This is a genomic window from Ruegeria sp. B1, assembly GCF_056535885.1.
In genome coordinates, this window is the sequence record NZ_JBQFJA010000002.1 from 1 (window position 1) to 443,342 (window position 443,342).

Here is a 443,342-nt window from a genome sequence, read left to right on the forward strand (position 1 = left end):
GGCCATCCGAAGCTGCGAAACGACCTTCGCCGCCCAACGATGGAAGAGATCGGGCATCGCACTGATATCCTGCCCTTCGAAGGATTGGGGAAGAGTCCCGAACCTATCTCGACTGGCTTTTGGACCAGTGTACCGAGGACGACGCTCCACTTGACGAGATTATCGAACCGGCGGCGCTGGACCTACTGGCAGAGCGCCTGACCACACCCTTACAGTTTGCCGAATATTTAAACCGGGCATTGGAGGCCGGGTTCCGCATCGGCCAGAAACCAATCACGCCGGATATTGTGTCGGCCACCCTGGCCCCCGACTTTGATGACTTGGAGCCACGTCTCACCCGGCAGGGCTATTCTGTGAAGGTATTGGCGGATCAGTTCCAGTCCAAACCTGCCGAGATCAAACGCTTCCTGAGCGGGCAGCTTGAACCCGCGCGGACCCGCGAATTGGCAGAGCGAATGCGGATGGCGGGGTTGTCGCTATGAGGTCATGTGGATGGTCTCACCCCACCGATCCCAGTCTCAGAAATGTGAGCCCGTCTCAATTATTCTGAGCCCGTTCTCAAATAAAGTGGTCCCAAATCGAATTATAGTCTCAAATAATCTGAGCCAGAAACAGCGATGATCTCGCGCCCAACGGATTATGATCTCAAGCCGCTACAAGTAGCCATCCAAGGCAGTATGGGCACTTGTTGCTTCTTGTGATGTCGCTTCCGGTGTGTTCATGGAATGGGCTTACTCAGTGCAATAGTTTTTCAAGCTGGTCAGTCTGCTGTTTGTGCTTTTCTGGGTCATTTTCGATCAGGCGATTCAGGTTGAGCAATTTCCAACGCACCGCTGGAAGTTCAGACGCTGCTGAGAGCCCTAATAATTCAAAGTCCGGTTTTCCTTCCTGAAGACCGACCAGAAATTCTGCGATCGGCCCACCTAACTTTTTTTGAATGTCATTGATCAGATGACTTCGCGCAGCAAGCAACTCGTCAAGCTCAACAGATCGCCTTGTCATGCCCACAAACTCATCTTTGTAAGCTTCTGTCAGATCAATGTTGTTTGGATCAAGAAGTTCGTGCGGGGGGCGAGGAGAACTCGCAAGGTAGACCATGAATGTGCGAAGAAGCGCGTCTGTCAGCCCCTCGTTTTCATAAAGTTCGGTTATGTCAAACAAATCACGCGGGTGTTGCCGGTCCAAAGCCGCATGGATCTTGCCGCCATAGAGGTCTTCGAACGACACAACTTCCGTTTCTGCAAAACCAAACTCCTCGGCAACGCGGTCACACACGGGCATGGTCTGAGTGTTACCCACGATACCGCGGGTGACCGGCGAGGTTTCAATTTTCACACGAGCGTTGCCGTCATCGGCAGAAATGCGGGTCGCGCCTCCACCACCTCCTGCAATTCGCTTGGCGGTCAAGCCGGGCACTTTGTTTATGTCTTCCATGATGGAAGTTAGTGTTTCATCGATTTGTACTAGTGATGCTTGGCGCTCTTGGACCGGCAAATAGGTCAGATCAATGTCCACCGAGAGACGTGGCAGATCACGATAAAATAGGTTGATAGCCGTCCCGCCTTTCAAGGCAAACACGTCTTTTTTTTCGGAGATGATGGGCAAAAGACGCACAAGCAGAGCGACCTGTGCCGCATAAGGTTCACGGTCCATCGGTGTCCATTTCACTATCTGTGAGAACAAATTCTTTTGGGACGTAGATGCGATATTGCGGGTGCAATTTACCCCCCTCTACAAGCGCTCTCGGACCAGCACCGAGATCGAAATCATCTGTGTGGATGTGTTTGCGCCAAGCATGACTGTGCCTGTCTGCGAAGACAAAAAAGAGGCGCTTAACCTTCACACTTCGACAGTCTTTCAGGAGCTGAGTAAGTAATTTGGGCCGGAGTGTCGCCAATCCCTCAAAGACCATGTCTACTGAATGAAATGTTGTTCTACGAGGTAGCTCGTTGAGCCACTCCAATATTGCCCGCTCAGGTTTTGACTGGATCAGGGTACGTGGTCGTGGTTCCTCTGTAGTGCCAGGTTTATCGTAGTCACTGAGACCGGATAGCCCGAGCTCCTCACTTTGAAAGAGAGAATTTGTGTGCAGCTGATAGAGATCAGATGTCGGTAAGCGCTTCAGCCATTTTGGTGTCGATCCATAGAGATGCACGGAGCGGACACCTTCAAAACTGACGTAGTGTTCAAAACCGGCCAAATCTAAAGCGGTTTTTCCCCCCACGTGGCAGGACCAGCCCATTAGGTGCTGGATCGACAGCACCGTTCGTATCCAGTCCTCGGCACCATACGCGCTGAAGACGTCGTTGCTAGGGCGGCGGTAAACCCCGCGTATGACCTTCTCCAGCCAGCCCTGACGTTCGTAGTTGAAGATAGATTTGCGATCGATTTTGCGCGCGACCAACCATGCAGCGTCGACAAGATATCCCGCAGGCAGATCTTGCAGCAGGGGTTTTAGTTTTTTCTCATTTTGTTGGCTTTTTGCCATTTTTTTGAGCGTTCCTTGAAATCTAGTCAATCCAGATTTTCAGACAATGGCCCAAACCATGGCTAATTGCCAATATATTTTACTTTATTCGAAATATTTCCTATGAGAATGCAACCAAGCGTCTTAGTCTCGTAAAAGTGCATGGATGGAAGTAAATGTGACCTCGAACCCCAACCTCCAAGTGCCATGGATGGCACCGCGGCATAGGACGGTCCGCTCACAGAGCACGACTTTTGAAAACAGCTTTCCACAAACTAATAAGACGAAAAAGAAATCTAAGGTAAATGAGCGGAAACAACTTAAGACTCAACTTTGCGCCGGTGAAAATCACCGGAGAAACGATAATCCAAGTCGGCTATCGCTCCTTTGAAAAGGATATACTTAGTGATCTCCGTAGGGAGTTCGCGAAAACACATGTTTTCCGAACAGACAGGCAAGACGACACCATTATCGATATTCCTGTCGTGCCGGGTGCTGAACCGCTGAGCGACAAAGTGATAGAGCTCGATCTCAGAGAAACACATTGGCATTGGCCCTCTCTGATGAATGCCGCCATAGTGAGGGCCTTTTCAGGAAAGCGCGAAATTGCGCGCGACTATGTCCAGCCCCAATTCTATGGGCCAGTTTTGAGCAAGGTTTCTGGAACGGGCGGTCGCATGTTTAGAGCCTGATGGGGTCTGACACGATTGTACTGTCTAAGCCAGGTATTGATGACGATCTGAGCCTGTTTGGTGGTGTGGAACCATTCTGCGTTGAGGACTTCCCGGCGCAGAGTGCCATTGAAGCGCTCGTTGTATCCATTCTCCCAAGGTGATCCCGGGTAGATTTGGATCGGCTTAATGCCCACCTTTCTTAACCAGGTCTGCAGGGCCGTTGCGATGAACTCCGCGCCGTTGTCGGAACGGATGTGTTCGGGCTTCCCGTGCCGCAATAAGAGTGGGTAGAGCGCATCCAGCACGTCTGCGCTGTTCATCTTCGGCTGTCTTGGCCCCCTAAAACTGTGCCACAGTTGGCTTAGTTTTGGAGACGGGATTGATGGCGCGGAAACGGTATTCGGACGAAGATATTCTGCGGCTTTTGCGCGAGATTGAGCTGGGCCTGGCATCTGGTTCGGATGTCGCGACGGCGTGCAGAACGGCTGGTGTCAGTGATGCGACCTATTACACATGGCGCAAGCGGTTTGGTGGGATGGGACGATCTGAGATGGCCAATCTGAAGGCACTGCAGAAAGAGAATGATCGGCTCAAGAAGATCGTGGCCGAGCTTGAACTGGACAAGCTCATTCTCAAGGAGAGCCTTGATTATCTAAAGCCGAAGGCCTGACGGCAGACCAGCTTCGTCAGGCCGTGATGCATACCCGACAAAAGCTGGCAACCTCTGAACGGCGCACCTGTCGCGTGATTGGATTGGCGCGGAGCACGCTGCAATACCGCGCAGCGCCAAAGGATGATGAGGCGTTACGTCTGGCGATGATCCGATTGGCCAAACGGTATGGGCGCTACGGCTACCGCAAGGTCGCCGAGCTGCTGCGTGTCGAAGGCTGGGCAGTCAATCATAAAAAGATCGAACGACTATGGCGCGAAGAAGGCTTGCAGCTCCCACAACGGCACAAGAAACGCAAACGGCTGTACCACAAGGACAGCTCGATCATCCGGCTCCGACCGCAACATCCCAATCACATCTGGAGCATTGACTTTGTCCACGACAAGCTGAGCAACGGACAGAGCTACAAGATGCTGACGGTGCTGGATGAGTATACCCGTGAGGCGCTCTGCGTAGCGGTCAAGCCGAAGATGAACAGCGCAGACGTGCTGGATGCGCTCTACCCACTCTTATTGCGGCACGGGAAGCCCGAACACATCCGTTCCGACAACGGCGCGGAGTTCATCGCAACGGCCCTGCAGACCTGGTTAAGAAAGGTGGGCATTAAGCCGATCCAAATCTACCCGGGATCACCTTGGGAGAATGGATACAACGAGCGCTTCAATGGCACTCTGCGCCGGGAAGTCCTCAACGCAGAATGGTTCCACACCACCAAACAGGCTCAGATCGTCATCAATACCTGGCTTAGACAGTACAATCGTGTCAGACCCCATCAGGCTCTAAACATGCGACCGCCCGTTCCAGAAACCTTGCTCAAAACTGGCCCATAGAATTGGGGCTGGACAGGCGCACCTGTCGCGTGATTGGATTGGCGCGGAGCACGCTGCAATACCGCGCAGCGCCAAAGGATGATGAGGCGTTACGTCTGGCGATGATCCGATTGGCCAAACGGTATGGGCGCTACGGCTACCGCAAGGTCGCCGAGCTGCTGCGTGTCGAAGGCTGGGCAGTCAATCATAAAAAGATCGAACGACTATGGCGCGAAGAAGGCTTGCAGCTCCCACAACGGCACAAGAAACGCAAACGGCTGTACCACAAGGACAGCTCGATCATCCGGCTCCGACCGCAACATCCCAATCACATCTGGAGCATTGACTTTGTCCACGACAAGCTGAGCAACGGACAGAGCTACAAGATGCTGACGGTGCTGGATGAGTATACCCGTGAGGCGCTCTGCGTAGCGGTCAAGCCGAAGATGAACAGCGCAGACGTGCTGGATGCGCTCTACCCACTCTTATTGCGGCACGGGAAGCCCGAACACATCCGTTCCGACAACGGCGCGGAGTTCATCGCAACGGCCCTGCAGACCTGGTTAAGAAAGGTGGGCATTAAGCCGATCCAAATCTACCCGGGATCACCTTGGGAGAATGGATACAACGAGCGCTTCAATGGCACTCTGCGCCGGGAAGTCCTCAACGCAGAATGGTTCCACACCACCAAACAGGCTCAGATCGTCATCAATACCTGGCTTAGACAGTACAATCGTGTCAGACCCCATCAGGCTCTAAACATGCGACCGCCCGTTCCAGAAACCTTGCTCAAAACTGGCCCATAGAATTGGGGCTGGACATACTCATCCAGCACCGTCAGCATCTTGTAGCTCTGTCCGTTGCTCAGCTTGTCGTGGACAAAGTCAATGCTCCAGATGTGATTGGGATGTTGCGGTCGGAGCCGGATGATCGAGCTGTCCTTGTGGTACAGCCGTTTGCGTTTCTTGTGCCGTTGTGGGAGCTGCAAGCCTTCTTCGCGCCATAGTCGTTCGATCTTTTATGATTGACTGCCCAGCCTTCGACACGCAGCAGCTCGGCGACCTTGCGGTAGCCGTAGCGCCCATACCGTTTGGCCAATCGGATCATCGCCAGACGTAACGCCTCATCATCCTTTGGCGCTGCGCGGTATTGCAGCGTGCTCCGCGCCAATCCAATCACGCGACAGGTGCGCCGTTCAGAGGTTGCCAGCTTTTGTCGGGTGTGGACCACGGCCTGACGAAGCTGGTCTGCCGTCAGGCCTTTGGCTTTAGATAATCAAGGCTCTCCTTGAGAATGAGTTTGTCCAGTTCAAGCTCAGCCACGATTTTCTTGAGCCGATCATTCTCTTTCTGCAGCGCCTTCAGATTGGCCATCTCAGATCGTCCCATCCCACCAAACCGCTTGCGCCATGTGTAATAGGTCGCATCACTGACACCAGCCGTTCTGCACGCCGTCGCGACATCCGAACCAGATGCCAGGCCCAGCTCAATCTCGCGCAAAAGCCGCAGAATATCTTCGTCCGAATACCGTTTCCGCGCCATCAATCCCGTCTCCAAAACTAAGCCAACTGTGGCACAGTTTTAGGGGGCCAAGACAGATCATCCACCTAATGATCCACGGTTGACATTGCGTCCCCAAATTGTCGGTCGCGTTGCCTCGATTTCAGATGGGCAGTTGGTGCTAGAAGATCACCGCGAAGGCTATGAAACAGTCGAGGCCAATAAAGCCCGCCTGTCCGGGAGCAAAGCTGACTTTGACTGGTGTGTACGCGTTCTTCTTGGCAACGATGCAGAACGGGTTCTGAAGGAGGCAAACCTCGGAGCAAGCCAACTTCATGCAGGCCCGGGGCGGCTCAAGACGATCGAGGAGACATTGGGTTTTTTGCGGGACGACTCTTTAGAAGCCGTTCCCGGAGTGCAATTCGAGATTGCTCAGTTACTTGACTCAAGGTCTCCTTCATTCCCCACCCGCGAAATGATCAAGAAGCCTTCGCTTGTGTTTGATCCGTCAGGAACGCGCACGGACGATTGGAATGAGCGTGGAATCAAGGCTAATGGCCCTTACGATCAAAGGACCTTCACGCCAAAGGGGCTCAACATCGCCGTCATTTGCCAAGACCGGTATGAGGGACAGGTTGAGACTTTCGTTGCCAAATTCCTCGAAGGCATGCCTGACGTCAAAACCGGGAGGCGTGGGCGAGAGCAAGCGCGCTATGGGGATGGATTTCTACGTCGTTTCCAACTCGAAAAAGCAAACGTTCAGACTTTTACGTCCTTGTCGCCGACGCTGGAGAGTTACGAAAAGGCGTGTACCAATGCACTTGAGCATGCCGCTGACACCGGAATCCAGTGGGATCTGGCACTGGTTCAGGTCGAGGAAGAATTCAAAACCCTCCCCGGCAACCAAAACCCATATTTTGGGACAAAAGCTGCGTTACTGAAGAACCATGTTGCTGTTCAGAGCTTCCGATTAGAGACAATGCAACAGCCGGCTTCGGGACTGGTCTTTACAATGAACCAGATGAGCCTTGCATCCTATGCAAAGCTCGGGGGCCGTCTGTGGCTCTTGGGGGCCGAACAAACCGTCGGCCATGAACTGGTGATCGGTGTGGGGTCACATGTCGCAACGAACAGCAGAATAGGGGGTGGGACGCGCCAGGTCGGTATCACAACGGTCTTTTCAAGTGATGGCGGTTATCACTTGAGTGAACGCACAAACGTTGTTCCGTTTGAGGAATATGCGGACGCTCTCACGGATACGCTGAAACGGACAGTTGTGCGGGTTCGAGACCAAGACAACTGGAAGAACACGGATCGGGTTCGTCTCATCTTTCACATGTTCAAACCAGCTAAGGATGTCGAAGCAGAGGCAATCAAAGCTGCGGTTGAAGGTCTCGATCTGGACAATGTGACATATGCTTTTGTCCACGTCGCTCCGACCAATCCCTTCGTGATTTTTGATTTGAACCAACAAGGTCAGCCTTCTTGGGCGCAACAAAAGAAAGGCATCTTAGGTCCCTCAAGGGGGATGCATCTCAAACTCGGGAACTACGAGTCGCTCGTTGTGTTTGCGGGTGCATCGGAACTTAAACAAGTCACCGACGGGATGCCCCGGGCTTGCCTTCTTAAGCTCCATCGCAACTCCACATTTCGAGACATGACCTATTTGGCAAGGCAAGCTTTTGATTTTACCGCGCACTCTTGGCGGATCATGTCTCCTGAACCGTTCCCGATTACGATCAAGTATTCAGACTTGATTGCAGAGCGGCTGACTGGGTTAAAGCAGGTTGAAAGTTGGGACGATGATGCCGTGAAGTTCCGCGACATTGGCAGAACCCCTTGGTTTCTGTGATGCAGTTATCCGAACTCAAATCCGAACTTGTTGTCTCTGAGGATGAATACGCCCGCTTGCCTAACCATGTCGCAGGATTTTGTGCCTTCATGATAACGCAAGATCGCAACAGGTTACCCTCTTTGGTATGTGTTGATGGTGATCAAACTGATGATGTTGCCGCTTATCCGGTGGTGGCAAGTCTAGGCTATGCAATCGCAGCAGACATGGCGACAGAAGCCGATCTTGCCCGCTTCAGGCAGGGATTTCTGCATTTGTCTGGTCGAACCTTCTTTGCTGAGGGACGGGTTCCAAGATTTGAGATCGATGGTTTCGCATTATTCGGTGTGTCGTTGGGCATCGAGCGGGCCAATGTCCCAGTGCATGAGCGCGACTGGATTGTCGATCTACTGGAAAAATCAGCAACGGTTGTGCCACGCACGGACTGGGAGTACGGGCTTGTCAAAGCCGCCCAGGCTGTCTTGGGCATTGTCGATTGGGATACCATTCCAGATGCGCTGTGCAGAGTTGCGGTGCAAACGGCACTGAATGCTGAAGCTGGTCCCAAGGAAATGCAGCTTGCCTGGGCGAGTGCCGTGACACTGCTCGGGGAAAGAATGCAACAAAAGCGCGCTGCCGGTCGAGCCATTTTTGACTCTTGCATGGGCGCGCTTTCAAGACTGCCAATCCATGGTGTTGGCTTGCCGGAGTTGATCGCTCTGCTCGACGAAGTTCGGGATGCCATGTCGCATTGGACCTATGAAACAAAACCGCGCGTAAAAAGTGTCACACCGCAACAATGGGAGGTTGATCACGAGTATCACGTCCAGAATCTCCTCTGGACGTTGCTCCGGCCTGTCTTCAAGGATTTAGTGGATGAGCAATCACTTCCTAAGTTGGGGCACACCACCCTCGCTATGATCTTGGCGTTCCCTCGCTTCGAACGATCGTCGAGGTCAAGTTTATGCGCCGCGCCGGAACTGCAGAGTGCCGCAAGATTACACAAGAGATAGCCGCAGATCGCTCACTCTATCTCGGCAATCGGACCGGCTATGAGAAGCTCATCGCGTTCATTTGGGATGACTGCAGGCAGACAGAAGAGTATGCAACTCTCACACAAGGCCTGGAAAGCCTCGAAGGGATTGAGAAGGTGATTATCCTTCCGCGGCCGTCGAGAATGGATCGGTCAAAGATATCCTAGTGGTTCAATGTACGAAGAATGTCACAGACATCCGCACCTCAGTTGCGTGAAGGAAACGGCAGGAACCAGACCCATTGGCATCATGTTTCTATTAGACGAAGGCGCTTGAACGCGCCTTCCGGGAATAGAACGTCAAATACGCGACCGGCGAACATCTCCTTACTGGAATGACTTTGCTCGACACCAATATTGCGCTCGAGCTTCTTTGCGATTGACGGCGTGTCCAGAAGATCTGGCTTTTTCAAAGCCGCGAGAGTCACGAACGCATGGGACCAGGATCGACGCCCTTTCGGTTCCAGCAAGAGCGAATTAACGAGATGGTGCAGGTTGGAAATGTCTATTTTGGTTTGGACTGTGACGATGCCACGTCGGACAGTGGCGAGAACGCCAAGTGCCCGCACTGTGTCATATGGGTCGCCGAGGGTGCTCCAGAGGGCACCGCCGACGATCGCTGCGATCTTATCCCAAATAAGGCCCGCCTGGTCATGATCGCACTCGGCGAGTGCCGCATAAAGTTGTTCACGAAAGTGTGCGATTTCATCGTCTCTTTCAATCAGTCGATCAAGATAGCTGCCTTCGGCTGACTTCGGTCTATCCCCGGGTTGCCCCCAGTCGATCTCATCGGGCGCAACGACGCGTTCTCGCCAGACTGCAGTAAGTCCCTTACGGACGGCACCGGGCAATAACCGCATCATTCTGAATCGTGGTGCGTCGGCAGTTCTGGCAGCGGAAAGCACATCTCCATCGACAGCAAAGATCTGACCATCATTGCGCAGATAGATGTCCTTGAAGGCGCGCCACTCCAGCTGCGCAACATCGCCGGACACGATCCAGCACAAGCGAATTCCGTTTTCCGCGTAGAAGTCCTCGCGACGCGTGATGGTTGGCAGTTGTGTCGTTGCCAGCTGGATTTCGAAGGCTGCAGGCCCTCTCTGCCATGATGGGGGTCGAGTCCGGCTCAGTGCAGAATAGGGCGGTAAGGAGTTTACTGCGACAGTGCATCGTCAAGCGTCTCAATATCTCTAAAATAATGCAAGAAACGCCCAATGAGACATTGAAAGAGATCCGACAGGCGAACTGTCTCAGTTTCTACACTCATTGAGACACGATCACCAAAGCGGGGTCGTTTGCATACCGAGGCGAAAGAGGAAAAAGAGCCCTTAGCCGCTACTTGGCAGCCTATCCTATTGAGACGCGATCATGTCTATTGATGGTTTCCACGATTGAGATAGGGTCAGCCCAGCGGGGGGGCTAGATGACATTCACGACGCTCGAGCAGGAGGCCATAGTTCTAAATGCCACAATGGGCATGGTGGACGATATGGTGAACCACGCCATATTTTGTTCGCCGGGTGAGGTGAGAGAAAACACAAACCTCCTGCCCCAGACGTCGGACACCCTACGACAGTTCGCAATCCTACTGCGCGATTTCCTTTCGCCAGTCACTGGGAAAGGTCAGCGGCCGATGCCTTTCGGACTGCCAAAACCGCCCCAAGGCGGCAAGGCTACCGATCATACTACACTCTTTTATCTTGCTCGGGTTTGCGAGAACCCGTTGATAGGGAATGATATAAAATTCCTCACTATGGAGGTTCATGATTTCACTGAATGGCTTGAGTGCTCCGCCTTTGTTCCGGGAGTATGGTTGTCGAGCATCGAGGTGGAGGTCGATTTGACTGTTAAGCGCATCGACTTCATTCGCATGGGTGGAGACATCGGGAAGCACAATTTCCTGCGCCTCGGCGGACAAGCTGCTAAACTGATAAGAATCCTCGGGGAGAACGGCGTTTCGATTGACGAGAGCCGAGCCTACGCAGCGTTACCGGATTGCTGGGATTGGTTTCACACGCACTTGTTCGCCTACCATGCCAGCACGATAGCGGAATTCCTGAACAACATACGTTATGCCATTCGGCTCTACGTCGAGCCCGCCGCAAAATCTCGCTATCGGGTCACAGGAAAGATCGACGACTACCGCGAAACCTACACCTATGACCGGCCAGCCGAGATCAAGAGCGAGTTTGCATGGGGGCAGTATTGTGACTTGCTGAACAGCACGCGGCGCAGACCTAACTTTCCGCCGTTCAGCGTGACCGAATCGCTGAAAAACCAGCTCTGAAAGTGAGCGTCCGTTGAACCCGACCTAACGCCTTCCGGTGGAGGCGGCTAAGCGAATAGGTGTTCTTTTCAGTCAGCGAAAGGTAGCGTCGTCCGCGTCTTTCCAGCTCGGGTTTGGTGCGATTAAAGGTCGGCTTCAAACCAACCTATTAGGAAAACTCCTTACCGCCCTATTCTGCACTGAGCCGGACTCGACCCCTGATGAGGCATAAACATCCGGAAAGGCGTAAAGCCCATCATGACCCTTTGTGTAGCGCTCAGAAGTAATGCCAGCCTCGGCTGTATAGGTGTCCAGGGCCAGGATTTCGCAGATCATCGCCTTCAGGTTTTTGTGACACTCGCCCTCTTGAGCTCCTTTGAACTTCGAGGCGTCAATCGAGCGAAAATTTGAGGCGTTGGCGGTCGCCCACCGGCAATCCTTGATGTCCGAACAAAGTGATAGCAGTGACGTCGACCTGCTGTTGACTCGCGCCCATAGACCGGTGCGCGGCAATCACCGCACAAGAGAACTGGGTCACCGCGTCGTCTTGATCGAGTCGCCTCTGCCCGCAATTCGACCCATTGTGTATCAGACAGCGCTTGCAAGAACGTTTCGGCGTGAACGGGGTTTTGAAAGCCAGGAACATGGATGGCTTCGATGCTGAGACTCGCTTTCTTCATCATGTAGCTTCACTCAGTTCCAACTCTGGCAAATCCCTCAACGATTGAAGATCGAACGTCGCCAAAAACTCAGGCGTCGTTACAAAGGTATGCGGTGCCCCGGGCCGCGGTGCTTTGGGTCCGTTCGCAATCATGTCTGTGTAACGAAGTCGTGCAAGAAGATCGCGGCTAATCTCCTTACCGAATATCTCTTTCAATCCATCCCGGGTGATCGGCTGATGATAAGCAACAGCGCAGAGAACGGCCATTTCAGTCTCGTTGAACGCTAAGGACCGCTCACCGAGATCAGCCGCCGCCTTGATCGCTTCGGCAAACTGCGCCTTTGTACGGAACATCCAACCGGTTGCTACTTGCACCAGTTCATAGGGACGCCCCACCAGCTCGGCCTGGATGTCCTCGATCAATATATCGATTGAGGCCCCCTGCCCTATCACACGGACCAAGTCCTCGTGCCCGACTGGCGAGGCACTGGCGAAGAGCACCGCCTCGATCCGCCCCATCCACTCGCGCCATCGCAACTCTTGCGGCAGGTCCTCAAGCTCCCGATCAAACACACTGTGGTGTGATCGGCCGTCGCCTGCAGTATCAGGCAAGTCCGAGCTTGAAAAATTCTGTGTCACTGCACTCATGACGCGATCCCGTAGAGGCGGAATGTCGACCGACCGGTCAGTTCTCGCGCCACGTCTAATTCGACCAGCCGATAGCAGAAGCGTCGGGCGGCCCGCGCCGTCATAGGGGTCGACGTGCCACGTATCATCGGCGACAGCATGCCGGAGGGAGCAACCGCATCTTCGCTCAGAAACAGGGCGACCGCATCGGCCGACCCCTTGGTCCGTAATTTCGGGGCAACGGCGCGCAGGGCCTTCGCCCGTGCAGCAAGCATCGTCGCAAGTCGAATGGTGGTTTCAGCCCCCTGGGTGATGGTATGTTGGACAGCGGATATGCTTGTCCCCTCTTTCAGGTCGCGCAAGGTGCTCTTGGTCAGATGGAGGGCCGTCAATGGTAACGGCCGTTCCCAACCGAAGAACCGTGCCAGCACCACATCGGACAACAAGCAGCCGATCCGCTCCGCTCGATGATCGGCCTTAAGCACCTCGCGAAGGATGCCGGTTGCCGCTGAAAGTGGCCCGTCAGACTGGCTTTTATCGACCGCAGTTGCCAGACTGATGCCCGCCTCTTCGCCAAAGCGTTCATTGATGTGAACGGCAGTAGCGCACAGCCAGTCAGTATTCTGCAAACGAAGCCGCACGGCGTTTCGCCAGAAATCCAGCACATCCCCATCCGGTCCCCAATGGCGCACGCCGAGCATATCCGGCGGGGTCAATTGATAGGCGTCTCGGATATCGGCCTCTGTCGCCATGCGTCCTTCGAGTTTGGAGGTCACCACGGCGGCTTTGAGCGCCAGCGCGTTGGCCAGCAAAGACTTGGGCACCGCATCGCCTGACTGCCGTAATACGCCGTCGAGCATAGCGAAGGTAGCACCCGACAAAAATGCCATGGTTTCCGGGGTTTCTGTACGCGCCGAGGTGACCCAGGCGGGGAGCTTGGGTAGAGTGATCCGGTCGTCGGCGATGGTCGTAGGTTGGTAGGTCATGCTACACAGTGTAGATAACTAGGGCGCTTTTGCCTACTATATAGTGTACAAACCGCCCCACTCTGCGGCTCTCAGCTATGTCCAATAAGTTTGCATTATCGGACAGTTTTCGAACCTTCACGCATCGCCGATTTTCGACGGATCTACCGCCGTTTCCCGGAGCGTTGGAAACTATAAATTGAACGTCCGCTATTCCGGGTTGCAAATGGAAATGCTGCACTTGCGGCGAATTTCTGCTTTCCGCCGATTCTGTGGAAAAACAACGTGTTGCGGACGCAGAAAGTGGTGTGCTGAACCGAGCGCGAGTGCCTTTCTGATCAGGCTTTACGTGTTTGCTGCGGTGCGGGAAAGATCTTGGCCAGTTTGCGGAGGTTCTGGGCGGTGGCGGCGAGGAGGAATTCGTCGTTTGCGCCGCATGGGCCACGTAATCGGAGCCGACCCAGGCCGAGAATGCGTTTGAGGTGGGCGAAGAGCATTTCCACCTTCTTTCTGAGCTTCATTGAGATGTCGTACTGGCGGGTCTTGGCAATGTCTCGAGCCACCTGGCGGGCGTCTTCTGTTTCTTCGCGGCTGATCTTGCGGGCATCCGCGTTGGGGCAGCACTTGGTTTTCGATGGGCAGACCTGACAGACCTCTTTCAGAGCGCGATAGCGAGCGGTGCCCTTGCCCGTCGGACCGCGGTTGGGGTCTGAGTAGTTGCGGCGGAACTGCTTGAGGGCGTGACCTTCGGGACAGATGTATTGGTCATTCTCAGCATCCCATTCGAAGTCGGCGCGGGTCCAGGTGCCGTCATTGCGACCGGACTTGTCGAACACCGGGATATGCGGCGCAATCTTGCGATCAACCAGCCAGCCCAGAAGTGGGCCGGTGCCATAGGCGGTGTCCGCGATTAGTCTCTCCGGATGCAGATCGAACCGTTCCTTTACTCGGTTCAACATGGTCTTGGTCGATCCGACCTCAGCCTGACGGATTGATCTGGTGGCTTCGACGTCGATGATAACTCCGTGATCTGTATCGATCAGGTAGTTGTCGGAATAGCTAAAGAATGCAGGGCCTTTGCGGGCTGCGGTCCATTGGCTCGCCGGATCGGAATGCGATGTGAACTTGGGCTGAACCTCGCTGGCAGCGCCGAACGCAGCCTCGTCCAGCGTGTCGAGATACTCGCGGACGGCGCGGGGCGCGTCGGTCGGATCAACGGTTGAGGCGTCCCACTCTTCCTTCGGCGTTGAGTTCTGCTTGTTGGCATCGGCTTCGATCAAGCTTGCATCGATGGCCATACGCTGACCGCTGACGAGGCCTTCCTCAATGCTGTGTGCCACGGTCATCTCGAACAGGTAGCGCAGCAGTTCGCTTTCGCGGAACCGCCCATGCCGGTTCTTCGAGAATGTGGAATGATCCGGCACACGGTCGTTCAGATCGAGCCGACAGAACCACCGATAGGCTAGGTTCAGATGAACCTCTTCACAAAGCCGCCGCTCGGACCGGATCCCGAAGCAGTAGCCCACGAGTAGCATTCGGATAAGCAACTCGGGGTCAACCGAGGGGCGTCCAGTATGGCTGTAGAACTCCGCCAGATGCGACCGGATGCTGCCAAGATCGACGAACCGATCAATCGAGCGCAGCAGGTGATCTTGCGGGACATGATCTTCCAGCGAGAACTCGTAGAACAACGCCGCCTGCGCTTCCTGCCTCGGTCCCATCATCGCCAATTCCTCCCTACAGGACGAATTGAATCAGCGACTTACCACTCAATCAACCAAGAGTTTTTCAACGAAATACGCCGATTCTGTGGAAAAACAACGTGTTGCGGACGCAGAAAGTGGTGTGCTGAACCGAGCGCGAGTGCCTTTCTGATCAGGCTTTACGTGTTTGCTGCGGTGCGGGAAAGATCTTGGCCAGTTTGCGGAGGTTCTGGGCGGTGGCGGCGAGGAGGAATTCGTCATTTGCGCCGCACGGTCCACGTAATCGGAGCCGTCCAAGGCCTAGGATGCGCTTGAGGTGGGCGAAGAGCATCTCAACTTTCTTTCTGAGCTTCATCGCAATCTGGTACTCTTCAGTTTTGGCCAGATCTCTGGCGACCTGGCGCGCATCTTCGTGCTCTTCGCGGGTGATTTTGCGTGCATCAGCGTTGGGGCAGCATCTTTGTTTGGACGGACATACCTGGCAGACTTCTTTCAAGGCGCGATAGCGGGCTGTGCCCTTGCCCGACGGCCCCCGGTTTGGATCAGAGTAATTCCGGCGGAACTGTTTAAGCGCGTGACCCTCTGGGCAGATATATTGATCATGCTCAGCGTCCCATTCGAAGTCTGTGCGTGTCCAGGTGCCGTCGGGGCGTCCGGCCTTGTCGATGACCGGGATGTAAGGATCGATCTTGCGATCCACGAGCCAGCCGAGCATCGGGCCTGAGCCGTAGGCGGTATCGGCGATCATCCAGTCGGGGACGAGGTCGAACTTGTCCTTCACCCGGTCCAGCATCGTCTTTGTCGACCCCACTTCGGCTTGCCGGATGGATCTGGTCGCTTCCACATCCACAATCACGCTGTGATCTGTATCAACGAGGTAGTTATCAGAGTAAGCAAAGAAGGCTGGTGCCTTGTGCGCCGCTGTCCATTGGCTGGCAGGGTCCGAATATGAAATGAACTTAGGCTTGACTGGCGAGGCAGCACCAAACGCGGCCTCATCCAGGGTTTCCAGATATTCCCGAACAGCGCGCGGTGCGGTCTTGGCATCGATCTGTGCAGCATCCCATTCTTCTTGTGACGCTGAATACTGCTTGGTCGCTTCTGCCTCAATCAAGCTGGCATCAATCGCCATACGCTGGCCGCTGACCAAACCTTCTGCGATGCACCGCGCCACTGTCGTTTCGAACACGTGCCGCAAGAGTTCACTCTCGCGGAACCGACCATGGCGGTTCTTGGAAAAGGTAGAGTGATCCGGCACTCGATCAGTCAGATCGAGGCGACAGAACCAGCGATACGCAAGGTTCAGGTGCACTTCTTCGCACAACCGCCGTTCCGACCGGATGCCAAAGCAATAGCCCACCAGCAGCATGCGGATCAGCAACTCGGGATCGACGGAAGGGCGACCAGTATGACTGTAAAAATCCGCCAAATGATTGCGGATACTACTCAGGTCAACAAATCGATCAATCGACCGCAGCAGATGATTGTCCGGGACATGTTCCTCCAGGGAGAACTCATAGAACAGCTCAGCCTGAGTTTCCTGTTTTGGTCCCATCATCATCCAAACTCCCATTCAATAAGAGAATTGAATCAGCCAGATGGCCTTCGATCAAGACAGAGTTTTTCAACAGAATACGCCGTTCGTGTCGTATTTCATCTCCCTACCTTTCCAGGTCCAACTTTAGCCAATAGCGTGTGTACCGGAGTTCACCCGTTCGGGTCAGAGCGCCCTTATCTACTAGATCCTGGAGATCCCGCGTCGCCGTGGCGCGGGATGTTCCCGTGATCGAGATATAGTTCTCGGCGCTCAGTCCGCCTGTGAAACCATCCGGCCCAGCCTTGAACAAACGGGCGATGACCTTACTTTGGCGAGCGTTGAATTGATCTCGATGCCGGTCATAGAAATGCGTCTTGGATATGAAGAACCGAACCCGCTCAAGAGTCACCTGCTGTGCTGTGAGGACTGTCTCAGCAAACCAGTTAAGCCAAGGTGTAACGTCTAGCGTCTTTTGGTGACGTTCGAGCTGGTCATAGTAAACCTTCCGCTCTCGCTCGATCGTGAAAGCAAGTGCAATCAGGCTTGGCTGACCAATGTTTTGCGCCAGGGACTTTTCAGCCAACGCCCTTCCCAACCGGCCATTGCCGTCTTCAAAGGGATGAATGCTCTCGAAATACAAATGGCTCAAACCGGCCCGCGTCAGCGCACGTAATGGTTCCAGACCATCCGGTGCGGTCCGGTTGAACCATGTCACGAACTGGTCCATTTCAGCAGGAACCTGACGCGAAGGTGGCGCTTCGAAATGCACCGTTGGACGGTCGAGCCTGCCTGAGACTATTTGCATCGCATCCTCATGGCTCCGGTATGATCCAATCGTTTCCAGATGCCTGTCATGGGAAAGAAGCATGTCATGCCACCGAAACAGGGTGTCGTGTGACAGTGGTTCCGAATAGTTGGAATAAACATCTACCATCATTTCAGAAACGCCCTGCTCGCGCGGTTTAGATGGATAGCTGTCGGGAGCCAGCCCAAGATGCCGACGCAAGGAGGATTGCACGCTGAGACGATCCAGCATCTCGCCTTCGATCGCGCTGGTTTTCATCGCTTCTTCGCTTAGCAGGTCGATACGCAATTGATCTCGATCCGATGTGTTCACATGATGAACCGCTCCAAGAACTTCCCCTGAGGACAACAGGAATTGTTGTTCGTATGGTCCGAGTCTTGCGGCATCGTAACGAAAATTCGGCCAATCAGGGTTCTGCCAGTTCCACATCGTGAGGTATAAGCTTCCTTTCTATAGCTCACCATTTATGCAATTGTGATTTATAGAGGTCAATCCTATTACTCACCTTTTCAAACTCTTCAACCCGGTCATCGATTGGATGTGTAATCTGAAGACGGTAAATCTCATCCTGTTTCCCAAATTTACGTAGCATTGGAGGTCCGCGAGAGCATTGCCTTTGGAGACAACTCTCCCATTTCGATCTTAGCCAGCAACGAAATCAGGTAAGCCGCTGGAGACTGTATATTCTCTGCACGTTGAAGGATGTATCCGAGAACAATGAAGCGAATAGCTGGGCCAAACGTCGATTTCATTGCATACCAGGTTTGGCCAAGCCGTAGATACTCGGCGATATCATTCATAAGCCGATCACAGTGGTGCTGATCTTTTGCAAAGCGTAGTTCTGAGCATAGCCGTGGAAAACTGCGCTCCATTTGGTCTGGAGAAACTTGAATCTGAGAAAGTTTTTCTTTCTTAACTTCCGGATTCAAAGAGTCCTCTTTGTGCCCCTCGATTTCACTGTCACTGGCCCTCAAATTTTCGGAATCTGTCTGTGTTATCTCGGAGATTTCCACAGAGATTTCTGCCAGCAGCTTGTTGAGTACATTCGCATCTGGTTTGCGACGCAGAGCATTGCGTACGGTGGTCATCAAATCAGAGATCGCGGTGTCATTTGCTACGAGCTCCCTAAGGCGCGCCAGAGCGGCGGAAACCTTGTCACGGAGTACAGTGAACTCCAGAACTCGATCAGCATGCCTCTGGGCTTCCTGGATGAACTCAGGGTGTCGTTCATACAAGGGCATCAAGGAGAGCCCAGTCGCGGTGACCACCCTGCCCTGTCTATCCCGGCGCGCCCATCGCTTGCCGTTTGCGCTCATGACGCGGCGGATAAGTCCAAGCTCAACCAGCGTTGAGATATGACGCTCAACTGTCTGCACGCTGACATGAGTTCGTTGGGCGATCGCCGCGTTGGAAGCGAAGCAGATGTGATGATCATCTTGGTCCGCAGTAATCTGATCACCGCCCACAAAGGAAATCATCGCTCTCAGGACATTGAGAGTTGTGGATTTTAACCCAAGAGGTTCCCTGGCCTCTTCAACGGCGCGAAGAAGTGTCCATTTTTGGGCGTACTACTCCTCTGCCCTGCCGTTCCCGACAAGGTTGCTCCATTTGGAGCCAATGCTGTTAGTGTTTTCATGATTATCTATCGGCAGACAAAAATTTCCCGTACGCTCAGGAGCGTTTTTTCTTGTGTGGCGATTCGGGTGCTGCTAGATTCTAGGTGTCTAATCTAAGAATTGCGCTCTGCGCAGCAGCCCTCGAAGCTCCGGCTTCGGGGTTTTGTTTGTTTGCCTTCCTCCTTTCTGCTCGTCCTCAGTTCTTTTTCTCGGTCTTTACAGCTGTAAACTCAGCGTGTGAGCGCTTGATGATTTCAGCCATGTTATTGTCCAACCAGCTGGCGAAGCTAGCGTTAGCTCCGGTCCTTTTGACCGAAACAGTTAGTGATCCGTTGGTGGATTTGATTGTAACGCCTTCAATTGGGCTTACTTCGGCTGCACCTTCTCTTTGTCGTGCACCACGTTTGGTAGCTGCTTTTAGGAGCATTTCCAGCCGATCATCTGACGACATCGATGGCTCAATGGTTGCAAGCAGGTTGGCCGCTTCATCTTCCGCCAGCTTGCCTGCACCGAAGTGTTCTGCAAGCACGGTCCATTTTGGGCGGCCAGATTTTGGGGCTGCACCGATCATGTCACCAATCTTTGCAGGAACATGTTGCGTAACTTTTGTCAGGTGAGACAGCCCTGATTTCGAAACGTTCAATACTTGCCGCACCGTTGCAGTGTCATGCCCGGAAGTCAGGATAGCCTCGGCGAAACGTGCTTTCTCGTAGAAGGAAAGATTGCGCCTCGCAGCATTTTCAAGCCCTTTGGCGAGAAGCGCTGAAGCATCGTCGATATCCTGAACATTAGCGCGGACTTTAATACCGAGTTCACGACAGGCTTTGAGCCTCCTCCGCCCATAAATTGCCTCGTATCGACCGTCGGATTTCGATTTTCTGACAAGAATGGGAACCTGTTGGCCACCGTCTTGTATACTCGACATCAAGCTTTCAAAACTATCGTCTTCCTCGTCAGTGTTTACAGCTGTAAACTCACCAAGCCTATCGGCTGGGCCCCAATCGTCGATCAGAGCAGGGTCAATTTCCCTGATTGCGGCCAGAGAGCCCTGAAGCGCACCAAGTGCAGGGGCGTTGGGTTTTGGGGCTTTGTCGATGGCCTTGGGGCTGGAGCGCGCGATGGTGCTTGCGATCCCCGACATCTCCTGAAGCGATTTTCTAGCCATTAGCTGCGTCCCCACGCTTGATGGATCATTTGCTCTACCTCAGAGCCGATCGCATCCATTGAGTTCTTTGCCCGATCATAAGTTGCGCGTGTCATTTCCGACCGCACGACCTCGTAAATTGATTGTTTGAGCATTGTGGCGTCACTGATTGCAGTGCTTTTGAGGGCCGTAGCTGACATAACGCGATCCTGAAACAGTGCTCGCATGAACGATGCCAGTTGTTGAGACGGTACGTCTGTCGGCTCGTCACGCGTTATCAGGAACTTGAAGTTATCGTATTCGAGCGTAGCACCAGCATCTTCAATGACTGCCATGTAAGCACCAGCGAGTTCGAGAAATTGAGCAGTCGAAGACACGTCCAGCATCGAAGGTGTCAGTGGCACAAGCAATGAACTGGCGGCGGCCATCCCGGCTATTGTCAAGAATCCGAGTTGAGGTGGGCTATCAATCAGAACAAGGTCAAATTCGCCTTCTACCTGGGCCAAGGCATTCCGTATTCTCGTAAAGAACGGATGGTCCGGGTTGGAGTGAACGGCAGATTCTGTCTCAAACTCGGAAAGAACAAGCCGTGACGGCGCCACAGACAGACCGGGGAAGTATGTCGGAAGCACAACGTCCGCCATATCTACCGGTTCTTCATACCGAATAGCATCGTAGATCGTCAGCCCGTCAAACTCTATTTCCGGGCTGATGCCGCACATGGATGTAAGCGAGCCTTGTGGATCCAGGTCAACGGCCAATACACGGTAACCGCGAAGCGCAAAATAGTGAGCCAAGTGAATTGTTGTGGTGCTCTTGCTGCTGCCGCCTTTGAAGTTCATCAACTGCCAGACTTGGAGCTTTTCTCCTTCAGTCCGGCGAGGGACATAGCGCCCTTTTTTGCGTGAGGTTTTCTCAAGCGTCTCGCGAGCCTCCCAAAGTTCTTGGGCAGTATAGTAACGCCTGCCGCTGCGTACGTCATTCGGTTCAGGAATCGTTCCCTCTGCGTGGACTTTGCGCATGAACTGACCTGAGACACCTAAGAGTTCGGCAGCTTCTGGCGCTGCAAAATTTCGCAGTGATTTGGTGTTGTCGGGGGCAAATGCAGCAAGTAGATGTTCCCGGATAGCCGAGTTTAATCTCTCGGATATTTCCGTTGCGAGTGCCGATGGTCTTTCTGCCGCAAGTGGTGTCACGGGAATCATGTAGTTGCCTCAAATTAAAGAATGTGGTCATTTTTGCGCCACTTGAGACAAACAGCCGTGATTCATTGCACTAAGTCAAGGGTTTTCGCCTATATTGTAGGTTTTCCAACGCGGAGGACTACATAAGCTTTGCGTCAGAGGAAGGTGGTTTACAGTTGTAAACTCGGTTGAGCGGGATCATGGGTTCTTTCAGTCGATGACGTTCTAACGTAGGCATGCGAAGGCATTCCTATAAAAATCCTCCAAAAGCTCCGCTTTGAGTAGAGCACATAAAGCTTGTAATTGGAGTGAAGACCGAACGGCTTGTGACGCAAATCGCGCAATTGGGAAGGGCAGGGGATTAGTTAAGCTGTCTGGTCAAATTCTCTCGCCAACAAATTTGTAATCGAGTTTTCTGCGATAGATACGTCGCATTAGTACTTCTGCGCCAGAACGGGAGGACGATGCAGTGAGAAGGGCGCGGCGGCCCGGGTTAGATACTCCGAGCGCAGCCCGTTGAGGAGAGGCAAACCCGCGGACTCTCCGGCTAGAGTCAGCTGCTGGCCGAGGGCACATGAACTGGCGTGCAGGGAGACGCTGGGTTTAGAGTACTGTGTCCCATCAAGTTTCGGCGGAACAAGGAACGGTCCTCGATCCAATGCAGCTGTGTTTGCGCGGCGCGGCTTTTGGCGCAAGTCTCTACTGTCGTTGGAATCATATGGGATCACAGACACGATCCGTGTGTACACATCCCTTGGGCGTCCCTAAAACCAGCTCGCCCCAATTAGCGACTATGGGCTCCCCAAGCGTTGTACTGACAGTCTCATTGGCATATATTGCCAAAGAGGAGGCTTAAGCCATGGTAACCCGCAATGTCGTACTCACAGAATCTCAGGATCAACTGGTGGAGAATCTGGTTGCTTCCGGTCGCTATCAAAACGCCAGTGAAGCATTGCGCGCCGGCCTTCGGCTTCTGGAGCGGGAAGAAGCGGGCCTAGTGTCTCTCAAACAAGGCCTGCAGGAGGGTGTGGCGCAGGCTCAGGCTGGAGATCTGGCAGAAGGCAGCGGTCCGGATGCGATCCGTCGTGCCTTTGCAAAGGCACGAACCGAAGCGTGACCAGACCCTTTCGACTGACATGCCGCGCTGAAGCCAGCCTGGTGGAAATTGCGCGATGGACCATCGACAAGTTTGGACAGCATCAAGCCGATCTTTATGAACAAGAACTGATAGCGCGCTGTCAGGCCATCACGGAGGGCAGGGCGGCCAGCCGCAGTTGTTCTCTATTGGTCGAAGAAGCGGTTGATCTCAGGTATGTGCGAGCAGGAGAGCATTTCCTTGTCTACTTGGATCAGCCGGATAGCGTGATCATAATCGATATCCTGCATTCCCGTTGCGATCTGCCGCGACATGTTTCTGCGCTGGCTGCGTTGACTGATGCGACGGGGAACAGGACATAGGCGGTGCAGCCAGAGTATCCTTCAGGTTGGGATTTCTTTAAACGATCAGTAAATGCTTACCCCAGCAGGTCGGCTGCCGGGTTTTCCGCGATATCGACGTCATCGTAATACTTCTGCGCCTGTGCGAGCGAGCGATGCAGCGACAGGCGCATGGCGGCCTGGATTGGAGCGCCGTCCAGCGCCGCTTGCGTCAGGAAGCCTGAGCGCAGCCCGTGGGGGGAGGCAAAATCTTCGGGCAGCCTGGCCAGTTTCAGGCGGTGCCGGACAATCTGCGCAATGGCATCCGGGCTGAGGCGGCGTTTCAGCACCCGGTCGGCCTTGGAGATCGGGCGGAAGAGGGGGCCGTCACTGATCCCGCCAACTTCGATCCAATGCACCAGCGCCTGCGTGGCGCGGCCCTTCAGCACCAGACGTGGGGTCTCGCCCTTTGGGTGGTCTTGGTTTCCAGCAATGAGAGCCAGACGACTCCGGTCTTTTCGAATTCCTTCAGCGAAACGTCTTCAAACATCAACCCAGTGATCTCCGACCGGCGACGTCCACCGCTGGCCCAACCCAGCATCAGCAGCGCCCGGTCGCGACAATCGCGACGCGACCCCCGGCAAGTGGCCAGTAGCTGCTCGAGCACCTCACGCGTGATCGGATGGGCGGATTTCGGGGCAGGGGCCGGGCGGCGGCGCGGCACGCCTTGGCGCGGGCCTGCTTCACCTGCGGGGCGGCAAACGGGCTGGACAGGTTCTTCATCCGATGAAAGGCCAGCCAGGACGCGATGCGCCGGTCCAGCGTCGACGGGGCCGGGCAGGTGAGGGACTTGCGCAACCCCTGCGCGATCAGCGCCTCTGCCACTTGCCGGGCCATGTCCTCAGGCGGGGCATCACCAAGATCGCGCGAATGATCCAAAATGAAACGAAGGGCGACATCCTCAGTTTCTGGCCAAACCGCACCAGTGCCGACCCTCAGGGTCTTCCAGGCGGTGATGTAGAGCAGGTCGCGCTCATAAGCCCTGAGCGTGTTGGCGGGCGTGCCACGGACATAGAGATCGGTCAGCGCGTCCTGGTCCGCTTGCGAGAGGGCGGGAAAGGCGGCGGGAAGGTATTGGGCAGGGGGCTTCATGGCCGCCATTCTGCGCGCAAATTCACGGGAAATCAATTAAATATGATAAGGGCTACTTATCGAGTATAATAGAAGGCTTGCAAGTTGTGCTTGGTAAAGCACAAAAAACCCGTATTCTGATCACCAATGAGTATAAGGTCAGAAAATAAAGGCGAGCTAAACGACCCCACGCGCTCGATCTACGACGTCGATCCGGTGCCTGACGAGGATTTGTGGTTTCTCCCACAGGCTCCCGAACCGGGTGAGGCGCTGGCCGATCTGCCCTGGCCGGTGGCGGCACGGGAGGGGTCGCTGCACCCCGAGATCTGGCTGAGGGCGGAACAGGCCTGCTATCGCGAACTGGTGGCGGCGGTGGCGGCGGTGACCCGGTTCGGGGAGCGGCTGCGGCAGATGCCCGCCGGGGTGGCGGAGCGGATTGCCTTACTGTCGGTTTCGGCGACGCTGCGGGCAGAAGGGGTCTGGCTGGCGCCCGAGAAGATCGCGCTCTACCGGGCTCTGCGTCTGGCCGGTGGGGACGAAGCACAGGCCCTGGCGCGGGCCGGCTGGGCGATACGGCGACTGGTGGGGCAGGGTCCCTTGGCACCCGAAGGACTGCGCGTCTTTCTGGGCCGGGCGGAGGTGGCCGGGGCGCAAAACCCAGACCCCGAGGCAGGCCAGCCGGTGGGAGAGGAACTGAATGCGCTCGACGTAGAGTTTCGCGCGCATCACGACCAGCTGGATGCATGCCACGAGATGACGCGTGCGGCCTGCGATCTGGCGTTCTGGCGCCGCGAAGGTCTGACCCCCTGGGACGAACTTTTGGAACCGGTGGTTGCGGCGATGCGGACCGGGGCAGGGGGGCTAGCCCCTTTTTTGCCTGTTTCCGGCGGCCACCGCTTTGACCGCTATGCGCTGAAGGATGGAGAGGCCTCTGCCGAGGCGCGGCTGCGGGCCTTCTACGCGGCGGCCGAGGCTGGAGCGCTGGCCGCGCTGATGGAGTTGGACCGGTTGACCGCCTGGCTGGTCCGCGCGCGGGCGCAGATCCGGGACCTGTCCGGGCGCACACCCCCGATGCTGATCGATATCCTGACCCGGTATCCGGTTGTGTCCGCCGAACTCGTGGCCCGCGAGACGCGCTGCTCGGCAATGTCCGCCCGGCGCAATCTCAACCTGTTCACAGAACGGGGCCTTGCCCGCGAAGTCACCGGGCAGGGCAGATACAGGTTCTGGACAAACACAACTTGAAACGGTTCTGTTTAGGCTCTGAAGGTGTAGACGCCCCCGCTGACCTCGATGTGTCATTGTGGGTTTGCAAACAACCTGAATGGAGGCGTCTATGGAAGAGATTAGCATGATTGGCCTGGATTTGGCGAAGAACATTTTCCAAGTGCACGGAGCAGATCACACTGGTCACCCTATACTGCGGAAGAAACTGCGAAGGGGTCAGGTCCTTGAGTATTTTGCCACTCTGCCGAGATGCGTGGTGGCGATGGAAGCCTGTGCCAGTGCGCATTACTGGGGCCGAGAGATTGGCCGATTGGGTCACGAAGTCAGGCTTATTCCTCCAGCGTATGTGAAGCCTTTTGTTAAGCGGCAGAAGAACGATGTCGCTGATGCAGAGGCTATCTGTGAGGCTGCGAGCCGTCCAACGATGCGCTTTGTTTCTGTGAAGAGCGAAACGGCGCAAGCGGCAGCTATGGTGTTTCGGGCTCGTGAGCTTCTGGTTAGGCAACGCACGCAACTGATTAATGCCTTACGCGGCCACCTTGGAGAGCTGGGTCACGTGGTTCCGCAGGGGACCAGCAACATTCATAAGCTGGTCAAAATAGTGGAAGACCGGGATACCGGAAGCCGCGCGAGCTTGCTTGAATGGGTTGATCGAAATGTTGAACCAGTTGGAGGGTCAGATCAAAGAGTTGGATGCTGAGATATCCCGTCGCGCACGGGCTAGTGAAATGGCGCGCCGTCTAATGACGGTGCCAGGTATTGGCCCGCTCATTGCCACTGCGCTGATTGCCCTTGCGCCACCGCCTGAAACGTTCCGTCGTGGTCGGGATTTCGCCGCCTGGCTCGGCCTTGTCCCCCGGCAACATTCAACAGGAGGCAAGCAGCGTCTCGGGGCGACAACAAAGATGGGAGAACGTTCGCTCAGGCGGTTGCTGATCATCGGCGCCAACAGCGTGGTACTATGGCAAGCACGTAATAGAACTGGAAAGGATCCTTGGCTTGCCCGCATGATCGAACGCAAACCACCGTTGCTGGTTCGGGTCGCTCTGGCAAACAAGATGGCGCGAATTGTTTGGGCCTTGATGAGCACGGGAGATGTCTACCGGGCTCCGGGGCTGCCAACGCATAAAGCGTATGCAGCTGTGAGGCGGCGGAAACGGAAGAGGACAATGGACGGTATGGCATAGGGATCGTGAGACCGGATCGGGAAAACCAGATCGCAACAGAGTGCTTTAAGCACGTGGTTTTGAATTGGACCGGATCCGCTAACACCATACGGGCCAGCGGCATGTTCAAAGGTCGCGCAACAGGCCGAACACATGTCAGTACCCGAACCGATGCAATTACCGGCCAAATTACCTCTTGCGTTTTAGGCGTCTACACATGTTGCAAAGTTTTGACCATTGACCTTTGTGGCGTCAGCGCCTGTGTGGCGAACTGCATTATCCAGTTGGAGGTTGGTCCATGATTTCTTTTAGAGGCGCACAGTATCCGAAAGACGTGTCTTGTTCGCAGTCTTCTGTTACATTCGCTACGGCGTCTCGTACCGCGACCTGGAAGAGATCATGTCAGAACGTGGGGTATCGGTTGACCATGCGACGCTGAACCGCTGGGTCGTGAAGTACTCGCCTTTGGCCGCTCGCGTAGCTCAGAAACGAAAGGCCAACACCGCTGAATCCTGGCGTATGGATGAGGGCTTTGTCGCAAACTTACGGCTTCGTCGCCTCCGTGTTAATGGCGTCTCGGATTTCGAACGAGGCGGGCAGTGACAATCTCATTCAAAGGCGCTCATTTCCCAAGGGACGTGATTTTGCACGCGGTGTTCTTCTATCTGCGCTACTCGGTGTCGTACCGTGATCTGGAAGAAATCCTGGCCGAGCGTGGCGTTAACGTAGATCACGCCACGCTAAACCGATGGATCGTCAAATACGCACCTCTGGTCGCCGATCGGGCACGTCGTCAGAAGCGTTGCTGCGGTCGATCCTGGCGAATGGACGAAACCTATGTGCGCGTTAAAGGAGTATGGGTCTACCTATATCGGGCGGTAGATAAACACGGTAAGACCCTTGATTTTTTGCTGTCCGAACGGCGAAACAAAGCTGCGGCGACAAAATTCTTTGCTCGTGCGCTCGAGGTAAACGGGCTCCCAAGAAAGATAGTGATCTACAAAAGCGGCGCCAACACTGCCGGTATCAAGGCCATCAACAAGATGTTGAAAGGCTTTGGTTGCCCGGTCCCAATCGAGATGGTGAGGCGGAAATTCCTAAACAACATCATTGAACAAGACCATCGATTTATCAAACGACGGATCCGCCCAATGCTCGGTTTCAAGTCATTCGCCTCCGCTTCTGCAACGCTTGAAGGGATTGAAGTTGCGTAGATGATCCGAAAGGGTCAGTGCGGACTCGAGATCTGTCCGTTCAAACAGTTTACGGAACTAGCCGTCTAAACACAGCAACTTCTAACAAACATTCATACTTCAGAAAAGAATGCGACAAAGCCCTTGTTACTTCCCCTCGGCTTCGACAGTTATCGGGTCGATTCCGGCGAGCCAATCTTAGCTTCGATGCTCACCTGAATCGCGCCGCGTCGGCCAACTTTTCCAATGCCTCGTCTTTCTTGACAAAACCGCGTCGTGTTTTCCGACTCATATTGCACCTATTTGGTTGAACAAGATACAGTATGTTCTCTTATTGTTCTCACTGCAAGTGGGCAAATACTGCGAATGGGGCGCAAAGGACTCCTTAATGTCCTATTCAATTGAAGCGCCTACCCGGGTAGCCTGCTCGGCTATTTCGTCGAATTGTAGTTGCCAACGATATACCAACGACGCGCCGCCCCCGGTTTTGATGCGGCGCAGCGCATCGGCAATGCCTGTTACTGATACAGGTCCGGCCGGTTCTTTCCGGGTTTTGCCCCAGGCAGACAAAATGCCTAAGAGAACTTCTGCACGCGCGGTATCTCCGCGGCTGGCCGCAGATACTAGCAACATCCAGGCGTGGTGAGACTGGTGGTTTTCTGTGAACCGAAGCCAGGCGGCTTGCGGGATGGTCAATTCTGCCATTTGTTCTCCATCATCTGAGTATCTGGGCAGCGCGTTCACCCGCACGGAACAATCGGATTTACACGAATTCTGCCCAACATTCTCCCATCAGATTGCCAATCGCTTGCGCCTTTTGGATTTCGGCCGATCCTTAGTCCGAACCATGACACACCGTCGCTTCGTTGCAAGGGGCAGGTCATTCTTCACTGACGTTGTGACCCCATCTGGCGCGGACGACATCTAAAATCCTTGGCAGTATCACGCACACACACAAAGTTTAGCTGCCCCACACTTTGCGGTGTTCTCCTGATGCCAGGGATACATACCTAGTACACACTGGTCCTAGTACACACTGGTCGTTTTTGGTGTATTATCACACCAGATCGATAGGAGGCGAGATATGCCACGACAGACCATCACTTTGACTGACCCAAATCATCAATGGCTGCAAGCCCGCGTTGACAGCGGTGAGTTTAAAACGCAAACCGATGCTGTTAATGATGCGGTGCGTCGCGCCCGTGAGATCGAGAACGGCATGGAAGAAATCAGGGCAAAGCTGATCCGCGCTGAGCAACTCGGATTCACCGATATGACCCCAGATGAAATACTAGAACAGTCAAAGAAAGAACTGCGCAAAAAGGGGGACTTATAGGCTTTCGGAAGAAGCAAAAGACGATCTAATATGTATTCACCAGTTTGGTGTCAGAGAGTTTGGTGCCGCGAAGTCAGATGAGTATTTCTGGCAGCTCATTCAACGATTTGAAGTGCTAGCCGAGACACCCCTGCTTTATCAAGAGGTTGCAGATATTCGCGAGGGGTATAGGCGAAGTGTCTGCGGTGTCCATTCGATCTATTATCGCATCACGGGCGAAGACGTGGAGGTCATGGCTATTCTGCGGTCGCAGGATGCAACGCAGCGCTTGTGACAGAACCCTTGACTATGCGCATTACCGGGCGATCCATCATCACCTCTTCCAAGATGTCTACGCATGGGCAGGACAACCAAGACAAATTCGAACCGCCAAAGGTGGGAACGGGTTTTGCTATCCAGGGGCCGTTACGCCTTAAGTATGAGTTATGCAACAACGCCCGCCACACGGCCAAATCATAGTAAGAGCCTATTAAAATATAGCCTCTCAGTATTTCTTAATGCAGCAACCTGGTCGTACGATTTGGTCGTCGGAATCGTTGCTTGCTGACCGCAATTGGATTGATGTCATAGGTAAGGAAAGATGAGATTAGACAGGCTACGATTATGAAGCCGATGTGGCGTAAGAAACGATTTAATTCTCGCCTCCACCATTTAAGACCTCCGCAAGCTGGCCAAGATCTTTCCTGCACCGCAGCAAACGCGAAAAGCATGACTAAAGAGACGCACCCAGAAAACTCTGAACATCGATTTCTGCACCAGGGACACGTTATTGCCGAACACCATGGGCGGGATGCTGGCATTCCCAGATTTTTCAACATTGCGCATAGTTGGTTCAGGTCTCGCACGAAAATTAGTCATAAATTGCAGGAGGTTCGAGTTGCTGGCGGTCGGAATTGATCTTGGAACAACCCATTCACTGGTATCGATTATACGCGAAAACGGTGAGGTTGAACTGATCAAAAGTAGTAATGGAGAAGTTCTGACGCCTTCGGTGGTTGGGTTATCGGACGATTTTACGTTGTTGGTGGGATCACCTGCACAGGCGCGGTTGGTTAGTTGCCCTGGAATGACAACCGCCAGCTTTAAACGGACAATGGGCACTTCCAAGACTTACGAGATTGGACGGCAGTCCTACAATTCCAGCGAATTGTCAGCGATTGTTCTTCGTAAACTCAAGGCTGATTTGACGGCCAACGAAGGCACGGTGGACATTGGTGCCTTGGTGATCTCAGTTCCCGCATACTTCAATTCAACACAACGCGAAGCAACAATCCTCGCCGCCGAGCTAGCGGGTTTGCCACGTCCGAATTTGATCAATGAGCCTACAGCCGCCGCCATGGCTTATGGGCTTCATGCAAAGGATACCGAACAGACAATCATGGTCTTGGACCTTGGAGGGGGTACGTTTGACGTTTCGATTGTTGAGATGTTCGAAGGGGTCATGGAAGTTCGCTCCAGTTCCGGGGATACGCAATTGGGGGGCGAAGATTTCACTCAAGCAGTTCTGGCAGACATTCTGAACCTGAATGATCTTGATGCCAGAAAGATCAATGCCAACGAACGTGCCCAACTGAATATGGCAGCTGAAGCGATAAAGCATCGTTTGTCTTCTGCGGATCAGGCGGAGGTCACGATCAACCTATCAAAACGCTCTATCGAGTATTTGTTGACGCGCGACCGGTTCGAAGAGATCTGCGGAGGCCTATTACTTAGGATGCGGCGACCAATTGAACAGGCACTATATGATGCTCGACTGAGTGCAGATCAGATTGATCGGGTGGTCCTTGTCGGCGGTGCGACACGTATGTCGATGGTGCGAGGTCTAGCTGCACGTTTGCTGCGCAAACTACCCGAGGCTGGGCTCGACCCGGATCAGGTTGTTGCCTATGGCGCTGCGGTTCAAGCCGGATTGCTACGCAATGATGAAGCGCTGTCGGAGATGGTTATGACTGATGTCGCTCCGTTTTCGCTGGGTATCCGTTCAAATATCGAGACCCAGACTGGCAGTATTCCCAATGGTTTTGCTCCTATAATCGAGCGAAACACGATCTTGCCTGCATCGCGAATGAACCACTTTTGGACTTTGGAAGACAAGCAAACCCAGATCAATGTGGATGTTTATCAGGGTGAATCCCCGATCGCCGATGAGAACATCAAAATCGGACATATGTCAGTGCAGGTACCCCCAAATCAAAAAGGTAAGGAAACAATCGCGGTCCGATTTTCCTATGATACGAGCGGATTGTTGCAGGTTGACGTGACGGTTACATCCACGGGTTTGTCGCGCCAAATGGTGATTGAAGGTAATGCAGCTTCGCTTTCGAGCGCGGAAAAACTGGCGCGTTTGCGAGCGTTGGACGCCTTCAAAGTACATCCGCGGGAAGATGAAGAAAACGTAGCTCTGTTAGAAAAGCTCAAGAGCCTATACGCGATTCTGCTTGGTGTAGATCGCGCGGAGGTCACAAACCTTATTTCCGAGTTTGAGCAAGTATTGGACCTGTCACGGTTTGATGCCGCTCCTTTGATAGCATCTACTGCAGCAAAGGAGACTGACTATGGGACTGAAACGGACGGCCGAATTCCGGCAAGATGCGGTGCGTATCGCATTGACCAGTGGGCTAACACGCAAGCAGGTGGCTGATGATCTAGGTGTCGGGATGTCCACGCTGAACAAATGGATCACAGCGCACCGAGATACAGACGTGGTTTCCAAAGAGGATTTGAGCCTCGCTCAAGAGAATGAGCGACTTCGACGGGAGATCCGGCTCCTCAAGGAGGAGAGGGAAATCCTAAAAAAGGCCACCCAGTTCTTCGCGGGCCTAAAGCAATGAGATTTAGGTTTATCGAAGAACACAGAGCCAGCTTTCCAGCCAACCGGTTATGCGATGTCGTCGGTGTCAGCGCACGCGGTCTGCGTGCCTTCCGCAGCCGCCCTGCCAGTCGCAGACAGCGGTCTGATCTGGTCACGCTGGCGCATATCAAAGAACAGTCACGCCTCAGTTTGGGCAGCTATGGCAGGCCGCGCATGACTGAAGAGTTGAAGGAAATTGGTTTGGCTGTGGGGCATCGTCGCGTTGGTCGCCTGATGCGCCAGAACGGCATATCCGTGTTGAGAACACGCAAGCACAAGGTCACGACAGACAGCGATCACAAGTTCAATATCGCGCCCAACCTACTGGATCGGGACTTCACAGCGGATCAGCCGAACAAGACATGGGCTGGTGACATCAGCTATGTCTGGACCCGTGAAGGCTGGCTTTATCTCGCCGTCATTCTGGACTTGCATTCCCGCCGTGTGATTGGCTGGGCTGTTAGCAATCGGATGAAGCGAGACCTGGCCATCAGGGCGCTGAGAATGGCTATCGCCTTCAGATCACCACCGAAGGACTGCATCCACCACACGGATCGTGGCAGCCAATACTGTTCCCACGATTATCAGAAGATCCTGCGCCAACATGACTTCAAAGTGTCGATGAGCGGCAAAGGCAATTGCTATGATAACGCCGCCGTCGAGACCTTCTTCAAAACGATCAAAGCTGAGCTGATCTGGCGGCGGTCATGGCAAACCCGACGGCAGGCTGAAGCGGCCATCTTCGAATACATCAACGGCTTCTACAATCCGCGCCGCCGACACTCAGCACTGGGCTGGAAAAGTCCCGTCGCCTTCGAACGGAAAGTGGTTTAAACGAGCACTTGGAGCGGCACAAAAACGCGACAGGTCCATATTGAGCAAACAAGATCCGCGTGAAATCGCGAGATATCGGGACCAGTTGCTTCAAAACATCGAGATCATTGAGCGCAACTATGTCCGGTAAGTCCGGTGTTTTTCCGTGGAACACTCTGGGTTTAGACGGGCCTGCGTCTGACAAACAAATTCGCAAGGCCTATGCGAGCGAATTGAAAGCTCTGGACCGTCAGGCGGATCCCGAAGCGTTTCAGGCTTTGCGTCACGCGTATGAGTTTGCACGGCAGATGGCAGCCGACAATGAGTCGGATCAGGTGCAAAGCCATCGAGACGCAATCAGACCGGAACCTCCTGAGGTTGAAGAAGGCAAAGCAACCGCAGAGGACGATACACCAAAGCGTCAAGAACCAGTAAGTTCGACCGATCACAACGATACAGAATCCATTGAGTTGCCCGGACCGGTTGCCTCTGCCGCAGCTTATCAAGATCTTTTGGCCAGGATGCGTTATCTGATTGAAAGCCGGGATTACGACGTCACTACCTGGACCAGCTTGCTGAACGACAGGTTGCTAGACGATCTTTCGAGTGGTCATGATTTTGAGCGCGCTCTGGTAATATGCTTGTCTGAAAACGAGTTTTCCGGGCGCGATGAGATCAAAAAATTCATCTCAGCAGGCAAAGAATGGGTCGAACTGATCGAGCGGAGATATGGCTGGATCGAGGATGGATTGAAATTCGAGCGACAGTTTCCTGCTCATATGAAATTGCGCCGCGCGATGGTGGCAAAACGCGAAATTCTAAATGGGGACGGGCAAAAGGCCACGGTTCTGGTTCAAACGCCTAGCGTACCATTTGACGAGCGGGTCGTTAATCTTGTTCTGCAACCCAAAATCGTCTGGTCTGCATTCGCTGCTGCTTGTTTTGCTTGGATCCGCGTGTTCCAGCCGAGTGAATCCATGTTCATTGTTGGTCCGGTGCTTCTTGCCATTGGATCGTTGTTCGCTTTTGGTTGGGTGTTCAAACGCTTCGAACAACCTGTTGTTACTCTGTCAAGCCTTGGGAACTGGAAACTGGCGTTTCTTGGCAAATACCTAGTAGGCAGAGGGCTGGCGCATTTGGTGGTAGGTGTATTCGCTTGGGCGTGCTTTCTGACAATGTGTGTGTTTCTGTTTGCACCCACCGAAGCACCAAGGAATGCTCCGCGCATTCATTTCCACGATACCGACCGGTTTGCTCGTGTTCTGCGCCAACTGGATACAGAGGGCGAAAATGGCCGACTAACCAGACATGCCAAACAGCTGATTTCCGAGTATGATCCAAAATCCCAGTCTGTGGACGAGTTCTTGACTAAGCTTGGGACGCCATATCCGCTGATTGCGTTTGATCAATTTCGTGACCGGTATGACATTGAAAATAAAGAAACTTGGGAGCTAGATATCAGCGCACAAGGTGACCCAAGCCCAGTGCGGGCAAAGATGATGGTAAGCTGTCGCCGGACGGGCAGATGTTCTGCCTTGATTGAAACTGGGGCGTTGATCCAGGTTGAGGCTTTGGCGCCGCATGTGAACATAATATCGCGTAGACTAGCGGACACCCCTATTGTGCAATTGCGCGCTGATGAAGGTGATCAGAAACACCTGGAACCATCTGTTCTATTCGACACGAAAATGGATTTCATCGTAAACGCCGACACTGGGAAACTGAAAAATTGGTTTAACCGAAACGTGAATCGGTTCAGTTTTGAGACGCTTGAAGCCACAGCAAAGGTCACTGCACCTACAGGTGAGAGCATACTCACATTAACTGTTGGTCTCGCAAAACCCGGTGAAATCGGCTGGCGCGTAAAAGGATGCGTGGCATCGGTTCTCAGTCACTTCGAATACAAGCCTGTATTCGAGATCAACCAGAACAAAGATGCCCTTGTCGAAGACTTGTGTTCTGTTCGAGAAGAACAACTGATCCTATTAATGCGAGCATGCCCTCAGCCGCCCGGAGCAGAACGAACCCTGTGCCCAAGGCGAACACTGCCCGTAGAGTACGAACGTGCGGAGAACAGTTCCAGCCATGCGTTGAGGACAGAGTACTTTATCGATCCAAGTGTTCCGGCAGTCCATGATGGCGTTTTCCAAGAGGTGTTGGATACAGATGGGGATCGATTTGTTTTGGCTTTTTTGGACCGCTGGTCCGGGCGCACCCCGCGAATGGACGCGAGTACCCGCCGCAAGCGTTCTGAAGAGATATCTGATCAGATCATTCGCGATTATCTGACTGTTTTTTGGAATACTACGCTACCGGATTCTCTAGCGTCTTACCTGGTTGAATATCCGGAAATTCACGATACACGTACTGCTCCGACCGAGCACACGCTAAAAGAGGCGGTTAGGCGCCAACCCCAACTAACACGCTATTATCGGGTTGACGAAAAGGCTGCGCACGCAATTCTTGTCGATATGTTCGCTTTCCTGAGCCGAATGAAAATGCTGAGACATGAGACAATACCAATGCGTGTGAACTAGTTACATTGCACACTTGTCATTCTCATCGGCCTTTACAGTGTTATTGATTTTGGCGGATAAGGCGCATCACTTGCGAAGACACCATTCATCAGCCTTGGAAGGCTTCGGCGTTAACTCCAATGCAATGAAAGACCCAACCTATGGAAAAGCATAGATCGCGAAAGACGACTCGGAAGCTTCATAGGCGTTGTTGCGTAACTCACACTTGAGGCGCGACTGCCCCTTTCCCCGCTGATGTCATGCCACACGAGTGATTTCGGCGGTGCCGAGAGCATTGAAACGGTTCATGAGAGCGATGCGGATGTGGATTTCTGCGGTTTGTCGGTCGGGGTCTCTCGCTGAGATGCGCTCACCGAATGCCTTGAGGCAGCGCATCTTCGCCTCGATCCGGCTCTGAGCGTAGTAGCCTGTCCAGCGCTTCCAGAACGCCCGACCGTAGTGGAGGGTGGATCGCAGTGTTTCGTTCCTGACCCGGGCTGCCGAGCAGTCTTCCTTCCACGGTCGAGCGTTCGTGCGGATCGGAATGATCGGGGCGGCGGCACGCTCAATGATGGCGGTGTATGTAGTAGCGGCGCGTGTCGTAAGCGCCGTCCGCGGTCACTGTGCCGATCTGCTCGTCCTTTGGGATCTGGTCGAGCAACTATGGCAGGACCGGACTTTCGCCGTCGCGGCTTGGGGTGAATTCTACGGCGCGGATGGGGTGGATTCCGGCTGGGGGCAGGATTGTATCATAAGCGGTGACGGCTCGGATTCTTCCACCTGTATTCGCCCGTGAGAAGAATATGAGCCCATCCCAGCGGCGAGATATGCGAGAGAAGGTCATCAGGGCAATCCAGACCAGCGCGTTTTCGCGCGGTGACCGCCTCGCCCAGATGCTTGGTATTCCAGTAGATGATGACGGCAGCAAGGAGGTTCAACCCAGCCATTCGATAGTGCTGTCCCTTGGCAGTACGGTCGCGGATTTCACCTTGGCGGCCAATTCTCAATGCGTTCTTCAGGGCATGATGCGCCTCGCCCTTGTTCAGCCCAATCTGTGCTCGGCGCTGCATGTCGGCATCGAGCAACCAGTCGATGATGAACAGTGTCCGCTCTATCCGACCGATTTCACGAAGAGCGAGGGCAAGTTCATGCTGGCGGGGATAGGCCGCGAATTTCTTCAAGAGCTGGCTTGGCGGCATTGTGCCAGCCGCCATAGTTGCCACTGCCCGCAAAACGTCAGGCCAGTTTTCTGTGATGAGACGTTCCCGGACTTTACCACCGATCAAACCGCGAAGCTCTTTTGGCGCGGAAGCGGGATCGAACAGGTAAAGCCGCTTGGATGGCAGATCGCGAATGCGGGGTATGAAGCGATATGACAAAAGTGCGGTGACGGCAAAGACGTGATCTGTAAAACCACCGGTGTCAGCATATTGCTCCTCGATTTTCCTGCCCGTTTCATTCATGAGCAACCCGTCCAAAATGTATGGTGCTTCGTTCACCGTGGCTGGGATGTTCTGGGTCGCAAACGGGCCAAACTGGTCAGACACATGGGTGTAGGCTTTCAAACCGGGCTCAGAGCCATATTTTGCGTTTATCAGGTTCATCGCTTCGCCCTGTCGAGCGGCAGGAAAGAACTGACCGTCACTGGACGCTGTGACTCCGCCACCCCAGAATCTGGCCATGGGCAATTGAGATTGGGCTTCAATGACTGTTGCCAACGCCCGATTGATGGCATCGCTTTCAATGTGCCAACGTGACAGGCGCGAGAGTTGGAGATAGTCGTGCGTGTTGGTTGCTTCGGCCATCTTGCTCAGGCCAAGATTCAGCCCTTCGGCCAACAGTACGTTCAGCAGCCCGACACGATCTTTGCAGGGTGATCCGGTGCGCAAATGCGTAAAGGCTTCGGTGAAGCCTGTTTCGTCATCGACTTCCAGCAGCAGATCAGTGATGCGGACGGAAGGTAGGCGATCATAAAGGTCGAGCACCAGCGCGTCAGCTTCTTCGGGCACGGCTGAACTCAGCCGGTCAACCTTCAGGATTCCGTTTTCAATAGAACCTCCTGGTACTGCTCCGGTCCTGGCAGCCTTGGCGAGGCGTTCAAGCCCCTGCGCCAATCGGGCTTTGCGATCTGCGATCCATATTTCCGGCTCGAATGGCACCGTCAATTTCGGTGTCGCTCTGGCGTCCTCAATCGGCACAAGAGCTTGCTTCAGATCGGCATAACGACGGGAATGGGCGAGCCAGATATCACCAGACCGGAATGCATCGCGCATGTGGAACAGCACTGACACTTCCCAGAGCCGATGGTCATCGGGGCTTGCGTATTCAGGTGCCGATGCCATTTTGAACTGCGCCGCAGAAAGCCAGTTGGTCGAGACCTGCGCCGTTGTTCATTCCCAATGAGTGCCATCGCTGCCATCAACGGACTGGCCACGGCGGAAGCCTGGATATCAAGAACACGCAGCATGCGAGGCGCATAGCGCCTAAACCGGTGGAAGCCTTGCGTGACATGGGCTAAGGGATCGGCAGTCATCGTGTCTGTCAGTTCGGCGGCCGTCGCGACGAGGCTTTCGAGTTGTGGCCAACCGCAGGAGATTTCGGTTGCGGCATCGAGCGAAGCGCCATCTCCCTTGCTTCCAGCAGGGCAGCCCCAAATTCTTGAAAGATTTCAGTGTGTCGTGAAGGGCTGATTTTGCGTTTGTCACCCGCAGGTCGCAGATTTTCTTGGCGTCTCTCCATGTCTTGCCGACAATCCGGTCATGGGTTTCGACCACGGCATCAGCAATGGCAGCCTGCCATTCGACCGCACAGACAGCAAGAATAGCAAGACGGCGGTCACTCGTGATATCGCGCAGGCCATCTGCAAAATATCTTTCGCCCTGTCGGCGCAGCCGTGTAACACGGTGAGGAGGAACGTCCCCCAAGACATCTGCTGGCAGACAGAGTTCCTGCAAGAATTCCAGCCGATCCAGAAGGCGGCTGGCATCAGCCGAGTTTTTGCCAACCTCGAATTGTCGAAGCCATACAAAACGGCTGACAGTACCATCCACCAACTCGGACAATAAGCCATCCAGACGTTCTCTCATATCGCAGCTAAGTCGATCTGCGATCCGCGTTTCTATCCGGCGCTCAGCGGCGACAAGAGCGTCCGCACAAAGCCGTTCGATGACCGATATACCCGGCAAAACTGTCCGGGTGCGCCGACATTCTTCGACAAATCTCCGGGCAAGGTCTTCATTCGAACGGGCGGTCTCTGCCTCACCTTCTAGCCACGCTTTCAGATCGCGCGCACCTTGTCCGGAGAACATCCGATAGCCATAGATGCTCCGCAGGTCGACCAGATGCCTGCGGCGGGTCGTATCTGTTTCGGCATAGCAGGACAGGTCGTTCGGGTTTTCACCAAGTTGTGCGGCAATGAATTGACCAACCTCCAATGGGATGACCTCACCCGCCACCAGCAGTCGCCCTGGATATCGAAAGGCGCATAGCTGAAGGGCAAAGCCCAAACGATTGTGGGAATGTCGCCGCGTGCGGATGTGCTCAATGTCATCGTCAGCCAATGTGTAGTGATGCAGGATCGTAGCCTGATCGGTCGGCAGATCGAAAAGGGCTGACCGCTGGCGTTCGGTCAGAATGGATCGTCTTGGCATACCCGCTTGTCCTTGTTATTCATAGTCTGATTGAGACACATTCCGCACCAGCAAAATCAAAGAGTTGCAAGCCACAAATCCGAGAGGGTTCAATTGGGACAGCGCGCTGCCATCTATGCTCGGGTTTCTACCTCGGACCAATCCTGTGAACGGCAGGTTTCGGAGCTGACCGCATTTGCCGAACGGGGCGAATACGAGGTGGTGAACATCTTCAAGGAAACCGCATCGGGCACCAAAGCCAATCGGGCAGCGCGCAATAAGATCATGAAGCTTGCTCAGGCCCGCCAGATAGACGCCATCCTCGTCACGGAACTGTCTCGATGGGGTCGTTCAACGAAGGACTTACTGGAAACGCTGGATCAACTCTCCGGGTGGAAAGTCTCGGTGGTTGCCATGAGCGGCATGACATTCGAGTTGGATACACCACATGGCCGGATGATGGCGACAATGCTGGCGGGGATCGCACAGTTTGAACGAGACTTGCTTAGTGAACGAGTAAAGTCCGGCCTTGCAGCCGCCCGTGCACGTGGCAAAAAGCTCGGACGACAGCCTGGCCAGCGACCAAAATCCGACAAGCTCACGCCGCAAGTCATACAGGCCGTTGCCGATGGGCGATCCTACCGCTGGATCGCCCGCGATCTAGGCATTTCAAAGAACACTGTACTCGACATTATGAAACGACATCGCCAAGCACGATGATCCGACGCGCTTATTTGAGTGTCACGTGCCCGCACTGGCTTTGTCGCGATTCCACCAACGATTGGGGTTCGAGTTGAGCGGGTCATAACTGGCGCGACTGGCCCAACAATCTTTGATGAAGATCAGCGGCTCTTCGTAATGGTGAACATCGCGTATCGCATCCAGAACACGTTCTAAGGTTTCAGAGTTTTGCTCTATCGAAATGATGATCAGAACACTTGGAAACGTTTGAACTTTGTTTGCAGCTCCCAGGTGCACGGCGCTGGTTGAGTTTTCTTCCGGCAGGTAGGTTTCGCTGCCTGTGGCACTCACAAAGGCATTACGCTTGTATCGGCCGTAGATCAGCGGATCGACCTTCATCACATTGTCAATAATCTTGTCTACGTCTTCAGGTGTCGCCTGAATTTCAATCTGCCAGACACGTTCGACCGTACCTGTCCGTGTTTTGAGGTTGCTGATGTCGATGCTTTGCATGTTGTGGTTCCACTCTCTTTTCTGTTTTGGTCTCCCCTTGGGCCTGGTGATGAATGCCAATCGAACCCTGTGGCTGCGTTGGTCCACGGTTCGACACGTGTGGCTACGAACATTGATTGAGCAAACAAACCGAGCATTGCATGGGCCTCCCATGATGACCGTAGCTTCAGATCGTTGATCATAGAAACGAATAATATTGTTTGTCATGATGAGATATGTAAATCTTGAGCTATGAAACGCGACCTCGAAATCGACCTGCTGCGATCCTTCGTCGCTGTCGCAGCCCATCGCAATTTTACCCAAGCTGCGCACGCAATTGGGCGTACACAGTCGGCGGTCAGCCTTCAGATCAAACGTCTCGAAGAGATTGTGGAAAAGCGCCTTTTTGAACGCAGCCGTCAGTCCGTGACCATCACGCAAACCGGCGAGGCGTTACTGGTTTATGCAAACCGTATTCTGACCACAAATGACGAGGCATTATCGCATCTCCAGCGCCCCGAAGCAGAAGGGCTGATCAGGATCGGAGCACCTGATGATTACGCAACTTACCTGCTGCCGCCTCTATTGTCGGCGTTAAGAAAAGAACACCCTCGGTTGCAGTTTGAAGTCACATGTGACAATGCCAGCGACCTGCTGCCATTGATGAGACAGGGACAGCTTGATGTGGTCGTCGCCACGCACCGTCCCGAGGCCGTCGGGGGGCGGATCGCACGACATGAACCGCTTCATTGGGTCGCCGCCCCTGATTTCATTGATGATCCTGATGCGCCACTCTCCCTTGTTCTCTTCCCGGCAGGCTGTGTGTGCAGAGAAATTGCCTTGGACGCATTGAAATGCATCGACCGCCCGTGGCGCGTCGCCTATTCAACTCGCAGCATAGGATTGATGGAAAAGGCCCTTCTGGACGGCTCGTCAGTATCTGTGATGGAAGCTTCTGTCATACCTGGCGGTCTCAGGATTATTGACGGGCAAGCGGGCTTTCCGAGACTGTCTGAAGTCGTGATATCTGTTCATAATTCAGGAGCATGCGAGGCACATGTTTCTCTCGCAGCGGATTTCCTTGCTGGCAAATTGGGAAGGGCCGCCTTGCGAGCCGTCTCATAAGAAATACTTGGCGACCGTGCTGTAGATTGAGCAGACAACGACTGCTCTGCCTTTTGCACCTGTCTCATTTCGTATCTTACCAACCCACGTAGTAGGGAGCGAAAGCGGGGAATACCTTATGATACGATTCTGCCCCGAGCCGGAATCGACCCCCGGATGTCCGAGGTAGCCGTGTCCATGGCCAGATGTACCTTGCGCCATTGTCGACGCCCCCGAACACCATGCTTGCGGGCTTGTCTACTCGCCATCGCCGAGAAACTTGATCCCGGTGCTATCGACAAGAAGGTTGAGCGGACCGTCGGCACGGCGATACGGGATCTGAACGGCTAAGTTCTTCTGACGACGACTTAGTGTGGAAAAGTCTGGCACAGGCCAGTCTAGCCCGGCCAATCGCAAGAGGCTGGCGACCATCCCCACTGTCTGTCTCAGCGGCAGCTTGAACAGCACCTTGATCGACAGGCAGAATTGGATCGCAGCATTCGAAAAGACTGGCGGACGCCCAGGCTTACTCTCATGCGCCGCGAGCCAGGTCATATCTTTGTCCAACCAGACAAGAAGTGAACCGCGTTTCTTGAGCGCAGCGTTGTAGTCAGACCAGTTCGTGACGCGGTAACGGGCGGATGATGGATTGCTCATTCGACCCGATTAACCATGTGGTTTCTCGTTGTGAATCCCTCGTAGAAAGAGTTCTGCAACAACGCCCCCTTGATGCCAGCCGTATTAGCTCCGCTTTTGTCGATGACAATCTTTCTTGGAAGGCCGTTGACCTCCAGCGTCCGAGCAAAGAATTTGGTAGCGGCGGGTTTGTTTCGACGCTGCGAAAACATGAAATCAAGCGTCATACCGTGCTTGTCGGCAGCTCGATAGAGATATACTCACGCCCCTTTCACCTTGATGTAGGTCTCGTCCATTCTCCAAGAACGATCGCAAGATTTTTTGCGGCGACGCGCGGCCTCGGCAATCGCGCTAGAGTATCTCTTCACCCAGCAGTTCAGTGTAGTGTGGTCCACCGAAACACCGCGCTCACCCATGATTTCCTCCAGGTCATGGTATGAAACACCGTATCGAACGTAGAAGAAGGCCGCGAATAGGATCACACCCTTCGGATATTGCGCTCCCTTGAAAGAAATCATGAACTGACTTTCGGCTGAATTACACCGGCCGCTATTCACTCTCTGCGTTCTCGAGCGTCAGTGGCAAAAAGTTTGCAACAGATCCTTGTTGATTATCGGTGCCAACAGTGTCGTCATGTGGCGCGCTCGAAATAGAACGCGAACAAATCCCTGGCTTGATCGCCTGATCGAGCGTTCCCCCATCTTTGTCGTTGCACCGAGGCGTTGCTTGCCCCCTGTTGAATGCTGTCTTGGAACCAGTCCGAGCCAGGCGGCGAAATCCCGACCACGGCGGAACGTTTCCGGCGGCGGGGCAAGGGCCACCAGCGCAGTTGCGATGAGCGGGCCAATTCCAGGCACCGTCATCAGGCGGCGTGCCATTTCGTTTGACCGCGCGCGGCGGGCAATCTCGGCATCCAGCTCTTTTATCTGACCATCCAGCTGGTTCAACATGCTGCTCAGCCTTTCAAGGCACTCCCGGGCCACGCCCGGGATCGACTTATCGTGAGAGCCCACTAAAGCGATCAGTTTGCGAATATTGGCCGCGCCTTGCGGGGCCACCTGTCCGAGCTCTCCAAGGTGACCTCGAAGAGCTTTGATCAATTGAGTGCGCTACCGAACCAACAATTCCCGCGCTCGAAGAACCATCGTGGACGCCTGGATCTCTTCGCTTTTCACGGCAACAAAGCGCATCGTGGGTCGACTTGCAGCTTCACAAATCGCTTCCGCATCCGCCATGTCGTTCTTCTGACGTTTAACGAAGGGTTTCACATACGCTGGCGGAATAAGTCTGACATCGTGACCAAGGCGACCAATCTCCTGGCCCCAGTCGTGCGCACTGGAGCAGGATTCCATGGCAACCACACAGTGCGGTAACTTGGCAAAGAACTCCAGAACCTGACCTCTGCGAAGTTTCTTCCGCAAAACTGCGTGACCCGTGTGATCCGCTCCATGCACCTGGAACACATTCTTCGCCAAATCCAGGCCAATCATGCTAATCTCTTCCATAGACGCCTCCATTCAGGTTGTTTGCAAACCCACAATGACACATCGAGGTCAGCGGGGGCGTCTACACCTTCAGAGCCGAGATAATTGTCTCTCGAGATTGCAGATAGATCGCACCATTGTACTGCCAGGCGCGGACGGCCGGATTGTCGATCCGAAGCCGTTTTGCATCGCCAGGAATGTCGGCGCCTGTCGCAAAGGCCATCATGACATTGTCAGAAGCTCGAGATCGCTGATCACGGTTCGATGTATCGAGCGGCGTCGTGTTCGCATTCGGCCCAAGACCTTCAACGATAAAGTCCCGCCGATAATGCGTGTTGAGCGAGTTAGTGCGTACGTCGAAGACAAGCGGCCTGCTCTCGCCAACAAGGGACACGGCAATGTTGGAAAACCCGTGTGGGACGAGAGGGGTCACCGCAAGCTGGTTTGAGCCTTCCTGCATGGCATAGACCTGGAAGCTGCCGGATCGACCGATCACATAGGACGCAATCGGCCATGGCTGTCCGGTCCGGTCGTAAAACGCCATGACGCTGACTGTATCTGGGCCAGTAAGAAAAACTCCTGGCGATTGCGCAGCTCGGAGAGAGATTTTCACGGTGTCGGTAATGGCATTTGGAAACCGACCGGAGGGCGGTGTCGCAGCTGCCTTCTGGCTTTCGTCAAGACGGCGGCGATAGTCGAGGATCATTTCCGGCGTCATCGGAATTTGGGCCTGTAGCGCTGCGCCATAGGCGGTGATCTCTTCTGGTGTGAGGGGTCTGTCGAGATCATCAAGGCTCTTGAGAAGTTAGGTTGCGCCAATGATAGGAAAGTCACCGACCGCTGTCGGCTGAGTGCTCTCTGAAGGCTGCAAGCGCTGGTTCAGCTCATTCTGGCTGAGCGGTTCTTGACCTGTGGGCAGTGCAGGGGGCTCAGTCCCTCCTCCGCTATCAATCGTGACCACGGTGCGGTCGCTGGCTTGAAGGTCGGGATCTTCCAGATGCATGCTGTCGCGTTCAGAAAAGAGGTCCTCGATGACCGTACCGCCGGCGTCCTTGTAGGCCTCAATGCCGACAAAGCGCGCCAGTTTGGACGCGCCCGAATAGGCCTTCTGCGTGAGATGGTTTCGGATGGCGTGCGGCGATGGGTTGTAATGACTCTTGACCGTTTCCCAGGTCTCGATCTGGCGGACATGGTCATCGGTCAAGGTAAAGGCCATGACACAATCGAGCGACATGTCACCTTCCCGGAAGATGTCCATCAGCTCGGGCGCAACAGTGGCAAGCTTCAGCCGGCGTCGCACAAGATCGGTCGTGATCCCAAACTGTGCGGCGATCTGATCCTTGGTGCGGCCCTTGGCGCGCAGCGTGGCAAAAGCCTCAAATTGGTCTGCGGCATGTATAGCGGCCCGGACTATGTTTTCGGCTGCGGAGGTATCTTCTGCGCGGTCGGGATCCTCGACCTGGCAGTCGACCAGGTGGCCGGCCTTCAGATGCCCATCTGCCTTGAGCTTTTGCAAAGCGGCCAAACGCCGGCCACCGGCATGGACGTGAAACTTGGCGCCGACTTTGTGAACGAGGAGGTTCTGTTTGAGACCGGTCTCCAGGATGCTGGCATAAAGCTCTGCATCGGCCGCCTCGCTTGCCGGTGTCTTGCGCACATTCTTGGAGCTGAGAATGAGCTTTGAGAGGGGGATTATCTCAAGCTCCACCACCGCTGCAACGTTGGCCGGGGCGGGTGTATTTACCTTGGTCTTGACTTTTGTTTTGGTCATGTCAGAGGTTCTTTCTAGGACCCCGGGCCCCGGGAGAGCCTCTCTCCCTATCAAGCCCGGCACCCCGGGCTTTCCCGCCTTTCCCTCTCTGAGGCCTCGCCGCTTCTCCTTTTTGGCCGAAAATCTAATTGCGTTGCCAAAAACAGAGGATACCGGGTCCAAAAAATATGATTTGACCGCGATAACAGGCATTTACTCTCTATTGACCGCTTCAACGGTCATTTCTTTACAACTCGATTCATGTGCTGTATGACCGTCCCAACGGTCAATAGAGGCGATATGACCGCGCTGGCGGTCATGAAAGGAAGAGCGAGCAAATGACAAAGAGGACATATTCCCGGCTCACGAAGCAGGCGTTGAAGCTTCTGGGAACACAGATCAAACTGGCCCGAAAGGAACGCCGCATGGCGGAGCAGGACCTGGCCGACCGCATCGGCATTGCCCGCAGCACGCTCCAGAAGATCGAAAAGGGAGATCCCCAGGTCGATATCGGTTTCGTGTTCGAGGCCGCCGTGCTGGTTGGCCAGTCGCTCTTTGTTCCCGATGCCACATCACTCGCATCGGAGCTTGAACGGATAGAGGACAAGCTTACGCTGATGCCGGGAAAGATCAGAAAGCCAAAGAGCGAGGTGCAGGATGACTTCTGAGATCGCTGCACCCGAAGGTGCCTTTGTTTGGGTCTGGCTTCCAGACGCGACCGAGCCGGTTGTGGCCGGCCGGATCGAAAGGGACGGCGAGATATATGTTTTCAACTATGGCCGGTCCTACCTGAGCTCAGACAGGGCAATTCCTCTTTATCTGCCTGAGCTGCCGATAAGGGCAGGGCGGATCGATCCGATCCCGCCGCTCAAGATGGCAAGTTCATTGCGCGATGCGGCGCCTGATGCCTGGGGTCGTCGGGTGATCATCAACCGACTGACGGGCGCTGTCGGTGCAGAAGCAGATGTTGTCGACTTTGACGAACTGACGTTTATGCTCGAGTCGGGATCGGACCGTATCGGTGCGCTCGATTTCCAGCGCTCAGCGAGTGAATATACCCCAAGAGAAACCAGTGCTGCCACACTCGACGAACTCCAGGAGGCGGCCGATATCGTCAATGAGGGTGTCCCGCTGACACCGGCGTTGGCCGAAGTGCTTCAGCACGGAACGGCCATAGGCGGGGCACGTCCGAAGGCGCTGATCGATGATGGCGACAAAAAATACATCGCGAAATTTTCGTCTTCGAATGACACTTACAGCGTGGTGAAGGGTGAGTTCATCGCCATGCGCATGGCTGCACTTGCAGGTCTGGACGTCGCGCCAGTGAAACTCACAAAGTCACTCGGCAAGGATGTATTGCTGATCGAGCGCTTCGACCGGACACTCACAGAGAAAGGCTGGTCAAAACGTATGCTTGTATCGGCTCTCACTATGCTGGAGCTTCATGAGATCATGGCCGCCCATGCGAGCTATCCAGAACTTGCGGAGTTGATCCGCGCGCGCTTCACGCAGCCTAAGAAGACGCTGCATGAACTCTTCGCGCGTATGACCTTTAACATTCTGGTCGGCAACACCGATGACCACGCTCGCAACCATGCAGCTTTTTGGAATGGCGATCAGCTGAGCCTGAGCCCGGCCTATGATATCTGCCCGCAGGGACGCGCGGGTCGGGAAGCCTCTCAGGCCATGTGTATTGTCGGGACGGAACGCCGAAGCCAACTGTCACTTTGTCTGGCCGCGTCGCCGGAGTTTCATCTTTCGAATGAAGCTGCACTCGGCATCATGACGCAACAAATCGCGTTGATCCGCGGAAGTTGGAATGACCTCTGCGAAGAGGCTGAATTAAGTGAGGTAGACAGAGGCTTGTTCTGGCGGCGCCAGTTTCTGAATGATCTGGCGTTCGAAGGTCTGGAAGGCCCTCTTGAAGACGCAGTAACGGGGCTTGACTGACGGTGCATCAGTCTTGATCGATTGAAGATACTCACACCCATCTGATCGGTGTGAGCCCAATATTATCGAAGGTTGTCTCAAGCCGGGTCCTGATGGCTTGATCGAGTGGGGCAGGGAGGTCGCGCGCCGCGGGTGCTGCGAGAAGGCCTCTGAGATGTGCGGCTTCTCGGAAGATCATCTCGTGCGTCGCCCTGTCATGGCCATCGAGCAAAGAGATAAGTGGCGCGAGACGGTTGTGTATTGCCTGGGCCAATGGAAAGTCGCCGGCGCGTGTTGCTTGATAAAGCGCGGAGACCTCATGGGGTGCGATGTAAGCCAGGCAGGAAAGCACCCCGTCACCACCGGTGTTGAGATTGTGAAACAACGCACCCTTTGATGAGGTCAGACATGCCAGTGGTCGGCCGATCGATTTGAGCGCATAATAATCCTGATCGTAGGCGAGCACATTGTCATGCACGCCCATATCAAATCCGAGAATTCGGCGGCTTCTAAGGGCCAGGGTGGCTTTGTTGCACAAAGCTGGGAGTGAGCGGACTGCCCCTTTCCCCGGACGGACTTATCCTACGGGCTCTGTGACGGGTATGCCAAGAGCGGTGTAGCGGTTGAGCACCGCAACACGGACCTGGATTTCTGCGACCTGCCGGTCGAAGTCTCTGGCCATCAGGGATTGGCCAAGCAGCTTGATGCAATGCATCTTGGCCTCGACGCGGCTCCGGCGGTGATATCCGCTCCATTGTCTTGGCCCCCTAAAACTGTGCCACAGTTGGCTTAGTTTTGGAGACGGGATTGATGGCGCGGAAACGGTATTCGGACGAAGATATTCTGCGGCTTTTGCGCGAGATTGAGCTGGGCCTGGCATCTGGTTCGGATGTCGCGACGGCGTGCAGAACGGCTGGTGTCAGTGATGCGACCTATTACACATGGCGCAAGCGGTTTGGTGGGATGGGACGATCTGAGATGGCCAATCTGAAGGCGCTGCAGAAAGAGAATGATCGGCTCAAGAAAATCGTGGCTGAGCTTGAACTGGACAAACTCATTCTCAAGGAGAGCCTTGATTATCTAAAGCCAAAGGCCTGACGGCAGACCAGCTTCGTCAGGCCGTGGTCCACACCCGACAAAAGCTGGCAACCTCTGAACGGCGCACCTGTCGCGTGATTGGATTGGCGCGGAGCACGCTGCAATACCGCGCAGCGCCAAAGGATGATGAGGCGTTACGTCTGGCGATGATCCGATTGGCCAAACGGTATGGGCGCTACGGCTACCGCAAGGTCGCCGAGCTGCTGCGTGTCGAAGGCTGGGCAGTCAATCATAAAAAGATCGAACGACTATGGCGCGAAGAAGGCTTGCAGCTCCCACAACGGCACAAGAAACGCAAACGGCTGTACCACAAGGACAGCTCGATCATCCGGCTCCGACCGCAACATCCCAATCACATCTGGAGCATTGACTTTGTCCACGACAAGCTGAGCAACGGACAGAGCTACAAGATGCTGACGGTGCTGGATGAGTATACCCGTGAGGCGCTCTGCGTAGCGGTCAAGCCGAAGATGAACAGCGCAGACGTGCTGGATGCGCTCTACCCACTCTTATTGCGGCACGGGAAGCCCGAACACATCCGTTCCGACAACGGCGCGGAGTTCATCGCAACGGCCCTGCAGACCTGGTTAAGAAAGGTGGGCATTAAGCCGATCCAAATCTACCCGGGATCACCTTGGGAGAATGGATACAACGAGCGCTTCAATGGCACTCTGCGCCGGGAAGTCCTCAACGCAGAATGGTTCCACACCACCAAACAGGCTCAGATCGTCATCAATACCTGGCTTAGACAGTACAATCGTGTCAGACCCCATCAGGCTCTAAACATGCGACCGCCCGTTCCAGAAACCTTGCTCAAAACTGGCCCATAGAATTGGGGCTGGACAAAAGTCGATATAGCGTCGCCCGAGACATGCCAGTCGCCGTAGCGAGACTCTCAGGTGTCAGGCTTTGTTCACTGTAGTGTTTTTCAATGTAGCTAAGCACTACATTTAGCCTGGATTGAACTGGTATTTCCGTGCTGTCCAAATCTTGAATCATGTGAAATCGGAGTGTGTCGATGGTAAGTTGGCGTAGGTGACTGAACATGTGAACAGCTTCAGTATCTGGGGCTGATTTAAGTTCCTTGTCCAGCCCCAATTCTATGGGCCAGTTTTGAGCAAGGTTTCTGGAACGGGCGGTCGCATGTTTAGAGCCTGATTGGACCTGTCACGGTTTGATGCCGCTCCTTTGATAGCATCTACTGCAGCAAAGGAGACTGACTATGGGACTGAAACGGACGGCCGAATTCCGGCAAGATGCGGTGCGTATCGCATTGACCAGTGGGCTAACACGCAAGCAGGTGGCTGATGATCTAGGTGTCGGGATGTCCACGCTGAACAAATGGATCACAGCGCACCGAGATACAGACGTGGTTTCCAAAGAGGATTTGAGCCTCGCTCAAGAGAATGAGCGACTTCGACGGGAGATCCGGCTCCTCAAGGAGGAGAGGGAAATCCTAAAAAAGGCCACCCAGTTCTTCGCGGGCCTAAAGCAATGAGATTTAGGTTTATCGAAGAACACAGAGCCAGCTTTCCAGCCAACCGGTTATGCGATGTCGTCGGTGTCAGCGCACGCGGTCTGCGTGCCTTCCGCAGCCGCCCTGCCAGTCGCAGACAGCGGTCTGATCTGGTCACGCTGGCGCATATCAAAGAACAGTCACGCCTCAGTTTGGGCAGCTATGGCAGGCCGCGCATGACTGAAGAGTTGAAGGAAATTGGTTTGGCTGTGGGGCATCGTCGCGTTGGTCGCCTGATGCGCCAGAACGGCATATCCGTGTTGAGAACACGCAAGCACAAGGTCACGACAGACAGCGATCACAAGTTCAATATCGCGCCCAACCTACTGGATCGGGACTTCACAGCGGATCAGCCGAACAAGACATGGGCTGGTGACATCAGCTATGTCTGGACCCGTGAAGGCTGGCTTTATCTCGCCGTCATTCTGGACTTGCATTCCCGCCGTGTGATTGGCTGGGCTGTTAGCAATCGGATGAAGCGAGACCTGGCCATCAGGGCGCTGAGAATGGCTATCGCCTTCAGATCACCACCGAAGGACTGCATCCACCACACGGATCGTGGCAGCCAATACTGTTCCCACGATTATCAGAAGATCCTGCGCCAACATGACTTCAAAGTGTCGATGAGCGGCAAAGGCAATTGCTATGATAACGCCGCCGTCGAGACCTTCTTCAAAACGATCAAAGCTGAGCTGATCTGGCGGCGGTCATGGCAAACCCGACGGCAGGCTGAAGCGGCCATCTTCGAATACATCAACGGCTTCTACAATCCGCGCCGCCGACACTCAGCACTGGGCTGGAAAAGTCCCGTCGCCTTCGAACGGAAAGTGGTTTAAACGAGCACTTGGAGCGGCACAAAAACGCGACAGGTCCAGATGGGGTCTGACACGATTGTACTGTCTAAGCCAGGTATTGATGACGATCTGAGCCTGTTTGGTGGTGTGGAACCATTCTGCGTTGAGGACTTCCCGGCGCAGAGTGCCATTGAAGCGCTCGTTGTATCCATTCTCCCAAGGTGATCCCGGGTAGATTTGGATCGGCTTAATGCCCACCTTTCTTAACCAGGTCTGCAGGGCCGTTGCGATGAACTCCGCGCCGTTGTCGGAACGGATGTGTTCGGGCTTCCCGTGCCGCAATAAGAGTGGGTAGAGCGCATCCAGCACGTCTGCGCTGTTCATCTTCGGCTTGACCGCTACGCAGAGCGCCTCACGGGTATACTCATCCAGCACCGTCAGCATCTTGTAGCTCTGTCCGTTGCTCAGCTTGTCGTGGACAAAGTCAATGCTCCAGATGTGATTGGGATGTTGCGGTCGGAGCCGGATGATCGAGCTGTCCTTGTGGTACAGCCGTTTGCGTTTCTTGTGCCGTTGTGGGAGCTGCAAGCCTTCTTCGCGCCATTGTCCAGCCCCAATTCTATGGGCCAGTTTTGAGCAAGGTTTCTGGAACGGGCGGTCGCATGTTTAGAGCCTGATGGGGTCTGACACGATTGTACTGTCTAAGCCAGGTATTGATGACGATCTGAGCCTGTTTGGTGGTGTGGAACCATTCTGCGTTGAGGACTTCCCGGCGCAGAGTGCCATTGAAGCGCTCGTTGTATCCATTCTCCCAAGGTGATCCCGGGTAGATTTGGATCGGCTTAATGCCCACCTTTCTTAACCAGGTCTGCAGGGCCGTTGCGATGAACTCCGCGCCGTTGTCGGAACGGATGTGTTCGGGCTTCCCGTGCCGCAATAAGAGTGGGTAGAGCGCATCCAGCACGTCTGCGCTGTGGACCTGTCGCGTTTTTGTGCCGCTCCAAGTGCTCGTTTAAACCACTTTCCGTTCGAAGGCGACGGGACTTTTCCAGCCCAGTGCTGAGTGTCGGCGGCGCGGATTGTAGAAGCCGTTGATGTATTCGAAGATGGCCGCTTCAGCCTGCCGTCGGGTTTGCCATGACCGCCGCCAGATCAGCTCAGCTTTGATCGTTTTGAAGAAGGTCTCGACGGCGGCGTTATCATAGCAATTGCCTTTGCCGCTCATCGACACTTTGAAGTCATGTTGGCGCAGGATCTTCTGATAATCGTGGGAACAGTATTGGCTGCCACGATCCGTGTGGTGGATGCAGTCCTTCGGTGGTGATCTGAAGGCGATAGCCATTCTCAGCGCCCTGATGGCCAGGTCTCGCTTCATCCGATTGCTAACAGCCCAGCCAATCACACGGCGGGAATGCAAGTCCAGAATGACGGCGAGATAAAGCCAGCCTTCACGGGTCCAGACATAGCTGATGTCACCAGCCCATGTCTTGTTCGGCTGATCCGCTGTGAAGTCCCGATCCAGTAGGTTGGGCGCGATATTGAACTTGTGATCGCTGTCTGTCGTGACCTTGTGCTTGCGTGTTCTCAACACGGATATGCCGTTCTGGCGCATCAGGCGACCAACGCGACGATGCCCCACAGCCAAACCAATTTCCTTCAACTCTTCAGTCATGCGCGGCCTGCCATAGCTGCCCAAACTGAGGCGTGACTGTTCTTTGATATGCGCCAGCGTGACCAGATCAGACCGCTGTCTGCGACTGGCAGGGCGGCTGCGGAAGGCACGCAGACCGCGTGCGCTGACACCGACGACATCGCATAACCGGTTGGCTGGAAAGCTGGCTCTGTGTTCTTCGATAAACCTAAATCTCATTGCTTTAGGCCCTCGAAGAACTGGGTGGCCTTTTTAGGATTTCCTCTCCTCCTTGAGGAGCCGGATCTCCCGTCGAAGTCGCTCATTCTCTTGAGCGAGGCTCAAATCCTCTTTGGAAACCACGTCTGTATCTCGGTGCGCTGTGATCCATTTGTTCAGCGTGGACATCCCGACACCTAGATCATCAGCCACCTGCTTGCGTGTTAGCCCACTGGTCAATGCGATACGCACCGCATCTTGCCGGAATTCGGCCGTCCGTTTCAGTCCCATAGTCAGTCTCCTTTGCTGCAGTAGATGCTATCAAAGGAGCGGCATCAAACCGTGACAGGTCCACTGTTCATCTTCGGCTTGACCGCTACGCAGAGCGCCTCACGGGTATACTCATCCAGCACCGTCAGCATCTTGTAGCTCTGTCCGTTGCTCAGCTTGTCGTGGACAAAGTCAATGCTCCAGATGTGATTGGGATGTTGCGGTCGGAGCCGGATGATCGAGCTGTCCTTGTGGTACAGCCGTTTGCGTTTCTTGTGCCGTTGTGGGAGCTGCAAGCCTTCTTCGCGCCATAGTCGTTCGATCTTTTTATGATTGACTGCCCAGCCTTCGACACGCAGCAGCTCGGCGACCTTGCGGTAGCCGTAGCGCCCATACCGTTTGGCCAATCGGATCATCGCCAGACGTAACGCCTCATCATCCTTTGGCGCTGCGCGGTATTGCAGCGTGCTCCGCGCCAATCCAATCACGCGACAGGTGCGCCGTTCAGAGGTTGCCAGCTTTTGTCGGGTGTGGACCACGGCCTGACGAAGCTGGTCTGCCGTCAGGCCTTTGGCTTTAGATAATCAAGGCTCTCCTTGAGAATGAGTTTGTCCAGTTCAAGCTCAGCCACGATTTTCTTGAGCCGATCATTCTCTTTCTGCAGCGCCTTCAGATTGGCCATCTCAGATCGTCCCATCCCACCAAACCGCTTGCGCCATGTGTAATAGGTCGCATCACTGACACCAGCCGTTCTGCACGCCGTCGCGACATCCGAACCAGATGCCAGGCCCAGCTCAATCTCGCGCAAAAGCCGCAGAATATCTTCGTCCGAATACCGTTTCCGCGCCATCAATCCCGTCTCCAAAACTAAGCCAACTGTGGCACAGTTTTAGGGGGCCAAGACACGATGCGATCGACTTTTCGATAGTGTCCATGCGACAACTCAGCAGTATATCGTTTGTCCAGAGTTTTCAGTTCAGCAGCAACAAGCACATCTGACCGACTTGTAATGACAAATCTTCGGTCAGGATTCGCGGAGTTCAAAATCGCGTTAATTTCATCGTTCCACGGTAGCGCCGTTGGTTCTGCTCGGTATTTCCCCCAAGGGTCCTCAATCTCGTAGATGACGGATCCTGGTGTTGTGTCTGCACGAATGGATTCTGGGCCTCCGCTGATCTTGGCGTGCCTCATATGCGGGTTGGCGTCTCGAAGCTTTGCAATAAGCGCCTTTGCCGTCGTTGTTTTCCCGGTGCCAGAGGGACCTGTTAGGACAAGCGCGCTCATATCATTCAACTGGTGCTGAATCTCATCCCAATTTGTTGGGGGAACGAATGTCAAGAGGTCTTTGGATACACCGTCATAGCCATCATGATCCATGATTATTCGGATGACATCATCCCGCGTCCAAACGCCGGCACCGGCACCTCTCATACGCGCCAGCGCTCCCGCCTCCAGTTTGGCCACGCAATCAGCGATCTTACTGGCAGGAACCCTGAAGCGATCAGTGAGAATACCCTTGATCCGATATGCTACTGTCTCTGTGTCTAACCTGCTCCAAACAGCCACGCGGCCATCAGCCTTTTCTGGAAGACTTTTCGATATTGTTGCGGGCATCTTCTTTAAGCGCTGCCATTGCCCTGCTCCGCTGACTGCCAAGTTTCGCGCATCTCCAAAGAGGTCAGCCGAGGTCACAAGAAGGTAGCTTACATTGGGGTCCTCTAACCGCTCTTTGGCAGATTTTCGCCTTGTTCCATGTGCCAGAAGAGTTGCAATGTCCTTGATTTTCAATGGCCCAGTGCTGCGCAACTTGCATTGCACAACCAGCCGTCTCTTCTTGAGTGGCATAGTCTGAGCCAACGCACCTGGTTCATCTTTGATGTCAGCTTCGAGGTCTTCCTCGCTGATAGGCTCCAAAATAATTTGGTCGGTCAATTGCTTTTGTGCCAGCAAGTCTAGAGCAAACAGAATTGAGACTTTGAGCTGGTACCAGTAGCTGTAGTGGCTTGAGATCATAATCCGTTGGGCGCGAGATTATCGGCATTTCTGGCTCAGATTATTTGAGACTGTAAATCGATTTGGGATCACATTATTTGCGACTGGACTCAGAATAATTGAGACGGGCTCACATTGCTGAGACTGGGATCGGTGGGGTGAGACCATCCGACGCCGTCACAGCGACAACGCTCACCCCGTCGGCTCGTATTACTCTGCAAGAAATTTTTTCACTTCTTGATTATCAATAAACCAGTTGGAAATTCCTAGAATATTGGTGTCTAGATATCCAAAAAATCTTTCTGGGCGGCTTAAATCTAGGAAGTAGAAGGCCAGTTCCTCGCCCTTAGTTCCGTCATCAAATTCGACGAACTTCCGGGTGAGAAAATTCTCTGGTTTTGTGCACACTGGCATAAATCGTTGAGTTAGAAAAATTCCGGTATCAGAGTGCCTTTCTTCCTCAACTTCTTCAGAAGGAATCATCGTATAAAGCCAAAGCCAACCAGTGCCGTCAGCTTCCAGTTGTACATCGGTAAAGAGAGCAGTAACTTTGTCCAGCCCCAATTCTATGGGCCAGTTTTGAGCAAGGTTTCTGGAACGGGCGGTCGCATGTTTAGAGCCTGATGGGGTCTGACACGATTGTACTGTCTAAGCCAGGTATTGATGACGATCTGAGCCTGTTTGGTGGTGTGGAACCATTCTGCGTTGAGGACTTCCCGGCGCAGAGTGCCATTGAAGCGCTCGTTGTATCCATTCTCCCAAGGTGATCCCGGGTAGATTTGGATCGGCTTAATGCCCACCTTTCTTAACCAGGTCTGCAGGTGTTTGATCACGAGCTGTTCGTTGAGTGGAACGACAAGCGCTTTGGCCCCTACCGCCCGACAGGTGGGCCTATCCCGCTGCATCGCTATCGCAAGCCCAAGAAAACACAAACACAGGCACGGGCCGACAGGATCGGAGATCTTGCGCAGAAGATCTCGGTGCCCAGATCGGCGCTTGCCGGGTTGGATTCAAGCCTGGCCAAAGCCGCAGACGTACTGCCGTTCGCCAGCCAGGCCTTTGTCGATCCGGATCCCTATGGAGAGTTCACCTATAGCAGCCGATTGGATGCGCTGCGCGGGGTCTCGGATTTGCTGCACAAGCCGCTGGCCCGCCTGACAGACGAGGATCTGTCGTTCGTGAATGATCTTGTCGACCGCACGCTCGACAAGACGGAAATCAAACAAGGAATAACTGCCCGGTTCTCGCCTAAGCGACCGGCCGCTGAAGAGGAGAGCGAGTAATGCTGAATGCCGAGATCATGGCGCGATATGGGCTGATCAAGGACTGGCGAGCTGCCGGATTCTATGAGACCGAGAACCATCGTCAGATCACCCACACCGTCCGGGCGGGCATTGGAACCGGACGCCTGATCGCTGTGACAGGCCCAGTTGGCATCGGCAAGACTGTGTTCCTGCACCGGTTGCAAGATGAAATTGCGCGCGAAAAGAAGGTCACTGTCGCCGAAAGCCTGTCGGTGGACAAAGCCCGCACGACCGTTCCGACGCTAATCTCAGCCCTGTTCTACGATCTCTCACGAGAGAAAGAACCAAAGATTCCAACCCAAGGTGAAAAGAGGGAACGAGAACTTCAGAAGCTGGTAGCCCGCTCCGGAAAGCCCGTGGCGCTGTTTGTCGATGAGGCCCATGATCTGTATGGAAAGACATTGATCGGGCTGAAACGCCTGATGGAAGTGATCGCGCGCGGCGGAGGCAATCTGTCCGTTATTCTGGTCGGCCATCCGAAGCTGCGAAACGACCTTCGCCGCCCAACGATGGAAGAGATCGGGCATCGCACTGATATCCTGCCCTTCGAAGGATTGGGGGAAGAGTCCCGAACCTATCTCGACTGGCTTTTGGACCAGTGTACCGAGGACGACGCTCCACTTGACGAGATTATCGAACCGGCGGCGCTGGACCTACTGGCAGAGCGCCTGACCACACCCTTACAGTTTGCCGAATATTTAAACCGGGCATTGGAGGCCGGGTTCCGCATCGGCCAGAAACCAATCACGCCGGATATTGTGTCGGCCACCCTGGCCCCCGACTTTGATGACTTGGAGCCACGTCTCACCCGGCAGGGCTATTCTGTGAAGGTATTGGCGGATCAGTTCCAGTCCAAACCTGCCGAGATCAAACGCTTCCTGAGCGGGCAGCTTGAACCCGCGCGGACCCGCGAATTGGCAGAGCGAATGCGGATGGCGGGGTTGTCGCTATGAGGTCATGTGGATGGTCTCACCCCACCGATCCCAGTCTCAGAAATGTGAGCCCGTCTCAATTATTCTGAGCCCGTTCTCAAATAAAGTGGTCCCAAATCGAATTATAGTCTCAAATAATCTGAGCCAGAAACAGCGATGATCTCGCGCCCAACGGATTATGATCTCAAGCCGCTACACCTATGTGGCGGTTACCGGTGCGAGATCAGCTGCAACTCCCTTACACTTTTTACCGCGATCAGAACGGACGGCGCGAAAGCAGCGCGGCCGACCGTCAACTGTGGTTCGCTTCCGGTTGAGGCTCAAACAACGCCTCCGGCCGATGCCCATACCTTTGCCCGCATTTCTACCAACCCACTGACTGCCTGACGGGCAGGGCGGTGCCTTGCCTCGATTGTGCTCAAGTCCCTCACAGGAGAGTTTCAGAATGACAAACCAGTCCTCAGATACCCAGCCCGCCCTTCGCCCGCTTAATGTCTCGGTTCGGGCTGGTCGTTTGACCAAGTTCAAGGGGCGTGTGGCGAGCATTGCGCCGGGTTTGTCCGTCGTGGCAACCGCGGCGGTGCTGTTCAGCGGCAGCGCAGCACAGGCCGCGTGTACGGCAGCAGATGGCGTGGCCACATGTACCGCTGACAACCACCCTGGCAGCATTACCTTCGACCCCTACGATTTTGGCATTGTCTATACTCATGCAGATGCGGTTCACACTCTGACACTGCCAGACCATCCTGATTTCACTGTGCACGGCAATGGGGTGACTGTGGACTATGGGGGTGACCAGGATGTTTTTGTGCAAATGGGACGGGGGACCGTCGAGACCACGGGTTTTCAAAATCACGGGGTTTCTGCGAACACCACAGGAACTGGAAATGTGGAGGCCCGACTGAGTGGTGACGGGGACATCACTGTAAATGGTGATAGTTCTTCTGGGCTTCGGGCACGGATTGGAAACGGCGACAGCACAGCCGAGGCGACAGCGGTCATGACCGCCGGGGAGATTGCTATTGAGTCCGGTACATATGCCGAGGGGGTTTCGGCGGCCACCATGTCTAGGCAGGGTGGTGATGTGACTGCGAGGATGGAGGGCGGAGAAATCACCACGAGCGGAGATCAGGTGGGGGCTGCGGTTCATGCCTATGCCCACGAAGCCACGTATGTGGGCACGCTGAGGGCGGTAATGACCGGTGGTGTCATCAGTACGGAAAACACTAATGCTGACGAACAGAGTGGCGGTGTAGGCGTGAGGGCGTCGACCCGTTCTAGCAGCGAACACACCTCTGTAATTGCGCAGATGGAGGGCGGAACAATCACCACGAATCGGTCGCGCTCTCACGCGGTTACGGCGGAGGCCGAGCAGAGCGCCCGGGATAGTCAGGCTAACATGACGGCGAGAATGACCGGAGGGACGATCACGACGATGCGTCACAATTCAGCCGGGGTTCGGGCGCATACCCATGGCTATGGCGATGCGACGGCAGAAATGATCGATGGCACGATCACCACACATGCAAACCAATCTCACGGGCTTCAGGCGTTCTCTACCTTCGTAGCCGATCAGAACACCGCGGACAGTGCGACGGTTGCGGGGATGGCTGAGGCTAAAATGAGTGCCGGGACGATCACCATTAACGGTAACAATGCCCATGGGATGTATGCGCAGGCCAATGGCGTCCTTGGCACAGCGCTGGTGCAAATGGACGGCGGCAGGATTACCACGACTGACGAGAATGCTTCCGCGATTTATGCGCGGATTGACAACGTGAACCACACCAACAACTCCGACAAGACAAACGGGGTAAAGGTGATAATGACTGCAGGGGAGATTGTGACGGAGAACCGCCCCGGCAGCTCTTTCGGCTCCCATGGGATTTTGGCGGACACCAATGGCTCTGCGGACGTGGTCGTGGACGTGAGTGTTGGTGAGGACGCAGTCACCACGGAAGTCACCACGATTGGGCGAAACTCTCACGGCATTTGGGCGGTAGCGGAGGGCGTTGGCGCTGTGCAGAGTGACGCGCAGGCGCGGGCAAAGACAACCGTCAACTTAGGTCAGAATGCCACTGTCACGGCTTCAGGACATGGGTCAGACGGGATCCGCGTTTCAGGTCTTTGGGTGGATCCCGGAGACCTCGCCAATCGGGTTTTATTGGGTGTCGAAAAGTTTGACATAGACGTGGCCGGGGAGGTGACAGGCGGCGCTGACCAACTTAACCCGGGGATTGCGGGTCAGAGCGACGGCGCCGCGATCCGAGTGGTCTCCGATGCCGACGGCGACGGGACGATTGATATCGCCAGCACTGGCCGGGTGGTGGCGGGGGCATCTGGCCTTGCGATATTGGAGGGGACTGGCGATGCGGATGTCACCGTGAAAGGGCATATCGATGGGGAAGTTTTTCTTGGAGCGGGGGACGATAGCTTCACGCTTGAGGCCACAGCCAGTTTTGACTTTTCCCACGCTCTGAACGGCGGTGCGGGCGATAACGATCAGCTGATCTTGCAGGGCCAGCAGGGCGAGAAGGGCATCACAACCACGGCGGATAGGCTCCTTAATTGGGAGCATCTCACGCTGAATGACACGGAGCTGAGCCTGGATGGGGTTGCCAGACTGGATATGGCTCTGGAGATCGACGCCGGGTCCGCGTTCCGCGCGACTGGCGGGAATGGAGGCATGACCATTGCAGGTGATAAAGTGACCAATGCGGGGGACATGACCTTGAGCGTTCAGGACGGGACGACGGGGGATGTGATCACGATTCAGGGGGATTACACCGGATCGGGCTCCAGTATCTTTGCCCTGGATGCGCGTATGGATGGCACGGACACCGACAGGCTTCACTTCAGGGACGATGTGACAGGCGATATGGAGCTGTCGATTGCCCGCGTGGCAGGCGTTGAGAGCGCCGCCCCGCTTGTAATCGACGTGGTTACGGTTGACGGTGCCTCTGATGGCGCGACCTTCACCCTGATGGAGGGCAACCATGTGATGTCGGACGGGGAGCATGCGTTTATCGAGGGGGCCTACCTCTACAGGCTGGCCGAGACGGGCAGCGGTTGGGCGTTGAGTGCGCAGTCAGAGGACGGTGCTCCGATCTGGCAGCCCGCTACGCCGATCTATGACAGCTATGGTGCGTCGCTGCTGGCCTTCACTGCGCCCTCTGGGCTGCGCAACCGGGGCAGCTCGCAGGACTTCCGCAGCCTGGCCTGGGACGGCGGAGCCGGCGCTGACACGGCGGGGCAAGGCATTGGCTCCCCGCTGTGGATCCAGATGGGCACGGACCAGATCACATCGTCGGAAGAGAACAGCACCACAGGGTCCGCACTCGAGAGCGGTCTCTGGGAGATGGAGATCGGCGCGGATATCGTCCTGAACGACAGCGCGGCGGGCCTTCTTGTGGGCGGGCTGGTGTTCTCATACGGTACGGGCAGTACAGACGTCAGCTCTGACTTCGGGGGTGGTTCGATTGACACCAGTGGCCTGAGCCTTGGGGTGACGGCCACGTGGTATGACGCGCGCCGGTTTTATGTCGACGGGCTGTTCACGTTTGCCTCCTACTCGAGCGATCTGAGCTCTGACGGGCGTGGCAGCTTGATCGAGGGCAACGGCGGCACGGGCTATGCGCTGTCGATCGAGGCGGGACAGCGCCTTGATCTGGGCTCCCGGCTGACGGTGATCCCGCAGGCACAGCTGAGCCTCTCCTCTGTCGCGTTCAGTGACTTCACGAGTGAGCCTCGCGAGGGCCCCCAAGGGGAGCAGCAGGAGCGGGTGGCGCTCAGCGAGGCGACCAGCCAGCGGCTGCGGCTTGGGCTTGAGTTCGGGGAGCAGGATCCAGGGGCGAGTGGCCTTTATGGCATTGTGAACCTGTTCCATGAGTTTGGCGCGGGCAGCGAGGTGGAGGTCGACGGGGCCTCCCTGACGACCGAGCATGAGCCCTGGGCGGTCGGGTTTGGCCTTGGCGGCACCTATGCGTGGAATGACCGGGTGGATCTCTTCGGCGAAGCCTCCTATGCCACAGGGCTCAGCAACGCTGGCGAGACCAGCGCCCTCAGCGCAAGCGCAGGACTCAAAGTCACGTTCTAGGAAGGTAGTGGCTGGTCAGATGCTTTAGCCTCACCGCTCGGATGAGCTCATGTTCTGCTCACCAGAGAGTAGAGAGTAAGCGGCGCTTTGGCCCCTTCCAAACCGAAGTCCCGCGGTAGCGCGAGCGGTTACATTTCAATGAGTAAAGCAGAGGAGTTGTCATGCGCCCTTTTAAGAAGATAGCCCTGACCACGACGGCCATTGTCACCTTGGCCACCGCCGTCTCCGCAAATATCTACGAAGGTCAACTCACCTCTTACACCGAACCCCGGAATTTAACTACACCTATGGCCTGGGTCTAATTGGAGCCGAAGAGCGATACGCAAAAGGCGCACGAGGACAAGGCATAAAGATTGCAATCCTGGATACTGGAATCCATATCAATCATCCAGACTTCGCGGGTAAAATCGACACTGAATACAGCTACTCTTTTTCCAGAAGCTCCACAGATATTTCGGACAGCGGCACTCATGGCACCCACGTTGCCGGTATCGCTGCCGGCAGGAAAGACGGTCGAGGCACGTATGGCGTTGCCTTTGAATCTGAGCTTCTCATACTCCAAGGAATTGGTCATTTGTCTGCTTCCATACACCGCTCAATCGAGGCTAAAGCGGACGTCATAAACCACAGCTGGGCTACTGTCTATATTGATCATAATGATGATATCGTAGGTACCAAACTAATCACTGAGTTTACAGATCCAAATCTGTCTTCGGAGCAAAATATCACCCGGCTCAAAACTGAGCTCGGATCCGCAACCATCCAAGCCTTAAAAGATGCCAAATCCGCTGACTTGGTGAGCGTTTTTGCCGCAGGAAACACCAGCGAGGCCCAAGTCTCACACTTTGCAGGCATTCCGGTTGTCCTGCCCGAGTATAAGGACCACATCATCGCCGTCGTCGCTGTCGATAGATTCGGAGAAATTGTCCGTCGTCAGGAGTTTTGGGCCAGTTGGCAATCTGACCTAAGAGAGGATCTGGCTCATCCGGTTCGCGTAATTATGCGGCGGATTTGCGGTGAAGCAAGCGCCGCGTTTTGATTGTCTTTCGTTTGATCCTTTCTCGTTGTCTCAGAATGGTTTGGCCTCGTCCGAAGTAGACGTCAGCGGGCGTGAGGTTTTGCAGGCTCTCGTGGTAGCGACGGTGATTGTAATGCTCGACGAAAGCGTCAATCTGCTGCGTGAGATCGCCAGGTAGATAGTAGTTTTCTAATAAGATGCGGTTCTTGAGGGTCTGATGCCAGCGCTCAATCTTGCCTTGGGTTTGCGGATGATATGGCGCACCACGCACGTGATCCATTTGCTGATCTTCCAGCCAATCGGCCAACTCTCCGGAAATGTAGCTGGACCCGTTGTCGCTGAGCGGACGCGGTTTGTGCAGCACAGTTGCCTGATCACAGCCCGACGCCTGTAGCGCCTGGTCCAGCGTGGCTGTCACATCCTCAGTCTTCATCGTCGTACAAAGCTTCCAGGCGATGATGTATCGGCTGTAATCGTCCAGGATCGTGCTGAGATAGAACCATCCCCAGCCGATCACCTTCAGATAGGTAAAGTCCGTCTGCCAGAGCTGGTTCGGCCGTGTCGTCTTGTCGTGGAACTCATCTTCTGCTGACAAAACCACATAGGCCGGGCTGGTGATCAGATCGTAAGACTTGAGGATGCGGTAGACCGAAGCCTCTGACACAAAGTACTTTTCTGTGTCGGTGAAGCGAACAGCCAACTCACGCGGGGAAAGCTCACTTTCCTTCAGAGCCAGATCTTTGATCTTCTCGCGCACTGGCGTGGGAATGCGGTTCCAGACCCGTGACGGCGTGGGTCTACGATCTTCAAGCGCCTCGGGGCCGCCGACGAGATATCGGTCGTACCAGCGATAGAAGGTGGTCTTCGGAATGCCCAGCTTCTCCAAAGTGCGCTTGGTCGGGAGATGCGAACCTTCGACGAGGCGGATGACTTCCAGTTTTTCGGATGCGGGATAACTCATTCGTCGTCGTCCCCATCCGCGACCATGCTTTTTTTGAGCAACCGCAGTTCAAGAGCCTGTTCGGCAACCACTTCCTTCAGATCACGGGCTTCCCATCTCAGATCCTTCACTTCGGTGGAAGTTGCCGCGCGGGCCGTGTCGCCTGCCAGACGTTTCTTGCCGGCTTCCAGGAATTCCTTGGACCAGCTGTAGTAGAGGCTCTGCGCGATGCCTTCACGGCGGCAGAGCTCTGCAATGCTGTCCTCGCCTTTTAGGCCGTCCAGCACGATCCTGATCTTCTCTTCTGCGGAGTACTGTTTGCGGGTCGCACGGCGAATGTCCTTTACGACCTTCTCACCGTGGCTCTGCTTGGTTCCGGGTTTCTTTCTCATCTTATGGAATGGACGCCCTTGCACCGATGCCGATAGTTTTCGGCAGACGTATCAAGCAGAAGGAGTTCACAGAATGCAGTTACTTGCGATTGATTTAGGCAAACAGTCGTTTCACATCCACGGAATCACCAATGAGGGCGAGGTAATCTCGAAGAAGGTGACCAGATCAAAACTCGCCGCTGCCGTTCAGGAGTATTCCCGGAAACAGTCGCCATGGAGGCTTGTGCCAGCGCTCATCACTGGGGCAGACAGTTTGAGGCGCAAGGCTATGCCGTGCGCCTCGTTCATCCGCGGTTCGTAATGCCGTTTGTCAAAGGCTCCAAGAACGACGCTGTTGATGCCGAGGCGATCTATGAGGCCGCACTGCGCCCGACTATGCGATTTGTCCCAGTGAAGACGACGGAGCAACAGGATTTGCAGATGCTGCATCGAACACGTGATCGTCTCATCACACAACGGACCGGATTGATTAATCACATTCGGGGCCTTCTGGGGGAGTATGGCGTTGTCATTCCAGTCGGTGCCTTTCGGTTCCGAAAGGATATCAGAAACGCCGTCGCTGAGGCCAAGTTGTCAGCGCTGGCAACGGAAAACTTCAACGCACTTATCGCCGAATTCGAAGCGTTGGACAAACACGTCGCTGAGCTCGACCGTAAGCTAATCGCGATCTGCCGGACCGATGAGCGGTGCAAACGTCTTGCAACCCTCCCCGGCGTCGGGCCTGTGATCGCCACCGCCTTGATCGCTGCCGTTGATGACGGTCGACACTTTTCGTCTGGCCGGGCACTCGCGGCATGGATAGGCTTGGTTCCCAGACAATATACGACGGGCGGCAAGCCCCGGCTTGGTGGCATAGGCAAACGAGGCAACCAATACCTGCGGCGCCAGCTCATCCACGGCGCCCGGTCCGTCCTGATCAGGATCGCCAATCGTGATGATCAACGCGCGAGATGGGCGCAGGGCTTGCTGGCACGCGCAGGTCACAACAAAACGCTCGTGGCTATCGCCAACAAGACAGCACGCATTGCCTGGGCGATTTTGCGGAGCGGAGAAGGCTACAAAGCGGCGTAGCGGGCAGCCCGGAAAGTACTGGCGCTCTAAGAATGCGAGGTGACGAGACGATGGTGTAACGGCAGGGGCCGCAATTCACAGCCTGTAAGGAGTGGTGGCCAGGAAAGGCCGGTCATCTTGGAAGGCACTGAAACCAGCGGATCCCATCGAGGCCAGGAGCAAAGATGCTTCAATCAAAGGCCGGATAGATTCACGCATCCAATGCCGTCAACATCATCACAAAAAACACCTTGCGCAGGGGGCGTCCATAGATCCACTCCTTGGCGGTTACGATGAGCCAGAAACCCTCTCTTATCAAATCAACCTAAACTGTCCCATTGGCGCTGACGTCAGACAGTAGGGGGCGAAATCCCCCTCTCATGAGCGATTTTAGTTTTCTCGGCACGATGAGACTACCCCACTGGTGCAGGATGGTTAAAGTTTGTAGCCTGTGCAGGCGCTGAAGATGGTAGGCCGAACCGATGGTTGTCATTCTCTCATCCGCGGGTTTGATACCGCCTGACCAAATTCGATGCGGGGTGACCTCTCTCTAAGACCGGATGTTTGTCCCAAAGGGGGACCGAGGATTTCCCTATCCATGGCTTCCATCTCCAGCGCACTGCGCAGGCAGCTTGGACAACCGGTCAGGTGGCCAGGGGCGTCTTTTTGGCGCAATATCCCAGATAAACCCAGCCAGTTCTCGGGCGACTGCTGCCAATACGCAGGGCCGCGGTTTACCTGTCTGGCTCAAAGTACGATACCGTTTGCAAAGCCGGGTCTGGGCTTTCCAACCGATATCCTTGATGTGCTGTGGCAGATGCGCGGAACGTTTAAGATACGGATACCCTTCCTTGGTTGGATGACGGTATGACTACCCGGCTTCGACTAACATGGTGCGCGCCAGTGCATTGCCCGCCTTGGTCAATCGTCCCCTCCTGACCGTACTACCGCTGGAATGCTCGCTTGGAACGAGGCCTAGCCAGGACATGAGCTGACGGGGATTTTCGAACCGCGTGATATCGCCAATCTCGGCGACAACGGTCGCAGCGATGGTTGTGTTTACACCGCGCAAGGCGCGCAGGGCGTCTACCACTGGTGTAAAGTGCCGACCCGGGATTGCTGTTTCAATCGCTTGGTCCAACGTCGCAACCCGTTCCTCAGCTTGGTCAACGGCGCGTTTCATTTCCTCGAAGACCAACTGCTGATGGGGGAAGGGGAACCGCCGCAGCTCTGCTAGCCAACGACGGTGACGCTGCGTCCAGTATTTCCCACTTTCATATTGCAGGCCATGGCGCAGAAGAAAGCTGAGCAACTGCTGTTTGGCGATCTTTACCGCATCCATGGCCTGTTTGCGTGTGCGGATGAGATCCCGCATGGCTTCCTCTTCCTCATCGGGTGTCCAGATCGGGGTCAGCTCTCCGGCACGCCAAAGTCGTGCCAGCATCTCGGCATCCCGTCGATCAGCCTTCACCCGATCCCCGACCTTGCGCGGGATCATTGCAGGCGAGACTACCGCGCATTCGAAGCCTAGCTTCACCAAGTGCCGATGCAGACCATAGCCGCATGGGCCAGCTTCATAGCAAAACGATGGCATGTGCCCGTTCTTCACTAACGCCTTAGTCAATCGCAAAACAGCATTAGCCGAGTTGGCAATGATCCCGTGGAATCTGATCTCACCTTTTGCGCCCATCCTCAGCAACGGCCACTGCAATAGTATCCATGTGGACATCCAGCCCCACAAAAAGCGTTTTGTTCATTCGCGTGTTTCCTCCGCCGAACAAATCACGGGCACTGCGCTCGCCGCAAACGCTCATCTGGTCTAGGGATCTCGACTTCTAAACACCGCCGTTCGCTGCGCAGGCAATGAACACGAAAGATGCGGGAGAACCTGCCGTTCGCAACGATCATCGGGGTGTTGTCACGTCAACCCGTGATCCACATAGAGATTCTGGTTTTCGGATTTCAAGCGGCCTGTGTGGCAGCATTCCAAGCGTCAAATGCCTCGAGGCGGTGATTTCGGATTGTTAAGGCGGAGCGGCAGCGAGCTGGGACGCTGAAACAATTGCGGATTGCTGAATGAGTCGCCACGAACCTCTGGAACCCTCTAGAAGAGCGATGGCCCTGCATCGTCCGTTCGCGCTTTCGGAAAGGGAGCTGGCTGTTCTCGGCGCAATTTTTCAAGCCCTTGTGCGACCAATGATCCAACCCCGGCGCCACCTCACGCTTGGCGGCACCATATGAACGAAGTTTGTCCGTGATGATCCGCTTGGGAATGAAACCAAGACGCTTTATCAGGCGGCGCAATAGCCGTTTTGCCGCCCGTTTGTCCCGTTTCGATTGGAGGATTTCGTCCAATACCACGCCATGCTGATCGACTGCGCGCCAAAACCAATACTTACGACCTGAGATTCTCACGACAACTTCATCCAGATGCCAGATAACACCTGGGCGGTCCTGCCTCTGCCGCAGGTTTCGAGCTATCGCCGGCCCGAATTTGATCACCCAACGCCGGACAGTTTCGTAAGACACATCGATCCCGCGCTGTAAAAGCATCTCTTCAACTTCCCGCAGGCTCAGATTAAAGCGAAGGTACAGCCACACCACGTGCGCGATGATCTGAGGTGGAAACCGGTGGCGCTTGTAAATGATCGACGTTGAATTCATCGCAGTCACCTACGTCCAACTGTCAGCATGAGCAACCAAACGACAGTTAACGTGACAACACCCCAAAAAGGGGTAGGTCGCACGATATCATATGTCTATTCAAATATAGGGTAAAGGTATTTCCCAGGACAGCAAGCTAGCTCTACTATTCGGTGTGGAACGAATTGATTGGTCCTCGAGTGCTCGATCAAAAATTGTCAATTTTCGAAATAAATTCAGCCTGTTGCTTGCAGGGTGATCTTTTCGGACAATACAGGTCATCGGCGCCTTGTTTCTAGTTGAGGCTTTAACAACGCATATGGGTGATGCCAATGTCAATGCCCGCATTTATACCAACCAATTGAGTGCCTTAAAGCTATGAGTGTGATGCGCATTGAAGAGGCCTTTTTTGAAATCACATTCACTGCGGACCGTGCAGGTAAAGTAAAGCATATTGTCAAACGACCCTGCGAAGAGACCGCATTGGACCGCATCAGGGCGGCTTATCCTGGCCAAACCCTGGCGATCCATAACATCCGGAAACACGTTTGGGTGCGCGACACCAATTCCGTACGTCCTGATCGGCTGAAGGCCACTCCCCAAAACACGAGAAAGTAAGAGAAGACTTCTTCTGTAATGGGGCGGCCTCGTGCCAATGGGTTTCAGGCAAGCTTCAGGTTATGGCCGGGCACTTCTCTTTCCGCCAAGTCCAAGTTTCAGAGTCAAAGGGCTTTCTTTGGCTTTTTCAGTTGCGACGTTCACTTACAGTTCACAGGGTATTTCCGTTGCCAGACTTCTTTCTTCTGTCCGTAGTCAGTGCGTAACTGCCACTCTATGCCTGGTTCAAATTTGGTCCCGGGCGCCTATCTTTTCCTCATTGACGAGGCACGGATACGTGATCACCTCGGGGTGGACTTGTACCGTTTTTGTGCCGCTCCAAGTGCTCGTTTAAGCGACTTTCTGTCCGAAGGCGGCCGGGCTTTTCCAACCCAAGGCCGAGTGCTGACGGCGCGGATTGTAGAAGGATTTACTTGAAGATGGCCACCTCTGGTTCGCGCCTTGTCGGCCACGACCTGCGACAGATCAGTTCTGCCTTGATGGTTTTGAAGAAGGTCTCGACCGCTGCGTTGCCGTAGCAATTCCCGGTTCCGCTCATCGACGCCTGGAACCCATAGTGGCGCAGGATCTTCTGGTAGTCATGAGAACAGTATTGGGCGGATTCAACCGGTCGTCGCAACACCTCGCTGATGGGGGTGTAGATGACAAAAACAGGCAGACAAGAGTCTGAACGTTCGACCTGCGACAAATTGAACTCTCCAGGAAGGCCGCCAGTCTGGCAAAGTGAGAATCTATGCCTGTTCTGGCGTGCGGTTGCAGAGGGGCTATCGAGCGAGGATGCAGCCGTTGAAACAGGTATCTCTGCGCCCGTCGGAACACGCGATGGTTTCGGAGTTCTGGTGGAATGCCTCCCACACATCTTGCGCCATCGGCGCTCTTACCGAAGAACCGTAGCCTTTCCTTCGCAGAACGTAAGGAAATAGCTTTGGAGTGCGCGAGGAGCACAAGTGTCCGTGCCATCGCCCGGAAGCTTAAGAGATCGCCCGGCACGATCTCCCGAGAGATCAGGCGTAATTCGGCGACCCGGGGCGGAGATTTCGACTACCGTGCGATCAACGCGCAATGGCATGCTGATCGTACGGCTAAGCGGCCAAAATCGAGCAAGCTTGCGCTCAATCCCGCCCTGCGCGACTACGTGCAGGATCGGTTGTCTGGCCTCATCGCCACACCAGACGGCATCGCCTTCGATGGGCCTGTTGTGTTATGGAAAGGGCGGCGGGCGGTTCACTGGCAAAGCCTTCGCTGGTCGTCTGCCTGGAGCCCGGAACAGATCTCGCAAAGGCTGAAGGTGGACTTCCCAGAGGATACGACGATGTGCATCAGCCACGAAGCCATTTATTAGGCGCTCGATATTCAGGGGCGTGGTGCGTTGAAGCCAGAGCTCTCCGCGTGTCTACGGTCCGGTCGTGCTCTCAGATTGCCGTGCAAACGCGGACGCAATCGGGGCAAATCCTTCCTCACTGATGCGTTGATGATCAGCGATCGTCCGGCAGAGATCAGCGACAGAGCGGTTCCGGGCCATTGGGAGGGGGACCTCATTCTCGGCCTCGGTAGCTCTGCGATCGGTACGTTGGTCGAACGCACGACCCGCTTCACCATGCTCCTGCACCTGCCACGCATGAAGGGTCACGGGACAGGCAAACCAATCAAGAATGGGCCGGCCCTCGCCGGTCACGGCGCCGAAGCCGTTTGCGATGCCATCGCCGAGACGATCAGCAGCCTGCTTGCTCCACTGCGTCGCTCGCTGACCTGGGACCAAGGTGCAGAGATGGCCCAACACGCGCAACTACGGGTTGTTACCGGTCTCGAGATCTACTTCTGCGACCTTCAAAGCCTCTGGCAGCGTGGCAGCAATGAGAACACCAACGGTTTGCTCCGCCAGTACTTCCCAAAGGGCACGGATCTCAGCCAGCATGGTGCTGACGCGTTGAGCGCCGTCGCCCACGCGCTGAACACTCGCCCTCGCAAAACACTGAGTTGGCATACACCGGCAGAAACTCTCGACCGGTTGCTCAAAAAGGATATGATCGAAGATGTTGCGACGACCGGTTGAATCCGCCTTGGCTGCCACGATCAGTGCGATGAATGCAGCCCTTCGGCGGCTGTCGCAGAGCGATGGCCATGTTCAGTGCTCGGGTCGCCAGATCGCGCTTCGTGCGATTGCTGACAGCCCAGTCGATTACGCGCCGGGAGTGCAGGTCCAAGATCACTGCGAGAGACAACCATCCCTCTCGGATCCACACATAACTGATTTCACCAGCCCATTTTTGATTAAGTCGCTCCGCTTGGAGGTTCCGGCTCAGCAGGTTCGGCGCGATGTTGAAGGCGTGGTTACTGTCAGTCGTTAGCTTGTGTTTCTTCAACCTTTCAACACGAATGCCATTCTCTCGCCGAAGTTGTTCATTCTCACGGGCAAGATCAAAGTCATTGTCGGAGACAACATCCTTGTCGCGGTGCACCAAAATCCACTTATCCAGTGTCGATAGGTCAACACCCAGATCAGATGCCACCTGCTTGCGTGTCAGTTCGCTAGTCAGCGCAATCCGTACCGTATCATCGCGGAACTCGTCCGTCCGTTTCAGCCCCATAGTTCGTCTCCTTTGCCGCAATAAATGCTATCAAAGGAGCGGCATCAAACCGTGATATGTCGAAAAGATATCTGACACTACCTATGGTTCATGTACGAAAATGCCGCGCCTGATGGGATTTCGTTTTCCGCGTGAGATCATCGCTTATGCTGTCTGGGTTTACCATCGCTTTGCACTCAGCACTGCGAATGTTGAATATCTGCTCGCGAAACGCGGCGTGACGGTCAGTCGGGAAACGATCAGACAATGGGTCAACCGCTTTGGTGGCCATTTCGCGAACTGCATCAGGCGAAACCGACAAGTGGCATTTGGACGAAGTGATCATCCCGATCGCCGGTCGGAAATGCTGGCTGTGGCAAGCAGCGGATGCGAACGGAGATACTCTTGATATCCTCATCCAATCACGGCGGAGTGCCAAGGCAGCCCGGCGCTTTCTGAAGCGGCTGATTTCGCAATTCGGTGAACCTCGTGTCGTGATCACGGATAAGTTGCGAAGCTATTTCAAGCCGATCCGCAATCTTGCGCCGGATGCGGAACACCGAGCACACAAAGGGTTGAAAAATCGGATCAAAGGGTCACATTGACCCACTCGAAAGCGTGAAAAGCTCATAGGACGCTTCAAGTCGCTAAGGCAGACGCAAAGGTTCTTTTCTGCTCAAGACCAGATCAACACCATCTCTCGATCCCGTTGCGATCAACTCGCTACCGTCTCATACCGTCACGCCAGAACCGATGCTTTCGGCCTCTGGAACGGCCGCGCACTCGAAATGATCGCCTGATAGACGCAGACCAGACAGCCATCAGCCGCGTGTAAACAAGTTGGCAATGCCTAGGTTCTGGACCCATTAATTTGGTTGCCGCGATCTCAGCTGCGTGATTCAAGCCCCTGAGTTTCAGGGGGTGCTAATGAGCAATCTATTCTGGCTGACTGACGAACAGATGGAGCGTCTTCAGCCTTTCTTTCCGAAGAGCCATGGCAAGCCGAGGGTTGATGATCGGCGTGCTCTGAGTGGGATTATTTTGATCAATCGCAATGGGTTGAGGTGGTCCGGTGCGCCCCGTGAGTATGGGCCGCCAAAGACGCTGTACAACCGCTGGAAACGGTGGAGTGATATGGGTGTGTTCGCTCGCATCATGACCGGGCTGGCTGCGGAAGGAACCGATCATAAGACCATCATGATTGACGCTACCTACCTCAAAGCGCACCGCACAGCCTCCAGCCTGCGGTTGAAAAAAGGGGGTGCGGCAGGCTGATCCACTGACCGGCAGGCGCATCCAAAGGATGCTGCCGAGAGGGGGCGAACCAAGGGCGGCATGAATACGAAGTTGCACGCCATTACTGACGGCATCGGACGTCCGATCCGCTTCTTCATATCTGCGGGCAGGTCAGCGATTACACGGGGGCCAGAGCCTTGGTGAACAATCTTCCATCGGCTGACTGGCTGCTGGGAGATCGTGGCTATGACGCGGACTGGTTTCGCGAGGCCCTGATAGACAAGGGACTAAAGCTCTGTATCCCAGGTCGGAAGTCACGCGACAAACCTCTCCGATACGACAAACGTCGCTACAAACGACGCAACAGGATCGAGATTATGTTCGGACGCCTCAAGGACTGGCGGCGTGTCGCAACCCGCTATGACAGATCTCCCAAGGTCTTCCTGTCGGTCATCGCTCTCGCGGCTAACGTCCTATTCTGGCTGTAAATCAATGAGTCTGGAGCCTAAACCATCCCCTATCCAGCCAATTGACCTAAAAATTGAAGAGGGCTTCTATCTTGAAGCTTTGGTTTTGGACAAGATAGCCGAGTCCACTATAGTGGACTCGATCTAAGAAGATGCCCTCAATCGAATGTCCCAGACCCACCTTAACCAAAATTGTATCTTTTTCGGCGGAAGCGTCGGCTACGGTAAAGACATTGCCATGGACAAAGCGCCCGATCTTAACCGAATCCAAACCACCAAGAGTGCGACGCCAGCCGAAGCTGCCGTTGCGCAGGACTGCGTCACTGCTGCGATCTATAATCAAACCATACCTGGTTAAACCATAACTTGTTGGAAGTTGCGGTCCCTTAGAAACCTCAAACGCATCGCCGCTTTTCCACCAAAAAAGATTGGTAACGACATCCAAGGCTTTCCCATCAGAACTCAACAATATCTTGCTGTTATGGTATTCGAGTTTCCAGAAGCCATCGAAAGTACTACCACTCCTGTGTCTTGGCCCCCTAAAACTGTGCCACAGTTGGCTTAGTTTTGGAGACGGGATTGATGGCGCGGAAACGGTATTCGGACGAAGATATTCTGCGGCTTTTGCGCGAGATTGAGCTGGGCCTGGCATCTGGTTCGGATGTCGCGACGGCGTGCAGAACGGCTGGTGTCAGTGATGCGACCTATTACACATGGCGCAAGCGGTTTGGTGGGATGGGACGATCTGAGATGGCCAATCTGAAGGCGCTGCAGAAAGAGAATGATCGGCTCAAGAAAATCGTGGCTGAGCTTGAACTGGACAAACTCATTCTCAAGGAGAGCCTTGATTATCTAAAGCCAAAGGCCTGACGGCAGACCAGCTTCGTCAGGCCGTGGTCCACACCCGACAAAAGCTGGCAACCTCTGAACGGCGCACCTGTCGCGTGATTGGATTGGCGCGGAGCACGCTGCAATACCGCGCAGCGCCAAAGGATGATGAGGCGTTACGTCTGGCGATGATCCGATTGGCCAAACGGTATGGGCGCTACGGCTACCGCAAGGTCGCCGAGCTGCTGCGTGTCGAAGGCTGGGCAGTCAATCATAAAAGATCGAACGACTATGGCGCGAAGAAGGCTTGCAGCTCCCACAACGGCACAAGAAACGCAAACGGCTGTACCACAAGGACAGCTCGATCATCCGGCTCCGACCGCAACATCCCAATCACATCTGGAGCATTGACTTTGTCCACGACAAGCTGAGCAACGGACAGAGCTACAAGATGCTGACGGTGCTGGATGAGTATACCCGTGAGGCGCTCTGCGTAGCGGTCAAGCCGAAGATGAACAGCGCAGACGTGCTGGATGCGCTCTACCCACTCTTATTGCGGCACGGGAAGCCCGAACACATCCGTTCCGACAACGGCGCGGAGTTCATCGCAACGGCCCTGCAGACCTGGTTAAGAAAGGTGGGCATTAAGCCGATCCAAATCTACCCGGGATCACCTTGGGAGAATGGATACAACGAGCGCTTCAATGGCACTCTGCGCCGGGAAGTCCTCAACGCAGAATGGTTCCACACCACCAAACAGGCTCAGATCGTCATCAATACCTGGCTTAGACAGTACAATCGTGTCAGACCCCATCAGGCTCTAAACATGCGACCGCCCGTTCCAGAAACCTTGCTCAAAACTGGCCCATAGAATTGGGGCTGGACATCAGAATGGAACAGATTGCTGTCAGCGCGGTCAATTGCATTGAAGCGCTGCGACGGATGCGGACGATCAATTGTAGAGCCGCCCGGACGGCAACAAATAGACTGAATTCTTGGCGACTATTGGCCATTTTTGATAGCGAACTCGGGCAGAATTTTCTGTTAAAACTTATACGCATAATATTAGATATCCCCTACAAAAATCAGACACCGGTAAACAACGATCCAACTTAAACTTGAAACGCCACAGTGCAGAAACAGTTGCGCTCATTCCCCATCACTAAATCTCACTATTCGGATTGACATCCCCCCCCTGGGGGAGGGGGGGGATGAGTGAGTGGCGGGTGGACGTAAAGAAAATCCCTTCCAACGCGCCGGTACCCAAAGTTTAGGACTGGGTCGCTGAATTGAGAAATATCGATATACTATACATTGATAGACATTGGATATCGCTTAGCTTTGTCTCCAGAAAGGCGAAGTTAGACGACAGGGCGCTAATTCGTGGCAGGTCAAACTCTGGGTTTGGACATTTTGGGGTTGCGTAACGCGGCTAGAGAAAAATCCCCATCCACACCGCGTCACGCTGTAACAAAGGGAGCATGTTTAGGTTTCGGCCATATTGGGATTGAAAGCCAATACTGATGCACTAGTAAAGAATAGCCTTTAACTATCGCTGATAGGCATTCCGAAAGCCTGCCTAAACGTCTGGCGACCGGTTCTCATGGGCCAGAGGGGTATGTTGGCCTGGAGGCAGCAACAAGTAATGCCACCTCCGGTTCTTTTAGGCCTCATTCGGCTGCAATCACGTCTGGCTTGTCCATAGCGTAGCCTGATTGGATTGCAGTGAGAACGCGCAACACCTGGTCCTCTGACTCCGCCGGTAGAAACACGCGTAACTAGTACTGGTGGATCTCGGTGAAACAACCCAGTGACTTAAGCCAGGGCAGGCTGTCTTTCGAAGCTATGGAGAGTTCCAACCGTTGTTATCCGGCGACGCGGCGGCGTTTCAGGTTGAACCCACGTCCCAGATCGACCGCGCGATCCGTATCCATCACGATCCGTCCCCAACCCCTTGAATGTGCTTTTTTTCGTGTGGTATTTATTATCTTTATGTTTCAATCGCTTATGCGAGTGCATTTTTGACCGAGACGCCTGCTCTGCACACGTGCGCCGCCCTTCCGGGCCTTATGTCTCCAGAGACGGATTTTGGGAGCGCGGACAGGTTTTATAGGGAGTTTCGTTTTTTGGTGGATCGCCAAGTGGCACCCGAATCAAGAACGCACGCAGCCGCCCCGCGACGGGCTGGATGGGTTCAGAGATTGTGATGGCTTGCCTGGACCGGGCATTGCGGACCAAAGACCTAAAGGCCTAGCATCTGCTCCTGCGCGCCCCGATCGAGTGGCAGCTTCATGCGGAGCAGTTTCAAGGTGGTGAGATCTTCGGGCTGGGTGCCGTCCATGATGGCTTTCTGGATGTTGGGAGACAGGGTTGCCAGCACCAACCGGGTGCGGATGTAGGAACTGGATGCCATGTTGGCCTTGGCCAGTTCGGTCACGGAAGTCCCGTCTTTCATGGCCTGCACCCAAAGATGGGCTCTGGCGAGAGTGCGCTGCAGCGTTTGATCCGGGTCCGGTTGACGTTTCCCCATAATCAGTTTGGTTTCGACACCCCGGCGCTTGCAGGCAAACGGGCGTGTGAAGGTGAGGTGATCCACCGCCGTGTCAGGAACAGCGCTAGCAAGCACCGTTGCCAACGCAGTGGGGTCAATCTGCAGCCTTATCTGCCCCAGGGATATGCGCGCGTGGCTCAAGAGGGTGCTTAACCGTGCGTGCGCTGCCCGGTCGCCTTTGGCGACAGCTGGCGGACGGCCTCAACAACATCCGGCGGTGTTGCATTGCGCTGTCTGCGGCGGCGCTTTGGCAGGCGGATTTCCGTATGGGCGCCACCGGCCCAATGAACTAGCAAAACGATCTCGGAGGCATTATCATCAAGGTCTGCCACCACTTCTCGGATCACCGTGCGGACGATGCGCTTCTTAATCTTGGCATCGGTGACCGGCGCGAACCAGACGTGTTCGAGATCGGCTCCAAGGGTCGCCAAGTCTACCTCCGGCAGCGTAGTCCTGTTCGGGCTGAGCGCGTCATGGTGAACGATCTTGTTCTCGATCTCCTGAACCTGCTGAAGTGCCCGGTTCCACCGGGTTTCCAATTCGGCGGTCACGAGGCGGTTCTCGAGGTCGGACGCATCATACTGCCGGAAGGCCCGGTCAGCTGCGTATTTAGCCGCCTCCAAGTCACGGCTGAGCGCATCGCGAACCTGATCCCGCTGACGCGCCGCTTGCTTGGCGGCCGCCTCTGCGGCAGCGATGGCGCCCGGGCCGACTATCTGCAGGAGCGCGTGTTCAATGGTATCATCAAACCGCAATCCGCCGAAAGCGATGCAACGCGTTTCGCCGTTGTCCAACAGGCCGCGCCAGCAGGAGTAACGCGGGATATTATGCTTCTTACCGGTGTAGCGAACCGTCAGCTTGCAGCCACAGCGCCGACAGCGCAGCAGCCCGGCCAAAAGGGCAGAGCCATGTTTAGCCGCGTGTGCCGGTTCTGAGGGACGTTGTCGCTGGCCATTTTACGGATCGCCTCTGCCCGTTCCCAACTTACATAGCCTTCATGCGCGCCCGGCTTCAATGCCAGCCGATCGGCGCGGTCTTTCCTGCGACTGGTCGATGCTCCGAACCCCGCCTCTGCCCGGGTTTTTCCATAGGCATAAGCCCCTGCATAGGCCGGATTGACGATCATGCGATGAATGGTGGCATATGTCGGCCGCCGCTATACCACCTCACCCTGTTTGCGCAAGCTAGGCAGTTCAAGGTTATGTTCGAGGAACCACAGGAGAGCCTGTCGCGCGCTCCCCAATTCCGCGACCTTGGCCAAGACCAGCGAAATGGCTTTTTGCACGCGGCGGTCCGGGCCCTTCTCAAGCCGGTCCCCAGCTTTTACGAATCCTACCGGGGCAGCGACGACAAGTTCGCCGCGCCGGGCTTTCTCCTGGCGAGTGGCAAGAGACTGTTGTCTGAGAAGGTCGAGTTCGTATTCGTTCAGGCTACCCTTCAGGCCCAAAAGCAGCCGGTCATTGCCATCGCGCGGCGCATAAACCATTTCCTGGTCGATCAGCACCGTATCGACGACGCGGCACATTTCTATGAGATGCTGCCAGTCCCGGCTGTTGCGTGCAAAGCGGGACACCTCGCGCGCGGCGACGGCGCCGATCTTACCGAGACAAACATCGGCGATCATCCGGTCAAACCCTTCCCGCATGACGCCCCCGGCGGCAGAACGACCGAGATCGTCATCCACGGTCTTGATACGGCTCCAGCCTAAATCCGACAGCCGCTCCCGCATCGCGTATTGCAAGGTGCTGCTTTCCCGGTTGTACAGGACCTGGTGGGCCGATGACTGGCGGACGTAAAGGATCGCCTTAGCTCCAAATGCTGCGGGCCAATCTTCTCATGCTTCATGATCATTCCCCTCTTCTGCCGCGCCTGCGTGTTCCGCTATCAGACGCGCCATCAACCGTGTCAGCGTTTGCCGCGTGTCGTCGGGGAGGCTCTGCCAAAGCGGACTTCGTGTCGCAGGCGTGGACAGGGTGTCCGGGGACAGTTGGAGTTGCGTCGTCGTCATTTTGCGCAACATGGGCCAACCTCCGAATCTCATGTTCAGAGTCCAATGCTGCGTCAACGCGCGATGGGGAGTCGGATTTATTGAACGACCCACCGTTGATATCCCAAACAAGCCCCGCAAGAGCCTTCAGAGCGTCCATGTCAACATGCGCCGTATTGACCCCACGGCAGGCGGTACAAGCGGCCCGGTCAAACATCCATATTGGGACTTCAAGAAGCCGGTCCGACCGGCGGCCAGTTAGATTGCACCTAAGCACGGCTTCGCAGGATTTACCGATCACCTCATGGACATAAACCGATCGGCCAAACCAAGGATGCCATCGATAAAGAACCTCGCGCCGGTCGGTAATGTGGGTGTTCTGGCGTTCTGTTGCACAACAACGTCAGACCGCACAGCGCTCTGGGATTTGATCCCAATCTCTTCCTATCGCGCTTTTCCAGCCACGAAAACGTATCCCTTGGAACGTCCATCGACTGGCGCAATACCGACGAAGCTGTTGCGAATGCCTTTTTCAAAGCTAAGGGGGTTGAGGATTACGACATGCAGGCCCAATCGGCCGTGGACGAGCTGCACCAGTTCGCCGCCGCCAAAATCAAGGAAGTCGCCCAGGAAATCAGCTACACACACGAGCAGACACTCTCGCGTGGGCATGAAGATGATGGGCATAGTTTGTAGCTACTTTTTGTCTTTTATTGGCAACTGCCGGCATTTTTTGTGGAAATCGTGTGAGCCGCAGTTTATATATGAGTTGTGAAGTCGCTCTGCTGCACTGAACTGTCTCCGTATGGTGTGCGTTCCATGGGTTCACATGGATAGGTCAGCAGGGCGCACCCTTATCTGAATTCCCAAACGTCGTTGATGCAACCTGACCTTTCGAGCATGTTACGCCATTTAGCACCGTCGCGGCGGATGTCTGAATATGAACGCGCGATAGCTCCCGCGCACATGTCAGCAAGTTGAACAAGCGGATCTTTATGGGAGGCTCGGAAATCGAACTTCCTGATAGTCCCCTTTGGAAGCTCGCGCCTCATATAACCAACAAGTTCTTTCCTGAACCGTCTATCGCCAGTTCCATCAAGAACGACCTTTGCCCCTGTAAGTAAGCCGCTATCATGTTCGAACATCATTTTCGTGAAGTAATTGTAGAACCGGCGGGGTTTGGTTCTTAGATGGTGTGAAGTGATCGCGTCTTTCTGCACAACGACGGAGCGGCATTGGAAGTCCCAGGCTGCAGCGGCTTCAAAGAAAACATCTCGTGAAACATCCCGTGTTTTTGAAAACTTCCACTCCGGCTTCACACGTTCAGTACCCATGAGAGCTGTAATCTCATCGCCCGCGTGTTTTGATGCCGCCGCGTCTTTGAACGCCACGACTGATAAAACAAAGACCTGTGATGAACCTTTGTCCAGTTTGAATCCTGGATCTCCTGATTCATCGATGAACGCCAATGCTCCCACTGCCCGTCATTCCTCCGTCTAGCCGTGATCTCGCTGGCCCAATCGCGTTTCGGCGATATTTGCTAAGTAAAGCTTTGCCACCTTGAAGTGAAGGTGGTGTTTTAAAGGTCTTTTTTGTTCGATCTGGTGCCGCAAACGCCTATAAAATCAGAATTTCGACAATCTCTCGGTATCAAGAAGTCGATTGCGTTTGAGTGCGGAAAAGGTAGGCAACAAGACTTACCTTTCTGAGCGTGCCTCCCAGATCTATCCAGAGTACATCGATACTGAGGTGACCCGTATTTTTCGAAAACTCGCCGAAGAGAACCACGTTGGAGCCTGATATTGGTTGTACTATTAAGGTGCTCAACCTGAGCGACAAGAACCATGAATTCCTTGATTTCCCATTTAACAGTGAAAGTAACGATATGATCGAAGCAATCTTCGGCTTGGTCGGCGTAGTAATCGGCGGCTTACTGACTATCGCTAAGGATAGCTTCGCAGCTCGGCGGCGGCGTAAAGAAGAGGGTTCATATTCGGCAATCCGTCTCATTTGCATTTTGAACGAGTTTGCCGATGATTGTGTCGATGTCGTGCAAGATGATGGTACCAGTGAGGGTGTACCCGCCGGACGAACGGAGAGCGGTGAAGAATACTACGTCGCACAAGTGCGGCAGCCTACCCCTCCGGTTTACCCCGATGATATTGCTTGGCGCAGTTTACCGGAAACGCTGATGCACCAAATTTTGGGTCTACCCAATAAGGCGAGAACAACAGATCGCTACATCGACGGTATATCCAAATACGTCGCGGACTGGCCTGACTACTCAGATTTTTTTGATGCGCGGCAGGAAGGGTATGCAAAGCTAGGCCATGAAGCGTTGAGCTTAGTTGAGCAGCTTGCAAAAAGATTTCACATCACTGCGACACACAAAGCCGAGTTTGGTGACGAATGGGACCCCAAGGAACTGTTGGCTGAAAAGATTTCACATTTTGAAGATCAGAGAGCTAAATCGAAACAGCGCACTAAACAGCAAGGTGAAAATCTGTTTCCGAATTAGGAAGTCATTATGAACTACGAGAAATTCCTTTCGTCCTCCACGTCGACGCAAAAACGGTCTCTGCAAACATCGCTGCAAAGGTTGTCTAATCAGGCGAAAGGTCCAGTAACCGTAGGTTCGCGACGCGCTGCGTAGAGAAGCAGTGATAGCGTTGCAACGCGACGAATCTACAATTTGTAGTAGTCGAGCGTTGAATCCTGCGACGACTATTCCCATTTGTAATAACCTGCCCCCCGAAACTTTCCTCGTTGTGATGTAGAGTTTGCTCAACCTCTTGAAGGAGCGAACGAATGCGAAAGAGCCGTTTCACGGAAGCCCAGATCATTGGGATGATCAAAGAACAGGAAGCCGGGATGCCGACTGCGGAGGTGTGCCGCAAGCACGGTCTCAGCCAGGGCACGTTTTACAAATACAAATCGAAGTATGGCGGCATGGAGGTGTCTGACGTCGCGAAGCTGAGAGCGATGGAGGACGAGAATGCCAAGCTCAAGCGGCTGCTGGCCGACGCCATGCTGGAAAACGTGGTGCTGAAGGATCTTTTGGGAAAGAACTGACGCCGCCGAATGAGCGGCGAGAGGCAGCGCGCAGGGCGATGCGGGATCATGATATCTCGCAACGCCGGGCCTGCCGACTTGTCGGTGTCGATCCGAAGACGGTCCGGCGTGAACGCCCGCCGGACAATCCCGAGATACGCAAGGAGATGAAGGCTGTCGCTGCCAGGACCAACCGGAACATCCTTGCAGCGTCGGATGCTGGCGTAATTGGCAGACCCACAGAGGATTTGGCTGTCTGATAAATGTCTGCAAGCAAACGTTCTTTTGAGACTTTGCGCCCAACAACCTCCCGGGCGTCGGCAATGAAAGCCTCTTGGCTCATTGCTGAGATAAAGTGCGGTGAAGGATAGCGTTCGAGAGAGGCAAAGAACCAATCGCTGCGCGAGCTGCGATGAAAGCGTTCTGCCTCGGGCCAATATAGCGGCAGATAATGGGTCAGGATGCGATGCCACAACTCGGTCTTCGAACGCGAGACGATGTCGTGCGTCTTTGACAGTTCCTGCAGATCGTTTGTGCCGCACAGCATTGGGTCGTGATAGAACTGCTCGTTCCCGATCTGCATCATGTGCAGGATGACTTGTGCATCCTTTGGGTCGTTCTTATCCCAACTGTTGTTCAAGGCTTCACGGGTGACCATGTCGCCGGATTTCATGTAGATCTGATCAAATTGCCGTATCGGTTGTGGTCGGTTTTGAACCACGTCCGAGACAGCATTCATTGCTTTCCTGAGGTCGATTTCGCTCATCGGCCGTCCCCAAATCTAAGTCCTGCTAGTAGTGTAGCTCTCCGGAAAGCCCGTGCCTTCTTCAATTCCAACAAAGATCGGCATGCTACATCGGCAAAAAAATCACTAGTATGGATCATAAGTAGCTGATATTACGTTAAACAGCAATAGGCAAAGATCGGCATGAAAAATATCGAAACACCGGCACGCATTGAGCCGTGCGGCATTGAAGAAGCCATTCCTGTAGCGCTTTCGGATCTAGCTCTCGAGGTGCGCGCAGCTTCCTTAGAGTTGGGTAGAGGTCTACATGCAGACGGCATAGCCGAGTTGCGTACAATGACCCAAATTATGAACTCTTACTATTCAAACTTGATCGAAGGCCACAACACTAAACCAGCCGACATCCAGCGCGCATTGGAAGGCCAACAGGTTGCAGAGCAGGATAGGCCACTGGCCGAAGAAGCGGCGGCGCACGTTAAGGTACAAGCCTGGATTGATGGGCTGGCCGAGAGGCAAGAGCTTCCCAGTCCCACTTCCGTTGATTTTATTCGCGAGATTCATCACCGCTTCTACTCGTTAATGCCATCAGAATTTAGAATGGTGGAGCATCGGGGTCGACGCATGGAGATCGTGCCTGGTGCGTTTCGGAGCATCGATCAAGAGGTAACCGTCGGTCGACACCAGCCCCCTTCGGCTGACAGGCTGGACGATTTTATGAACTACTTCTCTTGGCGCTACTACGGTCTCACACGCGGAGCGACTGGTCGTGTCCTTGCGATCGCGTGGGCGCACCATAGGCTCAACTACATCCATCCATTTCTGGATGGGAATGGCAGAGTCAGCCGACTTATGTCTCACGCGATGTGCCATCATGCCGGAATTGCAAGCGGCGGTATGTGGTCCATTAGTAGAGGGCTCGCTCGAGGTCTAAACGACCGTGGTGAATACAAGCTTCGGATGGACGCCACTGACAGTCCGCGCCGAGGCGAAAGAGACGGTCGAGGTAACCTTTCGTTGGCGGCCCTCACGCAGTTCACGGCTTGGTTCTTGACCGTCATTCTCGACCAAATTCAGTTTACAACCGCAGTTTTTGATCTAAAGGAACTCAAACCGAGGTACTTGTCGCTGGTAAGAGACAGGCATCCAACAGACGCAAGGCTGCAACGTTTGATAGAACATGTCTTAGACTTTGGCGGCTTGGCTCGAGGCGACGCTCAATTTGTTTTGGGAGTCAGCGAACGGGCGGCCCGCTCAGACCTTTCGAAGGCGGTTGCTGAGGGCTATTTGGCATCCGCTACGCCGAAAGGACCAGTACGTATTGCTTTTCCTTTAGCATACCGTGAGCGCCTTTTCCCAAACCTATTTTCTCACGAAGAGATTCAAGTCCCAAGACCTCCCGCTTTGCCTAACATATGACAATTGGGCGTTGCTCTTCGGTGATGGATCGAGATATCCGATTGCCCGACATGCAATCTGGAATAGTATCAACCTGATGGCTTCAGTTAGAGATTGATCATCTAAGTCAATACGGGAGAAAGCACTATGCCACTTTCGAAAATAGGGTCAGGCTTCGGTAGAACCTGCACGATGTTATTGAAAGCGTGAGCGTCCGACTGACCCGCACTGCCGGAAGTGGCTACGGCCAGATACTGTCCAGTTATGAGATAAAGGACAGTAACGAGCCCGTCCAGTGCCGCCACCCCAATCCGAGTCTTAAGGATAAACCTCTCAATCCGAGTTGCAATTTTCTGATGCAAATTTAGGAGTTTCAATGCTACCATCAGACCGTTGAGCATCGGAGAATTCCACAGAGATTACCCATGGGCTTGATGGTGCGAACTTCCCATCTGGCCAGACCGTTACGTAAGCGGTGCGCCGATCACACGTCTGCGGTGTAATTCCAAGGCATCAAGCTGCCAATGTTGGACTGTTTGTGCCCGTTTGCGATTGCGGCCAGGGTTTGGGTGAGCCAGGCGTGCGGATCGACATTGTTCAATTTGCAGGTCTCGATCATCGATGCGAGGATGGCCCAGTTCTGAGCTCCGGCCTCATGCCCAGCGAAGAGGGCATTCTTTCGGTTCAAGGCAATAGGGCGGATTGTGCGCTCGACGCTGTTGGAATCCAGTTCCACGCGCCCGTCGCCCAGGAATACGGTCAGACCATCCCAGTGTTTGGCAATGTAGCTCAGGGCCTCACCGATGGGTGACTTGGCGGAGACACGAGCGCGCTGTTCCCGAAGCCAATTTTCCATCTGATCGATGATCGGTTTTGAACGTTCCTGCCGCGCTGCCGCTCGGATTTCGGGGGCGTTGCCCCTGATTTCCTTTTCGATGCGGTAGAGTTCCCGTATTTGTCCGATGCCTTCATCGGCAAACCACCGGCTCCGGAATCCATCGTTCAGATGGACCAAAGGCCGATCATGCACTAACAATCAAGTTGGACCACTCAGGTGGGGCTGATCACCACATTACAGGCACGCAATGGTCCACCCGAAAGTACATGAACCCACTATTCGCGGACCAAACCCAAGGAGCCGATGTCGCGTGAAAACCAAATGTGCGAAAGATCTTTGACACTAGCCTTTAAAACTTACACTCGCTTAAAGCTGTTCGAACGGCTTCAATCACCTCTTTCACGGAGCGGGGAACTAACGTGTCGTAGGTGTGAACAGCGTATATTGGTGTCGGGTTGGGTAGTAATAGCTCACACAGTCGCACCAGTGATCTTTCTTCGATTTCCTGTGCGACACGAATGTCAGGTAGCAATGCGACCCCCAATCCTTCGCGAGTGCAAGCGGCAATGGCATCAAGCGTGTTGCAGCAAAAACTTGGATTGAATTTCAAGGTAACGGTTTTCATGCGATCTTTGGTGGGAATAGTATGGATTACAGCTGACGGCTCTCGCACATGCGCGATGTAAGGCAGGCCTTGGACCCATTTTGCAAACTCAGGTGTGTCCGAACGCGGCGCGTTGGCCATGAGCGAAGGGGCGACACACAGGATGTCTCGTAGCGACCCTATTTTGCGGACGCGAAGGTTACTATCACGCAAAACACCTACCGTAATTGCGATATCAATCCCCTCTGCGATCAAATCCAACCTGGCGTCATCTGCAATCACCGTCGGCTCAAGTTCTGGAAACTGGTGCATAACCTTGGCCATTGCTGGGGCAATGATCGGCGCCATCAGGGCATGGGGAGCGGTGATTTTGATTGGACCGGACGGTACCGCGCCATACGCTTCCATCTCAGTTTCCGCTTGCTTTGCCAACGCGAGCACCTCTTTGCATCGCCGGTAATACCGCTCTCCTGCTGGGGTTAGCGACAGGTGCCGCGTCGTGCGCACTGCCAATTTGATGCCCAATTGTGCTTCCAGCTTTTTCAAGCTCTGGCTGACTGCTGACTTTGCCAAGTTCAACTCATCCGCTGCCCGGGTGATCGAACCCGTTTCGACAATAGTGACAAAGTTTAAAGGTAGTGTTGAGAGCACGACTATTTGTTCTCTAACATTGAACAGTGATTTCATTTTTGGCCGCTTTTTGAACCAACGTAAATACCCCAAGTACGGCTCAGCGACGAAATGCAAACAAATAAAAGTAGAGATTGTAAAATGAAAAAAGCTACGTGCCCCATGCTTGACGCAACACTGACCACAAGTGTGTCCGCACAATCCCTGACTTCAGATCCAGCCACAAGTGCGGCGCGTGAAACGGCGCTTAGTATCGCTGTTGCCGAAGGTAGCCTTGCATGGCGCAATGCTTTCAACGCGGGAGACGCGGCTGGCGCAGCTGAAGTGTACGAAGAAGATGCGATTATGGTAGTTAAGCCATTCGGCACCTTTGAAGGCCGCGAAGCGATCCAAGCTTTTTGGGCTGACATAATTGCGAAAGGTTTCAATGACGTAGTTTATGTCAATACAACAACCCATGTTATTGATCAAACACTGACCGCCGCCAGCGTTTCCGCAGATTGGAAAATGAACAACGCCAAAGGCATCATTATAGACGAGTTGTGGGTATTGCAGCCTGATGGGACAGCCCTGATACGCGAAGGCCATTTCGAAATCACTCAGTAAAGCTCCAAGGCTCGAGAAAATGGCAGGTCCATGGCACATCAAAAATCTCACTCTGCGCCCCGCAGATGCTGACGTACAACAAAGGTTCTATTGCGTTTACAACTGAGGGCAGAATAGTACGTCTCTCATGAGCGTTTGTGGATGTCTCGGCATGAGGAGATTACCCCACTGGCACGGGTGGTCAAAGTCTGTAACCATTACAGGGGTATTGCCAATTTGTTTTGGCGGAGAGATTTCGCTATGTCGCGCGTATGTACATCCCTACGATTATGCCACGCCTGAAGGGTGGTTTTCGCTTTCCTCGAGAGATCATAGCCGATGCGGTTTTGGCTTATACTATCGCTTTGCGTTGAGCACAGCTAACGTCGAGGATCTGTTGGCTGCTACGGGCGTGATCGTCAGCCGGGAAACCGTCCGGCTTTGGGTCAGTCGTTTCGGTCAACACTTTGCAGGTTACATCCGCCGAGACCGTCCGCAGCCACAAGACAAGTGTCACATGGACGAAGTCGCGATTTTGATCCGCGGCAAGAAGCATTGGCTGTGATGCGCGCTCGCCGCAAATGGCGATGTGTTCGACATTCTCCTGCAAACGCGACGATACGCCAAAGTCGCAAAGCGCTTCTTCAAAGGGCTAGCTGCGCAATTTGGCAAACTCAGGGTCGTCATCACCGACAAATTGCGCGTCTACATCAATTCGATCAAAACATTGCACCGCACGCTGACCATCACGCTCACAAAGGTCTAAACAACGCAATCGAAGTATCACACCGACCGACTCGAAAACGAGAGAAGATAATGGGTCGGTTCTGATCCCCCCGGCATGCTCAGTTCGCATGGGCTTTGATGGATTGACCGCCCCCCGATGGCATCAACGTTCCAAGGTGGGTCTGCGATGATCCATAAAGGAGGGCGGTCATGTCACAGATTATCACGGTTGGAGTTGATCTGGCGAAGAATGTGTTTCAGGTGCACGGTTCAGATGATGAAAGCTAGCCAGTGCTGAGAAAGAAACTGCGGCGAGCGCAGGTACTGGAGTTTTTCGAGGTGCTGCCATCTTGCGTCGTTGCGATCGAGGCCTGTGGCGGCGCTCATTTCTGGGGCCGCGAAACCGGCAAACCGGGTTATGATGTCCGGGTAATCCCACCGACCTGCGTCAGGCCCTTCGTCAAGCGCCAGAAGAACGATACTGCAGACGCCATCTGCGAAGCAGCGATGCGTCCGACAATGTGCTTCGTGCCGGTGAAGAGCTAAGAGACGCAGAGTGCTGCGATGGTGTTCCGTGTGCGCGAGTTTGTGATCCGGCAGCGGACCCAGGCCATCAATGCCCTGCATGGCCATTTGAGCGGATTCGGGTAGATCGTGTCGCAATGAGCCGCAAATGCATCGAAGCTGGCTGCGATTATCGAAGATCCCGAAAGCGGTCTGCCAGCCGATGCCATCCGCACGCTCCAGGTTCTGATCACCACACTAACCCAGCTTCAGGCTGAGATCGCCCGTCGTGCCAAGTAGAACAAAACGGTGCGGATCCTCTGGGCACTGATGGCCCGGGGTGGCGTTTACCAGTCTCCGGCCGCGCTGGCATAAGGCTGCTGTAGGTTGCGAGGACGTCGGAGCGCAGGAGGGCGAGGAGCAGTTTGGCGCAACAGTCGTGAGACAGGATCGGGAGAACCAGTGTGCAACAGAGTGCCATTGAGCACGCGGCTTTGATCTGGCCCCGATTTTCGAACACAGTACATGGTGTGATTGCGGCGGTCGCTCTCCGATGGCGAACACGGTCCAGTATGCTGGCCTCACGAGATAAATGTCGTAAGGAGAACTACCTATGCAACACTATGCTGGTTTGGATGTATCGCTAAAAGAGATTTCGATTTGTGTCGTGGACAAGGAGGTCTCTATCACCGGAATTGATTGCGCATGAAAGCGGTCAGTTGTCGATCTGGTTGCAGCGCGGGCTGGGTCAGTAGGAGCTTCCGGTCGTTTGCATTGATACACGCAGGGCGCACAAAGGCCTGTCGGCCCGCCCCAACAAGTCCGACGCGGTGGACGTGGAAGGTCTTGCGCAACTTACGCGCACGGGCTGGTTCACACCGGTCCACTTCCGTATTGAAGGCTCGTATCATTTGCGCGCTCTGGTTAGCGCTCGCGCACAATTGATCGATCTGCGCAAAGACCTCGAAGGACATATTCGGGGAGTTCTGAAGACCTTCGGGATACGCCTGAGAGGAATTGGGAAAGGCCGTCAGCGGCAGGGCTTTCGAGTCCAACTCGCCGCCGCAGGCGAGCGGGACCCTATTTTGCGAGTGATCGCCGACGGCTTCATCGCGGCTCATGCAACCCTTTGCCAAGCTGCGGCGGAACTGGTGGTTTGCCCAAATTCGCGTGGGTTGGTGCGCAATTCAGTGAACGAGGGACTAAATCTTGCTCAGAAACCAAATAGCTGCTTTATCGTAGCTGGACAAAGCTAAAGGATAAACGATGCCGATAGACATTAAGAGTCTAAATGCCGCTGAACTAAAAGAACTCGCTAAGCAGATTGAAAAGCGCGTAGTGGAAGTTGAAAAAGAGACGCTGAAAACAGCGCTGAAGGAAATGCATGCCATTGCCGACAAGCTGGGGGTCAGTTTTGAAGCTGTGATTGCAATGCACCGCGGCAAGGATCGAAAGTCAACGAAGAAATCCACTGCCAAATACGTCAATCCCGATAATCGTTCGCAAACCTGGACTGGTCGTGGTCGTCAACCACTGTGGATTAAAGAAGCGCTTAACGCTGGAAAGTCCATTGATGATTTGAGAGTGTAAGATCAGTTTAAGGGCGTTGGGGAATTGAATACTGAGAGACCTAAGTCGGCGGTTGAGATCAGCAAACAACATCCTAGTCCGGCGTACTACCTCATGTGTAGTGGTTCCGATGTGATCTGACAGTTGGCCGATTTCCGGCGGTGTGTGTCAGGTCAAGTTTGGTTCAGGAACTTTTCCTTCCAGATATCTTTGCCCTCGATCATGGTCTGGAACGGCGTTCTGGCGCAACACATTTTGCCTTGATGAGTGCGCTCGTTGTTGTAGTGGAGCAGCCATTCATCGAGATCGGCCTGCAATGCATCGATGCTGTCATAGAGTTTCTTGCGGAACGCGACCTGGTAGAACTCCTGCAACATTGTCTTGTAGAAGCGCTCGCAGATGCCGTTGGCCTGCGGTGATTTCACCTTAGTCTTGGCGTGGTCGATGTCATTGATCGCCAGGAAGAGTTGGAAATCGTGTTTGTCGACGCGCACGCAGTATTCCGTCCCGCGATCTGTCATGATCCGCAGTACCGGCAGGTCGTGCTCATCATAGCATGGCAGCACCCGGTTATTGCGCAGGTCGGCGGCGGTTATCAGTGTTTTGGTGGTGTAGAACTTGGCATGCGCCACCTTGCAATAGGTGTCGACATAGGTCTGCTGGTAGACCCGTCCAACACCCTTGAGCGTGCCGACATAGAAGGTGTCCTGCGGGGCAGGATGACGGCATGAGCGCCGCGCGCCGCCATCGCGGCGTGACACTTGCGGGTATCATGGGCACCATCTGCGGTCACCGACCTGATGTCTTGGTCGGGTAGGATTGGTTCAACAGCTCTGGCAACATGAGAGCATCCACTGCCCGGCAGGCGCATCCGCAGGATGCTGCCGAGAGGGGTCGACATTGCTGGTTGTCACTTCCACAGTCACCGCAAACGTTTCTTCATCGACCCAATATGCATCTTGCGCCAGACCCGTCGTTTGGGGCCAACGTGTTTGCGGGCGTTCCACTCGCCTCCCCCTCGGATTTGATGCCGGTGCTATCAATCAGCAAATTCAGCGGGCCGGTCCCATTATGATAGGGCAAGCTCACGCTCAGTACCTTTTGACGACGGCTCAATGAACTGAACTCCGGTACTTCCCAGTCCAGTCCGGCCAATTGCAAAAGGCTTTTCACAAACCCCGTGATCTGCCGCAGCGGCAGCCCGAATAGTACCTTGATCGCAAGACAGGTCTGGATCGCGGAATTGCTGAAATGCTGCTGGCGGCCGCGTCGGCCGCACCCAATTCATGTCTGAGTCAAACCAAACCGACAATGACTCGCCTTGTTTCAGAGCGTTGTTGTAAGATGGCCAGTTTCTGGCCTTGTACTTCGCAAGGATTCAACTGCTTATGCCTTCCAGCTATCATGCCGGGTTCAAGCGGTGAATCCTTGGCCTCGATTTGTGCAACAAAATCACCAGAGCTTTATCACGAGCTTTCGGGCGACGGCGATGATGGCCTTCTACCTTGGCCTATAGGTCGCGCCAGATCAATTGCATTGCCACTTCAAATAGAGTGCCGCGACATTCCGTCTTTTTGCGGTTAAGTACAGGCCGAGGGGCAAGAAAATTACGATAGTTTTCAGCTATTTAACAATACTTAATCAGTATTGGCTTTCGAGATCAATATGACCGATCTTCATCCAAACTCCTCAGACACAATACGCATGCGTTGCGATCACGAAATGGATTTAACCAGAATAACTCAGACTATGCGTTTGCGCTTTAGCCGTTTTTGGTTTTCGTTCTGTGCAGCTCTGGGGTTGGCAACGTTTGCACTCACCATGGCAATGCTTTTTCCGTTACGGGCTTCAGCCGTCAGTCATGAAGGCGGGCCAATTGAAACGGTTTCCGCCGCTGCGCTTTTTGCGGCTGGGATGGCTGCGCTGTATCGCTTTCCCGGGCTCAACCGGATGTATATTGGACTAGTCTGTCTGCTCTTGGCGGAGCGAGAGTTGGACGCCGGAATTTACCCGATAGGCAGCACACGCTATTGGGTGCTGAGCAATTTTGACACGTTGCTTGACATGGCGGTTTTGCAGGTTGCGTTAGCGGTTTTGGTGATGGGTGGATTTGTTCGGCACGGGATGCCCAATACACTTTGGGCCCTGAAATTGCGCGCGCCTTTCCTGCAGGTGTTCGTCTTCGCAGGCCTGTCAGCATGTATTGCTCAGGTAGTGGAAGAGGTGTCCGGTGTTTACGCTGCCGATCTGTCGGATGTTGTGATGGTTCGTCTGTTCGTTTTGGAAGAAATGTTGGAAATGTTATTTGCGGTTGGCGTGTTGATCGCTGTCCTAATCGGATGGCCAAAAACGCATTTCCAGAAGAGGCTTAACGGGACATGATGCAAACTTTTAACCGAAGTTGGTAAGGCCTTGTCGCGTTGGACCAACTGGATGCAAGGCCGACGTGTTCACATCTCAGTTGAACATTGCCTTGGTGTAACTTGACCCAACAAGCAGAGTTCAAGCCTGCCAGAGCGATGACAAAATAGCTAGAGTAAAGGACGATTGTAAAGGCGACAAACTATGAAGCGGCTGACTATCTCAACACCCCAAAATTTAATCAAGCCTATCTTGAGTCGGCATTCGAAACGAATAGTGCGGCTTTGATTTCAGGAGCGGATGTGTAGCAGACTCTTGTTCCCGATTGACTGGCGTACAAAAGCCGTATGGTACGGCTACCTCGGATACGTGATCGTTTGCCGATCAATCGTTTGGTTTAAGAACCCACGGTACAACGCCCACGCAAAGCGGATCCCCCAACGATGGGAAAGTATGAGCGTTCAACAACATCGAAACCAACCTCACGTACTGTATTTTGGCGCGCTTCGATCGACACATAAAGGTTGTCGTGATCTTCTTTGGTTACAAAGCTATCGCTGCGGACCCAATCGGCCCCCAGAACGGTCTAACTAGGTCGCACTGCGTCTGCCAGATGGCTGAAGCAGGCGCTGTATCCAGCCCAATTTGGGGCTAACCTTTCGACCACTGCGCGTTACACGCGGGTTGCCACGACGACAATCGCGAAGACGCAGAGCCTGCGTTCGATCGCCTCAGTCTGGAAGTGGTGCCGCCTGCTGAGGGACGTGCAAGGCGCCCGGCCGCGGAGGTTGCAGGTGTTTTCCGCCGCTATGACGAGGCGTGGCGACAGGGTCATGACGGTCATCTGCCCATGTCGAGCGCTGGGTGATGAGCGCGATTGAGCTGTGCAGGCTAGCTGCGCTTGGCGGCCATGTCGAGGGCTACCGGTCCGGGTGTTGTAGCGCCTGTTCAGACGGCTGTTTTTGGAAGTATTGCGCGCCGCCTTCGATGTTGAACAAGTGCAGTGCTTCGGCGAGATTGAAGGATTGGCTGACCAGCAGGCCCTTGCTCGTCTTCTGACTACTGCAGGTCGCTGCGACCGGGTCGTTTATGCCAAGCCACCCTTTGACGGCCGGAACAGGTGCTGGCCTATCTCAGCAGTTACACCTATCAGGTTGCCATCGCCGACTCCCGCCTGATCAGCATGGAGGACGGCAGGGTGACCTTCCGTTGGCGCGACTATCGTCGTGGCCGCAGGACCAGACGGATGACCGTCGACGCCGGTGAGTTCATCCGACGTTTCCTCCTGCATACCCTGCCGGACGGCATTTATCGGATCCGTCACTACGGCTTTCTCGTAAACGGACAGCGCGCTGTCCGTCTCACAGCCTGCCGGGCGCTGCTGGCTGCCGGGACATCGGAGACAGCCGACCGCGTCCGACTCGCAACAAGCCCAGAATCTGTTTCACGTCCTTGCCCCTGCTGCGGCTGGCCGATGGTCACACTCGCCGTCTGGTATCATGGTCAGGCACCACCCACCGGACCGTTCTGGAATGACAGCTCATGAGTACTCGAGACAAAACACCGCCACGCGATCCGCAGCCGATCCGCGCGAGGACCGGAAAGATGGTCTGCGGGCCAAGACCCCGATTATGCCGGTCCTGATCGCTACGCGAGACCACAGGCCCGCAAACCGGTCCGGTTCAGCGGTCCCCCGCGACCAGCCATGGCTCCATCAGCCGACTGTTCGGCACCATTCATCCGCACGTACACCCTCTTGGTTACAACGCAGGTCAAGGCCAGAGACACAATCCCCATAGCGCAAAACCGGCCCGAGGGTTTGTTCAATCCGGCTTCAGTGAGGTCCGCCCGACACCTGTGCGGTGGCATTGGCGTTCTGCCCGCGAACCTCAAAGAACCCTCCAGATTCTCAGCGGGCCATTGACGTGATTCAAGCTGGTCTCTGCAATGGAGACCAACTTGGCGCGAAAACTGATGTCGAACGAGGAGTGGGCGTTATTTCAGCGCTTTATCTTGGGTGTCCGCGCCCCGAACGGACGCAGAACCACTAACCACCGCCTTGTTTTAGGTGGGATACTCTGGATCGAACGCACCGGATCACCCTGGCGAGACTTGCCCGAAGAGCTCGGGAAATTATCGAGTGTCTAGCGACAGTTCCGGCACTGGACATCCGCGGGGCTCTGGGGACAAACTCTGGAAGCCTTGACCGAGAGCAGCATCGTTCCTGACACCCTTCAAATGGTCGACAGCACTGTGGTTTATGCCCATCATCAGACAGCGGGCGCAAAAGGGGGGGCTTCGGCAACAGGGTTTTGGCCGCTCAAAACGCGGCTTCGTGGCCAAAATCCATCTCCGGGTGAATGCGGCCGGTCTGCCGATGAGAACTGACATCACACTCAAGGAACTGGCCGCTGCGCTGGCCGAGACATATGGGGTAGAGGTGCAGTTCTCCTCGCTGCACCGCGCTCTCGAACGCGCGGGGTTGTCATGTAAAAAAGATTGATCGCAGCGGAACGTGATCGGCCTGCGCTGCATGAAGTCCGTCGAGACTGGATAGTGCGTCGTCAGCCCCGGATGAGTCAGGAACCGCACAGGCTGGTCTTCATCGACGAGACGGCCGTGTCAAAACAAACCCCACGCGGCTTCGGGGGCGGACGCCTTTCGGAGAACGGCTCTACGGCACCGCACTCTTCGGCAAATGGCACGCAGACCTTTATCGCTGACCTGACGCAGGACGCCCTGATCGCGCCCTGGGTGATCGACGGCGACATGAACAGGCCTGCTTTCTACATCTACGTTGAAACACAGCTGGTCGGGGTGCTCGATTCCAGAACTGTTGTCATCCTCAACAACCTGTCGACCCCAAAAAGCCCTCGCGCCGCGCAAGCCCTGCGAAGGCGCGGATTCTAGTGCTTGTTCCTGCCCGCCTACAGCCCGGATCTCAATCCGATCGAAACACAATAGTCGCGTGAAAGGGGCGCAGGCTGCGATTTGGAGCGCCACTCAAGTTCCAGTAGCTTCAACACACTGTGACTGCCGCCGAGCTTAAACGTTCTCAAAAACAGAAATTGCAGAAGTTAAGAAACCAGCCAAATCAAGCCCGCAAGCTGAGCGTTTTTTACCTCTGCACACGTTAGTTGTTGATTTTGATAATGCCAAGTTGTCGTTTTGTCGCCAAAAGGTTGTAATAACAGATGCTGTTTGCCACGAGGAATAGGCGCGGTGATGCATCAAAATGCGATTCGCAAACTGTCTCGCATCGCACGAAACTGTTATATACACTTGGCTTTGTCAGATGCTATCTAAATGCCAGACCGCCTATTAAAATCCTAAACGCCCTTATCGCTTGCTGTGCGGATGGCGTCTGCACAAGACACTTAAGATAGATCTAACCATAGATTTTATATATTAAAATATATAAATTTAGTATTAAAAATTACATTAATGCCGGTGCTATGATCAAGAGTATCAGCAGCGTAAGGCGGAAGTAACCTCTAATACCTCGTAACCGCCGCCTGGTGAAGCTCATGGGCGCCGAAAGGGGGCTCTCCGATGCAGTCAGGGTCGTTGGTCCCTGGCTGCATTGGGCGAAAGGTAAATTGATACACAGATCGTGAATTTACTAGTCCCGAAAATCAGGAAAATTCATTTCAAACAAAATGCGCATTGCTTGCAATCTGACTATTTCGCTACATTATTGACATAATTAGAAAACACTCTTCGTATCGCTGCCGCCGTTAGTAGAGCCGGTATTGTCACGTTAACCGGGTTCTGATGGAGTGGACATCCCCTGATCTCCCATCTGATAGGTTTTGGATATGGAAGGCATCAGGAGGTTATCTAAATGGCGGATTTGGACCTTGTCGGCATAGATCTGGCGAAGAATGTGTTTCAACCTCATGGTTGCAGTTCCACGGGCGAGGCGGTGTTTCGTAAACAACTCAGACGCAACAAACTTCTGTCGTTCATTGCTGAACTGCTAGCGTGCACCATTGCGATTGAGGCTTGTTCTGGGAGCCATTGTCGGGGCCGAGAATTTGAAGCACTCGGACAAACGGTTCGTTTGATCGCGCACAAATATGTCAAACCGTTTGTGAAACGCAGCAAGAGTGATTTGATCGACGCCGAAGCCCTTTGCGAGGCAGCCCTGCGACCAACGATGCGGTTTGTGCAGGTCCGCAGCGAAGACAATCAGGCTGCGGCCCTGGCATTCAAAGCGCGGGATTTGTTGGTCCAGCAACGCACGCAGATCATCAATGCCTTGCGCGGCCACCTGTCCGAGTTCGGTTTTGTGGTTGCCAAAGGCCCGACACACGTCCGTAAACTTGTTTCTGTAGTCGAAGACGGGAGCATTAAATTGCCGGAGATGTCCCGCCCTCTCTTGAACATCTTTGTCGATACGCTTGAAGCTTTGAATGTTCGCATCCGACAGTTGGAAGCGCAAATCGCGCAGCGTGCGAAGGAAGATGAAACATGTCAGAGGTTGACCGCGATACCGGGCGTTGGCCCGATTATTGCGACAGCGATTGTTGCACTTGCGCCACCACCATCGACCTTTAGACGAGGGCGCGATTTTGCGGCATGGGTAGGCTTAACCCCGCTCCAGCATTCGATCGGCGGCAAGCAGCGCCTGAGGCACACGTCAAAGATGGGAAACCGAACGTTACGACGCCTCCTCATTATTGGAGCCAGCGCAGTGGTTAGATGGGCCGAGCACAATGGGGCCGCACCGGGCTCTTGGCTCGCAAGAATGCTGGAGCGCAAACCACCCATGTTAGTCAGGGTAGCACTGGCCAATAAAATGGCGCGTATCGTCTGGGCGCTGATGGCACATGGCGAAGAATATCGGGTACAGGTTGTTACACGTTAGAGCCGTGTGAACGATCTGATCCCGGAGGCGTGGGAAGGTCAAACGGAAGGTAAGGCGCAACAGTCGAAGAGACGAGATCAGGAAAACCAGCTTGCTACACTTCGCGACAGTCTTTGGATTCACACCATAGGTTCGGCTCAATTCCGCGGACGAAGCTGTCGACCGCTGTATTGCAGCTCGGATAGCGTGCGTGGTCGTGGCGCTGCCGTGAAGTACCCGCCCCATAATCCCTCCCGTCGATGATGACACATCAATGAACCATCACACTCCGGGACCCAACACTTAGTGAGTAGATTTGAAGACTTTCATGATTGGATAGTCTTTGAATTCAGTGTCTTTAACATCGGGGATCGGTTTTAAATAGGTTTGCAACGTGTCTGTGATTATGGCGCGGGGTTCGCCGAATTCCGAAATTAACCGCTACAGAAATCGCTTGGCTGCCTTGGCGTTCCGCCGGGACGGGATGATAGTGTCTACGCAATTGAATACGCGGCACAAACAATAGGCCCATTCTATTAATAAATAGAAATCTAGTATTTTCCAAAAATAACAAACCAGACCTAAAGTTTGAATGTTATCAAATTTTGAGGGCTCATTTCTCAAGTTACTCAGGTGGCAAAATTGGGGTGATGCCGGTGTTATGAAAGTGGGTATGGTTTCCGCACTGGTATCTCTGGAGCAAGGCTGTAAGGCAAGTGTGTTCGGGATGAGGGAAGTTCAGCCACAATTCGAGGTGCCTGATGAAACAATCTCTAACTTTGACGAATTTTCAAGATGCGTCGACCTTATAGTCAGAATAGTCAGAAGGCATCAAATTCTGGGCCATAAACGTCTCCGGATCGCCTTCTTAACTCTGCTCCTGCCGGTTGTTGGAGGGCAGGCTTTATCTGCCCCGTTGATGCAGTACCCGGACTGGCAGTTTTGTGTCGACAAACGCAAGAGTTGGGCGTTACTGCAGTCAGCACCTCCAAAACAGTCTTTCGAGAAGCTGGTTGCTCGAGGGCGCGCGCAAGAGACCAAACAAGGTTTGGCGGGTGAAGATTCAACCAACGTCGCGGGCGCGATGAAAAAACAGCTTGTGCCTCTTCCTCTGCCGAAAGGCTTTCGGGAAAAACTAAAGCCGGGCGACAAACCAGCGACTGTCGGCAAGACCCCCGCTGCGGGTGGCACGGCAGTCATTTCTTTGCAAAGTCGCTATGTCGCCGTGAAGGGCGACACGCCTGGCAAGATTGCCGCCAAGAATTCTGGGGGCCGCAAAACGCTGGAACGAAATCGCGCAGGCAAATGGGCTGTTGGGCTTATCCCCATAAGCCCAGGACAAATCCACCAATTGCCATGCGCAACCGGTGGGAAGGTGATCGCTCCAATTGCCATTCAGGGCACTTTCCAGGATGCGCTGCAGGAACTGATCGGGGGCGTAGAATGCAGTGGCCGTCTTTTGCCGATCAGCATTTACGCCAACAAGGTCGTCAGGACCGGGAGGCCTAATCTAATGCGTAAGTTTCCAACACTCCTTACACTGTACCGGACTATCGGTCTTTCTGCTGGCTGTGATGCCATCCGGGATGCGGATCTGCTGTCCAACGATGCTATTAAGCAGACGGCAGGTGAACGGGCGCGGCTGAGCGCGGTTCAGAAGGCGGAACTTAAATGGAGAGATGCAAAATGAATGCCTCCCATTCCAACGACGAAATACAGCTTTCGCTTGAACATCACGATCTGGCTTCTCGCCGGCTCAGGCGTTTGAATTTTCTGCTGACTGTGGTCAGCGCGATCGTGCTGGCCGCCAGCTTTACGATCGTCATAAAGACTGTCAGTTCGTCGATCCGGACCGTGGACGACTACCAGGATAGGCTTGACAGTTGTTGGGCAGCCCGGAAAAGCCTGATACCGCAAACCTCCGGATCAAACCAATGACGGACGATCTGATCCTGATCTGGCGGTGCCTACATTTCAATGCGCGGACCTGGCGCCTTCTGGGGGTATTTTCCTTCGGTGATCGGAGCAGGGCCGAAACACAGGCACAGCAGACGCGATGGTCTGGGGCCGGGTTCTGGCCGATCTGGACCGCAAGGAGAGCGCCCAGTGAGAAGGGGAGGAGGTGATCCCGGAGAGCATCGAATCTTATGAGGCCAACGACAATCACCGCACCATCAACGAAATCCTGGAGCTTGGGAAATGAGCAAAAGAAGCAGCAAGTTCGTATTCAACCTGAACGGATTGATCGCTTTGGTCTTCAGCCTGATGGCCCTGGCGGTCTGTATCGGGATTTACATGCAACTCGGCCGTCTTACGGCGGAACTCGACCGCAATGAAAGAGCCCAGCGGGAGGGGGAGCTAATGATCCAGGAGAGCATCGAAGCTTATCGGGCCAACGACAATTATCGCACCATCAATGATATTCTGGAACTCGGAAAATGAGCCGGACCCGCCAAGCTCTTCCGGACCGCCGCCTGACGGAGACCCGGCGTGTTGAGACGCCGCAGGGGCATACGGCCTTTATCTCTGTGGGCTATCATCCGCGATCGCCGTTAAAGCCCCGTGAGGTGTTCTACTGCGAAGGTTTCAAATCCGGCAGCGACCTTGAGTATCACATGCAGGACATGTGCGTCCTGATCTCGTTGCTCCTGCAGTTCGACATGACGCCTTCAGACATCGCGCGATCGCTCTCTAGCCGGAAAACAGCGATGGGAGAAATGGCTTATGCCAGCCTCGTGGGTTGGGTGCTTGAAACGGTGTCTCAACCACCCGAATGGGCCCACCAGGTGAACCTCTCCGATGAATCCCGGGGACAGGAGGTCCGTGTCAATGAACCCGATAGGTTTGGCACCCCCCGGCAAACCAATGTCGGACGAAGATCGCTTTTCCGGTCTCCTGAACCCGCTCTGGTCTTCGGCTGATGATTACTACCTGCTGACCGAACGGGCGCAGGGGAAGCGCTTCGCCATTATCGCCGGAGAACTCGAACGCAACCGCATTACCGTCAAAAGTCGCTGGCAGCGCTTGCAGGCGGTCGATGACATCGAGGAGCTGTTACTCCGTTACGGGTTGTCGGACATGCGCTATTGCAGATCGCTGCCGGAGGATTACCGCCTCCCCTCTGATCCTCTCGATGCAAAGGGAAAGCGGGTCCCCCCTGTCAGGAGGCCAAGCCCTTGACCCTCCATCTTGGAAATACCGTGCTAAATGTTGAGAGCCCGGAAGGTCAAGCCGCTTTGGCCCGCGCCCACCGGAAAGGCGAACGTGTAGAATGCCGCTGCCGGGTGCCCTATCCGAAGATGTATGTGGCCGCGGTCAACGGTCGCTTCATCGTCAAACGAATGCCGGAAACAGGTCATGAACATGCGCCGGAATGCACATCTTACCTGCCCCCCGGCGAACTTTCCGGCCTGGCCCAGGTGCAAGGCTCCGCGATTACGGAATCGCCCGAGGATGGGACCACCACGATCCGGCTGGGTTTTCCCCTGAAGAAAATAGGCAAGGCCCGCGCAATGCCGGAGCTGACTGGCCAGCCGTCTACCGAGGTAAAGCAGTCCCCGTACAAGCTGACCATCACCAGCCTGTTGCATTATCTCTGGCACGAGGCGGACCTGGGCAAGTGGTATCCGGCGATGGAGGGAAAACGCTTCTGGGGCGTTGTCCCCTCCGCATTGGAGCGGGCCGCAGCGGGCAAGGTCGTTAAGGGACAGGATCTTGCCCGCATTCTCTATGTGCCCGAGTTTTTCCGGGTTGACGACAAGGACGAGATCGCCGCCCGGCGCAATGCTCTGTTTGCGCGTCTTCGCCCCGGCAAAGGCGGGCCAGCGCCGCTCGGCCTCCTGATTGCGGAATACAAGACGCATGAACCAACGTCCTTGGGGGCGAAGTTCATCTTCAAGCATGCGCCGGGCTGCCCTTTTTTTGCTGATGAGGACATCACCCACCGGTTCAACACCGTGTTTGCCGAGCGGCTTTATCTGTCTGAATTTGTTGAAGGCAGTCATCCGATCGTGATTGCCAGTTTCAGCATATCCAAATCCCGGTATCCGGTTCTGCAGGAGATCGGAATGATGCTGGTGACGTCCAACTGGATTCCGTTCGAACATACGCGGGACGTGGACCTGATCACACGGCTGACCGAGCAGAAGCGGGCGTTTCAGAAATCGCTGCGGTTCAATCTCAAGTCTGATGCCCCGATTGCCTCGGCCGTTCTGCTCGACACGGTGGATCCGGTGGCTCTTTACGTGGCCGGGGATCCCGACTCAGCAGAGGCGGTTGCGGCTTTTGCCTCCGGATCGCTGGAATACCCCAAACGGCAACCCATCAGGATTGCCGTGTGGGGCAGCTGACCACCCCAAACCGCCGATACCGCTGGCCCGCAAGCTCACCGTAACCCGTCCGCAACGCCGAAGTCTCACGAAGGAGGACCTCCCAATATCATCTGAGAAGCTACCTTTTCCTGACATCGTCCTGCCGGCGTTGGCGGCCTGCCTTCTGGTCTCGCCGGATATGGTGTTGGCGCAATCTTCACCACCCGGTGACACATCGGCTGCGGATGGAATGCTTGATGATTTGAAGCTGATCTTGATCCAGTATTCCGAGGGCATTCAGGAAGCCGCAATAGACCTGCTGATTGCGCTACTGGTAGCGGACCTAGTGATCAACACCGGTCGGTGCCAGTGGTCAAGCTGGAGGATTTCGTGTCCCGGTGGCGCTCTTTTCCAACCGATATCGAGGTTCTCAGGGCCGATCTTAACCGGATGTTCAGCTACACGGTTAATAGCCGCGCTGCGTCCCAGCGGATCAATGCGCAAGGACGCGCCAATCAACATTTCGAAGTCATCAAAACGCGCACAAACACGGTCGAGAGTATTGCCGTTCTACATGAGCGGAGTAGCACCTGGCAATTGGAATGGCGTGAGAGCACTCGCGGCCCCCACTTCGGGCATTGACAGCTACTCCCTGCAGTGGCCCGGGCAGAGACGCCTGTCCATTACCTGGACACGGATTCTGTTTCCAAATGGTGTCGCGCTCGATTTCGAACAGGCCAGGGGCGTGGATGCAGACGGGGCCAGTGGGATCAAGGGTCGCCGCCGCACAGGGTTCTTCACCGCTGTCCTTGGAACGGCCTTGATCAGCACCGCGCAGAATATCGGTCGCAAAGATACGACCAATTCGGATATTGCCGAGACCGCCCGCATTGCCACGGGCACCGCCGTGGGCACTCTGGCCGATCAGTATTTCGGGAACACCCTGTCCCAGGGGCCAACATTCGCGGTCCGGGCCGGAACCATACTCAACGCCCAGACCGAACGGGATTTCTACCTCGAAGGATACACCCCATGAGGCGGTTGCCCGGATTCTTGATGATCCTGGCAGGTATCGCGGGTTTCCTGCTGATCGGAGGGCAGGGCTTTGCACCCAATCTTCTGCGGGGTCTGTCGTTTCTGTTCGTAGAACAGGAAAACGGCAAAAACATCCGGGGCGGCGCATGGGCGATCGACGGTGATACGCTGAAGATCGGCGGTCAGCGCATCCGCATCGCCGGGATCGACGCCCCCGAACTGGATCAGCCCTGCATTACACCAAGTGGCATGGAATGGCGCTGTGGCGCCGTTGCCCGGGCCGCGCTTGGCCGTCTGTTGGCGGGCAGGACCGTTGAATGCGTGGGGTCGGGAGAAGATCCGTTTGGACGCCTTATCGCAACCTGCCATGTGGACGGTCGGGACGCGGGCGGTTGGATGGTGGAACGGGGCTGGGCCATGGCCTACCGGGAGTATTCACGGGCCTATGTTGCGAGGGAAGTCCGGGCGCGGGAAGACCAGCGCGGTGTCTGGATCGGCACGATGCAACCTCCATGGGAATGGAGGGCAGCACAGAGATGAACCGGAAAGCGTTTCTTCTTCCTCTGCTTCGGGTCGCACTGGCTGTTCCATTGTGGTTCTGTGCCTTCGGTGCCATGGCCTGCACCGAACGGACAATGCTGGAGCTGATCGGAACACTTGAAGCTCCGAAAGGGTATGACCAGGTCTACTCCGGGGTTTCGGTTCAGCCGCCCAGGCCGATCACCACGATGACGGTCGGGGAAGTCCTCGAATGGCAGCGCCTGGCATCCAGAACATCCGTCTCCACTGCCGCCGGGCGCTACCAGGTGATCCGCGGAACACTGAGCAACATGGTCGACCAGGGGGTAGTGTCCGTCGACGACATTTACAGCCCCCGCACACAAGACCGGCTTGTCCTGCACCTTTTGCGTAGCACTGGGTATCGCAATGGGTCGACTTCGCCGGAGGTCGCCAACAGGGCCGCCCTGCCGCTGGTGTCCGGGCCCAGGAAAGGCCTGTCTGCCTACCACGGAATTGCGAACAACAAGGCCCGCACCACACCCGCAAACGTGCTGGCCATGCTGAATGGCCAACCCTTCAGCACCAAACCGACCCGGATCGCCCGGGAAACCGGCGGGCCAGGGGAAACATCTACCCCCCGGATCGCCAAACCACGCTACGTGCGGATCCGCAACGCCATGCGCCAAGCTGCTCAGGCGGCAGGGAACAGAACCGTCCCTCAAACCTGGGTCATCGATCCTTACGCGATGGAGTAACCAACATGGCCATCACAGCACGCTTATGGGATACATCTCTGGGTATAGGGCATATGAACCGGGCCTTCGTTCTGCCCGTGTCTGCCGCCCTGGTCTGCATTGGATTTTTTGCTCCGGGTGTGAGCTTTGCTGTTGCGGTGTTGCCTTTCATCTTTGCCATCTGCGCGAATGACAGGGTCAGCCGGTTCCTCTGGGTGGCGGGATACTTCGGCTGGATTGCGGCAATCAGTTGTTGGGGCCTCTGGAACCTGGGTTATCCCGCAGCTGCCGTGATCCTTGCCGGGATACTGGGCACGTGTCTTGTTGCGCTCCTCTATGCAGGGATGGGGGTGGGCCTGGCGTCTTTCCTGTTGCTGCCGGTCCACTTTGTCCCCGGTAATCCGCTGCTCGTCGCTGGTTCGGTACTGCCCGGCACAGGGCTTCAGGGGATAATTGCCCTGGTCCTCATTGTGATCCTGGTTGAGGGTACCTCGCGGACCTGGCCCCGTGCAGTTATCCTTCTGCTGGTCATCATACTTGGCAACACAGTGTACGATCTGACCGGGCTCTCACGACCGGAAATGGCGGAGGGTCCACGCTATCACACCCTCGACATCGCGGATCTCAATGCGGTCACGGAATATGGATACAACGATGCGCTCGAGCGGCGGATGCGGTCGGGTCATTCCTACATAACGGGTGAGAACCTTATCCGGTCCGATGATGCGGGCGCTGTCGCCCGATGGTGCCGACGCGTCAGGATGCGCGATATCACCGTTTATATTGGCGTTCAGGATGTCGAAACCGGGCAGGTCCAGATCTGGGAGTTCAGCGATAAGACCTGTCCGACCCCGGACATTACTTATGCGGCACGCACGGGTATTCCCGGATTGACCGGAGGGCTGTGGCTGATGGATGGGCCGCACTCCAGCCATACACCGGCATTTCTGGCCTGTTTTGAAGCCTTCAGTCTTTGGCGCTGGACCGAGGTTTTGCAGCTCCGCCCGCAGACCATCGTCACCATCGCCAATGATCACTGGACCGAACCGCTGCCCGTTGGACGCCTGCGTCGCAAGATCGGGGCGCAGTTCGAACGGCTGCTGTCAGTCCCCGTATTTCATTCGGAAGCCCGGAAAACAATGCTTGTGCTGATGCCTGCCGGGAGAGCAAAGCAATGAACAGGGCCCGGTCTAAAATCAGGGCCGGACTATCCTGCCTGCGCAGCGCGCTGCGGCGTTGGGTGGAAAAACTGCTGCCGCCAGAACACCAGTTGAGCTACGACAGCGATGGCTGGAGCGGTCCGGTCTCAGCCTTGCAGGGCAGCGAAGAAACGACCAAATTGAAAGGTCTCCAGGCCCGCTTTGCCATCGCGCCGGAACGGACTGTCAGTATCACTCTCTCTGCGCCTGAAACCAATGGGTGCTGGATGGAATGCCCGGTTCGACCGCACCCTCAAGACGAGGCTGCACCCACCGAAGTCACCGATCCCAACACATCCGGCACGCGCCCCCTGGTCTTCGATCACTTTTTCTGCCGGGGTTCTGAAGCGGATCCGTGCACAGCGGCCGGCACCCGAGAGCTAAGCAGGCGTATTCGGCTGTTTGCGGATGCGGGTCTGATGTTGCACCACAAGCAGCCTTTTCACAGCGATCAGGTCGTCAAGGTATTCCTAACGGGCTACCCGAATCTCGCAACTCAGAGGATTGGAGGAAACCATGAACGACGTGAAATCAACCATCAGCAAGCGACAGCGTAAAGACGACACGCGGCGCAAGATTCTGCTCGAGGCATTTCTGATCGACCAGATGGAGCACAGACCGGAAGACTTTCGCTGGGTCAAACAGGAACTCGACAAGTTTCTGAAAACCCACACCGAGGCACTCCTGGGTGAGTTTTTAGAGTGACGCTGAATACAGGTTTTGTTCGGACAAGGGAACGCACAACCCCGCAGTCACTGATGAAACACCTGAATTTCCGTCCAAGCCCTGATTTGACAACGAAGGAAAAGAGCAAATGAAACCACACATGAAAAACGGTCCATCGACGACCGGGCGAGAGGCACAGCCCGAAGATGTTCATGTAGGTGAACGTCTGCGTCAGAGACGGAGACAGGTTGGCATCAGCCAGGTTGCGCTGGCCGAAATGGTCGGGGTGAAATGGCAGCAGATGCGGAAGTACGAGACCGCACAAAACCGCATATCCGCCTCCCGGCTATGGGACATAGCCAAAGCCTTGGGTGTTCCGGTCGACTACTTTTTCGAAGGATTGAAACCGGGTGAGAAGCGGGCCAGCGATGACCTGCTGGCGCGGCGCGAAACTTATGAACTGCTAATGGGCTGGAACGGCATGTCCGAGAGCAACCGCAAGGCGCTGCTCGAAGTGCTGAGGACATGGCCAAAATGAATGAGCGTCCAACATCCCGATGCAGACATCTCTGTTCTTTGCACAATTTCAACTGGCAGGCGGATATTGCCAGTTTGTTATGGCGGCGAGATTTCGCTATTTCGTGCGTATGCACATCCCTACGATTATGCCGCGCCTGAAGGGTTTTCGCTTTCCTCGAGAGATCACAGCCTATGCGGTTTTGGTTTATACTATCGCTTTGCGTTGAGCACAGCTAACGTCGAGAATCTGTTGGCTGGGTGTTGTCACGTCAACCCGTGATCCACATAGAGATTCTGGTTTTCGGATTGCAAGCGGCCTGTGTGGCAGCACTCCAAGCGTCAAATGCCTCGAGGCGGTGATATCGGATTGTTAAGGCGGAGCGGCGGCGAGCGGGGACGCTGAAACAATTGCGGATTGCTGAATGAGTCGCCACGAACCTTTGCAACCCTCCTGGAGAGCGATGGCCTTGCATCGTCCTTTCCCGCTTTCGGAACGGGAGATGACTGTTTTCAGCTCGATTGTTGAGGCCTTTGTGCGACCAATGATCCAACCCCGGCGCGATCTCACGCTTGGCGGCACCATATGAACGAAGTTTGTCCGTGATAGCCTCATCCGCTCTATTATCGAGTCTGAAGACCTTTACGCAGCTTAGGTCGTCCGTCGTTGTTGGCGGTTACTTCCAGCATATTGGGATCCTCGCCACACGCGCATAAGGTATCCGTCCGGCTTCCCCGCTCTGACGGCGTGATGGAGTGTTTGATAATGTCCACCATCGATAGTGGACATCTTTGGGTATTCTATGGCGGGCAAGAAGGGTCAGAAGAAACGGTTTTGGTCTGATGACGAGAAGCGTTCGATTTGCGGCCAGACGCGGGCGCCAGGAGTATCGGTTGCGCAGGTAGCGCGGCGGTATTCGATGAACACCAATCTGATCCACAAGTGGATTCGCGACCCTCGTTTTGCCCCAGATTGCGCCGAGGATTGTATGCTGGTTGATGAAGCCTCCGATTTTCTTCCAATAGAGATTGAGGGTGCAATGCCTGTGCCGTCCCATTCCGATATGCGCGTTTCTGCCCCGGCATTGATCGAGCTAGTTTCAGCGCAACGTGTGGACATCACGCTGTCCGATGGCCGCCGCCGTATTCTGGTGGAAGGTACAACGTCCCTGTCTGCTGTTCTGGTGCTGGTGGAAGGGCTGATACCTTGATCCCGGTGCCGTCGAACACGCGCGTGTGGCTGGCCGCCGGGTTACGGACGTGAGGCGCGGGTTCAATACGCTGGCCGCGCAAGCCGAGAGGGTTCTGGAACTTGATCCCTATTCCGGCCATCTGTTCGTGTTCCGAGGGCGGCGCGGTGATCTTCTCAAGATTATTTGGTGGGACAGCCAGGGAGCCTGCCTGTTCAGCAAGCGCCTAGAACTTGGGCGCTTCGTTTGGCCTGCCGCCAAGGATGGCAAAGTCAGCGTGACAGCGGCACAGTTGTCGATACTGGACCTGTCACGGTTTGATGCCGCTCCTTTGATAGCATCTACTGCAGCAAAGGAGACTGACTATGGGACTGAAACGGACGGCCGAATTCCGGCAAGATGCGGTGCGTATCGCATTGACCAGTGGGCTAACACGCAAGCAGGTGGCTGATGATCTAGGTGTCGGGATGTCCACGCTGAACAAATGGATCACAGCGCACCGAGATACAGACGTGGTTTCCAAAGAGGATTTGAGCCTCGCTCAAGAGAATGAGCGACTTCGACGGAGATCCGGCTCCTCAAGGAGGAGAGGGAAATCCTAAAAAAGGCCACCCAGTTCTTCGCGGGCCTAAAGCAATGAGATTTAGGTTTATCGAAGAACACAGAGCCAGCTTTCCAGCCAACCGGTTATGCGATGTCGTCGGTGTCAGCGCACGCGGTCTGCGTGCCTTCCGCAGCCGCCCTGCCAGTCGCAGACAGCGGTCTGATCTGGTCACGCTGGCGCATATCAAAGAACAGTCACGCCTCAGTTTGGGCAGCTATGGCAGGCCGCGCATGACTGAAGAGTTGAAGGAAATTGGTTTGGCTGTGGGGCATCGTCGCGTTGGTCGCCTGATGCGCCAGAACGGCATATCCGTGTTGAGAACACGCAAGCACAAGGTCACGACAGACAGCGATCACAAGTTCAATATCGCGCCCAACCTACTGGATCGGGACTTCACAGCGGATCAGCCGAACAAGACATGGGCTGGTGACATCAGCTATGTCTGGACCCGTGAAGGCTGGCTTTATCTCGCCGTCATTCTGGACTTGCATTCCCGCCGTGTGATTGGCTGGGCTGTTAGCAATCGGATGAAGCGAGACCTGGCCATCAGGGCGCTGAGAATGGCTATCGCCTTCAGATCACCACCGAAGGACTGCATCCACCACACGGATCGTGGCAGCCAATACTGTTCCCACGATTATCAGAAGATCCTGCGCCAACATGACTTCAAAGTGTCGATGAGCGGCAAAGGCAATTGCTATGATAACGCCGCCGTCGAGACCTTCTTCAAAACGATCAAAGCTGAGCTGATCTGGCGGCGGTCATGGCAAACCCGACGGCAGGCTGAAGCGGCCATCTTCGAATACATCAACGGCTTCTACAATCCGCGCCGCCGACACTCAGCACTGGGCTGGAAAAGTCCCGTCGCCTTCGAACGGAAAGTGGTTTAAACGAGCACTTGGAGCGGCACAAAAACGCGACAGGTCCATACTGCTTGAGGGGATCGACTGGCGCATGCCTCAGAAGACCTGGCGTCCCTTGAGCATCGGATAGACCAGTTTACTGGTGCGATCTGGCGTTTGGCGATTCACCTTTGTGCTGCAATGGATTACATTCGGATTCATGTTGGACGCCCTCAAACCCTTGCCGAAAGACCCTGCTGAACTGCGAGTCGTCAGTGAGCGTTTGATGGCTGAGGTGCAATCGCTGACCTACCAAAATGAGAAGCTGAAGGCCGAACTTCATGGCCATTGCAAGGCGCGGTTCGGTTCCAAATCCGAGAGCCTGGTTCAACTGGTTTTCGATCTGGCGGAAGACGTCGAGATCGCAGTTGCAGCTGAAGCGCAGAAGAGCGAACCAGCTGAGGCTGATAGCACGCCGTCCAAACGCCAGCACAGCCGCAAACCCTTGCCCAACCATCTGGACCGACAAGACGAGGTTTTGTCTGTCGGGGAGGAATGCGACAATTGCGGCGGATCTTTGCGCCAGATCGGCGAGGACATCACTGAGGAGTTGGAGTACATTCCAGGCCGCTTTGTTGTGCGCCGGATCATCCGCCCCCGCATGACTTGCACATGCTGTGAGGCATTCACTCAGGCTCCGCTGCCATCGCGCCCGATTGAACGAGGCCGCCCCAGCCCGAGCCTTCTGGCCCACGTCTTGGTCGGCAAATATTGCGATCATCTGCCGCTGGATCGGCAATCCAAAATCTTCGCTCGTGAGAAGGTCGATCTGCACCGCTCCACGCTGACCGATTGGGTGGGGCGCAGCACGGCCTTGCCGGAACCACTGGCTGATCATATCGGCAAGCTGGTCAGGGCGGGCCCTGCACTCTTTGCCGACGACACGCCGGTCAAACTGCAAAGCAAACTGAAGCCAAAGAGGACTCAGACTGCGCGGCTCTGGAGTTATGTGCGCGATGAGCGCCTATGGGGTGGGAATGCCCCGCCCTGTGCGTGGTATCAGTTCAGCACGGATCGCAAGGGCGAACACCCGGTCAATCACCTCTCCGGCTATACCGGCACCGTGCATGCAGACGGCTTTACAGGCTTCAATGGGTTGTTCGGCAAAGACAAAGCTAGCGAACAAGCGTGCATGGTGCATGTCCGCCGCAAGTTTGTGGACGAGGTCGAGCGCACCGGCGCGGACATCGCCAAACATGCCATCACGCAGATCGCGGAACTGTATGCTGTTGAGAAGGAAGTACGAGGTAAATCGCCGGAAGAACGTGTCGCCCTGCGGCAAGAACCGATCTTCGATGATCTGGAAGCGTGGTTGCAAGCCCAGCTACCCAAAATTTTGGGCAAAACTAAATTGGCCGAGGCAATCCGCTATGCCCTGAACCGTATGCCCAAAGCCCGCGCTTATTTCAGCGATGGGCGCTTGGAACTGGACAACAACATTTGTGAGCGCAGCATTCGCCCGATTGCTTTGGGCCGCAAAAACTATCTGTTCATGGGCTCCGGCGGCGGCAAAGCAGCGGCCATCGCCTACACGCTCATCGAAACCGCCAAGATGAACTGTGTTGATCCGGAAGCATGGCTCACATGGGTGCTTGAACGCCTGCCGGATCACAAGATCAATCGCATCGATGAATTGATGTCGTGGCGATTTATGTATCAGCCAGAGATAGAATAAATGTATCAAAGCCCTCCATTAAAGCTTCTCGCAAGCGCGATCTTCATTGCCGCCACAACTCCTGTACATGCCGCAGACTCCAGGATTGTCGAGTTCGACAATGACTTCGTCCGCCAAGGTTGTGCAACGCTCTGGAAGACAGATGAAGAAATCGAAACCTGCTTAGACTGGCAGAAGCGAGAGTACGAAAAATACCTCGAAATGCGCGAGACGGGTTCCTTTGGAACAGATTTTATTGATCGGGTCACATATCTGTGTCGGTTTGGCGCTCCTCTGGACAACTACTGGTTCAACGTCACAAGTTGCGTGATGACAAATTACCGAGCGCACTATGTCGCGCACGTACAGGGTCACCCAACCGCTGCACTTCTTTGCTCAACCGTATTGAATGGCAATCTCCGCGAAGTGGAAGAATGCGTCGACCAAAAACAACAAAGCAGGGATGATTGATCAGAGGTCACCGCCTTTACCGGACTGTTACCGCATAAGACACCTCACTAGGGACGTAGTTTAGACGTGTCTTGGATCACGGCACATACTCAGGTTACCGGAGCCGAGCACCTGGTTACGACTAGTCAGACGTTCACTTAAAAGGACATTTGATATTTGAGTATTTGAAGTGACACTTACACCCCAAGTTGGCAACCTAGAAATGCCGGGAGTAACTCAGCCCGAATTCCATAGTTTGGCCTGAGAGGTCATCATTTTCGTACCTCGATATTAACCTAAAATCACTTTCGCGTTGATCCCCGATCCGAAGTACGAAGTCAGATCGGAGCGTTACCCGTTCATAGTTTTGGATTGGGGAGAGACCGCGTGCAGACAACATCATTTGCACACAGTCATCTACTCGCGCTAACACGCCAATACTGAAGCCGGCCCTTACGGAATCAGGTCCGGTATCTACTCGACCTTCAACCATTCCATATAGCGCGGTATTTGTTGTTGGCGCAAAAGAGTGTCCGTAGCCGAACTCAGCTAGTGCAACTACATCTCCATCCTTGGCGAGACTCTGGCTTTCAGCTCCGAACAGCAGCCTCCAAGATGGTTTGTATTCGTAAGAAAGCTGAGTCTTGCGCGTAGAAATTGCGGTGATCCGCAGTGCATCAAGTGCCTGGAGCCTCGCCACCCCACCCCGCAAGATGAAGCTTACATCTCCCATAGAAAGCTCTGAGAATGGCACCCCACCTGCTGACAGAGAAAGAAAGTCGGTTAGAACCGGTCTTAGACGCAATTCAATTCCACCACCAAGACGGTTGTTGTTGAGGTAAGAAATCTGTGCTGTTGAGGTGCGGTGTCCTTCATGTGGCGGCCGCGTATCAGCGCTCAAGCCAATACCAGTATCGCCTGCTGGCAAATTTATCCTTTGTAAGAGGAACGCTCTGTCAAGGCTTTCAATGTCTTCAATTGCGTCACCATTTTCATCTTGCGCGCGCATCATTGCTATGTAGTGCAAACCGGCTTCGACCACCTCGGTACGATCCTCGTCGGATATATTGGAACGTCCAAAATAAGGTGCAGGCAGGTAGGGTTGATCGATATCTAACGCTGAGCGAATAGACAACTCTAATGCCGCCTGTTGCTCATCGTCTAAAGCTCCATATGCACTCAAGAATCGAGTGGTTGGAGCTTGTATTCTCTTGATGTTGGCAATCAACGGTAAGCCATTGGATCCCTGCATTTCGTCGAGATCGATGAAAACATCGAGAGGTAGCGCCCATGGTTTCCCTTGAAAATTTACATCCTGCTCAGTGATCAATGCTATTAGCTCAGCAAAACGGTATGCACAGTTTTTTGAAAGAAAGTAGTAGGTGTTCTCCTGCTGGTATAGCTCCCAACTACTCGCGACCAATAGCTCCAACTGATCTTGCGTCAGGTTCAGCTCATATTCCCACAAGTCGCGATCCTGGCTGTGCACATAATTGCCACGTTGCGCATAGTACTCGACGTTGGTGTATGTGGACGAATAACCGCCAATCAGCCCTTTGACAACATAGACTACAGCATTTTCGTTTTTGGGAACAACGGCACCATAGTTGAGAGATGCATCTAACAAGCTGCTGCGGCTTGTCTGACGCGGTGTATTCCCACTAAATGTAGCGTTGCTTGTAAACTTTAACAGAATATGACCATAAAAGGTTGCTGGGTCGCCCAAGCTCCCGGACGCAAAAATGAGCGTTGCACCAGTAATCCGACCATGTCCTGACCAGTCATCGTAATCGGGACACGAAAGGTCTGGCAAATCATCCAAATTTAAAACCCTTTGCAAGTATAAGACACGTGCGGGGAATCGACAGACGGCATGTGCATCTTGATCACCTGATACTGGCTCATAGACTGCATCTATGAGAGCCCGGAGTTCCGCTTCTGGGTCCTGGTGTCCGCGAGCGGTCAGGAAGAAGTCACCAGGATGGATATCGCTACGGGGCGATGCGCGTGAGACGTCGTACTGTAGAAGGTTGAGCCACAGGGGATCGTTGGCAAGGTCATTAAGATGGTTGATATTCTTCAGAGAATGGGGAGATGCATTGCTGGTTTGCCAGGCAAATACCACGCAAAATACCAGAAGAAGCACCGGTAACTTGATTGATATCAAAAACTAATCCTCCAAAGATAATCAGGCGACCGCGGCCGCCTGATCCCAGTTAATCATGATTGATCTGCTTGATTAGAATGTTTCGCAACTATCCGAATAGTTTACTTGCACAACATCACGCAGACTAAGGAAATATGCTTCCGCCTTTGCGTTGTCATCTTTAGCTGCGTGTTCGGCATCTTGTAACTGAGCAGCAAAATCGTCACGAACATCAGCGAGAAGCGCTGCTTGAATGGCTGGATCACAGTTGAGCCCATCCATCAAAGTTCGCAGATACTCGCCGTCACCAACAACTGTTTCGCGTGAAATGTGATCATATCCGCGTGCCACAAACGCTGCGACCTGAATCGTTGAACCTTGGCACTGATCAGGACTGGACAGGGCTGAACTTACCGCTGTTGTACCCAGGTCCCAAACAATATTCGAGATTGCAGATGCAGCGCCATTATTGGGGAAAACCATAGCGCCGACACCACACTCTTGCCACGGATTGACATTTGCCTCGCCCATTCCTTGTGCATGCACAAGTGAAGTAGAAAAAGGGAAGGCCAAGGTGGCCGACAGTATTATTGTATTCAGTTTATTCAAGGTACTCTCCATTCGTACATTTTATTTTTTCTTCTTCATTATAGTCTGGCGTGCATATTTCCTCTTGTTTTGGGTCATTGACTTGGCACTGTTTCAATAGTGGTTATTGGTTCGATCCTTTGTTTAGACATCCCCGCAATGCGTGACGCGGTTAGAAAAATTACCCTCCGAACTGCGTCACGCTGCGTCTAAAGAGTTTCGGCTATCTTGATTTCGGAGGCCAATACTGCTGCACTATTTTATTATAGCCAATAACTATTTCAGATGTAGCAAATCGGCATTGCCAACTTGTTTACACGCGGCTGATGGCTGTCTGGTCTGCGTCTATCAGGCGATCATTTCGAGTGCGCGGCCGTTCAAGAGGCCGAAAGCATCGGTTCTGGCGTGACGGTATGAGACGGTATGAGACGGTAGCGAGTTGATCGCAACGGGATCGAGAGATGGTGTTGATCTGGTCTTGAGCAGAAAAGAACCTTTGCGTCTGCCTTAGCGACTTGAAGCGTCCTATGAGCTTTTCACGCTTTCGAGTGGGTCAATGTGACCCTTTGATCCGATTTTTCAACCCTTTGTGTGCTCGGTGTTCCGCATCCGGCGCAAGATTGCGGATCGGCTTGAAATAGCTTCGCAACTTATCCGTGATCACGACACGAGGTTCACCGAATCGCGAAATCAGCCGCTTCAGAAAGCGCCGGGCTGCCTTGGCACTCCGCCGTGATTGGATGAGGATATCAAGAATATCTCCGTTCGCATCCGCTGCTTGCCCAGTTGTTCGGTCTGTTGCGCCAGTGTGTTGAGGCGAGCGTCAAACAGGCGTTGCTGCCCCGCGATGAGATCGGCTTCGATGCTGTCCTGTTGTTGAACGTCGCGCATTGCGGCGTTCAAAGCTTCGGCTCCTTCAGCATCTAGGGCCGAGTTCGGCTCATCCAGTATTGGCAGAACCGGATCGCCATAGAGCGCGCGCTAGGGCGACCCGCTGCTTCTGGCCGCCTGACAACTGGCTGTCATTGCCTTCCAGAAACGTGTCATAGCCTTTTTCCAGCCACAGGATCAGCTCATGCGCGCGATGTTCTCCGCCACCGATCCGTTGAATAAGGTGACCTGTTGCGGCAGGTAACGGTATCCAGTTCGCGTAACAGCCGCGAAACCGAAACACGAACTACTCTCAGCCGATGCGTCTCAACATGGTCTGCGAGGCCAATGGGATTGAGTATCGGTTGACCAAACCGAACCATCCGTGGACCAATGGCTAGGTTGAACACATGAACCGCACGATCAAGGACTCGACCGTCAAACGCTACCACTACGAAAGTCACAAACGGTTTCGAAGCCATATCGCCGACTTCCTCGATGTCTACAACTACGCTCGCCAGCTCAAGATGCTCAACGGGCTCACGCCATACGAATACATCTGCAAAATCTGGACATCATAACTAGATCGAACCATCCCAAATCCGATCCACCAATATGCCGGGGCTGAAAACCTAGGGCAATTTTTATCGTTTTGGCCTAGGCGGCGTCTGCATTTAGGGGATTCCCAAATTTCTTTCTGTTTGATTCAAGATCAAAAACGGGAGGCGATCTTGAGTAGGCGAACTTTAACGGACAGGCAATGGGCAATCATCGAACCTTTGGTTCTTGGCAAGAAGGGGATCAGGGGCGCACGGTTGTTGACAACCGGTTGTTTCTTGACGCGATCCTTTGGCTGGCGCGATCTGCCGCCGGAATTGGGCAACTGGCGGACGGTCCAGTCCCAGTTCCGACGTTGGACGATAGCCGGTGTTTGGGGGAGTCTTTTCAAAGCGTTCAGCACTGCCCCCGATTTCGAATATGTCCTCGTGGACGCCACCATCTACAAGACACATGCGGAGGCGACCTCTCAAAAGCGGGGCTTGAAGTTGCCTGTATTGGTCGCTCCAAAGGCGGCCTGACGGCGAAGATCCACGCGGCCGTGGATGGCGATAATCTGCGCGCCTTCATCGCCGATGATTTGGGGGCAACTGCGCATATCAAGCGCAATTCCACCCGTCTTGAGGACCGCTACATCGACTGGATGCTCTACAAAGAACGGCACTCGGTTGAGTGTTTCTTCAACCTTATCAAGGCTTCCTCCGGATCGCCCTGCGATGCGAGAAAACCGTCAGCTCATTCAAAGCCTTCGTCGATCTCTCATGCGCAATGGCTTGGGTTGGCTAAATGCAGACGCCGCCTAAAGCATTTCTAAATTAACCTGAGGCATATCCAGCAGCCCTGAAGTAGATGGGATGGTTGCCGCCCTCCCCAGACGGCATCGCGATGTGCCAAGGTTGTGATGTTCAACGTCACGCAAAGGAGAGGACGGCAAATGAAAGATACAATAATCGGTGTTGATCTAGCAAAGAGCGTTTTCCAGCTTCACGGGGCCAGCGTGGCCGGGCACTTGAAGTTTCGTAAGAAAGTGACGCGGTTTCAGTTTCGGGATTTCATGTCCAAGACCGAACCCGCCGTCGTGGCGATGGAGGCTTGTGGCAGCGCGAGCTACTGGGCGCGAGAAATGGCCAAGCTTGGCCATGAAGTCCGGCTGATCGCGCCGCAATATGTTCGGCCTTTCGTGAAACGACAAAAAAACGATGCCGCCGATGCTGAGGCAATTGTCATCGCGGCACGACAGCCCGAGATGCGTTTTGTGGAGCCCAAGACGGTTGAGCAACAGTCGCGCGCGGCTGTGTTTCGCAGCCGGGAACGGCTGATCCGCCAGCGTACCGGAGATGTGAACGCTTTGCGAGCTCTGCTTTATGAACATGGCTATGTGTTTCCCGTAGGAATACGTAACCTTAATCGTATGGCGGTGCTTGTGGAGGATGGGACTTCAGACCTGCCTATACTTATCCGGGAGGAATGCCAGGATCTGCTGTCACAGATTTCAGAGAAAACCGTACGTATCACTGGGCGCAGCTCGAAGTTGAAGACGCTGGCCGCCGGGTCGGATAGAGCTCGTCGGCTCCAGACCATGCCGGGTGTGGGGCCGGTAACGGCGATCGCGGTGGAAGCGTTCGGACCCGACATGGCGCAATTCGACACGGGACGGGATTTTGCCGCTTGGTTGGGTTTGGTTCCCAGGCAGCATTCCTCTGGGGGCAAGGCACGCTTGGGGCGCATGACCAAAGCAGGTCAATCCGATATTCGTCGCCTTCTGATCATTGGTGCAATGTCACGCGTCATCGGTCGCGGACGCCACAAGATCAATGCCGAGAGTTGGGTCGGTGGAATGCTAAGGCGCAAGCCGAAGATGCTCGTGGCGATCGCACTGGCCAACAAGATGGCCCGACAGATGTGGGCCATGTTAACGAAGAACGAGGATTATCGTGATCCGGCGCTGGTTGGTACGGCATGATACCTATGCCAAACCGCCAACGACGGTAACGGAGGTGTGAGAAGATCATGACCTGAATGGGCAAAACGATCGAACAGATCCGGATTGGGAAAACCAGTGTTGGAATACGAGCTAAAAAGCTCGAGAAGTAGATTTGGACCTGATCCGCTGATTACCATCCTGGCCCGCGACTTCTGGACATGTCGCACACTGAGGCCTGACAGAAGTTCGCACTCGATCACATGCCTGAACAGTCAGAAACTGACTGCACTATGGGCGGCAACCACAGAAGTTCCAACACTCTTGCGTGGTGTACAAATTACAGATCTCGCCGACAGCTTTGAAGACTGATGTGAAGGACCGTGCGCCGATCCTGCGGAGGTGGGCTTTCAGCTTGGAGAAAGGCCATTTCGATGGGATTGAGGTCCGGGCTGTAGGGCGGCAAGTACAGTAACCAACAGCCATGCTCCCGCGAAGCCTCAGCGGCCTGTTTGTTTCGGCGGGTCGCCAGGTTGTCGAGGATCACAACGGTGCCGGTTTCGATTTCCGGGATCAGGGTTTGCGTGCCCCAACTTCCAAAACGGCACATCCGCTTTCAAACGCTCGTTGCGCGGAGCCCAGCCACGCTGGCGGGTCAGATTGATTTTGACGGTAGTTTCGTCCAAAAATACAACGCGATCAGGCATTTGCGCTATTGCAGGTGTGTGATGTAGGACCCAATCTTCGCGCTGTTTCTTTATCTTTGCACGTCGATGTTCGGTGGCCTCCATCGACTTTTTTTGTGCTTAAAGTCAAGGTGTTGGAGAAGATGACCAATGGCTGAATGCTGAGCCGGCAGCCCAACAGCACCCTCCAGCGCGTTACGCATCTCGCAAAGGGTGATATCAGGGTCTTGTGTGACCAACTTCCACGAAAAACCCTCCCGGACATCATTAATCAAACCAAAGCAGTGCTAGGAATCCCCAAGCGACTCAGGTTTTTCTGGAAACACTTTGGTCCCAAATTATTTCGAGTACTTTGCTAATCGAATTCATTTATCCTTGGCGGTTTTTAATCCAAAAAACCGCCAAAATTACCCAGCCAAATGAGCCAGTCTCAGTATTTGTACCGTTATCGTGGTATCACTCCAACGTAGTGCCTGACGCGGACCTGAACATTAGAAACTTAAGCGTTACGTGACGCGACAAAATAAAAATTACCTACATTGCCGCGCCACGCTCTGCCCGAGGGGGGTTGATGAATTTTCGGCCATATCGATCTCAATGGCCAATACCAATTAGCTATTATAATATAGCCATTAACTATCGATAATGCAGCTATCTCTTGTGCGAATGATTCACGGGCATCGCCGATAGAGAGGGCGTACAAAATTCATGGAAATGAATCAAATTCGATATTTTTTAGCGGTCTTTGAATATCGAAACTTCACTCACGCGGCGCGAGCTTTAAATGTTTCTCAACCTTCGCTCACGACAGCCATCGGGAAGCTGGAGGACAAGTTGGGCGGTAAACTGTTTTTGCGTGATCGAGCCGGATGCAGCTTGACGCCGTTAGGCGCAGTCGTTCTCCCGCACTTGAAAGAAGTGTTGCAGCAGACTCAGCAAGCAGTGGTAGATGCGAAACGTTACGTTCGTCTCGAGGGTTTTCCCATCAGTGTTGGAGTTGGTGAAAGCATCGGACTGATCAGAATAGCAGACGCGGTAACACGGTATCAGGCGCGAGCACCGGAGACTAATTTCGAGATCATAGTCGATAAACAAAATGCGCTTCTAGACGGCCTTCGGGAAGGCCGCTTTGATATCGCCATAACAAATGCTGATGCGGGATCCGAACTTTATCAGGCGGAGCCACTTTACAGCGAAACTTACCGCGTTGTTGTTTCCGCCACACACCCGCTTAGTCAAAGGGAAACCGTGAACCTGGATGTGTTGGCGGGCAACGATGCGCTGGCCAGAGTCGACTGCGATATGCGTGAAATCTTGTTTGGTTTCTGCGCTGACCGCGGAAATACACTGAATTTTACACATCGTTCCAACCGTGTTGATTTGCTCCTGGAGTTAGTGCGATTGGGCAGGGGTTTTTTGATATTACCCGAGACGGCAATCCCACGGAGCAAGGAATTTGTCTCGCTGACCATTGAGGATGCTGAATTTGAGCGTCATGTTGTTGCGCTTCGGTATCTTCACCAACCCGCGCGCCCCGAAATAAGGGGTTTCACTCAAGAACTGGCCAGGCAGAAGCCAGCTCTTGAGAACAGCATGTGATTGCTTTTGGTGATTGCTCGCAGAGCTCAATCGAAGTTGGCCCGCTGGGTTCAATACCTCCGAAGCATAGCTAAAATCTATCGTTAAATAGAAACTGGGAATTGGCACTTTAGCACCATGTCGTGGAGTGTATTCAATACCAAATACTACACGAGGCAGGCAGAGTCATGAAGGAAAGGGTATCAATAAAGGTGGTGAATTTGTCCGCCGAATTAATAAATGGGTGTGAAAAAAATGACCCGCGTTAGAAACTGGGAAGCAGGTTCCCCGCCGGTTTCATTCCCCAAGGGCGAACGGGTTCTGCCTTTATTGCCGACGATTTTAGCTGGCGTATTTGCTGGATTTGTGGTGGCTGGATCAGCGCTATCAGCCGGGTACGGATTGATTGCAGCGATGGTCTGCTACGTTTTTGTTGGTGTTTTAGTTTCGCTTCTTCTGCCCTTGGCTTTCCAAAAGTCTGTCACCCTCAGGGCGGATTCAGATCGTAAGGAATTCGGTCAGCTTTGGTCAAAAGTTGGTGTGAGCGGCGAACTGGACGAATTGGATCAACACTTTCTGAGTGAATTAGAATGGCTTATTCATCGGGGGCAGGGCAATACTAACCTTGGGCTGTATCAAGGGTCTTGGGTTATGCTTGTCGCGGGCGAAACAAAGGAGGCGCGTGACATCCGCAACTTGTTCACGGAGGCAGGTTTTAATGTTAGAGACAGCCGAAGCCTCCAAGACGCTACGCGGATCATTCTTGATGCTCCAGAGTGTTGGGATTTACTCTGCATAGATTTTGACACATTCGACGGTCTGGTGGATCTCGATATTGTTGTTGAGCAGCTGTCTTCATTTCGCGAGGTAGCTTGCAGTGTGCCAGTTATGCTTATGTCTCGTTCCTTCTCGCAACAAGATGGTTCTTCTCATCTGCTTCACAGGCCATCTATCGCCGATGGCTGTTTGCGTGTTCCTGCGGCGGAATCAAGTGTTTTTAGGGCGCTGAAAGACACCTGCATAAACAATCTTATTTGGCAATATTGTCGTGATCGAGTTTAGATGCCTAGGCCGTGATTCCCATGCGCCGCTGGTGTGATTCAAGCTGATATCTGCGATAGAGATCAGCTTGCCACGAAACCTGGTGTCGGACGAAGAGTGGGCTTTCTTTGAGAGTTTTATCCTCGCTGTTCGCATCCCGAATGGGCGCAAACCTACGAACCACCGCCTTGTTCTTGATGGAATTTTCTGGATCGCACGGGACGGGTGCTCCAGGGCGCGACCTACCTAAAGAGTTCGACAAATGGTCAAGTGTTTACCGGCAGTTTCGGCGTTGGACCCTGTCCGGGTTATGGGAGTCAATCATGGACGCTTTGAATCAAAGCGGAGCCGTTCCTCACACCCTGCAAGTGATCGACAGCACCGTGATCCGCGCTCATCATAAAGCAGCGGGCGCTAAAGAGGGACTCCGCGGCAGGATTTTGGCCGTTCGAGAGGGGCGGCTTCACGACCAAGATTCACCTCCTTGCAAACGCCCATGGTCTGCCCATGAGAACAGAGATTACGCCGGGGCAGACTTCAGACTATCTGGGGTTCGATCTGGTCATGGCCGATAACCTGCCGGAGCCGAGCATGTTGCTGGCAGACCGCGGCTATGACGGGGACGGTATCAGAGCATCCTTGGATGTGGGAAACGTGCTGCCGAAGAGGCCCAGGCGCAAGTCGCGCAAGATCGCGGATCGGCTTGAAATAGCTTCGCAACTTATCCGTGATCACGACACGAGGTTCACCGAATTGCGAAATCAACCGCTTCAGAAAGCGCCGGGCTGCCTTGGCACTCCGCCGTGATTGGATGAGGATATCAAGAGTATCTCCGTTCGCATCCGCTGCTTGCCACAGCCAGCATTTCCGACCGGCGATCGGGATGATCACTTCGTCCAAATGCCACTTGTCGGTTTCGCCTGATGCAGTTCGCGAAATGGCCACCAAAGCGGTTGACCCATTGTCTGATCGTTTCCCGACTGACCGTCACGCCGCGTTTCGCGAGCAGATATTCAACATCCGCAGTGGCTGAGTGCAAAGCGATGGTAAACCCAGACAGCATAAGCGATGATCTCACGCGGAAACGAAAAACCTTCAGGCGCAGCATTTTGGGCGGCATCTTCATACGTGAGGCCTAACCAGTTCAGACCGCGCAAACGAGTTGGCAATCCAGCTATGGTTATCGCCTGCACCCTCATTGAAACCGCCAAGCTCAACGGCATCGACCCTCAAGTTCGGCTCACCTAAAGCGTTTCAGGGCAAACCTGAATCGGGGGATTCCCATGTAGGTCAGTTTTTGATTCATCCTGTTTGGGAGGATGGATTATGTCAGCACCTTTGCCATCAGCGCTTCGGTGATGTCCTCGACACGACGCACGGAAACACCCGCAAGATACATCTCGATCAGCGCCTCCTCGACCGAGCTTTCCCGTCGCAGATACCGTTCGATGATTGCCGTCTCAAATGTTTGCTTCCTGAGTTTCGGCATCTTCAGCTTCACCAACCCGGCCTTCGTCTTGAGCGAACGTTCATGGCTGCCCGCCCGCGTGTCTTTGCGTCCTGCGGTCCGTTCGTATTTGCCAGCACCGCAAAGCCGATCCGCTTCCGCATCCAGCATTGCGTTCAACGCTTCCTCAACGGTTCCGCGAACCATCTCGCCCAGGTGATCCCGTATCCGCGCCTCGTCGATCTGGATCACTGCGCCCATCGGCTTGCGCTTATCTTTTTCGTGCATTCTCAACTCCTCTCAGTCTGTCTGAAAGCAGCCATCGTCTCAGTCAAATGTGCGAAAGATCTTTTACGTTATCCGCTGCGCTGGCCGAGACATATCGAGACATATGGGGTAGAGGTGCAGTTCTCCTCGCTGCACCGCGCTCTCGAACGCGCGGGGTTGTCATGTAAAAAAGGATTGATCGCAGCGGAACGTGATCGGCCTGCGCTGCATGAAGTCCGTCGAGACTGGATCGTGCGTCGTCAGCCCCGGATGAGTCAGGAACCGCACAGGCTGGTCTTCATCGACGAGACGGCCGTGTCAAAACAAACCCCACGCGGCTTCGGGGGCGGACGCCTTTCGGAGAACGGCTCTACGGCACCGCACTCTTCGGCAAATGGCACGCAGACCTTTATCGCTGACCTGACGCAGGACGCCCTGATCGCGCCCTGGGTGATCGACGGCGACATGAACAGGCCTGCTTTCTACATCTACGTTGAAACACAGCTGGTCGGGGTGCTCGATTCCAGAACTGTTGTCATCCTCAACAACCTGTCGACCCCAAAAAGCCCTCGCGCCGCGCAAGCCCTGCGAAGGCGCGGATTCTAGTGCTTGTTCCTGCCCGCCTACAGCCCGGATCTCAATCCGATCGAAATGGCATTCTCGAAGCTCAAGGCGCATCAGAACCAGAATCTCCGGTGCCTTCTTCTAAACGTTCGCTGACATTTGCGATCTATTCGACCCAAACGAATGCTGGAACTTCCTCAAAGCTGCAGGATATGTCTCAGGTTAAATGCAAAACGCTTTAGAATTGTATTGCGTTCTCTACGAGGTAAAAAACCGCCACATGGGCGGTTTTTCTGAGTGATACGTAACGGCGGCTTTGAATAAAAACCGACCGAAAACTGATCACGATGCAGCTGGATTGCAGACGGTTTGACCCGCCTCGGTTGTGCCCAGCTCTGTGCCTACCGGGCAGCTTGGTGCGCCGAATTTGTCATACTCGGGCGTAGTGTAAACCGGCGTAGGCTCTTCTGTCTGCGCGCACGCAGCAAGAAAAAAAGCAACGGCACAAACGGTGGAGAATTTGAATTTCATGTCCGTCAGTCCTTTTTTTAAGCTTCTGATATTGAACAAAAATTAAGGTCCGAGGTCAGGATACGACCTCTTCTACCATTGCCGAGCCTGTGAAGGTCAGATCTGGTGGTTTCCAGGTTACAGTTCATTGGATGATTTCTCCTGTTGAGCTGGATTGCCTCCAGCCGGGTTTTTGAGACTGGAGTGCTGTGCCAGTCTCTTGGGTTTGGGAAGAAGATGAGCTTTCTCCCCACACTTTACGTTCTCTGCTACTTCAAAGGCCGTATTCTTATATTGCGATTTTCTCAGGTTGATCCAGATACAGCGATTGATCCGCCAGACAGTAGTACCAGGATTACGGCGCACGCTTGTGGAAAACTCAATTTGAAAGACGTTGTGCATCGTACCTTCTAGAAAATCACGGGTGTAGCCGTAGGGTACAATCCAATCGTTTAAGAAGAGCCTGCTTCCGCAGGTCCACTCGCTTTCCGCCAAAGCGCGGCCTTTTGTTTGAATGTCCGTCTGGGCGTCTTCAGACAGGTAGGTCCATGTCGTCTTCGCTGTGGGAACGCCATCATTACTCAGATAAAAATGCGCTTGGGCGCACCAACGCGGAGCCAATACATCTATGTCAAGAAACGTTACCATCTCGAACTTTTGGTGATACTCGGAGTGGGCTAAAAGCTCGACGGCGAAGCCGGCGCTGGAAAAACAATCAGCGATCATACTGGCTCACCCTGTCCTTGAAGCTCATTCGAGTTTGCAGGTTCGCGTTTTATCTCCATTAATACCTCTAAACAAACATGGCCGCCGAATGGTGTAATAGACCGTGTAACGTCTATTGCGCCAATACTGGATTGACCGTTCCAGGTCGCGCATCCCATTGGTCGCCGATCTTCTGATAGCCAGCCAAGTACAGTAGCCTCGAAAAGGTGAGCCTCTAGCTTAGTGTAATAATCTTGAAGCTCCGATCTCACCTGATCGTTGTTTGACGCATGATCAAGCACTGTGACGGCTCCAATGCCTCTGTAGGAAGCCAGTTTCGAGGTATTTGGATCTGGGTCAGGGAACTCTGGGAAGTAATTGGTGAGCATAGCGGTTTGTGCTGCCAACTCCTCTATCGGTAGATGCTTCATTGCGCATGCACCGCTCAAAAACAAATCAATCAGAGAGACGCTATCGCGGGCGAAGAGCCGCACCGCCGCTAGTCGCGCCAGAGGATAATTCATGTAATAGTGATAGGGCCTATCCAACTTGAGCAATCCGCAAGCTAAACCATCCAGATTATCAAGAAGATAGACTGCGTTTTCTTCCGCCCAAACCTGTTCCAACTCCAGATAAAGTGCAGGGTTATTCTTTTGGGCAAAGCGCAAAAGAAGAAGCTCTCCTATAAACGCACAGGTTTCGCGTGCAATGGGCGGCATTGTGTCATAGCCGGAGAGCTTGATCTGCAGCGCATGGGCTGCTTCGTGCGCCAAACACATCAAATCTTCGGGTCGCCCGCGCCAGTTCACCACATTTACGGGCGGCAATTCCGCGCCCCGATGTACGGTATTAACCCGATAGACTTGCCCTGTTGCCAGTGATTTGAATTCTCCACTTTGAAGTATCGTAGCCACATCTTTACTATTTAGGAAGCCGCCACTTAAAGCAGGGATCACATAAGTCTTGAAACAATAATCTTGGCTTCCAAGGCTAAACGTTACGTTTTGCCGTGTAGGCTGCTCATCGACTTCGGGCAGCCTATCTTGCAATTGACCCATGTAATAGGCTGTAACTACATCCCTCAACGCAGATGCCTGCACATCATGTAGTACCAACCAGTCGAAAACCGTGAACAAGGCAGGACCCTTAAACCAACAATTTTGAAAAGCCTTTGACGAACAAATCCATGAGTTCAACTCGAAAAAGACCAACCTGTGGTTAATCCAGTGTTCATGATATCGCCCGCCTCACATGCTATTCACCGACTGGTTTATCCCATGACGCTGTGCCGAAAATCCAATTCCTACTTTCTATTTAACGATAGATATCAGGTATGGTTCTGTGCGGAAGTATGGAACCGCAGGGCTTTGTTGGGTTGTGTCGCAAATTTTTGAAACGGCCAGAGTCAGCGATTTGCTGGGCACACCTATCCTGCGATCTCGGCAAATAGTCGAAAGCCAGACGTCGTGGTGTTAGAGAATTGCTGTTTTCGGATCATTTTTGCGACCTCTATGCCGTCCAGAGTAACCGATGCGGCCCGAACGATTGGAACCCGCACATGTGCCATATACGACGCTTGATAAACCGATGATCCTGCTCGATCAGGTTATTCAAGTACTTGGACCTGACTGTTCGGATTTTGGCCGGGCAACCAAACCGATTAAGGATCTTGTTCACTTCTCGAATACCCGCCGCGTTGCTTGCATTTTTGTCGATGACTATTTTGCCCGGGATTCCATTCGAAGAAAGCGCGTTGGCAAAGAACTCTGCTGCTGGACGGTTTCGTCGTTCAGACAGCATGAAATTAAGGGTGTCTCCTGCTTTGTCGACCGCTCGATACAGATACATCCACCTACCACGCACACGAATATAGGTTTCGTCCATGCGCCGTGAACTCTGAGTTGGACGCCTCTTTGATTGCGTACGAGCTGCGACGATCGGCGAGTGTTTCACAACCCACCTATTCAATGTGGCATGGTCAACTCGCACACCGCGCTCAGCCATGATTTCTTTCAGGTCCCGATGTCTAGCCCCCATTTTCGGTACCAGTAAACTGACGTTTCTCTAATAAGATTTCAGGGACAGGTGGCCGCATTCCAAGTGCGTGATGTCGTCGGATTTTGTTGTATTGTCTGAGCCAAATGTTGATGGCGACCTGGTCTTGTTTGGTCGTGCGGAAGCTTTCCGCATTCAGGACTTGGCGCCGGTGTAGTCACTGATCTGACCGTCAGTCATGAAGAACCGGATGGGGCGACCAGAAGCATCGGCGACAGCATGCAACTTGGTGTTCATTCCGCCCTTGGTACGCCCAATCAGACGTCCGCGCCCCCTGTTTTCAACCGCAGGCTTGAAGCCGGGCGATGTGCCTTCAGATAGGTTGCGTCCACTGCCCGACAAGGCATTGCGAAGCAATGTCCAGAGAGGGGATCATCATCGCTATGTGATCGGAATGCTCTGCGGCCAGCCGTTCCATGATCCGTGCAAACACGCCCTGTTCGTGACGGCACTCGAATCCGTGGCGTTCGCCACTCACCTCCAACGCTTCCAGCGGTTGTAGAGCGTCTTTGGTGGGCCATACTCTCGCAGAGCCTCGGCCCAGCGCAAGCCATTGCGATTAATAAAGATAATCCCGCTCAGAACACGTCTGTCATCCACACGGTGCTTGCCACGGCTCTTTGGAAAATAGGGCTGCAACCGCGCCATCTGCTCGTCGGTCAACCAAAACAAGTTACTCATCACGCCTCCTGAAGTTCAGGAGCTTGAATCAGCCCGGTTCGGCGATTGCAACCAAAGCAATGGGTCCAGAGCCTAGGGAACTGGCAGCCTTTCAATGAGATCATGTTAAAACCTATTCGACAGGAACAAACTTCAGATCACGCATGTTCGTCAAATAGGCCTGATAGTTTGCGGCACAACCAAATGAACGACCTGACACGTTCGATCCACGATGTCGATCCGATGCCCGACGAGGACTTGTGGTTTCTGCCTCAGGCCCCCGAGCCGGGAGAGGCGCTGACCGATCTGTCCTGGCCGGTGAGGACGATGCACAGGTGATGTCGGACGAGGAATGGGCGCAAACCTACCGATCACCGCCGTGTTCTTGATGAGGTTTTCTGGGGTTCCCGAACCGGAGCGCCTTGGCGCGGCCTGCCCGGTGATTTTCGCAAATTGTCAAGCGTCCACCGCCAGTTCCGGCGTTGGACACTGGCTGGGCTTTGGGAGCGGATCATGGACGCCCTGAACGAAAGCGGGGCCGTCCCGCATGCACTCCAGATGATAGACAGAACTGTAATCCGCGCCTACCATCAGGTCGCTGGCGCTAAAGGAGGACTCCGCGACAGGGTTTTGGTTGCTCAGTCGGTGGCTGTACGACCAAATTCCACCTTCTCGTCAACGCGCTCGGCTTGCCCATAAGGACGGAAATCATGCTAGGCCAGACTTCTGACTATCCCGGTTTCGATCTGGTCGTGGCAGATAATCTACCCCAGCCGAGCGTCCTGCTGGCTGACCGTGGTTATGATGTCGACGGCATCGGCAAACCTATGGACAGCCGCGACGTTTTACCCGTAATCTCAATGCGGAAATCTCGCAAGAAGCGTGTCGGCGTCAACGGTTCGCTCTATCGCCTTCGAAATTTAGTGGAGCGCTGCTTCAACAATAAAAAAGTGCCCGCCGTGTCGCCACAAGTTATGACAAGACTGCAGAAAGCTACCTTGGCTTCATCAACATCGCATCGATCCGCCTCTGGCCGTGCCATTTGTCAACTTGGCCTAGATTGCGGTCTGAGAAAGAGATAAAAAGGCATGCTTAAACTCCCATCTTCAGCATTAAGTTGGTTTTCCGTCTGGCTACTGGCCAGGGACCGGCAAAGCTCGTCGAGTACAGTTAGCGATGATGCCCATCTAACTTTCAGAGCGCAGCCAGATCGACACAATTCTGGAAGTGTTGAACTCCCGACTAGCGAGAGGGCAGTATAGTTTGGCCAGGATCGATAAACACAAACATCATCACGTCAACGCTCCCATAGCACACGCCCCCGGCAGAGTAATTCTGTCGGGGGAGTATTCGTTAATGTACGAAGCTCCGGTACTCGCCGTATCGATTGCAAACTATACCGAGGTCTGGTTGAGGCCAATCCATGGCAGTGAAGGATTGCTCACTGCTTTCCAGCAAGTTTCATGCGGTGAGTTTTATGCATTTTCAACACTTGGTGACTTCAAACAGTCACTTGATCGCCGGTTTGATCAATTTGTGTGCGGCCAGTTGTCGGTTCAAGATATTCTACATCGTCCGGACGATCTGGTAATATATGCTGTGGCGTCGTTCATGCAACGATTGCCAGCACCCAAAGTTGGAGATGACCACCGATTGCCGGTTTCAGGAATGCTGGGAAGCTGTTCATCGTTGCCATTGGGGTCAAGGATGGGATCGTGGACAGCGGCAATCGCCGCAACTTTGGTTCTCTACGAAAACTTGTTCAATGAAACTTTAACACCAGAAGAAAAAATTGAGATCATTCGTTTCTGCGAGCGGCTGCGACAAGGAAAAGGTAGCGCTATTGATGCAGCCTCCGTCATCTATGGAGGTATAAACAGGGTCGATGGCGATCAGTTCAGTCGGCCAAACATTCCCCTGCATCACTCGTTGTGGACGGGGGATGGCTGGTACTGGGTGTTACACGGAACACCTGCAAGCCCCGTTGGAGAATGCGTCACAGTGGTGCGCAAGTATCATGAAAAAGACGTTCCGCTGTGGCAAGAGTTCAGCAGTTGCACTAATGCTCTACAATCTGATCTTGAATCCTGTGTTAACCCATCTGAAACGCTGCGTCGCAATCACCGACTTTTAGCTAGAATAGGTGTGGTGCCATCTGCGACACAAGACTTTGTCAAAACTGTGGAGAGAGCAGGTGGTGCTGCGAAAACTTGTGGTGCCGGATCAATTAGAGGAGAACAAGGTGGAATGGTTTTAGTCTACATGGAAGATGCAAGCGCCATGAAAACCCTCATGAGTAACTATCCAAATCTCCGCTGGTCGCCGCTAAAGGTTTCTGCTTCAGGAGCAGCGCAGGGGGCGGCTTCATGAGTTGCGCCTGAGCCGATGCTTTCGACCTCTGGGACGGTTACGCTCTCGAGATGGCCGCTTGGCGGACGCTGGCCAGACAGCCATCAGCCGCGAGCAAACAAGCTGGCGATGCCCCATCAGGGCTTTCGAGCAGTAGGACAGCCAAAAACCCAATCTCGGCGCCTTTCACTGGGACGTCCGTCAGATCAAGTCTGAAATTTTACACATAAGTTGAAACCGATGCGGCGGATCAATTGTCTTACGCAAAACTGCTTGCCCTGAGGGGGCGTTATCGAAGCCCTGAGCCTAAGTCGCAATTTTCATCAGCGGTGTGCGAAACCAATTCACTCAATCCCTCTATCGTCATGCTTCATGATATCTTCATCAACTCCCGAACCAGATCATGAGCTTCAGGACGTGAGGGTTGAAAGCGGCAGCGCAGTGCAGCCACCTGGCGATCAATTTGAACATCCTCAATTGAAAGTTTGACGAGCCCTTTCTCGTTCGGGATGGCGGTTTCTGGCAGAATCAAAAACCCCGTTCCGTTCCTGGCCAACTCAAGTAGCCAGTCAACACGGTTTGAACGATAAGCGGCATAAAGCCTACAACCGCGATTCGCGCTGGTGGTACGTATGAATTCACGCATTTCACAATTGAGCCTATCCAGCATTTCATTGCTGGCTAATCGTTTCAGGGCTACCGCTTCATGTTGGCTCAGAGGATGTTCAGTCGAAACGACAGCGCAGTAACTTTCTTCATAAAGTGTATCAATGTGAAAGATTTCTTCAGAAGCTTGCGCGACTGTCACCGCTATATCGAAGCGCCCTTTCCGAAGTCCTTCGAGCAACGCCGTATGGCTGTCAACAATCAACTCAATATCTGCCTCCGGGTAGTGGGTCCGATAACGTTCAATCGCCTCCGATACTTTAGACTGCCCAATCGTTTCTCCAATGCCGACACCAATTGGCACACGCTTCAAACGCACATGGCGTGCTGCTTCGACCTGCGCTTGATAAGTCTGCTGCAACGCCTCCTGCAACCTCGGTTGTACAATTGCTCCGAGTGGCGTCAGACGACATCCTGCTCTATCGCGCAAGAGAAGCGACCCACCAAGTTCAGTCTCCAGTTTCTTAATGGCGGTCGTGAGTGAAGGCTGAGACACATTCATTGTTCTCGCCGCATGCGTGAAATTGCCGTGTTCACAAACGGCCAGGAAGTAGCGAATTTGATTAATTTCCATGAAGTGGCCTGCCGCTGTTATTATCTACTACGACGAAAAATACAACTAAAAGAGGAGTGGTCAACAGATTTCGCACGTTTGTCAAATGGTGCTTGAGCTCGATCACCGTAGGATTTTGATGGGCATTGCTAACTTGCTTGCGCGTTGTGACCTGGATAGGCCTCACGCATGAAAATATCGCCCCAATTGCCGCGCCTGAAGGGCTTTCGTTTTCCGCGTGAGATCATCACCTATGCCGTTTGGGGCTACCATCGCTTTGCGCTTAGCACCGGGGATGTTGAAGATCTGCTCGCCGAGCGCGGAGTGACGGTTAGCCGGGAAACCATTCGGCAATGGATTAATCGTTTTTGGCCGCCATTTTGCCAATTGCATCAGTCGAGACCGGCCCAGGGCGGTTCTGTCGCAAACTTCGCCCCTACCTGTCAGTTCAATCGACAAACACGGCAAGACCCTGGATTTCATGTTGTCCGAGCGTCGGAATAAAGCCGCTGCGACGAAGTTTTTCGCCCGCGCGCTTGAGGTGAACGGTCTACCAAGCAAGTGCATCGATGCGCGTCATGCCAGTGCCGCCTTGTCGATGCAGATTAACAAATCGGATCGCAGTGATGCATTGGATCTTGCGCGGATCATGCAGACCGGGTGGTTCCGTCGGGTTCAAGTGAAGAGCAAAACCAGTCACCGTATTCGTGCGCTTCTGAACGCACGAAGCCTTTTGGTGCAGATGCGCCGCGACTTGGAGAACCAGCTCCGTGGCTTGTTCAAGAGCTTTGGTCTGATCATCGGACGAGCCAATGGCGGTGTGTTTTTAAAACGGGCACTCGATGTCAGTCAGCAAGCTCCTGAACTGGCGGGCATCGCGGGACCATTGCTTGCCGCACGCGCAGACATTGATCGCCAGCGCTTGGATCTGGAACGCCAGATCAAGCGCCTTGCGCGTGAGAATGCGCAATCTCGCGCCTTCATGACCGTTCCGGGCGTTGGTCCGATGACAGCGTTGGCTTTCCTGTCGGGCATTGATGATCCGGCTCGTTTTGCGCGATCGCGTACGGTTGGTGCCTATTTGGGGCTCACACCCAGGCGTCATGCATCTGGCGAGGTCGATTGGACAGGACGGATATCCAAATGTGGGGATACAATGCTGCGCACCTATCTTTTTGAGGCGGCCAATGTGGTGCTGACCCGGACCAAACAGGCATGTGGGCTGAAGACATGGGGCATGGCAGTCGCCGCGCGTTCCGGAGGCAAGAAGGCGCGAGTCGCCATTGCTCGGAAACTGGCGACGATCTTGCACCGGATGTGGTGTGATGGAACTTCATTCAAATGGACAACAGCTTAAGAAAGGCAGAAATACGAGATCACCCCGATATAGGGTGAGCAGTGTCCCTGCCGGGACGAATGGTGGAGATGAGATCGACCGATTATGTGCGGAGGGACCCCAATCTCAAACGCGGTTTCAACATTGATCCATCAACGCTTTCTTGCGCCATCATGCAGCGACCCAACACCGACTGCGAAGAGAACACTGGAACCGGCAGGAACAAAAATGCTCAAACCATCTTGCGGAATTAGAGAACAAAATCGGCTCGCTCCAGTCATTCGCTGCGCGGGTTCAGACAGATGATTTGAGCCCGAAGCTGCCCTTGATCCCACTTCCGCCTTTCGCTCATGCAGCGGGCCGCAAACTGCGCAGAGCCGCCCTTGATGCGGTTCGAACCGACACTATGACTGCCTACAACTGCTGATGACCGCTCTGAGCCCATTTGGGGATAGCCATGGTTGGAATTGCCGCAACTGTGGCGCTGCTGTGGGTTTTGGCGCTCTTATAGGTCACACCCGATTTACGAAAGCTTGATAACTTGGTCGTTGATGTGCATTTGTGGTAACATCACGTAATGAAAGGGTACCAGCGCAATGCCTAAGAAGAGCAGTGCAACAGTGAGCCGAAATACCAGCTCCGGCAAATTCACAGTTCGCAAGAACGGTGGAACTGCGGCTGTTTACACATCTTCCAAATCAGCGCCTTCCACCGTGAAGAAATCGATCACCACAAACAGGGACGCTCTTAAGCGACTGGCTAATCGGTAAACGGCACTACCGGGTGAAGCTCGGCGACGTTCTGGAAGCCCATGAACAGTCGCTAGAGGCATTCGGCGGGCTTCCCGGAATCAGTAATCTAGACAGCATCCTGGGGGCTATTGGCAGGCCGTATCACGGTTATCACCGCATGATGCACGCCAAGGCGGCTGCTTTGCTGCATGGATTGGCAACATCGCACGGCTTTAACGACGCGAACAAGCGCACAGCCTGGCTTTCAATGGAAGTTCTGTGTGCCAACAGCGGCTACGAACTAGCCGTCCGAGATGATGACAGAATCGATGATCTGGTGGTTGATGTGGTTACCGGCGATGTCAGCCAAGATGAACTGGAACAGTGGATAAAAGAGCGACTGACCAAGCAGTTCTGAGGGGTTAGCGCAGGCTCTCACAGTAGGCGGCAAGTTGTGAGGGAGGCTCAGACATTTGCAACGCCAAGTGTCCGTTTCGAGCCTAAGCAGGGGGTAAACCAGTCGCCCCCTAAATTGGAACTAGTGTTTTGGAGAGTTGAGCACATCAGATGCGGAGAATTTGCCACCTCATGAATTGCATGGTTCAGGACCCTCGTTTTGCCAATGCGATGAGGCTGGCCTTAATCCGCAGATCTCCAACGGCGTAGCGCCTGGTCATTGCTCTGAGAATACCGCCTGGGTTCTTGATCGGCGTCAGGCGGCGTTCCTTAAATGATACTCGCCAAGCAGGGCTGCGTCCCCGGAGGCGTACACACTTTGCGGTACTCTCCAAAAACTCCACATGGGGTCGTGAAGGTGGGGCAGGGGCGATTGCTCCGGCTGAGCTTTTTTACAGGATCAATCTAAATCCTCTTGCGAAAAATGACGCAATCCCGGAGCGCGATCCAAACAACGGGGATAGCTTTCATCCAGATCGCGTAACGACTTGCGGACGATTGGCAAAGTGACCTCATTAGTCGGATCAAAGTTGTGCATAGCATCGGCCAGCTCAAAGGCTGCGGCTTGCCGTTCGTGTTTGCCCATGCGGGCAAAAGGCCCGCGAAGCTCTAAGAGATTGCGCAGAGTGGTAAATGCTTCAATAGTCAGTTCGGTTTGTGGGGTTTGCATACTCGTCCTCTTTGTTTTTGCTGGATTGCCTCGAACGATCACCCCCCTGACGACTGCGATGCTCCTGCAACAGTCATCACAAATAAAGATGTAGACGCGTCGTCAGCAGTTTCGCACGGCCCAGTTTATGGGCGCTGGTTAAGCAATTTAGTGACTTACTCGACACTATCCAACCACTGTGTGGTTCCAGGACGTCACCATTCAACTATCCGCCGTATGTCATCACGATCCTTTGCAAGATTACGCGCAAAAGTAGGTTCGTGATGTGCAATGCGGTTGCGAAACCGTCGAATGCTGTCAATCGTCGCGTGCACCTGGCCCCGCGCTGGAGGAATCGTCAGAGCTTTATCGTATCCCGGAAAAGCTGAAGCAAAGTGCTTGTTCCAAATCCGACTATCCTGACCTTTGACAAACACGTTCTGCCAAAACACAAACTTCAGATCCGCGACCACTTTTTCCGCTGTAGGGTGTTTGTTCGCGCAGTGTTTCAAGTCTTCCGTCAACGGTGGCAAAGTCCGCTCACTTGCAGTCTCCCTCTGGTTTCATCAGGTAGTGTTGATAATTTAAATGCCTGACAAGGGCAGTGCTCACGATAGCGGGTATCTATTTAAAGATAGGATTTGGGAATTTCCCGAAGGCAGTCAACTGGTTCTATTGTTCGGTATGGGACGATTTGATTGGCCTGCGAGTGCTTGGCTAAAAACCGCCAATTTGCACAATAAATTCAGCCTGTTACTTGCAGGCCGGTTGGGTCTGGCGTATCATCGGTTCATCGGTTCATCGGTTCATCGGTTCATCGGTTCATCGGTTCATCGGTTCATCGGTTCATCGGTTCATCGGTTCATCGGTTCATCGGGCCGCCGCTACGCCTTGGCGCACACTGCAGCACTAACCGGTTACATCATCCTGACAGCCTAACATCCGGCCGCAAGTCGGGCACCGCGTGTGGGTTAACTGACAGTCCGCCCCTGGTTTCCGGATTGGGTGGTCTGACACAGCCGTACTGCCCTCTGGTGACGCCCTATGTGGCGGTTACCGGTGCGAGATCAGCTGCAACTCCCTTACACTTTTTACCGCGATCAGAACGGACGGCGCGAAAGCAGCGCGGCCGACCGTCAACTGTGGTTCGCTTCCGGTTGAGGCTCAAACAACGCCTCCGGCCGATGCCCATACCTTTGCCCGCATTTCTACCAACCCACTGACTGCCTGACGGGCAGGGCGGTGCCTTGCCTCGATTGTGCTCAAGTCCCTCACAGGAGAGTTTCAGAATGACAAACCAGTCCTCAGATACCCAGCCCGCCCTTCGCCCGCTTAATGTCTCGGTTCGGGCTGGTCGTTTGACCAAGTTCAAGGGGCGTGTGGCGAGCATTGCACCAGGTTTGTTGGTTGTGGCAACTGCTGCGGCGCTTGTCATCGGAGGAGCGGACCAGGCTGATGCTCAGGCGGCCCCCGCTTGCGGCCAAATAATAAACGGCGTCGTCAGAGTGTGCCCTGACGCCAGCATTCCCTCTCCGGGTATCACTCCCCACAATGGCATCGAATACAATGCCGGGCCAGATGGGCTCACTCTGATGCTTGATGCCCCAGACAACGCAGACAATTACGCACCCATCACGGTGGAAGCTTGGGGTGTCTCTGGGGCGGCAGTGCGTGGGGCGGATAATACTTCAGGCGATATCGCTGTGCTACTGCACCACGGGAGCGTTACCACTGATGGTCCGGCGCTTAACTACAATAACCACGGGCTTGAGGCGTATACCGAGGGCAGTGGAGATGCGACCGCGCAAATGAATGGCGGGGATGTCACCACGCATGCTGTCCTTAGTTACGGGCTTCGGGCGGAGATCAAAAACGCGGGGAGTAACGCCACGGCGAAGGTGGAAATGACCGAAGGGCGTATCAATAGTCACAGCGGATCAAGCTCTGGGCTTTCTGCAGGAACCGACTCCATTGGTGGCGCGGCGATCGCTGAAATAAGTGGCGGCACAATCACCACGCACGGCGGAGCGTCTCATGGGATTGCTGCGTCGGTCAACAAAAACACGGGGAGTGCAGCCAGTGCAACGGCGCGCATGACCGGAGGGCTGATCAGGACGCACCAGAACGTTTCCCATGGGGTTTTGGCAGAGAGCAATGGGGGGGTGGTTGAGGGCGATGTCCGCGCCGAGGTGCTCGCGGAAATGAGTGGCGGCACAATCATCACGCGAGGGGAAAGAGATTCCCATGGGGTTCGAGCGCGCCTCTATGACAATACGGCGAATAGCAAAGCTACGGCGACAGCGCGCATGACCAGGGGCGTGATTAGTACGACAGGTTACCGATCCGCTGGGATTTCTGCGGCTGCAGATGCATCCTGTGATTGTGACGCAATCGCGGAGATGAATGCCATCAACGGCAGCAGCACAATCACCACGGAAGGGGAGCAGGCGCACGGGATACGGGCGGTGTCCAACAACTCGGAGAGTGCATCCGAGGCGAGTGCAAAGGCTGTCATGAGAAACGGGAGTATCAATATTAACGGTCGATGGGCTCATGGGATTTCTGTGCAAGCCAATGGTGGCCTGGGGAGCGCGCTGGCGGAAATGCGTGGTGGCACAATCACCACGACTCACGGGGGGGCGTCCGCGATTTATGTGCGGATTCACAACGAGGATCACACAAACAACTCGGACAACACAAACGGGGCTAAAGCGCTCATGACCGGAGGGACGATCCATACGGAGAACAGGGTCAACGCATTCGAGGGTTCCCACGGGCTTCATGCGGACACCACTGGCTCAGCCGATGTGGTCGTGGAGATGAAGGGCGGCAGTATCACCACGCTTGGGAGGAATTCTCATGGGCTTTGGGCGGAAGCAGAGGCGGATGCGATGGTGAATGGTGTGAGGTTTGTTCCGGGCTCAACGTCGCAAGCCAAGACGATTGTCAAGCTGGATGCGGGTGCTGTTGTCACGGCTTCAGGGGCGGGTTCAAACGGAATTCGCGTTTCAGGGAATTACGTGACTGTGGATCACAACTCCAACAGCCCAAAATTTTGGTTGGGTGTAAAAGAGTTTGACGTGGACGTGGCTGGGATTGTGACGGGCGGCGCTGGCGGATTTAACGCAGATGACGACGGCGCTGCGATCCGCACGATCTCCGACGCTGAAGGCGGGGGAACAATTGATATCGCCGACACCGCCATTGTGGCTGCGGGGGGCTCTGGCATTGCAATACAAGACGGGGATGGCGACGCGGTTGTCACCTTGGAGGGGACCGTGACCGGGGACGTTCGTCTTGGCGCGGGTGACGATAGGGCCACGATTGGTGCCACAGCCAGTTTTGACTTTTCCTCCTATATCCTGGACGGCGGTTCGGGCGATAACGATCACCTGACGCTGCATGGCCGCCGGACGATGACCTCAATGGAAAACGTTAGAAACTGGGAGCATCTCACGCTGAAGGATGAGATGGAGATGCGCCTGGACGGGATGGACAGGCTGGATATGGGCCTGTCCATCGACGCCACGTCTACGTTCCGCGCGTCTGGCGGGGAGCTCACCATCACAGGTGACGTGACCAATGCGGGTGACTTGACCTTAAGCGTGCAGGACGGGGCTGCAGGTGATGTGATCACCATTGACGGCGATTATACCAACACCGGATCGGGAAGAAGTGTTTTTGAGCTGGATGCGGTTATGGGTGCTGATGGTGCGAACACCGACAGGCTTGAGATCACCGGCAACGCGTCAGGCGAGATGGTGCTGTCGCTTGCCGGGTTGGACAATGCCAGCGCCGGAGGCGGACCACTTGAGATCTACGTGGTCTCGGTTGGCGGCACGTCTGAGGATGCGACCTTCACCCTTGTGGGAGGCAACTATGTCACGTCGGACGGGGAGCACGCGGTGATCTCGGGTGCCCACCTCTACAGGCTGGCTGAAGTTGAGGCGCAGGATGGCGGCAAATGGTGGGCGTTGAGCGCGCGGTTAGCTGGTGGCGAGATCAGCTGGGGACCCTCAGCACCGATCTATGACAGCTATGGTGCCTCGCTGCTGGCGTTCAATGCGCCCTCTGGGCTGCACGCGCGGGGTAGCTCGCAAGACTTCCGGACCCTGGCCTGGAGCGGACAAGGGGCTCAGACCAGTGGCTCTCCGCTGTGGGTCCAGATGGGGATGGAGCAGATCACATCGGCGGCCGAGCAGAGCACCACGGGGGCGGCGCGCGACAGCAGCCTCTGGGAGATGGAGATCGGTGCGGATATTGTGCTGGACACCAGCACGGCAGGTCTTCTCGTGGGCGGGCTGATGCTGTCCTATGGCACGGGCAGTACGGATGTGAGCTCAGACTTTGGGGACGGGTCGATAGAGACGACGGGTCTGGGCCTTGGGCTTGCGGCCACGTGGTATGACCGCCGGGGGTTTTATGTCGACGGACAGGTGACGGTGAGCGCCTACTCGAGCGATCTGAGCTCTGACGGGCGTGGGAGCTTGATCGAGGGCAACAGCGGGACGGGCTATGCGCTGTCGATCGAGGCCGGACAGCAGCTTGACCTTGGCTCCCGGCTGACGGTGATCCCGCAGGCGCAGCTGAGCCTGTCATCTGTGACGTTCAGTGACTTCACGAGTGAGGCGCAGGGGGAGCAGCGGGTGTCGCTCGAGGATGCGGTGAGCCAGCAGCTGCGGCTTGGGCTTGAGTTTGGGGCGCAGGATCAGGGTGCGAGCGGCGTTTACGGGATGGTGAACCTGTACCATGATTTTGGGTCTGGCAGCGAGGTGCGGGTTGGGCCGGCGTCGCTGACGAGTGAGAACGAGGCTTGGGCGCTTGGGTTTGGGATTGGGGGCAGCTATGCGTGGAATGACCGCGTGGACCTGTTTGGCGAGGCCTCCTATGCCACCGGGCTCAGCAACGCCGGGGATGTCAGTGCTCTCAGCGCAAGCGCAGGCTTTAAAGTGATGTTCTGAGGAGGGTCGGGTCTCGTCGTTGTGATGATTGGAAGGTCAGCGAGCAGGCAACCAAAGCGGCAGCGCAGCGACCACGCCGAATATCAGCCAATTCTCCGCGACAATCCTGAATTGGTAGAATGAGCCCCTACCTGCCTTTCCCAAGCTACTTGATCTCTGCGTGTGCATGCGTCCGGTAAGCGGACAAAGCGGCCACGTGCGAAACCGAGAACTCGACACGGTTCGGACGAAGACGCCACAGCACAAGTCGCAAATCCATGAATGCCTCCAGAGGCGCAACCCAATCCGTTGTAATCCCGCAGAGCAGTTCTATAGGTTAGCGTAGTATTGCCAAGTGGATGGTGTCATGAGTATAGCAAAGCCGTTTCATCGAAATCATCGAGGTATTAAACTCGGTCCCCAGTCAGGCTGCAGCGGATGGGCTTATATAGTAGACCCGGAATATGCCGCGAATGCGGAGCACTATGTGCGTGCGCTCACGCTAATCCAAAACGACCTTCTGTCAATCTTCGAGTATCTGGAGCCAGGCGATGAATGTCGGATGGCATATTCCTACCGAATACACGCACTTCTCATGCGAGCATGTATCGAGATCGAAGCTAACTTCAAGGCAATATTGACGGAGAACACTTATTCACCTCCGACGAAACGATCACTGAATATGACCGACTACAGGAAGGTGGACGCTACGCATCACTTGTCCTCTTACGAAGTGATGCTGCCGATCTGGAATGGCGAGAACAAGCTCTTTAAACCTTTCGAACCATGGAAACCGGGACGCGGCGGTCCGTCTATCCCTGGCTTAAGTCTCCCGTGGTATCAAGCCTACAACGCAAGCAAGCACGACCGGCACAATGAGTTCAAGAAAGCTAACCTTGAGAACCTCGTGATGGCAGTTGCTGGCCTCCTTATTCTCGACACCTCTCAGTTTCGCGACCAGGATTTCTCCGCAGGTTCTACATCGCTCTTGGTTTCTGGGTACGATTACCACCCTCTAGAGGCTGCGACTGGCTCATTGTTCCGGATTAAATATCCAGATGATTGGACCGACGAAGAGCTTTATGAATTCGATTGGACGGTACTGAAGAAGCAAGTGGACCGCTTCCAGAAGATCGACTTTAACGCAATTCCGTCTTAGCAGCATCCCCTGCAATATCCGTTTGACGCGCAGCGAGGCATGATCAATATGGGCTCGCAGCTGGCTTTCTCTGCGACTTCCACGAAGTGGTCTTAAGAGCCCTCAGCTGCCTTTAGCCACGCTTCCTTACTATGCGCGCGCAGCAAGTCGCGAACGGCGCGAAGCCGCCATTCAGGGAACCGCCACTTATCTCTTGTTGGGCTGCGGCTCACGGTTAAGCTGTTCGTACCCTGCTGTCCTCAGTCCCACCGGCAAAGCGGCCAAGACTTCACAACTTTTGCCTCAGGTGCAGCGTTTGAGGCGATCGGTCTGGCAACAATTCATCTACAAAGTTCGGGGACAGCTTGTTTCGTGCGTAGATTTCCCCCATATTTAGCGTGAGAGGATAACTGCCCAAAATGCCATACGATCCACGAAAAGCTGCACAAACTATCGCCTTTTTCGCATTGAAAGAGGGCGGAGCTATCAATGTGCTTAAAGTGGTGAAGCTGGTGTACTTGGCAGACCGCGAAAGCCTTCGCCAGCGCGGGCACCCCATACAGTATGAGGCCCGCTTCTCCATGCCACACGGCCCGGTCAACTCTACCACCTTGGATTATCTCAACGGATCTTATCGTGACGATGGCGGATGGTCAGATTTCTTGCGGGATAGGGCAAACAATGACGTGGGCTTAGCAAACCAAAACATAACTCTTGAGGCTCTGGACGAGTTAAGCGAACGAGAAATCGGTGTTCTGGAACATGTTTGGTCAGAATTCGGTCATATGAATGGCTTTGATCTGGCCGATTGGACCCACGACCACATCCCGGAATGGGAAAACCCGAACGGATCGTCGCGCCGAATTCCTCTTGATAGAATGATGGCGGCAGTGGGTTTAGAACGATCAGTCGAACGCGCCCGCGAGCTGGAAAGCCTAGACCAAGCGTCAGCGCTTCTGGGTTCCCTGTAAAGTATGGCGTACCAGCGCGGAACTTTTCTTTTACAATCCGGGACACCCACCCAGCCAGAAATGAAACACCTGCATATCGTTTGCAATGACACCTGCCCATTGGGCGGTAACCTAATTGTACCGGTTTCCAGCTTTTACGACGGTTGCGACAACACATGCGAATTGGATGTTGGCGACCATGAGTTCATCCGGCATCTGTCATTTGTGTTCTATGCCAGATCAAAGGTCGTAGAAGCGGCGCAAATTGATGCGTTGGTGGAACAAAAAATGATTACACCGAAGCCCGATGTTTCCGAGGCAGTGTTTCAGAGGGTTCTACACGGCATTTGCGCATCCCCGGACACCCCGCCAAAGGTGAAGAAATATCACGGCTGTTAAGCCCCAAGCTCATCCTGGAACGCTCCTGCCGCTCGCTGCGGTAAGCACAGACAGGTACTTTGAGCCCATTGCCGTCGTCGGCCAAGCCTCCTTCTTTCGCATGTGCAGCACTTCGCGAACAGCGCACACCGGACATTCCCAGACGCTTCACGGACGGCGGATGAGCGGGGCTCATCAGACGTTGTTATTCTCCAGAATTTTCTCAAATCTTGATACCTCCAAAGGAAAAGTTCCTTCCGAAGTGTTGAATTCCACAATCCGCGGACCCGTGTTGGTCCACCCGGACTTTTCATAGAAGCGACCTGCTCGGTCGTTTCCAATCGCACAGGCAAGCCAAGCTACATTGTGCCCAGCAAGTCGGATACGTTCTTCAGCGTCTTCAATCAGCGCTTGAGCTATACCGGCTCCCCGCGCTCCCCGCGATACATACATCTGATAAAGTTCATTTTCCTTGACCATGCAAAACCCGAGCACTTCGGCGCCGTCACTCGCTATCCGCGTGCTTGCAAGATTTGCAATGGTACGGTCAAAGAAACTGCTGGCAGTGCGCAATTCGCGCAGGCTAGCCGGTACAATGTTGGCATGAGCTTCGTGCCACCCAGCTTCCCAGATCGCGCAAATCTGTTTGGCCTGTGCTTTGATCGGAAATCCCAAGGTATATTTCATACTACGGAGCTACCTTCGCTCGCGCCGTTTAGCAACTAACGCTAAGGGCTCGCCGCGGACATTCTCTGCGACAAGCTTGAATTGGTAGAAAGAGCCCTAACCAGCCATTGCCGGGACGCTCCAACACTGCTGGTAAAAATGGCAGCTGTGCGGATCTAAGCAGACCCAGAGAAAACTCGTTGTCTAAAAGAAATCAGATGTTGGGCTAACGCAACATATTACCGATATCGGCAAGGAAGGGCAAAACTAAGGACGCGCTGAAAAAAGCACCAGCAAAGCGCGACCCAGTAATGCCCTTATCAGGGATGATAAGATGGTTCCATTGTGGTGGGCTGTTTGGATCAATGGCCGGGGTACGGCCATCCGACACTTTGAATGAATTGCCGTGGAAAGAAGCGTTTCGGCAATGATAGAATAACTGCATCTCGACAGGCCAATTTCGATATTCCCTGCCCCACCTCGCTTCTATGCGACTTCGATTGACTTCGAAAGCCGCGCCAATGGCTTGGCAAATGGTTTGTTCCATGATGAATCTGGCGTTTTCCATTCTACCAAGAGTTTGATTATCGTTCGCTGGCTGGTCAGCTACTTCTGCGAGTTGAAACTCAAAATTCACTTCGGCCGGTCGGCATTGTTTGATGCCAGAAGTGTATACAACCCAATGACCAAAATTTGTGATCACAGTTTTTGAGGCGTGTTCAGGTGACGCAAGAGTAATGTCTTTTGTGTGCAATCCTGGTGTCTTGGCCCCCTAAAACTGTGCCACAGTTGGCTTAGTTTTGGAGACGGGATTGATGGCGCGGAAACGGTATTCGGACGAAGATATTCTGCGGCTTTTGCGCGAGATTGAGCTGGGCCTGGCATCTGGTTCGGATGTCGCGACGGCGTGCAGAACGGCTGGTGTCAGTGATGCGACCTATTACACATGGCGCAAGCGGTTTGGTGGGATGGGACGATCTGAGATGGCCAATCTGAAGGCGCTGCAGAAAGAGAATGATCGGCTCAAGAAAATCGTGGCTGAGCTTGAACTGGACAAACTCATTCTCAAGGAGAGCCTTGATTATCTAAAGCCAAAGGCCTGACGGCAGACCAGCTTCGTCAGGCCGTGGTCCACACCCGACAAAAGCTGGCAACCTCTGAACGGCGCACCTGTCGCGTGATTGGATTGGCGCGGAGCACGCTGCAATACCGCGCAGCGCCAAAGGATGATGAGGCGTTACGTCTGGCGATGATCCGATTGGCCAAACGGTATGGGCGCTACGGCTACCGCAAGGTCGCCGAGCTGCTGCGTGTCGAAGGCTGGGCAGTCAATCATAAAAGATCGAACGACTATGGCGCGAAGAAGGCTTGCAGCTCCCACAACGGCACAAGAAACGCAAACGGCTGTACCACAAGGACAGCTCGATCATCCGGCTCCGACCGCAACATCCCAATCACATCTGGAGCATTGACTTTGTCCACGACAAGCTGAGCAACGGACAGAGCTACAAGATGCTGACGGTGCTGGATGAGTATACCCGTGAGGCGCTCTGCGTAGCGGTCAAGCCGAAGATGAACAGCGCAGACGTGCTGGATGCGCTCTACCCACTCTTATTGCGGCACGGGAAGCCCGAACACATCCGTTCCGACAACGGCGCGGAGTTCATCGCAACGGCCCTGCAGACCTGGTTAAGAAAGGTGGGCATTAAGCCGATCCAAATCTACCCGGGATCACCTTGGGAGAATGGATACAACGAGCGCTTCAATGGCACTCTGCGCCGGGAAGTCCTCAACGCAGAATGGTTCCACACCACCAAACAGGCTCAGATCGTCATCAATACCTGGCTTAGACAGTACAATCGTGTCAGACCCCATCAGGCTCTAAACATGCGACCGCCCGTTCCAGAAACCTTGCTCAAAACTGGCCCATAGAATTGGGGCTGGACACAATAACAACAGGTTTTCACTCATCACTCACATGTACAGCATGCAAATGAGATCATCTCAATTGCTCACAGCTTGAATTGGATAAAGAAATGACCGTAATGAACAATGCACCTGTCGCGGCTGATGATACTGTTGATCCGAGTGAGTTCCTGGTCAATGACTTCACCGATGGCTCTCAAAGCGACCCGAGTGTTACCGCTCTCGCCAATGGCCATTTCGTCGTCACCTGGCAGTCTGATGATGGACAGCCGGGCGATACGTCTGAAACTGCCATCAAGGCCCGTATTCTCAATGAGAATGGTGTCGAGATTGTCAGTGAATTTCTGGTGAATGAGTCTACTAATGGTAGTCAATTGACCCCCAGCGTTACCGAGCTCGCCAATGGCCATTTCGTTGTCACATGGCCGTCCAATGATCAGGAGCAAGGGCATCCGTCTGGTTTTGACATCAAGGCCCGTATTTTTGATACGGATGGTAACGAGATTGTCAGTCAGTTCCCGGTCAATGAAGTTACCCATGACATGCAAGGCTGGCCGAGCGTGACAGCCCTTGCCAATGGCCATTTCGTCGTCACCTGGCATTCTCTTGACGGGCAGCAAGGGGATACGTCCAGTTCTGCCATCAAGGCCCGCATTTTCGATGCAAATGGCGATGAGATTGTCAGTGAATTCCTGGTCAATGAATACACCAATGACGCGCAACTATACTCGAGCGTTACAGCGCTCGCCAATGGCCATTTTGTCGTCACCTGGCATTCTTGGGACCAACAGCACGGGGATACGTCTTGGTCTGCCGTCAAGGCTCGTATTTTCAATGAGAATGGCGATGAGATTGTCAGTGAGTTCCGTGTCAACGAATTCATCAACTTCTGGCAAGAGGACCCGAGTGTGACAGCCCTCGCCAATGGGGGTTTTGTTGTCACCTGGGGGTCTCATGACGGGCAGCAAGGGGATGCGTCCGCTTCTGCCATCAAGGCCCGCATTTTCAATGAGAATGGCGATGAGATTGTCAGTGAGTTCCTGGTCAATGAATTCACCGATAGCTGGCAAGTATACCCGAGTATTACAGCGCTCACCAATGGCCATTTTGTTGTCACCTGGATGTCTGAGGACCAGCAGCAAGGGGATACGTCCGGTACTGCCATCAAGGCCCGCATTTTCAATGAGAATGGCGATGAGGTTGTCAGTGAATTCCTGGTCAATGAATTCACCAATGGCTGGCAACAGAACCCGAGTGTGACAGCCCTCGCCAATGGGGGTTTTGTTGTCACCTGGGAGTCTCATGACGGACAGCAGGGCGATGGGGACCTCGCCATCAAGGCCCGCGTTTTTGATGCGAACGGTGTTGCTCAAAGTCACAAGATTATCACAGAAGATGTTGTCACCCTGATTGAGACCGCCACGCTTCTGGCCAATGACAGCGATGTGGATGGAGATGCGCTGACGGTGATGGATGTGTCTCCGACGAGTGCACATGGCGCGGCCCTGACGCTGAACACAGACGACGGGACGATCAGCTATGATCCAACCGGCGCAGACGCTGTTCAGGCCCTGGCAGAGGGTCAGACCCTGACGGATACATTCACCTATACGGTCGAGGACGGTAATGGCGGGGAGAGCACCGCAAGTGTTTCCGTGGTTGTTCATGGAGCCAACGATGCGCCTGTTGTGGCGATTGTATTGCCTGATCAGTCTTCCGTGGAAGATGAGACCGTGAGCTTTGTGCTGCCGGCGAACGCATTCACGGATGTGGATGGGGATGCGCTGACCTTGAGTGCGACACTTACGGATGGCACGGCCCTGCCGGACTGGCTGGTGTTTGATGCGGTTGCAGGGAGCTTCTCAGGCACACCGCCGCAGGATTTCAATGGCATGGTCAATGTACTGGTGACGGCCAGTGACGGGTCTCTTTCAGCAAGCGATGCCTTTGCGCTTGAGATTACCCCTGTCAACGATGCACCTGTCGCAGTTAACGATGTTGTGCAAAGTCCCACGCCGATCACCGAAGATGTTGTGACCTCGATTGATACCGCCGCCCTTCTGGCCAATGACAGCGATGTGGATGGCGATGCGCTGACGATGCTAGCGGTTAATGCGAAAAGTACGCATGGGGCGGACCTGACGCTGAACGCCGACGGCACGATCAGCTATGATCCCACCGGCGCAGCTGATGTGCAGGCTCTGGCCGTTGGCCAGACGCTTATCGACACATTTTCCTATGCGACCGATGACGGCAATGACGGTGTGGGCGTCGCAACCGTTTCGATCATTGTGCACGGAACCAATGATGCGCCTGTTGTGGCGATTGTATTGCCTGATCAGGCTTCCGCGGAAGATGAGGCCGTGAGCTTTGTGCTGCCGGCGAACGCATTCACGGATGTGGACGGGGATGCGCTGACCCTGAGTGCAACGCTGGTTGGGGGTGCGGCACTCCCGGATTGGCTGGTGTTTGATGCGGTTGCGGGGAGTTTCTCAGGCACACCGCCCCAGGACTTCAATGGCATGTTGAGTGTCACGGTGACGGCCAGTGATGGGTCTCTTTCAGCAAGCGATACCTTTGCGCTTGAGATTACCCCTGTCAACGATGCACCTGTTGCGGTTGATGATGTTGCGCTGAGTTCGACGCCAATCACAGAGGATGCTGTGACCCTGATTGATACCGCCCTCCTCCTGGCCAATGACAGCGATGTCGAGGGGGATGCGCTGACGGTGATAGATGTGTCCACCACGAGTACGCATGGGGCCACCCTGGTGCTGAACACCGACGGCACGATCAGCTATGATCCCACCGGCGCAACTGATGTTCAGGCTCTGGCAGAGGGTGAGACCCTGACGGATACATTCACCTATACGGTCAGTGACGGCAATGGCGGGGTGAGCACCGCAAGTGTTTCAATCGATGTGCACGGAAGAAACGATGCGCCTGTCGCAGCTGATGATGTGGCGCAAAGCCCCACTCCGATCGAAGAAAATGTTGTCACTTCGATTGACATCGCCACGCTCCTGACCAATGACAGCGATGTCGATGGGGACGCGCTCACGGTGTCAGAGGTTTCGACCATGAGCACACAGGGGGCTATCCTGACGCTGAACACCGATGGGACCATCAGCTACGATCCCACCAACGCAGCTAATGTTCGGGCTCTGGAGAGGGACCAGACCCTGACGGATAGCTTCACCTATACGGTCAGTGACGGCCATGGCGGGGAGAGCACCGCAACAGTCTCCATTGAGGTCATTGGAGTCAATGATCCGCCTGAGGGGCCATTTGCATTGGAGAATCGTTCTTCAGCAGAAGATGAGGCCGTTAGCTTTGCACTGCCAGAGAATGCATTCACGGATCCGAATGGCGATGCGCTGACTTTGAGTGCGACACTTGCGGATGGTTCGGCGCTGCCGGACTGGCTGGTGTTTGATGCGGTTGCGGAGAGTTTCTCAGGCACACCGCCGCAGGACTTCAACGGCACATTGAACATCATGGTGACGGCGAGCGATGGCTCACTTGCAACAAGCGAGACCTTCGCGCTTGAGATCACACCGGTCAATGATGCTCCGGAAGATCTCACATTGACAGGTTCAGAGGTCCAGGAACAAGACGCCGGGGCCGTGATTGGCATGCTCTCGGTCAGCGATCCGGATGTTGGCGACACGTTTACATATACTGTCGATGATGACCGCTTCGAAGTTCTGGGCGGCAACTTGAAACTGAAGGACGGTGAAAGCCTGGATTATGAGAGCGAAACTCAGGTTGTCCTCACGGTCACAGCCACGGATGCAGGTGATCTTGCGGTCAGTAAGACCTTCACGCTTGATGTCGGGGACGTTTACGATCCGGTCGTCAATGTGAGTGTCGTGCGTGGAGCAACATCGACCGTTGCAACGTTATCGGGCACCATGGATTACTACACGATGTCAACCGACAACGGTTTTATTGAACTGCACGCTCTCGGAGGAAGCGCGGGGGTAGGCGGTGCTTACACGTTCCGCTTTGAGGATGATGGCGGGGAGTTTAACATCAGACTGGAAGCGGAGCAGCGGGTCAGCGATAATCTCGGTACGGACACGACAAGCGCCTTTGCCCGCTCCACAGCGCTTGTCAATGGTGGCTATGTGGTCACCTGGACAAGTAGTCAGGCCGATGCTGCGGGCTATGAGGTCCATGGCCGCGTGTTTTCCGCAAGTGGTACGCCTATTGGCGAAGAACTGGTGATTAATGCGACGTCCTCCGGAGATCAGTGGCTGTCTTCTGCAGCCGGTCTGAATGATGGCAGTTTCGTGGTGGTGTGGCTGTCGACCGATCAGGATGGTTCAGGCGAGGGCATTTTTGGCCAGCGCTTTGATGAAAGCGGCGTGCCCGTCGGAGGCGAGTTTCAGCTCAACACCGAAACTGACGGACATCAGAGCTTGCCTGACGTTGCTGCTCTGAACGACGGGGGTTTTGTTGCCGTGTGGTATTCGGACGGTCAGGATGGTGATCAGGGGGGCATCTTTGCGCAGCGCTTTAGCCAGGACGGCACGCCATCGGGATCCGAGTTCCAGGTGAACACGCATACTGCGGGGCAACAGATCTGGCCGACTGTCACCGTGCTGACGGATGGGAGTTTTGTCGTCAGCTGGCAGTCCGCGCTGCAGGATGGAGACCTGTTTGGTATCTATGGTCAGCGGTTCAACGCTGATGGAACCCCCCTTGGCGCGGAGTTCCAAATCAACACGCACACGGCAAGCGAACAAGGCGAGCCTTCAATCACGGCGCTGGAAGACGGAGGCTTTGTCGTCACCTGGCAATCCTTTGATCAGGATGGTGCATTCTGGGGTGCCTATGGCCAAAAATACAATGCCGATGGCTCAGCAGCAGGTGGCGAATTCCAGATCAATACCGCCACGGAGTATAACCAGTACTGGGTTTCGGTGTCCGGGTTGCAAGACGGTGGATTTGTAGCAACCTGGACATCTTATGGCCAGGATGGATCTGGTGCCAGTATTCATGGTCAGAAATACGCCGCTGACGGCTCAACAGTCGGCGGCGAGTTCCAGGTGAACACGCAGTGGATCTATCACAACCAGATGTATCCCGATGTCGTCGGCCTGGAAGATGGCGGGTTTGCGATCAGCTGGCATTCGTATGGCCAGGTTAATACGCCTGACGGTTACGAGATCTATTCTCAGCTCTTTGATGCGGAAGGCAACAAGGTCATCCGGACAATCTTTGACGGCGGTGACGGGGACGACACGCTCAATCTGTCTGCGAGCAGCAGCAACGAGACCCTTCTCGGCAGGACGGGGGATGATCGTCTCACGGGTGGCAGTGGTGAAGATGTTCTCGTCGGCCATGAGGGCAATGACATCCTCAACGGCGGTGCTGGTAATGACCGTCTGACCGGGGGGACGGGAGACGACATCTTCGTCTTTGATCCCGGTTTCGGCAAGGATGTCATAACTGATTTTGTGGCTGGTGCTGGGACGGAGGATGTCATCGAGTTCAGGGGTGTCACCAACTTGGCATCCTATGCAGACGTCCTGAACAGCGCGGCGGATGACGGCACCGATACGACCATCACGCTGGATACTGATAACAGCATTGTCCTGAAGAATGTCGTCGTGTCGGATCTGTCCTCTGACGACTTCCGGTTTCACGCGTAACGAACACGACGCATGGTGTCGCAATCACGCTCCCAGGACGGGTGTGTTGCGGAGTGCCTTCTGGCACTCCGTTCTACATTCGCAGGCATTGGCCTGCTCAGCCTGCCGATCAATCTCCTGATGCTCACCGGACCACTGTTCATGCTGCAGGTGTATGATCGGGTGCTGGCGAGCGGTTCGGTGCCAACGCTGATCGTGCTGGCTGGTTTGGCGGGTGGCATGTATGTGTTCTATGGCGTCCTCGAGGGCATCCGTTCGCGTGTCCTGCTGCGCGTCGGTCAGCATCTCGATGCACAGCTTTCTGCAACGAGCTATGAATGCTCGATCACGCTGCCGGTTCTGATCGGCCGCAAGGCGGAAACACTCGACCCGGTGCGCGATCTCGAAACCGTGCGCCAGTTCCTCGTTGGACCCGGGCCGACGGCGATCTTCGATCTTCCCTGGATGCCGGTGTACTTGACCATCATCTATGTCTTTCACCCGATCCTTGGATTGGTCGCCATTGGGGGCGCGGTCTTCATTTGTATTTTGATCGGCCTGAACGAACTGGTATCGCGCAAGCCGTCGGCAGAAGCCAATCGGCATGCCGTTCAACGCGCGGCCATTGTTGAACAGGGCAGGCGGAATGCCGAGGCCGTTCGAGCCATGGGTATGACGGCAACGCTGAAAGAGCAGTGGGAGGCGTTCAATGGAACCTTTCTCACAAAACAGCGGCATGCCGCAGACATGGCGAACCTCTTTAGCACGATCACCAAATCCTTCCGCTTCATGCTGCAGTCCGTCATGTTGGCAACAGGCGCCTGGCTGGCCATTGGTCAGGAGATTACACCTGGCGTGATGATCGCGGCTTCCATTATGACGTCGCGGGCGCTGTCTCCGGTTGAGATGGCGGTCGGCCAGTGGCGCGGATTTGTGGCGGCCAGACAGGGGTTCAAGCGCCTTCGGGATGTCGTGGAAGGTCGCCCGGAAGACCCTGAGCGCATGGAATTACCATTGCCGTCCAAAACTCTGGCCCTGGAAAATGTCGTTTCGGGTCCGGTAGGCCATCCGGTGCTTCAGAATGTCGGATTTGCGCTGGAGGCAGGTGACGGGCTCGGTATCATTGGCCCCTCGGGCGCTGGTAAATCGTCGCTGGCGCGGACCCTGGTTGGTGTCTATCCGGTGCTGCGCGGCTCACTCCGGTTGGATGGCGCGGATCTCTTCCAGTGGGCACCGGATCGGCAAGGTGAGTTCATTGGCTATTTGCCACAGGATATCCAGCTCTTTGCCGGAACCGTGGCCCAGAACATATCCCGCTTCCAGATGGAAGCCCCTCCGGAAGATATCATCCGGGCGGCAGAGCTTGCCGATGCGCAGGCGCTGATCAAGTCGCTGCCGAATGGCTATGACACCGAGATTGGACCGGGTGGCACTACACTGTCCGGCGGGCAGATGCAGCGCGTCGCCCTGGCGCGCGCGCTTTATGGAAACCCGTTCCTGGTCGTCCTGGATGAACCCAATTCAAATCTCGATTCTGAAGGCGAAACCGCCCTTACCAAGGCCATCGGTGCCTTGCGGGAGGCCGGTTCGATTGTCATCGTCATTGCCCACAGGCCAAGCGCACTGGCAGGCGTGGATACCGTCTTGTTCATGAAGGAGGGACGCGCCCAGGCCTTCGGGCCAAAGGAAGACGTCCTGCAGCAGGTACTCACGCAAAGCCCCAAACCGGTTCGGGCTGTGTAGCGAAGACATGAGTGAAACTGTCCAAACACTGCGTCGCAGCATCAGGCGGCATCTGTGGGGCGCTGGCCTGTTCTTCTGCGCGCTTCTCACGTTCCTCATCGGCTGGTTTGCATGGATGCAAATCTCCGGGGCAGTCATCGCGCCGGGCGCCATTGTTGTCGAATCCAATGTCAAAACCCTCAAACACAAGGAAGGGGGCATTGTTGCAGATATTCTTGTGAAAAATGGCGATGTGGTCCAGGCGGGTGACCTTCTTCTGCGTCTTGACGATGCAACCACCCGTGCAAATCTTGCAGTTGTCAGTCAGCAGCTGGACGAACTGGTTGCGACGGAAGCACGCCTGATTGCTGAACGGGACAACGCGACAGATATTGTCTTTCCAGAGAGTATCGCCAGCCGTGCCTCTGATGCAGAGATATCTCGTATTACCGCAGGACAGCGCCAGCTTAGGGCTGCACGACTGGCAGGGTTGGTGGGTCGGACGGATCAACTCCATGAGCAAATCAATCAACTCGACAGCCAAATCAACAATCTCGAGGTTCAGGCGGACGCCAAGGCAGAAGAGATCGACTTGATTGATATGGAACTTGTCGGGCTCGAAAAACTGCTGGAAAATAGTTATGTTGCTACAAACCGGGTTCTGGCGGTCCGCAGGGATAAGACCCGCCTGCGAAGTGAGCATGGGGCATTGCTGGCCGAAGCGGCCCGCACCGAGCTGGAAATCAGCGAAAGACGTATTCAGATCCTTCAGTTGCGGGAAGACTACCGTGCTGAGACGCTCCAGCGCCTTCAGGAAACGCGCAGTGAGATCGCACGCCTTGCAGAGCAGAAAGCGGCGTCTGTCGACCAGCTCTCTCGCATGGATATCCGGGCACCACGGTCAGGCTTTGTCCATCAACTCAACGTGCACACGAGAGGCAGCTTCATCAGCCCGGCAGAACCCGTCCTTTTGATCGTTCCAAAAGAAGACGCGCTTATTATCGAAACGCAGGTCGCACCGACAGATGTCGATCAGATCTTCACGGGTCAGCAGGCGACCATTCGCCTGCCTGGTTTAAACCAGCGCACAACACCGGAATTGAAAGGTCAGGTCGTCACGATTTCTGCTGAAACGACCCTCGATGAGGGAACCGGAATGAGTTTCTTCACCGTGCGGCTCCGGTTTCTGGAGGGAGAACGGGAGAAGATAGATGGCAACATCCTGATGCCAGGCATGCCGGTCGAAGCGCTGATCCAGACGGGCGAGCGCACGATCCTGTCTTATCTTATCAAACCAATCCAGGATCAGATCGCACATGCCATGCGCGAAGAGTAGTTTCCCAAGCAGGTGGTACACCGTGAGCGGTGCGCGCGTGCCTCACCCAAATCCTGATGACCGCCATCGCAAACGGGTGTAAACAGTCCAACATTAGTCGCCTGATATCCTGGAATGACGCTAAACACGTGTGAGCCACACTCCACTTACAGGTCGTTGATCATCCGAAAACTTACGCGGCTTTGGCGGCGGCGGAATTGTTCCCTGCGATCAGGCTTCGCTCACTGCGCTTCAAAACCTGTGACTGAGCGCAAATCCAATGTAGGGATTTTGGTCACCGCCTCGTGCGCGATATCCCGCGTTAAATAGAATATCCGGTCCAGGAGCATCCGAAGCGATCTGGTAGGTCAGGCCAATATCTATCGGTCGCACTGAAGATGTAATGTCCACAGTTTGAGAGGTTCTTGTCACGCCCGTGCTTTCCTGGCCGGCTACTGCTGCAACCCTGTCTTGAGGGAGGTCGATTGAGATCTCACCAGAGGAGATCTGGAGCGGACTGGAGACAGACAAGCTCATCGTACCCGGACTGCCGAGAAAATGCTGCTGGCTGATTGAGACGCTGCCAGCACGCCCCACCAGGTTTTCGCCGCCAGTGATCAAACCTTCTTGCCGGAAATCCGTCCTGCTTTGCGTACCCGATACTGTCAGGAGCGTGTTTTGGCCAAAAGCAACAGATCCCGATATCGTCAGGAATGATGTCGCACTGCGTCCGTCTTGACCTGCGGCTCCCATGAAGCGGGACCCAAGCACGGTCCCGTTTTCTTCCATAAGGCCGAACTGGGCAGAAAAGCCTGACCCATCCCTGTCTTTGGCTTCAAGCCCTATGCTGGTCTTTGTGAAAGAGTCAGCGGATGACCCGATTGCATGGTCCGTCGTCAGCGCCAGCGCTTCTGTGAGTTTGAACGCGTGTCCGAATGAGTAGTCTTCCGTAAGAAGCTGTCCAAATGGATCTGCGCCTGGATCCTCGTCTCCGAGATTCATCTCGTAGGAAAAAACACCTCCATCAAGACGGAGACCGGTGCTGTGATGTGAGTTCATGACTGTCAGGGTGTCGCTGACCTTAACTTCCTTTGCGATCGTGAGACGAGGTCTTGGCGCCTTGAGTTCAGAGACCAAAGAACTGGCAGCAAGCTCAAATCCGCGCGTATACTTATCTGCAACCATCACAGTTTGTCCTGCAAGGGCCTGGTTGAGGGCTGGAGCGAGGGCACCGCTGGCGACGATGCCCGTTTTGGCGAGAGGGATCGCTTCGCTTTTGGTGGTGTTGCCCTGGTAGACAACAAGCTCACCCATCGGATGCATGGCGTTGGCCAGATTCAGAAGGCCATGCCCGTACTTCGGGTCAACACCCGGGTCACCGAGATCTTCGGCTGCTTCGAACAAAATCTGAGCGATTTCGGGGGCGGTCAGCAAAGGCCACTGGCTCTTCAATACGGCATAGGCTCCAGTGACATAGGCGGCGGCCATGGATGTTCCGTCTTTATGAACGAAGCCGTTGCCGTCGGGGATGTTAATGACACGTGCGCCTGGCGCAGCGAGGCAAAAGTGCATTGCGACGCCACAGTGGTTGGAGGAGTGCCATAGGCTCTTGTCTTCATCAACAGCGACGACGGCGATGAAGTAACCGTGATAATCGTCCAGCACGACTGGAATGCCTGCACTGACTGAGACGTCGGGCAGGCCGCTGTTGCCTGCGGCAAAAACGGTCATCAAGTCAGCCTCTTTGGCGTCATTCAGGGCTTTAATCAAAGCTTGGAAGCGGGCGGGTTCAAAAAACGCTTCGAGCTCGGAGGCACTTTGGAAATCGGTGATTGGAACGCTGACACGGTTTTCATCGAGGTAACCCCAGCTGTTGTTCATGACGGCAGCCCCGGCGTTGATGGAGCGGTGTATGGCATCAGCCCACATCTCTGTAGTTGACATGAGCCGGATGTCGAAGTTGCCCCGTGCTCTTATTCCTTTGAAGATGACAAGCTCGGATTCAAAGGCAACGCCGTGCAGGCCTTGACCGTCTTTCCTGCCTGCCGCGATATTGGCAACATGCGTGCCATGACCGGAACGGCCATGACCGTCAGGTTCAGAAATATCGTCGGGGTCTCCGACAAAGTAGGAGTGGCTGTTGTCAAAGTCGATTTTATTGGCGACGTTTGGAAGGTTAGCGAATTCTGGACTGTTGACATCAATGCCCGTGTCTAGGATGGCAATCTTTACGCCCTGTCCTTTTCCGGGTCCGGGTCCTTGCATGCCCTTTGCGTATCGTTCATCGGCGCCAATCAGAGACAAGGCATAGTTTTTGTTGAACTCCGGGGTTTGGTAGTAGGCGGGATCGTCAAGTCCGGGACCGGGATCAATTGGTTCGACTGGCTCAGGCTCAACTGGCTCTGGTTCGACTGGCTCAGGCTCAACTGGCTCTGGTTCGATTGGCTCAGGATCGGTGCCTGGGCTAGGGCTTGGAGAAGGTGATGGGCTGGGACCAGGGCTTTCACCACCGCCAGTTTCTGCAAGTGAAAGTGCAGACGCCATTCCGACGATACCAAGAACAATCGTCGAACCCATTCCGGAGGTCTCCCCCGCGCTTGGCTGCGAAAGGGAAAAACGACGGATGTCTGGCGCCGGGCCTGAGGTTCGAAGGAGGTAGTCCTCCAAAATCTCGGGCCGGTTCAGGAGGATGTACGCATGCGCATCCTCGAAGGTCGATGGATCTCGCGCATATTCCCGGACGAGGTAGCTCAAGACCTGTTGATCTGAATAGGAAGAGAGTTGACCTGCGTAGATATTTGCCGAGACGGAGGTGGCCAAGATGACAATGGCAGTGGTGGTCAGGGCTAACATCTTAAACAGGCGCATAATGATTGCTACTCTTTAGCTGTTAAATTGTGACCACGCGGCTGCGACCGCGCGCCTTTGATACCGATGAACAGCCGGACCCACGCGGCTCGCAAGTAACAGACTGAATTTATTGCAGATGTGGGCGCGCCATTCGTTTCCTGCCCAATACTGGGGCCCGGTGACTGTATTGGGAAATATTCCAATCCTATATTTGAATAGCCATTGGCTATGGTTCACCACAGGCGCTCGCCATGAGATCCGCGGCAGGGCCTTCACCACCTCAATCCAGACGGAAAGACCGAATGCATGAAACCGGATCAATCCAGATTAAGGCGCTCCGCAGTCCAAAATAACTTGGTCCGGTCCACTTTGTCGGAGACCCCGACGATATTTCTGAACCTGACGGTCATGGCCGTTCCGGTCATGGCACGCATGTTGCCAACATCGCTGCAGGCAGGAAAAACGGTCAAGGCCTGCACGGCGTTGCCTTTGAATCCGAGCTTGTCATCTTCAATGGAATAAGAAAACGGGGCGACTACACCGAATTTACGATTCCGATCGAGAGCATATGGGCTGATGCCATAAACCGCGCAATTGACGCTGGTGCGCATGTCATGAACAACAGCTGGGTTCGAACCAAAATTGTCGATGATTTCATCGTCGAAATGCCAATCACGGATTTCACAACTGAAACTCCGGACGAAAATAGCAAAAATCTCAAAGAATTTCTTGGCGACAAAACCATCACCGCCCTGAATAGAGCCAAATCCGAAGACTTGATGACCGTTTTTGGCGCAGGCAACGGCGGCCTGCCCGACGTCTCAGTCACTGCAGGCATTCCGGTCGTGCTGGACGATTATCTCGGTTACTTCATCGCCGTCGTTGCTGTCCGTGAAGACAAGAGCCTATGGCACTCCTCCAACCACTGTGGCGTCGCAATGCACTTTTGCCTCGCTGCGCCAGGCGCAGGTGTCATTATCATCCCCAACGGCAACGGCTTCACTCACTTGAACGGAACATCCATTGCAGCCGCCTATGTCACTGGCGCCTATGCCGTATTGAAGAGCCAGTGGCCACACCTGACAGCACCCGTAATCGCTGAGATTATGTTCGCGGCAGCCGAAGATCTCGGTGAGCCGGGTGTTGACCCGATCTACGGGCAGGGCCTCCTCAATCTGGAACGCGCCATGCTTCCTATGGGTGAGCTTGTCGTCTACCAGGGGAACACCATCGAGAGCGCCGCCATGCCTCTCGCCGAAACGGGCATCGTCGCCAGCGGCGCCCTGGCGCCAGCCCTCAACCAGGCCCTCGCAGGGCAGACCCTGATGGTTGCAGATGCGTATACGCGCGGATTTGAGCTTGCTGCCAGTGCCTTGGTCTCCGAACTCAAGGCGCCAAGACCCCGCCTTGCGATCACAAGGGAAACAAAGGTCAGCGACAGCCTCACACTCATGCGTTCAGATCACGGAACAGGTCTCCGTTTTGATGGGGATGTGTTCTCCTATGAGATAACTCTCGGCGACATAGATCCAGACGCAGATCCATTTGGACAGCTTCTGACAGAAGACTACTCATTCAGGCACAAGTTTGAACTCACACAAGCGCTGGCCCTTATTACTGACCACGCGGTCGGATCATCCACGGGCTCCTTCTCAAGGACCAGCATAGGGCTTGAAGCAAAAGACAAAGATGGGTCAGGCCTTTCTGCCCAGTTCGGCCTCATAGAAGAAAACGGCACAGTCCTTGGATCCCGCTTCATGGGAGCCGCGGGTCAGGACGGACGCAGCTCTACCTCGTTCTTGGAAATATCCGGATCTGTTGCGGTCGGGCAGGGCACGCTCCTGACGGTATCGGGCACGCAAAGCAGGACAGATTTCAAACAGGCAGGCCTGGTCACGGGCGGCAAAAGCCTGACGGGGCGTGCCGGCAGCGTCTCAATCAGCAAGAAACGCTTTCTCGGCAGCCCAGGCACGATGCACTTGTCGATATCCAGTCCGCTCCAGATCTCCTCTGGTGAGATTTCAATCGACCTCCCCCGGGACAGGGTTGCAGCAGTGGCCGGTCAGGAAAGCACGGGCGTGACAAGAAGCTCTCAAACTGTGCAGATTACATCTTCAGTGCGGCCGATAGATATTGGCCTGACCTATCAGCTTGCTTCAGAAGCGCCCGGACCGGAAATTCTGTTTAACGCGGGATATCGCGCACAAGGCGGTGACCCCAATCCCTACATTGGATTTGCCCTCAGTCACAGGTTTTGAGCCGCACGGGCAGATGTTTCGGCCACTTCATCTGCCGAGAGAGCTGCGCAGTGCATAGCGCACCAGATGCACGATGCAGGTCTGAACCAGGGCCTCAGGGACGGCGGAGAACAGCAGCCGGTACATGCATTGGGCCGCTGAGATTTCTGCGTCATTTTCAGGATAAAGTGAAGGCGGTGCACCGATTACAGGTCTGTGGCGTAATTCCAGGGCATCAGGCTGCTGATGTTGGACTGTTTATGCCCGTTTGCGATAGCGGTCAGTGTTTGGGTGAGCCAGGCACGGCCATTGGTTAGAACGTAATGCAGGGCGGAACGTCGAACTGATGTGGTTGACTGGGCAACTCGCCCTGACCAGAAGACCATTGCAGACTTCTGGTGCGATAATGGTGCTTGTGGCGACTGTTTGCTCAGGCCGTATTGACAAAGTAACAGTCTGACAGGTGCAGACCCCACCATAGCCTTTTCCTATTCAAATATAGAATCATGGTATTTTCCAATTCAGCGATCTGGATCCAGTGTTGGATGCGGGACGAATTGGCTGGACGTATTCGCGGTCAATCGCGCAGCGGAACCCAATCAGTAAAACTTTGGAACGTTAGCCAGTACAATAACAACAGGTTTTCACTCATCACTCACATGTACAGCATGCAAATGAGATCATCTCAATTGCTCACAGCTTGAATTGGATAAAGGAATGACCGTAATGAACAATGCACCCGTTCTGGCACTTGCATTGCCTCATCAGTTTTCAGCAGAAGATCAATCTGTGAGCTTTGTATTACCGGCCAATGCATTCACGGATGTTGATGGCGATGCGCTGACCTTAAGCGCGACGCTTGCGGATGGTGCGGCCCTGCCTGGCTGGTTGGAGTTTGATGCGGTTGCGGGAGTTTCTCGGGCACACCGCCCCAGGACTTCAATGGAACAGTCAACGTGATGGTGACGGCCAGCGACGGGTCTCTTTCGGCCAGCGACACCTTTGTGCTTGATGTTACCCCGGTCAATGATGCACCTGTCGCGGCTGATGATACTGTTGATCCGAGTGAGTTCCTGGTCAATGACTTCACCGATGGCTCTCAAAGCGACCCGAGTGTTACCGCTCTCGCCAATGGCCATTTCGTCGTCACCTGGCAGTCTGATGATGGACAGCCGGGCGATACGTCTGAAACTGCCATCAAGGCCCGTATTCTCAATGAGAATGGTGTGGAGATTGTCAGTGAATTTCTGGTGAATGAGTCTACTAATGGTAGTCAATTGACCCCCAGCGTTACCGAGCTCGCCAATGGCCATTTCGTCGTCACATGGCCGTCCAATGATCAGGAGCAAGGGCATCCGTCTGGTTTTGACATCAAGGCCCGTATTTTTGATACGGATGGTAACGAGATTGTCAGTCAGTTCCCGGTCAATGAAGTTACCCATGACATGCAAGGCTGGCCGAGCGTGACAGCCCTTGCCAATGGCCATTTCGTCGTCACCTGGCATTCTCTTGACGGGCAGCAAGGGGATACGTCCAGTTCTGCCATCAAGGCCCGCATTTTCGATGCAAATGGCGATGAGATTGTCAGTGAATTCCTGGTCAATGAATACACCAATGACGCGCAACTATACTCGAGCGTTACAGCGCTCGCCAATGGCCATTTTGTCGTCACCTGGCATTCTTGGGACCAACAGCACGGGGATACGTCTTGGTCTGCCGTCAAGGCTCGTATTTTCAATGAGAATGGCGATGAGATTGTCAGTGAGTTCCGTGTCAACGAATTCATCAACTTCTGGCAAGAGGACCCGAGTGTGACAGCCCTCGCCAATGGGGGTTTTGTTGTCACCTGGGGGTCTCATGACCAGCAGCAAGGGGATGCGTCCGCTTCTGCCATCAAGGCCCGTATTTTCAATGAGAATGGCGATGAGATTGTCAGTGAGTTCCTGGTCAATGAATTCACCGATAGCTGGCAAGTATACCCGAGTATTACAGCGCTCACCAATGGCCATTTTGTTGTCACCTGGATGTCTGAGGACCAGCAGCAAGGGGATACGTCCGGTACTGCCATCAAGGCCCGCATTTTCAATGAGAATGGCGATGAGGTTGTCAGTGAATTCCTGGTCAATGAATTCACCAATGGCTGGCAACAGAACCCGAGTGTGACAGCCCTCGCCAATGGGGGTTTTGTTGTCACCTGGGAGTCTCATGACGGACAGCAGGGCGATGGGGACCTCGCCATCAAGGCCCGCGTTTTTGATGCGAACGGTGTTGCTCAAAGTCACAAGATTATCACAGAAGATGTTGTCACCCTGATTGAGACCGCCACGCTTCTGGCCAATGACAGCGATGTGGATGGAGATGCGCTGACGGTGATGGATGTGTCTCCGACGAGTGCACATGGCGCGGCCCTGACGCTGAACACAGACGACGGGACGATCAGCTATGATCCAACCGGCGCAGACGCTGTTCAGGCCCTGGCAGAGGGTCAGACCCTGACGGATACATTCACCTATACGGTCGAGGACGGTAATGGCGGGGAGAGCACCGCAAGTGTTTCCGTGGTTGTTCATGGAGCCAACGATGCGCCTGTTGTGGCGATTGTATTGCCTGATCAGTCTTCCGTGGAAGATGAGACCGTGAGCTTTGTGCTGCCGGCGAACGCATTCACGGATGTGGATGGGGATGCGCTGACCTTGAGTGCGACACTTACGGATGGCACGGCCCTGCCGGACTGGCTGGTGTTTGATGCGGTTGCAGGGAGCTTCTCAGGCACACCGCCGCAGGATTTCAACGGCATGGTCAATGTACTGGTGACGGCCAGTGACGGGTCTCTTTCAGCAAGCGATGCCTTTGCGCTTGAGATTACCCCTGTCAACGATGCACCTGTCGCAGTTAACGATGTTGTGCAAAGTCCCGCTCCGATCACCGAAGATGTTGTCACCTCAATTGATACCGCCACGCTTCTGGCCAATGACAGCGATGTCGACGGGGACGCACTCACGGTGACAGCGGTTTCTGCCACAAGTGCGCATGGTGCAGCCCTGACGCTGAACACTGATGGGACCATCAGCTACGATCCCACCGGGGCAGCTGATGTTCAGGCCCTGGCAGAGGGCCAGACACTTATCGACACATTTTCCTATGCGACCGATGACGGCAATGGCGGTGTGGGCGTCGCAACCGTTTCGATCATTGTGCACGGAACCAATGATGCCCCTGTTGTGGCACTTGCATTGTCCAATCAGGCTTCCGTGGAAGATGAGGCCGTGAGCTTTGTGCTGCCGGCGAACGCATTCACGGATGTGGATAGCGATGCGCTGACCCTGAGTGCGACACTTACGGATGGCACGGCCCTGCCGGACTGGCTGGTGTTTGATGCGGCTTCCGGCAGCTTCTCAGGCACACCGCCCCAGGACTTCAATGGCACATTGAGTGTCACGGTAACGGCCAGTGACGGGTCCCTGTCAGCCAGCGACACCTTCGCGCTTGAGATCACACCTGTCAATGATGCACCTGTCGCGGTTGATGATATTGTTGGCACGAGTGAATTCCGCGTCAATGAATTTACAGATGGCAAGCAAGAGTCATCGAGTGTTACAGCCCTCACCAATGGCCATTTTGTTGTCTCCTGGGAGTCTGATGACCAGCAGCAAGGCGATGCGTCTGGTTCTGCCATTAAGGCCCGCATTCTTGATGCGAGTGGAGCTGAGATTGTCAGCGAATTCCTGGTCAATGAGATTACCGATGACTGGCAAAACAGCCCGAGCGTTACAGCGCTTTCCAACGGCGATTTCGTCGTCACCTGGCAGTCTTCTGACGGGCAACAAGGCGATATTTCCAGTACTGCCGTCAAGGCCCGCATCTTTAATGCGAATGGCGGTGAGATCGCCAGTGAGTTCCTGGTCAATGAGTTTACCGATGGCGGTCAGGCGTTCTCGAGTGTGACAGCCCTCGCCAATGGGAGTTTTGTCGTCACCTGGACGTCTGATGACCAGCAGCAAGGCGATGCGTCTGGTTCTGCGATCAAGGCCCGTATTTTCGATGAGAACGGTGTTGAGATTGTAAATGAATTCCTGGTCAATGAGTTCACTGATGGCAAGCAAGAGTCATCGAGTGTGACAGCCCTCACCAATGGCCGTTTTGTTGTCACCTGGGAGTCTGATGACCAGCAGGAAGGCGATACGTCTGGGGGTGCCGTCAAGGCCCGCATTCTTGATGCGAGTGGAGCTGAGATTGTCAGCGAATTCCTGGTCAATGAATACACCGCTAACACTCAAGGGAGCCCGAGCGTCACAGCGCTCGCCGATGGCCATTTCATCGTCACATGGATGTCTAACGACGGGCAGCAAGGTGATACTGATTGGGCCATCAAGGCCCGTATTTTCGATGAGAACGGTGTTGAGATTGTAAATGAATTCCTGGTCAATGAGTTTACCAATAACGGCCAACACGACCCGAGTGTTACCGCCCTCGCCAATGGCAATTTCATCGTCACCTGGCACTCTTATGACGGGCAACAAGGTGATGCTTCCAGCTCTGCCATCAAGGCCCGCATCTTTGATGCGGATGGTAACGAGATCGTCAGTGAATTCCTGGTCAATGAATTTAACCATCTCTTTCAAGGCAACGCGAGTGTAACAGCCCTTGCCAATGGCGATTTTGTTGTCACCTGGCAGTCCGATGACGGGCAGCAAGGCGATACGTCCGGTTCTGCGATCAATGCCCGTATTTTTGATACAAACGGTGTTGCTCAAAACCCCTATCTTATCACCGAAGATGCTGTCACCTTGATTGAGACAGCCACGCTTCTTGCCAATGACAGCGATGTCGACGGGGATGTGCTCACGGTGACAGCTGTGTCTGCCACAAGTGCGCATGGCGCAGCCCTGACGCTGAACACCGATGGGACGATCAGCTATGACCCAACCGGCGTAGACGCTGTTCAGGCTCTGACAGAGGGCCAGGCCCTGACGGATACATTCACCTATACGGTCAGTGACGGCAATGGCGGGGAGAGCACCGCAACGGTTTCCATCGTTGTGCACGGAGCCAATGATGCGCCTGTTGCAGTGGATGATGTTGTTGACCAGAGCGAATTCCTGGTCAATGAGTTCACCGATGGCAGTCAAAGCGCCCCGAGCGTCACAGAACTTGCTAACGGGCATTTCGTCGTCGCCTGGATGTCTCATGCGCAGCAGCACGGCGACATGCCCGATTGGGCTGTCAAGGCGCGTATTTTTGATGCGGATGGCGGTGAGATCGTCAGTGCGTTCCTCGTCAATGAATTCAACAATGGTGCTCAACCGAGCGTTACAGCCCTCGCCAATGGGCAGTTTGTCGTCACCTGGGTGTCTGAAGGCGGGCAGCCAGGTAACACGTCCGATTGGGCCATCAAGGCCCGTGTTTTTGATGCGGATGGCGGTGAGATCGTCAGTGAGTTCCTGGTCAATGAATTCAATAATGACTGGCAGCTCAACCCGAGCGTCACAGAACTTGCCAATGGCCATTTTGTCATCACCTGGCAGTCTGGAGAAGGACAGCGGGTTGATACGTCTGATTATGCCATCAAGGCGCGTATTTTTGATGCGAATGGCGTTGAGGTCACCAGTGAATTCCTGGCCAATGAGTTTACCAATGACAGTCAAATCAGTCCGAGCGTTACGGCCCTCGCCAATGGCGGTTTTGTCATCGCCTGGATGTCTCATGACCAGCAACTAGGCGATGTGCCTGGTGGAGCCATCAAAGCGCGTGTTTTTGACGCGGACGGCGTTGAGATCGTCAGCGAGTTCCTGGTCAGCGAGTTTAGTAATGACTGGCAAAGCACTCCGAGCGTTACGGCCCTCGCCAATGATCATTTTGTTGTCACCTGGATGTCTGATGAGCAGCAGCAAGGTGATACGCCCGATTGGGCTGTCAAGGCCCGTATTTTTGACGCGAATGGAAATGAGGTCGCCAGCGAATTCCTGGTCAATGAATTTACCAATGACAGTCAAATCAGCCCGAGCGTTACAGCCCTCGCCAATGGCGAATTCGTTGTTACCTGGGTGACTGGAGACGAGCAGCAAGGGGATGCTTCCGGCTCTGCCATCAAGGCCCGCATCTTTGATGCGGATGGTAACGAGATCGTCAGTGAATTCCTGGTCAATGAATTCACTAATGACACTCAAACCGAGCCAAGTGTTACAGCCCTCGCCAGTGGCCATTTCGTCGTCACCTGGCAATCTAGAGACGGGCAGCAAGGCGATACTTCTGATTGGGCCATCAAGGCCCGTATATTCGATGCAAATGGTGTTGCTCAAAGCTCCAACATCATCACCGAAGACGCTGTGACCCTGATTGATACCGCCACCCTTCTTGCCAACGACAGTGATGTCGACGGGGATGCGCTCACGATGACAGCGGTGTCTGCCACGAGTGCGCATGGGGCAACCCTGACACTGAACACTGACGGGACCATCAGCTACGATCCCACCGGTGCTGCGGTTGCGCAGGCGCTGGCAGTTGGCGAGACCCTGACGGATACCTTCACTTATACGGTCGCGGACGGGAATGGTGGGGAGAGCACCGCAAGCGTTTCAGTTGTTGTGCACGGAAGAAACGATGCGCCTGCCGCGATTGATGATGTTGTTGTTCTAAGTCCGAATATCATCACAGAAGATGTTGTCGTCCTGATTGATACCGCCACCCTTCTTGCCAACGACAGCGATGTCGAGGGGATGCGCTCACGATGACAGCGGTGTCTGCCACGAGTGCGTATGGGGCAACCCTGACCCTGAACACCACCGATACGATCAGTACAATCAGCTACGACCCAACCGGCGCAGACGCTGTTCAGGCCCTGGCCGAGGGCGAGACCGTGACGGATACCTTCACCTATACCGTCGAGGACGGCAACGGCGGTCAGAGCACCGCAAGTGTTTCAGTTGTTGTGCACGGAACCAATGATGCCCCTGTCGCAGCGGATGATATTGTGCAAAGCCCCACGCCGATCGCAGAAAATGTTGTTACTTCGATTGAGACCGCCGCGCTCCTCGCCAATGACAGCGATGTCGACGGGGATGCCCTCACGGTGACAGCGGTGTCTGCCACGAGCATGCATGGGGCCGTCTTGGTGCTGAACACCGATGGGACGATCAGCTATGATCCAAGAGACGCAGAAGCTGTTCGGGATCTGGCCGAGGGGGAGACCCTGACGGACACCTTCACCTATACGGTCAGTGACGGCAATGGCGGGGAGAGCACCGCAACCGTCTCTGTCGTTGTGCACGGAGCCAACGATGCGCCTGTTTCGAGAGTTCCATTACTTCCTGAGTCTTCAGCGGAAGACGAGGCCGTGAGCTTTACACTACCACCGGACGCGTTTGAGGATCCGAATGGCGATGCGTTGACCTTGACCGCAACGCTTGCGGATGGTTCGGCGCTGCCGGACTGGCTGGTGTTTGATGCGGCTACGGAGAGTTTCTCGGGCACACCGCCCCAGGACTTCAACGGCATATTGAACGTCATGGTGACGGCGAGCGATGGCTCACTTGCAACAAGCGAGACCTTTACGCTTGAGATCACACCGGTCAATGATGCCCCTGTCGCAGCTGATGATTTTATTGGCGCAAGTGAACTCCGCGTGAATGAATTTACCAACACCATACAAAATGCTCCAAGTATTGCCGCACTGGCCAATGGCAATTTTGTCGTCACCTGGACGTCTGATGCTGGGCAGCAAGGGGATGCTTTTTCTTCTGCGATCAAGGCGCGTATTCTTGACGCGAATGGTGTTGAGATCGTCGGCGAGTTCCTGGTCAATGAGTTTACCGATAGCTGGCAATTGATTCCGAGTGTGACAGCGTTGGAAAATGGTAATTTTGTCGTAACCTGGTCGTCTATTGACCGACAGCAAGGCGATCCATCTGATTATGCTGTCAAGGCGCGTGTTTTCGATGCGAACGGCGGTGAGATCACCAGTGAGTTCCTCGTCAATGAATTTACCGATGGCGATCAAGCGTTCTCGAGTGCGATAGCGCTTGCCAATGGCCATTTTGTCGTCATCTGGGAGTCTGAAGACCAGCAGCAAGGCGATACGTCTCCAACTGCGATCAAGGCGCGTATTTTCGATGCAGAGGGTGTTGAGATCGTCAGTGAGTTCCTGGTCAATGAATTTACCGATTACGATCAGCGGAACCCAAGTGTGACAGCGCTGGAAAATGGTAATTTTGTCGTCACCTGGCACTCTTATGCCGTGCAGCAAGGCGATCCATCTGGTTATGCTGTCAAGGCGCGAATTTTCGATGCGAATGGCGATGAGATTGTCAGTGAGTTCCTGGTCAATGAATTTACCAATGACTCTCAATGGAATTCGAGCGTTACAGAACTGGCCAATGGTCATTTTGCCGTCACCTGGGAGTCTGGTTACGGGCAGCAGGGCGACACCGAAGGTTCTGCCATCAAGGCCCGTATTTTGGACGCGAATGGCGATGCGGTTGTCAGTGAGTTCCTGGTCAATGAATTTACTGATGGCAATCAGGATACCCCAAATGTTACGGCCCTCGCCAATGGCCATTTTGTCGTCACCTGGGCGTCTGATGATGGGCAGCAAGGCGATGATCGCTGGGCCATCAAGGCGCGTATTTTTGACGCGAATGGCGATGCGGTTGTCAGTGAATTCCTGGTCAATGAATTCACCAATGACACTCAAATTGCGCCGAGCGTGACAGTGCTCGCCAATGGCCATTTTGTCATCATATGGATGTCTAACGACGGGCAGCAAGGTGATACGTCTGGTTATGCCATCAAGGCGCGTATTTTCGATGCAAACGGTGTTGCTCAAGGTCCCGAGCCGATCACAGAAGATGTTGTGACCCTGATTGAGACCGCCACGCTTTTGGCCAACGACAGCGATGTCGACGGGGATGCGCTCACGATGACAGCAGTGTCTGCCACGAGTGCGCATGGCGCGACCCTGACGCTGAACACCGACGGGACAATCAGCTATGATCCCACCAACGCGGATGCTGTCCAGGCTTTGGCAGTTGGGCAGACACTTATCGACACATTTACCTATACGGTCGAGGACGGCAATGGCGGGAGAGCACTGCAACAGTTTCAATTGTTGTTCACGGAAGAAACGATGCACCCGTTTTAGCAATTGCATTGTCCGATCACTCTTCAGCGGAAGATGAAGCTGTGAGCTTTGCACTGCCAACCAATGCGTTCACGGATGTGGATGGTGATGCACTGACCTTGAGTGCGACACTGACGGATGGTGCGGCGCTGCCGGACTGGCTGGTGTTTGATGCCATTGCGGGGAGCTTCTCGGGCACACCGCCGCAGGACTTCCATGGTACATTGAGTGTGACCGTGACGGCCAGCGATGGGTCACGCACAGCAAGCGATAGCTTTGCCCTTGAGATTCCCCTGTAAACGATGCACCGATCGCGGTAGATGATCTTATTGGCGCGAGTGAACTCCGCGTGAATGAATTTACCAACACCGGACAAAAGACTCCAAGTATTACCGCACTGACTAATGGCCATTTTGTCGTCACCTGGGACTCTCGTGATGGGCAGCAAGGCGATGCTTCTTCTTCTGCCATCAAGGCGCGTATTATTGATGCAGAGGGTGTTGAGATCGTCAGTGAGTTCCTGGTCAACGAGTTTACCCATAGCTGGCAATTGAACGCGAGTGTCACGGCGCTCGCCGATGGCCATTTTGTCGTCACCTGGTCGTCTTTTGACCAACAGCAAGGCGATCCATCCGGATATGCTGTCAAGGCGCGTGTTTTCAATGCGGATGGCAGTGAGATTGGCAGTGAATTCCTGGTCAACGAGTTTACTAATAACGGTCAATTCATCTCGAGTGTAACAGCACTGGAAAATGGCCATTTCGTTGTCACTTGGGAGTCTGAAGACCAGCAGCAAGGCGATACGTCTCCAACGGCCATCAAGGCGCGTATTTTCGATGCGGAGGGCGGCGAGATCGTCAGTGAATTCCTGGTCAATGAATTTACCAATGGCGATCAGCGGGACCCAAGCGTTACCACTCTCGCCAATGGCCATTTCGTCGTCACCTGGCATTCTCACGCCTTGCAGCAAGGCGATCCATCCGGTTATGCCGTCAAGGCGCGTATTTTCGATGCGAGTGGCAGTGAGGTTGTCGGTGAGTTCCTCGTCAATGAATTTACCAATGGCTGGCAAATCAAGCCGATTGTTACAGCGCTCACCAATGGCCATTTCGTTGTCACTTGGGAGTCTGAAGACCAGCAGCAAGGGGATGCTGATTGGGCCATCAAGGCGCGCATTTTTGATGCAGAGGGTGTTGAGATCGTCAGTGAGTTCCTCGTCAATGAATTCACCCATAGCACGCAACGCGACCCAAATGTTACGGCCCTCGCCAATGGCCACTTTGTCGTCACCTGGGCATCTGATGATGGGCAGCAAGGTGATGATGGCTGGGCCATCAAGGCGCGTATTTTCGATGCGAGTGGCAGTGAGGTTGTCGGTGAATTCCTCGTCAATGAGTTTACCAATGACATTCAAGGCACTCCAAATGTGACAGCGCTCGACAATGGTGATTTTGTCGTCACCTGGCATTCTCTTGACGGGCAGCAAGGCGACACTGATTGGGCCATCAAGGCGCGTATTTTCGATGCAAACGGTGTTGCGCAAGGTCCCACGCCGATCGACGAAGATGTTGTGACTTCGATTGAGACCGCCACCCTCTTGGCCAATGACAGTGATGTTGAAGGGGATGCACTGACGGTAACAGCGGTCTCTGCCGCGAGTACGCATGGGGCCGCCCTTACGCTGAATACCAACGGGACCATCAGCTATGATCCAACCGGCGCAGATGCTGTTCAGGCTCTGGCAGAGGGCGAGACACTTATCGACACCTTCACCTATACGGTTGAAGACGGCAATGGTGGGCAGAGCACTGCAACGGTTTCAATCGTTGTTCACGGAAGAAACGATGCACCTGTCGCGGCTGATGATAGCGAGGTTGAAAATACTATTGATGCAGAAAGTACAATTGACGCAAGTGAGTTCCTGATCAATGACTTTACCAATGGCACCCAAAGCGACCCGAAGGTCGCAGAACTCGCCAATGGCAACTTCGTCGAAACTTGGGAATCCTGATGAATCTCACTTTACTGACATCAAGGCACGTATTGTAGACGTAGATGGCGTTGAGATTGTCAGTGAGTTCTACGTCATTAAAGAATGGGCTTTCCAACGTTCGCCGAGTGTTACAGCATTCTCTAATGGCAATTTCATCGTAACTTGGATGCATAAAGATAACGGATATTTAGAGACTAACGCAAGCGTTTTTGATGCGAATGGCGTCGGGATCAGCGGCAGGTTGAACGTCGTCGACGGGTTCTATCAATACATCATAAGTGTTACAGAGCTCGCCAATGGCAATTTCGTCGCAAGCTGGTCGACTGGACCCTGCAATAACGATCTTTGTGGTTCTGACAGCTATTTCCGTGTTTACGACGCGAATGGCGGGGACATCAGCGGCCTCCTCAAAGTCAATGAACCTCTCAATGCCATTGACGACTGGCAGCATGGCGTTAGTGTTACAGCACTCGCGAATGGCAATTTCGTCGTTACCTGGGAGGCTACTGACCCGCAAGACGGTTCTTACGATACTGCTATCAAGGCCCGTATTTTCGATGCGAACGGCGGGGAGATCGCCAGTGAATTTCTGGTCAATGCAATCATCGATGGCGCTCAAAGAAACCCGAAGGTTACAGCGCTCGCCAATGGCGATTTTGTGGTCACCTGGGAGTCTAATGACCAACAGTACGGCGCTTCGTCTGCTTGGACCATGGAGGCCCGTATTTTCGATGCAGCCGGTGTTACTCAAAGTTCCGATATTATCTCGGAAGGTTTTGTCACCCTGATTGAGACAGCCAGTCTTCTTGTCAATGACAGCGATGCCGAGGAGATGCACTGACGGTGACAGCGGTCTCTGCCGAAAGCGCGCATGGAGCAGTCCTGACGCTGAACACCGATGGGACCATCAGCTATGATCCGACCGGCGCAGAGGCTGTTCAGGCCCTGGCAGAGGGCGAAATGCTGACGGATACATTTACCTATACCGTCAGAGATGGCAATGGCGGTGAAAGCACCGCAACGGTTTCAGTTGTTGTTCGCGGAAGAAACGAAGCACCGATCTTTGGCACCGCTGGTGATGATATCCTGACCGGCACCGCTGGCGATGACATCCTAAACGGCGGCGCGGGCGATGATTATCTGTATGGTAGCGCTGGCGATGACCGTCTGGATGCTGGCACAGGCAACGACATCCTGACCGGCGGCTCGGGGGACGATACCTTCGTCTTTGATCCCGGTTTCGGCGAGGATGCTGTAACTGATTTTGCGGCTGGGGCTGGGACGGAGGACATCATCGAATTCAGGGGTATCACCAACCTGGCCTCCTACACGGACGTTCTGAACAGCGCGGCGGATAACGGCACCGATACGACCATCACGCTGGATACGGACAACAGCATTGTCCTGAAGAATGTGGTCGTGTCGGACCTGTCCTCCGACGACTTCCGGTTTTACGCGTAAAGACCACAACGCATGGTGTCGCAATCACGCACCCAGGACGGGCTTGTTGCGGAGTGCCTTCAGGCACTCCGTTCTACGCTCGCAGGTGTTGGCCTGCTCAGCCTGCCGATCAATCTCCTGATGCTCAACAGTTTGAATTGGAGAACATAATGACCGTTATGAACAACACACCCATTTTGGCAATTGCGTTGCCTGATCAGTCTTCCGCGGAAGATGAGGCTGTGAGCTTTGTCCTGCCAGCGCATGCGTTCACGGATGTGGATGGCGATGCGCTGACCTTAAGCGCAAAGCTTGTTGATGGTACGGCCCTGCCGGACTGGTTGGTGTTTGATGCGGTTGCGGGGCGTTTCTCGGGCATACCGCCCCGGGACGTCCATGGGACATTGATTGTCATGGTAACGGCCAGCGACGGACCTCTTTGCGCAAGCAGCACCTTTGCGCTTGAGATTACGCCTGTCGACGATACACCAGCCGCGATTGATGGGAGTGTTGGCGCGAGCGCGTTCAGCATCAACGAATTCACCAATAGTTCGCAATTCTACTCGAGCGTTACAGCCCTCGCCATTGGTGGCGGGGGTGATGATTATCTGTACGGCGGCGCGGGTAACGATACGCTGCAGGGCGGCGGGGGCAATGACTGGCTGCATGGCGGTGCAGGTGCGGATGTTCTGGATGGCGGCGCGGGCCAGGATGGGGCCGGGTATTGGGACGCGGCCTCCGGCGTGACGGTTGATCTGGGCGATGCGGGGGACAACACGGGTGACGCGACGGGCGATAGTTTTGTGTCGATCGAGAATCTCGCGGGATCGGCCCATGCAGACATGCTGTATGGGGATGAGGCCAATAACAGCCTGTGGGGTCTGGGCGGAGACGACGCGCTGCATGGTGGCGGGGGCAATGATTATCTGTACGGCGGCGCGGGTAACGACACGCTGCAGGGCGGCGGGGGCAATGACTGGCTGCATGGCGGTGCAGGTGCGGATGTTCTGGATGGCGGCGCGGGCCAGGATGGGGCCGGGTATTGGGACGCGGCCTCCGGCGTGACGGTTGATCTGGGCGATGCGGGGGACAACACGGGTGACGCAGCGGATGATAGTTTTGTGTCGATCGAGAATCTCGCGGGATCCGCTCATGCAGATTTGCTGTATGGGGATGAGGCCAATAACAGTCTGTGGGGTCTGGGCGGAGACGACGCGCTGCATGGTGGCGGGGGCGATGATTATCTGTACGGCGGCGCGGGTAACGACACGCTGCAGGGCGGCGGGGGCAATGACTGGCTGCATGGCGGTGCAGGTGCGGATGTTCTGGATGGCGGCGCGGGCCAGGATGGGGCCGGGTATTGGGATGCGGCCTCCGGCGTGACGGTTGATCTGGGCGATGCGGGGGACAACACGGGTGACGCAGCGGATGATAGTTTTGTGTCGATCGAGAATCTCGCGGGATCCGCTCATGCAGATTTGCTGTATGGGGATGAGGCCAATAACAGTCTGTGGGGTCTGGGCGGAGACGACGCGCTGCATGGTGGCGGGGGCAATGATTATCTGTACGGCGGCGCGGGTAACGACACGCTGCAGGGCGGCGGGGGCAATGACTGGCTGCATGGCGGTGCAGGTGCGGATGTTCTGGATGGCGGCGCGGGCCAGGATGGGGCCGGGTATTGGGATGCGGCCTCCGGCGTGACGGTTGATCTGGGCGATGCGGGGGACAACACGGGTGACGCAGCGGATGATAGTTTTGTGTCGATCGAGAATCTCGCGGGATCCGCTCATGCAGATTTGCTGTATGGGGATGAGGCCAATAACAGTCTGTGGGGTCTGGGCGGAGACGACGCGCTGCATGGTGGCGGGGGCAATGATTATCTGTACGGCGGCGCGGGTAACGACACGCTGCAGGGCGGCGGGGGCAATGACTGGCTGCATGGCGGTGCAGGTGCGGATGTTCTGGATGGCGGCGCGGGCCAGGATGGGGCCGGGTATTGGGATGCGGCCTCCGGCGTGACGGTTGATCTGGGCGATGCGGGGGACAACACGGGTGACGCAGCGGATGATAGTTTTGTGTCGATCGAGAATCTCGCGGGATCTGCCCATGCAGATTTGCTGCGGGGGGATGAGGCCAATAACAGTCTGTGGGGTATGGGTGGAGACGACGCGCTGCATGGCGGCGCCGGTAATGATTGGCTGATAGGCGGTGGTGGCAACGACGCGCTGATCGGGGGTGCGGGAGACGATGCCTTCGTCTTTGATCCCGGTTTTGGCGAGGATATCATAACCGATTTTGTGGCTGGTATTGCGACGTTGGATGTCATCGCGTTCAGGGGTGTCCCCAACCTGGCCTCCTATGCAGAAGTGCTGAACAAGGCGGCGGATGATGGCACCGATACGACCATCACGCTGGATACGGACAACAGCATTGTCCTGAAGAATGTGGTCGTGTCGGACCTGTCCTCCGACGACTTCCGGTTTTACGCGTAAAGACCACAACGCATGGTGTCGCAATCACGCACCCAGGACGGGCTTGTTGCGGAGTGCCTTCAGGCACTCCGTTCTACGCTCGCAGGTGTTGGCCTGCTCAGCCTGCCGATCAATCTCCTGATGCTCACCGGATCACTGTTCATGCTACAGGTGTATGACCGGGTGCTGGCGAGCGGTTCGGTGCCGACGCTGATCGTGCTGGCGGGTTTGGCGGCTGCGGCATGGCACCCAGTGATCGGGCTGTCCCTGCGGCTCAAAACCTGTGACTGAGGGCAAATCCAATGTAGGGATTGGGGTCACCGCCTTGTGCGCGATATCCCGCGTTAAACAGAATTTCCGGTCCGGGCGCTTCTGAAGCAAGCTGATAGGTCAGGCCAATATCTATCGGCCGCACTGAAGATGTAATCTGCACAGTTTGAGAGCTTCTTGTCACGCCCGCGCTTTCCTGACCGGCCACTGCTGCAACCCTGTCCCGGGGGAGGTCGATTGAAATCTCACCAGAGGAGATCTGGAGCGGACTGGATATCGACAAGCGCATCGTGCCTGGGCTGCCGAGAAAGCGTTTCTTGCTGATTGAGACGCTGCCGGCACGCCCCGTCAGACTTTTGCCGCCAGTGACCAGGCCTGCCTGTTTGAAATCTGTCCTGCTTTGCGTGCCCGATACCGTCAGGAGCGTGCCCTGCCCGACCGCAACAGATCCGGATATTTCCAAGAACGAGGTAGAGCTGCGTCCGTCCTGACCCGCGGCTCCCATGAAGCGGGATCCAAGGACTGTGCCGTTTTCTTCTATGAGGCCGAACTGGGCAGAAAGGCCTGACCCATCTTTGTCTTTTGCTTCAAGCCCTATGCTGGTCCTTGAGAAGGAGCCCGTGGATGATCCGACCGCGTGGTCAGTAATAAGGGCCAGCGCTTGTGTGAGTTCAAACTTGTGCCTGAATGAGTAGTCTTCTGTCAGAAGCTGTCCAAATGGATCTGCGTCTGGATCTATGTCGCCGAGAGTTATCTCATAGGAGAACACATCCCCATCAAAACGGAGACCTGTTCCGTGATCTGAACGCATGAGTGTGAGGCTGTCGCTGGCCTTTGTTTCCCGTACGAAGGTGGGGCGGGGTCTTGGCGCCTTGAGTTCGGAGACCAGGGCACTGGCAGCAAGCTCAAATCCGCGCGTATACGCATCTGCAACCATCAGGGTCTGCCCTGCGAGGGCCTGGTTGAGGGCTGGCGCCAGGGCGCCGCTGGCGACGATGCCCGTTTCGGCGAGAGGGATCACTTCGCCCTCGATGGTGTTCCCCTGGTAGACGACAAGCTCACCCATAGGAAGCATGGCGCGTTCCAGATTGAGGAGGCCCTGCCCGTAGATCGGGTCAACACCCGGCTCACCGAGGTCTTCAGCTGCAGCGAACATAATCTCAGCGATTACGGGGGCTGTCAGTTCTGGCCACTGGCTCTTCAATACGGCATAGGCTCCAGTGACGTATGGGGCGGCGAAGGACGTTCCGTCCAAACGAGTGAAGCCGTTGCCGTTGTCATGAGGGAATCTCATGATATCTACGCCCGGCGCTGCGAGGCAAAAGTGCATTGCGAGGCCACAGCGGTTGGAGGACCAAGCCGGGCTGAAGTCCGCTATTTTTTTGTCTTCATCCACTGCGACGACGGCGATGAAGTGGTCCTTATACTCGGGCAGGACAACTGGAATGCCTGCATAGAGTCCGACCTCGGGCAGGCCGCTGTTGCCTGCAGCAAAAACGATCATCAAGTCTTCGGATTTGGCTCTATTCAGGGCGGTGATGGTTGCGGGTCCTAGAAAATCTTGGAGCGAAGCGCGATTTTCGTCCGAAGATTGAGTTGTAAACTCAGTGATTATCCTATCGACGACCATACCATCGACAATTTTGTCCTGACCCCAGCTGTTGTTCATGACATGCGCATCGGCCGCGATTGCGCGGTTTATGGCATCAGGCCACATAATTCTAATCGTCGTCGTCGGATGAATTCCATTGAAGATGACAAGCTCAGAGTCAAAGGCAACGCCGTGCAGGCCTTGACCGTTTTTCCTGCCTGCAGCGATGTTGGCAACATGCGTGCCATGACCGGAACGGCCATGACCGTCAGGTTCAGAAATATCGCCGGGGTCGCCGACATAGGAGTGGCTGTTCTCAAAGTCGATTTTCCCTTCGAATTCTGGGCTGTCGAGATCGATGCCTGTGTCCAGGATTGCAATCTTTACACCTTGTCCTCGCCAGCCTTGAGCATATTTTTCATCGGCTCCAATCAGAGACAGAGCATAGTTTGCGTTGAATTCTTCGGTCCGGAAGAAAGCGGGATTGTCCGGACCGGGGCCTGGGTTGGGACCGGGGCCTGGGTTGGGACCGGGGCCTGGGTTGGGACCGGGACCTGGGTTGGGACCGGGACCTGGATTGGGACCGGGGCCTGGATTGGGACCGGGGCCTGGATTGGGACCGGGGCCTGGGTTGGGACCGGGACCTGGATTGGGACCGGGACCTGGATTGGGACCGGGACCTGGATTGGGACCGGGACCTGGATTGGGACCGGGACCTGGATTGGGGCCGGGGCCTGGGTTGGGACCGGGGCCTGGATTGGGACCGGGGCCTGGGTTGGGGCCCGGGCTTGGATTTGGACTGGGGTTTGGAGAAGGTGATGGGCTGGGACCTGGGTTTGGAATACCGGTGCCTGGATTTGGGCCGGAGCCTGTCTCAGAGTCTCCACCACCACCGCCTGCGAGAGAAGCTGCGAGCCCAACTGCTGCGAGCCCAAGGGCGATCGAACCAATTCCGAAGGTCTCCCCTGTGCTTAGCTCCGAAAGGGAAAACTACGGATGTCTGGTGTCCGGTCTAAGGTTTGGTTGAGGTAGTCCTCCATAATTGCTGGTCGGCTCAGGAGGATGTACTTGCGTGCATCCTCGAAGGTTGATGGATCGCGCGCATGCTCACTGACGAGGAATTGCAAGGCCTGTTGATTTGAATAGGAGGTGAGTTGATCCGAGTAGATATTCGCCGCGACGGAGTTGGCAAAGGTAATAATGGCCGTCGTGGTCAGGGCTAACGTCTTAAACAGGCGCATGATGATTGCTATTCTTTAGCTGTTAGATTGTAACTGCTTGGTTGCGACCGCGCGCCGTTGATACCGATGAACCGCCCGACCCACCCGGCTCGCAAGTAACAAGCTGAATGTATTGCGGATATTGAGGATTGCTGACCGATCATTCGGTAGGCGGGCCATTCGTTTCCTGCCCAACTTTAGAACCCGGTTACTGTATTGTGAAATACTCCGATCCTATGTTTGAATAGCCACCAGCTATGGTGAGCCTATGCCTGTCACGCTTTCATTTTGCCAACACGGCCTAACCAGACAGTCGCTCAGTCGTAGCAAAAGCTCATTAGGGCCCGCTCACCAGCCACTTGCCACCTGATTTCTAAATGTCCGGAATGCGTGGTCTGCGACTTGCCTGCACCGGCAAAGTCCCAGATGCTGTTGAAGGCCTGATAAGGGCTCAAACTGCTACCCTTGATGTGACAACTGTATAGAGTTTCTCTCGGGCGCTCAGTCTCAACAAGATTTGCTGCTCAGTTGAATGGGGCTCAGTTCGAATTGCGGCTGATCTAGCCCTCTACCACCCGTTCCACTTCACTTTCAGTTTTTACAGCATTCTCAAACCACAAATCGGACACAAATTTTAGAACCGAAAATCTTCGAGACGGGAAAGACCGGGCAGATTCAGTATGTTAATTGGCTTTGCCGCTCGGAGCAAAGGAACAACCTGACACTGCCGTTCACAGTAGCGTGGTCAACCAATACACCGCGTTCGACCATGATCTCTTCTAAATCGCGGTAGAACATCGTGTATCCCAGACAGAAATACACGGCCCTCAAAACTGATATCCTTGAGGAAATGGCAGCTTGTCAGGTAGGTCATGCTGAAACCTGTTCCAGCAGTGTTCAACAAGTACAAACGTCAGATCTCACATACGCGTCAAGAAGGTCCTGAAGTATTGCGACACATCCGGCTTGCGCCCGTTTGAGGAGCGTGTATTGCAAGAGTGAGGCGCTCAAAGAATGCTCATTCCTCGTCCAACATCAGGTTTCACGCCAGGCAGGTCTTCGTTGCAGTTGCCAGCCTGAATTAACCCAAACAGCAGTATGAAGCCCTATTTAGAATACGGCCACGCGAAGTTTGTCGCACTTGCTTCCGCTGGCACGGCGAACTTTCTTGATCCGGAGTTTTCTTCGGTCAGGGTGAGTGTTCCTGTCTGTAGTCCTTGGGTGACAATTCAAATTCCCTTTGGAACGCCCGGGTGAAAGACTGTCTTCCTGAGAAACCGACGCTATATGAAAGAGCCTCAATATTTTTGCCTTTACCAGATCTAATAAGTTCTGCCGCCTTCCTGACCCTTGTTTTTTGGACTAACTTTTGAGGTGAACCTATTCTACGACAAAGTCGAAATAGCGTCGCCCGAGACATACCTGTAGTGGCTTGAGATCATAATCCGTTGGGCGCGAGATTATCGCTGTTTCTGGCTCAGATTATTTGAGACTGTAAATCGGTTTGGGATCACTTTATTTGAGAATGGGCTCAGAATAATTGAGACGGGCTCACATTGTTGAGACTGGGATCACCGGGATGAGACCAAGCCCGCGCCCTCACAGCGACAGCCCCGCCATCCGCATGCGATCTGCCAGTTCGCGGGTCCGCGCAGGTTCAAGCTGGCCGCTCAGAAAGCGTTTGATCTCGGCGGGCTTGGACTGGAATTGATCAGCGAGCACCTTCACAGAATAGCCCTGCCGGGTGAGACGTGGTTCCAGGTCATCGAAGTCCGGGGCCAGCGTGGCTGACACAATGTCCGGGGTGATTGGCTTCTGGCCCGTTCGGAACCCGGCCTCCAATGCCCGGTTCAGATATTCCGCAAATTGCAAGGGTGTGGTCAGCCGTTCTGCCAAAAGGTCCAGCGCCGCTGGTTCGATAATCTCGTCAAGCCGGGCCTCGTCTTCGGTACACTGATCCAGCAACCAGTCGAGATAGGTTCGGGCCTCTTCACCCAATCCTTCGAAGGGCAAGATATCGGTTCGATGACCGATTTCTTCCATTGTCGGACGGCGCAGGTCATTTCGCAGTTTCGGATGGCCGACCAGAATGACAGACAGATTGCCTCCGCCGCGTGCAATCACTTCCATCAGGCGTTTCAGCCCGATCAGAGTCTTGCCGTGCAGATCATGGGCTTCATCCACGAACAGCGCGACAGGTTTGCCAGAACGGGCGACCAGTTTCTGAAGTTCCCGCTCCCGCTTCTCACCTTGGGTCGGGATCTTTGGCTCTTTTTCGCGCGAGAGGTCGTAGAATAGGGCTGAGATCAGTGTCGGAACGGTTGTCCGGGCTTTGTCCACTGACAGGCTTTCGGCGACAGTGACCTTCTTCTCGCGCGCAATTTCGTCTTGCAACCGGTGCAGGAACACGGTCTTGCCGATACCAACCGGGCCGGTGACAGCGATCAAACGCCCGGTTCCAATGCCTGCCCGGACGGTATGAGTGATCTGGCGATGGTTCTCTGTTTCATAGAACCCGGCAGTCCGCCAGTCCTTGATCAGCCCATATCGCGCCATGATCTCGGCATTCAGCATTACTCGCTCTCCTCTTCAGCGGCCGGTCGCTTCGGCGAGAACCGGGCGGCTATTTCCTGTTTGATTTCCGCCTTGTCGAGCGTCCGGTCGACAAGATCATTCACGAAAGACAGATCCTCATCTGTCAGGCGGGCCAGTGGTTTGTGCAGCAAATCCGAGACCCCGCGCAGCGCATCTAATCGGCTGCTATAGGTGAACTCCCCATAGGGGTCCGGATCGACAAAGGCCTGGCTGGCGAACGGCAGTACGTCTGCGGCTTTGGCCAGGCTTGAATCCAACCCGGCAAGCGCCGATCTGGGCACCGAGATATTCTGCGCAAGATCCCCGATCCTGTCGGCCCGCGCTTGAGTTTGTGTTTTTGGGCTTCCGGTAGCGATGTAGTGGAATAGGCCCACCTGACGGTCGATAGGGACCAAAGCGTTTGTCGTTCAGCTCGACAAACAGTTCGTGATCAAACAGACCCCACCAGAGGGTGACGGTCTCACCCGCCAGATCGGGATCAACCTCGTAGAACGCGCCATCAACACGAATGCGGGCATCCCCGGCAACCTTGCGGGTTTCAGGCTCTCGCGCGAAGGTGCAGAACCGTTCCCAAGAACACATTTGCCGGATACCGGTTGACGGCAGGTTCTTTACCCAATCTTCAATCCGACTGTGCGGCTCACGACGATGGGGCTGGGCATTGTATTGACCAATGAAGCGCGCCAACCAGGCATTGGCTTCCAACTCGGTTTCCGGTTTGTGGAAGTGATACAGCGTTTCATGGGCTTCTTTCACGGTGCGGAACGGGCGCTCCACTTTGCCCTTTGATCGCGCGGTCGGTCGTCGGCCATCGCTACCCGCAGGGTCATGGGTCATCACGCGCACGCCCAACCGTTCCATGACAGTGTGGAAGATCCCGCTTTTTGCAATGGGTCCATTGTCCAGATATATCGCCTCCGGAATGCCTTGCAGCTGGGTTTCATCTCCGTCCTTCGGTGCCATTGCGTTGAACAGGAAACGCAGGCCGCTTTCCACATCCTCGCCATAGACGCAGCGATACTCCTGAAAGGAGGTGCCGGAGCGATCATCAACCACGCTGAACAGCATGGGTACGGGAAGACCTTTGCGGTTTGGATCAATCCAGGATGGCTGTTCGATCTGTTTCAGGTCAGATGGGCTGATATCAAACTGCCAAAGAGCATTGGAGGTTCGTGCTTCAAACCGGACAGCGGCTGGTGCTCTGGTCATTCTTGCATGATCATATCCCCAGAGACGGAGATACCGGTTGACCGTGGCCTTGTTCAGTTGCGCCTTTGCGGCCTGAACCAAACCTTCGGGCGTTTCAACGCCATGATCCTCCAGAAGCTCGATGGCCCGTGCGGTCGATAAACGCCGCCCCTTCTTATTCGATGTGCGGATCTTCAGGGCAGCGATGATCTCACAGTATCGCTCCAATTCGGCACGAGGCACAGCTCTCGGCTCTCCCCGGTCCACGCGACGCAACCCCTTCGGTCGCAGTTGCCCTGACAAAGCGCGATATACAGTGGCCCGAGAAACACCAAAGAGGCTGGCCACGCCTTCAATCAAAACCCGCCGACCTGGATCACGAGGTGCAAGATCATCCAGCCGACGACGCAAATCGAGCAGGGCTTCTGCCGGAATGCCGCCCTCTTTGCTCATACGGAATTTCCGTCCAGCAGTTTCTGACCAGGCGCTTTCGCGGTTCCGTCCCCGTTTACATATTCGTAAAGCGTCGTTGTGGTGATCCCGAGGCGCTTTGCCAGATCTGAAGCGTTGGTCTCACGATCCGCCATGCCTTTCATTGCCATGCGCAACATGGTCAAATCCATCTTGCGCGGTCGCCCACCTTTCCGGCCCCGCGCACGTGCTGCTGCCAGCCCGGCGTGGGTGCGTTCAGCGATGAGTTCCCGTTCGAACTCGGCGAGGCTGGCGAAGATCCCAAAGACGAGCCTGCCATTCGCGGTTGTCGTATCAATCTCAGCACCAGCGCCGGAAAGAACGCGAAGGCCAACGCCGCGCTCTCGCAGGTCATCTACCGTTGCCACGAGATGCTTGAGGTCGCGCCCAAGGCGATCCAGTTTCCAGATCACCAGAGAGTTTCCCGGCTGAAGCGCTTTCATGCAGGCATCAAGCCCTGGCCGATGGTCCTTCCGCCCGGATGCCTTGTCTTCATAGATGCGCTCGGCATCGACACCGGCTTCAATCAGCGCATCGCGTTGCAAATCAAGGAGCTGGCTCCCGTCCGCCTTCGACACCCGTACATATCCGATGAGCATGGCAACTCGCCCCGCCAGAATAGACAGGATGCACCATGCAACCTCACTAAGATTTCCGCAACGGTTTTTCTGGTGATGTTCACGGCACCGTGTGACCGCCGCCGAGACCACAAGGAAAACGTCCGTTTTCCGGGCGGATAATGCTGTGGCTGACGGCTCATATCATGAGCGATCAGTGCCGGGTTGTGTCACAAGGTCTTGCGTGCAATCTTCGGCCCAGAATTTGATACGGCCTCCGAATGCGCTTTTTCTTTTCCGTACTTGCGGTGTTTGCTCTGTTTGCAGCCCCCACTCTGGCCGATATTCGCTCGGACGTGAAAGACCTGTTTTCTCGTGAGATGGACACTCTCGATTTTGCACAGGTCAAAATTGAAGTGGATCGCATGATTGACCTCAGCATCGATGGGGAGGCGCAACTCGCCCAGATCGATCAGATGGTTGCCACGATCCGCACAATGTTGCCGCCAAACGCAGATAGCTGGGAAAAGGTCGAGGCTATTCGTCGCTACATCTACCAGCCCGGAGAATGGAACAATGGCCATGCTTTCAGCTACGATCACGACGATCCCTACGGCCTAGACGTCCATAACAAGCTCTTGTCAGATTACATGCAGGACAGGCTGGGCAACTGCATCACCATGCCATTTCTGTTTATTGTTCTCGGCCGAAGGCTTGGTCTGGATGTGACACCTGCTATGGCACCGCTCCATGTATTTGTGAAATTCACCGATGATCAAGGCGTGACCCACAATCTGGAAACAACAAGTGGAGCTGGCCGTACACGCGATCAGCATTATCGGAACCTGCTGCCCATAACAGATGCAGCGATTTCCAACGATGTCTTCCTGACTCCCCTGAATAATGAACAGTCTGTTGCCGTCATCGCCGCCATAGTTGTCGAAGACCTCATCCAGAAACAACGTTACCACGACGCAATGGCGGTGGCTGATATCCTGCTCGATCACTATCCGAAATTTGTCTACATCATGGTCAAGAAGGGCACAGCGGCCTACCATCTGTTGCGCACGGAGTTCCATGAGAAGTACCCAAACGTGCAAGACGTGCCGGAGGATCAGCGCCCTTATCTGGACTACCTTCAGCGCGTGAACCAATACACATTTGAAAAGGCTGAAACTTTAGGTTGGCGTCCTGTTCAAAGATAGGCTAGCGTCGCCGGAGAATTACACGCTTAGAGAGAACACATGTTCCGTATTTTGCAGCACTTCATTCTGATCACAATCCTCGCGATGTTTTCATCGCACGCATCGGCGATGTTCATTCAGGCAGATTGGTATGACCCTGCTAACCCACAGGTGGGCACAAACCGCTACGCCTACTCGCACAATGACCCGATAAACTTGGCTGATCCGGGAGGGAACGTTCCCTACAATCCCGGCGGATCGACAAGTACCGGATACCACAACCAAGACACAGATTACGAAACTCACACGTCGTGGACTGACCACAGCAGTCCAGATTATGAGCAACACAACTACGGAAGTAATTATGGCGGTGGTGGAAAAGATTACGGCGTCCAAACCTTTACGGGCCCAGCCCACTATGATGGGCGCTCTCAAGGAATTGGCGTCACGGACGGAGACTATACCAGTACAAATTTTCGCTCCTCGGGAGATTTTTCGCAATACTCGTCATATGACTATTCGAAACCCCCAGGTGCTTCTGGGCAAGCCGTAAACGCAGATGGGGTGTTGTATGGCGCGGCAACACTTCCTGCCGGAGCTACCTTAAGCGCTGGAAAAGGGTTTTGGGCCTTGGCGCCAAGACTGCGCCAAGGGCTAGGAAGAGCTTGAGTGCCGCAGCAAATCCTGCAATTCAAACTACAGCAGAAGCTACAAAAGTTGCGAAGAGTTTAGGCTATAGAAAGGTTCGGTCAGGCTCAGCCCCATTTAATTCACACGGTCAAGCCGTTTATAAAAAGGGGAGTAGATACATCACCCGAGATGTTGACGGCCACAATGGTGGAGCGTGGAAAGCGTTTGACAGGAGCGGCCGTAGAGTTGGAACGTTCAATCGAGATTTAACGGTGCGTATCGGTGACTAAGGACTTATTTTTCATTTCTTTCTTGGAAGATGAATCCGGTCAGCTTAGTTGCAATGGCCAGATTTCACTGGGAGGCACTGTTGAGACGTTTACATCGTCTCTTCAATCATTCACCAAGCGCGAGTACGAGTCGCTTTGGAAATACTCCGTTCAACAATCCGTTGTGAACCGGCAAGTTACTGCTCTCTTTACCGATGTACAGCTGGAAGCTGACGGCACTGGTTGGCTTTGGCTTTATACGATGATTCCTTCTGAAGAAGTTGAGGAAGAAAGGCACTCTGATACCGGAATTTTTCTAACTCAACGATTTATGCCAGTGTGCACAAAACCAGAGAATTTTCTCACCCGGAAGTTCGTCGAATTTGATGACGGAACTAAGGGCGAGGAACTGGCCTTCTACTTCCTAGATTTAAGCCGCCCAGAAAGATTTTTGGATATCTAGACACCAATATTCTAGGAATTTCCAACTGGTTTATTGATAATCAAGAAGTGAAAAAATTTCTTGCAGAGTAATACGAGCCGACGGGGTGAGCGTTGTCGCTGTGACGGCGTCGGATGGTCTCACCCCACCGATCCCAGTCTCAGCAATGTGAGCCCGTCTCAATTATTCTGAGTCCAGTCGCAAATAATGTGATCCCAAATCGATTTACAGTCTCAAATAATCTGAGCCAGAAATGCCGATAATCTCGCGCCCAACGGATTATGATCTCAAGCCACTACAACTACGAGACGAGTTGGCACGACTGGATACCCAGATTACTGGGTTGGCAAAGCTTGACGATGTGTGCCGTCTGATGATGACTGTGCCGGGTGTTGGCCCCATTGTCGCTTTGACCGTGAAATCTGCGATCGACGATCCGGCCAGGTTCGCGCGATCGAAAGATGTGGGTCCATGGGTGGGACTAACGCCGAGGCGTAGTTTATCCGGAGAAATGAACTTTTTTGGGCAGATTACCCGAACCGGCGACTCTGGACTGCGGACGGCATTGTATCAGGCGGCAATGATATTGTTGCACCGTGGGGCCTCGAACTGGTTGCAAGCTTGGGCTTAGAGGGTGGCGCACAGGCGCAGGCTCACCATAGCCGCTGGCTATCTAAGTATAGGATTAGAGTATTTCCCAATACAGCAACCGAGTTCTAAGATTGGGTATAGAACGAATTGATTGGCCCTCGAGTGCTTGGGCAAAAATCGCCAGCACCCAAATTTATGCCGTCTGACGGGCAGGGGCTTCTTCCGATCCTGCTCAAACACGTTGGCAATACCCCGCACAGGAGAGTTTCAAAATGATAAACGAGAATCTGGACATCCAGCCCGCCCTTCGCACGCTTAACGTTTTGGTTCAGGCTGGCCGATTGACCAAGTTCAAAGGGCGGGTGGCGAGCATTGCGCCAGGCCTTTTGGTCGTGGCCACGGCTGCGGTGTTGTGCTCCGGAGGCGAGGCGCAGGCGGCCAATGAGTGCGGGCAGGCAGTTCCCAATAAACAAACTAATCTTACATGTAACTCTAGCCATAGCACTGCCATCGAAAATGGCATCACCTACACCAATACAGACGGGCTCAACCTGACACTCCCGGAGGATCCTAAGCTTAGTGTGGGCGGTTCCGGGGTGAGCGTACATGGGCGGTGGGGTCATAATCGTGTGCACATGCTTGGCGGTTCTGTCATCGCGACTGACGATAACCAAAATCACGGTCTTCATTCGAAGCTTGAAACCACGGACATGACGACCGAGCTCTTCGTGGTGGCACGGATAAAAGATGGAAATGTCGAGGTGAGCGGTAAAGGAGCTAATGGGCTTTATGCGAGTTCCAATGGTAATGGCCTTGTTGAAGCGCGAGTGGAAGGCGGCACTGTCACCTCGGCGGGCGGTTACGGGGCTTTTGCAGAGGCCACAGGCAACGCAGATGCGCGCGCCGAATTGAGCGGTGATGGGGACATCACAATCAACGGGGGCCGTTTTGCTGCGCTTCATGCGCGGGTTAACGACGAGGCGAGCACAGCCGAGGCCAGGGCGGTCATGAGCGGGGGAAGTATTACGATTGCTGCCGGTGAAAATGTCGAGGGGGTTTCGGCGTTCACCGCTAGTGAGCAGGGTACTGCGGTAGTGAGTGGCGGCGATGTGACTGCGGAAATGAGTGGCGGTTTCATCCACACTGGGAACAAAGCAAAGGCGACATTCGCGGTCGGTGCAGGCTCCCACGGCAGGGATTATGTAGGCACGGTGACGGCTGTCATGAGCGGAGCCGAGAGTGTAATCAACACCGAGAATGATGACGGTTCCGGCATACGGGCAACGAGCCGTAGCAAAAGTGAATACGCCCAGGCTATCGCGCACATGAAAGGCGGCACTATCATCACGAAAGGGAAGGATGCTTTCGGGGTTCAGGCGTCGATCGGTACCGCTCTCTCGTCGGAAGCCAAGAGAGTTACTAAGGTCAGGTTGACGGCGAAAATCACCGGAGGGACGATCGAGACGTTGAAAGACTCAACTGCAGTTCGGGCTATACACATTGGCGCTGGCAATGCGTTAGTGGAAATGGATAACACGGATGGCACCAGCACAATCATCACGCATGGAAACCAAGCGCATGGGATGCGGGCGGACAGCAGCTACACTGATAATGCATCTGAGGGGACGGCGACAGCGATAATGAGAGCAGGGACGATCATCACTAACGGTGCCAATAGCTTTGGAGCCGCTGCGCAATCCAATGGTGGCCTTGGCACGGCAACCACGGAAATGCATGGCGGCAAGATCACCACGAAGGCCACGAATTCTTCTGGGCTTTATGCGCGGATTGACAACCCGGACAATGCCGAAGAGGTGAAGGTGAAAATGACCGGAGGGGATATAATAACCGGACGGGAGCCGGAGAAGGGTGGCCTATCCCATGGGCTTTATGCGGACACCAATGGCTCTGGCAAGGTGACCGTGGAGATGGAGCGCGGCAAAGTCACCACATATGGAGGCGGGTCTCACGGGATTTGGGCGGAATCAGAAGCGCCTATTCATTCCGTCAAGGTCGCGCCGAAGGTTTCCGTCAGAGAGTTGGAGCCGGGCGGGGAGTCGAAAGCGAAGGCGTTTGTCACGCTGGGTGCGCAGGCCGAGGTCACGGTTTCAGGAGCGGGTTCAGACGGGATTCGCGTTTCAGGGAATTACGAGCGGCTGTCACACCTCCGCCCCGATGAGTTTGTTCAGTTAGGTGCAAACGGCTTTGACGTGGACGTAACCGGTCGTGTGACGGGCGGATCAAGAGGAGGCGCCGCGATCCGAACGATATCCCACAACCCGGGGACGATTACGATCAACCGCGGTGCCCATGTGACTGCGGGAGCGTCTGGTATTGCGATACGCACTGTGACCGCCAGATCTTCTGGTGACGGGGCACCAGAAGACGATGGCACTGCGCGCATCACTTCGGCAGGGACAATCACCGGCAATATTTTTCTTGATGCAGGTGATGATACCCTGACTGTGACAGGCGGACGCGTCACCGGTGATGTCTATGGAGGTGCGGGCGACAATACCCTGACCTTGGAAGGCGGCGACTTCAGCGGGGATGTTCGTCTTGGGGCGGGAGACGACACCGTCACGATTTCCGCCGACAGCACCTATGTTGGGTCCCACGTTCTGGATGGTGGTGCGGGTGATAACGATCAGCTGACGCTGCATGGCCAGACCATGACCACAATGGAGGACGTCATCAACTGGGAGCATTTGACGCTGAAGGATGAAACAAAGTTGAGTCTGGATAAGGGTGCCACGCTGGATATGGCACTCTCGATCGAGGCAGGATCTGTATTCAGCGTGTCTGGCGGGGGCGCCCCCACCGAGGCGACCATCGCAGGTAAAGTGGCCAGCGCGACGGGCGGGGGAGGGGATACCCCCACCGTTGTGAGCATTGCAGGGGATGTGATCAATGATGGCTCTGTTGTTTTGAGTGTACAGGACGGGGATGCGGATGATGTGATCACCATTGAGGGGGATTACACCGGATCGGGAACAAGTGTTTTTGCCCTGGATGCAGTTCTCGCTGGCAATGATGCGCACTCCGACAGGCTGGAGATCAAGGGCGACGCGTCGGGCGAGATGATGCTGTCGATTTCGGGCCTGGACAGCGCCGGTGGCGAAGGCACACCGCTTGAGATCGATGTGGTCACTGTTGGCGGAACGTTTAACGGGACCTTCACCCTTGTGGATGGCAACCATGTCACCCCGGACGGGTCGCAAGCGGTTGTCTCGGGCGCCCACCTCTATAGGCTGACCGAGGCGGGGGATGGCCACGGCTGGTCGCTGAGCGCGATGTCCGAGACCGGTGGGAGAAACTATCAACCCTCTGCGCCGATCTATGACAGCTACGGTCAGTCGCTGCTGGCCCTCACTGGCCCCGCGTCGCTGCGCAACCGGGGCAGCTCACAGGACTTCCGCAGCCTGGCCTGGGACGGGGAAGCGTCGGGTCAAAACAGGGACACCCCGCTGTGGTTCCAGATGGGGACAGAACAGGTCACCTTGTCGGAAGAGCACAGCACAACAGGGGCCGCGCTCGACAGCTCGATCTGGGAGATGGAGATCGGCGCGGATGTTGTCGTGAGCGAGAGCGGGGCGGGGCTGCTTGTGGGTGGGTTGATGTTCTCCTACGCCACGGGGAGTGCGTCGGTGACCTCAGATTTTGGAGATGGTTCGATTGACACCACGGGCCTGGGTCTGGGCCTTTCGGCCACGTGGTATGACACGCGCAGGTTTTATGTCGACGGGCAGGTGACACTGGCATCCTATACAAGTGACCTGGCCGCTGATGGTCTTGGAACCCTGACCGAAGACAACGGGGGCACGGGCCTTGGGTTGTCGATCGAGGCCGGGCAGCGCTTCGATCTGGGGTCCGGTCTGACGGTGATCCCGCAGGCGCAGCTGAGCCTGTCGTCAGTTGGGTTTGATGACTTTGAGGGTGAGCGCTACGGGGAGCAGGTGACGTTTGAGGATGCGGCCAGCCGGCAGCTGCGGCTTGGGCTTGAGTTTGGCGCGCAGGAACAAGGGGCACACCGCCTTTATGGCATCGTGAACCTGTTCCATGAGTTTGGCGCGGGCAGCGAGGTGGATGTTGCCGGGGCGACCCTGACAACCGAGAGTGAGCCCTGGGCGGTTGGGATCGGTCTTGGCGGCAACTACGCCCTGACCGATCGCGTGGATCTCTTTGGGGAAGCCTCCTATGCCACCGGGCTCAGCACCGCTGGCGACACCAGCGCACTGAGCGCAAACGCAGGCCTCAAAGTCGTGTTCTAGATAGGGTGGGGGCAGGCCAGATGTTTCGTTCCGGATCGAGCTGTGAGATGAGCCGTCATTAGGTTATCCCGAAGCATCAGTTGAATAGAGCTCACTACAGCCATTTTATGCAGATCGCACGGTGTAGTGAATTTGAGCCGTTACCAGACCTTAACCGTACTTTGAGTTTTTGTTGGTGCAGAAGGCTTTGAAACCACGCAAACCGGACATACCCAGGCGGTTTGCAGAGGGAAGAGATGCGGACAGAGCGCTATTTCGTTGCGATTGCTCCAACGTCCGCTTTCGTGTCAGCCAGTCTAGCAGTCAACTATGTCAGTTCTTACGAAATAGCCTGGTCGACTTCAGCGGCATGATTAACTTAAGGTTGTCCGAGCTGATCGAAGATCTCTACCGCATGTCACTCGGTGTAGTTTGTGTGACATTAACAAGGGTTTGAGAGAAGTCTTTGCTGGTGAAGGTGTCCGGGTTTTTGAGTAGATCAAGGACCAAAAGCTGTCACAATTGAGCGCTGCCTTATTGCGAAGTGCCGATGGGTCCAATCGTGGGGGCAATGTCCTAACCCGTCTGATTGCCGGGAGTGTCAGCTATGAACAGAAAAGTGAGCATCTTCTGGAATGCCGATCTTGTCGAGGCCAACTAACCTACAGACTAAGTTCTCAGTGTGCTAGTCAACTCATCCTATACCCAACATTTCTAAGCGTAACGATCCGCTGACCCTCACTTCCAATTTTGCGCCGTAGGCGGCCAACGTAAACGTCGACGACGTTGGTTAATGGGTCTTCGTTCATGCCCCATACGGAGTTGAGGATACGCTCTCGGGACAGAACCCGACCCAAATTGGTCAGAAATAGCAGAAGAAGATCGCGTTCTTTTTTAGATAGCTGAACCTCTTCGCCAGCCACGGTCACGTGCAGGGAGCGTCTGTCAAAGCTCAGGGTTCCGCATTTGATGACGGTGTCTCCGAGATCGCTGGCATAGTTATTGGCGCGCCGGTGCAACGCCTCAACGCGAGCGATGAGCTCGTCAAAATCAAAGGGTTTCGGAAGATAGTCGTCAGCGCCGATTTTCAATCCTTCGACCCGTTCTTCGGGGCTGTCTAACGCGGTCAGCATCAGGATGGGGATTTTGGATTTACGGGCGCGCAACTTGCGGCAGACATCCTGCCCTTGAATTCCGGGCAGCATCAGATCCAAAAGGATGACATCGTATTCGCCAGTGGTTGTCCAGCCCCAATTCTATGGGCCAGTTTTGAGCAAGGTTTCTGGAACGGGCGGTCGCATGTTTAGAGCCTGATGGGGTCTGACACGATTGTACTGTCTAAGCCAGGTATTGATGACGATCTGAGCCTGTTTGGTGGTGTGGAACCATTCTGCGTTGAGGACTTCCCGGCGCAGAGTGCCATTGAAGCGCTCGTTGTATCCATTCTCCCAAGGTGATCCCGGGTAGATTTGGATCGGCTTAATGCCCACCTTTCTTAACCAGGTCTGCAGGGCCGTTGCGATGAACTCCGCGCCGTTGTCGGAACGGATGTGTTCGGGCTTCCCGTGCCGCAATAAGAGTGGGTAGAGCGCATCCAGCACGTCTGCGCTGTTCATCTTCGGCTTGACCGCTACGCAGAGCGCCTCACGGGTATACTCATCCAGCACCGTCAGCATCTTGTAGCTCTGTCCGTTGCTCAGCTTGTCGTGGACAAAGTCAATGCTCCAGATGTGATTGGGATGTTGCGGTCGGAGCCGGATGATCGAGCTGTCCTTGTGGTACAGCCGTTTGCGTTTCTTGTGCCGTTGTGGGAGCTGCAAGCCTTCTTCGCGCCATAGTCGTTCGATCTTTTTATGATTGACTGCCCAGCCTTCGACACGCAGCAGCTCGGCGACCTTGCGGTAGCCGTAGCGCCCATACCGTTTGGCCAATCGGATCATCGCCAGACGTAACGCCTCATCATCCTTTGGCGCTGCGCGGTATTGCAGCGTGCTCCGCGCCAATCCAATCACGCGACAGGTGCGCCGTTCAGAGGTTGCCAGCTTTTGTCGGGTGTGGACCACGGCCTGACGAAGCTGGTCTGCCGTCAGGCCTTTGGCTTTAGATAATCAAGGCTCTCCTTGAGAATGAGTTTGTCCAGTTCAAGCTCAGCCACGATTTTCTTGAGCCGATCATTCTCTTTCTGCAGCGCCTTCAGATTGGCCATCTCAGATCGTCCCATCCCACCAAACCGCTTGCGCCATGTGTAATAGGTCGCATCACTGACACCAGCCGTTCTGCACGCCGTCGCGACATCCGAACCAGATGCCAGGCCCAGCTCAATCTCGCGCAAAAGCCGCAGAATATCTTCGTCCGAATACCGTTTCCGCGCCATCAATCCCGTCTCCAAAACTAAGCCAACTGTGGCACAGTTTTAGGGGGCCAAGACAGACGTTTGAGGACCTTGCCGCCCAGGACCGCATTCTCTTGACGGAATAGCAGATGGTGGGCTTAAAAAGGCGAAGCAGCAAAAGGAGGCGCATAGCGAGATCGAAAGCCACCATCCCGGTTATCTCGGCAGCCAGGACACCTATTAACTCGGTATGGTCAAGGGTGTGGGGCGCATCTACCAAAAGACCTTCGTCGATACTGATGCCCGCGTGGAGATCTGCCAACTCTATACCGACAAGACCGCAATAACCGCCGCCGATCTGCTGAACGACCGTGTCATTCCCTTCTTTACCGAGCAAGGCATCAGCCTGCTTCGCGTCTTGACCGACCGGGGCACGGAATACTGCAGCAAGGTCGAGAGTCATGCCTACCAGCTTTATCTGGCATTCGAGGACGTGGATCATTCCAAGACTAGGGCGAACAGTTCGCAGACCAACGGCATCTGCGAGCGCTTTCACCTCGCCATCAAGGACGAGTTCTACGACATCGCCTTCCGCGAGAAGATCTATCGGTCGATGGGAGAATTGCAGACGGATCGGGACGCATGGCTGACCAAATACAACGAACAGTGCGCGCATTCTGGAAGATACTGCTACGGCGAAACACCTATGCAGACTTTCGGCTAAATGCTACACATTGCTGTGGACAAGACCATCAGGGCTTCCGAGCATTCGGACAGGCAACAACGCAATCTCATCACCGTTCGCTGAGACGTCCATCAGATAAAGTCTGCAGTTTTACACATAAGGTGAAATCGCTGCGGCGGATCAACTGTCTTACGCAAAACTGCTTGACCGGGGGGAGTTATCGGAGCCCTGAGCCTAAGTCGCGGGTTTCATCAGAAGTTTGCGAAACCACTTCACTCAATCCCTCTAACTTCTTGCTTCATGATACCTTCATCAACTCCCGAACCAGATCATGAGCTTCAGGACGTGAGGGTTGAAAGCGGCAGCGCAGCGCAGCCACCTGGCGATCAATTTGAACATCCTCAATTGAAAGTTTGACGAGCCCTTTCTCGTTCGGGATGGCGGTTTCTGGCAAAATCAAAAAACCCGTTCCGTTCCTGGCCAACTCAAGCAGCCAGTCAACACGGTTCGAACGATAAGCGGCATAAAGCCTACAACCGCGATCGGCGCTGGTCGTGCGTATGAATTCACGCATTTCACAATTGAGCCTATCCAGCATTTCATTGCCGGCTAACCGTTTCAGGGCTACCGCTTCATGTTGGCTCAGAGGATGTTCGGTTTAAACGACGGCGCAGTAACGTTCTTCATAAAGCGTATCAATGTGAAAAATTTCTTCAGAAGCTTGCGCGACTGTCACTGCAATATCGAAGCGCCCTTCCCGAAGCCCCTCGAGCAACGCCGTATGGCTGTCAACAATCAACTCAATATCCGCTTCCGGGTTGCGGGTCCGATAGCGTTCAATCGCCTCCGATACTTTAGACTGCCCAATCGTTTCACCAATGCCGACACCAATTGGTACACGCTTCAAACGCACATGGCGTGCTGCTTCGACCTGCGCTTGATAAGTCTGCTGCAACGCCTCCTGTAACCTCGGTTGTACAATTGCTCCGAGTGGGGTCAGACGACATCCCGCTCGATCGCGCAAGAGAAGCGGCCCACCAAGTTCAGATTCCAGTTTCTTAATGGCTGTCGTGAGTGAAGGTTGAGACACATTCATAGCTCTCGCCGCATGCGTGAAATTGCCGTGTTCGCAAACGGCCAGGAAGTAGCGAATTTGATTGATTTCCATGAAGTGGCTGACCGCTATTGTTATCTACTACCGCAAAAAATACAACTAAAAGAGGAGCGGTCAACAGATTTCGCACGTTTATCAAATAGTGCTCGAACTCGATCACTGATGTATAATGAATGGACGCGTGGACAATCGAGTGGAGGATATCGCCAAACATTCAAATTGATGGTCAAGCTCAAGAGGGCTCCCGAAGGAGATCGATGAACACCACATCAAAGAAAACTCTCGGGATTCCGGCGTCGCGGTCGCACCACAGTCGGCACACGTTAAAAGGAACATCGCAATGGTCAGTGAAACAAGCTACATTGAACCGATGACAGCTGAATATCAGAAGCCATAAACTGTGGAAACTTTGGCTGGTGCAGTATCTTTTGTCCGTAGGGCTGGATGCAGAACCAGGCAGTGGTTCACTTCGAACGTCCCGGCAAGTAGATTTGTTACTTTAAAACGCTTCGGTTTTAGCATGCGACCTATCCGGCAGCGCTAAAGTAGTTACAGCACTCAGCGGGGTCGTAGAGATTGCAGATTTCCCCGATGGCCTCAAAGACCTCGGTGAAGGTTCTGGCTCTGATCTTTGTAAGGTGGGTTTTCAGCTTGGAGAAAGCCTGCTCGATGGGGGTCAGATCGGGCGCGTATAGCGGGAGATATAGAACCCGGCAGCCTTGATCGCGCAGGCTCATCATGGTCATGCGTCCTGACCTGCCGGGCCCATCTTGCAACCGTAGCCGACGAAAACTTCAGCCATAACGCTGCTGCCCGCCTAACACTTTTTCGATGTACTTCTGAAACCGCGCGTGAAGCGTATCCGTTAATGGTACTGACATGATCCATCCTCCCAAACGGGATGAATCACATCAGGCACCTCAAGGGGATCCCTCACGCTTCAAGTTCAAGCCAAACGCTTTTACGGTTCCGTGGATGTACCAGAACGAAAGGTTCATTTTAACGGCAAGGTTGCCATCCTATCGATGCGCCCTTGAATTCGTTGTGAACACTAAAAGCACCGTATCCAAAGGAAGTATAGTCAGAAAAGAAATCAGTGTTAGGCTTCCGATTCCGGATAAAAGACTCACAAATACTAGAGACAGATGCCGCAGCTGAAAGCGACTGAATTAAACTCAAAATAGCGTGGCAAAGCTGTTTAGGGATTGGGGTTAAGAAAACGATCAAATCGTTCATCTGGTGCGGATTCTACGCCAGCATACAAGTAATAATTCAATCTGATCCTAGGTGTCTAGGGTGTCCACAGCTAGGATAATTTTCATCGTTTTCGACCTGATCCCAAATGATAGTCAAGAACTTTGGTCATCGAATTTACTTCTTCCTGGTGGTTTTTAATCCAAAAAAATCATCGCTCGAACTCTCAAACCAACATGATCCTAGTTTCAGTTTTTGTACCATTATCTTGACATCGCTGCAAAATAGTGCCTGGGATGGACCCAAACATTAGAAATCTAGGCGTTGCGTGACGCGGCCAAATTAAAACTTACCCACATCGCCGCGTCACGCTCTGCCCGAGGGAGTCGATAAATCTTCGGACATATTTAGTTCAATAACCAATACCGATGAGCTATCATAATATAGGCTATAACTATCGATAATGTAGCTATCTCTTGTGCGAATGATTCACGGGCATCGCCAAAGAGAGGGCGCACAGAATTCATGGAAATGCATCAAATTCGATATTTTTTGGCACTTGTTAAATATCGAAACTTCACTCACGCGGCGCAAGCTTTAAACGTTTCTCAACCATCTCTCACGACAGCCATCAAGAAGCTGGAGGACAGGTTGGGCGGTAGATTGTTTTTGCGTGATCGTGCCGGATGCAGCTTGACGCCGTTAGGCGCAGTCGTTCTCCCGCACTTGAAAGAAGTGTTGCAGCAGACTCAGCAAGCAGTGGTAGATGCGAAACGTTACGTTCGTCTCGAGGGTTTTCCCATCAGTGTTGGAGTTGGTGAAAGCATCGGACTGATCAGAATAGCAGACGCGGTAACACGGTATCAGGCGCGAGCACCGGAGACTAATTTCGAGATCATAGTCGATAAACAAAATGCGCTTCTAGACGGCCTTCGGGAAGGCCGCTTTGATATCGCCATAACAAATGCTGATGCGGGATCCGAACTTTATCAGGCGGAGCCACTTTACAGCGAAACTTACCGCGTTGTTGTTTCCGCCACACACCCGCTTAGTCAAAGGGAAACCGTGAACCTGGATGTGTTGGCGGGCAACGATGCGCTGGCCAGAGTCGACTGCGATATGCGTGAAATCTTGTTTGGTTTCTGCGCTGACCGCGGAAATACACTGAATTTTACACATCGTTCCAACCGTGTTGATTTGCTCCTGGAGTTAGTGCGATTGGGCAGGGGTTTTTTGATATTACCCGAGACGGCAATCCCACGGAGCAAGGAATTTGTCTCGCTGACCATTGAGGATGCTGAATTTGAGCGTCATGTTGTTGCGCTTCGGTATCTTCACCAACCCGCGCGCCCCGAAATAAGGGGTTTCACTCAAGAACTGGCCAGGCAGAAGCCAGCTCTTGAGAACAGCATGTGATTGCTTTTGGTGATTGCTCGCAGAGCTCAATCGAAGTTGGCCCGCTGGGTTCAATACCTCCGAAGCATAGCTAAAATCTATCGTTAAATAGAAACTGGGAATTGGCACTTTAGCACCATGTCGTGGAGTGTATTCAATACCAAATACTACACGAGGCAGGCAGAGTCATGAAGGAAAGGGTATCAATAAAGGTGGTGAATTTGTCCGCCGAATTAATAAATGGGTGTGAAAAAAATGACCCGCGTTAGAAACTGGGAAGCAGGTTCCCCGCCGGTTTCATTCCCCAAGGGCGAACGGGTTCTGCCTTTATTGCCGACGATTTTAGCTGGCGTATTTGCTGGATTTGTGGTGGCTGGATCAGCGCTATCAGCCGGGTACGGATTGATTGCAGCGATGGTCTGCTACGTTTTTGTTGGTGTTTTAGTTTCGCTTCTTCTGCCCTTGGCTTTCCAAAAGTCTGTCACCCTCAGGGCGGATTCAGATCGTAAGGAATTCGGTCAGCTTTGGTCAAAAGTTGGTGTGAGCGGCGAACTGGACGAATTGGATCAACACTTTCTGAGTGAATTAGAATGGCTTATTCATCGGGGGCAGGGCAATACTAACCTTGGGCTGTATCAAGGGTCTTGGGTTATGCTTGTCGCGGGCGAAACAAAGGAGGCGCGTGACATCCGCAACTTGTTCACGGAGGCAGGTTTTAATGTTAGAGACAGCCGAAGCCTCCAAGACGCTACGCGGATCATTCTTGATGCTCCAGAGTGTTGGGATTTACTCTGCATAGATTTTGACACATTCGACGGTCTGGTGGATCTCGATATTGTTGTTGAGCAGCTGTCTTCATTTCGCGAGGTAGCTTGCAGTGTGCCAGTTATGCTTATGTCTCGTTCCTTCTCGCAAGATGGTTTTCATCTACTTCACAGGCCATCTATCGCCGATGGCTGTTTGCGCGTTCCTGCGGCGGACTCAAGTATTTTGAGGGCGCTGAAAGACACCTGTATAAACAACCTTATTTGGCAATATTGTCGTGATCGAGTTTAGATGCCTAGTCACGTCACGGGGTTTGATGCCTTGATGCTGTGATGTGTTTGGAGTGGGAGAAACACCATAAAGTGCTAGTTTGTTGCCACGGGAGCGCTGCAGATCACTACTCACTAGTCGTTTGAACAGCAAAAAACGTTAGGCAATATTTAGGTTCACTAGCGGGCTGGGCACACTTAAAGTCGAGCGGGGCATTCATAAACCACAAATAGTGCATCCAGAAGATTCTATTTAGTATTCCGTTGAGATAGCGAGCAAAGAAAAATTGCCTTTTGCTATCTACGGCTTTCCATGTCCGTAGTATCTGAAGCAAAGATTCTTCGAAATGCGAACGGGCTAAAAACTAAACCCCTATGATGAACCCTATGATGAAAATGAGACCCACCTGATTCATGAAGCCTGAATCCTTTATTTCCCAACCCGCCCAACACGAGCTACGCAAAGTCCGCAATCAGGGTGTGACCTTTCTGGCTCTGGCGTTTTTGTTCAGCGTTTTTGTGAACCTGCTGATGCTGACGGGTCCGTTGTTTATGTTGCAGGTCTATGACCGTGTGCTGGCCTCGCGCGCGGTCGAGACCCTGACGGCGTTGTTCCTGCTGGTGGCGCTGCTTTATGGGCTGATGGCGATGCTGGACTTCGCGCGCGGGCGGATTGTGGCGCGGTTTGGGGCCCGGTTTCAGTCGCAACTGGACGAGCGGGTCTTTGACGCGACCATGCGCCGGTCGCTGCATCCGCAGGCGCGGTCTGCCCCGGCAACCGCCCTGCGCGATCTGGAATCCATTCAGAATCTCTGTGTGTCGCCGGTGCTGTTGGCCGTTATGGACATCCCCTGGACGCCAGTGTTTCTGGCGGCGATCTTCCTGTTCCATCCGCTGCTCGGCTGGCTGGCGGTTGCTGGTGCTGTTCTGCTGATCGTTATTGCCTTGCTGAACCAGATGCTGACCCACCGCAAAGTGGCGCGGGCTCAGTCCGCCTCGGCGCAGGCCAACGCGTTCTCGGAACATGCCAGACAGGCCGCCGAGGTCGTGCGCGCGCAGGGCATGCAGGGCGACATCTCCCTGCGTTGGCTGCGGCAACGCACGGATGCCCTGCGTCAGACGATTGCGGCCAGCGACTGGACGGGCAGCTTTACCGCCCTGACCAAGTCGCTGCGCCTGTTTCTGCAATCGGCCATGCTGGCGCTGGGGGCATGGCTGGTGCTGCGCAACGAGCTGACACCGGGAGCAATGATCGCCGGATCGATCCTCTTGGGCCGGGCGCTGGCGCCGGTTGAACAAGCGGTCGGGCAGTGGGGCATGATCGAGCGGGCGCGGACGGCCTGGACCTCTCTCAACCGGTTTCTGGATCAGACACCGCCCGAAGCAGCGCGCACCAAGCTCCCCACGCCAGAGGCCCGATTGGAGGCCAAATCCCTGACGGTCATCCCGCCGGGTGCCGGCAGCCCGACCTTGCGCAACGTGTCCTTGCGGCTGGAACCGGGCAAGGCGCTGGGTGTGATCGGTAAAAGCGGGTCCGGCAAAACAACACTGGCCAAAGCGCTTCTGGGCCTGTGGCAGCCGGCGGCCGGAGACATCCGCTTGGGCGGCGCGACCCTCGATCAATACGATCCGACCGATCTGGGCCGTCACATCGGATACCTGCCGCAGCAGGTCACCCTGTTCAACGGATCCGTGGCGGAGAATATCGCGCGCATGTCCGAGGCCCCGGACGCAGAGGCGGTTGTGGCTGCTGCGAAAAAAGCCAACGCACATGAGCTGATCCTGTCGTTGGAAAAAGGCTATGATACGTTTCTGGAAGGCAATGACAGCCAGCTGTCAGGCGGCCAGAAGCAGCGGGTCGCCCTGGCACGCGCGCTCTATGGCGATCCGGTTTTGCTGATCCTGGATGAGCCGAACTCTGCCCTGGATGCCGAGGGCACGGACGCCTTGAACGCCGCCGTACGTGATCTCAAGGCTGCGGGCAAGGCCGCGATCATCATGACGCACCGGCCACAGGCGATCTCGGAATGTGATGATCTGGTGGTGATTGAACGCGGTCAGGTTGCGAAATCCGGTCCGCGAGACGAGGTGCTGGGCGCTATGGTGCAGAACGCCGGTGTGATCAAACGCAAACTCAGCCCGGTGGGGGATTGATGTCAGAAAGCACTCAGGAAAGCCCGCGCCCGGTCTGGCGCATCACCGTGCCTGCCATCGTGGGCTGTATTGCCCTTGTCGTGCTAGTCGGCGGGCTCGGGATCTGGGCCGTGCGGACGCAACTGGCGGGGGCCATCATTGCGCAGGGCGTGATCGAGGTGCAAAGCAACCGGCAGGTGGTCGAGCATCCCGATGGGGGTGTCGTTGGTGAGATTTTTGTGCGCGATGGCGATGAGGTGGACAGCGGCGCTCTGCTCCTGCGCCTAGACGACACGTTCCTGTCGTCGGAAAACACCATCGTGGAATCTCAGCTGTTCGAATTGCTGGCACGTAAGGCCCGGCTGGAAGCCGAGCGGGACGGGTTGACGTCAGACGGTCTGGCGACACGGCTGAGCGACGTTCAAGAGCAGGACAGCATCGATGCCGATCTGATCGCGGGACAACAACGCCTGTTTGAGGCGCGCCTCAACACGCTGGCGCAACAGATCGAACAGTTGGGCAAGCAGCGGGCTCAGATCGAAAGCGAGATTGACGGCACGCAGGCGCAGCTTGTCTCGCTGCGTCGACAGGTGGTGTTGATTCAGGATGAACTGACGGATCAGCAGAGCCTGCTCAGCCGGGGTCTGACACAGGCCAGCCGGGTCTCGGCCCTGCAACGCGAAGAGGCCAGCCTGACCGGGGAAATTGGACGGCTGGAGGCAACCGTGGCCCGCCTGCGCGGGCAGATCGCCGCCACCGAGATTCAGATCCTGGAGCTGACCGCGACCCGGCGCGAAGAGGCGATCACCGCCCTGCGCGACGTGCAGACGCAGGTCTCGGAATTGTCGGAACGCCGCCTGTCCCTGACCGAACGTCTGTCGCGGCTGGACATCCGTGCTCCGGTGGCCGGCACGGTCTATGGCAGTCAGGTTTTTGCCCTGCAGTCGGTCGTTCAGCCGGGCGAACCGATGATGTATGTCGTCCCGCAGGACACGCCGCTGCTGGTTGCCGCCCGGGTGGATGCGATCCACATCGATCAGCTTCACGTCAGCCAACCGGTTGCTCTGCGTTTTCCAGCGTTCAATCAGAGCGAAACACCCGAGATCGATGGCCATGTCGTAACGGTCTCAGCCGATGTCTTTACCGATGAACAATCAGGGTTCAGCTTCTACCGCGCCGAACTGGTGCCGGATGAGGGCCAGATCGAGCGCCTGAACGGACAGGCCCTGCTGCCCGGCATGCCGGTCGAGGCGATGATCAAAACCGATGAACGCACACCGCTGTCCTACCTCGTCAAGCCAATGACCGACTACTTCACTCGGGCGTTCCGGGAATAGGCGGCTACTTGTGGGGCGGTGGTAGTCCGATTTGCGGGTTTTCGGGCTAAGAAACTTGGAATAGATAACCGGACCCAAAACATCAGTGATGAAAACGTCCAAACAAGCTGATGTGTACGATTGGTTTGGACGTGTTTTGTCAAAAAACTCGAACTTAACCGAGTTGCAAGTTGTTAGTTCAACTCTGCCAACAAGCTGAAGGATCAGCTATGTTAGAACCAAGGCAGAAAGCTCAGCTTTTGTTTTAAATTTCATGGGTACTTCGTGCCTCGATAAAGAAAGCCTAGGTTGAAGAATCTGCTGCGAAAGATCACTTTGCACCGCATCTCTCCAATTAGGGCGCAGCGCGGCAAATGTCGGGAAGGTCCTCTCAAGCGATGTCGCGCCGGGCCGAATCCGATTCCAAACCAGTATCACCACCAGCTTGGACAAACATGCTACTGATTAGCATGTGAAGTTAGGCAGGCCCAATAGTTAGTCGAAGCAGCCGTATCGATCTCAGAGCAGCAGGGAGGCCTGCATCTGCGACCTAGTAGATCAGAGGGGTGCATTTCAAGAGTGAGTATATCAGTTGTGCAGCAGGAATTCGATAAGAACGAATGAGCAGTCTATTGTAATGCAGCAGACCTCCACCCAAAAGATCGCCGACATGCTGTCCCGAAAAAGCATGACCTTGATCTGCAAAGTTGAACTCTCTGCTGAAGCGGTCGACGATACATCGCTGATTTTTAGTTACCTGTTGGAAACTTACCTGGATTCGGGCGAGCCTGATTACCTCCAACTTCATCTCAGGTTTTTAAACGCCAAATTTGCTTGGCTCACTATAACTGCGATTTGGGAGGGTTTTTGATCTTACCCGAAATCCGGGAATCACTCAGGACCTGACCAAACACAGGACAGCAAAGGAGCGCTGCGTGTGGTTGCGCTTCGGATCTTACCCAAGAGCGCAATTGGAGGTGGTCCGCTGGACCCAACGTCTCCAAACATAGGCAGGATCTATCGTTAAATAGAAATTGGGAATTGGCACTTTAGCACCATGTCGTAGATTATAATTGATAAGAAATAATACGCGAGGCAGGAGGAGCCATTTGGGGTGTTCCTTGATCTACGCTATTTCTCGTAAAACGTGCAGTTAAACAGGGCGTATTCTGGTATTAGTCGAGTGTTGATCAGAACCTACATCTTAAGTCTACCCAATGATGTGGACCGGCGACGTTTCTGTAACAACGAGCTTTTGCAGCTTGGTGCAGAGTTTGAATTCATTGATGCAATTTCCGGAGATCAGCTTGAAGAAGCCCACCTAGAGGACATGTATGACGCCGATATGAATCGGCTCAAATTTAAGCGGCCGCTTAGCCGCAACGAAATTGCCTGCGCCTTGGGACACCGAAAAATCTGGGAAAAGGTTGCAGATAGCCGAAATGCGGTAAGCTTGGTTCTTGAAGATGACGCAACGTTTATTCAGGATCCCAGAGCGTTCTTAAGCACCTTGGACCAATGTGCTGAGTCTTTCAAAGACGTCATGATCAAACTCGACGGGGTGTGCGGTAAGGATGCTCGGATTTTAAGAAAAATCGCGGATCAAGAATTGATTTTATCTGATCGTTTGCCGCCACGAACCACAGGATACATTATTGGGCACAGTGCCGCAGAACAGCTTTTGGGCACTACTTTTCCGATGGCAAGACCAATTGACATTACCCTGAAGTTTTATTGGGAACACAATGTGCCTATCCTCCTACTTCGCAAAACGATGATAGCAGAGCGTTTGGATTCTATAAGTACAATAGAAGCTTGCCGAAATAAGACAAAATCCGGATCGTGTTTCGGCCGGTTTCTCAGGAACGTGAAATATCAGACCCAATACACCCATGGGCGGTTGCGCCATCCCTTGCGCGGGGAAACTATGGAAAGTCTTGATACTATTTTGCGAGCCAAAAACAAGGTTCTTGTCTGACTATGAAAAAGAACCTTGTGGTGGTTCGCGCCGGACGCGATTCCTTACACTATCGTTGGAAAGAAATAGCGTATGAATACAGGAATTTCGATCTTCTAATCAGTTTTTTTTCGGAAGAGGCTTATGAAGATTTTACTCTGGAAACGGGGATTCAAGCGGTGTTGGTCAAGGGCGGAAAATGGGATGGCTTGTACGAGACGCTCAAGGATCGCGATCTCAACCAGTACGACTATTACTGGCTTCCAGATGATGATTTGGACATTAGTGCGACTGACGTGAGCGAGTTGTTCCAGGCGATGCAATTTCACGGACTGCGTATCGGCCAACCTTCCCTCAGTCCGGATAGCTACTTCACACACTTTGTGTTCAGCCAGTGCCCAGGCTTCGTACTGCGGTACTCGAATTACGTGGAGATTATGGCTCCATGCCTACACAAAGAGATACTTAAAAAGGCCTTGCCTCTGTTTAAGGACACGATGAGCGGATACGGGCTTGATTACATTTGGTGCCGTTGGGCAGAGGCTGGTGCCTTTCGATCTGCAATTCTGGATGGAGTTGTGATGCACCACACCCGCCCAATCGGAAAAAACCTGAAAGTGGCAATGGCCGAAAAAGGAAATCCTACCTCGGAGGAGGAAGAGGCTGTTTTGAAAAACAGGTTCGATATATCGCGCCGGACTGTGCCGTTGGTCTATGCTGCAATTCTGCAAGGCGGGCAGCCAATTTCGGGGCGAGTGCAGGTGGGTTGGCGTATGTGTCGTAACTGGATATCGATTTTGCCGACCTTCCGTAGTGTAAGAGAGGCAAAGGCAGGAATTATTAAGGTAGCTCGTCGGCAATTGAGTAAACCGCTGGATATGAAAACGATTTAGCCGAAGTCTATTGGGCCAGTAATGGCCTCGAAGCGAAACAGTTGACGTGAACGTCAAAGATAGGGGTTGCTAAAGATAGAAACGGCAATGCCCGCCAAAACGATTAGGTGTCTGAATGAAAGTGGGTCGATATTTGATGGTCGGTGCCGGACTGTCTGGAGCCGTAATCGGTCGCCAACTTGCGGAAAATGGGCACGAGATCACAGTCATGGACAGCCGTAACCACGTTGCTGGCAACTGTCACACCGAACGAGATCGCGAAACCGGTGTTATGGTGCATGTCTATGGCCCTCACATCTTTCATACCGACGACAGTGAAGTCTGGCAATACGTCAATCGTTTTTCCAACTTCCTCCCTTACAAGAACCGAGTCAAAATCACTTCTAATGGCCAAGTTTTTTCGCTGCCAGTGAATCTGCACACAATCAACCAGTTCTTCAGAAAAACCATGCGACCAGACGAGGCGCATGCCTTCATCACAAAAAACAGGCGGATACCTCGATCACCAATCCACAAAGTTTTGAAGAGCAAGCAATGCGCTTTATGGGTCGCGACTTATACGAGGCTTTCTTTAAAGGGTATACACTCAAACAGTGGGGTTGTCATCCGTCAGAGCTTCCTGCGTCGATCCTCAAACGCTTGCCCGTACGTTTCAACTATGATGACAATTACTTCTTTCATAAATTCCAAGGAATGCCCGAAAATGGGTACACTGACATGGTCGAGGCTATTCTCGATCACCCATCAATAACCCTAAAACTAAACACAACATTTGATCGTAGTATGGGGGCTGGATATGATCATGTGTTCTATTCCGGTCCTTTGGATGGCTATTTTGGTTACGAGTTGGGGTGGTTGGGCTACCGCACGCTTGATTTCGAGCGATTCACGTATAACGGCGACTATCAGGGCTGCGCCGTGATGAATTATGGCGAGGAATCAGTTCCTTACACCCGCATCACTGAGCACAAACACTTTGCACCCTGGGAAACTCACGACAGCTCGGTTTGCTACCGTGAGTTTTCCCGAGCGGCCGATCTCGACGATATCCCTTATTATCCGATCCGCCAGGTCAAGGAAAAGTCATTGCTCGGGAAGTATGTCGAGTTAGCGGAGCGCACCCAAAATGTTACATTTGTCGGGCGGCTGGGAACATACCGCTATCTAGACATGGACGTCACCATTCGTGAGGGCATCGACACTGGCAAGCAAGTACTTTCGGAAGTTAAAAAAGGTGAAAAACTGAAAGCCTTCTATGTTTCAGTACTTTGAGAGCTTTGTGACGTTCTTTTATGAACTACGAATGCGCGCTGGAAATTGCTGTTTCAGACAGCTAAAGCATCCCGCTCAAAACCTGAATCGGGGGATTCCCTTTTTTGCTGACGGCGTGATTCATCCTGCTCTGAAACCTGATTTTCCGGCCATTTTTGATTAGCAACTGTATGTGTCAGGTCGTCGGAGGGGCCCATTCTTGACGCCTTTTGCACAACGCATTCGCGATGGTGACCAGTTTTCTGGCGATGGCAGTGATGATGACCTTGTGTGGTTTACCGGCCTTGCGGAGGCGATCTGCGAATGCTCTGAGGCTTGGGTTATGATGTGCCGCGACCAAGGCCGCTTGAAACATCACGTGTCGCAGAGCACGGCGACCACCGGCGATCGCGCGTTTCCCGCGGAGTGTTCCACTGTCATGCGCGACCGGGGCCAAACCGGTGAGTGCTGCAGCTTCTTCGCCGGTGATGGTGCCGATCTCCGGCATTTCGGCGATCAGCATTGTACTGGCAACCGGGCCGATCCTTGGGATGGAGCGGAGAACATTTACCGTTTCCGCTAGGTGATCATCGCTCGCGATTGCCCGGGCGATCCTGTCTTCTAGTTGCTTGATCAAGATGTCGAACCGTTGCTTTAACTCGATGTCGATGTCTTCGAACATTGCGGCAGTGCCGAGTTTCTGATGCGCGCGGAATTGGGTCAGCAACCGTTTGCGCATCTCGACCAGCTGGGCTCGTTTTGATGTCAATGCTCTGAGAATGCGTAACTTTTCTGCGGGAAGTCTGCATCCTGCTTCCGGACGAAACGCAAAAAAGCGGGCAATAAGTTCCGCATCGATCCGATCGGTCTTGGCGCGTGTGCCACGGCTTTGCGCAAATGCCTTCACCTGAGCGGGAGGTACCTGACGGGCTGCAACGCCTTCTGTATCCAAAGGCGCCCAGAGTTGCCATTCTTGACCACCAGTTGATTCAAAACAAACGATGGCATCTCTGTCTCGGGCGAGATCCGCCACCGCAGTATGACCTGCGGGATCGTTTGGCACTCTGAAGCCCTGACCGTCGGGCAGACAATGAAGGTCCAGCCAGTCGCGGCTGACATCTATGCCGATGATGCGGCTATGTGATAGATTGTTCATGCTCTCTTCCTTCTGGTGCGCGGTCCTGCAAAGGCCGCAATCAACTGTTCGAGACGATGAAGAGAGGCGGTGCCGACAGGCTAAGGAACGTGGTCGTGCCACAAGGCTCAGACGTCGCGCACCGCCCCGCCATTGGCCCTGGCCGGGGCCGGTGGCGGTGCAGCATAGCAAAGTGGAGATACAGAAGGGTCAGGACCCATTGATTTTCAACGCGCTACGTGATTCACGGCTCGAAAAACGAGCGGTGAACATGTCTGATCTTTTCTGGTTGAGCGACAAGGGCATTTTTGCCCGAATGATGGTGGATCTGGCCACTGATCACGGCGAAGAGAAGACCGTCATGATCGACGCAACCTATCTCAAGGCACACCGCACATCGACCAGCATGGGCGTCAAAAAGGGGGTGTGGACGCCTGATCGGCCGAACAAAAGGTGGTATGAATTCCAAGCTTCACGCCATTTGCGATAGCAAGGGACGTCCCCTGAACTTGTTCGTCACCGCTGGGCAAGTCAGATGGAATGGTTGCCGCCCTCCCTCGACGGCATCGCAATGTGCCGTGCGCCAGGAAAGCCGTGGAAAGGAGAATGACATGAGCTGAAACCTTTCTTAGCAATCCAGCAGGTTCTACTCCTGCCCGGTAAAGGCGCAGCCCGCCAGCCGGAAGCGAGTCTTGCGTGGGCCTCGGCGACGGCGCTCATGAAGCGTAGACAGCGGGTGTCCAGCCCCAATTCTATGGGCCAGTTTTGAGCAAGGTTTCTGGAACGGGCGGTCGCATGTTTAGAGCCTGATGGGGTCTGACACGATTGTACTGTCTAAGCCAGGTATTGATGACGATCTGAGCCTGTTTGGTGGTGTGGAACCATTCTGCGTTGAGGACTTCCCGGCGCAGAGTGCCATTGAAGCGCTCGTTGTATCCATTCTCCCAAGGTGATCCCGGGTAGATTTGGATCGGCTTAATGCCCACCTTTCTTAACCAGGTCTGCAGGGCCGTTGCGATGAACTCCGCGCCGTTGTCGGAACGGATGTGTTCGGGCTTCCCGTGCCGCAATAAGAGTGGGTAGAGCGCATCCAGCACGTCTGCGCTGTTCATCTTCGGCTTGACCGCTACGCAGAGCGCCTCACGGGTATACTCATCCAGCACCGTCAGCATCTTGTAGCTCTGTCCGTTGCTCAGCTTGTCGTGGACAAAGTCAATGCTCCAGATGTGATTGGGATGTTGCGGTCGGAGCCGGATGATCGAGCTGTCCTTGTGGTACAGCCGTTTGCGTTTCTTGTGCCGTTGTGGGAGCTGCAAGCCTTCTTCGCGCCATAGTCGTTCGATCTTTTTATGATTGACTGCCCAGCCTTCGACACGCAGCAGCTCGGCGACCTTGCGGTAGCCGTAGCGCCCATACCGTTTGGCCAATCGGATCATCGCCAGACGTAACGCCTCATCATCCTTTGGCGCTGCGCGGTATTGCAGCGTGCTCCGCGCCAATCCAATCACGCGACAGGTGCGCCGTTCAGAGGTTGCCAGCTTTTGTCGGGTGTGGACCACGGCCTGACGAAGCTGGTCTGCCGTCAGGCCTTTGGCTTTAGATAATCAAGGCTCTCCTTGAGAATGAGTTTGTCCAGTTCAAGCTCAGCCACGATTTTCTTGAGCCGATCATTCTCTTTCTGCAGCGCCTTCAGATTGGCCATCTCAGATCGTCCCATCCCACCAAACCGCTTGCGCCATGTGTAATAGGTCGCATCACTGACACCAGCCGTTCTGCACGCCGTCGCGACATCCGAACCAGATGCCAGGCCCAGCTCAATCTCGCGCAAAAGCCGCAGAATATCTTCGTCCGAATACCGTTTCCGCGCCATCAATCCCGTCTCCAAAACTAAGCCAACTGTGGCACAGTTTTAGGGGGCCAAGACACGGGTGATAAAGCGGTGATGTAAGCCTCGAAATGCGAACTTGATGACGCCTTCGGTGTGGCACACCTGGGGGCAGCACCCAACCTGCCGGTACGGGCGAGGCAATAGGGGTCATCCGGGGTCTTGGACTGCCGCAGAGTCACGGGATGGATTGCCACGGAACCTGGGAGGTCCCGCACTTGCCCGCAGGGGCATAGCCGGAATAGGGAGCGCCGGCTGATCCAAAGGCTCCAGGCCCGTGGGCTGACCTGCAACCCCCGGGAGCGCTGCGGCGAGCACGAACAGGCAGGACCCTGCGGACCCGGCTGGCGAAAACAATAAGCCGAAGGGCATGCGGTGCGGGAAGTCGGAGCGCCCTCATAGTACCGTCGAAAGCGGGGAACCGTGGCCAGCGGAACCCGGTGGAGGGAAGGGGGGCGTCACATGTCAGACCCATTGACGGGAAACATCGGAGGGGACCCTGAGCCCTACAAACGTGTACACGAAACGGCAGTGGATCGCCAAACAGGCGAGAGAGCACCCGGGCCGGGTGCTTACGTCCCTGCACCATCTTATCGACCTTGACTGGATGTTCGAGGCGTGGGCCCTGACGCGCAAGGATGGCGCGGCGGGCATCGACGGACGCACGGCTGCCGACTATGAGCGGGACCTGGAGGTGAACCTTGAAAGCCTTCTGTCGCGGATCAAGTCGGGCAGCTATCGCGCGCCGCCGGTGCGGCGTCACTACATACCGAAAGCAGATGGGTCGAAACGACCTCTGGGCATTCCGACCATTGAAGACAAGGTGGCGCAACGGGCGATCCTGATGCTTCTGGAACCGATCTACGAGCAGGACTTTCTGGACTGTTCGTTCGGCTTTCGGCCGGACCGTTCTGCCCATGATGCTTTGCGCCGATTGTGCGATGGCATCATGGGACAACGGCAGTATTGGGTGATCGACGCGGATATCTCGAAGTACTTCGACAGCATCGATCACAGGCACTTGCGATCCTTCCTCGACCTGCGGATCACAGACGGCGTTATTCGACGTATGATCGACAAATGGCTGAAGGCAGGAGTCCTCGAAGGAGGCTCCCGGCAGCACTCGGTGGCTGGAACCCCGCAAGGGGGTGTGATCAGCCCGCTTCTCGCGAACATCTTCTTGCACCATGTGCTGGACGAATGGTTCGTGGAGGTGGCGCGACCGCGCCTTTCCGGGCGGAGCCAGCTGGTGCGTTACGCTGATGACTTTGTCATAACCCTAGAAGACCCGGTGAGCGGCGAGCGCATGCTTGGCGTTCTGGGCAGACGTCTAGCCAAGTATGGGCTCACGCTCCATGTGGGCAAGACGCATTACGTGGACTTCCGGCCCCATCGATTGAAGGGGCAACAACACCCTGTGACGGGCGCAACAACGTTCAACTTCCTCGGCTTTACCCATGTTTGGGGAAGGTCGCGGAAGGGCAACCGCGTTGTTCGCCAAGTCACGGCCAAGGACCGTTACGCGCAGTCGCTGAAGGCGATTTGGAACTGGTGCAAGACCTACCGGCACCTGCCGCTCAAGCGGCAGCACGAGCACTTGGTTCGGGTGATGCGGGGCCACTATGCCTACTACGGGGTCACGGGAAATGCGAAACGTCTGAACTGGTATCGCTACCAGGTCGGGCGCATCTGGAAGCGATGGCTGGGAAGCCGAAGTCAGAAGGATGCTCTTACCTGGAACCGAATGCAGGGACTACTAAGGAGGTATCCATTGCCGCCAGCCAAGATTGTCCGTCAGTGGCGTAGTCCATGAGCGAAACTGGCCTGTGAGGAGCCGGATGCGGGAAATCCGCACGTCCGGATCTGTGGGGGGCGGGGATCGGTAACGACCCCGTCTACCCGACAAATTAGTGGTGTTACAGCCACAATATGGAGAGGACGGCGACATGAAAGATATTATGATTGGGGTCGATCTGGCAAAGACTGTTTTTCAAGTACACGGAGCTCTGCAGACTGGTGAGGTATTCTAAGATTTAAATAATTAATTACTAATCGCTTTTACAGCTATTCCGCCACTTTCGACGTTAAATCGTGACTTTTGAACTGCCTATCAAAAAGACTACGGAAACTGCAGTTTTTCACAAGCAACTCATCCAAACTTCCTTGTTCTATTATAGCCCCATCCTGCACAACCATGATTTTATCCGCTTCCAAAACTGTTGACAGGCGGTGCGCGATCACAATCACGGTTATGTCTTTTGTCAAAGTACCTAACGCATTTTTAACGAGTGATTCAGATTCTGCGTCAAGCGCACTTGTCGCTTCGTCTAGCAGCAAGATCTCGGCGTTGCGTAAGATGGCACGGGCAATTGCAATGCGCTGTTTTTGCCCGCCGGACAGGAAGGTTCCGTTTTCGCCGACAGGTGTGTTGTATCCTTGAGGCAGTTCGCTGATAAAACCATGTGCATGTGCTGCTTTCGCGGCTTCCTTGACTTTTTCATCTGATGCCTCGGGTTTGGAACAGCGAATATTCTCCATAACTGAGGTCGAAAAAAGGAAAGTCTCTTGCCCGACATATGAGATCTTGCGGCGCAGTGATTGGAAGCTTATTGCTCGCAGATCCTGCCCGTCAATCTTAACGGAGCCATGATCAGGGTCGTAGAATCGCATGATCAGTCCAAATAAAGTCGATTTACCGCCACCTGACTGACCGACGAGCGCGGTTGTTTTACGTGCTTCGAATGTGACGTTCATATCTTCAATTACAGGAATGGCTCCCTGGTATCCGAATGTAACATTGCGCAGGACGATCTCGCCAGGTCCCTCGATCATGTCGTGCGCATCCGGGCTTTCCTGCATGGTTTCTTCTTGATCAAGAAGCGAGAACAGCATTCCAACACCAACCATGCAGGTTTCGATCTGAACGCGCATTCTCGACAAACGTTTGGCTGGTTCGTAAGCCATCAGTAACGCGGTGATAAATGACATCAATTGTCCGGCCGTCGGCTGTTCAGTGCCAGCAATACCCAATGTGCTGACAACCAGTACGCCAGCAACTGCAAGCCCTGCCAGAAACTCCATCAACGGGCTTGCTATAGATTGTAGTCTTGCGATGTCGTTGGAACGCTCTTCCACCTTTCGAATTGCCGTATCCATACGAGTTATCATTCGATCTTCCAGTGAAAACACCTTGATTACTTTGATCCCAGCTGACGTCTCTTGCAGCACCCGGATGATTTCGGCCAGTGATTTGAACTCGGCCTGCATGATCGTCCGCACGCTTCTCAGCAGATACCTGACGCCCAGCAATGCCACTGGGCCAACCACAAAAAACATTACTGAAAGGACGGGTTGCTGGTACACCATTACAATGACAAGACCCACCAGAGTCAGTAAGTCGCGGACAAATCCTGTGACGAGCACATCGATCAATTGTCGTGCCGCTTGGGCACCGTTTGTTGTCCGCATCAAAAGATCAGATGACTCATTGGTGGAAAAAAAGGAAACGCCGTGTCTGAGAAGCTTACGGTAAACGCGATCCTGTTGTTGGGCGACGATGCGGTTTCCGGCTCGCGCCAAATATATGGACTGAATATATGATGCGACAGCTTTGGCGAGAAACAGTCCAACGACACCCAATGCAATCAGCTGAGCCCAGCCACGCATGTCAGGGCTGGTCATGGCGTCGACAATGTACTCCATCATGTACGCGGAGCCCGCAGTCGTAGCTGCTACTGCGATCATTGCAACGATGGCAATGCCGTACAAAGAGCTTTGGGCGTAAAAGCTCTCACCGATGAGGCGGCCCATATGGCCTGACCGCCATTCGTTCCAGGCACGCTTGATCATTGAGTTCTCCAGACTGTCAATCTATGCAAGAGCTCAGGCAGCCTAAGGTGTTTCCAATCCACGGTTCAGTTGAGATGACACTACTAGTTTGCCTTAAAAGACTGCTTTATTTTGATTGTGTTGGCAGACCGAAAATAGTCACAAGTTAATTCACAAAACCGATCGGTTGGTTATACGCTCGGCTGCTGAGGAGAAGGGTGCTATAAGCGAAGCTCATGTTCGAAACTTCACAATTTCTTCCGTAACTTGAAAAAGTACGGACAAGATCGCGGCCATGTGGATCTTATGAGTTGAACACCAAGCCTTACTGTACTTGCTCCGCTATTCATGCATTGCGCCCTGTGTTGGCGCAACAGTTGGCCTATCAGGCGGCGCAACATCATGCAATTTTAGCCAAAGCCGTATTAAGTGCCAATGTTCGGCCGGGGTGGCATTAAGGTGTCGATCATGCAACTCTGCCATTGCAATCTCGAGTCCCCGGAACCAACGAATCTTGAGTTCCAAGCCATGTTGCTTCGCCCAATTCTGGAAAGTCATGCGCCAGACATCGGTACGGTTGCTTTCGAATCCAACCTGCAAATCGTATGGTACTTGAACGGGCCAATCACTCATGTCGTGTCTCCTGTAGATTGCCTTTTGATGCGTTCCGTCGGATCGTTCTGTCGGCCAACTTAGATGTCTGACCATTAACCACCATTCCGGGATTCACCAAGTACCCAAGTGCCTTGGGCAATTTTGTGATGAGCTAGGAAAACGTGCTTGTGGTGCGCGCCTCACTTGCTGCTTTTGGCGGAAGCGGGTAAATAGACATACCCGTTCAAATCAACGGCACGATTGGTACATCACAGGCCGCTAAGGCAGTCATACAAAAGAGTATAATGAGTAGTCGTAACATGGTTTTGCCTTTCAGCTGGGAGGTCGTTGTGTTGCGTCAGTCTTGCCATGGCGGTAGCGCATGATTTCCAACCAAGAAAATCGTCGAGCGCCTGATCATGCTTAAGTCGTTGAAGTGTTCTCCAGCCAATTGACCTAAAAATTGAACGAGGCATCTATGTTGAAGCCTCGGTTTTGGACGAGGTGGCCGAGTTCACTATAGTAGCCCACATCCAAGAAGATGCCCTCAATCGAATGTCTCAGACCCACCTCAACCAAAATTGTATCCTCTTCGACGGAAGCACCGGCTACGGTAAAGACATTGCCGCCGTCAAAGCGCATGATCTTAACCGAGTCCAAACCACCAAGGGCGCGACGCCAGCCGAAGCTGCCGTTGCGCAGGACAGCGTCACGGCCGCGCTCTAAAATCAATCCATACCTGTTCAAATCATAACTTGTTGGAAGTTGCGGTCCCTTAGAAACCTCAAACGCATCGCCGCTTTTCAACCAAAAAAGATTGGTAATGAGATCCAACGCTTTCCCATCAGAACTCAACAATATCTTGCTGTTATGATACTCGAGGTTCCAGAAGCCATCGAAAGTACCGCCACTCCTGTACATAGCTAATTGCTTTACGTTGGGGTGCATCTTCATGTCCGCCTGAGCGGGAGACGGTCCTAGTCCAGGCGCCAGAATAGAACAGATTGCTGCCAGCGCGGTCAATTGCATTGAAGCACCGCGACGGATGCGGATGATCAATTGTAGAGCCGCCCGGGCGGCAACAAATAGATTGAATTCATGGCGACTATTGGCGCTTTTTGATAGCGAACTCGGGCAGACTTTCCTGTTAAAACGCACACGCATATTAGATATTCCCTACACAAAACCCGAAACCGGAAACACCGATCCAACTTGAACTTGAAATGCAACAGTGCAGAAACCGTTGCGCTCATTCCCCATCACTAAATCTCACTACTCAGCTTGGCATCTCCCCCTTTGGGGAGGGGAGGATGAGTGAGTGGCAGGTGGCCGGAAAGAAACATCCTTCCAACGCGCCAGTACCCAAAGCCTAGGACTAGGTCGCTGTATTGGGAAATACCGAGATACTATACATTGATAGACATCGGCTATCGCCCGGCCGGGCCTCCAGAAAGGCGAAGTTAGACGAGAGGGCGCTAGGCCGTGTTGACAAAAGGGCTTCCCATGGCGCGATGGGCGTGATTCAAGCTGGTATCTGCGATGGAGACCAGCTTGGCACGAGACCTGATGTCGGACGGGGAATGGGCGTTCTTTGAGCGGTTCATCCTGACAGTCCGCGCTCCGAACGGGCGCAAACCTACCAACCACCGCCTTGTTCTTGATGGGATTTTCTGGATCGCCCGCACAGGCGCACCATGGCGCGATCTGCCGGAAGAGTTTGGCAAGTGGTCGAGTGTGTACCGTCAGTTTCGGCGCTGGACGCTGGCGGGGCTCTGGGAGGAGATCATGGATGCCCTGAACCAGAGTGGGGCCGTGCCAGACGCCCTGCAAATGATTGACAGCACAATCGTTCGTGCGCACCATCAGGCAGCGGGCGCTAAAGGGGGACTCCGCGACAGGGTTTTGGCCGTTCGCGCGGTGGTTTCACGACCAAGATCCACCTTCTCGTCAACGCGCACGGGCTGCCCATGAGGACGGAGATCACGCCAGGTCAGACATCGGACTACCTCGGCTTTGATCTCGTGATGGCTGAAAATCTGCCCGAACCAAGCGTTCTGCTGGCTGACAGAGGCTATGACGCTGACAGCATTCGCAAAGCAATGGACAAGCGTGACGTCCTGCCAGTCATCCCGATGCGTAAATCCCGCAAAATGCGCGTCGGTGTGGATCGGTCGCTGTATCGCATGCGAAACCTCGTCGAGCGCTGTTTCAACAAGCTCAAGAACGCAAGGCGCGTCGCAACTCGCTACGACAAGACCGCCGAAAGCTTTCTCGGCTTCATCGACATCACGTCCATCCGCCTATGGATGCGCCATTTGTCAACATGACCTAGTCAATGCTGCTGATACGAGAATTTCAATCGTGTTAACCTTCAGACACCACTGATTTACGGGGTTCCAAATGTACTGCGTGTTGAACATCGAGCATGATAGATTCCGTGTAATCGATAGTCAGAAGAAAACGGACGGTCACGCATTTACCGCCCACTTTACGAACGCCATCCACACGAGACGCCTGCAACACGGCTTAACCATAGCCGGAACCTATTAAAACATAGCACATTTGTATTTCTCAGTACAGCAGCCTGGCCTTATAAAACGAGCATTGGTTAGATGGGTCGATGTCACTTTGCTCCTATCTGACCATTCATTCAAACTCTCCTAGGGAGCATAAATCAACTGGATAAACCTACGGCTTACGGTGTGCAACTTTTCCTGTGGTGTTGGTTCACGCCGTGAACCAATTTAAATTCTTGGAGTTGCGGCGGCGAATACCATAACTGTTTTTTGCTTCGATCTTTGAAATTTACAACCGCTGAAAACATGCAAATGATGGGCGCACTCTATGGTGATCCAAATGCCGATTTTGGTCTTGTAGACCAGACATAAAGACAATGGGTTTCCAGAAGAGATCAAGAAAAGCTGTCGTCGCTCTTTGGAGAGTAGATGGTGCGTTGGAAAAGCGGCCCTGCGTATAAGCTACTAGCCAGATTGCTCCGTTTATTCCCCGAACTGATGCGCCATGCGATGATCGCTATCGTAAATTAAAACTATGTTCTACGGGACATTCCAAAAAAACACCCAAAAGGGATTCAAATCCAATGAGTGGAATGAGCGTCAAGGTTACCAAATTTATTAAGGGTCAAAAAGACTTAATAGATGAAATCATCGTCAGCTTCCCCAAAAAGGGCTTATAGTTGACATTGGAACCGGCTCCGGATTGGCGGCGCGCAGTTTTTTTAACGCGGGATGGGATGTCGTAGCCTCAGGTATGGATGATATGGATGCTTACCTGAACGCCGATGACGCTGTATTTCCTGAAGGCATCGAGCTATTGCCCGAATTGGACATTTGCGACATGCATCCGATTTCTAGTTCCAGTTTCGATTGTGTTTGGTGTGCACATGTGTTGGAGCATGTGTCCGACACCGGTCGTGCATTAAGCGAAATCCGGAGAATATTGAAACCAGATGGGCATTTGTTTATTGCCGTGCCTCCCTTCAAGCACGAGGTTGTCGGCGGTCATGTGAACGCAGGGTGGAATATTGGGATATTAATGTACGTTCTGGCCGATGCCGGATTTGACCTTTCAGGCGGCAGATTCATACACCATGGCTATAATCTGTTCGGCATTGTTCGGCGTGGGAGCAATTCCTTGCCTCATGGAGCGTTGCGCCGGGCCAATGGAGATATTGAAACATTATGCGATGCGGGATGCTTTCCGAAAGGGTTTGCCGCGCAGCAAGGTTTTGAAGGCCGGTTGAAAGTAGTAAATTGGAAGTGGAATACCACGCCCTGCCAGATCTCTGTACCACGAAAATCGCTGACATTTCCTCCACCAATTTCAAAGATGCAAATGGGATTTTTTGTTCCATTTATTACAAAGGGCAAAGGCGGTACCGAAAACGTTGGCCAGATGATGGCGAATGCGATGGCGAGTAGAGGCCATGACGTTACGATTTTTACCTTTGAAGACATGGATACCCCCTCTCAGTGGCCGCTTGTCGAGAGCATTGAATTGGTGCGTCTAAGCGAGGCGAGTGATGAACGTTCGGATGATCAGATGATGCTGGCAATCGCTAGCCGATCGCTCGATGTCCTCGTGGGCCTGCATATGAACCGAACATTCAATCGTTATGTGAAATGTGCGCATCGCGCAGGCGTACCACTAGTATTGTCTGAGCATATAGATCCGCGCTTCCCGTGCTGGATCGGCACAAATACGATATTTGAAAGGCAAACCGCTTTTTGTGGTGCCAGTCTAATTCATCTGCTTACCGAGGACTTTCGGTCAACGCTGCCAAAGTTCATGCAAGAGAGGATTCGCGTAATCCCAAATACCGTGAAAGAGCCGGTTCAAGTTGCGAGTCCAGGAGATGTCTCCAAGCGAAAGAAGGTAATGCTGACGGTTGGCAGGCTTGTTCCTAGAAAGAACGTTCACTTAACAATACAGGCGTTCGCGAAAAGCCTACAGAGCAACAAGGATTGGGTTCTTCGGATCGTGGGCGACGGACCAGAGCGTCAAAGCCTGAAAGAACTGGTTTCCGCTTTGAAAATATCCGGCAATGTTGAGTTCGTGGGTGAAACCGACGATCCTTACGCTTTCTATAGAGGTGCGGATGCTTTTGTTCTGTCGTCATTCTTTGAAGGGTTTCCCTTATCTATGCTTGAGGCAATGGCACATGGTTTACCCATACTTGGCTTCAACAACTGCAGCGGTGTCAACGAGCAGATCAAAACCGGAGAGAACGGTATTTTGTGCGATGCTGATAATGCTAAGGAGCATCTTTCTGAAGCTTTAAGCAAAATCATGAGTGACTCGCGACTACGGGAGAAAATGGGGCGCGCTTCGCTGGATCGGTTTAGAAACAACTATTCGGAAGAGCAGATTATCCCGCAATGGGAAGAAGTTTTTGCCGAAGCAGTAGAGCGTGGTTTGCCAAGTGCACAACCAAATCTGAAAACAAAGTTGCTTGTAGCACTTTCAGATTTGACCAATTAGCATCAAAATGAAACAAGATTTTCACAAAAAAAGTATAAGGTTCTCGGAGTTTCTGGCTTTACGGCAATCAAGTCACGTATCCGATCGTGATATCCGAGACTACGTATTGTCGCTGAATGATAAACTGGTCACTTTTGGCTACGCCGAGCAAACGCTGAACAGCGGCTACGGCGCCAATTTGAGAAATCTGTTTTCAAGTATTCTGACATTCGAACAGTCCAATGCAGACAGGGGCAAGGTTTATTTTGGATCGGGCACTATTCTACAGAATGAACAGAAGTCTCACACAGGTTTATTAGGCTTGTTAGATGTCTTGCCGGCCGAAGCGGAACTTATCTTGTTTGAACAGGGTTTCTTGGCAAGCACACACAGTTGGTCTCACGCCTTTCGGGAGAGAAATGCTCGCTATGCTTGCTTGGGATATGTCTATGATGACATTGCCCATTACTACATGTCGGACTTTCCCAATCGCCTTAATCAAAAACTGAACAGCGACGACGCGCTGTCAGAAACAGAAATATTACGCGCAAAAACTCTTATTCAGCGAATCGTCACTCGGCGAATCAGTAAATACAATGCCCAACCCATGAGGTTTCCTGCGACAAACTCAACATATAAACGGCGCGTATTGGTGTGTGATCAGGCATTCGCGGACGCATCCACCATTTACGGAAAAGCCGACAAAAGTGACTTCCAGAAAATGCTGGTGGCCGCACTTAAGGAAAATCCGGACGCTGAGGTTTTGGTCAAAACGCACCCGGATACTGCATGGGAAAAAGGAACTCGTAGGGGGTACTATTCCCATTTGACATCCACCGGTCGCGTTCGTCTGATCCGAGAGCCGGTCAACCCGTTTGCGATGTTTGATCAGGTCGACAAGATTTATGTTGGAACCAGTCAGATGGGATTGGAAGCGCTATTTGCCGGGAAAGAAGTTGTCTGCTTTGGTGCGCCGTTTTATGCTGGCTGGGGGCTGACCGACGACAGAAAGGAGATACCTCATCGTAATCGAGAACGCAACTTAGAAGAACTGTTTCACTATTTTTATATTTGGTACACGATCTATAATGTTCCGGGGCAAAAAGCACCGAGCGAGATTGAAGATGTACTGGATTTTATTGAGGAAAATCGCCCATACGCGTTGCTCAATTTTTCCGGGAAAATAGAAGAGTTACCTAAGGTCTCCGTTGTAATCCCTGTTTATGGTGTCGAGGATTATATCGAGAAGTGCATTGCTTCGGTTCAACAGCAGACACTGCGCGACATTGAAATAATAACGGTGAATGATTGTACCCGTGATTCCAGCCAGGACATCATTGATCGACTGGCCGTCCAAGACGCCAGAATTCGCGCCATAATTCTGGAAAAGAATGTTGGGCAAGGCTTTGCGCGCAACAGGGCAATTGAAACTGCGCATGGAGAGTATGTTTGGTTTCTTGACGGTGATGATTGGCTAGACAATCATGACGCCTTATTCACGCTGTATAATCGTGCAAAATCGGATAATTTCGATATGGTGCGCGGGCGAAAGGCGTATGAGGCTATTTTTGTTGGCGACGATCTCGTCGAGAAACGGCAGGATTGGAGCGAAGCCTTTTTCACTGAAGACATCCCTAAGACAACCTACGCGGATGAACCCACTATTCTGAACAACAGGCATTTCTGGCTTTGGCTCTATCGGCGTGACTTCTTACTTCAAAATAAAATCTTTTTCCATACACCCCAATGGGAGGAAAGGGCATTTCTCGTCAACGCTCTCGTCAACGCAGACAAAGTCAGCTTGTGCAATATTGAGGCGACTGCCTATCGGGTTCGCATAGGCTCGACTGCACGTAGATTACGAAGTGTGAGTGATTTCGGTTTGATGTTCAAGAATTTCCAAACAACATTCGAAATACTGGTCGCCGCAGGTGCGGACGCTCTGAACAGTCCATTGCGAGAGCACCTTGTCTATAATGTTTCGCAATTCCTAGCTTTGATGGTTGATGGGGACGCATATAGACATGCAACTGCCAGAGGAAACAAAGAGCGTGATATTTTTTTACAGCGCGCAAAGGAACTACTGAAATTCTGCAATATCTCCTCAGGAGATGTGTTTTCCAAGTTCGTTCACAGTAACAAAGAATTGGCCAGAACTTCGGCGTACCCATTGATTGCGGCGTGCATTCTGGCGGATCGCCCAAACATACTCGACTGCGTCATCAACCGGAAGCCAATACCGCAAGATGAACTCTATTGCATTACGCTAAAAGAGGTTTCTTCGGGTTCGCCTGAACATGATCTTCAACAGGCTCTGAACACTTATGCGCGCAACGAACGTGTGATGCTGGCCCATAAGAGGAGCAAATCAACCTTTGAAAACCCTCGGATTGTTGTCCACATTGGCTCAACCAAAACGGGTAGCACCTATATTCAGAACATGCTGGAACAGAACAGGCCTGAGTTGATGCGTCACGGTGTCTGGTACCCGGAGATTGGTCTTTTCTGGCAGAAAAACCGGCCGCATAAACAAGCGGGGCATGCAGAGGTTTTACCGTACGTCAGCGCAGGTGACCCTTATCTCCGGCGGTATATTGAAAGTGGTCTTCAATTGATGGAAGGGCGCATACACACCATTTTGCTTTCCAGTGAAGCGTATTTTCTTCAGCAAAACGCACACAAGATTCCTGACTATTTCGACGGATATGATGTTGAAATGGTCGTCTATCTTCGCGATCCGATTGAATGGGCGAATGCACAATATTGCGAGTTTGTCGCCGGTGGAGCGATGGGCAAAGTTGATGATCCAATCTCCAAATGGCTTGATCGGCCCGAAATTAAGCGTTTGCTGGACTATCGGAACGTCTTAAACGCTTGGGCTCGCAAAATTGGCAGGGATAAGATTAAAATCCGGCTTTTCCAGAGTTCCGAAATGCTGAATAACGACCTGTGGTTTGACTTTGCACAGTCGACGAATCTGGAATTACTGACCCAGTTTATCAGGTCTTCTCAATCTCAGGTAAACTCGATGCAACTGTCCGGTCCACATGTGGAGTTGATTAGGAGCTATAATTCTCGATCTTTTCGCACTCGGGAGGCCTATCTGGGCTTCATCGAAGACGTCACGATGGGATTGAGTCGCTGGAGAAAGTCACGCGATATCCCGATGCCAAAACCTTGGCTGCTGTCTTCCGAGAATGAGGAACGTATAATGGCTTTGACCAGGGACGCAATCAGGGAAATTGCAGGAGACTGGTTAGGACGACCCTCCGAAGTCCTCTTTGAGAGCAAAGGCGCGAAGTCTGAAGTTGCGTCGTTGTATCAGGAGGAAATCGCGTTGGTTGCCGAGGCTTACGATCGTTTCAAGCCAATCGAAAAACGACTGAATGTCGAAAAACGACTGAACGTTATTGTCAACTACGGTTTTTTGGGCTGGCGCCTTTGGCTTCTGTCACCGATCTTAAGAAGAGTTTGGAAGCGCCGCTTTACACCTGAAATAAAAGTTCTCTACAAGCAGAATCCTGCTAAGTATGCCCGTGAAAACTGGACGAAAAATAGACAGGATCGCCGTATTGTAAAAATGTTTTTTCCAGACTGGAATGTGTTGGGTCCGTTCGGGTTACTTCGCATATGGCGACCGATACTTCGTCCAATCATTAGATCCAAACGTCGCGCCGGTTGGGTCGAGCAATTTGATGCCGATCCGGTTATGTTTGCGCGAACCCAAGACAAGAAACTTCGTCGTGTTATTGGGCGCTTGTTCTATCCTATGGGCGAGTTGAGGGAAAATAGTGCTAAATATTGACGTAGAAGTTGTTCTGGAGTTGTCAGAGGGTCATCTGCTCAATCAAACGGACGGCAACCGGCACAGAGTGTTTTATTCGTCACTCCTACTAGCGCTGAGCGATCTGTCTGTTCGTGTGCGACCGATCCGTTTGCCTTTTGGCGCAGATAAAAGCCCCCGCGTTTACCAGCCAGGTCAATTAGTTATCAGTTTTCATTCAATCGGCTCTGTAGGGAATATTTTGCGGTTCAAAGAGAGTTACATACCACCATTTTATACTGTTGATAGGCTCGGCTACTCAGGGTTTTCAGAGTTAGCCACTGCGCCTTCGAAGTTTCTGGATGGAATTGATGCAATTTCATCGCATGAAGCCGCCCGCTTCGTGGTTCGTCTCGCGAAACTGCAAGCGGCCAGCAATTCTTCAAAATATCAGCAATCGAAGATCAGGTCGCGTCCGTCTGATCGGTACATCTTTCTGCCGTTACAAACAGCCGAGGACATTGTTGCTGAGCTCAATCACGTCGATCCTGCCGAAGCAGTTTTTGCTCTGGCAGAATTGTGCGAAAGCTTAGGTCAAACTCTGGTTATCAAGCGCCATCCGTTTTGTGATGCCGGTGCGATAACGTCGCTTTTGGATGAGTTGCAACGCAAGTTTGACAGCGTCCTCCTTACCGATGGTTCAATCCATGAATTCATCAAGGGAGCATTATGCACCGTTGGTGGAAACTCGGGTGTGCTATTTGAAGCTTTGTTGCAAGGCGCACATGTTATTACATATGCTAAGTCTGACTACGCGCTCGCCACGACGCATGTGAAAAACTTGGACGGGTTGCTAAAGGCTTGCCTCAAGCCAAGCCAAATGGATCGGGGGTTTCAAAAGAAGTTTCTTACTTGGTATCTGACAAAGTACTGCGTTCGGGCAGATGATGTGCCTGCAATCAGAACTCGTGTTGCCGAAGCCCTAGCTCAGTTGGATATCCCCGCGCAGTCGACGAACGATGAACAGCAGAGCCTTTACAAGCGCTTTGCAAATTCGGAAATGCAGCGGCGCAGGGATGTTCTGCTACCTTAAGATCACCACCTAATCCTGACAGGTAAGGTTCTGTCGCAAACTTTTTGAAGTAATTTGCATTTAACTAGAGACATATCCTGCAGCCTTTAGGAAGTTCACACATGGTATTGCCAAGTTGTTTGCCAGCGGTTGCAAAGAGCCTTTGCCGGCGCGGTCAGGCGGTCAACTTGAGAGCATAGCCATTCCAAAGATCGTATGCGTCCGATCGGGCGTGGCGGTAGGAAATCGAGGAGAGGCGATAGCGGCGGGGTCGGAACATGGTGCTGATCTGGTCGTGAGCGGTAAGGAACCTTTGCGCCTGCTTTGGTGACTTGAAACGCCCCATGTTGTTTCGCCGTTGGCGTTACAAGACAGTATTTTTTCTTCTATTTTGTTTTATATAAGACACCCGTAATTAGCTTCGGGCTGACCCGAAATTTGCCTGGGTTTCTTTATGAAAACTTCAGCTCTTTTCCACAGGTCATACGCCGCCTGAATATGCTCCCTGAGACGTTCCAGTGTCATGTATTTGAGCTTGTCGGAGCGCGGCCAAGAACGAAACTCATCCATCATGTCGTCAGAGGTGTCAGGCGGGCAGGGGAGGGCGACCAAATTGGTCAGGGTAATCTTGACGTGGCGGTATAGCCGTGACCGGTCGCCACGCAGTTCGTCATGCTCTTTCTATTCAGTATTGGCACGTTCTTCGGCTTCCAGCATCTCGGGGATGAGATTCATCGCAGGGGTCAGAAAGAGCCCGAGGCCCTTGCGCTTGAACCTTGATCCGTTAAAACTACTACCTATGGTATAAGCATCTACGCCAAAACTTTGCCACCGACAGTCTTCAGGTTGTTACTCGACACAAGAGAACAATCTCCCGGTTCGGCCTGTGTCTGGGTGCATGTTTGTTTCCAATTCGTCCCTAATAACCTTTCGAATGGACAGATTATGTCATGTTGAGAGTCTTAGACAGGGGATGTGAGTTCCACAACAAATATTTTTTACCGACAACAATTAAGCCGCAAAAAATCATTCGCTAAATACCATAGATCTTCCAAAAATGACTTTAAATCAATCGGATAAAAGTGCAAAACCGTTACAAAAGGGAGGCTGCTAAGGTGTCAACGTCGAAGAATCTTGGCTACACGATCCGCAAGTTCCGCAAAAGGAAGGGCGTGCGACAAACAGAGCTGGCTGAAATGGCCGGGATATCCGTTTCTACAATGAATTTTATCGAAAATGGCAAAACCAGCTCCAAGTTGGAAACACTGGAAGCTATTGCAGAAGCTCTTGGCACCATTTTGCCGCATCTCATGGCGCACCAGCTCGACACAACTGTTTCGGATAAGCAGGATCTGAAGGTCAGATTATCTCAAAACACGCGTAACAGATGCGAACGCCTCGGTTTATCACGGCGCGAGATGGGCGAGCGGGTGCGTCTGTTACAGCAGTATATTTCCAATATCGAGAACGGAAGGCGAAGTGTACGTTTAAGAAACCTTATTCGGGTGTCACAAGCACTCGAAACTCAGCCAACCTGGCTTATCGCGGACCGGTTTGACGTCAGGGCCCTACGGTTTGGTACAATATGCTGAAATCTTCCAACATCACGATTGTCGTGTTTTTGCAGATATGCCACGCGCGCGCTCTCGATCCGGAAGATCTCATTGATGCTCGATCCCCGGAGCGGGATCGCTTCCTAAAGACAGAGCGTTTCCGGTAAGCTACTCTCAACTATAGATTATGTCTATTGATAAATAGAATACCGGTATTTTTAAAATTCGGACACATCGCTCTAAAATTCAAATGTTAACAACTCTTAAGGGGCGCATACACGTTACGAAGTGATGGAGCTTGGATCCGGCGATATAATAAAAGTAGATATAGTTTCTGCACTGTTATTTCTGGAACGAAGCCTTGAGACAAGTCTGTCCGGGATGAGGGAAGTTCGGCCACAATTCGATTTTTGTGATGAAACAATCTTTAACTTTGTCGAAGTTTCAATATGCGCCGTTCTTTAGTCAGAAGGTGTCGATTTCTGGTGCGCAAACGCTGCCGGATCACTTTCTTAACTCTGCCCCTGGCGTTTGTTGCAGGTCAGGCTTTGTCTGCCCCGCTGATTCAATGTCCGGACTGGCGGCAATATGTCATCGAGAAGCCGGGGGCGTCGCCGCGGTCTTCTCCGCCAAAACAATCGTTTAAGGTTGCTGTTGCCAAAGGCAAAGCGGTCCAGCCGAAGGCCGAACCCCAAGCAAGCCCCGCTCAAAACAAACGCACCGATCCATTTCCACTGCCAAAAGGCTTTTGGGAAAAGCTAATGCCCGATGTCAAAACAGCAACTATCGGTAAGCTGGATGTTCTCGATACCTCAAACGCAAATGATCTTGAGTTCGTCGATGAGACCCCGCCAATCGTCCGGCAACTGGAGCAGATCGTCGGCAAGCGTCTGGCACGGTCCCTGCCTGCAGGGACGCAATTGCTTGAAGGCGGAGTTGTTCTGGACAGTACGGACGACCGGTATCGGATTTTATCCGCCAGATGGACCTCGTGTCGATTTCCGCATTGCCGATCTCAACGCGGCGCTATCCGACACTCGGCCGGAGGGCAACTAATTGTAGCGGCTTGAGATCATAATCCGTTGGGCGCGAGATCATCGCTGTTTCTGGCTCAGATTATTTGAGACTATAATTCGATTTGGGACCACTTTATTTGAGAACGGGCTCAGAATAATTGAGACGGGCTCACATTTCTGAGACTGGGATCGGTGGGGTGAGACCATCCACATGACCTCATAGCGACAACCCCGCCATCCGCATTCGCTCTGCCAATTCGCGGGTCCGCGCGGGTTCAAGCTGCCCGCTCAGGAAGCGTTTGATCTCGGCAGGTTTGGACTGGAACTGATCCGCCAATACCTTCACAGAATAGCCCTGCCGGGTGAGACGTGGCTCCAAGTCATCAAAGTCGGGGGCCAGGGTGGCCGACACAATATCCGGCGTGATTGGTTTCTGGCCGATGCGGAACCCGGCCTCCAATGCCCGGTTTAAATATTCGGCAAACTGTAAGGGTGTGGTCAGGCGCTCTGCCAGTAGGTCCAGCGCCGCCGGTTCGATAATCTCGTCAAGTGGAGCGTCGTCCTCGGTACACTGGTCCAAAAGCCAGTCGAGATAGGTTCGGGACTCTTCCCCAATCCTTCGAAGGGCAGGATATCAGTGCGATGCCCGATCTCTTCCATCGTTGGGCGGCGAAGGTCGTTTCGCAGCTTCGGATGGCCGACCAGAATAACGGACAGATTGCCTCCGCCGCGCGCGATCACTTCCATCAGGCGTTTCAGCCCGATCAATGTCTTTCCATACAGATCATGGGCCTCATCGACAAACAGCGCCACGGGCTTTCCGGAGCGGGCTACCAGCTTCTGAAGTTCTCGTTCCCTCTTTTCACCTTGGGTTGGAATCTTTGGTTCTTTCTCTCGTGAGAGATCGTAGAACAGGGCTGAGATTAGCGTCGGAACGGTCGTGCGGGCTTTGTCCACCGACAGGCTTTCGGCGACAGTGACCTTCTTTTCGCGCGCAATTTCATCTTGCAACCGGTGCAGGAACACAGTCTTGCCGATGCCAACTGGGCCTGTCACAGCGATCAGGCGTCCGGTTCCAATGCCCGCCCGGACGGTGTGGGTGATCTGACGATGGTTCTCGGTCTCATAGAATCCGGCAGCTCGCCAGTCCTTGATCAGCCCATATCGCGCCATGATCTCGGCATTCAGCATTACTCGCTCTCCTCTTCAGCGGCCGGTCGCTTAGGCGAGAACCGGGCAGTTATTCCTTGTTTGATTTCCGTCTTGTCGAGCGTGCGGTCGACAAGATCATTCACGAACGACAGATCCTCGTCTGTCAGGCGGGCCAGCGGCTTGTGCAGCAAATCCGAGACCCCGCGCAGCGCATCCAATCGGCTGCTATAGGTGAACTCTCCATAGGGATCCGGATCGACAAAGGCCTGGCTGGCGAACGGCAGTACGTCTGCGGCTTTGGCCAGGCTTGAATCCAACCCGGCAAGCGCCGATCTGGGCACCGAGATCTTCTGCGCAAGATCTCCGATCCTGTCGGCCCGTGCCTGTGTTTGTGTTTTCTTGGGCTTGCGATAGCGATGCAGCGGGATAGGCCCACCTGTCGGGCGGTAGGGGCCAAAGCGCTTGTCGTTCCACTCAACGAACAGCTCGTGATCAAACACCTGCAGACCTGGTTAAGAAAGTGTCTTGGCCCCCTAAAACTGTGCCACAGTTGGCTTAGTTTTGGAGACGGGATTGATGGCGCGGAAACGGTATTCGGACGAAGATATTCTGCGGCTTTTGCGCGAGATTGAGCTGGGCCTGGCATCTGGTTCGGATGTCGCGACGGCGTGCAGAACGGCTGGTGTCAGTGATGCGACCTATTACACATGGCGCAAGCGGTTTGGTGGGATGGGACGATCTGAGATGGCCAATCTGAAGGCGCTGCAGAAAGAGAATGATCGGCTCAAGAAAATCGTGGCTGAGCTTGAACTGGACAAACTCATTCTCAAGGAGAGCCTTGATTATCTAAAGCCAAAGGCCTGACGGCAGACCAGCTTCGTCAGGCCGTGGTCCACACCCGACAAAAGCTGGCAACCTCTGAACGGCGCACCTGTCGCGTGATTGGATTGGCGCGGAGCACGCTGCAATACCGCGCAGCGCCAAAGGATGATGAGGCGTTACGTCTGGCGATGATCCGATTGGCCAAACGGTATGGGCGCTACGGCTACCGCAAGGTCGCCGAGCTGCTGCGTGTCGAAGGCTGGGCAGTCAATCATAAAAAGATCGAACGACTATGGCGCGAAGAAGGCTTGCAGCTCCCACAACGGCACAAGAAACGCAAACGGCTGTACCACAAGGACAGCTCGATCATCCGGCTCCGACCGCAACATCCCAATCACATCTGGAGCATTGACTTTGTCCACGACAAGCTGAGCAACGGACAGAGCTACAAGATGCTGACGGTGCTGGATGAGTATACCCGTGAGGCGCTCTGCGTAGCGGTCAAGCCGAAGATGAACAGCGCAGACGTGCTGGATGCGCTCTACCCACTCTTATTGCGGCACGGGAAGCCCGAACACATCCGTTCCGACAACGGCGCGGAGTTCATCGCAACGGCCCTGCAGACCTGGTTAAGAAAGGTGGGCATTAAGCCGATCCAAATCTACCCGGGATCACCTTGGGAGAATGGATACAACGAGCGCTTCAATGGCACTCTGCGCCGGGAAGTCCTCAACGCAGAATGGTTCCACACCACCAAACAGGCTCAGATCGTCATCAATACCTGGCTTAGACAGTACAATCGTGTCAGACCCCATCAGGCTCTAAACATGCGACCGCCCGTTCCAGAAACCTTGCTCAAAACTGGCCCATAGAATTGGGGCTGGACAACACCACCAAACAGGCTCAGATCGTCATCAATACCTGGCTTAGACAGTACAATCGTGTCAGACCCCATCAGGCTCTAAACATGCGACCGCCCGTGCTCTGCCCCCTGAAAACTGGATCGTTCGGAGCTGGAGTTTTCCGCTAAATTTCCCTGGCTGGGAGAGGAGCGGAATCGCATGAAAGCATCGAAGTTCACGGAGGCGCAGAAGGCCTTCATCCTGAAGCAGGGCGAGCAAGGCACACCGGTCGCGGAGATCTGCCGAAAGGCTGGGATCAGCCAGGCGACATACTTCAATTGGAAGAAGAAGTACGGCGGCTTGTTGCCTGACGAGATGCGCCGGCTGAAGGCGCTGGAGGACGAGAACACCCGGCTGAAGAAGATCGTGGCGGACCTGACGCTGGATCGGGAGATGCTTCAGGATGTCATTCGGCGAAAGCTCTGAAGCCTGGCCGTTTGCGCGAGATTGTCACCGGGATGTGCGTTGATTGGGGTGTGTCGATCCGGAAGGCTTGTGGGGCCATCTGCTTCGACACATCCACCTACCACTACAAGTCCCGGCGGACGGATCAGGCTGCCGTCGAACGGCGGATCAAAGAGATCGCAGAGACGCGTGTGCGCTATGGCTACAGGCGCGTCCACGTGCTTCTTAGACGGGAGGGTTGGGTGATCAACATGAAGAAGACACGCAGGATTTACAACGAGTTGGGCCTGCAGCTCAGGAACAAGCACCCCAAGCGCCGGGTGAAGGCAAAGCTCAGAGAAGACCGTCATGAAGCCGTCGGGCCTAACGATGTCTGGGCGATGGACTTCGTTCACGACCAGCTCGCCCTGGGTAGGAGGTTGCGCATCCTGACCGTCGTTGACACGCATTCCCGGCTCTGCCCTGCAGCCGATCCGCGCTTCACCTATCGGGGCGAAGATGTTGTGCAGACGCTCGAACGGGTCTGCGGGCAGATCGGCTACCCCAAGACGATCAGAGTCGATAACGGCAGCGAGTTCATCTCGCGGGACCTCGATCTCTGGGCCTACGCCAACGACGTTACCCTCGACTTCTCACGGCCTGGAAAGCCCACGGACAATGGCTTCATTGAGGCGTTTAACAGCAAGCTCCGGGCGGAATGCCTGAACGCGCACTGGTTCATGAGCCTTGCAGATGCCCGCGAAAAGCTGGAGGATTGGCGTCGGCACTACAATGAGGACAGACCCCACAGCGCAATCGGATACAACGTCCCGATTGCCATGCATTATCCCGATGGCGTCACCAGCCCGTCATCGTGATAGAGCCGGAAAAATCTAGCTTCTGGCGGTCCAAGGTTGGGGCTCAAGGCACCCGTTCCAGAAACCTTGCTCAAAACTGGCCCATAGAATTGGGGCTGGACAAAGGAAAGGGATTGACAGACGACCACCTTGAAAATCTCGACTACCCGATGTCACAGACTGCTGGCCTAACCTTGATGGCAATTATGGCGGACGTCTTGGCAGGAGACACTCGAGCACGAATTACTGATCAAGGCCGAGCCTACGCGACAATCGCCAATGTCCCGCAAGCAGTACGAGATGCCGAGGATACCGAGCGTGTGATCCCACTGACTTTTAAGGCAATTGGAATTGAATATGTCTCGCTAGAGCGACTTATTGATTTCAGAAAGCGAGAAGCAAGGGAAGCCGCCGGTTGTGATTACCGTACGATGCGACACAATTATCTTGATGCAATTCGCAAACATATTGACGAAGTTGCGAAGTATCCGTTTGGGACGCCAGACAGGGACGAGCTAGATCGTATATTTGAACAGAAAATGGAGGATGACCTTGCCGAATTGAAGGTCCAACTCGGCATTGCCAAAACAGACGCTCTCCTCTCCAAAAGTATGATAACGCTGGTACTGGGGGACTGCGCTAGCAGCTGCGGCATCCGCTCCAGTCTTCGAAATGCCAGAAGTTCTTGCAGGTTCGGGAGGCTTCGCCATGCTGGGAGGCGCGCTTGCAACCGGCCACAAATACGGAAAGCAAAGACGCGATACTCTGAAAAAACACCCGATGGCGTACCTTCATCAGATTGCCAATTGAGCAAACCCAAATACCCGCCACCAAGTCTCTAATGAACAGTTGCAATCGCTGACATGTTTCGGCTCTTGCTACGAAGAACTGCTTAGTCCGCGTCTGAGTTGTCGGATCAAGCTGCGGCGAAGATACTGTTTCGGTTGGGACGAAATCCGCGCCCTAGGACGGCTGCTTCGGTGACATGTGCTGCATCGCAACGAAACAGACGCTGCCATGCCGAAGAGATGCTGCGTCAGCAAAGCTCAAGAAGTGAATGGCTGCAAGGTCCGCTCTGCGTAAGCTCATGCGTGGTGCCGCGAATGACCGAAATTACACATGTTCTTCTCTTCTTACACTCCCAAATACGCAGCTTCGGGCCAATTGGGCCTAATACTGTTGTGCCAACTCTGGATTGTGGTTCCGCATTCTCATTGGAAGCGAAAGATCGTATTCATTGGTTTGAGCAACGCGCGCTGTGGCATCCACCAGGAATTTCAAGTTGGCAGGTTGGTTCTCAATCCGGTTCCAAGGAACAACCGAGAGCCTTACACTACGCTTCACAAGATTGTCGACGACCCTTTCTGGCATAGCTGGGAAACGTAAGAAGTAGTCAGCCTTGTTGTCGACGTGCACCCAACGTCCACGATAGTCTGGATATATGACCGACTTTTCACCAGGCAGGCTAGCGTGCCATGAAGTCGACCGTGTCGTAGGAAGATCAATGACAAGGATGCCGCTTCGACGGTTGACAGCGCCGTCAATCATGCTGGACTTCAACTCCCAATCGACGTGCTTGCGAAAGCGCGTTTCCGTCCCGCAGAGCAACACTGTCACTTCTGAGTCGCGGAGGTAGTTGTCACGGATGTATCGCCTGATCGATTGCGGTGGATAACTCTCGTCGATCTCGCCAACTTCGACCGACTGATCTTCAAAAGCACCGTGAACATTGGCTAGATAGGACAGATGCTCTCGATACTTTTGGTCATTCTTGTGGTGATAGCTAACGAACGCCTTCGTCATTAAAGTACTCCCGATACATGCACGGACATCAACACCATTGCGAGGCCGAGGATCATTACAATGATTGCAAGCCAGTGCGCGATTGATTTCCATTTGTTGGATACGTCAGGTACACCTGTCCAGCCCCAATTCTATGGGCCAGTTTTGAGCAAGGTTTCTGGAACGGGCGGTCGCATGTTTAGAGCCTGATGGGGTCTGACACGATTGTACTGTCTAAGCCAGGTATTGATGACGATCTGAGCCTGTTTGGTGGTGTGGAACCATTCTGCGTTGAGGACTTCCCGGCGCAGAGTGCCATTGAAGCGCTCGTTGTATCCATTCTCCCAAGGTGATCCCGGGTAGATTTGGATCGGCTTAATGCCCACCTTTCTTAACCAGGTCTGCAGGGCCGTTGCGATGAACTCCGCGCCGTTGTCGGAACGGATGTGTTCGGGCTTCCCGTGCCGCAATAAGAGTGGGTAGAGCGCATCCAGCACGTCTGCGCTGTTCATCTTCGGCTTGACCGCTACGCAGAGCGCCTCACGGGTATACTCATCCAGCACCGTCAGCATCTTGTAGCTCTGTCCGTTGCTCAGCTTGTCGTGGACAAAGTCAATGCTCCAGATGTGATTGGGATGTTGCGGTCGGAGCCGGATGATCGAGCTGTCCTTGTGGTACAGCCGTTTGCGTTTCTTGTGCCGTTGTGGGAGCTGCAAGCCTTCTTCGCGCCATAGTCGTTCGATCTTTTATGATTGACTGCCCAGCCTTCGACACGCAGCAGCTCGGCGACCTTGCGGTAGCCGTAGCGCCCATACCGTTTGGCCAATCGGATCATCGCCAGACGTAACGCCTCATCATCCTTTGGCGCTGCGCGGTATTGCAGCGTGCTCCGCGCCAATCCAATCACGCGACAGGTGCGCCGTTCAGAGGTTGCCAGCTTTTGTCGGGTGTGGACCACGGCCTGACGAAGCTGGTCTGCCGTCAGGCCTTTGGCTTTAGATAATCAAGGCTCTCCTTGAGAATGAGTTTGTCCAGTTCAAGCTCAGCCACGATTTTCTTGAGCCGATCATTCTCTTTCTGCAGCGCCTTCAGATTGGCCATCTCAGATCGTCCCATCCCACCAAACCGCTTGCGCCATGTGTAATAGGTCGCATCACTGACACCAGCCGTTCTGCACGCCGTCGCGACATCCGAACCAGATGCCAGGCCCAGCTCAATCTCGCGCAAAAGCCGCAGAATATCTTCGTCCGAATACCGTTTCCGCGCCATCAATCCCGTCTCCAAAACTAAGCCAACTGTGGCACAGTTTTAGGGGGCCAAGACACACTACGGTGACGGTCAGTGGTTCTGTATTGACAGTTGCCTAGAGGCGCATACAGGGCATCCAGCTACTCTTTCGTATTTACGGGCAATAGGAGTAGACCTTTCCAAACAGGTCAGCCACGTCGTTTTGACTCACACCGATGGAGATCATGTAAGAGGCATATCACAACTCTTTAGGGCATGTAGTAAAGCTCAATTGATCGTCCCATCCGCTTTAGATGATAGACATGCGCAAGCGTATCTTGCCAGTTTTTGCGACCCAGCAAGTCCCAATCTTTCTTTGGGAACAAAGGAAATCGTGGATATGCTGCGATTGCATGACGATCGAAATGATGGAACGGCAGTTCACTTTGCGAGCCAAGACCGACCGGTGTTTCAATCGTCAAAAACTCGGCTAACGTCGCTCGCGCCGGACGACATTTCAATTCGCAAGTTCGTCGATTCCATTGTGCAACACATCCCCGAAGTAGGAAGCGTTGGTCGATTGCCGCCAAAGCTCAAGCCAAACCACTCGTCGGTCGTACTCCTGCTTGAAACAGCGGGTGCCGCGTTCCTTTTTGGAGCTGATTTGGAGGAAGTGCCTGGAAAAGGTTGGTCTCGTGTCATCCAAAACTCTATTCAATTCAAAAATGCAAGTAATTTTCGGGTCTACAAAGTTGCGCATCATGGGTCTAAAGGCGCTCACTCAGAAGACCTGTGGAAGTCATTAGAGAAACCGATTTCATTATTGGCTCCGTTTAACCACGGTCGACACAAAATACCCAACAAGGAGGAGGCCAAACTTATCATCGAAAACTCCAGCCAAAGCTACTCCTCAGCGTCTTTCAAAACTAAACGAGCCAAAAGAGTATCTACGCTAGACCGTCAGCTTCGCCTCCATCGGATAAGGCGTAACGATGCCTTTCCTACGAGCGGTCATATTCGATACCGAATGCTGCCGACTGGAGAGGAACAAGTTGATCTGTTTGGTGGTGCGGTTGTTCTTGCCAAAGCGTCCTAAACAAGTAAGCGTCCGTTGAACCTAATCTAAACGTCATAGATTTCTGACCCGGTTGTGCTATGTCGAAATAGGAAGGTCAGCCCACCTAACAATGCGTTCGGTAATGCGATTTCAAGACCAGCAATTTCACCTTGAAATCAACTGCGTCGGATCACTGCAGATGCGAAAAAGCTTGCAACGTTCAATCAGAAGTCACTTGTCCAGCAATAGTTTTTCAGGCTTATCAGCTTCATGGAGCGCAGATAGGTCAAGATCGCGTATTGGTTCCGAAAAGCAGTCTCTTAGCTTCTCCATGTTTTCAGAGTACCAAGCGAAATATTCTTCCCATCTGGCTTTGTCAAATATGTCGATACCGTTCAGCCGTGTGGCAATTCGGGACCCTTTGCCGTTGTCCAAACGCTCCCAGATCAACGGCCCACCAAAGCGTTGTTCGTACCGCTCCTGGTCGGAGTGGAAATGATCGAAGATAAGTTTGGCGCTGTCGTCGCCTATCCAAACTTCCGCGCCTAAAAGTCCGTCTCTGCCATTAGCTGTGAGGGAAATATTAAAACCTGTGCGCCCTATGCTATGGCTCCACCAATGACCCTTTGGAGGTTTGCGGCTTCCAAATCCCGGTGTTCCACTTGCCATGTAGTCAGCAAAACTGGTCCAAAACTTATGGTATTTTTCCTGGCGATCATTCATCGGTGTTTCTGAAAGTTTACGCGCCCTGCTGCTGACGTGTCGGCTCCAATTATTGGGCTTTGCGACGACTTGGAAATGCGGGGCCAACGGTGACGTTCCGATTTGCAAGAGCTCAAGTTCTACGGCAAAGAACGAAAAGTCTTCGGGTGTATGTGAATTTAACCAATCAACAGCGGCGCGGTGCTCTTCGCGCACCTTTGTTGAGACCCAAACTACTTTCCGAACACCATCTAGGCCTGCCATATAGGTCAAGATTTGACCCAAATGGGTATGATCTGTTTATTCGAGCTGGTTTTCGACAAGAACAAACCCATCACGATCTCGCGCGATGATATCTGCAGAGAATGTGCCAACGGATTGCTCAGTTCCCTCGACCTCTGCTTCGGTGAAATGAAGTGTTTCGGCTAGGATTGCGAAATTTTCATCGCGAGCGAGCCACGGCGTGAAATCTGTAGCTTCGTTAGACCACGCGTCACGCGGCGAGATACGCTTTAAGTGGCTTAATGATACGTTACCCATTTTTGGACCTCCAAATTTCCTCTAAAAATTCAGGTGAAGGAACGATTCAATGTTACAATTTCCAGAATTTATTTTGAGCATTGTTCAGCCCTCACTTAACTTCGAGCCAAGTTCATCTGACAAGTCTTCGCGCTATCTATTTTGCCATTCTGCCTAAGATACTGGCAACTAGGATTTCAAATTTTCGCTTCTGCGGTTCGTGCTTGAGCCAAATTTTTTTTACGCCCTGTGGGAGAGGTGGTCGTGCCTGTCCGAGTTTATCGGCGAGCGCGCAGCGTGCAGCATAGCGCGCAAGTAAACGATCTTTTTCTAATCGAAGCTGCTTTCTCGTTTTTCTTGTTGGCGGTGAAGTTTTAGACGGTTTTGACTGCTTCTTTTTGGGCTTTACTGTTGGGTTTTTGACTTCGCAAGGATCATAACTCCACCCAGCACCATCGCGTGAGATAACGGTGTGGCCGCCAAGATAACTTCCTCTTGCCATCATAAATACCAATTCAAAAACAATATTATCGCGGGAATAGTTTAGTCTAGATCGGAAAGCCGCGTCAAAGCGCTGAACCGATAGGTCAGTTCCAGCACGGCTTTCATATCAATGACCCTGTTCTGCGGATGAATATCACCGATGCCATAATTGATGGCGGCCATTTTTCCTTACTTTTCCAACGATCAATCCATCTCATAGCCGCCGCGATCCCGATCCAGTCCACGTGTCATCTCTCTGGACAGACTGTCATGACGTCGGACCCACGGCAACGACAGCGTGTTGTCGGATCGGAACAGTTCCATCAGGCCGGCGCGGAAGCTCTGCGGCTGTAGGGGCAGGGCGGGTATGGAACGGGGGAGCGAGCTTTGCGGGTTGGCCAATTGCTCGATCTCTTTGTGGGTGAACGCAGTGTACATGCGCTCGAGCACAGACTTCTGTTTCTCTTCTCCGAGCAAATCCCATTTGGCCAGATCCTCGACCAGCTCTTTACGTTCCTCGCGGATTTTCTCGGCTTTCGGCAATGCCGAAGCGGCAGCAGCCCGCACAACGGCCTTTGCGACCTCTGTGCCCTGTTCCGGATAGGTGGCTGGCAGGAACGCTGTTGCCCGGGCGATGGTTTTGTCTGCGTCGGTGATTTTGAAATCATCTGGCTTTATGGCCTCGATGCGCGCCTTCAGTTTGCTGTCGTACATTGATGTCAGCTTCGGATCGATCCGCTCAAACGGGTTTTCGTTCCTGTGCGTGGCGCGCGTGACATAGTAATCGTTGACAGTGTCCCGGGCTCCGCTGACTTTCAACACCGTTCCGATAACGTCTATCTTGATCGCATTGATATGACGTGCGCGTGCGATGCGTCGCGCTGCCTCTTCGGTTTTTTGGGAATCCTCGGGAGCAAACTGCGCCCCGCTAGAGAGCAATCGCCGTATGTCGCCCCGCAGATCCGCACGATCATGAACCGGGTCGCTGCCGGGAATATGCTGCGTGACAGCAGAGGCCAACGAGCGAGCCAAGTGCCCCAGCCGCGGTGGGGCAGGGCGTGCGGGCGCGGTTGACTGTGGGATCTCCCGCAAGGGTGCAGGCACCTCAATCAATGGCTGACCGGTATCGATCACCAGTGTGCCGTCAGCGGTGCGTGTCAGCGTGGCCCGGTCGTCAGCCATCATCCGAGGACTGTTTTCCTTGTAGGCCTTGAGAAAGCTTTCGACAAAGCCGGGACCGCGGGATCTGTGCGGCACGAAGGCCTTGAGCACGGCCCGTGCCGCAGCGGCCTCGCTGTTCGGGATGAGATTGGAGAGCCGTCGGGGTGACGGAAGCCGGATAGGTGACCCGCCTTGCCGGGCAAAGGGGGGCAAGGTTCGTTTCTGTGCCGGGGCAGGGGCCTTGGGGGCGGTCGGGATTTGCTCGACCACCCGGGCCTCGAGCGTTTCAATGCCGGGGCCCGCGCGGGCAATGTGCGCCTGCTCGGCATAGAGATCGAGACCGCGGCGGAAGTGAGTAACAAGATCAGCCTCACCCTGTGTCTCCGCAAGTTCCACCGCCCGGGCCAGAACCAGGGCCGCGGGCAAAGCCTTACCGTCACGTCCCGGTCCGGCTGTGGCCAGCGCCAAACGCTCCGCGCGCGCCACAAGGTCTTTTGTACCACGCCGTTGAAGCATGGATTTTCCCTGCAGCCGGATGGACTGCCTGACAAAACTGTCGAGCCTGTGCCGCACTTCCGGAGCTGGAGCTGTACCGGTCTCAAGGATCGCGCCAGCGGTAACCTCACCGATGGCTTCAGCGCCAATGCCTGCTGGCAGACCATCAGACCCTTGCAGTCGCAGCGTTTCGCCACGCGTGGCCTGCCGCATCGCAAGCGCAGGATCAAAGCCGTAATCCAGCGCCCCCCGCGCCCGTCCGTCTGTCTGCAGGATCTTGCGAACAACGGAGATGTGCCGGTCTTCACTGGCTGGCACCACCACGTTGAGCTGATCCTTATGCAACGCCATTCCCGTGTTCAGAACTTCACGGCTCATGGCCGGGTTGACCAATAGATGCACGGACCCATGATCCAGACACCGCGCACCGTGCACGGTGCTTGCGAAGGCAAAGCGGTACCGAAACGCCTCATCCTCACCTTTGAACACGACTTCCTTTTCGGCGCCGCCAGATCTGCGCAGCCGAATCCGAACACTCTCCGCATCCCGCGCCACCACGTCGCCGATGCTGCCAGGCCCCAGTGCCGCCGCATCGTAATATTCCGTAAGGGCAATCCGGTCGCCAACCTGCAAGGCTGCAACCGATCCTGTATGCTGCGCCGTGTCTTTGAACGCCGCCCGCTCCGGCATGATCTCGTCCAGCTTCGCGCGGATTGCCGTGTTGAGCTTCTCTACCTCGGCACCCGACCAGGCCAGGGCGATCTTTGTTTCGGAACCATCTGCAACATAGTCCCGCGCCAGGGTCTCGATCGTCGCGTGTGAGGTACCACCAGCCTGGAATACACCTGCTGCTTCCAACGCTTTGAGGCCTTGCGCCGCCCGCTCGCCCTGCTCCGGAGCTGCCAGATCCGCCAGCGCCTTTGCCAGCCCCGGATCGCTCTGCCGGTGGCTGTCCCCGAGCGCGATCGACCCCATGCGCGCCTCCAGCATCTGCCAGACCGGCCCCGCCCCAAACGGACCGGGTTGTTCTGGATCCGCCAGCATCACCAACTGCGCACCGCTCTTCTCCACCAGGTCAAAAAGACGCTTGCCGGTTTCCGCATCGAGCTGGCCCGCGTCATCGAGTACGATCATGCTGCCCGCTGTGAGCGACAGCAGTGGATCAGCCCCCTCGGAACCTGCCGATGCCAGTTCCGTAAAGTGACGCGCACTGAACACCCGCCGCTCTCCGGCCGCCCGCAGGGCCCCAAGCCCCGCACCGGTGGGGGCGAGCGTATAGACATGATCGGATCCGGCCTCGCGATACCCTTTGGCCAGCAAGCTTGCCAGCCTTGTCTTACCAGTACCGGACGCGCCCCGAACAAGGCTGAGTCGGGACCCGTTTGCAACATCGTGCAGCGCCTTCGCCTGCTGCTCGTCCAGCCCGTGCCGGCGGACAAGCTGGTCAAGCAGAGTGCCATCCGGGCGAGGAGCCTTTACATCCTGTCCCGGCAGATGGGTGCTGAGCCCCAACCGCAGACCCTGATCGACAACATCCGTCTCCATCGCCACCTGTGATCTTGTGCTGTAAATCCGACCCTCACCACCGATTCCCTCATCGCTCAGAATGATCAGGTCCGGATGCTGCATCGCCTCGCGGAAGAGGCGCAGGAAGGTGGCGGGATGTTGGGTGACACGGGTCAGTGCACCCGCCACATCCGCCGCGCGCAGGGTTGATTGTTGTTTCAGCAGATCATCCACCACTTTTGCAGGGCTGGACGTATAGCCCCATGGATCTTCGCCGACCAAAGCCTGCCCCTGTGTGAACTCCGCCTTCAACAGCCCGCTGATCCGGTTGGCAACCCCCGACAGATGCGCATCCGCTTCGAAGGCCACAATGGGAGCCGGCGTGTCTTCCGGCAGCAGATCGGCACGGGGCTCAACCACCCCCGGGGCGGCCAGGCGGGGTGAAGACCGGCGTGGTGACAGGGCAGGGCTGGTCGGATCCGCATCGGGATCGTCCAACCGCAGATAGGCGTCGCGCAGCATTGCGGCCTCCAGCTCAGCCATGTCCTCCAGCCGGTCTTTCGGAGCATACAGCTCGAACGCCTGGTGGTGCCGGGTCGCCATTACGGTGAGTACATGCCGGTTCATATAGCCGTGGCCCAGCCCATAGACATAGTCTTTGGACATGCCCTGCGACTTGTGAACCGTAGTGGCATAGCCATAGTCGAAGCTGCTGAACTCATTCAGATCGACCGTGATCGGCCGGGTATGCTTATCGATCAGGATGTCCAACTGCTGCGCCCGGATCGCCTGGACCGTGCCAAAGCTCGACTTCGGGATTCCCAGCCCGCGATGGCTCGCCGTGAACATGATGCGATCGCCCGTGCGCAGCTTCAGCGGCAGGTGGATTTTCCGCTCCCGCTCTCCGTCTCGCAGGATCCGCACGATCTCGCCGCAGTCCCGCTCCGGACCCTGCAACTCACCGCGCTGACCCGCCTCTGATCGCAACGCGGCGTTCAGGGCCCAGACATCCCTGTTTGTATAGGCCAGCGCAATCCGCTTATCAGGTGCGCCACGCTCGAAATACCTCTGAGCGATCTGTGCGATGGCCCCAGACACATCCTCGGTGAAGCGGATATCGCCCTTATCATGGTAAAACTGCAGCGCGCTGATTGCCTCGCTGCCACCTTCTTCCAGCTGTTTCGAGGCATGGCGTTCGAGATGGTTCTCCTGCCGGATCACCTCATACATCGCGGTGAACCCGATGGGCTCCTGCTCCATCAGAACCAACTGTGCGCTGCTTTCGCTGGTGGGCTGCAACTGCCCCGGGCCACCCACGGCGACCAGCTTACCGCCAAGCGCATCGATCCGCTTTTGGACCCGTGCCCAGGTGTCACCCCCCACCATACCGGCCTCATCCATGAAGAAGACAAACCGACCCGATGCTGGCCGCCAACCCCGCTCCCAGCGCGCCTCCCAGGCCGCTAGAGTCGCAACATCCATATGTTTTACATCTGTGGCCAGATCTTGGGTAATTGGGCCGGATGACGCACCGCCGATCACCTCGTAGCCGCGCGCCTGCCAGACTTTGGCCGCCTCGCCGATCACGTAGCTCTTGCCCGCACCAGGATCGCCTGTCACCAGGGTCAGCCGCTTTGCGTCCAGCATCGCCAGGGCTCCCGGGCGCTGCCCTTTTGTCAGGCTGGGGGACAACAGATCGAGATGGGCCTGTTCATCCACATCAAACCTGTCTGTCGCCATGGCCAAACCCCGGGAGATCAGGTCCATCTCCACCGCCGAGCGCGCGCCGGTGCTGTATTGCGCCTGTCCGCCCGGTCCCGTCTGCGCGATCTGCACCACTTCTGGCATGTCGAGCACCAGCTCAGCCAGGTCCCGCGCCTCTCCGCGACCCGCTTCGAGATAAGAACGGGCGGAACGGACAAGCTCCTCCTCCGTAAAGATCGCCCGTTCCGCCGCAACCAGGCTCAGCATGTGTTCGGGATGTGCCCGCAGGAACGCCGCGTTCGCCGCGCGGATCTCCGCACTGGCAGGACTCTCCAACACCGGGGCAGGGGCCTGAGACCACGGATCTGGCAACTCATCCACCAGGCGCGGCTCAAGCCCCTCGATGCCCGGTCCCCGCCGGGCTTCTTCGGCACGCGCCCCATATAGACCCAGACCACGCTGGAACCGCTCTGCCAGGTCATCCTCTCCAAGAGCTTCCGCAGCAACCGCCCCGCGCGCAAGGACCAGCGCTGCCGGCAGGCTGCGTCCGTCGCTGCCCGGACCGGCCCGGTCCAGCGCCAGCTGATCGGCGTGCGCTTCTGTTCCGGGCGGCAGGCGTCTGCGCAAGATTTGCCAGCCATCTTCTTCGGCGACATGGCGCACCATATCGGTCAGCGCGCTGCGCGTTGCATTTGTCGGCGCGGCCCCTGTTTCAAGAATCTGCGCGCCGATCAGCTCCGCCATTGCTTCGCCACCAATGCCATGGGGCAGGGCGCGGGCAGGGGGCACGTCTGTCGGCCCGATCAGTTCGGATGCTGGTGCTTCCGGAACACCTGTGGCGGGTCTGACCGCCTCCGGCCCCATCCAGAGCGCCAACCGTTCCGCACCCTCGACGATCGCATCCTCTCGCAGCTCCATTGCCTGGCCCCGCAGAGCTTCCCGCGCTGCCAGCGACACATCGAACCCGTAGTCCAGCGCACCCCGGCCTGTCCCATCCTTCCGCTGGATGGCCCGCACCGCACGCCCCAGGTTGTCCTCCGGCACCGGCAGAACCACGTTCAACGCGGTCTGGTGCAACGACATCGCCGCGTCCAGCACATGACGGGTCATGCCCGGGGTGGCCAGCACATGCACTGACCCGTGGCTCCTTCCATCAGCCCCATGCACTGTGCTGGCAAAGCCAAAGCGATAGCGGAAATCTCGATCCTCCACTGAGAAGGTTAGATGCCGCTCCGTCCCGTCGGGCGCGGCCATCAGCAGGGCAACTCCATTGGCATCATGGCGCAGAACCTCGCCCTCGCTGCCGGCAGGCAGGTTGGCCCCGAAATACCCGCCCGAGAGCAAGATCCGATCGCCCGGGCGCAGAGCTGCAATCGATCCGATCGGGGCCTCGGCAAGATCCTTACTATCCACGAATGGGCTCGCCTTTATTGCCCGTTCGGGATAGCGCGCATCCATGTTCTCCCGGATCAGCCTGTTGAGCTCGTTCACATCCGCCCGGGCCTGGGCAACCACGAGTTTCGAGGACACCGCGTCGCGCACGTAATCCTTCGCGATCCGGTCCAGCGCCAGGACCCTTGTCTCTCCCGCCTGGAACACACCTTCTGCCATGAGCCCGGAAAGACCCCGTTCCGCCGGACCTTCCCCTTGCGGATCGCCGGGAACACCCGTCGGGGCCTGCCGGAACGCTTCCAGCATCTGTTTGCGCGCCGGATCGATCTGCCGCAGGCTGTCCCCGAGACGGTGCCCACCAACCCGATCCTCCAGCATCCGGAAAACCGGGCTGGCCTCCAGGGCAGCAAACTGGTGCGTATCCCGCAGAGCCACGATCTTTGAGCCATGAGTTTCTGCAAGGCCGATCAGGCGATCCGCTGTTTCCGCACCCACGAGACCGGCATCGTCGAGCACGATCACGCTGCGCGGCATCAGCGCGATCCGCCCGTCTGCAACCCGCTCCTCGAACTGGCGGATGCTCATCGCACCGCTTTCTCCGACCCGCCGTAACCGATCGACACCAGCACTCGTCGGCGCGATCGCATTAACCTCTTTCACCCCGGCCGCGCGATAGGCCCGCGTCAGCGCCCCAGCAACCCGGGTCTTGCCTGATCCCGATGGCCCGCTGACAAGGCTCAGCCCCGGCTGATCGATCGCGGCCCGGAATGCGGCCTCCTGTTCCCGGGTCAGACCAGAGCTTTGGATTTCGGCTGACAGGAGCGCCTCTTCCCCAATTCCGTGCAGAGACTGGCCGAAGGCCTTCGACCGGGCTGTGCCTGCATGGGGCAGATGTTCCAGCAGCGACAACCGCACACCACGATCCAGGACATTCATCTCCTGGGCCACCTGCGTCCGCGTACTGTAGATCCGCCCTTCACCATTGCGGCCACCTTCGTCGAGGATGACCAGGTCGGGATGTTCCATCGCCTGCTTGAAGAGCCGCAGGAAGGTCTCGGGGTCCTTGGTGATCTGCGACAGCGCATCCGCAACATCCGTCGCCCGGAAAACCGCCTGCCGTTCCATCATCTCGTCGATGACGCGCCAGGGATCCTGCGCATAACCTTGCGGGTCCTCTTCCAGGATCGGGTCCCCGCCCACGAACTCCGCCGAAAGCAGGCCGCCCACGCGCGAGGCTATACCTGACAGGTGCGGATCGCCGATGAACCGTTCCCGGACCAGATTCTGCACGGTCTCGCTGGCGGGTATGAGATCCAGTCGGTCCGTCGCAAGCCCGCTTTCCGCCAGCCCGATACCTGCGCGCCGGATCTCGTCTGGCGTCTCAGACCCATCGATCCACAGGTGGCTTTTGGTACCGAACAGATCCTTCAGGTCTTCGAGTGTCTCGATCCGGGTCTTCGAAACGTAGAGATCCACCCCCTCTTCATGCCGTGTCATCGCCACGTTGCCCAGGTAGCGATTCATCCGGGGATGCGCCAGGATATGTACTCGCTCTTTCGACATACCCTGCATTTTATGGATCGTAGCCGCGTAGGCGTAATCGAAGCTGTTGAACGCCTCCAGGTGCACCCGCACCGGGGCATCGGCGCCATCAAGCAGGATATCCAGCGCCTTGTAGGGCTTTGCCACCACCGTACCCATGCTGGACTTCGGGATACCCAGTTCACGGTGGGAGGCTGTGAACATCAACCGCTCGCCCTCCCGCACCCGAAGCGGCAGCTTCAGGCGCACATCCCGCGTGCCCTGACGGTCGATCCGAATGATCTCTCCAAGGTCCTGTTCACGCTCCCCCAGCTCGCCGCGGTTAATTGCCTCGGCGCGCAGCAAATCCTGCAGCGCCCAAACGTCCCTGTTCGACACCGCTCCCGCAATCCGCTCAGAGCTATGACTGACAGGCACATCGAAATACCCCTGGACCAGCTTTGCAAAGGTCTCCTCGTTTTTTTCCAGGAAGTGGATATGGCCCGCGCCGTGGTAATGATCGAGCGCTTGATCTATGTGTTTCCCGCCCTGTGCCAGCTGCCATGACGCTTTCAGATCGTCTTCGTTGTTCTGCCGCACGATCTGGTCCATCAGCACCGGGTCTTTTACTTCCAGCAAAGCGTTCACGATGCTTGCATCCATGACCGGCTGCAGCTGCTCGCCATCGCCCGAAACGATCAACTTGCCTCCCATGTCCGAGACCCGCTTGAGGACCCGCACCAGCGTATCACCCCCGACCATGCCAATCTCGTCGAGGAAGAAGACGAACTTGCCTTGTACGGGAAGGGCGCCCCGGGCCCAGCGGGACTCCCAGGCCGCAAGACTGGCGATCTCCATCTCCGGTATTGTAGAGAGTTCCTGTGTGGCCTTACCCGAGATCGCCCCACCAAGGACCTCATACCCGCGGGCTTTCCAGACCTTTGCGGCCTGACCGATGGTGTAAGTCTTTCCCACGCCACCGTAGCCAGTAACCAGCGACAACCGATCCGGGCTGACCATCTCCAGCGCCGCATTGCGCTGCGTTTCCCGGAGACCCTCGGAGAGCAGATCCAGCCGATCGGACGCATCCACACTGAGTGACTGACGCGCCAGAACCTTGGCATCGAGAACAAGATTGCGCTCCCTGTAGGCCCGCGCCCGCGTGGTCAGACCAGGCCATTTCTCACCCGCCCGATCCTCAATCATGCAGTCCAGTTCCACCAGCTCCCTCGACGCCATCGCAGTATTCACCAGTGATCTGACCTCATCTTGGCCGGCATCATCGAGCCGCCTTTTGAACTCGTTTTCAATATCCAGTTCGGAGAAGATCGTGGCCTTCGCCGAAACCACTGTAAGCACATGTTCGGGATTGGCGCGCAGGTAGGCGGCATTGTCCCGCCGCACCTGGGCAATACGATCTTTCTCCCGGGCCAGATCGCCGGACTGTTCCGCATGCTCCGCGATGTGCGGATTGTAGGTGTCGGGCTTCAGCTCAATGCCCTGTTCTTCGAGTGTGCGGTGATCGATCCGCTGGTGCAGGCCTGCCCGCTCCAGGGCTATATTGGCCGCGTTTGCCCATTCCATCCGCCAGCTGCGCAGCAGGGATTTATGGTCCCATGCCATATTCTTTTTACCCCAGGCATCGGGTCCGAGATCCCTCATGCTGGCCATTACGTGGATATGCGGGTTGTCCTCGAGATCATGGAACGTGCAATCTGCGATCATACCGCGATCTGCAAAGCTGCGCTCCACGAACTCCCGGCTCAGCCTTACTTTCTCTTCAAAACTCAGCTCCAAAGGTAGCGCAAAAGTTACGCTTCGGGAGAGCCGGGCTCTGTCACGACGGGAGTGTTTGCTGTGAACTTCGATGAGGGTCAGGTCTTCCCACAGCCTTGTGGATACCTTTGCCACTTCGGCCCGGGCCTCGGGGCTGTCACCGAGAAATGTCAGGTAGCGCTGCTTTGCCCAGTCGGGTGCATCCTCTGGAACTGCGATCCAGCTATAGGCAACCTCATCTTTCCCGGTGTAATCAAAGGTTTTGCCTGTGGTAACGTCTTTGACCTTTATGCCATGACGATAGGCGGCGGCTGCGATGGCTCCGTTTCCGCTGCCGCGGGACAAAATGCTGACGTTGAAGTAGTAAACCGCCATGGGGCATTGGAGCACCGTCTGTATGAGATGTCAATCTCATACGTAAACGCGCCTACGCTGATTTCTTCTAAATCAGTTCAAACATCTCTCTGTCACACCCTTTGTGCCAACCCAGAGCCCTATTCTCGTGGTAAGCGCCAGATTTGCCGCGTAGTGCCAAACGCGACGTTGCCACATGGCACCCCAAATCGAGTGACATCACGAGACGACAGCCGGGCGATCATGGCGCAAAACCGTTCAGGCAGGGCAAAATCTGCCCCACTATACTGGGGGCCAGCGACCTGCAGGGCTTTCAGCTCTGACGCGCTGGCTGTCCCGGCCGGAACGACAGCCACATACCCGGAACGCCAACGCCTATGGCAAACTTGGCGGGCAAGGGCGACCTGCAGAAATAGCCACAGGCGCGATTTCTGGGCCGCTGAGCGCGGTTTCTGTATTTTGGCAGGGGCAGGGGAGCCGCGGACCCCTGTTAAACCCGCTCTACGGCGCGCTCTGCGGCTCGCTAGCTCTCTCGCCCTCAACCTGCCAGACATGCATAGCCATGTATTGCCTTGGCAATTCATGCGAAGCATCATTATATCACTGCATAACTTGCTTTAGCGTGGTAACAAGTGCCGCCACGGCTCAGCTTGTATTAGCTCTCTTGCCTTGCATGACACTTGAAAACATTGCAAAGATTGGCACAGTGATTGACAATTGACGAAAGGTTAAGACATGGCAGGGCAACCCGGCGCGTTCGAAAATGCACTCGACAATCTTCGGAGCACTCAGAAAGAGAAACCGGGCAGGGAACGGTCTGCCTCCATATCCGACGATCAACCCGATCCGAAACCTGCTTCGGCATCGAAGAAACCCAACACGCCCCCAAAGGTTCGGCGTCTCCGGAAACCCGGAACTGTCGCCAATACCGCGTCGTTCAACCAGCGTGTTGATATAGACGTGATCAACTTCCTATATGATACTGCCCGGGAAACCGGCTGGACCATGAACCGGACCTTGCGCGAAGCCGCGCGGACACTGGCGAAGGCACGGGGCGATAAGAAAGGGGCAGGACTGTGACGAAAAAAGAAACCGCTGCACGTGATGCGTCTGCCAAGCCAATAAAACGACCCTCACCGGTTCGCTCACTAAAGGGGCGCAGGAAGTCTTACACCGAACCGTTCAACCATCGCATCGACGGCGACATCAAAGCCTACCTCTACGACATTGCGCTCGCCAACGACTGGACCATGAACCGCACCTTGCGCGAAGCAGCCAAGGCTTTGGCAACAGCACGGGGCGATCAAGAAGGAAACACACTTTGACAATGCGACCGCTTTCCGACGTTTCTCAGCAATTGGGGCCGCCTGGGCGGCCCCGGCACCCAGCCTCTGAATGTCTGGATCGAAATCTTCCGGAGGAAATTTCGGCTCTCCAATATCCCCGAACCGGGGGTTTCGAAGGGGGCACCCCCTCGGCGACTGCGCAGCCATTGGCTGCGCACCGGTCGCGCGGTGCAATCGCACCGCACATTAACCCGCCCATGCGTTGACAAAGACACGGGGCGATAACAAAGGAAGCGAACTTTGAGCGCACATGTCTGGGCCACTGCCAGCACCAAGGGCGGTGCAGGGAAAACAACACTCATCGCAATCCTCGCCGGAGAGATCGTGAGACTTGGCGGAACCGTCGCGCTTATCGATGGCGATCCGAACACGCCGCTGCTCAACTGGGTGAACCGGTCGGACCTGGCGAAACGGATCCCGGTCATCGTTGACACCGATCCGGAAGGCTCCGAATTGGAGAGCAACATCGAGAAGGCGTCCGGGCAGGCGGAGTTCGTTTTGCTGGATACGGAAGGCACGGAAAACGCGCGATCGGCGCTGGCTGCGCAACTGGCCGATCTCGTTCTGATCCCGATGCAGTATTCCGCCCTCGATCTGAACGAGGCGACCAAGGTCAGGACCTTTCTCACCAAGCTGGAAACCCGAACCGGCCGGGCGCGACCAAACGTGATTGTTCCGACGCGGGTTCCGGCCGCGATCAGGTCGCGAACTCAAAAGGGCATTGGCGATCAGCTGACAGCCCAAGGCTTCCCGGTGCTGGATCCACCGGTGTTGGAAAAAGACGCCTACCGCCAGATATTCAGCGAAGGGTGTCTGTTGCAGGATTTGCCACCGGCACCTGCGCTGACTTCGGCGCATCAGAATGCGCAGGCACTTCTTCAGGGGCTGGCCACGATCTACGGCGCAGCACATGCCGCATGAAGGGCCTGCTCTCCGCGATCCTGCGTCCAGCGATCCTCTGGACGGTCGCGATCTCAGCGGTCGCCGGTGTCCAGACCTCGCTCGCGCTGCCTCAACTGACCTACTTTCTTGTGATCGTCTTCGCTCTTTTCTGGGGCGTTGAAGCCATAACCTGCTGCCTCGTCTGGTCACCGTTTGACGGCACGCGCGATGCTCTGGGCCTGCTCACCGCTTTGGTACTGTTCCAATACTGGCCCACTGTGAACATCAAGGGCGGTCTTATGATGCAGGCCGCCGGGCCACAATTCGAGTTGCTGACGGACTCCGGACTGGCAACGTGGTTGATTGCGGGCGTGACAATATCCGATTGGCTGTTGCCTTGGCTATTGAGCGTCTCGGCTGGGATTCTTGCGCTTGGCAGCGTCATGCGCCTGTTGCGGCCAAAGCCGTCAAACAAGCCGACCACAGATGCGGCGGGGGCAGGGCCAGTTTCAGCCGCTCCCCGTCAAAGCGGCTACGTAGCATCTGAAGAAAATCCTCTCGACACATTCCGGCGTTTCTAGGCAATTGGGGCCGCCCAGGCGGCCCCGGCACCCAACCTATGAACGTCTGACCCGAAATCTTCCGGAGGAAATTTCGGCTCTCCAATATTTCCGAACCGGGGGTTTCGAAGGGGGGCACCCCCTCGGCGACTGCGCGGCCATTGGCTGCGCACCGGTCGCGCGGTGCAATCGCACCGCAGGTCTTTTTGATTGTTATTAAACAGGCGATCTGCCCAACATCATGCGGAAACGCAGAAAAGCGGCCCCGAGGGGCCGCAAACTGTCAGGTTCCGATGAAGTTCAAGACTGCTGCCGTGATTGCCGCCGTGGCACCGATCAGTGCAGCTGCAGCCAGAAACGGTGCTAAGAAGGTATTGACGCCGATCTGTTTTGTTTCAGCAATCAGCTTCGCCACTTCAGCGCGTAGTTTCTCGTCTGTCAGTTTTACTTCAGCTTCGGTCATGTCGTTCATGCTCATGATGATCTCCTTTGAATATAGGGTGAAAACCGTCTGAAAGCAAAGCGAACTCGCCCGCCCTGCACGGTCGCGGGCATTTGGACACGCCGAGTCAAGGACCGCTGAAAGCGGCGTGCGAGCGACGCGCTTGCGCGGTGCGAAGTCCTTTACCGGTGTGGGATAATGACAAGACCGTGTGGGGGTGGGCCGCCCGGCCCTGGGCCGCGCCCGGCGCGGGCCAGGTTAACAGCCGGGCACGAATGTCACGGGATCTGCAGGGCGCAACGTGCAAATGATGTGACTGGCCGGACCTGCAACGGTTCATCAAGGGTCCGGCCGCGGTGGCGTCTTTCGGCACGCAACACCCCACCCGCGAAAAGTCGCCGACAAGATGGCCAGTGGGTGGGAGATCACCGCCGCCGCGAACAAGCAGTCTGATGCAATCAGTTCGCGCTTGCGCGAATGGGGGGCCGCGCCCGGCGCAGGGGGGGCCTGACTATATTTTCAAGGCAGCGAAGCGACTATGAAAATAAGGAGGGGGCCAAGGCGCGGCCCCCCTTCTTTGCTCTCAACACATGCACCGGTTCATTTGATTGAGAAAGCAGTCCGATCCCACTGGACCGCTCAACTTCCCGTCGATCGCGCAACAACCCCGTCTTCGGTGTTCGCTGCGATATTGTCAGGCATCCGGCGTGACTACTCACGTCCAACGGTTTCGATGGCACCTGCGGTTAGCTGCTCTTTCAGTTTTTCAAGCAGTTGGTCCGTGAACGCTCGGCTAAAGCTGCCGCTCCCGGTCCTGTCGCTGATATAGTACGACTGTTCGTAGATCTCCCTGTTCCACTCTGACAGAATGATCCATTGGGAATACTCGCCACCGAGACCGGCCCGATGAACCTCTGTTCTCGGCACAGGCAGGGCCACAACATCACCGGCAGGTTCTTTAGTGGTGATGGGAAGAATGTAAACACGGTGATGGCCGGATCTTAGGGGGACAACCAAGGCAACGCAGCATGGCCGGTCTTTGCGCCCCTCGGTCTCGCCAAGGGCAGACTGCCATGCCCAGAGATAGGGATAGTGGAAGACATCACCTGTCTTGGGCCGGTCAGTCACGGTTCAATTCCTTGTCAATGCCTTCAAGCATTTCGCTTCGAACATCGTCTGGAACGGTCGAAAGCTCGAAAACCTCCCGCGCGCCTTGTCCCTTTCTAAGTGCCTCATAATGCTCTGCACTCATCAACACGTATTTGGTCCGTCTGTACTTGGTGATAGCAACCGGCGCGCGCAAAGCGGTTTCAAGAATTTCGCCGGACTTTCGGGTAATGTCCGCTGATGGGTACTGTTTCATGTCATGACCTCCAATACTCAAAACTTACAAAACATTTGAGATAATTGGAAGTCTTTTGGATGCTATTAATCGTTGTTTTCCGGTTCTTTCAGCCAGCTATCACCCTTCGAAATGACATCGGCGTCACACTGAACTTATCTCGTGGAGCTGCAGTAGCTATCCTGATAGCGCGTGAGCAATACGAGCAGACGGTAAGGTTGCGCGCCGTCGACCAGTTCTCTCAAGGTGAAATAGTGCCAAGAGGTGGGCTTGTGCGGCGCGTCAGGATAGTGAAATCCTTTCGGCGTTGGCGTGTAAGGCGACGTGAACTCGAAGAATATCTCGCCAAATCTTCCTCCTTCGCCCAGATCGACAACACCCCATTTCGTGCTGTTTGGATCCTCGGAATCTGGCAAGACCGTTCGAGCCAGGTCGAACGTCAAACCGCGGACCCTTTGGCCATCAGGTCCATCTTCTTCAATCAAGGCTGTAAGATCACAACCGGCGACCTCAATGTAGCTTCTTGAGCGTCGCTCGGGAAGCGCGTCATGATTGCCGCCTTGAACCACCAGCGTCTCAGATTCTTGCTCAATTTCCTGAGCAAGAGAGAGACGTGCATCTTCAGCTATCCAGTCAGCTTCGGTCATTGTCATCAGAGACGCCGCCGCCAAAAGCCCTTTCATTGACCGCCTCGCTCGGTGTTGATTACTCCAAAATCATCTCCCCACGGCGACATGTAGGTCAGCTGATCGTCGGTCCACTTGCGGACCTCAGCCAAATGGCTGACCTCAGTTTCACTACTCTCGGAGCAGCGCACCACGGAGCCAAACAGGTCAATACGGATCATCGTTCCATCGGCCATCATGACCCGGACGTCACGCTCATGAACAAGGATCGTTTTCCAACCGATCGCATTTTCCCGAAGAAGGCCGATGAAGTCAGGACGCAAAGCGATATGCACATCCTCGGCGTCCGCGCCCTTGGTGCACTTGAGACGAATAAACGCTTCTTTTTCGTCCGGGTTCTCGTCGATCTGAACACCAGCACGCTCTGGTTTCCAGTGAAACGGCTGGTTCCGGACATTGCCGAACTTGTCCTTGTTGAAGGCCATATAGAATTCGGCGGCCTCCCAGACCCGGCGGGCCATTCGCGGCGGCTGTATTTCGGAACCCTCTTCGAAACTTCCGAAAAGATCTTGCTGTGACGGGCGACTGGCACACTCGCCACCGCCTGGTGGCATGACCGCATCGACATACTGCGTTTGTTTGATCACGCGCCCGGAACGCTCGACCGTCGTCACATCGTCACCGCTGTCGCAGCAAAAACTGCCATCCTCGGAAATAGTGACAAAAACACCGTTGTTGGTTGTGACCCGAACGCAGCGCTCCTCGACGATGACGTTCTGCCATCCAATCGAGTCTTCGCGCAGCAAACCTATGAAGTTGGGACGCAGCGCGATGTGTACATCTTCGGTGTCTACTTGCTTCGTGCTTCTGACCCGAACGAAAGTTTCTTTCTCATCGGGCTTGGGGCTCAGCTGCACGTCATTGGTTTCAGGTCGCCAGTAGAATGGGGTTGCGCGCGTTTTGCCCATCTGGTCGCACTTGAATGCGACATAGAAATTGGCGGCTGTCCAAACCCGCCGGTTTTCGGGTGCCTGCGTATGGGTCATTGTGTGGCCAGTTCCTCAGCGATCCTTCCAATCAAGCTCGCGTAGGCATAGGACCCGTCGGGCTGTTCAACCCGAGACAGGGATTTGGAAATCTCGCCGGGCCGCAGCCCATACTGCAGCAGCAGCGAGAACAGAATGCAAGAGTCCTGCACCTGAAACTCAAGTTGCGAGCCGGACTTGAAACCACCGGAATAGAACACTTCGCGCGGGCGATCCTGTTCTTCAGGATCGTACCCCACGGACAGATGAACCGTGTGACCCTCCGGTGTTGTGAACTGCCGGTTTTCGGCCAGACGGCGGGTCGGCAACTGGTGACGTGGCGCTGGAAATTTGTGGAACTTGGACATTGTGATTAACCCTTGTTCATTGGACTTCAGCATAGCAAAAACTGCCACACGAAGCAAACGAATAACGTTATAAAACAATAATTTACGTCACTTTTTCGCATGAAATCGCAAAGGATTTTAGATCACCTCTTACGACCCGCTCCAACCCCAAAAGCTTCAGCTTTTCTCAGCAGATTCACAGGCGCGACAAGGGTTCGCCGAAGGCAGGAACATCTCAACTTGCGGGCAGGCAGGGCCTGCCATCGACTGTGATGGGCACAACCCATCAGGGGACCCCGCTCAAGCGGGGATTGCGCGCCCTGGCGCGTAAAGCTGCGCCTCACGCAGCTGGCCGCTTGCGGCCAATCTTTGCCAACTGTTGGATGGCTTCTAGGTCAGTAGTGCTGACACATTTAACATAAATTTCATTACGCCGCTTACTGACTTGTAGCGGTGGATTCACAAACGAAGTGCAAATTCTGTACTAAAACAGAGAGTTGCATGGAGTATGAAGAATGGGAAGCCGCTACTGTCACCTGAAACTGGGCGAACGACGTAAGCTCGCAAAGTGGCTGGAAGCAAAAATGCCGGTCGCTGAGATAGCCGATCGGTTGGGTCGTAACCCCTCTACGATCTACCGAGACATCAAACGGAACCGATACACAGATACTGAGATCCCAGAACTCAACGGATATCACGCGGTTGTCGCTCAGGACAAATACGAGGCGCGCCGCGCGATCCATCGCAAGATGATCGTGCATCCAGACCTCAAGGAAGCCATCGAAGATCGACTCAAGGCTGGATGGTCGCCCGAACAGATCGCAGGCCGGATGCGGCTTGAACGCCATCCGATCCGTGTGAGTCACGAGACGATCTATCGGTTCGCCTATTCCAAGGATGGCCGCGAGGAACAGTTTTACCGCCATCTCCTGAGCATCGCAAACGCCGCCGGCCACGTGGCTATCGCAGGTACAACCGGACCCACATCTTTGACACGCAGAGCCTGTCTCACAGGCCCGAGCGCATCGCGGACCGCACTGAGTTCGGCCACTGGGAATGTGATCTGATGATGTTTCGCAAGGAGTATGGGAAAGTCAATGTGACGTCTCTGGTCGAACGCGTCAGTCGCTATGCTGTCGTGATGCGCAATGAGGATCGCCAGTCCAAGCCGATCATGGAAGCGCTGATCCAGGGGCTGGCTCCCCTGCCCGCCGATGCACGTCAGTCGATCACCTTCGACCGTGGCACCGAGTTCTCGGCCTGGAGGCACCTCAGGGCCGGGATCGGCGCGGATGCCTGGTTCTGCGATCCACAAGCGCCGTATCAGAAAGGAACGGTCGAGAACACGAACAACAGGCTGCGGAAGTATCTGCCTCGCTCAACCGAACCGACGGCGCTGACAAATCGATATTTGAGGTCGATTTGTCAGCGCCTCAATTCGACCCCCCGCAAGTGCCTCGGCTACCAAACGCCTGCAGAAGTCTTCGAAGCCAAGCTGATGGAGATCCAGAACCGTTTGGAATAAAAGGACATATCAAGAACTGCACTTCAACATGAGTTCACAAGCCGCAAAGCTAAAATGTCACCCATGAGCAATTCAGGAATGTCACTCTGCCCTCAAAAATCATTGAGGGCGAGCGGACATGGGATGGGTGGTGATGAGTGAGCGCGAGTTGAACCGCGTGGAGGTTCTTGGACAGGTCGATGATGGTCGGCTGAGCGTTGATAATGCCGCGAACATGCTGGACCTGACACGGCGACAGGTTTTCCGGCTATTGAAGCGGTATCGTCAGGATGGTGCATCGGCGATCCGACATAAGGCGCGTGGCAAGCCACCCAACAATCGCATCCATCATGCCAAGCGTGACTATGCGTTGACCCTGATCAAGGATCAGTATTCGGATTTCGGCCCGACCTTGGTGGCAGAGATGCTGGCGGAACATCATGGCTTTAAAGTCTCCCGCGAGACGGTCCGCAAATGGATGCAGGAAGACGGCATCTGGCTCTCGCGCAAGCAGCGCCGGACATTCCACCAACCGCGCTTGCGTCGAGAATGCTTCGGCGAGTTGATTCAGATTGACGGCTCAGATCACCGATGGTTCGAGGATCGGGGTGATCCTTGCACGCTGCTCGTCTTCATCGACGACGCGACCAGCACACTGATGGAACTGCGGTTCGTCGCATCCGAGAGCACCTTCACTTATTTTGAAGCACTGGAAAGCTATCTGCTCAAACACGGTCGCCCGGTAGCTTTCTACAGCGACAAGCACACCGTTTTCCGTGTGCCAAAGCCCAATGAACACATGACGGGCATGACGCAATTCGGTCGCGCTCTGCCTGAACTGAACATCGAGATCATCTGCGCCAATTCTTCCCAAGCCAAAGGTCGTGTCGAGCGTGCAAACCGGACATTGCAAGATCGGCTGGTCAAGGAACTGCGCATCGCAGGCATCTCCAATATGGACGACGGCAACGCGTTCCTTGCGGGCTTCGTGGAACGCTACAATGCCAAGTTTGCAAAGGCTCCAGCCAAACCGGACAATCTGCACCGCGCTTTGAACATTGAGCCGAACCGCCTTGCGGAGGTCTTCTGCCTGCGCGACAAACGCTACGTTACCAAAGACTTGACACTGAAGTACGACCGCAAGCGCATCCGGCTAGAGGTCAACGACCTGACGCGCGGTCTCGTTGGCAAGTACGTGGATGTCTACGAGATGCCAGACGGGCGCATTCAGGTGCGTGCCAAAGGCGTTGCCCTGCCCTGCAGCATCTTCGACCCGCACCAACAGCGCGTGACACATGCCGCAATCACTGAGAACAAGCACCTGAGTGCCGTCCTAGCTCACATCAAAAAAGAACAAGATAAGGCCGCGCCACCGCCAAAGGTCAAACCCGTTAGTGCAAAGAATGGATACAAGAAGACTGGACGCCGCCCGCCAGGACGTCCCTCAAAGATGGAAGCCTATTATGAGAGGCGGCGCGCAGAACGAGCTGCCGAGGCTCAACAAAACTGAAGTATTCAATCCGCAAGGCTTGGCCATACCGTGTCATTCAGAACGACCAGTGTTTCGCCTCGAACTTAGCAGGATGAAGCCAACCAGCAGTACAGTCACAGCAATCGAGATCGGACCGGTGATGTTAAAAAATACCCAATCAAAGGGTTGACCAATAGGTGCGGGGCAATCGCGTGCTGAGATAACCCAGTTCACAGCCGCGGGAAGATCCGGAAAGTCGACCCAGCCACGCGGATCGTCACATAGTAACTTGCCGCGATAAATTGCCTGCGCGTGATACAGACAAACCGACAAACCAAACAAAACAACAAGTCCCGCGTTCGTGAAACGGTCGAGCATTTTCAGCAAAAACCATATCAAAAGCAGCTTCAGGACCGTTGTTACCGAATAGGTAAGAAGCAGAGTAGCGGAAAGATCATTCACACGGTGCACTCAAACCAATCATTGGTCACTTGTCGAGGCATAGCCGAAAGACCAAAGCCTTCCGCTGACCCCCGCAAGGCTTTTCAGCCCTGCGATATCTGAGGTCGCCGGGCTGCTAAGCCTTGCTTCCGTCGCGCTCTGTGGTGACACTTCTGCTTTGCAAACCCGGTGACATTTCTACTTGGTTGCAACACTGACTCCGCCAAAATCCTTCACTCCGGCTGCCAGTCATCGTCGAGCGAGGATTGCACTCCGCTATCTGTGATCGAAGCATAGTGCGTGGCGGTTTCGGTACCCATTTCTGTACCGTCCCCAGACATGTAGGCCTGCGCGAACTCGGTACGCTTGAATACGGATCCATCAAGTTCGATTGTGGTGCGATCCTCTGCCGTCGCGCGTGTCACAGAGCCATCATACCAAACCTTGATCCGCGTCCCGTCTGCGATCTGTACCACAACGGCCATCGGCTCGATCTGCACACCCAGCCAACCGTCATCGGTGTCCCGCCGCGCGATGATCTTGTCAGACCGGAACTTGACCTGAACATCGCCCGACAAACTGTTGCCGCTTGATTTCAGAACAACAAAAGCCTCTTGCTCGGCCGGGTTTGGGTGGATCGTAACATTTGCGTTCTTCGGCGGCCAAACCTTGGCGGAGTCGCGTTTCTTGCCCTTCTGGTCGCGGTGAAACCCAACATAGAGCTGGGCCGATTTCCAGATGCGCGTGGCCTTCCTTGAAAGTGCCGTGGATTTTGCAGTCATGTCATCGGACCTTTTAGAACGGATATTTCGGATTGGTGCTTACGGTGGCCATGCGGATCTGACGGAACGAGATCAAAGGGCAAGGTATCAAGGGTGAAGCGCCCAATGGAATACCTATGAAGAAAACCCAGCAGGTAGACCGGATCGGCGGGGTATGGCGCACAGTTCCATGCATGGCGCAGTGCGGCTGCTTCATTAGAAGAATACGCGGCTATGAGACACCTTGCCTCACGCCATTTATCGGCACGTTGTTTCCGGCTGCGTTTCTCTTGCCGTTCCCAATCCACTGCGCGTTTGAACATAACCTCATCTTCACTGGGTTGCTGCTCTGCGATCTGATTGGCCAGCAATGGAAAAGCCTCGCGTTCCTTCTGCTGTTTGCGGCGCAAGGCGGCACGCTTGCGGGGTGTGTCTTCGAAGGCAAAACGGGGCCACATCTTGAACCTCATGGCTCGATCCCTCCCTGCCAGCGGGTGCGACTATTGCGGAGATGCTGAAGACAGGCCACTCGCCCGACTTCTGCATGCATCCCGTTGTCGAGCGCGAACCGATGGCGAGCCTCCCAGTCCCGAACCCAGTCTGCGGCCAAACGGTCGTCAACCCGACCACTCTGAAAAGGATTGTCCTCGAGCAGGAAGCCCTTGCAATGTGCAGCACCGCCATCGGTGGGAGCGCGCAGGGTGTCGTTTTCGTACGCGACCGGATCCACGCCACACCCCATGGGATCGGCGCGGCTGCGGTCGCCTGGCGCTAAGTCAGTCATGATCGCCTCCGTTCGTAGCGGTTTGCGAAAGCTTGAGCTGGCGGGCTTCTTCGATCACGGCGTCGTACATATCGACATGGCCACAAGGGTTCTCCCATGTCTGGATTTCGTACCACTCACCATCCTCGCAGTAGCGTCGAAACACCGGTTTCCCTCTAGGCTTGCCACAGAAGGGACAGGTATTGGTGATCTCAACGGTTTTGATAATCTGCGTGATACTTTGATAGCCGTTGCCCCAAAGGCGGCGCTGCAGGGCGCGATCCAATATGGTGACTTGCATAAGTGCCTCCACTTCAATCGTATGGAATGGTGGTAAGACTGCGGTGAGTGCCGGGGCGGTCAGGGCGCTTCCTTTAACGCGTCGGCATGTGCATCAAGACGCCCGATGAGCGAAGCCATCAGTTCTCTCAGCGATGCCTGATCGGCGAGGACAAGTGCAGCGCGTTGACCAGCTGTCAGGGCAGCGACCTCGGGCGGCTGCGGTTCTGTCATCTGATCCGCGCCTGTCAGAACGCCCATCTTGGCCAGTTCGTCGGTAAGGGGGCGCAACATGTCTGCCATTGCATCAGTATCGGCGCTGTTAGAGGCGGCGGATTTCGCGATGCGCCGCAGCCTGACCACCATCTTTTCAACGCTGCCTTTGTTGGTGTCGTTTTGGAATGCCATTGGTTGTCTCCTGTCGTACCCTGTTGGTTCACGGGGCTTCCGCTCCGGTCGGGTTTCAGTATTCGATGGGTTCAAAAACAGTGAGAATGCGCTCAGTGACAGAGGGGTCGTAGGGACATTCAGATCCGCGATCGAGATAGAGGTCGTAGAACCAGCAGTACAGTCACAGCAATCGAGATCGGACCGGTGATGTTAAAAATACCCAATCAAAGGGTTGACCAATAGGTGCGGGGCAATCGCGTGCTGAGATAACCCAGTTCACAGCCGCGGGAAGATCCGGAAAGTCGACCCAGCCACGCGGATCGTCACATAGTAACTTGCCGCGATAAATTGCCTGCGCGTGATACAGACAAACCGACAAACCAAACAAAACAACAAGTCCCGCGTTCGTGAAACGGTCGAGCATTTTCAGCAAAAACCATATCAAAAGCAGCTTCAGGACCGTTGTTACCGAATAGGTAAGAAGCAGAGTAGCGGAAAGATCATTCACACGGTGCACTCAAACCAATCATTGGTCACTTGTCGAGGCATAGCCGAAAGACCAAAGCCTTCCGCTGACCCCCGCAAGGCTTTTCAGCCCTGCGATATCTGAGGTCGCCGGGCTGCTAAGCCTTGCTTCCGTCGCGCTCTGTGGTGACACTTCTGCTTTGCAAACCCGGTGACATTTCTACTTGGTTGCAACACTGACTCCGCCAAAATCCTTCACTCCGGCTGCCAGTCATCGTCGAGCGAGGATTGCACTCCGCTATCTGTGATCGAAGCATAGTGCGTGGCGGTTTCGGTACCCATTTCTGTACCGTCCCCAGACATGTAGGCCTGCGCGAACTCGGTACGCTTGAATACGGATCCATCAAGTTCGATTGTGGTGCGATCCTCTGCCGTCGCGCGTGTCACAGAGCCATCATACCAAACCTTGATCCGCGTCCCGTCTGCGATCTGTACCACAACGGCCATCGGCTCGATCTGCACACCCAGCCAACCGTCATCGGTGTCCCGCCGCGCGATGATCTTGTCAGACCGGAACTTGACCTGAACATCGCCCGACAAACTGTTGCCGCTTGATTTCAGAACAACAAAAGCCTCTTGCTCGGCCGGGTTTGGGTGGATCGTAACATTTGCGTTCTTCGGCGGCCAAACCTTGGCGGAGTCGCGTTTCTTGCCCTTCTGGTCGCGGTGAAACCCAACATAGAGCTGGGCCGATTTCCAGATGCGCGTGGCCTTCCTTGAAAGTGCCGTGGATTTTGCAGTCATGTCATCGGACCTTTTAGAACGGATATTTCGGATTGGTGCTTACGGTGGCCATGCGGATCTGACGGAACGAGATCAAAGGGCAAGGTATCAAGGGTGAAGCGCCCAATGGAATACCTATGAAGAAAACCCAGCAGGTAGACCGGATCGGCGGGGTATGGCGCACAGTTCCATGCATGGCGCAGTGCGGCTGCTTCATTAGAAGAATACGCGGCTATGAGACACCTTGCCTCACGCCATTTATCGGCACGTTGTTTCCGGCTGCGTTTCTCTTGCCGTTCCCAATCCACTGCGCGTTTGAACATAACCTCATCTTCACTGGGTTGCTGCTCTGCGATCTGATTGGCCAGCAATGGAAAAGCCTCGCGTTCCTTCTGCTGTTTGCGGCGCAAGGCGGCACGCTTGCGGGGTGTGTCTTCGAAGGCAAAACGGGGCCACATCTTGAACCTCATGGCTCGATCCCTCCCTGCCAGCGGGTGCGACTATTGCGGAGATGCTGAAGACAGGCCACTCGCCCGACTTCTGCATGCATCCCGTTGTCGAGCGCGAACCGATGGCGAGCCTCCCAGTCCCGAACCCAGTCTGCGGCCAAACGGTCGTCAACCCGACCACTCTGAAAAGGATTGTCCTCGAGCAGGAAGCCCTTGCAATGTGCAGCACCGCCATCGGTGGGAGCGCGCAGGGTGTCGTTTTCGTACGCGACCGGATCCACGCCACACCCCATGGGATCGGCGCGGCTGCGGTCGCCTGGCGCTAAGTCAGTCATGATCGCCTCCGTTCGTAGCGGTTTGCGAAAGCTTGAGCTGGCGGGCTTCTTCGATCACGGCGTCGTACATATCGACATGGCCACAAGGGTTCTCCCATGTCTGGATTTCGTACCACTCACCATCCTCGCAGTAGCGTCGAAACACCGGTTTCCCTCTAGGCTTGCCACAGAAGGGACAGGTATTGGTGATCTCAACGGTTTTGATAATCTGCGTGATACTTTGATAGCCGTTGCCCCAAAGGCGGCGCTGCAGGGCGCGATCCAATATGGTGACTTGCATAAGTGCCTCCACTTCAATCGTATGGAATGGTGGTAAGACTGCGGTGAGTGCCGGGGCGGTCAGGGCGCTTCCTTTAACGCGTCGGCATGTGCATCAAGACGCCCGATGAGCGAAGCCATCAGTTCTCTCAGCGATGCCTGATCGGCGAGGACAAGTGCAGCGCGTTGACCAGCTGTCAGGGCAGCGACCTCGGGCGGCTGCGGTTCTGTCATCTGATCCGCGCCTGTCAGAACGCCCATCTTGGCCAGTTCGTCGGTAAGGGGGCGCAACATGTCTGCCATTGCATCAGTATCGGCGCTGTTAGAGGCGGCGGATTTCGCGATGCGCCGCAGCCTGACCACCATCTTTTCAACGCTGCCTTTGTTGGTGTCGTTTTGGAATGCCATTGGTTGTCTCCTGTCGTACCCTGTTGGTTCACGGGGCTTCCGCTCCGGTCGGGTTTCAGTATTCGATGGGTTCAAAAACAGTGAGAATGCGCTCAGTGACAGAGGGGTCGTAGGGACATTCAGATCCGCGATCGAGATAGAGGTCGTAGAACCAGCAGTACAGTCACAGCAATCGAGATCGGACCGGTGATGTTAAAAATACCCAATCAAAGGGTTGACCAATAGGTGCGGGGCAATCGCGTGCTGAGATAACCCAGTTCACAGCCGCGGGAAGATCCGGAAAGTCGACCCAGCCACGCGGATCGTCACATAGTAACTTGCCGCGATAAATTGCCTGCGCGTGATACAGACAAACCGACAAACCAAACAAAACAACAAGTCCCGCGTTCGTGAAACGGTCGAGCATTTTCAGCAAAAACCATATCAAAAGCAGCTTCAGGACCGTTGTTACCGAATAGGTAAGAAGCAGAGTAGCGGAAAGATCATTCACACGGTGCACTCAAACCAATCATTGGTCACTTGTCGAGGCATAGCCGAAAGACCAAAGCCTTCCGCTGACCCCCGCAAGGCTTTTCAGCCCTGCGATATCTGAGGTCGCCGGGCTGCTAAGCCTTGCTTCCGTCGCGCTCTGTGGTGACACTTCTGCTTTGCAAACCCGGTGACATTTCTACTTGGTTGCAACACTGACTCCGCCAAAATCCTTCACTCCGGCTGCCAGTCATCGTCGAGCGAGGATTGCACTCCGCTATCTGTGATCGAAGCATAGTGCGTGGCGGTTTCGGTACCCATTTCTGTACCGTCCCCAGACATGTAGGCCTGCGCGAACTCGGTACGCTTGAATACGGATCCATCAAGTTCGATTGTGGTGCGATCCTCTGCCGTCGCGCGTGTCACAGAGCCATCATACCAAACCTTGATCCGCGTCCCGTCTGCGATCTGTACCACAACGGCCATCGGCTCGATCTGCACACCCAGCCAACCGTCATCGGTGTCCCGCCGCGCGATGATCTTGTCAGACCGGAACTTGACCTGAACATCGCCCGACAAACTGTTGCCGCTTGATTTCAGAACAACAAAAGCCTCTTGCTCGGCCGGGTTTGGGTGGATCGTAACATTTGCGTTCTTCGGCGGCCAAACCTTGGCGGAGTCGCGTTTCTTGCCCTTCTGGTCGCGGTGAAACCCAACATAGAGCTGGGCCGATTTCCAGATGCGCGTGGCCTTCCTTGAAAGTGCCGTGGATTTTGCAGTCATGTCATCGGACCTTTTAGAACGGATATTTCGGATTGGTGCTTACGGTGGCCATGCGGATCTGACGGAACGAGATCAAAGGGCAAGGTATCAAGGGTGAAGCGCCCAATGGAATACCTATGAAGAAAACCCAGCAGGTAGACCGGATCGGCGGGGTATGGCGCACAGTTCCATGCATGGCGCAGTGCGGCTGCTTCATTAGAAGAATACGCGGCTATGAGACACCTTGCCTCACGCCATTTATCGGCACGTTGTTTCCGGCTGCGTTTCTCTTGCCGTTCCCAATCCACTGCGCGTTTGAACATAACCTCATCTTCACTGGGTTGCTGCTCTGCGATCTGATTGGCCAGCAATGGAAAAGCCTCGCGTTCCTTCTGCTGTTTGCGGCGCAAGGCGGCACGCTTGCGGGGTGTGTCTTCGAAGGCAAAACGGGGCCACATCTTGAACCTCATGGCTCGATCCCTCCCTGCCAGCGGGTGCGACTATTGCGGAGATGCTGAAGACAGGCCACTCGCCCGACTTCTGCATGCATCCCGTTGTCGAGCGCGAACCGATGGCGAGCCTCCCAGTCCCGAACCCAGTCTGCGGCCAAACGGTCGTCAACCCGACCACTCTGAAAAGGATTGTCCTCGAGCAGGAAGCCCTTGCAATGTGCAGCACCGCCATCGGTGGGAGCGCGCAGGGTGTCGTTTTCGTACGCGACCGGATCCACGCCACACCCCATGGGATCGGCGCGGCTGCGGTCGCCTGGCGCTAAGTCAGTCATGATCGCCTCCGTTCGTAGCGGTTTGCGAAAGCTTGAGCTGGCGGGCTTCTTCGATCACGGCGTCGTACATATCGACATGGCCACAAGGGTTCTCCCATGTCTGGATTTCGTACCACTCACCATCCTCGCAGTAGCGTCGAAACACCGGTTTCCCTCTAGGCTTGCCACAGAAGGGACAGGTATTGGTGATCTCAACGGTTTTGATAATCTGCGTGATACTTTGATAGCCGTTGCCCCAAAGGCGGCGCTGCAGGGCGCGATCCAATATGGTGACTTGCATAAGTGCCTCCACTTCAATCGTATGGAATGGTGGTAAGACTGCGGTGAGTGCCGGGGCGGTCAGGGCGCTTCCTTTAACGCGTCGGCATGTGCATCAAGACGCCCGATGAGCGAAGCCATCAGTTCTCTCAGCGATGCCTGATCGGCGAGGACAAGTGCAGCGCGTTGACCAGCTGTCAGGGCAGCGACCTCGGGCGGCTGCGGTTCTGTCATCTGATCCGCGCCTGTCAGAACGCCCATCTTGGCCAGTTCGTCGGTAAGGGGCGCAACATGTCTGCCATTGCATCAGTATCGGCGCTGTTAGAGGCGGCGGATTTCGCGATGCGCCGCAGCCTGACCACCATCTTTTCAACGCTGCCTTTGTTGGTGTCGTTTTGGAATGCCATTGGTTGTCTCCTGTCGTACCCTGTTGGTTCACGGGGCTTCCGCTCCGGTCGGGTTTCAGTATTCGATGGGTTCAAAAACAGTGAGAATGCGCTCAGTGACAGAGGGGTCGTAGGGACATTCAGATCCGCGATCGAGATAGAGGTCGTAGAACCAGCAGTACAGTCACAGCAATCGAGATCGGACCGGTGATGTTAAAAAATACCCAATCAAAGGGTTGACCAATAGGTGCGGGGCAATCGCGTGCTGAGATAACCCAGTTCACAGCCGCGGGAAGATCCGGAAAGTCGACCCAGCCACGCGGATCGTCACATAGTAACTTGCCGCGATAAATTGCCTGCGCGTGATACAGACAAACCGACAAACCAAACAAAACAACAAGTCCCGCGTTCGTGAAACGGTCGAGCATTTTCAGCAAAAACCATATCAAAAGCAGCTTCAGGACCGTTGTTACCGAATAGGTAAGAAGCAGAGTAGCGGAAAGATCATTCACACGGTGCACTCAAACCAATCATTGGTCACTTGTCGAGGCATAGCCGAAAGACCAAAGCCTTCCGCTGACCCCCGCAAGGCTTTTCAGCCCTGCGATATCTGAGGTCGCCGGGCTGCTAAGCCTTGCTTCCGTCGCGCTCTGTGGTGACACTTCTGCTTTGCAAACCCGGTGACATTTCTACTTGGTTGCAACACTGACTCCGCCAAAATCCTTCACTCCGGCTGCCAGTCATCGTCGAGCGAGGATTGCACTCCGCTATCTGTGATCGAAGCATAGTGCGTGGCGGTTTCGGTACCCATTTCTGTACCGTCCCCAGACATGTAGGCCTGCGCGAACTCGGTACGCTTGAATACGGATCCATCAAGTTCGATTGTGGTGCGATCCTCTGCCGTCGCGCGTGTCACAGAGCCATCATACCAAACCTTGATCCGCGTCCCGTCTGCGATCTGTACCACAACGGCCATCGGCTCGATCTGCACACCCAGCCAACCGTCATCGGTGTCCCGCCGCGCGATGATCTTGTCAGACCGGAACTTGACCTGAACATCGCCCGACAAACTGTTGCCGCTTGATTTCAGAACAACAAAAGCCTCTTGCTCGGCCGGGTTTGGGTGGATCGTAACATTTGCGTTCTTCGGCGGCCAAACCTTGGCGGAGTCGCGTTTCTTGCCCTTCTGGTCGCGGTGAAACCCAACATAGAGCTGGGCCGATTTCCAGATGCGCGTGGCCTTCCTTGAAAGTGCCGTGGATTTTGCAGTCATGTCATCGGACCTTTTAGAACGGATATTTCGGATTGGTGCTTACGGTGGCCATGCGGATCTGACGGAACGAGATCAAAGGGCAAGGTATCAAGGGTGAAGCGCCCAATGGAATACCTATGAAGAAAACCCAGCAGGTAGACCGGATCGGCGGGGTATGGCGCACAGTTCCATGCATGGCGCAGTGCGGCTGCTTCATTAGAAGAATACGCGGCTATGAGACACCTTGCCTCACGCCATTTATCGGCACGTTGTTTCCGGCTGCGTTTCTCTTGCCGTTCCCAATCCACTGCGCGTTTGAACATAACCTCATCTTCACTGGGTTGCTGCTCTGCGATCTGATTGGCCAGCAATGGAAAAGCCTCGCGTTCCTTCTGCTGTTTGCGGCGCAAGGCGGCACGCTTGCGGGGTGTGTCTTCGAAGGCAAAACGGGGCCACATCTTGAACCTCATGGCTCGATCCCTCCCTGCCAGCGGGTGCGACTATTGCGGAGATGCTGAAGACAGGCCACTCGCCCGACTTCTGCATGCATCCCGTTGTCGAGCGCGAACCGATGGCGAGCCTCCCAGTCCCGAACCCAGTCTGCGGCCAAACGGTCGTCAACCCGACCACTCTGAAAAGGATTGTCCTCGAGCAGGAAGCCCTTGCAATGTGCAGCACCGCCATCGGTGGGAGCGCGCAGGGTGTCGTTTTCGTACGCGACCGGATCCACGCCACACCCCATGGGATCGGCGCGGCTGCGGTCGCCTGGCGCTAAGTCAGTCATGATCGCCTCCGTTCGTAGCGGTTTGCGAAAGCTTGAGCTGGCGGGCTTCTTCGATCACGGCGTCGTACATATCGACATGGCCACAAGGGTTCTCCCATGTCTGGATTTCGTACCACTCACCATCCTCGCAGTAGCGTCGAAACACCGGTTTCCCTCTAGGCTTGCCACAGAAGGGACAGGTATTGGTGATCTCAACGGTTTTGATAATCTGCGTGATACTTTGATAGCCGTTGCCCCAAAGGCGGCGCTGCAGGGCGCGATCCAATATGGTGACTTGCATAAGTGCCTCCACTTCAATCGTATGGAATGGTGGTAAGACTGCGGTGAGTGCCGGGGCGGTCAGGGCGCTTCCTTTAACGCGTCGGCATGTGCATCAAGACGCCCGATGAGCGAAGCCATCAGTTCTCTCAGCGATGCCTGATCGGCGAGGACAAGTGCAGCGCGTTGACCAGCTGTCAGGGCAGCGACCTCGGGCGGCTGCGGTTCTGTCATCTGATCCGCGCCTGTCAGAACGCCCATCTTGGCCAGTTCGTCGGTAAGGGGGCGCAACATGTCTGCCATTGCATCAGTATCGGCGCTGTTAGAGGCGGCGGATTTCGCGATGCGCCGCAGCCTGACCACCATCTTTTCAACGCTGCCTTTGTTGGTGTCGTTTTGGAATGCCATTGGTTGTCTCCTGTCGTACCCTGTTGGTTCACGGGGCTTCCGCTCCGGTCGGGTTTCAGTATTCGATGGGTTCAAAAACAGTGAGAATGCGCTCAGTGACAGAGGGGTCGTAGGGACATTCAGATCCGCGATCGAGATAGAGGTCGTAGAAGTTTCCATGCAGGAGGTCGCGCTGACCGGATAGGTTTGGCGCAAAATCTAAGGAGTGGAGATTTCCAAGATGATGACGCCTACTATTGCTGCGACCTGCTTTGTCGCCATTGATCTGAGCAAATCGAAATGGCTTGTGGCGCTTGATGCGCCGCACTTGGCCAAGATCAAATCTGTGCGCCTGGACGGGTTTGATACGCCGGGACTGATCGATCTGGTTCGAACGACTGTTGCGGAGGCGACGGAGCTTTGCGGAGCGGATCAACGACCTGTCGTTTGCTTTGAGACCGGGTACGATGGTTTTTGGCTTCAGCGGCTTCTGTCCAACGAAGGGATCGAGACGCTGGTCGTGGATCCCACGAGCTTCCTCGTGAACCGTAAAGCCCGCAGGGTCAAAACAGATCGCGTCGACGCCGAAGGCATGGTCGTTCTGCTGAAGAACTATTCCTCCGGTGATCGAAAGGCGTTCCGCACGGTGCGTGTTCCAACCGTTGCCGAAGAAGATGCCAAGCGCTTCCACAGAGAACGCAAAAGGTTGATGAGCGAACGCACTGGCCACATCAATCGCATTCGTGCCCTGCTCGCCCTTCAAGGCGTTCGGCACATCAATCCGGCGATGGTGACATGGCGCAAGAGACTGGAAGGCCTCGAGACTGCTGATGGCCGTCCTTTCCCACCTCAGCTGATGCGCGAGGTCGTCCGTTCCTTCGAACGCTTGGAGCTGGCGAACCACATGATCAAGGCTCTGGCAGAGGAACGCGACGAAGCCCTTGCGACTGAATCTGAACAGTTCCCGGAACACGAAAAGGCCGTGCTGCTCGAAGGGCTGCGTGGCGTTGGACGGCACAGCGCGATGCTTCTGTCTGCCGAAGTGTTTGGCCGGGAGTTCAAGAACAGGCGACACCTGTCGTCTTACCTCGGCCTGACGCCCAGCCCCTATTCCAGCGGCGACGTGGAGCGAAGCCAGGGCATCAGCAAAGCCGGAAACCGACCGGCCCGAACCCTCGGGATCGAACTGGCGTGGTGCTGGCTGCGGTACCAACCACAAAGTGCCCTTGCGCGCTGGTTCCGGAAATACACCGCCGAGCGCCCGGGAATGAGAAAGAAAGTTGCCATCGTGGCTCTTGCCCGCAAGCTCATCGTGGCTTTGTGGCGATACGTGGAAACGGGACTTGTCCCGTCTGGCGCGGTTCTGAAGGCGGAGGTGTAAAACGGGATACCAAAACTTCAGAATAACGCGCAACGCCGGATGGTTGAGTGACCGAGAAGATTGATGGTCTTCACAAACCCTGTAGAAGTTTGGTCCCAACCAAGGCGGCTCCATTCCGGGAACGTGAACGGAAATTTGGTTCGGGCAACACGCCCACCGTATGCAAGTCGATGCCACTGGAGTGAGCATATTCGAGGAGCCAAACCAGCGATGCAAAGAAAGAAAAGGCCTTGAAAATGTAATTTCCTCATGCAGATCAATCTTCCAGAACAGTGTGCACCCTTCGATTTTGATCACTCCATGGCTATGATCGCGGTAGGGATCCTTGATTTTGTCGAAGGTCGAAAACGTGGACACGGCCTCTATCGCGGCACGCACAAACTCCGCGCTCCGCGCCTCAACGTTTTGCGACAAGACAAGATTGCCGGTGATGCCTTCGTCATAGCACTTGCGTCGAATACCGCGATTGATGAGGGCACGGCGAAACTGGTCATTCTGGGCGGCGATTAACTTGGCCTGCAGTTTGCGGTTGGTTTCGATTCCGGGGTGGTGTGTTTGGCATGTTTCCATCTCCGTAGTGACACCCTGACCTTCAGCCTGCTTTTCCTTTGGATGCGATGGCTGTTCTCAGCGACCGCAGACCCGTGTGGGAACGGCATCAAGGCGGCGGAACACATCATCCATGAGACATACCATACGCATTTCAAATTCCCCGGTGATCACATCGAAGGGGCACCGGGCAAACTCGATCTCATCGGCATCAAGGCCATTGCCGCTGATGTGACCGCAATGTTCACACCGGATTGTGAAATACTGATTGATGCTTCCGCCTTCGACCTCTTCCCAATGATGATGGCGAGCTGTTTTACCGCAATCCGGGCAATCGGTTTCCCAGCTATCGTTGTCCAGTTCATACCCATCCGGTTCAATGCACGCTCCCGGATTGTCGCAAAAAATCCTCGTCATCTTCCTGTCTCCTTGCCCTTCATTCGTCTACTCGGGTTCAGCGCGCGCCCGACCTATCCGCTTTTGCTTCGTTACGATCACAGCAGGGCAAGGAAACGCCCTGCTGGACCAACGTCAGCCACCCGCACCCCTTCTGAGTTTTTCCCCGCAAGGAGGGGCCGATGGAAAAATCCGGAGCTGATCCGGGCGGGGTGGTCAGGCTGAAATCGGGCAAATTTGGGAGGGACCCGCGCGCTTGCGCGCGGGAGGAACCGGGATTTTCGGAAATTCTGCTTGAGGCGCACAAAAAAGAAGATGTGATCCGCGCCAGGGCGCGGGCCTCTTTTTGCGCCTTCCAGCACGAGCGCATCAGATACGAGAGATTTTCGGCCCCCTGACGCCGGGGAAAACAAGCGCAGCAGACCGCCCCAGCGGTCTGCTATCGCTAATCATGATAATGTCGGGGCTGGAGTGAGCGCGCGTATGCGCGTCGAGCCCTTGCCCCGTCTACTGGGTCATGTGAGCCGCGCCTGGCGCGCGGATCTCCAAAGACAATTGCACAAGGCCGAGTGAAACGAGGGAATCGCGTTACCCTTTATGGGACGAAACAACCTGATGCAGGCGACTTGCGGCCGCGGTTAAAGCTGGCTCGAATGAGACAGATTTCACCGCTCCCGGGCCGCAGGGAGATCGCATCTGGTTGGTTCGGGTCGGATGCCGGTGCAGCCGGCATCCGAGTAGCGACCGGTCCCGCTGCCTGTGGCGGCGGGATTTGCGCATATTATTCCCAACCTCATAGGACAAGAAAACGCCACCACCCGTCAAAAAATTCCTGTCGAATTTCAACCCGCTGATGGATTCAAATTGGCGCAATATTGGAGAAAGTTTCCCACCACCGACACGAAGGATGCGCGGTTCCCCAGGGAACCGCGGCCCGCGCGGCAGCGCCAGTCCTGCGGCAATGCGGACCTGAAAGGGCCGGGTTGGCGCAGGACACCCCTACCCGGCCGGGATCTGGAATAGGTTTGAAATGTAGGTGAAAGCGGTTTGGCTTGCGCCGGCCGCGAGTTATCCAGTTGTTGAGATTTCGACCCTGGGAGAAGGCGCTTTCGGCAATTTTGCCGGAAGCGGTGTAATCTCGACGACCGCAGCAGACAACAAAGCGAACTCATCAGGCAGAGAGCGACTTGTCTGTGGGTAACTCGCGGGCGCGGGCGCTTTGCGGGCGCTCAGAGCGAAGCGACCCGTCCTGTTGGCGGTGCGGGGCGCTCTGCCCCGCTCTGCTACAGGACTACCTTTCCCGCCGCCGGGCTCCCGTTGTGTCAAAAAAAAACCTGCGTAGTGCAGGGCCAGTCACTGGGGAGTTTGGAGTTATGCGCCGAAAAACAGTTTTGCCATTGCGACGCCAGCCGTCAGCAACACGCCTGCAAAGCCAGTTCCCACAGCAATAGGATACCAACGCGCTTCGGCATTGATCTTCGCAGATTCGGCAATCAACTTGGCGATTTCAGCGCGCATTTTATCGTCTGCAAGTGCCTGTTCTGCTGCTGTCATGTCTAGGTCGCTCATTGGTTTGTTCTCTCAATCAAAGATAGGGTGTTTTGGGATGGATTACCAGATTTTGCTTTAGTCCGGGCGGGGCCATTGCCCCGCCCGGTGAGGGCTCACGATTTCAGTTTTGCGGGCGGATCAACGCGCATTGCCTTGATGCCTTTGCGTTCTGCCTTGTCGGCCAAGTTCAGAGCGATGCCGGTTTTGCCAAAGATGACGACGCCGCCGAGGGGCTTGGGGGTGTCGAGCATTTGGTCGATAGCTTTAAAGCCTGCACTTTTGCCGAACGCGCCCCAATTGGGTTGGAATGTCACTTGAGGCACCTTGCGGCTTCGTGCCCAAGCGGCGGCGATGGCGTCCACGCCTATTTTGTCCGCCTTGTGGTACAGGATGAGTTCCGACGCGAAGGACTCCTTGAAACGGTCACGGATTTTGTCCAGTGTGGACCAAACATATTCGTGATCCATCCAATCGCGGTCCCCAGCGATCGCGAGGGGTGTTCCCTCGATTTTGAATTTTTCCGCCTGTTCGCGCTCGTGGGCCTCTAGCCATTTACGGGCTTCAAAAACCGTCCCTGTCAGGTGTGCCAAGCGCGAGGTTCGACCATTGGCAGCGGGAAGGAAGGCCGCGCCGGTTTGTTGCTCGTAACACTGGGCGGCGGTTTCGGCCATGATGTCGAGCGCGTCCAGCAGATCGGAAAAGCGGTCTACCTTGCGCTGCAATTCGTCCAGTTGGGTTTCCAGCACTTCGGACCCATCGGCAGCGCGAATAAGACCTTGCAGAGCGTCGCTTGTGTCGCTGAGTTGCTTTTGAATCGCGTTGCGGCGGCGAAAGATCAGCGACGCCAGCCCATGCGCGATGGGTTCGATTTCGCGGTGCAGGCCGGTGCCTGTCATACCTTCGAACAGAGTGTCAAAGGTGCGTTGCATCAGATCGATGCGCAATTCATCATCATTGGGAATTGGCAGATCATCGTCGGTTTCGGTCAGGCCGAACAGTTCGATCTGGTCGTAGACGGTGGCGCTTTTATCCAACATGTGCGTTTTCTCCTAAGCTCTCCGCCCGCGCCGTTGCGGGGGTGTGCTGACGGGCGGGCTGAGGGCAGACGCCGTGACAAGGACGGCGCAGCCGCCAGCTTGCTGGGCGCAAAAGTTTTGCAGGCGTGCCACGTGCACCTTCGGTGGGTGTGAGGTACGGAAAGAGGGCATCTGTGCAGGTTGGCGGCGTGATGCCCTGCCTGCAGGGCCTCGCAGGTCAAGGGCCGCGCTTGCGCGGCGTGTTTGCCCTTGATGTGCGAGAACGCCGGTGGCCGGAGCGGATGGCCGGGCCATTGAAGACCTAACCTGTGATCCTGGGCCCCTGCAAAAGTTTTGTGATCCTTGGCGCGGCGGCTGACCTCTGCCAGAACGGCAGCACACCCCCGCGGAAAGTGAAAGCGTAACAACTGCCAATTGCGCAGAGTGTACGATTGGATAGCCCTGGTCCGGTTAAGCGCCTGCGTCTCGCCCCCCGGGCCCTGCGCACGCGGGGCCGGGGTTAACAGGCGAGTCAATTTTGTCCTGAAGCTCAAATAGGAAAGCCAATTCGATTTTAGGATGCTTGATGGGTCACCAGCGCTGGCCGTTTTTACGGCCGCCCGCGCGGCAGCGCCGGTCCTGTTGGCCGCGGCGCCGGGGGTGCCGTGGATCAACAGGACACTCAGACCGGCCTTCGGATCCGGAAAGAGGACAGACACCAACAATGTCGACATCTGCCACAAGCTGCCTGGATGATCACGTGGCGGTTTTAGTTGGAATTACAGTTCAAGTAAGTCTGTGCCGTCATCCAGTGACATGCCGTCTAACTCGGTGCGGTCAATAAGTTCTGCTATCTCCGTCACAGAAAGCCGTTCCACATGGTCTTTCACAGCCTGAGCAACGACTCGCTTGGTAATTGGGCCACCATAGACGCCCAGCGTCACAATGAAGCCGGTGCTAACCGCAACTCGGATGTTCAGATCATCTTGTGTAAAGTCAAGGCTCATAAACTTATCTCCGGGGGATCGACATTGGTAATGCCTCTTGTTGAAGAGTTTAGGAGAGCTGCAGGCGCAATACCTGCAGCCCTCGATCGAGGATCGATATCACGCGGCAACGGGCATCAGCGGGATGATCCGGTATTCGCCTTCGCCGGTTTCCTCATCTTTGACCGCGTTCGCTCGCACCACGCCCTGTTGCAGGTTCAGTGCCAGCGAAAAGTAGTCGTTGCCCGCTCGGCTCTGGGCCGCCCAAGCCGAGCCAATGCGAATGGCGCGGTTCTTAGGGGTGAGGGCCTCGATCACGTAATCGGGATGGCTGTCCTTGCGCTTGTGCGTGTTGGGAACCATGGTGAATGGGAAGTCGAAGGCCATCGAGGCGATCTCGCCTGCGAATGCGTCGTCTGCGTCCATACGGGTCAGTTTGCCATCAATCATTTTCATTTCTCCTGTGATGGGATTGGGTGTTTGGCCGATCGGCCGGGATTGCTTTCTTGCCCCCTGTTGGGACACAAATTCACAAAGCACTCTTTTTCCTTTACGGGCTGCTCGCAGCGGCATCGGAAGAGGTCACTCCTGCAGCTCGACACAATCGGAATCCATCTTGCCCGCATAGCGGCGTCGCTTGTCGGTTTTGATCTTCTGGATCCCTATGTCATGCGCGGTGGTAATGTCGTCGGCTTCGACTTCGATGCGGCAACTATGGTGGTTGCCCGAGGTCGTCATGTAATGGGCCGTGACCGAAAATCGCTTGCTGCTCATTACGCAGCCACCACAGTGCTTGGGGTGGTCAGCGTTTCGCCTGCCAGCAGTTGCTTCAGCTCGGTCACCTTCCCCTGATCAAGCATTGTGTGGATCCGCTCTGGATTCGCCTCGACCCGATCGCGGACCAGGCGCAATTGCTTACGGCTGTAGTGCTCAAGGGGCACGATCAGCAAATACCCATCCCCTTTCTGGTCAGTCGACCAGCTGCGGATGGCTCCTGCCTCTGTTTGGTTCAATCGGTAGATATGGCTGGCGAAATAAATGCCCTTGGGCTTTTGGTCGTAAGTCCAGCAATTTACGCCACCCTTGTCGTAGTAGACCTGCAGGTCGCGCCAGAGATTGCCTTCGAGGTTTTTGCTGTGAACGGTTTTATCGTTAGCCATTTTCTTTCCCTATGTGATTGCGAACCCTGGATGGGAACACACGAGAAAGAAGCCTCCTTTCCTTTTTCCCGCGCCCTCAGCTGCGCAGGTGTCTGGGATCACAGCGTCTCGATGTCGAATGGCGCCACCGAGACCTCTGCACCATCACAGGTATCACTGTTGCACCACTTGTCGTCATAGGTGTCCACCAGAACCCATGCCTGTTGCTTGGGGCTCCATCGGGCTGAAGCGTCGCTCCCAATGTCGGTACTGCCACAGCTGGTACAGCGCATTTCAACCTTGCGGATCCGGGCCTGCCTTTCTTCTGCAGCTTTAGCCCGGGCTTTTTCCGCCAAAGCTGTATAAGCAGCAGTGCGTGTGGGAAGGCTTTGGCAGACCAGTTCAGAGATTTGGTCTTCAAAATCGGGACCGTTCTGCTCACACCATGCAAGAACGGCCGCGCGGTCATGAGGATTGTCGGGATCAAACCCGAATGAGAGATCGCCGGGGTGCATGGAATCCGGTCGCTCCTCCAGAATGCCCATGACCGTATAGGGGTCATAGAGATTGCCGAAAGAACCAGGTTCGTCCTTGCAATAAACCCATGCCCGGTTGACAGTGATCAGCCCCGTGATGTCGATCGTGGCCTGGTCCGTCTTGAACCTATCCATGACATCCATCTTTGATTTGACGAATGCATGGAGATCATGTGCCAGCTTACTGGCCAGCCAGTCCTCGCGGGTTGATCCCACCCATTCCAGCAATGCATCATCGCGCGCCTGTTTTTCGGTGAAAATAGTGGAGTTGATGCCCGCTACGCAATCGGTTGTGAGTTTGTAGAACGTCAATGTCATCGTGGCGCGTTGCGGTGACTCACCGCCTCGGTCTGGCTGCACTTGCTCAATAGTGTGACCCTCGATCGGCGCATAAGGATCACGTTGATTGCGGCCCGGACAGTCCGAGAATTCAAAAAATGCGGCCCGCAAAGCAGCGAGCGGATGCGTATCGTCGTCATCTTTGTGCCGATCTTCAGGCGCAATTGTACTCTCCAGATCTTCCCAGATTGCGTTTTTTAATTCGTCTGCAATGTGGCGGAACTGGGTGACCGGCCAAGGCCCAATACCGATGCACGTTGGAAAATGCCCAAGGGCGGTATCACCTGCAATGAATCCATTCCCGGTCTCGATCGCGATCTGACGGGCACTCCGAACGGCATCCAATGGGGTCCATGCATCGTGTATGGCGGTAGCGAGGTAGTCCGGCTGTTCTTCCGTGCCTTCGTTGGAGCGGCCGTAGATGCTCCAAAATTCCACTTTTCCGGCTTCGCACTGGATTACGCGGCCCTCGTTTTGGTCGGTTCGGCAGGCAACCAGCTCAAACCATTCGAACCGATCCAAAGTGTCGCCTTCGCAAAGGTTATTGAACCGCTTATGTGCGGGCATTTTGGTGCTCGGATATGTCATGGTGGTGTCCTCTTTCTCGATCCACCCATTGGGATCAAAGGAAACTCAGCCCACTTTACCTCTGGCGGCTGGTCGTAGACGCCACTTGCGAACACTGCACGAGCTGGCGAGGTCAGCTTTCCAGGTACCCGTCACGCCAGCCGTCCGAGTGTTTGTAGTGATAATCCGTTTCGGTGGCGAGCAAGCTATGGAAAGCTCGGCGGGCGTCGGTGAGTTGCTGCTTTGTGCTGCGTACATGCAAAACCAGTGGACCCAAGATGCGGCGTGCATCCGTCGCCACTAGGTCACGTCGACAGCGAAGGAGAACGCGTAAGGCCCGCAAGGCTCCGACGTATTCAGTGGCGGCGGAGCGCATGGATTGGCCTGCGTTGCGAGCCCGGCGCCCTGCCCGATACGCTTCCTGATGGTCACGTTCATCTTTAGCCATGCACTCTGCGATACCGTCGGCGGGTCGAGCTGCGTCTCGCAGAACGGGATCAAACTCCCAATCTGTATCAACATGCTCACCGATGATTGGCTCCATGGACAACAGCGCGGGGCCTCGCCCGGCCTTGTCGGTGGGATCCGCATATCCAGCCAGATAGCGCGGGCATCCAGCCGACGCGCTTGTTTGATACACGACGCCGCAGACGACCTCACATTGATCAGGGTCTGTGAACCAACCAGTGTGTTCGACGGCGTTGCGGAGATACGCGTAATTTGCTGGGGCCACTTCATGTGCCAGACCAACCAGACGCAATCCAAGCGCTTCGGGTTTTTCGATCCAACGTAAACGGCTCTCGCCATAAGCCGCAAAGTCTGGGTTCGCATCAGGGTAGTGGGCAGGAAACCGGGTGGTTTTGCTGACAACATCTGTACGCATGAGGTCGATTGCTTCTGCAGAGGTTTTACCGGCCTGGCGCCAATAGGCGAATGACGCGGCGCGGATCTGCTCTGTCGGCGTATTGCCTGCCCAGGCCGCGTGCTTCGCCTTGCCAATCAGGGGCCTCACGGGAGTGTGGTAGTCGACGGCGGACACTGTGCTCATGGCTTTGGCCTTTCTCTTTGGTCTCTCATCGGGTTCACCAAGAAAAAGGCCCCTCTACCTTTTAGAGCGGGGACCCAGTCTGGCATATTGATCCTGGAAAAATCAGCCGTAAGACTGCCCAGCCATTAACCTGGAGATCACACGGAGATGGTCGCTGTGGTTTTCACCCCAGTACTCGGCTGTGGCCCGGGCTTTCGGATGGGCGCGGGCCTGCTCTTCCGTCATTGTGAAGGGCACGAGCTGAAACACCCTGCAGGGAAGGTACACGTCCACCCCCCGCCCGGGCCCGGCATAGTTGTGGGAGAAGAACCAGAACTTGCCCAACCGGATCTCGCCCGTGTGTTGGAAGTACTCCCACAGCTGGGGCCGATTCAGGCTGCCCGAGAAGCTGCCATTGCCGCTGGCATGCACAAAGAAGCTCCCTCCATCCGTAGTTTGCATGCCATGTACGGCATCCTGACAGCAGCGTTCCACGCGCCCGCCAGGCATCGTTACGAAATCGCCCACAGTGGGTTTTCCGGTGAAGGTCTCACGCGCGGCTTTCAAGCCAGCGGCGATGACCTGGTTGCGATCATCGAGATGCGAGTTGTCCTCGACCGGCCCGATCAGCCCCGCATCCACCAGATGGCGGACGATAGCGATCTTGCATCCATGCTCGGTGGGATGAGAATACGTCCCTCCCCTGCCCTGAAGCGGCTTCAGCTCATAAGACCACGGATCGCCGCTACCACCCGGTACCGGCCAGTAACGGCAGATGATGTCACCTCCAAAGCCATTCATCGCAAAATGCACTTCGGTGCTGCCGTCCGGTTGGGGAACAAATTTCAACCGCTCGTGGTTCATCAGGTCATTTGTCGAGGTCATCGTCTTGGTCCTTTACTCATTCCGTTGATCAAACTCGCAAAGAAAAAAGCCCGCTCTTTCTCGGAAAAGCGGGCTTCAGGATCAGAGATTTGTATTAGGCAGCGATGTAGCCAGTCTTTCGCGCCTCTTCGGCATACGCGCTAAGCGTTTTTTGCGCCGACCAATACAGGTCTCGCTCAATGCCCAACGCAAGCACAGGATGCCTCCACTCTTTGAGTTCCGACATCGAGATTGATCCAAGTTCGGGACAGCCAAGATCGGCAAGCCCGAAGGCAATATCCGGATCTCGGGGATCCAGTTCAGTCAACAGCCATGTGCCCAGCCCATAGGGATTGAACAGTTTGACCACGGGTTCGAAGTCGATTTCGTCAGCCGTGCCTCGAACTGCAGCCTGCTTCTTGCCATTGGTCAGCAGTTGAGATTCTTGTTCACTGGTCAGTAATTGCATCGTGTTTAGCCTTTTTCTTGCTTGATCCACCAAATCGGAATCGCTCAAATCAAAAGACTGCTTTTACTTTTTGGTGTGCCGGCCGACCGGATCACTACGGCACCAAGAACCTTAAGAAGGTGCCCGATCCGAGCGCGCAGGTTTAATCCCAGAGATCGGCAAATTCCGGAAAGCGGGGATGTGTTGGCGCGTCGCCGTCGAACAACACGTAGTCGGTATCGAGATCGACCAGAATGGTTCTCAGCGTTTCAGGACAAAACGGGCAATCTTTATAGCCACGCCAAACCAACACACCGGTTGAACCACTGAGGCCCGACGTCCATTCTTGGCTGGCTGTAGCGGCTTGAGATCATAATCCGTTGGGCGCGAGATCATCGCTGTTTCTGGCTCAGATTATTTGAGACTATAATTCGATTTGGGACCACTTTATTTGAGAACGGGCTCAGAATAATTGAGACGGGCTCACATTTCTGAGACTGGGATCGGTGGGGTGAGACCATCCACATGACCTCATAGCGACAACCCCGCCATCCGCATTCGCTCTGCCAATTCGCGGGTCCGCGCGGGTTCAAGCTGCCCGCTCAGGAAGCGTTTGATCTCGGCAGGTTTGGACTGGAACTGATCCGCCAATACCTTCACAGAATAGCCCTGCCGGGTGAGACGTGGCTCCAAGTCATCAAAGTCGGGGGCCAGGGTGGCCGACACAATATCCGGCGTGATTGGTTTCTGGCCGATGCGGAACCCGGCCTCCAATGCCCGGTTTAAATATTCGGCAAACTGTAAGGGTGTGGTCAGGCGCTCTGCCAGTAGGTCCAGCGCCGCCGGTTCGATAATCTCGTCAAGTGGAGCGTCGTCCTCGGTACACTGGTCCAAAAACCAGTCGAGATAGGTTCGGGACTCTTCCCCAATCCTTCGAAGGGCAGGATATCAGTGCGATGCCCGATCTCTTCCATCGTTGGGCGGCGAAGGTCGTTTCGCAGCTTCGGATGGCCGACCAGAATAACGGACAGATTGCCTCCGCCGCGCGCGATCACTTCCATCAGGCGTTTCAGCCCGATCAATGTCTTTCCATGCAGATCATGGGCCTCATCGACAAACAGCGCCACGGGCTTTCCGGAGCGGGCTACCAGCTTCTGAAGTTCTCGTTCCCTCTTTTCACCTTGGGTTGGAATCTTTGGTTCTTTCTCTCGTGAGAGATCGTAGAACAGGGCTGAGATTAGCGTCGGAACGGTCGTGCGGGCTTTGTCCACCGACAGGCTTTCGGCGACAGTGACCTTCTTTTCGCGCGCAATTTCATCTTGCAACCGGTGCAGGAACACAGTCTTGCCGATGCCAACTGGGCCTGTCACAGCGATCAGGCGTCCGGTTCCAATGCCCGCCCGGACGGTGTGGGTGATCTGACGATGGTTCTCGGTCTCATAGAATCCGGCAGCTCGCCAGTCCTTGATCAGCCCATATCGCGCCATGATCTCGGCATTCAGCATTACTCGCTCTCCTCTTCAGCGGCCGGTCGCTTAGGCGAGAACCGGGCAGTTATTCCTTGTTTGATTTCCGTCTTGTCGAGCGTGCGGTCGACAAGATCATTCACGAACGACAGATCCTCGTCTGTCAGGCGGGCCAGCGGCTTGTGCAGCAAATCCGAGACCCCGCGCAGCGCATCCAATCGGCTGCTATAGGTGAACTCTCCATAGGGATCCGGATCGACAAAGGCCTGGCTGGCGAACGGCAGTACGTCTGCGGCTTTGGCCAGGCTTGAATCCAACCCGGCAAGCGCCGATCTGGGCACCGAGATCTTCTGCGCAAGATCTCCGATCCTGTCGGCCCGTGCCTGTGTTTGTGTTTTCTTGGGCTTGCGATAGCGATGCAGCGGGATAGGCCCACCTGTCGGGCGGTATTTGTAGTGGCTTGAGATCATAATCCGTTGGGCGCGAGATTATCGGCATTTCTGGCTCAGATTATTTGAGACTGTAAATCGATTTGGGATCACATTATTTGCGACTGGACTCAGAATAATTGAGACGGGCTCACATTGCTGAGACTGGGATCGGTGGGGTGAGACCATCCGACGCCGTCACAGCGACAACGCTCACCCCGTCGGCTCGTATTACTCTGCAAGAAATTTTTTCACTTCTTGATTATCAATAAACCAGTTGGAAATTCCTAGAATATTGGTGTCTAGATATCCAAAAAATCTTTCTGGGCGGCTTAAATCTAGGAAGTAGAAGGCCAGTTCCTCGCCCTTAGTTCCGTCATCAAATTCGACGAACTTCCGGGTGAGAAAATTCTCTGGTTTTGTGCACACTGGCATAAATCGTTGAGTTAGAAAAATTCCGGTATCAGAGTGCCTTTCTTCCTCAACTTCTTCAGAAGGAATCATCGTATAAAGCCAAAGCCAACCAGTGCCGTCAGCTTCCAGCTGTACATCGGTAAAGAGAGCAGTAACTTGCCGGTTCACAACGGATTGTTGAACGGAGTATTTCCAAAGCGACTCGTACTCGCGCTTGGTGAATGATTGAAGAGACGATGTAAACGTCTCAACAGTGCCTCCCAGTGAAATCTGGCCATTGCAACTAAGCTGACCGGATTCATCTTCCAAGAAAGAAATGAAAAATAAGTCCTTAGTCACCGATACGCACCGTTAAATCTCGATTGAACGTTCCAACTCTACGGCCGCTCCTGTCAAACGCTTTCCACGCTCCACCATTGTGGCCGTCAACATCTCGGGTGATGTATCTACTCCCCTTTTTATAAACGGCTTGACCGTGTGAATTAAATGGGGCTGAGCCTGACCGAACCTTTCTATAGCCTAAACTCTTCGCAACTTTTGTAGCTTCTGCTGTAGTTTGAATTGCAGGATTTGCTGCGGCACTCAAGCTCTTCCTAGCCCTTGGCGCAGTCTTGGCGCCAAGGCCCAAAACCCCTTTTCCAGCGCTTAAGGTAGCTCCGGCAGGAAGTGTTGCCGCGCCATACAACACCCCATCTGCGTTTACGGCTTGCCCAGAAGCACCTGGGGGTTTCGAATAGTCATATGACGAGTATTGCGAAAAATCTCCCGAGGAGCGAAAATTTGTACTGGTATAGTCTCCGTCCGTGACGCCAATTCCTTGAGAGCGCCCATCATAGTGGGCTGGGCCCGTAAAGGTTTGGACGCCGTAATCTTTTCCACCACCGCCATAATTACTTCCGTAGTTGTGTTGCTCATAATCTGGACTGCTGTGGTCAGTCCACGACGTGTGAGTTTCGTAATCTGTGTCTTGGTTGTGGTATCCGGTACTTGTCGATCCGCCGGGATTGTAGGGAACGTTCCCTCCCGGATCAGCCAAGTTTATCGGGTCATTGTGCGAGTAGGCGTAGCGGTTTGTGCCCACCTGTGGGTTAGCAGGGTCATACCAATCTGCCTGAATGAACATCGCCGATGCGTGCGATGAAAACATCGCGAGGATTGTGATCAGAATGAAGTGCTGCAAAATACGGAACATGTGTTCTCTCTAAGCGTGTAATTCTCCGGCGACGCTAGCCTATCTTTGAACAGGACGCCAACCTAAAGTTTCAGCCTTTTCAAATGTGTATTGGTTCACGCGCTGAAGGTAGTCCAGATAAGGGCGCTGATCCTCCGGCACGTCTTGCACGTTTGGGTACTTCTCATGGAACTCCGTGCGCAACAGATGGTAGGCCGCTGTGCCCTTCTTGACCATGATGTAGACAAATTTCGGATAGTGATCGAGCAGGATATCAGCCACCGCCATTGCGTCGTGGTAACGTTGTTTCTGGATGAGGTCTTCGACAACTATGGCGGCGATGACGGCAACAGACTGTTCATTATTCAGGGGAGTCAGGAAGACATCGTTGGAAATCGCTGCATCTGTTATGGGCAGCAGGTTCCGATAATGCTGATCGCGTGTACGGCCAGCTCCACTTGTTGTTTCCAGATTGTGGGTCACGCCTTGATCATCGGTGAATTTCACAAATACATGGAGCGGTGCCATAGCAGGTGTCACATCCAGACCAAGCCTTCGGCCGAGAACAATAAACAGAAATGGCATGGTGATGCAGTTGCCCAGCCTGTCCTGCATGTAATCTGACAAGAGCTTGTTATGGACGTCTAGGCCGTAGGGATCGTCGTGATCGTAGCTGAAAGCATGGCCATTGTTCCATTCTCCGGGCTGGTAGATGTAGCGACGAATAGCCTCGACCTTTTCCCAGCTATCTGCGTTTGGCGGCAACATTGTGCGGATCGTGGCAACCATCTGATCGATCTGGGCGAGTTGCGCCTCCCCATCGATGCTGAGGTCAATCATGCGATCCACTTCAATTTTGACCTGTGCAAAATCGAGAGTGTCCATCTCACGAGAAAACAGGTCTTTCACGTCCGAGCGAATATCGGCCAGAGTGGGGGCTGCAAACAGAGCAAACACCGCAAGTACGGAAAAGAAAAAGCGCATTCGGAGGCCGTATCAAATTCTGGGCCGAAGATTGCACGCAAGACCTTGTGACACAACCCGGCACTGATCGCTCATGATATGAGCCGTCAGCCACAGCATTATCCGCCCGGAAAACGGACGTTTTCCTTGTGGTCCCGGCGGCGGTCACACAGTGCCGCGATAATCACCAGAAAAACCGTTGCGGAAATCATAGTGAGGTTGCATGGTGCATCCTGTCTATTCTGGCGGGGCGAGTTGCCATGCTCATAGGTTATGCACGGGTATCGAAGGCGGACGGGAGCCAGCTCCTTGATTTGCAACGCGATGCACTGATTGAAGCCGGTGTCGATGCCGAGCGCATCTATGAAGACAAGGCATCCGGGCGGAAGGATCATCGGCCCGGACTCGACGCCTGCATCAAAGCGCTTCAGCCGGGTAATTCTCTGGTGATCTGGAAACTGGATCGCCTTGGGCGCGATCTCAAGCATCTTGTAGCAACGGTTGACGACCTACGAGAGCGCGGCGTTGGCCTCCGCGTTCTTTCTGGCGCCGGTGCCGAGATTGATACGACAACCGCGAATGGGCGTCTCGTCTTCGGCATCTTTGCCAGCCTCGCTGAGTTCGAACGGGAACTCATCGCTGAACGCACCCGCGCCGGGCTGGCAGCGGCACGTGCGCGGGGCCGGAAAGGTGGGCGGCCGCGCAAGATGGATGTCACCATGCTGCGCATGGCGATGAAGGCAATGGCGGATCGTGAGACCAACGCTTCAGATCTGGCAAAGCGGCTCGGGATCACCACAACGACGCTTTACGAATACGTAAACGGGGACGGAACCGCGAAAGCGCCTGGTCAGAAACTGCTGGACGGGAATTCCGCATGAGCAAAGACGGCGGCATTCCGGCGGAAGCACTGCTCGATCTGCGCAGACGCCTTGATGATCTTGCACCTCGTGATCCAGGTCGGCGGGTTTTGATCGAAGGCGTTGCCAGCCTCTTCGGTGTTTCTCGGGCCACTGTATATCGCGCGTTGTCAGGGCAATTGCGGCCCAAGGGTCTGCGTCGCGTGGACCGGGGAGAGCCGAGATCTGTGCCTCGTGCCGAATTGGAGCGATACTGCGAGATTATCGCCGCCCTGAAAATTCGCACATCCAACAAGAAGGGGCGGCGCTTGTCGACCGCACGGGCCATCGAGCTTCTGGAGGATCATGGCGTTGAAACGCCAGAAGGTTTGGTTCAGGCCGCAAAGGGACAGTTGAACAAGGCTACGATCAACCGGTATCTCCGTCTCTGGGGATATGATCATGCCCGGATGACCAGGGCGCCAGCCGCTGTCCGGTTTGAAGCTCGAACGTCCAATGCACTCTGGCAGTTTGATATCAGCCCATCTGACCTGAAACAGATCGAGCAACCGTCCTGGATTGACCCAAACCGCAAGGGCCTTCCCGTGCCCATGCTGTTCAGCGTGGTTGATGATCGCTCCGGCACCTCCTTTCAGGAGTATCGCTGCGTCTATGGCGAGGATGTGGAAAGTGGCCTGCGTTTCCTGTTCAACGCGATGGCACCGAAAGAAGGGGATGAAACCCAGCTGCAAGGCATTCCGGAGGCGATTTATCTGGACAATGGCCCCATTGCGAAAAGTGGAATCTTTCATACCGTGATGGAACGGTTAGGCGTTCGCGTGATGACCCATGATCCGGCGGGAAGCGACGGTCGCCGACCAACGGCGCGGTCGAAGGGTAAAGTCGAGCGCCCTTTCCGCACCGTGAAAGAAGCCCACGAAACGCTGTATCACTTCCACAAACCGGGAACTGAGGCGGAAGCTAATGCCTGGTTGGCTCGCTTCATTGGCCAGTATAATGCCCAGCCCCATCGTCGTGAACCGCACAGCCGGATTGAGGACTGGGTGAAGAACTTGCCCTCAACGGGTATCCGACAAATGTGTTCCTGGGAACGGTTCTGTACATTTGCGCGTGAACCGGAAACCCGCAAGGTTGCCGGGGATGCCCGCATTCGCGTTGATGGCGCGTTCTACGAGGTTGATCCCGATCTGGCGGGTGAGGCTGTCACCCTCTGGTGGGGTTTGTTTGATCACGAGCTGTTCGTTGAGTGGAACGACAAGCGCTTTGGCCCCTACCGCCCGACAGGTGGGCCTATCCCGCTGCATCGCTATCGCAAGCCCAAGAAAACACAAACACAGGCACGGGCCGACAGGATCGGAGATCTTGCGCAGAAGATCTCGGTGCCCAGATCGGCGCTTGCCGGGTTGGATTCAAGCCTGGCCAAAGCCGCAGACGTACTGCCGTTCGCCAGCCAGGCCTTTGTCGATCCGGATCCCTATGGAGAGTTCACCTATAGCAGCCGATTGGATGCGCTGCGCGGGGTCTCGGATTTGCTGCACAAGCCGCTGGCCCGCCTGACAGACGAGGATCTGTCGTTCGTGAATGATCTTGTCGACCGCACGCTCGACAAGACGGAAATCAAACAAGGAATAACTGCCCGGTTCTCGCCTAAGCGACCGGCCGCTGAAGAGGAGAGCGAGTAATGCTGAATGCCGAGATCATGGCGCGATATGGGCTGATCAAGGACTGGCGAGCTGCCGGATTCTATGAGACCGAGAACCATCGTCAGATCACCCACACCGTCCGGGCGGGCATTGGAACCGGACGCCTGATCGCTGTGACAGGCCCAGTTGGCATCGGCAAGACTGTGTTCCTGCACCGGTTGCAAGATGAAATTGCGCGCGAAAAGAAGGTCACTGTCGCCGAAAGCCTGTCGGTGGACAAAGCCCGCACGACCGTTCCGACGCTAATCTCAGCCCTGTTCTACGATCTCTCACGAGAGAAAGAACCAAAGATTCCAACCCAAGGTGAAAAGAGGGAACGAGAACTTCAGAAGCTGGTAGCCCGCTCCGGAAAGCCCGTGGCGCTGTTTGTCGATGAGGCCCATGATCTGCATGGAAAGACATTGATCGGGCTGAAACGCCTGATGGAAGTGATCGCGCGCGGCGGAGGCAATCTGTCCGTTATTCTGGTCGGCCATCCGAAGCTGCGAAACGACCTTCGCCGCCCAACGATGGAAGAGATCGGGCATCGCACTGATATCCTGCCCTTCGAAGGATTGGGGAAGAGTCCCGAACCTATCTCGACTGGCTTTTGGACCAGTGTACCGAGGACGACGCTCCACTTGACGAGATTATCGAACCGGCGGCGCTGGACCTACTGGCAGAGCGCCTGACCACACCCTTACAGTTTGCCAAATATTTAAACCGGGCATTGGAGGCCGGGTTCCGCATCGGCCAGAAACCAATCACGCCGGATATTGTGTCGGCCACCCTGGCCCCCGACTTTGATGACTTGGAGCCACGTCTCACCCGGCAGGGCTATTCTGTGAAGGTATTGGCGGATCAGTTCCAGTCCAAACCTGCCGAGATCAAACGCTTCCTGAGCGGGCAGCTTGAACCCGCGCGGACCCGCGAATTGGCAGAGCGAATGCGGATGGCGGGGTTGTCGCTATGAGGTCATGTGGATGGTCTCACCCCACCGATCCCAGTCTCAGAAATGTGAGCCCGTCTCAATTATTCTGAGCCCGTTCTCAAATAAAGTGGTCCCAATGTCCAGCCCCAATTCTATGGGCCAGTTTTGAGCAAGGTTTCTGGAACGGGCGGTCGCATGTTTAGAGCCTGATGGGGTCTGACACGATTGTACTGTCTAAGCCAGGTATTGATGACGATCTGAGCCTGTTTGGTGGTGTGGAACCATTCTGCGTTGAGGACTTCCCGGCGCAGAGTGCCATTGAAGCGCTCGTTGTATCCATTCTCCCAAGGTGATCCCGGGTAGATTTGGATCGGCTTAATGCCCACCTTTCTTAACCAGGTCTGCAGGGCCGTTGCGATGAACTCCGCGCCGTTGTCGGAACGGATGTGTTCGGGCTTCCCGTGCCGCAATAAGAGTGGGTAGAGCGCATCCAGCACGTCTGCGCTGTTCATCTTCGGCTTGACCGCTACGCAGAGCGCCTCACGGGTATACTCATCCAGCACCGTCAGCATCTTGTAGCTCTGTCCGTTGCTCAGCTTGTCGTGGACAAAGTCAATGCTCCAGATGTGATTGGGATGTTGCGGTCGGAGCCGGATGATCGAGCTGTCCTTGTGGTACAGCCGTTTGCGTTTCTTGTGCCGTTGTGGGAGCTGCAAGCCTTCTTCGCGCCATAGTCGTTCGATCTTTTTATGATTGACTGCCCAGCCTTCGACACGCAGCAGCTCGGCGACCTTGCGGTAGCCGTAGCGCCCATACCGTTTGGCCAATCGGATCATCGCCAGACGTAACGCCTCATCATCCTTTGGCGCTGCGCGGTATTGCAGCGTGCTCCGCGCCAATCCAATCACGCGACAGGTGCGCCGTTCAGAGGTTGCCAGCTTTTGTCGGGTGTGGACCACGGCCTGACGAAGCTGGTCTGCCGTCAGGCCTTTGGCTTTAGATAATCAAGGCTCTCCTTGAGAATGAGTTTGTCCAGTTCAAGCTCAGCCACGATTTTCTTGAGCCGATCATTCTCTTTCTGCAGCGCCTTCAGATTGGCCATCTCAGATCGTCCCATCCCACCAAACCGCTTGCGCCATGTGTAATAGGTCGCATCACTGACACCAGCCGTTCTGCACGCCGTCGCGACATCCGAACCAGATGCCAGGCCCAGCTCAATCTCGCGCAAAAGCCGCAGAATATCTTCGTCCGAATACCGTTTCCGCGCCATCAATCCCGTCTCCAAAACTAAGCCAACTGTGGCACAGTTTTAGGGGGCCAAGACACCAAATCGAATTATAGTCTCAAATAATCTGAGCCAGAAACAGCGATGATCTCGCGCCCAACGGATTATGATCTCAAGCCGCTACAGCTACGCAGGAGGTCTAGTATCTGAGAAATTTCAGTTGCAATCGGGTTTGTTCGCACTGCGAGTTCCACATGATTTGAGAGCGTCAACCGCTGGGCCTATGGAGGTCACATGCGGAATCCGTTTTTCTGGGGGGAGGGCACGGTGGCTTGCGAAGGTTTTTCAGCGGAACACATAGCCCCCGACCAAGACTCTCAACATCCCACAACTTGACCATCCAAAAGACTGTCACGCTCGGATCTGGGTTTGGAAACTAAGGCGTTGCGTGACGCGGCAAAAACACGTTCTCCATCAACACCGCGCCACGCCGTGCTCGAGGGAGCATTCATGAATTTTCGGACATATTGGGATCGAAAGCCAATACCGATGCACTATCGGGCCATAGCGACTAACTATGGCAGATGTCACCATCTCTTGCGCCAGGCCTTCACACCTCACACCAAAAAGAGGTTTAACAGGCCCCCTGCCCTTTTACCGGCGCCTGTGTCGTGAAATCGTTTGTCCCGGTGATGATCTGTTACAGCTTGTCACGTCTAAGCTTCCAGCGCGATGTCAAACTCTGGATCTGAACTTGTTTTTCCCGTGAAAACTGGCGGCACACACATTTCTCCATATTGTAGGTCTCCACTAGGCACAGTGAATTCGACAGCCTGATGGCACTAGCAAAACGAGGGTCCTGAAGCATTCAACTATGGCTGCTCAAAAAAACCGGGCCTTCAGATACCGAAGACACACAACTTGTAGACTTGCACAAGTGGTCAAGCAGCGTTGGGGAGCTGGTATTCCGCTGGACAATCTCGGCTGGGGTGCAGTCACGGGCTTCCCTGGGGCTGAAGCCATAATGCTCTTTGAATTGCCGACTGAAGAGAGGCATGTTTGTGAAACCGTGCTCGTATGCAATTGTGCTGACCAGCCTTAGATCTGTTTCATCTGATAAGGCCGTGTAACAAGCCTGAAGTCGGACGGTCTTGATGTACTTCGCAACGCCACCTTGCTCCTCAAAAACGTTGTAGAGCGTGCGGCGGGACATACCCAGTGACTTGCAAATGAAATCTACGCTGAGTTCCGGTCGTTGTATGTTCTTACGGATGAACTTCTGGGCGATCGTGAGCCGGCTCGCATTCAGGGCCGGTGTAGCACTATGAAGATTGTCTGCCGTTGGCTCGAGCGACGCCGCAAGAAGATCGGAAAAGGACCTTGCGAGAATTTGCTTTTGATCTTCCGAAATCGATTGCGCTTCATCGACGAGCGTAGAGATAAACGTTCTGAGGAGCCCTGTCAGGGGGCCGTTGAACACCGACAAATTGGCGTAATCGAGAGACGGCGCCATCCAGGAAAACTTATCACGATTAAGCCCCACAAACACAAGGCTTCGTCCTTCCCAACGTGACTTCCATGGTTGGTCATAAGAGACGAGCATTAAATCCCCTGTCTTTGTTTTTACCGAACGGTCACTGAATTCATCGTAGCGACATCCATCTCGAACGAACCAGATTGCCCAATTGTCGAGACCGGACTTCCGGACCAGTTCATTCGTTCTTTCGCTAAGGCTTGGTTCAGATTCCCAATCAATAATATCTATCCCGCCGAGGTCGAAAGCTGAAAACCTGGCGCGATGTCCATGGCTGATTGAAAGGGGCTTCTTGAGGTCACAGAATGGGGCGACTACCTGTGAAGTTGCATCGAATTGATGCTGGGTATCAAAATCGAGTGTTGAGTATTTTATCAGTCCTATTGAGTTTTTCTTGTTTTCCATTGGACCAAAACCGCATCGCGTGTTCTGCTGTGGGCGGATGTTCGGAACCATCCGCCTGTTTCGTTCTTTCGGGATCCTCACGACCCGAGGTCCCAGGTGTTGCAGTCAACCCAAACGAGAAGTGGGCTGTTCCGTGGCTTGTTAGTAAGCCAGAATAGTTCCTGGGTCTTAAGTCGGTCTTTGGAGCGTACTGGCTCAAAGGCGTCGCCCCGGGTCTCAAATGTGCCCGAGCCCGGTGATACGATAGCCAGTAACAACAAGATGTGTGCGCCGGCGTTTGGTAGTATTCCAGCCCGAGCCGCGAAATCAGTAACTACTTCAGATGGGGCAGTTTAGTATGCCTGGAATAGGCCACGTCCCAAAAAAGGTCTCTCAGTCGCCTAACTGGTCACGAACTTGAAAGCTTTCCTGCTCCGTTTGGTAACGTCCATGTAGTAGGTTGTGGGTCTGGCGATTTTCCTGTTCGGGATTTTGTTCTTCGTCGGGGTCAGAGTTCAAAGCTGTGAGCATCTCAAGACGGTCTTCCAGGCACCAGTCATCGATTGGATCGGAGTCTATCTCGTCGATCGCGTTACAAATGCCCCGTCAACCAAGTTTTCATAATTCTCGATTGCTGACTTCGACAAGATTGCCGTCTGGGTCGCGAAAGTAGACCGAAGTTAGTTTGCCAACCGCACCGGACTTCTCTGCAGGCCCTTCGACGATTGCAACACCATGAGACTGCAGTTGAGCAACGACATCTTCCATTGGATACTCGGTCAGGACACAGAAATTGCCGCTGCCCGGAACTGTCTTCTCAGCGAGCTTGGGCAGATCGGTCGCATCCTGGATACTGATCTTGTTTGACCCAAAATGAAGCGACCACTTCCCCGGGCGCTCTTCGAGCACTGTCATGCCCAGAACGCGCTCGTAGAATTCTAGGGAGACGTCGACGTCGTGACCGCAGAGAACGATGTGATCGAAGCCATAGATGTACATGATCAAACCTTATCCAGCTTAACATCATCGGGCAGACATCAGCGCCAGAACAAACTGATCTCTTTCTGTGCCACTCAGGTATGTGTAGTGTTCAATACGAAGGCGTCTAGGGTCTGCTGCAGAACAACTGATTTTTTGAGCGCTGTTGAAGAAGGCCCCCTGCGCGGCCTCCTCTGCCTTGGTCGTTCAGAACGGGTTTTCCAGTTCCACCCCGGTGAGTGCAAAATCTTCCAGATTGCGGGTCACCACCGTGGCCCCGTGATGCAGCGCGGTGGCCGCAATCATCAGGTCCGCGCCCGTATGGCCGATACTGGCGCTCAACCGGCCCCAGATACGCGCCTCTTCCGCACCGAAATCCAGAATTCGATCGGCGAAGATAAGAGTGGTGCGATCGAGCCAAAGCCTCAGATCGTTTGCGAAGTTCGGATCACGCCGGTCCTGCAACCTGATGCCGCGCTCGATCTCGCCGATAGTGATCGCGCTGAGAAAGAGCGAGGTCTCCAGCTTTTCCTGCAACCAGGTCGCCACTTGTGGGGCCCTTTCCGGCCGCCGAACCGCCGAGAGCACATTGGTGTCGATGATATACATTCAGAAGGTCGCGTCGCGTGGTGTGACCTGCGCCCGGTCTACGTCCTGGCCGGGAAAGGCCAGCAGATGTTCGGCAAAGCTTTCGCGGGATTCCACCGCATCCGCTACTAGATGTTTGTAATCTTCGGCGCTCACCACCACCACGGCCGGCTTGCCGCGGCGGCTCACTTCCTGCGGCGTGCCGGCAAGTGCCGCGTCAACCACGGCAGAGAACTTGTTCTTGGCGTCTTGAAGCGTCCAGACCATGTGAGTCTCCAATATATATCTAGCTATATAGCTAGCCAGTTAAGGGAATTCAAGCTATGTCGCACCCGTTGGCCCGACATGGTTCTGATGGAATGGACATCCTCTGATGCGACTAAGAGGGCAGGGTCAGGTTCGTGTGTCGTTCATCAGAACAACTTCAACAAGAGAACTACTTTGCCTACTTGGCAACGAATTCGAGTCGCAGATGTAGTAGATCAAATCAGTGTTAGAGACTGATTTAGTGTCTAATCCGATTCTGATTTAGGTCTTAGTGGTCAAAAATCCCTGAAGGATTGTCTAATGTATTCAGCGGGTTAAATGACTAAACTATTTTAAAATCAATGGGTTACAAGCCAGTCTTCTAAGACTCTTGATTTATACATCCTTTTTAGGGCACAAATGAAGTTAAAAGAACGAATAAGGCCGATACTGGCTATGAGGCAAAATGAGGCGAGCTACATGATTTTCTGACACCCAAAAAACGAGAGAAGCCACTCAGTTGCAGCTGAGTGGCCTCTAAAATCAAAGTCACCTTGTGAGTAACCTGACTGTTTCATCAACTTCAGGATAGCAAGGTCTGTTTTCCACCGCAAGGACAAGTTGCAGCTTGGATTGCGGTAAAGGAGATGTTTTGTGTCCAAAGCAGCTATAAAACTTGACCCTTCGAAAGGCTTTGTCGCAATTCCTGCGCAAATTCTGGAAATTCCAATGTCGTCTGGCGCAAAGGCTGTACTGATCGACTTGTGCAACCTTGCTGACAGCAATGGGAATGCCTGGCCATCTCTACGGTACTTGGCAGATCGTATCCAACGTTCTAAGGGGTCGATCTCTACCTACCTGAAAGAGCTGCGCGATCTTGGGCTAGTCGAAACAGTTCGTCGGAAGATGCCGTCCGGATATGACTATAAACTCGAATTTCTGGTCACCTTTTGGGCGGAGTGGATTTCCATTAGATCCAGAAACGTCGTGAAGCCTGTTCAAAAGACTGAACGCAGCAATCAGCAGGCTAAACGCCCGACTTCGTCTATACACAAAATCCAAAATACACATACTATCTCCCCGCCAAGTGCGGAGAAGTGTGAAGTAAAATCAGTTTATGAAGAATGGTCTGATTGCACCCGAGGAACACCATACGGACAATTCAACCGTCCAGTTACAACTGATCTGATCAGACAAACAGAGAAAGCACTCATCGGTTTTACGCCAGATCGAGAAGCAGATGTGTCCGCGGACACAAAACACAAACTTCAGCATCTTTGGAGAGACTTGAAGGTCGCGATTTCCCAACAAGCCTTGGAAGAAGAGGTGTCATTAATCAACGTCAAACAAATGTGTCAGGAATCAATTCGAAGCTTGCTGGAGGATATTCGCGCAACCTGGAAACCATTCTGGAAGAAGCCCCCTACCCCGCTTCAGTTTGAGAAAATGATTTTAGATGCAAAGGCCAAGAACCCGGAAGCCGCAATGAAAAAACTCATCTTTATGCATTACGTTTCGTGGAAAAGAGCCCAAAAAGAGTTGCATAAAGCTGCGTAATGCGACTAATCTCAAATCAAAGATCTCATAGAGGATGAGGCGTTATGAGCAGTGATATTGCCGTTGTGTCCACGGACACAAATTCAGAAAGCGCAACAAACCAAGGCGATTTCAAACAATTTATCGACGGTATGGTTGATGTGATGGGTGCCGTGAATACGCGCCTTCAGCGCGATCTAACGATGCGCAACCGGGTTTCGCGCCGCTTCTCAAAAAGAGAAATGTCTGAGCTCCTGGGTGTCGACAAGACGTACATTGACCACGTAGCTCGGACGGAAGATGGCTTCCCGGAAGGTGAGAGATCTGGTCGTGAAGTTACATTTTCTCCAGCTGAGATCATGCTCGCCCGGGCGATGATGGGGACTAAGACACATCTCAAGCGGCAGCATATCCACTGGCGCCAGCCAGGTGACCCACTTAAGGTCGTGTGTGTAGGTGCACAAAAGGGCGGAACTGGCAAGTCACTCACAGCGGCACACTTGGCCCAGTATATGCATTTGGTTTATGGGCTTCGAGTTGGCGTAATCGATTCCGACCCACAGTCCACAATCAGCCTATATTTTGCCGGCGAAGATACACCGCTCTTCGATCCTGAACTACAAACACTTGCCGATTTCATGGGGGTTGAGAATCCCGGGGCCCCTGCCCCAACCAATCACAGCCCGGACGAGCTCGAGGCAATGTGGCAACCTACCCCATGGCAAGGCATTCGCTTGCTCCCAGGCGGCGGAAACATCCTTATGGGAGACGTTGCGCTCTTCTTCATGTCGCAAGGCAACCACAAGAAAGTCTACCGGATTCTCAAGGACGCGATTGCGCGTTGGGATGCAGGGTGTGGCCCAAAGACGGCAACATCTGACCTTCGCAATGAAGATGGGAGCTTCAACTATGAGGCATACCACAGAGCACTTGAAGAGACCGTTGATGTTATCATTATCGACCAGCAACCAAGTATCACGTTGATGCAGGTAAATGGCGTTGTGTCCGCGGACACACTCATCATTCCCCAAACAATGCGAGGCTTCGACCTGTCCACTTTGACGACCTATGCCGATGGATTGAGCGACTACATGGACTTCATCCATACCTATGATCCGGAGTTGAAAGTGGGCTCAGGTGGTCACGTTGTCCTTCCGACCATTGTACAACGACATGACCAGGACTTGATCCAAATTCAGGACATGTACCAGCGTGCTCCGGACAAGGTGCTACCAGTCTGGTACTGGAGGTCTGACGCAATCAGCAACGCGGCTGAACAATATAAGTCGATCTATGAATACACGCCGCCAGCTTCTCGGAAAGCATCCGCAAGAGCCTTCCTGGAAAACGCCAACGCGGTGAACGACGCGTTGTGTAGAAGGATCTTTCCACATTTACCAGAGCGAGGCTTTCAGGAGAAGTTCATTGAGGAGGCATGGGGATGACGAAATTCAAACCTTCAATGGGTCCCGCCGCTGGCAAAATGACCGCACCTGACACCGTTGTGTCCGCGGACACAACTGAACAGAAACAACCTAAATCCCGCCCGGCAAATCCTCTAAAGGCAAGCTCCTCAGCTGCATACAAAGACGAAATCCGCAATCTTGCGAGCGTGAACAACAAACTGTCGGAAGATAACACCCAGCTGAGTCAATCTATCCAGAAGAGCCGCGAAGATAGACTCGAGGCCATTCTGAGCTCCAAGGTCCCATTGGAGCTCGATCCAGGCCTTATCTTTGATGAGGTATCCTCGGACCGCATTCTGGAGAACGGGCCGGAAGATCGATTTGAAACTCTGGTTGAAGACATTAGAGAAAGCGAGCAGAGACAGCCTATTCGAGTACGAATTAAATACGAAGGCGAGGTCGAAGCTGATGTCCTTGCTTTCCTACTTGGAGAGACAGATGTGGCCCCAAAGGGCCTCAATTTTATCATTCAATCCGGCAGGCGTCGTCGGGCTGCATGCATCAAGCTAAAGCGCAACGTACTGGCGTTTGTGTCCGCGGACACAAATGACCTTTCGCCGCGCCAGGATGATCTTCTTGAAAGATTCAGAGAGAATACACTGCGTGAGGATCTAAAAGGTCTGGAGCTATTGCTGTCCATCGCCGAGATTGCCAATGCGTTCCCCAAAAAATCACAGCAAGACATTGCCGATCTCCTGTCGATCCCACGAGACCGCGTTTCCAGAGCAAAAGATGCAAAAGCCATGGAGAAAGATCTCTTCGAGTTTGCCGGATCCGAAATCTACACAATGCCTTTGAGAGATATTCGGGCGGTAATCCCTAAGGTAAAGAGATGGATTGAAGCTGGCCGCCCGGATTTGCCTGCTAAACCTCAAAAACCTGAAAGGGTCAGCGCAACTCGGGAAAAGGGTAGGGCGATCCTGTCGAACGGAATGACGATTACAGCGGGGCGGGGAGGGTCGATTAAGATATCAATGGAAGACGGATCTAAGCCGGATGCGGAGCAACTTGAGTGGATCCTGGATGCTATTGCCAAAGGGGCAGGACGAGTCGGATGATTCAATAGCTTCATCCCTTATTTCGATCTTAAAAAATCGTATGCGATGATCGGGTCTGGCCAACACCGGTCCCTACGGTTCAATAGCAGCTAGGATGCGTTTCTAAGAAACGAATGAGTATACCTATAGTTCTACTGCGTAACGTGCAAAATCAAGCCTGTTTGCATACTATCACCCTGATTGGTGGATGTTGGGAGCTAATTGTGTTTTCTCATACTCGCCCTAGTGTTTGTCCGCGCCCGGTTCGGGCCATCCGGACAACCTGTCCGGTGCAGGCACGTCGTGGTGTTCCAACCACTCTTTGATTTCGGCCCAGTAATCCTGTGACCTAGCCGTATAGCGACGTTCGTACAATTTTGCGATCCGACGCTCCAGGCGGCGCCACCATTGCAGTTTAATCCTCAGTCCGTGGATTTTCGACCAGGCACGCACAGCTGCTTGCCAGTCGTCGGCACGGTGGGACTCAAGTTGTTTGTGAAGGTCGAAGGGGATTCGGTTAGGCCAGGATGTCATATGGAACAATTGGCGAACTTCTTTGGTTTGTCCAAATGAATTTTGCCGATAAGCTTTGGCCGCGCTGAAAAACAGAAGCCTCCCAGGCGCAGACCCAATCATAGCTGATGTATATTTATTTATAGGATTGGAGTATTTCCGAATACTGCAACCCGGTTCTAGTGTCAGGCAATAAACGAAGTAATCGCTAAAAAATCGCCAATAAGGTGAGAGTGAGATGCGGTGCGACCTGTCAAAACTGTTGCTGTAGCCTTCATGCCCCTCATCGCTATTGAAGCATCAGCAGACTGCTGGGATTTTCCTGTCCCTTTCAATGCTTCCAAAGTCCAGACAGCCGAGATCGTCGTGGACAAAGGACATGTGGCTGTAGGGTTTCCTGATATTGGACGCGCCTTCATTGTCTCGGTCAATCTTTCGGAGACCATTGAACTGCATCTTCCACGCGGCGACGTGTTTGCCGGTGGGCCCGGTTTCGGTCGTTCTGTGGCTCTTGATAGTGACATCGTTGCAATTGGTGCTGCCCGCATCGATAGCCATGGTACAGGTGTCGAGCAGCCGGCAGGGGTTTTTCATACCGGCGCAGTTTATGCCTTTGATGTCTCGAGCGGCGCGTTGCTTTGGCACGTTCAGTCAGACAAAGAACGAGCTTTCGGTCATTCGGTCTTCATTAACGCTGACGGCGTCGCCTTTGGTGTCTTCGAAGCGCCCGAGCTTGATGGTAGATTGCTTCGGTTACATCACGTGGCCCGCGGCGCCATCGAAATGTGGTCAAGAGAGGGTGAACCCCTTGATCTCATTCACGGACCGTCGGACATGCGAGGGTTCGGTGCAGAGCTTTCGGGCAGCGCATCCGTGTTCACTATTGCTGCCAGTGCGGATACCCTGAACATCTGGATGCTGATGCCGCGAGCGGGAACAGCGATCCAGCATGCTTCCATACTGTCCACGCTCAATAGAATGCCGGTTGGGAACCTTACTGCGGAAGGTTCGACTGTAGCGATCTCTGCCGGCGGCGGTTTCGCTGCAGCTGACGGTCGGACTCTCCTGATGGTTCAGGGACATTCACCTTACGAGATAGTAGGGGGAGGGCCGCTGGCCCTGTCTGAAGACCGACTTTCGGTTCTGGTTCAGTCAGCGCCCGAAGACCAGCCCTTCAACCAACTCGTTGTGTACGATATCGCGAACAAAGGCACTCTGGCTGAAGTTGTGAAGATTAATCACGTGGTAGGAGCTGCCCTGGAAGGGGTGACCCTGTTCGCGGTTTTGGCGGAACCGGGAGCCCCGATGAGGCTTTGCAAACTGACAACTTAGCTAGACAGGCCGTTACTCCATGGCAGCTACTGGCTCACATGGGCTAACAACGATTACAGGGCCTTCAGGTTTGAACGCCAATACCACGGCGGTTCACGTGCCAAATACAGCATGAACGACTTCAGGCTACAGCATTTTTAAGAACTTGCCCGGTTCAGCGCGCGCGACTTCGGCTGACTTTTCCGACGGCAGGCCGCATCACGTTACTCGTTATGTCGGGCTCGAAGTTCAATACCGATACGCTATCGCAGTATAGCTGATAACTATTGTTAATGTAGCTGTCTCTTGTGCGAGTCTTTCATTGGCTATGCCAACGAGAGAGCGTACAGAATCCATGGAAATGCATCAAATTCGATATTTCATGGCAGTTGTTGAATATCGAAACTTCACTCTTGCAGCACAAGCCGAAAACGTTTCTCAACCCTCGCTCACAACAGCCATCCGGAAGCTGGAAGACGAGTTGGGCGGCAAGCTGTTTTTACGCGATCGTGCCGGAAGTCGTTTGACGCCGCTAGGTGAAGTCATTTACCCGTACTTAAAGGAAGTGTTGCAGAAAACTCAAAAAGTGATGGTAGATGCCAAACGTCACGTTCGTCTCGAAGGTGTTCCCATCAGTGTGGGAGTTGGTGAAGGACTCGGGTTGGTCAGAATAGCAGACGCGGTAACGCGGCATCAGGCGTGGGCACCGGGAGTTAATTTCGAGGTCATAGTCGACAAACAAAACGCCCTATTAGACGGTCTTCGGGAAGGTCGTTTTGATATCGCAATAACTAAGGCCGATGCTGCATCCGAACTCTACAAGGTGGAGCCGCTCTATAGCGAAGACTTCCGTGTTGTTGTTGCTTCTGCACATCCACTCAGCCAGTGTGAAAGCATAAACCTGGGCGAATTGGTGGGTGACGATGCGCTGGCCAGTTTTGATCGTGATATGCGTGAAGTCTTGTTTGGTTCCTGCACAGATCGTGAAAACACCATGAGCTTTACCCATCGCTCCAACCGGGCTGAGTGGATTCTGGAGTTGGTGCGATTGGGGAAGGGATTTGTGATCTTACCCGAGACGGCAATCCCAAGGAGCGAGGAATTTGTCTCACTGACCATCGAGGATGTCGACTTTAAGCGCGACGTCGTTGCGCTTCGGTACATCCACCAGGCTGCACGCCCCGAGATGCGGGGTTTCACTCAAGAACTGGCGAGGAATAAGCCCGCTCTTGAGGATGCTGTGTGATTACCTTTTGTAATTGCCCGCATCGCCCAATTGGTGCGCCGCTTCTGGATTGTCTGACGTCACGATCCAGCCCCCTGTCGGAATCTACCCCTGTCTTGGACAAACGATTGCCACAGTTCCTCTTTTGTTCTACTTTGTTCTACAACGTTCCAAGATTGGAATTTCGTGAATTGCAATTTTGCAGGAGCCTTCGAGATGATCAGTGAAAGTATCGAATCCAAAGTTGCCCCACGTATCCAGCAACTCGATGATGCAGCGATAAACCGTATCGCTGCCGGCGAAGTGGTCGAGCGCCCGGCGTCGGCTGTGAAGGAACTGGTCGAGAACGCGATCGATGCGATGGCGACCCGGATTACAATCGATATTGCTGACGGCGGCAAAACACTGATCCGTGTCACTGACGATGGGTACGGAATACCGGCCGAGGATCTGCCGTTAGCCTTGGCTCGTCATGCAACGTCCAAGATTGACGGATCCGACTTACTAAACATTAACACCTTTGGGTTTCGTGGAGAGGCTCTGCCTTCTCTTGGAGCCGTGGGGCGTCTGACAATCACAAGTCGTGTGGCAGATGGAGAAGCAGCCTCAATTCACATTTCTGGCGGAAGCATGGAAGCTGTAAAGCCCGCGGCCCTACGCACCGGCACAGTTGTGGAACTCCGTGATCTGTTCTTTGCAACCCCAGCACGCCTGAAGTTCATGCGTACTGATCGTGCAGAGGCACAAGCGATTTCAGATGTTGTTAAGCGGCTCTCCATGACCGAACCCTCAATTACGTTTGTCTTGCGAGACGTGTCTGGTGGAGGCGAGGGACGTGTTGTCTTCCGGGCAGATCGTGAGAGTGGTGACTTGTTTGACGCACTGCACGCCAGACTTGCGAAGGTGCTGGGCAAAGACTTCGCGGACAACGCATTGCGGATCGATGCGACACGAGATGGACTTCGGCTTTATGGGTATGCGGCTCTTCCAACATATTCCCGAGGTGCCGCAGTTGCGCAATTCCTTTTCGTCAACGGTCGACCGGTACGTGACAAGATGTTGATAGGGGCGCTTCGGGCGGCTTATTCTGATTTTCTAAGTCGCGATCGCCACCCCGCTGCGGCACTCTTCATAGACTGCGACCCCACCCTGGTGGACGTCAACGTTCATCCTGCGAAATCTGAGGTTCGGTTCCGCGACCCCGGTGTGGCCCGTGGATTGATCGTTTCGGCTTTGAAGCATTCTCTGGCTGATGCAGGGCATAGGGCGTCAACCACTGTTTCTGATGCAACACTGGGTGCAATGAGACCAGAACCAATTAGGTCTGGCCCAGCCCGAGTCTATCAAATGGATCGGCCATCCAAAGCGGCGCGGACGGCGGCATTCCAGGCTCAAGCTCCCGCGTTTGAAGTCCTTGCCAATGAGCTGAGTGGAAACACTCCGGAGCGCAGCGTTCAAGAAAGTTCTCCCGCATCTGAGCCAGCACCTATCCAAGAAGCTGAAGTGCAAACAGAAAGCCTTCCGCTTGGTGCTGCTCGCGGGCAGGTGCATGAAAACTATATTATCGCGCAGACATCTGATGGCATGGTGATCGTGGATCAACATGCGGCACATGAAAGACTGGTTTACGAAAAACTTAAACACCAGATGGCGAAAGATGGCATCGCAGCCCAAGCGCTTTTGATTCCGGAGATCGTGGAGCTTTCGGAGGAAGATTGCTCTCGACTGATGGAAGTGGCCGAGGAGCTCAGTGGTGTGGGATTGACCATCGAACAATTTGGGGGAAGCGCCATCGCTGTGCGAGAGACACCTGCTATTTTGGGTGAAGTCGATGCACGTTCCTTACTTCTCGACGTTTTGGACGAACTCTCAGACCAGGGTGAAAGCCAAATCGTACAAGCTAAGATCGACGCGATCCTGAGCCGTGTTGCTTGTCACGGATCTATTCGATCGGGGCGTTGGATGCGCGCAGAAGAAATGAACGCTCTGCTACGTGAAATGGAGGCAACGCCTCATTCCGGCCAATGCAACCATGGGCGACCGACCTATGTGGAATTGAAACTTGCCGATATTGAAAAACTCTTCGGCAGAACTTGAAAACCTCAATGGGTTCACAGTCTCTTACAGTTCAGTTTCCAGACATTTGTATCATTTGAATAATGCGTGCTCTGCCTGCTTACAGTGGTGTTGTGTTTGGCTGATGAGCACCAAAACACCATGCGTGTAGGATCACGCCACGTCTTCATCATTGGCCCAGGAGGGATCGGCAAAACTTCCTCGGGCCCATTCCTTTCACGCTTCCTCAAGCGTCCGTTTGTTGATCTGGACGCCGAGTTCATGGCCCGCGTCGGGTATATTGGAACTTTCATTGACACACATGGCTACGCTGGACCTGTCGCGTTTTTGTGCCGCTCCAAGTGCTCGTTTAAACCACTTTCCGTTCGAAGGCGACGGGACTTTTCCAGCCCAGTGCTGAGTGTCGGCGGCGCGGATTGTAGAAGCCGTTGATGTATTCGAAGATGGCCGCTTCAGCCTGCCGTCGGGTTTGCCATGACCGCCGCCAGATCAGCTCAGCTTTGATCGTTTTGAAGAAGGTCTCGACGGCGGCGTTATCATAGCAATTGCCTTTGCCGCTCATCGACACTTTGAAGTCATGTTGGCGCAGGATCTTCTGATAATCGTGGGAACAGTATTGGCTGCCACGATCCGTGTGGTGGATGCAGTCCTTCGGTGGTGATCTGAAGGCGATAGCCATTCTCAGCGCCCTGATGGCCAGGTCTCGCTTCATCCGATTGCTAACAGCCCAGCCAATCACACGGCGGGAATGCAAGTCCAGAATGACGGCGAGATAAAGCCAGCCTTCACGGGTCCAGACATAGCTGATGTCACCAGCCCATGTCTTGTTCGGCTGATCCGCTGTGAAGTCCCGATCCAGTAGGTTGGGCGCGATATTGAACTTGTGATCGCTGTCTGTCGTGACCTTGTGCTTGCGTGTTCTCAACACGGATATGCCGTTCTGGCGCATCAGGCGACCAACGCGACGATGCCCCACAGCCAAACCAATTTCCTTCAACTCTTCAGTCATGCGCGGCCTGCCATAGCTGCCCAAACTGAGGCGTGACTGTTCTTTGATATGCGCCAGCGTGACCAGATCAGACCGCTGTCTGCGACTGGCAGGGCGGCTGCGGAAGGCACGCAGACCGCGTGCGCTGACACCGACGACATCGCATAACCGGTTGGCTGGAAAGCTGGCTCTGTGTTCTTCGATAAACCTAAATCTCATTGCTTTAGGCCCGCGAAGAACTGGGTGGCCTTTTTTAGGATTTCCCTCTCCTCCTTGAGGAGCCGGATCTCCCGTCGAAGTCGCTCATTCTCTTGAGCGAGGCTCAAATCCTCTTTGGAAACCACGTCTGTATCTCGGTGCGCTGTGATCCATTTGTTCAGCGTGGACATCCCGACACCTAGATCATCAGCCACCTGCTTGCGTGTTAGCCCACTGGTCAATGCGATACGCACCGCATCTTGCCGGAATTCGGCCGTCCGTTTCAGTCCCATAGTCAGTCTCCTTTGCTGCAGTAGATGCTATCAAAGGAGCGGCATCAAACCGTGACAGGTCCAGCTACAAGATGCTGACGGTGCTGGATGAGTATACCCGTGAGGCGCTCTGCGTAGCGGTCAAGCCGAAGATGAACAGCGCAGACGTGCTGGATGCGCTCTACCCACTCTTATTGCGGCACGGGAAGCCCGAACACATCCGTTCCGACAACGGCGCGGAGTTCATCGCAACGGCCCTGCAGACCTGGTTAAGAAAGGTGGGCATTAAGCCGATCCAAATCTACCCGGGATCACCTTGGGAGAATGGATACAACGAGCGCTTCAATGGCACTCTGCGCCGGGAAGTCCTCAACGCAGAATGGTTCCACACCACCAAACAGGCTCAGATCGTCATCAATACCTGGCTTAGACAGTACAATCGTGTCAGACCCCATCAGGCTCTAAACATGCGACCGCCCGTTCCAGAAACCTTGCTCAAAACTGGCCCATAGAATTGGGGCTGGACAGGGCCAGTAGCACGCATAGTTTTACTCAGTTGGCACGGCTCTCGAACTGGCATGTCGAAAGCGAGGCCATTAATCGGGCATTGGCCATCGTGATCGAAGCGCAGGCACAGCTACCAATGGCAAAATACTGGGGTGGCGGTGAAACCGCTTCCAGTGATGGGCAATTCTTCCCCACCACGCGACAGGGCGAGGCGATGAATTTGATCAATGCAAAATACGGTCATGAGCCGGGGTTGAAAGCCTATACCCATGTATCAGATCAATATGGCCCCTTTGCCACGCAGGTTATCCCTGCCACGGTGAACGAGGCCCATATATTTTAGATGGGTTGCTGATGAACCCAACGGGCAAACGGGTTAGGGAACAATATGCCGATACAGGCGGCTTCACTGATCTCGTATTTGCCGTTACTTCGCTGCTTGGCTACATGTTCATTCCGCGCATCAGGGATCTTCCCTCCAAGCGGCTTCATGTCTTTGATCGGCGCAGTGCCCCAAATGAGCTAAGGGGCTTGGTAGGTGACCGCATTTGCGAAAGCACAATCATAGCCAACTGGCCTGATGTTTTGCGCTGCATTGCGACGATGCTTTCGGGCAGGATGCAACCTAGTCAACTCCTGAAAAAACTGGCAGCGCGGCCACGGCAACATGATCTGGCCATTGCGCTGAGAGAAATTGGGCGCATCGAGCGCACATTGTTCATCATCGAATGGCTGCTCGACACAGACATGCAGCGACGCGCCCAAATCGGTCTCAACTAAGGTGAGGCGCATCACGCCCTGAAGAATGCCCTGCGGATCGGGCGGCAAGGAGAAATCAGAGATCGAACCACAGAAGGTCAACACTTTCGGATCGCAGGCCTCAATCTGCTGACCGCCATCATCATCTACTGGAATACCAGGCAACTTGGCATCGCGGTTGCGCAACGGAAAAACGCAGCGCTCGACACGCCAGAATACCTTCTCGCGCATGTCTCACCTCTCGGATGGGCGCATATTATTCTCACGGGAGAATATCGGTGGCGACAGATAAGGATCGAAAACGCTAAGACCAGATGAGTGTTTTGCGACGTGCGTGGTGCCCGTGTTTTTCTCGACGAACAGAAGAACGTTCGAAGGAGGAAATGCAAATGAACAAAACGCTTTATGTTGGCCTGGACATTCACAAAGATACAATTGCAGTCGCTGTTGCCGAAGACAGTCGCAGCGGTGAGATCAGATTTCACGGGATCGTCGTCAATTCGGCTGATGCGGTGCTACGTCTTACGAAGAGGCTTTCCAAGAACGGACACACTCCGTCTTTTTGCTATGAGGCTGGGCCGTGCGGCTATGGCTTGCACCGACACCTCACAAAGCTCGGGTTTGAATGCGCAGTTGTTTCGCCGTCGATGATCCCTCGCAAGGCCGGTGATCGGGTCAAGACAGATCGGCGAGACGCCGAGATGTTGGCCAGGCTTTGGCGTGCAGGTGAATTGACACCCATTTGGACGCCAGACGAGGAGCAGGAGGCCATGCGCGACCTGATCCGTACCCGCAAGCAGGCGATGGACGCCGTGAAGGTGTCGAAACAGCAATTGCTTAGCTTTCTGCTGCGTCATGGGCTTCGATACGAGAGTGGGGGCTATTGGAGGCAACGCCATCGCCGATGGCTTGCGGAACTGCGACGGTTCCGGTTTTCGTATCAACAACTGGCTTTTGAAGAGCTGAAGCGCGCCATCAACCAAGCAGAGGCCCGCGTTGCGACCCTAGATCAGGCCATCGAAGATGCGATCCCCGGCTGGTCCTTCGCTCCGGTTGTAGATGCGTTGCGTGCACTGCGTGGTGTCAACACCACAATTGCCGCAACCGTGGTTTCCGAGATTGGCGACATCACCCGCTTCAAAATCCACGTCAGTTGATGTCGTGGTTGGGTCTGGTGCCGAGCGAGCACTCTAGCGGATCCACAACACGCCGAGGGCGTCTAACCAAGGCTGGCAATGCATTGGCGCGAACGATGTTGATTGAGGCAGGTTGGTCGTACCGTCATCCGCCAAAAGAAGGTCATCCGTATCTGAAGCGGTCCGCGCATCTGCCGCAACAGATCAAGGATATCGGCTGGAAAGCGCAGACCCGCCTTTGCAAGCGGTATCGCGATCTCAGCCAAACCGGCAAACCGCAGCCACGGGTGTTGGCAGCAATTGCTCGGGAACTCGCCGGGTTCATCTGGGACATCGCTCGGAAAACACCTTTGGCCACCTGATCGAAATGCGCAGCCTGCCTGTGTAGTCCGCTGGAGATGACGGTCATGTGATAGGGAAATCCTCGGTACACCCTTTGGGACAAACATCCGATCTTAGAGAGAGGTCACCCGTATCGAATTTGGTCAGGCGGTATCCAGCCCGCGGATGAGAGTATGATAACCACCGGTTCGGCCCACCGTCTCCAGCGCCTACACAGGCTACATATTTTGACCATCCCACGCCAGTGGGGTAGTCTCATCGTGTCGAGAATTCCAAAAACGCTCATGAGAAAGGGGGATTTCGCCCCCTACCCAAATCGACCCCTACTTTGGAATAGCTTTCCGTTCAATAATTGCAACATTTGAATCGCATCGTAATTGTTTGAATTCTGAGGACGCCATGTTGACTATATTCATAGATTTAATCTATCGAAAGATAGCTCATATCAATTATTCTATAGGACACTAATATAGAGTGTAAATTAGAAAGTTAACGTTCAAGTTCTAGCGCGACAAATATGCTGCCTAAGGCGCTTCTAGGGTTATTCCCCGATAGCGATTGAAATGAAGTTGCTCATCTAGTCCAACCGCAATGCCTTCGAACTCTATGCCCCAAGACTTACAATGGTTAGCTGGAAACACATCTTCTATCCCGCCCAAGCTTGAATAGACCTCCATTATGGGGTCGATTACGGCTCAGTGCTAAATTGTACGTTGATAAAATAAGCTATTGAATAATATAGGTATTTTTCGACCAGTTTATGTAATGCTCTAAATTCTCGGACTTTTTAGGCTTTGAAATTAATTCAAAAAAATCCTTAGAGTGCTTTTTTGCACCGAGCCGTAATCGACCCCGCGAAGGGCGAAAAAGGCCGAGTTGCAGGCTGGCTTTCTCTAATCTTGTTTGCAAGTGCGCGAGCGTGAAACCGAGGGGTAACGCGCTCGCGCATCCTGACAAATCGTCTTTCCCCGATTTGTCTTTGCGGGGGAGTTGTGCTGAGCCCCGCATCGGCAGAAATAAACGAGTGCTTTAAATCTGACAAGGACAAAAGTGCTAAAGTCTGTTGCTGAATCACAACGTTCGCCTTTAATAAACGGATTTTAAATAGATGAGTTTTTAAATATACGGATTTTGTGTTGATCCGGTGCGTTTTAAAAGGCATTAACCACAGCGCACGGGGGGCCGTGCCGAAATACCAACCACAACAAACCGGGTGAAAACATGAAAAAGATTCTACTTACATCAACCGCGCTGATTGCGACCGCAAGCGTTGCAGCCGCCGAAGTGAAATTCGGAGGTTATGGCCGGTTTGGCTTGGGCTATGTCGAAGATCGAGGCGATACAGCCGATGACGTTATTTTGGTTTCACGCTTTCGCCTGAACATTGATGCCAAAACGGAAACCGACACCGGGGTTGAATTCTCGGCCCGTGTGAGACTGCAAGCTGACGAGGACGCCGACACCGGCGAACAAAAGGCTGCCGGTCTGAACGGCGCGCGTTTCTCAGTCATCTATGGCGGCCTGCGTGTTGATGCGGGTAACGTTGGGGGCGCAATCGACAACCTGGACAACTACTATGGAACCGAACCGGGTCTTGAAAGCTTCCTCGGCCAATATAGCGGAGTGGACTACGATTTCCTTGGCTATTCCTCTGACGGAGCTGGTTCAAACGCTGTGTTCTTCCAGTATGCAATCGGCGGCGGGGCGGTCAGCGCATCTTATGACCAGGGAGACCGGGACCGCTGGGACATCAGCGCGGCCTACACGTTCAACAACGTGACCGCAGCTTTGGCCTATGGTCAGACAGAGGCGCCGACCGATGGCGAAAAAGAAAGCCTGGTTGTTCTGACGCTGGGCGCAGAAGTGGGCGATGTCTCAGGCTCTCTGTTCATTGCAAACGATGATGTGGACAAAGAAGAAAGCGGCGTGGCCTACGGTTTGTCAGGTGCCTACAGTCTGGGCGCAGCAACCACGCTTCAATTCGCCTACGGTGATGGAGGAGCGGGCGCCCGTAACATTGGCGTTGGCGCAAAGTACGACCTGGGCGGCGGCGCATCGCTGCGCGGCGGAATCGGCCAGATCCAGAGCGGCGACGAGGACGGCCAGCTTCGCGCGGACCTAGGGGCGCAATTCGCTTTCTGAGTAAAAGTTAACCTGTTAACGTTGAGAGCGGGTCGTTTGGCCCGCTCTTTTTTTTGAGGAGCGAATATACCATTGCCATTTTTTGAGCGTGCAAGAGGCCCGGCGTGCGCGCAGAAATCAGGCAGAATTTGGCCCAACTGGCTCGAACGTGTGAAATCGAACATTTCTCGGGTCTGATGCCGGAGGGGGCAGGTCTGCAAGGGTGAGAAATCCACCACCGTGGTCAAGTTTGGTACGCTCCAAAAAGACGAAGAAACGGATCCGGTTTCCGGTGAAACCGATGTGCCCTCGTTGCGCAGTGGTTTGAGCAGCCTGCCAAGCCCAGGGAGTTTCTCTGCGACTTCCCCTAGTGGTCGAAAGTGAGCCCATGGACTAAGCCGCTGTCGCGGCAATGGCGCTTGTGGTTGGCGTTTGTATTGATACCAGATCTGGCTGCGTTTTGAGAGCTGCCAAACCTGTCTGACGATTGAGGTTTCTCAATCTGATGACAGGAGGATTTCATGACAGAGGAGAAGATGAGCCCGCTGCGTGCGCGGATGTTGGAGGATATTCACATCCGGGGGATGGGCGACAAAGCTCGGAAGTCGCACATTCGGGCGATCAAGGATTTCGCGAAGTTTCTGGCTCATTCGCCGGACACATTGATAAGGCCGCTTAGCGTTTTGATTATGTCGCGCTTGCCTGACCGTTAGCCGCGCACTGCAATGTATCTAGTGTTTTGGTCGCCCAATCTGTCAAAGGGGCTTGAGACGGAAACTCTGAGCCTTCCGTTTCCTGTGCATGAAAGCCTCCAGGCCAAACACCCTTACCGGTTCAAGGTCCGAAACGAGATAAGGTCGCGACCGCAAGTCTCGCGCTTTATCGGGTGGCTCAAGGACGAGGCCGCAAAAACTGAAACAGACATTCGTGCCAGGTGCAGCATCGGTTAAGTTGGGCTTATTTCGTTGAAAAACTCTTGGTTGATTGAGTGGTAAGTCGCTGATTCAATTCGTCCTGTAGGGAGGAATTGGCGATGATGGGACCGAGGCAGGAAGCGCAGGCGGCGTTGTTCTACGAGTTCTCGCTGGAAGATCATGTCCCGCAAGATCACCTGCTGCGCTCGATTGATCGGTTCGTCGATCTTGGCAGCATCCGGTCGCATCTGGCGGAGTTCTACAGCCATACTGGACGCCCCTCGGTTGACCCCGAGTTGCTTATCCGAATGCTACTCGTGGGCTACTGCTTCGGGATCCGGTCCGAGCGGCGGCTTTGTGAAGAGGTTCATCTGAACCTAGCCTATCGGTGGTTCTGTCGGCTCGATCTGAACGACCGTGTGCCGGATCATTCCACATTCTCGAAGAACCGGCATGGGCGGTTCCGCGAAAGCGAACTGCTGCGCTACCTGTTCGAGATGACCGTGGCACACAGCATTGAGGAAGGCCTCGTCAGCGGTCAGCGTATGGCCATCGATGCAAGCTTGATCGAAGCCGATGCCAACAAGCAGAACTCAACGCCGAAGGAAGAGTGGGACGCCTCAACCGTTGATCCGACCGACGCGCCCCGCGCCGTCCGCGAGTATCTCGACACGCTGGACGAGGCTGCGTTCGGCGCTGCCAGCGAGGTTCAGCCCAAGTTCACATCGCATTCCGATCCGGCGAGCCAATGGACCGCAGCCCGCAAAGGCCCTGCATTCTTTAGCTATTCCGACAACTACCTGATCGATACAGATCACGGAGTTATCATCGACGTCGAAGCCACCAGATCAATCCGTCAGGCTGAGGTCGGATCGACCAAGACCATGTTGAACCGAGTAAAGGAACGGTTCGATCTGCATCCGGAGAGACTAATCGCGGACACCGCCTATGGCACCGGCCCACTTCTGGGCTGGCTGGTTGATCGCAAGATTGCGCCGCATATCCCGGTGTTCGACAAGTCCGGTCGCAATGACGGCACCTGGACCCGCGCCGACTTCGAATGGGATGCTGAGAATGACCAATACATCTGTCCCGAAGGTCACGCCCTCAAGCAGTTCCGCCGCAACTACTCAGACCCCAACCGCGGTCCGACGGGCAAGGGCACCGCTCGCTATCGCGCTCTGAAAGAGGTCTGTCAGGTCTGCCCATCGAAAACCAAGTGCTGCCCCAACGCGGATGCCCGCAAGATCAGCCGCGAAGAAACAGAAGACGCCCGCCAGGTGGCTCGAGACATTGCCAAGACCCGCCAGTACGACATCTCAATGAAGCTCAGAAAGAAGGTGGAAATGCTCTTCGCCCACCTCAAACGCATTCTCGGCCTGGGTCGGCTCCGATTACGTGGCCCATGCGGCGCAAACGACGAATTCCTCCTCGCCGCCACCGCCCAGAACCTCCGCAAACTGGCCAAGATCTTTCCCGCACCGCTGTCCAGCCCCAATTCTATGGGCCAGTTTTGAGCAAGGTTTCTGGAACGGGCGGTCGCATGTTTAGAGCCTGATGGGGTCTGACACGATTGTACTGTCTAAGCCAGGTATTGATGACGATCTGAGCCTGTTTGGTGGTGTGGAACCATTCTGCGTTGAGGACTTCCCGGCGCAGAGTGCCATTGAAGCGCTCGTTGTATCCATTCTCCCAAGGTGATCCCGGGTAGATTTGGATCGGCTTAATGCCCACCTTTCTTAACCAGGTCTGCAGGGCCGTTGCGATGAACTCCGCGCCGTTGTCGGAACGGATGTGTTCGGGCTTCCCGTGCCGCAATAAGAGTGGGTAGAGCGCATCCAGCACGTCTGCGCTGTTCATCTTCGGCTTGACCGCTACGCAGAGCGCCTCACGGGTATACTCATCCAGCACCGTCAGCATCTTGTAGCTCTGTCCGTTGCTCAGCTTGTCGTGGACAAAGTCAATGCTCCAGATGTGATTGGGATGTTGCGGTCGGAGCCGGATGATCGAGCTGTCCTTGTGGTACAGCCGTTTGCGTTTCTTGTGCCGTTGTGGGAGCTGCAAGCCTTCTTCGCGCCATAGTCGTTCGATCTTTTTATGATTGACTGCCCAGCCTTCGACACGCAGCAGCTCGGCGACCTTGCGGTAGCCGTAGCGCCCATACCGTTTGGCCAATCGGATCATCGCCAGACGTAACGCCTCATCATCCTTTGGCGCTGCGCGGTATTGCAGCGTGCTCCGCGCCAATCCAATCACGCGACAGGTGCGCCGTTCAGAGGTTGCCAGCTTTTGTCGGGTGTGGACCACGGCCTGACGAAGCTGGTCTGCCGTCAGGCCTTTGGCTTTAGATAATCAAGGCTCTCCTTGAGAATGAGTTTGTCCAGTTCAAGCTCAGCCACGATTTTCTTGAGCCGATCATTCTCTTTCTGCAGCGCCTTCAGATTGGCCATCTCAGATCGTCCCATCCCACCAAACCGCTTGCGCCATGTGTAATAGGTCGCATCACTGACACCAGCCGTTCTGCACGCCGTCGCGACATCCGAACCAGATGCCAGGCCCAGCTCAATCTCGCGCAAAAGCCGCAGAATATCTTCGTCCGAATACCGTTTCCGCGCCATCAATCCCGTCTCCAAAACTAAGCCAACTGTGGCACAGTTTTAGGGGGCCAAGACAACGTAAAGCCTGATCAGAAAGGCACTCGCGCTCGGTTCAGCACACCACTTTCTGCGTCCGCAACACGTTGTTTTTCCACAGAATCGGCTCATATCCGACCCTCGCTGCGACAAGCCTGAATTGGTAGAATGAGCCGATTGTGTTGAAAAACTCAAAAATGCAAGAGGTTCGAGTTTTCTGCGAACCGGCGATCCGTCGATAAAGTCCAAAGCCAATATCGATGACAGTTGTTGAGATGCCCTCTGACGGCCAGAGTCAGATTTTGGCCGAACCCTAAGCTGAATAATCCTACCGGGCTTCTACGAGAAATTTTGGACTCGAATCTGCGCAAAATCGGAGTTTTTCAACAGTATCAGCCCGAAGCTGCCCTTGATCCCACTTCCGCCTTTCGCTCATGCAGCGGGCCGCAAACTGCGCAGAGCCGCCCTTGATGCGGTTCGAACCGACACTATGACTGCCTACAACTGCTGATGACCGCTCTGAGCCCATTTGGGGATAGCCATGGTTGGAATTGCCGCAACTGTGGCGCTGCTGTGGGTTTTGGCGCTCTTATAGGTCACACCCGATTTACGAAAGCTTGATAACTTGGTCGTTGATGTGCATTTGTGGTAACATCACGTAATGAAAGGGTACCAGCGCAATGCCTAAGAAGAGCAGTGCAACAGTGAGCCGAAATACCAGCTCCGGCAAATTCACAGTTCGCAAGAACGGTGGAACTGCGGCTGTTTACACATCTTCCAAATCAGCGCCTTCCACCGTGAAGAAATCGATCACCACAAACAGGGACGCTCTTAAGCGACTGGCTAATCGGTAAACGGCACTACCGGGTGAAGCTCGGCGACGTTCTGGAAGCCCATGAACAGTCGCTAGAGGCATTCGGCGGGCTTCCCGGAATCAGTAATCTAGACAGCATCCTGGGGGCTATTGGCAGGCCGTATCACGGTTATCACCGCATGATGCACGCCAAGGCGGCTGCTTTGCTGCATGGATTGGCAACATCGCACGGCTTTAACGACGCGAACAAGCGCACAGCCTGGCTTTCAATGGAAGTTCTGTGTGCCAACAGCGGCTACGAACTAGCCGTCCGAGATGATGACAGAATCGATGATCTGGTGGTTGATGTGGTTACCGGCGATGTCAGCCAAGATGAACTGGAACAGTGGATAAAAGAGCGACTGACCAAGCAGTTCTGAGGGGTTAGCGCAGGCTCTCACAGTAGGCGGCAAGTTGTGAGGGAGGCTCAGACATTTGCAACGCCAAGTGTCCGTTTCGAGCCTAAGCAGGGGTAAACCAGTCGCCCCTAAATTGGAACTAGTGTTTTGGAGAGTTGAGCACATCAGATGCGGAGAATTTGCCACCTCATGAATTGCATGGTTCAGGACCCTCGTTTTGCCAATGCGATGAGGCTGGCCTTAATCCGCAGATCTCCAACGGCGTAGCGCCTGGTCATTGCTCTGAGAATACCGCCTGGGTTCTTGATCGGCGTCAGGCGGCGTTCCTTAAATGATACTCGCCAAGCAGGGCTGCGTCCCCGGAGGCGTACACACTTTGCGGTACTCTCCAAAAACTCCACATGGGGTCGTGAAGGTGGGGCAGGGGCGATTGCTCCGGCTGAGCTTTTTTACAGGATCAATCTAAATCCTCTTGCGAAAAATGACGCAATCCCGGAGCGCGATCCAAACAACGGGGATAGCTTTCATCCAGATCGCGTAACGACTTGCGGACGATTGGCAAAGTGACCTCATTAGTCGGATCAAAGTTGTGCATAGCATCGGCCAGCTCAAAGGCTGCGGCTTGCCGTTCGTGTTTGCCCATGCGGGCAAAAGGCCCGCGAAGCTCTAAGAGATTGCGCAGAGTGGTAAATGCTTCAATAGTCAGTTCGGTTTGTGGGGTTTGCATACTCGTCCTCTTTGTTTTTTGCTGGATTGCCTCGAACGATCACCCCCCTGACGACTGCGATGCTCCTGCAACAGTCATCACAAATAAAGATGTAGACGCGTCGTCAGCAGTTTCGCACGGCCCAGTTTATGGGCGCTGGTTAAGCAATTTAGTGACTTACTCGACACTATCCAACCACTGTGTGGTTCCAGGACGTCACCATTCAACTATCCGCCGTATGTCATCACGATCCTTTGCAAGATTACGCGCAAAAGTAGGTTCGTGATGTGCAATGCGGTTGCGAAACCGTCGAATGCTGTCAATCGTCGCGTGCACCTGGCCCCGCGCTGGAGGAATCGTCAGAGCTTTATCGTATCCCGGAAAAGCTGAAGCAAAGTGCTTGTTCCAAATCCGACTATCCTGACCTTTGACAAACACGTTCTGCCAAAACACAAACTTCAGATCCGCGACCACTTTTTCCGCTGTAGGGTGTTTGTTCGCGCAGTGTTTCAAGTCTTCCGTCAACGGTGGCAAAGTCCGCTCACTTGCAGTCTCCCTCTGGTTTCATCAGGTAGTGTTGATAATTTAAATGCCTGACAAGGGCAGTGCTCACGATAGCGGGTATCTATTTAAAGATAGGATTTGGGAATTTCCCGAAGGCAGTCAACTGGTTCTATTGTTCGGTATGGGACGATTTGATTGGCCTGCGAGTGCTTGGCTAAAAACCGCCAATTTGCACAATAAATTCAGCCTGTTACTTGCAGGCCGGTTGGGTCTGGCGTATCATCGGTTCATCGGTTCATCGGTTCATCGGTTCATCGGTTCATCGGTTCATCGGTTCATCGGTTCATCGGTTCATCGGTTCATCGGTTCATCGGTTCATCGGTTCATCGGGCCGCCGCTACGCCTTGGCGCACACTGCAGCACTAACCGGTTACATCATCCTGACAGCCTAACATCCGGCCGCAAGTCGGGCACCGCGTGTGGGTTAACTGACAGTCCGCCCCTGGTTTCCGGATTGGGTGGTCTGACACAGCCGTACTGCCCTCTGGTGACGCCCTATGTGGCGGTTACCGGTGCGAGATCAGCTGCAACTCCCTTACACTTTTTACCGCGATCAGAACGGACGGCGCGAAAGCAGCGCGGCCGACCGTCAACTGTGGTTCGCTTCCGGTTGAGGCTCAAACAACGCCTCCGGCCGATGCCCATACCTTTGCCCGCATTTCTACCAACCCACTGACTGCCTGACGGGCAGGGCGGTGCCTTGCCTCGATTGTGCTCAAGTCCCTCACAGGAGAGTTTCAGAATGACAAACCAGTCCTCAGATACCCAGCCCGCCCTTCGCCCGCTTAATGTCTCGGTTCGGGCTGGTCGTTTGACCAAGTTCAAGGGGCGTGTGGCGAGCATTGCACCAGGTTTGTTGGTTGTGGCAACTGCTGCGGCGCTTGTCATCGGAGGAGCGGACCAGGCTGATGCTCAGGCGGCCCCCGCTTGCGGCCAAATAATAAACGGCGTCGTCAGAGTGTGCCCTGACGCCAGCATTCCCTCTCCGGGTATCACTCCCCACAATGGCATCGAATACAATGCCGGGCCAGATGGGCTCACTCTGATGCTTGATGCCCCAGACAACGCAGACAATTACGCACCCATCACGGTGGAAGCTTGGGGTGTCTCTGGGGCGGCAGTGCGTGGGGCGGATAATACTTCAGGCGATATCGCTGTGCTACTGCACCACGGGAGCGTTACCACTGATGGTCCGGCGCTTAACTACAATAACCACGGGCTTGAGGCGTATACCGAGGGCAGTGGAGATGCGACCGCGCAAATGAATGGCGGGGATGTCACCACGCATGCTGTCCTTAGTTACGGGCTTCGGGCGGAGATCAAAAACGCGGGGAGTAACGCCACGGCGAAGGTGGAAATGACCGAAGGGCGTATCAATAGTCACAGCGGATCAAGCTCTGGGCTTTCTGCAGGAACCGACTCCATTGGTGGCGCGGCGATCGCTGAAATAAGTGGCGGCACAATCACCACGCACGGCGGAGCGTCTCATGGGATTGCTGCGTCGGTCAACAAAAACACGGGGAGTGCAGCCAGTGCAACGGCGCGCATGACCGGAGGGCTGATCAGGACGCACCAGAACGTTTCCCATGGGGTTTTGGCAGAGAGCAATGGGGGGGTGGTTGAGGGCGATGTCCGCGCCGAGGTGCTCGCGGAAATGAGTGGCGGCACAATCATCACGCGAGGGGAAAGAGATTCCCATGGGGTTCGAGCGCGCCTCTATGACAATACGGCGAATAGCAAAGCTACGGCGACAGCGCGCATGACCAGGGGCGTGATTAGTACGACAGGTTACCGATCCGCTGGGATTTCTGCGGCTGCAGATGCATCCTGTGATTGTGACGCAATCGCGGAGATGAATGCCATCAACGGCAGCAGCACAATCACCACGGAAGGGGAGCAGGCGCACGGGATACGGGCGGTGTCCAACAACTCGGAGAGTGCATCCGAGGCGAGTGCAAAGGCTGTCATGAGAAACGGGAGTATCAATATTAACGGTCGATGGGCTCATGGGATTTCTGTGCAAGCCAATGGTGGCCTGGGGAGCGCGCTGGCGGAAATGCGTGGTGGCACAATCACCACGACTCACGGGGGGGCGTCCGCGATTTATGTGCGGATTCACAACGAGGATCACACAAACAACTCGGACAACACAAACGGGGCTAAAGCGCTCATGACCGGAGGGACGATCCATACGGAGAACAGGGTCAACGCATTCGAGGGTTCCCACGGGCTTCATGCGGACACCACTGGCTCAGCCGATGTGGTCGTGGAGATGAAGGGCGGCAGTATCACCACGCTTGGGAGGAATTCTCATGGGCTTTGGGCGGAAGCAGAGGCGGATGCGATGGTGAATGGTGTGAGGTTTGTTCCGGGCTCAACGTCGCAAGCCAAGACGATTGTCAAGCTGGATGCGGGTGCTGTTGTCACGGCTTCAGGGGCGGGTTCAAACGGAATTCGCGTTTCAGGGAATTACGTGACTGTGGATCACAACTCCAACAGCCCAAAATTTTGGTTGGGTGTAAAAGAGTTTGACGTGGACGTGGCTGGGATTGTGACGGGCGGCGCTGGCGGATTTAACGCAGATGACGACGGCGCTGCGATCCGCACGATCTCCGACGCTGAAGGCGGGGGAACAATTGATATCGCCGACACCGCCATTGTGGCTGCGGGGGGCTCTGGCATTGCAATACAAGACGGGGATGGCGACGCGGTTGTCACCTTGGAGGGGACCGTGACCGGGGACGTTCGTCTTGGCGCGGGTGACGATAGGGCCACGATTGGTGCCACAGCCAGTTTTGACTTTTCCTCCTATATCCTGGACGGCGGTTCGGGCGATAACGATCACCTGACGCTGCATGGCCGCCGGACGATGACCTCAATGGAAAACGTTAGAAACTGGGAGCATCTCACGCTGAAGGATGAGATGGAGATGCGCCTGGACGGGATGGACAGGCTGGATATGGGCCTGTCCATCGACGCCACGTCTACGTTCCGCGCGTCTGGCGGGGAGCTCACCATCACAGGTGACGTGACCAATGCGGGTGACTTGACCTTAAGCGTGCAGGACGGGGCTGCAGGTGATGTGATCACCATTGACGGCGATTATACCAACACCGGATCGGGAAGAAGTGTTTTTGAGCTGGATGCGGTTATGGGTGCTGATGGTGCGAACACCGACAGGCTTGAGATCACCGGCAACGCGTCAGGCGAGATGGTGCTGTCGCTTGCCGGGTTGGACAATGCCAGCGCCGGAGGCGGACCACTTGAGATCTACGTGGTCTCGGTTGGCGGCACGTCTGAGGATGCGACCTTCACCCTTGTGGGAGGCAACTATGTCACGTCGGACGGGGAGCACGCGGTGATCTCGGGTGCCCACCTCTACAGGCTGGCTGAAGTTGAGGCGCAGGATGGCGGCAAATGGTGGGCGTTGAGCGCGCGGTTAGCTGGTGGCGAGATCAGCTGGGGACCCTCAGCACCGATCTATGACAGCTATGGTGCCTCGCTGCTGGCGTTCAATGCGCCCTCTGGGCTGCACGCGCGGGGTAGCTCGCAAGACTTCCGGACCCTGGCCTGGAGCGGACAAGGGGCTCAGACCAGTGGCTCTCCGCTGTGGGTCCAGATGGGGATGGAGCAGATCACATCGGCGGCCGAGCAGAGCACCACGGGGGCGGCGCGCGACAGCAGCCTCTGGGAGATGGAGATCGGTGCGGATATTGTGCTGGACACCAGCACGGCAGGTCTTCTCGTGGGCGGGCTGATGCTGTCCTATGGCACGGGCAGTACGGATGTGAGCTCAGACTTTGGGGACGGGTCGATAGAGACGACGGGTCTGGGCCTTGGGCTTGCGGCCACGTGGTATGACCGCCGGGGGTTTTATGTCGACGGACAGGTGACGGTGAGCGCCTACTCGAGCGATCTGAGCTCTGACGGGCGTGGGAGCTTGATCGAGGGCAACAGCGGGACGGGCTATGCGCTGTCGATCGAGGCCGGACAGCAGCTTGACCTTGGCTCCCGGCTGACGGTGATCCCGCAGGCGCAGCTGAGCCTGTCATCTGTGACGTTCAGTGACTTCACGAGTGAGGCGCAGGGGGAGCAGCGGGTGTCGCTCGAGGATGCGGTGAGCCAGCAGCTGCGGCTTGGGCTTGAGTTTGGGGCGCAGGATCAGGGTGCGAGCGGCGTTTACGGGATGGTGAACCTGTACCATGATTTTGGGTCTGGCAGCGAGGTGCGGGTTGGGCCGGCGTCGCTGACGAGTGAGAACGAGGCTTGGGCGCTTGGGTTTGGGATTGGGGGCAGCTATGCGTGGAATGACCGCGTGGACCTGTTTGGCGAGGCCTCCTATGCCACCGGGCTCAGCAACGCCGGGGATGTCAGTGCTCTCAGCGCAAGCGCAGGCTTTAAAGTGATGTTCTGAGGAGGGTCGGGTCTCGTCGTTGTGATGATTGGAAGGTCAGCGAGCAGGCAACCAAAGCGGCAGCGCAACGACTAGGCCAAATATCGTCCTTTTCTCCGCGACAATCCTGAATTGGTCGAATGAGCCCATTGCTGCCTTTGATCACACTTCAGTCTTTCGCTCATGCAGTGGGTCGCGAACCGCACCTTCCGGACGTTCAGAACCGGGTGGTAAATAGCAGGTGAGCGGATGGAGCTGCCGTTCGAACCGTCAGCTTGAATGTCCGGTTTCGAAGTGGGCTAGATTTCCAGAACAAGCGGGCAGTGATCCGAAACTTCGGGATCGTAGATCACGTCGAAGTCCCTCACTGCATTCTCTTGGTCGATAAGCATGTAGTCGGCAAAGCGCCCCGGTTTCTTGTATTGCGAGTTACGTGTGCTTTCGAAGCCGCGCCCCGTCACCAGTTCAGTTAGTCCGGAACCGCTGAGGATCGAAAGCGTTTTACTGTCTGGCTCAACGTTGAAATCGCCGCAAATGATCGTGACATCGTCCCGCTCCGTGAGACTGCGTGACATGTCGAGCAACTTGCGCGCTTGCTTCGAACGCTCTGGCGTATCCATTCTCCCATTCAAGTCGCGCAGACCATGCATATGGGTAACGCTGACGGCTCGATTGGCGTCATAGTCCCATATCCGGACACCATGCGCGCTTCGCGAGCGCGGGTGATCGCCATAACCGACGGGGGAATAATCCTTGTGAACGAACCCCTGTAACTGTCCGATGATAGGAAAAGAACGATGTACGAAGGTCGCAAGACCCCATCGCGATGGGATTGAGGTTTCGTCGTCCCAAAGCACCCCCTGCGCAGCCGGGCAAAAGATCGCGACATGCTCCGGCAGAGCAGCGCTGACATCGCGAAACAGATTGGCGCGTTGTGGCAATATCTGATCGCCGTCCCGATAGGTCAGCCAGTCCTTCTTAGATGCGGGGCTATGGATGACCTCTTGCAAGCACAGGATATCGGGAGCAGTCCCAGCAAGGTATGGCAGCAGCGCCTCATGGAGTTTTCCACCCCAGCCGTTCAGACACATCACCTTCAAACCTGCACCCCAATTGGTCTCTTCAATTGTTACCGACACGTTGGCAGATAATGCGGATGTCTACCAGCGTACCTTCGGTGATAAGCTCCGTCGTTCCGATGCAAGACCAGGCAGGATATGGCGCGGAAATGAACGCGTCTTTGACTTTGACGAATGTGTCGAGGTGCTTTCGAAGATCGACGTGGTAGGTCGTCATCTTGACAATATCGGTCCAATTCAGGTTTCCAGCAACGAGTGTTCCAGCCCCATGAAACTGATCCAAAGTTGGCGCAAAATTTGGAGTACATTTCTGGCAAAAGAGGCGCGTGCCGCTGCCGACAATATGAGTCGGCGATGAACAGATGTCCAACATGATCCGCAGTCTGATGCGCAAGTTTAGGCACATCCTGCCCATCGGGATCGAAGCAGTCACGACTTTCGCGAAGCGCCGCCCGAGTGGTGACCACCCGGACATGCCGGAGATCGCCAATGGTGCCTTTGTTCTCTTCGAACTCATTGGTTCATGAAGGGGTTGGCTGGGTGTGTGTCAGCAAGGTGGAAACCGCAATCTGCCAGTTCAGGCTGTTGCTACAGAATACACACCGTGTCCTACGCCCTCCCTCGGGCATCGTTCCCGCTGGGAACTGGTTGTTATTGGAATCCTCGCTTGGACAGTTGTCAGGCGGCCTTGAAATCCGTTTGGTCCCCCCATGATGGCATGCAGAATGATAGTTAGCCGTCATGCCAAAGCCACGCGCGCTTTGCGCATCGTTGAGGGTGCCGCGATGCCAAGCGCCCATGATTTCATCTCAAGCGGCGCGGCGCATCTTGTGAGTGGGAAGTTGGCGGCCTCGTAGTGAAGCGTGCGAACTTTCACACGCCACATTTCGAGATACTGCCGCTGTAGTCGATTTCTCCTGAGTGGCCTCTCTGAGGCACGAAACCAAGGTAGGCGCCAACGTCGCGGGATTTCTTGAACCTGTGCGGATCATCGATGGCAGCTGCCAAAGCCAGTGCGGTGATCGGGCCAACGCCGGGCACCGTCATCAATCGCCTGCAGACCTCGGATTTTCTGGTCATTTTCTTGATGTCGCAGTTTTTCGCCGAAACGGCTGTGAGTATCGCCTCGCGAGCTGCAAAGAGCCCGTATAGTGCCGCGTGAAGGCCGGGAAGGCTTCGCTCGGCGAGCCCGTGATACAGCATGGGGCCATTCGTCCCGCCTCGAAAATAACTCCTATGCATGCCGGACCCGCGGCAAGGAAGTCCCTTACGGCCTCTGGCGAGGTTGCCATCTTTCCTTCTCTGATAACGGCGCCCTCACGATCTAAAACGCAAATATGTGTCTCCTCCATCGACACATCCAACCCGGCAAAATAGTCCATCTCCCATCTCCTCAATAATGATTTGGAATCCTAACTCTATCGTGGCTTTGAAGGGCTGAACCGTGATTGCGCCATGTTGATAATGATCATGCAACCCGAACCACAAGAGATTCTGCGGATCTATCTCGAAAAGAGGCTCCAGGTGCGTCGCATGGGCGGCAGAAAGCGGACTTTAAACATCAGAAGGCTGTTATCATTTACCGGTCCGTAACAGCCTCGAGGCATAGGCAAAATCTATCATTAAATAGGAGTTGGGAATTGGCATTCCAGCATAGGCTGTGGGACGTATTTTACATCAAATACTGAGCGGTGCAGGCGGAGTCATGAAGGAAACAATGCGATTCAAATTGAGCAGATCATTGTAGGGAATTTGAGTATTGGGGATTGATAGAATCATCAGCAAACAGGGCGCGGATGATAGAATTGGCGTGGTGGATCGTTAACAAGTCTGCGCGTGAAGACATGGAAGACATGGCGGCACTTTATTAGGAGTAAAGGAGCCGAGCCTGTCATGGAGTCGATCAAACCAGGACGTGCCGGATATAATATTTGACGAGCCCTCATGTGGTATGGTGAAAATGTTCTTGCTATTGCTGACATGCGTGGCCCTCCGATAAGCCAAAACTGCCAGATAAACAGATGAAAAAAATCCTGATCATTTTTGCCTTGGTGCTGCTATTCGCTCTACTGCCTTTTGCATACCAGAGAGCTCTAAACGACATTAGGCTGTACAAATTTTCGAAACAGTTGGACAAAATCGACGCCGAGGTTCTTGGAAAGTCATACAAGCAAATTGCATCGGGATCTGAAATCTATGTTGGTGGGAACGGTGAGTATTGTTCCTTTAGAGCATCGCGCTTATTCATTGTAAATTTGAATTCTTCGAACTTAGCGAATGCAATTACAAAAATAAATCAAATTAAATTCAATACAGCGCGCGATATTCGCAGCTCGATACAAAAGCCAGAGTTGTCAGTTACCGGTAGAGGTTGGTTAATCTCGGTCATACTCAGTGATGGCCCATACAAGGCCAAATTTGATGTGCGGTGCTGTCTTGGCCCCCTAAAACTGTGCCAAAGTTGGCTTAGTTTTGGAGGCAGGATTGATGGCACGGAAACGGTATTCGGATGAGGATATTCTGCGGCTTTTGCGTCAGATTGAGCTGAGCCTGTCGTCTGGTTCGGATGTTGCGACGGCGTGCAGAACGGCTGGTGTCAGTGACGCGACCTATTACACTTGGCGCAAGCGGTTTGGCGGCATGGGACGATCCGAGATGGCCAATCTGAAGGCACTGCAGAAAGAGAATGATCGGCTCAAGAAGATCGTGGCCGAGCTTGAACTGGACAAGCTCATTCTCAAGGAGAGCCTTGATTATCTAAAGCCGAAGGCCTGACGGCAGACCAGCTTCGTCAGGCCGTGATGCATACCCGACAAAAGCTGGCAACATCTGAACGGCGCACCTGCCGTGTGATCGGGCTAGCGCGGAGTACGCTGCAATACCGCGCAGCGCCAAAGGATGATGAGGCGTTGCGTCTGGCGATGATCCGATTGGCCAAACAGTACGGGCGCTATGGCTACCGCAAGGTCGCCGAGCTGCTGCGTGTCGAAGGCTGGGCAGTCAATCACAAGAAGATCGAACGACTATGGCGCGAAGAAGGCCTGCAACTGCCGAGCCGGCACAAGAAACGCAAACGGCTGTACCACAAGGATAGTTCGATCATCCGGCTCCGACCGCAACATCCCAATCACATCTGGAGCATCGATTTTGTGCACGACAAGCTGAGCAACGGACGCTCCTACAAGATGCTCACGGTGCTGGATGAATACACCCGCGAAGCGCTGTGTGTCGCGGTCAAACCAAAGATAAACAGCGCAGATGTGCTGGATGCGCTCTACCCACTCCTATTGCGGCACGGGAAGCCTGAATACATCCGTTCCGACAACGGCGCGGAGTTCATCGCGGTGGCCCTGCAAGACTGGCTGAGAAAGGTCGGAATCAAACCGATACAGATCTACCCAGGGTCACCCTGGGAGAATGGATACAACGAGCGCTTCAATGGCACTCTGCGCCGGGAAGTCCTCAATGCCGAGTGGTTCCACACCACCAAACAGGCTCAGATCGTCATCAATACCTGGCTCAGACAGTACAATCGTGTCCGACCACATCAGGCTCTAAACATGCGACCGCCCGTTCCAGAAACCTTGCTCAGAGGTGGCACATAGAATTGGGGCTGGACATCAGTTGCTCCCATTCCTCAGAAATGTTTCCGGGCAACACCGTACTTGATCCAAAAATATTGTATGTATCATACCAACCACGGGCCATTTCAGTATAGATAGTAGCTTTTACGAGATTGGCATCCACTCCAAATTCATTCGCTGCACTGACAATTGTTGCATTGTTGTTTCGAATATATTCTCCTGCGCCAGAGTTATCCTGCAAGTTTAGATATAGCGGCACTCCAAATACAGTCGCACCAACTTGATTTTCAAAAATACCATCAGCAAATTCTGCTACGTCGCTGATCTCTTGATGTTCAAAGTAAAATTTTTCGTTGGTATTGTTAATTATGGAGTTTCGTCGGTCTTCTTCCTTAGTCAAGTATGTAGTCACGCCTTGATCCTTTTGTCCAGCCCCAATTCTATGGGCCAGTTTTGAGCAAGGTTTCTGGAACGGGCGGTCGCATGTTTAGAGCCTGATGGGGTCTGACACGATTGTACTGTCTAAGCCAGGTATTGATGACGATCTGAGCCTGTTTGGTGGTGTGGAACCATTCTGCGTTGAGGACTTCCCGGCGCAGAGTGCCATTGAAGCGCTCGTTGTATCCATTCTCCCAAGGTGATCCCGGGTAGATTTGGATCGGCTTAATGCCCACCTTTCTTAACCAGGTCTGCAGGGCCGTTGCGATGAACTCCGCGCCGTTGTCGGAACGGATGTGTTCGGGCTTCCCGTGCCGCAATAAGAGTGGGTAGAGCGCATCCAGCACGTCTGCGCTGTTCATCTTCGGCTTGACCGCTACGCAGAGCGCCTCACGGGTATACTCATCCAGCACCGTCAGCATCTTGTAGCTCTGTCCGTTGCTCAGCTTGTCGTGGACAAAGTCAATGCTCCAGATGTGATTGGGATGTTGCGGTCGGAGCCGGATGATCGAGCTGTCCTTGTGGTACAGCCGTTTGCGTTTCTTGTGCCGTTGTGGGAGCTGCAAGCCTTCTTCGCGCCATAGTCGTTCGATCTTTTATGATTGACTGCCCAGCCTTCGACACGCAGCAGCTCGGCGACCTTGCGGTAGCCGTAGCGCCCATACCGTTTGGCCAATCGGATCATCGCCAGACGTAACGCCTCATCATCCTTTGGCGCTGCGCGGTATTGCAGCGTGCTCCGCGCCAATCCAATCACGCGACAGGTGCGCCGTTCAGAGGTTGCCAGCTTTTGTCGGGTGTGGACCACGGCCTGACGAAGCTGGTCTGCCGTCAGGCCTTTGGCTTTAGATAATCAAGGCTCTCCTTGAGAATGAGTTTGTCCAGTTCAAGCTCAGCCACGATTTTCTTGAGCCGATCATTCTCTTTCTGCAGCGCCTTCAGATTGGCCATCTCAGATCGTCCCATCCCACCAAACCGCTTGCGCCATGTGTAATAGGTCGCATCACTGACACCAGCCGTTCTGCACGCCGTCGCGACATCCGAACCAGATGCCAGGCCCAGCTCAATCTCGCGCAAAAGCCGCAGAATATCTTCGTCCGAATACCGTTTCCGCGCCATCAATCCCGTCTCCAAAACTAAGCCAACTGTGGCACAGTTTTAGGGGGCCAAGACAGAAGACTACAATCCTTACTCCAATGCACATTCCCTGCGCTCTTTTGAAATCGTTCCTCGACTAACTGAAGATGACAACAATCTAGGCTTGAGAAACGGTGATATCGTATCGCAGGATATTCGTTGCGGTGCTTTTTGCGATGCAATCACGGGTCAGTTGCAGCATCGCCAAAACTGCGACTTTCGAATGGAAAGTCCGCTTTTCGAATTCCTAGTGAATCGCTTCGCCGTAGCAGCGAATGACTGCTCTCCGCCCTCCCTGCAGAAAGATGGCTGCTTGGCGAAAGCTCTGCTGTCTTGGCAGTCACAACGTATATGTGTTAGGAAACCTCGGACTGAATGCGAAGTTGTCCGAGGTTATCCATCAGTGCAAAACGATCCGACACAAAGGCAGCGCCTCCTTGAGTATCTGGAGTCCCATGCGCCGGCGCGCGCACGAGATCTTGAGGGGGTGGGCGTGTCAGCGGCAACAATCTCTCGCGCGGTGCAGTCCGGAGACATCATCCGGCTCGGTCGCGGGCTCTATAGCCTGCCCGATAGCACCCCCGATACGCATGAAACTCTCATCGAAGTCGCCAAGCGCGCGCCCAAGGCCGTCATCTGCCTCACATCGGCACTGGCGTTCCACAGCCTGACCGATCAACTTCCACGTCGTGTCTGGATCGCCATTGGCGCCAAGGACTGGAAACCAAAAATCACCTATCCGAAGATCCGAACCGTCCGGTTCCGCGAACCCTATTTCTCCGGCGACGTCGAGGAACACCAGATGGGCGGGGCGACGATCAGGATGTACAAGATACCAAAGACACTGGCCGATGCATTCCGGAACCAGCGCCTCGTCGATCGATCGGTCGCCATCGAGGCACTCAAGACTGCGATCGAGCATCGCAGGACGACGCCGTCAGCCATTGCCGAGGCTGCGCGGACCTACGGGGCCTGGAACCAGATGCATCCGTACCTCGAGGCCGTGACGTCGAATGGCTGACAAGCCCAAGAACACCGCCGCTTCGGTGCGTCAGAGGCTGCTGAACCTCGCACGCGCGGAGGAGCAGGCCTTCGACGTGGTATTGGTCGCGTTCGGACTGGAACGGCTCATCTACCGACTGTCGGTGTCGGCACACCGCGATCGCTTCGTCCTGAAGGGCGGGATGCTCGTGACACTCTGGACGAAGGACAGAGGCCGATTTACCCGAGACATCGACTTCCTGTCGTTCGGCGCCGAAGACGAGGCGACCCTGAAGAAAACAATCGCCGAGATTCTCACAATCGACGCAGACGACGGGCTGATCTTTGACGACGCCAGCCTTACCGCGGCCCCGATCAGGGAAGATCAGGTCTACGGCGGCATGCGCCTGAAGACGACCGCGTATCTCGAGAAAACGCGGATCCCGATCACGATCGATGTCGGATTCGGAGACGCGCTTGGAAACCCCGACTACACGCTCGACTACGGTTCTCTGCTCGACTTTCCCTCGGCATCGGTGCGCGCCTACTCCCCGGAGACAGTCATCGCAGAGAAGTTCCAGGCGGTCGTCGCTCTTGGTGTCATCAATGGTCGGATGAAGGATTATTTCGATCTTTGGGCGCTGCCGAAGGCCGTCGATCTCGATCTGGAGGACTTGCTGGCCAGCATCGAAAAGACCTTTGAGCGGCGTCAAACGGAAGTCCCGAGGGAGCGACCGCCGGGCCTGTCCCAGGAGTTCGCTACCGAGCCAACAAAGTCCGCACAGTGGCGCGCCTATTCCGAGGCGACCGAGATCGAAGGCACGAGCCTTGCCCAGGTCGTCGATGATATCTGGGCGATGCTTGAGCCTGTCTGCGCGCGCGCCGGCTCCGCGAAGTAGCGTAGGCGGTCCCCGGTTTCGGTTCACACCACAGCTTCATGTCCCAGTCTGGGACAACACGCCCGCATCCTCCAGCTGCTCCCGGTCCGGCAGGTCTTGCAGCGACTCCAGATCAAAGGCGACGAGGAACTGCTCCGTCGTCACGTATGTGTAGGGTGCCCCACGCCGTGGGGAGCGGGGGCCTGTCCCGATCAGGCCGCGGGCATGCAGCCGCCCGATCAGGTCACGGCTGATCTCCTTGCCGAAGATGCCCTTGAGCCCATCCCGCGTGATTGGTTGGTGATAGGCGATGGCCGCCAGCACGGCGACATCGTATTCGCGCAGATCGAGATCCTGGTCGCCGACATCCGCCGCGGTCCGGATCGCCGCCGCATAGGCCGGCCTCGTCCGCAGCATCCAGCCGCCCGCCACCTTCGCAACTTCAAACGACCGCCCCTCGAGATCAGACATCAGATCGTCGATCAACAGATCGACCGAGACCCCCTGCCCCACCACGCGGGCCAGATCCTCGCGCGGCACGGGTGAGCCGGAGGCAAAGAGAACCGCCTCGATCCGGTGCATCCATTCGCGCCACCGCAAGTCGGGCGGAAACTCTTCCAACTCCCGATCCAGATCGGTCTCGGCGTGATCCTTGGCCATCGCTCAGACCCCGTAGAGCCGGAATGTGTCGCGCCCGGTCAGCTCACGCCCTGCGCCAAGCTCGACCAGACGGTCGCAGAACCGGCGTGCGGCGCGATCGGACCGGAGCGAGGTGAGCGCCGCCGGTGCGACCGCGTCCCGGTTCAGGAACAGCGAGACGGCCTTGTCCGCGCCCTTTGCCCGGAGGTTGGGCGCGACGGCCCGGAGCCGATCAGCGCGCCGGGCCAGGTCGGCCGCCTCTCGCGTTGCCTCGGCCGCGGCCAACACGATCGCCCGATGGCAGGCCAGGCGCAGCTCGTCACCCGACTTCCGCAGATCGGCCCGCTTGACACCAAGCGCCAAGAGGGGCAGCACATAACTCCACCCAAGCGCCTGCGCCAACGCCGCGTCCGCCAGGATCAACGTAGCGGCGGGATACCGTGGACGATCCTCCAGAGTCGCCCGAAGCACAGCCGCGGCACGTGGGACCGGCGCCCCCTGCCCCACGTCCAACCACATCGCGATCTGCTCGCGCTCGAGATCAGGCAGCGCGCGACGCAGTGGCTTCACTGACAAGGGTCGTTCGACCGCCCTTCGCCACGAGAGATAGACCTCACCGGCTGGCCCCGGACTGTCACCCGGCTGGAGAAACGCGACCGCATCTCGTAGGTCTGAAGCCCGCTCCGGACGTCCCTGGTGCGTCACGCAGGCTTCCGCGGCGCGCAACGCCAGCCGAGCCCGCAACAACGTCTGGGGGGCGTCGTTTCGGCTCACCATCAGATGCAGATGGTTCAGTGATGCACCCGACAAAAACGCCACATCTTCAGGGGTTTCTGCCTGCGCCGAGGTGACCCAGGACGGCATCCGGGGTAGGCTCTGGTGGTCGTCGCTGAAGCTCTGGCGGGCATAGGTCATGCCACAAGACTATCTCACAGCGGCGCTTTTGCCTACTATATAGTGTACAAACCGCCCCACTCTGCGGCTCTCAGCTATGTCCAATAAGTTTGCATTATCGGACAGTTTTCGAACCTTCACGCATCGCCGATTTTCGACGGATCTACCGCCGTTTCCCGGAGCGTTGGAAACTATAAATTGAACGTCCGCTATTCCGGGTTGCAAATGGAAATGCTGCACTTGCGGCGAATTTCTGCTTTCCGCCGATTCTGTGGAAAAACAACGTGTTGCGGACGCAGAAAGTGGTGTGCTGAACCGAGCGCGAGTGCCTTTCTGATCAGGCTTTACGTGTTTGCTGCGGTGCGGGAAAGATCTTGGCCAGTTTGCGGAGGTTCTGGGCGGTGGCGGCGAGGAGGAATTCGTCGTTTGCGCCGCATGGGCCACGTAATCGGAGCCGACCCAGGCCGAGAATGCGTTTGAGGTGGGCGAAGAGCATTTCCACCTTCTTTCTGAGCTTCATTGAGATGTCGTACTGGCGGGTCTTGGCAATGTCTCGAGCCACCTGGCGGGCGTCTTCTGTTTCTTCGCGGCTGATCTTGCGGGCATCCGCGTTGGGGCAGCACTTGGTTTTCGATGGGCAGACCTGACAGACCTCTTTCAGAGCGCGATAGCGAGCGGTGCCCTTGCCCGTCGGACCGCGGTTGGGGTCTGAGTAGTTGCGGCGGAACTGCTTGAGGGCGTGACCTTCGGGACAGATGTATTGGTCATTCTCAGCATCCCATTCGAAGTCGGCGCGGGTCCAGGTGCCGTCATTGCGACCGGACTTGTCGAACACCGGGATATGCGGCGCAATCTTGCGATCAACCAGCCAGCCCAGAAGTGGGCCGGTGCCATAGGCGGTGTCCGCGATTAGTCTCTCCGGATGCAGATCGAACCGTTCCTTTACTCGGTTCAACATGGTCTTGGTCGATCCGACCTCAGCCTGACGGATTGATCTGGTGGCTTCGACGTCGATGATAACTCCGTGATCTGTATCGATCAGGTAGTTGTCGGAATAGCTAAAGAATGCAGGGCCTTTGCGGGCTGCGGTCCATTGGCTCGCCGGATCGGAATGCGATGTGAACTTGGGCTGAACCTCGCTGGCAGCGCCGAACGCAGCCTCGTCCAGCGTGTCGAGATACTCGCGGACGGCGCGGGGCGCGTCGGTCGGATCAACGGTTGAGGCGTCCCACTCTTCCTTCGGCGTTGAGTTCTGCTTGTTGGCATCGGCTTCGATCAAGCTTGCATCGATGGCCATACGCTGACCGCTGACGAGGCCTTCCTCAATGCTGTGTGCCACGGTCATCTCGAACAGGTAGCGCAGCAGTTCGCTTTCGCGGAACCGCCCATGCCGGTTCTTCGAGAATGTGGAATGATCCGGCACACGGTCGTTCAGATCGAGCCGACAGAACCACCGATAGGCTAGGTTCAGATGAACCTCTTCACAAAGCCGCCGCTCGGACCGGATCCCGAAGCAGTAGCCCACGAGTAGCATTCGGATAAGCAACTCGGGGTCAACCGAGGGGCGTCCAGTATGGCTGTAGAACTCCGCCAGATGCGACCGGATGCTGCCAAGATCGACGAACCGATCAATCGAGCGCAGCAGGTGATCTTGCGGGACATGATCTTCCAGCGAGAACTCGTAGAACAACGCCGCCTGCGCTTCCTGCCTCGGTCCCATCATCGCCAATTCCTCCCTACAGGACGAATTGAATCAGCGACTTACCACTCAATCAACCAAGAGTTTTTCAACGAAATACGCCGATTCTGTGGAAAAACAACGTGTTGCGGACGCAGAAAGTGGTGTGCTGAACCGAGCGCGAGTGCCTTTCTGATCAGGCTTTACGTGTTTGCTGCGGTGCGGGAAAGATCTTGGCCAGTTTGCGGAGGTTCTGGGCGGTGGCGGCGAGGAGGAATTCGTCGTTTGCGCCGCATGGGCCACGTAATCGGAGCCGACCCAGGCCGAGAATGCGTTTGAGGTGGGCGAAGAGCATTTCCACCTTCTTTCTGAGCTTCATTGAGATGTCGTACTGGCGGGTCTTGGCAATGTCTCGAGCCACCTGGCGGGCGTCTTCTGTTTCTTCGCGGCTGATCTTGCGGGCATCCGCGTTGGGGCAGCACTTGGTTTTCGATGGGCAGACCTGACAGACCTCTTTCAGAGCGCGATAGCGAGCGGTGCCCTTGCCCGTCGGACCGCGGTTGGGGTCTGAGTAGTTGCGGCGGAACTGCTTGAGGGCGTGACCTTCGGGACAGATGTATTGGTCATTCTCAGCATCCCATTCGAAGTCGGCGCGGGTCCAGGTGCCGTCATTGCGACCGGACTTGTCGAACACCGGGATATGCGGCGCAATCTTGCGATCAACCAGCCAGCCCAGAAGTGGGCCGGTGCCATAGGCGGTGTCCGCGATTAGTCTCTCCGGATGCAGATCGAACCGTTCCTTTACTCGGTTCAACATGGTCTTGGTCGATCCGACCTCAGCCTGACGGATTGATCTGGTGGCTTCGACGTCGATGATAACTCCGTGATCTGTATCGATCAGGTAGTTGTCGGAATAGCTAAAGAATGCAGGGCCTTTGCGGGCTGCGGTCCATTGGCTCGCCGGATCGGAATGCGATGTGAACTTGGGCTGAACCTCGCTGGCAGCGCCGAACGCAGCCTCGTCCAGCGTGTCGAGATACTCGCGGACGGCGCGGGGCGCGTCGGTCGGATCAACGGTTGAGGCGTCCCACTCTTCCTTCGGCGTTGAGTTCTGCTTGTTGGCATCGGCTTCGATCAAGCTTGCATCGATGGCCATACGCTGACCGCTGACGAGGCCTTCCTCAATGCTGTGTGCCACGGTCATCTCGAACAGGTAGCGCAGCAGTTCGCTTTCGCGGAACCGCCCATGCCGGTTCTTCGAGAATGTGGAATGATCCGGCACACGGTCGTTCAGATCGAGCCGACAGAACCACCGATAGGCTAGGTTCAGATTGGACCTGTCACGGTTTGATGCCGCTCCTTTGATAGCATCTACTGCAGCAAAGGAGACTGACTATGGGACTGAAACGGACGGCCGAATTCCGGCAAGATGCGGTGCGTATCGCATTGACCAGTGGGCTAACACGCAAGCAGGTGGCTGATGATCTAGGTGTCGGGATGTCCACGCTGAACAAATGGATCACAGCGCACCGAGATACAGACGTGGTTTCCAAAGAGGATTTGAGCCTCGCTCAAGAGAATGAGCGACTTCGACGGGAGATCCGGCTCCTCAAGGAGGAGAGGGAAATCCTAAAAAAGGCCACCCAGTTCTTCGCGGGCCTAAAGCAATGAGATTTAGGTTTATCGAAGAACACAGAGCCAGCTTTCCAGCCAACCGGTTATGCGATGTCGTCGGTGTCAGCGCACGCGGTCTGCGTGCCTTCCGCAGCCGCCCTGCCAGTCGCAGACAGCGGTCTGATCTGGTCACGCTGGCGCATATCAAAGAACAGTCACGCCTCAGTTTGGGCAGCTATGGCAGGCCGCGCATGACTGAAGAGTTGAAGGAAATTGGTTTGGCTGTGGGGCATCGTCGCGTTGGTCGCCTGATGCGCCAGAACGGCATATCCGTGTTGAGAACACGCAAGCACAAGGTCACGACAGACAGCGATCACAAGTTCAATATCGCGCCCAACCTACTGGATCGGGACTTCACAGCGGATCAGCCGAACAAGACATGGGCTGGTGACATCAGCTATGTCTGGACCCGTGAAGGCTGGCTTTATCTCGCCGTCATTCTGGACTTGCATTCCCGCCGTGTGATTGGCTGGGCTGTTAGCAATCGGATGAAGCGAGACCTGGCCATCAGGGCGCTGAGAATGGCTATCGCCTTCAGATCACCACCGAAGGACTGCATCCACCACACGGATCGTGGCAGCCAATACTGTTCCCACGATTATCAGAAGATCCTGCGCCAACATGACTTCAAAGTGTCGATGAGCGGCAAAGGCAATTGCTATGATAACGCCGCCGTCGAGACCTTCTTCAAAACGATCAAAGCTGAGCTGATCTGGCGGCGGTCATGGCAAACCCGACGGCAGGCTGAAGCGGCCATCTTCGAATACATCAACGGCTTCTACAATCCGCGCCGCCGACACTCAGCACTGGGCTGGAAAAGTCCCGTCGCCTTCGAACGGAAAGTGGTTTAAACGAGCACTTGGAGCGGCACAAAAACGCGACAGGTCCACAATGTCTCGAGCCACCTGGCGGGCGTCTTCTGTTTCTTCGCGGCTGATCTTGCGGGCATCCGCGTTGGGGCAGCACTTGGTTTTCGATGGGCAGACCTGACAGACCTCTTTCAGAGCGCGATAGCGAGCGGTGCCCTTGCCCGTCGGACCGCGGTTGGGGTCTGAGTAGTTGCGGCGGAACTGCTTGAGGGCGTGACCTTCGGGACAGATGTATTGGTCATTCTCAGCATCCCATTCGAAGTCGGCGCGGGTCCAGGTGCCGTCATTGCGACCGGACTTGTCGAACACCGGGATATGCGGCGCAATCTTGCGATCAACCAGCCAGCCCAGAAGTGGGCCGGTGCCATAGGCGGTGTCCGCGATTAGTCTCTCCGGATGCAGATCGAACCGTTCCTTTACTCGGTTCAACATGGTCTTGGTCGATCCGACCTCAGCCTGACGGATTGATCTGGTGGCTTCGACGTCGATGATAACTCCGTGATCTGTATCGATCAGGTAGTTGTCGGAATAGCTAAAGAATGCAGGGCCTTTGCGGGCTGCGGTCCATTGGCTCGCCGGATCGGAATGCGATGTGAACTTGGGCTGAACCTCGCTGGCAGCGCCGAACGCAGCCTCGTCCAGCGTGTCGAGATACTCGCGGACGGCGCGGGGCGCGTCGGTCGGATCAACGGTTGAGGCGTCCCACTCTTCCTTCGGCGTTGAGTTCTGCTTGTTGGCATCGGCTTCGATCAAGCTTGCATCGATGGCCATACGCTGACCGCTGACGAGGCCTTCCTCAATGCTGTGTGCCACGGTCATCTCGAACAGGTAGCGCAGCAGTTCGCTTTCGCGGAACCGCCCATGCCGGTTCTTCGAGAATGTGGAATGATCCGGCACACGGTCGTTCAGATCGAGCCGACAGAACCACCGATAGGCTAGGTTCAGATGAACCTCTTCACAAAGCCGCCGCTCGGACCGGATCCCGAAGCAGTAGCCCACGAGTAGCATTCGGATAAGCAACTCGGGGTCAACCGAGGGGCGTCCAGTATGGCTGTAGAACTCCGCCAGATGCGACCGGATGCTGCCAAGATCGACGAACCGATCAATCGAGCGCAGCAGGTGATCTTGCGGGACATGATCTTCCAGCGAGAACTCGTAGAACAACGCCGCCTGCGCTTCCTGCCTCGGTCCCATCATCGCCAATTCCTCCCTACAGGACGAATTGAATCAGCGACTTACCACTCAATCAACCAAGAGTTTTTCAACGAAATACGCCCCTTATGGCTTAGCAATCCGATCGATCATGCTAGGCAGATGATCAGGTGCTAGTTTTGAAGAAACGGCATCTAGTTGTATAAGTGACATCGAAAGGTAAGTGTGAAACTTCTCCGTAGCTAGGTTTCCCGCATCGCCGAACAGGTCTAGAGGTTCGCCGGATGCCATTTCAGATAGCACTGATTGAAGGTCGGGTGTTTCATCGCCGGCCTCCACCAACAAAAACCCGTCATGCTGCTCAACCGAGAAGCCTACGCTCCTGAGTGCGAGCATGAGAGTTGACGTCTTCACTGTCCCAACCCGCGTTGCGATGATCGATGTATGCTCTCCGAGAACGTGGATATTCTCGGTCCGAAATCCGAGTTCGTCATAATGTGCACGCGCTTCTTCCAACATCTTCAGAGAAGCCGCGTCCATGTAAGCCGGAAGAGCGCTCCCTTCGAGTATCGCGAACACTCGATCAATTACTTTGTCATGAATGTCACCCGGATCACCGCCAAAGACAGGTGGCACACCGGCTTTCGCTGGTTTGACTACAATCACCTTTTCGCGGTCATGGATTTCTTGAACAACCCAACGCCGCCCGGAGAAGATAAGTAACATCCCCGGGGCAAGGACATTGTCGATCGGCAGAGTGCCGAGATCCCGCCCGTCTGCAACCAAACGGAATTCCTCAGGAGTTTGAAAAACCGCGTAGAAGCTGTAGTGCTCGACCAGCTTTTCGCCTGTCGGGCCCAAGAGTAACAGCCCGCTCCCGGACTGTTCGATCAAACCGTTTTCAGGATGACCGATCGCACGTAACACATCGGCAAAGACATCAGTTGTGACCTTCCGAAAGGGGCCTTCGCGGCAGAGCAAATTGTAGACCACGCTTGCAGATGCCCCGCCGCGCTGCGCAATGACCGACAGTATCTGATGGACGAGCGTCGAGAGATGAAGCGCCTGCGGTTTTGGCGGTTCACACCAACCTTCCAGCAGCAAATCTATCATCGCGATGGACCTGATCAGGCCGAGGCGAAGGCGATCCACGAAACTGCTCTCCGGCGTCAACTTGGCTTCGACAGCGTACTGCCTGAGAATGGCCGCTTGTCCTTCACGCCGGCCTGACCGGCCAAGCCGTTGTCGCAAAGCAGCGACGCTGAATGGCGCACCGATTTGAGCCACGCAGGTCACGTCACCGATGTCGATTCCAAGCTCGAGCGTCGACGTGCATACAGCGGTAGTCGGTTTCGCGGGATCCTTGAGCCGCCGCTCCACGAAGTCACGGTGTTCGCGGGAGAGGCTCGCGTGGTGGGGATAGAATTCCTGTGGCAGGTGCTCCCGTTCGCAAAGCTCCCGCAACCGATCTGCGTAAATCTCGACCCGTTGACGCGCCCCGGCGAAGACCAGGTTGTCACTGCCTCGAAGGTGTTTGAAAAGATGCGCTGCTATAGCGTCCGTTGCGGATGGGTTGTTTTCATCTTCATCGCCTGAGAGGTAGCCGCGAAGCTGAAGCCTCAATTCAACCTCGCCGCCATCTGCTTCGATCAGCTGGACAGAGCTTGCTGCGTCAGGGCGAAGATAGGCCTTGGCGAGGTCCATGTCGCCTAGCGTAGCTGACAGACCTATCCGACGGATTGGGCGCTTTATCGCGAGCTCGAGCCTTGTGAGCAGCGAACGAAGCTGGACACCGCGTTCGCTATCCAGAACCGTGTGCAGTTCGTCGATCACGACTGCCCGCGTGGCCCCAAACAGGCGGGCAACTTCCAAACCGCGACGAATGAAAAGCGCCTCAAGGGACTCAGGGGTTATCAGCAGGATCCCTTTTGGAGATTTCAACGCGCGCGTCTTGATGGATTGCGAGACATCCCCGTGCCAGGGAACAACCGGAAGCTCTGCTTCCTGGCAGATGCCCTCCAGCCGCATAGCCTGGTCCGTGATCAAGGCTTTCAGCGGACCGATGTAGAGCAGGTCGAAGCCCGTGCCGCCCGACGGCGCGTCAAGCACCTGTGAAATCAACGGCAAGAACGCCGCCTCGGTCTTTCCGCCCGCCGTGGACGCCGCAACGATCAAATCGGCATTGGTTTCGCAGATCGTCCGGATCGATCGCGCCTGGATATCGCGAAGTTCGCGCCATCCTTTCTGGCGTATCCATTTCTGCACAGGCCTCGCCAGTTTGTCGAACGCACTGCTCATCGGCGTCAGAGCTTGAACTTGATCAGATCACCGTCACCGGGGTCTTGGGCACCAGTCGACTCGTCTACCTCGGTCATGTCTTCGCCGAGGTCTTCGGAGACCTCGATCTTCTCGATCAGATCGCTCCACTCGACACCGGGGTTTTGCTCGAGCACGGAAAGCAGGTTCACGAATGCGGTCACAGTATTGCGCGGGGTGCGGAAGTAAGCTTCACCGATCCGGTCCGAGCAATGCGCCATGAAGGCCTCAAGTGCGGCGTCGGGCAGAGCACCGGCATCGTCCTGCATGATCCGCCGGACATTGGCCAGAAGAACGAAGAGGTCTTCAGGGGTCAGACTGGCCAGCCGGACAACGGGTCCTGAAAGGTCGACCAATCCGTCTCGCGCGAAGGTGTTCTCAGCCAGACGCGACTGTAGGGCTTCGTAACTGTATAGCCCTCGACGGGTGTTCATCAGAAACTCTGGGGTCCCGCCCATGAGAAATCCGAGGTTCTCGGCACTACCTTGCAGCACATCATTCAGAATCCGGAGGATCTGTTCGTAGTTTGCATTGCGCGCCTGCGACGAGGTGAGCTTGTAGAGATTCACCAACTCGTCGAGGCCGACCAGCAATCCTTTGTAGCCGGCCTCGCACACGAATGCCGACATCAGCTTCAGATGGTCATAGACACTGGCGTCGTCGATGATCGTTCGCACACCAAGCGCCTTGCGTGCGTCGGTGCGTGTCGCGAATTCACCGCGCAGCCACCTCAGGGCCGCGGATTTCAATTCGTCGTCGCCGGTCTCATGGCCTTCCCAATATCGACGGATGACTTCAGCGAACTCAAATCCCCCGGTAAGTTCTTCGAAGTGGCCAAGGCGTTCACGGATGACAGACCCGGTTGGCAAATCCCGTTCTTCAGCGTCTCGGTGAGCCTGGCTGACAAAACGCTCCACCACGCTGGCCAATGCCCCACCATCGGGCTTTGTCCGCGTCGAGAGGTTTCGGGCCATCTCGGCATACAGCCCCCGAGCTTGTCCGCCGGTCGCGTGAATGCGCCGATCTGGCGCCAGATCGGCGAACATCACGACCAGGCCTTTCTCCAGAGCCACAAGGCGGATCAGGTTCATGAAGAACGTCTTGCCCGATCCGTATTCCCCGATGATGAACCGGATCGCCGATCCGCCATCGGATATCCGGTCCATGTCTTTGACGAGCTCTTCAATCTCCCGGACGCGGCCAACCTGAATATGGCGCAAACCGAGCTTGGGCACGACCCCAGCCCGGAGCGCCTGTACGATTGCATCGCGTTCACGTGGTTTCAACTTCGACATCCCTGCCCTCCGCACTCATCTTTTCTTTTACCGTCTCCGCAATCTCCGGAGACACATCATATCCATCATACTCGTCGAGAAGCGCTTCATCGTAGGTCTCAAAAGCCCATTCATTCACGACTTCCAAAGCCCCAGACGCCATCAAGCCGTGCGAGGCGCAGATCGTCTCGAACTCGGTTTCAGACCAATGCTCCCGAGTTACCAATTCGAGGACAAGGCCGCCGTGTCTCGGGTCCAGCCCTGCCAACTGACTTTGATTGGCAGGCCCGGAGGCAACGTTTTCGTCTTCTTCGATATCGAAGATCTGGCCCAGGACAGACGACACGCGCTCGGTGTCTGAACGGATTGCTGCGATCCGCGACGCGTCGAGCATGGGTCCGCTGGCTTCTTCAAGTTCGGGTATCGCTTCGCCCGGGCGACCCGGTTGCGATGCACGAACAGTGCGAGGAACATCCGCAACTTCACCAGCATGCAGGTCCGAGTAGGCCAGCGCAGGATCAAGGCCCAAAGCCTTGTAGACTTTTTCGATGCTCGCGACTTCGTCGGAGTGAATAATGCCATCGGCATGTGCTGCACCAACAAGCGCTGCCCGAATAGCGGCCTGACTGTCTTGGCCCACATCCTTCAATTTGCGCCGCAGAAGCGTCATGTCCGGCGGCACAGCCAGGAACCATTCAAGGTTTGCGCGCAGCCTGCGGAGTTCCTGATCGCTGAGGGCCGCGGCGGAAACCTGACCTTCCAGCGCCCTGCGTTCTGGCTCCGCGATGCGACCATCCGCATGGGCGACGAACGATCCAAGCGCCAATTCCATCAAGGCGCTTCGATAGCTGTCGGAAACTTCCTCCAGTCTTTCGATGGGTTCACCCAGGCTAAACAGCACAACGGGCTCTTCCGCCTTGGGTGATCGGAGTGCAAACCGAGGGTCAGGCGCGAGACCAAAACCGAGGCGCGCGAGCGCGTCGGCCGCTCCTGTCATCTGCCGTTTCCCGATCTTCTCGTTCGTTTCTCCCTCCAGGCGTCCGATCACCTCCTTAAGCGGCACCAACCCCCCTCGATCGACGATATCGCTTGCCCAGGATTTCAAGCGGTCCATTTCCTCGGATGGGAAGGCCTCCCAAAGTTCAGTGGGCATCAAGGCATGCGCTTCAACGCTTCCGCGGCCATCAGGATTTCGGCCCAGGAAGCGACTGAGCTTGTCGAGATCGTTCATTACCTCATCAGCCAGCTCCTGGGCAATCTCGATCGGTTTGCGCAGGCCGGAGATATCCGGGACAGGCTTGCCATCCACGGTTGGGTTGGCGGACCCCTGAAACTCGCTGGAAGCGGCCCGATAGGACGCCGTGAGCTTCTTCCTAGGCTTGGTAACTTTTAGTCCGTCCGGAAATCGTTCATCAAATCGCATGCGGAAGAGGGCGATGAACTCGTCACGGCACCGCGTCGCGGGAGTTCTAAGATTGCCTTCGGGATGGCAGATGAACCAACTCAGCAACCAGTCCGCTGTCAGGTGCTCGCCTTTGTCGATCCGAGCTCCAATTGCGTATTTGAGTGAGAACGGAAGTTCCCAGCCCTGCTTCTCGAAAATCGGCTCGATAGCGTCGAGGTCGGTTTCAGCAAGCATCGCAATGTCGAGGAACTCACCCAAATAGCGCCTGACGGAGTGGTTGTCAGGGTAAAGCGACTGGAGCCGACGAACTTCTCGGACGATATCCTTGGCGTCTTCGTTTGACTGATCGACGAAGAAGCGACGCTCCAACCCATAGAAATACAGGAACATGTAGCCGGGGTTATAGGAGGCATCGGTTCGCCCGCTGGCCAGCCAGTCGAGGTAGGTCGCCCGGCACTGAGGTGAAATATCCGAGTATCCAGGCCAATACGGCATGCCATCGCCAGCCTTGTCCGTGCCTGAGCGTGCGACCGAAAGGGACGGATCGATATAGGCTCGGCATTTGTCGCGATACCCGTAAGAGTTCAGCAAGGGAGGCATACCGACATAGACCATCCCGCCGATGTTGCGGCCGGCCACGCTGGCAGTTTCGGTAGACGGGACCCATCCACTCTTCTTTGTTCGGGACAACCTGCTCGATGCAACTCGTCCAGATTTTTTTCTTTCAGCGGCTGCCGCAAGAGCGGGCGCAGCAGACTTTCCAGCGCGAACGATCTCGGCGTAGTCCTGCTTCGGTGGGGAATAGGCTTTATTCGCAGCCGATGCTTTGGAAACATTGGCTTCGCGAGTTCGTCCGCGCTCACGCTCGATACGTTTGTCATAGGCACTTGGTCGGACGTTCGGCTCAGATCGGGATGTTCGGTTTTCGGAACTTCCCTTGGCTTGCGCTTGTGCAGCGACTTTCCGCGATCTCCGTTTTTCCTGCCACCACACGAGAATGACAGGAACACCGAACGCAAACAGCATCTGGCCGCCGTCCGGCCAATCCTGAAGCATTGTGGTCACCACGACCACGCACAAAAAGAAATACAGGACGAGAAAGAATGTAATTCGGAAAAAATTGAATATTGAAGACATTAACAGAACCCTCTCCGCACTACACTATTTTGGATGCCCATCATTGCAACGACTATCGCAGTGATTGAATGCGCTATTGATGCATTGAAGTTCCTCGGTCCAGTTTGATCGACGATCTAGCGTAGGTTCACTCCTTCCAGATCATCTGGTTTCAGCCGATAGCGGATTACGTTGCCTTCATGGAGCCCTGCGATCTGCTCACGGACGTATGCGACGACATCCGCTCGATCAGCATCGGGCACGCCAGCAGCCAAAGCCATCTCATTGACCGCATCGTTTCGGAACTCCTTGAATTCGAGAACACAGCGCCGGACGGCTGAGCGAACAAACTCCCGATAGGCCAATGCCGCTTTTTCCGGGCTCTCCACCTCAGCGCGGAGAATTCGGTACTTTTCGGCGGAAGCCAGATACGCGTCTATGTAGACATCGCGCAGCAACGAGACGTTGTTCAGTTCGTAGACCCCAATGAGCCCGTCGATGTAATCGCTGTCCTCCATCGTCGTGAACGACATCGGCGCAAGATCCGATTTCAGAAGTGGGATGTTCGAGGCCACGCGTGAAGTCCGCTTGTTGACGTCGGCAAAAGCCTGGAGATACGGGATGTGCACCAAGAGGAAGAAGGATTGCTCGAACGGATCGGTGATCTGCGCAGCCTTGTGCAGCAGGATGTCGAATTCCTCTGCGATCGTGACCGCATCATCGAGCGGTCGATAGCTCGAGTGCGAGATCCCGACCGGCATCGCACGTAACCGGCCCGACATCGCCGGGTCCGCCAAAAGACCGTCTGAGAGCAGCGCATGGATCGCGAACAAATCCGGACGCCGAAGCCCGATCTCATCGAGATTGTCGACGACATACTGGATGGCTTCCTTATGGTTGAGGATCATCAGGGCTTCTTTTCGATCCTTTCCCGCAGCTTCTTCGCCAAACCTGATCAATCGCTCAGTCTGCAGAATGTCGTAGGTGTTCCCCTCCATTCTGGACGACGCCCAACTGAGATCGACCAGAAGCTGTTCAAGGATCCGACGCGCGTATGTTCCGGCTGGAATTGCGCCTCCCTGCGGGCGACCGGCCTCCAACAGTCTTTTGCGGTCTGGTGCAGACAGGTACGAGGTCTTTTCCGGGACGTATGCGTCGAGAAACTCCGGTCGATAAGAAACCGGCGCTCGCCTGTTATATGGCGTCGACAAGTGGGCCCGGACGACCTCGCCCCCGGCAATCCTGTATCCCGTCGCCCTGCCCTTGCCAGATACCTCGAGGCGACCCTCCTCCACCATGCGCTTCAAGAGGCGCCATACGGTGGTTTCGCTCACATCCCTTGCAACGCCCTTCCGGATGGCATCGCGTCCGGCACCCGGGTTCTCGCCGACAAATTCGAGAACGTCTTGATCCGACAAGGCCATGAAACGATATTCCGCAAGCTTGAAACGATTAGAATATTGATACACCTACATTTTTCCTCAACGCAAGTTTTCGTTTCACGGATTTTGAAACGATTCTTGGGTCAGGAAGCAAAAGCCGCCTTCGTGAAATGGCCGAAACGATTATCACATTGAAATTAATAATATTTCTGTCGCGCCACATGAATCGTTGCGCGGCGAATGAAACGATAAGCAGAACGGCCGAATGTGCGTCAGGCATCGACAACGGAAACCGACAAGATTCGAAACCATATGAGGAAAACAGTGCTCTCACGGAGCCTTTGCACCCTACAACACCGGCAACAGACTAGCCGAAAGCGACTTGTGGTCCTTCACCTGCAACACCCGCATCCACCAGCTGCTCACGATCCGGCAAGTCTTGGAGCGACTCCAAATCGAACGCGATCAGGAACTTCTCGGTCGTCACATAGGTATACGGTGCCCCGCGCCAGAGCCCCCCTGCCCGACCGGCATATCGCTGTTCCGGACGGTGTTGCGGCTTCGGGCTCATTGGAGCTGTCCCTGTACCCTAATTAACCAGATTCTGCGGATTCAGAGCATTTTCAGGCAAACTTGTATCCTTAATTGCAATATGCCCACAGGCTACGCTGCAGCCTGACACTCAACGCCTGTTTCTTATTAGAAAGCCATATCCGTAAGCGCACGATCAGGAGAGAACAGAGTTTTCCACAGGTTCGACCGTCTGGCAATTAAGGGGGCAGTATTGCAATTAAAGGTACAGTACGGAAATTAGGGGTACAAATCATCATTGATATTTAAGGATGAATTCCGGACGAATTCTGATAAACTAGGGTACAGTGACAGCCGCGCTCGTCGGATTCAAGGAACACAATCGTTTCGCTCATGGCTGCCCGTTCGGTTTCAAGGACGGACAAGAGAGCGGCAACGCCCTTGCCATCTGGTCTGCGAAACGCCTTTTCGATGGCGTGATCGGTATCTTGCCTTGACGATAATGTGCGGACCATCAGTTTGAGATACTCGCTCGTCCAGTAGGCTTCGCCTTTGGCGTCCGGTCGCTCGACGACACGAAGCGCATAATCCATCACGTGACGCGGTCGACGATCCGGATTGTCCTAGGTGACTGGAACCTTCCACCCCTTGAACTCGGTGCGGTGGCCATTTTCGGTAGCACTGAATCCCGCCGTCGGCTCTCCGATCACCGTTCCAAGTCCGAAGATGCTGTTGTGATCGACCCGGTCGCTCCATTCGAATGGACACGGCGGTGTTTCACTGTTCGTCGCAGATCTCCAAGGAGAGCACCCAGGCCCCGATGCTAGGTATTGAGAACAGGATTGTACTGCGTAATCAACCGACGCTCGGCTTCGATATAGTTGACCCGCGCGGCATACACGGGCGGTGTATGAACGAGCAGATATTGGGCGCCGAGGTTTATTGCTTCGGTCTTGCGTTCATGGTTCGCGAGCCGTTCCGAAAGGTTCTGCGCCCTGCCGATATAGACGGGCACGTAGTTTCCGTTCTCCAGCTTGCAGAACATATAAACCGCATTGGTTTTTGCCGGCTGCGCATGGATGCCGAAGATCTCGAACTGGTAGCTCGTGTCGACGCCATCGAAACCTCTAACCGCCCCCGCCGTTGCGGGGGTGTGCTGACGGGCAGGCTGAGACCAGATGCCGGGACAAGGACGGCATAGCCGCCAGCTTGCTGGGCGCAAAAGTTTTGCAGCCAGAGACATGCGGGGCGATGGTCGGATCTGAAGGCATAGAATCCGAGCGCAGCATGGTGACGCCCTGCCCTAAGGGTCTTCGGGGTCAAGGACCGCGCTGAGCGCGGTTTATTTATCCTTGATGCTGAAGAGCGTCAGTGTCTGGAGCGGGCAACCGGTCCACCCAGACTGAGATCGAGTACAGCTTCTGCAAGAGTTTTGTGATCCTTGGCGCGGCATCTGGGCTCTGCCAGAACGGCAGCACACCCCCGCGGAAAGTCACCGCGAGACGAGGACCAGGTGGCTGGAGCTTATTAGGAGCCTCCTGACCACAACGTGCACCTGGTTCTCGGCCCCCTGTGCTGCGCCAGTGGCGCAGGGGTTAACAGCCGAGCCATTTTGTCTGGCCCTGCCCCGAAGATCCGGTGGCGTGCTTTGACCGCGGCATAGAAAAACACACGCGCCGGGCCGTAAGACGGCCGCCCGAGCGGCAGCGGGGGTCCGTGTGGTTTCCGGCCTCCTTTGGCCGGGGATCACAGGGACACCAAAGAGACCCGTGTTGCCTGATTGGTGTCAGAGCATTTGATCTAGTCTCTCGTGATGGATCGCCGGCCAGCGCAAACCTTTATGGCGTTGACGATGCGTACAAAAGTCGCTTTCGACATAACGCCATATTCGAAATGCCCGCCGGGGGCCGATGGAACAAGATCGTAACCCGGCCAGTCAAATGCGTTGATGTCTCGCAAGTTGACCCAATGGTCCCCTGAATCCAGACCCATTTGACGGCATTCGGCTGGTGTCAGCTTCAACTTATAGCCTTCCTCTCCTGTAAGAGGCGGCGAATGGCTTATGGCAACAAGGCTGACACGCGTTTGAAGACCTTCCGCAATCGCGAGTATGATTGCGGCAGGGTGAGGTTTTGAGGCGTTTTCCAATCCTGCATCAGCTTGCTCACGGAACAGGAAGTCATACCCGATGACCAAGCCGGGCCGAGGTTTGGGTAGGCTCATCTATTATTCGGGCTCTTCGTAGTTCTCAACAGCTTGATCCAGGGCCTCAAAGAACTTGTCATCAGCGTCTTCAAGGCGCTTGAGTTCCCGGCTGCGGCGTCTGAGCAGCTCGAGCTCCTGAACGACTGCCGGTGATATGAACGCACCGACCACACGGTTATGGCTGTTTACCTTGATCATGCCGTGTTCCCGCACATCTTCCTTCATTTGGGGGAAGTTGCGCGCAAATTTTGTGGCTTGTACTTCGACATCGCTCATCGCGTGACCTCTATAAAAAGCGCAAATTACACGTTTTACACAATATATGGATTGCAGCTGTTTTTGTCCAGTGCCAACCGCGCAAACCAGCGCGCCAAGTGACGCGCTGATCTGCAGATTGTTCACGCGGCCGCCGGCATGAGGGGGATGATGCGAAATTCACCGTCTTCGGTTTCCTCGTCCTTTACGGCATTGGCGCGTACGATCCCCTGCTGCAGGTTCAGCGCCAGCGAGAAGTAGTCATTGCCAGCACGGCTGGTCGACGCCCACGCCGAGCCGATGCGGATTGGTCGGTTCTTCGGCGTACGGGCTTCGATGATGTAGTCCGGGTGGCCGTCTTTGCGCTTGTGTTCGTTGGGCAACATTGTGAACGGGAAGTCGAAGCTCATCGAAGCGATTTCGCCTGCGAATGCGTTGTCTGCGTCCATGCGGGTGAGTTTTCCGTCGATCATTGTCGTATCTCCAAATTGATGGGTTAGGGTTTGGCCGGTCGGCCGGATTCGCTTTCGTGCCCCCTGCTGGGGACACAAAAACAAGAAGCTTTCTCACTCCTTTCGATCACGCGGCTTGTGCCGTGTCGACGTCTGGGGTCGTAGTCTCGCCTGCCAAGAGGCGCTTCAACTCTGAGATCCTGCCCAGGTCGAGCAGCGCGTGGATCTGTTCCGGATCTGCCTCTACACGTTCACGCACAAGGCGCAGCTGCTTGCGGCTGTAGCGTTCGAGCGGTACGATCAGCAGATAGCCATCGCCCTTCTGGCCTGAGGACCAGGAGCGGACCATGCCAGCCTCCGTTGGATTCTTTCGATAAAGGTGGTTCGCGAAGTAAATGCCCTTGGGCTTTGGCTGGCAGCTCCAGAAGTTCGTGCTGCCTTTGACATAGTAGACCTGCAGGTCGCGCCAGCGGTTGCCTTCGAGATTCTTGCTGTGAACGGTTGTATCTGTTGCCATCGCTTGTCCTCATCTGGTTGTGGATCCCGGATTGGGATCACACGAGAATAAAGCCCCCTACTCCTTTCGAAGCGGGGATCTGGAAATAACGAAGCTTGTTCGCTCAGGCAGGTGTGGTCAGGCCCGAACCTGATTGCCGCCTTCGTCAAACGCCTCGCGTAGATCCGCAAGCGGATGATTGTCAAAATCGTCTACGCGTCTGTCGGCTTTGTCGATAGTGTCATCAAGGTGGTCCCCTGCCCCGCAGCGGTTCCAGCTCATAAGACCAGGGATCACGGTTGCCGCCGGGCACCGGCCAGTACCGGCAGGCGATGTCGTCGCCAAAGCCATCCACAGCGAAATGCACCTCGGTGCTGCCGTTCGGTTGGGGAACAAATTTCAGCCACTCGTGGTTCATCAGTTCATTTGTCGAGGTCATCGCCTTGGTCCTTTGCTTATTCCGTTGATCGAACTCACAAAGGGAAAAGCCCGCTCTTCCTCGGAAACAGCGGGCTTCAGGTTCAGGGACTTGTGTTAGGCGGCGATGTAGCCGGCCTTTCGGGCCTCTTCGGCATACGCACTAAGTGTTTTTTGCGCCGACCAATGAAGATCCCGCTCAATGCCCAGGCCCAACACCGGATGCCGCCATCCTTTGATTTCCGATATTGAGATTGATCCAAGTTCGGGACAGCCGAGATCTGCAAGCCCAAACGCAATATCCGGCTCTCGGGGATCCAGTTCCGTCAACAGCCATGTGCCGAAGCCATAGGGATTGAACAGTTTGACCACGGGTTCGAAGTCGATTTCATCATCAGTGCCCCGAACTGCAGCTTGCATCTTGCCGTTGGTCAGTAGTTGCATCGTGTTTTGCCTTTTTCTTGCTCGATCCGCCAAATCGGGATCGCTCAAATCAAAAGCCTGCTTTTACTTTTGGACGTGCTGACCGACTGGATCACTATGGCACCAAGCACCTACGAACGTGCTCGATCCGAGCGCGCGGGTTCAATCCCAGAATTCCGCAAACTCAGGAAAGGGAGGATGTGTTGGCGCGGCGGGCTCGAACAGCACGTAGTCCGTATCGAGATCTGCCAGAATGGTTCTCAACGCTTCAGGACAGAACTGACTGTCCTTATAGCCACGCCAGAGCAATACACCGGTTGAACCACTGAAGCCCGACTCCCATTCTTCGCTGTCAATCAGATTACCAATAACCTGGAGATCTTCAGGGGGCAGATGCACGGTGGACATCTCTGTGAATTCACGAACACCCTGCGAACGCTGCTTGACTGTGAGCCGCCAGGCCGGGTTCACGACCGGGAAACGTGAGGCTTTCTCTTCGACGTAGGTCAGTTCGATTGCACCAGTGTCAACCTTTGCCCGAAACCCCGAGATTGCGTCGCCCAGCGTCACCGGCTCGGTAACCGTCGCTGTGCAACTCTCAACGCGTCGACCGGAGCGCAAATGCGAGATCGCGTATCCACCTTCTATTGCGTGGGCAACAAACGCAAACGCGCAGGCCTCCTGAAATACCAAGAACGCATGCCCATCTGTGGGTTCGGTTTTGCCATCCATCATCGATCTGTTGAACGTAATCTGCATTTTCTCTCCAGTTGCTTTGACCACCTGTCGGGTCAGACAGCAAAAAAGCCCCCTTCTCCGCTCGGAGTGGGGGCATAGTTCTGAGATCGGCCGCGACGATTCATGCGCTTCGGAACAAGGCCACCGCTTCATCCAGTGGCAGGGTGTTCAAAATCCGGATGCCGGGGTGCTGTGCCTGGAGCTTTTCAACAATCCGCTCAGCCTGGCCACGGTGTTTGATCTCATAAACGCCGGGCTTGTCGGGATAGATCAAAAGAACCTTGGTCTTTATCGCCCGCTTGTAGTCCCTGGTGTATTGCCATGTTTCCAGAAGACTGCCGAAGTGATGCTCAAGATCTGTTTCGTACTCTTTGTCGGAAAACTCGGGCAGCGACCATTTGGGCAGGTTGGTGCGGCACCATTCATCCGCCCTTGCAAAGGCCGCTGTGTCTCCCTGGAAGCGGTCCGGGCCGCCCCGGCCTTCGTTGGAAACCTCGCCGATCTTCTTACCGTCAACATAGAGACTGGCGCGGTAGCAATTGGTTTCCTCAGATGCGAAGGCCGCATGTTTGATATTCTTCAGTTCGATTTGCATTGGCAGGTTCTCTCTGGTTTTCTCATTGCCCCCTGATTGGGACAAACCAAATGAAGCAAACTCTTGCTTTGATACACCACATGGTGTGTCAGCCCTGAATACAACCACAATATCATTGATTTTGAGCCCCATTTGTTCTACTCTGAAGACACGCTGCCAAAGGGGAATTCGATGACTGTATCTGCCACGTCCGAAGTTCTTACCAACCTGCCTGCAACACCACGCCAGATCGCCTATGCGCGCCGGATTGCCACGAGCAGGAATATCGTATTGCCCTGGGATGCCCAGCAGGATCGCCGGGCACTGAGCCGCTGGATCGATGCACAGCTGCAGGAGCCCGCGACTGCGTGGGATAACCGACCAAGCTCTAAGCAGGTGGCATTTGCCGAACGCATCGCCCGGATCAAGCGCAGCGCCGTCCCCGACGAGTGCTTTCGCGATCGCAACCTGATGTCCCGCTGGATCGACTCCAACAAGCCAAGGTAGTGCGGTCAAAGATTCTGGATCAAAAACTGCGCGTCGCCGGACCTGGAACATCCATGCGATCTATCGATACCTCTCGGTCTTTGATCGAGATGGTTGCTTCACAGCCCTTTGGCAGGCGCCATGCAACCTCTCTCTGGATAACCCGGGCGATCATTTTCATGTCGGCCGCCATTGACGACACCAGCAGCGTGTATGCAAGATCCTCCGCCTCGTCATTGAACCATTGGCATTGCTGATCGTATGAACCGGCCTCGACATCATCAGACGGAGAAAACAATGCCGCCGCAAGGAAATTGGTCAATTCAGACGGAGTTATGTCGGATGACGCGGTGACGTGCACCTGGGCCCCATCGAGTGAGGCGTAGTCTTCGCTCAAAACAAGCACATCCGTCTCCAGGCAAAGCTCTTTGTGGCGATCACTGACTTCTATCACCACGGCCAGCACATCCGGCCGTTCAGAGAACGCGAAGAGTTCTTCTTCGGGCGAGACTTCATACCATTGGCCCTCGAGGACAGCGCCATACCCTTTCAGTTTGAAACGCAGCATCTCGTCATACCATTCATAGCCAACAAAACCCGAAACAGGCTCATAAACCGAATCCATCTCCGGGCTCTGTTCGACTGCCCGTGCCACGTTTTGTTCTTCAACGGATCCTTCCGCCTCAATGTATAGGTAACCATTGTGGTGAACCTGTTCCGGATCCGCTTTGTAACTCTGGCAATCATCGGCCTGGCCCGGGCTGAACGGCCGCAGAAGCTTAATGGCCTCTGGAAGATCAACCCCCAACTCTTGGCCAATAGAATAGTCACAGTAGTTCAGGCTGTGAGCGCCTGCCTTCTGGACCAGTTGGTAGTAGATCTTTGAAATTCGCGCTTGCAACTGCTCCAGAAGTTCAGTCTGCACAACTTCCTTGCGCGCCGGCAGAACCAGCTTCAGATCTGAACACCGAACTACGTCGATCCGGGCGTGGTAGCAGCGATGGAACTGCTGAGAAAGTGAAGGCAATGGAACGTGCAATGTCACGCCATGGAAATTCGCATTGTGCGCAAGGTGACGATGCGCGGGCGCGGCCATGCGATAGACGCCGATGCGAATACCATTCCACTCCTCAACATGCTCTGCATTCGCAAGAAAGTCCTCGCGATCAAGAGCATTGCCGTCAAAAAAGACATCTAGCGGGTAGTATCTGGCTGCGCGTTCAACGGCACTGGCAACGTACTCGTCTTTTTGCTGCGGGAACACGATTGTCATGCCGCGATGGCCTGATGGACCCGGTTCAGCGGTTATCAAAGCCTTGCCGGAAAACGCCTCCGAATTCGCGTCAACAATCCAAGAATGATCAGTACCTCGCTTTTGCACGATGATCCGCGCGCCCCTGTTTGCGAGAGCAAAGAACCCCATTCCTGCAGCGTCTTCATTTGCTTTGGTGTTGGCATCCCATGCACTTCTGCCGAGCGAAAAGAGAGTTTCGGGATCGTCGACGCCAGGACCGTCATCCGCCACACGGATTGCCGCTCCGAGGCCCTGGTCACTTACTCGATCAATATGGACTTTTGTCGCGCCGCTGCAGCGGGCATTCTGAAGAAGCTCATTCAGAATATCGGTCAGAGAAGCGTTGAACAATCGACTCACCTTGCTGATTGCGTCGTCGTCGACATGGGCGTGAAATTGAAAGACCATCGGGTTTTCCTTTCCTGATTAAGTATGGAACACCCAATCGAAAGCTCTCTCTTCCTCTGCTTGGCCCAAGCCTGTCACGGGGAGCAGCGGCAGGTTTCTTCCGACATTGAAATGCGGGTCTTGAATTGCTTCTTCCCGGGTTTGTATTCAGCGATCAAAACAGGAATAGGAGCGGAAAACCTGATATGACCAACTGGCCCGAAACCATCCCGCATGACCTGCATATCGCACTTGAAGCCGCCCGGACGGACAACTGGCAGATAGCGTTTCGTCGCTGGTCCAAAGGTCACGGCCTGAAGCTCAAGATCCAGTGGTATCGCGGGCTGCACGTGAACATGTCAGAGCTGCATGAACGGCGCGCGGATGCGACACCACAAGACCACTGGGTGGTGCTGAGGGACTGGCTATGCCGCCACGACGTCCCAGTTTCAAAGTATCTTGCGGAGTTTTCGCAACCGGAGTGATAGAACGGAGCTAATCCCCAACGGAAAACAACGGGAAGGAAAAGGTGTGAGGCCATATGTCCCGTTTTCGGGCGACAGACGGTGTATTTCCTTCCCGTCAATTCCTTTGTATCATAGTGCCGGGCGAGGCTTAAACTGCCTGCAAGCCTTCGAATAAGTAGGTCAGTCTTTCAGGGTGTCTCCGCGTTTTGGTCTTCATCGAGTGGTGCGTAGGGATTTCGTTGTTCACTACCGGAGTAGTCCGAGAACTCAACGAATGCTTCACGCAGTTCGGACAGCGGGTGGTTGTCAAAATCATCGTCGCGCCGATCTGCCTCGTCGATGGTGTCATCGAGCTGATCGTGGATCGCCATGGTCAGATCGTCTGCAATCTCAGTGAACTCGTTAACCGGCCAGAGTCCTATTCCTATACGTTTGGGATAATAGCCAACCTCGGTATCACCGGCGACAAAGCCCTTGCCGGTTTCGATGGCGATCTGCCGCGCGATCCTGACCGCCTCCAAAGGCGTGACTGTATCATGGATAGCTGTGGCCATATACGCCATATGTATCGGCACACCCTCGCTTCTTTCGTAGGAACGGCCATAGATACCCCAGAACTGAACCTCCCCGGCTTCGCATTGGACCACGCAGCCTTCACTCTCATGGTTCCGGCAGGCGACCAGCTCGAACCATTCAAACCGGTCCAGCGTGTCACCATCTCGTAGATTGTTGAACCGCTTATGCGCAGTGATTTTGGGTTTTGAATGTGTCATGGTGCTGTCGCCTTTCTTGGTTGAGTCATCAGATTCACCAAAAAAAGAAGCCCCACTCCTGTTTCGAGCGGGGCCTCCGTGAGTGGACCTGATGATCACCTCCAGCAAGAATAGACAACTGTGTCGCAGTTACTCAGAGCCTCTTTGGCCCAGTCACAGAATTCGAGATCCTGTTGCGCATATTCCGCCACGGCCTCATCCTGAAACTGATGCCCGTAAAAGAAGCCGTCCTCTGACACAGGGAGACTGCCTTTAACGATCAACGACCGGAGGGCTTCGATGTTCTCGATATCGAGTGGTAGTGCAGCACAATCAAGTTCGTGGGCGGGTTGCCCTGCCTTTTTTCGAAGAGTGCTTCAGCCCATGCCTGAAATTTCGAATGCTTGCGCCACACGAAGACTGCAGTGAAATACGATTTGTCTTCAGGCATGACGCCTGCGTATTGGTCCAGTCCCATTGCTGTGCTCCTTGTGTCTCGATCCATCCATCGGGATCACAAGAGACTCAGCCTGCTTTTGCTCTTGCCTCTGGTCGCTGACGCGACCTGTTGTGCCTGGTGTCACGCTGGAGCGGCTCCAAGAAGCCGTTAGGTGGCTCAGGCCGCCTCACGTGAGGTTGTCTCGGGCAGCTCCCCCGCCCTTGCAAACATCCAGTCCGTCGCAGCCTGCGCCATCGTCGCAACTTTGAAGACGACACTGTTGCTCTCGGACAAGGCATCAATCCAGCTTTGGATGTAACTTGCGTTTTGAGAGAGATCCGCCTGGATGCCCAGTCGTGCGCAGACCGTGGCACCGGTGAGTTCGGCATAGATCTCTTCGAGCGCCCGCTTCGACCTTTGAGTCTTTCCATCGAACGTCAGCCCAAGGCGTTTATCCGGAACGAGGCCGTGGGCACATTCGTGGGCAAGAGTATCGTACATTCCCTCGACAGAAAGAAAGGTTTCGACGCGTGGCATGTGAATGACATCCCGAACGATGTGGTAGTAGGCCCGTGGATCTGCCGAGTATTCGACGGGGATTCCGAGGCGCGAGAACCAGGCATCGATGACAGGGTCGCTCTTCGTGCCAAACACTCTGGGCTTGGCGGGCTGCTCATACCACTGCGCATCGAGCCCATCTATCTGACAGGTGTTGAACACGCGGTATGCCCGCGCGTAACGGCGCGTCGAGGGTCCATCAGTTTCACCGGAAACTGGATCCGTTTCTTCGTCTTTTTGGATCGTGCCGAACTTGACCACGGTGGTGGCTTTCTCACCCTTGCGAACCTGTCCGCCCAATTCCTGGGCTTGTCGGTAGGTCATCCAGGAGCGGCAGGTGTATCCGCATCGCTGGGCCGCAATCAAAAGCATCAGGACATTGATGCCGCGGTACCGCTCACCCGTGACACGCAGTGGGAAGGACAGCCCTGCCCCGCCACTCCATGGTTGGCGCCACGGCAGTACTCCCGCCTGCAGTTCCTTCATGATCGTGTCTGTCACATGCTGGTAGATGTTGAATTTCGACTTGCCCATAACGTCCTCCTGGGTCTTTGGTGAAAATCACCATGACCAGAAGCGTTCTTTGGCTTTTCGGGTGTGACGGGGGTGAACATGCTAAACGGAACACTGTTGCGCAGCATTGCCAACCATGGCCTGTGGCTCGAATGCCGCTCTTGCAGGCATTCGACAACCTTGCCGGTAAAAACACTGCTGGAACATGTCCCGGCCAGTACCACCATTGGCGATGTTCTCCCGAGGCTGAAATGCAGTAAATGCGCCAGCCAACTCATCGGAGAGTTTCGGATTGTTTCTCCGGATGTCTCGACATCACACGAGAAATGAGAACTCTGCCAGAACAGCTCTGACACAAGGATCTTGGTAGGCTGTGGTTTGCAAACTTGTTGAACGTCACACAAACCTGACCCAACCGTCACAGTGTGACCAGGAGTGAGCAGATCGCTCTAGATCTGATGGCACACCTAGCCCGAATGTCCCATTGCAATGAAATTTGCATAGAGTTGCAGATCCGCATGATGACGGGAAGCGCTGAAGATCTGCAGTGAGCCGAGGCTGTGTGAAAACTCTGGCAGTCTGGCGAAATACGCCGAAAACACCCTCTATGTGCATTCTCTCGCACTTCTGGGAGAGCTTTTGCACAGGCGCTCAAAACGAGCGCGACGAGAGAGTTCGTGGGCCGGAGTTTTCACACACCCTCAGCCCTTTGCGGACCTCTTCTAGCACGACTGATGTCACCAGCGCAGCACGTCGAGAACCGCAGAAACCGGACGTTGGATTTCCCAGGCGGGAATGGTGAGAGAGCGGACAAACCTGCCGTTAGATTTTCGGCTCTCAATGACGGCTTTGCGCGTTTCGCGACTGCAGCGAGCAGCACCACGGGCGAAAAACGTTCCTTCGCTGCGGTTGTATTCTTAACTCGCCACATGCGTAAACGCAGACTGTCCGTTGTCAGGGATTTTGGGACAGATGGCTGCCTGAGCTAAGAGAGGATCTGGCGCATCTGGTTGGATTGATTATGCGACGGATTTGCGGTGAAGCAAGCGCCGGGTTTCGATGGTCTTCCGCTTAATCCTCTCTCGTTGTTTCAGGATGGTCTGACCGCGCCCGAAGTAGACATCGGCCGGGGTGAGGTTTTGCAGGCTTTCGTGGTAACGCCGGTTATTGTAGTGATCGACGAAAGCATCGATCTGCTGCTGGAGGTCACCGGGCAGATAGTAGTTTTCCAGCAAGATGCGGTTCTTCAAGGTCTGGTGCCAGCGCTCGATCTTGCCTTGGGTCTGCGGGTGATATGGCGCGCCTCGAACATGATCCATTCTCTGATCTTCCAGCCATTCGGCAAGCTCACCAGAGATGTAGCTGGACCCGTTGTCGCTGAGCAGGCGTGGTTTGTGCAGCACCGTTGCCTGATCACAGCCTGAGGCGCGCAAAGCGAGGTCCAGTGTGTCGGTCACATCCTCGGTCTTCATCGTCGTACAAAGCTTCCAGGCGATGATGTATCGGCTGTAATCGTCCAGGATCGTGCTGAGATAGAACCATCCCCAGCCGATCACCTTCAGATAGGTAAAGTCCGTCTGCCAGAGCTGGTTCGGCCGTGTCGTCTTGTCGTGGAACTCATCTTCTGCTGACAAAACCACATAGGCCGGGCTGGTGATCAGATCGTAAGACTTGAGGATGCGGTAGACCGAAGCCTCTGACACAAAGTACTTTTCTGTGTCGGTGAAGCGAACAGCCAACTCACGCGGGGAAAGCTCACTTTCCTTCAGAGCCAGATCTTTGATCTTCTCGCGCACTGGCGTGGGAATGCGGTTCCAGACCCGTGACGGCGTGGGTCTACGATCTTCAAGCGCCTCGGGGCCGCCGACGAGATATCGGTCGTACCAGCGATAGAAGGTGGTCTTCGGAATGCCCAGCTTCTCCAAAGTGCGCTTGGTCGGGAGATGCGAACCTTCGACGAGGCGGATGACTTCCAGTTTTTCGGATGCGGGATAACTCATTCGTCGTCGTCCCCATCCGCGACCATGCTTTTTTTGAGCAACCGCAGTTCAAGAGCCTGTTCGGCAACCACTTCCTTCAGATCACGGGCTTCCCATCTCAGATCCTTCACTTCGGTGGAAGTTGCCGCGCGGGCCGTGTCGCCTGCCAGACGTTTCTTGCCGGCTTCCAGGAATTCCTTGGACCAGCTGTAGTAGAGGCTCTGCGCGATGCCTTCACGGCGGCAGAGCTCTGCAATGCTGTCCTCGCCTTTTAGGCCGTCCAGCACGATCCTGATCTTCTCTTCTGCGGAGTACTGTTTGCGGGTCGCACGGCGAATGTCCTTTACGACCTTCTCACCGTGGCTCTGCTTGGTTCCGGGTTTCTTTCTCATCTTATGGAATGGACGCCCCTTGCACCGATGCCGATAGTTTTCGGCAGACGTATCAAGCAGAAGGAGTTCACAGAATGCAGTTACTTGCGATTGATTTAGGCAAACAGTCGTTTCACATCCACGGAATCACCAATGAGGGCGAGGTAATCTCGAAGAAGGTGACCAGATCAAAACTCGCCGCTGCCGTTCAGGAGTATTCCCCGGAAACAGTCGCCATGGAGGCTTGTGCCAGCGCTCATCACTGGGGCAGACAGTTTGAGGCGCAAGGCTATGCCGTGCGCCTCGTTCATCCGCGGTTCGTAATGCCGTTTGTCAAAGGCTCCAAGAACGACGCTGTTGATGCCGAGGCGATCTATGTGTAGCGGCTTGAGATCATAATCCGTTGGGCGCGAGATCATCGCTGTTTCTGGCTCAGATTATTTGAGACTATAATTCGATTTGGGACCACTTTATTTGAGAACGGGCTCAGAATAATTGAGACGGGCTCACATTTCTGAGACTGGGATCGGTGGGGTGAGACCATCCACATGACCTCATAGCGACAACCCCGCCATCCGCATTCGCTCTGCCAATTCGCGGGTCCGCGCGGGTTCAAGCTGCCCGCTCAGGAAGCGTTTGATCTCGGCAGGTTTGGACTGGAACTGATCCGCCAATACCTTCACAGAATAGCCCTGCCGGGTGAGACGTGGCTCCAAGTCATCAAAGTCGGGGGCCAGGGTGGCCGACACAATATCCGGCGTGATTGGTTTCTGGCCGATGCGGAACCCGGCCTCCAATGCCCGGTTTAAATATTCGGCAAACTGTAAGGGTGTGGTCAGGCGCTCTGCCAGTAGGTCCAGCGCCGCCGGTTCGATAATCTCGTCAAGTGGAGCGTCGTCCTCGGTACACTGGTCCAAAAGCCAGTCGAGATAGGTTCGGGACTCTTCCCCAATCCTTCGAAGGGCAGGATATCAGTGCGATGCCCGATCTCTTCCATCGTTGGGCGGCGAAGGTCGTTTCGCAGCTTCGGATGGCCGACCAGAATAACGGACAGATTGCCTCCGCCGCGCGCGATCACTTCCATCAGGCGTTTCAGCCCGATCAATGTCTTTCCATACAGATCATGGGCCTCATCGACAAACAGCGCCACGGGCTTTCCGGAGCGGGCTACCAGCTTCTGAAGTTCTCGTTCCCTCTTTTCACCTTGGGTTGGAATCTTTGGTTCTTTCTCTCGTGAGAGATCGTAGAACAGGGCTGAGATTAGCGTCGGAACGGTCGTGCGGGCTTTGTCCACCGACAGGCTTTCGGCGACAGTGACCTTCTTTTCGCGCGCAATTTCATCTTGCAACCGGTGCAGGAACACAGTCTTGCCGATGCCAACTGGGCCTGTCACAGCGATCAGGCGTCCGGTTCCAATGCCCGCCCGGACGGTGTGGGTGATCTGACGATGGTTCTCGGTCTCATAGAATCCGGCAGCTCGCCAGTCCTTGATCAGCCCATATCGCGCCATGATCTCGGCATTCAGCATTACTCGCTCTCCTCTTCAGCGGCCGGTCGCTTAGGCGAGAACCGGGCAGTTATTCCTTGTTTGATTTCCGTCTTGTCGAGCGTGCGGTCGACAAGATCATTCACGAACGACAGATCCTCGTCTGTCAGGCGGGCCAGCGGCTTGTGCAGCAAATCCGAGACCCCGCGCAGCGCATCCAATCGGCTGCTATAGGTGAACTCTCCATAGGGATCCGGATCGACAAAGGCCTGGCTGGCGAACGGCAGTACGTCTGCGGCTTTGGCCAGGCTTGAATCCAACCCGGCAAGCGCCGATCTGGGCACCGAGATCTTCTGCGCAAGATCTCCGATCCTGTCGGCCCGTGCCTGTGTTTGTGTTTTCTTGGGCTTGCGATAGCGATGCAGCGGGATAGGCCCACCTGTCGGGCGGTAGGGGCCAAAGCGCTTGTCGTTCCACTCAACGAACAGCTCGTGATCAAACACCTGCAGACCTGGTTAAGAAAGGTGGGCATTAAGCCGATCCAAATCTACCCGGGATCACCTTGGGAGAATGGATACAACGAGCGCTTCAATGGCACTCTGCGCCGGGAAGTCCTCAACGCAGAATGGTTCCACACCACCAAACAGGCTCAGATCGTCATCAATACCTGGCTTAGACAGTACAATCGTGTCAGACCCCATCAGGCTCTAAACATGCGACCGCCCGTTCCAGAAACCTTGCTCAAAACTGGCCCATAGAATTGGGGCTGGACAAAGTTACTGCTCTCTTTACCGATGTACAACTGGAAGCTGACGGCACTGGTTGGCTTTGGCTTTATACGATGATTCCTTCTGAAGAAGTTGAGGAAGAAAGGCACTCTGATACCGGAATTTTTCTAACTCAACGATTTATGCCAGTGTGCACAAAACCAGAGAATTTTCTCACCCGGAAGTTCGTTGAATTTGATGACGGAACTAAGGGCGAGGAACTGGCCTTCAACTTCCTAGATTTAAGCCGCCCAGAAAGATTTTTGGATATCTAGACACCAATATTCTAGGAATTTCCAACTGGTTTATTGATAATCAAGAAGTGAAAAAATTTCTTGCAGAGTAATACGAGCCGACGGGGTGAGCGTTGTCGCTGTGACGGCGTCGGATGGTCTCACCCCACCGATCCCAGTCTCAGCAATGTGAGCCCGTCTCAATTATTCTGAGTCCAGTCGCAAATAATGTGATCCCAAATCGATTTACAGTCTCAAATAATCTGAGCCAGAAATGCCGATAATCTCGCGCCCAACGGATTATGATCTCAAGCCACTACACATAGCCGCGTATTCTTCTAATGAAGCAGCCGCACTGCGCCATGCATGGAACTGTGCGCCATACCCCGCCGATCCGGTCTACCTGCTGGGTTTTCTTCATAGGTATTCCATTGGGCGCTTCACCCTTGATACCTTGCCCTTTGATCTCGTTCCGTCAGATCCGCATGGCCACCGTAAGCACCAATCCGAAATATCCGTTCTAAAAGGTCCGATGACATGACTGCAAAATCCACGGCACTTTCAAGGAAGGCCACGCGCATCTGGAAATCGGCCCAGCTCTATGTTGGGTTTCACCGCGACCAGAAGGGCAAGAAACGCGACTCCGCCAAGGTTTGGCCGCCGAAGAACGCAAATGTTACGATCCACCCAAACCCGGCCGAGCAAGAGGCTTTTGTTGTTCTGAAATCAAGCGGCAACAGTTTGTCGGGCGATGTTCAGGTCAAGTTCCGGTCTGACAAGATCATCGCGCGGCGGGACACCGATGACGGTTGGCTGGGTGTGCAGATCGAGCCGATGGCCGTTGTGGTACAGATCGCAGACGGGACGCGGATCAAGGTTTGGTATGATGGCTCTGTGACACGCGCGACGGCAGAGGATCGCACCACAATCGAACTTGATGGATCCGTATTCAAGCGTACCGAGTTCGCGCAGGCCTACATGTCTGGGGACGGTACAGAAATGGGTACCGAAACCGCCACGCACTATGCTTCGATCACAGATAGCGGAGTGCAATCCTCGCTCGACGATGACTGGCAGCCGGAGTGAAGGATTTTGGCGGAGTCAGTGTTGCAACCAAGTAGAAATGTCACCGGGTTTGCAAAGCAGAAGTGTCACCACAGAGCGCGACGGAAGCAAGGCTTAGCAGCCCGGCGACCTCAGATATCGCAGGGCTGAAAAGCCTTGCGGGGGTCAGCGGAAGGCTTTGGTCTTTCGGCTATGCCTCGACAAGTGACCAATGATTGGTTTGAGTGCACCGTGTGAATGATCTTTCCGCTACTCTGCTTCTTACCTATTCGGTAACAACGGTCCTGAAGCTGCTTTTGATATGGTTTTTGCTGAAAATGCTCGACCGTTTCACGAACGCGGGACTTGTTGTTTTGTTTGGTTTGTCGGTTTGTCTGTATCACGCGCAGGCAATTTATCGCGGCAAGTTACTATGTGACGATCCGCGTGGCTGGGTCGACTTTCCGGATCTTCCCGCGGCTGTGAACTGGGTTATCTCAGCACGCGATTGCCCCGCACCTATTGGTCAACCCTTTGATTGGGTATTTTTAACATCACCGGTCCGATCTCGATTGCTGTGACTGTACTGCTGGTTCTACGACCTCTATCTCGATCGCGGATCTGAATGTCCCTACGACCCCTCTGTCACTGAGCGCATTCTCACTGTTTTTGAACCCATCGAATACTGAAACCCGACCGGAGCGGAAGCCCCGTGAACCAACAGGGTACGACAGGAGACAACCAATGGCATTCCAAAACGACACCAACAAAGGCAGCGTTGAAAAGATGGTGGTCAGGCTGCGGCGCATCGCGAAATCCGCCGCCTCTAACAGCGCCGATACTGATGCAATGGCAGACATGTTGCGCCCCCTTACCGACGAACTGGCCAAGATGGGCGTTCTGACAGGCGCGGATCAGATGACAGAACCGCAGCCGCCCGAGGTCGCTGCCCTGACAGCTGGTCAACGCGCTGCACTTGTCCTCGCCGATCAGGCATCGCTGAGAGAACTGATGGCTTCGCTCATCGGGCGTCTTGATGCACATGCCGACGCGTTAAAGGAAGCGCCCTGACCGCCCCGGCACTCACCGCAGTCTTACCACCATTCCATACGATTGAAGTGGAGGCACTTATGCAAGTCACCATATTGGATCGCGCCCTGCAGCGCCGCCTTTGGGGCAACGGCTATCAAAGTATCACGCAGATTATCAAAACCGTTGAGATCACCAATACCTGTCCCTTCTGTGGCAAGCCTAGAGGGAAACCGGTGTTTCGACGCTACTGCGAGGATGGTGAGTGGTACGAAATCCAGACATGGGAGAACCCTTGTGGCCATGTCGATATGTACGACGCCGTGATCGAAGAAGCCCGCCAGCTCAAGCTTTCGCAAACCGCTACGAACGGAGGCGATCATGACTGACTTAGCGCCAGGCGACCGCAGCCGCGCCGATCCCATGGGGTGTGGCGTGGATCCGGTCGCGTACGAAAACGACACCCTGCGCGCTCCCACCGATGGCGGTGCTGCACATTGCAAGGGCTTCCTGCTCGAGGACAATCCTTTTCAGAGTGGTCGGGTTGACGACCGTTTGGCCGCAGACTGGGTTCGGGACTGGGAGGCTCGCCATCGGTTCGCGCTCGACAACGGGATGCATGCAGAAGTCGGGCGAGTGGCCTGTCTTCAGCATCTCCGCAATAGTCGCACCCGCTGGCAGGGAGGGATCGAGCCATGAGGTTCAAGATGTGGCCCCGTTTTGCCTTCGAAGACACACCCCGCAAGCGTGCCGCCTTGCGCCGCAAACAGCAGAAGGAACGCGAGGCTTTTCCATTGCTGGCCAATCAGATCGCAGAGCAGCAACCCAGTGAAGATGAGGTTATGTTCAAACGCGCAGTGGATTGGGAACGGCAAGAGAAACGCAGCCGGAAACAACGTGCCGATAAATGGCGTGAGGCAAGGTGTCTCATAGCTGTAGCGGCTTGAGATCATAATCCGTTGGGCGCGAGATCATCGCTGTTTCTGGCTCAGATTATTTGAGACTATAATTCGATTTGGGACCACTTTATTTGAGAACGGGCTCAGAATAATTGAGACGGGCTCACATTTCTGAGACTGGGATCGGTGGGGTGAGACCATCCACATGACCTCATAGCGACAACCCCGCCATCCGCATTCGCTCTGCCAATTCGCGGGTCCGCGCGGGTTCAAGCTGCCCGCTCAGGAAGCGTTTGATCTCGGCAGGTTTGGACTGGAACTGATCCGCCAATACCTTCACAGAATAGCCCTGCCGGGTGAGACGTGGCTCCAAGTCATCAAAGTCGGGGGCCAGGGTGGCCGACACAATATCCGGCGTGATTGGTTTCTGGCCGATGCGGAACCCGGCCTCCAATGCCCGGTTTAAATATTCGGCAAACTGTAAGGGTGTGGTCAGGCGCTCTGCCAGTAGGTCCAGCGCCGCCGGTTCGATAATCTCGTCAAGTGGAGCGTCGTCCTCGGTACACTGGTCCAAAAGCCAGTCGAGATAGGTTCGGGACTCTTCCCCAATCCTTCGAAGGGCAGGATATCAGTGCGATGCCCGATCTCTTCCATCGTTGGGCGGCGAAGGTCGTTTCGCAGCTTCGGATGGCCGACCAGAATAACGGACAGATTGCCTCCGCCGCGCGCGATCACTTCCATCAGGCGTTTCAGCCCGATCAATGTCTTTCCATACAGATCATGGGCCTCATCGACAAACAGCGCCACGGGCTTTCCGGAGCGGGCTACCAGCTTCTGAAGTTCTCGTTCCCTCTTTTCACCTTGGGTTGGAATCTTTGGTTCTTTCTCTCGTGAGAGATCGTAGAACAGGGCTGAGATTAGCGTCGGAACGGTCGTGCGGGCTTTGTCCACCGACAGGCTTTCGGCGACAGTGACCTTCTTTTCGCGCGCAATTTCATCTTGCAACCGGTGCAGGAACACAGTCTTGCCGATGCCAACTGGGCCTGTCACAGCGATCAGGCGTCCGGTTCCAATGCCCGCCCGGACGGTGTGGGTGATCTGACGATGGTTCTCGGTCTCATAGAATCCGGCAGCTCGCCAGTCCTTGATCAGCCCATATCGCGCCATGATCTCGGCATTCAGCATTACTCGCTCTCCTCTTCAGCGGCCGGTCGCTTAGGCGAGAACCGGGCAGTTATTCCTTGTTTGATTTCCGTCTTGTCGAGCGTGCGGTCGACAAGATCATTCACGAACGACAGATCCTCGTCTGTCAGGCGGGCCAGCGGCTTGTGCAGCAAATCCGAGACCCCGCGCAGCGCATCCAATCGGCTGCTATAGGTGAACTCTCCATAGGGATCCGGATCGACAAAGGCCTGGCTGGCGAACGGCAGTACGTCTGCGGCTTTGGCCAGGCTTGAATCCAACCCGGCAAGCGCCGATCTGGGCACCGAGATCTTCTGCGCAAGATCTCCGATCCTGTCGGCCCGTGCCTGTGTTTGTGTTTTCTTGGGCTTGCGATAGCGATGCAGCGGGATAGGCCCACCTGTCGGGCGGTAGGGGCCAAAGCGCTTGTCGTTCCACTCAACGAACAGCTCGTGATCAAACACCTGCAGACCTGGTTAAGAAAGGTGGGCATTAAGCCGATCCAAATCTACCCGGGATCACCTTGGGAGAATGGATACAACGAGCGCTTCAATGGCACTCTGCGCCGGGAAGTCCTCAACGCAGAATGGTTCCACACCACCAAACAGGCTCAGATCGTCATCAATACCTGGCTTAGACAGTACAATCGTGTCAGACCCCATCAGGCTCTAAACATGCGACCGCCCGTTCCAGAAACCTTGCTCAAAACTGGCCCATAGAATTGGGGCTGGACAAAGTTACTGCTCTCTTTACCGATGTACAACTGGAAGCTGACGGCACTGGTTGGCTTTGGCTTTATACGATGATTCCTTCTGAAGAAGTTGAGGAAGAAAGGCACTCTGATACCGGAATTTTTCTAACTCAACGATTTATGCCAGTGTGCACAAAACCAGAGAATTTTCTCACCCGGAAGTTCGTCGAATTTGATGACGGAACTAAGGGCGAGGAACTGGCCTTCTACTTCCTAGATTTAAGCCGCCCAGAAAGATTTTTTGGATATCTAGACACCAATATTCTAGGAATTTCCAACTGGTTTATTGATAATCAAGAAGTGAAAAAATTTCTTGCAGAGTAATACGAGCCGACGGGGTGAGCGTTGTCGCTGTGACGGCGTCGGATGGTCTCACCCCACCGATCCCAGTCTCAGCAATGTGAGCCCGTCTCAATTATTCTGAGTCCAGTCGCAAATAATGTGATCCCAAATCGATTTACAGTCTCAAATAATCTGAGCCAGAAATGCCGATAATCTCGCGCCCAACGGATTATGATCTCAAGCCACTACACATAGGGCGTCACCAGAGGGCAGTACGGCTGTGTCAGACCACCCAATCCGGAAACCAGGGGCGGACTGTCAGTTAACCCACACGCGGTGCCCGACTTGCGGCCGGATGTTAGGCTGTCAGGATGATGTAACCGGTTAGTGCTGCAGTGTGCGCCAAGGCGTAGCGGCGGCCCGATGAACCGATGAACCGATGAACCGATGAACCGATGAACCGATGAACCGATGAACCGATGAACCGATGAACCGATGATACGCCAGACCCAACCGGCCTGCAAGTAACAGGCTGAATTTATTGTGCAAATTGGCGGTTTTTAGCCAAGCACTCGCAGGCCAATCAAATCGTCCCATACCGAACAATAGAACCAGTTGACTGCCTTCGGGAAATTCCCAAATCCTATATTTAAATAGACACCAGCTATGATGGGCCCTGCGCTTATGAGGTCCCGCTCATCCACCTTTTACCAAGTGATTTTGAATGTCCGGTTTCTGCGATTACCGCCTGCCGCAAGAGCAAAACAGAAGATACCGGTTTCCGGCAGTACTAGCCCATCTCTGACATTTGACGGTGTGCAGTGAATGGCCGATTGTGTGGAAGTCAGCCTTGGCACAAAATGCTGGAAAGGAAAAACCTTGAGATTTGCTGGAGGGTGTCATTGCGGTGCAATCCGCGTCGAACTGGAAACTTCGCGCAGACCTGAAGACCAAATCCTGGGTGCCTGCCAGTGCTCGTTCTGCCGAAAGCACAATGCTAGAGCCTTTTCCGATCCGTCAGCTAGGCTTTCAATCACCGCGTCGCACTACGACGCCTTGCACCTATATGAGTTTGGTCTACGCACTTCCAAGCAGGTTATCTGTAATCGCTGTGGCGTTTATGTCGCCATGATCTTGATTGACGACGAGGAGGTGTTGAGTGTGCTGAACATCGATGCGTTGAACGAACGGGCGCGATTTACTCAAGAAGCACGACCTCGTGTCTATGACAACGAGAGTAAAGCAGAACGTATTCAGCGGCGAAGACAACAATGGATACCGACTACACTGGTGGGCTGGCTCAACTGATTTTGCCAATGATCACATCGCTATGCGCAAACCTCGACTTCCCGGCAGCGTTTACTTGAAAGCCGATTGTGGTCATGGCTCCCTAGTGTTAACAGACCTTATCCAAAGTTCGCACCACTATCCTATGTTCGGTTTGAGCCCAAAGTGGCGCGGATGCTACGCAGGTATGCACGTCAGCTGGTGGGACGCCCCAAACGGCGCTTTTGTAAGTGACAAATCTTCTGCGCGTTCCAAGCCAAGCGTAGCAGTGCTTTTTGACATGCAGCCTCAATCATACGTTCGGTTATGTTTCACAGCGCTTGGTAGGCGTGGACGATTTGGCTGTGAGCCGAACGTCACGGTAACCGTTCGCCGCCACCATCGCGCATAGCGATTTCCATTGGCATCCGCCACACGCTCCACTGACACGTTGCGTTGCATATGCAGACCGCAGGTTGGCAAGCCGTACAGCGCCGAGCGTTAACCTGTCGCCTGTTGCAACCGGGCATCCAAGAGCGGATGCAACTTGTCCTTGCGCAATCCGGTCGCGCCACCGGACACGATCCGTAAGGCAGTGCCCGTCACCCCCTTCAAGAAGAGGTGCACAGATATCGTCCGGGCCCTCAACGATCTGTACATCTTCACCGTCGCTGAGACGTGACGCAATTCCATCAAGGTTGAACACGAAGTCCGAGTTGTAACCTTTTCCAACATAGGTCAGCACGCACAGCAAATGGTGCGCGCGCAAGCGGACGGTCACGAACCAGGCGCGCGCTTTATCCTCTGGGCGGCCCAATAAAGGACCATTGCACCAAGCGCGGATTTCAGCACGCCACCGACGACGAAGGGTATGACATCATTGGTGATTGCGGGTCCAACGCCGATCAGAACCGCCAGCCACGCCGCCCCGACAACCAGGCACAGTGCGTTGCCTGCCAGCATCGCGGCAAAGGCAAGACCTACGCGATGGCCGTTCCAACCACGTTCCACGAGCCAGCCCGTCAGCGCACCGGCCAGGACAAAAGCAAAGAGGTAGCCTCCTGTGGGGCCGATGAAATGATGGGCGCCCGCCGCACCACCCGCCAGCACGGGGAGACCAAGCGCCCCCTGACCAAGCCAGGCGACGATTGTCGCCACGCCCAACCTCCACCCATAAAGCGCGCCTATCAGCGTCACCGCAAATGTTTGCATGGTCACTGGCACTGGGATCATCGGCACTTCGATGTAGGACGACAGCGCAAGAAACAGAGTGCCGCAGATCACAAAAACAAGCTGCCAAAGAGAAGACATTTGACCCATGCCTATGGGGCTACCGACGGCATTTGGGGATGGGGACAAAGACATATCACTTCTCCGTTAATGTGCGATCAAGCTGACGGCGATCACAGTACCGTGGCCGACCGAAGCTCTGTTGGAAAGCGTTTGGAACGCGTTGAACCAGCACGTCGGAAGATACCTGCCGAAACGGTGCTGACGCCCAAACGACGCCGGCGGACGCCCGTAGTAAGCCCATAATCGACCGATGCTGGAGCAGACCTTGACCGCATCCCTCTCAACAGAAAGAAACAGGAACAGCTTCTTCAAATAAACGGCCCGGACCAGGGGGCTGGGTCAATTGGCATCGATACTGGCGTTACCCATCCGTCGAGACCAAGCCCCAACCTGTGATGCTGTAAGGTTACCGCGGGTTCGACGGGACTTAGCTGCCAGCGTTTCGAAAAGCGTATATCGAAGACCGCACATTGGTTAGCGCTCCTGGAAACTTCGGCCTTGCCCTAACGTTACTTGTATAACTTTGAACAAAAGGAACAGTCGAGCGCCTCACCACAGCTAGAGCCGGATGAAGCGCATTCCGGTCAACTTGGCCTAAAACCTGATCGACGCATCGATACTGAAGCCCTGGTTCTGTGCGAGGTCTCCGAATACACTGTAGTAGCTCAGGTCGAAGAGGACGCCATCCACCTGATGTCTCAGACCCAGCTCGACCAGAAGTGTGTCCTTTTCAACCGGAGTACCGGCAACGTCAAAGATACTGCTGTCGTTAAATCGCATGGTCTTGACCGGGTCCAAATCACCGAGCGCACGGTGCCAGCCCAAGCTGCCATTCAGCAGGGTCGCGTCACTGCCAACGATTTGAAGCTGACGCTCAAACCGGGTGCCCAATGAGAAGACACCGACTGAGTGTGAAGAAGTGCCAGTGGAGAGAGCTGCTGCACCGCCTTCCTCGACAAAGTCGTGCGTGCGCTGATTGATAAGCGCCAAGCCGGTGAACGGTTCAATTCGGGCGAGCTGGGTTGTGTGTGTATAGCCAACTTCGCCAAAGGCCTGGAATGTGTTGGCCGCGTAATCTGCGCTCAGCTCATCGGAAAAGCCGCCGACAGTCACGGTCCGGTCGGTGGTAACCTTGTGCCAGGCATTGCTTGCCCCGAACCGGAAGTCGAAGTCATTCAGTTGATACCCGGCATATGCTCCCAGAGTGAAGCTATTGGCATCCCCAGAAGCTTCACGTGTATCGACAGTCACACTGCTATTGCCATAGCCAGCAAACAGACCGACCTGCCATCCACGGCGGTTCTGTGTGTCGACACCAGCAAAAAAGCCGACCGTCTGGCTGTCTATTGCAGCCGTATCGTCGGTTTCGCTGATTTCGCTCCATTGACCGTAGCCCTCGAACCACCCCATAGAGCTTCCACCGGATCGGTCCTGGGCAATCGCCTGTTGTTCGTTTGGGACAACACCATCGAAGGCGCTGCGGAGACGGTTGTTAACCGCAGTGCGACCAAGGCTACTGTCTTGAAGCAGCAAGCCATCGACCGAAGGGTGTATTTCCCCGGAAAGACTGTCATATGCACTGCGCGCATCATCCGCGCTGAGGCCCATGACCGCATTCAGGACATCATTGCTTGCGTTCAAGCTACTGACAGCGATCGCCACATTTCGCTGGTTCTCTGTGACGGCGACATCCGCAAGGCTCGTCAGGTTACGCTCCAATACCAGGATGACCTGGTTGGGCGTTCTATAATCCAGAGCCGAATCCAGAAACGCAAAACTATCGGTGACGCCACCAAAGGTTCCAGTGATATGACTGTCGGCCGTCAGGATGGTGTATGCAGTGGACGGCGCATAGTAGAAACCGGTATCTGTGGCATGTTCAGCCGAAACATGGACCATGGCCCCTTGGTCAATCGTCACGGCACCATCAACGGCCAGAAGATCGGCCTCGCCATTCCTATTGATCTCAACTGCGTAGCTTGAGCCTGCGCTCAGGGTGATATCCCCCTCTACATTCAATGCGCCGATGGAATTGCCTGGCGCAAGGGTTGATCCATTGTTTGCAGTCACCGCACCAACCGTACCGTCGCCACCAAGCACACCACCATCGTTGAGCGTAACCGCGTAAAGGCTCCCATTGACTAGCACTACGCCTCCGGACACCGTCGTGTTTCCCGTAATGCTGCCGCCGTCATCCACCTGCAACGTGCCGCCATTGATCGTCGTATCACTGGCTATACTACCACCGTCAGCCAACCGCAAAGTGCCACCCGTGATCGTCGTACCGCCGGTATAGCTGTTCTCGTGGGTCAGAATTGTTGTGCCGTTCTCGACCAGAACAGAGCCAGGGCCGCTAATGCTGGCTCCGAACCTATAGTCGGTGTTAGTGTGATTGAAGACCAGTTCGCTGATACCCGATAGGGGGAGTGGTTTGTGGAAGTCGACAAATCCAGCTGCGACAGCATCCTGCCCCGAAGCCGCACCAATGTTGAACGTTAGATGACCATCAGGGTGAGATTGGTATGGGCCAGCATTCGCTTCCCCCTGAGAGGCATCACGATAAACCGGCGTACACGCAGCCGAACCAGGGATAGGGTCGCAACGGACGTACACGCGGTAATTCCCTGTTGCCTCACGGACCCTGAACATTCCGCCATTCGAGATTGTAATGGTTGCGGTCTGCACATCGGCGTAACTGTTGAGGAATCCCAAATGACCGCTTGAAGGTGGAGTTAGCTCCAACAGGGAGCCCTCACCATCGATTTCAAGTTCGGTTTCATAAGCGCAGTCAGAGTCCGGACGACGGGAATTATCACTTCTGACACAGTAAAGATCCTGTCCAAACACAAGCTGCACCACCTCAGGCTGCGCCCCACCGATCCTAACGACTCCACCGTCGGCAATACTGAGTTTTCCCAGCCTATGTGGCTTGGAATAGACGGAGATACCTGAGGTCTCCACGATCGCTCCCGGGCCAGCAACAGAAAACTCGCCGCCGCGCACAGCTATGCCATTGGATGTTACGAGTCTTTGCCCATCAGAAACCACAAACCTCCCATCATTGCCATGCTCGTTGCCGATCGTAAGCGCAACAGCACCGATATCAAGCGTTTCACCGTCAGGACTCAATACTGGAGTGCTGGTTCCAGGGAGGGTTAACGTGCCAAAGCTTTCAAAAGTATCAAAATTCGTAGAGTCTTCTTCGCCCTCGACCCAATACCCGAAGAACCCACGCCCCGCCTCTGCCTTAGCGGGAGACGACCCCAGCCCGGGCGTCAGAATGGTGCAAACTGCGGCCAGCGCTGTAGTCTGCAGCAGGGCGGCGCGACGGATTATGAACCGATGAACCGATGAACCGATGAACCGATGAACCGATGAACCGATGAACCGATGAACCGATGATACGCCAGACCCAACCGGCCTGCAAGTAACAGGCTGAATTTATTGTGCAAATTGGCGGTTTTTAGCCAAGCATTCGCAGGCCAATCAAATCGTTCCATACCGAACAATAGAACCAGCTGGCTGTCTTCGGGAAATTCCCAAATCCTATTTTTGGATAGATACCAGCTATCGCGCCTGTACGGTCACACGCAATCGCACACCACCACTTCCCGTTCTGTGAACCCAGCCGTCAGTGACGAAAACCTTAGTGGCTTTGTCAGACCGCGCTCACCCTTGATTTAACGGGTTTGCCCCTCTTCATCGGGATTTCGGCCGTTGTGCCATCAGGCATTTCGGCCAGAAGTCGCAGACGGCCGCCCATGCCAGCGACATAGCGTTCCAGGGTTCCAATCTTCGCCCCGGTCAACTCAGCATTTTCGAAACGCGAGACCTCGCCCTGGGCCAGGCCGGTCTTCTCGGCGAGGTCCTTCTGGGTGATCGAGAGCGCCTTGCGGATTTCGGAAAGGTGCAGCTCTGCAGCCATTTCGCCGGCCAGCGCTTCGATACGCTCACGTCGATCCTGCGGCAGTGCCCGAATGCGGTCACCTGCATTTCCGAAGGCTGTTTTCTTCAGCTTTACCATCGATCTTCCTTTCATTCCGCATCAAGCCACGCGTCGAAGCGTTCATCTGCAGTTGCGATGAGGCTCTTGTAAAACCGCTTCTGGTTCTTGCCCTGCTTGTTGCCACCAACCAGGACGACAGCATTTCTCTCTTCATCAAACGCGAAAGCAAATCTCCAGACACCCTGCTCTTTAAAGCGAATTTCCTTCATATTGGCGTGCCCAGAACCTGCGAGTGTATCGACACGTGGTCGCCCCAACTGCGGTCCGTATTGCTCAAGCAGCAAGATTACCGCATCAAGCTTGTCACACACCTCATCTGGCAACTCCTCGCGTTCTTCGACGAAGTCCGGATGCTCAAGTACGAGCCACGTCATGATAGAAATATAGCTCCTAATTTATATCGGTTCAAGCAGATATTTTCAGCCGAACGGTTCAGGGCGAAATTCCATAGCCTCACATCCTACGCTCCGACATTCGACCATAGCGCTCCTTGATAACGGCACGGACCTTTTCTCCGTCACGCCGATGAACGCTATGTACAAAAGCAATTTGGACATGCCTCTGTGCCACTGCATTACGCCGCCTGTCCACTCAATCGGCCGTAGAAGCTGCGCTCGAGATGCAGTTCCCCTGCCCCGGCTTTCTGAACAATGCCTCGCAGATATCCGCCCGGAGACGCAACTTCTCCGGCGCAATGCTTGTCAAATGTCAGAACCAGTGCCGCTGTTGCGATTTGAGGCCCAAGTCGGTCTTGCGCCAGGCTCCAGGCGTGCTCGGAAACGCCAATCATCGGCCTCAACTGCCCGGCAACTCGGTGAAGATCGCCCCAATCTTTCAGATATCCTCCCATATTGCGCGCCCATGACGCGAATTCGGGACAAGCCTGCATTACAGTCGGCAGATCGAGCGCTGCACCGCGTTTTTTCTGGGCCTCAGCAACCCAATTTGCCAACTCCCTATCCACCTGTTCTTCCGGTGGTGCACTGGGCATCACGCCCGCCGCTTGCTCAGTTTCTGAGCGATTTCGGGGGCGGTCAGGAAAGGCCACTGGCTCTTCAAGACGGCATAGGCTCCAGTGACATGCGGGGCGGCCATGGACGTTCCGCCATCGTAACGAACCCCGCCGCCATTATTGGCGCTAAGGATGCCTGAGCCTGGCGCAGCGAGGCAAAAGTGCATTGCGACGCCGCAGTGGTTGGAAAAGCCCGCTATTTTTATCCTTTTTTCTTCATCATCTTCATTGGGATCAACACCGACAGCAACGACGGCGATGATGTAACCGTTATAGTCGGGTAGTAAGTGTGGAATGCCTGCAAGGTATGAGACTTCGGGCAGGCCGTAGTCGTTGCCTGCAGCAAAAACGCTCATCAAGTCAGCCGCTTTGGCGTCTTTCAGGGCTTTGATGTTTGCGGGCCCAAGTCTCCGCTCGAGATCGGAGCCACTTGCAAAATCAGTGATTGGTATGACGACGTTCCTATTACCGTCCCATTTGGTATAGGCCCAGCTGTGGTTTATGACGTGCGCCTCGGCCATGATTGAGCGGTTTATGGAAGCAGACAAATGACCAAGTCCTTGGAGGATGAGAAGCTCAGATTCAAAGGCAACGCCGTGCGTGCCTCGACCGTCTGTCTTGGCCCCCTAAAACTGTGCCACAGTTGGCTTAGTTTTGGAGACGGGATTGATGGCGCGGAAACGGTATTCGGACGAAGATATTCTGCGGCTTTTGCGCGAGATTGAGCTGGGCCTGGCATCTGGTTCGGATGTCGCGACGGCGTGCAGAACGGCTGGTGTCAGTGATGCGACCTATTACACATGGCGCAAGCGGTTTGGTGGGATGGGACGATCTGAGATGGCCAATCTGAAGGCGCTGCAGAAAGAGAATGATCGGCTCAAGAAAATCGTGGCTGAGCTTGAACTGGACAAACTCATTCTCAAGGAGAGCCTTGATTATCTAAAGCCAAAGGCCTGACGGCAGACCAGCTTCGTCAGGCCGTGGTCCACACCCGACAAAAGCTGGCAACCTCTGAACGGCGCACCTGTCGCGTGATTGGATTGGCGCGGAGCACGCTGCAATACCGCGCAGCGCCAAAGGATGATGAGGCGTTACGTCTGGCGATGATCCGATTGGCCAAACGGTATGGGCGCTACGGCTACCGCAAGGTCGCCGAGCTGCTGCGTGTCGAAGGCTGGGCAGTCAATCATAAAAAGATCGAACGACTATGGCGCGAAGAAGGCTTGCAGCTCCCACAACGGCACAAGAAACGCAAACGGCTGTACCACAAGGACAGCTCGATCATCCGGCTCCGACCGCAACATCCCAATCACATCTGGAGCATTGACTTTGTCCACGACAAGCTGAGCAACGGACAGAGCTACAAGATGCTGACGGTGCTGGATGAGTATACCCGTGAGGCGCTCTGCGTAGCGGTCAAGCCGAAGATGAACAGCGCAGACGTGCTGGATGCGCTCTACCCACTCTTATTGCGGCACGGGAAGCCCGAACACATCCGTTCCGACAACGGCGCGGAGTTCATCGCAACGGCCCTGCAGACCTGGTTAAGAAAGGTGGGCATTAAGCCGATCCAAATCTACCCGGGATCACCTTGGGAGAATGGATACAACGAGCGCTTCAATGGCACTCTGCGCCGGGAAGTCCTCAACGCAGAATGGTTCCACACCACCAAACAGGCTCAGATCGTCATCAATACCTGGCTTAGACAGTACAATCGTGTCAGACCCCATCAGGCTCTAAACATGCGACCGCCCGTTCCAGAAACCTTGCTCAAAACTGGCCCATAGAATTGGGGCTGGACAATGTTGTGCTTGACGGTGATCGATTTGATCTCGCCGGTTGCGTCATCGGTGTTTACGAAGAGAACCCCGCACCGGTCCCAGTAGTTCGTGCCATCTTTTTCACCGGTTTTGACGTTCAGTTTCAGAGTTTGAGTTGCCATTGTTAGATCCTCGCTTTTGAGTGTTTCGATGGACATGATTTTTGCGGGCACTAAGGGGATGTCAGCGACTATTTTGCTTCGCGATGCAAAGGCGGGCTTGCCCGCCGGCGGAAAATAGTCGTTGAAGCTGCCGATCTTTACGCAGATCGGCAGCGCCGGTCCCGACTGCTCGCATATGTTCATCTTGAAGAAACACGGGAGCGAGGATCTTCATTGGCAACGGCGGAGAGGCAGTCAGAGCGGATGAGTGGCACGAACTACTGGGACCGCTGCGCGCGGAACGATCGAACGGTTGCTCAACGATGACAAGGCGAACTCAAGGCGATCTGCCAAAAAACGCATCGTTCTGACCTGTGAACTGATGGCCTTCCCAAAACAGAATGACCTGCAGGAGCTGGGAACGGATTACGATGGCGGCACACACCGCCCTTTTCTGATGGCGAAGGCGACGGTCGGTCTGTCCGGCCCTGGGCCGCGCAAGCGCGGACCAGGTTAACCGCCGGACGCTATCTGCAAGGGTGTGACCAGGTGCAGCGCTGATGTTGAGTGCCGGCCGCGGTCGCGGCCGTCGAAGCGAAGCGCAAGTCGCGCTGGCACGTGGGGCGACGGCCCCAGGTGCCGAGGGACACCAAAGAACCCTCTACACTCGCGTACCGCCAAAAAAGAGACCCGCCGAAGCGGGCCAGTGAACTCTCACCACGTGTGTGGATGCCCCGCTTAGTGCAAGTAGATTTTTTACGTCATGAGCATGTGATCGGGTGCGGTCGTGTGTCAGGCCTCAGATGTGCGGCTCTCTCACATGGCCGCGGGCCGGTATGGATAGTTCGCGGATCAGGTCCAAATCGAGAGAACGTGTTCGAAACACATCGTGGTGAACTGGTTTTCCTAATCCCGATCTGACGATCATTTGCCCATTCTGTTCAAAACCTCCTCACACTCCCCATTACCGACGACAATGTAACCTAAGCAGCTACCTCAGTCGCCGGAACTTTATAATCTTCTCCTTTCGTCAGCATGGCCCAAATCGCCCGGGCCATTTTGTTGGCTAACGCTATTGCCGCAATCATTCTTGGTTTCCTATCCAGCAAACGGCTGAGCCAAGTAGAGCGTTCTTCTTCAGGTTTGCGGAGTTGGGAGTTGATGGCTGACATCGCACCTACAATCAGTAGCCGCCGAATATCCTTTTGACCCATCTTCGATGTTCGTCCAAGAATTTGTCGACCTCCCGTAGAATGCTGCATGGGAACAAGCCCAAGCCATGCGGAGAAGCTTCGACCTCTATCAAAGGCCTTGATGTCAGGAACAAACGCTTCAATGGCCATTGCCGTAATTGGCCCCACTCCAGGAACTGTTCGTAGGCGTCGCGCAACTTCGCTGGTGTCCGACAACTCTCTGATCGCTTTTTCTAACACCCTGATGCGATCGGTCTGGCAGGCGATCTGCTCCAGATACAATTCCCCAATCTGCTGCACCTCAGAAGGAAGCTCCGCTTCCACATCACGAACATAGGCAGCCAAACGTTTTAAATTGTGTATCCCTTTAGGAACTATGGCACCAAACTCGGCGAGATGAGACCGCAGAGCATTAACTGTTTGCGTTCTTTGGCCAATGATCATCTCCCGGGTTCGAAACAGCATGCTCCGTGACTGCTGACGCTCGCTTTTGACCGGCACAAATCGCATGTTAGATCTTGATGCCGCCTCAGCAATCGCTTCTGCGTCGGCTGAATCGTTTTTCTGCCGCTTCACAAAAGGCTTCACATAAATTGGCGGCACTAGCCTAACCTGATGACCCAGCTTGTCCATTTGCCGCGCCCAATAGTACGCGCTACCACAGGCCTCCATCGCGACAATACCAACGGGCTGTTCTGCCATGAATTTACGGAACTGGGTTCTGCTGAGCTTCTTACGGTAGACGACGGTCCCATCTGCTCCCGCCCCATGCACTTGGAAGACTGACTTGGCCAAGTCGACACCAATGATTGCAACCTCTGTCATGATGGTACTCCCTTAGAAAAATGTGATGACCCACGGTATCACCCTAGACTGCGGGGAGGGGCATCCACTCCATCGAGAGAATTAATCTTAATCGGATTCGGAACTATCGACGTTTTGGATGGCTCGGAGATGTTGAAAGAACATAACCGCACAGATGATAATCATGATCAGCGCCAGCGGACCGTAAATTATTGGCGGGAGTGAATCACGGCCAAAGCCCAACACGGCAAAAACAGCCAACCCAACAAGGGCCTGTAAACCATTCAGCCGCCCGAAGACCCAAAGAACAGCGACGACAAAAGCGCCGAGAAGAAGGAGTAAAAGGCCCATACCCTGCAATTCCGTTTGCTATAGGTTCAGCGATTGCGCGCCCGATCGACAACGCCGTCTTGTGTGATCGCGGTAATCCGATCCTCAGTGCGACGGGTCATCTCGACCCCATCACCTGTCATTGTTGTCTCGGCGTGTTCGGTCCATTTGAAAATGCTTCCGTCAGCTTCGACATGGGTTTCATCTTCGGCTGCGCGACGTTTGACTGAACCGTCATGTCTAACCTCGATCAAAGTTCCATCTGCCATGCGAACAGTGACGGAATGTTCATCTACAGCAACACCCTGCCACCACATATCGGCATCACGACGCACCACGACCCGGTTTGGATGTAGCTTGACCTGCACGTCCTTCGTATGCTTCGGGTCAGCCGCTTTGATGACCACAATCGCCTCCTGCTCAGACGGATCCGCATTGATCGAAGCGCTGCCATTCTTTGGCGGCCAGAATTTGGGTTCAGCCCGGTCCCTGCCACTTTGGTCTTTGTGAAACCCGATATACATCTGCGCGGATTTCCAGACCCGGTGAGCGCTTTTCGCTATTGTCGTTTTTGGTTGGACGGACGTCATCACCCGGCCCCTTTTCTGTTCAGTGTGCTTCGACTTTCGGAATGAGGGTCACCCCCAATTCCTTTAGGACCTTCAAAACGGTTCCCAGTTCAGGGTTTCCGTTTTCACCCAACGCCTTGTAGAGGCTTTCGCGTGACAGACCCGCTGCTGCTGCGACCTTACCCATCCCACGCGCGCGGGCTACGTTACCGACAGCAACCGCAACAACGGCTTTGTCATTGGTTTCAAACGCAGCTTCCAGATAGGCTTCAATTTCCTCGGGGCTGTTGAGGAAATCAGCGGCGTCATATGCTCTCGTCTTGATTGCCATGTCTTTACTCCACGTCTCTGGCCATCGCTTTGGCCCTTTGTATGTCGCCTTGCTGTGAGCTTTTGTCGCCGCCACAAAGCAGGATAATCAGAACTTCTCCGCGAGAGACGTAATACACCCTGTATCCTTTGCCCTCACGTATTCGCATTTCGCTGACGCCCTCACCCACTGGCTTCACGTCACCGGGATTGCCGAGGCTCAGACGGTCAATTCGGATCTGAATTTTCGCTTTGGCGCGTCGGTCCCGAAGTCCCTCCAGCCACGTTGCGAAAGCCTCTGTCATCCTGATTTCAATCATAACTTATTGTATCCTTTGGGCTACGCCCTTTCAAGGGCTAATCGCCCAAGACATTCAATTTATTGGACAATAAAGCTTTGTGCCAGTTGTCACCTGCAGGAATCACATCTTCCTCTTTTTTGAGAACCGCAATCCTGTTTTTAAGCGCGACGATGACCGGCGTGGATGGGTGATCTGCCCGGTAACCGCGTTCCGGCCTGCACAGTGGCGGTGCACCGAACTTCAACAGATGCAATGCCCGCTCAATCACCTTTAGGTCCGTTTCGGCATAGATCATCGTCAGGGGCATACATCCGCTATGGGTGGCCAGATCGCGGTTCCGCTTATGGGACAGGCGGCGCTGAGATAGCTTGATCCCGGCGGTGCACCATTCTTCCACGCTGCTCCACCACACGCGCGTTCCAGGCGTTCTGTAGCTGATCCTGGTCATTGGCCCCGCCGATCTGCACGTTCATCTTCGCAGCGCTGGATGTAGATGAACACCGCAACCCCAAGATCATCCAGACTGGCGCTCTCGGCCATGTCCCGAACACTGGCCCATTGTGGTGCGGTCACGCCCCATGCGCCTTTGCGGTCCTGTTTCATCTCCCGAACCGCCATGACGGTTTCGACGCACATCGATGACAGTTTGTCATTGGCCGGTTTGAGCATTGCGGAAACCTGCTCTTTGTTGGCGGTATTCGACACTGCCGATTTCTCGATCTGATCGAGCAAATACACGATCTTCGTGACCCGCCCGTGATTGGTGTCATTGTCAAACGCCATGAATTTCTCCTTCCATGAGGCTGGGCACGCCAAAGCTGTCCCAAAGTGACAGGGCGCGAAGTCGGTCCTGTTTGGCCTCGGCTTTGTCCTTGTTGCTTTTGGCGGCGGCTTGAAGGTGGTGATACGCGGCCTTCCGCTCTGCCAGTCGATATCCCTCGGGTGATCCTGCGATGTCGCGGGCCTTGATGATGTTGATCAGGATTTCCGGGTGCGTCTCATCGAAGACTGACGCAATCCGCTCCCCTGACGCCGTTGTCCGAAACAACGGAAAAGGCAAGGCGTCTATATCGACCCGACCGATGTCATAGCTATGCAGGAACCCAAGCAGGTAACCGGGATCGGCGGGATCGGCTGGATACGGCGCGCAATTCCATGCTTTGCGAAGAATGGATCGGTTCCGTATCGGCATAGCGTCCAACTTGCGCCGCGCCGTCCGCCAGTCTTCCGCTCGGCGAGACCGCATTTTTGCCTCTCGCACTGCCCAATCTTCCCCGCGCGCCTTCATGACTTCATCTTCGCTCGGCTGTTCTTCCCGGATTTGTTCTGCAAACAGTGGAAGCGCTTCACGCTCCAACCGCTGTTTCCGACGCAGGGCAGACCGCTTGCGGGGCGTGTCGGTGAATTCGTCGTGCTGCCAGTGCTTGAATCGCATCGTTCTATTCTCTTTCCAACGATTGAGGGGACAGGGCGGCTTGAACCGCCCTGCCCGCTTTGTTCAGCCCATGCCCTTCGGCAACCACTTGGCGATCCGCTTCTCGGCGGCTTTGCCCAACTTCATCAATGCCCGCGCTTCGGGGTCATTGAAGAGAGCGTGCAGCTTCGCAACCTTGTCGCCTTTTTTCAGCTTTTCGAACGTGGTGATGGTCGGATGCTCGGGCTTGAGGCCCAGAAGCTCTTTCCAGATGCCGTTCAGGATGGGGCCGCTGACACGGGAGAAGAAATTCTCCGCTGTTGGCGTCCAGACCGCGCGAATATCGGTCTTAACCTCGCGGTCGATCAGCTTTTTCAGCGCCTTGTCTCCACCGCTCAGAACCGCCGCCAGATGTCGGATCAGTTCGGCGTTTATGTGATCCTGACCCTGCTTGCGGAAGGCCCGGAAGCTTTTGACAACATCGCGCGAGTGTTCGCTGCCCTCCCACTCGGTCGGAGTGGTCAGGCGCTCATCCAGCGCATAGCCCGCTGCCTCGGTTGTTGGCCAATTCGGAACCTCGTTGGTGCTGAGCCCGATTGGTTTGCCGTAGGTCACGCCGCCTGAAAGCTGGAAGGCCAAGAGCGAAAGGATCAGGTCTGGATCGGACAGCGCCGCATGTTGCCGTGCGCCCGTCACCACCCGTTTCAGATCGTCAACCAATGCCTGCGACATGTGCGACTTGTTGGAAGTCGGGGTTTCGGTCTTTGCCTCGGCTTTGTGTTTGGATGCCTCCAACACACCGGCCTCAATCGCGGCCTCCTTGTCCTCGGGCTTGACCAGACCGTAGATCACGCTCAGTTCACCGGCGCTGTCAACATACAGGACGATACCGGCATGGTCTTTCTGGATCAGGCTATATTCGCCATCAATGATGCCCTGAAGGTCGGCCAGTTCCTTTTGACCCGGTTCGTCCAGAACCTCACCATTGGCAAGCTCGCCCAACTCGTCATAGCGCTCGGCCTGTTCCTCGGTCAAAACGCCATTCTCGGCATAGATGCGGGCACAGCCCATTTCTCTGAGTTCATAACCGCCAAAGGCATTCGCCAGCGTGAAGTCGGCCCATAGCCAACCTTCTCCCTGACGCATGGTGCGGGCGATGGTGGTCAGCTTGTCCGCAAAGCACTGTTCAAGAATTGCCAGATCATCAAGCAAAGTCTTTTGCTTAAACAGGTCGCCAGAGAGACGGCCACCAGCTTGCTTATAGGTTTCCAGAGTAACAAATTTAGCCCGGCGATCTGTTGCGTTGACCGCATCCGGTTTCAGTTCTTTCCTGATTTGATACTCGGAAATATAGCCCTGCCGCGCACGTTCCAGCACCGGCAAGATCAGTTCGGCATCATCGCAGATCGTGAACGCTGCCGCTTCGCCAAGGCTGATTTCTTTGGCGTCCAGCGCATCAATCACCTGTTCCGGCAGTCCCGCCAGTTTGAGCCGCTTGTGAACATGCGCCTCAGTCACGGCAAAGGCGCGGGCAATACCGATAGCGGGCGCACCGGCCTTGTCCATCTTGCCATAGGCTCGGATTTCCTCGGCGGGGGTCAGGTTCTTGCGGGTGATGTTCTCTGCATTCGCCCATGTCTCAGCCGTTTCAACATCCGGGGCAATCATCACCAGCGGGTTCGCCAGTTCGGGGCGGATGTTGGCAAGGTTGTTGTGTTTCTCCGCCAGATGTTGCAAAGCGCGCAGGCGACGCCCACCAGCGACGATTTCAGCGCCGCCCTTGTCATCGGCCAGCCCGGCAATGCTCTGGATCAGGCCAACGGTCCAGATGGACTCGGCCAGTTCGACAACCTCGGCTTCCGGCACGGTCTGACGCGGGTTCAAGGGTGAGAGGGTCAGGGACGCCAGCGGAAAGCGGGCTTCGGTCGCGGTGATGGTTTCTTGTTTAGTCATTAAGGACATTCCTTGTTTCGTGGTGATTTTTTGTGTTAAGGGTGCCCTACCCTTTCCGGGGTAGAGCGAGGCCGCCTAGACGGCAGCGTGAAGTGTCAAGAAGGCGCGGGCGATTTTTGCGGATAGACCGCCCTTCTTGAGATTGCTCCAAGCCAACTTGCGTTGACGGTCAATTGTGTATGGGTTCATGCACTCACCTCCTTTCCGGCGCAGGTTGCGCTTCCAGTCCCGACCACGTGGCCGGGACCGAACTCAATAATCGCTGGGGAAAAGGATGGTCAGAACCCGACGTGTGTCGGCCAATGAGGTCGGGTTCTCTGTCCCGCCATCATAGGTGAGATTGTAAAAGTTTCCATGCAGGAGGTCGCGCTGACCGGATAGGTTTGGCGCAAAATCTAAGGAGTGGAGATTTCCAAGATGATGACGCCTACTATTGCTGCGACCTGCTTTGTCGCCATTGATCTGAGCAAATCGAAATGGCTTGTGGCGCTTGATGCGCCGCACTTGGCCAAGATCAAATCTGTGCGCCTGGACGGGTTTGATACGCCGGGACTGATCGATCTGGTTCGAACGACTGTTGCGGAGGCGACGGAGCTTTGCGGAGCGGATCAACGACCTGTCGTTTGCTTTGAGACCGGGTACGATGGTTTTTGGCTTCAGCGGCTTCTGTCCAACGAAGGGATCGAGACGCTGGTCGTGGATCCCACGAGCTTCCTCGTGAACCGTAAAGCCCGCAGGGTCAAAACAGATCGCGTCGACGCCGAAGGCATGGTCGTTCTGCTGAAGAACTATTCCTCCGGTGATCGAAAGGCGTTCCGCACGGTGCGTGTTCCAACCGTTGCCGAAGAAGATGCCAAGCGCTTCCACAGAGAACGCAAAAGGTTGATGAGCGAACGCACTGGCCACATCAATCGCATTCGTGCCCTGCTCGCCCTTCAAGGCGTTCGGCACATCAATCCGGCGATGGTGACATGGCGCAAGAGACTGGAAGGCCTCGAGACTGCTGATGGCCGTCCTTTCCCACCTCAGCTGATGCGCGAGGTCGTCCGTTCCTTCGAACGCTTGGAGCTGGCGAACCACATGATCAAGGCTCTGGCAGAGGAACGCGACGAAGCCCTTGCGACTGAATCTGAACAGTTCCCGGAACACGAAAAGGCCGTGCTGCTCGAAGGGCTGCGTGGCGTTGGACGGCACAGCGCGATGCTTCTGTCTGCCGAAGTGTTTGGCCGGGAGTTCAAGAACAGGCGACACCTGTCGTCTTACCTCGGCCTGACGCCCAGCCCCTATTCCAGCGGCGACGTGGAGCGAAGCCAGGGCATCAGCAAAGCCGGAAACCGACCGGCCCGAACCCTCGGGATCGAACTGGCGTGGTGCTGGCTGCGGTACCAACCACAAAGTGCCCTTGCGCGCTGGTTCCGGAAATACACCGCCGAGCGCCCGGGAATGAGAAAGAAAGTTGCCATCGTGGCTCTTGCCCGCAAGCTCATCGTGGCTTTGTGGCGATACGTGGAAACGGGACTTGTCCCGTCTGGCGCGGTTCTGAAGGCGGAGGTGTAAAACGGGATACCAAAACTTCAGAATAACGCGCAACGCCGGATGGTTGAGTGACCGAGAAGATTGATGGTCTTCACAAACCCTGTAGAAGTTTGGTCCCAACCAAGGCGGCTCCATTCCGGGAACGTGAACGGAAATTTGGTTCGGGCAACACGCCCACCGTATGCAAGTCGATGCCACTGGAGTGAGCATATTCGAGGAGCCAAACCAGCGATGCAAAGAAAGAAAAGGCCTTGAAAATGTAATTTCCTCATGCAGATCAATCTTCCACCAGACCTTCTTACCCATCACCTCCATGAAACCCATTTCGTGGGTTCCCTGTGGGTTGTTTTCCTCGGTGAAATCGTCGTTGACTTGGACCGCCTCAAGGCAGGTTTGCAAGAATACCGGGCCTTCGTTGTCGATGGCTGTGGTAAAGACCCACTGGCCGCTCCCGCCTGCGCCTTCACGCTTGCGAAACGCATCATTCTGCTCGGCAATCATTGCGCAAATCTGCTCTTGGGTCAGAGCCAATTCTGCAACCTGTGCATTCATGTTTCGTTCTCCTTCGTGGTGATGCGGTGGCCGATGTGGCCCGTTGGTCGGGGAAACGCTCCACTGGAGCCTTTCCTGATCCTCCCAACTCCGCTTGCGGTTTGGTTTGAACACAGCAGGCCAAGGAAACGGCCTGCTGGACTGACATCGACACACGCACCTCTCCGCGTTTTTCCCGGCGAAGGAGGGGGGCCGATGGAAAAGATCCGTTTCTGATCCGAGGACTGGGGGTCAGGCTGAAATCGGGCAAATTTGGGAGGGACCCGCGCGCTTGCGCGTGGGAAGAACCGGGATTTTCACGATTTCTGCTTGAGGCGCACAAAAAAGAAATGGGAGCCGCGCCCTAGCGCGGATCTCTCTTTGCGCCTTCCCCCTGGACCGAATCTGATACGAGAGATTTTCGGCCCCACGACGCTCGGGAAAACAAGCGCAGCAGACCGCTGGGGCGGTCTGCTCAGCCAATTATGAGAATGTCAGGGCCGGGGTGAGCGCGGGCACAAGTCCGTGTCGATCCCCTGCCCTGTCTCATGATCCATGCGAGCCACGCGCCCCGCGCGGATCTCTTCTGACTTACTGCAAAAGGGATCGTTACCACTTACGGCAGATATGGACGGGCACAGGCGACTTGCGACCGCGGTTAAAGCTGGCTCGATTGAGACAGATTTAACCGCACCTGGGTCGCAGGGAGAATGTGTCTGGCAGTATCCGGTCTGGCGACGGCAACGCCGGTGTCAGACTAGAGCCCGGCCCCGAGCAGAAGGCGGCGGGATGCGCCCATAGCCCATAATCAACTCTGACAAGTCTCTTGAAGTGTGTACACAAAAGAGGTACATACTACTTACCAGCCGATCAAAGGGAAACACTCGTATGAAAAAAGAACGTACTGGAAATCACGATGCTGTTCGACTGGAACGAAAACAAACGTCAGCAAAACCTCACCAAACACGGCGTAGATTTGCTGTTTGCTGCATTAATATTCGAGGGTCCGACCCTCACCAAAACTGATGACCGATACGACTATGGAGAAGAACGGTTTATCTCTCTGGGCTTGGTTGATGGTGCTCCGTTCACCGTTGTTTACACCATGCGCGGCGAGAACATCCGTCTAATCTCTGCCTGGAAAGGAGGTCGGAAGGACTATGAAAAATACAAAGACAGCTTCCCTTGAGGAAATCAGGGCGATGCAGCGTCGCGGCGAAGTCAAGGCGCCGAACGACGATGCTGAAGCCTTGGATATGCCAGATGGCTTTTGGGATGACGCCGACATTGTTGAGCGCCAGCCAAAACAATCTGTGCATCTGCGCGTTGACGCGGACGTTCTTGAATACTTCAAGTCTGGCGGCAAAGGCCACCTGACACGGATGAACGCAGTGCTGCGCACCTATTTTGAGGCGCAAAGAAGCCGGGGCTAAGGCTCCCGGCGCTTGGCTGTAAAAGTTTTCTTGATGACAACTTAATTGACCTCGATTCTGGGTCCCAATGCATAGTGGGGCTGAATATCGTTCGGGCGCGCATCTTTGATGCCATGAAGGTAGAATTTGTACCGTCCCCAGATTTGTCGCCATGTACAAAGTATGACTTGAGCGCCGCACAAATAGATCTTCCCAATCGAGCGGACCCGCCGGAATCTGTGAAAGGCTGATCAGCTGGCGTAGGCTGCAATAAAGCGTTTTTGAACCGACCCCATCAACCTAAAATTATTGTATGAAATACCTGTTCCGGAAAAATACGCGTCGCCGGTCGCCAAGGATACGGTTTTTCGCGAAGCGCGTGAAGATCGGTACGGTCTATCTTCTCGTTAGCGAGCGGAATCCGCGACTGTTCAAGATCGGTTTTACGGAGCGCGCCACGCAAAAGCGCAGGCGCGAGCTGGAACACAGTTCCGGCGAGCGCCTGACGATCGCACATACTGTGCCGCAACCGTGGGCTTTCACCACAGAGCAGCGTCTGCATTGGATTTATCGCGGCAGAATGTTCGGAACTGTTCCTGCAATGGGAACGGAATGGTTTCGGCTGTTGCCCTGGGAGAGCATGAGAGTTGTGCGGTGGCGGATCAATGTCATCGCCAAGCTGACCAAATGGGAAGCGAAATTGAAAATGTCGTTGAAAAAGGGTTTTGAGATCCACACGTACTCAAATCCAAAGGTGTTCCCGAAGAATTCAGAACAAAATCGGTTGACACAAAACTCTGATACAACAGAGGCGCCGTGACTGCGGCCGCTATGTGGTCGCCCCCGCGCGGGAAGCGCACAGTCCTGGCGAATTGGGGCACCGGCCCCGGTTCGCCGGGACACCAGGAACAACCTGAAAGCCTGTGCGGTGGGGATGTAGACTCACGCGACAACACCAAACGGGCAGATGCGGCCCGGGCGCACGATTGATGTACGCCCGAACCCTGTCAGCTGGGACCTAGAGTGATATAGCCCGTGGGAATGTTTGTGCCGCTTTCCGCGAAACTCGCAACGGGCAAATCCTTCCAGATTTCAGAATGCCTCTTGCGCGCGCCCAGATCGTCAAGGTGGCCGTCATAATAGGCGGTTCCGGGCAGAATACAGATCAGCGTTCCTCCGCCATAACATTGACCCTCGGGATGCGGTTTCAGGAATTTGCGGGCGTGATCAAGGTGCTTTCGCCATTCAAGCCCATTAAAAGGCGGGTTCATCACCACCAGATCAAAACGCGGGTCTGGAGCCACCTGCAGAAAGTTTGCCTGCATGACGTGATGGCCTTTGGCGCGGCACTCGGCAACGCGCGGCCCTAAATACTCAACCCCGACGACGCGGGCAAATGGGTTTTGTTCGCGGATCTCATCCAGAAACCGCCCGCACCCGCATTGCGGTTCCAGAATGTCCGGACGGCCGTTCAAATTCACTTTGGACAAGATCAGGTCAACCACGGCGCGCGGCGTCGGATAGTAGGCCAGATTCTTGGCAACATCGGTACCGGGCCGCTTGCGCGTGACTTCTTCGGGGCTGTCGGGCAACGTGTCGCCATAGAACTCGGCAAGCGCCAGATTGATTTCGCGCAAGGTCTCGGGATCAAAGATCAGATGCGCATTGCCATTGCCAAAGCGACGGATTTCAACACCTTCATGATAGCTTGCGCCGTGTTCGTCGGCTTCTTCCAACAGGATTTCAAAGGCTCCTGGCCTGATATGCTTTTCGCCCCTGAAGGCATTGAGCGCGTCAATCGCGTCGCGCAGTCGCTCAAAACCCCAACTGCCATAGCCGCCGACACTTGATAAGATGATGCGCTTGGGCAGACCGGCCACGCCAATCTTGACCTTGCTGTGAGACTTATAGGCCGGGTCCAGATCACAAAAGCACTCGGCCAGGCCGCGCAATATGTGGTGGCGCCGGTCAACAAGATAGGTGCCGAATGTCGCCCCGATATTGTCCAGCGCGAATTCTGGCGGGTTTTCCATTTCCAACGCAAAGCGTTTCCTGTCGGCCGCGCTCGCAATGTCGTTGATAAAGAGACCGTCATAGACGTGTTTCCATGCCGACTTGCGCAGGATGTCTTGCAAGACCTTTTCGCGAACCTCGGGCGCGCTTCCACCGCGTACCGTCCAGATCGAGCCGCCATAAGCGCCGCCCACGCATGACGAAACCTCAAGTGCGCGTACAGCCGCATAGAATGCCTGAATTTCATCAGAAATGGCGGCGGCTTTTTTGTCATACTCTGCGACCACATCGGGCAGGCTGCGCAGCATCGCGGGAACATTGTGCGCGTTCATTTTTTCAACCTTTCGATTTCAAGGGCATAGGTTGCGTTGGCAACCGTGCGGTGCGCGGTGCTGTCGGGAATGCCGATTTCCATCATCCGGCGCATGGTCACGGCTTTGCCCAGAACGGACAGGCTTTTGAAACCGTCGCGGACATAGGCCGAAGGGTCGGCTTCAACTAAAAGACATTCGTTCTCGGTGTGGCCGTGATTGATGGCTTTGGCGCGGATGCCTTCAAGGTTCTCCGGCTTGATCTTGTCGCCCTGCGTCAAACAAACCGCGTAGGTGTAAAGGTGGGTTTCCCAATGGGGGGTCATGTGTCGACCTCGTGGGTATAGGGAATGTCATTGCGGCGCTCTTTCTGCGCCCTGCGGATCGACGCGCGGCACCAGTCGCCTGCGCTTGTCTGACCCTTGATATCTCGGCTGAGTGGGTGCCACGCTCTACAGCCGTGGCACCATCATTTCCGCCCGATCCTCAGTTGGAAAGCTCGCGGGCGAACTCCTGCGCGGCGTCCTGTTCCTTGAAGGCATACCCGGCCGGGGTGCTGCCCCATTTGCGGGAATACCAGCCGCCGCGCTCCTTGGCTTTGGCAAGCCATGCTGAGAAGGTTTCACGGTCAACGCGGGTTTCGGGGCTGACAATCCACATTTGAAACCCGCGCTTGGTGTGCGTGTGTTCCTCAATCGTGAAACCGCCGCATGTCTCGGCATTGGCTGGCGCGGCATCGGCTTTCGCGCGTTCGGTGTTGCCGGTGACAAAGGGCTGACCATCGGGCACGGCCCATTCACCAAAAGGGACAGATTCCGCGATATCGTTGCCGCGCACATAGAATCTCTGTTTGCTGACCTTCCAGCCGGAATTATGGCGGTATCCGTCCTTGAGATAATAGCCGCCGCCCATGCTGTACTTTTCGCGGTGTTCGGCATCCTCTGGCGCATCGGTCAAATGGGCGGTTGCCTCATAGCGCGCCGCCGCCTTGCGCATTTCTGGGAACAAATCGCGGGTATGACGGGAAAAACCCAAGATGACAGTTTTAGAGGTCGAACTATTGAAATAGTCCGTCATGCTATCGCTTTCGTCATGGACCAACTCAGCGACCAAAACCGCTTTTGCATCGGCTGGCACCTTGGCGCGGATGCTGTCCCGCCAGTCTGAAACCTGTTGCTTGTGTGCCTCGGCTTCGGCTGCGCGCTGATCACGCCGCTTTTGCTCTGCTGCCTTGGCTTCAACCAATAGCGCGGCAATCTCTGCCGGGTCTTTGGCTTCAACCAATAGCGCGGCAATCTCTGCCGGGTCTTTGGCTTCTGCCTGATAGCGCTGCGCCTTCTCAGCCCACGGGCGCGCGATCCCTTCGGACACTTCGGAATGGGTCAGGTTTTCCCATGCAATCACGATGTCAAAATGCTCACGTTCCATGGTGCCACCGCCAAGGGTGTATACCGTCATATCTGACGGTTTCGCCTCGATAGCAGCGATCCACCCGGTTTTGTCGGGATTTGCCATATTGCCAAAAATGACGGGTTGCCCGATTTCGAACTCTGCTTTTACTGCATCAGCGTGCATTGTATTTTCCTTCGTGGTGCTGCGGCGGCCGATGTGGCCCGTTGGTCGGGGAAACGCTCCACTGGAGCCTTTCTTGATCCTCCCAACTCCGCTTGCGGTTTGGTTTGAACACAGCAGGCCAAGGAAACGGCCTGCTGGACTGACATCGACACACGCACCCCTCCGCGTTTTTCCCGGCGAAGGAGAGGGGCCGATGGAAAAGATCCGTTCTGATCCGAGGACTGGGGGTCAGGCTGAAATCGGGCAAATTTGGGAGGGACCCGCGCTCGCGGGGAGGAACCGGGATTTTCACGATTCCTGCTTGAGGCGCATAAAAGAGATCCTGCGAGCCGCGCCCTGGCGCGGGTCTCTCTTTGCGCCTTCCCCCTGGACCGGATCAGATACGAGAGATTTTCGGCCCCGCGACGCTCGGGAAAACAAGCGCAGCAGACCGCCCCGGCGGTCTGCTCAGCTAATCATGATAATGCCTGGGAGGGGCTAAGCGGGCGTGCCCGTGTGCCCTGCCCTGTCAATAAATCAATGCGAGCCGCGCGCCCCGCGCGGATCTCCAAAACCTATTGCAAAAGCGGGCCTTTGTTGAAATTCACTCGTCATTAGCGCGACGGTAAAACAGCGCTTAAAGCCGTGTTTATTGAAGCCAATGTCGAGTTTCGGGGTGACGACATTGTTATCCCTGTGATCGATTCCTAGAAAGGTGCGAGGTCATCGGCTTTCCGCCAACAGACGCAAGGCGGCAACTACGGGAACAATGAAGACGATCGCGTTTGCAATCTTCACCAGTGTAGACGTCACTATCTTCGCACCGCACGTTGCGCCAGCAAAGTTACCGACTGCCAGTACGATGGCGATGGGCCAGATCAACCAAGCCAGTACCCTTGCGATACAAGGCAGAGGCCTTTTCCAAAGTTGGAACCATGGATCTGTTGGGATGGTCATTCATTGCAGATGCTGCCTTTCATTCGCCAAAGTCACCGGAGAAAATAGCTTTGGCATCACGGGCGCTATGAACAACATGAACGATGATCAACTCTGTCTCGGTGAACGTGTAATAGATAACGTAGCTCTTGTGAAAATGCGCTCTTAAACCCGGTGCCAATTGGTCACGCGCCGGGCCTATCTCCGGGTGGCTCAGTAGTGGAACGAACCGCTCGGATATCTCTTCAATGAAAGTACTGGCCCTGATGGTGGAGTCCTCGGCGATATACGCCCAGATTTCCGCCAGATCGTTTTCAGCTGTCGGCGTTATTCGGAGGATGAGTGGTCGGATCGCAATGCCTCCCCTTTGGCGATGATCCGTGCGGGATTAAAGTCCCTGACTTGCCCTGATCGAATGTCGTCCAAACCAGCTTGAACGCCCTCGCGCAGCCGTTCGATTTCAGCTGCACGCCGATCTTCTTCATCCTCCAGCAACCGCAAACCGGCTCTTACGACTTCTGACACGCCATGGTAGCGGCCACTCGCCACTAACGACTGGACGAAATCTTGTTGATGTTCAGTCAGCGAAACACTTGGGTTTCTCGCCATTTTCCGCTCCTTGCACAATTTGTAGCAATATATGCTACATCGCGTCGATTGCAATACAGGCAAGAAGCTCAGACTTGCCTTGAGGCAAGAACAAAGGGGGAACCCATTATATCCCATTCAAGGCTTAACTGGCCCGAACGCACGAAAGTGGCCAAAATTCAGAACAATCCAAGAACGCGGGAAAGCGGCGGTCCTTCGCTGCACGATGCATGAACTGGAATGATGCGGAATTAGAGAACACTATCCGGACAAAACCGACTTTCGCCGCGCCCGCAATTTACTGAGCAAGGCGCGGGAAAAGGGCCACCAAGTAGACATTCGTTGCGGTTGCAGCGCAATTCACCGCGAATGGCCGCTTTGCATAGATTGTCGCATCATCAGTCAAGCAGGAACATCCCCTCATGTGCTAGTCTTAGAAGTTGGGGGTTATGTCAGCATTCCTGAGATAGCCACTGCGCGCCAAGGCATCGGCTTTAGCTTTATCCAGTCGAGTGCTTCAAAAATACAAGCAAGCCCGACTCCAAATGCCCTTCCGGGACACTTAATGACAGCGAATTGGTCATGGTCTTCAGGTGCAAACGGTGCCCGGTAGTTACCTTCTGTGCCCTCTTCTGGGTGGACAGGTAGCACTACTATGTCTGGACCCAAGACAATTAGGTCAGGTGGAAATTGCGAGGTTGTAAGATCCTGCGCCATTGTTCCGTCTACAAGAAATTCATAAATTTCTTCGCAAGTTAGGTCAGGTCCAGCGCCAGTAATTTTGACGTTCCGAGCAAACAATATTCCGTGGGGCGGGTTCAAATACTCTGGATACCCATCAGAAAAACCGATATCAATGCCAACGCCGTCGCCATTGAGAACCACACCATCTATACATTCTTCCTTTCGGCGTACGGGCCGTTCAGAAACTAGCTTTTTTACGTTGTCAACTTGTTGTATCGCTTTGTTCAAGCTTTGCGGCCCTTCACCTTCGAGAACGACCGAGTGCTTGGCTTCTATATACGTGTATATTGCGTCTACTGGGACTTTTTCCTTTCTCATTAGAGAAAGATCTCCCCTTGCGCTGACCGTCGGAAAACTCATTTTCTCGTAGATCAGTATATCATCACCGATCATCTCGCCTTCTCTACCCACAGCGTAACCGCGTGTCACACCAAACTTTGTGGGAAGCATAGTCTGGAACATCCGGTGTCCAGCCCCAATTCTATGGGCCAGTTTTGAGCAAGGTTTCTGGAACGGGCGGTCGCATGTTTAGAGCCTGATGGGGTCTGACACGATTGTACTGTCTAAGCCAGGTATTGATGACGATCTGAGCCTGTTTGGTGGTGTGGAACCATTCTGCGTTGAGGACTTCCCGGCGCAGAGTGCCATTGAAGCGCTCGTTGTATCCATTCTCCCAAGGTGATCCCGGGTAGATTTGGATCGGCTTAATGCCCACCTTTCTTAACCAGGTCTGCAGGGCCGTTGCGATGAACTCCGCGCCGTTGTCGGAACGGATGTGTTCGGGCTTCCCGTGCCGCAATAAGAGTGGGTAGAGCGCATCCAGCACGTCTGCGCTGTTCATCTTCGGCTTGACCGCTACGCAGAGCGCCTCACGGGTATACTCATCCAGCACCGTCAGCATCTTGTAGCTCTGTCCGTTGCTCAGCTTGTCGTGGACAAAGTCAATGCTCCAGATGTGATTGGGATGTTGCGGTCGGAGCCGGATGATCGAGCTGTCCTTGTGGTACAGCCGTTTGCGTTTCTTGTGCCGTTGTGGGAGCTGCAAGCCTTCTTCGCGCCATAGTCGTTCGATCTTTTTATGATTGACTGCCCAGCCTTCGACACGCAGCAGCTCGGCGACCTTGCGGTAGCCGTAGCGCCCATACCGTTTGGCCAATCGGATCATCGCCAGACGTAACGCCTCATCATCCTTTGGCGCTGCGCGGTATTGCAGCGTGCTCCGCGCCAATCCAATCACGCGACAGGTGCGCCGTTCAGAGGTTGCCAGCTTTTGTCGGGTGTGGACCACGGCCTGACGAAGCTGGTCTGCCGTCAGGCCTTTGGCTTTAGATAATCAAGGCTCTCCTTGAGAATGAGTTTGTCCAGTTCAAGCTCAGCCACGATTTTCTTGAGCCGATCATTCTCTTTCTGCAGCGCCTTCAGATTGGCCATCTCAGATCGTCCCATCCCACCAAACCGCTTGCGCCATGTGTAATAGGTCGCATCACTGACACCAGCCGTTCTGCACGCCGTCGCGACATCCGAACCAGATGCCAGGCCCAGCTCAATCTCGCGCAAAAGCCGCAGAATATCTTCGTCCGAATACCGTTTCCGCGCCATCAATCCCGTCTCCAAAACTAAGCCAACTGTGGCACAGTTTTAGGGGGCCAAGACAAGTGCGCGCTACCAGAAATGCACTTGAACTGACAGGTAGGGGCGAAGTTTGCGACAGAACCCAACAAACTTCGGAATCAGCAGACTCGTCAATCCAGGCCTAAGATTTGCGACACAACCCCTTGAAGCCTTTCGGTTGGATGATTTCACGCTTTCAATTGGTCCGGTTCCTCGATATTAACCTCGCAAATCTTCCACTGTATGGCATAAATGCAAGGTATGATCGAGCGCAGTCATAGAAAATCCGTTGAAGAAGCACTGGAGAACCAGGCTGGAGTTGTCCTGCTCGGACCTCGGCAGGTCGGCAAAACGACACTTGCTCAGGACATAGCGGAAAGCCGCGATGCGGTCTATCTCGACATGGAGCGAACCGCGGATCGTCAAGTTCTGGATGAGCCAGACCTTTATCTTGACGAACAGATAGGTCGTCTTGTCGTGATTGACGAGGTCCAGCTCTTGCCAGATCTGTTCAAGGCCTTGCGCGGGCAAATCGACCGCCGACGCAGGCGAGGGCATCGGACCGAGCAATTCCTGCTGTTGGGGTCTGCGTCGAACACACTCTTGCATCAAAGCGCAGAATCGCTGGCGGGTCGGGTGAGCTATCACGAATTGACGCCATTCATGTTACCAGAAATTGGAGTGGACGCGATGTCCACTCTCTGGCTGCGTGGTGGCTTTCCAGACAGCTATCTTGCGAAGAATGATCGGGCCAGCCTCACTTGGCGAGAAGATTTCATCAGGACCTATCTTGAGCGCGATATCCCTTCGTTCGGGTTACGCATCCCCGCCGAAACGCTGCGCCGGCTCTGGACCATGCTCGCGCATGAGCAAGGCGGGCTCCTGAACGCAGCCAAGCTTGCAGGCAATCTCGGGGTCTCGGGGCAGAGCGTCGCCCGGTATCTCGATCTGCTTGTCGATTTGATGCTGGTGCGGCGCCTGCCGCCTTGGCATTCCAATACTGGCAAGCGATTGGTCAAATCGCCCAAGATTTATATTCGAGATTCCGGTCTAACCCACGCTCTTCTTGGGATCGAGGCACGGGAAGACTTGCTGGGACATCCGGTCGTTGGCGGCAGCTGGGAAGGATTTTGTATCGAGAACTTAATCGCTGCTGCACCCCGCGGAGCTGAGGCAAGTTTCTACCGTTCATCCGCCGGAGCAGAGATCGATCTGGTTCTGAAACTTCCTCGAGGTCAGATTTGGGGCATCGAAATCAAGCGGACGACGTCGCCGAAAGTCACGCGCGGATTTCATATCGCAGCCGATGATTTGGAAGTCTCGGAACGGCTCCTCGTCTATGCCGATGAAAAGGATGTGCCAGGGCAGGGCGGTGTTCGTGCGATGCCCTTAATGGGCGCACTGGAGCGGCTCTCGTCTGAATAGAGAGCGGTAAGGAGTTGGTTACCCGATTCCAATCGAGAAGGTCAGGCGGACTTATCTGAATAACATCGTGGAACGAGACTATCGCTTCATCAAGTGACGCACTCGACCGATGCTAGAATTCAAGGTCTTCGCTTCAGCGGCGGCTACGCTGGACGGAATATAAGTGGCGCACATGATCCGCAAAGGTCAACTCACGCCTGGACTCTCGCCGTTTCGTAAATTTGCAGAACCGGCGGCATAAGCCGCTGGTTCGGTTTCAACTCTTCGTTCAGTCAGAAACTTCGCAACCGATCCCTCAAAAGACCCCCACGGCTTTCGTAGACCAATTCGACACCAAATCTGCCGGCACACAAAAGTATGGTCGGTGAGCTAATTCATGTATTTGCAAGTAGTTCGACTGCACTATTTTCACGGAGGCAGGCGGCAGACCAAAGGCTGGGTGTCCAGCCGAGTTTGACCGCACAGCGATTGGTCCGTCGCCGGCCTGGAAAACCGCTCTGAGGGTGTCGCGCTCAATGGGGCGCGGCAGACTACGTGGGATCCTCACAGAGATACGGACGTCGGCGAACGGGGAGGGCAGGGCGCTGTTTCGATCTTCGCGCCAGGCATAGTACGACTTGAGGGTGACGACTCGGCGCTCGATGGTTGCGGGCTTGGCGCCCAGATCGTCGCGCAGGTGGCGGTGGTAGGCGAGGATGTCGTCTTTCGAAAGCGGGTCGGTGAGCTCATGCGCCTTGCTGAAGCGCGCGAAGGTACGCAGATCCTGAGCGTAGGTCCGGAGCGTATGGTGGCCGAGGCTGCGCTCATCGCGGCGCGAATTGACGAAAGCAGTATAATCGAGATGGGGCATGCTGAACTCCTTTGCTTGAGTTCAGCCAGTTCACCACAGACGGTTCAGCGCTCTGAAATCGGCCGTCCGGACGGTAACGATAATGGGACCCATTTCCGTTTTTGGCGGTCAGGCTCAGCTGACAAACCTCTGAAAAACTGTTCCCCGTGCCGAGCGTGCCTGGACACTCTGAAAGTGAAAGCTGACCTTGGGTCCGGTTGGATCCGGAGAAGGCGGGAAAGGGGTCTGGCGGGGTCCCGGAGGGATCCTGCTCTCCTCAACCGCGTGTTTGCTTCCCAAAATCGCTCTCCGATCCGCGCACGGTTAGCGCTTTTTTGCCCCGGATGCCGCCACGTTGACATCCCGTCGCTTTGGCACAGCCGCCAAACGACGGGAGTAGAGGGCAAGACGTCATTACTGACCCGAGAATACTCCCTCGCGCCTTTTCAAAAGAGCGTCGACGGCTTCCATATGGTCGTTGGTCTGATGGCTGGCCCCCTGATAAGCGGCGGCCAGTTGCAGGACCTGCGGGAGGCCGGCGGTCTGCCCTTCGCGCATCAGACGTTTGGCCATGCGCAGCTGGCGCGGTGGGTTGCGGGCGATGCGAGCGGCGAGTTCTTCCGCCGCGGGCAGCAGGTCGTCGGGCGCGACGACCCGGCTGACCAGCCCCCAGTCGCGGGCGGTCTCGGCATCGATGGGATCGGCGGTGAATGTCATCTCCGCCGCGCGGCTTAGGCCGATTTGACGTGGCAACAACCACGACCCGCCATCCCCCGGAATAATCCCGACATTCACGAAATTCTCGGCAAAAACGGCACGGCTGGATGCGATCCGGATGTCGCACATACAAGCGAGGTCGCATCCCGCACCGTATGCCGGCCCGTTTACGGCCGCGATCAGCGGGACCTCACATTCCCAGACAGCCATCGCCATGCGCTGTATGCCACTGCGATAGCCGTCCTTGACCCCGATGGCATCTCCGGCAAAAATCCCTTCTCGATCGCGCATATGCTTGAGGTTTCCGCCCGAAGAAAAGCCCTTGCCCGCGCCTGTCAGGATGGCCACGCGCACGCTGTGATCGTCATTGATCTGCTGCATGACGTTGATCAGCGCAGTGCACACGTCACGGTCGGTAATGGGGTTGCGCGCTTCGGGCATATTCAATGTCAGGGTGACAGTTGCGCCGGTCTGGGCGATTAGAAGTTTGTCCGTCATGTGTTTGCCTTTTTAGATGCTGTGCGATGAGGCGCGACGATGACGTCGATTTCGATCACAAGGTCGGGATCGAAGAGACTCACGATTGCCCCGGTCACGGCGGAGTTTAAATGCGCACCAAGGGCGTCGATACGCGCGGCTTTGCTGTCATCGACATAGCCGCGGTCCGAAAGATGCACCTGCAGCCGCACCAGATCCTCGGTCCTGGCGCCGATCCCTTGCAGAAACGCTGCAACGTTGCGCCAGGCCCGGGCAATCTGTGCTTGCGGATCAGCGATCACCGCGCCGGTGTCATCCGCCCCGATCAGGCCCGAAGAAAACACCAGCGCCCGCCCTTCGGGCACCGCCACCGCGTTGTGATAAAGGCCATGCGCGGCATACAGGCCGGGTGGGTCGTATTTCTTCAGCTCTGAACCGCTCATACCGTGGCCCCCTGCCGGGCGGCATCAAACTGGATAGAAGCGCGGTCGCCATCCTCGATCCACGCCGCAGCGGCCAGCAGCGGCTGCGGGCCGCTGCGCATTTCATGCATCTGCCAGCTGTCGTGAAAGATCAGATCGCCGGGATGGACATCAAACCAATCGCCACCGTCCAGCCGCCATTGTGTTCCCGGTGTCAGGATCAGATAGACCTCGCGCGCTTCGTGATTGTGCCCGGGATAAAGGACATCGGGGCCCATCAGCATCACGCCGGTGCGCGGAGCGGCCCAGGTCAGATCGGCGTCGGGGCCGGAAAGCCCCGCATAGGCATATCCGTCCAGAAAGTTGCGCGAACAATTCTGATCCGTGTAGCTGCTGTTCTGCGACCACTTCAGCTGCGGTGCGGCCTGAGCCAAGGCTTCGGCCAGTGCGGATAGTTTGTGCGCGCGGGCTAGCGTTAAGGCGGCGTCCAGGTGATGCAGAACAGGGAAATCCGCGGAAAAGCGGGCTTCGTGCGCGCGCCGTTCGGTCGGGAGGATAGCGGGCATGGTCACATGGCGACCGACGGTGATGTCGCGCGTGGCGGCGATTGCCTGCCAGATCTGATCTACGAGGGGCCGAGCGTCCATATAAGGTCTCTCCTGAGTTGAGCTTATCCGGCGAGGCGCGATTTTTCGACGCGCCCGCCCCGCCAGAGGAAGGCCAGAACCAGCGGCTCCCCCTGATCCATGCGCATCCCATGCCAACGCCAGGGCGGATTATGGATAACGGAACCGGGTGGTTTCGCGTGCCAATCGGTGCGGCCGATCTTCCATGAGGCCGTGCCGGAGAGAACAACATAGGTTTCTTCAGCCGAATGCTGGTGCACGGGGTACTCTATGCCAGCACCAAACATTAGAATCCCAGCTATCAGCCTGTCGCTGACCACCGGCGCGTCGGGGCCAACCACCAGTGTCCAACCGTAGCCGGTGAGGAAATCCGCGCCAACATCGGCCTCACTATAGGTCTGCCGCCAATCGAGTTGGGTTTGCAGCGACTGCACCATTTGCATCAGGTCCAGACTGCGCGGTGTGGCGCGCTCTGCAGCCCTGCTCAGCCAGGCGGTGACGGGCAGGTTGCGGGGGGCTGCGGCGGCAATCGCATGGGTGGCTGGCCAATCGGCCAGCACATGTTGCATCGCGGGCGGGACAGAGGCCCGCAGCACCGTGCGCAGGCTCGCCGCCAGATCATCGAGCGTGGGCGCGCGCATCCGTTCAGCCCTCTCCGCGGATATCCGCGCCGCGCTCCCTAAGGACGGCATCCAGCCAGTCGGGATCCATCTGCGGCACCGATGACAACAAAAGCTCGGTATAGGGATCATGCGGCGGGGCGAAAATCTGTGCCTTTGGCCCCGCCTCGACGACGCGACCGGACTTCATGACAACCACGTCATCGGCAATGGCACTGACCGTGGCCAGATCATGGGTGATAAACATATAGGCCAGGCCCAGCTCTCGTTGCAGGCGATCCAGCAAGCGCAGGATTCCCTCGGCCACCAGTTGATCGAGAGCGGAGGTGACTTCATCGCAGATCACGAAGCTGGGTTTTGCCGCCAATGCGCGGGCGATACCGATGCGCTGTTTCTGGCCGCCCGAAAGTTCCCCGGGCAGACGATCGATGTACTGATCCGGCTCCAGCTCGATCATGTCCAGAAGGTCACGGATGCGTTCCTCTTTCTGGTGGCCCTTGAGGCCGGTGTAGAACTCCACAGGCCAGCCGATCAGTTCGCGGATCTTCTGCTTGGGGTTCAGCGCGGTATCGGCCATCTGGTAGATCATCTGAACCGTGCGGAGCTGGTCCTTGCTGCGGGCCTTGTAGGCAGGGGGTAGAGGCGTGCCATTCAGCAGCACCTTTCCTTGGACCGGGGGCAGCAGCCCGGTGATCACCCGCGCCGTGGTGGATTTCCCTGAACCGGATTCTCCAACAACAGCAACCGTCTGCCCGCGATGGATTGCCATCGAGACATCCATCAGCACCGGCTGCGGACCATAGGTGGCAGTAACGTTGTGCACCTCGACAACCGGGATCTCATCGCGGGGGCGGGAGGAGCCGCCGGCGCGCTGGAAGCTGCGCACCGCCCAAAGCGATTTCGTGTAGTCCTCGCGGGGGGGCATCAAGCATTTGGCGCGTATCCGCCTCTTCTACCTCTTCACCCTTGAGCAAGACCTTGATCCGGTCGGCCATCTGCGCCACCACCGCCAGGTCATGGGTGATGTAAAGCGCGGCCGTGTTAAACCGGTCCACTATGTCGCGAATGGCTGAAAGCACGTTGATCTGCGTGGTGACATCTAACGCCGTTGTCGGTTCGTCAAAGACGATCAGGTCGGGCCGGCACGACATCGCCATAGCGGTCATCGCGCGCTGAAGCTGCCCGCCGGAGACTTGATGAGGATAGCGAAAACCGATTACGTCCGGGTCCGGCAGACGCATCTGACGATAGAGGCCGATTGCGTCACGCTCGGCCGCTTCGCGGGTCATGACCTTGTGGAACACCGGCCCCTCGCAATACTGCGTGATCAACTGATGCGCCGGATTGAATGAGGCGGCTGCAGATTGCGCCACATAGGCGATCCGCCTGCCGCGTAGGGCCCTGCGCGTGGCGTCCGACATGGCCAGCACGTCTTGCCCGTCAAAATGGACCGAGCCGCCGCTGATCCGGCAGCCGTCACGAGCATAGCCCATGGCCGCCAGACCGATGGTGGATTTACCGGCGCCGGATTCGCCGATCAGGCCCATAACCTCGCCGCGATGCAGGGTCAGGTCGACGCCTTTCACAATCTCTTTGGGGCCATCGTCGGTCCGGGCTTCGATTTTCAAGCCCTTGATGTCCAGCAGAATCTCGGGCGTGGCGTGGGATTTATGCGCCATGGTTCAGTCCTTCAATCCGCTGGAACGATGCAGCATCCAGTCCACCACGAAGTTCACCCCGATGGTCAGCAGCGCAATGGCGGCGGCCGGGATCAGGGGCGTGATGTCACCAAAGGCGATCAGGCTGGCGTTATCACGCACCATCGACCCCCAGTCCGCCGTTGGCGGCTGAACCCCCAGCCCCAGAAAACTCAAAGCCGAGATCGCCAGAAAAACGAAACAGAACCGCAGCCCGAACTCGGCAACAAGGGGCGCGGCGGCGTTGGGCAGGATTTCACGCGAGATGAGGCGCATGGCCCCATCTCCGCGCAGGCGTGCGGCCTCGATGTAATCCATGACTACGATGTTCAGCGAAACCGCCCGCGCCAGACGGAACACGCGGGTGCTGTCCACGACGGCGATGATCAGGATCATGTTGATGATCGAGGTGCCAAACACCGTCAGCAGCAGCAGTTTGAAGATCAGCGACGGGATCGCCATCAGTACGTCCACGATGCGGCCCAGCACCTGGTCCAGCCACCCGCCCTGAAGGGCGGCCAGAATGCCAAAGATGGTCCCGATCAGAAATGCCAGAATCGTGGTCAGAAAGGCAATGCCCACCGTGTTGCGCGCGCCATAGATGATCCGGCTGAGCATATCCCGGCCAAGGTTATCAGTCCCGAGCAGGTATGTATTGGACCAAGGCATATATTCGGCATCAACGATCTCGTTTTCCCCAAAGGGCGCAATCAGCGGTGCAAAGAGTGCCACGATGATATAGGTGACGATCACGCCGATCCCGAAAATCGCCGTGGGCGGGGCGGTGCGCAGGGTCTTTTGAACAGCAAGCAACATGCCGCGTTACCTTGTATGAACAAGGCGCGGGTTCGACAGGGTCGACAACACATCCGCGGCCAGATTGAGAAGGATATAGGCGGTCGCAAAAATCAAGCTGGCGGCCTGAACCACAATCACGTCACGCTTTGACACCGAGTCGACCAGCAATTGACCTAGTCCCGGATAGACAAAGACGACCTCGACCACGACCACACCGGTCACCAGATAGGCAAGATTCAGCGCCACCACATTGATGATCGGGGCCAACGCGTTGGGCAAGGCATGGCGCAAGATGATGCGGCGGCGCGAGACGCCCTTAAGCTCCGCCATCTCGATATAGGGAGAGGCCAGCAAATTGATGATTGCCGCCCGTGTCATCCGCATCATGTGCGCCGTAATCACCAGCGTCAGGGTCAGCGCCGGCAGGAAGGCCACATAGAGTTTCGTGGCAAAGGGGGTTGAGGCGGTGACATCCGCCATCGATGGAAACCAGCCCGACTGCGACAGCAGGAAGATCAGGATATAGGCCAGAAAGAATTCAGGCATCGAGACCGAGGACAACGCGGCCATGTTCGACAACCGATCAAAGATCGAGTTGCGATAGAGAGCGGCCAGAAGTCCGATGCTGATGGCCAGCGGGATAGAGATCGCAGCGGCGTAAAGCGCCAAGAACAAGGTATTGCCAAGACGCGATAGGATCAGCTCGGAGACGTCCCGCTGACTGGCCAGCGAAACACCGAAATCGCCTTGCAGGATGCCGCCCGCCCAATCGAGGTAGCGCATGACCGCCGGGCGATCCAATCCCAGCTCGCGTCGGAAGGCCTCTACTGCCTCAGGCGTTGCTGATTGGCCCAATATCTCCTGGGCGATATCCCCGGGCAGCATTTCGATTGACACAAAGATCACCACCGACACGGCGAACAGGGTCATTGCCCCCAGCCCGAGCCGTTTCAGCACCATCATCCACAGATTGGACATTCTCCCCCCCCTGTCCTGGCGCATATCGCCAAGGGCGGGCCGACGGCGCGGCCCGCCCCGGTTTCAATCAATCCTTCAGCCTTTCATCCACCACCGCTCGAGCGAGCGGCCGCCATCCAGTTCCCAGTTCCCGGCCATTGCTTCGGGATGGCCGATCTTGTCACTGGCGGCAAAGACGTTGTCGGCAAAGAGCGGCACAACCGTCCCGCCGGTCTCACGCACCATGGCCTGCATGTCGCGATACATCTCAGCGCGCTTGCTTTCGTCGAGCTCGACCCGCGCTTCGACCAGCAGCTTGTCGAAGGCCGGATTATTGAAACGGCTTTCGTTCCACTTGGCTTCGCTCGAATAGGCCGTTGTGAACATCAGATCGGCCGTCGGCCGCGCGCCCCAGTAACTCGCGACAAATGGCTTCCTCATGAAAACGTTGGAGAAATAGCCATCCACCGGTTCGCGCTTGACCTCAAGGTTGATGCCGGCTGCCCCCAGGTTCTCTTTATAGATCGTCACCCCGTCAACGGCCCCGGGATACAGCCCATCCGAGGTGTAGAGATCCAGATCAAGACCATCCAAACCAGCCTGTTTCAGGTGGAACCGGGCCCTTTCCGGATCATAGGCGGTCTGCTCCAGATCGCTTGCGTGGTACGGCATGCTGGACGCGATCGGGTGGTCATTTCCGACGGAGCCGTAGCCGCGCAGCACCTTGCTGAGCAACGCCTCGCGATCGATCCCGTATTTCAGCGCCATCCGCACGTCATTGTTGTCAAACGGTGCGAGGGAACTGTCCATCGCATAGACATAGTGCAACCCGCCCGACGTATTCATGACCGAAACATCATTGCGGCGGCTCAGCAATTGCACGGTCTTCAGATCCACCTGGTCGATAATATCCATCCCGCCGGTCATCAACGCATTCTGCCGAGCGGTTGGATCAGACATCGAGATGATCTCGGCGCTGTCAAAATGTGCCCGGTCGCTGCGCCAGTAGTTCGGGTTGCGCTCGACCGTCGCCCGAACGCCGGGCTCAAATTCCCTGAGAATATAGCCCCCCGTCCCATTGCCAGAGAAGTCCAGCGCGCCATCTTTGACCGGGACAATCATCATGCGGTAGTCGGTAAAGATAACCGGGAAATCCGCGTTGCCGCCCGAAAGCTCGAACCGGATGGTCAGATCATCCTCGGCGGCCATTTCGGTAATCGATGACAAAAGCGCCTTCATCCCGGATGTGCTGTCGTCGCCGATATGGTGTTGCACCGTAGCGACAACGTCGTCCGACGTGAGCGGTTTGCCATCGTGGAAGGTGATGCCGGGGCGCAGCCTGAAGATCCAGGTCTTTGCGCCGTTAGTGCCCTCGTAGCTTTCGAGCAGTTCGGGCTGGAAATTGTTGTTGCTGTCGATTTCGACCAGCGTGTTGAACAGGCCATAGCCCAGTGTTCGGATGAACGTGTGCCCGAAGGTTGAAGGATCGAGAATGTCCGAGGTTGATCCCCCCCGTACACCATAGCGCACGTGCCCGCCACGCTTGGGAGCAGCTGCGTATGCGCTAGGCGCGCCGACAGCCACCATGGCACCCGCTGCGGCCATGGATGATAGTAAACTGCGCCGATTCATCGTGATTTCAGACGGTGTATTACGTTTCATGACTTCCTCCCAGTTTCAGGCCCCAGGCCCGATTAGTTCTAATTCGCCCCAGCCGTCTCGCGCTTGCCCGAGATCACACCTTGGGCGTGCAGATCGGCGATCGTCCGTGCATCTAACCCGGCCAAATCACGCAGCACCTCAAGGCTGTGCTCGCCCAAGTCCGGCGCGGCGCGATCATCCTGAGGCGGCGTGGCCGATAGGTTGAGCGGGGAAGCGACCCCGCGCAGCGCGGCACCATCGCTGGTGTTCGGAGTGGTCTGCATGCCTCGGGACTGAACCTGGGGGTTATCAAAGACTCGTTTCAGATCGTTGATCGGGCCAACCGGCACGCCGGCCTTTGTCAGCGCATCAATCCACCAATCGGTGGCATTCTGGAGCAGAATGTCGCGCAGGATCGGCACCAGGGTTTCGCGGTGTTCAACCCGTGCAGGATTGGTGGCAAAACGCCTGTCCTGCGCCAGATCAGAGCGCCCCGCCAACGCGCAGAAACGTTCGAACTGCCGGTCATTTCCCACCGCAAGGATCAAGTAGCCATCTGCGGTGGCAAACGCCTGATACGGAACGATGTTCGGATGCGCATTGCCCAGCCGTCGTGGTGATTGCCCGGTTGCCAGATAGTTCAGCGCCTGATTGGCCAGCGTTGCGACTTGCACATCCAGCAGCGCCAGGTCGATATGCTGCCCTTCGCCCGTTGCATCCCGATGGCGCAGCGCCGCCAGAATACCAATCGTCGCATAAAGGCCGGTCAAGATATCGGTCAGCGCGACCCCCACTTTCATAGGCTCGGCGCCGGAGGTGCCGTCGGGCTGACCGGTCAGGCTCATCAACCCCCCCATCGCCTGGATCAGAAAGTCATAGCCCGCACGCGGAGCAAAGGGACCGGTCTGGCCAAACCCGGTGATTGAGCAATAGATCAGATCGGGCTTGAGCGCAGACAGGCTGGCATAGTCCAGCCCGTACTTCTTGAGCCCCCCGACCTTGAAATTCTCGATCACCACATCGGATTGCGCGATCATGCTGCGAATGATCTCCTGACCTTTAGGGTGGCCGATATCCACCGCCACCGATTTCTTGCCTCGGTTGGCCGCGTGAAAATACGCGGCTCCGCGTGGCGTACCGGTTGAATCATATAGGTCCGGCGGTCCCCAGCTGCGGGTGTCATCACCGGTTTGCGGGCGCTCGATCTTGATTACATCAGCCCCAAGGTCCGCTAAAATCTGTGTGCACCACGGCCCCGCGAGGATGCGTGTCAGATCCAGAATGCGCAGTCCGTCGAGGGCGCGCGGCGTGTCAGAGCGTGTAATCAAATTGCGAAACTTTCAGAGCAGATGATACTATAAGATCAATATTGTATGAGAAAATCCCCATTGATAGCGGAATATTCTCATGATATATTGAGAATAAATCATCATGCGCCGTCATATTCCCACCACATCCATGCTGCTCAGTTTCGAAGCCGCCGCGCGCTTGGGCAGCTTTGCACGTGCGGCAACCGAATTGTCTCTGACCAGCAGCGCGGTCAGTCGCTCAATTCAAAGCCTTGAAGATTTTCTAGGTGTTACTTTGTTTGAACGTCACCGCCAGCGGGTCTATCTCAATGAGAACGGGCAAACGTATCTAAAGGCCGTGACAAAAATTCTTGAGCACCTGGAATCTGAGACGGCGCTGACCATCGCCCGCGCCCAACGCGACCCGGCGTTGAAGCTGGCGACTTTCCCCACATTCGGATCGCGCTGGCTGATGCCACGCCTGCCTGAGTTCGCACAAACGCATCCCGACGTTGTATTGGATCTAACGACAACCGGGGTGATGCCCTTTGATGTGCATTCCGGCGAAATCGACGTGGCGATACAATACGGTCAGGATTTTTGGCAAAACACCTACACCGTCAAACTGTGGGACGAGCGGTTGATTGCCATCGCACCGCCGAGTTTGGACATGCCAACGCCCCCTGATCCGAGCTGGATCGCGCGCCAGCGGCTACTCACGCTCAAGACCCGCCCTGATGACTGGGCCATATGGTTTGAACATCGCGAAATTGCCCCGCCTGAGGGCCACACAGGGCCGATTTTTGAAACCTTCAGCATGTTGATCGGCGCGGTTCGGGCCGGTCTGGGCGTGGCGTTGGTGCCGGAACTCTATGTGCGCGATGAACTGACGGCAGGCAGTCTGGTGCCGGCCTCCGGCCCGGCGGTGATCAGCGGCTTGGCGTTTTATGCGGTCTGCGATCAGATGCGACGGGAGGAACGCAATATCGCGCGCTTCATGTCCTGGCTGGGGCGGGTCGCGGAAGAACAGATGCAGGATCAGCCAAAAGGACTCTGAAGACCCTGAAAGCAAGATCAGAAATGGTCGGGGGCCTGTATGTAATCAGTGTGAGACATGTCATGTCGCAACGACGCTCTTGCAGGCGATCCGACACTGGACAGGCCTACTCGTCGCGCAGATGCCGGTGGTAGGCGAGGATGTCATCTTTCGACAGCGGGTCGGATCACGCACACCAACCAGATCGACGCGGTGCTGCACCCGAAGGCCGTGAAGTCCACGTATCGCCGCGCCGTGTTTGTCGGGGCGGAGGCCTACGAGGCGGCGGGCGGCAAGATCTCGCGTGATCTCTTAGAATTGCAAGGCATATGACGCCGAGCACGAAAGGACCGCGGTCCTGTTCAGCGCTTAGTATTCAATTTTGGCTCAGCGGGGGCCAGCAGTCTTTGCCACAGGGTCAACACCGCGAGTTCCCGAAGCGCATTCCTCATTAGGTGAGAACCCTGTCCCGATCGGGCATGCACTAAAAACGAAGCCGTATTGCGTTGCCTCATCGCAGGGCGCACGCGGTGATTCAAAAAGAGCGGTTGCGCCGTCGCCTGCGGCCAGGTTGCTGAATGATGCCTCTCGGCCTTGCCCCATCTGCACTTCCTTAAGACCTTCCCTAATCGTCGTCATTATTCTCATGACTTCAAAGCCAATTTCGGATGCAAAGTCTTGGTGTTGCAGACTGGTTGCAAAAAGGAAATCCTGACAAACCAATCGTTCGATACTACTGAGAACGGCTTGTTGCGGACGCGATCCGAAGGGGTCATCGTTATCAATTTGATCCAAGCTCAGGGAGACCTCCTCTGCAATCTCAATCGCAATTGCCGTCGCTTGTTTCTCTTCCACTGCCGAACTCAAAAAAACGATGAGTGCACCCATCGCAACGACATCGTAGAAATTTGCCACTGGTTCGGTTCGGCCACAACCAAAGACAATTTGAGCGCCGAATTGAGGTTCCAAAGCCTCCCAAGCATCCAAGACTAGAGCAATAGGTTTGCCGATGATGGCAACTGCATCTTGGATTTGAAAGGGAGTAGTTGTGGTGCAAAACAAGGCAGTAATTCTCTCTGATGCTGAAAGAGACTTGCTTGCAATTGATAAAAATAGAATTAATTCGGCACGATTAAATACGTCCAACGCCTCATCATTTCACCGTAATTTTTAACAATTATTTACAATGTCTTACAGCTTTTGGACATCGCTGACGAACAATTAACCATAATTCTTCACTCCTCGGCTTCGTTAGAGAATCGAGGGGTGTCGACAGTGCTTAGATATGTTTATGCGGATGAGCTTCACAAGTTTCCCAAACTAGCGAAGGGAATGTTTCTCGATCGCGCAGATCAATTCAAAACCCGTCTGGGTTGGGACGTTACGGTTGATGAAAACGGTGAAGAGCGGGATCAATACGATGGCCTGAACCCACTCTATGTTATCTGGGAAGAGCCCGATGGCAGCCATGGCGCTTCAATGAGGGTTTTGCCGACAACTGGACCGGTGATGGTCAATGACATCTTTGGTCATTTAACCGGCGGTCAACCCATCCGCAGCCCGTTGATGTGGGAAGTCACGCGGTTCTGTTTGTCCCGTACGGCAAGCCTGCGAACTGCGGGGGCGATTATGCTCAGCGGTGGCGAGTTGATGGAAAGATTCGGCCTGACACACATTGCCGGTGTTTTTGATGCGCGGATGATCCGAATCTACAGGTTGATTGGTTCATCACCCGTGGTTCTTGGTTCTGAAGGCCAAGGTCGCAATCAGATTTCGGTGGGCCTTTGGCCCTACTCCGCTCAGGACTGCAACCGCGTCGCAGAAAGGGCAGGCATACCCCGGGAGCTATCACGTATTTGGCTGAACACAGCTTTTTCAGGTTGGTCATCTGAAAAGGTGTTGCTCAGAATGACGGCCTAGGGTCAGGACCCATTGATTTCCGGTTGGCGTCGTGCTTCACGGTTCGAAAACTGCGCGGTGAGCATGTCTGATCTTTTCCGGCTATCTGAGGCGCAGATGGCGCGTCTTGAGCCTTTTTCCCGAAGTCCCGCGGCAAACCCCGCGTTGATGATAGGCGTGTGTTGAGCGGGATTATCTTCGTCAACCGCAACGGCGGCTTGCGGTGGCGCAATGCCCCTGCGGCGTATGGGCCTCATAAGACGTTGTACAAACGTTGGAAGCTGTGGAGCGATAAGGGCATCTTCGCCCGGATGATGGCCGGTCTGGCTTCCGAGCACGGCGACGAGAAGACCGTGATGATCGACGCGACATATCTGAAGGCACACCGCACTACCACCAGCATGGGCGTCAAAAAGGCGGGCGCGGACGCCTGATAGGTCGAACGACGGGCGGCATGAACACCAAGCTGCATGCCATCTGCGACAGCCTGGGACGTCCGGTGAACTTGTTCGTCACTGCTGGTCAGTTCAGCGATTACATCGGGGCACGGCTTTGCTGAGCAGCCTGCCGCGTGTCGGCTGGCTACTCGGGGACCGTGGAGATGATGCGGACTGGTTCAGAGAAGCGTTGAGAGACAAAGGGATACGCGCCTGCATCCCCGGCCGTACGCAACGCAAGACGACAGTCCGATACGAAAAGCGCCGCTACAAACGGCGCAACAGGATCGAGCTCATGTTCGGCAGGATCAAAGACTGGCGGAGTGTCGCAACCCGATACGACCGCTGCCCAAAGGTCTTCCTATCAGTCATCGCCCTCGCAGCCCTCGTCATTTACTGGCTATTAGGCCTGACCCAAGGTGTTCAGTTCCTGCGACTGTTTTGCGGAATTGCTCGATGAGTATGGACCTGTCGCGTTTTTGTGCCGCTCCAAGTGCTCGTTTAAACCACTTTCCGTTCGAAGGCGACGGGACTTTTCCAGCCCAGTGCTGAGTGTCGGCGGCGCGGATTGTAGAAGCCGTTGATGTATTCGAAGATGGCCGCTTCAGCCTGCCGTCGGGTTTGCCATGACCGCCGCCAGATCAGCTCAGCTTTGATCGTTTTGAAGAAGGTCTCGACGGCGGCGTTATCATAGCAATTGCCTTTGCCGCTCATCGACACTTTGAAGTCATGTTGGCGCAGGATCTTCTGATAATCGTGGGAACAGTATTGGCTGCCACGATCCGTGTGGTGGATGCAGTCCTTCGGTGGTGATCTGAAGGCGATAGCCATTCTCAGCGCCCTGATGGCCAGGTCTCGCTTCATCCGATTGCTAACAGCCCAGCCAATCACACGGCGGGAATGCAAGTCCAGAATGACGGCGAGATAAAGCCAGCCTTCACGGGTCCAGACATAGCTGATGTCACCAGCCCATGTCTTGTTCGGCTGATCCGCTGTGAAGTCCCGATCCAGTAGGTTGGGCGCGATATTGAACTTGTGATCGCTGTCTGTCGTGACCTTGTGCTTGCGTGTTCTCAACACGGATATGCCGTTCTGGCGCATCAGGCGACCAACGCGACGATGCCCCACAGCCAAACCAATTTCCTTCAACTCTTCAGTCATGCGCGGCCTGCCATAGCTGCCCAAACTGAGGCGTGACTGTTCTTTGATATGCGCCAGCGTGACCAGATCAGACCGCTGTCTGCGACTGGCAGGGCGGCTGCGGAAGGCACGCAGACCGCGTGCGCTGACACCGACGACATCGCATAACCGGTTGGCTGGAAAGCTGGCTCTGTGTTCTTCGATAAACCTAAATCTCATTGCTTTAGGCCCGCGAAGAACTGGGTGGCCTTTTTTAGGATTTCCCTCTCCTCCTTGAGGAGCCGGATCTCCCGTCGAAGTCGCTCATTCTCTTGAGCGAGGCTCAAATCCTCTTTGGAAACCACGTCTGTATCTCGGTGCGCTGTGATCCATTTGTTCAGCGTGGACATCCCGACACCTAGATCATCAGCCACCTGCTTGCGTGTTAGCCCACTGGTCAATGCGATACGCACCGCATCTTGCCGGAATTCGGCCGTCCGTTTCAGTCCCATAGTCAGTCTCCTTTGCTGCAGTAGATGCTATCAAAGGAGCGGCATCAAACCGTGACAGGTCCAGTAAGTATCGTCTCAGACTGCCACAATTGCCCAGAGACTCCAAATATAGCAGGCACCGCGCCTCATTTGACTTGAACCAAATCTCCCAAAACTTAACAAGTACAGTCATGGATTGGAAACAATGACGCTCTCAGAACACTTCAATCTTTAGGATATTCAACATCTTGTGCCTTTGTTCGAGGTGTCTCAATAGCAGGAGACATCGTATTGAGAACAGTTTACTCTTCGTTAAGAGGTTTGATGCAATTTGGGCATAATTAGACGGATCTTGTGAGTGGGGACTGACAATGGATGCAGACTTTCTACAACGCGCCAACGAGGTGGAATTGAGACTGGAGGCGGAAGGTATGCACTTAACCGCAGAGGCCGTGAGGCAAGCAATATCTTCTTATATTCAGGAATATTCAAAAAACCCAATCACTCAAAAATCGCCAAAAACAGACCACTTCTCTCATAATTAACGCCACATTAACCATGCACCCTTAAGTATGCTTTAAACACTTTACTCGAGGGGCTTCATGAGCAAAAATCACTGGTTTGTTGATGCTTTTTCTGAGCTAATAGATGACGCAAGGCAACAAAACAATACGAGCGCCGTGGCTGGCTTCAATAGCGTTTTGAAGGTTTTTTGCGCTGAGATGGGCTTGACCGAAGAGCAGGAAACACAAGTAAAAAAACAAGTTTTCAAAGTTCCAAAACGAGCGCCGGATTCCGGTTGTACCGTTAAACCCTTCAGTTAAAATCCCGCCAACAAGACGTATTTGTACGGCTTCCTCTTGATCAACCAAATTTATGTTGATCTTCTGGCCTCACCTTACTGTTGGTCTGGCTTGGTCCCGGTTATGCAATCGGGAGCATCAGGCTAGGAGCCGTGTTGTCTGCCAGCGCCAATGGCCAAAAACTCTTAAATTTTTTGATTGACTTTAATCATCAGCGGATAATGGGTTCTCTCGCTGAGACAACCCATTGCTTAGTTACGGCTCGTCAGAATAGATTAAATCGTTTATTTGCGTAGTCATTTCGAAAATTAAAACTTTATCAATTTACACCTCTTAAGAATCTTTCTGACCGAATCCCAACGGTTAAGCAAAAGAGGTGTTATTACTAATGGTCAGAATTCTCTTTGCCTTGTCTTTTTTGGCAGCTTCGCCCGCTCTTGCAGGGCCGATTAAATCAAGCTTCTTTACAAATGACTTCTTTGGAGACGGTCATGATAGATGGCGCTCCGGAAGTTACACATTGTTCCTGGGTTTGGAAGGTGAGAAGATGGGAGGACTGGCTCATGACTTTCGGATTCGAGCAGAGATAATTTCTCCCTGGGGGGCCAAAACGCAACCTGACAACGATGACCGACCATATGCTGGGATGTTGGGCTTTGGTGTTTTTGCCAACGAAGAGTATCGAGGGCTTGATATCAACTTCGGTGGAGAAATTCTCTTTGTTGGCGATCAAACTGGAATTGCTAACTTGCAACAAGGTTTTCATGAGGCGACCGGAATAGCCGGCTATCTTCCAAAGGACATGCCAAACCGACGGGTTGAGGACAGCGTCACTGGCATGCTCTCTGGCGAGGTTGCGCGCAACGTTTTTTTTGCTGAAGAAGTGAACTTTCGACCCTTTATTGGCGCTCAAGCGGGATACGAAACCTTCGGTCGAGTGGGGTTTGACTTAATCTCTGGCGGATATGCACAAGCAGAACGCTTTGTTCGCGACCCTGTGTCAGGCTTCTTGCAGCCCTCTTCACCCCGACGTGCCGGCCGAATGGACGATATGTCCTTCCTGGTGGGTGCGGACTATACATATGTCGGCCACAGTGACTTTTTTCCTGATTGGTCAGATGTTGAGATGAAGAAGCAACGCGTTCGAGTCAGAGCAGGATTTCAAACGAGAATATCATCTGCATCTGTCTTTTTTGGATTCACCTATTTGGGCAAGGAGTTCAATTCGCAAGTGGAAAGCCAAACGATTGGAGTGTTTTCGCTGGAGTTTCCGTTCTGATGGTTGGCAGGCTTCTGGTGTCTAAAATACGCCGTGCAACTAGCAAAGCCTGAAGTATTTGCAGCCGCTGACCTGTCGCGCGACATATGAAGCCAGGCTGCCCTAGTTTTTCGCACTGGCGGATGACTCTGATGGACCAGTGACCAGTCGATTAGGAATTTGTTAGCACATTTCGAGCCATCCTGAAAAAAGCAGGAGGCTGAAATGAATGAACAAAGCACTCTATCGACCTTTGAGACGGGCGGTGTGAATCATGGCAGTACCAACGGTATTTTGGCATTTTCACTTGGCATCTTCTTAGCTTGTTGCACAGCAGCATACCCAACAACAATTGAAGCCAAGCCGATTAGCAACTTCAAACAACTTTATAGCAAGAAGTGTAGAGGTCCCATAGACTGGCATGCAGTTGGTTTCCATGCTGGAACCGTGGGAATCGAGGAAGGATATTTTTCTGATTTCCAACGATTTTGCGCCCGCTTTGGTAAAGTGCCGGACAAAGCCACTTACTTTGAAGCCTACAAGTTGGGCATCAGCCAATACTGCAGCCCAGGGAACATCTATCAATTGGCAAGGCAGGGTGCGGTGGCAGTCAGCGCTTGCGAAGATAAGCCAGCAATAAGGCAAGCAATAAGAGACGGTTTTTCAAACCTGATAAAAAAATAGGTTTTGTAGGAGACCGACTACAGCACAAAGCACCCAAATCTTTTACTCTTAAGTATCTGTCATTATTGAACTAAGGCATGAGGCGCCGCCCCAAAAAATGTGGAGGCAATACATATTCCTCAAGTCGAATGTTCGTGCAATTGTCAACACGTTGTTAGCGGAGCGCACATTGAAGATCCCCATTTTCAAATGTCTGATTGCCCTTGTCATTTTGAGTACCGCCGCTGTTGCCCAGACCGACACAATGGCGACCAGCGAAGCTCACCATACAGTATCAACTGAGTACCTTTGGAAGCTATTGGACAAGAGCATTGAACCACAGGTGTTTAACGCTGCCTGTTGCAAAATATGTCGGAAGGGCAAGGCCTGTGGTGATAGCTGCATCAACAAAAGCTACACCTGCCGAAAGGGATCGGGGTGCGCTTGCGATGGTTAACCAATTTAGACAGCCAGTGTTGGTTCGCTCGGCAGCAACCGAACGCTGAACCACTCGGACAGTGCGACGTTGGGAATTCGCGTTGCGTTGTTCCAAAAGCTACTGCATGCCCGTGGCCGTTAGTCGCAGTCAAAATGACTTGTGAGCCTGAATTCGGTCAAAGTCTTTTCGGATCGCTTGGGAATTCATGCACTTCACACAATCAGAAAAGAAGAATGGAGTGACGAAGAACAGAATAGGTTTCGCTTGCATCGTGTTTTTGGCGGCCTGCGCCCAGCAGCCCGCTTCAATTGCACCCGTCTCCTTTGGAGACACCTATACAGACATTTCTTGCAAGCGTGCAGCAGAGCTCTACGAAAAAGAAACTGCTAAAGTTCCGTCTTTGGTTGCGGCTCAAAAAAATGCAGTTTCGGGCGATGCCTTGGGTGTGTTCTTAATTGGGGTACCTGTCTCAAGTCTCTCGGGCAAAGACCTTGAGGGTGGGATTGCCGCAACAAAGGGAAAACTAATAGCATTAGCGGGTCGCCTGGAAGCCTGCGGATCGTCCCCTGCGGAAGTGGCATGGGGATAGAAGTTGCGGTTCGTTACCAAGTCCGCAGAACTCTCTGCTCCAGAGCATAAGGACCGGGTCCTACTTGGGCTTTGTTGTCATGGTGCTGAAGAGCTGTTTGCGCGGCCAGGATTGGGTGTACGAAGTCTCCGGCTATGAGCCTAAGTGTGTTGAACCGTCAAATCACGGGATCATTGGTCTGTGTTCAAAGAACGCCAAGTCGCACCAACACTTGGATTTACTCAATGCTGACTAGGGTAGCTAAAGTGCACGCTCCTAAAAGGAGTTAATATGTTGGAGGAATTTAGGGGCTGGCCGAGGGGGTCGAGGCCAGCCCCTAAGAGAGGGATTTCGGAGTGGTAGTAGTGATCCGATGATCAAACACTACTGTGATCTACATGTTCTAGAAATCGGGGGATTCCCGTACGCCGCGCAGAATTTACAAATCCGTCATATTTCGAACATCTAGTCTTAGTAATCAGCTATCGCGGCGCGTTGTGAGGGGGTTCACGATTTCAACGAGGGGGTACGAGTTCGGCGCGTCGCACAGTCCTATAATCGCATAGGCGCCGTGTTCTGTGCCGCTTTGGTAGTGATGGCGGGGTATTGTGGCTGCAAGCCCATGGCCAGCGACCCTGTGATCAATGCGCCCATCAGCGCCAATTCGCCGGCGACCCCGGTCATGGTCTTAGCCACCAGTTTCTCAGTTGTTTGCGACTGCCAACCTCACTTCTGACCGGTGCTTCAGAGCGTCAGCAATATGTCCCGCGATCATCCGGGAGCCGGCAATTGAGGGATGAATCCTGTCGATCGTGTGGTATCGTAGACTTCCATGCGGGATGGCGTCCTTGACTGGCACATATGTTAAGCCGTCGAGTTTTTGAGCCAGTTGAGCGACCCGCGCCTCGAGCGCATCACCAATGACCGCACAGGCCTCAATCGGGGATTGACGACCCGGTGTCCGGAGATATCCGACATAAAACGCATGGGATCCACTTTCGTTGATACGACCCACCAGCTTTGGGATGTATCCGGACGTCAGATCGGGATGAATGATACTGTCCAAATGGGAGGCGCATTGTACGCAACCACACCCGAATAGCAGATCATTTCCACCGCCGTTGAACACAACAGCTTGTGCCCCGGTATCGGAATAAGCTCCGGCTATCATTTGCATAGTTAATCCGGGTAAAACCTCTGATTTGACGTCCAGGCCATGGCGCTTTCGTAGTAGGCCGGGCACAGAATTGCCCTTCATTCCATTCCAAGACAACATGGAGTCACCCAGGACATGGACCTCTGGAGAATTTTGTCGCTTTACTACTTCTGTGGTTTCTCGCGTGTCGGTTGGTTGCGTGTATGAGCACGCCCCAAACGCAAAGACCGTTGACAGCACTAAGAGCCACCTTGACCGCGGACGGGGAATTGCCCTCGAGCAGAAACCGTGACTCATAAAAACACTCATAAGACCTATCTCCTGTTTCCGTCTCTCGCGGACATTGGTGGAAGGTCCAAGAATATAACGGGATATATAAAAGATTAGTTAATTGACTTTTTGTGACTAAATTGGATGGTTTGGCTAGGGGCATGATCGTATCATAAGAGCTGTCTGTCATCAGTGCTCGACGTGGGCTACGACTTCACAGTTGTAAATTACGGTTCTTCCGAGCGAGCGACAACTTCACGATTTTGAAGCCCAGCCTTTTAAGGTTGGGTCAGTAGGTGTGGTTGGTTGCGGAATCACTCGAGACAGGCATCAAGTAAGCGATCCAAATCTGGAATGGCGAGCTGGGTTGCCCGGCCGTTTGGTGTTCCACCAAGCAAGAAAACTCGGGCTCGAACATCCGAGCATTTCAAAGTCAGCTGGGAGCGGCGATAAGTCCTTCAGGCACATAAAACGTCGGGCAATGAGGAAGCTGGAGCGACCCGGCGAGGGCACCCAATGTGTGATTTCGGTGGAATAGCAAGTCTAACGAGAGCCAAATTTCGAGAGCCATTGCTCAAGGCGGCCTGGATCGCCTTGGATCCCGAGAGCCTTCTGATCCTTGCCGCCACCGATTGAGGTCTGTACAGCATAGGGCGGATTGAACCGGATCCCAATGGCAGCGCCAGGTGCAAACCCAAAACGATTTCGGAATGCACGACTGAACTGACTTACGCAGGGAAATGCCCAACGTTCAGCGGCCCGTGTCACTTCTCCGCGCTTCGGAGCTGCCTCAGCGAGATCGCTGAGCGCACGCTCCAGTCGTCTGTTCATGATGTAGCGGGCGATACCGCCATACGGGGAAAAATCCCTAAAGATAGTCGCGCGAGACGCACCGAACGCTTGCTGTAGAACAGGTGCACCGAGATCAGGGTCACGCAACCGTCGCTCCAAGAAATCCCGCATAGATCGAGCTCTGGCCTGTTGCACCATGTCTTCGCTGTGTGACATCGCACCACCTTCCAGCAGGCCGCGTACCAATCCGGCAAAACCCGAAGCGATAGTGCTGGCGTCTTCGATGGTCGCTTGGGGAAGCTGAGAGTACGTCGTCTCCATAGCAGAGCTCAAGATGCGCCCGGCAGCGCTCTCCAAACAGAAGTTAGTCTGAGCGTTTGTCTGACCCGGTAGGAAATCGATGGCCGAGTGGGGCATGTAAACGCCAAGCTCCTCTGCGTTTCGCCGCCAAAAACGGACCGTCGTCAAAAAGGTCCGCAAATTCCGAGATGCGGACGAAGCCACCGTTGCCCTTCCTAGTGCTTACTGGCGCAGCATTCGCTCGCGGGTGCGGCATGGATTTCCTTGTGAAGTCGCATGCGTGGCCAAAGCGGCCATTGAAATTCAGTCCGAGGAGTCAAGTTTGATCCTCCCCTTCGCTGTAGGGGAGATCGACCAACGAGGAGCGAGAATTGCTGCCGTTGCTGTTCACTAGATCAGTTACCGCTTTTGATGCAGTCTGCCGCATGAATTCCGTAGAAGAGAAAGCGAGTTTGGTTTCCCCGGTCGAGAGCTCGCCATAATGACCACTTTCCTGCAGAAAAGAACGCTGAAAACCGAAGGCCCGCTCGAAAAACTCCAGCGATGTCGAAACGTCCTTAACGTATGAGATTGTGTATCGAAAGATCATTGCGAGCGCCCTTTCGTTGTTCTGTAGGTTGCATGTTAGAATGCGCGTCTGGCTACCGTCTTGAAGAAAGCCGACACTCATGCAAGTGGCATCAACTCGTACTTGCTCGACTTGGGATTGCATTGAGAAATCTCTCGGGGAGAAAGCCGCGGGAGCTGGGCGATGTCTATGGGCAAAGATCATTGTCGGGTGAGGCCGGGAATGACGCGGATGCGCGTTCGGCAGAAGGGATTTAGTCTTGGCCGATGCTGCACACATAGAGAATTTCGGCTCTATCGGTTGGGGGGCACAGACGCGGATGATTGCAGATATGCAGCAAAAGCAGGTTCGGGCCTCAGACGGTTTGGTTCTGTTCTACAGAACCATTGGGCAGGGGCCTGCGGTTATGCTGCTGCATGGCTTTTGCCAGTGGTCGCAGATGTGGGTATCCAACGGGGTCGCTCATCATCTTTGCAAGCGTTTTTACAGTAATACTGCCCGATCGCAGGGGGCATGGGAACAGCGGTCGTCCGAAAGGGCCTGAAAGCTTTGGGCTGCGAATGGTGAACGACGTCTATCGCATTCTGGATCATGTAGGCCATGAGACGGCTCATCTCGTTGGTTTCTCGCAAGGCTCAGAAGTGGCCTGGCGAGCTGCCCTTGAATGCCCGGATCGCATAAGGTCCCTTTTCCTGATCTCGTCTGGCTGGCCCGGACCTGGGCTTGCAAAGGCGCTGGAGGGCTATGCAGCCAAATTGGATTGGCTGCCGCACGCCATTGCGGACAAAGAAAACTGGCTCACATCAAATCCTGATCTGGAAACGTTCAAGGCGATTGTGGCCACGATGCCCGAGATCATCGACGTCCCCGAGGCTGCTATCGCGAACCTGGCTGTGCCGGTTTTTGGCGTTGCGGGTTCGGATGATCCGGAAAAAGAAACGATCGAACGACTGGACGGGCTGTTGCCGGATTACACGCTGGAGATACTGCCAGACACCGATCACCCGGGCAGTTCAGAGCACCCAAAACTGCCGCACATGATCGACGGTTTTCTGCAAGCTAAGGAGAGGCGTCGGTCTCGCATTTCCTAGCACGGTCAACCAGGCGCTTAGGCAGAGCAACCGCGAGGCTCTTTTACGATCGTCAGCATTGCGCAAGCTGTTTTTCGATCTGATCAACGGCGGTTGCTGTTCCGTTTTCGCTTTCCAGATCGGCGGCGAGATTTTGGGCGCGGCGTTTGATCGCCGGGTCGCGCAGCGCAATCGCAATGGATTCGGCGAGGCTCTCCGGCGTAAGCCGTTTGCGCGGGACCGGCGGAGCTGCGACACCCAGAGCGCGGCTTCGTGCGGCCCAGCCGGGCTGGTCTCCGAAAAACGGGCAGATCACAGTCGGGACGCCAGCCCGAAAGCCTGCCGCTGCGGTCCCTGCACCGCCATGGTGGACGACAGCGGCCATTCTGGGAAAGAGCCAGCTAAATGGCACCTCCCCGATGGCTATTGCCTCGTCGGTTTCCGCTGCAATCCCGGCCCATCCAGATCCGATCACACCCCGAACACCTGCCAACCGCAGCGCTTCCACCACGAGACGGCCGAGGGCTTCGGGATCCCGTGTTGTCATGCTGCCGAACCCGACATAGACGGGCAGGTCTCCGGCGGCGAGAAACTCTGCAAGCGGTTTGGGGGCTGTGTAATTCGGGTTGACCGGCAGCTCCCAGTATCCGGTCATCCGCGCGTTGTCAGGCCAGTCATCCGGTCGCGAGATAACGTGCGGGCTTACGGCATGCAGTCTGGGTATGTCGCCCGCACCGAGCGGCATCAGAACATCGCGGGCGCGGCGGATTGGTGGAAGATCAAGCACATCCGCCCTGAACGCGTTGACTGATTTGCTGTAGGCGGCGAAGGACATTTCAACAATGCGATAGCTCAGGCGGTTGTAGCCGGGGAGAGGCAGTTCCGGCATGCCCATCGCCGGAAAGGCGGAGGTCGACACGATCATGGGTTGCAATATGCCAAGCACCGCCGGAATGCCCTGGGCCTCTGCGATATGTGGCGCTGCGATGACCTTGGGATGATAAAGGATCAGATCCGGTTTCATTTCCTGTGCCACGGCCCAGGCATCGACGCAGAGCTGCGCATTGATTGGTGCCGACTTTCGGGCAAGACGAATGCCAGCGGCCATGCGGCTCATAAGTCCGGTGTCCCCTGCCAGCGCTGTCTTGCCGTCTTTGGAATGGATCAGGTCGAGCAAAGCATTTGTGAGCGGCGCGCCGTCAAGACCGAACGAGGTGATCCAGGGCATGAATTGTTCGGCCGTTGCGAGCGTTGGCATGTGCCCGCGATCCCTGAGCCGGAGCGCGAGCGCTACGAAAGGCTCAACGTCTCCGCGGGTGCCGTATGTCATGATCAGGATGTTGGCGTGATCCATTCTGCCTGGCTACCATGAATATTTGTCGGCCTCTATCACACAAGAAACGGGCATCGGTCAGACTACATACGCTGATACATGACCTTAGATGGACAGTGTTCGCTCGACGCCTATGCTATTCAAAAATGCCCTGTCGTGGCTGACAAGGAGGATCGCACCATCATAGTCCTTCAATGCCGATTCAAGTATTTTGATTGCCTCGATGTCGAGATGGTTGCTTGGTTCATCCAGCAGCAAAAGCTTTCGCGGTTTGCTGTGTCCGAGCGTGCAGGCCAGGCAGGCGCGCAGGCGCTGGCCACCGCTGAGAGAACCGATCTTCTGTTCTGAATCCTCTCCTCGAAACAGAAATCGCGCCAGGACCGCCCTTCGGTCATTCTCGCTGGCATCCGGGTCGAGCCGTGCAAAGGCTTCGTGCACGGTTTCTTCCGGTTTCAGCAGGCTCAGGTCCTGATCCAGCAGCGCCATTGGAACATGAACCGAGACAGATCCGCTTTGTGGCTGAAGGTCGCCGTGGATGCACGCAAGCAACGTCGACTTGCCCGACCCATTTCTGCCTTCGATAGCAATACGTTCCGGCCCGCGGATCGCAAAGGATACATCCTGAAGCAGGGTTGTTTCGTCTGAATAGCTGAAGCATAGGTCATCGACGCGCAGCACATCACGACCCGCAACAAGTCCGGAGGGAGGAATGTCTATCCTGAGGGGTTGCAAAATTTCGACGGCCTTCTTTGCCGTTTCCAGAGCATCGTCGGCAGCTTGGGCCTGGCGATGTCTAAGCCGTGCTGCTGCACTGCCTGAAGACTGGCTTCGTTCTTTCGCAGCATTTAAAATGAGCTTGGATTGGCTGCCGGACGCTCGAAGTTGCTTGCCTTGCCGGTCGGTGCGAGCCTTGCGTTCCGCTGCAAGCTGCGCACGGGCTTGCGTGAGTGTGACGGCCTGTTCTGCTCGCGCGAGTTCGGCTTCCGCGGATACCAACTCAGCGTCTCTCATCTCCCGATAGGTGTCGTAATTGCCACCGTAGCTGCGCGCACCGAGGCTCGACAATTCGACGATTGCGTCCATCGCCCCCAGCAACTCCCGATCATGGCTGGCGACAATCACGCATCCGTTCCACCGCCTAAGAGCGCCGATCACACTGCGGCGTCCGGTTCGGTCGAGATGGTTGGTTGGTTCGTCAAGCAAGAGCACATCCGGCTTGGCGAACATAAGCGCGGCAAGACCAGCACGCGTGCGCTGCCCGCCGGAGAGTGCGCGGATCGGCAGATCGAGAGGCTGGTCGAGCCCCATGTCTGACAAGGCTGCTTCTAACCGGGCTTCCAAAGTCCAATCAGTGTTGGCTAGGTCATCTGCCGTCGCCTCACCCCGTTCGGCACGATCCAGAAGGGCGAGTTGATCCCGGACGCCGAAAAGATCAGCCAACGTGCCGTCGGGATACTGCTCCGGATTCTGCCGCAAGAACCCGACCGACGGCGGTGTAACGATCTTGCCAGTCGTAGGAGCGATTTCGCCAGCGATCAGACGCAAGAGGGTTGTCTTGCCCGCGCCGTTTCGACCAACCAGTCCCGTTCGGATCGGTCCAAAAGTCAGAGTCAAATCATCAAAAAGGGAGGTGTTGTTAGGCGTATGCCAACTCAGGTTGGCGATTACGATGGCAGACATGGATAGTGCTCACGTTGGGAAACCTCTGGGTTTAAGTGGTGAGCGTGATGTCCATCGTCTTTTTCCAGTTCTTTGTGTGCCCGTCGGATATAGGAACAGCCTCACGGAATCTCAATACACCGGACGGCTGTTCTAAAGCTGTTCCATGATGCGCAGGCCAAAAGCAAAAGTTCATCTGCCTGAAAATGAAGTCAGGTTTGTCCCGCAACATGCCCGTTGATGTATCGGGTCTCGCTGCGCTCCGCATGAATGGCAGCCGTTCATGCCGAACCGTAGCACTCGGAAGAGTGCGAATGCGGCATTAATCGTGCTGCGAGCGCGCTCAGCGTGAAATTCGAACTCACAGAGGGGGCTCACTGCCGACCCTCGCTGCGACAAGCCTGAATTGGTAGAATGGGCCCCAACCTGCCGTTGATCCTATTTCCACCATTCGCACATGCAGCGGACCGCAAACCGCATAAAGCGGTCGTTCACAGTCCAGGGCCGGATGGGTGGTGAGCGTGCATATTTACCGAAGCCAGGACAACACCTTAACCAACTCAATTTTGGTTTTCTGACAAAATCTTTGCATCTAAGGTGGCACCCCAAGAAAGCTATACTTATAGCTTTCGTAAATATGCCCAAGATACAAATCCCTTTAGACCACGCGCACGTTGCAAGGACACGCGGCACCAGCGGGTGCCGCCGGTCTGTTCGCAACTGTGAACTCTTAAAGCGGTTCCATTTGGCAGGCCCACTATCACGTTGAACCCTATTCCCGGTCCTGCACGCAATTTCAGCATGTCTCCGTCTTCAACGCCAAAAACCTCGTATTGCCCCAGAGAAGCTGCCGTTGCGGATTGAGCTAAGACAATGGTGCCTAGAAAAAATGCCATTAAGGGCAAGAAGACTGCACTTCGCATAACGTTAACCTGCCTGTTTTTTCAACTGGGATCTTAGCGCCTATGATGATCAAGCGTAACTCCCTGACCACAGAATGCGCACGTTTAAACCGACCATTGAACAAAGATTCTTAAGTATGCCGAAGTTCTAGTTTGGGCTCGGTTCCCGCCATTCTCTGCGACAAGCTCGTAATGGTAAGAAGAGCCCTTTCCGGACTTCCGTCAGTACCACTGAATTTGCTAGCGCAGCACGTCGTGATCCCCAGAAAGTGGACAATCAATGAGCACTTGCAGCCGCACTTAGAAAAGGGTATGCCCAACCGGAGAGTGCACTGACTTTCAGCCCGGAAGAACGGCTTTAAATTGCCAAATCATCAATCGATTTTCCAGCTTCGAGAGCAGCGTTGACCCATGCGGGCTTACGTCCTCGCCCAGTCCAAGTTTGCGATGGATCATCAGGGTTGGCGTATTTCGCGGCGGCCTTGGTTCTTGGTTTGCGACCCTTACCCTTATGAAGCGCAATGACGTCTTCAAAGGCCACGCCGAGTTTGTCAGCAACAGCGCGCATTTCCTTCAATGCCAGATGCAAAGACTCTTTTTCCACCTCAACGATCCGCTTCTCAATTTTTGATGCCAGCTTTTTCAGATCTGCAGCGTTTAGTTTGTTGATATAAATCGACATGGCTTTCCCTCTTTCTCGCCCTGTTGCTAAAGCAGAGAGTGAGCCTTACAGCAAGTTTTGAATGCGGCACCTACAGTTCTGCTTGGATTTGTATGTTGTATATGACGTCGGACATCGGAGTCCGGTCGATCGGACTCTGATGTCTTGCACTGGGTGAGTTGTTCAAGACTATCATCGACGGCGGTCACGTCTTTCAGGAGCGTTCGGAGCTCGCTCGTGTCTACGGTCGCCTCGAAGCGGGTCGGACATGAGGCAATCCGGTCCTGCAGGGCAGAGGGGCTGGCCTCATCCGGGTCCAATCTCTGCAGCTTGAGCTTTACCATTCGCCGCGCTGCACTGATCTTCTGCTTGAGTGCGAGCGCATCGAACCGATCCTGGTCCAATTGCTCCCGCAGTTTCGGCAAATCAGGGATAGCTTCGAAGAGGGGGGTGAAGAAGATCCCGGCCTCAGCGTCGTGACCGTCGGGAGCACAGTGGCGGCCGCGCCTTCCGTTTGCCGCCTCCTCCTTCCGAGCCAGGCTCAGTTGCACGAGCTGGTCTTCGGTCCGGCGCACCGACCGGGTGGTCTGGTTGCTGATCCGGGCATTATTGATCCGCAATGTGAAGCAGACGGGCTCACGATCAGGCCGTGTCCAATCGCTCGGGCGGGTTTCGTCGATCATGATGAGCAGGATACTTGACTGCCCTGGGCTCAGCCCGAGGCTTGGTGCAACACGGCGCAGCAGGCGTTCCACGTCGCCGCGATGCACACCCTCTGGCAGCATTGCATGATTTGGGTCCGGATTTGTGCCCGGAGATTGTCTGTAGGCGTACACTGTCTCTTCCTCGCTGTGTGGGCGAGGCCGCGGCGGCCAACGGCAGGCAAAAAAAATATCGTTCGCATAAATGCGTTTTTTATTGCCTTCCGACGCAGAACACGGTTCGTAAATCCTGATGTGAGAATTTCGCGGGGTGTTTCCCGTGTTCTGCCCCGCGTGGCTGCCATGCCTCGCGGGTTCTCTTTTTAAGGCCCAGTAGGGCCCTGAGGTTTCCTCCTGCTAAGTTGCCTTTTGTCGGTGTTCCGCGCTCCTGTGTCGCAATCAGCAGGTTCCCGCTTAGATCGTGGGGGGCTCAACTCCGAAACCGCGGTAGCAAGGCTTCAGACCGGAGCTTTTTGACGCGGAATGAGATTGATTCGGGGTTGTTTCCTCTCGATTTGCGCGACTGATGCGTGCCCAATGGTGTAAACAGAAGCTATGAAAATCTCGATCAAAACTTAACCAATGTACTGAAAGAAGTTTCAGGTTTTCTGGCGCAATCACGAGAGGATGCCATAAAGAAGGCCGAAGCCTTCGCTGAACGTGTGAGGCTGGACTTTGTGAGTGACGAATTGTCGGCCCTACAAGCGGAATCGGATAAGTCTTACCCTGGTCTAGTCGCTGGCATTCGCAACAAGATCGCTTTTGCGAAGTTTGAAGACGTTTGCGGATACGTCCAGCAACCGGTGGGAAGCCGCAAGCATGAGATGATTCTGGATCGCGAAACGGACATCTTTATCGAAATCCCGACGCGGGTCCTGAAGGATTTTGCACCCATGGTTCGGTTACTTGTAGTGGCTTGAGATCATAATCCGTTGGGCGCGAGATTATCGGCATTTCTGGCTCAGATTATTTGAGACTGTAAATCGATTTGGGATCACATTATTTGCGACTGGACTCAGAATAATTGAGACGGGCTCACATTGCTGAGACTGGGATCGGTGGGGTGAGACCATCCGACGCCGTCACAGCGACAACGCTCACCCCGTCGGCTCGTATTACTCTGCAAGAAATTTTTTCACTTCTTGATTATCAATAAACCAGTTGGAAATTCCTAGAATATTGGTGTCTAGATATCCAAAAAATCTTTCTGGGCGGCTTAAATCTAGGAAGTAGAAGGCCAGTTCCTCGCCCTTAGTTCCGTCATCAAATTCGACGAACTTCCGGGTGAGAAAATTCTCTGGTTTTGTGCACACTGGCATAAATCGTTGAGTTAGAAAAATTCCGGTATCAGAGTGCCTTTCTTCCTCAACTTCTTCAGAAGGAATCATCGTATAAAGCCAAAGCCAACCAGTGCCGTCAGCTTCCAGTTGTACATCGGTAAAGAGAGCAGTAACTTTGTCCAGCCCCAATTCTATGGGCCAGTTTTGAGCAAGGTTTCTGGAACGGGCGGTCGCATGTTTAGAGCCTGATGGGGTCTGACACGATTGTACTGTCTAAGCCAGGTATTGATGACGATCTGAGCCTGTTTGGTGGTGTGGAACCATTCTGCGTTGAGGACTTCCCGGCGCAGAGTGCCATTGAAGCGCTCGTTGTATCCATTCTCCCAAGGTGATCCCGGGTAGATTTGGATCGGCTTAATGCCCACCTTTCTTAACCAGGTCTGCAGGTGTTTGATCACGAGCTGTTCGTTGAGTGGAACGACAAGCGCTTTGGCCCCTACCGCCCGACAGGTGGGCCTATCCCGCTGCATCGCTATCGCAAGCCCAAGAAAACACAAACACAGGCACGGGCCGACAGGATCGGAGATCTTGCGCAGAAGATCTCGGTGCCCAGATCGGCGCTTGCCGGGTTGGATTCAAGCCTGGCCAAAGCCGCAGACGTACTGCCGTTCGCCAGCCAGGCCTTTGTCGATCCGGATCCCTATGGAGAGTTCACCTATAGCAGCCGATTGGATGCGCTGCGCGGGGTCTCGGATTTGCTGCACAAGCCGCTGGCCCGCCTGACAGACGAGGATCTGTCGTTCGTGAATGATCTTGTCGACCGCACGCTCGACAAGACGGAAATCAAACAAGGAATAACTGCCCGGTTCTCGCCTAAGCGACCGGCCGCTGAAGAGGAGAGCGAGTAATGCTGAATGCCGAGATCATGGCGCGATATGGGCTGATCAAGGACTGGCGAGCTGCCGGATTCTATGAGACCGAGAACCATCGTCAGATCACCCACACCGTCCGGGCGGGCATTGGAACCGGACGCCTGATCGCTGTGACAGGCCCAGTTGGCATCGGCAAGACTGTGTTCCTGCACCGGTTGCAAGATGAAATTGCGCGCGAAAAGAAGGTCACTGTCGCCGAAAGCCTGTCGGTGGACAAAGCCCGCACGACCGTTCCGACGCTAATCTCAGCCCTGTTCTACGATCTCTCACGAGAGAAAGAACCAAAGATTCCAACCCAAGGTGAAAAGAGGGAACGAGAACTTCAGAAGCTGGTAGCCCGCTCCGGAAAGCCCGTGGCGCTGTTTGTCGATGAGGCCCATGATCTGTATGGAAAGACATTGATCGGGCTGAAACGCCTGATGGAAGTGATCGCGCGCGGCGGAGGCAATCTGTCCGTTATTCTGGTCGGCCATCCGAAGCTGCGAAACGACCTTCGCCGCCCAACGATGGAAGAGATCGGGCATCGCACTGATATCCTGCCCTTCGAAGGATTGGGGAAGAGTCCCGAACCTATCTCGACTGGCTTTTGGACCAGTGTACCGAGGACGACGCTCCACTTGACGAGATTATCGAACCGGCGGCGCTGGACCTACTGGCAGAGCGCCTGACCACACCCTTACAGTTTGCCGAATATTTAAACCGGGCATTGGAGGCCGGGTTCCGCATCGGCCAGAAACCAATCACGCCGGATATTGTGTCGGCCACCCTGGCCCCCGACTTTGATGACTTGGAGCCACGTCTCACCCGGCAGGGCTATTCTGTGAAGGTATTGGCGGATCAGTTCCAGTCCAAACCTGCCGAGATCAAACGCTTCCTGAGCGGGCAGCTTGAACCCGCGCGGACCCGCGAATTGGCAGAGCGAATGCGGATGGCGGGGTTGTCGCTATGAGGTCATGTGGATGGTCTCACCCCACCGATCCCAGTCTCAGAAATGTGAGCCCGTCTCAATTATTCTGAGCCCGTTCTCAAATAAAGTGGTCCCAAATCGAATTATAGTCTCAAATAATCTGAGCCAGAAACAGCGATGATCTCGCGCCCAACGGATTATGATCTCAAGCCGCTACAAGTAGCCATCCAAGGCAGTATGGGCACTTGTTGCTTCTTGTGATGTCGCTTCCGGTGTGTTCATGGAATGGGCTTACTCAGTGCAATAGTTTTTCAAGCTGGTCAGTCTGCTGTTTGTGCTTTTCTGGGTCATTTTCGATCAGGCGATTCAGGTTGAGCAATTTCCAACGCACCGCTGGAAGTTCAGACGCTGCTGAGAGCCCTAATAATTCAAAGTCCGGTTTTCCTTCCTGAAGACCGACCAGAAATTCTGCGATCGGCCCACCTAACTTTTTTTGAATGTCATTGATCAGATGACTTCGCGCAGCAAGCAACTCGTCAAGCTCAACAGATCGCCTTGTCATGCCCACAAACTCATCTTTGTAAGCTTCTGTCAGATCAATGTTGTTTGGATCAAGAAGTTCGTGCGGGGGGCGAGGAGAACTCGCAAGGTAGACCATGAATGTGCGAAGAAGCGCGTCTGTCAGCCCCTCGTTTTCATAAAGTTCGGTTATGTCAAACAAATCACGCGGGTGTTGCCGGTCCAAAGCCGCATGGATCTTGCCGCCATAGAGGTCTTCGAACGACACAACTTCCGTTTCTGCAAAACCAAACTCCTCGGCAACGCGGTCACACACGGGCATGGTCTGAGTGTTACCCACGATACCGCGGGTGACCGGCGAGGTTTCAATTTTCACACGAGCGTTGCCGTCATCGGCAGAAATGCGGGTCGCGCCTCCACCACCTCCTGCAATTCGCTTGGCGGTCAAGCCGGGCACTTTGTTTATGTCTTCCATGATGGAAGTTAGTGTTTCATCGATTTGTACTAGTGATGCTTGGCGCTCTTGGACCGGCAAATAGGTCAGATCAATGTCCACCGAGAGACGTGGCAGATCACGATAAAATAGGTTGATAGCCGTCCCGCCTTTCAAGGCAAACACGTCTTTTTTTTCGGAGATGATGGGCAAAAGACGCACAAGCAGAGCGACCTGTGCCGCATAAGGTTCACGGTCCATCGGTGTCCATTTCACTATCTGTGAGAACAAATTCTTTTGGGACGTAGATGCGATATTGCGGGTGCAATTTACCCCCCTCTACAAGCGCTCTCGGACCAGCACCGAGATCGAAATCATCTGTGTGGATGTGTTTGCGCCAAGCATGACTGTGCCTGTCTGCGAAGACAAAAAGAGGCGCTTAACCTTCACACTTCGACAGTCTTTCAGGAGCTGAGTAAGTAATTTGGGCCGGAGTGTCGCCAATCCCTCAAAGACCATGTCTACTGAATGAAATGTTGTTCTACGAGGTAGCTCGTTGAGCCACTCCAATATTGCCCGCTCAGGTTTTGACTGGATCAGGGTACGTGGTCGTGGTTCCTCTGTAGTGCCAGGTTTATCGTAGTCACTGAGACCGGATAGCCCGAGCTCCTCACTTTGAAAGAGAGAATTTGTGTGCAGCTGATAGAGATCAGATGTCGGTAAGCGCTTCAGCCATTTTGGTGTCGATCCATAGAGATGCACGGAGCGGACACCTTCAAAACTGACGTAGTGTTCAAAACCGGCCAAATCTAAAGCGGTTTTTCCCCCCACGTGGCAGGACCAGCCCATTAGGTGCTGGATCGACAGCACCGTTCGTATCCAGTCCTCGGCACCATACGCGCTGAAGACGTCGTTGCTAGGGCGGCGGTAAACCCCGCGTATGACCTTCTCCAGCCAGCCCTGACGTTCGTAGTTGAAGATAGATTTGCGATCGATTTTGCGCGCGACCAACCATGCAGCGTCGACAAGATATCCCGCAGGCAGATCTTGCAGCAGGGGTTTTAGTTTTTCTCATTTTGTTGGCTTTTTGCCATTTTTTTGAGCGTTCCTTGAAATCTAGTCAATCCAGATTTTCAGACAATGGCCCAAACCATGGCTAATTGCCAATATATTTTACTTTATTCGAAATATTTCCTATGAGAATGCAACCAAGCGTCTTAGTCTCGTAAAAGTGCATGGATGGAAGTAAATGTGACCTCGAACCCCAAACCTCCAAGTGCCATGGATGGCACCGCGGCATAGGACGGTCCGCTCAAAGAGCACGACTTTTGAAAACAGCTTTCCACAAACTAATAAGACGAAAAAGAAATCTAAGGTAAATGAGCGGAAACAACTTAAGACTCAACTTTGCGCCGGTGAAAATCACCGGAGAAACGATAATCCAAGTCGGCTATCGCTCCTTTGAAAAGGATATACTTAGTGATCTCCGTAGGGAGTTCGCGAAAACACATGTTTTCCGAACAGACAGGCAAGACGACACCATTATCGATATTCCTGTCGTGCCGGGTGCTGAACCGCTGAGCGACAAAGTGATAGAGCTCGATCTCAGAGAAACACATTGGCATTGGCCCTCTCTGATGAATGCCGCCATAGTGAGGGCCTTTTCAGGAAAGCGCGAAATTGCGCGCGACTATGTCCAGCCCCAATTCTATGGGCCAGTTTTGAGCAAGGTTTCTGGAACGGGCGGTCGCATGTTTAGAGCCTGATGGGGTCTGACACGATTGTACTGTCTAAGCCAGGTATTGATGACGATCTGAGCCTGTTTGGTGGTGTGGAACCATTCTGCGTTGAGGACTTCCCGGCGCAGAGTGCCATTGAAGCGCTCGTTGTATCCATTCTCCCAAGGTGATCCCGGGTAGATTTGGATCGGCTTAATGCCCACCTTTCTTAACCAGGTCTGCAGGGCCGTTGCGATGAACTCCGCGCCGTTGTCGGAACGGATGTGTTCGGGCTTCCCGTGCCGCAATAAGAGTGGGTAGAGCGCATCCAGCACGTCTGCGCTGTTCATCTTCGGCTGTCTTGGCCCCCTAAAACTGTGCCACAGTTGGCTTAGTTTTGGAGACGGGATTGATGGCGCGGAAACGGTATTCGGACGAAGATATTCTGCGGCTTTTGCGCGAGATTGAGCTGGGCCTGGCATCTGGTTCGGATGTCGCGACGGCGTGCAGAACGGCTGGTGTCAGTGATGCGACCTATTACACATGGCGCAAGCGGTTTGGTGGGATGGGACGATCTGAGATGGCCAATCTGAAGGCACTGCAGAAAGAGAATGATCGGCTCAAGAAGATCGTGGCCGAGCTTGAACTGGACAAGCTCATTCTCAAGGAGAGCCTTGATTATCTAAAGCCGAAGGCCTGACGGCAGACCAGCTTCGTCAGGCCGTGATGCATACCCGACAAAAGCTGGCAACCTCTGAACGGCGCACCTGTCGCGTGATTGGATTGGCGCGGAGCACGCTGCAATACCGCGCAGCGCCAAAGGATGATGAGGCGTTACGTCTGGCGATGATCCGATTGGCCAAACGGTATGGGCGCTACGGCTACCGCAAGGTCGCCGAGCTGCTGCGTGTCGAAGGCTGGGCAGTCAATCATAAAAAGATCGAACGACTATGGCGCGAAGAAGGCTTGCAGCTCCCACAACGGCACAAGAAACGCAAACGGCTGTACCACAAGGACAGCTCGATCATCCGGCTCCGACCGCAACATCCCAATCACATCTGGAGCATTGACTTTGTCCACGACAAGCTGAGCAACGGACAGAGCTACAAGATGCTGACGGTGCTGGATGAGTATACCCGTGAGGCGCTCTGCGTAGCGGTCAAGCCGAAGATGAACAGCGCAGACGTGCTGGATGCGCTCTACCCACTCTTATTGCGGCACGGGAAGCCCGAACACATCCGTTCCGACAACGGCGCGGAGTTCATCGCAACGGCCCTGCAGACCTGGTTAAGAAAGGTGGGCATTAAGCCGATCCAAATCTACCCGGGATCACCTTGGGAGAATGGATACAACGAGCGCTTCAATGGCACTCTGCGCCGGGAAGTCCTCAACGCAGAATGGTTCCACACCACCAAACAGGCTCAGATCGTCATCAATACCTGGCTTAGACAGTACAATCGTGTCAGACCCCATCAGGCTCTAAACATGCGACCGCCCGTTCCAGAAACCTTGCTCAAAACTGGCCCATAGAATTGGGGCTGGACAGGCGCACCTGTCGCGTGATTGGATTGGCGCGGAGCACGCTGCAATACCGCGCAGCGCCAAAGGATGATGAGGCGTTACGTCTGGCGATGATCCGATTGGCCAAACGGTATGGGCGCTACGGCTACCGCAAGGTCGCCGAGCTGCTGCGTGTCGAAGGCTGGGCAGTCAATCATAAAAAGATCGAACGACTATGGCGCGAAGAAGGCTTGCAGCTCCCACAACGGCACAAGAAACGCAAACGGCTGTACCACAAGGACAGCTCGATCATCCGGCTCCGACCGCAACATCCCAATCACATCTGGAGCATTGACTTTGTCCACGACAAGCTGAGCAACGGACAGAGCTACAAGATGCTGACGGTGCTGGATGAGTATACCCGTGAGGCGCTCTGCGTAGCGGTCAAGCCGAAGATGAACAGCGCAGACGTGCTGGATGCGCTCTACCCACTCTTATTGCGGCACGGGAAGCCCGAACACATCCGTTCCGACAACGGCGCGGAGTTCATCGCAACGGCCCTGCAGACCTGGTTAAGAAAGGTGGGCATTAAGCCGATCCAAATCTACCCGGGATCACCTTGGGAGAATGGATACAACGAGCGCTTCAATGGCACTCTGCGCCGGGAAGTCCTCAACGCAGAATGGTTCCACACCACCAAACAGGCTCAGATCGTCATCAATACCTGGCTTAGACAGTACAATCGTGTCAGACCCCATCAGGCTCTAAACATGCGACCGCCCGTTCCAGAAACCTTGCTCAAAACTGGCCCATAGAATTGGGGCTGGACATACTCATCCAGCACCGTCAGCATCTTGTAGCTCTGTCCGTTGCTCAGCTTGTCGTGGACAAAGTCAATGCTCCAGATGTGATTGGGATGTTGCGGTCGGAGCCGGATGATCGAGCTGTCCTTGTGGTACAGCCGTTTGCGTTTCTTGTGCCGTTGTGGGAGCTGCAAGCCTTCTTCGCGCCATAGTCGTTCGATCTTTTTATGATTGACTGCCCAGCCTTCGACACGCAGCAGCTCGGCGACCTTGCGGTAGCCGTAGCGCCCATACCGTTTGGCCAATCGGATCATCGCCAGACGTAACGCCTCATCATCCTTTGGCGCTGCGCGGTATTGCAGCGTGCTCCGCGCCAATCCAATCACGCGACAGGTGCGCCGTTCAGAGGTTGCCAGCTTTTGTCGGGTGTGGACCACGGCCTGACGAAGCTGGTCTGCCGTCAGGCCTTTGGCTTTAGATAATCAAGGCTCTCCTTGAGAATGAGTTTGTCCAGTTCAAGCTCAGCCACGATTTTCTTGAGCCGATCATTCTCTTTCTGCAGCGCCTTCAGATTGGCCATCTCAGATCGTCCCATCCCACCAAACCGCTTGCGCCATGTGTAATAGGTCGCATCACTGACACCAGCCGTTCTGCACGCCGTCGCGACATCCGAACCAGATGCCAGGCCCAGCTCAATCTCGCGCAAAAGCCGCAGAATATCTTCGTCCGAATACCGTTTCCGCGCCATCAATCCCGTCTCCAAAACTAAGCCAACTGTGGCACAGTTTTAGGGGGCCAAGACAGATCATCCACCTAATGATCCACGGTTGACATTGCGTCCCCAAATTGTCGGTCGCGTTGCCTCGATTTCAGATGGGCAGTTGGTGCTAGAAGATCACCGCGAAGGCTATGAAACAGTCGAGGCCAATAAAGCCCGCCTGTCCGGGAGCAAAGCTGACTTTGACTGGTGTGTACGCGTTCTTCTTGGCAACGATGCAGAACGGGTTCTGAAGGAGGCAAACCTCGGAGCAAGCCAACTTCATGCAGGCCCGGGGCGGCTCAAGACGATCGAGGAGACATTGGGTTTTTTGCGGGACGACTCTTTAGAAGCCGTTCCCGGAGTGCAATTCGAGATTGCTCAGTTACTTGACTCAAGGTCTCCTTCATTCCCCACCCGCGAAATGATCAAGAAGCCTTCGCTTGTGTTTGATCCGTCAGGAACGCGCACGGACGATTGGAATGAGCGTGGAATCAAGGCTAATGGCCCTTACGATCAAAGGACCTTCACGCCAAAGGGGCTCAACATCGCCGTCATTTGCCAAGACCGGTATGAGGGACAGGTTGAGACTTTCGTTGCCAAATTCCTCGAAGGCATGCCTGACGTCAAAACCGGGAGGCGTGGGCGAGAGCAAGCGCGCTATGGGGATGGATTTCTACGTCGTTTCCAACTCGAAAAAGCAAACGTTCAGACTTTTACGTCCTTGTCGCCGACGCTGGAGAGTTACGAAAAGGCGTGTACCAATGCACTTGAGCATGCCGCTGACACCGGAATCCAGTGGGATCTGGCACTGGTTCAGGTCGAGGAAGAATTCAAAACCCTCCCCGGCAACCAAAACCCATATTTTGGGACAAAAGCTGCGTTACTGAAGAACCATGTTGCTGTTCAGAGCTTCCGATTAGAGACAATGCAACAGCCGGCTTCGGGACTGGTCTTTACAATGAACCAGATGAGCCTTGCATCCTATGCAAAGCTCGGGGGCCGTCTGTGGCTCTTGGGGGCCGAACAAACCGTCGGCCATGAACTGGTGATCGGTGTGGGGTCACATGTCGCAACGAACAGCAGAATAGGGGGTGGGACGCGCCAGGTCGGTATCACAACGGTCTTTTCAAGTGATGGCGGTTATCACTTGAGTGAACGCACAAACGTTGTTCCGTTTGAGGAATATGCGGACGCTCTCACGGATACGCTGAAACGGACAGTTGTGCGGGTTCGAGACCAAGACAACTGGAAGAACACGGATCGGGTTCGTCTCATCTTTCACATGTTCAAACCAGCTAAGGATGTCGAAGCAGAGGCAATCAAAGCTGCGGTTGAAGGTCTCGATCTGGACAATGTGACATATGCTTTTGTCCACGTCGCTCCGACCAATCCCTTCGTGATTTTTGATTTGAACCAACAAGGTCAGCCTTCTTGGGCGCAACAAAGAAAGGCATCTTAGGTCCCTCAAGGGGATGCATCTCAAACTCGGGAACTACGAGTCGCTCGTTGTGTTTGCGGGTGCATCGGAACTTAAACAAGTCACCGACGGGATGCCCCGGGCTTGCCTTCTTAAGCTCCATCGCAACTCCACATTTCGAGACATGACCTATTTGGCAAGGCAAGCTTTTGATTTTACCGCGCACTCTTGGCGGATCATGTCTCCTGAACCGTTCCCGATTACGATCAAGTATTCAGACTTGATTGCAGAGCGGCTGACTGGGTTAAAGCAGGTTGAAAGTTGGGACGATGATGCCGTGAAGTTCCGCGACATTGGCAGAACCCCTTGGTTTCTGTGATGCAGTTATCCGAACTCAAATCCGAACTTGTTGTCTCTGAGGATGAATACGCCCGCTTGCCTAACCATGTCGCAGGATTTTGTGCCTTCATGATAACGCAAGATCGCAACAGGTTACCCTCTTTGGTATGTGTTGATGGTGATCAAACTGATGATGTTGCCGCTTATCCGGTGGTGGCAAGTCTAGGCTATGCAATCGCAGCAGACATGGCGACAGAAGCCGATCTTGCCCGCTTCAGGCAGGGATTTCTGCATTTGTCTGGTCGAACCTTCTTTGCTGAGGGACGGGTTCCAAGATTTGAGATCGATGGTTTCGCATTATTCGGTGTGTCGTTGGGCATCGAGCGGGCCAATGTCCCAGTGCATGAGCGCGACTGGATTGTCGATCTACTGGAAAAATCAGCAACGGTTGTGCCACGCACGGACTGGGAGTACGGGCTTGTCAAAGCCGCCCAGGCTGTCTTGGGCATTGTCGATTGGGATACCATTCCAGATGCGCTGTGCAGAGTTGCGGTGCAAACGGCACTGAATGCTGAAGCTGGTCCCAAGGAAATGCAGCTTGCCTGGGCGAGTGCCGTGACACTGCTCGGGGAAAGAATGCAACAAAAGCGCGCTGCCGGTCGAGCCATTTTTGACTCTTGCATGGGCGCGCTTTCAAGACTGCCAATCCATGGTGTTGGCTTGCCGGAGTTGATCGCTCTGCTCGACGAAGTTCGGGATGCCATGTCGCATTGGACCTATGAAACAAAACCGCGCGTAAAAAGTGTCACACCGCAACAATGGGAGGTTGATCACGAGTATCACGTCCAGAATCTCCTCTGGACGTTGCTCCGGCCTGTCTTCAAGGATTTAGTGGATGAGCAATCACTTCCTAAGTTGGGGCACACCACCCCTCGCTATGATCTTGGCGTTCCCTCGCTTCGAACGATCGTCGAGGTCAAGTTTATGCGCCGCGCCGGAACTGCAGAGTGCCGCAAGATTACACAAGAGATAGCCGCAGATCGCTCACTCTATCTCGGCAATCGGACCGGCTATGAGAAGCTCATCGCGTTCATTTGGGATGACTGCAGGCAGACAGAAGAGTATGCAACTCTCACACAAGGCCTGGAAAGCCTCGAAGGGATTGAGAAGGTGATTATCCTTCCGCGGCCGTCGAGAATGGATCGGTCAAAGATATCCTAGTGGTTCAATGTACGAAGAATGTCACAGACATCCGCACCTCAGTTGCGTGAAGGAAACGGCAGGAACCAGACCCATTGGCATCATGTTTCTATTAGACGAAGGCGCTTGAACGCGCCTTCCGGGAATAGAACGTCAAATACGCGACCGGCGAACATCTCCTTACTGGAATGACTTTGCTCGACACCAATATTGCGCTCGAGCTTCTTTGCGATTGACGGCGTGTCCAGAAGATCTGGCTTTTTCAAAGCCGCGAGAGTCACGAACGCATGGGACCAGGATCGACGCCCTTTCGGTTCCAGCAAGAGCGAATTAACGAGATGGTGCAGGTTGGAAATGTCTATTTTGGTTTGGACTGTGACGATGCCACGTCGGACAGTGGCGAGAACGCCAAGTGCCCGCACTGTGTCATATGGGTCGCCGAGGGTGCTCCAGAGGGCACCGCCGACGATCGCTGCGATCTTATCCCAAATAAGGCCCGCCTGGTCATGATCGCACTCGGCGAGTGCCGCATAAAGTTGTTCACGAAAGTGTGCGATTTCATCGTCTCTTTCAATCAGTCGATCAAGATAGCTGCCTTCGGCTGACTTCGGTCTATCCCCGGGTTGCCCCCAGTCGATCTCATCGGGCGCAACGACGCGTTCTCGCCAGACTGCAGTAAGTCCCTTACGGACGGCACCGGGCAATAACCGCATCATTCTGAATCGTGGTGCGTCGGCAGTTCTGGCAGCGGAAAGCACATCTCCATCGACAGCAAAGATCTGACCATCATTGCGCAGATAGATGTCCTTGAAGGCGCGCCACTCCAGCTGCGCAACATCGCCGGACACGATCCAGCACAAGCGAATTCCGTTTTCCGCGTAGAAGTCCTCGCGACGCGTGATGGTTGGCAGTTGTGTCGTTGCCAGCTGGATTTCGAAGGCTGCAGGCCCTCTCTGCCATGATGGGGGTCGAGTCCGGCTCAGTGCAGAATAGGGCGGTAAGGAGTTTACTGCGACAGTGCATCGTCAAGCGTCTCAATATCTCTAAAATAATGCAAGAAACGCCCAATGAGACATTGAAAGAGATCCGACAGGCGAACTGTCTCAGTTTCTACACTCATTGAGACACGATCACCAAAGCGGGGTCGTTTGCATACCGAGGCGAAAGAGGAAAAAGAGCCCTTAGCCGCTACTTGGCAGCCTATCCTATTGAGACGCGATCATGTCTATTGATGGTTTCCACGATTGAGATAGGGTCAGCCCAGCGGGGGGGCTAGATGACATTCACGACGCTCGAGCAGGAGGCCATAGTTCTAAATGCCACAATGGGCATGGTGGACGATATGGTGAACCACGCCATATTTTGTTCGCCGGGTGAGGTGAGAGAAAACACAAACCTCCTGCCCCAGACGTCGGACACCCTACGACAGTTCGCAATCCTACTGCGCGATTTCCTTTCGCCAGTCACTGGGAAAGGTCAGCGGCCGATGCCTTTCGGACTGCCAAAACCGCCCCAAGGCGGCAAGGCTACCGATCATACTACACTCTTTTATCTTGCTCGGGTTTGCGAGAACCCGTTGATAGGAATGATATAAAATTCCTCACTATGGAGGTTCATGATTTCACTGAATGGCTTGAGTGCTCCGCCTTTGTTCCGGGAGTATGGTTGTCGAGCATCGAGGTGGAGGTCGATTTGACTGTTAAGCGCATCGACTTCATTCGCATGGGTGGAGACATCGGGAAGCACAATTTCCTGCGCCTCGGCGGACAAGCTGCTAAACTGATAAGAATCCTCGGGGAGAACGGCGTTTCGATTGACGAGAGCCGAGCCTACGCAGCGTTACCGGATTGCTGGGATTGGTTTCACACGCACTTGTTCGCCTACCATGCCAGCACGATAGCGGAATTCCTGAACAACATACGTTATGCCATTCGGCTCTACGTCGAGCCCGCCGCAAAATCTCGCTATCGGGTCACAGGAAAGATCGACGACTACCGCGAAACCTACACCTATGACCGGCCAGCCGAGATCAAGAGCGAGTTTGCATGGGGGCAGTATTGTGACTTGCTGAACAGCACGCGGCGCAGACCTAACTTTCCGCCGTTCAGCGTGACCGAATCGCTGAAAAACCAGCTCTGAAAGTGAGCGTCCGTTGAACCCGACCTAACGCCTTCCGGTGGAGGCGGCTAAGCGAATAGGTGTTCTTTTCAGTCAGCGAAAGGTAGCGTCGTCCGCGTCTTTCCAGCTCGGGTTTGGTGCGATTAAAGGTCGGCTTCAAACCAACCTATTAGGAAAACTCCTTACCGCCCTATTCTGCACTGAGCCGGACTCGACCCCTGATGAGGCATAAACATCCGGAAAGGCGTAAAGCCCATCATGACCCTTTGTGTAGCGCTCAGAAGTAATGCCAGCCTCGGCTGTATAGGTGTCCAGGGCCAGGATTTCGCAGATCATCGCCTTCAGGTTTTGTGACACTCGCCCTCTTGAGCTCCTTTGAACTTCGAGGCGTCAATCGAGCGAAAATTTGAGGCGTTGGCGGTCGCCCACCGGCAATCCTTGATGTCCGAACAAAGTGATAGCAGTGACGTCGACCTGCTGTTGACTCGCGCCCATAGACCGGTGCGCGGCAATCACCGCACAAGAGAACTGGGTCACCGCGTCGTCTTGATCGAGTCGCCTCTGCCCGCAATTCGACCCATTGTGTATCAGACAGCGCTTGCAAGAACGTTTCGGCGTGAACGGGGTTTTGAAAGCCAGGAACATGGATGGCTTCGATGCTGAGACTCGCTTTCTTCATCATGTAGCTTCACTCAGTTCCAACTCTGGCAAATCCCTCAACGATTGAAGATCGAACGTCGCCAAAAACTCAGGCGTCGTTACAAAGGTATGCGGTGCCCCGGGCCGCGGTGCTTTGGGTCCGTTCGCAATCATGTCTGTGTAACGAAGTCGTGCAAGAAGATCGCGGCTAATCTCCTTACCGAATATCTCTTTCAATCCATCCCGGGTGATCGGCTGATGATAAGCAACAGCGCAGAGAACGGCCATTTCAGTCTCGTTGAACGCTAAGGACCGCTCACCGAGATCAGCCGCCGCCTTGATCGCTTCGGCAAACTGCGCCTTTGTACGGAACATCCAACCGGTTGCTACTTGCACCAGTTCATAGGGACGCCCCACCAGCTCGGCCTGGATGTCCTCGATCAATATATCGATTGAGGCCCCCTGCCCTATCACACGGACCAAGTCCTCGTGCCCGACTGGCGAGGCACTGGCGAAGAGCACCGCCTCGATCCGCCCCATCCACTCGCGCCATCGCAACTCTTGCGGCAGGTCCTCAAGCTCCCGATCAAACACACTGTGGTGTGATCGGCCGTCGCCTGCAGTATCAGGCAAGTCCGAGCTTGAAAAATTCTGTGTCACTGCACTCATGACGCGATCCCGTAGAGGCGGAATGTCGACCGACCGGTCAGTTCTCGCGCCACGTCTAATTCGACCAGCCGATAGCAGAAGCGTCGGGCGGCCCGCGCCGTCATAGGGGTCGACGTGCCACGTATCATCGGCGACAGCATGCCGGAGGGAGCAACCGCATCTTCGCTCAGAAACAGGGCGACCGCATCGGCCGACCCCTTGGTCCGTAATTTCGGGGCAACGGCGCGCAGGGCCTTCGCCCGTGCAGCAAGCATCGTCGCAAGTCGAATGGTGGTTTCAGCCCCCTGGGTGATGGTATGTTGGACAGCGGATATGCTTGTCCCCTCTTTCAGGTCGCGCAAGGTGCTCTTGGTCAGATGGAGGGCCGTCAATGGTAACGGCCGTTCCCAACCGAAGAACCGTGCCAGCACCACATCGGACAACAAGCAGCCGATCCGCTCCGCTCGATGATCGGCCTTAAGCACCTCGCGAAGGATGCCGGTTGCCGCTGAAAGTGGCCCGTCAGACTGGCTTTTATCGACCGCAGTTGCCAGACTGATGCCCGCCTCTTCGCCAAAGCGTTCATTGATGTGAACGGCAGTAGCGCACAGCCAGTCAGTATTCTGCAAACGAAGCCGCACGGCGTTTCGCCAGAAATCCAGCACATCCCCATCCGGTCCCCAATGGCGCACGCCGAGCATATCCGGCGGGGTCAATTGATAGGCGTCTCGGATATCGGCCTCTGTCGCCATGCGTCCTTCGAGTTTGGAGGTCACCACGGCGGCTTTGAGCGCCAGCGCGTTGGCCAGCAAAGACTTGGGCACCGCATCGCCTGACTGCCGTAATACGCCGTCGAGCATAGCGAAGGTAGCACCCGACAAAAATGCCATGGTTTCCGGGGTTTCTGTACGCGCCGAGGTGACCCAGGCGGGGAGCTTGGGTAGAGTGATCCGGTCGTCGGCGATGGTCGTAGGTTGGTAGGTCATGCTACACAGTGTAGATAACTAGGGCGCTTTTGCCTACTATATAGTGTACAAACCGCCCCACTCTGCGGCTCTCAGCTATGTCCAATAAGTTTGCATTATCGGACAGTTTTCGAACCTTCACGCATCGCCGATTTTCGACGGATCTACCGCCGTTTCCCGGAGCGTTGGAAACTATAAATTGAACGTCCGCTATTCCGGGTTGCAAATGGAAATGCTGCACTTGCGGCGAATTTCTGCTTTCCGCCGATTCTGTGGAAAAACAACGTGTTGCGGACGCAGAAAGTGGTGTGCTGAACCGAGCGCGAGTGCCTTTCTGATCAGGCTTTACGTGTTTGCTGCGGTGCGGGAAAGATCTTGGCCAGTTTGCGGAGGTTCTGGGCGGTGGCGGCGAGGAGGAATTCGTCGTTTGCGCCGCATGGGCCACGTAATCGGAGCCGACCCAGGCCGAGAATGCGTTTGAGGTGGGCGAAGAGCATTTCCACCTTCTTTCTGAGCTTCATTGAGATGTCGTACTGGCGGGTCTTGGCAATGTCTCGAGCCACCTGGCGGGCGTCTTCTGTTTCTTCGCGGCTGATCTTGCGGGCATCCGCGTTGGGGCAGCACTTGGTTTTCGATGGGCAGACCTGACAGACCTCTTTCAGAGCGCGATAGCGAGCGGTGCCCTTGCCCGTCGGACCGCGGTTGGGGTCTGAGTAGTTGCGGCGGAACTGCTTGAGGGCGTGACCTTCGGGACAGATGTATTGGTCATTCTCAGCATCCCATTCGAAGTCGGCGCGGGTCCAGGTGCCGTCATTGCGACCGGACTTGTCGAACACCGGGATATGCGGCGCAATCTTGCGATCAACCAGCCAGCCCAGAAGTGGGCCGGTGCCATAGGCGGTGTCCGCGATTAGTCTCTCCGGATGCAGATCGAACCGTTCCTTTACTCGGTTCAACATGGTCTTGGTCGATCCGACCTCAGCCTGACGGATTGATCTGGTGGCTTCGACGTCGATGATAACTCCGTGATCTGTATCGATCAGGTAGTTGTCGGAATAGCTAAAGAATGCAGGGCCTTTGCGGGCTGCGGTCCATTGGCTCGCCGGATCGGAATGCGATGTGAACTTGGGCTGAACCTCGCTGGCAGCGCCGAACGCAGCCTCGTCCAGCGTGTCGAGATACTCGCGGACGGCGCGGGGCGCGTCGGTCGGATCAACGGTTGAGGCGTCCCACTCTTCCTTCGGCGTTGAGTTCTGCTTGTTGGCATCGGCTTCGATCAAGCTTGCATCGATGGCCATACGCTGACCGCTGACGAGGCCTTCCTCAATGCTGTGTGCCACGGTCATCTCGAACAGGTAGCGCAGCAGTTCGCTTTCGCGGAACCGCCCATGCCGGTTCTTCGAGAATGTGGAATGATCCGGCACACGGTCGTTCAGATCGAGCCGACAGAACCACCGATAGGCTAGGTTCAGATGAACCTCTTCACAAAGCCGCCGCTCGGACCGGATCCCGAAGCAGTAGCCCACGAGTAGCATTCGGATAAGCAACTCGGGGTCAACCGAGGGCGTCCAGTATGGCTGTAGAACTCCGCCAGATGCGACCGGATGCTGCCAAGATCGACGAACCGATCAATCGAGCGCAGCAGGTGATCTTGCGGGACATGATCTTCCAGCGAGAACTCGTAGAACAACGCCGCCTGCGCTTCCTGCCTCGGTCCCATCATCGCCAATTCCTCCCTACAGGACGAATTGAATCAGCGACTTACCACTCAATCAACCAAGAGTTTTTCAACGAAATACGCCGATTCTGTGGAAAAACAACGTGTTGCGGACGCAGAAAGTGGTGTGCTGAACCGAGCGCGAGTGCCTTTCTGATCAGGCTTTACGTGTTTGCTGCGGTGCGGGAAAGATCTTGGCCAGTTTGCGGAGGTTCTGGGCGGTGGCGGCGAGGAGGAATTCGTCATTTGCGCCGCACGGTCCACGTAATCGGAGCCGTCCAAGGCCTAGGATGCGCTTGAGGTGGGCGAAGAGCATCTCAACTTTCTTTCTGAGCTTCATCGCAATCTGGTACTCTTCAGTTTTGGCCAGATCTCTGGCGACCTGGCGCGCATCTTCGTGCTCTTCGCGGGTGATTTTGCGTGCATCAGCGTTGGGGCAGCATCTTTGTTTGGACGGACATACCTGGCAGACTTCTTTCAAGGCGCGATAGCGGGCTGTGCCCTTGCCCGACGGCCCCGGTTTGGATCAGAGTAATTCCGGCGGAACTGTTTAAGCGCGTGACCCTCTGGGCAGATATATTGATCATGCTCAGCGTCCCATTCGAAGTCTGTGCGTGTCCAGGTGCCGTCGGGGCGTCCGGCCTTGTCGATGACCGGGATGTAAGGATCGATCTTGCGATCCACGAGCCAGCCGAGCATCGGGCCTGAGCCGTAGGCGGTATCGGCGATCATCCAGTCGGGGACGAGGTCGAACTTGTCCTTCACCCGGTCCAGCATCGTCTTTGTCGACCCCACTTCGGCTTGCCGGATGGATCTGGTCGCTTCCACATCCACAATCACGCTGTGATCTGTATCAACGAGGTAGTTATCAGAGTAAGCAAAGAAGGCTGGTGCCTTGTGCGCCGCTGTCCATTGGCTGGCAGGGTCCGAATATGAAATGAACTTAGGCTTGACTGGCGAGGCAGCACCAAACGCGGCCTCATCCAGGGTTTCCAGATATTCCCGAACAGCGCGCGGTGCGGTCTTGGCATCGATCTGTGCAGCATCCCATTCTTCTTGTGACGCTGAATACTGCTTGGTCGCTTCTGCCTCAATCAAGCTGGCATCAATCGCCATACGCTGGCCGCTGACCAAACCTTCTGCGATGCACCGCGCCACTGTCGTTTCGAACACGTGCCGCAAGAGTTCACTCTCGCGGAACCGACCATGGCGGTTCTTGGAAAAGGTAGAGTGATCCGGCACTCGATCAGTCAGATCGAGGCGACAGAACCAGCGATACGCAAGGTTCAGGTGCACTTCTTCGCACAACCGCCGTTCCGACCGGATGCCAAAGCAATAGCCCACCAGCAGCATGCGGATCAGCAACTCGGGATCGACGGAAGGGCGACCAGTATGACTGTAAAAATCCGCCAAATGATTGCGGATACTACTCAGGTCAACAAATCGATCAATCGACCGCAGCAGATGATTGTCCGGGACATGTTCCTCCAGGGAGAACTCATAGAACAGCTCAGCCTGAGTTTCCTGTTTTGGTCCCATCATCATCCAAACTCCCATTCAATAAGAGAATTGAATCAGCCAGATGGCCTTCGATCAAGACAGAGTTTTTCAACAGAATACGCCGTTCGTGTCGTATTTCATCTCCCTACCTTTCCAGGTCCAACTTTAGCCAATAGCGTGTGTACCGGAGTTCACCCGTTCGGGTCAGAGCGCCCTTATCTACTAGATCCTGGAGATCCCGCGTCGCCGTGGCGCGGGATGTTCCCGTGATCGAGATATAGTTCTCGGCGCTCAGTCCGCCTGTGAAACCATCCGGCCCAGCCTTGAACAAACGGGCGATGACCTTACTTTGGCGAGCGTTGAATTGATCTCGATGCCGGTCATAGAAATGCGTCTTGGATATGAAGAACCGAACCCGCTCAAGAGTCACCTGCTGTGCTGTGAGGACTGTCTCAGCAAACCAGTTAAGCCAAGGTGTAACGTCTAGCGTCTTTTGGTGACGTTCGAGCTGGTCATAGTAAACCTTCCGCTCTCGCTCGATCGTGAAAGCAAGTGCAATCAGGCTTGGCTGACCAATGTTTTGCGCCAGGGACTTTTCAGCCAACGCCCTTCCCAACCGGCCATTGCCGTCTTCAAAGGGATGAATGCTCTCGAAATACAAATGGCTCAAACCGGCCCGCGTCAGCGCACGTAATGGTTCCAGACCATCCGGTGCGGTCCGGTTGAACCATGTCACGAACTGGTCCATTTCAGCAGGAACCTGACGCGAAGGTGGCGCTTCGAAATGCACCGTTGGACGGTCGAGCCTGCCTGAGACTATTTGCATCGCATCCTCATGGCTCCGGTATGATCCAATCGTTTCCAGATGCCTGTCATGGGAAAGAAGCATGTCATGCCACCGAAACAGGGTGTCGTGTGACAGTGGTTCCGAATAGTTGGAATAAACATCTACCATCATTTCAGAAACGCCCTGCTCGCGCGGTTTAGATGGATAGCTGTCGGGAGCCAGCCCAAGATGCCGACGCAAGGAGGATTGCACGCTGAGACGATCCAGCATCTCGCCTTCGATCGCGCTGGTTTTCATCGCTTCTTCGCTTAGCAGGTCGATACGCAATTGATCTCGATCCGATGTGTTCACATGATGAACCGCTCCAAGAACTTCCCCTGAGGACAACAGGAATTGTTGTTCGTATGGTCCGAGTCTTGCGGCATCGTAACGAAAATTCGGCCAATCAGGGTTCTGCCAGTTCCACATCGTGAGGTATAAGCTTCCTTTCTATAGCTCACCATTTATGCAATTGTGATTTATAGAGGTCAATCCTATTACTCACCTTTTCAAACTCTTCAACCCGGTCATCGATTGGATGTGTAATCTGAAGACGGTAAATCTCATCCTGTTTCCCAAATTTACGTAGCATTGGAGGTCCGCGAGAGCATTGCCTTTGGAGACAACTCTCCCATTTCGATCTTAGCCAGCAACGAAATCAGGTAAGCCGCTGGAGACTGTATATTCTCTGCACGTTGAAGGATGTATCCGAGAACAATGAAGCGAATAGCTGGGCCAAACGTCGATTTCATTGCATACCAGGTTTGGCCAAGCCGTAGATACTCGGCGATATCATTCATAAGCCGATCACAGTGGTGCTGATCTTTTGCAAAGCGTAGTTCTGAGCATAGCCGTGGAAAACTGCGCTCCATTTGGTCTGGAGAAACTTGAATCTGAGAAAGTTTTTCTTTCTTAACTTCCGGATTCAAAGAGTCCTCTTTGTGCCCCTCGATTTCACTGTCACTGGCCCTCAAATTTTCGGAATCTGTCTGTGTTATCTCGGAGATTTCCACAGAGATTTCTGCCAGCAGCTTGTTGAGTACATTCGCATCTGGTTTGCGACGCAGAGCATTGCGTACGGTGGTCATCAAATCAGAGATCGCGGTGTCATTTGCTACGAGCTCCCTAAGGCGCGCCAGAGCGGCGGAAACCTTGTCACGGAGTACAGTGAACTCCAGAACTCGATCAGCATGCCTCTGGGCTTCCTGGATGAACTCAGGGTGTCGTTCATACAAGGGCATCAAGGAGAGCCCAGTCGCGGTGACCACCCTGCCCTGTCTATCCCGGCGCGCCCATCGCTTGCCGTTTGCGCTCATGACGCGGCGGATAAGTCCAAGCTCAACCAGCGTTGAGATATGACGCTCAACTGTCTGCACGCTGACATGAGTTCGTTGGGCGATCGCCGCGTTGGAAGCGAAGCAGATGTGATGATCATCTTGGTCCGCAGTAATCTGATCACCGCCCACAAAGGAAATCATCGCTCTCAGGACATTGAGAGTTGTGGATTTTAACCCAAGAGGTTCCCTGGCCTCTTCAACGGCGCGAAGAAGTGTCCATTTTTTGGGCGTACTACTCCTCTGCCCTGCCGTTCCCGACAAGGTTGCTCCATTTGGAGCCAATGCTGTTAGTGTTTTCATGATTATCTATCGGCAGACAAAAATTTCCCGTACGCTCAGGAGCGTTTTTTCTTGTGTGGCGATTCGGGTGCTGCTAGATTCTAGGTGTCTAATCTAAGAATTGCGCTCTGCGCAGCAGCCCTCGAAGCTCCGGCTTCGGGGGTTTTGTTTGTTTGCCTTCCTCCTTTCTGCTCGTCCTCAGTTCTTTTTCTCGGTCTTTACAGCTGTAAACTCAGCGTGTGAGCGCTTGATGATTTCAGCCATGTTATTGTCCAACCAGCTGGCGAAGCTAGCGTTAGCTCCGGTCCTTTTGACCGAAACAGTTAGTGATCCGTTGGTGGATTTGATTGTAACGCCTTCAATTGGGCTTACTTCGGCTGCACCTTCTCTTTGTCGTGCACCACGTTTGGTAGCTGCTTTTAGGAGCATTTCCAGCCGATCATCTGACGACATCGATGGCTCAATGGTTGCAAGCAGGTTGGCCGCTTCATCTTCCGCCAGCTTGCCTGCACCGAAGTGTTCTGCAAGCACGGTCCATTTTGGGCGGCCAGATTTTGGGGCTGCACCGATCATGTCACCAATCTTTGCAGGAACATGTTGCGTAACTTTTGTCAGGTGAGACAGCCCTGATTTCGAAACGTTCAATACTTGCCGCACCGTTGCAGTGTCATGCCCGGAAGTCAGGATAGCCTCGGCGAAACGTGCTTTCTCGTAGAAGGAAAGATTGCGCCTCGCAGCATTTTCAAGCCCTTTGGCGAGAAGCGCTGAAGCATCGTCGATATCCTGAACATTAGCGCGGACTTTAATACCGAGTTCACGACAGGCTTTGAGCCTCCTCCGCCCATAAATTGCCTCGTATCGACCGTCGGATTTCGATTTTCTGACAAGAATGGGAACCTGTTGGCCACCGTCTTGTATACTCGACATCAAGCTTTCAAAACTATCGTCTTCCTCGTCAGTGTTTACAGCTGTAAACTCACCAAGCCTATCGGCTGGGCCCCAATCGTCGATCAGAGCAGGGTCAATTTCCCTGATTGCGGCCAGAGAGCCCTGAAGCGCACCAAGTGCAGGGGCGTTGGGTTTTGGGGCTTTGTCGATGGCCTTGGGGCTGGAGCGCGCGATGGTGCTTGCGATCCCCGACATCTCCTGAAGCGATTTTCTAGCCATTAGCTGCGTCCCCACGCTTGATGGATCATTTGCTCTACCTCAGAGCCGATCGCATCCATTGAGTTCTTTGCCCGATCATAAGTTGCGCGTGTCATTTCCGACCGCACGACCTCGTAAATTGATTGTTTGAGCATTGTGGCGTCACTGATTGCAGTGCTTTTGAGGGCCGTAGCTGACATAACGCGATCCTGAAACAGTGCTCGCATGAACGATGCCAGTTGTTGAGACGGTACGTCTGTCGGCTCGTCACGCGTTATCAGGAACTTGAAGTTATCGTATTCGAGCGTAGCACCAGCATCTTCAATGACTGCCATGTAAGCACCAGCGAGTTCGAGAAATTGAGCAGTCGAAGACACGTCCAGCATCGAAGGTGTCAGTGGCACAAGCAATGAACTGGCGGCGGCCATCCCGGCTATTGTCAAGAATCCGAGTTGAGGTGGGCTATCAATCAGAACAAGGTCAAATTCGCCTTCTACCTGGGCCAAGGCATTCCGTATTCTCGTAAAGAACGGATGGTCCGGGTTGGAGTGAACGGCAGATTCTGTCTCAAACTCGGAAAGAACAAGCCGTGACGGCGCCACAGACAGACCGGGGAAGTATGTCGGAAGCACAACGTCCGCCATATCTACCGGTTCTTCATACCGAATAGCATCGTAGATCGTCAGCCCGTCAAACTCTATTTCCGGGCTGATGCCGCACATGGATGTAAGCGAGCCTTGTGGATCCAGGTCAACGGCCAATACACGGTAACCGCGAAGCGCAAAATAGTGAGCCAAGTGAATTGTTGTGGTGCTCTTGCTGCTGCCGCCTTTGAAGTTCATCAACTGCCAGACTTGGAGCTTTTCTCCTTCAGTCCGGCGAGGGACATAGCGCCCTTTTTGCGTGAGGTTTTCTCAAGCGTCTCGCGAGCCTCCCAAAGTTCTTGGGCAGTATAGTAACGCCTGCCGCTGCGTACGTCATTCGGTTCAGGAATCGTTCCCTCTGCGTGGACTTTGCGCATGAACTGACCTGAGACACCTAAGAGTTCGGCAGCTTCTGGCGCTGCAAAATTTCGCAGTGATTTGGTGTTGTCGGGGGCAAATGCAGCAAGTAGATGTTCCCGGATAGCCGAGTTTAATCTCTCGGATATTTCCGTTGCGAGTGCCGATGGTCTTTCTGCCGCAAGTGGTGTCACGGGAATCATGTAGTTGCCTCAAATTAAAGAATGTGGTCATTTTTGCGCCACTTGAGACAAACAGCCGTGATTCATTGCACTAAGTCAAGGGTTTTCGCCTATATTGTAGGTTTTCCAACGCGGAGGACTACATAAGCTTTGCGTCAGAGGAAGGTGGTTTACAGTTGTAAACTCGGTTGAGCGGGATCATGGGTTCTTTCAGTCGATGACGTTCTAACGTAGGCATGCGAAGGCATTCCTATAAAAATCCTCCAAAAGCTCCGCTTTGAGTAGAGCACATAAAGCTTGTAATTGGAGTGAAGACCGAACGGCTTGTGACGCAAATCGCGCAATTGGGAAGGGCAGGGGATTAGTTAAGCTGTCTGGTCAAATTCTCTCGCCAACAAATTTGTAATCGAGTTTTCTGCGATAGATACGTCGCATTAGTACTTCTGCGCCAGAACGGGAGGACGATGCAGTGAGAAGGGCGCGGCGGCCCGGGTTAGATACTCCGAGCGCAGCCCGTTGAGGAGAGGCAAACCCGCGGACTCTCCGGCTAGAGTCAGCTGCTGGCCGAGGGCACATGAACTGGCGTGCAGGGAGACGCTGGGTTTAGAGTACTGTGTCCCATCAAGTTTCGGCGGAACAAGGAACGGTCCTCGATCCAATGCAGCTGTGTTTGCGCGGCGCGGCTTTTGGCGCAAGTCTCTACTGTCGTTGGAATCATATGGGATCACAGACACGATCCGTGTGTACACATCCCTTGGGCGTCCCTAAAACCAGCTCGCCCCAATTAGCGACTATGGGCTCCCCAAGCGTTGTACTGACAGTCTCATTGGCATATATTGCCAAAGAGGAGGCTTAAGCCATGGTAACCCGCAATGTCGTACTCACAGAATCTCAGGATCAACTGGTGGAGAATCTGGTTGCTTCCGGTCGCTATCAAAACGCCAGTGAAGCATTGCGCGCCGGCCTTCGGCTTCTGGAGCGGGAAGAAGCGGGCCTAGTGTCTCTCAAACAAGGCCTGCAGGAGGGTGTGGCGCAGGCTCAGGCTGGAGATCTGGCAGAAGGCAGCGGTCCGGATGCGATCCGTCGTGCCTTTGCAAAGGCACGAACCGAAGCGTGACCAGACCCTTTCGACTGACATGCCGCGCTGAAGCCAGCCTGGTGGAAATTGCGCGATGGACCATCGACAAGTTTGGACAGCATCAAGCCGATCTTTATGAACAAGAACTGATAGCGCGCTGTCAGGCCATCACGGAGGGCAGGGCGGCCAGCCGCAGTTGTTCTCTATTGGTCGAAGAAGCGGTTGATCTCAGGTATGTGCGAGCAGGAGAGCATTTCCTTGTCTACTTGGATCAGCCGGATAGCGTGATCATAATCGATATCCTGCATTCCCGTTGCGATCTGCCGCGACATGTTTCTGCGCTGGCTGCGTTGACTGATGCGACGGGGAACAGGACATAGGCGGTGCAGCCAGAGTATCCTTCAGGTTGGGATTTCTTTAAACGATCAGTAAATGCTTACCCCAGCAGGTCGGCTGCCGGGTTTTCCGCGATATCGACGTCATCGTAATACTTCTGCGCCTGTGCGAGCGAGCGATGCAGCGACAGGCGCATGGCGGCCTGGATTGGAGCGCCGTCCAGCGCCGCTTGCGTCAGGAAGCCTGAGCGCAGCCCGTGGGGGGAGGCAAAATCTTCGGGCAGCCTGGCCAGTTTCAGGCGGTGCCGGACAATCTGCGCAATGGCATCCGGGCTGAGGCGGCGTTTCAGCACCCGGTCGGCCTTGGAGATCGGGCGGAAGAGGGGGCCGTCACTGATCCCGCCAACTTCGATCCAATGCACCAGCGCCTGCGTGGCGCGGCCCTTCAGCACCAGACGTGGGGTCTCGCCCTTTTGGGTGGTCTTGGTTTCCAGCAATGAGAGCCAGACGACTCCGGTCTTTTCGAATTCCTTCAGCGAAACGTCTTCAAACATCAACCCAGTGATCTCCGACCGGCGACGTCCACCGCTGGCCCAACCCAGCATCAGCAGCGCCCGGTCGCGACAATCGCGACGCGACCCCCGGCAAGTGGCCAGTAGCTGCTCGAGCACCTCACGCGTGATCGGATGGGCGGATTTCGGGGCAGGGGGCCGGGCGGCGGCGCGGCACGCCTTGGCGCGGGCCTGCTTCACCTGCGGGGCGGCAAACGGGCTGGACAGGTTCTTCATCCGATGAAAGGCCAGCCAGGACGCGATGCGCCGGTCCAGCGTCGACGGGGCCGGGCAGGTGAGGGACTTGCGCAACCCCTGCGCGATCAGCGCCTCTGCCACTTGCCGGGCCATGTCCTCAGGCGGGGCATCACCAAGATCGCGCGAATGATCCAAAATGAAACGAAGGGCGACATCCTCAGTTTCTGGCCAAACCGCACCAGTGCCGACCCTCAGGGTCTTCCAGGCGGTGATGTAGAGCAGGTCGCGCTCATAAGCCCTGAGCGTGTTGGCGGGCGTGCCACGGACATAGAGATCGGTCAGCGCGTCCTGGTCCGCTTGCGAGAGGGCGGGAAAGGCGGCGGGAAGGTATTGGGCAGGGGGCTTCATGGCCGCCATTCTGCGCGCAAATTCACGGGAAATCAATTAAATATGATAAGGGCTACTTATCGAGTATAATAGAAGGCTTGCAAGTTGTGCTTGGTAAAGCACAAAAAACCCGTATTCTGATCACCAATGAGTATAAGGTCAGAAAATAAAGGCGAGCTAAACGACCCCACGCGCTCGATCTACGACGTCGATCCGGTGCCTGACGAGGATTTGTGGTTTCTCCCACAGGCTCCCGAACCGGGTGAGGCGCTGGCCGATCTGCCCTGGCCGGTGGCGGCACGGGAGGGGTCGCTGCACCCCGAGATCTGGCTGAGGGCGGAACAGGCCTGCTATCGCGAACTGGTGGCGGCGGTGGCGGCGGTGACCCGGTTCGGGGAGCGGCTGCGGCAGATGCCCGCCGGGGTGGCGGAGCGGATTGCCTTACTGTCGGTTTCGGCGACGCTGCGGGCAGAAGGGGTCTGGCTGGCGCCCGAGAAGATCGCGCTCTACCGGGCTCTGCGTCTGGCCGGTGGGGACGAAGCACAGGCCCTGGCGCGGGCCGGCTGGGCGATACGGCGACTGGTGGGGCAGGGTCCCTTGGCACCCGAAGGACTGCGCGTCTTTCTGGGCCGGGCGGAGGTGGCCGGGGCGCAAAACCCAGACCCCGAGGCAGGCCAGCCGGTGGGAGAGGAACTGAATGCGCTCGACGTAGAGTTTCGCGCGCATCACGACCAGCTGGATGCATGCCACGAGATGACGCGTGCGGCCTGCGATCTGGCGTTCTGGCGCCGCGAAGGTCTGACCCCCTGGGACGAACTTTTGGAACCGGTGGTTGCGGCGATGCGGACCGGGGCAGGGGGGCTAGCCCCTTTTTGCCTGTTTCCGGCGGCCACCGCTTTGACCGCTATGCGCTGAAGGATGGAGAGGCCTCTGCCGAGGCGCGGCTGCGGGCCTTCTACGCGGCGGCCGAGGCTGGAGCGCTGGCCGCGCTGATGGAGTTGGACCGGTTGACCGCCTGGCTGGTCCGCGCGCGGGCGCAGATCCGGGACCTGTCCGGGCGCACACCCCCGATGCTGATCGATATCCTGACCCGGTATCCGGTTGTGTCCGCCGAACTCGTGGCCCGCGAGACGCGCTGCTCGGCAATGTCCGCCCGGCGCAATCTCAACCTGTTCACAGAACGGGGCCTTGCCCGCGAAGTCACCGGGCAGGGCAGATACAGGTTCTGGACAAACACAACTTGAAACGGTTCTGTTTAGGCTCTGAAGGTGTAGACGCCCCCGCTGACCTCGATGTGTCATTGTGGGTTTGCAAACAACCTGAATGGAGGCGTCTATGGAAGAGATTAGCATGATTGGCCTGGATTTGGCGAAGAACATTTTCCAAGTGCACGGAGCAGATCACACTGGTCACCCTATACTGCGGAAGAAACTGCGAAGGGGTCAGGTCCTTGAGTATTTTGCCACTCTGCCGAGATGCGTGGTGGCGATGGAAGCCTGTGCCAGTGCGCATTACTGGGGCCGAGAGATTGGCCGATTGGGTCACGAAGTCAGGCTTATTCCTCCAGCGTATGTGAAGCCTTTTGTTAAGCGGCAGAAGAACGATGTCGCTGATGCAGAGGCTATCTGTGAGGCTGCGAGCCGTCCAACGATGCGCTTTGTTTCTGTGAAGAGCGAAACGGCGCAAGCGGCAGCTATGGTGTTTCGGGCTCGTGAGCTTCTGGTTAGGCAACGCACGCAACTGATTAATGCCTTACGCGGCCACCTTGGAGAGCTGGGTCACGTGGTTCCGCAGGGGACCAGCAACATTCATAAGCTGGTCAAAATAGTGGAAGACCGGGATACCGGAAGCCGCGCGAGCTTGCTTGAATGGGTTGATCGAAATGTTGAACCAGTTGGAGGGTCAGATCAAAGAGTTGGATGCTGAGATATCCCGTCGCGCACGGGCTAGTGAAATGGCGCGCCGTCTAATGACGGTGCCAGGTATTGGCCCGCTCATTGCCACTGCGCTGATTGCCCTTGCGCCACCGCCTGAAACGTTCCGTCGTGGTCGGGATTTCGCCGCCTGGCTCGGCCTTGTCCCCGGCAACATTCAACAGGAGGCAAGCAGCGTCTCGGGGCGACAACAAAGATGGGAGAACGTTCGCTCAGGCGGTTGCTGATCATCGGCGCCAACAGCGTGGTACTATGGCAAGCACGTAATAGAACTGGAAAGGATCCTTGGCTTGCCCGCATGATCGAACGCAAACCACCGTTGCTGGTTCGGGTCGCTCTGGCAAACAAGATGGCGCGAATTGTTTGGGCCTTGATGAGCACGGGAGATGTCTACCGGGCTCCGGGGCTGCCAACGCATAAAGCGTATGCAGCTGTGAGGCGGCGGAAACGGAAGAGGACAATGGACGGTATGGCATAGGGATCGTGAGACCGGATCGGGAAAACCAGATCGCAACAGAGTGCTTTAAGCACGTGGTTTTGAATTGGACCGGATCCGCTAACACCATACGGGCCAGCGGCATGTTCAAAGGTCGCGCAACAGGCCGAACACATGTCAGTACCCGAACCGATGCAATTACCGGCCAAATTACCTCTTGCGTTTTAGGCGTCTACACATGTTGCAAAGTTTTGACCATTGACCTTTGTGGCGTCAGCGCCTGTGTGGCGAACTGCATTATCCAGTTGGAGGTTGGTCCATGATTTCTTTTAGAGGCGCACAGTATCCGAAAGACGTGTCTTGTTCGCAGTCTTCTGTTACATTCGCTACGGCGTCTCGTACCGCGACCTGGAAGAGATCATGTCAGAACGTGGGGTATCGGTTGACCATGCGACGCTGAACCGCTGGGTCGTGAAGTACTCGCCTTTGGCCGCTCGCGTAGCTCAGAAACGAAAGGCCAACACCGCTGAATCCTGGCGTATGGATGAGGGCTTTGTCGCAAACTTACGGCTTCGTCGCCTCCGTGTTAATGGCGTCTCGGATTTCGAACGAGGCGGGCAGTGACAATCTCATTCAAAGGCGCTCATTTCCCAAGGGACGTGATTTTGCACGCGGTGTTCTTCTATCTGCGCTACTCGGTGTCGTACCGTGATCTGGAAGAAATCCTGGCCGAGCGTGGCGTTAACGTAGATCACGCCACGCTAAACCGATGGATCGTCAAATACGCACCTCTGGTCGCCGATCGGGCACGTCGTCAGAAGCGTTGCTGCGGTCGATCCTGGCGAATGGACGAAACCTATGTGCGCGTTAAAGGAGTATGGGTCTACCTATATCGGGCGGTAGATAAACACGGTAAGACCCTTGATTTTTGCTGTCCGAACGGCGAAACAAAGCTGCGGCGACAAAATTCTTTGCTCGTGCGCTCGAGGTAAACGGGCTCCCAAGAAAGATAGTGATCTACAAAAGCGGCGCCAACACTGCCGGTATCAAGGCCATCAACAAGATGTTGAAAGGCTTTGGTTGCCCGGTCCCAATCGAGATGGTGAGGCGGAAATTCCTAAACAACATCATTGAACAAGACCATCGATTTATCAAACGACGGATCCGCCCAATGCTCGGTTTCAAGTCATTCGCCTCCGCTTCTGCAACGCTTGAAGGGATTGAAGTTGCGTAGATGATCCGAAAGGGTCAGTGCGGACTCGAGATCTGTCCGTTCAAACAGTTTACGGAACTAGCCGTCTAAACACAGCAACTTCTAACAAACATTCATACTTCAGAAAAGAATGCGACAAAGCCCTTGTTACTTCCCCTCGGCTTCGACAGTTATCGGGTCGATTCCGGCGAGCCAATCTTAGCTTCGATGCTCACCTGAATCGCGCCGCGTCGGCCAACTTTTCCAATGCCTCGTCTTTCTTGACAAAACCGCGTCGTGTTTTCCGACTCATATTGCACCTATTTGGTTGAACAAGATACAGTATGTTCTCTTATTGTTCTCACTGCAAGTGGGCAAATACTGCGAATGGGGCGCAAAGGACTCCTTAATGTCCTATTCAATTGAAGCGCCTACCCGGGTAGCCTGCTCGGCTATTTCGTCGAATTGTAGTTGCCAACGATATACCAACGACGCGCCGCCCCGGTTTTGATGCGGCGCAGCGCATCGGCAATGCCTGTTACTGATACAGGTCCGGCCGGTTCTTTCCGGGTTTTGCCCCAGGCAGACAAAATGCCTAAGAGAACTTCTGCACGCGCGGTATCTCCGCGGCTGGCCGCAGATACTAGCAACATCCAGGCGTGGTGAGACTGGTGGTTTTCTGTGAACCGAAGCCAGGCGGCTTGCGGGATGGTCAATTCTGCCATTTGTTCTCCATCATCTGAGTATCTGGGCAGCGCGTTCACCCGCACGGAACAATCGGATTTACACGAATTCTGCCCAACATTCTCCCATCAGATTGCCAATCGCTTGCGCCTTTTGGATTTCGGCCGATCCTTAGTCCGAACCATGACACACCGTCGCTTCGTTGCAAGGGGCAGGTCATTCTTCACTGACGTTGTGACCCCATCTGGCGCGGACGACATCTAAAATCCTTGGCAGTATCACGCACACACACAAAGTTTAGCTGCCCCACACTTTGCGGTGTTCTCCTGATGCCAGGGATACATACCTAGTACACACTGGTCCTAGTACACACTGGTCGTTTTTGGTGTATTATCACACCAGATCGATAGGAGGCGAGATATGCCACGACAGACCATCACTTTGACTGACCCAAATCATCAATGGCTGCAAGCCCGCGTTGACAGCGGTGAGTTTAAAACGCAAACCGATGCTGTTAATGATGCGGTGCGTCGCGCCCGTGAGATCGAGAACGGCATGGAAGAAATCAGGGCAAAGCTGATCCGCGCTGAGCAACTCGGATTCACCGATATGACCCCAGATGAAATACTAGAACAGTCAAAGAAAGAACTGCGCAAAAAGGGGGACTTATAGGCTTTCGGAAGAAGCAAAAGACGATCTAATATGTATTCACCAGTTTGGTGTCAGAGAGTTTGGTGCCGCGAAGTCAGATGAGTATTTCTGGCAGCTCATTCAACGATTTGAAGTGCTAGCCGAGACACCCCTGCTTTATCAAGAGGTTGCAGATATTCGCGAGGGGTATAGGCGAAGTGTCTGCGGTGTCCATTCGATCTATTATCGCATCACGGGCGAAGACGTGGAGGTCATGGCTATTCTGCGGTCGCAGGATGCAACGCAGCGCTTGTGACAGAACCCTTGACTATGCGCATTACCGGGCGATCCATCATCACCTCTTCCAAGATGTCTACGCATGGGCAGGACAACCAAGACAAATTCGAACCGCCAAAGGTGGGAACGGGTTTTGCTATCCAGGGGCCGTTACGCCTTAAGTATGAGTTATGCAACAACGCCCGCCACACGGCCAAATCATAGTAAGAGCCTATTAAAATATAGCCTCTCAGTATTTCTTAATGCAGCAACCTGGTCGTACGATTTGGTCGTCGGAATCGTTGCTTGCTGACCGCAATTGGATTGATGTCATAGGTAAGGAAAGATGAGATTAGACAGGCTACGATTATGAAGCCGATGTGGCGTAAGAAACGATTTAATTCTCGCCTCCACCATTTAAGACCTCCGCAAGCTGGCCAAGATCTTTCCTGCACCGCAGCAAACGCGAAAAGCATGACTAAAGAGACGCACCCAGAAAACTCTGAACATCGATTTCTGCACCAGGGACACGTTATTGCCGAACACCATGGGCGGGATGCTGGCATTCCCAGATTTTTCAACATTGCGCATAGTTGGTTCAGGTCTCGCACGAAAATTAGTCATAAATTGCAGGAGGTTCGAGTTGCTGGCGGTCGGAATTGATCTTGGAACAACCCATTCACTGGTATCGATTATACGCGAAAACGGTGAGGTTGAACTGATCAAAAGTAGTAATGGAGAAGTTCTGACGCCTTCGGTGGTTGGGTTATCGGACGATTTTACGTTGTTGGTGGGATCACCTGCACAGGCGCGGTTGGTTAGTTGCCCTGGAATGACAACCGCCAGCTTTAAACGGACAATGGGCACTTCCAAGACTTACGAGATTGGACGGCAGTCCTACAATTCCAGCGAATTGTCAGCGATTGTTCTTCGTAAACTCAAGGCTGATTTGACGGCCAACGAAGGCACGGTGGACATTGGTGCCTTGGTGATCTCAGTTCCCGCATACTTCAATTCAACACAACGCGAAGCA

At 54.9% G+C, this 443,342-nt stretch carries 399 protein-coding genes and 87 pseudogenes; 216 read left to right on the forward strand and 270 right to left on the reverse strand.

What is annotated here, in order from left to right; translation table 11 throughout:
- The first annotated feature begins 119 nt into the window (after positions 1–119).
- Positions 120–482: a hypothetical protein gene (locus ACR3ES_RS22550; protein WP_480424840.1), complete on the forward strand. Its 363-nt coding sequence runs from the start codon at positions 120–122 to the stop codon at positions 480–482.
- A gap of 253 nt (positions 483–735) precedes the next feature.
- On the opposite strand, the gene ACR3ES_RS22555 is transcribed toward ACR3ES_RS22550, so the two are convergent.
- Together ACR3ES_RS22555 and ACR3ES_RS22560 are read right to left on the reverse strand one after the other, a co-directional pair.
- Positions 736–1,653: a nucleotidyl transferase AbiEii/AbiGii toxin family protein gene (locus ACR3ES_RS22555; protein WP_170437254.1), complete on the reverse strand. Its 918-nt coding sequence runs from the start codon at positions 1,651–1,653 to the stop codon at positions 736–738.
- The gene (locus ACR3ES_RS22560) at positions 1,643–2,488 is read right to left on the reverse strand and encodes a type IV toxin-antitoxin system AbiEi family antitoxin (RefSeq protein ID WP_170437257.1); all 846 of its coding nucleotides are present in this window, start codon (positions 2,486–2,488) and stop codon (positions 1,643–1,645) included. Before ACR3ES_RS22560 ends, ACR3ES_RS22555 begins: the two co-directional genes overlap by 11 nt.
- A gap of 284 nt (positions 2,489–2,772) precedes the next feature.
- On the opposite strand from ACR3ES_RS22560, the gene ACR3ES_RS22565 reads away from it, so the two are divergent.
- Positions 2,773–3,159: a hypothetical protein gene (locus tag ACR3ES_RS22565; protein WP_480458801.1), complete on the forward strand. Its 387-nt coding sequence runs from the start codon at positions 2,773–2,775 to the stop codon at positions 3,157–3,159.
- On the opposite strand, the gene ACR3ES_RS22570 is transcribed toward ACR3ES_RS22565, so the two are convergent.
- Positions 3,102–3,461: an integrase core domain-containing protein gene (locus ACR3ES_RS22570; RefSeq protein WP_480425714.1), complete on the reverse strand. Its 360-nt coding sequence runs from the start codon at positions 3,459–3,461 to the stop codon at positions 3,102–3,104. The genes ACR3ES_RS22565 and ACR3ES_RS22570 overlap by 58 nt on opposite strands.
- 62 nt (positions 3,462–3,523) lie before the next feature.
- Here ACR3ES_RS22570 and ACR3ES_RS22575 point away from each other — a divergent pair.
- Together ACR3ES_RS22575 and ACR3ES_RS22580 are read left to right on the forward strand one after the other, a co-directional pair.
- Positions 3,524–4,641: pseudogene (locus ACR3ES_RS22575) on the forward strand (IS3 family transposase).
- Positions 4,642–4,643: 2 nt separating this feature from the next.
- On the forward strand, positions 4,644–5,426 hold the full coding sequence (locus tag ACR3ES_RS22580) for an IS3 family transposase (RefSeq protein WP_480424918.1): 783 nt from the start codon (positions 4,644–4,646) through the stop codon (positions 5,424–5,426).
- Positions 5,427–5,484: 58 nt separating this feature from the next.
- Here ACR3ES_RS22580 and ACR3ES_RS22585 read toward each other — a convergent pair whose 3' ends face one another.
- Both ACR3ES_RS22585 and ACR3ES_RS22590 read right to left on the reverse strand, forming a co-directional pair.
- Complete coding sequence (locus ACR3ES_RS22585; protein ID WP_480634776.1) at positions 5,485–5,850, reverse strand: IS3 family transposase; 366 nt, start codon at positions 5,848–5,850, stop codon at positions 5,485–5,487.
- 23 nt (positions 5,851–5,873) lie between these two features.
- A complete protein-coding gene (locus ACR3ES_RS22590) occupies positions 5,874–6,161 on the reverse strand; it encodes a transposase (protein WP_480425685.1) in 288 nt (95 codons plus the stop codon).
- 79 nt (positions 6,162–6,240) lie between these two features.
- Here ACR3ES_RS22590 and ACR3ES_RS22595 point away from each other — a divergent pair, with 79 nt between their 5' ends.
- On the forward strand, positions 6,241–7,971 hold the full coding sequence (locus ACR3ES_RS22595) for an argonaute/piwi family protein (RefSeq protein ID WP_480458764.1): 1,731 nt from the start codon (positions 6,241–6,243) through the stop codon (positions 7,969–7,971).
- Between the two features lie 722 nt (positions 7,972–8,693).
- Positions 8,694–9,151 (forward strand): annotated as a pseudogene (locus ACR3ES_RS22600) (PD-(D/E)XK nuclease domain-containing protein).
- Between the two features lie 80 nt (positions 9,152–9,231).
- Here ACR3ES_RS22600 and ACR3ES_RS22605 read toward each other — a convergent pair.
- Positions 9,232–9,978, reverse strand: a complete 747-nt coding sequence (locus ACR3ES_RS22605; protein ID WP_170437263.1) for a hypothetical protein — start codon at positions 9,976–9,978, stop codon at positions 9,232–9,234.
- 428 nt (positions 9,979–10,406) lie between these two features.
- Between ACR3ES_RS22605 and ACR3ES_RS22610 the strand changes: the two genes are divergently transcribed.
- A complete protein-coding gene (locus ACR3ES_RS22610; RefSeq protein ID WP_170437265.1) occupies positions 10,407–11,270 on the forward strand; it encodes a hypothetical protein in 864 nt (287 codons plus the stop codon).
- A gap of 658 nt (positions 11,271–11,928) precedes the next feature.
- Here ACR3ES_RS22610 and scpB (ACR3ES_RS22615) read toward each other — a convergent pair.
- The 8 genes and pseudogenes from scpB (ACR3ES_RS22615) to repA (ACR3ES_RS22650) all read right to left on the reverse strand — a co-directional run bounded on the left by scpB (ACR3ES_RS22615) (position 11,929) and on the right by repA (ACR3ES_RS22650) (position 21,512).
- Positions 11,929–12,558: an SMC-Scp complex subunit ScpB gene (scpB, locus tag ACR3ES_RS22615; RefSeq protein ID WP_170437267.1), complete on the reverse strand. Its 630-nt coding sequence runs from the start codon at positions 12,556–12,558 to the stop codon at positions 11,929–11,931.
- Positions 12,555–13,523: a DUF1403 family protein gene (locus ACR3ES_RS22620; RefSeq protein WP_480425710.1), complete on the reverse strand. Its 969-nt coding sequence runs from the start codon at positions 13,521–13,523 to the stop codon at positions 12,555–12,557. The genes scpB (ACR3ES_RS22615) and ACR3ES_RS22620 overlap by 4 nt, the downstream gene beginning before the upstream one ends.
- Before the next feature lie 317 nt (positions 13,524–13,840).
- Positions 13,841–15,226, reverse strand: a complete 1,386-nt coding sequence (locus tag ACR3ES_RS22625) for an IS1182 family transposase (protein ID WP_170437437.1) — start codon at positions 15,224–15,226, stop codon at positions 13,841–13,843.
- Positions 15,227–15,377: 151 nt separating this feature from the next.
- Positions 15,378–16,763 carry an IS1182 family transposase gene (locus ACR3ES_RS22630; RefSeq protein WP_480425708.1) on the reverse strand — a complete coding sequence of 462 codons (1,386 nt, stop codon included), beginning with the start codon at positions 16,761–16,763 and terminating at the stop codon, positions 15,378–15,380.
- A 103-nt stretch (positions 16,764–16,866) separates the two neighbouring features.
- On the reverse strand, positions 16,867–17,976 hold the full coding sequence (locus ACR3ES_RS22635; protein ID WP_170436848.1) for a Fic family protein: 1,110 nt from the start codon (positions 17,974–17,976) through the stop codon (positions 16,867–16,869).
- A 152-nt stretch (positions 17,977–18,128) separates the two neighbouring features.
- A pseudogene (locus tag ACR3ES_RS22640) lies at positions 18,129–19,049 on the reverse strand (helix-turn-helix domain-containing protein); the annotation flags it as partial.
- Between the two features lie 310 nt (positions 19,050–19,359).
- A complete protein-coding gene (repB, locus tag ACR3ES_RS22645) occupies positions 19,360–20,328 on the reverse strand; it encodes a plasmid partitioning protein RepB (RefSeq protein ID WP_170436841.1) in 969 nt (322 codons plus the stop codon).
- Complete coding sequence (gene repA / locus ACR3ES_RS22650) at positions 20,328–21,512, reverse strand: plasmid partitioning protein RepA (RefSeq protein WP_170436838.1); 1,185 nt, start codon at positions 21,510–21,512, stop codon at positions 20,328–20,330. The genes repB (ACR3ES_RS22645) and repA (ACR3ES_RS22650) overlap by 1 nt, the downstream gene beginning before the upstream one ends.
- 838 nt (positions 21,513–22,350) lie before the next feature.
- Between repA (ACR3ES_RS22650) and ACR3ES_RS22655 the strand changes: the two genes are divergently transcribed.
- Positions 22,351–22,608 carry a type II toxin-antitoxin system ParD family antitoxin gene (locus ACR3ES_RS22655; protein ID WP_170436835.1) on the forward strand — a complete coding sequence of 86 codons (258 nt, stop codon included), beginning with the start codon at positions 22,351–22,353 and terminating at the stop codon, positions 22,606–22,608.
- Positions 22,605–22,949, forward strand: a complete 345-nt coding sequence (locus ACR3ES_RS22660; protein ID WP_170436832.1) for a type II toxin-antitoxin system RelE/ParE family toxin — start codon at positions 22,605–22,607, stop codon at positions 22,947–22,949. Before ACR3ES_RS22655 ends, ACR3ES_RS22660 begins: the two co-directional genes overlap by 4 nt.
- Positions 22,950–23,005: 56 nt before the next feature.
- Here the strand turns inward: ACR3ES_RS22660 and ACR3ES_RS22665 are convergent, their stop codons facing one another.
- Genes ACR3ES_RS22665 through ACR3ES_RS22675 form a run of 3 tightly spaced genes read right to left on the reverse strand, consistent with a single transcriptional unit; the run spans position 23,006 to position 24,059 of the window.
- Complete coding sequence (locus tag ACR3ES_RS22665; protein WP_480634777.1) at positions 23,006–23,326, reverse strand: site-specific integrase; 321 nt, start codon at positions 23,324–23,326, stop codon at positions 23,006–23,008.
- Positions 23,327–23,349: 23 nt separating this feature from the next.
- A complete protein-coding gene (locus ACR3ES_RS22670) occupies positions 23,350–23,508 on the reverse strand; it encodes a hypothetical protein (protein ID WP_480634778.1) in 159 nt (52 codons plus the stop codon).
- Positions 23,508–24,059: a hypothetical protein gene (locus ACR3ES_RS22675; RefSeq protein WP_480634779.1), complete on the reverse strand. Its 552-nt coding sequence runs from the start codon at positions 24,057–24,059 to the stop codon at positions 23,508–23,510. The genes ACR3ES_RS22670 and ACR3ES_RS22675 overlap by 1 nt, the downstream gene beginning before the upstream one ends.
- Positions 24,060–24,185: 126 nt before the next feature.
- On the opposite strand from ACR3ES_RS22675, the gene ACR3ES_RS22680 reads away from it, so the two are divergent.
- From ACR3ES_RS22680 to ACR3ES_RS22695, 4 genes and pseudogenes are all read left to right on the forward strand, one after another.
- Complete coding sequence (locus ACR3ES_RS22680; protein ID WP_170436826.1) at positions 24,186–25,283, forward strand: helix-turn-helix domain-containing protein; 1,098 nt, start codon at positions 24,186–24,188, stop codon at positions 25,281–25,283.
- Positions 25,284–25,374: 91 nt separating this feature from the next.
- Positions 25,375–26,452, forward strand: a pseudogene (locus tag ACR3ES_RS22685) (IS110 family RNA-guided transposase).
- Between the two features lie 277 nt (positions 26,453–26,729).
- Positions 26,730–26,968 (forward strand): annotated as a pseudogene (locus ACR3ES_RS22690) (IS6 family transposase); the annotation flags it as partial.
- A gap of 62 nt (positions 26,969–27,030) precedes the next feature.
- Positions 27,031–27,714 (forward strand): annotated as a pseudogene (locus tag ACR3ES_RS22695) (IS6 family transposase).
- A gap of 303 nt (positions 27,715–28,017) precedes the next feature.
- On the opposite strand, the gene ACR3ES_RS22700 reads toward ACR3ES_RS22695, so the two are convergent.
- Positions 28,018–28,329: a hypothetical protein gene (locus ACR3ES_RS22700; protein ID WP_170436819.1), complete on the reverse strand. Its 312-nt coding sequence runs from the start codon at positions 28,327–28,329 to the stop codon at positions 28,018–28,020.
- A 379-nt stretch (positions 28,330–28,708) separates the two neighbouring features.
- Here ACR3ES_RS22700 and ACR3ES_RS22705 point away from each other — a divergent pair, with 379 nt between their 5' ends.
- The 5 genes from ACR3ES_RS22705 to ACR3ES_RS22725 all read left to right on the forward strand — a co-directional run bounded on the left by ACR3ES_RS22705 (position 28,709) and on the right by ACR3ES_RS22725 (position 35,161).
- Positions 28,709–28,960, forward strand: a complete 252-nt coding sequence (locus ACR3ES_RS22705; RefSeq protein ID WP_480425702.1) for a ribbon-helix-helix domain-containing protein — start codon at positions 28,709–28,711, stop codon at positions 28,958–28,960.
- A 34-nt stretch (positions 28,961–28,994) separates the two neighbouring features.
- Positions 28,995–29,234: a type II toxin-antitoxin system RelE/ParE family toxin gene (locus ACR3ES_RS22710; RefSeq protein WP_480426315.1), complete on the forward strand. Its 240-nt coding sequence runs from the start codon at positions 28,995–28,997 to the stop codon at positions 29,232–29,234.
- Between the two features lie 507 nt (positions 29,235–29,741).
- Entirely contained in the window at positions 29,742–31,601 is a 1,860-nt protein-coding gene (locus ACR3ES_RS22715; protein WP_480493211.1) for an Hsp70 family protein, read from the forward strand.
- Positions 31,516–32,645 (forward strand): IS3 family transposase gene (locus tag ACR3ES_RS22720; RefSeq protein WP_480424262.1). Its coding sequence is split into 2 segments (ribosomal slippage): positions 31,516–31,759 and positions 31,759–32,645, totalling 1,131 coding nucleotides; the frame shifts between segments, so codons are not numbered across the junction. The genes ACR3ES_RS22715 and ACR3ES_RS22720 overlap by 86 nt, the downstream gene beginning before the upstream one ends.
- A 119-nt stretch (positions 32,646–32,764) precedes the next feature.
- The gene (locus ACR3ES_RS22725) at positions 32,765–35,161 is read left to right on the forward strand and encodes a hypothetical protein (RefSeq protein ID WP_480425699.1); all 2,397 of its coding nucleotides are present in this window, start codon (positions 32,765–32,767) and stop codon (positions 35,159–35,161) included.
- A 237-nt stretch (positions 35,162–35,398) separates the two neighbouring features.
- Here the strand turns inward: ACR3ES_RS22725 and ACR3ES_RS22730 are convergent.
- A pseudogene (locus ACR3ES_RS22730) lies at positions 35,399–35,858 on the reverse strand (transposase); the annotation flags it as partial.
- Positions 35,859–35,889: 31 nt separating this feature from the next.
- A pseudogene (locus tag ACR3ES_RS22735) lies at positions 35,890–38,790 on the reverse strand (Tn3 family transposase).
- Positions 38,791–38,883: 93 nt separating this feature from the next.
- On the opposite strand from ACR3ES_RS22735, the gene ACR3ES_RS22740 reads away from it, so the two are divergent.
- Positions 38,884–39,489 (forward strand): recombinase family protein, encoded by a 606-nt coding sequence (locus ACR3ES_RS22740; RefSeq protein WP_480425696.1) that lies wholly within the window; start codon positions 38,884–38,886, stop codon positions 39,487–39,489.
- A gap of 21 nt (positions 39,490–39,510) precedes the next feature.
- Here ACR3ES_RS22740 and ACR3ES_RS22745 read toward each other — a convergent pair whose 3' ends face one another.
- Positions 39,511–39,963, reverse strand: coding sequence for a hypothetical protein (locus ACR3ES_RS22745; protein WP_480425695.1), 453 nt, complete (start codon positions 39,961–39,963; stop codon positions 39,511–39,513).
- Between the two features lie 231 nt (positions 39,964–40,194).
- Here ACR3ES_RS22745 and ACR3ES_RS22750 point away from each other — a divergent pair, with 231 nt between their 5' ends.
- The gene (locus ACR3ES_RS22750) at positions 40,195–41,067 is read left to right on the forward strand and encodes a LysR substrate-binding domain-containing protein (protein WP_480425694.1); all 873 of its coding nucleotides are present in this window, start codon (positions 40,195–40,197) and stop codon (positions 41,065–41,067) included.
- Between the two features lie 152 nt (positions 41,068–41,219).
- Here ACR3ES_RS22750 and ACR3ES_RS22755 read toward each other — a convergent pair.
- From ACR3ES_RS22755 to ACR3ES_RS22775, 5 genes and pseudogenes are all read right to left on the reverse strand, one after another.
- Positions 41,220–41,703: pseudogene (locus ACR3ES_RS22755) on the reverse strand (IS5 family transposase); the annotation flags it as partial.
- 68 nt (positions 41,704–41,771) lie between these two features.
- Positions 41,772–42,200: pseudogene (locus ACR3ES_RS22760) on the reverse strand (IS6 family transposase); the annotation flags it as partial.
- A 159-nt stretch (positions 42,201–42,359) separates the two neighbouring features.
- Positions 42,360–43,187: pseudogene (locus ACR3ES_RS22765) on the reverse strand (IS110 family RNA-guided transposase); the annotation flags it as partial.
- Between the two features lie 61 nt (positions 43,188–43,248).
- Positions 43,249–43,884 carry a DotH/IcmK family type IV secretion protein gene (locus ACR3ES_RS22770; RefSeq protein ID WP_480425692.1) on the reverse strand — a complete coding sequence of 212 codons (636 nt, stop codon included), beginning with the start codon at positions 43,882–43,884 and terminating at the stop codon, positions 43,249–43,251.
- Positions 43,885–43,971: 87 nt separating this feature from the next.
- Positions 43,972–44,937: a ParB/RepB/Spo0J family partition protein gene (locus ACR3ES_RS22775; protein WP_170436806.1), complete on the reverse strand. Its 966-nt coding sequence runs from the start codon at positions 44,935–44,937 to the stop codon at positions 43,972–43,974.
- A gap of 317 nt (positions 44,938–45,254) precedes the next feature.
- Between ACR3ES_RS22775 and ACR3ES_RS22780 the strand changes: the two genes are divergently transcribed.
- A complete protein-coding gene (locus ACR3ES_RS22780; protein ID WP_170436803.1) occupies positions 45,255–45,584 on the forward strand; it encodes a helix-turn-helix domain-containing protein in 330 nt (109 codons plus the stop codon).
- Positions 45,574–46,866, forward strand: coding sequence for a type II toxin-antitoxin system HipA family toxin (locus ACR3ES_RS22785; protein WP_170436800.1), 1,293 nt, complete (start codon positions 45,574–45,576; stop codon positions 46,864–46,866). Before ACR3ES_RS22780 ends, ACR3ES_RS22785 begins: the two co-directional genes overlap by 11 nt.
- Positions 46,867–46,897: 31 nt before the next feature.
- Here the strand turns inward: ACR3ES_RS22785 and ACR3ES_RS22790 are convergent, their stop codons facing one another.
- Together ACR3ES_RS22790 and ACR3ES_RS22795 are read right to left on the reverse strand one after the other, a co-directional pair.
- Positions 46,898–47,329 (reverse strand): dihydrodipicolinate synthase family protein, encoded by a 432-nt coding sequence (locus ACR3ES_RS22790; protein WP_170436797.1) that lies wholly within the window; start codon positions 47,327–47,329, stop codon positions 46,898–46,900.
- A gap of 93 nt (positions 47,330–47,422) precedes the next feature.
- A pseudogene (locus ACR3ES_RS22795) lies at positions 47,423–47,605 on the reverse strand (IS5/IS1182 family transposase); the annotation flags it as partial.
- Between the two features lie 50 nt (positions 47,606–47,655).
- Here ACR3ES_RS22795 and ACR3ES_RS22800 point away from each other — a divergent pair.
- Together ACR3ES_RS22800 and ACR3ES_RS22805 are read left to right on the forward strand one after the other, a co-directional pair.
- A pseudogene (locus tag ACR3ES_RS22800) lies at positions 47,656–48,773 on the forward strand (IS3 family transposase).
- A gap of 392 nt (positions 48,774–49,165) precedes the next feature.
- A protein-coding gene (locus ACR3ES_RS22805) for an IS3 family transposase (RefSeq protein ID WP_480424262.1) occupies positions 49,166–50,295 on the forward strand; the annotation gives its coding sequence in 2 pieces (ribosomal slippage) (positions 49,166–49,409 and positions 49,409–50,295; 1,131 coding nt in all).
- Here the strand turns inward: ACR3ES_RS22805 and ACR3ES_RS22810 are convergent.
- The 8 genes and pseudogenes from ACR3ES_RS22810 to ACR3ES_RS22845 form a co-directional block, all read right to left on the reverse strand.
- Positions 50,245–50,841 (reverse strand): DDE-type integrase/transposase/recombinase, encoded by a 597-nt coding sequence (locus tag ACR3ES_RS22810; protein WP_480425688.1) that lies wholly within the window; start codon positions 50,839–50,841, stop codon positions 50,245–50,247. The two genes, ACR3ES_RS22805 and ACR3ES_RS22810, sit on opposite strands and share 51 nt — an antisense overlap.
- Positions 50,842–50,872: 31 nt before the next feature.
- On the reverse strand, positions 50,873–51,217 hold the full coding sequence (locus ACR3ES_RS22815) for an integrase core domain-containing protein (RefSeq protein ID WP_480426290.1): 345 nt from the start codon (positions 51,215–51,217) through the stop codon (positions 50,873–50,875).
- Between the two features lie 48 nt (positions 51,218–51,265).
- Positions 51,266–52,393: pseudogene (locus tag ACR3ES_RS22820) on the reverse strand (IS3 family transposase).
- A 44-nt stretch (positions 52,394–52,437) separates the two neighbouring features.
- A complete protein-coding gene (locus ACR3ES_RS22825) occupies positions 52,438–52,911 on the reverse strand; it encodes an IS3 family transposase (protein ID WP_480425687.1) in 474 nt (157 codons plus the stop codon).
- A 23-nt stretch (positions 52,912–52,934) separates the two neighbouring features.
- A complete protein-coding gene (locus tag ACR3ES_RS22830; RefSeq protein WP_480425685.1) occupies positions 52,935–53,222 on the reverse strand; it encodes a transposase in 288 nt (95 codons plus the stop codon).
- A 17-nt stretch (positions 53,223–53,239) separates the two neighbouring features.
- The gene (locus tag ACR3ES_RS22835) at positions 53,240–54,385 is read right to left on the reverse strand and encodes an nSTAND3 domain-containing NTPase (RefSeq protein ID WP_480611783.1); all 1,146 of its coding nucleotides are present in this window, start codon (positions 54,383–54,385) and stop codon (positions 53,240–53,242) included.
- A 189-nt stretch (positions 54,386–54,574) separates the two neighbouring features.
- Positions 54,575–54,928, reverse strand: a complete 354-nt coding sequence (locus tag ACR3ES_RS22840; RefSeq protein WP_480424834.1) for a hypothetical protein — start codon at positions 54,926–54,928, stop codon at positions 54,575–54,577.
- A gap of 2 nt (positions 54,929–54,930) precedes the next feature.
- Entirely contained in the window at positions 54,931–55,197 is a 267-nt protein-coding gene (locus ACR3ES_RS22845) for an integrase core domain-containing protein (protein ID WP_480424835.1), read from the reverse strand.
- Between ACR3ES_RS22845 and ACR3ES_RS22850 the strand changes: the two genes are divergently transcribed.
- The 5 genes from ACR3ES_RS22850 (at position 55,186) to ACR3ES_RS22870 (ending at position 61,735) form a co-directional block, all read left to right on the forward strand.
- Positions 55,186–55,647, forward strand: coding sequence for a hypothetical protein (locus ACR3ES_RS22850; protein WP_480424837.1), 462 nt, complete (start codon positions 55,186–55,188; stop codon positions 55,645–55,647). The genes ACR3ES_RS22845 and ACR3ES_RS22850 overlap by 12 nt on opposite strands.
- A complete protein-coding gene (locus ACR3ES_RS22855; protein WP_480425612.1) occupies positions 55,647–56,621 on the forward strand; it encodes an ExeA family protein in 975 nt (324 codons plus the stop codon). The genes ACR3ES_RS22850 and ACR3ES_RS22855 overlap by 1 nt, the downstream gene beginning before the upstream one ends.
- A gap of 424 nt (positions 56,622–57,045) precedes the next feature.
- Positions 57,046–60,696, forward strand: a complete 3,651-nt coding sequence (locus ACR3ES_RS22860; protein ID WP_480425683.1) for an autotransporter outer membrane beta-barrel domain-containing protein — start codon at positions 57,046–57,048, stop codon at positions 60,694–60,696.
- A 161-nt stretch (positions 60,697–60,857) separates the two neighbouring features.
- A complete protein-coding gene (locus ACR3ES_RS22865; protein ID WP_170438160.1) occupies positions 60,858–60,998 on the forward strand; it encodes a hypothetical protein in 141 nt (46 codons plus the stop codon).
- A gap of 77 nt (positions 60,999–61,075) precedes the next feature.
- Positions 61,076–61,735, forward strand: a complete 660-nt coding sequence (locus ACR3ES_RS22870) for a S8 family serine peptidase (protein ID WP_480426317.1) — start codon at positions 61,076–61,078, stop codon at positions 61,733–61,735.
- Here ACR3ES_RS22870 and ACR3ES_RS22875 read toward each other — a convergent pair.
- A protein-coding gene (locus ACR3ES_RS22875; RefSeq protein WP_480425682.1) for an IS3 family transposase occupies positions 61,695–63,046 on the reverse strand; the annotation gives its coding sequence in 2 pieces (ribosomal slippage) (positions 61,695–62,710 and positions 62,710–63,046; 1,353 coding nt in all). The two genes, ACR3ES_RS22870 and ACR3ES_RS22875, sit on opposite strands and share 41 nt — an antisense overlap.
- A 73-nt stretch (positions 63,047–63,119) precedes the next feature.
- Between ACR3ES_RS22875 and ACR3ES_RS22880 the strand changes: the two are divergent.
- Positions 63,120–64,117, forward strand: a pseudogene (locus ACR3ES_RS22880) (IS110 family RNA-guided transposase).
- Positions 64,118–64,688: 571 nt separating this feature from the next.
- Here the strand turns inward: ACR3ES_RS22880 and ACR3ES_RS22885 are convergent.
- The 3 genes and pseudogenes from ACR3ES_RS22885 to ACR3ES_RS22895 form a co-directional block, all read right to left on the reverse strand.
- Positions 64,689–65,853, reverse strand: a pseudogene (locus tag ACR3ES_RS22885) (IS110 family RNA-guided transposase).
- A gap of 205 nt (positions 65,854–66,058) precedes the next feature.
- Complete coding sequence (locus ACR3ES_RS22890) at positions 66,059–66,760, reverse strand: IS6 family transposase (protein WP_480425681.1); 702 nt, start codon at positions 66,758–66,760, stop codon at positions 66,059–66,061.
- A gap of 927 nt (positions 66,761–67,687) precedes the next feature.
- Positions 67,688–67,955: pseudogene (locus ACR3ES_RS22895) on the reverse strand (integrase core domain-containing protein); the annotation flags it as partial.
- A 43-nt stretch (positions 67,956–67,998) separates the two neighbouring features.
- Between ACR3ES_RS22895 and ACR3ES_RS22900 the strand changes: the two are divergent.
- Positions 67,999–69,410 (forward strand): annotated as a pseudogene (locus tag ACR3ES_RS22900) (IS30 family transposase).
- A gap of 7 nt (positions 69,411–69,417) precedes the next feature.
- On the opposite strand, the pseudogene ACR3ES_RS22905 reads toward ACR3ES_RS22900, so the two are convergent.
- Positions 69,418–69,945, reverse strand: a pseudogene (locus tag ACR3ES_RS22905) (transposase); the annotation flags it as partial.
- Between the two features lie 100 nt (positions 69,946–70,045).
- Here ACR3ES_RS22905 and ACR3ES_RS22910 point away from each other — a divergent pair.
- Both ACR3ES_RS22910 and ACR3ES_RS22915 read left to right on the forward strand, forming a co-directional pair.
- Positions 70,046–70,724, forward strand: a pseudogene (locus ACR3ES_RS22910) (IS6 family transposase).
- Positions 70,725–70,851: 127 nt separating this feature from the next.
- Positions 70,852–71,648: pseudogene (locus ACR3ES_RS22915) on the forward strand (IS5 family transposase).
- 46 nt (positions 71,649–71,694) lie between these two features.
- Here the strand turns inward: ACR3ES_RS22915 and ACR3ES_RS22920 are convergent.
- Entirely contained in the window at positions 71,695–72,093 is a 399-nt protein-coding gene (locus ACR3ES_RS22920) for a hypothetical protein (protein ID WP_480634780.1), read from the reverse strand.
- Between the two features lie 116 nt (positions 72,094–72,209).
- On the opposite strand from ACR3ES_RS22920, the pseudogene ACR3ES_RS22925 reads away from it, so the two are divergent.
- A pseudogene (locus ACR3ES_RS22925) lies at positions 72,210–73,326 on the forward strand (IS3 family transposase).
- 1,371 nt (positions 73,327–74,697) lie between these two features.
- Here ACR3ES_RS22925 and ACR3ES_RS22930 read toward each other — a convergent pair.
- The 5 genes from ACR3ES_RS22930 to ACR3ES_RS22950 form a co-directional block, all read right to left on the reverse strand.
- Complete coding sequence (locus ACR3ES_RS22930; protein ID WP_480634781.1) at positions 74,698–75,090, reverse strand: hypothetical protein; 393 nt, start codon at positions 75,088–75,090, stop codon at positions 74,698–74,700.
- A 65-nt stretch (positions 75,091–75,155) separates the two neighbouring features.
- Positions 75,156–75,902 (reverse strand): recombinase zinc ribbon domain-containing protein, encoded by a 747-nt coding sequence (locus ACR3ES_RS22935; RefSeq protein ID WP_480425678.1) that lies wholly within the window; start codon positions 75,900–75,902, stop codon positions 75,156–75,158.
- Entirely contained in the window at positions 75,860–76,132 is a 273-nt protein-coding gene (locus ACR3ES_RS22940) for a recombinase family protein (protein ID WP_480425676.1), read from the reverse strand. The genes ACR3ES_RS22935 and ACR3ES_RS22940 overlap by 43 nt, the downstream gene beginning before the upstream one ends.
- A 30-nt stretch (positions 76,133–76,162) precedes the next feature.
- A complete protein-coding gene (locus ACR3ES_RS22945) occupies positions 76,163–76,807 on the reverse strand; it encodes a recombinase family protein (protein WP_480426318.1) in 645 nt (214 codons plus the stop codon).
- 33 nt (positions 76,808–76,840) lie between these two features.
- Complete coding sequence (locus tag ACR3ES_RS22950; RefSeq protein WP_170438193.1) at positions 76,841–77,026, reverse strand: hypothetical protein; 186 nt, start codon at positions 77,024–77,026, stop codon at positions 76,841–76,843.
- A gap of 357 nt (positions 77,027–77,383) precedes the next feature.
- Here ACR3ES_RS22950 and ACR3ES_RS22955 point away from each other — a divergent pair, with 357 nt between their 5' ends.
- Positions 77,384–77,689, forward strand: coding sequence for a hypothetical protein (locus tag ACR3ES_RS22955; RefSeq protein ID WP_480425675.1), 306 nt, complete (start codon positions 77,384–77,386; stop codon positions 77,687–77,689).
- A gap of 158 nt (positions 77,690–77,847) precedes the next feature.
- Here the strand turns inward: ACR3ES_RS22955 and ACR3ES_RS22960 are convergent, their stop codons facing one another.
- Entirely contained in the window at positions 77,848–78,471 is a 624-nt protein-coding gene (locus ACR3ES_RS22960) for a DUF3800 domain-containing protein (RefSeq protein ID WP_170438191.1), read from the reverse strand.
- A 311-nt stretch (positions 78,472–78,782) separates the two neighbouring features.
- Between ACR3ES_RS22960 and ACR3ES_RS22965 the strand changes: the two genes are divergently transcribed.
- Together ACR3ES_RS22965 and ACR3ES_RS22970 are read left to right on the forward strand one after the other, a co-directional pair.
- Positions 78,783–79,511 carry a hypothetical protein gene (locus ACR3ES_RS22965; protein WP_170438189.1) on the forward strand — a complete coding sequence of 243 codons (729 nt, stop codon included), beginning with the start codon at positions 78,783–78,785 and terminating at the stop codon, positions 79,509–79,511.
- 290 nt (positions 79,512–79,801) lie between these two features.
- Positions 79,802–80,241 (forward strand): annotated as a pseudogene (locus tag ACR3ES_RS22970) (transposase); the annotation flags it as partial.
- On the opposite strand, the pseudogene ACR3ES_RS22975 reads toward ACR3ES_RS22970, so the two are convergent.
- A pseudogene (locus tag ACR3ES_RS22975) lies at positions 80,226–80,696 on the reverse strand (IS110 family transposase); the annotation flags it as partial. The pseudogenes ACR3ES_RS22970 and ACR3ES_RS22975 overlap by 16 nt on opposite strands.
- Before the next feature lie 276 nt (positions 80,697–80,972).
- On the opposite strand from ACR3ES_RS22975, the gene ACR3ES_RS22980 reads away from it, so the two are divergent.
- A complete protein-coding gene (locus tag ACR3ES_RS22980; protein WP_170438124.1) occupies positions 80,973–82,205 on the forward strand; it encodes a Fic family protein in 1,233 nt (410 codons plus the stop codon).
- Positions 82,206–82,668: 463 nt separating this feature from the next.
- On the opposite strand, the pseudogene ACR3ES_RS22985 reads toward ACR3ES_RS22980, so the two are convergent.
- Positions 82,669–83,160 (reverse strand): annotated as a pseudogene (locus ACR3ES_RS22985) (IS66 family transposase); the annotation flags it as partial.
- Between the two features lie 211 nt (positions 83,161–83,371).
- Positions 83,372–84,313 (reverse strand): LysR family transcriptional regulator, encoded by a 942-nt coding sequence (locus ACR3ES_RS22990; protein WP_480425673.1) that lies wholly within the window; start codon positions 84,311–84,313, stop codon positions 83,372–83,374.
- 105 nt (positions 84,314–84,418) lie between these two features.
- Here ACR3ES_RS22990 and ACR3ES_RS22995 point away from each other — a divergent pair, with 105 nt between their 5' ends.
- From ACR3ES_RS22995 to ACR3ES_RS23005, 3 genes and pseudogenes are all read left to right on the forward strand, one after another.
- Positions 84,419–84,862, forward strand: coding sequence for a YybH family protein (locus ACR3ES_RS22995; protein WP_480493201.1), 444 nt, complete (start codon positions 84,419–84,421; stop codon positions 84,860–84,862).
- A 251-nt stretch (positions 84,863–85,113) separates the two neighbouring features.
- A pseudogene (locus ACR3ES_RS23000) lies at positions 85,114–85,669 on the forward strand (IS6 family transposase); the annotation flags it as partial.
- A gap of 108 nt (positions 85,670–85,777) precedes the next feature.
- A pseudogene (locus ACR3ES_RS23005) lies at positions 85,778–86,359 on the forward strand (IS110 family RNA-guided transposase); the annotation flags it as partial.
- Positions 86,360–86,757: 398 nt separating this feature from the next.
- On the opposite strand, the gene ACR3ES_RS23010 reads toward ACR3ES_RS23005, so the two are convergent.
- Positions 86,758–87,192 carry a hypothetical protein gene (locus ACR3ES_RS23010; RefSeq protein ID WP_480425671.1) on the reverse strand — a complete coding sequence of 145 codons (435 nt, stop codon included), beginning with the start codon at positions 87,190–87,192 and terminating at the stop codon, positions 86,758–86,760.
- Positions 87,193–87,337: 145 nt separating this feature from the next.
- On the opposite strand from ACR3ES_RS23010, the gene ACR3ES_RS23015 reads away from it, so the two are divergent.
- A complete protein-coding gene (locus ACR3ES_RS23015; RefSeq protein ID WP_480425670.1) occupies positions 87,338–87,661 on the forward strand; it encodes an H-NS histone family protein in 324 nt (107 codons plus the stop codon).
- Between the two features lie 152 nt (positions 87,662–87,813).
- Here the strand turns inward: ACR3ES_RS23015 and ACR3ES_RS23020 are convergent.
- Together ACR3ES_RS23020 and ACR3ES_RS23025 are read right to left on the reverse strand one after the other, a co-directional pair.
- A pseudogene (locus tag ACR3ES_RS23020) lies at positions 87,814–88,350 on the reverse strand (integrase core domain-containing protein); the annotation flags it as partial.
- A pseudogene (locus ACR3ES_RS23025) lies at positions 88,347–89,018 on the reverse strand (IS5 family transposase); the annotation flags it as partial. The pseudogenes ACR3ES_RS23025 and ACR3ES_RS23020, both read right to left, overlap by 4 nt.
- A gap of 269 nt (positions 89,019–89,287) precedes the next feature.
- Here ACR3ES_RS23025 and ACR3ES_RS23030 point away from each other — a divergent pair.
- A complete protein-coding gene (locus tag ACR3ES_RS23030; protein WP_480425669.1) occupies positions 89,288–90,022 on the forward strand; it encodes a hypothetical protein in 735 nt (244 codons plus the stop codon).
- A 724-nt stretch (positions 90,023–90,746) separates the two neighbouring features.
- Positions 90,747–91,547 (forward strand): annotated as a pseudogene (locus tag ACR3ES_RS23035) (IS91 family transposase).
- Positions 91,548–91,648: 101 nt separating this feature from the next.
- Here ACR3ES_RS23035 and ACR3ES_RS23040 read toward each other — a convergent pair.
- Positions 91,649–91,798, reverse strand: a complete 150-nt coding sequence (locus ACR3ES_RS23040; RefSeq protein ID WP_480634782.1) for a hypothetical protein — start codon at positions 91,796–91,798, stop codon at positions 91,649–91,651.
- A gap of 150 nt (positions 91,799–91,948) precedes the next feature.
- Here ACR3ES_RS23040 and ACR3ES_RS23045 point away from each other — a divergent pair.
- The 3 genes and pseudogenes from ACR3ES_RS23045 to ACR3ES_RS23055 all read left to right on the forward strand — a co-directional run.
- Positions 91,949–92,396 (forward strand): annotated as a pseudogene (locus tag ACR3ES_RS23045) (IS5 family transposase); the annotation flags it as partial.
- A gap of 179 nt (positions 92,397–92,575) precedes the next feature.
- Complete coding sequence (locus ACR3ES_RS23050; RefSeq protein WP_480425667.1) at positions 92,576–92,911, forward strand: hypothetical protein; 336 nt, start codon at positions 92,576–92,578, stop codon at positions 92,909–92,911.
- 934 nt (positions 92,912–93,845) lie between these two features.
- Positions 93,846–94,871, forward strand: a complete 1,026-nt coding sequence (locus tag ACR3ES_RS23055; protein ID WP_170438376.1) for an IS110 family RNA-guided transposase — start codon at positions 93,846–93,848, stop codon at positions 94,869–94,871.
- Positions 94,872–94,961: 90 nt separating this feature from the next.
- Here the strand turns inward: ACR3ES_RS23055 and ACR3ES_RS23060 are convergent.
- Positions 94,962–95,096: pseudogene (locus ACR3ES_RS23060) on the reverse strand (IS481 family transposase); the annotation flags it as partial.
- A gap of 123 nt (positions 95,097–95,219) precedes the next feature.
- A pseudogene (locus tag ACR3ES_RS23065) lies at positions 95,220–95,330 on the reverse strand (DDE-type integrase/transposase/recombinase); the annotation flags it as partial.
- 112 nt (positions 95,331–95,442) lie between these two features.
- On the opposite strand from ACR3ES_RS23065, the gene ACR3ES_RS23070 reads away from it, so the two are divergent.
- The 14 genes and pseudogenes from ACR3ES_RS23070 to ACR3ES_RS23135 form a co-directional block, all read left to right on the forward strand.
- A complete protein-coding gene (locus ACR3ES_RS23070; protein WP_480581981.1) occupies positions 95,443–96,540 on the forward strand; it encodes a hypothetical protein in 1,098 nt (365 codons plus the stop codon).
- Positions 96,541–97,049: 509 nt separating this feature from the next.
- Complete coding sequence (locus ACR3ES_RS23075) at positions 97,050–97,292, forward strand: hypothetical protein (RefSeq protein WP_170437977.1); 243 nt, start codon at positions 97,050–97,052, stop codon at positions 97,290–97,292.
- Entirely contained in the window at positions 97,289–97,771 is a 483-nt protein-coding gene (locus tag ACR3ES_RS23080; protein ID WP_480634783.1) for a TSCPD domain-containing protein, read from the forward strand. The genes ACR3ES_RS23075 and ACR3ES_RS23080 overlap by 4 nt, the downstream gene beginning before the upstream one ends.
- Positions 97,716–98,030, forward strand: coding sequence for a hypothetical protein (locus ACR3ES_RS23085; protein WP_480634784.1), 315 nt, complete (start codon positions 97,716–97,718; stop codon positions 98,028–98,030). The genes ACR3ES_RS23080 and ACR3ES_RS23085 overlap by 56 nt, the downstream gene beginning before the upstream one ends.
- A complete protein-coding gene (locus tag ACR3ES_RS23090) occupies positions 98,027–99,199 on the forward strand; it encodes a DUF1173 family protein (RefSeq protein WP_480425661.1) in 1,173 nt (390 codons plus the stop codon). Before ACR3ES_RS23085 ends, ACR3ES_RS23090 begins: the two co-directional genes overlap by 4 nt.
- 351 nt (positions 99,200–99,550) lie before the next feature.
- Entirely contained in the window at positions 99,551–99,802 is a 252-nt protein-coding gene (locus ACR3ES_RS23095) for a VirB8 family type IV secretion system protein (RefSeq protein ID WP_170437974.1), read from the forward strand.
- Entirely contained in the window at positions 99,735–100,196 is a 462-nt protein-coding gene (locus ACR3ES_RS23100; protein ID WP_480425658.1) for a TrbI/VirB10 family protein, read from the forward strand. Before ACR3ES_RS23095 ends, ACR3ES_RS23100 begins: the two co-directional genes overlap by 68 nt.
- Complete coding sequence (locus ACR3ES_RS23105; RefSeq protein ID WP_480425657.1) at positions 100,193–100,735, forward strand: thermonuclease family protein; 543 nt, start codon at positions 100,193–100,195, stop codon at positions 100,733–100,735. Before ACR3ES_RS23100 ends, ACR3ES_RS23105 begins: the two co-directional genes overlap by 4 nt.
- Positions 100,714–101,451 (forward strand): hypothetical protein, encoded by a 738-nt coding sequence (locus ACR3ES_RS23110; protein WP_480493196.1) that lies wholly within the window; start codon positions 100,714–100,716, stop codon positions 101,449–101,451. Before ACR3ES_RS23105 ends, ACR3ES_RS23110 begins: the two co-directional genes overlap by 22 nt.
- A 5-nt stretch (positions 101,452–101,456) precedes the next feature.
- On the forward strand, positions 101,457–102,608 hold the full coding sequence (locus ACR3ES_RS23115; protein WP_170437968.1) for a carbon-nitrogen hydrolase family protein: 1,152 nt from the start codon (positions 101,457–101,459) through the stop codon (positions 102,606–102,608).
- The gene (locus ACR3ES_RS23120) at positions 102,605–103,186 is read left to right on the forward strand and encodes a hypothetical protein (protein ID WP_480425653.1); all 582 of its coding nucleotides are present in this window, start codon (positions 102,605–102,607) and stop codon (positions 103,184–103,186) included. Before ACR3ES_RS23115 ends, ACR3ES_RS23120 begins: the two co-directional genes overlap by 4 nt.
- Positions 103,146–103,334 (forward strand): hypothetical protein, encoded by a 189-nt coding sequence (locus ACR3ES_RS23125; protein WP_170437964.1) that lies wholly within the window; start codon positions 103,146–103,148, stop codon positions 103,332–103,334. The genes ACR3ES_RS23120 and ACR3ES_RS23125 overlap by 41 nt, the downstream gene beginning before the upstream one ends.
- Positions 103,335–103,443: 109 nt before the next feature.
- A complete protein-coding gene (locus ACR3ES_RS23130; RefSeq protein WP_480425651.1) occupies positions 103,444–103,833 on the forward strand; it encodes a helix-turn-helix domain-containing protein in 390 nt (129 codons plus the stop codon).
- A gap of 109 nt (positions 103,834–103,942) precedes the next feature.
- Positions 103,943–104,070 (forward strand): annotated as a pseudogene (locus ACR3ES_RS23135) (IS6 family transposase); the annotation flags it as partial.
- Positions 104,071–104,083: 13 nt separating this feature from the next.
- Here the strand turns inward: ACR3ES_RS23135 and ACR3ES_RS23140 are convergent.
- A pseudogene (locus ACR3ES_RS23140) lies at positions 104,084–104,431 on the reverse strand (DDE-type integrase/transposase/recombinase); the annotation flags it as partial.
- Positions 104,432–104,614: 183 nt separating this feature from the next.
- On the opposite strand from ACR3ES_RS23140, the gene tnpA reads away from it, so the two are divergent.
- From tnpA to ACR3ES_RS23165, 5 genes and pseudogenes are all read left to right on the forward strand, one after another.
- A complete protein-coding gene (tnpA, locus tag ACR3ES_RS23145) occupies positions 104,615–105,022 on the forward strand; it encodes an IS66-like element accessory protein TnpA (protein WP_170437962.1) in 408 nt (135 codons plus the stop codon).
- Positions 105,019–105,305, forward strand: a pseudogene (gene tnpB / locus ACR3ES_RS23150) (IS66 family insertion sequence element accessory protein TnpB); the annotation flags it as partial. The gene tnpA and the pseudogene tnpB, both read left to right, overlap by 4 nt.
- Positions 105,306–105,366: 61 nt before the next feature.
- Positions 105,367–106,495 (forward strand): annotated as a pseudogene (locus ACR3ES_RS23155) (IS3 family transposase).
- A gap of 172 nt (positions 106,496–106,667) precedes the next feature.
- On the forward strand, positions 106,668–108,182 hold the full coding sequence (gene tnpC, locus ACR3ES_RS23160) for an IS66 family transposase (RefSeq protein WP_170437960.1): 1,515 nt from the start codon (positions 106,668–106,670) through the stop codon (positions 108,180–108,182).
- On the forward strand, positions 108,183–108,632 hold the full coding sequence (locus ACR3ES_RS23165) for a hypothetical protein (protein WP_170437958.1): 450 nt from the start codon (positions 108,183–108,185) through the stop codon (positions 108,630–108,632).
- Between the two features lie 196 nt (positions 108,633–108,828).
- Here ACR3ES_RS23165 and ACR3ES_RS23170 read toward each other — a convergent pair whose 3' ends face one another.
- From ACR3ES_RS23170 to ACR3ES_RS23190, 5 genes and pseudogenes are all read right to left on the reverse strand, one after another.
- On the reverse strand, positions 108,829–110,757 hold the full coding sequence (locus ACR3ES_RS23170; RefSeq protein ID WP_480493193.1) for an Lnb N-terminal periplasmic domain-containing protein: 1,929 nt from the start codon (positions 110,755–110,757) through the stop codon (positions 108,829–108,831).
- Between the two features lie 93 nt (positions 110,758–110,850).
- Positions 110,851–111,366 carry a DUF3015 family protein gene (locus ACR3ES_RS23175; protein ID WP_170437954.1) on the reverse strand — a complete coding sequence of 172 codons (516 nt, stop codon included), beginning with the start codon at positions 111,364–111,366 and terminating at the stop codon, positions 110,851–110,853.
- A 327-nt stretch (positions 111,367–111,693) separates the two neighbouring features.
- Positions 111,694–112,126: pseudogene (locus ACR3ES_RS23180) on the reverse strand (DDE-type integrase/transposase/recombinase); the annotation flags it as partial.
- Positions 112,045–112,236 (reverse strand): hypothetical protein, encoded by a 192-nt coding sequence (locus tag ACR3ES_RS23185; RefSeq protein ID WP_480425770.1) that lies wholly within the window; start codon positions 112,234–112,236, stop codon positions 112,045–112,047. The gene ACR3ES_RS23185 and the pseudogene ACR3ES_RS23180, both read right to left, overlap by 82 nt.
- Positions 112,222–112,479 (reverse strand): annotated as a pseudogene (locus ACR3ES_RS23190) (ATP-binding cassette domain-containing protein); the annotation flags it as partial. The gene ACR3ES_RS23185 and the pseudogene ACR3ES_RS23190, both read right to left, overlap by 15 nt.
- A gap of 71 nt (positions 112,480–112,550) precedes the next feature.
- On the opposite strand from ACR3ES_RS23190, the pseudogene ACR3ES_RS23195 reads away from it, so the two are divergent.
- The 4 genes and pseudogenes from ACR3ES_RS23195 to ACR3ES_RS23210 form a co-directional block, all read left to right on the forward strand.
- Positions 112,551–112,796, forward strand: a pseudogene (locus tag ACR3ES_RS23195) (integrase core domain-containing protein); the annotation flags it as partial.
- 198 nt (positions 112,797–112,994) lie between these two features.
- Positions 112,995–113,294 carry a transposase gene (locus ACR3ES_RS23200; RefSeq protein ID WP_480426310.1) on the forward strand — a complete coding sequence of 100 codons (300 nt, stop codon included), beginning with the start codon at positions 112,995–112,997 and terminating at the stop codon, positions 113,292–113,294.
- Between the two features lie 20 nt (positions 113,295–113,314).
- Complete coding sequence (locus ACR3ES_RS23205) at positions 113,315–113,587, forward strand: hypothetical protein (protein WP_170438352.1); 273 nt, start codon at positions 113,315–113,317, stop codon at positions 113,585–113,587.
- Between the two features lie 120 nt (positions 113,588–113,707).
- Positions 113,708–114,736 (forward strand): IS110 family RNA-guided transposase, encoded by a 1,029-nt coding sequence (locus tag ACR3ES_RS23210; protein WP_170438271.1) that lies wholly within the window; start codon positions 113,708–113,710, stop codon positions 114,734–114,736.
- Between the two features lie 298 nt (positions 114,737–115,034).
- Here ACR3ES_RS23210 and ACR3ES_RS23215 read toward each other — a convergent pair whose 3' ends face one another.
- On the reverse strand, positions 115,035–115,304 hold the full coding sequence (locus ACR3ES_RS23215) for a transposase (RefSeq protein WP_170438273.1): 270 nt from the start codon (positions 115,302–115,304) through the stop codon (positions 115,035–115,037).
- A gap of 784 nt (positions 115,305–116,088) precedes the next feature.
- Between ACR3ES_RS23215 and ACR3ES_RS23220 the strand changes: the two genes are divergently transcribed.
- The 3 genes and pseudogenes from ACR3ES_RS23220 to ACR3ES_RS23230 form a co-directional block, all read left to right on the forward strand.
- Positions 116,089–116,979, forward strand: coding sequence for a LysR family transcriptional regulator (locus tag ACR3ES_RS23220; RefSeq protein WP_480425645.1), 891 nt, complete (start codon positions 116,089–116,091; stop codon positions 116,977–116,979).
- A 219-nt stretch (positions 116,980–117,198) separates the two neighbouring features.
- Positions 117,199–118,020: a hypothetical protein gene (locus ACR3ES_RS23225; RefSeq protein WP_480425644.1), complete on the forward strand. Its 822-nt coding sequence runs from the start codon at positions 117,199–117,201 to the stop codon at positions 118,018–118,020.
- A gap of 55 nt (positions 118,021–118,075) precedes the next feature.
- A pseudogene (locus tag ACR3ES_RS23230) lies at positions 118,076–118,761 on the forward strand (IS5 family transposase); the annotation flags it as partial.
- On the opposite strand, the pseudogene ACR3ES_RS23235 reads toward ACR3ES_RS23230, so the two are convergent.
- Positions 118,674–119,125 (reverse strand): annotated as a pseudogene (locus ACR3ES_RS23235) (IS6 family transposase); the annotation flags it as partial. The pseudogenes ACR3ES_RS23230 and ACR3ES_RS23235 sit on opposite strands and share 88 nt — an antisense overlap.
- A 219-nt stretch (positions 119,126–119,344) precedes the next feature.
- Positions 119,345–119,707 (reverse strand): annotated as a pseudogene (locus ACR3ES_RS23240) (transposase); the annotation flags it as partial.
- 141 nt (positions 119,708–119,848) lie between these two features.
- On the opposite strand from ACR3ES_RS23240, the gene ACR3ES_RS23245 reads away from it, so the two are divergent.
- Positions 119,849–120,319, forward strand: coding sequence for a transposase (locus ACR3ES_RS23245; protein WP_480425643.1), 471 nt, complete (start codon positions 119,849–119,851; stop codon positions 120,317–120,319).
- A 3-nt stretch (positions 120,320–120,322) separates the two neighbouring features.
- Positions 120,323–120,433: a transposase gene (locus ACR3ES_RS23250; protein WP_480425641.1), complete on the forward strand. Its 111-nt coding sequence runs from the start codon at positions 120,323–120,325 to the stop codon at positions 120,431–120,433.
- Between the two features lie 186 nt (positions 120,434–120,619).
- Here the strand turns inward: ACR3ES_RS23250 and ACR3ES_RS23255 are convergent, their stop codons facing one another.
- From ACR3ES_RS23255 to ACR3ES_RS23280, 6 genes and pseudogenes are all read right to left on the reverse strand, one after another.
- Complete coding sequence (locus tag ACR3ES_RS23255; RefSeq protein WP_170438186.1) at positions 120,620–120,808, reverse strand: hypothetical protein; 189 nt, start codon at positions 120,806–120,808, stop codon at positions 120,620–120,622.
- A gap of 117 nt (positions 120,809–120,925) precedes the next feature.
- Complete coding sequence (locus ACR3ES_RS23260; RefSeq protein WP_170438184.1) at positions 120,926–121,513, reverse strand: toxin-activating lysine-acyltransferase; 588 nt, start codon at positions 121,511–121,513, stop codon at positions 120,926–120,928.
- The gene (locus ACR3ES_RS23265) at positions 121,510–122,628 is read right to left on the reverse strand and encodes a hypothetical protein (RefSeq protein WP_480425639.1); all 1,119 of its coding nucleotides are present in this window, start codon (positions 122,626–122,628) and stop codon (positions 121,510–121,512) included. Before ACR3ES_RS23265 ends, ACR3ES_RS23260 begins: the two co-directional genes overlap by 4 nt.
- Before the next feature lie 290 nt (positions 122,629–122,918).
- Positions 122,919–123,532 (reverse strand): annotated as a pseudogene (locus tag ACR3ES_RS23270) (IS6 family transposase); the annotation flags it as partial.
- Positions 123,519–123,686 (reverse strand): integrase core domain-containing protein, encoded by a 168-nt coding sequence (locus ACR3ES_RS23275; RefSeq protein ID WP_480426311.1) that lies wholly within the window; start codon positions 123,684–123,686, stop codon positions 123,519–123,521. The pseudogene ACR3ES_RS23270 and the gene ACR3ES_RS23275, both read right to left, overlap by 14 nt.
- A 5-nt stretch (positions 123,687–123,691) precedes the next feature.
- Positions 123,692–124,228: pseudogene (locus tag ACR3ES_RS23280) on the reverse strand (IS5 family transposase); the annotation flags it as partial.
- A gap of 183 nt (positions 124,229–124,411) precedes the next feature.
- On the opposite strand from ACR3ES_RS23280, the gene ACR3ES_RS23285 reads away from it, so the two are divergent.
- The 3 genes and pseudogenes from ACR3ES_RS23285 to ACR3ES_RS23295 all read left to right on the forward strand — a co-directional run bounded on the left by ACR3ES_RS23285 (position 124,412) and on the right by ACR3ES_RS23295 (position 126,577).
- The gene (locus tag ACR3ES_RS23285; protein WP_480425638.1) at positions 124,412–124,546 is read left to right on the forward strand and encodes a hypothetical protein; all 135 of its coding nucleotides are present in this window, start codon (positions 124,412–124,414) and stop codon (positions 124,544–124,546) included.
- Positions 124,547–124,549: 3 nt separating this feature from the next.
- A pseudogene (locus ACR3ES_RS23290) lies at positions 124,550–125,303 on the forward strand (IS5 family transposase); the annotation flags it as partial.
- A gap of 260 nt (positions 125,304–125,563) precedes the next feature.
- Positions 125,564–126,577 carry a GHMP family kinase ATP-binding protein gene (locus tag ACR3ES_RS23295; protein WP_170438180.1) on the forward strand — a complete coding sequence of 338 codons (1,014 nt, stop codon included), beginning with the start codon at positions 125,564–125,566 and terminating at the stop codon, positions 126,575–126,577.
- 349 nt (positions 126,578–126,926) lie between these two features.
- On the opposite strand, the gene ACR3ES_RS23300 is transcribed toward ACR3ES_RS23295, so the two are convergent.
- Positions 126,927–127,796: a LysR family transcriptional regulator gene (locus ACR3ES_RS23300; RefSeq protein WP_170438178.1), complete on the reverse strand. Its 870-nt coding sequence runs from the start codon at positions 127,794–127,796 to the stop codon at positions 126,927–126,929.
- Positions 127,797–127,964: 168 nt separating this feature from the next.
- Here ACR3ES_RS23300 and ACR3ES_RS23305 point away from each other — a divergent pair.
- From ACR3ES_RS23305 to ACR3ES_RS23315, 3 genes and pseudogenes are all read left to right on the forward strand, one after another.
- Positions 127,965–128,145 (forward strand): annotated as a pseudogene (locus ACR3ES_RS23305) (IS6 family transposase); the annotation flags it as partial.
- Between the two features lie 81 nt (positions 128,146–128,226).
- The gene (locus ACR3ES_RS23310) at positions 128,227–129,132 is read left to right on the forward strand and encodes an IS110 family RNA-guided transposase (protein WP_480426312.1); all 906 of its coding nucleotides are present in this window, start codon (positions 128,227–128,229) and stop codon (positions 129,130–129,132) included.
- A 762-nt stretch (positions 129,133–129,894) separates the two neighbouring features.
- The gene (locus ACR3ES_RS23315; protein WP_170438335.1) at positions 129,895–130,260 is read left to right on the forward strand and encodes a type II toxin-antitoxin system death-on-curing family toxin; all 366 of its coding nucleotides are present in this window, start codon (positions 129,895–129,897) and stop codon (positions 130,258–130,260) included.
- A 438-nt stretch (positions 130,261–130,698) separates the two neighbouring features.
- On the opposite strand, the gene ACR3ES_RS23320 is transcribed toward ACR3ES_RS23315, so the two are convergent.
- Together ACR3ES_RS23320 and ACR3ES_RS23325 are read right to left on the reverse strand one after the other, a co-directional pair.
- A complete protein-coding gene (locus ACR3ES_RS23320; protein ID WP_170438337.1) occupies positions 130,699–130,968 on the reverse strand; it encodes a hypothetical protein in 270 nt (89 codons plus the stop codon).
- A gap of 194 nt (positions 130,969–131,162) precedes the next feature.
- Positions 131,163–131,471 carry a hypothetical protein gene (locus ACR3ES_RS23325; RefSeq protein ID WP_480493189.1) on the reverse strand — a complete coding sequence of 103 codons (309 nt, stop codon included), beginning with the start codon at positions 131,469–131,471 and terminating at the stop codon, positions 131,163–131,165.
- 208 nt (positions 131,472–131,679) lie between these two features.
- Between ACR3ES_RS23325 and ACR3ES_RS23330 the strand changes: the two genes are divergently transcribed.
- From ACR3ES_RS23330 to ACR3ES_RS23350, 5 genes are all read left to right on the forward strand, one after another.
- Positions 131,680–131,886: a hypothetical protein gene (locus tag ACR3ES_RS23330; RefSeq protein ID WP_480426251.1), complete on the forward strand. Its 207-nt coding sequence runs from the start codon at positions 131,680–131,682 to the stop codon at positions 131,884–131,886.
- A 350-nt stretch (positions 131,887–132,236) separates the two neighbouring features.
- Positions 132,237–135,908 carry an autotransporter family protein gene (locus tag ACR3ES_RS23335; RefSeq protein WP_480426282.1) on the forward strand — a complete coding sequence of 1,224 codons (3,672 nt, stop codon included), beginning with the start codon at positions 132,237–132,239 and terminating at the stop codon, positions 135,906–135,908.
- 346 nt (positions 135,909–136,254) lie between these two features.
- On the forward strand, positions 136,255–137,046 hold the full coding sequence (locus ACR3ES_RS23340) for a hypothetical protein (RefSeq protein ID WP_170438208.1): 792 nt from the start codon (positions 136,255–136,257) through the stop codon (positions 137,044–137,046).
- A gap of 398 nt (positions 137,047–137,444) precedes the next feature.
- Positions 137,445–137,996: a Panacea domain-containing protein gene (locus tag ACR3ES_RS23345; RefSeq protein WP_170438207.1), complete on the forward strand. Its 552-nt coding sequence runs from the start codon at positions 137,445–137,447 to the stop codon at positions 137,994–137,996.
- A 60-nt stretch (positions 137,997–138,056) separates the two neighbouring features.
- Positions 138,057–138,374 (forward strand): hypothetical protein, encoded by a 318-nt coding sequence (locus tag ACR3ES_RS23350; RefSeq protein ID WP_480426247.1) that lies wholly within the window; start codon positions 138,057–138,059, stop codon positions 138,372–138,374.
- 174 nt (positions 138,375–138,548) lie between these two features.
- On the opposite strand, the gene ACR3ES_RS23355 is transcribed toward ACR3ES_RS23350, so the two are convergent.
- On the reverse strand, positions 138,549–139,040 hold the full coding sequence (locus ACR3ES_RS23355; RefSeq protein WP_170438205.1) for a GNAT family N-acetyltransferase: 492 nt from the start codon (positions 139,038–139,040) through the stop codon (positions 138,549–138,551).
- 205 nt (positions 139,041–139,245) lie between these two features.
- Entirely contained in the window at positions 139,246–139,773 is a 528-nt protein-coding gene (locus tag ACR3ES_RS23360; RefSeq protein ID WP_480425860.1) for a hypothetical protein, read from the reverse strand.
- Between the two features lie 61 nt (positions 139,774–139,834).
- Here ACR3ES_RS23360 and ACR3ES_RS23365 point away from each other — a divergent pair.
- The 4 genes and pseudogenes from ACR3ES_RS23365 to ACR3ES_RS23380 all read left to right on the forward strand — a co-directional run bounded on the left by ACR3ES_RS23365 (position 139,835) and on the right by ACR3ES_RS23380 (position 149,642).
- Positions 139,835–140,951: pseudogene (locus tag ACR3ES_RS23365) on the forward strand (IS3 family transposase).
- Positions 140,952–141,055: 104 nt separating this feature from the next.
- Complete coding sequence (locus tag ACR3ES_RS23370) at positions 141,056–146,605, forward strand: tandem-95 repeat protein (protein WP_480426245.1); 5,550 nt, start codon at positions 141,056–141,058, stop codon at positions 146,603–146,605.
- 12 nt (positions 146,606–146,617) lie between these two features.
- Positions 146,618–148,327 carry a type I secretion system permease/ATPase gene (locus ACR3ES_RS23375; protein ID WP_480425866.1) on the forward strand — a complete coding sequence of 570 codons (1,710 nt, stop codon included), beginning with the start codon at positions 146,618–146,620 and terminating at the stop codon, positions 148,325–148,327.
- 7 nt (positions 148,328–148,334) lie between these two features.
- Entirely contained in the window at positions 148,335–149,642 is a 1,308-nt protein-coding gene (locus ACR3ES_RS23380; RefSeq protein WP_480425868.1) for an HlyD family type I secretion periplasmic adaptor subunit, read from the forward strand.
- 231 nt (positions 149,643–149,873) lie between these two features.
- Here the strand turns inward: ACR3ES_RS23380 and ACR3ES_RS23385 are convergent, their stop codons facing one another.
- Positions 149,874–152,489, reverse strand: a complete 2,616-nt coding sequence (locus ACR3ES_RS23385; protein ID WP_480425870.1) for a S8 family peptidase — start codon at positions 152,487–152,489, stop codon at positions 149,874–149,876.
- Between the two features lie 425 nt (positions 152,490–152,914).
- On the opposite strand from ACR3ES_RS23385, the gene ACR3ES_RS23390 reads away from it, so the two are divergent.
- Positions 152,915–154,729: a S8 family serine peptidase gene (locus ACR3ES_RS23390; RefSeq protein ID WP_480425960.1), complete on the forward strand. Its 1,815-nt coding sequence runs from the start codon at positions 152,915–152,917 to the stop codon at positions 154,727–154,729.
- 185 nt (positions 154,730–154,914) lie between these two features.
- On the opposite strand, the pseudogene ACR3ES_RS23395 reads toward ACR3ES_RS23390, so the two are convergent.
- Positions 154,915–155,013, reverse strand: a pseudogene (locus ACR3ES_RS23395) (transposase domain-containing protein); the annotation flags it as partial.
- A 412-nt stretch (positions 155,014–155,425) separates the two neighbouring features.
- Here ACR3ES_RS23395 and ACR3ES_RS23400 point away from each other — a divergent pair.
- From ACR3ES_RS23400 to ACR3ES_RS23440, 9 genes are all read left to right on the forward strand, one after another.
- Positions 155,426–155,668: a putative Ig domain-containing protein gene (locus ACR3ES_RS23400; protein ID WP_480424824.1), complete on the forward strand. Its 243-nt coding sequence runs from the start codon at positions 155,426–155,428 to the stop codon at positions 155,666–155,668.
- Positions 155,668–161,439 (forward strand): tandem-95 repeat protein, encoded by a 5,772-nt coding sequence (locus ACR3ES_RS23405; protein ID WP_480634785.1) that lies wholly within the window; start codon positions 155,668–155,670, stop codon positions 161,437–161,439. The genes ACR3ES_RS23400 and ACR3ES_RS23405 overlap by 1 nt, the downstream gene beginning before the upstream one ends.
- Positions 161,436–163,844, forward strand: coding sequence for a tandem-95 repeat protein (locus ACR3ES_RS23410; protein WP_480634275.1), 2,409 nt, complete (start codon positions 161,436–161,438; stop codon positions 163,842–163,844). Before ACR3ES_RS23405 ends, ACR3ES_RS23410 begins: the two co-directional genes overlap by 4 nt.
- Positions 163,845–163,852: 8 nt before the next feature.
- Positions 163,853–164,122, forward strand: a complete 270-nt coding sequence (locus tag ACR3ES_RS23415) for a putative Ig domain-containing protein (protein WP_480634786.1) — start codon at positions 163,853–163,855, stop codon at positions 164,120–164,122.
- Between the two features lie 50 nt (positions 164,123–164,172).
- Positions 164,173–165,834, forward strand: a complete 1,662-nt coding sequence (locus tag ACR3ES_RS23420) for a cadherin-like domain-containing protein (RefSeq protein WP_480634787.1) — start codon at positions 164,173–164,175, stop codon at positions 165,832–165,834.
- Complete coding sequence (locus ACR3ES_RS23425) at positions 165,803–166,657, forward strand: hypothetical protein (protein ID WP_480634788.1); 855 nt, start codon at positions 165,803–165,805, stop codon at positions 166,655–166,657. The genes ACR3ES_RS23420 and ACR3ES_RS23425 overlap by 32 nt, the downstream gene beginning before the upstream one ends.
- Positions 166,658–166,659: 2 nt before the next feature.
- On the forward strand, positions 166,660–167,277 hold the full coding sequence (locus ACR3ES_RS23430) for a calcium-binding protein (protein ID WP_480426241.1): 618 nt from the start codon (positions 166,660–166,662) through the stop codon (positions 167,275–167,277).
- Positions 167,278–167,426: 149 nt separating this feature from the next.
- Entirely contained in the window at positions 167,427–169,748 is a 2,322-nt protein-coding gene (locus ACR3ES_RS23435) for a putative Ig domain-containing protein (RefSeq protein ID WP_480425881.1), read from the forward strand.
- 12 nt (positions 169,749–169,760) lie between these two features.
- Entirely contained in the window at positions 169,761–170,018 is a 258-nt protein-coding gene (locus tag ACR3ES_RS23440) for a hypothetical protein (protein WP_480425061.1), read from the forward strand.
- Here the strand turns inward: ACR3ES_RS23440 and ACR3ES_RS23445 are convergent.
- From ACR3ES_RS23445 to ACR3ES_RS23475, 7 genes and pseudogenes are all read right to left on the reverse strand, one after another.
- On the reverse strand, positions 170,002–172,539 hold the full coding sequence (locus tag ACR3ES_RS23445; RefSeq protein WP_480634806.1) for a S8 family peptidase: 2,538 nt from the start codon (positions 172,537–172,539) through the stop codon (positions 170,002–170,004). The genes ACR3ES_RS23440 and ACR3ES_RS23445 overlap by 17 nt on opposite strands.
- Before the next feature lie 20 nt (positions 172,540–172,559).
- The gene (locus ACR3ES_RS23450) at positions 172,560–172,829 is read right to left on the reverse strand and encodes a hypothetical protein (RefSeq protein WP_480634789.1); all 270 of its coding nucleotides are present in this window, start codon (positions 172,827–172,829) and stop codon (positions 172,560–172,562) included.
- 708 nt (positions 172,830–173,537) lie between these two features.
- A pseudogene (locus tag ACR3ES_RS23455) lies at positions 173,538–173,682 on the reverse strand (IS6 family transposase); the annotation flags it as partial.
- A gap of 315 nt (positions 173,683–173,997) precedes the next feature.
- Positions 173,998–174,228 carry a helix-turn-helix domain-containing protein gene (locus ACR3ES_RS23460; RefSeq protein ID WP_480425884.1) on the reverse strand — a complete coding sequence of 77 codons (231 nt, stop codon included), beginning with the start codon at positions 174,226–174,228 and terminating at the stop codon, positions 173,998–174,000.
- Positions 174,229–174,407: 179 nt separating this feature from the next.
- The gene (locus tag ACR3ES_RS23465) at positions 174,408–175,382 is read right to left on the reverse strand and encodes an ExeA family protein (protein WP_480425886.1); all 975 of its coding nucleotides are present in this window, start codon (positions 175,380–175,382) and stop codon (positions 174,408–174,410) included.
- A pseudogene (locus tag ACR3ES_RS23470) lies at positions 175,382–177,026 on the reverse strand (transposase family protein). Before ACR3ES_RS23470 ends, ACR3ES_RS23465 begins: the two are co-directional and overlap by 1 nt.
- A gap of 14 nt (positions 177,027–177,040) precedes the next feature.
- Positions 177,041–177,661 (reverse strand): recombinase family protein, encoded by a 621-nt coding sequence (locus ACR3ES_RS23475; protein ID WP_480424859.1) that lies wholly within the window; start codon positions 177,659–177,661, stop codon positions 177,041–177,043.
- A gap of 314 nt (positions 177,662–177,975) precedes the next feature.
- Here ACR3ES_RS23475 and ACR3ES_RS23480 point away from each other — a divergent pair, with 314 nt between their 5' ends.
- The 6 genes from ACR3ES_RS23480 to ACR3ES_RS23505 all read left to right on the forward strand — a co-directional run bounded on the left by ACR3ES_RS23480 (position 177,976) and on the right by ACR3ES_RS23505 (position 185,006).
- Positions 177,976–178,824: a transglutaminase family protein gene (locus ACR3ES_RS23480; protein ID WP_480426239.1), complete on the forward strand. Its 849-nt coding sequence runs from the start codon at positions 177,976–177,978 to the stop codon at positions 178,822–178,824.
- A 39-nt stretch (positions 178,825–178,863) separates the two neighbouring features.
- On the forward strand, positions 178,864–179,472 hold the full coding sequence (locus ACR3ES_RS23485; protein WP_480425887.1) for an RHS repeat-associated core domain-containing protein: 609 nt from the start codon (positions 178,864–178,866) through the stop codon (positions 179,470–179,472).
- A complete protein-coding gene (locus tag ACR3ES_RS23490) occupies positions 179,469–179,723 on the forward strand; it encodes a toxin C-terminal domain-containing protein (RefSeq protein WP_480425889.1) in 255 nt (84 codons plus the stop codon). Before ACR3ES_RS23485 ends, ACR3ES_RS23490 begins: the two co-directional genes overlap by 4 nt.
- Entirely contained in the window at positions 179,716–180,165 is a 450-nt protein-coding gene (locus ACR3ES_RS23495; protein WP_480425815.1) for a hypothetical protein, read from the forward strand. The genes ACR3ES_RS23490 and ACR3ES_RS23495 overlap by 8 nt, the downstream gene beginning before the upstream one ends.
- Positions 180,166–180,520: 355 nt before the next feature.
- The gene (locus tag ACR3ES_RS23500; protein WP_480425963.1) at positions 180,521–180,775 is read left to right on the forward strand and encodes a transposase; all 255 of its coding nucleotides are present in this window, start codon (positions 180,521–180,523) and stop codon (positions 180,773–180,775) included.
- 232 nt (positions 180,776–181,007) lie between these two features.
- A complete protein-coding gene (locus ACR3ES_RS23505) occupies positions 181,008–185,006 on the forward strand; it encodes an autotransporter family protein (RefSeq protein ID WP_480426236.1) in 3,999 nt (1,332 codons plus the stop codon).
- A 668-nt stretch (positions 185,007–185,674) separates the two neighbouring features.
- Here the strand turns inward: ACR3ES_RS23505 and ACR3ES_RS23510 are convergent.
- The 3 genes and pseudogenes from ACR3ES_RS23510 to ACR3ES_RS23520 all read right to left on the reverse strand — a co-directional run bounded on the left by ACR3ES_RS23510 (position 185,675) and on the right by ACR3ES_RS23520 (position 187,359).
- Positions 185,675–185,914, reverse strand: coding sequence for a winged helix-turn-helix domain-containing protein (locus ACR3ES_RS23510; protein ID WP_480425965.1), 240 nt, complete (start codon positions 185,912–185,914; stop codon positions 185,675–185,677).
- 105 nt (positions 185,915–186,019) lie between these two features.
- Positions 186,020–186,220 (reverse strand): annotated as a pseudogene (locus ACR3ES_RS23515) (response regulator transcription factor); the annotation flags it as partial.
- A 21-nt stretch (positions 186,221–186,241) separates the two neighbouring features.
- Positions 186,242–187,359: pseudogene (locus tag ACR3ES_RS23520) on the reverse strand (IS3 family transposase).
- Positions 187,360–187,579: 220 nt separating this feature from the next.
- Between ACR3ES_RS23520 and ACR3ES_RS23525 the strand changes: the two are divergent.
- Positions 187,580–188,041, forward strand: a complete 462-nt coding sequence (locus ACR3ES_RS23525; RefSeq protein WP_480634790.1) for an integrase core domain-containing protein — start codon at positions 187,580–187,582, stop codon at positions 188,039–188,041.
- 259 nt (positions 188,042–188,300) lie between these two features.
- Here the strand turns inward: ACR3ES_RS23525 and ACR3ES_RS23530 are convergent.
- Positions 188,301–189,170, reverse strand: a pseudogene (locus tag ACR3ES_RS23530) (LysR family transcriptional regulator).
- A gap of 473 nt (positions 189,171–189,643) precedes the next feature.
- Positions 189,644–189,862 (reverse strand): transposase, encoded by a 219-nt coding sequence (locus tag ACR3ES_RS23535; protein WP_480425894.1) that lies wholly within the window; start codon positions 189,860–189,862, stop codon positions 189,644–189,646.
- 973 nt (positions 189,863–190,835) lie between these two features.
- On the opposite strand from ACR3ES_RS23535, the gene ACR3ES_RS23540 reads away from it, so the two are divergent.
- The 8 genes and pseudogenes from ACR3ES_RS23540 (at position 190,836) to glf (ending at position 200,310) form a co-directional block, all read left to right on the forward strand.
- Entirely contained in the window at positions 190,836–191,726 is an 891-nt protein-coding gene (locus tag ACR3ES_RS23540) for a LysR family transcriptional regulator (protein WP_480425895.1), read from the forward strand.
- Between the two features lie 219 nt (positions 191,727–191,945).
- Entirely contained in the window at positions 191,946–192,761 is an 816-nt protein-coding gene (locus ACR3ES_RS23545; protein ID WP_480425897.1) for a hypothetical protein, read from the forward strand.
- Positions 192,762–193,153: 392 nt separating this feature from the next.
- Positions 193,154–194,893, forward strand: a complete 1,740-nt coding sequence (locus ACR3ES_RS23550; RefSeq protein ID WP_480425898.1) for a type I secretion system permease/ATPase — start codon at positions 193,154–193,156, stop codon at positions 194,891–194,893.
- Complete coding sequence (locus ACR3ES_RS23555) at positions 194,893–196,209, forward strand: HlyD family type I secretion periplasmic adaptor subunit (RefSeq protein WP_480425899.1); 1,317 nt, start codon at positions 194,893–194,895, stop codon at positions 196,207–196,209. Before ACR3ES_RS23550 ends, ACR3ES_RS23555 begins: the two co-directional genes overlap by 1 nt.
- 616 nt (positions 196,210–196,825) lie before the next feature.
- Positions 196,826–197,059, forward strand: a complete 234-nt coding sequence (locus tag ACR3ES_RS23560) for a hypothetical protein (protein ID WP_480425901.1) — start codon at positions 196,826–196,828, stop codon at positions 197,057–197,059.
- Positions 197,060–197,371: 312 nt separating this feature from the next.
- Complete coding sequence (locus tag ACR3ES_RS23565; protein ID WP_480493703.1) at positions 197,372–198,166, forward strand: glycosyltransferase family 25 protein; 795 nt, start codon at positions 197,372–197,374, stop codon at positions 198,164–198,166.
- 2 nt (positions 198,167–198,168) lie between these two features.
- A complete protein-coding gene (locus ACR3ES_RS23570; protein WP_480425904.1) occupies positions 198,169–199,038 on the forward strand; it encodes a hypothetical protein in 870 nt (289 codons plus the stop codon).
- Between the two features lie 115 nt (positions 199,039–199,153).
- A pseudogene (glf, locus tag ACR3ES_RS23575) lies at positions 199,154–200,310 on the forward strand (UDP-galactopyranose mutase).
- 53 nt (positions 200,311–200,363) lie between these two features.
- Here glf and ACR3ES_RS23580 read toward each other — a convergent pair.
- A complete protein-coding gene (locus ACR3ES_RS23580) occupies positions 200,364–200,507 on the reverse strand; it encodes a hypothetical protein (protein ID WP_480634791.1) in 144 nt (47 codons plus the stop codon).
- A complete protein-coding gene (locus tag ACR3ES_RS23585; RefSeq protein ID WP_480425908.1) occupies positions 200,486–201,445 on the reverse strand; it encodes an IS110 family RNA-guided transposase in 960 nt (319 codons plus the stop codon). Before ACR3ES_RS23585 ends, ACR3ES_RS23580 begins: the two co-directional genes overlap by 22 nt.
- Positions 201,446–201,716: 271 nt before the next feature.
- Between ACR3ES_RS23585 and ACR3ES_RS23590 the strand changes: the two are divergent.
- A pseudogene (locus ACR3ES_RS23590) lies at positions 201,717–201,957 on the forward strand (IS5/IS1182 family transposase); the annotation flags it as partial.
- Between the two features lie 219 nt (positions 201,958–202,176).
- On the opposite strand, the pseudogene ACR3ES_RS23595 reads toward ACR3ES_RS23590, so the two are convergent.
- A pseudogene (locus ACR3ES_RS23595) lies at positions 202,177–203,294 on the reverse strand (IS3 family transposase).
- Between the two features lie 529 nt (positions 203,295–203,823).
- Between ACR3ES_RS23595 and ltrA the strand changes: the two are divergent.
- Positions 203,824–205,122 (forward strand): group II intron reverse transcriptase/maturase, encoded by a 1,299-nt coding sequence (gene ltrA / locus ACR3ES_RS23600; protein ID WP_480425909.1) that lies wholly within the window; start codon positions 203,824–203,826, stop codon positions 205,120–205,122.
- A gap of 251 nt (positions 205,123–205,373) precedes the next feature.
- On the opposite strand, the gene ACR3ES_RS23605 is transcribed toward ltrA, so the two are convergent.
- The 3 genes from ACR3ES_RS23605 to ACR3ES_RS23615 all read right to left on the reverse strand — a co-directional run bounded on the left by ACR3ES_RS23605 (position 205,374) and on the right by ACR3ES_RS23615 (position 208,895).
- On the reverse strand, positions 205,374–207,158 hold the full coding sequence (locus ACR3ES_RS23605; RefSeq protein WP_480425911.1) for an ABC transporter ATP-binding protein: 1,785 nt from the start codon (positions 207,156–207,158) through the stop codon (positions 205,374–205,376).
- Positions 207,159–207,479: 321 nt separating this feature from the next.
- A complete protein-coding gene (locus ACR3ES_RS23610; protein WP_480425912.1) occupies positions 207,480–207,770 on the reverse strand; it encodes a hypothetical protein in 291 nt (96 codons plus the stop codon).
- Positions 207,771–208,187: 417 nt separating this feature from the next.
- Complete coding sequence (locus ACR3ES_RS23615; protein ID WP_480425914.1) at positions 208,188–208,895, reverse strand: hypothetical protein; 708 nt, start codon at positions 208,893–208,895, stop codon at positions 208,188–208,190.
- A 375-nt stretch (positions 208,896–209,270) separates the two neighbouring features.
- Here ACR3ES_RS23615 and ACR3ES_RS23620 point away from each other — a divergent pair.
- From ACR3ES_RS23620 to ACR3ES_RS23640, 5 genes and pseudogenes are all read left to right on the forward strand, one after another.
- Positions 209,271–210,058, forward strand: a protein-coding gene (locus tag ACR3ES_RS23620) for an IS5 family transposase (RefSeq protein ID WP_480425487.1) whose coding sequence is annotated in 2 segments (ribosomal slippage) — positions 209,271–209,610 and positions 209,610–210,058 — 789 coding nt in all. Because the reading frame shifts where the segments join, the coding sequence is not laid out codon by codon here.
- Between the two features lie 862 nt (positions 210,059–210,920).
- Positions 210,921–211,214: pseudogene (locus tag ACR3ES_RS23625) on the forward strand (class I SAM-dependent methyltransferase); the annotation flags it as partial.
- Between the two features lie 72 nt (positions 211,215–211,286).
- Positions 211,287–212,732 carry a glycosyltransferase gene (locus tag ACR3ES_RS23630; RefSeq protein ID WP_480634635.1) on the forward strand — a complete coding sequence of 482 codons (1,446 nt, stop codon included), beginning with the start codon at positions 211,287–211,289 and terminating at the stop codon, positions 212,730–212,732.
- 7 nt (positions 212,733–212,739) lie between these two features.
- Positions 212,740–216,516 carry a capsular polysaccharide export protein, LipB/KpsS family gene (locus tag ACR3ES_RS23635; protein ID WP_480425919.1) on the forward strand — a complete coding sequence of 1,259 codons (3,777 nt, stop codon included), beginning with the start codon at positions 212,740–212,742 and terminating at the stop codon, positions 216,514–216,516.
- Positions 216,503–217,567: a capsular polysaccharide export protein, LipB/KpsS family gene (locus ACR3ES_RS23640; protein ID WP_480425920.1), complete on the forward strand. Its 1,065-nt coding sequence runs from the start codon at positions 216,503–216,505 to the stop codon at positions 217,565–217,567. Before ACR3ES_RS23635 ends, ACR3ES_RS23640 begins: the two co-directional genes overlap by 14 nt.
- Positions 217,568–217,721: 154 nt before the next feature.
- Here the strand turns inward: ACR3ES_RS23640 and ACR3ES_RS23645 are convergent.
- Positions 217,722–217,910 (reverse strand): annotated as a pseudogene (locus ACR3ES_RS23645) (IS6 family transposase); the annotation flags it as partial.
- A gap of 751 nt (positions 217,911–218,661) precedes the next feature.
- Between ACR3ES_RS23645 and ACR3ES_RS23650 the strand changes: the two are divergent.
- Both ACR3ES_RS23650 and ACR3ES_RS23655 read left to right on the forward strand, forming a co-directional pair.
- Positions 218,662–219,138, forward strand: a complete 477-nt coding sequence (locus ACR3ES_RS23650) for a helix-turn-helix domain-containing protein (RefSeq protein WP_480425921.1) — start codon at positions 218,662–218,664, stop codon at positions 219,136–219,138.
- A 722-nt stretch (positions 219,139–219,860) separates the two neighbouring features.
- Entirely contained in the window at positions 219,861–220,169 is a 309-nt protein-coding gene (locus ACR3ES_RS23655; RefSeq protein WP_480425922.1) for a hypothetical protein, read from the forward strand.
- A gap of 163 nt (positions 220,170–220,332) precedes the next feature.
- Here ACR3ES_RS23655 and ACR3ES_RS23660 read toward each other — a convergent pair whose 3' ends face one another.
- From ACR3ES_RS23660 to ACR3ES_RS23670, 3 genes are read right to left on the reverse strand one after another with little or no spacing between them, the layout of a single operon-like run.
- Positions 220,333–220,695 (reverse strand): hypothetical protein, encoded by a 363-nt coding sequence (locus ACR3ES_RS23660; protein WP_480424840.1) that lies wholly within the window; start codon positions 220,693–220,695, stop codon positions 220,333–220,335.
- Entirely contained in the window at positions 220,614–221,306 is a 693-nt protein-coding gene (locus ACR3ES_RS23665; protein ID WP_480424838.1) for an AAA family ATPase, read from the reverse strand. The genes ACR3ES_RS23660 and ACR3ES_RS23665 overlap by 82 nt, the downstream gene beginning before the upstream one ends.
- Positions 221,306–221,767 carry a hypothetical protein gene (locus ACR3ES_RS23670; RefSeq protein WP_480424837.1) on the reverse strand — a complete coding sequence of 154 codons (462 nt, stop codon included), beginning with the start codon at positions 221,765–221,767 and terminating at the stop codon, positions 221,306–221,308. Before ACR3ES_RS23670 ends, ACR3ES_RS23665 begins: the two co-directional genes overlap by 1 nt.
- Before the next feature lie 76 nt (positions 221,768–221,843).
- Between ACR3ES_RS23670 and ACR3ES_RS23675 the strand changes: the two are divergent.
- The 4 genes and pseudogenes from ACR3ES_RS23675 to ACR3ES_RS23690 all read left to right on the forward strand — a co-directional run bounded on the left by ACR3ES_RS23675 (position 221,844) and on the right by ACR3ES_RS23690 (position 225,074).
- Positions 221,844–222,961: pseudogene (locus tag ACR3ES_RS23675) on the forward strand (IS3 family transposase).
- A gap of 2 nt (positions 222,962–222,963) precedes the next feature.
- Positions 222,964–223,119, forward strand: a complete 156-nt coding sequence (locus tag ACR3ES_RS23680; RefSeq protein ID WP_480425923.1) for an integrase core domain-containing protein — start codon at positions 222,964–222,966, stop codon at positions 223,117–223,119.
- A gap of 31 nt (positions 223,120–223,150) precedes the next feature.
- Positions 223,151–224,253, forward strand: a protein-coding gene (locus ACR3ES_RS23685) for an IS3 family transposase (protein ID WP_170438333.1) whose coding sequence is annotated in 2 segments (ribosomal slippage) — positions 223,151–223,412 and positions 223,412–224,253 — 1,104 coding nt in all. Because the reading frame shifts where the segments join, the coding sequence is not laid out codon by codon here.
- 113 nt (positions 224,254–224,366) lie between these two features.
- Positions 224,367–225,074, forward strand: a complete 708-nt coding sequence (locus ACR3ES_RS23690; RefSeq protein WP_480634792.1) for a hypothetical protein — start codon at positions 224,367–224,369, stop codon at positions 225,072–225,074.
- A 328-nt stretch (positions 225,075–225,402) separates the two neighbouring features.
- On the opposite strand, the gene ACR3ES_RS23695 is transcribed toward ACR3ES_RS23690, so the two are convergent.
- A complete protein-coding gene (locus ACR3ES_RS23695; protein WP_480425926.1) occupies positions 225,403–226,035 on the reverse strand; it encodes a TIR domain-containing protein in 633 nt (210 codons plus the stop codon).
- Positions 226,036–226,166: 131 nt separating this feature from the next.
- Positions 226,167–227,283: pseudogene (locus ACR3ES_RS23700) on the reverse strand (IS3 family transposase).
- 142 nt (positions 227,284–227,425) lie between these two features.
- On the opposite strand from ACR3ES_RS23700, the gene ACR3ES_RS23705 reads away from it, so the two are divergent.
- Positions 227,426–228,337 carry an MBL fold metallo-hydrolase gene (locus ACR3ES_RS23705; protein ID WP_480425967.1) on the forward strand — a complete coding sequence of 304 codons (912 nt, stop codon included), beginning with the start codon at positions 227,426–227,428 and terminating at the stop codon, positions 228,335–228,337.
- A gap of 192 nt (positions 228,338–228,529) precedes the next feature.
- Here the strand turns inward: ACR3ES_RS23705 and ACR3ES_RS23710 are convergent, their stop codons facing one another.
- The 5 genes from ACR3ES_RS23710 to ACR3ES_RS23730 form a co-directional block, all read right to left on the reverse strand.
- Positions 228,530–229,264, reverse strand: coding sequence for a DUF4268 domain-containing protein (locus ACR3ES_RS23710; RefSeq protein WP_480425969.1), 735 nt, complete (start codon positions 229,262–229,264; stop codon positions 228,530–228,532).
- A gap of 36 nt (positions 229,265–229,300) precedes the next feature.
- Complete coding sequence (locus tag ACR3ES_RS23715; RefSeq protein ID WP_480425927.1) at positions 229,301–229,540, reverse strand: hypothetical protein; 240 nt, start codon at positions 229,538–229,540, stop codon at positions 229,301–229,303.
- 136 nt (positions 229,541–229,676) lie between these two features.
- Positions 229,677–230,033, reverse strand: coding sequence for a hypothetical protein (locus ACR3ES_RS23720; RefSeq protein WP_480426223.1), 357 nt, complete (start codon positions 230,031–230,033; stop codon positions 229,677–229,679).
- Between the two features lie 29 nt (positions 230,034–230,062).
- Complete coding sequence (locus ACR3ES_RS23725) at positions 230,063–230,185, reverse strand: hypothetical protein (protein WP_480425929.1); 123 nt, start codon at positions 230,183–230,185, stop codon at positions 230,063–230,065.
- Positions 230,186–230,206: 21 nt separating this feature from the next.
- Positions 230,207–239,932: an AAA family ATPase gene (locus ACR3ES_RS23730; RefSeq protein ID WP_480426260.1), complete on the reverse strand. Its 9,726-nt coding sequence runs from the start codon at positions 239,930–239,932 to the stop codon at positions 230,207–230,209.
- Between the two features lie 714 nt (positions 239,933–240,646).
- Here ACR3ES_RS23730 and ACR3ES_RS23735 point away from each other — a divergent pair.
- The 4 genes from ACR3ES_RS23735 to ACR3ES_RS23750 all read left to right on the forward strand — a co-directional run bounded on the left by ACR3ES_RS23735 (position 240,647) and on the right by ACR3ES_RS23750 (position 242,720).
- Positions 240,647–240,991: a hypothetical protein gene (locus tag ACR3ES_RS23735; RefSeq protein ID WP_480425777.1), complete on the forward strand. Its 345-nt coding sequence runs from the start codon at positions 240,647–240,649 to the stop codon at positions 240,989–240,991.
- The gene (locus ACR3ES_RS23740; RefSeq protein ID WP_480425778.1) at positions 240,988–241,236 is read left to right on the forward strand and encodes a hypothetical protein; all 249 of its coding nucleotides are present in this window, start codon (positions 240,988–240,990) and stop codon (positions 241,234–241,236) included. The genes ACR3ES_RS23735 and ACR3ES_RS23740 overlap by 4 nt, the downstream gene beginning before the upstream one ends.
- Before the next feature lie 261 nt (positions 241,237–241,497).
- Positions 241,498–242,178: a nucleotide-binding protein gene (locus ACR3ES_RS23745; RefSeq protein ID WP_480425780.1), complete on the forward strand. Its 681-nt coding sequence runs from the start codon at positions 241,498–241,500 to the stop codon at positions 242,176–242,178.
- Positions 242,175–242,720 (forward strand): hypothetical protein, encoded by a 546-nt coding sequence (locus ACR3ES_RS23750; RefSeq protein ID WP_480425782.1) that lies wholly within the window; start codon positions 242,175–242,177, stop codon positions 242,718–242,720. The genes ACR3ES_RS23745 and ACR3ES_RS23750 overlap by 4 nt, the downstream gene beginning before the upstream one ends.
- Positions 242,721–242,982: 262 nt before the next feature.
- On the opposite strand, the gene ACR3ES_RS23755 is transcribed toward ACR3ES_RS23750, so the two are convergent.
- The 6 genes from ACR3ES_RS23755 to ACR3ES_RS23780 form a co-directional block, all read right to left on the reverse strand.
- Complete coding sequence (locus ACR3ES_RS23755) at positions 242,983–243,177, reverse strand: hypothetical protein (RefSeq protein ID WP_320243106.1); 195 nt, start codon at positions 243,175–243,177, stop codon at positions 242,983–242,985.
- Positions 243,178–243,852: 675 nt separating this feature from the next.
- Positions 243,853–244,269 (reverse strand): hypothetical protein, encoded by a 417-nt coding sequence (locus tag ACR3ES_RS23760; RefSeq protein WP_480425784.1) that lies wholly within the window; start codon positions 244,267–244,269, stop codon positions 243,853–243,855.
- Positions 244,262–244,504, reverse strand: a complete 243-nt coding sequence (locus tag ACR3ES_RS23765) for a type II toxin-antitoxin system Phd/YefM family antitoxin (RefSeq protein ID WP_480425785.1) — start codon at positions 244,502–244,504, stop codon at positions 244,262–244,264. Before ACR3ES_RS23765 ends, ACR3ES_RS23760 begins: the two co-directional genes overlap by 8 nt.
- A 134-nt stretch (positions 244,505–244,638) precedes the next feature.
- Positions 244,639–245,136, reverse strand: a complete 498-nt coding sequence (locus ACR3ES_RS23770; RefSeq protein WP_480425932.1) for a hypothetical protein — start codon at positions 245,134–245,136, stop codon at positions 244,639–244,641.
- A 26-nt stretch (positions 245,137–245,162) separates the two neighbouring features.
- Entirely contained in the window at positions 245,163–246,155 is a 993-nt protein-coding gene (locus ACR3ES_RS23775) for a hypothetical protein (RefSeq protein ID WP_480425787.1), read from the reverse strand.
- Positions 246,152–246,502, reverse strand: coding sequence for a TSCPD domain-containing protein (locus ACR3ES_RS23780; protein ID WP_480425789.1), 351 nt, complete (start codon positions 246,500–246,502; stop codon positions 246,152–246,154). The genes ACR3ES_RS23775 and ACR3ES_RS23780 overlap by 4 nt, the downstream gene beginning before the upstream one ends.
- Before the next feature lie 494 nt (positions 246,503–246,996).
- Here ACR3ES_RS23780 and ACR3ES_RS23785 point away from each other — a divergent pair.
- Together ACR3ES_RS23785 and ACR3ES_RS23790 are read left to right on the forward strand one after the other, a co-directional pair.
- Positions 246,997–248,006 (forward strand): annotated as a pseudogene (locus ACR3ES_RS23785) (IS30 family transposase).
- A 118-nt stretch (positions 248,007–248,124) separates the two neighbouring features.
- Positions 248,125–249,495 carry an ISNCY family transposase gene (locus tag ACR3ES_RS23790; protein WP_480425790.1) on the forward strand — a complete coding sequence of 457 codons (1,371 nt, stop codon included), beginning with the start codon at positions 248,125–248,127 and terminating at the stop codon, positions 249,493–249,495.
- A 33-nt stretch (positions 249,496–249,528) separates the two neighbouring features.
- Here ACR3ES_RS23790 and ACR3ES_RS23795 read toward each other — a convergent pair whose 3' ends face one another.
- The 25 genes from ACR3ES_RS23795 to ACR3ES_RS23915 form a co-directional block, all read right to left on the reverse strand.
- Positions 249,529–249,918, reverse strand: coding sequence for a hypothetical protein (locus tag ACR3ES_RS23795; RefSeq protein ID WP_480425791.1), 390 nt, complete (start codon positions 249,916–249,918; stop codon positions 249,529–249,531).
- Positions 249,919–250,130: 212 nt separating this feature from the next.
- Positions 250,131–250,679, reverse strand: coding sequence for a hypothetical protein (locus ACR3ES_RS23800; RefSeq protein WP_480425621.1), 549 nt, complete (start codon positions 250,677–250,679; stop codon positions 250,131–250,133).
- The gene (locus ACR3ES_RS23805; protein WP_480425792.1) at positions 250,676–251,116 is read right to left on the reverse strand and encodes a hypothetical protein; all 441 of its coding nucleotides are present in this window, start codon (positions 251,114–251,116) and stop codon (positions 250,676–250,678) included. The genes ACR3ES_RS23800 and ACR3ES_RS23805 overlap by 4 nt, the downstream gene beginning before the upstream one ends.
- Positions 251,117–251,124: 8 nt before the next feature.
- Positions 251,125–251,442: a hypothetical protein gene (locus tag ACR3ES_RS23810; RefSeq protein WP_480425615.1), complete on the reverse strand. Its 318-nt coding sequence runs from the start codon at positions 251,440–251,442 to the stop codon at positions 251,125–251,127.
- Positions 251,435–251,722, reverse strand: a complete 288-nt coding sequence (locus ACR3ES_RS23815) for a hypothetical protein (protein WP_480425616.1) — start codon at positions 251,720–251,722, stop codon at positions 251,435–251,437. Before ACR3ES_RS23815 ends, ACR3ES_RS23810 begins: the two co-directional genes overlap by 8 nt.
- A 59-nt stretch (positions 251,723–251,781) precedes the next feature.
- Entirely contained in the window at positions 251,782–252,108 is a 327-nt protein-coding gene (locus ACR3ES_RS23820) for a hypothetical protein (RefSeq protein WP_480425795.1), read from the reverse strand.
- Positions 252,109–252,271: 163 nt separating this feature from the next.
- The gene (locus ACR3ES_RS23825) at positions 252,272–252,598 is read right to left on the reverse strand and encodes a hypothetical protein (protein ID WP_480426258.1); all 327 of its coding nucleotides are present in this window, start codon (positions 252,596–252,598) and stop codon (positions 252,272–252,274) included.
- A 212-nt stretch (positions 252,599–252,810) separates the two neighbouring features.
- Entirely contained in the window at positions 252,811–253,359 is a 549-nt protein-coding gene (locus ACR3ES_RS23830) for a hypothetical protein (RefSeq protein WP_480425621.1), read from the reverse strand.
- On the reverse strand, positions 253,356–253,796 hold the full coding sequence (locus tag ACR3ES_RS23835) for a hypothetical protein (protein ID WP_480425792.1): 441 nt from the start codon (positions 253,794–253,796) through the stop codon (positions 253,356–253,358). Before ACR3ES_RS23835 ends, ACR3ES_RS23830 begins: the two co-directional genes overlap by 4 nt.
- A gap of 8 nt (positions 253,797–253,804) precedes the next feature.
- Positions 253,805–254,122 carry a hypothetical protein gene (locus ACR3ES_RS23840; RefSeq protein ID WP_480425615.1) on the reverse strand — a complete coding sequence of 106 codons (318 nt, stop codon included), beginning with the start codon at positions 254,120–254,122 and terminating at the stop codon, positions 253,805–253,807.
- On the reverse strand, positions 254,115–254,402 hold the full coding sequence (locus ACR3ES_RS23845; protein WP_480425616.1) for a hypothetical protein: 288 nt from the start codon (positions 254,400–254,402) through the stop codon (positions 254,115–254,117). The genes ACR3ES_RS23840 and ACR3ES_RS23845 overlap by 8 nt, the downstream gene beginning before the upstream one ends.
- Positions 254,403–254,461: 59 nt before the next feature.
- Positions 254,462–254,788, reverse strand: coding sequence for a hypothetical protein (locus ACR3ES_RS23850; protein ID WP_480425795.1), 327 nt, complete (start codon positions 254,786–254,788; stop codon positions 254,462–254,464).
- A gap of 163 nt (positions 254,789–254,951) precedes the next feature.
- On the reverse strand, positions 254,952–255,278 hold the full coding sequence (locus tag ACR3ES_RS23855; RefSeq protein WP_480426258.1) for a hypothetical protein: 327 nt from the start codon (positions 255,276–255,278) through the stop codon (positions 254,952–254,954).
- 212 nt (positions 255,279–255,490) lie between these two features.
- Positions 255,491–256,039, reverse strand: a complete 549-nt coding sequence (locus ACR3ES_RS23860; RefSeq protein WP_480425621.1) for a hypothetical protein — start codon at positions 256,037–256,039, stop codon at positions 255,491–255,493.
- On the reverse strand, positions 256,036–256,476 hold the full coding sequence (locus ACR3ES_RS23865) for a hypothetical protein (RefSeq protein WP_480425792.1): 441 nt from the start codon (positions 256,474–256,476) through the stop codon (positions 256,036–256,038). The genes ACR3ES_RS23860 and ACR3ES_RS23865 overlap by 4 nt, the downstream gene beginning before the upstream one ends.
- 8 nt (positions 256,477–256,484) lie before the next feature.
- A complete protein-coding gene (locus tag ACR3ES_RS23870; RefSeq protein ID WP_480425615.1) occupies positions 256,485–256,802 on the reverse strand; it encodes a hypothetical protein in 318 nt (105 codons plus the stop codon).
- The gene (locus ACR3ES_RS23875) at positions 256,795–257,082 is read right to left on the reverse strand and encodes a hypothetical protein (protein ID WP_480425616.1); all 288 of its coding nucleotides are present in this window, start codon (positions 257,080–257,082) and stop codon (positions 256,795–256,797) included. The genes ACR3ES_RS23870 and ACR3ES_RS23875 overlap by 8 nt, the downstream gene beginning before the upstream one ends.
- 59 nt (positions 257,083–257,141) lie before the next feature.
- Positions 257,142–257,321 (reverse strand): hypothetical protein, encoded by a 180-nt coding sequence (locus ACR3ES_RS23880; RefSeq protein ID WP_480425617.1) that lies wholly within the window; start codon positions 257,319–257,321, stop codon positions 257,142–257,144.
- Positions 257,309–257,467 carry a hypothetical protein gene (locus ACR3ES_RS23885; protein ID WP_480425618.1) on the reverse strand — a complete coding sequence of 53 codons (159 nt, stop codon included), beginning with the start codon at positions 257,465–257,467 and terminating at the stop codon, positions 257,309–257,311. The genes ACR3ES_RS23880 and ACR3ES_RS23885 overlap by 13 nt, the downstream gene beginning before the upstream one ends.
- A 119-nt stretch (positions 257,468–257,586) precedes the next feature.
- Positions 257,587–257,958, reverse strand: a complete 372-nt coding sequence (locus ACR3ES_RS23890; protein WP_480425620.1) for a hypothetical protein — start codon at positions 257,956–257,958, stop codon at positions 257,587–257,589.
- A 212-nt stretch (positions 257,959–258,170) separates the two neighbouring features.
- The gene (locus ACR3ES_RS23895; protein ID WP_480425621.1) at positions 258,171–258,719 is read right to left on the reverse strand and encodes a hypothetical protein; all 549 of its coding nucleotides are present in this window, start codon (positions 258,717–258,719) and stop codon (positions 258,171–258,173) included.
- A complete protein-coding gene (locus ACR3ES_RS23900) occupies positions 258,716–259,156 on the reverse strand; it encodes a hypothetical protein (RefSeq protein ID WP_480425792.1) in 441 nt (146 codons plus the stop codon). The genes ACR3ES_RS23895 and ACR3ES_RS23900 overlap by 4 nt, the downstream gene beginning before the upstream one ends.
- 8 nt (positions 259,157–259,164) lie before the next feature.
- Entirely contained in the window at positions 259,165–259,482 is a 318-nt protein-coding gene (locus tag ACR3ES_RS23905) for a hypothetical protein (RefSeq protein WP_480425615.1), read from the reverse strand.
- A complete protein-coding gene (locus ACR3ES_RS23910; RefSeq protein WP_480425616.1) occupies positions 259,475–259,762 on the reverse strand; it encodes a hypothetical protein in 288 nt (95 codons plus the stop codon). The genes ACR3ES_RS23905 and ACR3ES_RS23910 overlap by 8 nt, the downstream gene beginning before the upstream one ends.
- A gap of 59 nt (positions 259,763–259,821) precedes the next feature.
- Positions 259,822–260,148: a hypothetical protein gene (locus tag ACR3ES_RS23915; RefSeq protein ID WP_480425795.1), complete on the reverse strand. Its 327-nt coding sequence runs from the start codon at positions 260,146–260,148 to the stop codon at positions 259,822–259,824.
- Between the two features lie 220 nt (positions 260,149–260,368).
- On the opposite strand from ACR3ES_RS23915, the gene ACR3ES_RS23920 reads away from it, so the two are divergent.
- On the forward strand, positions 260,369–261,508 hold the full coding sequence (locus ACR3ES_RS23920; RefSeq protein WP_480425094.1) for an IS110 family RNA-guided transposase: 1,140 nt from the start codon (positions 260,369–260,371) through the stop codon (positions 261,506–261,508).
- A 303-nt stretch (positions 261,509–261,811) separates the two neighbouring features.
- Here ACR3ES_RS23920 and ACR3ES_RS23925 read toward each other — a convergent pair.
- The 18 genes and pseudogenes from ACR3ES_RS23925 to ACR3ES_RS24010 form a co-directional block, all read right to left on the reverse strand.
- Positions 261,812–262,078: pseudogene (locus ACR3ES_RS23925) on the reverse strand (hypothetical protein); the annotation flags it as partial.
- 57 nt (positions 262,079–262,135) lie between these two features.
- Positions 262,136–262,474, reverse strand: a complete 339-nt coding sequence (locus tag ACR3ES_RS23930; RefSeq protein ID WP_480425797.1) for a hypothetical protein — start codon at positions 262,472–262,474, stop codon at positions 262,136–262,138.
- Positions 262,475–263,824: 1,350 nt separating this feature from the next.
- On the reverse strand, positions 263,825–264,022 hold the full coding sequence (locus ACR3ES_RS23935; protein ID WP_480425799.1) for a hypothetical protein: 198 nt from the start codon (positions 264,020–264,022) through the stop codon (positions 263,825–263,827).
- A gap of 95 nt (positions 264,023–264,117) precedes the next feature.
- Positions 264,118–265,041 (reverse strand): DUF2493 domain-containing protein, encoded by a 924-nt coding sequence (locus ACR3ES_RS23940; protein WP_480425800.1) that lies wholly within the window; start codon positions 265,039–265,041, stop codon positions 264,118–264,120.
- Between the two features lie 758 nt (positions 265,042–265,799).
- Positions 265,800–266,027 carry a hypothetical protein gene (locus ACR3ES_RS23945; RefSeq protein ID WP_480425801.1) on the reverse strand — a complete coding sequence of 76 codons (228 nt, stop codon included), beginning with the start codon at positions 266,025–266,027 and terminating at the stop codon, positions 265,800–265,802.
- Between the two features lie 99 nt (positions 266,028–266,126).
- Positions 266,127–266,456, reverse strand: coding sequence for a DUF736 domain-containing protein (locus ACR3ES_RS23950; RefSeq protein ID WP_480425802.1), 330 nt, complete (start codon positions 266,454–266,456; stop codon positions 266,127–266,129).
- Between the two features lie 132 nt (positions 266,457–266,588).
- Positions 266,589–266,780: a hypothetical protein gene (locus ACR3ES_RS23955; RefSeq protein ID WP_480425804.1), complete on the reverse strand. Its 192-nt coding sequence runs from the start codon at positions 266,778–266,780 to the stop codon at positions 266,589–266,591.
- Complete coding sequence (locus ACR3ES_RS23960) at positions 266,780–267,166, reverse strand: hypothetical protein (protein WP_480425806.1); 387 nt, start codon at positions 267,164–267,166, stop codon at positions 266,780–266,782. The genes ACR3ES_RS23955 and ACR3ES_RS23960 overlap by 1 nt, the downstream gene beginning before the upstream one ends.
- Before the next feature lie 98 nt (positions 267,167–267,264).
- Complete coding sequence (locus tag ACR3ES_RS23965; protein WP_480425807.1) at positions 267,265–268,608, reverse strand: hypothetical protein; 1,344 nt, start codon at positions 268,606–268,608, stop codon at positions 267,265–267,267.
- 112 nt (positions 268,609–268,720) lie between these two features.
- Positions 268,721–269,635: a hypothetical protein gene (locus ACR3ES_RS23970; protein ID WP_480425808.1), complete on the reverse strand. Its 915-nt coding sequence runs from the start codon at positions 269,633–269,635 to the stop codon at positions 268,721–268,723.
- Positions 269,636–269,737: 102 nt separating this feature from the next.
- Entirely contained in the window at positions 269,738–270,499 is a 762-nt protein-coding gene (locus ACR3ES_RS23975; RefSeq protein ID WP_480425810.1) for a hypothetical protein, read from the reverse strand.
- Between the two features lie 94 nt (positions 270,500–270,593).
- Positions 270,594–270,947: a DUF2958 domain-containing protein gene (locus ACR3ES_RS23980; protein ID WP_480425811.1), complete on the reverse strand. Its 354-nt coding sequence runs from the start codon at positions 270,945–270,947 to the stop codon at positions 270,594–270,596.
- Between the two features lie 510 nt (positions 270,948–271,457).
- Positions 271,458–271,820 (reverse strand): hypothetical protein, encoded by a 363-nt coding sequence (locus tag ACR3ES_RS23985; RefSeq protein WP_480424840.1) that lies wholly within the window; start codon positions 271,818–271,820, stop codon positions 271,458–271,460.
- The gene (locus ACR3ES_RS23990) at positions 271,739–272,431 is read right to left on the reverse strand and encodes an AAA family ATPase (protein ID WP_480425822.1); all 693 of its coding nucleotides are present in this window, start codon (positions 272,429–272,431) and stop codon (positions 271,739–271,741) included. The genes ACR3ES_RS23985 and ACR3ES_RS23990 overlap by 82 nt, the downstream gene beginning before the upstream one ends.
- On the reverse strand, positions 272,431–272,862 hold the full coding sequence (locus tag ACR3ES_RS23995; protein WP_480425814.1) for a hypothetical protein: 432 nt from the start codon (positions 272,860–272,862) through the stop codon (positions 272,431–272,433). Before ACR3ES_RS23995 ends, ACR3ES_RS23990 begins: the two co-directional genes overlap by 1 nt.
- 189 nt (positions 272,863–273,051) lie before the next feature.
- Positions 273,052–273,573, reverse strand: coding sequence for a hypothetical protein (locus tag ACR3ES_RS24000; protein ID WP_480425891.1), 522 nt, complete (start codon positions 273,571–273,573; stop codon positions 273,052–273,054).
- Complete coding sequence (locus tag ACR3ES_RS24005) at positions 273,566–274,426, reverse strand: toxin C-terminal domain-containing protein (RefSeq protein ID WP_480425817.1); 861 nt, start codon at positions 274,424–274,426, stop codon at positions 273,566–273,568. Before ACR3ES_RS24005 ends, ACR3ES_RS24000 begins: the two co-directional genes overlap by 8 nt.
- A gap of 39 nt (positions 274,427–274,465) precedes the next feature.
- On the reverse strand, positions 274,466–275,314 hold the full coding sequence (locus tag ACR3ES_RS24010) for a transglutaminase family protein (protein ID WP_480426239.1): 849 nt from the start codon (positions 275,312–275,314) through the stop codon (positions 274,466–274,468).
- 314 nt (positions 275,315–275,628) lie between these two features.
- On the opposite strand from ACR3ES_RS24010, the gene ACR3ES_RS24015 reads away from it, so the two are divergent.
- From ACR3ES_RS24015 to ACR3ES_RS24030, 4 genes are read left to right on the forward strand one after another with little or no spacing between them, the layout of a single operon-like run.
- A complete protein-coding gene (locus ACR3ES_RS24015; RefSeq protein WP_480425820.1) occupies positions 275,629–276,249 on the forward strand; it encodes a recombinase family protein in 621 nt (206 codons plus the stop codon).
- A 14-nt stretch (positions 276,250–276,263) separates the two neighbouring features.
- Positions 276,264–277,910, forward strand: coding sequence for a transposase family protein (locus tag ACR3ES_RS24020; RefSeq protein ID WP_480425955.1), 1,647 nt, complete (start codon positions 276,264–276,266; stop codon positions 277,908–277,910).
- A complete protein-coding gene (locus ACR3ES_RS24025; protein ID WP_480425822.1) occupies positions 277,910–278,602 on the forward strand; it encodes an AAA family ATPase in 693 nt (230 codons plus the stop codon). Before ACR3ES_RS24020 ends, ACR3ES_RS24025 begins: the two co-directional genes overlap by 1 nt.
- Positions 278,603–278,640: 38 nt before the next feature.
- On the forward strand, positions 278,641–278,883 hold the full coding sequence (locus tag ACR3ES_RS24030) for a hypothetical protein (protein WP_480493220.1): 243 nt from the start codon (positions 278,641–278,643) through the stop codon (positions 278,881–278,883).
- Between the two features lie 110 nt (positions 278,884–278,993).
- Here ACR3ES_RS24030 and ACR3ES_RS24035 read toward each other — a convergent pair.
- The 5 genes and pseudogenes from ACR3ES_RS24035 to ACR3ES_RS24055 all read right to left on the reverse strand — a co-directional run bounded on the left by ACR3ES_RS24035 (position 278,994) and on the right by ACR3ES_RS24055 (position 283,817).
- Positions 278,994–280,111, reverse strand: a pseudogene (locus tag ACR3ES_RS24035) (IS3 family transposase).
- Positions 280,112–280,934: 823 nt separating this feature from the next.
- The gene (locus ACR3ES_RS24040) at positions 280,935–282,056 is read right to left on the reverse strand and encodes a helix-turn-helix domain-containing protein (RefSeq protein ID WP_480425825.1); all 1,122 of its coding nucleotides are present in this window, start codon (positions 282,054–282,056) and stop codon (positions 280,935–280,937) included.
- A 546-nt stretch (positions 282,057–282,602) separates the two neighbouring features.
- On the reverse strand, positions 282,603–282,983 hold the full coding sequence (locus ACR3ES_RS24045) for a VOC family protein (protein ID WP_480425957.1): 381 nt from the start codon (positions 282,981–282,983) through the stop codon (positions 282,603–282,605).
- Positions 282,984–283,169: 186 nt separating this feature from the next.
- The gene (locus ACR3ES_RS24050; RefSeq protein WP_480425827.1) at positions 283,170–283,571 is read right to left on the reverse strand and encodes a PIN domain-containing protein; all 402 of its coding nucleotides are present in this window, start codon (positions 283,569–283,571) and stop codon (positions 283,170–283,172) included.
- The gene (locus ACR3ES_RS24055) at positions 283,572–283,817 is read right to left on the reverse strand and encodes a type II toxin-antitoxin system Phd/YefM family antitoxin (protein ID WP_480425829.1); all 246 of its coding nucleotides are present in this window, start codon (positions 283,815–283,817) and stop codon (positions 283,572–283,574) included.
- Between the two features lie 633 nt (positions 283,818–284,450).
- Between ACR3ES_RS24055 and ACR3ES_RS24060 the strand changes: the two genes are divergently transcribed.
- The 3 genes from ACR3ES_RS24060 to ACR3ES_RS24070 are packed head-to-tail and all read left to right on the forward strand — an operon-like array spanning position 284,451 to position 287,856.
- A complete protein-coding gene (locus ACR3ES_RS24060; protein WP_480425831.1) occupies positions 284,451–285,353 on the forward strand; it encodes a helix-turn-helix domain-containing protein in 903 nt (300 codons plus the stop codon).
- 44 nt (positions 285,354–285,397) lie between these two features.
- On the forward strand, positions 285,398–286,777 hold the full coding sequence (locus ACR3ES_RS24065) for a ParA family protein (protein ID WP_480425833.1): 1,380 nt from the start codon (positions 285,398–285,400) through the stop codon (positions 286,775–286,777).
- Positions 286,774–287,856 carry a hypothetical protein gene (locus ACR3ES_RS24070; protein ID WP_480425835.1) on the forward strand — a complete coding sequence of 361 codons (1,083 nt, stop codon included), beginning with the start codon at positions 286,774–286,776 and terminating at the stop codon, positions 287,854–287,856. Before ACR3ES_RS24065 ends, ACR3ES_RS24070 begins: the two co-directional genes overlap by 4 nt.
- A gap of 222 nt (positions 287,857–288,078) precedes the next feature.
- Here ACR3ES_RS24070 and ACR3ES_RS24075 read toward each other — a convergent pair whose 3' ends face one another.
- Positions 288,079–288,369, reverse strand: coding sequence for a hypothetical protein (locus tag ACR3ES_RS24075; protein ID WP_480493683.1), 291 nt, complete (start codon positions 288,367–288,369; stop codon positions 288,079–288,081).
- A 222-nt stretch (positions 288,370–288,591) separates the two neighbouring features.
- Between ACR3ES_RS24075 and ACR3ES_RS24080 the strand changes: the two genes are divergently transcribed.
- The 4 genes from ACR3ES_RS24080 to ACR3ES_RS24095 all read left to right on the forward strand — a co-directional run bounded on the left by ACR3ES_RS24080 (position 288,592) and on the right by ACR3ES_RS24095 (position 293,392).
- On the forward strand, positions 288,592–289,680 hold the full coding sequence (locus tag ACR3ES_RS24080; protein ID WP_480425837.1) for a hypothetical protein: 1,089 nt from the start codon (positions 288,592–288,594) through the stop codon (positions 289,678–289,680).
- A gap of 334 nt (positions 289,681–290,014) precedes the next feature.
- Positions 290,015–290,905, forward strand: coding sequence for a LysR family transcriptional regulator (locus ACR3ES_RS24085; protein ID WP_480425839.1), 891 nt, complete (start codon positions 290,015–290,017; stop codon positions 290,903–290,905).
- 195 nt (positions 290,906–291,100) lie between these two features.
- The gene (gene mutL, locus ACR3ES_RS24090; RefSeq protein WP_480425841.1) at positions 291,101–292,981 is read left to right on the forward strand and encodes a DNA mismatch repair endonuclease MutL; all 1,881 of its coding nucleotides are present in this window, start codon (positions 291,101–291,103) and stop codon (positions 292,979–292,981) included.
- 120 nt (positions 292,982–293,101) lie between these two features.
- Positions 293,102–293,392: a shikimate kinase gene (locus ACR3ES_RS24095; protein ID WP_480425843.1), complete on the forward strand. Its 291-nt coding sequence runs from the start codon at positions 293,102–293,104 to the stop codon at positions 293,390–293,392.
- On the opposite strand, the gene ACR3ES_RS24100 is transcribed toward ACR3ES_RS24095, so the two are convergent.
- Positions 293,310–294,439 (reverse strand): IS3 family transposase gene (locus tag ACR3ES_RS24100; protein ID WP_480424262.1). Its coding sequence is split into 2 segments (ribosomal slippage): positions 293,310–294,196 and positions 294,196–294,439, totalling 1,131 coding nucleotides; the frame shifts between segments, so codons are not numbered across the junction. The two genes, ACR3ES_RS24095 and ACR3ES_RS24100, sit on opposite strands and share 83 nt — an antisense overlap.
- Before the next feature lie 29 nt (positions 294,440–294,468).
- Between ACR3ES_RS24100 and ACR3ES_RS24105 the strand changes: the two genes are divergently transcribed.
- The 3 genes and pseudogenes from ACR3ES_RS24105 (at position 294,469) to ACR3ES_RS24115 (ending at position 297,182) form a co-directional block, all read left to right on the forward strand.
- Positions 294,469–294,930 (forward strand): integrase core domain-containing protein, encoded by a 462-nt coding sequence (locus tag ACR3ES_RS24105; RefSeq protein ID WP_480425959.1) that lies wholly within the window; start codon positions 294,469–294,471, stop codon positions 294,928–294,930.
- A 44-nt stretch (positions 294,931–294,974) separates the two neighbouring features.
- Positions 294,975–296,002: pseudogene (locus tag ACR3ES_RS24110) on the forward strand (Tn3 family transposase).
- Positions 296,003–296,073: 71 nt separating this feature from the next.
- Positions 296,074–297,182: pseudogene (locus ACR3ES_RS24115) on the forward strand (IS110 family RNA-guided transposase).
- A 504-nt stretch (positions 297,183–297,686) separates the two neighbouring features.
- Here the strand turns inward: ACR3ES_RS24115 and ACR3ES_RS24120 are convergent.
- Positions 297,687–297,839 carry a DUF7255 family protein gene (locus tag ACR3ES_RS24120; protein WP_480425845.1) on the reverse strand — a complete coding sequence of 51 codons (153 nt, stop codon included), beginning with the start codon at positions 297,837–297,839 and terminating at the stop codon, positions 297,687–297,689.
- Between the two features lie 544 nt (positions 297,840–298,383).
- Here ACR3ES_RS24120 and ACR3ES_RS24125 point away from each other — a divergent pair.
- The 3 genes from ACR3ES_RS24125 to ACR3ES_RS24135 all read left to right on the forward strand — a co-directional run bounded on the left by ACR3ES_RS24125 (position 298,384) and on the right by ACR3ES_RS24135 (position 301,714).
- Positions 298,384–299,304, forward strand: a complete 921-nt coding sequence (locus tag ACR3ES_RS24125) for a porin (RefSeq protein WP_480425847.1) — start codon at positions 298,384–298,386, stop codon at positions 299,302–299,304.
- 500 nt (positions 299,305–299,804) lie between these two features.
- Positions 299,805–299,996 carry a hypothetical protein gene (locus ACR3ES_RS24130; protein ID WP_480425849.1) on the forward strand — a complete coding sequence of 64 codons (192 nt, stop codon included), beginning with the start codon at positions 299,805–299,807 and terminating at the stop codon, positions 299,994–299,996.
- Between the two features lie 320 nt (positions 299,997–300,316).
- Positions 300,317–301,714, forward strand: coding sequence for an IS1182 family transposase (locus ACR3ES_RS24135; RefSeq protein ID WP_480425851.1), 1,398 nt, complete (start codon positions 300,317–300,319; stop codon positions 301,712–301,714).
- On the opposite strand, the pseudogene ACR3ES_RS24140 reads toward ACR3ES_RS24135, so the two are convergent.
- Positions 301,698–302,815 (reverse strand): annotated as a pseudogene (locus ACR3ES_RS24140) (IS3 family transposase). The gene ACR3ES_RS24135 and the pseudogene ACR3ES_RS24140 sit on opposite strands and share 17 nt — an antisense overlap.
- Positions 302,816–303,697: 882 nt before the next feature.
- Here ACR3ES_RS24140 and ACR3ES_RS24145 point away from each other — a divergent pair.
- Positions 303,698–304,063 carry a type II toxin-antitoxin system death-on-curing family toxin gene (locus ACR3ES_RS24145; RefSeq protein ID WP_170438335.1) on the forward strand — a complete coding sequence of 122 codons (366 nt, stop codon included), beginning with the start codon at positions 303,698–303,700 and terminating at the stop codon, positions 304,061–304,063.
- A 436-nt stretch (positions 304,064–304,499) separates the two neighbouring features.
- Here the strand turns inward: ACR3ES_RS24145 and ACR3ES_RS24150 are convergent, their stop codons facing one another.
- Together ACR3ES_RS24150 and ACR3ES_RS24155 are read right to left on the reverse strand one after the other, a co-directional pair.
- A complete protein-coding gene (locus ACR3ES_RS24150; protein WP_170438337.1) occupies positions 304,500–304,769 on the reverse strand; it encodes a hypothetical protein in 270 nt (89 codons plus the stop codon).
- Positions 304,770–304,964: 195 nt separating this feature from the next.
- Positions 304,965–305,273, reverse strand: a complete 309-nt coding sequence (locus ACR3ES_RS24155) for a hypothetical protein (RefSeq protein ID WP_480493189.1) — start codon at positions 305,271–305,273, stop codon at positions 304,965–304,967.
- Positions 305,274–305,506: 233 nt separating this feature from the next.
- On the opposite strand from ACR3ES_RS24155, the gene ACR3ES_RS24160 reads away from it, so the two are divergent.
- Together ACR3ES_RS24160 and ACR3ES_RS24165 are read left to right on the forward strand one after the other, a co-directional pair.
- The gene (locus tag ACR3ES_RS24160) at positions 305,507–305,704 is read left to right on the forward strand and encodes a hypothetical protein (RefSeq protein WP_480425637.1); all 198 of its coding nucleotides are present in this window, start codon (positions 305,507–305,509) and stop codon (positions 305,702–305,704) included.
- 350 nt (positions 305,705–306,054) lie between these two features.
- On the forward strand, positions 306,055–309,726 hold the full coding sequence (locus ACR3ES_RS24165; protein ID WP_480426282.1) for an autotransporter family protein: 3,672 nt from the start codon (positions 306,055–306,057) through the stop codon (positions 309,724–309,726).
- A 278-nt stretch (positions 309,727–310,004) separates the two neighbouring features.
- On the opposite strand, the gene ACR3ES_RS24170 is transcribed toward ACR3ES_RS24165, so the two are convergent.
- On the reverse strand, positions 310,005–310,844 hold the full coding sequence (locus ACR3ES_RS24170; RefSeq protein ID WP_480425636.1) for an endonuclease/exonuclease/phosphatase family protein: 840 nt from the start codon (positions 310,842–310,844) through the stop codon (positions 310,005–310,007).
- Positions 310,828–311,199, reverse strand: a complete 372-nt coding sequence (locus tag ACR3ES_RS24175; RefSeq protein ID WP_480634807.1) for a Rid family hydrolase — start codon at positions 311,197–311,199, stop codon at positions 310,828–310,830. The genes ACR3ES_RS24170 and ACR3ES_RS24175 overlap by 17 nt, the downstream gene beginning before the upstream one ends.
- Between ACR3ES_RS24175 and ACR3ES_RS24180 the strand changes: the two genes are divergently transcribed.
- Positions 311,156–311,311: a hypothetical protein gene (locus ACR3ES_RS24180; RefSeq protein ID WP_480458757.1), complete on the forward strand. Its 156-nt coding sequence runs from the start codon at positions 311,156–311,158 to the stop codon at positions 311,309–311,311. The two genes, ACR3ES_RS24175 and ACR3ES_RS24180, sit on opposite strands and share 44 nt — an antisense overlap.
- 151 nt (positions 311,312–311,462) lie before the next feature.
- Here the strand turns inward: ACR3ES_RS24180 and ACR3ES_RS24185 are convergent.
- Positions 311,463–312,166 (reverse strand): annotated as a pseudogene (locus tag ACR3ES_RS24185) (transposase).
- A gap of 639 nt (positions 312,167–312,805) precedes the next feature.
- On the opposite strand from ACR3ES_RS24185, the gene ACR3ES_RS24190 reads away from it, so the two are divergent.
- On the forward strand, positions 312,806–313,297 hold the full coding sequence (locus tag ACR3ES_RS24190; RefSeq protein ID WP_480425633.1) for a hypothetical protein: 492 nt from the start codon (positions 312,806–312,808) through the stop codon (positions 313,295–313,297).
- A pseudogene (locus ACR3ES_RS24195) lies at positions 313,272–314,389 on the forward strand (IS3 family transposase). The gene ACR3ES_RS24190 and the pseudogene ACR3ES_RS24195 overlap by 26 nt, the downstream one beginning before the upstream one ends.
- On the opposite strand, the gene ACR3ES_RS24200 reads toward ACR3ES_RS24195, so the two are convergent.
- Together ACR3ES_RS24200 and ACR3ES_RS24205 are read right to left on the reverse strand one after the other, a co-directional pair.
- Positions 314,373–314,768 (reverse strand): hypothetical protein, encoded by a 396-nt coding sequence (locus ACR3ES_RS24200; RefSeq protein WP_480493181.1) that lies wholly within the window; start codon positions 314,766–314,768, stop codon positions 314,373–314,375. The pseudogene ACR3ES_RS24195 and the gene ACR3ES_RS24200 sit on opposite strands and share 17 nt — an antisense overlap.
- A 40-nt stretch (positions 314,769–314,808) precedes the next feature.
- Positions 314,809–315,925 (reverse strand): annotated as a pseudogene (locus ACR3ES_RS24205) (IS3 family transposase).
- Between the two features lie 241 nt (positions 315,926–316,166).
- Between ACR3ES_RS24205 and ACR3ES_RS24210 the strand changes: the two are divergent.
- On the forward strand, positions 316,167–316,964 hold the full coding sequence (locus tag ACR3ES_RS24210) for a type IV toxin-antitoxin system AbiEi family antitoxin domain-containing protein (RefSeq protein WP_170437636.1): 798 nt from the start codon (positions 316,167–316,169) through the stop codon (positions 316,962–316,964).
- Positions 316,957–317,823, forward strand: coding sequence for a nucleotidyl transferase AbiEii/AbiGii toxin family protein (locus ACR3ES_RS24215; RefSeq protein ID WP_170437638.1), 867 nt, complete (start codon positions 316,957–316,959; stop codon positions 317,821–317,823). Before ACR3ES_RS24210 ends, ACR3ES_RS24215 begins: the two co-directional genes overlap by 8 nt.
- Positions 317,824–317,859: 36 nt before the next feature.
- Here ACR3ES_RS24215 and scpB (ACR3ES_RS24220) read toward each other — a convergent pair whose 3' ends face one another.
- From scpB (ACR3ES_RS24220) to ACR3ES_RS24235, 4 genes and pseudogenes are all read right to left on the reverse strand, one after another.
- Entirely contained in the window at positions 317,860–318,462 is a 603-nt protein-coding gene (gene scpB, locus ACR3ES_RS24220) for an SMC-Scp complex subunit ScpB (RefSeq protein ID WP_170437640.1), read from the reverse strand.
- Between the two features lie 3 nt (positions 318,463–318,465).
- A complete protein-coding gene (locus ACR3ES_RS24225) occupies positions 318,466–319,356 on the reverse strand; it encodes a DUF1403 family protein (RefSeq protein ID WP_170437642.1) in 891 nt (296 codons plus the stop codon).
- A 316-nt stretch (positions 319,357–319,672) separates the two neighbouring features.
- Positions 319,673–321,058 carry an IS1182 family transposase gene (locus ACR3ES_RS24230; protein ID WP_170437437.1) on the reverse strand — a complete coding sequence of 462 codons (1,386 nt, stop codon included), beginning with the start codon at positions 321,056–321,058 and terminating at the stop codon, positions 319,673–319,675.
- Positions 321,059–321,209: 151 nt separating this feature from the next.
- A pseudogene (locus ACR3ES_RS24235) lies at positions 321,210–322,346 on the reverse strand (IS1182 family transposase); the annotation flags it as partial.
- A 62-nt stretch (positions 322,347–322,408) separates the two neighbouring features.
- On the opposite strand from ACR3ES_RS24235, the gene ACR3ES_RS24240 reads away from it, so the two are divergent.
- Positions 322,409–323,538, forward strand: a protein-coding gene (locus tag ACR3ES_RS24240) for an IS3 family transposase (RefSeq protein ID WP_480424262.1) whose coding sequence is annotated in 2 segments (ribosomal slippage) — positions 322,409–322,652 and positions 322,652–323,538 — 1,131 coding nt in all. Because the reading frame shifts where the segments join, the coding sequence is not laid out codon by codon here.
- 21 nt (positions 323,539–323,559) lie between these two features.
- Here the strand turns inward: ACR3ES_RS24240 and ACR3ES_RS24245 are convergent.
- The 16 genes and pseudogenes from ACR3ES_RS24245 to ACR3ES_RS24320 form a co-directional block, all read right to left on the reverse strand.
- Positions 323,560–324,753 (reverse strand): annotated as a pseudogene (locus ACR3ES_RS24245) (IS1182 family transposase); the annotation flags it as partial.
- An 81-nt stretch (positions 324,754–324,834) separates the two neighbouring features.
- On the reverse strand, positions 324,835–327,006 hold the full coding sequence (locus ACR3ES_RS24250; RefSeq protein ID WP_170437439.1) for a DEAD/DEAH box helicase: 2,172 nt from the start codon (positions 327,004–327,006) through the stop codon (positions 324,835–324,837).
- 5 nt (positions 327,007–327,011) lie between these two features.
- Positions 327,012–328,319, reverse strand: coding sequence for an ATP-binding protein (locus tag ACR3ES_RS24255; protein WP_170437441.1), 1,308 nt, complete (start codon positions 328,317–328,319; stop codon positions 327,012–327,014).
- Entirely contained in the window at positions 328,297–330,840 is a 2,544-nt protein-coding gene (locus tag ACR3ES_RS24260; protein WP_480425631.1) for a TerB N-terminal domain-containing protein, read from the reverse strand. Before ACR3ES_RS24260 ends, ACR3ES_RS24255 begins: the two co-directional genes overlap by 23 nt.
- A 116-nt stretch (positions 330,841–330,956) precedes the next feature.
- Complete coding sequence (locus ACR3ES_RS24265; RefSeq protein ID WP_480425629.1) at positions 330,957–332,288, reverse strand: Fic family protein; 1,332 nt, start codon at positions 332,286–332,288, stop codon at positions 330,957–330,959.
- 280 nt (positions 332,289–332,568) lie between these two features.
- Positions 332,569–332,784 (reverse strand): annotated as a pseudogene (locus ACR3ES_RS24270) (hypothetical protein); the annotation flags it as partial.
- 253 nt (positions 332,785–333,037) lie between these two features.
- Complete coding sequence (locus tag ACR3ES_RS24275; protein WP_170437460.1) at positions 333,038–333,325, reverse strand: hypothetical protein; 288 nt, start codon at positions 333,323–333,325, stop codon at positions 333,038–333,040.
- A 230-nt stretch (positions 333,326–333,555) separates the two neighbouring features.
- Positions 333,556–333,975: a GIY-YIG nuclease family protein gene (locus tag ACR3ES_RS24280; protein ID WP_170437462.1), complete on the reverse strand. Its 420-nt coding sequence runs from the start codon at positions 333,973–333,975 to the stop codon at positions 333,556–333,558.
- Positions 333,976–334,532: 557 nt separating this feature from the next.
- Complete coding sequence (locus ACR3ES_RS24285) at positions 334,533–334,955, reverse strand: growth inhibitor PemK (RefSeq protein WP_170437465.1); 423 nt, start codon at positions 334,953–334,955, stop codon at positions 334,533–334,535.
- Between the two features lie 3 nt (positions 334,956–334,958).
- Positions 334,959–335,339, reverse strand: a complete 381-nt coding sequence (locus tag ACR3ES_RS24290; protein ID WP_170437466.1) for a hypothetical protein — start codon at positions 335,337–335,339, stop codon at positions 334,959–334,961.
- Positions 335,336–335,665 carry a DUF736 family protein gene (locus tag ACR3ES_RS24295; RefSeq protein ID WP_170437469.1) on the reverse strand — a complete coding sequence of 110 codons (330 nt, stop codon included), beginning with the start codon at positions 335,663–335,665 and terminating at the stop codon, positions 335,336–335,338. The genes ACR3ES_RS24290 and ACR3ES_RS24295 overlap by 4 nt, the downstream gene beginning before the upstream one ends.
- A 106-nt stretch (positions 335,666–335,771) precedes the next feature.
- Positions 335,772–336,161, reverse strand: a complete 390-nt coding sequence (locus ACR3ES_RS24300; protein ID WP_170437471.1) for a hypothetical protein — start codon at positions 336,159–336,161, stop codon at positions 335,772–335,774.
- 223 nt (positions 336,162–336,384) lie between these two features.
- Positions 336,385–336,579, reverse strand: a complete 195-nt coding sequence (locus ACR3ES_RS24305; protein WP_170437473.1) for a hypothetical protein — start codon at positions 336,577–336,579, stop codon at positions 336,385–336,387.
- 95 nt (positions 336,580–336,674) lie between these two features.
- Positions 336,675–337,001, reverse strand: coding sequence for a DUF2958 domain-containing protein (locus ACR3ES_RS24310; RefSeq protein WP_170437475.1), 327 nt, complete (start codon positions 336,999–337,001; stop codon positions 336,675–336,677).
- A gap of 141 nt (positions 337,002–337,142) precedes the next feature.
- Positions 337,143–337,739, reverse strand: a complete 597-nt coding sequence (locus tag ACR3ES_RS24315; protein ID WP_170437477.1) for a type 1 glutamine amidotransferase family protein — start codon at positions 337,737–337,739, stop codon at positions 337,143–337,145.
- A 100-nt stretch (positions 337,740–337,839) separates the two neighbouring features.
- Positions 337,840–338,313, reverse strand: coding sequence for a hypothetical protein (locus tag ACR3ES_RS24320; RefSeq protein WP_170437479.1), 474 nt, complete (start codon positions 338,311–338,313; stop codon positions 337,840–337,842).
- 171 nt (positions 338,314–338,484) lie between these two features.
- Between ACR3ES_RS24320 and ACR3ES_RS24325 the strand changes: the two genes are divergently transcribed.
- Complete coding sequence (locus ACR3ES_RS24325) at positions 338,485–338,799, forward strand: hypothetical protein (protein WP_170437481.1); 315 nt, start codon at positions 338,485–338,487, stop codon at positions 338,797–338,799.
- 19 nt (positions 338,800–338,818) lie between these two features.
- On the opposite strand, the gene ACR3ES_RS24330 is transcribed toward ACR3ES_RS24325, so the two are convergent.
- Entirely contained in the window at positions 338,819–340,480 is a 1,662-nt protein-coding gene (locus ACR3ES_RS24330; RefSeq protein WP_170437483.1) for an ATP-binding protein, read from the reverse strand.
- A gap of 185 nt (positions 340,481–340,665) precedes the next feature.
- Here ACR3ES_RS24330 and ACR3ES_RS24335 point away from each other — a divergent pair, with 185 nt between their 5' ends.
- The gene (locus ACR3ES_RS24335; RefSeq protein ID WP_170437485.1) at positions 340,666–340,944 is read left to right on the forward strand and encodes a hypothetical protein; all 279 of its coding nucleotides are present in this window, start codon (positions 340,666–340,668) and stop codon (positions 340,942–340,944) included.
- Between the two features lie 170 nt (positions 340,945–341,114).
- Here the strand turns inward: ACR3ES_RS24335 and ACR3ES_RS24340 are convergent, their stop codons facing one another.
- The 4 genes from ACR3ES_RS24340 to ACR3ES_RS24355 form a co-directional block, all read right to left on the reverse strand.
- A complete protein-coding gene (locus ACR3ES_RS24340) occupies positions 341,115–341,699 on the reverse strand; it encodes a hypothetical protein (protein ID WP_170437487.1) in 585 nt (194 codons plus the stop codon).
- A 259-nt stretch (positions 341,700–341,958) separates the two neighbouring features.
- Entirely contained in the window at positions 341,959–342,156 is a 198-nt protein-coding gene (locus ACR3ES_RS24345) for a type 1 periplasmic-binding domain-containing protein (protein ID WP_170437489.1), read from the reverse strand.
- Between the two features lie 138 nt (positions 342,157–342,294).
- Positions 342,295–343,209, reverse strand: coding sequence for an ArdC-like ssDNA-binding domain-containing protein (locus ACR3ES_RS24350; RefSeq protein ID WP_170437491.1), 915 nt, complete (start codon positions 343,207–343,209; stop codon positions 342,295–342,297).
- Between the two features lie 998 nt (positions 343,210–344,207).
- Positions 344,208–345,559, reverse strand: a protein-coding gene (locus ACR3ES_RS24355) for an IS3 family transposase (protein WP_480425624.1) whose coding sequence is annotated in 2 segments (ribosomal slippage) — positions 344,208–345,223 and positions 345,223–345,559 — 1,353 coding nt in all. Because the reading frame shifts where the segments join, the coding sequence is not laid out codon by codon here.
- 74 nt (positions 345,560–345,633) lie between these two features.
- On the opposite strand from ACR3ES_RS24355, the pseudogene ACR3ES_RS24360 reads away from it, so the two are divergent.
- Positions 345,634–345,915: pseudogene (locus tag ACR3ES_RS24360) on the forward strand (IS110 family transposase); the annotation flags it as partial.
- 177 nt (positions 345,916–346,092) lie between these two features.
- Here the strand turns inward: ACR3ES_RS24360 and ACR3ES_RS24365 are convergent.
- Genes ACR3ES_RS24365 through ACR3ES_RS24375 form a run of 3 tightly spaced genes read right to left on the reverse strand, consistent with a single transcriptional unit; the run spans position 346,093 to position 347,527 of the window.
- Positions 346,093–346,455, reverse strand: coding sequence for a hypothetical protein (locus tag ACR3ES_RS24365; protein WP_480424840.1), 363 nt, complete (start codon positions 346,453–346,455; stop codon positions 346,093–346,095).
- Entirely contained in the window at positions 346,374–347,066 is a 693-nt protein-coding gene (locus ACR3ES_RS24370; RefSeq protein ID WP_480424838.1) for an AAA family ATPase, read from the reverse strand. The genes ACR3ES_RS24365 and ACR3ES_RS24370 overlap by 82 nt, the downstream gene beginning before the upstream one ends.
- Entirely contained in the window at positions 347,066–347,527 is a 462-nt protein-coding gene (locus tag ACR3ES_RS24375) for a hypothetical protein (RefSeq protein WP_480424837.1), read from the reverse strand. Before ACR3ES_RS24375 ends, ACR3ES_RS24370 begins: the two co-directional genes overlap by 1 nt.
- On the opposite strand from ACR3ES_RS24375, the gene ACR3ES_RS24380 reads away from it, so the two are divergent.
- The 9 genes from ACR3ES_RS24380 to ACR3ES_RS24420 all read left to right on the forward strand — a co-directional run bounded on the left by ACR3ES_RS24380 (position 347,516) and on the right by ACR3ES_RS24420 (position 351,044).
- The gene (locus tag ACR3ES_RS24380; protein ID WP_480424835.1) at positions 347,516–347,782 is read left to right on the forward strand and encodes an integrase core domain-containing protein; all 267 of its coding nucleotides are present in this window, start codon (positions 347,516–347,518) and stop codon (positions 347,780–347,782) included. The genes ACR3ES_RS24375 and ACR3ES_RS24380 overlap by 12 nt on opposite strands.
- Positions 347,783–347,784: 2 nt before the next feature.
- Positions 347,785–348,066: a hypothetical protein gene (locus ACR3ES_RS24385; RefSeq protein ID WP_480634793.1), complete on the forward strand. Its 282-nt coding sequence runs from the start codon at positions 347,785–347,787 to the stop codon at positions 348,064–348,066.
- Positions 348,067–348,298: 232 nt separating this feature from the next.
- A complete protein-coding gene (locus ACR3ES_RS24390) occupies positions 348,299–348,565 on the forward strand; it encodes a hypothetical protein (protein ID WP_480425623.1) in 267 nt (88 codons plus the stop codon).
- Positions 348,562–349,110, forward strand: a complete 549-nt coding sequence (locus tag ACR3ES_RS24395) for a hypothetical protein (protein WP_480425621.1) — start codon at positions 348,562–348,564, stop codon at positions 349,108–349,110. The genes ACR3ES_RS24390 and ACR3ES_RS24395 overlap by 4 nt, the downstream gene beginning before the upstream one ends.
- Positions 349,111–349,322: 212 nt before the next feature.
- Positions 349,323–349,649, forward strand: coding sequence for a hypothetical protein (locus ACR3ES_RS24400; RefSeq protein ID WP_480426258.1), 327 nt, complete (start codon positions 349,323–349,325; stop codon positions 349,647–349,649).
- Between the two features lie 163 nt (positions 349,650–349,812).
- The gene (locus ACR3ES_RS24405; RefSeq protein ID WP_480425795.1) at positions 349,813–350,139 is read left to right on the forward strand and encodes a hypothetical protein; all 327 of its coding nucleotides are present in this window, start codon (positions 349,813–349,815) and stop codon (positions 350,137–350,139) included.
- Positions 350,140–350,198: 59 nt separating this feature from the next.
- Positions 350,199–350,486, forward strand: a complete 288-nt coding sequence (locus ACR3ES_RS24410) for a hypothetical protein (RefSeq protein ID WP_480425616.1) — start codon at positions 350,199–350,201, stop codon at positions 350,484–350,486.
- Positions 350,479–350,796 (forward strand): hypothetical protein, encoded by a 318-nt coding sequence (locus tag ACR3ES_RS24415; protein WP_480425615.1) that lies wholly within the window; start codon positions 350,479–350,481, stop codon positions 350,794–350,796. The genes ACR3ES_RS24410 and ACR3ES_RS24415 overlap by 8 nt, the downstream gene beginning before the upstream one ends.
- 8 nt (positions 350,797–350,804) lie before the next feature.
- On the forward strand, positions 350,805–351,044 hold the full coding sequence (locus tag ACR3ES_RS24420) for a hypothetical protein (RefSeq protein WP_480425613.1): 240 nt from the start codon (positions 350,805–350,807) through the stop codon (positions 351,042–351,044).
- Positions 351,045–351,207: 163 nt separating this feature from the next.
- Here ACR3ES_RS24420 and ACR3ES_RS24425 read toward each other — a convergent pair whose 3' ends face one another.
- Genes ACR3ES_RS24425 through ACR3ES_RS24435 form a run of 3 tightly spaced genes read right to left on the reverse strand, consistent with a single transcriptional unit; the run spans position 351,208 to position 352,642 of the window.
- Entirely contained in the window at positions 351,208–351,570 is a 363-nt protein-coding gene (locus tag ACR3ES_RS24425) for a hypothetical protein (protein WP_480424840.1), read from the reverse strand.
- Positions 351,489–352,181, reverse strand: a complete 693-nt coding sequence (locus tag ACR3ES_RS24430) for an AAA family ATPase (protein WP_480424838.1) — start codon at positions 352,179–352,181, stop codon at positions 351,489–351,491. Before ACR3ES_RS24430 ends, ACR3ES_RS24425 begins: the two co-directional genes overlap by 82 nt.
- Positions 352,181–352,642 (reverse strand): hypothetical protein, encoded by a 462-nt coding sequence (locus tag ACR3ES_RS24435; protein WP_480424837.1) that lies wholly within the window; start codon positions 352,640–352,642, stop codon positions 352,181–352,183. Before ACR3ES_RS24435 ends, ACR3ES_RS24430 begins: the two co-directional genes overlap by 1 nt.
- Here ACR3ES_RS24435 and ACR3ES_RS24440 point away from each other — a divergent pair.
- Together ACR3ES_RS24440 and ACR3ES_RS24445 are read left to right on the forward strand one after the other, a co-directional pair.
- Complete coding sequence (locus tag ACR3ES_RS24440; RefSeq protein WP_480424835.1) at positions 352,631–352,897, forward strand: integrase core domain-containing protein; 267 nt, start codon at positions 352,631–352,633, stop codon at positions 352,895–352,897. The genes ACR3ES_RS24435 and ACR3ES_RS24440 overlap by 12 nt on opposite strands.
- Positions 352,898–352,899: 2 nt before the next feature.
- Positions 352,900–353,253, forward strand: a complete 354-nt coding sequence (locus ACR3ES_RS24445) for a hypothetical protein (RefSeq protein ID WP_480424834.1) — start codon at positions 352,900–352,902, stop codon at positions 353,251–353,253.
- 342 nt (positions 353,254–353,595) lie between these two features.
- Here ACR3ES_RS24445 and ACR3ES_RS24450 read toward each other — a convergent pair whose 3' ends face one another.
- Entirely contained in the window at positions 353,596–353,760 is a 165-nt protein-coding gene (locus ACR3ES_RS24450) for a hypothetical protein (RefSeq protein ID WP_480634794.1), read from the reverse strand.
- A 276-nt stretch (positions 353,761–354,036) separates the two neighbouring features.
- On the opposite strand from ACR3ES_RS24450, the gene ACR3ES_RS24455 reads away from it, so the two are divergent.
- The gene (locus tag ACR3ES_RS24455) at positions 354,037–354,519 is read left to right on the forward strand and encodes a GFA family protein (RefSeq protein WP_170438156.1); all 483 of its coding nucleotides are present in this window, start codon (positions 354,037–354,039) and stop codon (positions 354,517–354,519) included.
- Positions 354,520–354,802: 283 nt separating this feature from the next.
- Here ACR3ES_RS24455 and ACR3ES_RS24460 read toward each other — a convergent pair whose 3' ends face one another.
- The 8 genes from ACR3ES_RS24460 to ACR3ES_RS24495 form a co-directional block, all read right to left on the reverse strand.
- Positions 354,803–355,258 (reverse strand): DUF1284 domain-containing protein, encoded by a 456-nt coding sequence (locus ACR3ES_RS24460; protein WP_170438154.1) that lies wholly within the window; start codon positions 355,256–355,258, stop codon positions 354,803–354,805.
- Positions 355,255–355,842: a biotin transporter BioY gene (locus tag ACR3ES_RS24465; RefSeq protein ID WP_170438152.1), complete on the reverse strand. Its 588-nt coding sequence runs from the start codon at positions 355,840–355,842 to the stop codon at positions 355,255–355,257. Before ACR3ES_RS24465 ends, ACR3ES_RS24460 begins: the two co-directional genes overlap by 4 nt.
- Positions 355,843–356,364: 522 nt before the next feature.
- Entirely contained in the window at positions 356,365–358,899 is a 2,535-nt protein-coding gene (locus tag ACR3ES_RS24470) for an autotransporter domain-containing protein (RefSeq protein ID WP_170635518.1), read from the reverse strand.
- A gap of 203 nt (positions 358,900–359,102) precedes the next feature.
- Complete coding sequence (locus tag ACR3ES_RS24475) at positions 359,103–359,270, reverse strand: hypothetical protein (RefSeq protein WP_480634795.1); 168 nt, start codon at positions 359,268–359,270, stop codon at positions 359,103–359,105.
- Positions 359,271–359,428: 158 nt separating this feature from the next.
- Positions 359,429–359,794 carry a helix-turn-helix domain-containing protein gene (locus tag ACR3ES_RS24480; RefSeq protein ID WP_170635523.1) on the reverse strand — a complete coding sequence of 122 codons (366 nt, stop codon included), beginning with the start codon at positions 359,792–359,794 and terminating at the stop codon, positions 359,429–359,431.
- 11 nt (positions 359,795–359,805) lie between these two features.
- Positions 359,806–360,150, reverse strand: coding sequence for a type II toxin-antitoxin system RelE/ParE family toxin (locus ACR3ES_RS24485; RefSeq protein ID WP_170687757.1), 345 nt, complete (start codon positions 360,148–360,150; stop codon positions 359,806–359,808).
- Positions 360,151–360,350: 200 nt separating this feature from the next.
- Complete coding sequence (gene repC / locus ACR3ES_RS24490) at positions 360,351–360,767, reverse strand: replication initiation protein RepC (RefSeq protein WP_480425607.1); 417 nt, start codon at positions 360,765–360,767, stop codon at positions 360,351–360,353.
- The gene (locus ACR3ES_RS24495; RefSeq protein WP_480425756.1) at positions 360,767–361,357 is read right to left on the reverse strand and encodes a S8 family peptidase; all 591 of its coding nucleotides are present in this window, start codon (positions 361,355–361,357) and stop codon (positions 360,767–360,769) included. The genes repC and ACR3ES_RS24495 overlap by 1 nt, the downstream gene beginning before the upstream one ends.
- 100 nt (positions 361,358–361,457) lie before the next feature.
- On the opposite strand from ACR3ES_RS24495, the pseudogene ACR3ES_RS24500 reads away from it, so the two are divergent.
- Positions 361,458–362,575 (forward strand): annotated as a pseudogene (locus ACR3ES_RS24500) (IS3 family transposase).
- 516 nt (positions 362,576–363,091) lie between these two features.
- The gene (locus tag ACR3ES_RS24505; protein ID WP_480634796.1) at positions 363,092–363,226 is read left to right on the forward strand and encodes a hypothetical protein; all 135 of its coding nucleotides are present in this window, start codon (positions 363,092–363,094) and stop codon (positions 363,224–363,226) included.
- Between the two features lie 466 nt (positions 363,227–363,692).
- Here the strand turns inward: ACR3ES_RS24505 and ACR3ES_RS24510 are convergent, their stop codons facing one another.
- From ACR3ES_RS24510 to ACR3ES_RS24545, 8 genes are all read right to left on the reverse strand, one after another.
- Positions 363,693–364,727 (reverse strand): IS110 family RNA-guided transposase, encoded by a 1,035-nt coding sequence (locus tag ACR3ES_RS24510; RefSeq protein ID WP_170438032.1) that lies wholly within the window; start codon positions 364,725–364,727, stop codon positions 363,693–363,695.
- 356 nt (positions 364,728–365,083) lie between these two features.
- Positions 365,084–365,560, reverse strand: a complete 477-nt coding sequence (locus ACR3ES_RS24515) for a hypothetical protein (RefSeq protein WP_480425605.1) — start codon at positions 365,558–365,560, stop codon at positions 365,084–365,086.
- Positions 365,561–365,645: 85 nt separating this feature from the next.
- Positions 365,646–365,936, reverse strand: a complete 291-nt coding sequence (locus tag ACR3ES_RS24520; RefSeq protein ID WP_480425603.1) for an addiction module antidote protein — start codon at positions 365,934–365,936, stop codon at positions 365,646–365,648.
- A gap of 4 nt (positions 365,937–365,940) precedes the next feature.
- A complete protein-coding gene (locus ACR3ES_RS24525) occupies positions 365,941–366,234 on the reverse strand; it encodes a type II toxin-antitoxin system RelE/ParE family toxin (RefSeq protein WP_170438038.1) in 294 nt (97 codons plus the stop codon).
- 37 nt (positions 366,235–366,271) lie between these two features.
- Complete coding sequence (locus tag ACR3ES_RS24530; RefSeq protein ID WP_170438039.1) at positions 366,272–366,664, reverse strand: hypothetical protein; 393 nt, start codon at positions 366,662–366,664, stop codon at positions 366,272–366,274.
- Complete coding sequence (locus ACR3ES_RS24535; RefSeq protein WP_170438041.1) at positions 366,661–366,999, reverse strand: hypothetical protein; 339 nt, start codon at positions 366,997–366,999, stop codon at positions 366,661–366,663. Before ACR3ES_RS24535 ends, ACR3ES_RS24530 begins: the two co-directional genes overlap by 4 nt.
- Complete coding sequence (locus tag ACR3ES_RS24540) at positions 366,989–367,651, reverse strand: hypothetical protein (protein ID WP_480425735.1); 663 nt, start codon at positions 367,649–367,651, stop codon at positions 366,989–366,991. Before ACR3ES_RS24540 ends, ACR3ES_RS24535 begins: the two co-directional genes overlap by 11 nt.
- Positions 367,652–367,714: 63 nt before the next feature.
- Positions 367,715–369,583 carry a ParB/RepB/Spo0J family partition protein gene (locus ACR3ES_RS24545; protein WP_170438043.1) on the reverse strand — a complete coding sequence of 623 codons (1,869 nt, stop codon included), beginning with the start codon at positions 369,581–369,583 and terminating at the stop codon, positions 367,715–367,717.
- Between the two features lie 417 nt (positions 369,584–370,000).
- On the opposite strand from ACR3ES_RS24545, the gene ACR3ES_RS24550 reads away from it, so the two are divergent.
- Positions 370,001–371,140 carry an IS110 family RNA-guided transposase gene (locus ACR3ES_RS24550; protein WP_480425094.1) on the forward strand — a complete coding sequence of 380 codons (1,140 nt, stop codon included), beginning with the start codon at positions 370,001–370,003 and terminating at the stop codon, positions 371,138–371,140.
- 303 nt (positions 371,141–371,443) lie between these two features.
- Here ACR3ES_RS24550 and ACR3ES_RS24555 read toward each other — a convergent pair.
- A pseudogene (locus tag ACR3ES_RS24555) lies at positions 371,444–371,671 on the reverse strand (hypothetical protein); the annotation flags it as partial.
- An 895-nt stretch (positions 371,672–372,566) separates the two neighbouring features.
- Here ACR3ES_RS24555 and ACR3ES_RS24560 point away from each other — a divergent pair.
- From ACR3ES_RS24560 to ACR3ES_RS24570, 3 genes are all read left to right on the forward strand, one after another.
- Positions 372,567–372,839 (forward strand): BrnT family toxin, encoded by a 273-nt coding sequence (locus ACR3ES_RS24560; RefSeq protein WP_170438047.1) that lies wholly within the window; start codon positions 372,567–372,569, stop codon positions 372,837–372,839.
- Positions 372,811–373,083 (forward strand): BrnA antitoxin family protein, encoded by a 273-nt coding sequence (locus tag ACR3ES_RS24565; RefSeq protein ID WP_480425594.1) that lies wholly within the window; start codon positions 372,811–372,813, stop codon positions 373,081–373,083. Before ACR3ES_RS24560 ends, ACR3ES_RS24565 begins: the two co-directional genes overlap by 29 nt.
- A gap of 292 nt (positions 373,084–373,375) precedes the next feature.
- A complete protein-coding gene (locus ACR3ES_RS24570; RefSeq protein ID WP_170438049.1) occupies positions 373,376–373,882 on the forward strand; it encodes a GIY-YIG nuclease family protein in 507 nt (168 codons plus the stop codon).
- 187 nt (positions 373,883–374,069) lie between these two features.
- Here the strand turns inward: ACR3ES_RS24570 and ACR3ES_RS24575 are convergent, their stop codons facing one another.
- The 7 genes and pseudogenes from ACR3ES_RS24575 to ACR3ES_RS24605 all read right to left on the reverse strand — a co-directional run bounded on the left by ACR3ES_RS24575 (position 374,070) and on the right by ACR3ES_RS24605 (position 380,807).
- Positions 374,070–375,407 (reverse strand): DUF4942 domain-containing protein, encoded by a 1,338-nt coding sequence (locus ACR3ES_RS24575; protein WP_170438051.1) that lies wholly within the window; start codon positions 375,405–375,407, stop codon positions 374,070–374,072.
- A complete protein-coding gene (locus ACR3ES_RS24580) occupies positions 375,404–375,712 on the reverse strand; it encodes a hypothetical protein (RefSeq protein WP_170438053.1) in 309 nt (102 codons plus the stop codon). Before ACR3ES_RS24580 ends, ACR3ES_RS24575 begins: the two co-directional genes overlap by 4 nt.
- Positions 375,713–375,872: 160 nt before the next feature.
- Positions 375,873–376,961, reverse strand: coding sequence for a hypothetical protein (locus ACR3ES_RS24585; RefSeq protein ID WP_170438055.1), 1,089 nt, complete (start codon positions 376,959–376,961; stop codon positions 375,873–375,875).
- A gap of 955 nt (positions 376,962–377,916) precedes the next feature.
- Complete coding sequence (locus ACR3ES_RS24590) at positions 377,917–378,234, reverse strand: type II toxin-antitoxin system RelE/ParE family toxin (RefSeq protein ID WP_170438210.1); 318 nt, start codon at positions 378,232–378,234, stop codon at positions 377,917–377,919.
- Positions 378,204–378,485: a type II toxin-antitoxin system ParD family antitoxin gene (locus tag ACR3ES_RS24595; protein ID WP_170438200.1), complete on the reverse strand. Its 282-nt coding sequence runs from the start codon at positions 378,483–378,485 to the stop codon at positions 378,204–378,206. The genes ACR3ES_RS24590 and ACR3ES_RS24595 overlap by 31 nt, the downstream gene beginning before the upstream one ends.
- A gap of 426 nt (positions 378,486–378,911) precedes the next feature.
- Positions 378,912–379,670: a DUF6602 domain-containing protein gene (locus ACR3ES_RS24600; protein ID WP_480425592.1), complete on the reverse strand. Its 759-nt coding sequence runs from the start codon at positions 379,668–379,670 to the stop codon at positions 378,912–378,914.
- A 19-nt stretch (positions 379,671–379,689) separates the two neighbouring features.
- Positions 379,690–380,807 (reverse strand): annotated as a pseudogene (locus ACR3ES_RS24605) (IS3 family transposase).
- Positions 380,808–381,071: 264 nt separating this feature from the next.
- Here ACR3ES_RS24605 and ACR3ES_RS24610 point away from each other — a divergent pair.
- Together ACR3ES_RS24610 and ACR3ES_RS24615 are read left to right on the forward strand one after the other, a co-directional pair.
- On the forward strand, positions 381,072–382,244 hold the full coding sequence (locus ACR3ES_RS24610; protein ID WP_480425591.1) for an ATP-binding protein: 1,173 nt from the start codon (positions 381,072–381,074) through the stop codon (positions 382,242–382,244).
- Positions 382,245–382,254: 10 nt separating this feature from the next.
- Positions 382,255–382,485: pseudogene (locus ACR3ES_RS24615) on the forward strand (DDE-type integrase/transposase/recombinase); the annotation flags it as partial.
- Positions 382,486–382,539: 54 nt separating this feature from the next.
- Here the strand turns inward: ACR3ES_RS24615 and ACR3ES_RS24620 are convergent.
- From ACR3ES_RS24620 to ACR3ES_RS24665, 10 genes and pseudogenes are all read right to left on the reverse strand, one after another.
- On the reverse strand, positions 382,540–383,094 hold the full coding sequence (locus tag ACR3ES_RS24620; RefSeq protein ID WP_170437082.1) for a site-specific integrase: 555 nt from the start codon (positions 383,092–383,094) through the stop codon (positions 382,540–382,542).
- Between the two features lie 393 nt (positions 383,095–383,487).
- A complete protein-coding gene (locus tag ACR3ES_RS24625) occupies positions 383,488–384,288 on the reverse strand; it encodes a crotonase/enoyl-CoA hydratase family protein (RefSeq protein ID WP_170437084.1) in 801 nt (266 codons plus the stop codon).
- Entirely contained in the window at positions 384,285–384,710 is a 426-nt protein-coding gene (locus ACR3ES_RS24630; protein ID WP_170437086.1) for a Rid family hydrolase, read from the reverse strand. The genes ACR3ES_RS24625 and ACR3ES_RS24630 overlap by 4 nt, the downstream gene beginning before the upstream one ends.
- A complete protein-coding gene (locus tag ACR3ES_RS24635) occupies positions 384,707–385,336 on the reverse strand; it encodes a dimethylsulfonioproprionate lyase family protein (RefSeq protein ID WP_170437088.1) in 630 nt (209 codons plus the stop codon). The genes ACR3ES_RS24630 and ACR3ES_RS24635 overlap by 4 nt, the downstream gene beginning before the upstream one ends.
- A 23-nt stretch (positions 385,337–385,359) precedes the next feature.
- Positions 385,360–385,956, reverse strand: coding sequence for a dimethylsulfonioproprionate lyase family protein (locus ACR3ES_RS24640; RefSeq protein WP_170437090.1), 597 nt, complete (start codon positions 385,954–385,956; stop codon positions 385,360–385,362).
- Positions 385,957–385,960: 4 nt separating this feature from the next.
- Positions 385,961–387,614 (reverse strand): annotated as a pseudogene (locus ACR3ES_RS24645) (ABC transporter ATP-binding protein).
- 3 nt (positions 387,615–387,617) lie between these two features.
- Positions 387,618–388,448 (reverse strand): ABC transporter permease, encoded by an 831-nt coding sequence (locus tag ACR3ES_RS24650; protein ID WP_170437094.1) that lies wholly within the window; start codon positions 388,446–388,448, stop codon positions 387,618–387,620.
- Positions 388,449–388,454: 6 nt separating this feature from the next.
- Positions 388,455–389,408, reverse strand: coding sequence for an ABC transporter permease (locus ACR3ES_RS24655; protein ID WP_170437095.1), 954 nt, complete (start codon positions 389,406–389,408; stop codon positions 388,455–388,457).
- Positions 389,409–389,483: 75 nt separating this feature from the next.
- Entirely contained in the window at positions 389,484–391,049 is a 1,566-nt protein-coding gene (locus ACR3ES_RS24660; protein ID WP_170437097.1) for an ABC transporter substrate-binding protein, read from the reverse strand.
- Positions 391,050–391,087: 38 nt separating this feature from the next.
- Positions 391,088–392,356 (reverse strand): CaiB/BaiF CoA transferase family protein, encoded by a 1,269-nt coding sequence (locus tag ACR3ES_RS24665; RefSeq protein ID WP_480425726.1) that lies wholly within the window; start codon positions 392,354–392,356, stop codon positions 391,088–391,090.
- 103 nt (positions 392,357–392,459) lie between these two features.
- On the opposite strand from ACR3ES_RS24665, the gene ACR3ES_RS24670 reads away from it, so the two are divergent.
- Together ACR3ES_RS24670 and ACR3ES_RS24675 are read left to right on the forward strand one after the other, a co-directional pair.
- Positions 392,460–393,374 carry a LysR substrate-binding domain-containing protein gene (locus ACR3ES_RS24670; protein WP_480425588.1) on the forward strand — a complete coding sequence of 305 codons (915 nt, stop codon included), beginning with the start codon at positions 392,460–392,462 and terminating at the stop codon, positions 393,372–393,374.
- A gap of 57 nt (positions 393,375–393,431) precedes the next feature.
- Positions 393,432–393,686, forward strand: coding sequence for a hypothetical protein (locus ACR3ES_RS24675; protein ID WP_170437062.1), 255 nt, complete (start codon positions 393,432–393,434; stop codon positions 393,684–393,686).
- Positions 393,687–393,740: 54 nt separating this feature from the next.
- On the opposite strand, the gene ACR3ES_RS24680 is transcribed toward ACR3ES_RS24675, so the two are convergent.
- The gene (locus tag ACR3ES_RS24680) at positions 393,741–394,499 is read right to left on the reverse strand and encodes a hypothetical protein (protein ID WP_480425587.1); all 759 of its coding nucleotides are present in this window, start codon (positions 394,497–394,499) and stop codon (positions 393,741–393,743) included.
- A gap of 129 nt (positions 394,500–394,628) precedes the next feature.
- Here ACR3ES_RS24680 and ACR3ES_RS24685 point away from each other — a divergent pair, with 129 nt between their 5' ends.
- Both ACR3ES_RS24685 and ACR3ES_RS24690 read left to right on the forward strand, forming a co-directional pair.
- Positions 394,629–395,273: an acyl-homoserine-lactone synthase gene (locus tag ACR3ES_RS24685; protein ID WP_480425586.1), complete on the forward strand. Its 645-nt coding sequence runs from the start codon at positions 394,629–394,631 to the stop codon at positions 395,271–395,273.
- Between the two features lie 63 nt (positions 395,274–395,336).
- Positions 395,337–396,149 (forward strand): annotated as a pseudogene (locus ACR3ES_RS24690) (IS5 family transposase).
- 41 nt (positions 396,150–396,190) lie between these two features.
- Here the strand turns inward: ACR3ES_RS24690 and ACR3ES_RS24695 are convergent.
- Positions 396,191–397,320, reverse strand: a protein-coding gene (locus tag ACR3ES_RS24695) for an IS3 family transposase (protein WP_480424262.1) whose coding sequence is annotated in 2 segments (ribosomal slippage) — positions 396,191–397,077 and positions 397,077–397,320 — 1,131 coding nt in all. Because the reading frame shifts where the segments join, the coding sequence is not laid out codon by codon here.
- 581 nt (positions 397,321–397,901) lie between these two features.
- Between ACR3ES_RS24695 and ACR3ES_RS24700 the strand changes: the two genes are divergently transcribed.
- The 4 genes from ACR3ES_RS24700 to ACR3ES_RS24715 all read left to right on the forward strand — a co-directional run bounded on the left by ACR3ES_RS24700 (position 397,902) and on the right by ACR3ES_RS24715 (position 401,051).
- Complete coding sequence (locus ACR3ES_RS24700; RefSeq protein ID WP_480425721.1) at positions 397,902–398,123, forward strand: hypothetical protein; 222 nt, start codon at positions 397,902–397,904, stop codon at positions 398,121–398,123.
- A 367-nt stretch (positions 398,124–398,490) separates the two neighbouring features.
- Complete coding sequence (locus tag ACR3ES_RS24705) at positions 398,491–399,381, forward strand: lipid A-modifier LpxR family protein (RefSeq protein ID WP_170437106.1); 891 nt, start codon at positions 398,491–398,493, stop codon at positions 399,379–399,381.
- Positions 399,382–399,585: 204 nt separating this feature from the next.
- The gene (locus ACR3ES_RS24710; RefSeq protein ID WP_170437108.1) at positions 399,586–400,044 is read left to right on the forward strand and encodes a DUF2799 domain-containing protein; all 459 of its coding nucleotides are present in this window, start codon (positions 399,586–399,588) and stop codon (positions 400,042–400,044) included.
- A gap of 623 nt (positions 400,045–400,667) precedes the next feature.
- Positions 400,668–401,051, forward strand: a complete 384-nt coding sequence (locus ACR3ES_RS24715) for a hypothetical protein (protein ID WP_170437110.1) — start codon at positions 400,668–400,670, stop codon at positions 401,049–401,051.
- A gap of 531 nt (positions 401,052–401,582) precedes the next feature.
- On the opposite strand, the gene ACR3ES_RS24720 is transcribed toward ACR3ES_RS24715, so the two are convergent.
- The 4 genes from ACR3ES_RS24720 to ACR3ES_RS24735 all read right to left on the reverse strand — a co-directional run bounded on the left by ACR3ES_RS24720 (position 401,583) and on the right by ACR3ES_RS24735 (position 404,218).
- Positions 401,583–401,714 carry a hypothetical protein gene (locus tag ACR3ES_RS24720; RefSeq protein WP_480634797.1) on the reverse strand — a complete coding sequence of 44 codons (132 nt, stop codon included), beginning with the start codon at positions 401,712–401,714 and terminating at the stop codon, positions 401,583–401,585.
- Between the two features lie 19 nt (positions 401,715–401,733).
- Positions 401,734–402,495, reverse strand: a complete 762-nt coding sequence (locus ACR3ES_RS24725; RefSeq protein ID WP_480426288.1) for an SGNH/GDSL hydrolase family protein — start codon at positions 402,493–402,495, stop codon at positions 401,734–401,736.
- Positions 402,496–402,999: 504 nt separating this feature from the next.
- Positions 403,000–403,569, reverse strand: coding sequence for a helix-turn-helix domain-containing protein (locus ACR3ES_RS24730; RefSeq protein WP_480425719.1), 570 nt, complete (start codon positions 403,567–403,569; stop codon positions 403,000–403,002).
- Positions 403,570–403,864: 295 nt separating this feature from the next.
- The gene (locus ACR3ES_RS24735; RefSeq protein ID WP_480425718.1) at positions 403,865–404,218 is read right to left on the reverse strand and encodes a VOC family protein; all 354 of its coding nucleotides are present in this window, start codon (positions 404,216–404,218) and stop codon (positions 403,865–403,867) included.
- Positions 404,219–404,532: 314 nt separating this feature from the next.
- Between ACR3ES_RS24735 and ACR3ES_RS24740 the strand changes: the two genes are divergently transcribed.
- Positions 404,533–405,207 carry an alpha/beta fold hydrolase gene (locus ACR3ES_RS24740; protein WP_170437550.1) on the forward strand — a complete coding sequence of 225 codons (675 nt, stop codon included), beginning with the start codon at positions 404,533–404,535 and terminating at the stop codon, positions 405,205–405,207.
- Between the two features lie 52 nt (positions 405,208–405,259).
- On the opposite strand, the gene ACR3ES_RS24745 is transcribed toward ACR3ES_RS24740, so the two are convergent.
- From ACR3ES_RS24745 to ACR3ES_RS24765, 5 genes are all read right to left on the reverse strand, one after another.
- Positions 405,260–406,540 carry a glycosyltransferase gene (locus tag ACR3ES_RS24745; protein ID WP_170437548.1) on the reverse strand — a complete coding sequence of 427 codons (1,281 nt, stop codon included), beginning with the start codon at positions 406,538–406,540 and terminating at the stop codon, positions 405,260–405,262.
- Between the two features lie 84 nt (positions 406,541–406,624).
- Positions 406,625–408,199, reverse strand: coding sequence for an ABC-F family ATP-binding cassette domain-containing protein (locus tag ACR3ES_RS24750; protein ID WP_170437546.1), 1,575 nt, complete (start codon positions 408,197–408,199; stop codon positions 406,625–406,627).
- Positions 408,200–408,798: 599 nt separating this feature from the next.
- Entirely contained in the window at positions 408,799–409,101 is a 303-nt protein-coding gene (locus ACR3ES_RS24755) for an SH3 domain-containing protein (RefSeq protein ID WP_170437544.1), read from the reverse strand.
- Between the two features lie 337 nt (positions 409,102–409,438).
- Positions 409,439–409,762 (reverse strand): H-NS histone family protein, encoded by a 324-nt coding sequence (locus ACR3ES_RS24760; RefSeq protein WP_170437542.1) that lies wholly within the window; start codon positions 409,760–409,762, stop codon positions 409,439–409,441.
- 26 nt (positions 409,763–409,788) lie between these two features.
- Positions 409,789–410,526, reverse strand: a complete 738-nt coding sequence (locus ACR3ES_RS24765; RefSeq protein WP_170437540.1) for a helix-turn-helix domain-containing protein — start codon at positions 410,524–410,526, stop codon at positions 409,789–409,791.
- 446 nt (positions 410,527–410,972) lie between these two features.
- On the opposite strand from ACR3ES_RS24765, the gene ACR3ES_RS24770 reads away from it, so the two are divergent.
- The gene (locus ACR3ES_RS24770; RefSeq protein ID WP_480425716.1) at positions 410,973–411,362 is read left to right on the forward strand and encodes a hypothetical protein; all 390 of its coding nucleotides are present in this window, start codon (positions 410,973–410,975) and stop codon (positions 411,360–411,362) included.
- 195 nt (positions 411,363–411,557) lie between these two features.
- Here the strand turns inward: ACR3ES_RS24770 and ACR3ES_RS24775 are convergent, their stop codons facing one another.
- Together ACR3ES_RS24775 and ACR3ES_RS24780 are read right to left on the reverse strand one after the other, a co-directional pair.
- The gene (locus ACR3ES_RS24775; RefSeq protein WP_480424834.1) at positions 411,558–411,911 is read right to left on the reverse strand and encodes a hypothetical protein; all 354 of its coding nucleotides are present in this window, start codon (positions 411,909–411,911) and stop codon (positions 411,558–411,560) included.
- A gap of 2 nt (positions 411,912–411,913) precedes the next feature.
- Positions 411,914–412,180 carry an integrase core domain-containing protein gene (locus ACR3ES_RS24780; RefSeq protein ID WP_480424835.1) on the reverse strand — a complete coding sequence of 89 codons (267 nt, stop codon included), beginning with the start codon at positions 412,178–412,180 and terminating at the stop codon, positions 411,914–411,916.
- Here ACR3ES_RS24780 and ACR3ES_RS24785 point away from each other — a divergent pair.
- From ACR3ES_RS24785 to ACR3ES_RS24795, 3 genes are read left to right on the forward strand one after another with little or no spacing between them, the layout of a single operon-like run.
- A complete protein-coding gene (locus ACR3ES_RS24785; RefSeq protein WP_480424837.1) occupies positions 412,169–412,630 on the forward strand; it encodes a hypothetical protein in 462 nt (153 codons plus the stop codon). The genes ACR3ES_RS24780 and ACR3ES_RS24785 overlap by 12 nt on opposite strands.
- A complete protein-coding gene (locus tag ACR3ES_RS24790; protein ID WP_480424838.1) occupies positions 412,630–413,322 on the forward strand; it encodes an AAA family ATPase in 693 nt (230 codons plus the stop codon). Before ACR3ES_RS24785 ends, ACR3ES_RS24790 begins: the two co-directional genes overlap by 1 nt.
- 38 nt (positions 413,323–413,360) lie before the next feature.
- On the forward strand, positions 413,361–413,603 hold the full coding sequence (locus ACR3ES_RS24795; protein ID WP_480493220.1) for a hypothetical protein: 243 nt from the start codon (positions 413,361–413,363) through the stop codon (positions 413,601–413,603).
- A gap of 253 nt (positions 413,604–413,856) precedes the next feature.
- Here the strand turns inward: ACR3ES_RS24795 and ACR3ES_RS24800 are convergent, their stop codons facing one another.
- Positions 413,857–414,774: a nucleotidyl transferase AbiEii/AbiGii toxin family protein gene (locus ACR3ES_RS24800; protein ID WP_170437254.1), complete on the reverse strand. Its 918-nt coding sequence runs from the start codon at positions 414,772–414,774 to the stop codon at positions 413,857–413,859.
- Positions 414,764–415,524, reverse strand: a pseudogene (locus tag ACR3ES_RS24805) (type IV toxin-antitoxin system AbiEi family antitoxin domain-containing protein). Before ACR3ES_RS24805 ends, ACR3ES_RS24800 begins: the two are co-directional and overlap by 11 nt.
- Before the next feature lie 368 nt (positions 415,525–415,892).
- On the opposite strand from ACR3ES_RS24805, the gene ACR3ES_RS24810 reads away from it, so the two are divergent.
- Positions 415,893–416,279, forward strand: coding sequence for a hypothetical protein (locus ACR3ES_RS24810; protein ID WP_480458801.1), 387 nt, complete (start codon positions 415,893–415,895; stop codon positions 416,277–416,279).
- Here ACR3ES_RS24810 and ACR3ES_RS24815 read toward each other — a convergent pair.
- Positions 416,222–416,581, reverse strand: coding sequence for an integrase core domain-containing protein (locus ACR3ES_RS24815; RefSeq protein WP_480425714.1), 360 nt, complete (start codon positions 416,579–416,581; stop codon positions 416,222–416,224). The genes ACR3ES_RS24810 and ACR3ES_RS24815 overlap by 58 nt on opposite strands.
- A gap of 62 nt (positions 416,582–416,643) precedes the next feature.
- Between ACR3ES_RS24815 and ACR3ES_RS24820 the strand changes: the two are divergent.
- Positions 416,644–417,761, forward strand: a pseudogene (locus ACR3ES_RS24820) (IS3 family transposase).
- 2 nt (positions 417,762–417,763) lie between these two features.
- Positions 417,764–418,546, forward strand: coding sequence for an IS3 family transposase (locus ACR3ES_RS24825; protein WP_480424918.1), 783 nt, complete (start codon positions 417,764–417,766; stop codon positions 418,544–418,546).
- Here ACR3ES_RS24825 and ACR3ES_RS24830 read toward each other — a convergent pair.
- On the reverse strand, positions 418,489–418,971 hold the full coding sequence (locus ACR3ES_RS24830; RefSeq protein WP_480425713.1) for an IS3 family transposase: 483 nt from the start codon (positions 418,969–418,971) through the stop codon (positions 418,489–418,491). The genes ACR3ES_RS24825 and ACR3ES_RS24830 overlap by 58 nt on opposite strands.
- A gap of 23 nt (positions 418,972–418,994) precedes the next feature.
- Entirely contained in the window at positions 418,995–419,282 is a 288-nt protein-coding gene (locus ACR3ES_RS24835; RefSeq protein ID WP_480425685.1) for a transposase, read from the reverse strand.
- Between the two features lie 79 nt (positions 419,283–419,361).
- On the opposite strand from ACR3ES_RS24835, the gene ACR3ES_RS24840 reads away from it, so the two are divergent.
- The 3 genes from ACR3ES_RS24840 to ACR3ES_RS24850 are packed head-to-tail and all read left to right on the forward strand — an operon-like array spanning position 419,362 to position 422,271.
- Positions 419,362–420,753: an argonaute/piwi family protein gene (locus tag ACR3ES_RS24840; protein WP_480634798.1), complete on the forward strand. Its 1,392-nt coding sequence runs from the start codon at positions 419,362–419,364 to the stop codon at positions 420,751–420,753.
- Between the two features lie 13 nt (positions 420,754–420,766).
- The gene (locus ACR3ES_RS24845; RefSeq protein WP_480634799.1) at positions 420,767–421,090 is read left to right on the forward strand and encodes a hypothetical protein; all 324 of its coding nucleotides are present in this window, start codon (positions 420,767–420,769) and stop codon (positions 421,088–421,090) included.
- Positions 421,090–422,271 (forward strand): PD-(D/E)XK nuclease domain-containing protein, encoded by a 1,182-nt coding sequence (locus ACR3ES_RS24850; RefSeq protein ID WP_480425711.1) that lies wholly within the window; start codon positions 421,090–421,092, stop codon positions 422,269–422,271. Before ACR3ES_RS24845 ends, ACR3ES_RS24850 begins: the two co-directional genes overlap by 1 nt.
- A gap of 80 nt (positions 422,272–422,351) precedes the next feature.
- On the opposite strand, the gene ACR3ES_RS24855 is transcribed toward ACR3ES_RS24850, so the two are convergent.
- Positions 422,352–423,098, reverse strand: coding sequence for a hypothetical protein (locus tag ACR3ES_RS24855; RefSeq protein WP_170437263.1), 747 nt, complete (start codon positions 423,096–423,098; stop codon positions 422,352–422,354).
- Between the two features lie 817 nt (positions 423,099–423,915).
- Here ACR3ES_RS24855 and ACR3ES_RS24860 point away from each other — a divergent pair.
- Positions 423,916–424,389: a hypothetical protein gene (locus tag ACR3ES_RS24860; RefSeq protein WP_480634800.1), complete on the forward strand. Its 474-nt coding sequence runs from the start codon at positions 423,916–423,918 to the stop codon at positions 424,387–424,389.
- A 657-nt stretch (positions 424,390–425,046) separates the two neighbouring features.
- On the opposite strand, the gene scpB (ACR3ES_RS24865) is transcribed toward ACR3ES_RS24860, so the two are convergent.
- The 10 genes and pseudogenes from scpB (ACR3ES_RS24865) to ACR3ES_RS24910 all read right to left on the reverse strand — a co-directional run bounded on the left by scpB (ACR3ES_RS24865) (position 425,047) and on the right by ACR3ES_RS24910 (position 434,629).
- Positions 425,047–425,676, reverse strand: coding sequence for an SMC-Scp complex subunit ScpB (gene scpB / locus ACR3ES_RS24865; protein WP_170437267.1), 630 nt, complete (start codon positions 425,674–425,676; stop codon positions 425,047–425,049).
- On the reverse strand, positions 425,673–426,641 hold the full coding sequence (locus ACR3ES_RS24870) for a DUF1403 family protein (RefSeq protein ID WP_480425710.1): 969 nt from the start codon (positions 426,639–426,641) through the stop codon (positions 425,673–425,675). The genes scpB (ACR3ES_RS24865) and ACR3ES_RS24870 overlap by 4 nt, the downstream gene beginning before the upstream one ends.
- A gap of 317 nt (positions 426,642–426,958) precedes the next feature.
- Positions 426,959–427,966, reverse strand: a complete 1,008-nt coding sequence (locus ACR3ES_RS24875) for a transposase (RefSeq protein ID WP_480426314.1) — start codon at positions 427,964–427,966, stop codon at positions 426,959–426,961.
- A 102-nt stretch (positions 427,967–428,068) separates the two neighbouring features.
- Positions 428,069–428,343, reverse strand: a pseudogene (locus tag ACR3ES_RS24880) (transposase); the annotation flags it as partial.
- A gap of 151 nt (positions 428,344–428,494) precedes the next feature.
- Positions 428,495–429,879, reverse strand: a pseudogene (locus ACR3ES_RS24885) (IS1182 family transposase).
- A 103-nt stretch (positions 429,880–429,982) separates the two neighbouring features.
- A complete protein-coding gene (locus ACR3ES_RS24890) occupies positions 429,983–431,092 on the reverse strand; it encodes a Fic family protein (protein WP_170436848.1) in 1,110 nt (369 codons plus the stop codon).
- Between the two features lie 152 nt (positions 431,093–431,244).
- A complete protein-coding gene (locus tag ACR3ES_RS24895) occupies positions 431,245–432,300 on the reverse strand; it encodes a helix-turn-helix domain-containing protein (RefSeq protein WP_480425706.1) in 1,056 nt (351 codons plus the stop codon).
- A gap of 177 nt (positions 432,301–432,477) precedes the next feature.
- Positions 432,478–433,446, reverse strand: a complete 969-nt coding sequence (gene repB / locus ACR3ES_RS24900) for a plasmid partitioning protein RepB (RefSeq protein ID WP_170436841.1) — start codon at positions 433,444–433,446, stop codon at positions 432,478–432,480.
- Complete coding sequence (gene repA, locus ACR3ES_RS24905; RefSeq protein WP_480634517.1) at positions 433,446–434,270, reverse strand: plasmid partitioning protein RepA; 825 nt, start codon at positions 434,268–434,270, stop codon at positions 433,446–433,448. Before repA (ACR3ES_RS24905) ends, repB (ACR3ES_RS24900) begins: the two co-directional genes overlap by 1 nt.
- Entirely contained in the window at positions 434,267–434,629 is a 363-nt protein-coding gene (locus tag ACR3ES_RS24910) for a hypothetical protein (protein WP_480634518.1), read from the reverse strand. Before ACR3ES_RS24910 ends, repA (ACR3ES_RS24905) begins: the two co-directional genes overlap by 4 nt.
- A gap of 838 nt (positions 434,630–435,467) precedes the next feature.
- On the opposite strand from ACR3ES_RS24910, the gene ACR3ES_RS24915 reads away from it, so the two are divergent.
- Both ACR3ES_RS24915 and ACR3ES_RS24920 read left to right on the forward strand, forming a co-directional pair.
- Positions 435,468–435,725: a type II toxin-antitoxin system ParD family antitoxin gene (locus tag ACR3ES_RS24915; RefSeq protein ID WP_170436835.1), complete on the forward strand. Its 258-nt coding sequence runs from the start codon at positions 435,468–435,470 to the stop codon at positions 435,723–435,725.
- The gene (locus ACR3ES_RS24920; RefSeq protein WP_170436832.1) at positions 435,722–436,066 is read left to right on the forward strand and encodes a type II toxin-antitoxin system RelE/ParE family toxin; all 345 of its coding nucleotides are present in this window, start codon (positions 435,722–435,724) and stop codon (positions 436,064–436,066) included. Before ACR3ES_RS24915 ends, ACR3ES_RS24920 begins: the two co-directional genes overlap by 4 nt.
- Positions 436,067–436,122: 56 nt before the next feature.
- Here ACR3ES_RS24920 and ACR3ES_RS24925 read toward each other — a convergent pair whose 3' ends face one another.
- Positions 436,123–437,178, reverse strand: coding sequence for a tyrosine-type recombinase/integrase (locus tag ACR3ES_RS24925; protein WP_480425704.1), 1,056 nt, complete (start codon positions 437,176–437,178; stop codon positions 436,123–436,125).
- A gap of 126 nt (positions 437,179–437,304) precedes the next feature.
- Here ACR3ES_RS24925 and ACR3ES_RS24930 point away from each other — a divergent pair, with 126 nt between their 5' ends.
- The 6 genes and pseudogenes from ACR3ES_RS24930 to ACR3ES_RS24955 all read left to right on the forward strand — a co-directional run bounded on the left by ACR3ES_RS24930 (position 437,305) and on the right by ACR3ES_RS24955 (position 440,830).
- Entirely contained in the window at positions 437,305–438,072 is a 768-nt protein-coding gene (locus ACR3ES_RS24930; RefSeq protein ID WP_480634801.1) for a hypothetical protein, read from the forward strand.
- Entirely contained in the window at positions 438,030–438,401 is a 372-nt protein-coding gene (locus ACR3ES_RS24935) for a helix-turn-helix domain-containing protein (protein WP_480634802.1), read from the forward strand. The genes ACR3ES_RS24930 and ACR3ES_RS24935 overlap by 43 nt, the downstream gene beginning before the upstream one ends.
- Positions 438,402–438,492: 91 nt before the next feature.
- Positions 438,493–439,083 (forward strand): IS110 family RNA-guided transposase, encoded by a 591-nt coding sequence (locus tag ACR3ES_RS24940; protein WP_480634803.1) that lies wholly within the window; start codon positions 438,493–438,495, stop codon positions 439,081–439,083.
- 43 nt (positions 439,084–439,126) lie between these two features.
- A pseudogene (locus tag ACR3ES_RS24945) lies at positions 439,127–439,569 on the forward strand (transposase).
- Positions 439,570–439,846: 277 nt separating this feature from the next.
- A pseudogene (locus tag ACR3ES_RS24950) lies at positions 439,847–440,085 on the forward strand (IS6 family transposase); the annotation flags it as partial.
- A 62-nt stretch (positions 440,086–440,147) separates the two neighbouring features.
- Positions 440,148–440,830: pseudogene (locus tag ACR3ES_RS24955) on the forward strand (IS6 family transposase).
- A gap of 341 nt (positions 440,831–441,171) precedes the next feature.
- On the opposite strand, the gene ACR3ES_RS24960 reads toward ACR3ES_RS24955, so the two are convergent.
- Positions 441,172–441,444: a hypothetical protein gene (locus tag ACR3ES_RS24960; protein WP_480634804.1), complete on the reverse strand. Its 273-nt coding sequence runs from the start codon at positions 441,442–441,444 to the stop codon at positions 441,172–441,174.
- 379 nt (positions 441,445–441,823) lie between these two features.
- Here ACR3ES_RS24960 and ACR3ES_RS24965 point away from each other — a divergent pair, with 379 nt between their 5' ends.
- The 3 genes from ACR3ES_RS24965 to ACR3ES_RS24975 form a co-directional block, all read left to right on the forward strand.
- Complete coding sequence (locus tag ACR3ES_RS24965; RefSeq protein WP_480425702.1) at positions 441,824–442,075, forward strand: ribbon-helix-helix domain-containing protein; 252 nt, start codon at positions 441,824–441,826, stop codon at positions 442,073–442,075.
- A gap of 34 nt (positions 442,076–442,109) precedes the next feature.
- Positions 442,110–442,349 carry a type II toxin-antitoxin system RelE/ParE family toxin gene (locus tag ACR3ES_RS24970; RefSeq protein WP_480426315.1) on the forward strand — a complete coding sequence of 80 codons (240 nt, stop codon included), beginning with the start codon at positions 442,110–442,112 and terminating at the stop codon, positions 442,347–442,349.
- Between the two features lie 507 nt (positions 442,350–442,856).
- Positions 442,857–443,342 (forward strand): Hsp70 family protein (locus ACR3ES_RS24975; protein WP_480634805.1); only part of this gene is annotated, 486 nt, incomplete at its 3' end.

Excerpts from the sequence above, each read along its gene's own strand:
- ACR3ES_RS22865 (WP_170438160.1), top strand. The coding sequence starts at position 60,858 with ATGCGCCCTTTTAAGAAGATAGCCCTGACCACGACGGCCATTGTCACC.
- ACR3ES_RS22725 (WP_480425699.1), top strand. The coding sequence starts at position 32,765 with ATGTCCGGTAAGTCCGGTGTTTTTCCGTGGAACACTCTGGGTTTAGAC.
- ACR3ES_RS23125 (WP_170437964.1), top strand. The coding sequence starts at position 103,146 with ATGAACGACGTGAAATCAACCATCAGCAAGCGACAGCGTAAAGACGAC.
- ACR3ES_RS24715 (WP_170437110.1), top strand. The coding sequence starts at position 400,668 with ATGCACTTCACACAATCAGAAAAGAAGAATGGAGTGACGAAGAACAGA.
- ACR3ES_RS24395 (WP_480425621.1), top strand. The coding sequence starts at position 348,562 with ATGACTGCAAAATCCACGGCACTTTCAAGGAAGGCCACGCGCATCTGG.
- ACR3ES_RS23335 (WP_480426282.1), top strand. The coding sequence starts at position 132,237 with ATGACAAACCAGTCCTCAGATACCCAGCCCGCCCTTCGCCCGCTTAAT.
- ACR3ES_RS23910 (WP_480425616.1), bottom strand. The coding sequence starts at position 259,762 with ATGCAAGTCACCATATTGGATCGCGCCCTGCAGCGCCGCCTTTGGGGC.
- ACR3ES_RS22770 (WP_480425692.1), bottom strand. The coding sequence starts at position 43,884 with ATGACGCCGGAAATGATCCTCGACTATCGCCGCCGTCTTGACGAAAGC.
- ACR3ES_RS23450 (WP_480634789.1), bottom strand. The coding sequence starts at position 172,829 with ATGCGCCTGTTTAAGACGTTAGCCCTGACCACGACGGCCATTATTACC.
- ACR3ES_RS23465 (WP_480425886.1), bottom strand. The coding sequence starts at position 175,382 with ATGCTGAATGCCGAGATCATGGCGCGATATGGGCTGATCAAGGACTGG.
- ACR3ES_RS24850 (WP_480425711.1), top strand. The coding sequence starts at position 421,090 with ATGCAGTTATCCGAACTCAAATCCGAACTTGTTGTCTCTGAGGATGAA.
- ACR3ES_RS22995 (WP_480493201.1), top strand. The coding sequence starts at position 84,419 with ATGCTTGACGCAACACTGACCACAAGTGTGTCCGCACAATCCCTGACT.
- ACR3ES_RS22780 (WP_170436803.1), top strand. The coding sequence starts at position 45,255 with ATGACAAAGAGGACATATTCCCGGCTCACGAAGCAGGCGTTGAAGCTT.
- ACR3ES_RS23210 (WP_170438271.1), top strand. The coding sequence starts at position 113,708 with ATGAAAGATACAATAATCGGTGTTGATCTAGCAAAGAGCGTTTTCCAG.
- ACR3ES_RS23085 (WP_480634784.1), top strand. The coding sequence starts at position 97,716 with ATGTCGGACGAAGATCGCTTTTCCGGTCTCCTGAACCCGCTCTGGTCT.
- ACR3ES_RS22565 (WP_480458801.1), top strand. The coding sequence starts at position 2,773 with ATGAGCGGAAACAACTTAAGACTCAACTTTGCGCCGGTGAAAATCACC.
- ACR3ES_RS22705 (WP_480425702.1), top strand. The coding sequence starts at position 28,709 with ATGCCACGACAGACCATCACTTTGACTGACCCAAATCATCAATGGCTG.
- ACR3ES_RS24675 (WP_170437062.1), top strand. The coding sequence starts at position 393,432 with ATGTCATGTCGCAACGACGCTCTTGCAGGCGATCCGACACTGGACAGG.
- ACR3ES_RS24320 (WP_170437479.1), bottom strand. The coding sequence starts at position 338,313 with ATGCAAATCGAACTGAAGAATATCAAACATGCGGCCTTCGCATCTGAG.
- ACR3ES_RS24650 (WP_170437094.1), bottom strand. The coding sequence starts at position 388,448 with ATGTTGCTTGCTGTTCAAAAGACCCTGCGCACCGCCCCGCCCACGGCG.
- ACR3ES_RS23810 (WP_480425615.1), bottom strand. The coding sequence starts at position 251,442 with ATGACTGACTTAGCGCCAGGCGACCGCAGCCGCGCCGATCCCATGGGG.
- ACR3ES_RS24255 (WP_170437441.1), bottom strand. The coding sequence starts at position 328,319 with ATGTCGAAGTTGAAACCACGTGAACGCGATGCAATCGTACAGGCGCTC.
- ACR3ES_RS24755 (WP_170437544.1), bottom strand. The coding sequence starts at position 409,101 with ATGCGAAGTGCAGTCTTCTTGCCCTTAATGGCATTTTTTCTAGGCACC.
- ACR3ES_RS23875 (WP_480425616.1), bottom strand. The coding sequence starts at position 257,082 with ATGCAAGTCACCATATTGGATCGCGCCCTGCAGCGCCGCCTTTGGGGC.
- ACR3ES_RS24760 (WP_170437542.1), bottom strand. The coding sequence starts at position 409,762 with ATGTCGATTTATATCAACAAACTAAACGCTGCAGATCTGAAAAAGCTG.
- ACR3ES_RS24210 (WP_170437636.1), top strand. The coding sequence starts at position 316,167 with ATGGAAAGTCCGCTTTTCGAATTCCTAGTGAATCGCTTCGCCGTAGCA.
- ACR3ES_RS22555 (WP_170437254.1), bottom strand. The coding sequence starts at position 1,653 with ATGGACCGTGAACCTTATGCGGCACAGGTCGCTCTGCTTGTGCGTCTT.
- ACR3ES_RS24070 (WP_480425835.1), top strand. The coding sequence starts at position 286,774 with ATGACGAAATTCAAACCTTCAATGGGTCCCGCCGCTGGCAAAATGACC.
- ACR3ES_RS24725 (WP_480426288.1), bottom strand. The coding sequence starts at position 402,495 with ATGAGTGTTTTTATGAGTCACGGTTTCTGCTCGAGGGCAATTCCCCGT.
- ACR3ES_RS23580 (WP_480634791.1), bottom strand. The coding sequence starts at position 200,507 with ATGGGCCCCTCCGACGACCTGACACATACAGTTGCTAATCAAAAATGG.
- ACR3ES_RS24930 (WP_480634801.1), top strand. The coding sequence starts at position 437,305 with ATGAGTATAAGGTCAGAAAATAAAGGCGAGCTAAACGACCCCACGCGC.
- ACR3ES_RS24505 (WP_480634796.1), top strand. The coding sequence starts at position 363,092 with ATGGCCTTCCCAAAACAGAATGACCTGCAGGAGCTGGGAACGGATTAC.
- ACR3ES_RS24915 (WP_170436835.1), top strand. The coding sequence starts at position 435,468 with ATGGTAACCCGCAATGTCGTACTCACAGAATCTCAGGATCAACTGGTG.
- ACR3ES_RS23820 (WP_480425795.1), bottom strand. The coding sequence starts at position 252,108 with ATGGCATTCCAAAACGACACCAACAAAGGCAGCGTTGAAAAGATGGTG.
- ACR3ES_RS24040 (WP_480425825.1), bottom strand. The coding sequence starts at position 282,056 with ATGGTTCCGAACATCCGCCCACAGCAGAACACGCGATGCGGTTTTGGT.
- ACR3ES_RS23730 (WP_480426260.1), bottom strand. The coding sequence starts at position 239,932 with ATGGCGGTTTACTACTTCAACGTCAGCATTTTGTCCCGCGGCAGCGGA.
- ACR3ES_RS23835 (WP_480425792.1), bottom strand. The coding sequence starts at position 253,796 with ATGTGGCCCCGTTTTGCCTTCGAAGACACACCCCGCAAGCGTGCCGCC.
- ACR3ES_RS24810 (WP_480458801.1), top strand. The coding sequence starts at position 415,893 with ATGAGCGGAAACAACTTAAGACTCAACTTTGCGCCGGTGAAAATCACC.
- ACR3ES_RS24050 (WP_480425827.1), bottom strand. The coding sequence starts at position 283,571 with ATGTATATCATCGACACCAATGTGCTCTCGGCGGTTCGGCGGCCGGAA.
- ACR3ES_RS23040 (WP_480634782.1), bottom strand. The coding sequence starts at position 91,798 with ATGGGGATTGTGTCTCTGGCCTTGACCTGCGTTGTAACCAAGAGGGTG.
- ACR3ES_RS22655 (WP_170436835.1), top strand. The coding sequence starts at position 22,351 with ATGGTAACCCGCAATGTCGTACTCACAGAATCTCAGGATCAACTGGTG.
- ACR3ES_RS23880 (WP_480425617.1), bottom strand. The coding sequence starts at position 257,321 with ATGGGCGTTCTGACAGGCGCGGATCAGATGACAGAACCGCAGCCGCCC.
- ACR3ES_RS24870 (WP_480425710.1), bottom strand. The coding sequence starts at position 426,641 with ATGACCTACCAACCTACGACCATCGCCGACGACCGGATCACTCTACCC.
- ACR3ES_RS23225 (WP_480425644.1), top strand. The coding sequence starts at position 117,199 with ATGGGTGTGAAAAAAATGACCCGCGTTAGAAACTGGGAAGCAGGTTCC.
- ACR3ES_RS23050 (WP_480425667.1), top strand. The coding sequence starts at position 92,576 with ATGAGTCAGGAACCGCACAGGCTGGTCTTCATCGACGAGACGGCCGTG.
- ACR3ES_RS24535 (WP_170438041.1), bottom strand. The coding sequence starts at position 366,999 with ATGGCGTTTGACAATGACACCAATCACGGGCGGGTCACGAAGATCGTG.
- ACR3ES_RS24595 (WP_170438200.1), bottom strand. The coding sequence starts at position 378,485 with ATGGCGAGAAACCCAAGTGTTTCGCTGACTGAACATCAACAAGATTTC.
- ACR3ES_RS24325 (WP_170437481.1), top strand. The coding sequence starts at position 338,485 with ATGACTGTATCTGCCACGTCCGAAGTTCTTACCAACCTGCCTGCAACA.
- ACR3ES_RS24280 (WP_170437462.1), bottom strand. The coding sequence starts at position 333,975 with ATGTCTCTGGCTGCAAAACTTTTGCGCCCAGCAAGCTGGCGGCTATGC.
- mutL (WP_480425841.1), top strand. The coding sequence starts at position 291,101 with ATGATCAGTGAAAGTATCGAATCCAAAGTTGCCCCACGTATCCAGCAA.
- ACR3ES_RS24455 (WP_170438156.1), top strand. The coding sequence starts at position 354,037 with ATGGCCGATTGTGTGGAAGTCAGCCTTGGCACAAAATGCTGGAAAGGA.
- ACR3ES_RS22790 (WP_170436797.1), bottom strand. The coding sequence starts at position 47,329 with ATGGGCGTGCATGACAATGTGCTCGCCTACGATCAGGATTATTATGCG.
- ACR3ES_RS24705 (WP_170437106.1), top strand. The coding sequence starts at position 398,491 with ATGGTCAGAATTCTCTTTGCCTTGTCTTTTTTGGCAGCTTCGCCCGCT.
- ACR3ES_RS23505 (WP_480426236.1), top strand. The coding sequence starts at position 181,008 with ATGATAAACGAGAATCTGGACATCCAGCCCGCCCTTCGCACGCTTAAC.
- ACR3ES_RS22620 (WP_480425710.1), bottom strand. The coding sequence starts at position 13,523 with ATGACCTACCAACCTACGACCATCGCCGACGACCGGATCACTCTACCC.
- ACR3ES_RS22830 (WP_480425685.1), bottom strand. The coding sequence starts at position 53,222 with ATGGCGCGGAAACGGTATTCGGACGAAGATATTCTGCGGCTTTTGCGC.
- ACR3ES_RS23635 (WP_480425919.1), top strand. The coding sequence starts at position 212,740 with ATGAAACAAGATTTTCACAAAAAAAGTATAAGGTTCTCGGAGTTTCTG.
- ACR3ES_RS23965 (WP_480425807.1), bottom strand. The coding sequence starts at position 268,608 with ATGACATATCCGAGCACCAAAATGCCCGCACATAAGCGGTTCAATAAC.
- ACR3ES_RS23355 (WP_170438205.1), bottom strand. The coding sequence starts at position 139,040 with ATGAAATATACCTTGGGATTTCCGATCAAAGCACAGGCCAAACAGATT.
- ACR3ES_RS24510 (WP_170438032.1), bottom strand. The coding sequence starts at position 364,727 with ATGACAGAGGTTGCAATCATTGGTGTCGACTTGGCCAAGTCAGTCTTC.
- ACR3ES_RS23010 (WP_480425671.1), bottom strand. The coding sequence starts at position 87,192 with ATGAGCCGCGATGAAGCCGTCGGCGATCACTCGCAAAATAGGGTCCCG.
- ACR3ES_RS23770 (WP_480425932.1), bottom strand. The coding sequence starts at position 245,136 with ATGACAATGACCGAAGCTGACTGGATAGCTGAAGATGCACGTCTCTCT.
- ACR3ES_RS23610 (WP_480425912.1), bottom strand. The coding sequence starts at position 207,770 with ATGAGTGATTGGCCCGTTCAAGTACCATACGATTTGCAGGTTGGATTC.
- ACR3ES_RS24965 (WP_480425702.1), top strand. The coding sequence starts at position 441,824 with ATGCCACGACAGACCATCACTTTGACTGACCCAAATCATCAATGGCTG.
- ACR3ES_RS24055 (WP_480425829.1), bottom strand. The coding sequence starts at position 283,817 with ATGGTCTGGACGCTTCAAGACGCCAAGAACAAGTTCTCTGCCGTGGTT.
- ACR3ES_RS24330 (WP_170437483.1), bottom strand. The coding sequence starts at position 340,480 with ATGGTCTTTCAATTTCACGCCCATGTCGACGACGACGCAATCAGCAAG.
- ACR3ES_RS24005 (WP_480425817.1), bottom strand. The coding sequence starts at position 274,426 with ATGTTCCGTATTTTGCAGCACTTCATTCTGATCACAATCCTCGCGATG.
- ACR3ES_RS24350 (WP_170437491.1), bottom strand. The coding sequence starts at position 343,209 with ATGGGCAAGTCGAAATTCAACATCTACCAGCATGTGACAGACACGATC.
- ACR3ES_RS22715 (WP_480493211.1), top strand. The coding sequence starts at position 29,742 with ATGGGCGGGATGCTGGCATTCCCAGATTTTTCAACATTGCGCATAGTT.
- ACR3ES_RS23710 (WP_480425969.1), bottom strand. The coding sequence starts at position 229,264 with ATGGCAGGCCTAGATGGTGTTCGGAAAGTAGTTTGGGTCTCAACAAAG.
- ACR3ES_RS23370 (WP_480426245.1), top strand. The coding sequence starts at position 141,056 with ATGACCGTAATGAACAATGCACCTGTCGCGGCTGATGATACTGTTGAT.
- ACR3ES_RS24750 (WP_170437546.1), bottom strand. The coding sequence starts at position 408,199 with ATGTCTGCCATCGTAATCGCCAACCTGAGTTGGCATACGCCTAACAAC.
- ACR3ES_RS23815 (WP_480425616.1), bottom strand. The coding sequence starts at position 251,722 with ATGCAAGTCACCATATTGGATCGCGCCCTGCAGCGCCGCCTTTGGGGC.
- ACR3ES_RS23805 (WP_480425792.1), bottom strand. The coding sequence starts at position 251,116 with ATGTGGCCCCGTTTTGCCTTCGAAGACACACCCCGCAAGCGTGCCGCC.
- ACR3ES_RS24150 (WP_170438337.1), bottom strand. The coding sequence starts at position 304,769 with ATGCAAACCCCACAAACCGAACTGACTATTGAAGCATTTACCACTCTG.
- ACR3ES_RS23930 (WP_480425797.1), bottom strand. The coding sequence starts at position 262,474 with ATGACGAGGATTTTTTGCGACAATCCGGGAGCGTGCATTGAACCGGAT.
- ACR3ES_RS24215 (WP_170437638.1), top strand. The coding sequence starts at position 316,957 with ATGGCTGACAAGCCCAAGAACACCGCCGCTTCGGTGCGTCAGAGGCTG.
- scpB (WP_170437267.1), bottom strand. The coding sequence starts at position 425,676 with ATGAGTGCAGTGACACAGAATTTTTCAAGCTCGGACTTGCCTGATACT.
- ACR3ES_RS23320 (WP_170438337.1), bottom strand. The coding sequence starts at position 130,968 with ATGCAAACCCCACAAACCGAACTGACTATTGAAGCATTTACCACTCTG.
- ACR3ES_RS24630 (WP_170437086.1), bottom strand. The coding sequence starts at position 384,710 with ATGAGCGGTTCAGAGCTGAAGAAATACGACCCACCCGGCCTGTATGCC.
- ACR3ES_RS23460 (WP_480425884.1), bottom strand. The coding sequence starts at position 174,228 with ATGTCTCGGGCGACGCTATTTCGACTTTGTCGTAGAATAGGTTCACCT.
- ACR3ES_RS23405 (WP_480634785.1), top strand. The coding sequence starts at position 155,668 with ATGGTGACGGCCAGCGACGGGTCTCTTTCGGCCAGCGACACCTTTGTG.
- tnpA (WP_170437962.1), top strand. The coding sequence starts at position 104,615 with ATGGCGGGCAAGAAGGGTCAGAAGAAACGGTTTTGGTCTGATGACGAG.
- ACR3ES_RS24540 (WP_480425735.1), bottom strand. The coding sequence starts at position 367,651 with ATGCGATTCAAGCACTGGCAGCACGACGAATTCACCGACACGCCCCGC.
- ACR3ES_RS24620 (WP_170437082.1), bottom strand. The coding sequence starts at position 383,094 with ATGCCCCATCTCGATTATACTGCTTTCGTCAATTCGCGCCGCGATGAG.
- ACR3ES_RS23560 (WP_480425901.1), top strand. The coding sequence starts at position 196,826 with ATGCAGCAGACCTCCACCCAAAAGATCGCCGACATGCTGTCCCGAAAA.
- ACR3ES_RS24525 (WP_170438038.1), bottom strand. The coding sequence starts at position 366,234 with ATGATTGAAATCAGGATGACAGAGGCTTTCGCAACGTGGCTGGAGGGA.
- ACR3ES_RS24285 (WP_170437465.1), bottom strand. The coding sequence starts at position 334,955 with ATGAGCCTACCCAAACCTCGGCCCGGCTTGGTCATCGGGTATGACTTC.
- ACR3ES_RS24740 (WP_170437550.1), top strand. The coding sequence starts at position 404,533 with ATGGCTTTTGCCAGTGGTCGCAGATGTGGGTATCCAACGGGGTCGCTC.
- ACR3ES_RS24180 (WP_480458757.1), top strand. The coding sequence starts at position 311,156 with ATGATCCGCAGTCTGATGCGCAAGTTTAGGCACATCCTGCCCATCGGG.
- ACR3ES_RS24410 (WP_480425616.1), top strand. The coding sequence starts at position 350,199 with ATGCAAGTCACCATATTGGATCGCGCCCTGCAGCGCCGCCTTTGGGGC.
- ACR3ES_RS23775 (WP_480425787.1), bottom strand. The coding sequence starts at position 246,155 with ATGACCCATACGCAGGCACCCGAAAACCGGCGGGTTTGGACAGCCGCC.
- ACR3ES_RS23995 (WP_480425814.1), bottom strand. The coding sequence starts at position 272,862 with ATGATCTCAAGCCACTACAAATACCGCCCGACAGGTGGGCCTATCCCG.
- ACR3ES_RS22560 (WP_170437257.1), bottom strand. The coding sequence starts at position 2,488 with ATGGCAAAAAGCCAACAAAATGAGAAAAAACTAAAACCCCTGCTGCAA.
- ACR3ES_RS23215 (WP_170438273.1), bottom strand. The coding sequence starts at position 115,304 with ATGTGCCGTTTTGGAAGTTGGGGCACGCAAACCCTGATCCCGGAAATC.
- ACR3ES_RS24260 (WP_480425631.1), bottom strand. The coding sequence starts at position 330,840 with ATGTCTTCAATATTCAATTTTTTCCGAATTACATTCTTTCTCGTCCTG.
- ACR3ES_RS24165 (WP_480426282.1), top strand. The coding sequence starts at position 306,055 with ATGACAAACCAGTCCTCAGATACCCAGCCCGCCCTTCGCCCGCTTAAT.
- ACR3ES_RS24530 (WP_170438039.1), bottom strand. The coding sequence starts at position 366,664 with ATGACCAGGATCAGCTACAGAACGCCTGGAACGCGCGTGTGGTGGAGC.
- ACR3ES_RS23500 (WP_480425963.1), top strand. The coding sequence starts at position 180,521 with ATGACTGTGCCGGGTGTTGGCCCCATTGTCGCTTTGACCGTGAAATCT.
- ACR3ES_RS22860 (WP_480425683.1), top strand. The coding sequence starts at position 57,046 with ATGACAAACCAGTCCTCAGATACCCAGCCCGCCCTTCGCCCGCTTAAT.
- ACR3ES_RS23755 (WP_320243106.1), bottom strand. The coding sequence starts at position 243,177 with ATGAGCATGAACGACATGACCGAAGCTGAAGTAAAACTGACAGACGAG.
- ACR3ES_RS22990 (WP_480425673.1), bottom strand. The coding sequence starts at position 84,313 with ATGAAATCACTGTTCAATGTTAGAGAACAAATAGTCGTGCTCTCAACA.
- ACR3ES_RS22680 (WP_170436826.1), top strand. The coding sequence starts at position 24,186 with ATGAGTATAAGGTCAGAAAATAAAGGCGAGCTAAACGACCCCACGCGC.
- ACR3ES_RS24085 (WP_480425839.1), top strand. The coding sequence starts at position 290,015 with ATGGAAATGCATCAAATTCGATATTTCATGGCAGTTGTTGAATATCGA.
- ACR3ES_RS23550 (WP_480425898.1), top strand. The coding sequence starts at position 193,154 with ATGAAGCCTGAATCCTTTATTTCCCAACCCGCCCAACACGAGCTACGC.
- ACR3ES_RS23885 (WP_480425618.1), bottom strand. The coding sequence starts at position 257,467 with ATGGCATTCCAAAACGACACCAACAAAGGCAGCGTTGAAAAGATGGTG.
- scpB (WP_170437640.1), bottom strand. The coding sequence starts at position 318,462 with ATGGCCAAGGATCACGCCGAGACCGATCTGGATCGGGAGTTGGAAGAG.
- ACR3ES_RS24895 (WP_480425706.1), bottom strand. The coding sequence starts at position 432,300 with ATGAAAACACTAACAGCATTGGCTCCAAATGGAGCAACCTTGTCGGGA.
- ACR3ES_RS22785 (WP_170436800.1), top strand. The coding sequence starts at position 45,574 with ATGACTTCTGAGATCGCTGCACCCGAAGGTGCCTTTGTTTGGGTCTGG.
- ACR3ES_RS24230 (WP_170437437.1), bottom strand. The coding sequence starts at position 321,058 with ATGATGGGACCGAGGCAGGAAGCGCAGGCGGCGTTGTTCTACGAGTTC.
- ACR3ES_RS23790 (WP_480425790.1), top strand. The coding sequence starts at position 248,125 with ATGGGATGGGTGGTGATGAGTGAGCGCGAGTTGAACCGCGTGGAGGTT.
- ACR3ES_RS24015 (WP_480425820.1), top strand. The coding sequence starts at position 275,629 with ATGCTCATAGGTTATGCACGGGTATCGAAGGCGGACGGGAGCCAGCTC.
- ACR3ES_RS22750 (WP_480425694.1), top strand. The coding sequence starts at position 40,195 with ATGAAACGCGACCTCGAAATCGACCTGCTGCGATCCTTCGTCGCTGTC.
- ACR3ES_RS23300 (WP_170438178.1), bottom strand. The coding sequence starts at position 127,796 with ATGGAAATTAATCAAATTCGCTACTTCCTGGCCGTTTGTGAACACGGC.
- ACR3ES_RS23220 (WP_480425645.1), top strand. The coding sequence starts at position 116,089 with ATGGAAATGAATCAAATTCGATATTTTTTAGCGGTCTTTGAATATCGA.
- ACR3ES_RS24405 (WP_480425795.1), top strand. The coding sequence starts at position 349,813 with ATGGCATTCCAAAACGACACCAACAAAGGCAGCGTTGAAAAGATGGTG.
- ACR3ES_RS24940 (WP_480634803.1), top strand. The coding sequence starts at position 438,493 with ATGGAAGAGATTAGCATGATTGGCCTGGATTTGGCGAAGAACATTTTC.
- ACR3ES_RS23905 (WP_480425615.1), bottom strand. The coding sequence starts at position 259,482 with ATGACTGACTTAGCGCCAGGCGACCGCAGCCGCGCCGATCCCATGGGG.
- ACR3ES_RS24190 (WP_480425633.1), top strand. The coding sequence starts at position 312,806 with ATGAAAAAAATCCTGATCATTTTTGCCTTGGTGCTGCTATTCGCTCTA.
- ACR3ES_RS23285 (WP_480425638.1), top strand. The coding sequence starts at position 124,412 with ATGAACGACCTGACACGTTCGATCCACGATGTCGATCCGATGCCCGAC.
- ACR3ES_RS23535 (WP_480425894.1), bottom strand. The coding sequence starts at position 189,862 with ATGACCATGATGAGCCTGCGCGATCAAGGCTGCCGGGTTCTATATCTC.
- ACR3ES_RS23185 (WP_480425770.1), bottom strand. The coding sequence starts at position 112,236 with ATGCGCGACGTTCAACAACAGGACAGCATCGAAGCCGATCTCATCGCG.
- ACR3ES_RS23970 (WP_480425808.1), bottom strand. The coding sequence starts at position 269,635 with ATGAGCACAGTGTCCGCCGTCGACTACCACACTCCCGTGAGGCCCCTG.
- ACR3ES_RS23070 (WP_480581981.1), top strand. The coding sequence starts at position 95,443 with ATGTTATCAAATTTTGAGGGCTCATTTCTCAAGTTACTCAGGTGGCAA.
- ACR3ES_RS23850 (WP_480425795.1), bottom strand. The coding sequence starts at position 254,788 with ATGGCATTCCAAAACGACACCAACAAAGGCAGCGTTGAAAAGATGGTG.
- ACR3ES_RS24065 (WP_480425833.1), top strand. The coding sequence starts at position 285,398 with ATGAGCAGTGATATTGCCGTTGTGTCCACGGACACAAATTCAGAAAGC.
- ACR3ES_RS22950 (WP_170438193.1), bottom strand. The coding sequence starts at position 77,026 with ATGTTGCGCAAAATGACGACGACGCAACTCCAACTGTCCCCGGACACC.
- ACR3ES_RS23435 (WP_480425881.1), top strand. The coding sequence starts at position 167,427 with ATGACCGTTATGAACAACACACCCATTTTGGCAATTGCGTTGCCTGAT.
- ACR3ES_RS23340 (WP_170438208.1), top strand. The coding sequence starts at position 136,255 with ATGAGTATAGCAAAGCCGTTTCATCGAAATCATCGAGGTATTAAACTC.
- ACR3ES_RS24335 (WP_170437485.1), top strand. The coding sequence starts at position 340,666 with ATGACCAACTGGCCCGAAACCATCCCGCATGACCTGCATATCGCACTT.
- tnpC (WP_170437960.1), top strand. The coding sequence starts at position 106,668 with ATGTTGGACGCCCTCAAACCCTTGCCGAAAGACCCTGCTGAACTGCGA.
- ACR3ES_RS23485 (WP_480425887.1), top strand. The coding sequence starts at position 178,864 with ATGTTCCGTATTTTGCAGCACTTCATTCTGATCACAATCCTCGCGATG.
- ACR3ES_RS23100 (WP_480425658.1), top strand. The coding sequence starts at position 99,735 with ATGAGCGGAGTAGCACCTGGCAATTGGAATGGCGTGAGAGCACTCGCG.
- ACR3ES_RS24570 (WP_170438049.1), top strand. The coding sequence starts at position 373,376 with ATGAAATACCTGTTCCGGAAAAATACGCGTCGCCGGTCGCCAAGGATA.
- ACR3ES_RS24310 (WP_170437475.1), bottom strand. The coding sequence starts at position 337,001 with ATGCAACTACTGACCAACGGCAAGATGCAAGCTGCAGTTCGGGGCACT.
- ACR3ES_RS24655 (WP_170437095.1), bottom strand. The coding sequence starts at position 389,408 with ATGTCCAATCTGTGGATGATGGTGCTGAAACGGCTCGGGCTGGGGGCA.
- ACR3ES_RS22590 (WP_480425685.1), bottom strand. The coding sequence starts at position 6,161 with ATGGCGCGGAAACGGTATTCGGACGAAGATATTCTGCGGCTTTTGCGC.
- ACR3ES_RS23605 (WP_480425911.1), bottom strand. The coding sequence starts at position 207,158 with ATGATCAAGCGTGCCTGGAACGAATGGCGGTCAGGCCATATGGGCCGC.
- ACR3ES_RS23955 (WP_480425804.1), bottom strand. The coding sequence starts at position 266,780 with ATGAGCAGCAAGCGATTTTCGGTCACGGCCCATTACATGACGACCTCG.
- ACR3ES_RS24560 (WP_170438047.1), top strand. The coding sequence starts at position 372,567 with ATGCTGTTCGACTGGAACGAAAACAAACGTCAGCAAAACCTCACCAAA.
- ACR3ES_RS24520 (WP_480425603.1), bottom strand. The coding sequence starts at position 365,936 with ATGGCAATCAAGACGAGAGCATATGACGCCGCTGATTTCCTCAACAGC.
- ACR3ES_RS23665 (WP_480424838.1), bottom strand. The coding sequence starts at position 221,306 with ATGCTGAATGCCGAGATCATGGCGCGATATGGGCTGATCAAGGACTGG.
- ACR3ES_RS24430 (WP_480424838.1), bottom strand. The coding sequence starts at position 352,181 with ATGCTGAATGCCGAGATCATGGCGCGATATGGGCTGATCAAGGACTGG.
- ACR3ES_RS24515 (WP_480425605.1), bottom strand. The coding sequence starts at position 365,560 with ATGTATATCGGGTTTCACAAAGACCAAAGTGGCAGGGACCGGGCTGAA.
- ACR3ES_RS23400 (WP_480424824.1), top strand. The coding sequence starts at position 155,426 with ATGACCGTAATGAACAATGCACCCGTTCTGGCACTTGCATTGCCTCAT.
- ACR3ES_RS23960 (WP_480425806.1), bottom strand. The coding sequence starts at position 267,166 with ATGGCTAACGATAAAACCGTTCACAGCAAAAACCTCGAAGGCAATCTC.
- ACR3ES_RS24135 (WP_480425851.1), top strand. The coding sequence starts at position 300,317 with ATGATGGGACCGAGGCAGGAAGCGCAGGCGGCGTTGTTCTACGAGTTC.
- ACR3ES_RS24625 (WP_170437084.1), bottom strand. The coding sequence starts at position 384,288 with ATGACGGACAAACTTCTAATCGCCCAGACCGGCGCAACTGTCACCCTG.
- ACR3ES_RS23545 (WP_480425897.1), top strand. The coding sequence starts at position 191,946 with ATGGGTGTGAAAAAAATGACCCGCGTTAGAAACTGGGAAGCAGGTTCC.
- ACR3ES_RS23975 (WP_480425810.1), bottom strand. The coding sequence starts at position 270,499 with ATGACCTCGACAAATGACCTGATGAACCACGAGCGGTTGAAATTTGTT.
- ACR3ES_RS22570 (WP_480425714.1), bottom strand. The coding sequence starts at position 3,461 with ATGAACAGCGCAGACGTGCTGGATGCGCTCTACCCACTCTTATTGCGG.
- ACR3ES_RS22670 (WP_480634778.1), bottom strand. The coding sequence starts at position 23,508 with ATGCTGGGTTGGGCCAGCGGTGGACGTCGCCGGTCGGAGATCACTGGG.
- ACR3ES_RS23630 (WP_480634635.1), top strand. The coding sequence starts at position 211,287 with ATGTACGTTCTGGCCGATGCCGGATTTGACCTTTCAGGCGGCAGATTC.
- ACR3ES_RS24835 (WP_480425685.1), bottom strand. The coding sequence starts at position 419,282 with ATGGCGCGGAAACGGTATTCGGACGAAGATATTCTGCGGCTTTTGCGC.
- ACR3ES_RS24640 (WP_170437090.1), bottom strand. The coding sequence starts at position 385,956 with ATGCGCGCGCCCACGCTCGATGATCTGGCGGCGAGCCTGCGCACGGTG.
- ACR3ES_RS23840 (WP_480425615.1), bottom strand. The coding sequence starts at position 254,122 with ATGACTGACTTAGCGCCAGGCGACCGCAGCCGCGCCGATCCCATGGGG.
- ACR3ES_RS22630 (WP_480425708.1), bottom strand. The coding sequence starts at position 16,763 with ATGATGGGACCAAAACAGGAAACTCAGGCTGAGCTGTTCTATGAGTTC.
- ACR3ES_RS23130 (WP_480425651.1), top strand. The coding sequence starts at position 103,444 with ATGAAACCACACATGAAAAACGGTCCATCGACGACCGGGCGAGAGGCA.
- ACR3ES_RS23935 (WP_480425799.1), bottom strand. The coding sequence starts at position 264,022 with ATGAGCGACCTAGACATGACAGCAGCAGAACAGGCACTTGCAGACGAT.
- ACR3ES_RS24465 (WP_170438152.1), bottom strand. The coding sequence starts at position 355,842 with ATGTCTTTGTCCCCATCCCCAAATGCCGTCGGTAGCCCCATAGGCATG.
- ACR3ES_RS23865 (WP_480425792.1), bottom strand. The coding sequence starts at position 256,476 with ATGTGGCCCCGTTTTGCCTTCGAAGACACACCCCGCAAGCGTGCCGCC.
- ACR3ES_RS24890 (WP_170436848.1), bottom strand. The coding sequence starts at position 431,092 with ATGTGGAACTGGCAGAACCCTGATTGGCCGAATTTTCGTTACGATGCC.
- ACR3ES_RS24960 (WP_480634804.1), bottom strand. The coding sequence starts at position 441,444 with ATGGCAGAATTGACCATCCCGCAAGCCGCCTGGCTTCGGTTCACAGAA.
- ACR3ES_RS24815 (WP_480425714.1), bottom strand. The coding sequence starts at position 416,581 with ATGAACAGCGCAGACGTGCTGGATGCGCTCTACCCACTCTTATTGCGG.
- ACR3ES_RS24305 (WP_170437473.1), bottom strand. The coding sequence starts at position 336,579 with ATGACCTCGACAAATGAACTGATGAACCACGAGTGGCTGAAATTTGTT.
- ACR3ES_RS24545 (WP_170438043.1), bottom strand. The coding sequence starts at position 369,583 with ATGACTAAACAAGAAACCATCACCGCGACCGAAGCCCGCTTTCCGCTG.
- ACR3ES_RS23015 (WP_480425670.1), top strand. The coding sequence starts at position 87,338 with ATGCCGATAGACATTAAGAGTCTAAATGCCGCTGAACTAAAAGAACTC.
- ACR3ES_RS23900 (WP_480425792.1), bottom strand. The coding sequence starts at position 259,156 with ATGTGGCCCCGTTTTGCCTTCGAAGACACACCCCGCAAGCGTGCCGCC.
- ACR3ES_RS23080 (WP_480634783.1), top strand. The coding sequence starts at position 97,289 with ATGAGCCGGACCCGCCAAGCTCTTCCGGACCGCCGCCTGACGGAGACC.
- ACR3ES_RS24120 (WP_480425845.1), bottom strand. The coding sequence starts at position 297,839 with ATGGAGGTCTATTCAAGCTTGGGCGGGATAGAAGATGTGTTTCCAGCT.
- ACR3ES_RS24720 (WP_480634797.1), bottom strand. The coding sequence starts at position 401,714 with ATGACCGGGGTCGCCGGCGAATTGGCGCTGATGGGCGCATTGATCACA.
- ACR3ES_RS22745 (WP_480425695.1), bottom strand. The coding sequence starts at position 39,963 with ATGCAAAGCATCGACATCAGCAACCTCAAAACACGGACAGGTACGGTC.
- ACR3ES_RS24340 (WP_170437487.1), bottom strand. The coding sequence starts at position 341,699 with ATGACACATTCAAAACCCAAAATCACTGCGCATAAGCGGTTCAACAAT.
- repB (WP_170436841.1), bottom strand. The coding sequence starts at position 20,328 with ATGGCTAGAAAATCGCTTCAGGAGATGTCGGGGATCGCAAGCACCATC.
- ACR3ES_RS23380 (WP_480425868.1), top strand. The coding sequence starts at position 148,335 with ATGAGTGAAACTGTCCAAACACTGCGTCGCAGCATCAGGCGGCATCTG.
- ACR3ES_RS24730 (WP_480425719.1), bottom strand. The coding sequence starts at position 403,569 with ATGGAGACGACGTACTCTCAGCTTCCCCAAGCGACCATCGAAGACGCC.
- ACR3ES_RS22625 (WP_170437437.1), bottom strand. The coding sequence starts at position 15,226 with ATGATGGGACCGAGGCAGGAAGCGCAGGCGGCGTTGTTCTACGAGTTC.
- ACR3ES_RS24580 (WP_170438053.1), bottom strand. The coding sequence starts at position 375,712 with ATGACCCCCCATTGGGAAACCCACCTTTACACCTACGCGGTTTGTTTG.
- ACR3ES_RS22940 (WP_480425676.1), bottom strand. The coding sequence starts at position 76,132 with ATGATCGTCAATCCGGCCTATGCAGGGGCTTATGCCTATGGAAAAACC.
- ACR3ES_RS23105 (WP_480425657.1), top strand. The coding sequence starts at position 100,193 with ATGAGGCGGTTGCCCGGATTCTTGATGATCCTGGCAGGTATCGCGGGT.
- ACR3ES_RS22775 (WP_170436806.1), bottom strand. The coding sequence starts at position 44,937 with ATGACCAAAACAAAAGTCAAGACCAAGGTAAATACACCCGCCCCGGCC.
- ACR3ES_RS24575 (WP_170438051.1), bottom strand. The coding sequence starts at position 375,407 with ATGAACGCGCACAATGTTCCCGCGATGCTGCGCAGCCTGCCCGATGTG.
- ACR3ES_RS24370 (WP_480424838.1), bottom strand. The coding sequence starts at position 347,066 with ATGCTGAATGCCGAGATCATGGCGCGATATGGGCTGATCAAGGACTGG.
- ACR3ES_RS22890 (WP_480425681.1), bottom strand. The coding sequence starts at position 66,760 with ATGAATTCAACGTCGATCATTTACAAGCGCCACCGGTTTCCACCTCAG.
- ACR3ES_RS23570 (WP_480425904.1), top strand. The coding sequence starts at position 198,169 with ATGAAAAAGAACCTTGTGGTGGTTCGCGCCGGACGCGATTCCTTACAC.
- ACR3ES_RS23800 (WP_480425621.1), bottom strand. The coding sequence starts at position 250,679 with ATGACTGCAAAATCCACGGCACTTTCAAGGAAGGCCACGCGCATCTGG.
- repB (WP_170436841.1), bottom strand. The coding sequence starts at position 433,446 with ATGGCTAGAAAATCGCTTCAGGAGATGTCGGGGATCGCAAGCACCATC.
- scpB (WP_170437267.1), bottom strand. The coding sequence starts at position 12,558 with ATGAGTGCAGTGACACAGAATTTTTCAAGCTCGGACTTGCCTGATACT.
- ACR3ES_RS23385 (WP_480425870.1), bottom strand. The coding sequence starts at position 152,489 with ATGCGCCTGTTTAAGATGTTAGCCCTGACCACCACTGCCATTGTCATC.
- ACR3ES_RS24275 (WP_170437460.1), bottom strand. The coding sequence starts at position 333,325 with ATGGATTATGCGCTTCGTGTCGTCGAGCGACCGGACGCCAAAGGCGAA.
- ACR3ES_RS24735 (WP_480425718.1), bottom strand. The coding sequence starts at position 404,218 with ATGAGTGTCGGCTTTCTTCAAGACGGTAGCCAGACGCGCATTCTAACA.
- ACR3ES_RS24415 (WP_480425615.1), top strand. The coding sequence starts at position 350,479 with ATGACTGACTTAGCGCCAGGCGACCGCAGCCGCGCCGATCCCATGGGG.
- ACR3ES_RS23860 (WP_480425621.1), bottom strand. The coding sequence starts at position 256,039 with ATGACTGCAAAATCCACGGCACTTTCAAGGAAGGCCACGCGCATCTGG.
- ACR3ES_RS23870 (WP_480425615.1), bottom strand. The coding sequence starts at position 256,802 with ATGACTGACTTAGCGCCAGGCGACCGCAGCCGCGCCGATCCCATGGGG.
- ACR3ES_RS23780 (WP_480425789.1), bottom strand. The coding sequence starts at position 246,502 with ATGTCCAAGTTCCACAAATTTCCAGCGCCACGTCACCAGTTGCCGACC.
- ACR3ES_RS24475 (WP_480634795.1), bottom strand. The coding sequence starts at position 359,270 with ATGGAACGATTTGATTGGCCTGCGAATGCTTGGCTAAAAACCGCCAAT.
- ACR3ES_RS23375 (WP_480425866.1), top strand. The coding sequence starts at position 146,618 with ATGGTGTCGCAATCACGCTCCCAGGACGGGTGTGTTGCGGAGTGCCTT.
- ACR3ES_RS22835 (WP_480611783.1), bottom strand. The coding sequence starts at position 54,385 with ATGATCTCAAGCCACTACAGCTACTGGTACCAGCTCAAAGTCTCAATT.
- ACR3ES_RS24095 (WP_480425843.1), top strand. The coding sequence starts at position 293,102 with ATGCGTGTAGGATCACGCCACGTCTTCATCATTGGCCCAGGAGGGATC.
- ACR3ES_RS24925 (WP_480425704.1), bottom strand. The coding sequence starts at position 437,178 with ATGAAGCCCCCTGCCCAATACCTTCCCGCCGCCTTTCCCGCCCTCTCG.
- ACR3ES_RS23295 (WP_170438180.1), top strand. The coding sequence starts at position 125,564 with ATGTACGAAGCTCCGGTACTCGCCGTATCGATTGCAAACTATACCGAG.
- ACR3ES_RS23920 (WP_480425094.1), top strand. The coding sequence starts at position 260,369 with ATGATGACGCCTACTATTGCTGCGACCTGCTTTGTCGCCATTGATCTG.
- ACR3ES_RS24390 (WP_480425623.1), top strand. The coding sequence starts at position 348,299 with ATGCCGATAATCTCGCGCCCAACGGATTATGATCTCAAGCCACTACAC.
- ACR3ES_RS23735 (WP_480425777.1), top strand. The coding sequence starts at position 240,647 with ATGGCAGGGCAACCCGGCGCGTTCGAAAATGCACTCGACAATCTTCGG.
- ACR3ES_RS23255 (WP_170438186.1), bottom strand. The coding sequence starts at position 120,808 with ATGAAATTCAAATTCTCCACCGTTTGTGCCGTTGCTTTTTTTCTTGCT.
- ACR3ES_RS24075 (WP_480493683.1), bottom strand. The coding sequence starts at position 288,369 with ATGACATCCTGGCCTAACCGAATCCCCTTCGACCTTCACAAACAACTT.
- ACR3ES_RS24480 (WP_170635523.1), bottom strand. The coding sequence starts at position 359,794 with ATGGTAAAGCTGAAGAAAACAGCCTTCGGAAATGCAGGTGACCGCATT.
- ACR3ES_RS23715 (WP_480425927.1), bottom strand. The coding sequence starts at position 229,540 with ATGGGTAACGTATCATTAAGCCACTTAAAGCGTATCTCGCCGCGTGAC.
- ACR3ES_RS24800 (WP_170437254.1), bottom strand. The coding sequence starts at position 414,774 with ATGGACCGTGAACCTTATGCGGCACAGGTCGCTCTGCTTGTGCGTCTT.
- ACR3ES_RS24025 (WP_480425822.1), top strand. The coding sequence starts at position 277,910 with ATGCTGAATGCCGAGATCATGGCGCGATATGGGCTGATCAAGGACTGG.
- ACR3ES_RS24765 (WP_170437540.1), bottom strand. The coding sequence starts at position 410,526 with ATGCTGCCAGAGGGTGTGCATCGCGGCGACGTGGAACGCCTGCTGCGC.
- ACR3ES_RS23055 (WP_170438376.1), top strand. The coding sequence starts at position 93,846 with ATGGCGGATTTGGACCTTGTCGGCATAGATCTGGCGAAGAATGTGTTT.
- ACR3ES_RS23425 (WP_480634788.1), top strand. The coding sequence starts at position 165,803 with ATGGCAACTTCGTCGAAACTTGGGAATCCTGATGAATCTCACTTTACT.
- ACR3ES_RS24610 (WP_480425591.1), top strand. The coding sequence starts at position 381,072 with ATGCAAGGTATGATCGAGCGCAGTCATAGAAAATCCGTTGAAGAAGCA.
- ACR3ES_RS23750 (WP_480425782.1), top strand. The coding sequence starts at position 242,175 with ATGAAGGGCCTGCTCTCCGCGATCCTGCGTCCAGCGATCCTCTGGACG.
- ACR3ES_RS24345 (WP_170437489.1), bottom strand. The coding sequence starts at position 342,156 with ATGGGACTGGACCAATACGCAGGCGTCATGCCTGAAGACAAATCGTAT.
- ACR3ES_RS23345 (WP_170438207.1), top strand. The coding sequence starts at position 137,445 with ATGCCATACGATCCACGAAAAGCTGCACAAACTATCGCCTTTTTCGCA.
- ACR3ES_RS24420 (WP_480425613.1), top strand. The coding sequence starts at position 350,805 with ATGTGGCCCCGTTTTGCCTTCGAAGACACACCCCGCAAGCGTGCCGCC.
- ACR3ES_RS23260 (WP_170438184.1), bottom strand. The coding sequence starts at position 121,513 with ATGATCGCTGATTGTTTTTCCAGCGCCGGCTTCGCCGTCGAGCTTTTA.
- ACR3ES_RS24485 (WP_170687757.1), bottom strand. The coding sequence starts at position 360,150 with ATGACGTGGCTCGTACTTGAGCATCCGGACTTCGTCGAAGAACGCGAG.
- ACR3ES_RS24175 (WP_480634807.1), bottom strand. The coding sequence starts at position 311,199 with ATGGGCAGGATGTGCCTAAACTTGCGCATCAGACTGCGGATCATGTTG.
- ACR3ES_RS23950 (WP_480425802.1), bottom strand. The coding sequence starts at position 266,456 with ATGATTGATGGCAAACTGACCCGTATGGACGCAGACGACGCATTCGCA.
- ACR3ES_RS23410 (WP_480634275.1), top strand. The coding sequence starts at position 161,436 with ATGACAGCGGTGTCTGCCACGAGTGCGTATGGGGCAACCCTGACCCTG.
- ACR3ES_RS22610 (WP_170437265.1), top strand. The coding sequence starts at position 10,407 with ATGACATTCACGACGCTCGAGCAGGAGGCCATAGTTCTAAATGCCACA.
- ACR3ES_RS22980 (WP_170438124.1), top strand. The coding sequence starts at position 80,973 with ATGAAAAATATCGAAACACCGGCACGCATTGAGCCGTGCGGCATTGAA.
- ACR3ES_RS24790 (WP_480424838.1), top strand. The coding sequence starts at position 412,630 with ATGCTGAATGCCGAGATCATGGCGCGATATGGGCTGATCAAGGACTGG.
- ACR3ES_RS22855 (WP_480425612.1), top strand. The coding sequence starts at position 55,647 with ATGCTGAATGCCGAGATCATGGCGCGATATGGGCTGATCAAGGACTGG.
- ACR3ES_RS24660 (WP_170437097.1), bottom strand. The coding sequence starts at position 391,049 with ATGAAACGTAATACACCGTCTGAAATCACGATGAATCGGCGCAGTTTA.
- ACR3ES_RS24130 (WP_480425849.1), top strand. The coding sequence starts at position 299,805 with ATGACAGAGGAGAAGATGAGCCCGCTGCGTGCGCGGATGTTGGAGGAT.
- ACR3ES_RS23915 (WP_480425795.1), bottom strand. The coding sequence starts at position 260,148 with ATGGCATTCCAAAACGACACCAACAAAGGCAGCGTTGAAAAGATGGTG.
- ACR3ES_RS23540 (WP_480425895.1), top strand. The coding sequence starts at position 190,836 with ATGGAAATGCATCAAATTCGATATTTTTTGGCACTTGTTAAATATCGA.
- ACR3ES_RS23940 (WP_480425800.1), bottom strand. The coding sequence starts at position 265,041 with ATGTTGGATAAAAGCGCCACCGTCTACGACCAGATCGAACTGTTCGGC.
- ACR3ES_RS23990 (WP_480425822.1), bottom strand. The coding sequence starts at position 272,431 with ATGCTGAATGCCGAGATCATGGCGCGATATGGGCTGATCAAGGACTGG.
- repC (WP_480425607.1), bottom strand. The coding sequence starts at position 360,767 with ATGCCCAGTGCACCACCGGAAGAACAGGTGGATAGGGAGTTGGCAAAT.
- ACR3ES_RS23845 (WP_480425616.1), bottom strand. The coding sequence starts at position 254,402 with ATGCAAGTCACCATATTGGATCGCGCCCTGCAGCGCCGCCTTTGGGGC.
- ACR3ES_RS23980 (WP_480425811.1), bottom strand. The coding sequence starts at position 270,947 with ATGCAATTACTGACCAGTGAACAAGAATCTCAACTGCTGACCAATGGC.
- ACR3ES_RS23585 (WP_480425908.1), bottom strand. The coding sequence starts at position 201,445 with ATGAACAATCTATCACATAGCCGCATCATCGGCATAGATGTCAGCCGC.
- ACR3ES_RS23110 (WP_480493196.1), top strand. The coding sequence starts at position 100,714 with ATGGAGGGCAGCACAGAGATGAACCGGAAAGCGTTTCTTCTTCCTCTG.
- ACR3ES_RS24045 (WP_480425957.1), bottom strand. The coding sequence starts at position 282,983 with ATGTACATCTATGGCTTCGATCACATCGTTCTCTGCGGTCACGACGTC.
- ACR3ES_RS22700 (WP_170436819.1), bottom strand. The coding sequence starts at position 28,329 with ATGGCAGAATTGACCATCCCGCAAGCCGCCTGGCTTCGGTTCACAGAA.
- ACR3ES_RS23440 (WP_480425061.1), top strand. The coding sequence starts at position 169,761 with ATGGTGTCGCAATCACGCACCCAGGACGGGCTTGTTGCGGAGTGCCTT.
- ACR3ES_RS23945 (WP_480425801.1), bottom strand. The coding sequence starts at position 266,027 with ATGAGCCTTGACTTTACACAAGATGATCTGAACATCCGAGTTGCGGTT.
- ACR3ES_RS24700 (WP_480425721.1), top strand. The coding sequence starts at position 397,902 with ATGAGCAAAAATCACTGGTTTGTTGATGCTTTTTCTGAGCTAATAGAT.
- ACR3ES_RS24585 (WP_170438055.1), bottom strand. The coding sequence starts at position 376,961 with ATGCACGCTGATGCAGTAAAAGCAGAGTTCGAAATCGGGCAACCCGTC.
- repA (WP_170436838.1), bottom strand. The coding sequence starts at position 21,512 with ATGATTCCCGTGACACCACTTGCGGCAGAAAGACCATCGGCACTCGCA.
- ACR3ES_RS23475 (WP_480424859.1), bottom strand. The coding sequence starts at position 177,661 with ATGCTCATCGGATATGTACGGGTGTCGAAGGCGGACGGGAGCCAGCTC.
- ACR3ES_RS24315 (WP_170437477.1), bottom strand. The coding sequence starts at position 337,739 with ATGCAGATTACGTTCAACAGATCGATGATGGATGGCAAAACCGAACCC.
- ACR3ES_RS24600 (WP_480425592.1), bottom strand. The coding sequence starts at position 379,670 with ATGTTCCAGACTATGCTTCCCACAAAGTTTGGTGTGACACGCGGTTAC.
- ACR3ES_RS24550 (WP_480425094.1), top strand. The coding sequence starts at position 370,001 with ATGATGACGCCTACTATTGCTGCGACCTGCTTTGTCGCCATTGATCTG.
- ACR3ES_RS24845 (WP_480634799.1), top strand. The coding sequence starts at position 420,767 with ATGCATCTCAAACTCGGGAACTACGAGTCGCTCGTTGTGTTTGCGGGT.
- ACR3ES_RS24295 (WP_170437469.1), bottom strand. The coding sequence starts at position 335,665 with ATGATCGACGGAAAACTCACCCGCATGGACGCAGACAACGCATTCGCA.
- ACR3ES_RS24635 (WP_170437088.1), bottom strand. The coding sequence starts at position 385,336 with ATGGACGCTCGGCCCCTCGTAGATCAGATCTGGCAGGCAATCGCCGCC.
- ACR3ES_RS24710 (WP_170437108.1), top strand. The coding sequence starts at position 399,586 with ATGAATGAACAAAGCACTCTATCGACCTTTGAGACGGGCGGTGTGAAT.
- ACR3ES_RS24225 (WP_170437642.1), bottom strand. The coding sequence starts at position 319,356 with ATGACCTATGCCCGCCAGAGCTTCAGCGACGACCACCAGAGCCTACCC.
- ACR3ES_RS23895 (WP_480425621.1), bottom strand. The coding sequence starts at position 258,719 with ATGACTGCAAAATCCACGGCACTTTCAAGGAAGGCCACGCGCATCTGG.
- ACR3ES_RS23115 (WP_170437968.1), top strand. The coding sequence starts at position 101,457 with ATGGCCATCACAGCACGCTTATGGGATACATCTCTGGGTATAGGGCAT.
- ACR3ES_RS22675 (WP_480634779.1), bottom strand. The coding sequence starts at position 24,059 with ATGAAGCCCCCTGCCCAATACCTTCCCGCCGCCTTTCCCGCCCTCTCG.
- ACR3ES_RS24875 (WP_480426314.1), bottom strand. The coding sequence starts at position 427,966 with ATGACCGTGGCACACAGCATTGAGGAAGGCCTCGTCAGCGGTCAGCGT.
- ACR3ES_RS24910 (WP_480634518.1), bottom strand. The coding sequence starts at position 434,629 with ATGATTCCCGTGACACCACTTGCGGCAGAAAGACCATCGGCACTCGCA.
- ACR3ES_RS24300 (WP_170437471.1), bottom strand. The coding sequence starts at position 336,161 with ATGGCAACAGATACAACCGTTCACAGCAAGAATCTCGAAGGCAACCGC.
- ACR3ES_RS23555 (WP_480425899.1), top strand. The coding sequence starts at position 194,893 with ATGTCAGAAAGCACTCAGGAAAGCCCGCGCCCGGTCTGGCGCATCACC.
- ACR3ES_RS23075 (WP_170437977.1), top strand. The coding sequence starts at position 97,050 with ATGAGCAAAAGAAGCAGCAAGTTCGTATTCAACCTGAACGGATTGATC.
- ACR3ES_RS22635 (WP_170436848.1), bottom strand. The coding sequence starts at position 17,976 with ATGTGGAACTGGCAGAACCCTGATTGGCCGAATTTTCGTTACGATGCC.
- ACR3ES_RS24670 (WP_480425588.1), top strand. The coding sequence starts at position 392,460 with ATGCGCCGTCATATTCCCACCACATCCATGCTGCTCAGTTTCGAAGCC.
- ACR3ES_RS23765 (WP_480425785.1), bottom strand. The coding sequence starts at position 244,504 with ATGAAACAGTACCCATCAGCGGACATTACCCGAAAGTCCGGCGAAATT.
- ACR3ES_RS24565 (WP_480425594.1), top strand. The coding sequence starts at position 372,811 with ATGAAAAATACAAAGACAGCTTCCCTTGAGGAAATCAGGGCGATGCAG.
- ACR3ES_RS23165 (WP_170437958.1), top strand. The coding sequence starts at position 108,183 with ATGTATCAAAGCCCTCCATTAAAGCTTCTCGCAAGCGCGATCTTCATT.
- ACR3ES_RS24125 (WP_480425847.1), top strand. The coding sequence starts at position 298,384 with ATGAAAAAGATTCTACTTACATCAACCGCGCTGATTGCGACCGCAAGC.
- ACR3ES_RS23120 (WP_480425653.1), top strand. The coding sequence starts at position 102,605 with ATGAACAGGGCCCGGTCTAAAATCAGGGCCGGACTATCCTGCCTGCGC.
- ACR3ES_RS23695 (WP_480425926.1), bottom strand. The coding sequence starts at position 226,035 with ATGACGAAGGCGTTCGTTAGCTATCACCACAAGAATGACCAAAAGTAT.
- ACR3ES_RS24250 (WP_170437439.1), bottom strand. The coding sequence starts at position 327,006 with ATGAGCAGTGCGTTCGACAAACTGGCGAGGCCTGTGCAGAAATGGATA.
- ACR3ES_RS23655 (WP_480425922.1), top strand. The coding sequence starts at position 219,861 with ATGCCCGATGTCAAAACAGCAACTATCGGTAAGCTGGATGTTCTCGAT.
- ACR3ES_RS24745 (WP_170437548.1), bottom strand. The coding sequence starts at position 406,540 with ATGGATCACGCCAACATCCTGATCATGACATACGGCACCCGCGGAGAC.
- ACR3ES_RS23830 (WP_480425621.1), bottom strand. The coding sequence starts at position 253,359 with ATGACTGCAAAATCCACGGCACTTTCAAGGAAGGCCACGCGCATCTGG.
- ACR3ES_RS23615 (WP_480425914.1), bottom strand. The coding sequence starts at position 208,895 with ATGCGTGTGCGTTTTAACAGGAAAGTCTGCCCGAGTTCGCTATCAAAA.
- ACR3ES_RS23350 (WP_480426247.1), top strand. The coding sequence starts at position 138,057 with ATGAAACACCTGCATATCGTTTGCAATGACACCTGCCCATTGGGCGGT.
- ACR3ES_RS23725 (WP_480425929.1), bottom strand. The coding sequence starts at position 230,185 with ATGGCCGCCATCAATTATGGCATCGGTGATATTCATCCGCAGAACAGG.